The 421,502-nt window shown below is 60.9% G+C and carries 401 protein-coding genes, 3 tRNA genes, 2 other RNA genes, 3 pseudogenes and 1 riboswitch (1 of these 410 running past the window's edge); of the genes and pseudogenes, 183 read left to right on the top strand and 226 right to left on the bottom strand.

Going from position 1 to position 421,502, the window contains the following annotated elements:
- Nucleotides 1-737: the 5' portion of a diacylglycerol/lipid kinase family protein gene (locus DMZ65_RS01900; protein ID WP_116597193.1), read on the bottom strand. 181 nt of this gene lie to the left of the window's left edge; the window shows 737 of its 918 coding nt (coding positions 1-737); the start codon lies at nt 735-737; the stop codon falls past the left edge of the window.
- Between the two features lie 142 nt (nt 738-879).
- Between DMZ65_RS01900 and lipB the strand changes: the two genes are divergently transcribed.
- Nucleotides 880-1,560 carry a lipoyl(octanoyl) transferase LipB gene (gene lipB, locus DMZ65_RS01905; RefSeq protein WP_116597194.1) on the top strand — a complete coding sequence of 227 codons (681 nt, stop codon included), beginning with the start codon at nt 880-882 and terminating at the stop codon, nt 1,558-1,560.
- Nucleotides 1,561-1,704: 144 nt separating this feature from the next.
- Here the strand turns inward: lipB and DMZ65_RS01910 are convergent, their stop codons facing one another.
- Entirely contained in the window at nt 1,705-1,938 is a 234-nt protein-coding gene (locus DMZ65_RS01910; protein WP_157960540.1) for a hypothetical protein, read from the bottom strand.
- A gap of 298 nt (nt 1,939-2,236) precedes the next feature.
- On the opposite strand from DMZ65_RS01910, the gene ctaD reads away from it, so the two are divergent.
- The 3 genes from ctaD (at nt 2,237) to DMZ65_RS01925 (ending at nt 5,557) form a co-directional block, all read left to right on the top strand.
- The gene (gene ctaD / locus DMZ65_RS01915) at nt 2,237-3,910 is read left to right on the top strand and encodes a cytochrome c oxidase subunit I (RefSeq protein ID WP_116597196.1); all 1,674 of its coding nucleotides are present in this window, start codon (nt 2,237-2,239) and stop codon (nt 3,908-3,910) included.
- Nucleotides 3,911-4,073: 163 nt separating this feature from the next.
- Nucleotides 4,074-4,628, top strand: coding sequence for a DUF2244 domain-containing protein (locus tag DMZ65_RS01920; RefSeq protein ID WP_438942693.1), 555 nt, complete (start codon nt 4,074-4,076; stop codon nt 4,626-4,628).
- An 11-nt stretch (nt 4,629-4,639) separates the two neighbouring features.
- A complete protein-coding gene (locus DMZ65_RS01925) occupies nt 4,640-5,557 on the top strand; it encodes a hypothetical protein (RefSeq protein WP_116597198.1) in 918 nt (305 codons plus the stop codon).
- 28 nt (nt 5,558-5,585) lie between these two features.
- Here DMZ65_RS01925 and DMZ65_RS01930 read toward each other — a convergent pair whose 3' ends face one another.
- Nucleotides 5,586-6,047 carry a GatB/YqeY domain-containing protein gene (locus DMZ65_RS01930; protein WP_116597199.1) on the bottom strand — a complete coding sequence of 154 codons (462 nt, stop codon included), beginning with the start codon at nt 6,045-6,047 and terminating at the stop codon, nt 5,586-5,588.
- Between the two features lie 185 nt (nt 6,048-6,232).
- On the opposite strand from DMZ65_RS01930, the gene carA reads away from it, so the two are divergent.
- Complete coding sequence (gene carA / locus DMZ65_RS01935) at nt 6,233-7,387, top strand: glutamine-hydrolyzing carbamoyl-phosphate synthase small subunit (protein WP_116597200.1); 1,155 nt, start codon at nt 6,233-6,235, stop codon at nt 7,385-7,387.
- A gap of 86 nt (nt 7,388-7,473) precedes the next feature.
- Nucleotides 7,474-9,375: a glycosyltransferase family 2 protein gene (locus DMZ65_RS01940; protein WP_232824852.1), complete on the top strand. Its 1,902-nt coding sequence runs from the start codon at nt 7,474-7,476 to the stop codon at nt 9,373-9,375.
- A gap of 100 nt (nt 9,376-9,475) precedes the next feature.
- On the opposite strand, the gene DMZ65_RS01945 is transcribed toward DMZ65_RS01940, so the two are convergent.
- Entirely contained in the window at nt 9,476-10,126 is a 651-nt protein-coding gene (locus DMZ65_RS01945) for a GntR family transcriptional regulator (protein ID WP_116597201.1), read from the bottom strand.
- A gap of 99 nt (nt 10,127-10,225) precedes the next feature.
- Between DMZ65_RS01945 and DMZ65_RS01950 the strand changes: the two genes are divergently transcribed.
- Both DMZ65_RS01950 and DMZ65_RS01955 read left to right on the top strand, forming a co-directional pair.
- Nucleotides 10,226-10,870, top strand: coding sequence for a pyrimidine 5'-nucleotidase (locus tag DMZ65_RS01950; protein WP_116597202.1), 645 nt, complete (start codon nt 10,226-10,228; stop codon nt 10,868-10,870).
- Nucleotides 10,871-10,951: 81 nt separating this feature from the next.
- Nucleotides 10,952-12,148, top strand: coding sequence for a UbiH/UbiF family hydroxylase (locus DMZ65_RS01955; protein WP_116597203.1), 1,197 nt, complete (start codon nt 10,952-10,954; stop codon nt 12,146-12,148).
- 132 nt (nt 12,149-12,280) lie between these two features.
- On the opposite strand, the gene DMZ65_RS01960 is transcribed toward DMZ65_RS01955, so the two are convergent.
- From DMZ65_RS01960 to DMZ65_RS01970, 3 genes are all read right to left on the bottom strand, one after another.
- On the bottom strand, nt 12,281-13,417 hold the full coding sequence (locus DMZ65_RS01960; protein ID WP_116597570.1) for an aminotransferase class V-fold PLP-dependent enzyme: 1,137 nt from the start codon (nt 13,415-13,417) through the stop codon (nt 12,281-12,283).
- 86 nt (nt 13,418-13,503) lie between these two features.
- Nucleotides 13,504-13,962 (bottom strand): Lrp/AsnC family transcriptional regulator, encoded by a 459-nt coding sequence (locus tag DMZ65_RS01965; protein WP_116597204.1) that lies wholly within the window; start codon nt 13,960-13,962, stop codon nt 13,504-13,506.
- The gene (locus DMZ65_RS01970) at nt 13,959-14,414 is read right to left on the bottom strand and encodes an Lrp/AsnC family transcriptional regulator (RefSeq protein WP_116597205.1); all 456 of its coding nucleotides are present in this window, start codon (nt 14,412-14,414) and stop codon (nt 13,959-13,961) included. The genes DMZ65_RS01965 and DMZ65_RS01970 overlap by 4 nt, the downstream gene beginning before the upstream one ends.
- A 132-nt stretch (nt 14,415-14,546) precedes the next feature.
- Between DMZ65_RS01970 and ilvC the strand changes: the two genes are divergently transcribed.
- Both ilvC and DMZ65_RS01980 read left to right on the top strand, forming a co-directional pair.
- Nucleotides 14,547-15,569, top strand: coding sequence for a ketol-acid reductoisomerase (gene ilvC / locus DMZ65_RS01975; RefSeq protein WP_116597206.1), 1,023 nt, complete (start codon nt 14,547-14,549; stop codon nt 15,567-15,569).
- Between the two features lie 126 nt (nt 15,570-15,695).
- Nucleotides 15,696-16,625 (top strand): DMT family transporter, encoded by a 930-nt coding sequence (locus tag DMZ65_RS01980; RefSeq protein WP_232824853.1) that lies wholly within the window; start codon nt 15,696-15,698, stop codon nt 16,623-16,625.
- A 144-nt stretch (nt 16,626-16,769) separates the two neighbouring features.
- Here the strand turns inward: DMZ65_RS01980 and glmM are convergent, their stop codons facing one another.
- From glmM to DMZ65_RS02020, 8 genes are all read right to left on the bottom strand, one after another.
- Nucleotides 16,770-18,113 carry a phosphoglucosamine mutase gene (glmM, locus tag DMZ65_RS01985; protein WP_116597207.1) on the bottom strand — a complete coding sequence of 448 codons (1,344 nt, stop codon included), beginning with the start codon at nt 18,111-18,113 and terminating at the stop codon, nt 16,770-16,772.
- The gene (gene folP / locus DMZ65_RS01990; protein WP_116597208.1) at nt 18,103-19,122 is read right to left on the bottom strand and encodes a dihydropteroate synthase; all 1,020 of its coding nucleotides are present in this window, start codon (nt 19,120-19,122) and stop codon (nt 18,103-18,105) included. Before folP ends, glmM begins: the two co-directional genes overlap by 11 nt.
- A 39-nt stretch (nt 19,123-19,161) precedes the next feature.
- The gene (locus DMZ65_RS01995) at nt 19,162-20,085 is read right to left on the bottom strand and encodes a dihydroneopterin aldolase (protein WP_116597209.1); all 924 of its coding nucleotides are present in this window, start codon (nt 20,083-20,085) and stop codon (nt 19,162-19,164) included.
- Nucleotides 20,086-20,194: 109 nt separating this feature from the next.
- Entirely contained in the window at nt 20,195-20,854 is a 660-nt protein-coding gene (locus DMZ65_RS02000) for a cell wall hydrolase (protein ID WP_116597210.1), read from the bottom strand.
- Between the two features lie 147 nt (nt 20,855-21,001).
- Nucleotides 21,002-23,569 carry a putative PEP-binding protein gene (locus DMZ65_RS02005; RefSeq protein ID WP_116597211.1) on the bottom strand — a complete coding sequence of 856 codons (2,568 nt, stop codon included), beginning with the start codon at nt 23,567-23,569 and terminating at the stop codon, nt 21,002-21,004.
- Nucleotides 23,570-23,636: 67 nt separating this feature from the next.
- Nucleotides 23,637-25,895, bottom strand: coding sequence for a glycine--tRNA ligase subunit beta (gene glyS / locus DMZ65_RS02010; protein ID WP_116597212.1), 2,259 nt, complete (start codon nt 25,893-25,895; stop codon nt 23,637-23,639).
- 147 nt (nt 25,896-26,042) lie between these two features.
- Entirely contained in the window at nt 26,043-26,561 is a 519-nt protein-coding gene (locus DMZ65_RS02015) for a DUF6446 family protein (RefSeq protein WP_116597572.1), read from the bottom strand.
- Nucleotides 26,562-26,690: 129 nt separating this feature from the next.
- Nucleotides 26,691-27,620: a glycine--tRNA ligase subunit alpha gene (locus DMZ65_RS02020; RefSeq protein ID WP_116597213.1), complete on the bottom strand. Its 930-nt coding sequence runs from the start codon at nt 27,618-27,620 to the stop codon at nt 26,691-26,693.
- Between the two features lie 158 nt (nt 27,621-27,778).
- Here DMZ65_RS02020 and DMZ65_RS02025 point away from each other — a divergent pair, with 158 nt between their 5' ends.
- From DMZ65_RS02025 to DMZ65_RS02055, 7 genes are all read left to right on the top strand, one after another.
- Nucleotides 27,779-29,515 (top strand): serine protease, encoded by a 1,737-nt coding sequence (locus DMZ65_RS02025; protein WP_116597214.1) that lies wholly within the window; start codon nt 27,779-27,781, stop codon nt 29,513-29,515.
- Nucleotides 29,516-29,713: 198 nt separating this feature from the next.
- Nucleotides 29,714-31,174 carry an amidophosphoribosyltransferase gene (gene purF / locus DMZ65_RS02030; RefSeq protein WP_116597573.1) on the top strand — a complete coding sequence of 487 codons (1,461 nt, stop codon included), beginning with the start codon at nt 29,714-29,716 and terminating at the stop codon, nt 31,172-31,174.
- Between the two features lie 210 nt (nt 31,175-31,384).
- Nucleotides 31,385-31,648, top strand: coding sequence for an amidophosphoribosyltransferase (locus DMZ65_RS02035; protein WP_232824854.1), 264 nt, complete (start codon nt 31,385-31,387; stop codon nt 31,646-31,648).
- A 62-nt stretch (nt 31,649-31,710) separates the two neighbouring features.
- A complete protein-coding gene (locus tag DMZ65_RS02040) occupies nt 31,711-32,376 on the top strand; it encodes an SDR family NAD(P)-dependent oxidoreductase (RefSeq protein ID WP_116597215.1) in 666 nt (221 codons plus the stop codon).
- 205 nt (nt 32,377-32,581) lie between these two features.
- Nucleotides 32,582-33,367: a 5'/3'-nucleotidase SurE gene (gene surE / locus DMZ65_RS02045; RefSeq protein WP_116597216.1), complete on the top strand. Its 786-nt coding sequence runs from the start codon at nt 32,582-32,584 to the stop codon at nt 33,365-33,367.
- Nucleotides 33,364-34,008: a protein-L-isoaspartate(D-aspartate) O-methyltransferase gene (locus DMZ65_RS02050; protein WP_116597217.1), complete on the top strand. Its 645-nt coding sequence runs from the start codon at nt 33,364-33,366 to the stop codon at nt 34,006-34,008. The genes surE and DMZ65_RS02050 overlap by 4 nt, the downstream gene beginning before the upstream one ends.
- A gap of 21 nt (nt 34,009-34,029) precedes the next feature.
- Nucleotides 34,030-35,262, top strand: a complete 1,233-nt coding sequence (locus tag DMZ65_RS02055) for a peptidoglycan DD-metalloendopeptidase family protein (RefSeq protein WP_438942694.1) — start codon at nt 34,030-34,032, stop codon at nt 35,260-35,262.
- A gap of 136 nt (nt 35,263-35,398) precedes the next feature.
- Here DMZ65_RS02055 and DMZ65_RS02060 read toward each other — a convergent pair whose 3' ends face one another.
- From DMZ65_RS02060 to DMZ65_RS02075, 4 genes are read right to left on the bottom strand one after another with little or no spacing between them, the layout of a single operon-like run.
- Nucleotides 35,399-36,244, bottom strand: a complete 846-nt coding sequence (locus DMZ65_RS02060; RefSeq protein WP_116597218.1) for an ATP-binding protein — start codon at nt 36,242-36,244, stop codon at nt 35,399-35,401.
- Complete coding sequence (gene tatC / locus DMZ65_RS02065; protein WP_116597219.1) at nt 36,241-37,113, bottom strand: twin-arginine translocase subunit TatC; 873 nt, start codon at nt 37,111-37,113, stop codon at nt 36,241-36,243. The genes DMZ65_RS02060 and tatC overlap by 4 nt, the downstream gene beginning before the upstream one ends.
- On the bottom strand, nt 37,110-37,601 hold the full coding sequence (tatB, locus tag DMZ65_RS02070) for a Sec-independent protein translocase protein TatB (RefSeq protein ID WP_116597220.1): 492 nt from the start codon (nt 37,599-37,601) through the stop codon (nt 37,110-37,112). Before tatB ends, tatC begins: the two co-directional genes overlap by 4 nt.
- A gap of 3 nt (nt 37,602-37,604) precedes the next feature.
- Nucleotides 37,605-37,829 (bottom strand): twin-arginine translocase TatA/TatE family subunit, encoded by a 225-nt coding sequence (locus tag DMZ65_RS02075; protein WP_116597221.1) that lies wholly within the window; start codon nt 37,827-37,829, stop codon nt 37,605-37,607.
- A 222-nt stretch (nt 37,830-38,051) separates the two neighbouring features.
- Between DMZ65_RS02075 and DMZ65_RS02080 the strand changes: the two genes are divergently transcribed.
- Nucleotides 38,052-38,717, top strand: coding sequence for a helix-turn-helix transcriptional regulator (locus tag DMZ65_RS02080; protein WP_116597222.1), 666 nt, complete (start codon nt 38,052-38,054; stop codon nt 38,715-38,717).
- Between the two features lie 35 nt (nt 38,718-38,752).
- On the opposite strand, the gene DMZ65_RS02085 is transcribed toward DMZ65_RS02080, so the two are convergent.
- The 3 genes from DMZ65_RS02085 to DMZ65_RS02095 form a co-directional block, all read right to left on the bottom strand.
- Complete coding sequence (locus DMZ65_RS02085; RefSeq protein WP_116597223.1) at nt 38,753-39,841, bottom strand: ABC transporter ATP-binding protein; 1,089 nt, start codon at nt 39,839-39,841, stop codon at nt 38,753-38,755.
- A gap of 116 nt (nt 39,842-39,957) precedes the next feature.
- Entirely contained in the window at nt 39,958-41,109 is a 1,152-nt protein-coding gene (locus DMZ65_RS02090; protein WP_116597224.1) for a YhaZ family DNA alkylation repair protein, read from the bottom strand.
- A 4-nt stretch (nt 41,110-41,113) separates the two neighbouring features.
- Nucleotides 41,114-41,893: an SDR family oxidoreductase gene (locus DMZ65_RS02095; protein WP_116597225.1), complete on the bottom strand. Its 780-nt coding sequence runs from the start codon at nt 41,891-41,893 to the stop codon at nt 41,114-41,116.
- Nucleotides 41,894-42,032: 139 nt separating this feature from the next.
- Here DMZ65_RS02095 and DMZ65_RS02100 point away from each other — a divergent pair, with 139 nt between their 5' ends.
- The 4 genes from DMZ65_RS02100 (at nt 42,033) to DMZ65_RS02115 (ending at nt 48,236) form a co-directional block, all read left to right on the top strand.
- A complete protein-coding gene (locus DMZ65_RS02100) occupies nt 42,033-43,640 on the top strand; it encodes a peptide chain release factor 3 (RefSeq protein ID WP_116597226.1) in 1,608 nt (535 codons plus the stop codon).
- Nucleotides 43,641-43,719: 79 nt separating this feature from the next.
- On the top strand, nt 43,720-45,465 hold the full coding sequence (locus DMZ65_RS02105; protein ID WP_116597227.1) for a glycosyltransferase family 2 protein: 1,746 nt from the start codon (nt 43,720-43,722) through the stop codon (nt 45,463-45,465).
- On the top strand, nt 45,458-46,408 hold the full coding sequence (locus tag DMZ65_RS02110; RefSeq protein ID WP_116597228.1) for a glycosyltransferase family 2 protein: 951 nt from the start codon (nt 45,458-45,460) through the stop codon (nt 46,406-46,408). Before DMZ65_RS02105 ends, DMZ65_RS02110 begins: the two co-directional genes overlap by 8 nt.
- Before the next feature lie 337 nt (nt 46,409-46,745).
- Entirely contained in the window at nt 46,746-48,236 is a 1,491-nt protein-coding gene (locus DMZ65_RS02115; RefSeq protein WP_116597229.1) for a DEAD/DEAH box helicase, read from the top strand.
- A 125-nt stretch (nt 48,237-48,361) separates the two neighbouring features.
- Here DMZ65_RS02115 and DMZ65_RS02120 read toward each other — a convergent pair whose 3' ends face one another.
- From DMZ65_RS02120 to DMZ65_RS02260, 31 genes are all read right to left on the bottom strand, one after another.
- Nucleotides 48,362-50,029: a ribonuclease J gene (locus DMZ65_RS02120; protein WP_116597230.1), complete on the bottom strand. Its 1,668-nt coding sequence runs from the start codon at nt 50,027-50,029 to the stop codon at nt 48,362-48,364.
- A 5-nt stretch (nt 50,030-50,034) separates the two neighbouring features.
- Nucleotides 50,035-50,808, bottom strand: coding sequence for a type III pantothenate kinase (locus tag DMZ65_RS02125; RefSeq protein ID WP_116597231.1), 774 nt, complete (start codon nt 50,806-50,808; stop codon nt 50,035-50,037).
- Between the two features lies 1 nt (nt 50,809).
- On the bottom strand, nt 50,810-51,562 hold the full coding sequence (locus DMZ65_RS02130; protein WP_116597232.1) for a biotin--[acetyl-CoA-carboxylase] ligase: 753 nt from the start codon (nt 51,560-51,562) through the stop codon (nt 50,810-50,812).
- A 111-nt stretch (nt 51,563-51,673) separates the two neighbouring features.
- Complete coding sequence (nuoN, locus tag DMZ65_RS02135; RefSeq protein WP_116597233.1) at nt 51,674-53,116, bottom strand: NADH-quinone oxidoreductase subunit NuoN; 1,443 nt, start codon at nt 53,114-53,116, stop codon at nt 51,674-51,676.
- 12 nt (nt 53,117-53,128) lie between these two features.
- Nucleotides 53,129-54,670, bottom strand: a complete 1,542-nt coding sequence (locus DMZ65_RS02140; RefSeq protein ID WP_116597234.1) for an NADH-quinone oxidoreductase subunit M — start codon at nt 54,668-54,670, stop codon at nt 53,129-53,131.
- Nucleotides 54,670-56,889, bottom strand: a complete 2,220-nt coding sequence (gene nuoL / locus DMZ65_RS02145) for an NADH-quinone oxidoreductase subunit L (protein ID WP_116597235.1) — start codon at nt 56,887-56,889, stop codon at nt 54,670-54,672. Before nuoL ends, DMZ65_RS02140 begins: the two co-directional genes overlap by 1 nt.
- A gap of 5 nt (nt 56,890-56,894) precedes the next feature.
- Nucleotides 56,895-57,200 carry an NADH-quinone oxidoreductase subunit NuoK gene (gene nuoK, locus DMZ65_RS02150; protein WP_008553673.1) on the bottom strand — a complete coding sequence of 102 codons (306 nt, stop codon included), beginning with the start codon at nt 57,198-57,200 and terminating at the stop codon, nt 56,895-56,897.
- Nucleotides 57,201-57,369: 169 nt separating this feature from the next.
- Nucleotides 57,370-57,972 (bottom strand): NADH-quinone oxidoreductase subunit J, encoded by a 603-nt coding sequence (locus DMZ65_RS02155; protein WP_116597236.1) that lies wholly within the window; start codon nt 57,970-57,972, stop codon nt 57,370-57,372.
- Nucleotides 57,969-58,376: a carboxymuconolactone decarboxylase family protein gene (locus DMZ65_RS02160; RefSeq protein WP_116597237.1), complete on the bottom strand. Its 408-nt coding sequence runs from the start codon at nt 58,374-58,376 to the stop codon at nt 57,969-57,971. Before DMZ65_RS02160 ends, DMZ65_RS02155 begins: the two co-directional genes overlap by 4 nt.
- Nucleotides 58,373-58,798 (bottom strand): DUF4259 domain-containing protein, encoded by a 426-nt coding sequence (locus DMZ65_RS02165; RefSeq protein ID WP_157960541.1) that lies wholly within the window; start codon nt 58,796-58,798, stop codon nt 58,373-58,375. Before DMZ65_RS02165 ends, DMZ65_RS02160 begins: the two co-directional genes overlap by 4 nt.
- A gap of 16 nt (nt 58,799-58,814) precedes the next feature.
- Nucleotides 58,815-59,309, bottom strand: coding sequence for an NADH-quinone oxidoreductase subunit NuoI (gene nuoI, locus DMZ65_RS02170; RefSeq protein WP_116597239.1), 495 nt, complete (start codon nt 59,307-59,309; stop codon nt 58,815-58,817).
- 48 nt (nt 59,310-59,357) lie between these two features.
- Complete coding sequence (nuoH, locus tag DMZ65_RS02175) at nt 59,358-60,395, bottom strand: NADH-quinone oxidoreductase subunit NuoH (protein ID WP_116597240.1); 1,038 nt, start codon at nt 60,393-60,395, stop codon at nt 59,358-59,360.
- A 7-nt stretch (nt 60,396-60,402) separates the two neighbouring features.
- Nucleotides 60,403-60,813, bottom strand: coding sequence for a YNQ4 family lipoprotein (locus DMZ65_RS02180; RefSeq protein ID WP_116597241.1), 411 nt, complete (start codon nt 60,811-60,813; stop codon nt 60,403-60,405).
- A complete protein-coding gene (nuoG, locus tag DMZ65_RS02185) occupies nt 60,810-62,825 on the bottom strand; it encodes an NADH-quinone oxidoreductase subunit NuoG (RefSeq protein WP_116597242.1) in 2,016 nt (671 codons plus the stop codon). Before nuoG ends, DMZ65_RS02180 begins: the two co-directional genes overlap by 4 nt.
- 5 nt (nt 62,826-62,830) lie before the next feature.
- Nucleotides 62,831-63,226 carry a DUF5333 domain-containing protein gene (locus DMZ65_RS02190; protein ID WP_116597576.1) on the bottom strand — a complete coding sequence of 132 codons (396 nt, stop codon included), beginning with the start codon at nt 63,224-63,226 and terminating at the stop codon, nt 62,831-62,833.
- A 130-nt stretch (nt 63,227-63,356) separates the two neighbouring features.
- On the bottom strand, nt 63,357-63,686 hold the full coding sequence (locus tag DMZ65_RS02195) for a hypothetical protein (RefSeq protein WP_084352385.1): 330 nt from the start codon (nt 63,684-63,686) through the stop codon (nt 63,357-63,359).
- A 4-nt stretch (nt 63,687-63,690) separates the two neighbouring features.
- Nucleotides 63,691-64,989 (bottom strand): NADH-quinone oxidoreductase subunit NuoF, encoded by a 1,299-nt coding sequence (gene nuoF, locus DMZ65_RS02200; RefSeq protein ID WP_116597243.1) that lies wholly within the window; start codon nt 64,987-64,989, stop codon nt 63,691-63,693.
- Between the two features lie 7 nt (nt 64,990-64,996).
- On the bottom strand, nt 64,997-65,221 hold the full coding sequence (locus DMZ65_RS02205; protein ID WP_084352389.1) for a DUF5337 domain-containing protein: 225 nt from the start codon (nt 65,219-65,221) through the stop codon (nt 64,997-64,999).
- A 15-nt stretch (nt 65,222-65,236) separates the two neighbouring features.
- On the bottom strand, nt 65,237-66,253 hold the full coding sequence (locus DMZ65_RS02210) for a helix-hairpin-helix domain-containing protein (RefSeq protein WP_116597244.1): 1,017 nt from the start codon (nt 66,251-66,253) through the stop codon (nt 65,237-65,239).
- A 32-nt stretch (nt 66,254-66,285) separates the two neighbouring features.
- Nucleotides 66,286-67,611: an NADH-quinone oxidoreductase subunit E gene (locus DMZ65_RS02215; RefSeq protein WP_116597245.1), complete on the bottom strand. Its 1,326-nt coding sequence runs from the start codon at nt 67,609-67,611 to the stop codon at nt 66,286-66,288.
- An 8-nt stretch (nt 67,612-67,619) separates the two neighbouring features.
- Nucleotides 67,620-67,922 (bottom strand): hypothetical protein, encoded by a 303-nt coding sequence (locus tag DMZ65_RS02220; RefSeq protein ID WP_116597246.1) that lies wholly within the window; start codon nt 67,920-67,922, stop codon nt 67,620-67,622.
- Nucleotides 67,919-68,212: a hypothetical protein gene (locus tag DMZ65_RS02225; RefSeq protein ID WP_232824855.1), complete on the bottom strand. Its 294-nt coding sequence runs from the start codon at nt 68,210-68,212 to the stop codon at nt 67,919-67,921. The genes DMZ65_RS02220 and DMZ65_RS02225 overlap by 4 nt, the downstream gene beginning before the upstream one ends.
- Before the next feature lie 4 nt (nt 68,213-68,216).
- Nucleotides 68,217-69,446 (bottom strand): NADH-quinone oxidoreductase subunit D, encoded by a 1,230-nt coding sequence (locus tag DMZ65_RS02230; protein ID WP_116597247.1) that lies wholly within the window; start codon nt 69,444-69,446, stop codon nt 68,217-68,219.
- Nucleotides 69,446-69,580: a hypothetical protein gene (locus DMZ65_RS19990; protein ID WP_269801525.1), complete on the bottom strand. Its 135-nt coding sequence runs from the start codon at nt 69,578-69,580 to the stop codon at nt 69,446-69,448. The genes DMZ65_RS02230 and DMZ65_RS19990 overlap by 1 nt, the downstream gene beginning before the upstream one ends.
- 1 nt (nt 69,581) lies before the next feature.
- Nucleotides 69,582-69,755, bottom strand: coding sequence for a hypothetical protein (locus DMZ65_RS19625; RefSeq protein ID WP_179141447.1), 174 nt, complete (start codon nt 69,753-69,755; stop codon nt 69,582-69,584).
- Nucleotides 69,755-70,363, bottom strand: a complete 609-nt coding sequence (locus DMZ65_RS02235; protein ID WP_116597248.1) for an NADH-quinone oxidoreductase subunit C — start codon at nt 70,361-70,363, stop codon at nt 69,755-69,757. Before DMZ65_RS02235 ends, DMZ65_RS19625 begins: the two co-directional genes overlap by 1 nt.
- A 61-nt stretch (nt 70,364-70,424) precedes the next feature.
- Entirely contained in the window at nt 70,425-71,042 is a 618-nt protein-coding gene (locus DMZ65_RS02240) for a NuoB/complex I 20 kDa subunit family protein (RefSeq protein ID WP_232824856.1), read from the bottom strand.
- Nucleotides 71,033-71,398: an NADH-quinone oxidoreductase subunit A gene (locus tag DMZ65_RS02245; RefSeq protein ID WP_084352401.1), complete on the bottom strand. Its 366-nt coding sequence runs from the start codon at nt 71,396-71,398 to the stop codon at nt 71,033-71,035. The genes DMZ65_RS02240 and DMZ65_RS02245 overlap by 10 nt, the downstream gene beginning before the upstream one ends.
- Before the next feature lie 374 nt (nt 71,399-71,772).
- Nucleotides 71,773-73,725, bottom strand: coding sequence for an acetyl-CoA carboxylase biotin carboxylase subunit (locus tag DMZ65_RS02250; RefSeq protein WP_116597249.1), 1,953 nt, complete (start codon nt 73,723-73,725; stop codon nt 71,773-71,775).
- Nucleotides 73,726-73,920: 195 nt separating this feature from the next.
- A complete protein-coding gene (locus DMZ65_RS02255; protein ID WP_116597250.1) occupies nt 73,921-75,528 on the bottom strand; it encodes a carboxyl transferase domain-containing protein in 1,608 nt (535 codons plus the stop codon).
- 79 nt (nt 75,529-75,607) lie between these two features.
- Nucleotides 75,608-76,771: an isovaleryl-CoA dehydrogenase gene (locus DMZ65_RS02260; RefSeq protein ID WP_116597251.1), complete on the bottom strand. Its 1,164-nt coding sequence runs from the start codon at nt 76,769-76,771 to the stop codon at nt 75,608-75,610.
- A 145-nt stretch (nt 76,772-76,916) separates the two neighbouring features.
- On the opposite strand from DMZ65_RS02260, the gene DMZ65_RS02265 reads away from it, so the two are divergent.
- Complete coding sequence (locus DMZ65_RS02265; RefSeq protein ID WP_232824857.1) at nt 76,917-77,396, top strand: pyridoxamine 5'-phosphate oxidase family protein; 480 nt, start codon at nt 76,917-76,919, stop codon at nt 77,394-77,396.
- A complete protein-coding gene (locus DMZ65_RS02270; RefSeq protein ID WP_116597252.1) occupies nt 77,396-77,854 on the top strand; it encodes a CreA family protein in 459 nt (152 codons plus the stop codon). The genes DMZ65_RS02265 and DMZ65_RS02270 overlap by 1 nt, the downstream gene beginning before the upstream one ends.
- A 170-nt stretch (nt 77,855-78,024) precedes the next feature.
- Here DMZ65_RS02270 and DMZ65_RS02275 read toward each other — a convergent pair whose 3' ends face one another.
- The 3 genes from DMZ65_RS02275 to DMZ65_RS02285 form a co-directional block, all read right to left on the bottom strand.
- Nucleotides 78,025-79,605 (bottom strand): toll/interleukin-1 receptor domain-containing protein, encoded by a 1,581-nt coding sequence (locus DMZ65_RS02275; RefSeq protein ID WP_116597253.1) that lies wholly within the window; start codon nt 79,603-79,605, stop codon nt 78,025-78,027.
- Nucleotides 79,606-79,662: 57 nt separating this feature from the next.
- Nucleotides 79,663-80,856, bottom strand: a complete 1,194-nt coding sequence (locus DMZ65_RS02280) for a DegT/DnrJ/EryC1/StrS family aminotransferase (protein ID WP_116597580.1) — start codon at nt 80,854-80,856, stop codon at nt 79,663-79,665.
- 79 nt (nt 80,857-80,935) lie between these two features.
- Complete coding sequence (locus tag DMZ65_RS02285) at nt 80,936-81,610, bottom strand: HAD-IA family hydrolase (RefSeq protein ID WP_116597254.1); 675 nt, start codon at nt 81,608-81,610, stop codon at nt 80,936-80,938.
- A 116-nt stretch (nt 81,611-81,726) separates the two neighbouring features.
- Between DMZ65_RS02285 and glmU the strand changes: the two genes are divergently transcribed.
- Nucleotides 81,727-83,082 (top strand): bifunctional UDP-N-acetylglucosamine diphosphorylase/glucosamine-1-phosphate N-acetyltransferase GlmU, encoded by a 1,356-nt coding sequence (glmU, locus tag DMZ65_RS02290; RefSeq protein ID WP_116597255.1) that lies wholly within the window; start codon nt 81,727-81,729, stop codon nt 83,080-83,082.
- The gene (glmS, locus tag DMZ65_RS02295) at nt 83,083-84,906 is read left to right on the top strand and encodes a glutamine--fructose-6-phosphate transaminase (isomerizing) (protein WP_116597256.1); all 1,824 of its coding nucleotides are present in this window, start codon (nt 83,083-83,085) and stop codon (nt 84,904-84,906) included.
- A 114-nt stretch (nt 84,907-85,020) separates the two neighbouring features.
- Here glmS and DMZ65_RS02300 read toward each other — a convergent pair whose 3' ends face one another.
- Nucleotides 85,021-85,506, bottom strand: coding sequence for a hypothetical protein (locus tag DMZ65_RS02300; protein ID WP_116597257.1), 486 nt, complete (start codon nt 85,504-85,506; stop codon nt 85,021-85,023).
- An 84-nt stretch (nt 85,507-85,590) separates the two neighbouring features.
- Between DMZ65_RS02300 and moaA the strand changes: the two genes are divergently transcribed.
- Nucleotides 85,591-86,598 carry a GTP 3',8-cyclase MoaA gene (gene moaA, locus DMZ65_RS02305; protein WP_116597258.1) on the top strand — a complete coding sequence of 336 codons (1,008 nt, stop codon included), beginning with the start codon at nt 85,591-85,593 and terminating at the stop codon, nt 86,596-86,598.
- A 121-nt stretch (nt 86,599-86,719) separates the two neighbouring features.
- On the opposite strand, the gene DMZ65_RS02310 is transcribed toward moaA, so the two are convergent.
- The 3 genes from DMZ65_RS02310 to DMZ65_RS02320 all read right to left on the bottom strand — a co-directional run bounded on the left by DMZ65_RS02310 (nt 86,720) and on the right by DMZ65_RS02320 (nt 90,813).
- On the bottom strand, nt 86,720-87,517 hold the full coding sequence (locus DMZ65_RS02310) for a glycosyl transferase (protein WP_116597259.1): 798 nt from the start codon (nt 87,515-87,517) through the stop codon (nt 86,720-86,722).
- Between the two features lie 300 nt (nt 87,518-87,817).
- Nucleotides 87,818-88,984, bottom strand: coding sequence for an acetylornithine deacetylase (gene argE, locus DMZ65_RS02315; RefSeq protein ID WP_116597260.1), 1,167 nt, complete (start codon nt 88,982-88,984; stop codon nt 87,818-87,820).
- An 8-nt stretch (nt 88,985-88,992) separates the two neighbouring features.
- Nucleotides 88,993-90,813 (bottom strand): ABC transporter ATP-binding protein, encoded by a 1,821-nt coding sequence (locus DMZ65_RS02320; protein WP_116597261.1) that lies wholly within the window; start codon nt 90,811-90,813, stop codon nt 88,993-88,995.
- A 235-nt stretch (nt 90,814-91,048) separates the two neighbouring features.
- Here DMZ65_RS02320 and DMZ65_RS02325 point away from each other — a divergent pair, with 235 nt between their 5' ends.
- The 4 genes from DMZ65_RS02325 (at nt 91,049) to DMZ65_RS02340 (ending at nt 96,129) form a co-directional block, all read left to right on the top strand.
- Complete coding sequence (locus tag DMZ65_RS02325; protein WP_116597262.1) at nt 91,049-92,752, top strand: peptide ABC transporter substrate-binding protein; 1,704 nt, start codon at nt 91,049-91,051, stop codon at nt 92,750-92,752.
- Between the two features lie 118 nt (nt 92,753-92,870).
- Nucleotides 92,871-93,878, top strand: coding sequence for an ABC transporter permease (locus DMZ65_RS02330; RefSeq protein ID WP_116597263.1), 1,008 nt, complete (start codon nt 92,871-92,873; stop codon nt 93,876-93,878).
- The gene (locus DMZ65_RS02335) at nt 93,871-94,833 is read left to right on the top strand and encodes an ABC transporter permease (protein WP_116597264.1); all 963 of its coding nucleotides are present in this window, start codon (nt 93,871-93,873) and stop codon (nt 94,831-94,833) included. Before DMZ65_RS02330 ends, DMZ65_RS02335 begins: the two co-directional genes overlap by 8 nt.
- 213 nt (nt 94,834-95,046) lie before the next feature.
- On the top strand, nt 95,047-96,129 hold the full coding sequence (locus tag DMZ65_RS02340; protein ID WP_116597265.1) for a YeeE/YedE family protein: 1,083 nt from the start codon (nt 95,047-95,049) through the stop codon (nt 96,127-96,129).
- Here the strand turns inward: DMZ65_RS02340 and DMZ65_RS02345 are convergent.
- The 7 genes from DMZ65_RS02345 to DMZ65_RS02375 form a co-directional block, all read right to left on the bottom strand.
- Nucleotides 96,065-97,345, bottom strand: coding sequence for a DUF3422 family protein (locus tag DMZ65_RS02345; RefSeq protein WP_116597581.1), 1,281 nt, complete (start codon nt 97,343-97,345; stop codon nt 96,065-96,067). The two genes, DMZ65_RS02340 and DMZ65_RS02345, sit on opposite strands and share 65 nt — an antisense overlap.
- Nucleotides 97,346-97,577: 232 nt before the next feature.
- Entirely contained in the window at nt 97,578-97,934 is a 357-nt protein-coding gene (locus DMZ65_RS02350) for a VOC family protein (RefSeq protein WP_084352440.1), read from the bottom strand.
- Between the two features lie 79 nt (nt 97,935-98,013).
- Complete coding sequence (locus DMZ65_RS02355; RefSeq protein ID WP_116597266.1) at nt 98,014-98,454, bottom strand: putative quinol monooxygenase; 441 nt, start codon at nt 98,452-98,454, stop codon at nt 98,014-98,016.
- Between the two features lie 185 nt (nt 98,455-98,639).
- Entirely contained in the window at nt 98,640-100,073 is a 1,434-nt protein-coding gene (locus DMZ65_RS02360; protein WP_116597267.1) for an NAD(P)(+) transhydrogenase (Re/Si-specific) subunit beta, read from the bottom strand.
- 12 nt (nt 100,074-100,085) lie between these two features.
- On the bottom strand, nt 100,086-101,657 hold the full coding sequence (locus DMZ65_RS02365) for a Re/Si-specific NAD(P)(+) transhydrogenase subunit alpha (RefSeq protein WP_116597268.1): 1,572 nt from the start codon (nt 101,655-101,657) through the stop codon (nt 100,086-100,088).
- Between the two features lie 140 nt (nt 101,658-101,797).
- Nucleotides 101,798-102,247 (bottom strand): methyltransferase family protein, encoded by a 450-nt coding sequence (locus DMZ65_RS02370; protein ID WP_116597269.1) that lies wholly within the window; start codon nt 102,245-102,247, stop codon nt 101,798-101,800.
- 49 nt (nt 102,248-102,296) lie between these two features.
- The gene (locus tag DMZ65_RS02375; protein WP_116597270.1) at nt 102,297-103,247 is read right to left on the bottom strand and encodes an MBL fold metallo-hydrolase; all 951 of its coding nucleotides are present in this window, start codon (nt 103,245-103,247) and stop codon (nt 102,297-102,299) included.
- Between the two features lie 115 nt (nt 103,248-103,362).
- Here DMZ65_RS02375 and DMZ65_RS02380 point away from each other — a divergent pair, with 115 nt between their 5' ends.
- Together DMZ65_RS02380 and kynU are read left to right on the top strand one after the other, a co-directional pair.
- Entirely contained in the window at nt 103,363-104,115 is a 753-nt protein-coding gene (locus DMZ65_RS02380; protein WP_116597271.1) for an SDR family NAD(P)-dependent oxidoreductase, read from the top strand.
- The gene (gene kynU, locus DMZ65_RS02385) at nt 104,112-105,305 is read left to right on the top strand and encodes a kynureninase (RefSeq protein WP_116597272.1); all 1,194 of its coding nucleotides are present in this window, start codon (nt 104,112-104,114) and stop codon (nt 105,303-105,305) included. Before DMZ65_RS02380 ends, kynU begins: the two co-directional genes overlap by 4 nt.
- 32 nt (nt 105,306-105,337) lie before the next feature.
- Here kynU and DMZ65_RS02390 read toward each other — a convergent pair whose 3' ends face one another.
- Nucleotides 105,338-106,111, bottom strand: coding sequence for a gamma-glutamyl-gamma-aminobutyrate hydrolase family protein (locus tag DMZ65_RS02390; RefSeq protein ID WP_116597273.1), 774 nt, complete (start codon nt 106,109-106,111; stop codon nt 105,338-105,340).
- A gap of 293 nt (nt 106,112-106,404) precedes the next feature.
- On the opposite strand from DMZ65_RS02390, the gene DMZ65_RS02395 reads away from it, so the two are divergent.
- Nucleotides 106,405-107,556 carry an amidohydrolase gene (locus tag DMZ65_RS02395; protein ID WP_116597582.1) on the top strand — a complete coding sequence of 384 codons (1,152 nt, stop codon included), beginning with the start codon at nt 106,405-106,407 and terminating at the stop codon, nt 107,554-107,556.
- Nucleotides 107,557-107,725: 169 nt separating this feature from the next.
- On the opposite strand, the gene DMZ65_RS02400 is transcribed toward DMZ65_RS02395, so the two are convergent.
- Nucleotides 107,726-109,867, bottom strand: coding sequence for a malate synthase G (locus tag DMZ65_RS02400; protein WP_116597274.1), 2,142 nt, complete (start codon nt 109,865-109,867; stop codon nt 107,726-107,728).
- Nucleotides 109,868-110,091: 224 nt separating this feature from the next.
- Nucleotides 110,092-110,289: a hypothetical protein gene (locus DMZ65_RS02405; RefSeq protein WP_116597275.1), complete on the bottom strand. Its 198-nt coding sequence runs from the start codon at nt 110,287-110,289 to the stop codon at nt 110,092-110,094.
- Nucleotides 110,290-110,401: 112 nt separating this feature from the next.
- Between DMZ65_RS02405 and DMZ65_RS02410 the strand changes: the two genes are divergently transcribed.
- A complete protein-coding gene (locus DMZ65_RS02410; RefSeq protein ID WP_116597276.1) occupies nt 110,402-113,038 on the top strand; it encodes a M1 family metallopeptidase in 2,637 nt (878 codons plus the stop codon).
- Nucleotides 113,039-113,357: 319 nt separating this feature from the next.
- A complete protein-coding gene (locus tag DMZ65_RS02415; protein ID WP_116597277.1) occupies nt 113,358-114,236 on the top strand; it encodes a lysophospholipid acyltransferase family protein in 879 nt (292 codons plus the stop codon).
- 12 nt (nt 114,237-114,248) lie between these two features.
- Here the strand turns inward: DMZ65_RS02415 and DMZ65_RS02420 are convergent, their stop codons facing one another.
- A complete protein-coding gene (locus DMZ65_RS02420; RefSeq protein ID WP_198662604.1) occupies nt 114,249-114,977 on the bottom strand; it encodes a transglycosylase SLT domain-containing protein in 729 nt (242 codons plus the stop codon).
- 287 nt (nt 114,978-115,264) lie between these two features.
- Here DMZ65_RS02420 and gatB point away from each other — a divergent pair, with 287 nt between their 5' ends.
- Nucleotides 115,265-116,776 carry an Asp-tRNA(Asn)/Glu-tRNA(Gln) amidotransferase subunit GatB gene (gene gatB, locus DMZ65_RS02425; RefSeq protein WP_116597279.1) on the top strand — a complete coding sequence of 504 codons (1,512 nt, stop codon included), beginning with the start codon at nt 115,265-115,267 and terminating at the stop codon, nt 116,774-116,776.
- 243 nt (nt 116,777-117,019) lie between these two features.
- Nucleotides 117,020-117,853 (top strand): DUF4177 domain-containing protein, encoded by an 834-nt coding sequence (locus DMZ65_RS02430; RefSeq protein WP_116597280.1) that lies wholly within the window; start codon nt 117,020-117,022, stop codon nt 117,851-117,853.
- Between the two features lie 129 nt (nt 117,854-117,982).
- Here the strand turns inward: DMZ65_RS02430 and DMZ65_RS02435 are convergent, their stop codons facing one another.
- Nucleotides 117,983-118,240, bottom strand: a complete 258-nt coding sequence (locus DMZ65_RS02435; protein WP_116597281.1) for a BolA family protein — start codon at nt 118,238-118,240, stop codon at nt 117,983-117,985.
- Between the two features lie 74 nt (nt 118,241-118,314).
- Here DMZ65_RS02435 and DMZ65_RS02440 point away from each other — a divergent pair, with 74 nt between their 5' ends.
- The 4 genes from DMZ65_RS02440 to DMZ65_RS02455 all read left to right on the top strand — a co-directional run bounded on the left by DMZ65_RS02440 (nt 118,315) and on the right by DMZ65_RS02455 (nt 121,491).
- Nucleotides 118,315-118,938, top strand: coding sequence for a J domain-containing protein (locus DMZ65_RS02440; protein WP_116597282.1), 624 nt, complete (start codon nt 118,315-118,317; stop codon nt 118,936-118,938).
- A gap of 92 nt (nt 118,939-119,030) precedes the next feature.
- A complete protein-coding gene (locus DMZ65_RS02445; RefSeq protein WP_116597283.1) occupies nt 119,031-119,408 on the top strand; it encodes a response regulator in 378 nt (125 codons plus the stop codon).
- Nucleotides 119,405-121,084, top strand: a complete 1,680-nt coding sequence (locus DMZ65_RS02450) for a sensor histidine kinase (protein ID WP_198662605.1) — start codon at nt 119,405-119,407, stop codon at nt 121,082-121,084. The genes DMZ65_RS02445 and DMZ65_RS02450 overlap by 4 nt, the downstream gene beginning before the upstream one ends.
- 23 nt (nt 121,085-121,107) lie before the next feature.
- Nucleotides 121,108-121,491: a response regulator gene (locus DMZ65_RS02455; protein WP_116597285.1), complete on the top strand. Its 384-nt coding sequence runs from the start codon at nt 121,108-121,110 to the stop codon at nt 121,489-121,491.
- A 29-nt stretch (nt 121,492-121,520) separates the two neighbouring features.
- On the opposite strand, the gene msrB is transcribed toward DMZ65_RS02455, so the two are convergent.
- The 4 genes from msrB to DMZ65_RS02475 all read right to left on the bottom strand — a co-directional run bounded on the left by msrB (nt 121,521) and on the right by DMZ65_RS02475 (nt 124,192).
- The gene (gene msrB, locus DMZ65_RS02460; RefSeq protein ID WP_116597286.1) at nt 121,521-121,991 is read right to left on the bottom strand and encodes a peptide-methionine (R)-S-oxide reductase MsrB; all 471 of its coding nucleotides are present in this window, start codon (nt 121,989-121,991) and stop codon (nt 121,521-121,523) included.
- Nucleotides 121,992-122,128: 137 nt separating this feature from the next.
- On the bottom strand, nt 122,129-122,704 hold the full coding sequence (locus DMZ65_RS02465) for a fasciclin domain-containing protein (RefSeq protein WP_116597287.1): 576 nt from the start codon (nt 122,702-122,704) through the stop codon (nt 122,129-122,131).
- A gap of 256 nt (nt 122,705-122,960) precedes the next feature.
- Nucleotides 122,961-123,650 carry an anti-sigma factor gene (locus tag DMZ65_RS02470; RefSeq protein ID WP_116597288.1) on the bottom strand — a complete coding sequence of 230 codons (690 nt, stop codon included), beginning with the start codon at nt 123,648-123,650 and terminating at the stop codon, nt 122,961-122,963.
- A complete protein-coding gene (locus tag DMZ65_RS02475) occupies nt 123,647-124,192 on the bottom strand; it encodes a sigma-70 family RNA polymerase sigma factor (protein ID WP_116597289.1) in 546 nt (181 codons plus the stop codon). Before DMZ65_RS02475 ends, DMZ65_RS02470 begins: the two co-directional genes overlap by 4 nt.
- Nucleotides 124,193-124,343: 151 nt before the next feature.
- Here DMZ65_RS02475 and cobS point away from each other — a divergent pair, with 151 nt between their 5' ends.
- The 5 genes from cobS to DMZ65_RS02500 all read left to right on the top strand — a co-directional run bounded on the left by cobS (nt 124,344) and on the right by DMZ65_RS02500 (nt 129,944).
- Nucleotides 124,344-125,330 carry a cobaltochelatase subunit CobS gene (cobS, locus tag DMZ65_RS02480; RefSeq protein ID WP_116597290.1) on the top strand — a complete coding sequence of 329 codons (987 nt, stop codon included), beginning with the start codon at nt 124,344-124,346 and terminating at the stop codon, nt 125,328-125,330.
- Nucleotides 125,327-125,746, top strand: coding sequence for a hypothetical protein (locus tag DMZ65_RS02485; RefSeq protein ID WP_116597291.1), 420 nt, complete (start codon nt 125,327-125,329; stop codon nt 125,744-125,746). Before cobS ends, DMZ65_RS02485 begins: the two co-directional genes overlap by 4 nt.
- Nucleotides 125,743-127,617, top strand: a complete 1,875-nt coding sequence (gene cobT / locus DMZ65_RS02490; protein WP_116597292.1) for a cobaltochelatase subunit CobT — start codon at nt 125,743-125,745, stop codon at nt 127,615-127,617. Before DMZ65_RS02485 ends, cobT begins: the two co-directional genes overlap by 4 nt.
- Before the next feature lie 125 nt (nt 127,618-127,742).
- On the top strand, nt 127,743-129,539 hold the full coding sequence (locus DMZ65_RS02495; protein WP_116597293.1) for an aminopeptidase P family protein: 1,797 nt from the start codon (nt 127,743-127,745) through the stop codon (nt 129,537-129,539).
- A gap of 60 nt (nt 129,540-129,599) precedes the next feature.
- The gene (locus DMZ65_RS02500) at nt 129,600-129,944 is read left to right on the top strand and encodes a DUF427 domain-containing protein (protein WP_116597294.1); all 345 of its coding nucleotides are present in this window, start codon (nt 129,600-129,602) and stop codon (nt 129,942-129,944) included.
- A gap of 177 nt (nt 129,945-130,121) precedes the next feature.
- Here DMZ65_RS02500 and DMZ65_RS02505 read toward each other — a convergent pair whose 3' ends face one another.
- The 5 genes from DMZ65_RS02505 to DMZ65_RS02525 all read right to left on the bottom strand — a co-directional run bounded on the left by DMZ65_RS02505 (nt 130,122) and on the right by DMZ65_RS02525 (nt 134,035).
- Nucleotides 130,122-130,775 (bottom strand): class I SAM-dependent DNA methyltransferase, encoded by a 654-nt coding sequence (locus tag DMZ65_RS02505; protein WP_232824858.1) that lies wholly within the window; start codon nt 130,773-130,775, stop codon nt 130,122-130,124.
- A complete protein-coding gene (locus tag DMZ65_RS02510) occupies nt 130,772-131,386 on the bottom strand; it encodes a hypothetical protein (protein WP_116597295.1) in 615 nt (204 codons plus the stop codon). Before DMZ65_RS02510 ends, DMZ65_RS02505 begins: the two co-directional genes overlap by 4 nt.
- Nucleotides 131,387-131,458: 72 nt before the next feature.
- Entirely contained in the window at nt 131,459-131,884 is a 426-nt protein-coding gene (locus DMZ65_RS02515; protein ID WP_116597296.1) for a VOC family protein, read from the bottom strand.
- Between the two features lie 76 nt (nt 131,885-131,960).
- Nucleotides 131,961-132,740, bottom strand: a complete 780-nt coding sequence (locus DMZ65_RS02520) for an alpha/beta hydrolase (protein ID WP_116597297.1) — start codon at nt 132,738-132,740, stop codon at nt 131,961-131,963.
- 41 nt (nt 132,741-132,781) lie between these two features.
- Nucleotides 132,782-134,035 (bottom strand): MFS transporter, encoded by a 1,254-nt coding sequence (locus DMZ65_RS02525; RefSeq protein ID WP_116597298.1) that lies wholly within the window; start codon nt 134,033-134,035, stop codon nt 132,782-132,784.
- 129 nt (nt 134,036-134,164) lie between these two features.
- On the opposite strand from DMZ65_RS02525, the gene thrS reads away from it, so the two are divergent.
- From thrS to DMZ65_RS02550, 5 genes are all read left to right on the top strand, one after another.
- Nucleotides 134,165-136,147: a threonine--tRNA ligase gene (thrS, locus tag DMZ65_RS02530; protein WP_116597299.1), complete on the top strand. Its 1,983-nt coding sequence runs from the start codon at nt 134,165-134,167 to the stop codon at nt 136,145-136,147.
- Between the two features lie 517 nt (nt 136,148-136,664).
- Nucleotides 136,665-136,970: a BufA1 family periplasmic bufferin-type metallophore gene (locus DMZ65_RS02535; RefSeq protein WP_116597300.1), complete on the top strand. Its 306-nt coding sequence runs from the start codon at nt 136,665-136,667 to the stop codon at nt 136,968-136,970.
- A gap of 120 nt (nt 136,971-137,090) precedes the next feature.
- Nucleotides 137,091-137,942, top strand: a complete 852-nt coding sequence (gene bufB / locus DMZ65_RS02540; RefSeq protein WP_116597301.1) for an MNIO family bufferin maturase — start codon at nt 137,091-137,093, stop codon at nt 137,940-137,942.
- Complete coding sequence (locus DMZ65_RS02545; protein ID WP_116597302.1) at nt 137,939-138,688, top strand: HvfC/BufC N-terminal domain-containing protein; 750 nt, start codon at nt 137,939-137,941, stop codon at nt 138,686-138,688. The genes bufB and DMZ65_RS02545 overlap by 4 nt, the downstream gene beginning before the upstream one ends.
- Nucleotides 138,685-139,254, top strand: coding sequence for a DoxX family membrane protein (locus tag DMZ65_RS02550; protein ID WP_116597303.1), 570 nt, complete (start codon nt 138,685-138,687; stop codon nt 139,252-139,254). Before DMZ65_RS02545 ends, DMZ65_RS02550 begins: the two co-directional genes overlap by 4 nt.
- Here DMZ65_RS02550 and DMZ65_RS02555 read toward each other — a convergent pair.
- Together DMZ65_RS02555 and DMZ65_RS02560 are read right to left on the bottom strand one after the other, a co-directional pair.
- On the bottom strand, nt 139,251-139,619 hold the full coding sequence (locus DMZ65_RS02555; RefSeq protein WP_116597304.1) for a hypothetical protein: 369 nt from the start codon (nt 139,617-139,619) through the stop codon (nt 139,251-139,253). The two genes, DMZ65_RS02550 and DMZ65_RS02555, sit on opposite strands and share 4 nt — an antisense overlap.
- A gap of 21 nt (nt 139,620-139,640) precedes the next feature.
- Nucleotides 139,641-139,955, bottom strand: a complete 315-nt coding sequence (locus tag DMZ65_RS02560) for an ArsC/Spx/MgsR family protein (RefSeq protein ID WP_116597305.1) — start codon at nt 139,953-139,955, stop codon at nt 139,641-139,643.
- Between the two features lie 158 nt (nt 139,956-140,113).
- Between DMZ65_RS02560 and DMZ65_RS02565 the strand changes: the two genes are divergently transcribed.
- Nucleotides 140,114-140,320, top strand: coding sequence for a cold-shock protein (locus DMZ65_RS02565; protein WP_116597306.1), 207 nt, complete (start codon nt 140,114-140,116; stop codon nt 140,318-140,320).
- A gap of 159 nt (nt 140,321-140,479) precedes the next feature.
- Here DMZ65_RS02565 and DMZ65_RS02570 read toward each other — a convergent pair whose 3' ends face one another.
- Entirely contained in the window at nt 140,480-141,385 is a 906-nt protein-coding gene (locus DMZ65_RS02570) for a LysR family transcriptional regulator (RefSeq protein WP_116597307.1), read from the bottom strand.
- Nucleotides 141,386-141,481: 96 nt separating this feature from the next.
- On the opposite strand from DMZ65_RS02570, the gene metF reads away from it, so the two are divergent.
- The gene (metF, locus tag DMZ65_RS02575; protein WP_116597308.1) at nt 141,482-142,351 is read left to right on the top strand and encodes a methylenetetrahydrofolate reductase [NAD(P)H]; all 870 of its coding nucleotides are present in this window, start codon (nt 141,482-141,484) and stop codon (nt 142,349-142,351) included.
- 326 nt (nt 142,352-142,677) lie between these two features.
- On the opposite strand, the gene DMZ65_RS02580 is transcribed toward metF, so the two are convergent.
- The gene (locus tag DMZ65_RS02580; protein WP_116597309.1) at nt 142,678-142,917 is read right to left on the bottom strand and encodes an Lrp/AsnC ligand binding domain-containing protein; all 240 of its coding nucleotides are present in this window, start codon (nt 142,915-142,917) and stop codon (nt 142,678-142,680) included.
- A gap of 136 nt (nt 142,918-143,053) precedes the next feature.
- Between DMZ65_RS02580 and hisB the strand changes: the two genes are divergently transcribed.
- Together hisB and hisH are read left to right on the top strand one after the other, a co-directional pair.
- Nucleotides 143,054-143,641, top strand: coding sequence for an imidazoleglycerol-phosphate dehydratase HisB (gene hisB / locus DMZ65_RS02585; RefSeq protein WP_116597310.1), 588 nt, complete (start codon nt 143,054-143,056; stop codon nt 143,639-143,641).
- 51 nt (nt 143,642-143,692) lie between these two features.
- The gene (hisH, locus tag DMZ65_RS02590) at nt 143,693-144,331 is read left to right on the top strand and encodes an imidazole glycerol phosphate synthase subunit HisH (RefSeq protein ID WP_116597311.1); all 639 of its coding nucleotides are present in this window, start codon (nt 143,693-143,695) and stop codon (nt 144,329-144,331) included.
- 80 nt (nt 144,332-144,411) lie between these two features.
- Here the strand turns inward: hisH and DMZ65_RS02595 are convergent, their stop codons facing one another.
- Nucleotides 144,412-146,040 carry a BCCT family transporter gene (locus tag DMZ65_RS02595; protein WP_116597312.1) on the bottom strand — a complete coding sequence of 543 codons (1,629 nt, stop codon included), beginning with the start codon at nt 146,038-146,040 and terminating at the stop codon, nt 144,412-144,414.
- 460 nt (nt 146,041-146,500) lie between these two features.
- Here DMZ65_RS02595 and alr point away from each other — a divergent pair, with 460 nt between their 5' ends.
- The 7 genes from alr to DMZ65_RS02630 all read left to right on the top strand — a co-directional run bounded on the left by alr (nt 146,501) and on the right by DMZ65_RS02630 (nt 152,062).
- Nucleotides 146,501-147,538, top strand: a complete 1,038-nt coding sequence (gene alr / locus DMZ65_RS02600) for an alanine racemase (RefSeq protein WP_116597313.1) — start codon at nt 146,501-146,503, stop codon at nt 147,536-147,538.
- The gene (locus tag DMZ65_RS02605; RefSeq protein WP_116597314.1) at nt 147,535-148,317 is read left to right on the top strand and encodes an MlaE family ABC transporter permease; all 783 of its coding nucleotides are present in this window, start codon (nt 147,535-147,537) and stop codon (nt 148,315-148,317) included. The genes alr and DMZ65_RS02605 overlap by 4 nt, the downstream gene beginning before the upstream one ends.
- Nucleotides 148,314-149,060 (top strand): ABC transporter ATP-binding protein, encoded by a 747-nt coding sequence (locus tag DMZ65_RS02610; RefSeq protein ID WP_116597315.1) that lies wholly within the window; start codon nt 148,314-148,316, stop codon nt 149,058-149,060. Before DMZ65_RS02605 ends, DMZ65_RS02610 begins: the two co-directional genes overlap by 4 nt.
- Nucleotides 149,061-149,065: 5 nt before the next feature.
- Nucleotides 149,066-149,443, top strand: a complete 378-nt coding sequence (locus DMZ65_RS02615; protein WP_157960542.1) for a hypothetical protein — start codon at nt 149,066-149,068, stop codon at nt 149,441-149,443.
- Between the two features lie 56 nt (nt 149,444-149,499).
- Nucleotides 149,500-149,934: a paraquat-inducible protein A gene (locus DMZ65_RS02620; protein WP_116597317.1), complete on the top strand. Its 435-nt coding sequence runs from the start codon at nt 149,500-149,502 to the stop codon at nt 149,932-149,934.
- 176 nt (nt 149,935-150,110) lie between these two features.
- The gene (gene radA / locus DMZ65_RS02625; RefSeq protein WP_116597584.1) at nt 150,111-151,478 is read left to right on the top strand and encodes a DNA repair protein RadA; all 1,368 of its coding nucleotides are present in this window, start codon (nt 150,111-150,113) and stop codon (nt 151,476-151,478) included.
- 23 nt (nt 151,479-151,501) lie between these two features.
- Nucleotides 151,502-152,062 (top strand): CvpA family protein, encoded by a 561-nt coding sequence (locus DMZ65_RS02630; protein WP_116597318.1) that lies wholly within the window; start codon nt 151,502-151,504, stop codon nt 152,060-152,062.
- A 69-nt stretch (nt 152,063-152,131) separates the two neighbouring features.
- On the opposite strand, the gene DMZ65_RS02635 is transcribed toward DMZ65_RS02630, so the two are convergent.
- Nucleotides 152,132-152,653, bottom strand: a complete 522-nt coding sequence (locus DMZ65_RS02635; RefSeq protein WP_116597585.1) for a DUF2937 family protein — start codon at nt 152,651-152,653, stop codon at nt 152,132-152,134.
- 71 nt (nt 152,654-152,724) lie between these two features.
- Nucleotides 152,725-154,068: a proline--tRNA ligase gene (proS, locus tag DMZ65_RS02640; protein WP_116597319.1), complete on the bottom strand. Its 1,344-nt coding sequence runs from the start codon at nt 154,066-154,068 to the stop codon at nt 152,725-152,727.
- Nucleotides 154,069-154,218: 150 nt separating this feature from the next.
- Here proS and DMZ65_RS02645 point away from each other — a divergent pair, with 150 nt between their 5' ends.
- The 4 genes from DMZ65_RS02645 to DMZ65_RS02660 are packed head-to-tail and all read left to right on the top strand — an operon-like array spanning nt 154,219 to nt 159,792.
- Nucleotides 154,219-155,286 carry an AI-2E family transporter gene (locus tag DMZ65_RS02645; protein WP_116597320.1) on the top strand — a complete coding sequence of 356 codons (1,068 nt, stop codon included), beginning with the start codon at nt 154,219-154,221 and terminating at the stop codon, nt 155,284-155,286.
- A gap of 3 nt (nt 155,287-155,289) precedes the next feature.
- Nucleotides 155,290-155,973, top strand: coding sequence for a P-loop NTPase family protein (locus tag DMZ65_RS02650; RefSeq protein ID WP_116597321.1), 684 nt, complete (start codon nt 155,290-155,292; stop codon nt 155,971-155,973).
- A gap of 42 nt (nt 155,974-156,015) precedes the next feature.
- Complete coding sequence (locus DMZ65_RS02655) at nt 156,016-158,190, top strand: RNA degradosome polyphosphate kinase (RefSeq protein WP_116597322.1); 2,175 nt, start codon at nt 156,016-156,018, stop codon at nt 158,188-158,190.
- A gap of 51 nt (nt 158,191-158,241) precedes the next feature.
- The gene (locus DMZ65_RS02660) at nt 158,242-159,792 is read left to right on the top strand and encodes a Ppx/GppA family phosphatase (protein WP_116597323.1); all 1,551 of its coding nucleotides are present in this window, start codon (nt 158,242-158,244) and stop codon (nt 159,790-159,792) included.
- A 33-nt stretch (nt 159,793-159,825) separates the two neighbouring features.
- Here DMZ65_RS02660 and DMZ65_RS02665 read toward each other — a convergent pair whose 3' ends face one another.
- The 5 genes from DMZ65_RS02665 to scpA all read right to left on the bottom strand — a co-directional run bounded on the left by DMZ65_RS02665 (nt 159,826) and on the right by scpA (nt 165,068).
- Complete coding sequence (locus DMZ65_RS02665) at nt 159,826-160,203, bottom strand: hypothetical protein (RefSeq protein ID WP_116597324.1); 378 nt, start codon at nt 160,201-160,203, stop codon at nt 159,826-159,828.
- Between the two features lie 39 nt (nt 160,204-160,242).
- Nucleotides 160,243-161,265, bottom strand: coding sequence for an endonuclease/exonuclease/phosphatase family protein (locus DMZ65_RS02670; RefSeq protein WP_116597325.1), 1,023 nt, complete (start codon nt 161,263-161,265; stop codon nt 160,243-160,245).
- Nucleotides 161,266-161,952, bottom strand: a complete 687-nt coding sequence (locus DMZ65_RS02675; protein WP_116597586.1) for a molecular chaperone DjiA — start codon at nt 161,950-161,952, stop codon at nt 161,266-161,268. It lies immediately after the preceding gene.
- 265 nt (nt 161,953-162,217) lie between these two features.
- On the bottom strand, nt 162,218-162,820 hold the full coding sequence (locus tag DMZ65_RS02680; RefSeq protein ID WP_116597587.1) for a VOC family protein: 603 nt from the start codon (nt 162,818-162,820) through the stop codon (nt 162,218-162,220).
- Nucleotides 162,821-162,929: 109 nt separating this feature from the next.
- A complete protein-coding gene (gene scpA, locus DMZ65_RS02685; RefSeq protein ID WP_116597326.1) occupies nt 162,930-165,068 on the bottom strand; it encodes a methylmalonyl-CoA mutase in 2,139 nt (712 codons plus the stop codon).
- A gap of 148 nt (nt 165,069-165,216) precedes the next feature.
- Here scpA and DMZ65_RS02690 point away from each other — a divergent pair, with 148 nt between their 5' ends.
- Complete coding sequence (locus tag DMZ65_RS02690) at nt 165,217-165,711, top strand: DUF4174 domain-containing protein (RefSeq protein ID WP_116597327.1); 495 nt, start codon at nt 165,217-165,219, stop codon at nt 165,709-165,711.
- Between the two features lie 218 nt (nt 165,712-165,929).
- Here DMZ65_RS02690 and DMZ65_RS02695 read toward each other — a convergent pair whose 3' ends face one another.
- The 7 genes from DMZ65_RS02695 to DMZ65_RS02725 all read right to left on the bottom strand — a co-directional run bounded on the left by DMZ65_RS02695 (nt 165,930) and on the right by DMZ65_RS02725 (nt 172,401).
- Complete coding sequence (locus DMZ65_RS02695) at nt 165,930-167,930, bottom strand: acetyl-CoA carboxylase biotin carboxylase subunit (protein WP_116597328.1); 2,001 nt, start codon at nt 167,928-167,930, stop codon at nt 165,930-165,932.
- A 192-nt stretch (nt 167,931-168,122) separates the two neighbouring features.
- The gene (locus DMZ65_RS02700) at nt 168,123-168,332 is read right to left on the bottom strand and encodes a hypothetical protein (RefSeq protein WP_116597329.1); all 210 of its coding nucleotides are present in this window, start codon (nt 168,330-168,332) and stop codon (nt 168,123-168,125) included.
- 328 nt (nt 168,333-168,660) lie between these two features.
- Nucleotides 168,661-169,020: a hypothetical protein gene (locus tag DMZ65_RS02705; RefSeq protein WP_116597330.1), complete on the bottom strand. Its 360-nt coding sequence runs from the start codon at nt 169,018-169,020 to the stop codon at nt 168,661-168,663.
- Between the two features lie 78 nt (nt 169,021-169,098).
- Nucleotides 169,099-169,239: a hypothetical protein gene (locus DMZ65_RS19630; protein ID WP_198662606.1), complete on the bottom strand. Its 141-nt coding sequence runs from the start codon at nt 169,237-169,239 to the stop codon at nt 169,099-169,101.
- A gap of 214 nt (nt 169,240-169,453) precedes the next feature.
- Nucleotides 169,454-169,834, bottom strand: a complete 381-nt coding sequence (locus DMZ65_RS02710) for a DUF6497 family protein (protein WP_157960543.1) — start codon at nt 169,832-169,834, stop codon at nt 169,454-169,456.
- Nucleotides 169,835-170,440: 606 nt separating this feature from the next.
- Nucleotides 170,441-170,704, bottom strand: coding sequence for a DUF7218 family protein (locus DMZ65_RS02720; RefSeq protein WP_116597333.1), 264 nt, complete (start codon nt 170,702-170,704; stop codon nt 170,441-170,443).
- Nucleotides 170,705-170,868: 164 nt separating this feature from the next.
- Nucleotides 170,869-172,401: an acyl-CoA carboxylase subunit beta gene (locus DMZ65_RS02725; RefSeq protein WP_116597334.1), complete on the bottom strand. Its 1,533-nt coding sequence runs from the start codon at nt 172,399-172,401 to the stop codon at nt 170,869-170,871.
- Between the two features lie 182 nt (nt 172,402-172,583).
- Between DMZ65_RS02725 and DMZ65_RS02730 the strand changes: the two genes are divergently transcribed.
- Both DMZ65_RS02730 and DMZ65_RS02735 read left to right on the top strand, forming a co-directional pair.
- Nucleotides 172,584-173,807 carry a multidrug effflux MFS transporter gene (locus tag DMZ65_RS02730; protein ID WP_116597335.1) on the top strand — a complete coding sequence of 408 codons (1,224 nt, stop codon included), beginning with the start codon at nt 172,584-172,586 and terminating at the stop codon, nt 173,805-173,807.
- Nucleotides 173,808-173,876: 69 nt separating this feature from the next.
- Entirely contained in the window at nt 173,877-175,277 is a 1,401-nt protein-coding gene (locus tag DMZ65_RS02735) for a helix-turn-helix domain-containing protein (RefSeq protein WP_116597336.1), read from the top strand.
- 81 nt (nt 175,278-175,358) lie between these two features.
- Here DMZ65_RS02735 and DMZ65_RS02740 read toward each other — a convergent pair whose 3' ends face one another.
- The 3 genes from DMZ65_RS02740 to DMZ65_RS02750 all read right to left on the bottom strand — a co-directional run bounded on the left by DMZ65_RS02740 (nt 175,359) and on the right by DMZ65_RS02750 (nt 177,848).
- Nucleotides 175,359-176,261, bottom strand: coding sequence for a DMT family transporter (locus DMZ65_RS02740; protein WP_232824859.1), 903 nt, complete (start codon nt 176,259-176,261; stop codon nt 175,359-175,361).
- Between the two features lie 91 nt (nt 176,262-176,352).
- Complete coding sequence (locus DMZ65_RS02745; RefSeq protein ID WP_116597588.1) at nt 176,353-176,943, bottom strand: LysE/ArgO family amino acid transporter; 591 nt, start codon at nt 176,941-176,943, stop codon at nt 176,353-176,355.
- Nucleotides 176,944-177,107: 164 nt separating this feature from the next.
- Nucleotides 177,108-177,848, bottom strand: a complete 741-nt coding sequence (locus DMZ65_RS02750) for a YebC/PmpR family DNA-binding transcriptional regulator (RefSeq protein ID WP_116597337.1) — start codon at nt 177,846-177,848, stop codon at nt 177,108-177,110.
- 130 nt (nt 177,849-177,978) lie between these two features.
- On the opposite strand from DMZ65_RS02750, the gene DMZ65_RS02755 reads away from it, so the two are divergent.
- Nucleotides 177,979-179,757 (top strand): SLC13 family permease, encoded by a 1,779-nt coding sequence (locus DMZ65_RS02755; RefSeq protein WP_116597338.1) that lies wholly within the window; start codon nt 177,979-177,981, stop codon nt 179,755-179,757.
- Nucleotides 179,758-179,897: 140 nt separating this feature from the next.
- Here DMZ65_RS02755 and DMZ65_RS02760 read toward each other — a convergent pair whose 3' ends face one another.
- The 5 genes from DMZ65_RS02760 to mgtE form a co-directional block, all read right to left on the bottom strand.
- Nucleotides 179,898-181,676: an SLC13 family permease gene (locus DMZ65_RS02760; RefSeq protein ID WP_116597339.1), complete on the bottom strand. Its 1,779-nt coding sequence runs from the start codon at nt 181,674-181,676 to the stop codon at nt 179,898-179,900.
- A 27-nt stretch (nt 181,677-181,703) separates the two neighbouring features.
- Nucleotides 181,704-181,940: a hypothetical protein gene (locus tag DMZ65_RS02765; protein WP_116597340.1), complete on the bottom strand. Its 237-nt coding sequence runs from the start codon at nt 181,938-181,940 to the stop codon at nt 181,704-181,706.
- Nucleotides 181,937-182,749 (bottom strand): TIGR00282 family metallophosphoesterase, encoded by an 813-nt coding sequence (locus tag DMZ65_RS02770; protein WP_116597341.1) that lies wholly within the window; start codon nt 182,747-182,749, stop codon nt 181,937-181,939. Before DMZ65_RS02770 ends, DMZ65_RS02765 begins: the two co-directional genes overlap by 4 nt.
- 229 nt (nt 182,750-182,978) lie before the next feature.
- Entirely contained in the window at nt 182,979-183,533 is a 555-nt protein-coding gene (locus DMZ65_RS02775; protein WP_116597342.1) for a 5-formyltetrahydrofolate cyclo-ligase, read from the bottom strand.
- Nucleotides 183,530-184,924 carry a magnesium transporter gene (mgtE, locus tag DMZ65_RS02780; RefSeq protein ID WP_116597343.1) on the bottom strand — a complete coding sequence of 465 codons (1,395 nt, stop codon included), beginning with the start codon at nt 184,922-184,924 and terminating at the stop codon, nt 183,530-183,532. Before mgtE ends, DMZ65_RS02775 begins: the two co-directional genes overlap by 4 nt.
- A 120-nt stretch (nt 184,925-185,044) precedes the next feature.
- Here mgtE and guaD point away from each other — a divergent pair, with 120 nt between their 5' ends.
- The 3 genes and pseudogenes from guaD to DMZ65_RS20075 all read left to right on the top strand — a co-directional run bounded on the left by guaD (nt 185,045) and on the right by DMZ65_RS20075 (nt 186,856).
- On the top strand, nt 185,045-186,352 hold the full coding sequence (guaD, locus tag DMZ65_RS02785; RefSeq protein WP_116597344.1) for a guanine deaminase: 1,308 nt from the start codon (nt 185,045-185,047) through the stop codon (nt 186,350-186,352).
- Nucleotides 186,353-186,447: 95 nt separating this feature from the next.
- A pseudogene (locus tag DMZ65_RS20175) lies at nt 186,448-186,646 on the top strand (IS66 family transposase); the annotation flags it as partial.
- A gap of 54 nt (nt 186,647-186,700) precedes the next feature.
- Nucleotides 186,701-186,856, top strand: coding sequence for a hypothetical protein (locus DMZ65_RS20075; RefSeq protein WP_332871561.1), 156 nt, complete (start codon nt 186,701-186,703; stop codon nt 186,854-186,856).
- Nucleotides 186,857-186,956: 100 nt separating this feature from the next.
- On the opposite strand, the gene DMZ65_RS02795 is transcribed toward DMZ65_RS20075, so the two are convergent.
- The 4 genes from DMZ65_RS02795 to tgt all read right to left on the bottom strand — a co-directional run bounded on the left by DMZ65_RS02795 (nt 186,957) and on the right by tgt (nt 191,441).
- Nucleotides 186,957-187,031 (bottom strand) — tRNA-Val (locus DMZ65_RS02795).
- A 19-nt stretch (nt 187,032-187,050) separates the two neighbouring features.
- Complete coding sequence (locus tag DMZ65_RS02800; RefSeq protein ID WP_116597346.1) at nt 187,051-187,461, bottom strand: HU family DNA-binding protein; 411 nt, start codon at nt 187,459-187,461, stop codon at nt 187,051-187,053.
- A 196-nt stretch (nt 187,462-187,657) separates the two neighbouring features.
- Nucleotides 187,658-190,063: an endopeptidase La gene (gene lon, locus DMZ65_RS02805; protein ID WP_084352734.1), complete on the bottom strand. Its 2,406-nt coding sequence runs from the start codon at nt 190,061-190,063 to the stop codon at nt 187,658-187,660.
- Nucleotides 190,064-190,313: 250 nt separating this feature from the next.
- Entirely contained in the window at nt 190,314-191,441 is a 1,128-nt protein-coding gene (gene tgt / locus DMZ65_RS02810) for a tRNA guanosine(34) transglycosylase Tgt (protein WP_116597347.1), read from the bottom strand.
- Nucleotides 191,442-191,565: 124 nt separating this feature from the next.
- Here tgt and rimK point away from each other — a divergent pair, with 124 nt between their 5' ends.
- The 4 genes from rimK (at nt 191,566) to tpiA (ending at nt 195,056) form a co-directional block, all read left to right on the top strand.
- Nucleotides 191,566-192,978: a 30S ribosomal protein S6--L-glutamate ligase gene (rimK, locus tag DMZ65_RS02815; RefSeq protein WP_116597348.1), complete on the top strand. Its 1,413-nt coding sequence runs from the start codon at nt 191,566-191,568 to the stop codon at nt 192,976-192,978.
- 244 nt (nt 192,979-193,222) lie between these two features.
- Nucleotides 193,223-193,585 (top strand): SUF system Fe-S cluster assembly protein, encoded by a 363-nt coding sequence (locus DMZ65_RS02820; RefSeq protein ID WP_116597349.1) that lies wholly within the window; start codon nt 193,223-193,225, stop codon nt 193,583-193,585.
- 198 nt (nt 193,586-193,783) lie between these two features.
- Nucleotides 193,784-194,170 carry a HesB/IscA family protein gene (locus DMZ65_RS02825; protein WP_116597350.1) on the top strand — a complete coding sequence of 129 codons (387 nt, stop codon included), beginning with the start codon at nt 193,784-193,786 and terminating at the stop codon, nt 194,168-194,170.
- Nucleotides 194,171-194,300: 130 nt separating this feature from the next.
- Nucleotides 194,301-195,056 carry a triose-phosphate isomerase gene (gene tpiA / locus DMZ65_RS02830; RefSeq protein ID WP_116597589.1) on the top strand — a complete coding sequence of 252 codons (756 nt, stop codon included), beginning with the start codon at nt 194,301-194,303 and terminating at the stop codon, nt 195,054-195,056.
- A gap of 63 nt (nt 195,057-195,119) precedes the next feature.
- On the opposite strand, the gene DMZ65_RS02835 is transcribed toward tpiA, so the two are convergent.
- From DMZ65_RS02835 to DMZ65_RS02850, 4 genes are all read right to left on the bottom strand, one after another.
- A complete protein-coding gene (locus DMZ65_RS02835) occupies nt 195,120-196,397 on the bottom strand; it encodes a TRAP transporter large permease (RefSeq protein ID WP_116597351.1) in 1,278 nt (425 codons plus the stop codon).
- A gap of 3 nt (nt 196,398-196,400) precedes the next feature.
- Nucleotides 196,401-196,904: a TRAP transporter small permease gene (locus DMZ65_RS02840; RefSeq protein ID WP_116597590.1), complete on the bottom strand. Its 504-nt coding sequence runs from the start codon at nt 196,902-196,904 to the stop codon at nt 196,401-196,403.
- A 75-nt stretch (nt 196,905-196,979) separates the two neighbouring features.
- Nucleotides 196,980-197,951 (bottom strand): TRAP transporter substrate-binding protein, encoded by a 972-nt coding sequence (locus tag DMZ65_RS02845; protein WP_116597352.1) that lies wholly within the window; start codon nt 197,949-197,951, stop codon nt 196,980-196,982.
- A gap of 11 nt (nt 197,952-197,962) precedes the next feature.
- Nucleotides 197,963-198,694, bottom strand: a complete 732-nt coding sequence (locus DMZ65_RS02850) for a GntR family transcriptional regulator (RefSeq protein WP_116597353.1) — start codon at nt 198,692-198,694, stop codon at nt 197,963-197,965.
- 104 nt (nt 198,695-198,798) lie between these two features.
- Between DMZ65_RS02850 and uxuA the strand changes: the two genes are divergently transcribed.
- Complete coding sequence (uxuA, locus tag DMZ65_RS02855) at nt 198,799-200,013, top strand: mannonate dehydratase (RefSeq protein WP_116597354.1); 1,215 nt, start codon at nt 198,799-198,801, stop codon at nt 200,011-200,013.
- A 79-nt stretch (nt 200,014-200,092) separates the two neighbouring features.
- Here the strand turns inward: uxuA and DMZ65_RS02860 are convergent, their stop codons facing one another.
- From DMZ65_RS02860 to DMZ65_RS02900, 9 genes are all read right to left on the bottom strand, one after another.
- Nucleotides 200,093-200,809: an alanyl-tRNA editing protein gene (locus DMZ65_RS02860; protein ID WP_116597355.1), complete on the bottom strand. Its 717-nt coding sequence runs from the start codon at nt 200,807-200,809 to the stop codon at nt 200,093-200,095.
- Nucleotides 200,806-203,259 (bottom strand): DUF3772 domain-containing protein, encoded by a 2,454-nt coding sequence (locus tag DMZ65_RS02865; RefSeq protein WP_116597356.1) that lies wholly within the window; start codon nt 203,257-203,259, stop codon nt 200,806-200,808. The genes DMZ65_RS02860 and DMZ65_RS02865 overlap by 4 nt, the downstream gene beginning before the upstream one ends.
- Nucleotides 203,259-204,293, bottom strand: a complete 1,035-nt coding sequence (locus DMZ65_RS02870) for a cysteine synthase A (RefSeq protein WP_116597357.1) — start codon at nt 204,291-204,293, stop codon at nt 203,259-203,261. Before DMZ65_RS02870 ends, DMZ65_RS02865 begins: the two co-directional genes overlap by 1 nt.
- 78 nt (nt 204,294-204,371) lie before the next feature.
- The gene (locus DMZ65_RS02875; RefSeq protein WP_116597358.1) at nt 204,372-205,499 is read right to left on the bottom strand and encodes an NUDIX domain-containing protein; all 1,128 of its coding nucleotides are present in this window, start codon (nt 205,497-205,499) and stop codon (nt 204,372-204,374) included.
- Nucleotides 205,500-205,574: 75 nt separating this feature from the next.
- Entirely contained in the window at nt 205,575-206,783 is a 1,209-nt protein-coding gene (locus DMZ65_RS02880) for an SAM-dependent methyltransferase (RefSeq protein WP_116597591.1), read from the bottom strand.
- Nucleotides 206,784-206,863: 80 nt separating this feature from the next.
- Complete coding sequence (locus DMZ65_RS02885; protein ID WP_232824860.1) at nt 206,864-208,285, bottom strand: cryptochrome/photolyase family protein; 1,422 nt, start codon at nt 208,283-208,285, stop codon at nt 206,864-206,866.
- A 379-nt stretch (nt 208,286-208,664) separates the two neighbouring features.
- Nucleotides 208,665-210,305 carry a BCCT family transporter gene (locus DMZ65_RS02890; protein ID WP_116597360.1) on the bottom strand — a complete coding sequence of 547 codons (1,641 nt, stop codon included), beginning with the start codon at nt 210,303-210,305 and terminating at the stop codon, nt 208,665-208,667.
- Nucleotides 210,306-210,361: 56 nt separating this feature from the next.
- Nucleotides 210,362-210,778, bottom strand: coding sequence for a universal stress protein (locus tag DMZ65_RS02895; protein WP_116597361.1), 417 nt, complete (start codon nt 210,776-210,778; stop codon nt 210,362-210,364).
- Nucleotides 210,779-211,174: 396 nt separating this feature from the next.
- A complete protein-coding gene (locus DMZ65_RS02900) occupies nt 211,175-211,690 on the bottom strand; it encodes a DinB family protein (protein WP_116597362.1) in 516 nt (171 codons plus the stop codon).
- Between the two features lie 178 nt (nt 211,691-211,868).
- On the opposite strand from DMZ65_RS02900, the gene ssrA reads away from it, so the two are divergent.
- The 5 genes from ssrA to DMZ65_RS02925 all read left to right on the top strand — a co-directional run bounded on the left by ssrA (nt 211,869) and on the right by DMZ65_RS02925 (nt 214,829).
- Nucleotides 211,869-212,223: a transfer-messenger RNA gene (gene ssrA / locus DMZ65_RS02905) on the top strand.
- 211 nt (nt 212,224-212,434) lie between these two features.
- Complete coding sequence (locus DMZ65_RS02910) at nt 212,435-212,929, top strand: SspB family protein (RefSeq protein ID WP_116597592.1); 495 nt, start codon at nt 212,435-212,437, stop codon at nt 212,927-212,929.
- Between the two features lie 102 nt (nt 212,930-213,031).
- Nucleotides 213,032-214,426, top strand: a complete 1,395-nt coding sequence (gene fumC / locus DMZ65_RS02915; RefSeq protein WP_116597363.1) for a class II fumarate hydratase — start codon at nt 213,032-213,034, stop codon at nt 214,424-214,426.
- The gene (locus DMZ65_RS02920; protein WP_116597364.1) at nt 214,423-214,608 is read left to right on the top strand and encodes a DUF4169 family protein; all 186 of its coding nucleotides are present in this window, start codon (nt 214,423-214,425) and stop codon (nt 214,606-214,608) included. The genes fumC and DMZ65_RS02920 overlap by 4 nt, the downstream gene beginning before the upstream one ends.
- Nucleotides 214,605-214,829 (top strand): ribbon-helix-helix domain-containing protein, encoded by a 225-nt coding sequence (locus DMZ65_RS02925; RefSeq protein ID WP_116597365.1) that lies wholly within the window; start codon nt 214,605-214,607, stop codon nt 214,827-214,829. Before DMZ65_RS02920 ends, DMZ65_RS02925 begins: the two co-directional genes overlap by 4 nt.
- Before the next feature lie 60 nt (nt 214,830-214,889).
- Here DMZ65_RS02925 and DMZ65_RS02930 read toward each other — a convergent pair whose 3' ends face one another.
- The 5 genes from DMZ65_RS02930 to DMZ65_RS02950 all read right to left on the bottom strand — a co-directional run bounded on the left by DMZ65_RS02930 (nt 214,890) and on the right by DMZ65_RS02950 (nt 222,904).
- Nucleotides 214,890-216,242: a cytochrome P450 gene (locus DMZ65_RS02930; RefSeq protein WP_116597366.1), complete on the bottom strand. Its 1,353-nt coding sequence runs from the start codon at nt 216,240-216,242 to the stop codon at nt 214,890-214,892.
- Nucleotides 216,239-217,477: a hypothetical protein gene (locus tag DMZ65_RS02935; protein ID WP_116597367.1), complete on the bottom strand. Its 1,239-nt coding sequence runs from the start codon at nt 217,475-217,477 to the stop codon at nt 216,239-216,241. Before DMZ65_RS02935 ends, DMZ65_RS02930 begins: the two co-directional genes overlap by 4 nt.
- Nucleotides 217,478-217,641: 164 nt before the next feature.
- Nucleotides 217,642-218,388, bottom strand: a complete 747-nt coding sequence (locus DMZ65_RS02940) for a cytochrome c biogenesis CcdA family protein (RefSeq protein WP_116597368.1) — start codon at nt 218,386-218,388, stop codon at nt 217,642-217,644.
- Between the two features lie 126 nt (nt 218,389-218,514).
- Complete coding sequence (locus DMZ65_RS02945) at nt 218,515-221,442, bottom strand: Rne/Rng family ribonuclease (protein WP_116597593.1); 2,928 nt, start codon at nt 221,440-221,442, stop codon at nt 218,515-218,517.
- Nucleotides 221,443-222,025: 583 nt separating this feature from the next.
- Nucleotides 222,026-222,904, bottom strand: coding sequence for an NAD(P)-dependent oxidoreductase (locus DMZ65_RS02950; RefSeq protein WP_116597369.1), 879 nt, complete (start codon nt 222,902-222,904; stop codon nt 222,026-222,028).
- A gap of 108 nt (nt 222,905-223,012) precedes the next feature.
- Between DMZ65_RS02950 and DMZ65_RS02955 the strand changes: the two genes are divergently transcribed.
- On the top strand, nt 223,013-225,472 hold the full coding sequence (locus DMZ65_RS02955) for a penicillin acylase family protein (RefSeq protein WP_116597594.1): 2,460 nt from the start codon (nt 223,013-223,015) through the stop codon (nt 225,470-225,472).
- A gap of 58 nt (nt 225,473-225,530) precedes the next feature.
- On the opposite strand, the gene hflX is transcribed toward DMZ65_RS02955, so the two are convergent.
- The 9 genes from hflX to dusB form a co-directional block, all read right to left on the bottom strand.
- Nucleotides 225,531-226,805 carry a GTPase HflX gene (gene hflX, locus DMZ65_RS02960; RefSeq protein ID WP_232824861.1) on the bottom strand — a complete coding sequence of 425 codons (1,275 nt, stop codon included), beginning with the start codon at nt 226,803-226,805 and terminating at the stop codon, nt 225,531-225,533.
- A complete protein-coding gene (hfq, locus tag DMZ65_RS02965) occupies nt 226,802-227,041 on the bottom strand; it encodes an RNA chaperone Hfq (protein WP_084352660.1) in 240 nt (79 codons plus the stop codon). The genes hflX and hfq overlap by 4 nt, the downstream gene beginning before the upstream one ends.
- A 125-nt stretch (nt 227,042-227,166) precedes the next feature.
- The gene (locus DMZ65_RS02970) at nt 227,167-228,687 is read right to left on the bottom strand and encodes a TrkH family potassium uptake protein (protein WP_116597370.1); all 1,521 of its coding nucleotides are present in this window, start codon (nt 228,685-228,687) and stop codon (nt 227,167-227,169) included.
- Between the two features lie 4 nt (nt 228,688-228,691).
- The gene (gene trkA / locus DMZ65_RS02975; protein WP_116597371.1) at nt 228,692-230,068 is read right to left on the bottom strand and encodes a Trk system potassium transporter TrkA; all 1,377 of its coding nucleotides are present in this window, start codon (nt 230,066-230,068) and stop codon (nt 228,692-228,694) included.
- A 116-nt stretch (nt 230,069-230,184) separates the two neighbouring features.
- Nucleotides 230,185-231,597 carry a nitrogen assimilation response regulator NtrX gene (gene ntrX, locus DMZ65_RS02980; protein WP_116597372.1) on the bottom strand — a complete coding sequence of 471 codons (1,413 nt, stop codon included), beginning with the start codon at nt 231,595-231,597 and terminating at the stop codon, nt 230,185-230,187.
- Nucleotides 231,594-233,867, bottom strand: coding sequence for a sensor histidine kinase NtrY-like (locus DMZ65_RS02985; protein WP_116597373.1), 2,274 nt, complete (start codon nt 233,865-233,867; stop codon nt 231,594-231,596). The genes ntrX and DMZ65_RS02985 overlap by 4 nt, the downstream gene beginning before the upstream one ends.
- 100 nt (nt 233,868-233,967) lie before the next feature.
- Nucleotides 233,968-235,341, bottom strand: a complete 1,374-nt coding sequence (locus DMZ65_RS02990) for a response regulator (protein ID WP_116597374.1) — start codon at nt 235,339-235,341, stop codon at nt 233,968-233,970.
- Nucleotides 235,341-236,423, bottom strand: a complete 1,083-nt coding sequence (locus DMZ65_RS02995; protein WP_116597375.1) for a two-component system sensor histidine kinase NtrB — start codon at nt 236,421-236,423, stop codon at nt 235,341-235,343. The genes DMZ65_RS02990 and DMZ65_RS02995 overlap by 1 nt, the downstream gene beginning before the upstream one ends.
- Nucleotides 236,420-237,406 (bottom strand): tRNA dihydrouridine synthase DusB, encoded by a 987-nt coding sequence (gene dusB / locus DMZ65_RS03000; RefSeq protein ID WP_269801526.1) that lies wholly within the window; start codon nt 237,404-237,406, stop codon nt 236,420-236,422. Before dusB ends, DMZ65_RS02995 begins: the two co-directional genes overlap by 4 nt.
- A gap of 182 nt (nt 237,407-237,588) precedes the next feature.
- On the opposite strand from dusB, the gene DMZ65_RS03005 reads away from it, so the two are divergent.
- From DMZ65_RS03005 to DMZ65_RS03015, 3 genes are read left to right on the top strand one after another with little or no spacing between them, the layout of a single operon-like run.
- The gene (locus tag DMZ65_RS03005; protein ID WP_116597377.1) at nt 237,589-238,728 is read left to right on the top strand and encodes a bifunctional 2-C-methyl-D-erythritol 4-phosphate cytidylyltransferase/2-C-methyl-D-erythritol 2,4-cyclodiphosphate synthase; all 1,140 of its coding nucleotides are present in this window, start codon (nt 237,589-237,591) and stop codon (nt 238,726-238,728) included.
- Complete coding sequence (locus DMZ65_RS03010; RefSeq protein WP_116597378.1) at nt 238,725-239,213, top strand: phosphatidylglycerophosphatase A family protein; 489 nt, start codon at nt 238,725-238,727, stop codon at nt 239,211-239,213. The genes DMZ65_RS03005 and DMZ65_RS03010 overlap by 4 nt, the downstream gene beginning before the upstream one ends.
- Entirely contained in the window at nt 239,210-239,683 is a 474-nt protein-coding gene (locus tag DMZ65_RS03015; protein ID WP_116597379.1) for a CinA family protein, read from the top strand. Before DMZ65_RS03010 ends, DMZ65_RS03015 begins: the two co-directional genes overlap by 4 nt.
- A 110-nt stretch (nt 239,684-239,793) precedes the next feature.
- Here the strand turns inward: DMZ65_RS03015 and DMZ65_RS03020 are convergent, their stop codons facing one another.
- Together DMZ65_RS03020 and DMZ65_RS03025 are read right to left on the bottom strand one after the other, a co-directional pair.
- Nucleotides 239,794-240,444, bottom strand: a complete 651-nt coding sequence (locus tag DMZ65_RS03020) for a hypothetical protein (RefSeq protein ID WP_198662607.1) — start codon at nt 240,442-240,444, stop codon at nt 239,794-239,796.
- 59 nt (nt 240,445-240,503) lie between these two features.
- Entirely contained in the window at nt 240,504-240,950 is a 447-nt protein-coding gene (locus DMZ65_RS03025) for a type II toxin-antitoxin system RatA family toxin (protein WP_116597381.1), read from the bottom strand.
- A gap of 71 nt (nt 240,951-241,021) precedes the next feature.
- On the opposite strand from DMZ65_RS03025, the gene hpt reads away from it, so the two are divergent.
- The 4 genes from hpt to DMZ65_RS03045 all read left to right on the top strand — a co-directional run bounded on the left by hpt (nt 241,022) and on the right by DMZ65_RS03045 (nt 243,323).
- The gene (gene hpt / locus DMZ65_RS03030; RefSeq protein WP_116597382.1) at nt 241,022-241,570 is read left to right on the top strand and encodes a hypoxanthine phosphoribosyltransferase; all 549 of its coding nucleotides are present in this window, start codon (nt 241,022-241,024) and stop codon (nt 241,568-241,570) included.
- A 1-nt stretch (nt 241,571) separates the two neighbouring features.
- The gene (locus DMZ65_RS03035; RefSeq protein WP_116597383.1) at nt 241,572-241,751 is read left to right on the top strand and encodes a hypothetical protein; all 180 of its coding nucleotides are present in this window, start codon (nt 241,572-241,574) and stop codon (nt 241,749-241,751) included.
- Between the two features lie 202 nt (nt 241,752-241,953).
- Nucleotides 241,954-242,415: a c-type cytochrome gene (locus DMZ65_RS03040; protein WP_116597384.1), complete on the top strand. Its 462-nt coding sequence runs from the start codon at nt 241,954-241,956 to the stop codon at nt 242,413-242,415.
- An 11-nt stretch (nt 242,416-242,426) separates the two neighbouring features.
- Complete coding sequence (locus DMZ65_RS03045) at nt 242,427-243,323, top strand: cytochrome c (RefSeq protein WP_438942698.1); 897 nt, start codon at nt 242,427-242,429, stop codon at nt 243,321-243,323.
- Nucleotides 243,324-243,394: 71 nt separating this feature from the next.
- On the opposite strand, the gene lipA is transcribed toward DMZ65_RS03045, so the two are convergent.
- Complete coding sequence (gene lipA, locus DMZ65_RS03050) at nt 243,395-244,345, bottom strand: lipoyl synthase (RefSeq protein ID WP_116597385.1); 951 nt, start codon at nt 244,343-244,345, stop codon at nt 243,395-243,397.
- 322 nt (nt 244,346-244,667) lie between these two features.
- Here lipA and DMZ65_RS03055 point away from each other — a divergent pair, with 322 nt between their 5' ends.
- Complete coding sequence (locus DMZ65_RS03055; protein WP_116597386.1) at nt 244,668-245,219, top strand: peroxiredoxin; 552 nt, start codon at nt 244,668-244,670, stop codon at nt 245,217-245,219.
- Between the two features lie 83 nt (nt 245,220-245,302).
- On the opposite strand, the gene DMZ65_RS03060 is transcribed toward DMZ65_RS03055, so the two are convergent.
- Nucleotides 245,303-246,418, bottom strand: a complete 1,116-nt coding sequence (locus DMZ65_RS03060) for a DUF6456 domain-containing protein (protein WP_116597597.1) — start codon at nt 246,416-246,418, stop codon at nt 245,303-245,305.
- Between the two features lie 245 nt (nt 246,419-246,663).
- Between DMZ65_RS03060 and DMZ65_RS03065 the strand changes: the two genes are divergently transcribed.
- A complete protein-coding gene (locus DMZ65_RS03065) occupies nt 246,664-246,954 on the top strand; it encodes a DUF6477 family protein (RefSeq protein ID WP_116597598.1) in 291 nt (96 codons plus the stop codon).
- Between the two features lie 7 nt (nt 246,955-246,961).
- Here the strand turns inward: DMZ65_RS03065 and DMZ65_RS03070 are convergent, their stop codons facing one another.
- Nucleotides 246,962-248,506, bottom strand: coding sequence for a trimethylamine methyltransferase family protein (locus tag DMZ65_RS03070; RefSeq protein WP_116597387.1), 1,545 nt, complete (start codon nt 248,504-248,506; stop codon nt 246,962-246,964).
- A 281-nt stretch (nt 248,507-248,787) separates the two neighbouring features.
- On the opposite strand from DMZ65_RS03070, the gene DMZ65_RS03075 reads away from it, so the two are divergent.
- The 4 genes from DMZ65_RS03075 (at nt 248,788) to DMZ65_RS03090 (ending at nt 252,106) form a co-directional block, all read left to right on the top strand.
- Nucleotides 248,788-249,423 (top strand): DUF2270 domain-containing protein, encoded by a 636-nt coding sequence (locus DMZ65_RS03075; protein WP_116597388.1) that lies wholly within the window; start codon nt 248,788-248,790, stop codon nt 249,421-249,423.
- Between the two features lie 81 nt (nt 249,424-249,504).
- The gene (gene guaA / locus DMZ65_RS03080; protein WP_116597389.1) at nt 249,505-251,073 is read left to right on the top strand and encodes a glutamine-hydrolyzing GMP synthase; all 1,569 of its coding nucleotides are present in this window, start codon (nt 249,505-249,507) and stop codon (nt 251,071-251,073) included.
- 3 nt (nt 251,074-251,076) lie between these two features.
- Nucleotides 251,077-251,481 carry a glycosyltransferase family 2 protein gene (locus tag DMZ65_RS03085; protein WP_116597390.1) on the top strand — a complete coding sequence of 135 codons (405 nt, stop codon included), beginning with the start codon at nt 251,077-251,079 and terminating at the stop codon, nt 251,479-251,481.
- Entirely contained in the window at nt 251,453-252,106 is a 654-nt protein-coding gene (locus DMZ65_RS03090; RefSeq protein WP_116597391.1) for a hypothetical protein, read from the top strand. The genes DMZ65_RS03085 and DMZ65_RS03090 overlap by 29 nt, the downstream gene beginning before the upstream one ends.
- A gap of 137 nt (nt 252,107-252,243) precedes the next feature.
- On the opposite strand, the gene DMZ65_RS03095 is transcribed toward DMZ65_RS03090, so the two are convergent.
- Nucleotides 252,244-252,621: an acyl-CoA thioesterase gene (locus DMZ65_RS03095; protein ID WP_116597599.1), complete on the bottom strand. Its 378-nt coding sequence runs from the start codon at nt 252,619-252,621 to the stop codon at nt 252,244-252,246.
- A 633-nt stretch (nt 252,622-253,254) separates the two neighbouring features.
- On the opposite strand from DMZ65_RS03095, the gene DMZ65_RS03100 reads away from it, so the two are divergent.
- Nucleotides 253,255-253,461 (top strand): cold-shock protein, encoded by a 207-nt coding sequence (locus tag DMZ65_RS03100; protein WP_084352683.1) that lies wholly within the window; start codon nt 253,255-253,257, stop codon nt 253,459-253,461.
- Between the two features lie 53 nt (nt 253,462-253,514).
- Here DMZ65_RS03100 and DMZ65_RS03105 read toward each other — a convergent pair whose 3' ends face one another.
- Entirely contained in the window at nt 253,515-253,991 is a 477-nt protein-coding gene (locus DMZ65_RS03105) for a DUF2938 domain-containing protein (protein ID WP_116597392.1), read from the bottom strand.
- A 243-nt stretch (nt 253,992-254,234) separates the two neighbouring features.
- Between DMZ65_RS03105 and DMZ65_RS03110 the strand changes: the two genes are divergently transcribed.
- The 4 genes from DMZ65_RS03110 (at nt 254,235) to DMZ65_RS03125 (ending at nt 256,634) form a co-directional block, all read left to right on the top strand.
- On the top strand, nt 254,235-254,792 hold the full coding sequence (locus DMZ65_RS03110) for a L,D-transpeptidase (protein WP_116597600.1): 558 nt from the start codon (nt 254,235-254,237) through the stop codon (nt 254,790-254,792).
- A 27-nt stretch (nt 254,793-254,819) separates the two neighbouring features.
- Nucleotides 254,820-255,962: an NAD(P)/FAD-dependent oxidoreductase gene (locus DMZ65_RS03115; protein WP_116597393.1), complete on the top strand. Its 1,143-nt coding sequence runs from the start codon at nt 254,820-254,822 to the stop codon at nt 255,960-255,962.
- An 88-nt stretch (nt 255,963-256,050) separates the two neighbouring features.
- The gene (locus DMZ65_RS03120; protein WP_157960545.1) at nt 256,051-256,227 is read left to right on the top strand and encodes a hypothetical protein; all 177 of its coding nucleotides are present in this window, start codon (nt 256,051-256,053) and stop codon (nt 256,225-256,227) included.
- 200 nt (nt 256,228-256,427) lie between these two features.
- On the top strand, nt 256,428-256,634 hold the full coding sequence (locus tag DMZ65_RS03125) for a cold-shock protein (RefSeq protein ID WP_084352686.1): 207 nt from the start codon (nt 256,428-256,430) through the stop codon (nt 256,632-256,634).
- Between the two features lie 151 nt (nt 256,635-256,785).
- On the opposite strand, the gene DMZ65_RS03130 is transcribed toward DMZ65_RS03125, so the two are convergent.
- Entirely contained in the window at nt 256,786-257,421 is a 636-nt protein-coding gene (locus DMZ65_RS03130; RefSeq protein WP_232824864.1) for an arylesterase, read from the bottom strand.
- Between the two features lie 54 nt (nt 257,422-257,475).
- On the opposite strand from DMZ65_RS03130, the gene DMZ65_RS03135 reads away from it, so the two are divergent.
- From DMZ65_RS03135 to DMZ65_RS03145, 3 genes are all read left to right on the top strand, one after another.
- Complete coding sequence (locus DMZ65_RS03135) at nt 257,476-258,180, top strand: ABC transporter ATP-binding protein (protein WP_116597396.1); 705 nt, start codon at nt 257,476-257,478, stop codon at nt 258,178-258,180.
- Nucleotides 258,177-260,705 carry an ABC transporter permease gene (locus DMZ65_RS03140; RefSeq protein WP_116597397.1) on the top strand — a complete coding sequence of 843 codons (2,529 nt, stop codon included), beginning with the start codon at nt 258,177-258,179 and terminating at the stop codon, nt 260,703-260,705. Before DMZ65_RS03135 ends, DMZ65_RS03140 begins: the two co-directional genes overlap by 4 nt.
- A gap of 69 nt (nt 260,706-260,774) precedes the next feature.
- Complete coding sequence (locus DMZ65_RS03145; protein WP_116597398.1) at nt 260,775-261,656, top strand: inositol monophosphatase family protein; 882 nt, start codon at nt 260,775-260,777, stop codon at nt 261,654-261,656.
- A gap of 107 nt (nt 261,657-261,763) precedes the next feature.
- Here DMZ65_RS03145 and DMZ65_RS03150 read toward each other — a convergent pair whose 3' ends face one another.
- From DMZ65_RS03150 to DMZ65_RS03170, 5 genes are all read right to left on the bottom strand, one after another.
- The gene (locus DMZ65_RS03150) at nt 261,764-262,999 is read right to left on the bottom strand and encodes a lytic murein transglycosylase (protein WP_116597399.1); all 1,236 of its coding nucleotides are present in this window, start codon (nt 262,997-262,999) and stop codon (nt 261,764-261,766) included.
- 69 nt (nt 263,000-263,068) lie between these two features.
- Nucleotides 263,069-265,918: an aminomethyl-transferring glycine dehydrogenase gene (gene gcvP / locus DMZ65_RS03155; protein ID WP_116597400.1), complete on the bottom strand. Its 2,850-nt coding sequence runs from the start codon at nt 265,916-265,918 to the stop codon at nt 263,069-263,071.
- Between the two features lie 145 nt (nt 265,919-266,063).
- A complete protein-coding gene (gene gcvH, locus DMZ65_RS03160; RefSeq protein ID WP_116597401.1) occupies nt 266,064-266,426 on the bottom strand; it encodes a glycine cleavage system protein GcvH in 363 nt (120 codons plus the stop codon).
- Between the two features lie 20 nt (nt 266,427-266,446).
- Nucleotides 266,447-267,574 (bottom strand): glycine cleavage system aminomethyltransferase GcvT, encoded by a 1,128-nt coding sequence (gene gcvT / locus DMZ65_RS03165; RefSeq protein ID WP_116597601.1) that lies wholly within the window; start codon nt 267,572-267,574, stop codon nt 266,447-266,449.
- Between the two features lie 165 nt (nt 267,575-267,739).
- Nucleotides 267,740-267,826: riboswitch (glycine riboswitch) on the bottom strand.
- Between the two features lie 9 nt (nt 267,827-267,835).
- Nucleotides 267,836-268,321: an RrF2 family transcriptional regulator gene (locus DMZ65_RS03170; protein ID WP_116597402.1), complete on the bottom strand. Its 486-nt coding sequence runs from the start codon at nt 268,319-268,321 to the stop codon at nt 267,836-267,838.
- A 97-nt stretch (nt 268,322-268,418) separates the two neighbouring features.
- Between DMZ65_RS03170 and DMZ65_RS03175 the strand changes: the two genes are divergently transcribed.
- Nucleotides 268,419-268,997, top strand: a complete 579-nt coding sequence (locus DMZ65_RS03175) for a gamma-glutamylcyclotransferase family protein (protein WP_332871556.1) — start codon at nt 268,419-268,421, stop codon at nt 268,995-268,997.
- Between the two features lie 175 nt (nt 268,998-269,172).
- Here DMZ65_RS03175 and gltX read toward each other — a convergent pair whose 3' ends face one another.
- Both gltX and DMZ65_RS03185 read right to left on the bottom strand, forming a co-directional pair.
- Complete coding sequence (gene gltX / locus DMZ65_RS03180) at nt 269,173-270,501, bottom strand: glutamate--tRNA ligase (protein WP_116597403.1); 1,329 nt, start codon at nt 270,499-270,501, stop codon at nt 269,173-269,175.
- 306 nt (nt 270,502-270,807) lie between these two features.
- Nucleotides 270,808-272,379 carry a 2-isopropylmalate synthase gene (locus DMZ65_RS03185; RefSeq protein ID WP_116597404.1) on the bottom strand — a complete coding sequence of 524 codons (1,572 nt, stop codon included), beginning with the start codon at nt 272,377-272,379 and terminating at the stop codon, nt 270,808-270,810.
- 271 nt (nt 272,380-272,650) lie between these two features.
- On the opposite strand from DMZ65_RS03185, the gene DMZ65_RS03190 reads away from it, so the two are divergent.
- On the top strand, nt 272,651-273,316 hold the full coding sequence (locus tag DMZ65_RS03190) for an SDR family NAD(P)-dependent oxidoreductase (RefSeq protein WP_116597603.1): 666 nt from the start codon (nt 272,651-272,653) through the stop codon (nt 273,314-273,316).
- Between the two features lie 202 nt (nt 273,317-273,518).
- Here the strand turns inward: DMZ65_RS03190 and DMZ65_RS03195 are convergent, their stop codons facing one another.
- Nucleotides 273,519-274,976 carry an MORN repeat-containing protein gene (locus DMZ65_RS03195; RefSeq protein ID WP_116597405.1) on the bottom strand — a complete coding sequence of 486 codons (1,458 nt, stop codon included), beginning with the start codon at nt 274,974-274,976 and terminating at the stop codon, nt 273,519-273,521.
- Between the two features lie 156 nt (nt 274,977-275,132).
- On the opposite strand from DMZ65_RS03195, the gene DMZ65_RS03200 reads away from it, so the two are divergent.
- Together DMZ65_RS03200 and DMZ65_RS03205 are read left to right on the top strand one after the other, a co-directional pair.
- A complete protein-coding gene (locus DMZ65_RS03200; protein ID WP_116597406.1) occupies nt 275,133-276,791 on the top strand; it encodes an NAD+ synthase in 1,659 nt (552 codons plus the stop codon).
- 199 nt (nt 276,792-276,990) lie between these two features.
- Nucleotides 276,991-278,295 carry an NAD(P)/FAD-dependent oxidoreductase gene (locus DMZ65_RS03205; protein WP_232824865.1) on the top strand — a complete coding sequence of 435 codons (1,305 nt, stop codon included), beginning with the start codon at nt 276,991-276,993 and terminating at the stop codon, nt 278,293-278,295.
- 196 nt (nt 278,296-278,491) lie between these two features.
- Here the strand turns inward: DMZ65_RS03205 and DMZ65_RS03210 are convergent, their stop codons facing one another.
- The 12 genes from DMZ65_RS03210 to hdhA form a co-directional block, all read right to left on the bottom strand.
- Nucleotides 278,492-279,133, bottom strand: coding sequence for a response regulator transcription factor (locus DMZ65_RS03210; protein ID WP_116597408.1), 642 nt, complete (start codon nt 279,131-279,133; stop codon nt 278,492-278,494).
- The gene (locus DMZ65_RS03215) at nt 279,130-281,433 is read right to left on the bottom strand and encodes a sensor histidine kinase (RefSeq protein ID WP_232824866.1); all 2,304 of its coding nucleotides are present in this window, start codon (nt 281,431-281,433) and stop codon (nt 279,130-279,132) included. The genes DMZ65_RS03210 and DMZ65_RS03215 overlap by 4 nt, the downstream gene beginning before the upstream one ends.
- A gap of 288 nt (nt 281,434-281,721) precedes the next feature.
- On the bottom strand, nt 281,722-281,901 hold the full coding sequence (locus tag DMZ65_RS03225; protein ID WP_116597410.1) for a hypothetical protein: 180 nt from the start codon (nt 281,899-281,901) through the stop codon (nt 281,722-281,724).
- Nucleotides 281,902-282,072: 171 nt separating this feature from the next.
- Nucleotides 282,073-282,147, bottom strand: a tRNA-Gly gene (locus DMZ65_RS03230).
- 18 nt (nt 282,148-282,165) lie between these two features.
- Nucleotides 282,166-282,240 (bottom strand) — tRNA-Gly (locus DMZ65_RS03235).
- Between the two features lie 320 nt (nt 282,241-282,560).
- Nucleotides 282,561-283,259, bottom strand: a complete 699-nt coding sequence (locus tag DMZ65_RS03240) for an RNA polymerase sigma factor (protein WP_116597411.1) — start codon at nt 283,257-283,259, stop codon at nt 282,561-282,563.
- Complete coding sequence (locus DMZ65_RS03245) at nt 283,256-283,726, bottom strand: cupredoxin domain-containing protein (protein ID WP_232824867.1); 471 nt, start codon at nt 283,724-283,726, stop codon at nt 283,256-283,258. Before DMZ65_RS03245 ends, DMZ65_RS03240 begins: the two co-directional genes overlap by 4 nt.
- A 56-nt stretch (nt 283,727-283,782) precedes the next feature.
- A complete protein-coding gene (locus DMZ65_RS03250) occupies nt 283,783-284,202 on the bottom strand; it encodes a hypothetical protein (RefSeq protein WP_084352747.1) in 420 nt (139 codons plus the stop codon).
- Nucleotides 284,203-284,899: 697 nt separating this feature from the next.
- The gene (locus tag DMZ65_RS03260; RefSeq protein ID WP_232824868.1) at nt 284,900-286,489 is read right to left on the bottom strand and encodes a serine hydrolase; all 1,590 of its coding nucleotides are present in this window, start codon (nt 286,487-286,489) and stop codon (nt 284,900-284,902) included.
- A 106-nt stretch (nt 286,490-286,595) separates the two neighbouring features.
- A complete protein-coding gene (locus tag DMZ65_RS03265; RefSeq protein ID WP_116597413.1) occupies nt 286,596-287,060 on the bottom strand; it encodes a hypothetical protein in 465 nt (154 codons plus the stop codon).
- Nucleotides 287,061-287,207: 147 nt separating this feature from the next.
- A complete protein-coding gene (locus DMZ65_RS19635; protein ID WP_198662610.1) occupies nt 287,208-287,513 on the bottom strand; it encodes a hypothetical protein in 306 nt (101 codons plus the stop codon).
- Nucleotides 287,514-287,575: 62 nt separating this feature from the next.
- Nucleotides 287,576-288,343 carry a 7-alpha-hydroxysteroid dehydrogenase gene (hdhA, locus tag DMZ65_RS03275; protein ID WP_116597414.1) on the bottom strand — a complete coding sequence of 256 codons (768 nt, stop codon included), beginning with the start codon at nt 288,341-288,343 and terminating at the stop codon, nt 287,576-287,578.
- A gap of 193 nt (nt 288,344-288,536) precedes the next feature.
- Between hdhA and DMZ65_RS03280 the strand changes: the two genes are divergently transcribed.
- Both DMZ65_RS03280 and DMZ65_RS03285 read left to right on the top strand, forming a co-directional pair.
- Nucleotides 288,537-288,941 (top strand): hypothetical protein, encoded by a 405-nt coding sequence (locus tag DMZ65_RS03280; protein ID WP_116597415.1) that lies wholly within the window; start codon nt 288,537-288,539, stop codon nt 288,939-288,941.
- A gap of 401 nt (nt 288,942-289,342) precedes the next feature.
- The gene (locus DMZ65_RS03285; RefSeq protein ID WP_116597416.1) at nt 289,343-290,212 is read left to right on the top strand and encodes a sugar phosphate isomerase/epimerase family protein; all 870 of its coding nucleotides are present in this window, start codon (nt 289,343-289,345) and stop codon (nt 290,210-290,212) included.
- Here DMZ65_RS03285 and DMZ65_RS03290 read toward each other — a convergent pair.
- On the bottom strand, nt 290,194-291,264 hold the full coding sequence (locus DMZ65_RS03290) for an alkene reductase (protein WP_198662611.1): 1,071 nt from the start codon (nt 291,262-291,264) through the stop codon (nt 290,194-290,196). The two genes, DMZ65_RS03285 and DMZ65_RS03290, sit on opposite strands and share 19 nt — an antisense overlap.
- A 270-nt stretch (nt 291,265-291,534) precedes the next feature.
- Here DMZ65_RS03290 and DMZ65_RS03295 point away from each other — a divergent pair, with 270 nt between their 5' ends.
- From DMZ65_RS03295 to DMZ65_RS03345, 11 genes are all read left to right on the top strand, one after another.
- Nucleotides 291,535-292,413 carry a branched-chain amino acid ABC transporter permease gene (locus DMZ65_RS03295; RefSeq protein ID WP_116597417.1) on the top strand — a complete coding sequence of 293 codons (879 nt, stop codon included), beginning with the start codon at nt 291,535-291,537 and terminating at the stop codon, nt 292,411-292,413.
- A 15-nt stretch (nt 292,414-292,428) separates the two neighbouring features.
- Nucleotides 292,429-294,234, top strand: a complete 1,806-nt coding sequence (locus DMZ65_RS03300; protein WP_232824869.1) for a branched-chain amino acid ABC transporter ATP-binding protein/permease — start codon at nt 292,429-292,431, stop codon at nt 294,232-294,234.
- Nucleotides 294,227-294,937, top strand: coding sequence for an ABC transporter ATP-binding protein (locus DMZ65_RS03305; RefSeq protein ID WP_116597419.1), 711 nt, complete (start codon nt 294,227-294,229; stop codon nt 294,935-294,937). Before DMZ65_RS03300 ends, DMZ65_RS03305 begins: the two co-directional genes overlap by 8 nt.
- On the top strand, nt 294,934-295,443 hold the full coding sequence (locus tag DMZ65_RS03310) for a thioesterase family protein (RefSeq protein WP_116597420.1): 510 nt from the start codon (nt 294,934-294,936) through the stop codon (nt 295,441-295,443). The genes DMZ65_RS03305 and DMZ65_RS03310 overlap by 4 nt, the downstream gene beginning before the upstream one ends.
- Nucleotides 295,444-295,505: 62 nt before the next feature.
- Nucleotides 295,506-296,459: an aldo/keto reductase gene (locus DMZ65_RS03315; protein WP_116597421.1), complete on the top strand. Its 954-nt coding sequence runs from the start codon at nt 295,506-295,508 to the stop codon at nt 296,457-296,459.
- A gap of 76 nt (nt 296,460-296,535) precedes the next feature.
- A complete protein-coding gene (locus DMZ65_RS03320) occupies nt 296,536-297,432 on the top strand; it encodes an enoyl-CoA hydratase (protein ID WP_116597422.1) in 897 nt (298 codons plus the stop codon).
- Nucleotides 297,433-297,486: 54 nt separating this feature from the next.
- Complete coding sequence (locus tag DMZ65_RS03325; RefSeq protein WP_116597423.1) at nt 297,487-298,650, top strand: acyl-CoA dehydrogenase; 1,164 nt, start codon at nt 297,487-297,489, stop codon at nt 298,648-298,650.
- Between the two features lie 2 nt (nt 298,651-298,652).
- The gene (locus DMZ65_RS03330; protein ID WP_116597424.1) at nt 298,653-299,702 is read left to right on the top strand and encodes an acyl-CoA dehydrogenase family protein; all 1,050 of its coding nucleotides are present in this window, start codon (nt 298,653-298,655) and stop codon (nt 299,700-299,702) included.
- The gene (locus DMZ65_RS03335; RefSeq protein WP_116597425.1) at nt 299,695-300,846 is read left to right on the top strand and encodes an acetyl-CoA C-acetyltransferase; all 1,152 of its coding nucleotides are present in this window, start codon (nt 299,695-299,697) and stop codon (nt 300,844-300,846) included. Before DMZ65_RS03330 ends, DMZ65_RS03335 begins: the two co-directional genes overlap by 8 nt.
- A 3-nt stretch (nt 300,847-300,849) precedes the next feature.
- Nucleotides 300,850-301,446: a gamma carbonic anhydrase family protein gene (locus tag DMZ65_RS03340; protein ID WP_116597426.1), complete on the top strand. Its 597-nt coding sequence runs from the start codon at nt 300,850-300,852 to the stop codon at nt 301,444-301,446.
- A 20-nt stretch (nt 301,447-301,466) separates the two neighbouring features.
- Nucleotides 301,467-302,378: an SDR family oxidoreductase gene (locus tag DMZ65_RS03345; protein ID WP_116597427.1), complete on the top strand. Its 912-nt coding sequence runs from the start codon at nt 301,467-301,469 to the stop codon at nt 302,376-302,378.
- Nucleotides 302,379-302,460: 82 nt separating this feature from the next.
- On the opposite strand, the gene DMZ65_RS03350 is transcribed toward DMZ65_RS03345, so the two are convergent.
- Nucleotides 302,461-304,044, bottom strand: coding sequence for a FadD3 family acyl-CoA ligase (locus tag DMZ65_RS03350; RefSeq protein ID WP_116597428.1), 1,584 nt, complete (start codon nt 304,042-304,044; stop codon nt 302,461-302,463).
- A 170-nt stretch (nt 304,045-304,214) separates the two neighbouring features.
- On the opposite strand from DMZ65_RS03350, the gene DMZ65_RS03355 reads away from it, so the two are divergent.
- The 3 genes from DMZ65_RS03355 to DMZ65_RS03365 all read left to right on the top strand — a co-directional run bounded on the left by DMZ65_RS03355 (nt 304,215) and on the right by DMZ65_RS03365 (nt 307,960).
- Nucleotides 304,215-305,012, top strand: a complete 798-nt coding sequence (locus DMZ65_RS03355) for an SDR family oxidoreductase (RefSeq protein WP_232824870.1) — start codon at nt 304,215-304,217, stop codon at nt 305,010-305,012.
- Between the two features lie 98 nt (nt 305,013-305,110).
- Entirely contained in the window at nt 305,111-306,328 is a 1,218-nt protein-coding gene (locus DMZ65_RS03360; protein WP_116597608.1) for an ABC transporter substrate-binding protein, read from the top strand.
- A 621-nt stretch (nt 306,329-306,949) separates the two neighbouring features.
- Nucleotides 306,950-307,960 (top strand): helix-turn-helix transcriptional regulator, encoded by a 1,011-nt coding sequence (locus DMZ65_RS03365; RefSeq protein ID WP_157960546.1) that lies wholly within the window; start codon nt 306,950-306,952, stop codon nt 307,958-307,960.
- Between the two features lie 84 nt (nt 307,961-308,044).
- Here the strand turns inward: DMZ65_RS03365 and DMZ65_RS03370 are convergent, their stop codons facing one another.
- From DMZ65_RS03370 to DMZ65_RS03410, 9 genes are all read right to left on the bottom strand, one after another.
- Nucleotides 308,045-308,674 (bottom strand): nuclear transport factor 2 family protein, encoded by a 630-nt coding sequence (locus DMZ65_RS03370; RefSeq protein ID WP_116597430.1) that lies wholly within the window; start codon nt 308,672-308,674, stop codon nt 308,045-308,047.
- A gap of 16 nt (nt 308,675-308,690) precedes the next feature.
- The gene (locus DMZ65_RS03375; protein WP_116597431.1) at nt 308,691-309,149 is read right to left on the bottom strand and encodes a MaoC family dehydratase; all 459 of its coding nucleotides are present in this window, start codon (nt 309,147-309,149) and stop codon (nt 308,691-308,693) included.
- Nucleotides 309,150-309,151: 2 nt separating this feature from the next.
- Entirely contained in the window at nt 309,152-309,946 is a 795-nt protein-coding gene (locus DMZ65_RS03380) for an SDR family oxidoreductase (protein WP_232824871.1), read from the bottom strand.
- Nucleotides 309,943-310,728: an enoyl-CoA hydratase family protein gene (locus DMZ65_RS03385; protein ID WP_116597610.1), complete on the bottom strand. Its 786-nt coding sequence runs from the start codon at nt 310,726-310,728 to the stop codon at nt 309,943-309,945. Before DMZ65_RS03385 ends, DMZ65_RS03380 begins: the two co-directional genes overlap by 4 nt.
- Nucleotides 310,729-310,732: 4 nt before the next feature.
- A complete protein-coding gene (locus tag DMZ65_RS03390; RefSeq protein ID WP_116597432.1) occupies nt 310,733-311,812 on the bottom strand; it encodes an NAD(P)H-dependent flavin oxidoreductase in 1,080 nt (359 codons plus the stop codon).
- 122 nt (nt 311,813-311,934) lie between these two features.
- Nucleotides 311,935-312,699: an SDR family NAD(P)-dependent oxidoreductase gene (locus DMZ65_RS03395; protein ID WP_116597433.1), complete on the bottom strand. Its 765-nt coding sequence runs from the start codon at nt 312,697-312,699 to the stop codon at nt 311,935-311,937.
- A gap of 10 nt (nt 312,700-312,709) precedes the next feature.
- Complete coding sequence (locus tag DMZ65_RS03400) at nt 312,710-313,246, bottom strand: nuclear transport factor 2 family protein (RefSeq protein ID WP_116597434.1); 537 nt, start codon at nt 313,244-313,246, stop codon at nt 312,710-312,712.
- A 4-nt stretch (nt 313,247-313,250) separates the two neighbouring features.
- Nucleotides 313,251-314,438, bottom strand: coding sequence for an acyl-CoA dehydrogenase family protein (locus DMZ65_RS03405; protein ID WP_116597435.1), 1,188 nt, complete (start codon nt 314,436-314,438; stop codon nt 313,251-313,253).
- The gene (locus tag DMZ65_RS03410) at nt 314,435-315,598 is read right to left on the bottom strand and encodes an acyl-CoA dehydrogenase family protein (RefSeq protein ID WP_198662612.1); all 1,164 of its coding nucleotides are present in this window, start codon (nt 315,596-315,598) and stop codon (nt 314,435-314,437) included. The genes DMZ65_RS03405 and DMZ65_RS03410 overlap by 4 nt, the downstream gene beginning before the upstream one ends.
- 144 nt (nt 315,599-315,742) lie before the next feature.
- Between DMZ65_RS03410 and DMZ65_RS03415 the strand changes: the two genes are divergently transcribed.
- The 3 genes from DMZ65_RS03415 to DMZ65_RS03425 all read left to right on the top strand — a co-directional run bounded on the left by DMZ65_RS03415 (nt 315,743) and on the right by DMZ65_RS03425 (nt 317,970).
- Nucleotides 315,743-316,243, top strand: a complete 501-nt coding sequence (locus tag DMZ65_RS03415) for a nuclear transport factor 2 family protein (protein WP_157960548.1) — start codon at nt 315,743-315,745, stop codon at nt 316,241-316,243.
- Nucleotides 316,240-317,112 (top strand): SDR family NAD(P)-dependent oxidoreductase, encoded by an 873-nt coding sequence (locus DMZ65_RS03420; RefSeq protein WP_157960549.1) that lies wholly within the window; start codon nt 316,240-316,242, stop codon nt 317,110-317,112. Before DMZ65_RS03415 ends, DMZ65_RS03420 begins: the two co-directional genes overlap by 4 nt.
- A 102-nt stretch (nt 317,113-317,214) precedes the next feature.
- Entirely contained in the window at nt 317,215-317,970 is a 756-nt protein-coding gene (locus DMZ65_RS03425) for a TetR/AcrR family transcriptional regulator (RefSeq protein ID WP_198662613.1), read from the top strand.
- Between the two features lie 21 nt (nt 317,971-317,991).
- Here DMZ65_RS03425 and DMZ65_RS03430 read toward each other — a convergent pair whose 3' ends face one another.
- From DMZ65_RS03430 to DMZ65_RS03455, 6 genes are all read right to left on the bottom strand, one after another.
- Entirely contained in the window at nt 317,992-318,594 is a 603-nt protein-coding gene (locus DMZ65_RS03430; protein WP_116597439.1) for a VOC family protein, read from the bottom strand.
- On the bottom strand, nt 318,591-319,796 hold the full coding sequence (locus DMZ65_RS03435; protein ID WP_116597440.1) for an acetyl-CoA C-acyltransferase: 1,206 nt from the start codon (nt 319,794-319,796) through the stop codon (nt 318,591-318,593). Before DMZ65_RS03435 ends, DMZ65_RS03430 begins: the two co-directional genes overlap by 4 nt.
- Nucleotides 319,797-319,917: 121 nt before the next feature.
- On the bottom strand, nt 319,918-320,676 hold the full coding sequence (locus DMZ65_RS03440) for an SDR family NAD(P)-dependent oxidoreductase (RefSeq protein ID WP_116597441.1): 759 nt from the start codon (nt 320,674-320,676) through the stop codon (nt 319,918-319,920).
- 4 nt (nt 320,677-320,680) lie between these two features.
- Entirely contained in the window at nt 320,681-321,559 is an 879-nt protein-coding gene (locus DMZ65_RS03445; protein WP_116597442.1) for an SDR family NAD(P)-dependent oxidoreductase, read from the bottom strand.
- On the bottom strand, nt 321,549-322,025 hold the full coding sequence (locus tag DMZ65_RS03450; protein WP_157960550.1) for a nuclear transport factor 2 family protein: 477 nt from the start codon (nt 322,023-322,025) through the stop codon (nt 321,549-321,551). Before DMZ65_RS03450 ends, DMZ65_RS03445 begins: the two co-directional genes overlap by 11 nt.
- Entirely contained in the window at nt 322,022-322,933 is a 912-nt protein-coding gene (locus DMZ65_RS03455; protein WP_116597444.1) for an NAD-dependent epimerase/dehydratase family protein, read from the bottom strand. The genes DMZ65_RS03450 and DMZ65_RS03455 overlap by 4 nt, the downstream gene beginning before the upstream one ends.
- 165 nt (nt 322,934-323,098) lie before the next feature.
- Between DMZ65_RS03455 and DMZ65_RS03460 the strand changes: the two genes are divergently transcribed.
- Both DMZ65_RS03460 and DMZ65_RS03465 read left to right on the top strand, forming a co-directional pair.
- Complete coding sequence (locus DMZ65_RS03460; protein WP_116597445.1) at nt 323,099-323,863, top strand: SDR family NAD(P)-dependent oxidoreductase; 765 nt, start codon at nt 323,099-323,101, stop codon at nt 323,861-323,863.
- Between the two features lie 89 nt (nt 323,864-323,952).
- The gene (locus tag DMZ65_RS03465) at nt 323,953-325,455 is read left to right on the top strand and encodes a class I adenylate-forming enzyme family protein (protein WP_232824872.1); all 1,503 of its coding nucleotides are present in this window, start codon (nt 323,953-323,955) and stop codon (nt 325,453-325,455) included.
- A gap of 152 nt (nt 325,456-325,607) precedes the next feature.
- Here the strand turns inward: DMZ65_RS03465 and DMZ65_RS03470 are convergent, their stop codons facing one another.
- From DMZ65_RS03470 to DMZ65_RS03500, 8 genes and pseudogenes are all read right to left on the bottom strand, one after another.
- Nucleotides 325,608-326,399: an SDR family NAD(P)-dependent oxidoreductase gene (locus DMZ65_RS03470; protein WP_116597612.1), complete on the bottom strand. Its 792-nt coding sequence runs from the start codon at nt 326,397-326,399 to the stop codon at nt 325,608-325,610.
- Nucleotides 326,392-327,147, bottom strand: coding sequence for an SDR family NAD(P)-dependent oxidoreductase (locus DMZ65_RS03475; RefSeq protein WP_116597447.1), 756 nt, complete (start codon nt 327,145-327,147; stop codon nt 326,392-326,394). The genes DMZ65_RS03470 and DMZ65_RS03475 overlap by 8 nt, the downstream gene beginning before the upstream one ends.
- Nucleotides 327,144-328,037, bottom strand: a complete 894-nt coding sequence (locus tag DMZ65_RS19815) for a branched-chain amino acid ABC transporter permease (protein WP_269801532.1) — start codon at nt 328,035-328,037, stop codon at nt 327,144-327,146. The genes DMZ65_RS03475 and DMZ65_RS19815 overlap by 4 nt, the downstream gene beginning before the upstream one ends.
- A gap of 132 nt (nt 328,038-328,169) precedes the next feature.
- Nucleotides 328,170-329,078: pseudogene (locus tag DMZ65_RS19820) on the bottom strand (branched-chain amino acid ABC transporter permease); the annotation flags it as partial.
- Between the two features lie 3 nt (nt 329,079-329,081).
- Nucleotides 329,082-329,792 carry an ABC transporter ATP-binding protein gene (locus tag DMZ65_RS03485; RefSeq protein ID WP_198662614.1) on the bottom strand — a complete coding sequence of 237 codons (711 nt, stop codon included), beginning with the start codon at nt 329,790-329,792 and terminating at the stop codon, nt 329,082-329,084.
- Complete coding sequence (locus tag DMZ65_RS03490) at nt 329,785-330,555, bottom strand: ABC transporter ATP-binding protein (RefSeq protein WP_116597450.1); 771 nt, start codon at nt 330,553-330,555, stop codon at nt 329,785-329,787. Before DMZ65_RS03490 ends, DMZ65_RS03485 begins: the two co-directional genes overlap by 8 nt.
- A complete protein-coding gene (locus DMZ65_RS03495; RefSeq protein WP_232824873.1) occupies nt 330,552-330,860 on the bottom strand; it encodes a DUF1330 domain-containing protein in 309 nt (102 codons plus the stop codon). Before DMZ65_RS03495 ends, DMZ65_RS03490 begins: the two co-directional genes overlap by 4 nt.
- Nucleotides 330,861-330,945: 85 nt before the next feature.
- Nucleotides 330,946-332,139, bottom strand: coding sequence for an ABC transporter substrate-binding protein (locus tag DMZ65_RS03500; protein ID WP_116597452.1), 1,194 nt, complete (start codon nt 332,137-332,139; stop codon nt 330,946-330,948).
- A gap of 303 nt (nt 332,140-332,442) precedes the next feature.
- Between DMZ65_RS03500 and DMZ65_RS03505 the strand changes: the two genes are divergently transcribed.
- The 8 genes from DMZ65_RS03505 to DMZ65_RS03540 all read left to right on the top strand — a co-directional run bounded on the left by DMZ65_RS03505 (nt 332,443) and on the right by DMZ65_RS03540 (nt 341,182).
- The gene (locus DMZ65_RS03505) at nt 332,443-333,456 is read left to right on the top strand and encodes an NADPH:quinone oxidoreductase family protein (RefSeq protein ID WP_332871558.1); all 1,014 of its coding nucleotides are present in this window, start codon (nt 332,443-332,445) and stop codon (nt 333,454-333,456) included.
- Complete coding sequence (locus tag DMZ65_RS03510) at nt 333,453-335,546, top strand: 3-hydroxyacyl-CoA dehydrogenase NAD-binding domain-containing protein (protein WP_116597453.1); 2,094 nt, start codon at nt 333,453-333,455, stop codon at nt 335,544-335,546. The genes DMZ65_RS03505 and DMZ65_RS03510 overlap by 4 nt, the downstream gene beginning before the upstream one ends.
- 49 nt (nt 335,547-335,595) lie before the next feature.
- Nucleotides 335,596-336,462, top strand: coding sequence for a CoA transferase subunit A (locus DMZ65_RS03515; protein WP_232824874.1), 867 nt, complete (start codon nt 335,596-335,598; stop codon nt 336,460-336,462).
- An 11-nt stretch (nt 336,463-336,473) separates the two neighbouring features.
- Entirely contained in the window at nt 336,474-337,274 is an 801-nt protein-coding gene (locus DMZ65_RS03520) for a CoA-transferase subunit beta (RefSeq protein WP_116597614.1), read from the top strand.
- A 72-nt stretch (nt 337,275-337,346) separates the two neighbouring features.
- The gene (locus DMZ65_RS03525; protein WP_116597455.1) at nt 337,347-338,555 is read left to right on the top strand and encodes an acyl-CoA dehydrogenase family protein; all 1,209 of its coding nucleotides are present in this window, start codon (nt 337,347-337,349) and stop codon (nt 338,553-338,555) included.
- A gap of 3 nt (nt 338,556-338,558) precedes the next feature.
- Complete coding sequence (locus DMZ65_RS03530) at nt 338,559-339,629, top strand: phosphotransferase family protein (RefSeq protein ID WP_116597456.1); 1,071 nt, start codon at nt 338,559-338,561, stop codon at nt 339,627-339,629.
- A gap of 20 nt (nt 339,630-339,649) precedes the next feature.
- Entirely contained in the window at nt 339,650-340,423 is a 774-nt protein-coding gene (locus DMZ65_RS03535; RefSeq protein ID WP_116597457.1) for an SDR family NAD(P)-dependent oxidoreductase, read from the top strand.
- A gap of 531 nt (nt 340,424-340,954) precedes the next feature.
- Entirely contained in the window at nt 340,955-341,182 is a 228-nt protein-coding gene (locus tag DMZ65_RS03540; protein WP_116597458.1) for a hypothetical protein, read from the top strand.
- Nucleotides 341,183-341,713: 531 nt separating this feature from the next.
- On the opposite strand, the gene DMZ65_RS03545 is transcribed toward DMZ65_RS03540, so the two are convergent.
- Together DMZ65_RS03545 and DMZ65_RS03550 are read right to left on the bottom strand one after the other, a co-directional pair.
- Nucleotides 341,714-342,379, bottom strand: coding sequence for an alpha/beta hydrolase (locus DMZ65_RS03545; protein WP_116597459.1), 666 nt, complete (start codon nt 342,377-342,379; stop codon nt 341,714-341,716).
- Nucleotides 342,376-343,035 (bottom strand): DNA-3-methyladenine glycosylase family protein, encoded by a 660-nt coding sequence (locus tag DMZ65_RS03550; protein ID WP_116597460.1) that lies wholly within the window; start codon nt 343,033-343,035, stop codon nt 342,376-342,378. Before DMZ65_RS03550 ends, DMZ65_RS03545 begins: the two co-directional genes overlap by 4 nt.
- Nucleotides 343,036-343,144: 109 nt before the next feature.
- Here DMZ65_RS03550 and DMZ65_RS03555 point away from each other — a divergent pair, with 109 nt between their 5' ends.
- The gene (locus DMZ65_RS03555) at nt 343,145-344,365 is read left to right on the top strand and encodes an MFS transporter (protein ID WP_116597461.1); all 1,221 of its coding nucleotides are present in this window, start codon (nt 343,145-343,147) and stop codon (nt 344,363-344,365) included.
- Nucleotides 344,366-344,478: 113 nt separating this feature from the next.
- Here the strand turns inward: DMZ65_RS03555 and DMZ65_RS03560 are convergent, their stop codons facing one another.
- From DMZ65_RS03560 to cysS, 3 genes are all read right to left on the bottom strand, one after another.
- Nucleotides 344,479-345,252, bottom strand: coding sequence for a squalene/phytoene synthase family protein (locus tag DMZ65_RS03560; RefSeq protein WP_232824875.1), 774 nt, complete (start codon nt 345,250-345,252; stop codon nt 344,479-344,481).
- Nucleotides 345,253-345,346: 94 nt separating this feature from the next.
- On the bottom strand, nt 345,347-346,957 hold the full coding sequence (cimA, locus tag DMZ65_RS03565; RefSeq protein ID WP_116597463.1) for a citramalate synthase: 1,611 nt from the start codon (nt 346,955-346,957) through the stop codon (nt 345,347-345,349).
- A gap of 130 nt (nt 346,958-347,087) precedes the next feature.
- Complete coding sequence (cysS, locus tag DMZ65_RS03570) at nt 347,088-348,479, bottom strand: cysteine--tRNA ligase (RefSeq protein WP_116597464.1); 1,392 nt, start codon at nt 348,477-348,479, stop codon at nt 347,088-347,090.
- Nucleotides 348,480-348,897: 418 nt separating this feature from the next.
- Between cysS and DMZ65_RS03580 the strand changes: the two genes are divergently transcribed.
- The 5 genes from DMZ65_RS03580 (at nt 348,898) to DMZ65_RS03600 (ending at nt 351,164) form a co-directional block, all read left to right on the top strand.
- Nucleotides 348,898-349,245, top strand: coding sequence for an MmcQ/YjbR family DNA-binding protein (locus DMZ65_RS03580; RefSeq protein WP_116597615.1), 348 nt, complete (start codon nt 348,898-348,900; stop codon nt 349,243-349,245).
- A gap of 71 nt (nt 349,246-349,316) precedes the next feature.
- A complete protein-coding gene (locus tag DMZ65_RS03585; RefSeq protein ID WP_116597466.1) occupies nt 349,317-350,144 on the top strand; it encodes an isocitrate lyase/PEP mutase family protein in 828 nt (275 codons plus the stop codon).
- Complete coding sequence (locus tag DMZ65_RS03590; RefSeq protein WP_116597467.1) at nt 350,141-350,491, top strand: TfoX/Sxy family protein; 351 nt, start codon at nt 350,141-350,143, stop codon at nt 350,489-350,491. The genes DMZ65_RS03585 and DMZ65_RS03590 overlap by 4 nt, the downstream gene beginning before the upstream one ends.
- Nucleotides 350,492-350,574: 83 nt before the next feature.
- Nucleotides 350,575-350,748, top strand: coding sequence for a YqaE/Pmp3 family membrane protein (locus DMZ65_RS03595; protein WP_084353512.1), 174 nt, complete (start codon nt 350,575-350,577; stop codon nt 350,746-350,748).
- Complete coding sequence (locus tag DMZ65_RS03600) at nt 350,745-351,164, top strand: DUF4112 domain-containing protein (protein WP_438942695.1); 420 nt, start codon at nt 350,745-350,747, stop codon at nt 351,162-351,164. Before DMZ65_RS03595 ends, DMZ65_RS03600 begins: the two co-directional genes overlap by 4 nt.
- Before the next feature lie 86 nt (nt 351,165-351,250).
- On the opposite strand, the gene ndk is transcribed toward DMZ65_RS03600, so the two are convergent.
- Entirely contained in the window at nt 351,251-351,673 is a 423-nt protein-coding gene (gene ndk / locus DMZ65_RS03605) for a nucleoside-diphosphate kinase (RefSeq protein WP_084353513.1), read from the bottom strand.
- A 200-nt stretch (nt 351,674-351,873) separates the two neighbouring features.
- Between ndk and DMZ65_RS03610 the strand changes: the two genes are divergently transcribed.
- From DMZ65_RS03610 to DMZ65_RS03620, 3 genes are all read left to right on the top strand, one after another.
- Nucleotides 351,874-353,730 carry an ABC-F family ATP-binding cassette domain-containing protein gene (locus DMZ65_RS03610; RefSeq protein WP_116597617.1) on the top strand — a complete coding sequence of 619 codons (1,857 nt, stop codon included), beginning with the start codon at nt 351,874-351,876 and terminating at the stop codon, nt 353,728-353,730.
- Between the two features lie 236 nt (nt 353,731-353,966).
- A complete protein-coding gene (locus tag DMZ65_RS03615) occupies nt 353,967-354,596 on the top strand; it encodes a MarC family protein (RefSeq protein ID WP_116597468.1) in 630 nt (209 codons plus the stop codon).
- Between the two features lie 39 nt (nt 354,597-354,635).
- Nucleotides 354,636-355,217: a retropepsin-like aspartic protease family protein gene (locus DMZ65_RS03620; protein WP_116597469.1), complete on the top strand. Its 582-nt coding sequence runs from the start codon at nt 354,636-354,638 to the stop codon at nt 355,215-355,217.
- Nucleotides 355,218-355,325: 108 nt separating this feature from the next.
- Here the strand turns inward: DMZ65_RS03620 and DMZ65_RS03625 are convergent, their stop codons facing one another.
- Both DMZ65_RS03625 and DMZ65_RS03630 read right to left on the bottom strand, forming a co-directional pair.
- Nucleotides 355,326-355,784, bottom strand: a complete 459-nt coding sequence (locus DMZ65_RS03625) for a DNA polymerase III subunit chi (RefSeq protein ID WP_116597470.1) — start codon at nt 355,782-355,784, stop codon at nt 355,326-355,328.
- 66 nt (nt 355,785-355,850) lie between these two features.
- Complete coding sequence (locus DMZ65_RS03630; RefSeq protein WP_116597471.1) at nt 355,851-357,323, bottom strand: leucyl aminopeptidase; 1,473 nt, start codon at nt 357,321-357,323, stop codon at nt 355,851-355,853.
- A gap of 145 nt (nt 357,324-357,468) precedes the next feature.
- On the opposite strand from DMZ65_RS03630, the gene lptF reads away from it, so the two are divergent.
- The 7 genes from lptF to rsmA are packed head-to-tail and all read left to right on the top strand — an operon-like array spanning nt 357,469 to nt 365,002.
- Complete coding sequence (gene lptF / locus DMZ65_RS03635; RefSeq protein ID WP_116597472.1) at nt 357,469-358,599, top strand: LPS export ABC transporter permease LptF; 1,131 nt, start codon at nt 357,469-357,471, stop codon at nt 358,597-358,599.
- On the top strand, nt 358,596-359,690 hold the full coding sequence (lptG, locus tag DMZ65_RS03640) for an LPS export ABC transporter permease LptG (RefSeq protein ID WP_116597473.1): 1,095 nt from the start codon (nt 358,596-358,598) through the stop codon (nt 359,688-359,690). Before lptF ends, lptG begins: the two co-directional genes overlap by 4 nt.
- Nucleotides 359,687-361,828, top strand: coding sequence for an LPS-assembly protein LptD (locus DMZ65_RS03645; protein WP_116597474.1), 2,142 nt, complete (start codon nt 359,687-359,689; stop codon nt 361,826-361,828). Before lptG ends, DMZ65_RS03645 begins: the two co-directional genes overlap by 4 nt.
- An 18-nt stretch (nt 361,829-361,846) precedes the next feature.
- Nucleotides 361,847-363,064, top strand: a complete 1,218-nt coding sequence (locus DMZ65_RS03650) for a peptidylprolyl isomerase (protein ID WP_116597475.1) — start codon at nt 361,847-361,849, stop codon at nt 363,062-363,064.
- A complete protein-coding gene (gene pdxA / locus DMZ65_RS03655) occupies nt 363,061-364,044 on the top strand; it encodes a 4-hydroxythreonine-4-phosphate dehydrogenase PdxA (RefSeq protein WP_116597476.1) in 984 nt (327 codons plus the stop codon). Before DMZ65_RS03650 ends, pdxA begins: the two co-directional genes overlap by 4 nt.
- Nucleotides 364,041-364,163, top strand: coding sequence for a hypothetical protein (locus DMZ65_RS19995; protein ID WP_269801530.1), 123 nt, complete (start codon nt 364,041-364,043; stop codon nt 364,161-364,163). The genes pdxA and DMZ65_RS19995 overlap by 4 nt, the downstream gene beginning before the upstream one ends.
- Entirely contained in the window at nt 364,160-365,002 is an 843-nt protein-coding gene (rsmA, locus tag DMZ65_RS03660) for a 16S rRNA (adenine(1518)-N(6)/adenine(1519)-N(6))-dimethyltransferase RsmA (RefSeq protein ID WP_116597477.1), read from the top strand. The genes DMZ65_RS19995 and rsmA overlap by 4 nt, the downstream gene beginning before the upstream one ends.
- A gap of 163 nt (nt 365,003-365,165) precedes the next feature.
- Here rsmA and DMZ65_RS03665 read toward each other — a convergent pair whose 3' ends face one another.
- From DMZ65_RS03665 to speB, 5 genes are all read right to left on the bottom strand, one after another.
- Entirely contained in the window at nt 365,166-365,882 is a 717-nt protein-coding gene (locus DMZ65_RS03665; RefSeq protein ID WP_116597478.1) for a DUF4167 domain-containing protein, read from the bottom strand.
- 223 nt (nt 365,883-366,105) lie between these two features.
- A complete protein-coding gene (gene prmC / locus DMZ65_RS03670) occupies nt 366,106-366,936 on the bottom strand; it encodes a peptide chain release factor N(5)-glutamine methyltransferase (RefSeq protein ID WP_116597479.1) in 831 nt (276 codons plus the stop codon).
- The gene (prfA, locus tag DMZ65_RS03675) at nt 366,933-367,982 is read right to left on the bottom strand and encodes a peptide chain release factor 1 (RefSeq protein WP_116597480.1); all 1,050 of its coding nucleotides are present in this window, start codon (nt 367,980-367,982) and stop codon (nt 366,933-366,935) included. Before prfA ends, prmC begins: the two co-directional genes overlap by 4 nt.
- Before the next feature lie 116 nt (nt 367,983-368,098).
- Nucleotides 368,099-368,506: a DUF1499 domain-containing protein gene (locus DMZ65_RS03680; RefSeq protein WP_116597481.1), complete on the bottom strand. Its 408-nt coding sequence runs from the start codon at nt 368,504-368,506 to the stop codon at nt 368,099-368,101.
- A gap of 76 nt (nt 368,507-368,582) precedes the next feature.
- Complete coding sequence (gene speB / locus DMZ65_RS03685) at nt 368,583-369,554, bottom strand: agmatinase (protein WP_116597482.1); 972 nt, start codon at nt 369,552-369,554, stop codon at nt 368,583-368,585.
- Between the two features lie 180 nt (nt 369,555-369,734).
- Here speB and mazG point away from each other — a divergent pair, with 180 nt between their 5' ends.
- The 8 genes from mazG to DMZ65_RS03725 all read left to right on the top strand — a co-directional run bounded on the left by mazG (nt 369,735) and on the right by DMZ65_RS03725 (nt 376,165).
- Entirely contained in the window at nt 369,735-370,553 is an 819-nt protein-coding gene (mazG, locus tag DMZ65_RS03690; protein WP_116597483.1) for a nucleoside triphosphate pyrophosphohydrolase, read from the top strand.
- 84 nt (nt 370,554-370,637) lie between these two features.
- Nucleotides 370,638-371,645 (top strand): Fe(3+) ABC transporter substrate-binding protein, encoded by a 1,008-nt coding sequence (locus tag DMZ65_RS03695; protein ID WP_116597484.1) that lies wholly within the window; start codon nt 370,638-370,640, stop codon nt 371,643-371,645.
- A 160-nt stretch (nt 371,646-371,805) separates the two neighbouring features.
- Nucleotides 371,806-372,024 (top strand): DUF6500 family protein, encoded by a 219-nt coding sequence (locus DMZ65_RS03700; RefSeq protein ID WP_116597485.1) that lies wholly within the window; start codon nt 371,806-371,808, stop codon nt 372,022-372,024.
- 185 nt (nt 372,025-372,209) lie between these two features.
- Nucleotides 372,210-373,151 (top strand): nucleoside hydrolase, encoded by a 942-nt coding sequence (locus DMZ65_RS03705; protein ID WP_116597486.1) that lies wholly within the window; start codon nt 372,210-372,212, stop codon nt 373,149-373,151.
- Nucleotides 373,148-373,594 (top strand): GNAT family N-acetyltransferase, encoded by a 447-nt coding sequence (locus DMZ65_RS03710; RefSeq protein ID WP_116597487.1) that lies wholly within the window; start codon nt 373,148-373,150, stop codon nt 373,592-373,594. Before DMZ65_RS03705 ends, DMZ65_RS03710 begins: the two co-directional genes overlap by 4 nt.
- A gap of 69 nt (nt 373,595-373,663) precedes the next feature.
- The gene (locus tag DMZ65_RS03715; RefSeq protein ID WP_116597488.1) at nt 373,664-375,082 is read left to right on the top strand and encodes a protein adenylyltransferase SelO; all 1,419 of its coding nucleotides are present in this window, start codon (nt 373,664-373,666) and stop codon (nt 375,080-375,082) included.
- An 82-nt stretch (nt 375,083-375,164) separates the two neighbouring features.
- Nucleotides 375,165-375,311 carry a hypothetical protein gene (locus tag DMZ65_RS03720; RefSeq protein ID WP_157960551.1) on the top strand — a complete coding sequence of 49 codons (147 nt, stop codon included), beginning with the start codon at nt 375,165-375,167 and terminating at the stop codon, nt 375,309-375,311.
- 86 nt (nt 375,312-375,397) lie between these two features.
- Nucleotides 375,398-376,165, top strand: coding sequence for a tellurite resistance TerB family protein (locus DMZ65_RS03725; protein ID WP_116597490.1), 768 nt, complete (start codon nt 375,398-375,400; stop codon nt 376,163-376,165).
- A 166-nt stretch (nt 376,166-376,331) separates the two neighbouring features.
- On the opposite strand, the gene DMZ65_RS03730 is transcribed toward DMZ65_RS03725, so the two are convergent.
- From DMZ65_RS03730 to DMZ65_RS03745, 4 genes are all read right to left on the bottom strand, one after another.
- Nucleotides 376,332-377,687, bottom strand: a complete 1,356-nt coding sequence (locus DMZ65_RS03730) for a TRAP transporter large permease (RefSeq protein ID WP_116597491.1) — start codon at nt 377,685-377,687, stop codon at nt 376,332-376,334.
- Nucleotides 377,688-377,690: 3 nt separating this feature from the next.
- Complete coding sequence (locus tag DMZ65_RS03735) at nt 377,691-379,004, bottom strand: TRAP transporter small permease subunit (RefSeq protein ID WP_116597492.1); 1,314 nt, start codon at nt 379,002-379,004, stop codon at nt 377,691-377,693.
- Between the two features lie 77 nt (nt 379,005-379,081).
- Complete coding sequence (gene dctP / locus DMZ65_RS03740; RefSeq protein WP_116597493.1) at nt 379,082-380,179, bottom strand: TRAP transporter substrate-binding protein DctP; 1,098 nt, start codon at nt 380,177-380,179, stop codon at nt 379,082-379,084.
- A gap of 444 nt (nt 380,180-380,623) precedes the next feature.
- The gene (locus DMZ65_RS03745) at nt 380,624-381,859 is read right to left on the bottom strand and encodes a DEAD/DEAH box helicase (protein WP_500048332.1); all 1,236 of its coding nucleotides are present in this window, start codon (nt 381,857-381,859) and stop codon (nt 380,624-380,626) included.
- Nucleotides 381,860-382,273: 414 nt separating this feature from the next.
- On the opposite strand from DMZ65_RS03745, the gene DMZ65_RS03750 reads away from it, so the two are divergent.
- The 3 genes from DMZ65_RS03750 to eno all read left to right on the top strand — a co-directional run bounded on the left by DMZ65_RS03750 (nt 382,274) and on the right by eno (nt 385,149).
- Nucleotides 382,274-382,696, top strand: coding sequence for a Fur family transcriptional regulator (locus DMZ65_RS03750; RefSeq protein ID WP_116597495.1), 423 nt, complete (start codon nt 382,274-382,276; stop codon nt 382,694-382,696).
- A 158-nt stretch (nt 382,697-382,854) separates the two neighbouring features.
- The gene (locus DMZ65_RS03755) at nt 382,855-383,751 is read left to right on the top strand and encodes a DMT family transporter (RefSeq protein WP_116597496.1); all 897 of its coding nucleotides are present in this window, start codon (nt 382,855-382,857) and stop codon (nt 383,749-383,751) included.
- A 123-nt stretch (nt 383,752-383,874) separates the two neighbouring features.
- Entirely contained in the window at nt 383,875-385,149 is a 1,275-nt protein-coding gene (eno, locus tag DMZ65_RS03760; protein WP_084353541.1) for a phosphopyruvate hydratase, read from the top strand.
- Nucleotides 385,150-385,804: 655 nt separating this feature from the next.
- On the opposite strand, the gene DMZ65_RS03770 is transcribed toward eno, so the two are convergent.
- Both DMZ65_RS03770 and DMZ65_RS03775 read right to left on the bottom strand, forming a co-directional pair.
- Complete coding sequence (locus DMZ65_RS03770; protein WP_116597497.1) at nt 385,805-387,145, bottom strand: 8-oxoguanine deaminase; 1,341 nt, start codon at nt 387,143-387,145, stop codon at nt 385,805-385,807.
- A gap of 128 nt (nt 387,146-387,273) precedes the next feature.
- Complete coding sequence (locus DMZ65_RS03775) at nt 387,274-388,194, bottom strand: NADPH:quinone oxidoreductase family protein (protein ID WP_438942696.1); 921 nt, start codon at nt 388,192-388,194, stop codon at nt 387,274-387,276.
- A 324-nt stretch (nt 388,195-388,518) separates the two neighbouring features.
- On the opposite strand from DMZ65_RS03775, the gene DMZ65_RS03780 reads away from it, so the two are divergent.
- The 3 genes from DMZ65_RS03780 (at nt 388,519) to DMZ65_RS03790 (ending at nt 390,648) form a co-directional block, all read left to right on the top strand.
- A complete protein-coding gene (locus DMZ65_RS03780; RefSeq protein WP_116597499.1) occupies nt 388,519-388,884 on the top strand; it encodes a helix-turn-helix domain-containing protein in 366 nt (121 codons plus the stop codon).
- A gap of 53 nt (nt 388,885-388,937) precedes the next feature.
- Nucleotides 388,938-389,747, top strand: coding sequence for a histidinol-phosphatase (gene hisN / locus DMZ65_RS03785; RefSeq protein WP_116597500.1), 810 nt, complete (start codon nt 388,938-388,940; stop codon nt 389,745-389,747).
- A 118-nt stretch (nt 389,748-389,865) separates the two neighbouring features.
- On the top strand, nt 389,866-390,648 hold the full coding sequence (locus DMZ65_RS03790; RefSeq protein WP_116597501.1) for a Bax inhibitor-1/YccA family protein: 783 nt from the start codon (nt 389,866-389,868) through the stop codon (nt 390,646-390,648).
- Between the two features lie 253 nt (nt 390,649-390,901).
- Here the strand turns inward: DMZ65_RS03790 and rpmG are convergent, their stop codons facing one another.
- Entirely contained in the window at nt 390,902-391,069 is a 168-nt protein-coding gene (gene rpmG, locus DMZ65_RS03795; protein ID WP_084353547.1) for a 50S ribosomal protein L33, read from the bottom strand.
- A gap of 471 nt (nt 391,070-391,540) precedes the next feature.
- Here rpmG and DMZ65_RS03800 point away from each other — a divergent pair, with 471 nt between their 5' ends.
- Nucleotides 391,541-391,852, top strand: coding sequence for a YciI family protein (locus DMZ65_RS03800; RefSeq protein ID WP_116597502.1), 312 nt, complete (start codon nt 391,541-391,543; stop codon nt 391,850-391,852).
- 131 nt (nt 391,853-391,983) lie between these two features.
- Here the strand turns inward: DMZ65_RS03800 and rnpB are convergent.
- From rnpB to gatC, 5 genes are all read right to left on the bottom strand, one after another.
- Nucleotides 391,984-392,405, bottom strand: an RNA gene (gene rnpB / locus DMZ65_RS03805) — RNase P RNA component class A.
- 12 nt (nt 392,406-392,417) lie between these two features.
- Nucleotides 392,418-393,161, bottom strand: coding sequence for an N-acetylmuramoyl-L-alanine amidase (locus DMZ65_RS03810; RefSeq protein ID WP_500048333.1), 744 nt, complete (start codon nt 393,159-393,161; stop codon nt 392,418-392,420).
- The gene (locus DMZ65_RS03815) at nt 393,119-393,817 is read right to left on the bottom strand and encodes a hypothetical protein (protein WP_116597619.1); all 699 of its coding nucleotides are present in this window, start codon (nt 393,815-393,817) and stop codon (nt 393,119-393,121) included. Before DMZ65_RS03815 ends, DMZ65_RS03810 begins: the two co-directional genes overlap by 43 nt.
- Before the next feature lie 36 nt (nt 393,818-393,853).
- A complete protein-coding gene (gatA, locus tag DMZ65_RS03820; RefSeq protein ID WP_116597503.1) occupies nt 393,854-395,341 on the bottom strand; it encodes an Asp-tRNA(Asn)/Glu-tRNA(Gln) amidotransferase subunit GatA in 1,488 nt (495 codons plus the stop codon).
- Complete coding sequence (gene gatC / locus DMZ65_RS03825) at nt 395,341-395,628, bottom strand: Asp-tRNA(Asn)/Glu-tRNA(Gln) amidotransferase subunit GatC (protein ID WP_116597504.1); 288 nt, start codon at nt 395,626-395,628, stop codon at nt 395,341-395,343. The genes gatA and gatC overlap by 1 nt, the downstream gene beginning before the upstream one ends.
- Before the next feature lie 219 nt (nt 395,629-395,847).
- On the opposite strand from gatC, the gene DMZ65_RS03830 reads away from it, so the two are divergent.
- Nucleotides 395,848-396,540: a metal-dependent hydrolase gene (locus DMZ65_RS03830; RefSeq protein ID WP_116597620.1), complete on the top strand. Its 693-nt coding sequence runs from the start codon at nt 395,848-395,850 to the stop codon at nt 396,538-396,540.
- A gap of 120 nt (nt 396,541-396,660) precedes the next feature.
- Nucleotides 396,661-397,665 (top strand): GT-B fold glycosyltransferase domain-containing protein, encoded by a 1,005-nt coding sequence (locus tag DMZ65_RS03835; protein ID WP_116597505.1) that lies wholly within the window; start codon nt 396,661-396,663, stop codon nt 397,663-397,665.
- 193 nt (nt 397,666-397,858) lie between these two features.
- Here DMZ65_RS03835 and DMZ65_RS03840 read toward each other — a convergent pair whose 3' ends face one another.
- Nucleotides 397,859-398,434 carry a hypothetical protein gene (locus tag DMZ65_RS03840; protein ID WP_116597506.1) on the bottom strand — a complete coding sequence of 192 codons (576 nt, stop codon included), beginning with the start codon at nt 398,432-398,434 and terminating at the stop codon, nt 397,859-397,861.
- Between the two features lie 284 nt (nt 398,435-398,718).
- On the opposite strand from DMZ65_RS03840, the gene DMZ65_RS03845 reads away from it, so the two are divergent.
- The gene (locus DMZ65_RS03845) at nt 398,719-400,011 is read left to right on the top strand and encodes an O-acetylhomoserine aminocarboxypropyltransferase/cysteine synthase family protein (protein WP_116597507.1); all 1,293 of its coding nucleotides are present in this window, start codon (nt 398,719-398,721) and stop codon (nt 400,009-400,011) included.
- A gap of 211 nt (nt 400,012-400,222) precedes the next feature.
- Here the strand turns inward: DMZ65_RS03845 and DMZ65_RS03850 are convergent, their stop codons facing one another.
- Nucleotides 400,223-400,918, bottom strand: a complete 696-nt coding sequence (locus DMZ65_RS03850) for an SIMPL domain-containing protein (RefSeq protein WP_116597508.1) — start codon at nt 400,916-400,918, stop codon at nt 400,223-400,225.
- A gap of 221 nt (nt 400,919-401,139) precedes the next feature.
- On the opposite strand from DMZ65_RS03850, the gene DMZ65_RS03855 reads away from it, so the two are divergent.
- Complete coding sequence (locus DMZ65_RS03855; protein WP_157960552.1) at nt 401,140-403,950, top strand: hypothetical protein; 2,811 nt, start codon at nt 401,140-401,142, stop codon at nt 403,948-403,950.
- Nucleotides 403,951-404,165: 215 nt separating this feature from the next.
- On the opposite strand, the gene hppD is transcribed toward DMZ65_RS03855, so the two are convergent.
- Nucleotides 404,166-405,263 carry a 4-hydroxyphenylpyruvate dioxygenase gene (gene hppD, locus DMZ65_RS03860; RefSeq protein WP_116597510.1) on the bottom strand — a complete coding sequence of 366 codons (1,098 nt, stop codon included), beginning with the start codon at nt 405,261-405,263 and terminating at the stop codon, nt 404,166-404,168.
- Nucleotides 405,264-405,404: 141 nt separating this feature from the next.
- Here hppD and DMZ65_RS03865 point away from each other — a divergent pair, with 141 nt between their 5' ends.
- Both DMZ65_RS03865 and DMZ65_RS03870 read left to right on the top strand, forming a co-directional pair.
- On the top strand, nt 405,405-405,860 hold the full coding sequence (locus DMZ65_RS03865) for an Lrp/AsnC family transcriptional regulator (RefSeq protein WP_116597511.1): 456 nt from the start codon (nt 405,405-405,407) through the stop codon (nt 405,858-405,860).
- 89 nt (nt 405,861-405,949) lie between these two features.
- On the top strand, nt 405,950-407,830 hold the full coding sequence (locus DMZ65_RS03870; RefSeq protein ID WP_116597512.1) for a monovalent cation:proton antiporter-2 (CPA2) family protein: 1,881 nt from the start codon (nt 405,950-405,952) through the stop codon (nt 407,828-407,830).
- An 81-nt stretch (nt 407,831-407,911) separates the two neighbouring features.
- Here the strand turns inward: DMZ65_RS03870 and DMZ65_RS03875 are convergent, their stop codons facing one another.
- From DMZ65_RS03875 to DMZ65_RS03895, 5 genes are all read right to left on the bottom strand, one after another.
- Nucleotides 407,912-408,424 carry a CarD family transcriptional regulator gene (locus DMZ65_RS03875; protein WP_116597513.1) on the bottom strand — a complete coding sequence of 171 codons (513 nt, stop codon included), beginning with the start codon at nt 408,422-408,424 and terminating at the stop codon, nt 407,912-407,914.
- 284 nt (nt 408,425-408,708) lie between these two features.
- On the bottom strand, nt 408,709-409,047 hold the full coding sequence (gene fdxA / locus DMZ65_RS03880; RefSeq protein ID WP_116597514.1) for a ferredoxin FdxA: 339 nt from the start codon (nt 409,045-409,047) through the stop codon (nt 408,709-408,711).
- Nucleotides 409,048-409,099: 52 nt separating this feature from the next.
- The gene (locus tag DMZ65_RS03885) at nt 409,100-409,483 is read right to left on the bottom strand and encodes an RNA-binding S4 domain-containing protein (protein ID WP_116597515.1); all 384 of its coding nucleotides are present in this window, start codon (nt 409,481-409,483) and stop codon (nt 409,100-409,102) included.
- Nucleotide 409,484: 1 nt separating this feature from the next.
- Nucleotides 409,485-412,442 carry a helicase-related protein gene (locus DMZ65_RS03890; protein ID WP_116597516.1) on the bottom strand — a complete coding sequence of 986 codons (2,958 nt, stop codon included), beginning with the start codon at nt 412,440-412,442 and terminating at the stop codon, nt 409,485-409,487.
- Between the two features lie 33 nt (nt 412,443-412,475).
- Nucleotides 412,476-412,979, bottom strand: a complete 504-nt coding sequence (locus DMZ65_RS03895) for a tetratricopeptide repeat protein (protein ID WP_116597517.1) — start codon at nt 412,977-412,979, stop codon at nt 412,476-412,478.
- Nucleotides 412,980-413,106: 127 nt separating this feature from the next.
- On the opposite strand from DMZ65_RS03895, the gene DMZ65_RS03900 reads away from it, so the two are divergent.
- From DMZ65_RS03900 to DMZ65_RS19410, 7 genes are all read left to right on the top strand, one after another.
- Complete coding sequence (locus DMZ65_RS03900) at nt 413,107-413,397, top strand: SCP2 sterol-binding domain-containing protein (RefSeq protein WP_116597518.1); 291 nt, start codon at nt 413,107-413,109, stop codon at nt 413,395-413,397.
- The gene (locus DMZ65_RS03905) at nt 413,397-414,368 is read left to right on the top strand and encodes an alpha/beta fold hydrolase (protein ID WP_116597519.1); all 972 of its coding nucleotides are present in this window, start codon (nt 413,397-413,399) and stop codon (nt 414,366-414,368) included. The genes DMZ65_RS03900 and DMZ65_RS03905 overlap by 1 nt, the downstream gene beginning before the upstream one ends.
- A gap of 57 nt (nt 414,369-414,425) precedes the next feature.
- Entirely contained in the window at nt 414,426-415,433 is a 1,008-nt protein-coding gene (locus tag DMZ65_RS03910) for a ligase-associated DNA damage response exonuclease (protein WP_116597621.1), read from the top strand.
- The gene (locus DMZ65_RS03915) at nt 415,430-417,019 is read left to right on the top strand and encodes an ATP-dependent DNA ligase (protein ID WP_116597520.1); all 1,590 of its coding nucleotides are present in this window, start codon (nt 415,430-415,432) and stop codon (nt 417,017-417,019) included. The genes DMZ65_RS03910 and DMZ65_RS03915 overlap by 4 nt, the downstream gene beginning before the upstream one ends.
- A gap of 77 nt (nt 417,020-417,096) precedes the next feature.
- On the top strand, nt 417,097-417,447 hold the full coding sequence (locus DMZ65_RS03920) for a hypothetical protein (protein ID WP_116597521.1): 351 nt from the start codon (nt 417,097-417,099) through the stop codon (nt 417,445-417,447).
- A gap of 79 nt (nt 417,448-417,526) precedes the next feature.
- Nucleotides 417,527-419,341, top strand: a complete 1,815-nt coding sequence (locus tag DMZ65_RS03925) for a M3 family oligoendopeptidase (RefSeq protein ID WP_116597522.1) — start codon at nt 417,527-417,529, stop codon at nt 419,339-419,341.
- Between the two features lie 330 nt (nt 419,342-419,671).
- Nucleotides 419,672-419,839, top strand: coding sequence for a hypothetical protein (locus DMZ65_RS19410; RefSeq protein ID WP_157960553.1), 168 nt, complete (start codon nt 419,672-419,674; stop codon nt 419,837-419,839).
- 306 nt (nt 419,840-420,145) lie between these two features.
- Here DMZ65_RS19410 and DMZ65_RS03935 read toward each other — a convergent pair.
- Nucleotides 420,146-421,392 (bottom strand): annotated as a pseudogene (locus tag DMZ65_RS03935) (IS256 family transposase).
- Nucleotides 421,393-421,502: the final 110 nt, after the last annotated feature.

Below are 421,502 nucleotides of genomic sequence, written 5' to 3' on the forward strand. Positions count from 1 at the left end.
TTCAAGGCACCGACCAACAGTTGCATGCGCGTACTGTCAGGGGCCAAAAACAGCGCGAACCCACCGTCCCGGATACATTCGGCCCCGTCCAGCCCGAAATGCTCCAGCTGGAACGCACTCCGTGCCACAAAGGCCAGCGGAGTCTTGGCGCGGTGGACCTTGCCATCCACGGTGACTTTCATCCGCAGGGGGGACCGGAACGTCGCAAAGGCACGCAGCACCGACCAATGTGCCGCCAGTTGCGATCTGCCCCAGCGCCTGTATGTGCCCTCGCGCTTCTTCAACACCTCGGGATAAACCCCAAGACTGGCATTGTTGACGAAAGGCCGACCATTCACCTCGCCAAGCGTGAAAGCGCGCGACTGCCCTTCCGCAATCAGATCTATCGCGTCATTGATCTGTTCCGGGATACCCAGCCCTCGTGCAACAAAGTTAAACGTCCCTTGCGGAATGATGCCCATCGTGCGCCCGGACCCGGCTAACTGCCCGGCAATGCCCGAGATTGTGCCATCCCCGCCCGCAGCGACAATTGTACGAAACCCGTCCTTCATGGCTCGGCGGCAGGTATCGGCAAGCAGGTTGCCGCCGTCCATCCTGCGAAGTTCAAACATGCCGGGATGGCGCGCAAAGGCGGACTTCAACGCCGCCACCGTGGCATCGGTTTCCCCTCGTCCAGACGACGCATTAAGGAGGACACAGACGTCTGCGGCAGGCTTTCCCTCCGGCCCCATCTTCATTGTCGTCTCATGCGTTGACACCGGTGCTCTCCTGCCATGCTGCACATTCAACGCGACGAAGCGTTATGGGTTCCTTTTCGTGCGGGCCTTCAATAAGAGTTGATCGGCAATTTTGGCAGGTCGCCACAGCGGAGTGCAACAAATGGTCGACTGGATCACCACCGATGGGCTGACCGATTACGAAGCGGCGGTCGCCTTCATGGAAGCCCGCGTCGCCGCCATTGCGGCGGGAACTGCCGACGAATGCGTCTGGCTGGTGGAGCATCCTCCGCTTTACACAGCCGGGACATCGGCCAAACCCGAAGACCTGACCGATCCGGACCGCTTTCCCGTCTACCAGTCCAAACGCGGCGGACAGTATACCTATCACGGACCCGGCCAGCGCGTCGCTTATGTGATGCTGGATGTCGGACGTCGGGGACGCGATGTGCGCCAATTCGTCAAGACGCTGGAAAACTGGGTCATCGCAACATTGGACGAATTCAACCTGCGCGGCCACATCCGCGACGGTCGGGTCGGTGTCTGGATCGAGCGCGACGACAAACCGTTGACCGCCACCGGTGCCAAACAGGAAGACAAGATCGCCGCCATCGGCATCCGACTGCGCAAATGGGTCAGTTTTCACGGCATTTCGATCAATGTCGAACCCGAGCTTGATGATTTCAGTGGCATCGTGCCCTGCGGCATCACCGAACACGGCGTGACCAGCCTGGTTGATCTGGGCCTGCCGGTGACAATGGCAGATCTCGACGTCGCCCTTCAGCACAGTTTTGACACGGTGGTGGGCAAGATCCCCGCTCGCCAAGGTCAGCCCGGCATTTGACTGGCCCGTACCAACAGAAAAAGAAAAGGCGCATCCCGCAATGCGCCTTTTATCTTCATGTGAAATCAGAAACGTTCAAAGAATGTTTGAAAAGGTCTTGGTTGTAAGATCGGGAACGGAATAAATCTGCTGTCGAAATGTCGTTCAGGCAAAAACGTGCCATAGAATGTCCGCGCGTCGCAGGCCAAGCCGCGCCAATGCGTCATCGTCCAGTGCCCGCAACCGCTCGACTTCGGCCCGGAGGGCATCGTGGCGTTCGTCGAACGGGGTTCTCAGAGAAAATCGCAGGGTGCGAAGAAAACCAACCAATCGATCAGCCATCCATATGGGGAAGGCCCGCGATACCGGTTTCAGACTGTCCTGATATGTCATCGTCATTCTTCTCCCCTGATTCAGGCCCGGTTTGGTCCGGACCCGGAGGTTGTGGCAGCAACCTGCGTTAACATTACATTAACAAATGCCCGAATTCACCGACAGTCAGGTTTTCCTGACTGTTCGCATGCACGAGGGTAAGGGAATCCATGCCCCTCGCCAGACCCGCCTGCGACAAAAATGTTTGATCTGCGTCAAAGTCTGACATTGCCCATGCCGCCACCGCATTCTAAAACGTGCATAGATTATCGGGGCGAGTGCGGGCTGTGCGCGCCCCTGTCACCATACCAGCAGGAGGCAAGACATGGCTGACGCCGCCATTCACGGCCACGAACATGAGGACGAGCGCGGTTTTTTCACGCGTTGGTTCATGTCGACGAACCACAAGGATATCGGGTTACTCTACCTGATCGTTTCCGGCCTTGCCGGATTCATCTCGGTAGCATTCACCGTCTACATGCGTTTGGAACTTATGGATCCGGGCGTGCAATACATGTGCATGGAAGGCGCGCGGCTGATTGCTGCGGCAGCCGGCGAATGTACGCCCAACGGGCATCTGTGGAACGTGCTGATCACCGGCCACGGCATCCTGATGATGTTCTTCGTGGTTATTCCGGCCCTGTTCGGCGGTTTCGGCAACTATCTGATGCCATTGCAGATCGGCGCGCCCGACATGGCGTTCCCGCGTCTCAACAACCTGTCCTTCTGGCTTTATGTCGCGGGCACCTCGCTGGCGGTCTGTTCGCTGCTGGCACCGGGTGGCAACGGTCAGGCGGGTTCCGGCGTCGGCTGGGTGCTTTACCCGCCCTTGTCGGTCCGCGAAGGCGGCATGTCGATGGATCTGGCGATTTTTGCGGTCCACGTTTCGGGTGCAAGCTCGATCCTGGGCGCGATCAACATGATCACCACCTTCCTGAACATGCGTGCCCCCGGCATGACCCTGTTCAAGGTGCCGCTGTTCTCGTGGTCGATCTTCGTCACCGCCTGGCTGATCCTGCTCGCGCTGCCGGTTCTCGCCGGTGCCATCACCATGCTGCTGACCGACCGCAACTTCGGAACCACCTTCTTTGATCCTGCGGGCGGCGGCGATCCGGTCCTCTACCAGCACATCCTGTGGTTCTTCGGCCATCCCGAGGTCTACATCGTGATCCTGCCCGGTTTCGGCATCATCAGCCACGTCATCGCGACCTTCGCGCGCAAGCCGATCTTCGGCTACCTGCCGATGGTCTGGGCACTGATCGCGATTGGCGCACTGGGCTTCGTTGTCTGGGCACACCACATGTACACCGTCGGCATGTCGCTGACCCAGCAAAGCTACTTCATGCTGGCAACCATGGTCATCGCGGTCCCGACAGGGGTCAAGATCTTCTCGTGGATCGCAACCATGTGGGGCGGGTCGATCGACTTCAAGACTCCGATGCTCTGGGCGTTCGGCTTCCTGTTCCTCTTCACCGTGGGTGGCGTGACAGGCATCGTTCTCAGCCAGGCAGGCGTCGACCGCGCCTATCACGATACCTACTACGTTGTGGCGCATTTCCACTATGTGATGAGCCTGGGTGCCGTGTTCGCGATCTTTGCGGGGATCTATTTCTACTTCCCCAAATTCACCGGCAAGATGTATCCCGAATGGGCAGGCAAGCTTCACTTCTGGGCCTTCTTCATCGGCGCGAACCTGACCTTCTTCCCGCAGCACTTCCTGGGCCGTCAGGGCATGCCGCGCCGCTATATCGACTATCCAGAGGCGTTCGCCACATGGAACGCAGTGTCGAGTTGGGGTGCCTTCCTGTCCTTCGCGTCTTTCGTGTTCTTCATCGGTGTCATGGTCTACTCTCTGCGCGCCGGAGCGAAATGCACCGCAGCGAATCCCTGGAACGAGTATGCCGATACGCTGGAATGGACCCTGCCCAGCCCGCCGCCCGAGCATACGTTCGAGATCCTTCCGAAGCAGGAAGACTGGGACAAGGGCCACGCGCATTAGTGGCAGCGCCCGACTGAGGCAATCGAAGGGCCCCGGACTTGATCCGGGGCCTTTTGCGTTTTGACACTCGATCCTGCGCCGCCTGATATTTCAGGACATCAGCGCGTCGAGCCCACACCCTCACTGCGCGCCGCCAGCCGTCCACGCCAACGGGTGCGGCAGAATGCCCATCGGCTTTGCAGCACTTAACATCGCGCTCAAACGTATTATTCTTGGCCCCATGCCCTATTCTTGGTCAGAAAATCCGCGCGCCACAGCCGAGACCGAACTGCGCCTCTGGCCGCACAACTCGCTTCCGCCCAAAGGATTCGCGGCGTTCATCCTCGCAACCTTTTTGCTGATCAGCATGCCACTCTTCGGTCTTTTGGGGACGGTCCTGCTATGGGGCCTTCTGCCTTTTGGCATGCTTGCCCTTGCGGGTTTGTGGTACGCGCTGCGTCGCAACGAGGCTGATCGCGAGATTCTCGAAACCTTGACGATCGGCGCGGACCGCATGCACCTGGTACGGAAAAATCCGCGCGGCGCAGACCAGGAATGGCAGTGCAACCCTTACTGGGCAAAGCTGAAAATGCATCCCAGAAATGGCCCGGTGCCGCATTATATCACCCTGTCCGGTGCGGGGCGCGAGGTTGAAATCGGCGCGTTTCTAAGCGAAGACGAAAGAAAGGCGCTTTACTCCGAACTCACAGACCGGATGCGGCGCATTACACCTTCTTAGGAAGATTATTCATGGCGCAGGCCCCGGCCTCTCCGAAATTGAAACGCGCGGCCCTTCTGGCCGCTGCGGCGGTGGTCGGCCCAAAACTGGCTGGCGGGGGCGAGGCTCAGGCCGCGTCCGAGCGCGCGGCGCTGCATTTGCGGGAAGCGGCACAGGGGCACGGATGGGCCGCTCCGCAACAGGTGGTGTTCCTGATCCCGCTGGTCGCACAGGACCATGTCGGTGACTGGCAAGCTGTGGTTCTGCGGCTCCACCTTACGCTAAGCAGCCTGATCGCGCAGGACAATCCAAACTGGCGCGCCGTGATCTGCTGTCAACAACGCCCCGCCCTGCCCGACGATCCGCGCATAAGCTACCTGCCCTTCGACGACCCGGCACCCGGTAATGACAAATGGCGCAAGCTGGCCTGTCTGTACGATCACCTGCCAAGCCTCGACATCAACGCGGGCTACGCCATGAGCTTTGATGCGGACGATCTGTTGCGCCAAGGCACCGTGGCAGAGATGCTGAGCCGGAACGTCAAAGGCGGCTATCTCGTGCAAGCCGGCTATGTGATGGATGCCAGCACGGGCGCGGTGGCGCTGGCGGATGCACCCGATCCAAGGCAACCCTTGCGCAAACCGTTCTGGAAACTCTGCGGTTCCTGCGCCGCGTTGCGGTTCGATCTGTCTTTGCCCGGCATGGTGGATTTTCTGCGCGAGATGACCCAGCACGAACATCGCATGTTTCCCTACCTTGCCCGTCTGGCCGGACAAAGGTTGCAGCCGCTATCGCGACCTTCGGTGCTGTATGTGCTGAATCATGGCGAGAATTTCGGTGCCCGCAGGGGCCGCGTCGGGTTCAAGACCCGTTTCGTTGTCCGATTTCAGATAGACGACCCGACCGAGCTGGCAGCGATCAAGGCCGATTTCCCGGCCCTCGACTCATAGGGACACCAGACCACCCTGCGCAGCGCAGTTAGGCCGACAGGCGTTTCTTGACCATCGGGCCGACTTCGCCAAAATCCATCTGTCCGGTATATTTGCCTTTCAGCACGGCCATCACCCGGCCCATATCACGGATTGAATCTGCGCCAACTTCCGACATTGCATCGTTGACGGCCTTCTCGACATCCTTGTCGGACAGTTTGCGCGGCAGGAATTCCTCGATCACTGCTATCTCGGCCATTTCCCGCTCTGCCAGATCCACGCGGCCACCCTCTTCGTAGGTGCGGGCGCTTTCCTGCCGTTGTTTTACCATTTTTCCAAGGATCGCAAGCACTTCGGAATCAGGCACCCCGTCATCTCCGCCTTCGCTCCGGGCTGCAATATCCTTGTCCTTGATTGCCGCATTGACCAGGCGCAGGGTCGAAAGTCGCATAGTCGCCTTGTCCCGCATCGCTTGTTTCATGGCGGAGTTGACCCGCGTCCGAAGTTCCATTGTCGATCCCATCCCCATGGTTTACGCGAAATCCGAAGATACCTAATCGACGCCCAAGGCGCAACCGCTGGATATTTCTTCTAACTTACTGAATTTACACAATATCATCTTGCCTCTTGCCACTTGACCACCGTCGCCAGCCCCCGTAGGTTCGCGCAAATCCACGCCAGAGAAAGAGTCGCGCCATGGTCTCCTCGTCCCATGCCAAGCCCACCGCCTGCCTCGCGCTTGCGGATGGAACGGTTTTTTACGGTCAAGGCTTTGGCGCTACCGGCGTCAAGGTTGCAGAGCTGTGTTTCAACACCGCCATGACCGGCTATCAGGAAATCATGACCGATCCCTCCTATGCAGGGCAGATCGTCACCTTCACCTTCCCCCATGTCGGCAATGTCGGCGTCAACCCCGACGACGACGAGACCGCGGATCCGGTCGCCGCTGGCATGGTCGTGAAATGGATGCCCACGCAATCCTCCAACTGGCGCGCCGCGCAAGAACTGGGCGATTGGCTGGCCTCCCGTGGTCGTATCGCCATTGGCGGCCTCGATACACGCCGCCTGACCCGTGCCATCCGCCAGCAAGGCGCGCCGCATGTCGCATTGGCACATGATCCAGACGGAAATTTCGACACTGACGCGCTGATCGCACAGGCGCGCGAATTTGCCGGGCTCGAAGGTGTTGACCTGGCCCGTGATGTGACTTGCGCACAAAGCTATCGCTGGGATGAGATGCGGTGGGCATGGCCCGATGGCTATGCCAAGCAAGAGGCCCCGCGTCACAAGGTCGTTGCCGTGGATTACGGTGCCAAGCGCAATATCCTGCGCTGTCTCGCCTCTGCGGGCTGCGATGTGACCGTGCTGCCCGCCACCGCCACCGCCGAGGAGATCATGGCGCATGACCCGGACGGCGTGTTCCTGTCCAACGGTCCCGGAGATCCCGCAGCGACCGGGGAATATGCCGTGCCGATGATCAAATCCCTACTGGAAAAACCCGACCTGCCGATCTTTGGCATCTGCCTGGGCCATCAGATGCTGGCACTGGCGCTTGGCGCACGGACCGTCAAGATGAACCACGGCCATCACGGTGCCAACCACCCCGTGAAAGATTACACCACCGACAAGGTCGAGATCACCTCGATGAACCACGGGTTTGCCGTCGACAGCCAGACCTTCCCGGAAGGCGTGGAAGAGACTCATGTTTCACTGTTCGACGGGTCCAATTGCGGGTTGCGTGTAAAGGACCGCCCGGTGTTCTCTGTTCAGCATCACCCCGAGGCCAGCCCCGGACCGCAGGACAGTTTTTACCTTTTCGAGCGGTTTGCGGATTACATGTCCGCCCGGTGAACGCCACTCTCTAAAGGTCGGTTAAGCCAACCTTAAGTTTCTACCGCCAAAACTTGAACGGTAGAAACCAGGGTGGCGGCTCAGCGATGAGTGAACCGAAGCTAGACCTTTCACGCGCGGAGCTTCCGGTTCAGCGTGGTCGCCCAGTGGGGCAAATGCTGCTGGAGGCAGGCGCGCTGGAAACCGGCGACCTGTTGAATGCGCTTGCAGAAAAAGGTCGCAGCGGCGCAAGGATTGCTCGCATCTGCGAGGCTGATGCCTTGGCGGATCCGTCGCAGATCGTGGCCGCGCAAGCGCGTCACTGGGGCGTCATGGCGCTTGACCGGGACGATCAGCCGCCCGATCCCGACCTGCGTGACATGCTCAGCGCCGAATTCTGTCTGGAACATCTGGTCCTGCCTTGGCTGCGCATCGGCAAGACATTGGTGATTGCCACCGCCCGCCCCGATGCGTTCGAAACGCTGCGCACGCATCTTCCCGACGGTATCGGCTCGGTCCAAATGGCTGTGGCCCATGAGGCCGACATCCATGCGGAAATTGCGGCGCGTCATGGCGCGGCCCTGATGCACGCGGCCGAAACGCGGGTCCGCGCCGACGAAAGCTGCCGGGACCTTGCTCTGATGACACCTCCCAGGGCCATTCTTGCCGGTCTACTGGGGCTTGGGGCGCTTTCGTTGCTTGCACTCATGCCGGGGCTGTTTTTCGCCTGCCTCGCAAGCTGGGCGATCGTCGCATTGATCCTGTCGGGCCTGTTGAAGGGCGCCGCCTTTGTCGCGCAGTTCCGCCACAGGCCGGTTCATCGTCACGACCCACCACCATTCCCATGGCCGACCGTTTCAGTAATGGTGCCATTATATCATGAGGATGACATTGCCGAAACGCTGGTCAGGCGGCTTTCACGTTTAACCTATCCGCGCGCCTTGCTGGATGTGGTTCTGGTGTTGGAGGCCAAGGACGACCGAACCCGCAAAGCGCTTATCCCGGCACTTTTACCACCCTGGATGCGGGTCATCGAAGTCCCCGGTGGCAGTGTCACCACCAAGCCGCGCGCGCTGAACTACGCGCTGGGATTCTGTCGGGGCGAGATTGTCGGCATATACGACGCCGAGGATGCCCCCGCCCCCGACCAGCTTGATCGGGTGGTGGCGCATTTCAACCGTGCCCCCGCAAAGACCGCCTGCCTTCAGGGCATTCTCGATTTCGACAACCCGCGCGCCAACTGGCTGTCGCGTTGCTTTTCCATCGAATATGCAAGCTGGTTCCGCATCCTGCTGCCGGGTTTTGCCCGCTTGGGATTTGCAATACCACTGGGAGGCACGACAGTATTCTTTCGTCGCAAGGCATTGGAGCATGTCGGCGGATGGGATGCCCATAACGTCACCGAAGATGCCGATCTTGGTTTTCGGCTGGCGCGCTACGGCTATCAAACCGAACTTTTGGCCTCGGTCACACGCGAGGAAGCCAACAACCGGTTTTGGCCCTGGGTCAAGCAACGCTCGCGCTGGCTCAAGGGATACATGATCACATATCTCACGCATATGCGCTCTCCCCGCAAACTCTGGCGAACTTTGGGACCGTGGAAATTCACCGGTTTTCAGGTGTTTTTCCTGACCACGATCAGCCAGTTTCTGCTGGCACCGATCATGTGGTCCTTCTGGCTGGTGCTGTTCGGCATGCCGCATCCGATGTCGGCGCTTCTGGACAATACTGGATTGCGGGTACTTACCGGTATTTTTCTGGCATCCGAGGCATTGGCGATTGTCATCGGACTTGCCGCAGTTGCGCGAACCCGACATCGCGGCTTGTGGATGTGGGTGCCGACGTTGTTGATCTACTACATGATGGGTTGGCTTGCCGCGACGAAGGCCGCCTATGAACTGCTTGTCCGGCCCTTTTACTGGGACAAGACCGCGCATGGTCATTCCCCCCCGGATGCCGGCCAAGATACCCCGTCCAGCTCAGCCCGACAAACAGGCGCGGCACCCTGAATTGACCAAGACGGAAACGCATGAAATGTCGAAACCAACGATCGCAGCACGTCCAGCCCGGTCTTTCCACGCTGTCGGCACGGGGCGGTTCGTCAATCGGTTACTCTTCTGCCAACCCCTGACTGTCCTGTTTCAGCCGTGTCACGAAAGCCGCTGAAATATGGTCGCGTAGCGCCGCGTAGGCCGCATCTTCATCGCGCCGGGCAATCGCATCGACAATCGCCAGATGCTCTTCAAGCGCATTGGCGCCCCGGCCCTCTGCCGCCAACGAGGTCGTCGCCATCAGCGCCATCGACCGGTAGACCAGATCAAGCTGCTGAACCAGATAACGGTTATGCGACGTCAGGTGGATCTGCTTGTGGAAGCGCCGATTGGTGCGCGCCAGTGCTGCCGGATCTTCCAGCAACGCGCGATCTTCGATCACCATATCGCGCAGAACCTGCACCTCTTCTTCGGTGGCATGGCGCGCAGCCAGCCGCGCGGCAAGGCCTTCAAGCTCTGTGCGCACGACATAAAGTTCTGCCATCTGGTTATGATCCAGCGACGCCACGATCAGACTGCGCCCGTCACGCGCCAACAGGGATTGCGTCTCAAGCCGCTGCAACGCTTCGCGAATCGGCGTCCGGGACACGCCGAACCGCTCTGCCAGATCACTTTCGACCAACCGGTCGCCTGGGCGAAACACGCCAACGTCGATCGCATCGAGGATCAACGAATAGGCATCCTTTTGCGGCGGTTTAATCTGGTTCATGGTGCAATCTTGTCCTCCGGGAATGCGCGTCAGGATAACCGCTTGCCGCAAGCAAGACCACCCATTGCGCGTATCTGCACATGCCTTTACCTTTCCCGTATGACACGCGCTGCCTTCTCTCATATCCGCCAATGGGTGTTCGATCTGGACAACACCCTGTACCCGCCCGCCGCCCGGCTTTTCGAGCAGATCGAAACGCGGATGACATCCTTTGTGATGTCGGCACTTGGGGTCGAGCAGGACCGCGCCGACCATCTGCGCAAACATTACTGGGCAACATATGGCACGACCCTGGCCGGGTTGATGCGCGAACATCAGGTCGATCCCGGCCCCTATCTGACGCAGGTTCACGACATTTCCTTCGACAGTCTCCAGCCTGATCCATACCTCTGCGAAACCATTGCCCGCCTTCCCGGCCGCAAGATCGTCTATACGAACGGCACCGCGCCCTACGCCGCACAGGTGCTCAAGGCCCGCGGACTGGAGGCCGCGTTCGATGCGATCTATGGCGTCGAAGAGGCGGGTTTTCTGCCCAAGCCCGAACGCGCCGCCTTTGAGACCGTCTTTGCGATGGACGGTATCACCCCTCGCACCGCCGCGATGTTCGAGGACGACCCGCGCAACCTTGCCGAACCTCATGCGATGGGGATGCGGACGGTTCATGTCGCCCCCGAACGCCTTGAGGCACCACATATCCAGCATCACACCGGTGATCTGACCGCGTTCCTGGCGCGCCTCACCTAGCGCCACAAAGGTAAAGCCCGATCTGTCGCATGGATGCCAGCTGCCCCCCGCGCTAGGTTTGCACGCAAGACGGAGGCGCGTATGAACTACGACATCTTGATCAGCGGTGGAGGTATCGCCGGGCTGGTGGCGGCTGCGGGTTTCGGGCAAGCCGGGTTTTCGGTGCTATGCGTCGATCCCGCAGCACCGATTACCGACCGAAATGCCGCCGGCTCCGACCTGCGCAGTACCGCTTTTCTGCAACCGGCTCAGACCTTTCTGGACCGGATTGGGCTTTGGGACAGGCTCGCCCCGCATGCCACGCCCCTGCAAGTGATGCGCATCGTTGATGCAGGCGGCCCAGACCCAGAGCCACGCCTCATCAAGGAATTTGATGCCTCAGATATTTCGGACAAGCCCTTCGGGTGGAACCTGCCAAACTGGCTGTTGCGCCGCGAGATCCTCGCAACGCTGAAAGATCTGCCCAATGTCAAATTTTGCCCCGGCATTGGGGCGACTGCCCTGTTCACCCGGATGGCAGAGGCACGCGTCACGCTCAGCGATGGCAATCGCATCCGCACCCGGTTGGTGATTGCCGCCGACGGACGCAATTCGCCGATGCGTGCGGCGGCGGGTATCCGGTCACACACCACCCGTTTCGGCCAAAAAGCACTGGCCTTCGCCGTCACACACCCGATCCCGCATGGCAATGTCTCCACCGAAATCCACAGAACCGGCGGCCCTTTCACGCTGGTCCCCCTGCCCGATTGGGAAGGCCGTCCCTCTTCCGCCATTGTCTGGATGGAGGAAGGGCCAAAAGCCAAGGCGCTGATGGACCTGGACGATCGCACCTTCGAAGAAGAAATGAGCTCCCGTTCATGCCACCTGTTCGGGCCGTTGAAACTGGCTTCGCGGCGGACGCTCTGGCCGATCATCAGTCAAAAAGCCGAACGGCTGTCGTCGGAACGGCTGGCACTGGTGGCCGAAGCCGCGCATGTCGTGCCACCCATCGGTGCGCAGGGCCTGAACATGAGCCTGAGCGACATCCGCACCCTGCTTGATCTGGCCGAAGCAGCACCAGAAACGCTGGGCAGTGCAAAGATGCTGGACAGCTATCATAACGCCCGCATCGGCGACATTCGCGCTCGCGTCGCCGGAATCACCCTGCTCAACCGTACGTCCATGCTGACGACCCCGCTTCTGCGCGACGCGCGGGCCGCCGGGCTTGGCGCGCTTTACGATCTCAAACCGTTGCGCCAATCGGTGATGCAACTGGGTCTCGGTGCCCGTCAGGGTTAAGCGCCCCGTTCACGGTCCTGCGCCGGGGGAGGTCGCCAAGGCGACCGGGGGCGCAAGCCCCTGCTGCGTGCGAACGCAAACTTTCCGGCGCGCCCCGCCAAGGGGCGCACCTTGCGGTCAAGCCCGGCAGCTTCAGGTCTTCGCCAGAACCGCGTCCAGTGCCGTTTCCAGACGTGCCACCGTGGCATCCACATCCGCCAGCTTATCCAGCCCGAAAAGCCCCAGACGGAAGGTCGAAAAACCTTCAGGTTCGTCGCATTGCAACGGCACGCCTGCGGCGATCTGCACACCTTCGCCGACAAAGGCCTTGCCCGACTGGATCTCCGGCGACGCGGTGTAGCTGACCACCACACCCGGCGCGGCAAACCCATCCGCCGCAACCGAGGCAATCCCGCGCGCAGCCAGCGCCGCCCGGACCTTGGTCCCCAATTCCCATTGCGCGTCACGCATCTTTGCGAAACCCAGCCGTTTGGTCTCTGTCATCGTGTCGCGAAAGGCCCGCAACCCGTCGGTCGGCATCGTCGCGTGATAGGCATGCCCGCCACTTTCATAGGCCTGCATGATCTGCCGCCATTTTTTCAGATCGATGGCAAAGCTGTCCGACGTCGTCTCGGCCATCCGCGCCTCGGCCCGTTCCGACAGCATCACCAGCCCCGCGCAAGGAGTCGAGGACCAGCCCTTTTGCGGTGCCGAGATCAACACATCCACGCCTGTCGACTTCATATCAACCCAGATGCACCCCGATGCAATGCAATCCAGCACCATCAGCGCGCCGACCTCATGTGCGGCATCGGCCATCTGTCGTAGATAATCGTCGGGCAGGATCACGCCCGAGGATGTCTCGACATGCGGCGCAAAGACAATATCGGGCCGGTCGGCACGGATGCGGGCCACCACCTCGTCGATGGGTGCCGGCGCAAACGGCGCTTGTGTTTCGTTGCCTGTGCGGCGCGCCTTCATCACGGTCGTATCATTGGCAATGCCGGACGCGTCGAAAATCTGGCTCCAGCGGAACGAGAACCAGCCATTTCGCACAACCATTACCTTGGCATCCTGCCCGAACTGGCGGGCCACGGCCTCCATCCCGAAGGTGCCGCCACCCGGCACCAGCGCCACGCCATCGGCATTATACACCTCGCGCAGCATCTCCGAGATGTCCCGCATCACCTGCTGGAACGCCTTGGACATGTGGTTGAGCGACCGATCAGTGAAGACAACCGAGAATTCAAGCAACCCGTCGGGATCGACGGTTTCAAGCAAAGCAGCCATTTGGACCTCCATAGCGTTTCGACAAGCGCTAGCAAGTCAGGCGCGGAATGGCAAAGCCTACCTGCGTCTCGGATGCGGCCACACCGTCACCCCAGCGGTCCGGGGCGTCTTTCCTCGCTCAGCAACACATTGGCATCGACACTGCCAACCCCCGGCAACGTCATCAGCCGCCGTCGCAACACGCGCTCGAAATCAGGAATGTCGCGCGCCACCACCCGCAAGCGATAATCATACATGCCCAACACATGTTCGACCGTCTGCACCTCGGGGATGGCCGCGACGACGCGTTCGAAATCTTCAAGGCTGATGCGGCCCTTGGTCGCCAGCTTGACCCCCAGAAACACCGTCACACTGAACCCAAGTGCCGCCTTGTCCAGATCCAATCGCACGCCGCGAAACACACCCGCCTCGCGCAATCTTTTGATCCGCCGCCAGGCGGCAGGTTGCGACAGGCCGAATTGCCGGCCCAGGGCACCCGCACTGGCCTGCGCATCCTGCGCAAGGGCGCGGATCAACCCGCGATCAATCTCGTCCAGGTCCATCATAACGGCAGCGTCTCATCCGTTTTCAGCCGCGCCACATGCATCAGCGCATCCAGATCCGAGATATGCGGCAAGGTCAGGATGCGGCTGCGATAGACATCCTGATAATGCCCCATGTCGCGTGCGATCACCGAAAGGCGCACATCGACCTGTCCCAGAAAGGTCTGGATCTCGATCACTTCCGGAACCTCGCGCGCAGCCTCTATAAAATCGTCAAAAGCGCGGGCCTGGGTCTTGTCCAGCGTCACGCGCAAGCTGACCTCGACCGTGTAGCCCAGAACCGGCCAGTTGATCTCGGCCCGCGCGCCGCGCAGCACCCCGCGCGCGCGCATCCTCTCCAATCGGCGCGCCAAAGTGCTGGACGTGACCCCTGCCCGATCCGCCAGATCGGCCGCGGCCGTTTCCGGCGCGGCCTGAAAGTGCCGCAGAATGCGTCTATCAATATCGTCAAGCATGATTTTTTCGCACTTACCCAGATTGACGAATGGAACTTCCTACAATTCGCAAAATATCGCGAATAACGCAAACACTATCGCGGAAGGATGGGTAGAGTACGCTCAAGAACAAACTCCAAGGAAGGATTCCTCATGCGCGTTTACTATGACCGCGATTGCGACATCAATCTCATCAAGGACAAGAAAGTGGCCATTCTGGGCTACGGCTCGCAAGGCCATGCCCACGCGCTGAACCTGCGCGATTCGGGTGCCAAGAATGTCGTCGTCGCCCTGCGCGAAGGCTCTCCCTCTGCCGCGAAGGCCGAAGGCGAAGGCCTCAAGGTCATGGGCATCGCCGAAGCTGCGGCCTGGTGTGACCTGATCATGTTCACCATGCCCGATGAGCTTCAGGCCGACACTTACAAGAAATACGTCCATGACAACCTGAAAGAAGGCTCCGCCATTGCCTTTGCCCACGGTCTTAACGTGCATTTCGGCCTGATCGAGCCCAAGCCCGGCGTTGACGTCATCATGATGGCCCCCAAAGGCCCCGGCCACACCGTGCGCGGCGAATACACCAAGGGCGGCGGCGTGCCCTGCCTCGTGGCCGTTGACAATGACGCCACCGGAAAGGCGCTGGAAATCGGCCTGTCCTATTGTTCCGCCATTGGTGGCGGTCGCTCCGGCATCATCGAAACCAACTTCCGCGAGGAATGCGAAACCGACCTGTTTGGCGAGCAAGCTGTTCTGTGTGGCGGTCTGGTCGAGCTGATCCGCATGGGTTTCGAGACATTGGTCGAGGCAGGTTACGAGCCCGAAATGGCCTATTTCGAATGCCTGCACGAGGTGAAGCTGATCGTGGACCTGATCTACGAAGGCGGCATCGCCAACATGAACTACTCGATCTCCAACACCGCCGAGTATGGCGAATATGTCTCCGGCCCGCGCATCCTGCCCTATGCCGAGACGAAGGCGCGGATGAAAGAGGTGTTGACCGACATCCAGACCGGCAAGTTCGTGCGCGACTTCATGGTAGAAAACGCCGTTGGCCAGCCGTCCTTCAAGGCGACACGCCGCATCAATGACGAGCACCAGATCGAAGCCACCGGCGAAAAGCTGCGCGGCATGATGCCCTGGATCTCTGCCGGCAAGATGGTCGACAAAGCAAAGAACTGATCTGATCCACAAGATCAGCGCGAAGGGGTGCCCCTTGTCGGGTGCCCCTTTTTCGTTCCGCCGCGCCAATGCCTCGGTTCACTGGCTGAGATTTTGGAGCCCACGAAAAGCCCACAAGGTCATCGCATGACGCAACCTGCCGAGATCACTTCGAAAAGCTGGTTCATGGTGCTTGCCCTGGGCCTGGTCTGGGGGGCGACCTTCCTTGTCATCGAACTGGCGCTGCAAGGCATCACCCCCATTTGGCTGGCCGCCGCGCGGATCGCTTTTGCCGCCGCCCTGACGGTGGCCGTCTGGGGCTTGCGCGGCTTTCCTTTATTCCTGACCGAACAGAAAGACTGGCCCGCCCTTGCCTTTGCCGGAGCGTTCAGCGCCGCCATTCCGTTCGCCCTGCTAAGCTGGGGACAGCAATTCGTCACATCGGCATTTGCGGGCGTGTCGATGGCGGCGGTAGCGCTCATGGTTTTGCCACTCGCGCATTTTCTGGTGCCCGCAGAGCGCATGACGCTGCGCCGCACAATCGGATTTCTGGTCGGCTTTGCCGGCGTCGCCGTGTTGATCGGCGGACAGGCATTTGCCACGACCGGCGCGGCATTGGAGCCTTGGGGTCGTGTCGCCTGCCTTGGGGCCGCCGCTTGCTACGCGATCAGTTCTGTCATGATGCGACGGCTGCCACCGATCGACGGCATCGGGCTGGCCGCGATGCCCCTGATCTTCGGAAGCCTCTTTGTTGTGCCGATGGCATGGATCGCAGAAGGACCGCCGCCACTGCCCGACAGCCAAACCCTGCTTCTGCTTGCATTGCTGGGCCTGATCCCCACGGCGGGCGCAAACCTGTTGCGGGTGCTGGTGATCCGCAGCGCCGGGCCGGTCTTCATGAGCCTGACCAACTACATCGTGCCGCTTTGTTCGGTCACGCTTGGTGCCCTGCTACTGGGCGAGTCGCTGCACCGATCCCTGCTTCTGGCGCTTGTGCTGATCCTGACAGGCGTGGCGCTGAGCCAATACGGTGCCTTGCGCCGCATGTTCCGGCGCGCCGGCGAAAAAACCGGCTGAGGCGCTGGGGTTTCGTGTTCTTTGAGCAGTGCTTTTGGAGACATGATGGATGCGAGGGGCCAGCCCCTCGCGCTCCCCGGAGTATTTTCGCCAAGAAGAAGGGGGCCGGACCGATGTGGCCGGGTTTGATATGTCGCGCAGACCTTAAATGACGGCCTCGACAGAAGCGACGACGTCATTCACCACCCGGTCAAGCAGCCCCTCGTCTTCGGATTCCGCCATCACCCGGATCAGCGGCTCGGTTCCCGATTTGCGGATCAACAGACGGCCATTGCCTTTCAGGTCCGCTTCGGCCGCAGCGATGGCCTGCTGTACGCTGGCAGCTTCCAAAGGGGCACGGTCCGCGGCGAAGCGCACATTCTTGAGCATCTGCGGCACCGGTTCGAAATTCCGCGCAAGTTCGCTGGCGCTTTTGCCGGATTTCACCATCGCCGCGAGAAATTGCAAGCCTGCCATCAGACCGTCCCCGGTGGTGGCATAATCCGTCATCACGATATGGCCCGACTGTTCGCCGCCCAGGTTCCAGCCGCCACGGCGCATCGCCTCGACCACATAACGGTCGCCCACCGCGGTGCGTTCCAGCCGTAACCCGCGCGCGTCGAGGAACCGTTCCAGCCCCAGATTGGACATGACCGTTGCGACCAGAACGCCATCGCGCAACCGCTGTTCCTCGGCCCAGCGAGCGGCCATCAGCGCCATGATCTGGTCGCCATCGGCGACTGTGCCGGTCTCGTCAATGATCATCACCCGGTCGGCATCGCCGTCAAGGCAGATACCGACATCCGCCCCATGTGCGACCACGGTTTCCGCAGCGATGCGCGGCTTGGTCGATCCGCAATCGTGATTGATGTTCTTGCCATTGGGTGACACGCCGACCGGAATCACGGTGGCCCCCAGTTCCCACAGGACTTCGGGTGCTGCGCGGTAGGCAGCGCCGTTGGCACAATCCACAACGACTTTCATCCGGTCCAGCGAAAGACCTTGCGGCAACGTCGATTTCACGCGTTCCTGATAGCGGAAGCGGCCATCGTCGATCCGGCGCGCCCGGCCGATCTCGTCCGCCGGAGCGACATCGACGCCCGACGCGACCATCGCTTCTATTTCCGCTTCGGCCTCATCCGACAGTTTGAAACCGTCCGGCCCGAAGAACTTGATACCGTTATCCTGGCTGGGATTGTGGCTGGCGGAGATCATGATCCCCAGATCGGCGCGCATCGACGGCGTCAGCAACCCCACTGCAGGCGTCGGCACCGGACCCAGCAGCAGCACGCTCATACCCGTAGAGGTCAGCCCGGCAGTCAGCGCGTTTTCGAACATATAGCCCGACAGGCGCGTGTCCTTGCCGATCACCACGCGATGAACGCCGTCCTTGTCACGACGAAAGTAGCGCCCGGCGGCGGCCCCGATGGCCAGCGCCATTTCTGCGGTCATCGGATGGCTGTTGGCCCTGCCCCGGACACCGTCCGTGCCGAATAGCTTACGCCCCATGCTGCTCTCCTTGTTCTATTGCCGACCAGAGCGCCAGTGCCTGCCGTGTCTCATCCACGTCATGTATGCGCAGGATCTGCACGCCTTGCGCCGCCCCTGCCAGTGCCACGGCAACCGAGCCTGCGACCCGCGCGCCCGCCTCGGCCGTGCCGCCAATCGTGCCAACGAATTTCTTGCGCGATGCGCCCAGAAGAATGGCGCAGCCCAGCCCGTGAAACAATGCGATGCCGTTCAGCAGTGTCAAATTATGGGTCTGCGTCTTGCCAAATCCGATCCCCGGATCGACGACGATACGTCCCCGCGGCACACCGAGTTGTTCCAACCGGTCTATGCGGGCAGCAAGAAAATCATACACATCCAGCAACACATCGCCGTAGCGCGGATCGTCCTGCATGACCTCTGGGTCGCCCTGGCTGTGCATCACGCAGACCGGCAGCTTCGTGCGCGCGACATACCCCGCCATATCGGCATCATGGTCCAGCCCCGAGACATCGTTGACCAGCCCGGCACCAGACGCGACGGCCTGTTCGGCAACGCGCATTTTGCGTGTGTCGATGGAGATCGGGCCGATACTTGCCTTTGTCAGCGCAGCGATCACAGGCGCGGTGCGGGCGATTTCTTCTTCGATCGGCACGGGTTTGGCACCGGGGCGGGTGGATTCGCCGCCGATGTCGATCAGATCGGCACCCGCCTGCTGCATGGCGGTCGCATGGCAGATCGCGGCATCGAAACCGTCATGTCGTCCGCCGTCGGAAAAACTGTCAGGCGTGACGTTGAGAATGCCCATCAGACGCGGCCTGTCCAGGGCCAGCCCGGCCACATCCGCACGCGGCGCGGAAATCATGTGCCGCCAATCCTCGGGCACGTCGGCCAGCGATACGCGTTTCCGCGTTCCGTCGCGCAGCCGCATCTCGGCCTCGCAGAACCAATAGGGGCCGCCCGCTACGTCAAGCGCAGTGTCAGGGCGTGGGCCGTTACGGCAGATCAGCGGTCGGTAATATGCGTTCATGGGTCTTGAATGCGTCACACTCACGGGCTTGGCAAGAGATCAGAACAGCTCTGCCCCCTTGGTGAGCGCTCGCACCGGCACGGGCGCATCGCCGGGCGGAGTTTCGCCGATCACCAGCATTTCGCAGGCACCTAGCAGCCCCGAAAACCATGCTGCAAGCGCAACGCCTTCGCTGTGCTGTGTGACCGGGCCGTCCACCGCGTCCAGCACGATCTTCGAAGGAGCCCATACACAGATCTGACCATTCTTCATCGCCCAGTCGAGCTCTGTCCGGGTTTCCACCACGACGCAGCGTCGATCAAGCCCTGCAAGCACCCAGCCATTCTGCTCGATAGCGAGCAGATCGATTCGACGTTGCGCGAGAGGCGCGCCCGCAACCGGTCCGACCTGATCCGGGACACCGACACAGAAGATCAACGGCGCGTCAGACGCCACCAATTTGTCGATCATCTTGCCAAGATCCGGATCGGCCATCGCCGCGTTGGACAGATAGACAACGCGCGGATGCGGAATATCATCCGGCAAGGGCCGCCTTGCCGAACTTTCACGCCGGGCGCGGACGATTTCCACGCCCAGGGCACCGGGACCACGGTCCAGCTTTTCGATGCGAACAAAGACGCGGATGGCCTGTGGCTCCAGGAGGATCCGCTCGGCAATGCGTTCTGCCAGGGTTTCCAGAAGATTGAGGCGTTCAGCACTCAGCTCGTGAGCGATGGCCTCGGTCACACGGTCATAGGAAAGAATGCGGTCCACGTCGTCATCGACATCGCCAGTCAGCGGCTGGACCTCGACCACGACATTGAAACAGATGCGCTGCGTGGTGCCGCGTTCTGCCTGAAAGGCACCGATCTCGATCTCGGCAATATGGTCGCGCAGCGAAATGCGGTCCAGCGGAGCGTGATCGGAACTCGCCTCTGCGCGTTCCTGTGGATGGGCAAAGGCAAGACGGACTTCGTTTGACATGCGCGAGACGCTCCGGTGTAGCAATAAAGTTGTGTCACATGAACAGAGCAGACGGGCAAGCGCGAATACCGGATGGCGGATCAGCCGCCCAAAACGGCGGCCTCGATGATCAGTTGCTGGAGATCTGCGTGCCCCGGCGGTAGAAATGATGCACGCCGATTGTCGCGGTCCGGGCAAATTTGCGCGCCCATTTCGGGCTGACGGCAGAGGTGTGATAGAATGTGGCACCATCCGTCAGATCCCGCGGTGCGCCGTCCAACACCGCGCGCGCGACCTTGCCGACGCGGCGGAATGCGGCTGGTTCGCCGATATGTTCAGCGACGCCATCACAGGTATAGGTGAACTGGCAGGCGAATTTACGGCCAGTGCCCTGCTTGATCACACCGCAAACCGAATCGGGATAACGCGCACTGTCGACCCGGTTCATAATGACTTCGGCCACCGCGAACTGCCCCTTCAGCGTCTCGCCCCGCGCCTCGAAGTAAAGCGCCTCGGACAGACAGCGCCATTCCGGACCGCCCTGGGTTGACGGTTGGCTGGCAAGCCAATTGTTGCTGTAACTGATCTCGTTCGGCGCAGGCTTGTAGGTCTCTGTCACAGAGGCCGGTGCCGGCGTGACCATCCACTTCAACCGGGCGCGGTTTACACCCTGAAGGCTGGTTTTTTCCAGCCGGATCAATTCATGTGCAGCGTTGGAACTCAATTCCGCCAATGCGGGTTGAGTTGTCAGAAATGCAGCGGTAAATGCAAATGTCAGGCAGCGAAACATCGGTCAGGTCCTCAGCAGGGCAGCAGGTGATCACGGGCGCTGCCGCGATCAAACGACGTGTGCCTAAAGAATTTGTCTAGATCCGTCCAGCTTACGCACGGGAACAAGCAATTATCCGCCCGGTCGGAAAGAATGCTGCGCAAAAACCTATGAGATCGGCATATTTGATGCCTTCATCGCATCCCGGATTGCCAGTTGTGCCGCAGCCAGCCGGGCACCCGGTACACGGAATGATGAGCAACTGACATAATCCACACCAAGCTGACGGCAATATGCTATCGATTCGGGGTTGCCGCCATGTTCGCCGCAAACCGACAAGGTGATGTCGGCCCGGCTTTGCCGCCCGCGTTCAACCCCCAGACGCAACAGCTCTCCGACACCTTCGATGTCAAGAATGTGAAACGGATCCTCGGGGAATACCTGTTGACGGACATATTCCGACATGAAGCGCCCGGCATCATCGCGCGACAGCCCGTAAGTCATCTGCGTCAGGTCGTTTGTTCCGAAGGACAGGAATTGCGCATGGGCCGCAATATCGGCGGCGCGTAGACAGGCGCGCGGCGTTTCAACCATCACGCCCAGCCGATAGTCGAACTCTGTCTGCTGCTCGGCTTTGACCGCGGCGGCGACCGCATCTATCCGCTTGCGTACCAGCTCGACCTCCCGACTGGCGGATACCAGCGGGATCATCACCTCTGGCACGACCGGGTCGCCGTCGCGGCTGGCCTCGATCGTGGCCTCAAAGATGGCGCGGACCTGCATGTCGTAGATTTCCGGCACGGTGACGCCCAGACGGACGCCGCGCATGCCCAGCATCGGGTTATATTCGCCCATCGACTCGACCCGGCGCGTTACATCGCTGACCGGCAGATCCAGCGCTTCGGCCAGATCGCGCAGGCCCGCACGGTCCGAGGGCAGAAATTCATGCAAAGGCGGGTCGAACAACCGGATGCAGACCGGCTGACCCTGCATGATGCGGAACAGCTCGGTGAAATCCGCACGCTGCATCGGCAACAACTGCTCCAGCGCAGAGCGCCGGTCGTCAGGCGCATCGGCAAAGATCATCTCGCGCATCACCGTCAGACGGTCCGCCTCGAAGAACATATGTTCGGTGCGGCACAGCCCGATGCCTTGCGCGTTGAAATTCCGTGCTGTCTGCGCATCCATAGGCGTATCGGCATTGGCGCGGATGCCGATGTCGCGCTCTGCGTCGGCCCAGGCCATGAAGGTCTTGAAACTCTCGCCAAGGGCCGCCTCGATCATCGGTGGTGCCCCGGCAAGCACCTCGCCATTGGTGCCGTCTATGGTGATGACATCGCCTTCGCGGAAGGTGCGCCCGTCCTCTGCCGTCAGAATGCCGCGCCGGATCTGAAACCGCATCCGTGCCGCGCCCACGACACAAGGCAGCCCGATCCCCCGGCCGATCACCGCGGCATGGCTGGTGATGCCGCCCCGTTCGGTCAGCACCGCACTGGCCGCATGCATGCCGCGAATATCCTCGGGCGAGGTTTCGCGGCGCACCAGCACACAGTCCTCGCCCCGCGCGGCACTCGCCTGTGCGGCATTGGCCGAAAATACGATCTTTCCAGTGGCCGCGCCGGGGCTGGCATTGATCCCGCGGCCCAGCCTGTCACGCGCGGCCGCCGTATCAACCTGACGGTGCAGCAATTCGCTCAGCGCGCGCGGCTCGACCCGCATCAGCGCTTCCTGGCGCGAGATGATACCGTCATTGGCCAACGCAACCGCGATCCGCAGCGCCGCGCGGGGCGAACGCCGCACCCGCACCCCGTCGAGGATGAACAAGGCACCATTGTCGATGGTGAACTCGATCTGCATTTCTTCGCGCAACCTCTGCCGCATCAACGCCCCGTTCACCTTCAGCGCGGCAAACGCCTCGGGTGCGAGTTCTTCCAGCGACGGCCCGCGCCCGTCCCTCTCCAGAAAAATCGCTTCGGGACCGGAGAGGGCTTCGCGTCCCTGGCTCTGGCTCAGATAACGGCCGGTGATCTGCGGCAGCCCGGTATCGGAATTGACCATTTGCAACACGCCCGATCCGCACTCGGCCTGCCCCACGCCAAGCGCCATTTCCTGCACGACCAGCCCCAGACCGGCATCGACCGGCGCGCCCTTCGCTTCGCGCAAAAGCCGCGCCGTTGTCCCGCCCCAGGCCCGTGCCATGGATCGCAACACCTCTGCCAGTTGCACGGCGGTCGATTGCGGAAACGCCTCTTCGGCCTCTTCCTCATAGGCCGCCAGCGCCTGGGCCAGCCTGCGCGGCCCGGCCCCGTCGATCCCATCAAACATATCCGGATCAAGCCGCGCCACATGCGCCGCATAGGCCTGAATGAACCGCATATACAGCAGCGCCGCCGCGTCCTGACCGATCTTGTCGGTCAAATCGGCAAAGCGGGCGTCATTCATGCCGATATTCAGCACCGCCCCCGGCCCGCCCCAATCGGGGTCTTCGGATGAGGGGCGCACGCATAGCAGCGCGCCTTCGGGAAATTCCTCCAGAATGGCAGGCACGTCCGGCATGGTCCCCTGCGCGATCTTCTGCACGGTATCAAAGGACAGCGCCACGGTCCGGGGCACCGGCAGATCAAGCCGCACCAGCCGTTGCAGGCATTTTGCGCGGCCGCCATGGGTGGGTGCCGAAACCGGCGCGGTCGGCGTAATCAGGGTGACGGCAGGATCATCATTGTGCACATGCAGCATCCTTGTAACTGCCGCGCAGCATACGCCGCCAGTGGCATATGCCAAGTGTTACGATCATCGCGGGCGCTCAGCCTTCGATCGAGGTCAGGTCTGCGACGGCCAGACAGGTCTGCCGGATCCGGCTGAGCAGGTTCAGCCGGTTGCGCCGCAACACCGCATTGTCGTCATTGACCTGCACCGCCTCGAAGAAAGCATCAATCGGGGCGCGCAGAGCAGCCATCGCGGCCATCGCCTCGGCAAAGTCTTCCTCGGCCATCGCCGGTTTGATCCGGGCATCGGCGGCATCGAGTGCTGCAAACAGCGCCTTTTCCTCGTCGCTCTCGGCAAATTTCATATCCGCGCCAAAGGAGTATTCGACCCCGTCCTTTTCTTCGGCCTGAGTGAGGATGTTATTCGCCCGCTTGAACCCCTGCACCAGATTGGCCCCGTCTTCGGTCTTGAGCACATCCGACAAAGCCCGCGCCCGTTTCACCAGCAGCGTCAGGTCGTCGTTGCCGGGCATGGCGAGGCAAGCGTCGATGATGTCGTGGCGAATGCCTTCGTCGCGCAGGTGAACCTTAAGACGGTCGTGGATGAAAGAGAGGAGGTCATTTGTTTTGTCCTGCATCTTCAACCCAAGTATTGATTGAACGACTCTAAACTCACTTTCACCTGACCCAACTACCGACAACAATAAAGTAGCAACCGGATCATCAATGGACACACGCACAGCGAAATCGGATGGTTTCGCGTCAACTAAAAACCGTTCGATCTCGGGATAAACAAGTTCGAACCTATCGGTTTGGACTTCGCCAATATGTTTCCAAATTTGAAAATACAAATAGCCAAACAGATCTAACCGCAACCTACTCCCTAGCACCAACCGAATTACCCCCAGCGCAGCACGCCGCAGCGCGTAGGGATCTTTAGACCCGGTGGGTTTTTCGTCGATCGCCCAGAAACCGGTCAACGTGTCCAACTTATCGGCGAGAGCCACGGCGACGGATACCGGGGCGGTTGGCACGTCGTCGGACGGGCCGAGGGGGGAATAGTGTTCCTGACAGGCGGCACCGACTTCGGGCGGCAGGCCTGCGGCGTCACTGTAATAGCGCCCCATAAGTCCTTGAAGTTCCGGAAATTCATAGACCATTTCCGACGACAGATCGGCCTTGGCGACACGCGCGGCCTGTTCGGCCAGATCGGCATCGGCATCCACCATGGGCGCAATCTCGCGCGCCAGCGCGGCGATGCGGGCGATCCGGTCGGCCTGACTGCCCAGCTTGGCGTGGAAGGTCACATCGGCCAGACGGTCGGTCCAGGCGGTCATGCCCTCACGCTCTACCGTGCGCAGGTCATTCTCCCAGAAGAATTTCGCATCCGCCAGCCGCGCCGACAGAACCTTCTGGTTGCCCGCAAGGATGGTGGCACCCTGATCGGCGGTTTCGCGGTTGGCAACGGTCACGAATTGCTCGATCCGCCCGGTCTTGGGGTTCCTGACCGAAAAGAATTTCTGATGCTCTTTCATCGAGGTTTGCAGCACTTCCGGCGGCAGGCCAAGGAACGCCTCGTCAATCGCGCCCATCAGCACGACCGGCCATTCGACCAGCCCCGCAACCTCGGCCAGCAACCCGCGATCTTCGACCACTTCCAGCCCGGAGGCAAAGGCCATATTGCTGGCCTCCTGCCAGATATGGTCGGCGCGCTCGTCTGGCGTCAGGATCACCTTGGCGCGCTTCAACTTCGCCGCGTAATCCTCGAACGATGTTACAGAAAACGCGCCCGACGCCATGAAGCGGTGGCCCTCGGTTGCATCGCCTGCCTTGATCCCGTCAATCTTTAGCGGGACAATTTCTGCGCCTGCCTCGGTGGTCAGGATGCACAGGATCCGATGCAGCGGCCGTACCCAGCGCAGGCTGCCATTGCCCCAGCGCATCGACTTGGGCCACGGGAAGTTGCGCACGACACTTTCCAGCACCTCGGCCACAATCGCGGACGCATCGCGGCCCGGCTTTTCGACCACGGCGAAAAAGAACGTGCCTTTTTTCTCTTCGCGGCTCTCCAACTGGTCGCGGGTCAGACCGGCACCGCGCAAGAACCCCTCGACGGCCTTTTCGGGCGCATCGACACGCGGCCCACGACGTTCCTCGCGCAGCGTGGGCGAGCGGTCGGTCAGGCCTTCGATGGCCAGTGTCAGGCGGCGCGGCGTGGCAAAACCGGCCGCGCCTGCATAGGTCAGGCCGGCCTCGACCAGCCCATCCGTCACACGCGCCTTCAGATCCTCTGCCGCACGCGCCTGCATGCGAGCTGGAATTTCCTCGGAGAACAGTTCGATCAGAAGATCCGGCATCGGTGGCACCCTTGCGTCATCGCCCCCTGCCCACGGCAGGACGCCTCATTCGCGGTTTGGATAACGGCAAGGCTGGCGAGGGTCCAGTGCAAGCGCAGAAAATCGCACAGACAATCCGCATCCGTGCAAGCCCCGCCCGCCTTGCCATCAATTCGGTCGGTCGGGACAGGTTTCATCGACCGGGCTGCCGTCATAGGTCTTGTCGCCGCAATCGTTGATCTCGTGCCAGACAAAGCCGCGACCATCGTCAAAAACCGCAACCACCCGGTCGATGCCGTATTCGATGTTGCGCTGCCCCAGAAAGGCCAGCGCGCTGCCATCGGCCAGCGCATCGCCGATTTCCTCGGCATCGAAACAGTCGAACCATCCCGGTGCCACGCGCGGCGCAGCGCCTTCGTAAGGGGCAAAGGTCTCGTCCAACGCGTCAAGGCTTTGCCGGGTGGAAAAACACGCGCGGTAGCGGATCGGCGAACTGTCCGCGTCGATCGCGCGGAACGCGTCGTAGGGGATCGGCTCCCGCTCGCCAGAGGCCATGGATGTCAGCATCACGTCATCAGCGCCGCGCGGCTCCACCTCTGTATAAAAGCCGTAGACCTGAAAATAGTAGATTGCGATGCCCGCCGCGAGCGCCGACAGCAGGATGATCGCGCCAAGAATCTTGCCCATCATCGAATCGTGTCCTGTCTTCTGAGGCAATGAATGCCTGGTTTCGCGGATTGTCCGCCCATCGGCATGCCCCGGTTTGATTGACGGCACGCGCCCCTCGATATGGACGGCACAAGGCTTGTCTGGCCGTCAGGCCGCCCAGCCCCCGGCGTCGGTCTGCACGAACGCATCGGCACATTGCTTGGCCAGCGCGCGGACCCGGCCGATATAGGCTTGCCGTTCGGTCACGGAGATCACGCCGCGCGCGTCCAGCAGGTTGAACAAATGGCTGGCCTTGATGCATTGATCATAGGCCGGCTGCGCCATCACGATCCGCCGCCCGGTCTTGGGGTCGTCCTCTGGCTGGGCCAGAATGCGGTTACATTCGGCCTCGGCATCCTTGAAATGCTGCATCAGCACATCGGTATCGGCCACGTCGAAATTCCAGCGCGCATATTGTGCCTCTGCCTCGCGGAACACGTCGCCATAGGTCAGCGGGATCGGCGCATCCGGGTCGTTGAACGGCATCTCGTTGCCATCGTCAAAGCCCAGCACATACATCGCCAGCCGTTCCAGCCCATAGGTCAGCTCACCCGAGACGGGGTGGCAATCATGCCCGCCAACCTGCTGGAAATAGGTGAACTGGCTGACTTCCATACCGTCGCACCAAACCTCCCAGCCCAGACCCCAGGCACCCAAAGTCGGGCTTTCCCAGTCATCCTCGACAAAGCGGATGTCATGCAGGGCCATGTCGATGCCGATCGCCTCCAGCGAGCCGAGATACAGATCTTGCAGATCCGGCGGGCTGGGTTTGATGATGACCTGATACTGATAATAGTGCTGCCAACGATTTGGGCTGTCGCCATAACGCCCGTCGGTCGGACGGCGCGAAGGCTGGACATAGGCCGCGGCCCATTGGGTTGGCCCCAAAGCGCGCAGCGTCGTGGCCGGGTGAAACGTACCCGCGCCCACTTCCATATCGTAGGGTTGCAGCATGGCGCAGCCCTTGCTGGCCCAATAACTTTGAAGCCGCAGGATAATCTCTTGAAAACTGCGCGGTTTGCCTGAGCGTGCGTCCATGACCTGCCCCTTTGTGATCCAGGGCCTACCTATTCCCAGGTGCATCAAGGGTCAATCACGGGTCTGACCATAATTTGTAGTGCGCTCACCGTCCTATTTGATAAAACTGCCAAAAAGGCCCAAACCCAAAAAGACGAAGAGCAGGAATTACCATTCGTATGCCAAAGTTCATATTTTCGCTGGTCGCAGCATTTTTCATGGCGCAGGCCGCTATCGCGCAGGACATGGCCTATATCCAGATCGAAGCACAACCCAGCCTGACACGCGCCGAGGATCGCGCGCGCGACTACGCGTCGGTGCTGAACGATGTGAACGGCTTTTCGCTTGGAAGCGGCTGGTATGGGTTGGCCCTTGGTCCCTATCCGCGCGCCGAGGCAGAGGCATTGCTGCGACAATTGCGCGGGAATGGTCAGGTGCCGCGCGATTCCTACATCGAGGAGCCGGGCCAATACGGACGTCAGTTCTGGCCGGTGGGTGCTGCATTGAATGCACCGCGTCCGCAGTCGGAGCCACAGGTCGAAACGACCGAGCTCCCACGGCAGGCGGCTCAAACGCCGACCGCCCCGGCAATTGTTGACGAAACTCCGCGTCAGGCCCGCGCCAGCGAGGCGCAACTGACCCGCGCAGAGCGTGAAGAGCTACAGATCGCGCTGCGGTGGGCCGGGGTTTACAATGCGGGCATCGACGGTGCTTTCGGGCGCGGAACCCGTGGGTCCATGGCGCAATGGCAACGTGACAACGGGTTCGAGGCAACCGGCATTCTGACAACGCGCCAGCGCGCCGAATTGCTGAAACAGTATAATGCGGTGCTGGACGGGATGGGCCTGCGGCAAGTGACTGAATCCAAGGCGGGCATTACCATGCAACTGCCGATGGGCGTTGTTGCCTTTGATCATTACGAAGCGCCGTTTGTTCATTACACGCCGACGACAGATCTTGACGCGCGCGTCATCCTGATCTCGCAGCCCGGCGACCGCGACACGCTTTATGGCCTGTACGAAATCATGCAAACGCTGGAGATCGTGCCGCTGGAAGGCCCACGAGAACGGCAGCGCAACAGCTTTACCCTGACCGGTAGCAATGCCCGCATCACCAGCCATACCGAAGCACGCGTCGTGAATGGCACCATCAAGGGCTTCACCCTGGTCTGGCCCGCAGGCGACGAAGAACGCCGCACGCGCGTCTTGGCCGAGATGCAGAAATCATTTGCCACCACCCCCGCCGTGCTGGACCCCGCTCAATTCAAGGATGACGCGCAGAACATTGATCTGGTCGCTGGGTTAAACGTGCGTCGGCCCAAGATCTCTCGCTCGGGCTTCTATATCAGCCGCGATGGATCGGTCGCCACCACCAGCGAGGCCACGCAGCAATGCGCCCGCATCACGCTGGACGGCGAACATGAGGCCAACGTGATTGCCAGCGACCCCGACCTTGGGATTGCCGTGCTGCGTCCTGCGTCGCGGCTGGCACCAATCTCTGTGGCATCCTTCCGCCAGTCCCCTCCCCGGTTGCAATCCGAAGTGGCAATTTCCGGCTACAGTTTCGGCGGCGTTCTCAGCGCGCCGACCCTGACCTATGGCACGCTTCAGGATCTGCGCGGCCTGTCCGGAGACGAGCGGCTGGAACGACTGGCGGTGAACGCCCATCCCGGCGATGCAGGCGGCCCGGTCTATGACACGGGCGGCGCTGTTCTGGGCATGCTTCTGCCGCGTGACGAAGGCGGCAAACAATTGCCCGATGAGGTCAGCTTTGCCGCCGATGCCAACACCCTGCGCGAGTTTTTCGGCACTCTTGGCGTTACGATAGACCCGGCGGCAGCCGCCTCACCGATGGCACCCGAAGACCTGACCCGACTGGCCAGCGGCATGACTGTTCTGGTCAGCTGCTGGGAATAACCTTCATGGCGCAATCTTCTTTAGGTTGCGTCAGATTGCAGCCAGACACCGGCATACCGCTTCTCGCGCCAATGTTACCGCTAATTCGCCGCTTGGCGCATCTATTTGTGATCCTTTCGTGACACTGGGCAGATCACCCTCTAAGACGGGGCACAAGATCTGACCTGGGATTCGGAGCCTTCTGTCTTGTCCAAGATCATGCCCACAACTGACCCTTTCGATGATGATAAACTGCGTGAGGAATGCGGTATCTTTGGCGTTGTCGGCGTCACCGATGCGGCCAACTTCGTAACGCTTGGCCTGCACGCGCTGCAACATCGCGGGCAAGAGGCCGGCGGCATCGTCAGCCATGACGCCGTGCAAGGTTTCAATTCCGCCCGGCGCTTCGGCTATGTCCGCGATAATTTCACCTCGCAATCGCTGATGGAAACGCTTCCCGGACCGCTGGCCATCGGGCATGTCCGTTATTCCACCGCCGGATCGAAGGGGCCGGCGCAGATCCGCGACGTGCAACCTTTCTTTGGCGAGTTTTCCATGGGTGGTGCCGCGATCGCGCATAACGGCAATATCACCAATGCCGACGCCCTGCGCCGCGAGCTGATCGAACGCGGCTCGATCTTTCAGTCCTCAAGCGACAGCGAATGCATCATTCATTTGATGGCGCGGTCGTTGCAACGCAATATCCCCGAGCGGATGGAAGATGCGCTGCGCCGTGTCGAAGGCGCGTTTTCCGTGATCGCCATGACCCGGACAAAGCTGATCGGCGTACGCGATCCGCTGGGCGTGCGTCCGCTGGTGCTGGGCAAGATCGGAGACGGCTGGGCGCTAAGCTCGGAGACCTGCGCGCTTGACATCATCGGCGCGGAATATGTGCGCGAGATCGAGCCGGGCGAAATGGTCGTGATCACCGCCGATAAGGGGGTCGAAAGCATCCGCCCCTTCCGCGCGCGCAAGCCCCGCTTTTGCATCTTCGAGCATGTCTATTTCAGCCGTCCCGATTCGATCATCGGTGGCCGGTCTGTCTATGAAACGCGCCGCCAGATCGGTGTGGAACTGGCCCGCGAGGCACCGGTGGACGCCGATCTTGTCTGCCCCGTGCCCGATAGCGGCACACCGGCGGCCATTGGCTATAGTCAGGAATCGGGCATTCCCTATGCGATGGGCATCATTCGCAACCAATATATGGGCCGGACCTTCATTGAACCGACCGAACAGATCCGCAACATGGGCGTCCGGCTGAAGCTGAACGTGAACCGCGCGCTGATCAAGGGCAAGCGCGTCATTCTGGTCGACGATTCGGTTGTGCGCGGCACCACCAGCCGCAAGATCAAGGAGATGATCCTTGATGCGGGCGCGGCAGAGGTGCATTTCCGCATCGCCTCGCCCCCCACGGCTTGGCCATGCTTTTACGGGGTCGATACGCCACAGCGCGAAAAGCTGCTGGCCGCGACCATGTCCGAAGACGAGATGTGCGCACATCTTCAGGTCAACTCGCTGCGCTTCATCTCGCTTGACGGGCTGTACCGCGCCGTGGGCGAAGCCGAAGGCCGCGATCACAAGCAACCGCAATATTGCGATGCGTGTTTCTCGGGCGAATATCCGGTCGAACCTGCGGATATGATCGAAAAAGGCTTCAAGATGAAAACGGCCGCCGAATAAGGCTCGTTTTTTGTGCCAGAACACGATCTGCGCGCTGCCATCGGCAGCGCATCCAAGCCGCGTCGACCTGACCGGCGGAGGGCAAGCTAGATCGGCATCCGATGTTCCGGCGGTTTCCCGCCATTTGCCTGCCATGAATGAGACGACGGGTTTAAGTATGCTGCATTGCAGCATAGATCGCGTCAGTCACACTTATAGTAAGCAAAGAACATGGCTCAACCACAAACAACTTCTACGCCGCAATTTGTCTTCGACAAGGCGACCGAGCGGAGCAACAGCAACCTGCGCAAGTTGATCCTGCTGGGCACCTTCGGGCCCGCAAGCGATCCCAAGGCGCTGCTGCGACTGTCCAATGGACGGGTTGCGCGCGTCGCCATCGGCGACAAGATCGGCGGTGCCAAGGTGCTGGCCATTGACGATGGCAAGTTGGCCCTGGCGCAGAATGGCAAGACCAACTGGCTGGCGACGCCCTGATCGTCAGGACAGGCGCGGGCCTCCCCCTTGACCGCGCTGCGCTCTTGTCGCAAGACGCAGCCATGGATCAGAAAATCGCCCTCATCACCGGTGCCTCTCGTGGACTTGGCGCAGCTCTTGCCGAAGCGCTTTGCCAGACGCATCACATCGTGGCGGTTGCCCGGACGACCGGCGCGCTGGAAGAGCTGGACGACCGCATTCAGTCCAAGGGCGGCAGTGCAACGCTGGCACCGATGGATGTGACCAATGTCGATGCCATGGCCCAGCTATGCCGGTCGATCTATGATCGGTGGGGCCCCGGCTCGGAGGCCGGGGCGGGACCCGTGGCACTTTGGGCGCACACGGCGATCCACGCCGCCCCCCTGTCGCCTGCCTCGCATATGGATGCGAAGGATTGGGGCAAATCCGTCGACGTGAATGTGACCGTTATGGGGACGCTGATCCCGTTTGTCGCACCACTGCTGGGCAGTGACGGGCAGGCGCTGTTCTTCGACGACCCGCAAGCCGGGCGTAAATTCTTCGGAGCCTATGGCGCGACCAAGGCGGCACAGATGGCCCTTGTCCGGTCTTGGGCGGCGGAATCGGTCAATACCGGACCACAGGTCCACATTTTGACCCCGCAACCTATGCCCACCGCAACACGGGCACGGTTTTTCCCCGGAGAAGACCGAACGCCCCTTGCGCCTCCCCGAAGTGAAGCCGACAGGCTACTGGCGCAGATCCGATAAACGGTCAGAAATTCGAACGCACCCAAAACCACAGTGTCCCCCTCATGCCTGGCAACTCCGATTCTGCCACGCCGCGCCCGAATGGGCGCACGCCTTGCGAGGGCAGCAGGGAGGGTGGGCGGGCGCTGTCCGAGCAAGGCGTTCCGCCGCTTGCCCCGCGCGCGCCCCTCTACTATTGAGTGCCAAAGGCACCAGGGGGCAAAACATGCGTATTCTCATCACCAATGACGACGGCATCAACGCGCCAGGTCTGAAAATTCTGCATGACATCGCCAAAGACATCGCAGGAAGCGACGGCGAGGTCTGGACCGTCGCCCCGGCCTTCGAACAATCCGGCGTCGGCCATTGCATCAGCTACACCCACCCTTTCATGGTCATCCAGATGGACGAACGCCGTTTTGCCGCCGAAGGCAGCCCGGCTGATTGCGTATTGGCGGGCCTGCATGAGGTGATGAAAGATACCCGCCCCGACCTTGTGTTGTCAGGGGTGAACCGGGGCAACAACTCGGCGGAAAACACGCTGTACTCGGGCACAATCGGCGGCGCGCTCGAAGCCTCCCTGCAAGGCCTGCCCGCCATTGCCCTGTCGCAATATTACGGCCCCGAAAACAATACGCTCGACAATCCATTCGAAGCCGCGGCAAAACATGGCGCGGACACCATCCGCCGCATTCTGGCTGCGAAACCGTCGGCCACGCCCGGCTACCAGACGTTCTACAACGTCAACTTTCCGCCGGTCCCGGCCGCAGATGTCAAAGGCACACGCATTGCGCCACAAGGTCTGCGCCGCGCTACGTCCTTCTCTGTCGAACCGCATGACAGCCCTTCGGGCCGCCGTTTTCTCTGGATCAAGGGCGGCGACCAACGGGCGCAAACCGATGCGGGCGCGGATGCCGCCGTCAATCTTGACGGCTATATCTCGGTGACACCAATGCGCGCGGATCTGACGGCGCATGATCTTCTGGATCCGCTCAAAGACGTCTTCGCATGACAGCAGGGGCCACGCAGAAAATGCAGTTCCTCTACGCGCTGCGCTCCAAGGGCGTGACCGACGCGCGGGTTCTGACCGCGATGGAAAAGATCGACCGCGGTCCGTTCATTCGCGGCTATTTCTCCGAACGCGCCTATGAGGACATGCCGCTTCCCATCGCTTGCGGACAAACCATCAGCCAGCCCTCGGTGGTCGGGTTGATGACGCAGGCCCTCGACCTCGGTTCGCGCGACAAGGTGCTGGAGATCGGCACCGGCTCTGGCTATCAGGCCGCGATCCTCAGCCAGCTTGCCCGCAGGGTCTATACGATCGACCGCCACCGACGACTTGTACAAGAGGCCCGCGCGGTTTTCGAAAGCCTCGCCCTGTCCAATATCACCACATTGACAGCGGATGGCAGCTTTGGTCTGCCCGATCAGGCACCGTTTGACCGGATTCTGGTCACCGCTGCGGCCGAAGACCCCCCCGGACCGCTCTTGGCGCAGCTCAAGATTGGCGGTATCATGGTGCTGCCGGTGGGGCAGTCTGACACGGTGCAAAGCCTGATCAGGGTGACGCGCCACGAAAACGGGTATGACTATGACGAATTGCGCTCCGTACGGTTTGTGCCGCTGGTTGAAGGTCTGGGCAAGGACGGCTGACCAGCCCTTGAGTTAATTGCCATGACGCCCCGGACCAACAAGGGGCGCATTGAGGATATCGAGATGACGCTTTACGCGACCCGACGCTTTCCCGCCGCACTGCTTGCCAGCAGCGCCCTTGTGCTGCTGGCCGCCTGCGAACGCCCCTTGGATCTGGACCTTCGCGGCAGGATCGGCGGCGCGTTCGATACATCGGACGCCGCGCAATCGGCCACCGCATCAAGGCCGAAACCGGATGATCGCGGCATCATCTCTTATCCGAATTATCAGGTCGCCATCGCCCGGCGCGGCGACACGCTGCAAAGCGTCGCAAACCGGATCGGCCTGCCTGCCGACGAACTGGCGCGTCACAACGGCATCCAACCCGGCGACTCGCTGCGCAGCGGGGAAGTCATCGCCCTGCCCCGCCGCGTTGCGGAACCCTCGTCCGCCACCGGGACAAGCGCGGCCGGGCAAATCAGTGTGACCGAACTGGCAAGTGCCGCAATCGACAGCGCGCCCGCGACACCCGCGCGTACCACCCCCTCGCCTGCCTCTGGCCAAAGCGGGCTGGAACCGATCCGCCACAAGGTTGCACGCGGCGAGACCGCATTCACCATTTCGCGGCTTTACGGCGTATCGGTACGCGCCCTGTCGGAATGGAACGGGCTGGACCGGGAGTTCACGATACGGGAAGGTCAATTCCTGCTGATCCCACCCGTCACACAAGCGCCAAGCTCTGCCGCATCCGCGTCCTCCAGCCAGGCGACCAACACAACCGAAGCGCCCGGCACTGGCAGCCCGACCCCGACGCCGCCAAGCGCGTCGAAACCGCTGCCCGCAGAAACACCGGCACCGGCGTCAACGCCGACACCGGCGCCGGCCTCGCCCAACCTGGCAGCAGAAACGACGCAGCCCGCATCGAATGCGAAGATGAGCATGCCGGTCGACGGCTCTATCATCCGCGAATACAGCAAGGGTAAATACGAAGGCATCGACATTTCCGCCAATCCCGGTACCCCGGTAAAAGCGGCGGCAAGCGGCAAGGTGGCCGCGATCACCACCGACGAGAACAATATCCCCATCGTGGTTGTCAAACACCCAGACAATCTGATGACCGTCTATATCCGGGTGGACGATATCAGCGTCTCCAAGGGCGATAATGTCAGCCGCGGCCAGTCAATCGGCAAGATCCGGTCAGGGAACCCGTCCTATGTGCATTTTGAAGTGCGCGAAGGCTTTGAAAGTGTCGATCCGACGTCGTATCTGCGCTGAGACACAGCCGATAATTGACAATCTGCATGGCGTTTCTGGGATGAAAGGCCATGCAATGAAGGCCATTCTCAGAAACACGACACCGAAGTGTTCAAACATTGGGCGCGTTGCCTGATCAGACCGATAACAGGCCGGATCAGCTGTAGGCGACGCCTCTGCGCCCTGCCAGATCCGTGAAATATTGCCAGGCGACACGGCCCGAACGGGCACCGCGCGTGGCTTGCCATTCGATCGCTTCGGCGCGCAATGTCTCGTCGTCGATCTCGACGCCATAAGCGTCACAATAACCCCGGATCATTGCGAGATATTCGTCCTGACTGCACGGATGAAAGCCCAGCCAAAGCCCGAAACGATCCGAAAGCGAGACCTTTTCCTCGACCGCCTCGGACGGGTTGATCCCGGACGAACGCTCATTCTCGATCATGTCGCGTGGCATCAGGTGGCGGCGGTTCGACGTGGCATAGAACACCACATTGTCCGGGCGCCCTTCGATGCCGCCGTCCAGAACCGCCTTGAGCGATTTGTAATGCTGGTCATCATGGCTGAAGGACAGATCATCGCAGAACAGCAGGAACCGGTGCTCAGAGCCGCGCAGCAGGGCCAGAAGCCGCCCCACCGACGGCAGATCCTCGCGCTGCAATTCGACAATCTTCAACGGCAGCCCGTCTGCCAGCACCGACGCATGGACCGCCTTGACGAGCGAGGATTTCCCCATCCCCCGCGCGCCCCAAAGCAGCGCGTTGTTGGCGGACAAGCCTCGGGCGAATTGCAGCGTGTTTGCCAGCAACGTGTCACGCGACCGATCCACACCGATCAGCAGCGAAAGATCCACCCGGTTGACCCGCGGGACCGGCTGCAAGCGATCCGGCGCGACATGCCAGACAAACGCATCTGCCTGGTCGAAATCGGGGGCATCCAGCGGTGCAGGAGCCATACGCTCCAGCGCCTGGGCGATACGTTTCAGCGACTTGGATTTTCTCATTTATCGTCGAAGTCCTTCATCAACGGGTCTTCGATGTCCTCGTCATCATAGTAGCCTTCGGCGCGCAGACGCGCCTCGCGCTTGGTCTCTACCCGGCGCACCAGCCAGATCGAGATCTCATACAGCCCGTAGACCACGACGAACAGGATAACTTGCGTGATGACATCCGGCGGCGTGACAAGGGCTGCCAGAACCAGAATGGCAACCACCGCATATTTGCGCACATTGCCCAGACCTTCGGACGAGACCAGCCCCGCCTTGCCCATCAGCGTCAGCAGGACAGGCAGTTGGAAACACAGCCCGAAGGCCACGATGAACTTGATCGTCAGGTTCAGATATTCCTGCGCGGACCCCTGAAAGGCGATGCCTGCGGTGCCATTCGTCACCTCTTCGTTCAGCACAGTCCCCGGTTGCTGGAAGCCCAGAAAGAAATCAAAAGCCAGCGGCGTGACGATGTAGAACGCAAAAGACGCGCCCAGAAAGAACATGAAGGGCGAGGCGATCAGGAAGGGCAGGAACGCCCCCTGCTCGGACTTGTACAGGCCGGGTGCCACGAACCGCCACATCTGATAGGAAATATAGGGGAATGACAGCATCAGCCCGCCCATAAGCGAGATCGAGATCGCGACGAAGAAGCCCTCTTGCAGCTTGATCAGGATCAGCCCGCAATCGGCCGTGCCGCGCGCCGCCATCGCATCGCATAGCGGATGCGTCAGAAAGTTGAAAATCGGGTTCCAGACGGTGAAACAGATGATCATGCCCAGAACGAAGGCAAGGGCCGAATGCATCAGCCGGGTGCGCAGTTCTGCCAGATGTTCGATCAGCGGGGCAGAGCTATCCTCGATCTCGTCGTGATCGATTTGGGTCATGCGTCACCTGCCGATTTGTCGGGCTTGGTCTCTGGCGCGGGCTTCGCCGTGTCAACCTGCGCGACTTCTGCCTCTGCCGCCTCGGCGGCCTCAAGCGCGTCTTCTGCCTCGCGGGCCTTGCGTTCTGCGGCCTTGCGGGCGGTGCCTGCCTTGATCTTGCGGGCGGCTTCCGCGCGTTCTTCTGCCAGTTTTCCAGTCTCGCTTTCCGGATCAAGTTTGAAATCGGTCATCGACCGCGCGGCATCCTTCACCCCGTCAAGCGCGCTGCCCACGGGGTTGGTCGCCGTGCGGATGGATTTCTGAATGTCCTTCACGCCCGCCTCGTCCGCCGCGTCTTCCATCGCACGGCTGAATTCGCGCGCCATGCCACGCGCCTTGCCAGCAAAGCGACCGACATTGCGAAACAGAACAGGCAGGTCCTTCGGACCCACCACGATCAGCGCAACAACACCGATGACAAGAATTTCAGTCCAGCCCATCCCGAACATGGTTCAGACCTTGTCTTTGTGGTCTTCAGTGTTTTCAGGCGTCACGTCCTTGGCCTCTTCAGAGCGTTCGTCCTCAAGCTCTTGCGTGCCATCTCCGACACCTTTCTTGAAGGCCGTAATGCCCTTGCCGACCTCGCCCATGAGCGAGGAAATCTTGCCGCGCCCGAAAAGCACCAGCACGACAACGGCGATCAGCAGCAGGCCTGGCAGACCGATGTTGTTCAGCATCTTTCAATTCTCCCGTCTTTCGAGGCCACGCAGTCCATACAACGCTCCTCAACCTTGGTCGTTGTCTACGACAGTCATGGGGCCAGTTGAAAGTGCCAAAACAGCGCCATCAGCCGATTTGCTGCGCGGTTTGGTGCATTTTATGTCAGCATCTTGTCAGTTGTCAGAATTTTGTCAGAATACAGGTCTCGCCAGACAGGCAGGCACGTCGGAAAGGGCCGCATGAAACGCAGTGACAGGCTTTACGCGCTGATTGAGATTCTAAAGGATGGCAGGCTGCACAGGGCCGAAGACATGGCTGGACGTCTGGGTGTGTCCATCCGCACCATCTATCGTGACATGGACGTGCTGGCCGCGTCCGGCATCCCCATCGAAGGCGAGCGGGGGTTGGGCTATACCGCGCGTGCCGCGATCACCCTGCCGCCGCTGAACCTGACCGAGGCAGAGCTTGAAGCGCTGCACCTTGGACTGGCGGTGGTTGGCGAGGGGGGCGACGAGACATTGCGCGGTGCCGCGAAGGCTTTGTCGGAAAAGATCGACGCGGTGCTCCCGGCGGATCTGTCCAGCGCGCCGCAAAGCTTTGGCTTTGCCACCGGACCGTTCGCAGACGCCGCGCGCGGCTTTCGTCACATGCCGGGCTTTCGCGCAGCTATACGCGCGCGGCAAAAACTTCGGATCAAACGGGACGATGCAGCCGCGCCGGAAACCATTCGCCCGCTCAAACTTGACTACTGGGGCCGGGTCTGGACCTGCGTGGCATGGAACGAAGACCTGTCCGATTTCATGACTTGCCGGATCGACCGGATTGAGACCTTGCAGCCCCTGCCCGGCCTGTTTGTCGATGAACCCGGCAAACGCTTAAGCGATTTCGAGGCCAGGAACACCTGACCGACGCTCCGACGCAAACAAGCGCCAGGGCCGGGTCAATCCTTCGCGGAAAAAACGAAACAGCGATCCCGGCGAATGGTCAGCCAAAGCGGCTGGCCCTTTTGGGGAAGAAAGACGTTCGGCACCGTCGCGCGCAAAAGCGATCCGTCATGCGCCATGCGAAACTCGACCAGGCTTTCGGACCCCATGAACCGCGCCCGTTCGACAAATCCACGCGCCGGCGTTCCTTCGCGGGGCGTCGGGTTGGGGCCGCGGCCATCGCGGTCGAAGTCGATGCCGACATGCTGCGGACGAAAGACGATATCCACCTCTGCGCCGTCCGGCACGCCGGGACACAGGAACTGACCAAAGGGGGTTTGCGTCAGCGCGCCCTGCACCGTTCCGCGCAGAGCATTGATGTCGCTGAAGAAAGCAACCGCTGCCTTGTCTGCCGGCGCATTGTAGATGTTGTAGGGCGCGCCCTGCTGGACAATCTGGCCGTCACGCATCAAGGCAATCTCGTCGGCCATGCGCATCGCCTCTTCCGGCTCATGCGTGACCAGCAGGACCGAGGCGTCCTCTTCTTTCAGCAAGGCCAGCGTCTCGTCGCGGATGCCGTCGCGCAAGCGGTTGTCCAGCCCGGAAAACGGCTCGTCCATCAGCATGATCCGGGGTTTCGGTGCCAGGGCGCGGGACAGCGCCACCCGCTGCTGTTCGCCCCCCGAAAGCTGGTGCGGATATTCGTCGATGAAATGGCCCAGCCCGACACGGTCAAGCAACGTTGTGACCCGGTCGCGTTTTGCAGCACCACTGCCGCTTAGCCCGAAGGCGACATTTTCGCCGACGCTGAGATGCGGAAACAAGGCAAAATCCTGAAACATCAGCCCGATACCGCGACGTTCCGGCGGGACACGAAAGACCGTATCGCAGATCAGCTTGCCATCGACATAGATCTCGCCCGCGTCCTGCATATCGACACCGGCGATCATCCGCAAAGTTGTCGATTTCCCGCAGCCCGACGGCCCCAGCAGACAGGTCACATGACCCGGCTGAATGGACAGGGAGACGTCGTTCACCACAGCTTTGCCGTCATAACGACGGACCAGATGCCGAACCTCAAGTCGGGGGGGGGCCTGTTCGCTCACCTCTGCCTCTCACGGAACCCGATGAAAAGTATCGGAATTGGCGCGAGCCGTATCAGCCCGCGCGAAGCATCGCAACCCTGCGCCTGCGCGGCTTTGCACGATCACGCCGCGCCCTGTCACTCTGCCTGTTCCAGATCGAACCGCGTTTCGGCAATGATGCGGCCATTGACCTGAAGCTCTGCCCGGTGCGGGCCGGGATGCAGGCGAAAGGTCGTGGCATCGCCTTTCAGCGGATGCCGACGCGTCAAGACCAGCGGCGTTCCGCCCTTCACCTTTGCCTGCTTCAGCTTGAACACCTTCCGGCCCGGTTTGCCGTTGGGGCGGTGAAAATGCAGGACGTAATCGACAATCACCGGCAGGTCGCTGCTGCACCGTATCTCTGCCTCCAACGACAACACGTCCCCGATCCTCGCGGGCTGCGTCACTCGCAATGCCGCCTGCACCGGGACATCTGTCCGGTAGCCAAGAAACTGCAAGGCACCGGAATGCCCCTGCTTGACCAGATTGCGCAACGCGTGGCGTGTCATCCAGGCCAGCTCTGCCTTGTCTTGCCGAACCTCGGCCTGCCAGCGCGACAACCGGTCCACCACAACCTCCGGCGCGGTTTTTGCGATGTCGTTCAGGTGGTTGGCGACCGATCTTGTCACATAGCGGGTCGGGTCGGCATGCAGCAGATCAAGAAACCGCAGCGGCACAAGCGGGTCCAGCGTGATCGCCCGTGCCCATGGCAGCTTTGGCCGCGTGCCTTCGCTGACCAGCCGTCGCACATGATAATTGTCGTCCACCGCCCACAGATCGAGCCGCGCAAGCGTGGGTTCGGGCCAGCGGTTCAAAAAAGGACGGATGTAGAATTCCATTGAAAAACGGCGCGTTGCGGCGTGCAGCAAATCCAGCGCACGTTCGTGATGCGCCTCCAATCCGTGCCGCACAGCCAACACACCGTGGATGCCGTGGATGAAGCGGCCGAAATCGTCATCGGTCAGGTCCGCATCCAATGGCGGTGGCAAGGACGCTTCAAGACAGTCCGCCATAGCATTGAAATCGTGTGGCAATTGCGCCTCTGCGCAATCCGCCATCCAATCCAGGCGGGCCAGCAGCGTGCGGTCCGCCAGCCCTGCCATGACGTCAGACGTGAACCGCGCGGCGTCAAAACCGGGAATGCCTGCCGCAAGCTCTGACGCCAGATCTCCGATGGTTCCGGCGTTGAAAAGCTGGTCGGCGAGCGAGAACCCCGCGCCGCCGCCCTTGCCATCCGGTCCGCGTGCCACGGGCCTACATCGTCGCGTTAAGCGCGCCACCATCCAGCAGCACGTTCTGCCCGATCATGTAGCCCGCATATTGTGAGCACAGGAACGCGCAGGTCGCGCCAAATTCCTGCGCCGTACCATAACGCCCGGCGGGAATGCCCGCGGCACGCTGTGCCGCGGCCTCCTCCAGCGTGATGCCTTCCTTTTCGGCCACGCCGGTATCCAGCGATGTCGCGCGATCGGTGGCGTGGATACCCGGCAGCAAGTTGTTCATCACCACGCCCTTGCCCGCGACCTGACGCGACGTGCCAGCGACATAGCCGGTCAGGCCAGCGCGCGCCGAATTGGACAGGCCCAGCACCGCAATGGGCGATTTCACCGATTGCGAGGTGATGTTGACCACCCGGCCCCAGCCGCGATCCATCATCCCCGGCACCAGCGCCTTGATCAGCGCGATCGGCGTCAGCATGTTGGCATCCAGCGCCTTGATGAAATCCTCACGCTCCCAATCGGTCCACATGCCCGGAGGCGGGCCGCCTGCATTGTTGACCAGAATATCCACGTCTCCCGCCGCTTTCAGAACCTGCGCGCGCCCCTCTTCCGTGGTGATGTCGGCGGCCACTGCCGTGACCTCGACGCCATAAGTGTCGCGCAACGCCTGCGCTGTTTCCTGCAAGGGTCCTTCGCTGCGGGCATTGATGACCAGATCGACGCCAGCCTCTGCCAGCGCCTCGGCACAGCCTCGTCCCAAGCCCTTGCTTGAGGCGCAAACCAGCGCGCGCTTGCCTGTGATTCCCAGATCCATGACAGTCTCCCTTTGTCTTTTCAGGCAAATCCGTAGCACCGGGCCGCGCGGCGCGCCAGCACAACGCCGCAAAATACCGCGTATCGGCCGATGCGTCCCAAGCTTGCCAAGCCTTCGGCCCCGACCTATACGCGCGGACATGCTAGACGCCCTGCCAAACCGCCCCGACCTGCCTGCCGAGATTGCCCGCCGCCGGACCTTTGCGATCATCTCGCATCCCGACGCCGGCAAGACCACGCTGACGGAAAAGTTCCTGCTGTTCGGCGGGGCCATTCAGATGGCAGGACAGGTGCGCGCCAAGGGCGAGGCGCGGCGCACGCGATCCGACTTCATGCAGATGGAAAAGGATCGCGGGATTTCGGTGTCTGCCTCGGCCATGTCATTTGATTTCCGCGAGTTCCGCTTCAATCTGGTGGACACGCCCGGCCACTCGGACTTTTCCGAAGATACCTACCGGACCCTGACAGCCGTGGATGCGGCCGTGATGGTGATCGACGGGGCCAAAGGTGTGGAAAGCCAAACCCAGAAACTGTTCGAGGTGTGCCGCCTGCGCGATCTGCCGATCCTGACCTTCTGTAACAAGATGGACCGCGAGAGCCGCGATACCTTCGACATCATCGACGAGATTCAGGAAAATCTGGCGATTGACGTGACACCCGCAAGTTGGCCCATCGGCGTGGGCCGCGATTTTCTGGGCTGCTATGACATGCTGCGCGACCGGCTGGAACTGATGGACCGCGCCGACCGCAACCGTGTTGCGGAATCGATCGCGATTGACGGGCTGGATGATCCGAAGTTGGCGGAACATGTGCCTGCCAACCTGCTTGACCAGCTGCGCGAAGAGGTCGAGATGGCCCGCGAGTTGCTGCCAAAACTGGACCCGCAAGCGGTGCTGGAAGGACATATGACGCCGATCTGGTTCGGCTCTGCCATCAACAGTTTCGGTGTCAAGGAACTGATGGACGGTATCGGCACCTACGGCCCCGAACCGCAGGTCCAGCGCGCCGAGCCTCGGCAAATCTCTCCGGATGAGAAAAAGGTCACCGGCTTCGTGTTCAAGGTGCAGGCCAATATGGACCCCAAGCATCGCGATCGCGTGGCCTTTGTCCGGCTCTCCTCCGGTCACTTTCACCGCGGCATGAAATTGACCCATGTGCGGTCGAAAAAGCCGATGTCGATCACCAACCCGGTGCTGTTTCTGGCCTCTGACCGGGAACTGGCGGAAGAGGCCTGGGCCGGCGATATCATCGGCATTCCCAACCACGGGCAATTGCGCATCGGCGACACGCTGACCGAAGGCGAGGCGATCCGCGTCTCGGGCATTCCCAGCTTTGCACCGGAACTGCTGCAATCATGCCGCGCGGGCGATCCGCTGAAATCAAAACATCTGGAAAAAGCGCTGATGCAATTCGCCGAAGAAGGTGCCGCGAAGGTCTTCAAACCCGATATAGGGTCGGGCTTCATCGTCGGTGTCGTGGGCGCGCTACAATTCGAGGTTCTGGCCAGCCGGATCGAGCTGGAATACGGTCTGCCCGTGCGGTTCGAGCCGTCGCAATTCACCTCTGCCCGCTGGGCGACAGGCCCGAAACAGGCGCTGGACAAATTCATCGACGCGAACAAGCAGCACATCGCCCATGACAATGATGGCGACGTCGTCTACCTGACCCGCCTGCAATGGGACATTGACCGGATTGGTCGCGATCATCCGGATGTCACCCTGTCGGCCACCAAGGAAATGATGGTCTGATCGCCACGACGACCGGTCGAGGCGTGCGGTGCTCACGCCACGCTTGCGCCCTGCCCCGCGGCGCGGCATCTTCGCGCCCATGAGCGAGCAGGACAACGGCACCTATCCGGGCGGATTCCCGGCGATCCTTCGGCAGATGGACGCCCGGCGCAAGCCCCTGGCATTTGGACGCAACGAAGCCCTGCCGCCGTTGGATACTGATCTTACCGTGCTGCTTGACCGCGTGGTTCTGGCCCCTGCGACCGACCCGGACGAACAAGCGCCGCTCAAATCGTCCCACCAGCGCAAGCGCCGTGAGATCAGGGCAGAGCTTGCAGGCGCGTCCGAATTATGCGCGCTGAACGGATTGCTGATCGCGCATCTGCGCAAGCGCGCGCAACCCGGCCATACGGCGGCGCTGTTCCACAGGCTCTGGGCCGAACATGCCGATCACCTGCTGGCGCGGCTGGATCTGCGTTGGCTGGTCTCCTCCATCACGACATTCGGCGATCACGGGCTGACGGCTGCGCAACGGCAAACCGGACAAGCGATGACCGTTCTGTTCGGGACGATGAAGCTCTACGAGACAGAGCGCCTGTATTCCGGGTTTGCGCCCGGTCGGCCCTTCAAACTGGCGGCCAGGATGTCCGAAACCCTGCCCATGCAGATGGATGCCTATTCGGTGTCCTATGGCGGTCTGGATGTGAACATGCTGGGGCGGCTCTGGCAGGATGCGGACCGGGACGCCGTGATCCGCCCGCTCGCGCATCACCTGCTGGACCGGTTGATCGCGGAGGACCGCACCGTCTTTCGCCGACTTGCGATGATGCGTCACCGCCTGGACCGCCGTCGCCGCCAAAAAGCAGAGGCCAAGCCAGTGCCCCCCCCCGCCCCGGCCCTGAGCCGGGGCCTCGCGGCCAACGCCCCGCGCTGGGGTCTGGTGTCGACGGTGAAAGGCTCATTGCGCCACATCGCCCGGTTTGCGGCACATCATCTGGAACTGGGCGCAGACCGCATCGACCTTTACCTCGACGACCCGGATCCTGCCACGATTGCGGCGCTGGCCCATCCCTGTCTGAACCTGACCGCCTGCGATGACGCATGGTGGGACACAACGGGCAAGAAACGTCCGCCACAACATCAGCTGCGCCAGGCCCATAACGCGACGCTCAGCTACCGGGCAAGCGATCTAGACTGGTTGGGCCATATCGACATGGACGAGTTCCTGCTGACAACAGCACCGGTTGCCGCCACTCTTGGCGACGCGGGTAAGTCGTACGGACAACTTCGCATGCTCCCGGCAGAAGTTCTTTCCTCGCCCGACGGCACCATCCGCCATTTCAAACTGACGCGCGAGGCCGCAGGACAACCCGTCGCGGCGGCCGAAGAGATCTACCCGACTTTCGGCATGCACCTGCGCGATGGGTTCATCAGCCACACGACCGGCAAGGTCTTTGCCCGCACCGGCATCGACGACGCCCGGATGGGGGTGCATTCCCTCAAGATCAAAGGCGCGCGGCTTGCCAATTCCGGTCTGCTTCCCGGCATCCATGTGGGCCACCTGCACGCACCGGACTGGCCACATTTCCGCGCGCATATGGATTTTCGCCGCGCCAAAGGATCGTACCGTGAACGCCCCGATTCGAACTCTCTGGGTATGGCACCGCTGCTTGACTTCCTGCGCGATGAAAGCGGCGAGGACGGGGTGCGGCGGATGTTTGACGAGCTTTGCCTGGACACGCCGGACCTGCGCGCCCGGCTGGCCAGCCGCGACATGCTGCTGACCCACAACCTTGATCTCGACGCCGCTGTGGCCCGCGTCTTCGGCGACTTGCCCGATGGTTGATATGCGCTGGGGCATCGTCTCGACCGTGAAGGCACCGCTGGAACAGATCCTCGACTTTGCCGCCTGGCATCTGGATCTGGGCGCGCATCGGCTGTTTCTATATCTCGACGATTCGGACCCCGACGCGGTCACTGTCCTGAAGGCCCATCCCAAAATCCGCGTCACCGCCTGTGATGCGTCCTACTGGACGAAAATGACACAGCGCCCCGCCAAACATCAGGCGCGCCAGTCGCTGAATGCCCGCGACGCGTTCAACCGCAACACACAGGTGGACTGGCTGGCCCATATCGACGTGGATGAACTTTTGTTTCCCGCGTCCCCGCTGGCAGAACAGTTGACCGCCCTGCCCGCAGATTGCATGGTTGCCCGCATCCGCCCGGTCGAAGCATTGGCGCCGGGCTCTGGCACCGCTGATGGTGAAACCGCATTCAAGGCGTTCCACATCGAGCAGAAGCCGCGTCAAGCCGCATCAGAACGCTGCTTTCCGACCTGGGGCCATTACCTGTCGGGTGGGTTTCTCAGCCATGTCGCCGGCAAGCTCTTTATCCGCAGCTCGCTGCAAGATCCCCGGATCAAGATCCACAATGTCATCGCGAACGGCATCGAAAACCCCGGCGAACAGCCGCTGCCCGACACGGATCTGCTGCATCTTCATGCCCAAAGCTGGGAAGACTGGCAGCGCACCTACCGATTCCGCCTTCAACGCGGCTCCTACCGGGCAGAGCTGAAACCGCAGATACGCACCGGCACGCACATGCCGAACCTGCATGACCTTTTCACTCGGATCGAAGCGACCGAAGGCAAGGCCGGGCTGCACGCGTTCTACGAAGAGGTCTGCACCGCACATGCGCCCCTGTGCCAGCGCTTGCAGGACGAAGGTCTGTTGCGGCGCCTGCGCCTTGATCTTGAAACAAAGCGCGCGCGCCATTTTCCGGGCCATTGACCCGCTGCCCGCGCCCTAGACCTTTATCCGGTCGCGCGACCAGTTCAAAACGGACCGCGCTTTCCGGTCGCATCTCGCCAATCTTGCACTGTACCTGACCGGTTTCCGGTCAATCGACCGCTATCGGCGAAAACTGCAAGCATTTGTGTTGCCTTATCGCCCGATCCGACTAATTTCCTGTACAGAACTGCCGCTAAAGCGCATCCGCATTGACCCCAAAGGTGCTTTTCGGGTACATACCGCGCGTGGATCGCGCATGTGGAAAACCACTGGGCCATACGGGCCTGATCCTCACCAGAAGTACGGGCCAGACAGTGTCCGTTATAATCGGATACAGATGACAAAATTCTCTGACCTGAACCTGAACCCCAAGGTTTTAAAAGCCGTAATCGAAACTGGCTACGAAACGCCCACGCCAATTCAGGCCGGGGCCATCCCCCCGGCGCTTGAAGGCCGTGACGTGCTGGGCATTGCCCAGACAGGCACCGGCAAGACCGCCGGTTTCGTATTGCCGATGATCACCATGCTGGCCCGTGGTCGCGCCCGCGCGCGTATGCCGCGCAGCCTTGTGCTGTGCCCGACACGGGAACTGGCCGCACAGGTGGCCGAAAACTTCGACACCTATGCCAAGCATGTAAAGCTGACCAAGGCCCTGCTGATCGGTGGCGTGTCCTTCAAGGAACAGGACATCCTGATCGACAAGGGCGTTGACGTGCTGATCGCCACCCCCGGCCGTCTGCTTGATCATTTCGAGCGTGGCAAGCTGCTGCTCACAGGCGTGCAGGTCATGGTGGTGGACGAGGCTGACCGGATGCTCGACATGGGCTTCATCCCGGACATTGAACGCATCTTCTCGCTGACACCCTTCACGCGGCAGACGTTGTTCTTCAGTGCCACGATGGCACCAGAGATCGAGCGTATCACCAACACCTTCCTGTCGAACCCCGCCCGGATAGAGGTTGCTCGCCAGGCCACTGCCTCCGAGACGATCGAACAGGGCGTTGTCATGTTCAAAGGCTCGCGCCGGGAACGTGAAGGCACCGAGAAACGCGCGGTTCTGCGCAAGCTGATCGAGGCTGAAGGCGAGAAATGCACCAATGCCATCGTTTTCTGCAACCGCAAGGTGGACGTGGATATCGTTGCCAAATCGTTGAAGAAATACGGGCTGGATACCGCGCCGATCCATGGCGATCTGGACCAGTCGCAGCGCACACGCACGCTGGATGGCTTTCGCAACGGCGAATTGAAGGTTCTCGTCGCCTCTGACGTGGCGGCGCGCGGTCTGGACGTGCCCTCTGTCAGCCATGTGTTCAACTTCGATGTGCCCAGCCATGCCGAGGATTATGTGCATCGCATCGGCCGGACCGGCCGCGCCGGACGTGACGGCAAGGCGATGATGATCTGTGCGCCACGCGACGAAAAGAACCTCGATGCCATCGAGAAGCTGCTCCAGAAAGCCATCCCGCGTCTGGACAATCCGCTGAAGAAGACCGAGCCGAGCGAAGCAGCACCGTCTTCCGACGACACTGCCGAGAAGAAGCCCGCGCGCACGCGCAGCCGGTCACGATCTTCCAAAACGGCCACCCCGACAGCAGCCGAAGCCACTGAGACGCCTGCTGTTCAGGCCGATTTGAAAGTGGTCGAAACGGTCGACAAGCCTGCCGAAAAGGCAGAAAGCTCGAATAGAAATGACCGCAGCAGCCGGTCGAAATCTTCGCGCGGTTCTGACAAACGCGCCGAGAAACGTTCGGACAACAAGGTTGTGGGCATGGGCGATCATCTGCCCAGCTTTATCGCGCTCAGCTTTGAAGAACGCCGCGTCGGCTAAAGACTGCACTGAATTTGCAAAAAGGGCCGGTTTTCACCGGCTCTTTTTTGTTGTCTTCGTCTCGACCCAAATCTCGACCGAGGCCAGGCACCGTTTGCCATCGTTCGCAAACGGTGCCTCCGGGCTTAACCCAGCCTGCTGACAATCACGGTGACTTCCGGCTTTTTGCCGATCTCGTCATTTGTGGTCTGACGCGCGGTGCGGCGCAGCCCTTCTTCCAGCTTGCTGTCATCGGTCAGTGTCTTGGCACCTGCACGGCCCAGGAATTGGCTCAGGTCTGCCTCCAGCACATCGACCAAAGGCGCGTTACCACGCCCCTGCGCGGGCAGGCCCATGACATCGCACCACGGGTCGCCCAGCGGTTCATCCTCTTCATCAAGGATGACTGTGACAATCACATGCCCGTTCAGCGCCATGCGGATACGGTCGCGCACCACACCATCCATCGCGCCGATCTGCACGGAACCGTCAAGATAGGTGCGTCCGGTCTCGACATATTCGGCAACCGTCGGCGCATTGCCCGACAGGTTCAGCATCATGCCGTTGACCGCCACGATGCCCGCACGCCCCTTGGATTCGGCAAGCTTGGCGTGTTCGCGCAAGTGGCGATGTTCACCGTGCATCGGGATCACCATCTGCGGATTGACGATGTCATGCATCGCCTCCAGATCCGGCCGGTTGGCATGGCCCGAAACGTGATAAAGCCCATTTGAATCGTCGATCACATCAACGCCCATTTCCGAGAACTGGTTGATGATGCGGATTACCCCGCGTTCGTTGCCCGGAATGGTCTTGGACGAAAAGAGGAAGGTATCGCCCTCCTTCAGCACCAGCCCGTTATATTTTCCGCGCGCCAGCTGGGCCGACGCCGCGCGCCGTTCGCCCTGGCTGCCGGTGACCAGCAGCATCACGTTTTCGCGCGGCATTTGCACGGCATCTTCGGGGCCAATCACGGTGGGGAAATTGGTCAGAACACCGGTTTCGATGGATGCTTCGATCATCCGGCGCATCGCGCGTCCCAACAGACAGATCGAGCGGCCAGCCCGGTCGCCCGCCTCTGCCAGCGTTTTGACGCGCGCGACGTTGGACGCGAATGTGGTGGCCACCACCATGCCCGTCGCATCGCTGACCAGTTTTTCGATGTCGGGGCCAAGCGTGGCCTCGGACCGTCCGGCATGGGGCGAAAAGACGTTGGTGGAATCGCAGACCAGCGCCTTGACGCCGGGTTTGGCGACCTCGGCCCAAAGCGCCGGGTCATAGGCTTCGCCCACCAGCGGGGTCTGGTCCAGCTTGAAGTCACCCGTGTGCACGATCCGCCCATCCGGACAATCCAGCACCAGCGCAGAGCTTTCGGGTATGGAATGCGATATCGGCAGGAACGAGACTTCAAACGGCCCGGTCTTCACCTTTTCTGGCCACGCCCCCACGGTCTTGACCGCTTCGGCACCAATGCCATATTCTTCCAGCTTGCGGCGCGCGATGTTTGACGTGAAGGCCCGCGCATAGATGGGCACGCCCAACTGTTCATAAAAATGCCCGACCGCGCCGACATGATCCTCATGCGCGTGGGTGATGAAAATCGCCTCCAGCCGGTCGCGGCGTTCTTTCAGCCAGGTGATATCCGGCAGGATCAGGTTAACCCCAGGGGTTCCGTCCATATCCGGAAAGGTGACGCCAAGATCCACCAGGATCAGACGTTCCTGATCCGGTTTGCCGTAGCCATAGACATAGGCGTTCATTCCGATTTCGCCAGCCCCGCCAAGGGGAAGGTAGATGGCGCGTTGCGCTACCATATGAGTTAGTCCTCGTGTTGATTGAATTTATAAATGACGGTCAGCCCGTGCATCGTGAGTGTGTCCTCGACGGCATCGAACAGCTCGTCGGTCTGCTGGAACAACGGCGCCAGCCCGCCGGTCGCTATGATCTTCATCGGGCGTTCGCGTTCTTGCTTGACGCGCGCGCAGATTTCACGGACGAGGCCGACATAGCCCCAGAAAACGCCTGACTGCATACAGGTGACGGTGTTGGTACCCACCACCTGTTGCGGCTTGGTAATATCCACATGCGGCAGGGCGGCGGCGGCCTGATGCAATGCCATGAGGGACAGGTTCACCCCCGGCGCGATCACTCCGCCCACATAGGCGCCGTCTTCATCCACCACATCGAATGTCGTCGCCGTGCCGAAATCCACGACGATAAGATCGCCGCCGTACAGATCATGCCCGGCCACGGTATTGACCAGCCGGTCCGGCCCGACCTGGGTGCCCGCATCAACGCGCACCCCCACCGGCAGCGCGCAGTCGGGTTTGCCCACCACCAGCGGACGGGTGTTGAAATAGCGATCCGCCAGAACGCGCAGGTTGAACACGACACGCGGCACGGTCGAGCTGATGATCATGTCGGTGATCTGGGCGTCAATCTTCTGAAATTTCATCAAGGTCGACAGCCAGACGTAATATTGGTCTGCCGTGCGCTGGGTCTCGGTCGAGGTCCGCCAGGTGGCGATGAAGCGCGCGCCATCCCAGAGCGAGAAGACCGTGTTGGTGTTACCGCAATCAATCGCCAGAAGCATCTCAACCCTCCTTGAAAAAGACATCGGCCGCGGGGATGGCCACCCTGCCCTGCGACGTGGTCAGAACCAGATTTCCCGCCTGGTCCACAGTCTCGAACACGCCGGTCGTCTCGGTTGTTCCGGTGCGCGCGGTGATGGTTTCACCAAGGCGCGCCGCACGGTCCAGCCAAGCCCGGCGGATCGGGGCAAATCCATGTGTGACGAACTGTTCTTCCAGCACGGCATAAGACGTGGCAAGCGCATCAAGGAAAACCTCGGGTGCCACATCCAGCCCGGTTTCCCCCTGAAGGCTGACGGGCCGCAGGGCATGGGTTTCGACCTGCGCCACCTCAGGGGCATTGCGAAGGTTGACGCCAGTGCCGATCGCCAAATGCCGCACGCCTCCGACCTCAAAGCTTTCAAGCAATATCCCCGCGACCTTGCCGCCGTTCAACAGCACGTCATTGGGCCATTTCAGCGAGAACGGTGCGACCCGCCCGGTCAACACCACAAAGGCATCAAACAGCGCCAGTGCGGCCACGAAACTGCGAAGGGCGGTGACGTCGGGTGCCTCATCCACACGCAGCACCAACGTCGCTGCAAGGTTGCCCTGTGGATCGGACCATGCCCGACCGCGACGCCCCTTGCCGGCGGTTTGACGCAGCGCGCAGATCCACTCTGGCCCGGCAAGGGTTGCGGCGATCCGCACCGCTTCGGCATTGGTGCTGTCCAGCTCTGGCAGAACGCGCCGCCCGTATCCGGCGGGCCAGCTCATTGGCTGCGCCTCGTGCGAAACGCGTCGCAAGTCAGAACCTTCACGGCGTCCGGAAAACGAAAGCGACGCGCCCTTGGCGCGCCACGTTCGAAAACCGTATGGGCAGGTCGCTTAGTTGACAAGCGTCGCAGCCGCTGCCGCAGCCGCCCCTTCTATTCCGAAAAGGTTTACGACACCCAGCAACATGATCGCCGCAGAGACCATCAGGAAACCCGAAAGAATCGCTGATTGCCCGCCATCCAGCGCATCGTCGGTCTCTTCTCCGAAATACATGTAGAACACGATCCGGAGATAATAGAATGCACCGATGACCGAGGCCACCACACCGGCAACCGCCAACCAGGCCAGCCCGCCCTCATAGGCTGCGCGCAAGACGTACAGCTTGCCGAAGAACCCCACCAGCGGCGGCACGCCTGCAAGGCTGAACATCAGGATCAGCACGGCCAACGCCTTGGCTGGCTCTTTCTTCGAATACATGTTCAGGCTTCTGATGTCAGTGACCGGCTGGCCGTCGCGTTCCATCGACAGGATAAACGCAAACGTGCCGACATTCATCGTCACATAGATCGCCATGTAGATCAGCAGCGCCTGCACACCAAAGGCCGTGCCCGCAGCCAGCCCCATCAGCGCATAGCCCATATGGGCGATCGAGGAATAGGCCATAAGGCGTTTGATGTTGGTCTGTCCGATCGCCGCAACCGCACCAAGGAACATCGACAGAAGCGACAGGAACGCGATCACCTGTTGCCAGTCCCCCACAGCGCCGCCGAATGCATCATGCAGCACCCGCGCGAACAGCGCCATCGCCGCGACCTTCGGGGCCGTTGCGAAGAAGGCCGTAACCGGCGTGGGAGAGCCTTCGTAGACATCCGGCGTCCACATGTGGAACGGCACGGCAGAGACCTTGAAGGCCAGACCACAGGCGATCAGGACAAGACCAAACAGCAGGCCAAGCGAGACATGGCCTTCGGTCGCGGTCTGCACGATGCCGGAAAACAGCGTGGTCCCCGCAAAGCCATAGGTCAGCGACGCGCCGTAAAGCAGCAGGCCCGAGGACAGCGCCCCCAATACGAAGTATTTCAACCCGGCCTCTGTTGATCTTGCGCTGTCACGACGAATGGCCGCGACGACGTAAAGCGCCAGCGATTGCAGCTCCAGCCCCATATACAGCGCCATCAGATCACCGGCAGAGACCATCATCATCATGCCGACAACCGCCAATGCGATCAGCAGCGGAAATTCAAACCGCAGCAATCCCCGGCGCGACAGGTAATCCTGGCTCATCACCAGCACGGCGGCCGCGGACAGAAGCAGCGTCACCTTTGAAAAGCGCGCGAATCCATCGTCGATGAACATCCCGCCAAAGGCCGGACGAATGCCCTCGCCACTGGTGCCGATCCATGCGGCCAGCAGGACGAACACACCCGCCGTTGCCCAGGTCAGCATCGGGGCCAGCGCATCCTTGCCCGTGTAGACCGCACCGAGCAGCGCGATCATCGCGTAGACCGAAAGCACGATTTCGGGAAGGATGATTGTCAGGTCAGCCTGTAGCATGTCCAAGATCCCTCAGTGCGACGCCACCTGGACAGCGTCGGAAGACGCGGCCAGTGCGGTGTCGTAGTTTGAAACCAGCGCCTCTACCGAGGGGCCGATGATGTCTGTTACCAGGCTGGGATAGACCCCCAGCAGAAGCGTCATGGTCACGAGCGGCGCAAAGATCCACTTCTCGCGGCGCGTCATGTCGGAGATCGAACGCAGGCTTTCCTTGATCAGGTCGCCCATCACGACCCGGCGATAGAGCCACAGCGCGTAAGAGGCCGACAGGATCACCCCTGACGTCGCGACCACAGCCACCCAGGTGTTGACCTGGAATACGCCCATCAATGTCAGGAATTCACCAACAAAGCCGGACGTGCCGGGCAAGCCGACATTGGCCATGGTGAAGAACATGAAGATCAGCGCGTAGGACGGCATCCGGTTCACCAACCCGCCATAGGCGTCGATGTCGCGGGTGTGCATCCGGTCGTAGATCACGCCGACACACAAAAATAGCGCACCCGAGATGAAGCCATGGCTGAGCATCTGGAAGATTGCCCCGTCAACGCCCTGCTGGTTGGCCGCGAAAATTCCCATCGTCACATAGCCCATATGGGCAACAGACGAATAGGCAATCAGCTTTTTCATGTCTTCCTGCACCAGCGCGACGAGGCTGGTGTAGACGATGGCAATCGCGCTCATCCACAGAACCAGCGGGGTCAGCACATCGGCCCCCACCGGGAACATCGGCAGGCTGAATCGCAGGAAGCCATAGCCACCCATCTTCAGCAGGATCGCCGCCAGCACGACAGAACCTGCCGTCGGGGCCTGAACGTGCGCGTCGGGCAACCAAGTGTGGACCGGCCACATCGGCATCTTGACCGCAAAGCTGGCGAAGAAAGCGAGGAACATCAGCGTCTGCATCCCGCCGACGATATGGATGCCAAGGACCGAGAAGCCGGCGGACGAGAATTGATGCGTCATCAGCGTCGGAATGTCGGTGCTTCCAGCCTCAGCGAACATCGCAACCATCGCGACCAGCATCAGGACCGAGCCGAGGAAGGTGTAAAGGAAGAACTTGAAGCTCGCGTAGATCCGTTCCTTGCCCCCCCAGATCCCGATGATCAGGAACATCGGGATCAACCCGGCCTCGAAGAAGACATAGAAAAGGACCAGATCCAGCGCCATGAACACGCCAAGCATCAGCGTCTCAAGCAGCAGGAATGCGATCATGTATTCCTTGACGCGCGCCTTGACGCCCCAGCTTGCCGCGATGGTCAGCGGCATCATGAATGTCGTCAGCAGCACGAAAAGCACGGAAATCCCGTCCACGCCCATCTTGTATTTCAGCCCAAGCAGCCAGGCACCCTCTTCCACCATCTGAAAGCCGGTATCGGCGGGGTTGAACTGGAACAGGATGAACAGCGAAATCAGGAAGGTCGCCCCGGTCGCAAACAGCGCCAGCCATTTGGCATTGCGATCCGCCGCCTCGTCTCCGCCGCGCAGGAACACGGCGAGGATCAGCGCTGCCAGCGCGGGCAGGAAGGTGACAATCGAAAGAAGGTTGTCCATCAGTGCGCTCCTCCGCTGAGCGTCATCCAGGTGATGAAGATCGCAACCCCGATCACCATGGCGAAGGCATAGGTAAAGATGTAGCCGGACTGGGCGCGCCCCGCGAGCCGGGTGAAGAAGGGCACGATACCCATCGCCACGCCATTCAGCGATCCGTCGATGGCCTTGCCGTCACCGCCCTTCCACAAAAGACGGCCAAGCGATTTTGCAGAGCGGATGAAGATCACGTCATAAAGCTCGTCGAAATACCACTTGTTCAGCAGGAACAGGTAGAGCGGACGTTGCTGCTCTGCCAGCTTGCGCGGCATTGCGGGGTTCACGATGTAGAACCAGTAGGCCACGACAAAGCCGATCAGCATGGCGATGAACGGGCTGACCTTGACCCAGACAGGCGCGTGATGCGCATCGTCCATGACGTGGTTGTCCGGCCCGGTGAAGATCGCACCCTGCGGTGCCATTCCGGAAACAACCGGCGCGTGACCCGCATCTGCCTCACCATGCGCTTCATCAGCCACGGCACCCCCTTGGGCAGCATCCGCTGCAAGCGTTTCGCCATCGGCGGCGGCTTCACCATCTCCGGTGTCGGCGGCCACCTCTTGATCGGCGGCGGCGGTTTCAGCTTGGCCCGCCTCGGCAGCAGGCGCGTCAGCACCGGCATCGGCGGCATGGTCTTCGGTCGCCTCGGCATGAGCCGGGACGCCGAAGAAACGGTTAACCGAATTATGGTCGCCGAAGAAGCTGTTATACCAGACCATCCCGGCAAGCACCGAACCAACCGCCAGCACACCCAGCGGAATCAGCATCACCTTGGGCGACTCATGCGCATGTTCATGCGTATGACGGTCGCCGCGCGCCTTTCCGTAAAAGGTCAGGAACATCAGCCGCCAGCTGTAGAAGCTGGTGAAAAGTGCCGCGACCACCAGCATCCAGAAGGCATAGCCGCCCTGCGTACCGGCCCAGGCGCTTTCGATCACGGCGTCCTTGGACAGGAAGCCGGCAAAGCCGATATGGGTCAGCGGAATGCCGACGCCGGTGATGGCCAGCGTGCCGATCAGCATCGCCCCGAACGTATAGGGGATCTTCTTGCGCAGGTTGCCATAGTTCCGCATGTCCTGCTCGTGATGCATCGCATGGATCACCGAACCGGCCCCCAGAAACAGCATCGCCTTGAAGAAGGCATGGGTCAGCAGGTGGAACATCGCCACCGAATAGACGCCAACACCGGCCGCCACGAACATATAGCCAAGCTGCGACATTGTCGAATAGGCGATCACACGCTTGATGTCGTTCTGCACCAGACCGATCGTCGCCGCGACAAAGGCGGTAGACGCCCCCATGAAGGTGATGAAGCTCAAGGTTTCAGGCGCGTATTCCATCAAGGGCGACATGCGAGAGACAAGGAAGACACCGGCCGTGACCATCGTCGCGGCGTGGATCAGCGCCGACACCGGCGTCGGACCCTCCATCGCGTCGGGAAGCCATGTGTGCAGGAACAACTGCGCCGATTTCCCCATCGCGCCGACGAAGAGCAGGAAGGCAATCAGGTTTGCCGCGTTCCACTCGGTCCACAGAAAGGTCAGTTGCGTATCGGCCAGACCAGCGGAGGCGGCAAACACGTCGTCAAGCCTGATCGAGTCCGTCAGGTAAAACAGCCCCAAGATCCCCAGCAAAAAGCCGAAATCACCGACCCGGTTGACCACGAAAGCCTTGATCGCGGCGGCATTGGCGCTTGGCTTGCGGTAGTAGAAACCGATCAGCAAGTATGAGGCGACACCGACGCCTTCCCAGCCAAAGAACATCTGTACAAGGTTATCGGACGTGACCAGCGCCAACATGGCAAAGGTAAAGAAGGACAGGTAGGCGAAGAAACGCGGCTTGTAGACCTCGCCCTTCTTCCATTGCGGATCATGATCCATGTAGCCAAAGCTGTAGAGATGGACGAGCGCGGAAACGGTTGTCACAACGATCAGCATGATCGAGGTCAGACGATCCAGACGGATCGACCAATCCGTCGACAGCGACCCGGATTCGACCCAGCGCAGGATCTGGATATGCTGCGTTTCCGGGCCATGGGTCAGAAAGACGATCCACGAGAAGAAACAGGCCACGAACAGCAGGCCGGTGGTGATCCACATGGCTCCACGCTCGCCGATCAGACGCCAGCCAAAACCCGCGATCAGGGCACCGACAAGCGGCGCGAAGAGGATGATCGTTTCCATATCGGTCAGCCTTTCATGACGTTGACGTCTTCCACGGCGATGGTGCCGCGGTTCCGGAAGAAGCAGACGAGGATGGCAAGGCCGATGGCCGCCTCCGCTGCGGCGACGGTCAGGACGAACAGCGTGAAGACCTGTCCCACCAGATCGCCCAGAAAGGACGAGAAGGCCACAAGGTTGATGTTCACCGCCAAGAGCATCAGTTCGATGCTCATCAGCAGGATGATCACGTTCTTGCGGTTCAGGAAAAGCCCGAAGATGCCGATGACAAACAGCGTCGCCGCAACCGTCAGGTAATGTTCAAGTCCGATCATCTTGTCCCTCAAGAAGTCTTGCCCGGATTTCCGGGTCGTTTCGGCGCCCGGTGGTCAGCCGAGAAAGGAGTAGCCGCCCAACACGATGATCAGAACGACCACCACAATGATTATTGTATTTGTCGACATTAGATGTCCCTTCGTTTCCGGACCGGACGCAATCGCAAGATCACAGCCCCTGCCCCGGTTTCACGTCACGCAATTCCATCGCTTTGGCCGGATCACGCATCATCTGCGCGACGATATCCTGGCGCTTTACATCCTTGCGGTGGCGCAGGGTCAGCACGATGGCACCGATCATGGCGACCAGCAGGATCAACCCCGCAAGCTGGAACAACAGGAAATACCGGTCGTAGAGAAGCAGGCCCAAAGCTTCGGTGTTGTGACGCCCGTCGGGCATCACTGCCGCACGCATGCCCTCGGCAGCCTCGGAGGTCTGCCAGACGCCAAGCGCCATGCCAAGCTGCATCAGGATGATCACCCCGAACAGCAAGGCCAGCGGCATGTAGCCCGCCATTTCGGCCCGAAGTTCGGCGAAATCCACATCCAGCATCATCACGACGAAGAGGAAAAGCACCGCAACCGCGCCGACATAGACGATGACCAACAGCATCGCGACAAACTCTGCCCCGAGCAAAACGAAAAGCCCGGCCGAGCTGAGGAAAGCCAGGATAAGCCATAGCACAGAATGCACCGGGTTTCGGCTGACAACGGTGAACAGGCCACCGGTGATCGTGCACAGTGCGAACAGATAGAAAGCGAACACCATCATGTTTCGTTATCCTTGTTATCTTCCATCACCGCGCGCGCAAGTTCCATCGCGCGGGTCATGGCCGGAATGCCCGCGAACATCGACATCTGGGCGATGGTCTCGGCAATCTCGTCATTGGTTGCGCCGGCCTCCATGGCGTGTCGGACGGTCATGCGCAATGGGGTTTCTGCCTGTGCGCCCTGCATGGTCAGTCCCGCCAGCGTCAACAAAAGCCGCGTCTTGGCGTCCAGCCCTTCCTTGCTAAGCCCGCGCCCGAACCACATTTCCATGCTGTCCTTGGGCATGGTCGGCCAAAGTTTCTCGAAGCCTTTGGGGTTGAACGTCTCCATCGCCGGATTGAAGGCCTTGGCCATTTCCTGCGCCTGGGCCATCATCAGTTCGAAAGGGGTCTTTGCATCCGTCATAGCGCGCCTCCAGTCAACCGTTCCCTGAGCCCGTTTACAACGCCAAGCCATTCGGCCAGCGAATCCGACTCCGACCACATATCGTAAAACTCTGACGTGCCGTCATCCGTCACGACAATATCAACCGTGCGGGGTGCCAGACCACGCGCATCCGCCGACCCCGCCACATCCGCTTCGTGCAGGCGGATCACCTTACGCTCATCCTCATCCAGATCGTCCGAGGGCCGTCCAAGACTGGCGCTGACAATCTCGGCCGCTGCCAGACCGATGGCTCCGACATCACCATCGACATAGCCCGCCGAGGCAGACGCGATCACGTCTTCAAACGCCTCGATCACGGCACCGACGCCCCCGGCCTCGTACTCCCCCAGGAAGTCCGCCGCGTCGTCATTGTCAAATATTCCGATGCCCCAGGCACCCATGTCGTTTCTCCAGGCGTTAGCGGTAGGGCGCGTCCAGTTCGAGATTGCGGGCAATCTCTGCCTCCCAACGGTCACCATTCGCAAGCAGCTTGTCCTTTTCATAGAACAGTTCTTCGCGGGTTTCCGTCGAGAATTCAAAATTCGGGCCTTCGACAATCGCATCCACCGGGCAGGCCTCCTGGCAGAAACCGCAATAGATGCATTTGGTCATGTCGATGTCGTAACGTGTCGTGCGGCGGCTGCCGTCGTCACGGGGTTCCGCGTCAATGGTGATGGCTTGCGCCGGGCAAACCGCCTCGCAGAGTTTGCAGGCGATGCAACGCTCCTCACCGTTGGGATAGCGGCGCAGCGCGTGTTCGCCACGGAAACGCGGGCTGAGCGGGCCCTTTTCATGCGGGTAATTCAATGTCGCTTTCGGCGCAAAGAAATACCTCAGCCCCAGCTTCATGCCGATCACGAAATCCCAAAGAAGGAAGTATTTCGCGGCCCGTGTGTAGTCGATCTGGGTCATAGCACCACCTCTGGGTCAGCTTTATAACAGTTTGCCAGCGTGTTCATCTCAAGCTCCTGTCGACCAGCGGGCGAAGATGCCCCAGAACCAGTCAAACTTTGTGGCGAAGGACACGAAGACCACCCAGAACAGGCTGAACGGCAGGAACACTTTCCAGCCAAGACGCATCAGCTGGTCATAGCGGTAGCGCGGGGTGATCGCCTTGACCATCGCGAAGAGGAAGAAGAAAAACGCCATCTTGCCGACCATCCACAGCGCCCCGTCCGGCAAGCCCGGAATGGGCGACAGCCAGCCGCCGAAGAACAGCAGCGAGGTCAGCGCACACATCAGGAAAATGGCGATATATTCACCGGCCATGAACAGCAGGAACGGCGTCGCGGAGTATTCCACCTGGTAGCCCGCAACCAGTTCCGATTCAGCCTCTGGCAGGTCGAAAGGCGGGCGGTTGGTTTCCGCCAACGCCGAGATGAAGAACAGGAACACCATCGGGAAATGCGGGATCCAGTACCAGTTGAACAGACCGAAATCGCCATCCTGTGCCCGGACAATATCGCCGAAGTTCAGCGACCCGGTGGAAATCACGATGCCGATGATAATCAGGCCCAGCGACACCTCGTAGGAGATCATCTGCGCGGCCGACCGCAAGGAGCCCAGGAACGGGTATTTGGAGTTCGAGGCCCAGCCGCCCATGATCACGCCGTAAACCTCCAGCGAGGAGACGGCAAAGACGTAGAGAATCGCCACATTGATATCGGACAACACCCAGCTGTCATTGAACGGGATTACCGCCCAGGCGATGATTGCCAGCACGAAACTGGTCATCGGTGCCAGGATGAACACCGTCTTGTCGGCACCCGCTGGCACGACAACTTCCTTGAGAACGTATTTCAGCGCGTCGGCGACCGATTGCAGAATGCCGAATGTACCGACCACGTTTGGACCCCGACGCATCTGAACCGCAGCCCAGATTTTTCGGTCGCCATAAACGAGAAACAGCAGCGAAATCATCACGAAACCGGTCATCGCCAGGCATTGCGCGGCGACGATCAGCAGGATCCCCAGCGGGGTGGAAAAGAATTCAGCCATCAGGTCCTCACACCATCGGTATTCCGTTCTGAGCGCAGGCTTCGGCGACGACTTCGGCGTCGATCGTCATCAGCCCGCGCGGCAGCGTTGGCGAGATGGTGTAAACCGCATCTCCCCGCCAGAGGCCACCCTCTTCTGTCACATTCGTGCGCAAATGACGCGCAAAACTGTAGTCCCGGTCAAGGGTGTAGCGCGACACGGCGCATTCGGCATAACGCTCGACGTCTTTCGTCCCCTGCCCGCCCTTCAGCGCGACAAATACATTCACCAGATCATCATCCAGTGCCTCGGTCTTAATTCCCACATATTCAGGCGCGACCGCAGGCTCGGCCAGATCGGCCGTATCCGTGGCGGCGCAGGCCGAGACGGTCCCGGCCAGCGTCAGCGCGCAAAAGGGTATCAAGCGGCGACGGCTCATTCCGCCGCCATCGGTTTCTTCGCACGCGCCGCCGCATTCGCCGACAGTTCGGCCATCAACTGGCTGGATCGTGCAATCGGGTTGGTCAGGTAGAAATCACCAAGCGCGTGGCGGAACGAGGCCTCGCCCAACTCGCCCAACGCCAGCGGGGTCCATGCGTTTTCAGGCACCGAGTCAATCTCTGCCAGATGCGGCACCGCCTCGACCAGCGCGTTGCGCAGTTGCGCCAGACTGTCGAAGGGCAGCTTTGCGCCCAGTTCCGCTGACAGCGCCCGCAGAATGGCCCAGTTCTCCTTGGCTTCGCCAGGGGCAAACCCGGCCCGAAGCGCCAGTTGCGGGCGGCCTTCGGTGTTCACGAACACCCCGCTTTCCTCGGTATAGGCGGCCCCCGGCAGGATGATGTCGGCCCGGTGCGCGCCGCGGTCGCCATGGCTGCCCTGATATATCACGAAGGCACCGGGGGCGATGTCGACCTCATCCGCGCCAAGGTTATAGACCACGTCGGCGTCTTTCAGTGCATCCATGCCGCCTTCGGTCACGGCCCCCACATCCAGCGCGCCGACACGACCAGCCGCCGTGTGCAGGATCAGGAAGCCAGATCCGGTGACATCAGCGAATTTCATCGCCTGCGCCAGAACCGCGGCACCGTCAGCTTCCTGCAAGGCACCCTGCCCGACAATCACGAGAGTGTTCTTGTCCTTCGCGTCACCGTCATGGTCCTTTGTCATTTTCTCAAGCGCCGCGCGATCATCGCCCGCATGCCAGTATTCGTAGGAGAGATCCAGCTTCGGGCCGACAACGCCAACCTTCGCGCCGCGCAGCCATGCCATGCGAATGCGCGCGTTCAGCACCGGTGCCTCGATCTCCGGATTGGTGCCGATCAGCATGATCGCATCGGCGCTGTCGATGTCTTCAATCGCGGCCGTTCCGACATAGGCAGAGCGGTTGTCGGCGGGCAGCTTTGCGCCATCCGTCCGGCATTCAACTCTGCCACCCAGCCCTTCGATCAGTTGCTTCAAGGCAAAGGTCGCCTCAACCGGGGCCAGATCGCCGATCAACCCGGCAACCTTCTTGTCTTTCATCGCCTCTGCCGCCGCCGACAGCGCCTCTGGCCATGTCGCGGGCTTCAGCTTGCCGTCCACGCGGATATAGGGCTTGTCCAGACGCTGACGCCGCAACCCGTCCCAGACAAAGCGCGTTTTGTCGGAAATCCATTCCTCGTTCACGCCGTCATGGTTGCGCGGCAGGATGCGCATGACTTCGCGCCCCTTGGTATCGACGCGGATGTTCGACCCGAGCGCATCCATCACGTCGATTGTCTCGGTCTTGGTCAATTCCCAAGGCCGGGCGGTGAACGCATAGGGTTTCGACACCAGCGCGCCCACCGGGCAGAGATCAATGATGTTGCCTTGCAGGTTCGAATCCAGCGTCTCGCCCAGATAGGACGTGATCTCGCTGTCTTCGCCCCGGCCAGTCTGGCCCATCTGGGTGATGCCCGCGACCTCTGTCGTGAAGCGCACGCAGCGGGTGCAGGAAATGCAGCGTGTCATATGCGTTTCGACCAGCGGGCCGAGGTTCAGATCGTCCACGGCGCGCTTTGGTTCGCGGAAGCGGCTGAAATCGACGCCGTAGGCCATTGCCTGATCCTGAAGGTCGCATTCGCCGCCCTGATCGCAGATCGGGCAGTCGAGCGGGTGGTTGATAAGCAGGAACTCCATCACCCCTTCGCGGGCCTTCTTGACCATCGGAGAGTTGGTCTTGACCACCGGCGGCGCGCCATCTTTGCCGGGGCGCAGATCGCGGACCTGCATCGCGCAGGACGCGGCAGGCTTGGGCGGGCCGCCGACAACCTCGACAAGGCACATCCGGCAGTTGCCCGCGATCGACAGACGCTCATGATAGCAGAAGCGCGGGATTTCCACGCCTACCTGCTCACACGCCTGGATCAGGGTCATTGCCCCGTCCACTTCAACTTCCTGCTCGTCGATGATGATCTTGCGTAGGTCCGACATCGGTCTCACTTTGCTCTGAGCAAGGCGCCAACCTGGCTGTTCCTTGCGATTTCCTTGCGCCCCAGCGCGCAATATCCGCTCTCGTTCGTGGCCCCGTTCGCCACCAGAAAGGCCTTCGCCTCGGCCTCAAGACGTTTGCGATCCGCCTTGCTTTTCACGAAGTCCTCGATCTCGTCCTTGCTATAGCCCTGCGCCTGCGCATGGCTTTCCAGCTTGTTGATGAATTGCAGCGCCGCAATCATCCGGGCCCCGATGGATCCGCAATTGCTGCGGATCTCATCCGCGATCGCAATGTTGCGCAACCCGTCATTCACAAATTTCACCGAGCTCAGCGGCGGCTGGGCCGCAGCGGCTGTTCCCGCTGTCAGAAGCGCGAGGATCAGGGGCAATTTCAGTGCCATATCATTATTCCTTTCCATGTCCCGGCAAACCCGCGCGAAACGCGGACTCCACCACTTGGCGACATGGGGTCACAGCTGCCTGTTATACAATAACAGGCCCCGCAACCACCTGATATGGCAAACCCTTTTATCATTCAACACAACGTCCGACAAAGGTCAGCGTATCGTCGGATACGCGTAGCTGATCGGCCGGGGTATCCGGGCCGATCGTCCAGTCGATATTGGACGTGCCGTAATACCGGATACAGTATTTCGTCCCCTGATGACGCCCGGCTTCGCGCGCCGCGTCCAGCCCGCTGGAAACCGGACGCGCCGTCGCCGTGAAGTCGTGCTTGTCATCGCCCGAACCGCGTGCCTTGCCCGAGAAATACTGGCCGTCGATCACGCTTTGGTTCGAGCGCAGCTTGGAACATCCGCCCAAGGTCAGCGCGACACAGGTCAGGATCAGAATCGTCCGCATTGGCCTACTCCGCCGCCACGGCGCTGACGCGGCCTGTGCGCTTGGCCTTGATCCGGTCCTCGATCTCGTCGCGGAAGTTGCGGATCAGGCCCTGAATGGGCCAGGCCGCCGCGTCGCCGAGGGCGCAGATCGTGTGGCCTTCGACCTGTTTGGTGACGTCGAACAGCATGTCGATTTCCTCGACCTCCGCCTCGCCGCGTACCAGACGTTCCATGACGCGCATCATCCAGCCCGTGCCTTCGCGGCAAGGCGTGCACTGACCACAGCTTTCGTGCTTGTAGAATTTCGCCAGACGCCAGATCGCCTTGATGATGTCGGTGTCCTTGTCCATCACGATCACCGCCGCCGTGCCCAGGCCAGAGCCAAGCTCGCCGCGCAGGTAATCGAAATCCATGATGGCGTCTTTCATCTTTTCGCCGCGCACACAGGGCACGGACGACCCGCCGGGAATGACCGCCTTTAGGTTGTCCCAACCGCCCCGGATGCCGCCGCAATGCGTCTCGATCAGTTCCTCGAAGGTAATCGACATCGCCTCTTCGACGACGCAGGGGTTGTTGACGTGGCCGGAGATCGCAAACAGCTTTGTCCCCGCATTGTTCGGACGGCCAAAGCCCGCGAACCATTCCGCACCGCGCCGCAGGATCGTCGGCACAACCGCGATGGATTCGACGTTGTTCACCGTCGTCGGGCAGCCATACAGACCCGCCCCCGCCGGGAAAGGCGGCTTCATGCGCGGCATGCCTTTCTTGCCTTCAAGGCTTTCCAGCAGGGCCGTTTCCTCGCCACAGATATAGGCCCCCGCGCCATGCGCGACGTAGATGTCGAAATCCCAGCCCGACCCGGCCGCGTTCTTGCCGACCAGCCCGGCGTCATAAGCCTCGTCAATCGCGGCCTGAAGCGCCTCTTTCTCGCGGATATATTCGCCGCGAATGTAGATATAGCACGCATGCGCCTGCATCGCGAAAGAGGCGATCAGGCAGCCCTCGATCAGCGTATGCGGATCGTGGCGCATGATCTCGCGGTCCTTGCAGGTGCCGGGCTCTGATTCGTCGGCATTCACCACCAGATAGGACGGCCGCCCGTCGCTTTCCTTGGGCATGAAGGACCATTTCAATCCGGTGGGAAAGCCCGCACCGCCACGACCACGCAGGCCAGAAGCCTTCATCGTGTCGACGATCCAGGGCGCACCCTTCTTGATGATGTCAGCGGTGCCATCCCAATGGCCCCGCGCCTGCGCGCCCTTCAGCGTACGGTCATGCATCCCGTAGAGATTGGTGAAGATCCGGTCCTGATCCTGCAGCATCGCGTGCCTATCCTTCATTGTCCCGGCGTTTCCGCCAGATCTGGTATGTCACGACCATCGCCCAGAAGAGCGCGGCCAGTACAGCGAGATCTATGAGCAGGGCATACCGTCCCGGCAAACCCAACATCGGTCCCACCCATTGGGCCGCAATCCAAAACAGCATAGAGCCAGCAATGACAAGGGCGACAAACCGTCCCTGCCGCGCCGTTTGCTGATCTTGGTCACGTCCCATAGTATTCAGTATCCGTCAGTACACGTCGCCCTTGTCGACGCGTTTGGAAAATTCGGTGTCCCCGCCGGCAGCGAGGATTTTGGCCTGTTCGACCCAATCGTCTCGGCTGACACGCCCCTTGAAGCCTGACAGGTTGGCATCCACCCACGCCACCTCGTCCGCCGTCCAATTGGCGACCTGATCGAAGTGGTAAAAGCCCATTTCATTCAGCAGGGTTTCCAGCTTTGGCCCCACGCCCTTGATTTCCTTCAGGTTATCAGCACCGCCATCGCGCGCCTTTGTCAGCGTCTCGGGCTTGGAGCCTTCAAGCGCGTCATCGCCGTCATGATCACCACCGCTATCGGCCGATGTCGGCTCAGCCTTGGCCGGGTTGCTTGCGTCATCCGGCTTGGCGGCCTCATATTTCCAGCTGCCCTTGCGGCTGGACAGCTCCGCCTCACCCGAAAGGACAGCAGAGGGTTTCACAACGGACCCGTTCGCCGTCTTATCACCGGCGGCTGTCTTCGGCGTCGCGACATCCGCGTTCTCGGCTTTGGCTGCGGCATCGTCTTTCGCTTTGGCCTGCGGTTTATCTGCTGTCGCTGCCTCCGTCGGCGTGGTCCCGGCGCTGGCTTCGCTTGCCCCATCGGTGGCAGTTTGGCCTACCACCTTCTTTTCAGCTGGCGCTGGTTCAGCCGTCTTGGACGCTTCGGCATTGGGTGTCGACGACTTGGCCGCCGGGCGTGCAGCTTCCGTTCCGGTCACGCCCGCCACGGACATAGGACTGTCGGAACCGCTACCGGCACCAGCAGTTCCCGGCCCATTTGATATGCCTTTGGCACGCATGCTCTGCCCCAGCTTGGGAACGTCCGAGCACATCAACCAAGTCAGCAGAAGCCCCAGCAAAGCCACCACAAGCACCCCAAGGAAAATCGATGTGCCCCACCCGTATCCCCTGACGCTGAGCGCCAGTATCAGTGTGACAACACCAAGTGCCGCGGCCAAGCCCCAACATTTGGTCTGACAGCTATATCCTGAACCGGATTGGGTCATCGTGACTCTCCCTGAAAAATCTTATGCGGTGGTTACGTTTCGTCTTTGCCACCTTTCTTAACACGCGCCGAAAATTCCGTCTCTCCCCCCTCGGCCAGGGTTCTTGCCTGCGACACCCATTCGTCACGGGTCACACGCCCTTTGAAGCCTTCGAGGTTCTCATCGACCCAGGCGATTTCCGCCTCGGACCAGTTTGCGATCTGGTCAAAATGATAAAATCCGAGCGAATTGCACATTTCTTCAAGCTTTGGACCGATGCCCTTGATCTGCTTGAGGTCGTCGGCCTTGCCGTCACGCGGCCCCTCCAACGCTTCCGGTCGGGAGCCTGCGGTGGCAGACGTATCCGCGCTCGCCGCAGCCTCGCCAGATGGCGCTTTCTTGGCTGGCGCATCACTGCTGTCGGCTGTTCCGGACGCGTCCGCTTTGCCGGATGTGTCAGATTTCTCGGGGTGTCCGGCCGTATCCGCCGTTCCTTTTTCTGCGGCGGGTCTTGTCTTGGTCGTGTCCGCCGCCTTTGCAGTGGCAACGGGCTTGGCCACGGTCTTTGCTTCGGCCTCGCGCTTGTCTATTCCCGTCTCGTCGATCGTCTCATCCGCGCCGGGTTTCGGTTGCTTGGCAGGGCCAGCCGACTCCGGGACCGGTCTATCCACCTTGTTCTGCCAGGGTGCCAGCAAGGGCACTTCGGTACCGTCGATGCGTTTGATCGTATCGCCGATATCCGTCGCGAGCTGGGCGCTCGCGTTATATTTGGTATGGCCGCTGTCATATTCCTTCAGGCTGGTCAGCCCCGATTTCGGTTCTGATGCGAAACGGCCATTCTGCGGTCCCGGCACCGGCACCTTGCCCGCGGCCAGTTCGTCCAGAATTTCAGCCAGACGTTCCGTCGTCAGGTCCTCAAAGTAATCCTTGCCGATCTGCGCCATCGGCGCGTTGGCACATGCCCCGGCGCATTCGACCTCTTCCCAGCTGAACTTGCCGTCAGCCGACAGTTCATGCGGCTTGTCGGCGATCTTTTCGCGGCACACCGCCATCAGATCCTCGGCCCCGCAAATCATGCAGGACGTAGTCCCGCAAATCTGAATATGCGCCACAGTTCCAACAGGTTGCAGCTGGAACATGAAGTAGAAGGACGCCACTTCCATGACCCGCATATAGGCCATGCCCAGCATCTCGGCGACAGCCTCGATTGCAGGGCGGGTCAGCCAACCTTCTTGTTCCTGGGCGCGCCACAGAAGCGCGATGACCGCGCTGGCCTGTCGGCCTTCGGGGTATTTGGTGATCTGGGCTTCGGCCCAGGCCAGATTTGCATCTGTGAAGGCGAAACTTTGCGGTTGGTCGTGATACAGGCGTCTCAGCATGGTCGTTCCTATTGCGTCAGCACGCAGGCGACGGGAATGTTTGGCACAGTCCGGTCGGGGTTTTCTCCGTTCAGCTCGGCCACCAGCGCTTGCTGGCGAATGGCAGAGTCGGTCATGTTGTCAGCGATAAAGCACAGGTAGAGATCCGCGCCGTTCTGCATTCCGAAGGTCGCGCCCCCGGTGCTGCTTGTGGCAAAGGGCGTAAAGCCCTGCGCGGCCAAATCCGAAACGTAGACAAAATCGCCTTTGCCGGTCTCGGCGGCAAGCGCGGGCGCGGCACACAGGGCCAGTATACAGCCGATGCGGATCATGCCGCGCAGGCCCCCGTGGTCAGCCGCACGCCGCCATCCGACAGTTTTACCGCCTCTTCGCGCGCCAACTTGTATTCGGTGACCTGAATCACCTGCTCACGCGTCAAGCCGGTCTGAAGTTCCACCGGCAGATAGTCGCTTTCGGCCACCATATCGCAGCCGATAGAAGCCACAGCCGCGTCATAGGCGGCAATCTGTTCCGCCGACACACCGTCGGGTGGCAGGGCAAGACAGCCGGTCAGGCCAAGCGCCGCAATGGTCAAAAGGATCGTCGGTCGCGTCATCGTCATTCCTTCATCGATCAATCTCGCCGAAGACCACGTCCATCGTGCCGATGATCGCAGCCACATCGGCCAGTTGGTGACCGCTGGCCACATAATCCATCGCCTGCAAATGCAGAAAGCCCGGAGCACGGATCTTGGAGCGATAGGGTTTGTTGCTGCCATCGGACACCAGATACACGCCAAACTCGCCCTTGGGCGCTTCGACGGCGGCGTAGACCTCGCCTGCGGGGACGTGAAAGCCCTCTGTATACAGTTTGAAGTGATGAATCAGCGCCTCCATCGAGGTCTTCATCTCGCCGCGCTTGGGCGGGGTGATCTTCCCGCGGGCCAGAATGTCGCCCTGCCCTTCGGGCGCTTGCAGTTTTGCGATCGCCTGTTTGATAATGCGCAGCGATTGGCGCATTTCTTCCATCCGCACCAGATAACGGTCAAAGCAGTCGCCATTCTTGCCAACAGGGATCTGGAAGTCGAATTCGTCATAACATTCATAGGGCTGGGCACGGCGCAGATCCCAGGCAAAGCCCGACCCGCGCACCATGACGCCCGAGAACCCCCAATCAAGAATGTCCTGCTCGGAAATGATGCCGATATCGGCGTTACGCTGTTTGAAAACCCGGTTCTCGGTCAGCAGCTCGTCAATGTCGTCCAGAACGTTCGGAAACTCATCGGCCCATTCGTCAATATCTGCCAGCAGTTGCGGCGGCAGATCCTGATGCACGCCGCCGGGACGGAAATAAGCCGCGTGCAAGCGCGCCCCGCAGGCCCGTTCATAGAACACCATCAGCTTTTCGCGCTCTTCAAACCCCCAAAGCGGCGGCGTCAGCGCGCCCACATCCATCGCCTGCGTCGTCACGTTCAGCAGATGGCTGAGAATGCGCCCGATCTCGGAATAAAGCACCCGGATCAGGCTGGCGCGGCGCGGAACCTCGACGCCGGTCAACTTTTCAATTGCCAGACACCATGCATGTTCCTGATTCATCGGCGCGACGTAATCCAGCCGGTCGAAATAGGGCAGGTTTTGCAGGTAGGTCCTGCTTTCCATCAGTTTTTCCGTGCCACGGTGCAGCAAGCCGATATGCGGGTCGCAGCGTTCGACGATTTCGCCGTCCAGCTCCAGCACCAACCGCAAAACACCATGCGCCGCCGGGTGTTGAGGCCCGAAGTTGATGTTGAAATTGCGGATCTTCTGCTCGCCCGACTGCGCGTCGGTGCTGCCGTCATCGAATTTGGAGCCGTCCATCAAACTGTCCTCCGTGCAATCACAAGCGCCTTGGCGGCCTGTCGTTGCGAAATTTTGGTCATGGCGATCGCACCACTGGCCAAGACAAGGCCGGCCGCAATCAAATGCATCATCTCGGTCAGAAACGGGATCATCTCAACGCTTCTCCAACTCTTGCAGCTTCACGCCCATCCACCACAGCAGCGCAATCGTGCCAAGGGGGACAAGACAGGCCGCTGCCCAGTATTTATTTATGCCGAAGAACGGCAGCAGCTTGACCATCGGAATGGCCGTCAACGCCGACAGAACAAGCCACCAGAAACCGCCCATTACTTTGTCTCTTCCTGCTTTTCATCGCCCGGCAGGATGTAATGCGCACCTTCCCAGGGGGACATGAAATCAAACTGACGATATTCCTGCACAAGGCTGACCGGCTCGTAGACGACGCGCTTTTTCGACTCGTCATAGCGCACTTCGGTATAGCCCGTGGTCGGGAAATCCTTGCGCAGCGGATAGCCCCGAAACCCATAGTCGGTCAGGATGCGCCGCAGGTCCGGGTGGCCGGTAAAGAGGATTCCGAACATATCGAACACTTCGCGTTCGAACCAGTTGGCAGAGGCATGCACATCGGTGATCGATGGCACCATCTCGTCATCGCGCACGGCCACGCGCAGACGAATGCGGTGGTTCTGATACATCGACAGGAAGTGATAAACCACGTCAAATCGCTGCGCCCGCTCGGGATAATCAACAGCGGTGATATCAACGAGGGTCGAGAACTGACACGTCCGGTCAGCTTTGAGAAACTCGACAAAGCCGTGGATGTTGGCGCGGGCCACATCCACGGTCAACTCATCAAAGCTCACATCCCAGGACAGCACGCAATCGGGGCGCTTGATCTCGATATGGGTGCCAAGCTCTTGCAGGGCGGTGGTCATCAGAATGCCTCCGGTGCTGAAAGGTATTTGCCGCAGCGGGCGCTGAATGCGGATGTCGAAATCATCGCATGATCGTCCCGGTCCGGCGGATCTTTTTCTGCAAGGCCATCACGCCATATAGCAGCGCCTCTGCGGTTGGCGGGCAGCCGGGCACATAGACATCCACCGGCACGATCCGGTCGCAGCCCCGCACCACGGAATAGCTGTAGTGATAATAGCCGCCGCCATTGGCGCAGGACCCCATGGAGATCACATAGCGCGGCTCCGGCATCTGGTCGTAAACCTTGCGCAGCGCGGGTGCCATCTTGTTGGTCAGCGTACCCGCAACGATCATCAGGTCCGACTGGCGCGGAGACGCCCGCGGCGCGGTGCCAAAACGCTCAAGGTCGTAGCGCGGCATCGCCGTGTGCATCATCTCGACCGCGCAGCACGCCAGTCCGAAGGTCATCCAGTGCAGCGATCCGGTACGCGCCCAGTTGATGATGTCCTCGGTCGAGGTCAGCAGAAACCCCTTGTCCTGAAGCTCTGCGTTCAGGGTCTGGGTCGCGACCTCGTTATCGCCACCGGCGGTATTGGTGCCGTAAGGGGCCAGCGCGGAGGGTCCGGATTTGATGCGGTCCGCCTGTTTGCCGTCGCCCTGCACTTCCGTGACAAGCGGCTTGTCGTCGGTCACTCCCATTCCAGGGCTCCCTTTTTCCATTCATAGGCAAAGCCGATGGTCAAGACGCCCAGAAACACCATCATCGACCAGAAGCCTGTCATGCTCACATCCTTGAAGGCCACGGCCCAGGGAAAGAGAAAGGCTATTTCCAGATCGAAGATGATGAACAGAATGGCCACAAGATAGAATCGGACATCGAATTTCATCCGCGCGTCATCAAAGGCGTTGAAGCCACATTCATACGCCGACACCTTTTCGGGGTCCGGGTTGCGCACGGCCAGAACAACCGCAGCAAGAATGAGCACAAGGCCAAGTCCGATCGCTATGGCCATAAAAACGAGAATGGGGAGGTACTCCCTCAGCATCTCTTCCATGTGACAGGCTCCTTTCAGGTCGCGCCGCAGCGCGCCTTCTCAAGACGGTATGGGCTAGAGCAGGTTCTAGCCCCGGCACCGGTCAGGGTCAACCGCGGGCACATATATTCGCAGTGCCGAAACGAATTTGAATTTCATCGACTTAGGGCAAGAAATCGCGGCCAGACAACATCGGTTGCGGCAAATTGTCAGCCAGACCGCGAAATCGCCACGCAGCGTCGAGGGCGCATCTCTTTGGCAGCACACAGATTACCGCGGGGCCGACCAACGCGCCTTCCCGGACGTAAACCACGCGTTTGTCCGGTCACACCATTGCCGGTGCCAGCGTTTGGCATCGTGGCAATCAGCCCCGCGCGACCTTGCGGCAAGCAATGTCAAACTTCTGGCGCGTCGGTTTCCTCTTCAAGCCGGATCACCGCAGCACCTGCCGCGACCTGATCCCCCTCGGCAACCAACACTTCCGCAACGATACCGTCGCGCGGTGCCTGCAAGGCGTGTTCCATTTTCATTGCCTCCAGTACCGCAAGGCGGTCACCTCTGGACACGGTCTCGCCGACACGGGCCGTGACCATACGAACGAGACCGGGCATCGGTGCCTCGACCAGATCACTGCCGCCAGACGCATCCAGCGCCCGCTCCAGCGGATCTACCATCGTAAACCTCTGACCATACTCGGCAAATACGGTGACGTCGTGCCCCGTGGTGACGCTGCCATGCGCGGCCTGACCATTAAAACGCCACTGACCGTCAACGCGCGTGGCAAGGATTTGCGATCCGTTCACCGTCACCCTGCGTTGGTCACGCGACAGCACCTCGACCGTCACGGCATGCACGGTTTCGCCTTGTTGCACGTCGATCTTGCGGCCGACCGGCGTCCAAAGATGCACCCCCTGCACGGCATCGCCCTGCCCCAGCAATCCAAGCAAGGCCAGCGCCGCTTCGGCCACGACGGCATCCGACACTTCGGGCACGGCGGTCAGCGCGTCGATGTCGCGCGCAATCAGCCCGGTATCGACCTCTCCGGCCACAAATCCCGCATGACGCGCCAGACGCCCCAGAAACGCGAGATTGGTGACTGTCCCGGCGACCTCGCAGGTCTCAATCGCGCGCGCCAGACGCTTCAGTGCCACGTCCCGTGTCGGACCATGCACAATCAGCTTTGCGATCATCGGATCATACCAGGGGCTGATCTCGTCCCCCGCGCGCACACCGCTGTCGGCACGCACGCCTTCGGGAAATTCCAGATGCGACAATCGCCCCGTCGCGGGCAGAAAGCCCTTGGGAACATCCTCGGCATAAAGCCGTGCCTCGAAGGCGTGACCGCCGATCTGCAAGTCCTCTTGCCGGGCGGGCAATGGCTCGCCAGCGGCGACACGGATCTGCCATTCCACAAGATCGACGCCGGTGATCGCCTCTGTCACCGGATGCTCGACCTGAAGCCGCGTGTTCATCTCCATGAACCAGAATCCATCAGGCCGAAGCCCGTCCGAGCCGTCCACGATGAACTCCACCGTGCCCGCCCCGGAATAGCCGATGGCCTCGGCTGCACGCACCGCCGCGTCGCCCATTGCGGCCCGCATCTGGGACGTCATGCCGGGGGCCGGAGCCTCTTCGATCACCTTCTGATGGCGGCGCTGCAACGAACAGTCCCGCTCGAACAGATGCACCGCGCGGGTTCCGTCGCCAAAGACCTGCACCTCGATATGCCGGGGCTGCTGCACGAATTTCTCCACCAGCACGGCGTCATTGCCAAACGCGCCGCGCGCTTCGGATTGCGCGCTGGCCAGGGCATCGGCGAATTCCTCGGGCCGCTCGACAAGGCGCATGCCTTTGCCACCGCCGCCGGCGACCGCCTTGATCATCACCGGATAGCCGATCCGCTCGGCCTCTTGCGCCAGACGCGCGGGATCCTGATCCTCGCCGTGATAGCCCGGCACGACCGGCACGCCTGCCTTTTCCATCAATGCCTTGGCTGCATCCTTCAGCCCCATCGCCCGGATTGCCCGCGCCGATGGTCCGATAAAGACCAGCCCCGCCGCCTCTACCGCCTCGACGAAATCCGGGTTCTCGGACAGGAAGCCATAGCCCGGATGGATCGCCTGCGCGCCGGTCGCCACCGCCGCCGCAATGATCGCATCGCCGCGCAGATAACTGTCCGCAGGTGCGGCCCCGCCCAGGCTGACGGCTGTATCCGCCAGAGCCACATGCGCGGCGCCCGCATCCACGTCGGAATGCACCGCCACGCAGCGCAGCCCCATCGCTTGCGCCGAGCGTATCACCCGGCAAGCAATCTCGCCCCGGTTGGCAATCAGGATCGTGTCGAACATCGCATTTCCTCCGCGCGCTTCACGCAAGTTGTCTTTTCATACCGCCAGAACACAGGTTCCCCCAACCGTCACCCCAGGAACGGTCCCGCAACATCCTGCCCAACGGGATCGGCGCAAACGGACCGGGCAGAGCCCCGGCACGGGCGCGGGGTGGGCGGGTGGGCGCGCCCGTGCCGGGGCGACGGGTGCCACCGCTCACATCCGGAACACACCAAAGCGCGTCTCCTCAATCGGTGCATTCAGCGCCGCCGACAGGGACAGCGCCAGCACATCCCGCGTCTTGCGCGGGTCGATGCAGCCATCATCCCACAACCGCGCTGACGCATAAAGCGGATGGGCCTGACGCTCGAACATCTCGATCGTCGGGCGCTTGAATTCCGCCTCTTCCTCGGCAGACCACGTTCCACCTTTGCGCTCGATCCCGTCGCGTTTGACCGTGGCAAGAACGCCAGCCGCCTGTTCCCCGCCCATGACCGAGATCCGGCTATTGGGCCAACTCCACAGGAAGCGCGGCTGATAGGCGCGCCCGGCCATGCCGTAATTGCCCGCGCCAAAGGATCCGCCCACCAACAGCGTGATCTTGGGCACGCTTGTCGAGGCCACCGCCGTCACCATTTTTGCCCCATGCCGCGCGATACCTTCATTCTCGTATTTCCGACCGACCATGAATCCGGTAATATTCTGCAAGAAGACCAACGGGATACGACGCTGCGAGCACAGCTCTATGAAATGCGCCCCTTTCTGCGCGGCCTCGGAAAACAACACGCCATTATTGGCGATGATGCCGACCTGAACGCCCATGACTTCGGCAAAGCCGCAGACCAGCGTCTCGCCGAAGCGCGGCTTGAACTCGTCAAACCACGACCCATCCACGATACGCGCGATCACCTCGCGGATATCATAGGGCGTGCGCAGGTCCGCCGGCACGACGCCCAGCACCTCTGCCGGATCATAGGCGGGATCGGCCCCGCCCGGCAGCGCAAAGAACGGTGGATCCTGTGGCCCGGCAAGGCTGCGCACGGCCCGACGCGCCAAGGCCAGCGCATGCGCGTCATCCTCGGCCAGGTAATCCGCCACACCCGACAGCCGCGTGTGCACGTCACCCCCGCCCAGATCCTCGACCGAGACAACCTCGCCGGTCGCGGCCTTGACCAAAGGCGGCCCCGCCAGAAAGATCGTGCCTTGCTCACGCACGATGATCGTCACATCCGACATGGCAGGCACATAGGCGCCGCCCGCCGTACAAGACCCCATGACGACGGCGATCTGCGCAATTCCCTTGGCACTCATCCGGGCCTGATTGTAGAAGATCCGCCCGAAATGGTCGCGATCCGGAAAAACCTCGTCCTGATTGGGCAGGTTCGCACCCCCGCTATCGACAAGATAAATGCAGGGCAGATGGTTTTCCTCGGCGATCTCCTGCGCGCGCAGATGCTTCTTGACGGTCATCGGATAATAGGTGCCGCCCTTCACGGTAGCATCGTTGCACACCACCATGACCTCGCGCCCCTCGACCCGGCCGATCCCCGCGATCACGCTGGCCGCAGGGGCCACGCCATCATACAGCCCATGCGCCGCCGTCGCGCCAATTTCCAGAAACGGCGAGCCGGGATCGAGCAAGTTCGCCACCCGGTCGCGCGGCAGCATCTTGCCCCGCGACAGGTGCCTTTCCCGCGCCTTTTCACCCCCGCCGGCTGCGGCCTGTTCCGCCGCCGCGCGAATAACCCCCAAAGCCTCCAGATGGCCTTGGGTGTTGGCCTTGAACGCGTCCGAGGACGGGATCGCCTGGGATTGAATCTTCATGGTGCAGTCTCCGTTACGGACAGGGGCATGCATTGACGGACGGCATTCCGGGCACCGGTCCTGAAATTCATGACACCCGTCATCCCATCGCTCCCATCATCTCGCGGCCCACCAGCATGCGGCGGATCTCGGACGTGCCGGCCCCGATCTCCATCAGCTTGGCGTCGCGGAAAAGCCGCGCAACTGGCGCGTCTTGCAGAAAGCCCGCGCCGCCCATGGCCTGAACCGCCTGATGCGACTGAACCATCGCTTGCTCGGACGCATAAAGACAGCAGGCCGCCGCATCCTGCCGGGTCACATCGCCCCGGTCGCAGGCCTTGGCGACCTCGTAGACATAAGCGCGGGCAGAGTTCATCGCCGTGTACATATCCGCGATCTTGCCCTGCATCAGCTGGAAGCTGCCAATCGGCTGCCCGAACTGCTTGCGCTCTGCCATATAGGGCATGATCTCGTCCAGACAGGCGGCCATGATGCCGGTGCCGATGCCGGCCAGAACAACGCGCTCGTAATCCAGCCCGGACATGAGAACCCGCACGCCGCGCCCCTCTTCGCCCAGAATATTGTCAAACGGCACTTCGACGCCGTCAAAGATCAGCTCTGCCGTATTGGACCCGCGCATCCCCAGCTTGTCGAAATGCGGGCTGGTCGAAAACCCGGACATGGATTTCTCGATCAGGAAGGCGGTGATGCCTTTCGACCCGGCATCGGGGTCGGTCTTTGCGTAGACGACAAGCGTCTCGGCATCCGGGCCATTGGTGATCCAGTATTTGTTGCCATTCAGCACGAACCGGTCATTCTTCTTTTCGGCCCGCAGCTTCATGCTGACAACATCGGACCCGGCGCCTGCCTCTGACATGGCCAGCGCGCCGACATGTTCGCCCGAGATCAGACCGGGCAGATATTTGCGCCGCTGCTCATCCGTTCCGTTCAGCTTGATCTGATTGGCGCAAAGGTTGGAATGCGCGCCGTAGGACAGGCTGACGCTGGCAGAGGCACGGGCGATCTCTTCGACCGCAATGACATGCGCGAGATAGCCCATGCCTGCCCCGCCGAATTCCTCTGGCACGGTAATCCCCAAAAGACCCAGATCGCCCATCTCGCGCCACAGATCTGACGGGAAGGTGTTGGAGCTGTCGACCTCGGCCGCAATCGGTTTGACCCGCTCCTGCGCCCAGCGATGCACCATCTCGCGCAGCGCGTTCACATCCTCACCAAGGTCGTATTGCATGACAGCGTTGTACACAGACGCCTCCCCCCGATTTATTGAACACTTGTTCAAATACTACGCGCCTCAAGGCTTCCGGTCAAGCATTCCGGTCGATCCCAGGGAACCGCGACGCTGCGCACGCGTTGAGTAGCCAAGCAGGAAGAGCGAAAGGAAAGCAGCAATGGCACAGATGGAAAAGAACCTGAAAAAAGACTTCTGGACCCGCCTTGAAAACGTGCAGGCGGGCATGATGACGGCTGAAGGTGGGCGCGCGGTTCCGATGTCGCCCATGGCGGATAGCGACAATAACGCCGTCTGGTTCATCACCGCCCATGGTACAGACGTGGCGGACGCGGCCGTGCGTGGAAGCTCGGCAACGTTTCTGGTGGCGGACCCCAAGGCGAATATCTACGCCAGCGTGATTGGTCATCTGGAAATTGTGGATGACGCCAAGAAGCTTGACGAACTATGGAACGCGGTTGTCGCGGCATGGTTTGAAGAAGGCCGCGACGATGATAAAGTGCGCCTGGTAAAGATGACCCCCACCACGGCAGAGGTCTGGGCCACGGATGGCGCGGCAGGCTTCCTGTACGAGATTGCGAAGGCGCATATGAGCGACGAGAAACCCGATATGGGCGATCATGGCACGGTGACCTTTTGATGAGGCACCGGCACGTTGCCGTCGTCCTGTTGTCCTGTCTGCCGCTGCTTGCCCAAGCAGAGCAGGTGGGCGAAATCGGCGTCGACTGGGTTGGCAATGACATCGTCATCGAGGCCGTTGCCGACCCGAAAGTCGAGGGCGTGACATGTCACATCGCTTATTTCGACCGTGGGCTGATCGATCGGCTGTCAAAGGGCAATTGGTTCGAGGATCCGTCAAACGCCTCTATCGCGTGTCGCCAGACCGGGCCGATCACACTGGGCGACATTGATCGTGACGAGAGCGGCGAAGACGTGTTCCGCACCTCGCGCTCGATCATCCTGAAAAGCCTGCGGGTCAAGCGGATCTATGACGAGGCGAACCGCACATTGATCTACGTCGCCCACGCAGCAGAATTGACCGACGGGTCGGCAAAAGTGGCGATCTCTACCGTGCCGCTGTATCAACCGGGCCAGTAGGTTCGGCAAACTGCATCCGGAAAGGGCCTAAAGGAAAAGAACAGTTCTGTGCCTTTTCCCGAACTGCCTTGTCATGCGCAGACCTCGCGCGCACCGCCGGGTGTTCCGGGCTGGTTTGGCATCCTGCCCTCATATGGCTGAAAACCACGGCCAGCCAGCGCGTAACGTCGTCAGTTTTTTAGCAGTTCAGAGGCGAGCCGCGTGACTGTCCGGTCCAACTGCGCGACCGAGGATTCCCGGCAATCCGCAAGGTTCAGGATCATCAGCCAGTCCGTCAACCCGCCATGCACCTCGCGCCAGTAAACTGGCCAGAGGAACTCGAACCCGGCGCGCTTGTTGCGCAGCCGGGCGACCATCAACTCCTCCTGACATTCCGGCGATTGGATATAATCGGGGCTGAGCAAGCACAGAACCCTGTCGCTTTCGGCAAGCGCCTCATCGATGCGGGTTTGATAGGAGACGCCGATGGGAATGTCGCGACGGAACTCGAAAACCATGACGCCGGGCGACGCCACGCGGAAGCCATCAAGCACCCGTCTTGCCGCATCGGCGTCCGTTGACGAATAACTCAGAAAGATCTTTTTGTCATACCCGACAAGTTCAGGCGCATCCAACTTGTTGAATTGCCTGCTCAACGAGCGCACCAGACCGAGCCTGGAAAGACTGTCTCTGATCCACCAGACATAGAGACCCGCCACCAATCCTACGCCGATCGCCGCCGACACGATCGCAGTCCAGGATGGCGGCCAGACGGACCGGTATTGCAGGTCGATCACTGCGACGAGGAAAAAAGGAGCAATCGTCATCAGCGCGAATAGAAGGGTTTTGGTTCTTGATTGCCCAAGTCCGAATACGCGCTTCCTGCGGACTTCCAGTCGATATGCGGGCAAAAGACCCAATAGCATCACGCCGAGAAGTCCCAACGACAGCAGGTCAACTGCATCGGCACCGATCAGGACCCATGACAAGCCAGACAGCGCGAGCGCCACCAGCAACGCGAACTGTAGGCTGACTGACCCGCGAGAGCGGCCATGCGAACTCCACACGGCAGAGTCGAAGCTGGCTTGCTGACCGCTTACCGGAACGTCGGCTTCCTTAAGGTTATCGTCTTCAAACGCAAATTCCGACGCGACTGGCGCAAACGTCCCCGAGGCTGGCGGATCATCTTCCTTGAACTCGGAAAAAGCCGCTTTCATAGCAGCTGCCTTTGGCGCGTTATGCGCCACGATATACAGCGTCGAGATCGGCAGCCCAAGTTGCAGCCAGCGCGTTGCGGCCTCCAGCAGCGGTGCCATCATCTGACTGTCGCTCCAGCCCGCATCCCCCGTGGCAAGCAGCGGCATCGCGACAGAGTGATCGCGGCTTTCGTCGCTACCCAAGGATTCGAGGAACGGAAACAGAGCGCGGAACAACTCTCCGACCACGATGGGCGGCGCGCCGAGGGTTTGGGGCTCGAAACAGACCAGCCGGTCAAAGCCCGCAGCCTCCACCGGGCGCGACAGCCACGCGCCGCTTTCGGCGCGCAGATCCATCGCTTTCATGCTGGCAAGCTCTGCCACGGACACGCCGTTGCGCGCCAGCTGTCCGATCATCGAGGTCGGCGTGGCCGTGTAATCCCCCGGAAAGGCCGATATCACCAGCAGATCGACCCGTTGCGCCGCATCAATCCGCGCAAGATTGCCCTGCGCCAGGACGATGCTGCGCGTCTTGCCGTTCACGGCCACGTCAATCCGATCCAGTTCCTTCAACATCGCTTTAGTAAAGCAGCGAGAGATGTGCCGCACAAGCGCCGCATGAGGCGCAGAGTGTCACGCGGCCTGCCAGACCGCGCCGACCTCGGCCCGGATGATACGGGCGATCAGCGCGCAATCGTCAAGACTGAAGGTCAAGGGCAGACGCAGATCCACGATCCCCGCCAGAACACGGTCCGTGGCGGGCATGGCTTCCGCATCCGCGTAGCGCCAACTGTCATAGCGCGAGGTATAGCCTGCGGGTTCCGGCGCGCCGAACCACTTCATCTCTACACCGCGCGCAGCGCAGCGCCGCAAGACATCCGTCACCTGTTCGGCGGGCCAGTCGAGCAGCAGGAACTGGAAGGACGACGCGACGAAGCCCTCTTGCTCCGGCCGCGAGATCAGCCGCAAACCGGGCGTGTTGCGCAGCCCCTCTTCGATCACCGCATAGCGCGCGTTCCAGCGCGCCTTCTGCGCCTCAAGCTGCCGCAGTTGGGGCCGCAGGATCGCGGCGCGCAGGTTGTCCATCCGGCCAGATATATTCGGGGTGTCGTATTTCGCCTGGGCAAATGCCTCTGGCGGCGGTCCGGCGAGGTGCCGGTCAAACAGCATGTATGACCCCGACAACATCACCGCCCGCGCCATGACCTCTGCATCGTCGGAGACCAGAAAGCCGCCCTCGCCCGAGTTCACATGCTTGTAGGTTTGCGTGGAATAGCAACCGATCAGACCGTGACGACCCGACGGCACGCCGGCCCAGTCCGCGCCCATCGTATGCGCGCAATCCTCGATCACGGTCACACCCTGCGCGTTGCAGATCGCCATAAGCGCATCCATGTCGCAGATATGGCCGCGCATATGGCTGAGCATCAGCACTTCGGCGCGGTCCAGCTTGGTGCGCAGATCCTCCAGGTCGATCACCAGATCCTCGGTCACGCCGACGAAAACCGGCCGCGCGCCGACGCTGGCAATCGCGCCCGGGACGGGTGCCAAGGTAAAGGCATTTGTCAGCACCCGGTCGCCCGGCCCCACCCCTGCCGCCCGCAGCGCCGTGGCCAGTGCATAGCCGCCCGAGGCCACGGCAAGACAATACCGCGCGCCTGTCATGCGGGCGAAATCCTGTTCCAGCAAAGCGGTCTCGCCCGCCTCCCCCTCGGCCACGTTATAGCGATGCAGGCGTCCGCTGCGCAGCACTTCCAGCGCGGCGGTGATGGCCTCTTCGCTGATCGGTTCCTGCTGGGTGAAGCTGCCGGTGAAAATTTCGCTCATGTCGCAATCTTTCGTCAGCGCGCGCAATGGTCAATCACCGAATGCGCGCGCGGGTCAGGGGATAACGTCAGACGGCAGGTTACGCCGCCACGGCCGGCAGCAAACGCGCCACAAGCGCGGGCAGATCGTCATAATGCGCAAGCAGTTCTTCCGGCTCCAGCGCGGCGACATCCTCACCCGTGGGACCGAAGGTCACCAGCACGCAAGGCACCCCGGCAGCGCGGGCTGTTTCGCGGTCTGTCGTGGTGTCACCGATCAGGCAGCTTTGCGCCACCGACCCGCCTGCACGCTCGACCGCCGCAATATAGGGCGCAGCATCGGGTTTGCGTACCGGCAAGGTATCGGCCCCGATCATGGAGGCAAAGGCATCGCGCACCCCCAGCCGGGTCAGCAAGGTCTCGGCCAGACCGGCGGGTTTGTTGGTGCAAATGCCCACCCGCACACCGGCGTTGCGCAGGGCCGCCACGGCCTGCATCGCACCGGGATAAAGCGTCGTATGAACGTCAATGGCCGCGCCATAGGCCGCCAGCAATTCCGGATACCAGTGCTCGACCTCGGCATCCGAATGTTTATCCAGCCGGGTCAGCCCCAGCGCCAGCATCGCCCGGCCGCCGTGAAAAGCCGTCGCGGCATCTGCCACCGGGTCGAGCATATCGCCCGCCCCCATCGCCCGAAAGCAATGGTTCGCCGAAGCGATCAGATCCGCGCTGGTATCCGCCAACGTGCCATCAAGGTCGAAAATCACTGTCCGCATTGCCTGTCCTTGCCCACTTACCTGTCACAACCCGCAATCAGACGTGATACCACGCTGCTTGCAGTCCATCACCAGACCGATAAAACGGGCCGCAGGAAATAACAAAGAGAAACCGCATGAGCATCGCACTTGTCATCCTCGCCGCGGGCAAAGGCACCCGCATGCAATCCGACCTGCCCAAGGTGCTGCACAAGCTGGCCGGCGCACCGCTTCTGGCGCATGCCATGCAATCGGGGGCAGCCCTTGACCCAGAGCATACGGTGATCGTTGCAGGCCACGGCGCGGATGCGGTGACCGCCGCCGCACAGGATCATCACCCCGAGGCGCGCGTGGTCCTCCAGACCGAACAATTGGGCACCGCACATGCGGTGGCACAGGCCCGCACAGCGCTTGAGGGGTTCAGCGGCGACGTGATCGTTCTGTATGGCGATACGCCCTTCATTTCTGAAGACACGCTGCTGAAGATGCTGGACGCCCGCGCCCGTGCCGATGTGGTGGTACTGGGCTTTGAGGCAAACGATCCGGGCCGCTACGGCCGCCTTGTGACCGATGGTGCCAGCCTGACCCGCATCGTCGAGTTCAAGGACGCGTCCGAGGCAGAGCGGGCCATCACCCTGTGCAATTCCGGCGTGGTCTGCGCCGATGCGGACACGCTGTTTGACTTGATCGACGCGGTCGGCAATGACAATGCGAGCGGCGAATACTACCTGACCGATATTGTTGCCATCGCCCGCGAACGCGGTCTGAACGCCACCGCCGTGACCTGCGACGAAGGCGAAACGCTGGGCATCAATTCACGCCCCGAACTTGCCGCCGCAGAGGCCGCTTTTCAGACCCGCCGCCGTGCGGAACTGATCGAGGACGGCGTTGTCATGCAGGCCCCCGACACGGTCATCCTTGCCTTCGACACCGTGATCGGCAACGGCGCAGAGGTCGAACCCTATGTGGTCTTCGCCCCCGGTGTGACCGTGGAATCCGGGGCGCGTATCCGGGCCTTCTCGCATCTTGAAGGCGCGCATGTCAGCCAGGGGGCCATTGTCGGGCCGTATGCCCGCCTGCGCCCCGGAACAGAGCTCGATGACAACGTCCGCGTCGGCAATTTTGTCGAGGTCAAGAACGCGCATCTGCACGAAGGTGCCAAGGCCAACCACCTTAGCTATATCGGCGATGCCGAGGTGGGGGCCGCCGCAAATATCGGCGCGGGCACGATCACCTGCAACTATGACGGGGTGATGAAACACCGGACGACGATCGGCGCGCGCGCCTTTATCGGCTCGAACACCATGCTTGTGGCACCTGTCGCGGTCGGCACCGAGGCGCTGACCGGCAGCGGATCGGTCATCACGCAAGACGTGCCGGACGGGGCGCTGGCGATTGCGCGCGCCCAGCAGCAGACCAAGCCGGGCCTGGCGCGAAAACTGGTTGAAATGCTCAAGGCCAAGAAGGCGAAGCAGAAAAAAGAGGCGTCATAAATGTGTGGTATTGTTGGGGTGCTGGGCAAACACGAGGCCGCCCCGCTGTTGGTGGAGGCTCTGAAACGGCTGGAATATCGCGGCTATGACAGCGCCGGCATTGCAACAGTCAACGACGGCGCACTTGATCGTCGCCGCGCCGTCGGCAAGCTGGTCAACCTGTCGGATCTGTTGGTGCATGAACCACTGGTGGGCAAAGCTGGCATCGGGCACACCCGCTGGGCCACGCATGGTGCCCCGACAGAGGTCAACGCGCACCCGCATCGCGCCGGCTCCGTCGCCGTGGTGCATAACGGCATTATCGAGAATTACCGCGAATTGCGCGCCGAACTGGCAAGGCAGGGCATCAAATTTGTCACCGAAACCGATACGGAGACCGTGGCGCTTCTGACGCAGCACCACATCGCACAGGGCAAATCGCCGGTTGAGGCGGCTACGGCAACACTGGACCGCCTGCACGGCGCATTCGCCCTTGTTTTTCTGTTCGAGGGTCAGGATGACCTGCTGATTGCCGCCCGCAAGGGATCTCCACTCGCAATCGGGCATGGCGATGGCGAGGTCTATGTCGGCTCTGACGCGATTGCGCTGGCGCCACTGACCGACCGCATCACCTATCTGGATGAAGGCGACCGCGCCGTTCTGACGCGCGCTAGGATCGAGATCCGCGACGAGGCAGGCACAGTGGTCGATCGCCCTGTGAAGAAGATCCAAACCGATGCCGCGCGCGTCGATAAAGGTGGCCACAAACATTTCATGGCCAAGGAAATCGCCGAACAGCCCACCGTTCTGGCCGAAGCGATCCGGTCCTACCTGACACCGGATGGCAAGGGCATCGCCCTGCCCGGTGATGGGATTGATTTTACCGCTGTTGACCGCCTGACCATGGTGGCTTGCGGCACGGCGTCCTATGCGTGCCTCACCGCGAAATACTGGTTTGAACAATATGCGCGCATCCCTGTGGATGTCGATATCGCGTCGGAATTCCGCTACCGTGAACCGCCCATCCCCGCCGGAACAACCGCCCTGTTCGTCAGCCAATCGGGCGAAACCGCAGACACGCTTGCCGCCCTGCGCTACTGTCAGGGCAAGGCAGAGCGGATCTTGTCGGTCGTCAACGTGCCCGAAAGTTCGATCGCGCGGGAAAGCGATCTGGCGCTGCCGATCCACGCGGGCGTCGAGGTCGGCGTGGCCTCGACCAAGGCGTTTACCTGTCAGCTGGTGGTGCTGCTATTGCTCGCGCTCAAGGCCGCATCGGACCGCGGCGAGATAAGCGCCGAAGAGCTTGCCGCCCATCTGGCGGATCTGTGCGCATTGCCCGGCACCCTGAACGCCGCCCTGGAACGCGGCAAGGACGTCCGCAAAGTCGCCCGCAAACTGGCAGAAGCGCGTGACGTGCTGTTTCTGGGGCGTGGCCTGATGTACCCGCTCGCCCTCGAAGGCGCTTTGAAATTAAAGGAAATCAGCTATATACACGCCGAAGCTTATGCATCAGGTGAGTTGAAACACGGCCCCATCGCGTTGATCGACAAGACCGTTCCCGTCGTCGTCATGGCACCGCGCGACGCGTTGTTCGACAAGACTGTGTCGAACATGCAAGAGGTCATGGCGCGTGGCGGCAAGGTCGTTCTGGTGACAGATGCCGAAGGTCTTCGGGACGCGGGCGATGGTGTCTGGCAGCAGATCATCCTGCCCAGCGTTGCCACGATCCTGATGCCGATCCTCTATGCTCTGCCCGCGCAGCAATTGGCTTATCATACGGCCATCGCAAAAGGGACGGATGTTGACCAGCCGCGCAACCTCGCAAAATCCGTGACTGTGGAATGACGCTGGAAGATGCGCTCGCCGCTCTGGAGGCGCAAGCCGACCCGGCCCGCTTTGACGGTTAAGCGCAAACAAGACCTGATGAAAGATCTGCCCGATCCTGTAGAAAGCGATGCGTCAGGATCCGTAGACTTCGACTTTGGGCAGGTCGGTCAAGGGGGCCTCGATTAGCTGCATCGCCGACAAGGAAAGTTGACTACCTGATCCGGGTGCGGCGTCCAGCGGGATCAGATCCACCTGCGCCGACTTTCCCGACCCCGGAAACACCACCCGGCCCTTGCGCGCGGCCTTTACAAGCGGCGTCTTCATCCACAAACCGCTTTGCGCAGGATCGCCCAGTGACGCAACGGTGGTTCCCAGCCGGCTTTCGCCACCCGACGGGACTTTCGCAGCCTCTTTGCGGTCTTCCAGGCTGACGGTATCGAAGGCTTCGGCTGTTCGGGCATTTGCAGGCGGTTTCGGCGCAGGCCGCGCTTGCGGTCGCTGTTGCTGCGCAACATCATCAGGCGCAGAGCCCGTTCTGGACGTACCCGTCAGGCCATCGACGCAGCCTGCAAGGGCCACGACACAAAGCAGGGAAACTGGAAGCGTGAGTGTTTTCATGGCCGTGAAGATAGGACCAACGTCGCCCCGCGTCCAGACCGCGCAGCCCTTGCAGGCGGACCTCCGCGACGTTACCTTGAATGCATGAACACGCCATTGATAGACCCATTCCTGCGCCCGATCACCTACCTTCGGGTTTCGGTCACCGACCGATGCGATTTCCGCTGCGTCTATTGCATGTCGGAGAACATGACCTTTCTGCCCAAGAAAGAGCTTCTGACGATGGAAGAGTTGGACCGGATGTGTTCGACCTTCATCGGTCTGGGCGTCGAAAAGCTGCGTATCACCGGGGGCGAACCTCTGGTGCGCAAGGGCATCATGACCTTCTTCAACGACATGTCGCGGCATCTGGAAAGCGGCGCGCTGCGCGAGTTGACGCTGACCACCAACGGATCGCAGTTGGAACGGTTTGCCCAGCCGCTTTGGGATGCAGGCGTGCGCCGGGTAAATATCTCTCTCGACACGCTGGACGAAGGCAAATTCGCCGAGATCACCCGCTGGGGACGTCTGCCGCAGGTCTTGCGGGGCATTGATGCGGCCCAGAAGGTCGGCATGCGGGTGAAGATCAATACCGTCGCGTTGAAAGGGTTCAACGAGGACGAATTGCTGCCACTGGCAGAATGGTGCGCCGAGCGAGACATGGACATGACCTGGATTGAGGTCATGCCGATGGGTGACATCGGCAATGAGAACCGTCTGGGGCAATATTGGGCACTGTCCGACCTGCGCGAGACGCTTGGCCAGCATTACACGCTGACCGACCTGCCGGAGCGCACCGGTGGGCCTGCGCGCTATGTGCGGCTGGAAGAGACCGGACAGAAGATTGGGTTCATCACGCCGCTCAGCCATAATTTTTGCGAAAGCTGCAACCGGGTCCGGCTGACCTGCACGGGCGAGTTGTTCATGTGTCTGGGGCAGGAAGACAATGCCGACCTCCGATCCGCCCTGCGCAACCATCCCGACAGCAACGCCGCCTTGCGGGACGCGATCCGCGACGCCATCGCGCACAAGCCCAAAGGGCACGACTTTGACTATTCCAGACAGGCGCTGGACGGCCAGATGTCACGCCATATGAGCCATACCGGCGGCTGAACACGCCGCCTTGCGAGTCGCGAGGCATAACACCAGTCAGGTATGGTATGCGGTGGGCCCGGCGTAGACGCGCTTCGGGCAGTGATCTGAAAGCACTATCCGGTCCGACAAGCTGAAAGGATCAGGCCCAGTCCCGGCCCAGATCAGCCTTGGCGCGGTCAATCCAATGGTCTTTCAGCCAGGCGCAGGGCCGCGAATGGCGAATCCACGACCCGTTATACCCCGTGACAGCCTCTGACATTTTTGGACGTCCATGAAAGCACACGACGCGCGCCTCGGGTGGCAGGATGGGATCGCGCAGGTAGTTGATCGGCGGCAGGCCAAGACAATCGTATTTGAAGCTGACCACCAGGTCGCCGGGGATATAGGCGAAGTCGTCATTATCCATCGCCTTGTGCGAAGTGTAGCGCTGTTCCGATCCGCGCGCCTTTTCAACCTCTGCATAGGGGTTGGCGGCGAGATCGTTATAGAGATAGCCGTGCTGCGCCGGATCGAAACGAAAGACAGAGCCGTGCCCAGTCGGGCGGCCCTTGCGTTTTTCCGTCCAGTCATGGCGCATCGCGATCTTGTCGGCGGGCATCTGCCAGATCGGGGTCAGATCGCCGGTGATGACCACATCCAGATCGAACCCCAGAAACGGGCCGTCCAGATCCGGCACAAGACCGGGCCGAAATAGCGAGACCTTGCGCATCGCGCCCTGCCGGTTGGCCACGGCGAGGGCTGCGGCCATCGGCTCTGCATAGGGTTCGACGGGCAGCGGCAGCACCTCTATATCCGGGTGCAGTCCGCCGGTTTCTTCCGTCATGCAGAAGAACCGCACCGGCTGGGACAGATTGCGCCGCACGCCTGAATACAGCCGGTTGACATATTCCGGCCCGAACAGCGTGCCCCATTTGATACAGATGATATTGGCGACCAAGCTCGGATCCTCCTGCGGCTTTCAGCGGGTGTTACCCCGGAACGGAACTGCGTGCCAGAGGCGCAATACCGCTGCACAGGCAAATCACGATGACCTTGCCAGAGCCATCGGGCGAGCCGTTGATGACACCAACAACGCCGGCACGGGGCGAAACGGGTCTAGGCTGAACGGCCCGCAGCGTACCGGCGATGGTCCCTGCCGCGCGGCCAACGTCATGCGTAAAGCCGCGACGCGCATGGAAAAACCTGCGCCATCCGCCGATCTTCAGACATATCGCGCATGCGGTTCTTGACCGGCACCTCAGCCCTCCTTCAGTCGGGTCAACAGACGGCGCATGAAATCATGGCCCGCCTCGAACTGTTCAACGGTGATGTATTCATCTGGCTGATGGGCCTGTGCGATGTCGCCCGGCCCGCAGACAACCGCCGAGTAACCCGCATTCTGGAAATGCCCTGCCTCGGTGCCGTAGCTGACGACATGGTTGCCATTGTCGCCTGTCAGCGCGCGCGCCAGTGCCTCGGCCTCCCCATCCTGTTCGGGCTGAAGGCCGGGGACTTCGTAGCGTTTGGTGATCTCGATATGGGTTTCGGGCCGGACCGCCTGCATATCCGCCTCTATCTCGCGGACGCGGGTTAGATAGGCATCTTTCCAATCAGACAGGGAGTCGCCGGGAACCACACGGAAGTCCATTCCCAGCCAACAGTGCTTGGCGGTGATATTATGCGCGGTGCCGCCTTCGATCTCACCGACATGGCAGGTCGTCCAGGGCGGATCGAACATCGCCGCCAAAGTCGAAGGCGTGCGGGCGCGGTTCTCGGCATTGCGCTCATTCGCCCAGACGATCAGCTTTGCCGCCTCCATGATCGCATTCACGCCGGTATGCATCAACGAACTGTGCACCTCGAACCCGACCACGCGGGTGTGAAACCCCTGACTGCCCTTGTGCCCCGTCACAGCCCGAAGCGTTGAAGGCTCGCCGATGATCGCCGCGCTGGCTTTTGGCAGCTTGGCCGTCATCGCCTCGATCAGCGGTGGTGCGCCGGTGCAGCCGATTTCCTCGTCATAGCTGAGCGCCAGTTGCAACGGCCGCGCGACGCCATTGTGATGTGCCTCAACCAGCGCCCAGATCGCCAGCGCGTCAAAGCCCTTCATGTCGGTGCAGCCGCGCCCGTAAAGACGCCCGTCGCGTTCCGTCACGGTCCAAGGGTCGGACGTCCAGGGCTGACCATCAACCGGCACGACATCGGTATGCCCGGACAGAGCCAGGCCGCCCTCAACATCGGGGCCGACATGGGCAAACAGCGCGGCCTTGTCGCCATCCTCGTTATAATGGCGGTGGCAGGTGATGCCCTGCGCGGTCAGATAGGTGTCGACCCAGTCGATCAGGTCCAGGTTGCTGTCGCGGCTGACGGTGGGAAACCCCACCAATTTGTCCATGATCGCGCGTGGTGACAGTATATCAGACATTTGCCCTCTCAATACCCGCTTTCCGACGTCAGCACCTTGTGACCGCCGCCCAGATCGGCATAGATCGACGGTCCGGGTTCATGGCCGACAGGGTGGATCGGAGACGGGATCGGTTTGAAATTCAACTCATGCTCGGATTTGCGGCGGCGCGGATCGGCGATCGGCACCGCCTTCATCAAGGCCTGTGTATACGGATGCTGCGGGTTTTCAAAGACCGCAGCGCGTGGGCCTATTTCGACAATCCGGCCCAGATACATGACGCCGACATGGTGGCTGACACGCTCGACCACGGCCATGTCGTGACTGATGAACAGGTAAGACAGCCCAAGATCTGCCTGCAACTCCATCATCAGGTTCAGCACCTGCGCCTGCACCGACACATCCAGCGCCGAGACCGCCTCGTCAGCGACGATCAGCTTGGGATTCAGTGCCAGCGCGCGGGCAATGGCGATGCGCTGGCGCTGCCCGCCTGACAACTCGTGCGGATAGCGGCGCAGGAAGCTGCGCGGCAATTCCACCCTGTCAAACAGCATCTCGACCCGCTCTTGCCGCGCGCGCCCGGTATGCGTGGTGTAATTGCGCATCGGTTCAGCCACCTGATCGGCAAGCGTCATCTGCGGGTTCAGGCTGGCGAACGGGTCCTGAAACACCATCTGCATGTCCAGCCGTGCCTTGCGCAGATCGCTTGCATTCAGCGCCACGATGTCCTTGCCGTCAATCTCGATCTCGCCGGATAGTGGTTCGACCAGCCGCAGGATCGACCGCCCGGCGGTGGTCTTGCCGCACCCGCTTTCGCCCACCAGACTAAGCGTCTGGCCGCGATTGAGGTCAAAGGACAGATCCTCGACCGCATGAACGTTGGCGATGGTGCGGCGGAAGAACCCGCCCTTGACCGGAAACCGTGTGGTGAGCCCCCGCACCTTCAACAACACCTCGTCACGTCCACGGATCGGCTTGGCGGCCGCGCGGTCATCGCCCAGCAGGCGCATCGGCTCAGGATAGGTTTTACCGCGCATCTCGCCCAGTTTCGGAACCGCCGCCAGCAACGCCTTGGTATAATCATGCTGCGGGGTCTCGAAAATCTCCTGGACCGTGCCTTCCTCAACCTTGTTGCCGCGAAACATGACCACGACCCGGTCGGCCATTTGCGCCACCACGGCCATGTCGTGGGTGATGAACATCACTGCCGTGCCGGTTTCACGTTTCAGCCGGTCCATCAGGGCAAGGATTTCTGCCTGAATGGTGACATCCAGCGCGGTTGTCGGCTCATCCGCGATCAGCAAACGCGGCTTGCACGCCAGCGCCATGGCGACGACGACACGCTGGCGCATACCCCCGGACAATTCATGCGGATACTGCTTCAGCCGTCGCTCCGGTTCCGGGATGCGGACCTGCCGCATCAGATCCAGTGCCTCTGCCACGGCCTCGCTTTTCGTCATGTCCTTGTGCAGGCGCAGCCCTTCTGTCAGTTGCCGCTCGACGGTGAAAACCGGGTTCAGCGCCGTCATCGGTTCCTGAAAAACCATCCCGATTTCATTGCCGCGGATCGCGCGCATTTGGTGCTGATCGGCGCGCGCCAGGTCGAGCTCCTGCCCGTCCTTGCGATCAAACAGCAGGCACCCGCCCGCAATGGTTCCGCCACCATATTCCACCAGCCGCATCAGCGACAGCGAAGACACCGATTTGCCGGACCCGGACTCCCCCACGACGCAGACGGTCTCTCCGGGGTTGATGTCGAATGACATATCCTCCACGCCGACCACGGTGCCGCCCTTGGTCTCGAACGTCACCCGCAGATTCTCGATGCGGGCAATAGCGTGGTCGAGCATGACACGTCTCCGGGTTTCGCAAAGCCCGACGCTAGCGACAGAGAACATGTTGTGTCAAATCCGGACAGGTATTTCCCGCAGCCAAGTCTTGATTTTTTGCGAAAGTCTGTTTCGATAGGTAGATGAGGGATCGAAACCGATTGCAACGATTGGAAAAGCGGCAAATGCGACCCGTCATGTTTTTTGCAACCGCACCGCGACATTCTCTCCAAAAAGTCCAAATCGGAGCTATGAAATGACACTGAAAACCCTCCTTCTCGGTGCCGCGGCGACGACCGTTTTTGCGCCCATGGCCATGGCCGAGCGTGGCGCGGATGGCCATGTCGGGATCATATACTGGCAGGCACCGTCGATCCTGAATGCCTATCTGTCGAACGGCACCAAGGACATCGAATCCGCATCACTGGTCAGTGAACCGATGGCGCGCTTTGATCCAACGGGGCAACTGGTTCCCTTTCTCGCGGAAACTGTTCCCACGGTGGATAACGGCGGGGTCAGCGAAGATCTGATGTCGATCACATGGAAGCTGAAAGAAGGCCTACTATGGTCTGACGGAACGCCCGTCACATCGGCGGACGTGCTCTTTAGCGCAGAATATTGCATGCATCCCGAAGGCGGTTGTTCGCAATTTGCCAAGTTCGACGGCATCAAGGATATCGAGGTACTGGACGAGCTGACCGTCAAGGTAAATTTCGAAGAACCCAAGCCCTACCCCTACACCGCCTTCATGGGCAACCAGTCGCCGATCATTCAGAAGGCGCAATTTGAAAACTGCATGGGTGCCAAGGCCCCGGAATGCACAGAGGAAAATTTTGCGCCCATTGGCACCGGCCCTTTCGTTGTCACCGATTTTCGGCCAAATGACGTTATCCAGATGAAGGCCAATCCCCACTACCGCGACCCCGACAAGCCGGCCTTTGCCACGCTGACCTTCAAAGGCGGCGGTGACGCCATGGCCGCAGGTCGGGCGGTTCTGGAAACCGGCGAATTCGACTATGCGTGGAACCTGCAACTGTCGCCAGACGTGCTGGCCAATATGGCGGACGGCGGAAAGGGCAAGCTGGTATCGGCCTTCGGCACCTTGGTGGAACGGCTGGAAATGAACCTGACCGACCCCTCGCCTGACCTGGATCCGGATATACGCGCCACACGCGAGGCACCGCACCCGTTCCTGACGGATCAGGCGGTGCGCGAGGCGCTGTCGATGGCCATAGACCGTGATTTGCTGGTTGAGATCGGCTATGGTCAGGCTGGCCGGCCCACATGCAACCTGGTCCCCGGACCGGATATCTACGCATCTGACAACACTGGCTGTCTGGTTCAGGACATGGAGGGTGCCAAGGCCAAGCTGGACAAAGCCGGTTGGGTGGACAGCAATGGCGATGGCATCCGCGACAAGGACGGTGTCGAACTGTCGATCCTGTTCCAGACCTCGACCAATGCCGTGCGCCAGGATTTTCAGGCGCTGATCAAGCAGTGGTGGTCCGAGCTGGGTGTCGAGACAGAGCTGCGCAATATCGACGCCTCGGTTTTCTTCGGCGGCGATCCGGGCAGCCCGGACACGTTCCAGAAATTCTATGCCGACGTTGAAATGTACGCCAACAACTTCGACGGCACAGATCCGCAGGCCTTTCTGGCCAACTATCGCTGTGACAAGGAACCCCAGCCGGACAACCAATGGCAGGGCCAGAACATCAACCGCTATTGCGATCCCGAATACGATGCGTTGATCGACGAGCTGTCCAGAACGGCAGAAATCGCTAAACGGTCGGAACTGGCCAAGAAGCTGAACGACATGCTGACCAAGGACACCTTCACCATCGTACCACTGGTCGACCGTGGCCGCGTGTCCGCGCATGCCAATGACCTTGGCGGCGTGCGGCTCAATACATGGGATTCCGAGATCTGGAACGCTGCGGATTGGCACCGCATCAAGTGACCTCATGCCTTGGGGCGGGCCATGTCCCGCCCCGTGACTGAACCGCTGCAAGCGCCCGAACATTGCGGCGCAAATCCAGTCAATCCGACAGCAAGACTGACCCGCAAAGGTGCCGTGCATGCTGACCTTTACGATCCGACGACTGGTCCTGTCGATCCCGACGCTTTTGTTCATCAGCCTTGTGATTTTTCTTCTGCTGGAACTGGCACCGGGCGACCCCACGGCTGCGCAACCCCTGACAATCCCGCCCGAAGTCAGAGAGCGTCTGCGCGAAGCACTGGGCCTGGGCGAGCCGCTTCATGTGCGCTTTGTCAAATGGATCGTGCAATTCTTCTGGATCGAACCGCAGGTCCTGCTTGACCACCTGTTCGGCACCAGCTTCGCGGAAGGCAAGCAGCGTCTGATCAGCTGGCAAACACGCTCGCCCATCATGGACATTGTCGTCCAACGTCTGCCGCAAACGCTTTGGGTGGTGGGGCTAAGCTATGTCGTCGGGGTCTTGATCGCCCTGCCCATCGGCATCCTGTCCGCCTACCGACAATATTCGATCTTCGACCAGATCGGCACATTCGTGTCGATGCTTGGCTTTTCGGTGCCGACCTTCTTTACCGGCGTTCTGCTGATCGTGATCTTCTCGGTCCATCTGGGCTGGTTTCCGTCGATCTACGACACCACGCTGGTGGTCAATTCATGGGATAACTTCATGGCGCAATTGCGCCAGATGGTCATGCCGGTCTTTGTGCTGGCGCTGTTCAATGCCGCGCAAATCAGCCGGTTCATGCGCGCCTCGATGCTGGACAACCTCAATCAGGACTATGTGCGCACGGCCCGCGCCAAGGGCCTGTCCGAACGGGTTGTCGTGCTGGTCCATGTGCTGCGCAACTCGATGATACCGGTGGTCACGGTGATCGCGCTTGGCGTGCCGCAGGTCTTTGGCGGCGCAATCATCACCGAACAGGTGTTCAAGGTGAACGGAATCGGGCAATTGCTGATCACCGCCATTCAGGCCAATGACCTGCCGATGGTGCAGACCCTGACCTTCATCTTTGCCGTGCTTATTGTGCTGTTCAACCTGATTGCGGATGTGCTTTACGGCGTGCTTGACCCGAGGATCCGCTATGACTGAGCCGACCCCCAAGGTCATCCCCGGCTCTGGCGGGGCAACCCCGGCGGGCGCGTTGACCGACCCGGTCCCTGTCACGCCGCCGCGCAGCCACTGGCGGGATGTCTGGGACCAGTTCAAGCGCCACAAGGGCGCTTTGCTGGGCGGGATCATTTTCCTGTTGATCGTGCTGGCCGTGTTTATCGGACCATTTTTCTGGTCGATCGATGCCACCTATATCGACATACGCGCCCGCAATCAGGGCCCGAGCCTCGCCCATCCGTTCGGCACGGATCAGCTTGGCCGGGACACGATGGCGCGGATGATGGCGGGCGGGCAAACCTCTGTCGCGGTGGGCATTACCGCAATGGCGCTGGCACTGGTGCTGGGCAGCTTCGTAGGCCTGATCGCGGGCTATTTTCGCAAACTCGACGGGCCACTCATGCGGCTGACGGACCTGTTCCTTGCCTTGCCCCTGCTGCCGCTCCTGTTGGTCATGGTGATGCTGTTTCGAGGCTCGCTCAACCAGGCGTTCGGCCCCGAGACCGGCATCTTCATCCTGATCGTCGGTGCCATCGGTATCACCAGCTGGATGCCCACGGCCCGGATCGTGCGCGGCGATGTGCTGGCACTGAAAGAGCGCGAATTCGTACTGGCCGCGCGTTCGATCGGGACGACCAACACCAAGATGATCATCCGGCACATTCTGCCCAATGTGATGTCACCGATCATGGTGTCCGCGACATTGGGCATTGCCAACGCGATCATCACCGAAAGCGCGCTGTCCTTTCTGGGGCTGGGCTTTCCGCCCGACTTCCCCACCTGGGGCCGGTTGCTGTTCGACGCGGTCGACTACCTCCAGCAATATCCAGAGCGGGTGATCTGGCCCGGCGTGGCCATCTCCTTGACGGTGCTGAGCGTGAACTACCTTGGCGACGGGCTGCGCGATGCACTGGATCCGCGCATTCGGGGGCGTTAAGCGCGCCAACGTCAGAAAGGTCCTATTTCCCAAAGAAAGCGCCCGTTCCGGTTCGCGTGTTTCGTGCTGTTTGTCGGGCGTGAACGGCTTACCTAAGCTACGCGCCGAACCGGAACCATGTTCCAACGCGATGGGGTTGAGAGAGCAATTTCCGCTTGATTGCACCAGAAAAATAGCCCAGACGCGAACAGTTTTCCAATCAGGGGCCGCGCCATGTTCGAATCCTTCGGCTTTGAAGAAACCACCGCGAAACAGGCCAGCGTCGTGCTGGCACTGGTCATTGGCTTGCTGTTCGGCGTCTTTGCCGAGCGCACGAAGTTCTGTTTTCGCCGCGGCCTTGTGGGCACGGACCGGCGCGCCGCCCTTGGTGTCTGGCTGACCGCACTAGGCGTCGCCGTGATCGGCACGCAGCTCGCCGTGACCTACGGGTTGATCAGCTTTGAGGGACACCGCTTCATGGCCGCCGATCTGCCATGGCTTGCCATCCTCGCGGGCGGCGTAATGTTCGGCGCGGGAATGGTTCTGACGCGCGGCTGTGTGTCCCGGCTGACGGTGCTGACCGGGTCGGGCAACCTGCGCGCCTTGCTGGTCCTGCTGGTCTTTGGCGTGGTCGCCCATGCGACGCTCAAGGGCGTTCTCGCGCCCGTCCGCACGACGCTTGGCGCGGTAACGCTGCCCTTGGGCGAAACTGTCAGCCTGGCGGCCCTGCCCGGTGGCGCAATGCTTTGGGCCGCCATTGTCGGTCTGGCAGCACTGGCGGTGGGCTTGCGGTCGGGAAACCGCGCGGGGACGCTGTTGATGGCCGCGCTGCTGGGTCTGCTTGTGCCCACCGCCTGGGTCGGCACCGGGTTCATCCTGCTGGACGAATTTGACCCGATCGCGATGGAAAGCCTGTCCTTCACCTCGCCCTCGGCTGACAGCCTGTTCTGGCTGGTCGCGTCGACCTCCATCCCGGCAGGGTTCGGCGTGGGCCTTCTGGGCGGCGTGTTGGCGGGCGCATTGGCGTCGTCGCTCGCCTTCCGCAGCTTCCGCTGGCAGAGTTTTGAAAGCGCCGCGCAGACCGGCCGCTACCTGACGGGTGCCGCACTGATGGGGGTGGGCGGGGTATTGGCAGGCGGCTGCACCGTGGGCGCGGGCCTGTCGGGCGTCCCGACACTGTCCTTCGCTGCGATCCTCGCGATCCTGTCGATTGCGGGCGGTGCGCTGGCGGTGAATGCCGCGCTGCGCGGCGTCAATTCATCCGGGCGCGTATCCGACGGATTGCCAACCACACCAACACAACAACCGGCAGAGTGACCGCCGCCTGAAGCAACCCCTTGCTCAGCCCGACAAGCTCTGCCAGCGGGTAAAGCAGGTAGCCCGCCAGTGACACGGCGTAATAGCTGATCGCGACGACCGACAGGCCTTCGACAGTCTCTTGCAGGCGCAATTGCATATCGGCGCGCTTGTCCATGCTTTCCAGCAACCTCTGGTTCTGGGCAGAGCGTTCCACCTCGACCCGCGTGCGCAACAGATCACCGGCACGGATCGCCCGGTCGGCCATTGCCTCCAGCCGCCTTTCGCTGGATTTGACGGTGCGCATGGCCGGATCGAAGCGGCGCATCATGAATTCGGCAAAGGTCTGACGGCCACCGAAACGGTCTTCGCGCAGCACCTCGACGCGCTGACTGACAAGCGCTTCATAGGCACCGGTCGCGCCGAAGCGGAACGCGGATTGCGCCGACAGGGCTTCCAGCTCTGCCGAGACGCGCAGCAGCCCGCCCAGCGTTGCCTCTGACGGATCGTCGCCAGAGGTCATCTGCACCATCAGCTTGGAAAGCTCTGCATCGATCACGCTCATCCGCGGCGCAAGTTCGCGCACCCGCGCAAAGCCCAGCATCGACATGGTCTTGTAGGTCTCGATCTCGCACAGGCGCTGCACCACGCGCCCCACCCGCCGCTCGCCGGTCTCTTCGCCCACAAAGGCCGCGAACCGGGAATGCCCGGCCGTGTCGATGCGAAAATCGCCCGCAATGACCACCTCGCCGTCCAGCACGTCACTGACGGCAAGGCTTTCCGGCACGAACCAGTCATTGACCTTCGCCGCCACGTCCTCGTCGGAAATGCGACGCTCCACCCGGATCATCGCCGAGACCATCCGGACGCCCGGCGCGGCTTTCAGCCAATCGTGGGGAAAGACGTCAAAGTCTGTGGGATCGAATGGCCGTTGCCCAAGCCCGGACAGGAACACCGTGTAGGTCACGAACTCTGTATGGCTTTCCCATTTTATCGCGTGTTTGCCGATCTCACCCGAGAAATGCGTCGCCCCCGGCTGAGGATGCGCAGCACCGTGACGGTCCAGCAGATCCGTCAGATGCGCCAGATCGGCGGCACGGTCCCGCGATGCCGCATCGGTCTGTCGTTTGACGGCCAGAAATACCGCGCGGCACGGCGTGGACAGGAACGGAAACGGTCGCGCGTGCAGCTCATTGGCCAAACGGTAACGCAAATCATGGTCGGATATGGGCATCAGAGAAGCGGGTCCAGTTCTTGTCATTTCCATCCGCATAGGCAGAGCGCATCGCTCTGTAAACAGGAATATTCAATTAATTCCATAAGTTAGATGAGTACAACTGCATACCAACTCGCACTAGACAGCATCAGCAAGATCGCATTCGGATGCTTTTCCAAGGGGATAGCGGCACAGCGCGATGCTGCGGGCGGTTCTGACCGGACTGCAAGGCAGTCCAACGCATCGCGGGTGCTCAGGCGGGTTGCCACAACTCCACCGGATTGCCTTCGGGGTCGTGGATGCGGGCAAATTGCCCGACCTCGGGGCTGTTCCATTCATCACGGGTTTCAACTTCGATGCCCGCGCGTTTGAGTTGCGCGATCATACCCTCCAGATCGTCGACGCGGTAATTCAGCATCCACTGCTGGCCAGAGCGGCTGAAATAATCGGTATCTGCCGGAAACGGCGCAAAAACGGTATAGCCTTCGCGCTGCTGCCAAGGCGCATCCGTCACCGGATCAACGCCAAGATGCTGGCTATACCATTGCGACAGCGCCGCGGGATCTTTTGCCCGGAAGAACACCCCGCCAATGCCGTTAACCTTGTGCATGATCGTCTTCCCCAAAATATCATCTCAGCCATGAAACGCGCCGATCCCGCCCAGTGTGGCCATCTGGATACCGCCGCCGTCAGCGCCGAAACCCACCGACGCGTTCGAAATAGACCGCGCCGAGCGGATCAAAGATCGCACGCACAGCTTCGTTGGCAGGACCGTAGACAACCAGCCGCGTGGACGTGAACACATCCGAAAACCGTGCGCCGAAATTTGGACCAAAGCTTTGCATATGGGCGACGGCTGCGGCATTGTCAGCATAGCGATCCTGAAGATGCACCAAATCGCCCGAGCGTTGAAATTCGTAGCGAAGCGTTCCGTCCTCGGTCTGGGTCGAGGTGATCATGTCGGCCATAAGTGCCTGGAACGCCTCCTCTTTCCCATCCTTGATTGTCACCTCGACAAGCAGCTGAATATCATCGGCGCTTTCGTCCGAATGGCCATCTGCATGTGCCGCACCGGAAAGCACGAAGATCACGCCGACGGCAGATAGAAAACGATGGAAATATCGGGTCATCTGTGGATCTCCAAAAATCTGGACGACAGCAGCAGGGCTGTAAAGATACTATGCGACGGTGACCCCAGGTTAACATCATTGCGCATTTCCGGCAACGAAAGCTGCGTCGCAAGCGACGTCTGAATGCAATAAGGCCCCGCTGATCAAAGCGGGGCCTCACGATGAAGGTTCAAAAAGGGGCGCGCTTAGCTGATCTTGGCCAGAAGCGCGTTCAGGCTGTCTTTGGCATCGCCGTAGAACATGCGCGTGTTGTCCTTGAAGAACAGCGGGTTCTCGATGCCGGAATAGCCGGTGCCCTGCCCGCGTTTGGAGACGAAGACCTGCTTGGCCTTCCAGCATTCCAGCACCGGCATGCCAGCGATGGGGCTGTTGGGATCGTCCTGTGCGGCCGGGTTCACGATGTCATTGGACCCGATCACGATGGCGACGTCCGTATCGGGGAAGTCGTCGTTAATCTCATCCATCTCCATCACGATGTCATAGGGCACTTTGGCTTCGGCCAGTAGCACGTTCATATGGCCTGGCAGACGGCCCGCAACGGGGTGAATGGCGAAACGCACGTTCTTGCCCTTTTCCCGCAGACGCTTGGTCAGTTCGGACACCGCTTGCTGGGCCTGTGCGACCGCCATCCCGTAGCCTGGGATGATGATGACGCTGTCGGCCTCGTCCAATGCGTTGGCCACACCATCCGCGTCAATCGCGATCTGCTCGCCCTCAACCGCCATCTGCTCGCCCGCGGGGCCACCAAAGCCGCCCAGGATCACAGAGATGAACGACCGGTTCATCGCCTTGCACATGATATAGGACAGGATCGCACCGGATGAGCCGACCAGCGCGCCGACCACGATCAACAGATCGTTGCCAAGGCTGAAACCGATCGCCGCCGCCGCCCAGCCCGAATAGCTGTTCAGCATCGACACCACCACCGGCATATCGGCACCGCCGATGCCCATGATCAGGTGATAGCCGACGAACAGCGCCGCGAGCGTCATCAGGAAGAGCGGGAAGAAACCGCCTGTGTTCATGTACCAGATCAGGCAAAGCAGCGACAGAAGCGCCGCCCCGATGTTCAGCAGATGCCCGCCCGGCAGCTTCTTCGCCGCGCTGGTGACCTTGCCAGCCAGTTTGCCGAAGGCCACGATCGACCCGGTAAAGGTGATCGCACCGATCAGGATGCCAAGGTAAAGCTCAACCCGCAGGATACCCTGTTCCACACCGTCTTTCTTGGCGATCAGCGCCGCGAAGCCTTCAAGACCGATGCGCGCGGTTTCGTCCATGGCCAAAACGCGGCCAAGTTCGAAATGCGCGTTGAAGCCCACAAAGACCGCTGCCAGACCAACAAGGCTGTGCATCGCGGCCACAAGTTGCGGCATCTCGGTCATGCCGACGCGCTTGGCAATGACCCAACCGATGGCACCGCCTGCCGCGATCAGGATCAGCGACAAAAGCCACAGCCCCGAGCCCGGTCCGATCAGCGTTGCGAAAACTGCAAGCGCCATGCCGACAATGCCGTACCAGACGGCGCGTTTTGCGCTTTCCTGCCCTGAAAGCCCCCCGAGCGAGAGGATGAAAAGGACAGCCGCGACGACATAGGCCGCTGTTGTAAATCCGAATTCCATAACCCTGCCCCCTTACGACTTCTGGAACATGGCGAGCATGCGCCGTGTCACGAGAAATCCACCGAATATGTTGATACCGGCCATGAAGACCGAAAGCGCCGCCAGCAGGATCACCAGGAACGACCCGGACCCGATCTGCATCAGCGCGCCAAGAATGATGATTGACGAGATGGCGTTGGTGACGGCCATCAATGGCGTGTGCAGGCTGTGCGCCACACCCCAGATCACCTGGAACCCGACGAACACGGCCAGCACGAAGACGATGAAGTGCTGCATGAAGCTGGCAGGCGCGATCAGCCCCACACCCAGCACCAATGCGCCACCGACTGCCAACAGGGTCACCTGCTGTTTGGTCTGTGTTCTGAAAGCCGCAACCTCGTTGGCGCGCTTCTCTTCAGCCGTCAGTTCCTTGGGTTTTTCTTTTTTCTGCGCCGCAATCGCCTGAACCTTGGGCGGCGGCGGCGGGAAGGTCACCTCGGACGCGTGGGCGATGGTTGCCCCACGGATCACGTCATCCTCCATGTTGTGAACCGGGTTGCCGTCCTTTTCGGGCGTCAGGTCGGTCATCATGTGCCGGATATTGGTCGCATAAAGCGTCGAGGATTGCGTCGCCATCCGGCTGGGGAAATCGGTATAGCCAATGATGGTCACGCCATTATCGGTCACGATTTTCTCGTCCGGTACAGTCATCTTGCAGTTGCCGCCGCGTTCGGCGGCAAGATCCACGATCACAGATCCCGGCTTCATCGCCTTGACCATATCCTCGGTCCAAAGCTCTGGCGCTTCGCGGTTGGGGATCAGGGCGGTGGTGATGACAATGTCGATGTCGGGCGCAAGCTCGCGGAACTTCGCAAGCTGGGCCGCTGCGAATTCGGGCGAGGATACAGCGGCATAGCCGCCGGTTGCCGCGCCGTCCTGCTGCTCTTCCTCGAAATCGAGGTAGACAAATTCGGCCCCCATCGATTCGACCTGTTCGGCCACTTCGGGGCGCACGTCGAAGGCGTAGGTGATCGCACCCAGCGAGGTCGAGGTGCCGATGGCCGCCAGTCCGGCAACGCCCGCGCCGACAACCAGAACCTTGGCCGGGGGCACCTTGCCCGCCGCCGTGATCTGGCCGGTAAAGAAACGCCCGAAATTATTGCCTGCCTCGATCACCGCGCGGTAACCCGCGATATTGGCCATCGAGGACAGCGCATCCATCTTCTGGGCGCGGCTGATGCGCGGCACCATATCCATCGCGATGACACTGGCCCCCTTGGAGGCGCACAGATCCATCAGCTCCTTGTTGGAGGCCGGATAGAAAAATGAAATGAGGGTCTTGTCGGCCGTCAGCCGTTCGGCCTCTGCATCGCTGGGGGGCCGCACCTTGGCGATGATATTGGCCTCTTGCCACAACGTCTCTGCGGTCGCGGCGATCTTTACGCCGGCGGCCTCATAGGTCGCATCCGAAAACCCTGCGGCCAGTCCGGCACCGGTTTCAATTACACAATCATACCCCAGCTTTTGCAGCTGAAGCGCCGAGTCCGGAGTCATCGCGACCCGGTTCTCGCCGTCGAACACTTCCTTTGGCGTTCCTATTTTCAAGTTCCTGTCCCCCTTGCGTCAGAACGGGCAATTTCCCTAGCGGCAATGCCGCATCTTGGTCGGTCTACAGTGCTGACCTACCCGCGACAAGCAGCCATGCCGCCGTTCAATGCTGCTACACAGCATATTAAGAGCAGAAGTTACACCCACCTTCTGACTTGTTGCGTGTATCGTGCGAATTGCGCAACGAACTTTCGTCGTAGCCGCGCCTCTTCCGGGAGGATAAACCGGACCTCGATCAACCAGACAAAGATTGGCACCAGCGGCAGGGCCAGCACGGCGTCCCAATACAGGATCAGTCCGGTCAGGATCATCGAATCGCCGAGGTAGATCGGATTGCGCGTGCGGCTGAAAATGCCCGTGGTCACCAGCGCGTCCGGAATGCGGTGCGGCACGACGGTGGTCCGTTTCGAGCGCATCTCGTAAACGGCAAGCACCATCAATAACAGCCCGCCGCCAACCAGCATGCCGCCGAGCAGATCGGCCCAGACCGGGCCAAAGCTCAGCCCCAGAGGTGCCCATGTCTTTTGCGCCCAGGCCAGGCCCAGCGCACCGACCAACCAGACGGGCGGTAGATCAAGCCATTTCATGTCATCCTCCGGACAACGACAGGTGCCCGTGCCCGCTGATCCCCTGCCGCTATTCCCATTCCATTTCCTCAAAGACCCGGCCGGCGTTCTTTGTTGCCAACTCTTCGAAGGTATCCAGATGCGCCCAGTTTGTCTGATCCACATAATACGCCCCGGCCAGATCACCGCCCTCTTCGATATGCGCCCCGATCTTGGCACGCAAATCCACCAGATAGTCATGCGTGTAACGCGTAACCTGCGCAAGGTTCGTCGGATGTCCATGCCCCGGAATGACATAGGTCGGGTTCAGCGGCACCAACGCGGTCTCCCAAGTCTCGATCCAGCACGAGGTGCAGGTATCGGCAAAAATCGGCGGCATCCGTTCGTGAAAGGCGATATCCCCGGCAATCATAATGTCCCACGCAGGAATCCAGACCTGTGTGTCGCCCGGCCCGTGCGCGGGGCCAAGGTGAAGCACTTCCAGCGTCACATCGCCCATCTCGACGGTTTTGCGGTCCTCGAACGACATGTTGGGCACCACGACGCGTGTGCCCTCTGCCTTGTCGCGGTTGTAGCCCTGCATGGCTTGCAGAATGAAGTCGCCGTTTTCCGCGATCTCTTCGATGGCCTCGACATGGGCGAGTATATCGACGCCCTGATCGGCCCAATAGGAATTGCCCAACATCGCATGGCCTTGCCCATTCTCATTGATGACAAGACGCACGGGCTGGTCGGTCACAGCGCGGATTTCGTCGTGCAACGCGGCGGCCAGGCGGGCACTGGCCCCTCCGTTCACCACCACGACACCGTCGCCTGTCACCACGAAGCTGAGGTTGTTGTTATGGCCTGAATTTTCATAGGACGGCGGTGCTGTTGCCCCGATGGCCGAGAATACATGCGGAATCACCTCGACCGGCTTGGAGTAAAGTTCCGACTGCGGATATTGATCCGCGATATCCTCACTGGCCCAAACAGATTGCGCCAATACTGCGGCCACCGCGCCAATCAAAAAGGTTTTCATGCGACTCTCCCTGCAAATTCCAACGTCACATTCACAGGAATGAATTCGTAAGTAAAGCGGCCCCTTGCCCCTGCCTCCGGCTGCGCTACTCTGCCCGCCAAACGAAAGGACGCGCATGACACTTGCAGGCAAACACGCACTCGTCACAGGGGGCGGCACCGGGATCGGCCTTGCCATCGCCCGCGCGCTGGCAGATCGGGGTGCCGTGGTCACGATCACCGGTCGCCGTCGCGCGGTGCTGGAGGAAGTGGCAGGCGGCATCCTGCATCCGCTGGAGATGGACGTCCGCGACGAAGCCTCTGTCGTGGAGGGCATCGCAAGTGCCGTTGCCGCCCGTGGGCCTGTCCAGATCTGTGTGCCCAATGCCGGCATCGCCGAAGGCCGCGCCCTGCACAAGACGGACATGACGTTCTGGCGCGACATGATGGCCACCAACCTTGATGGTGCCTTCCTGACGATCCGCGAATGTCTTGCCTCGATGCATCAGACTGATTGGGGGCGCGTCATTGCGGTGTCGTCAATTGCCGGCGTTCGTGGCCTCAAGGGCGCGCCGTGTTACAGCGCCTCGAAACACGCGATGATCGGGCTGATCCGCGCGCTGGCCGCCGATTATCTTGGCAAACCCTACACGTTCAACGCGCTCTGCCCGGCTTATGTGGATACCAATATCGTGCCGCAGAACATTGACCGTATCATGGCCCGCACCGGCATGTCAGAGGATGACGCCCGCAAGGTCATGGTCGGTGCCAATCCGCATGGCCGCCTGATCGCCCCGGCAGAGGTCGCCGAGGCCGCTCTCTGGCTCTGCGGCGACAATTCCGGCAGTATCAACGGACAGGCAATCCAGATCGCCGGAGGTGAAATGTGATGGATTTTTCTGCAACCCGCGCGATGTTCGATCTGCCCGATGGCGTGATCTATCTTGACGGCAACTCGCTTGGTCCGCTGCCGAAAGCCGCAGCAGAGCGGGTCGCGCGCACGGTGAAGGACGAATGGGGAGAGATGCTCATTACCGGCTGGAACCGCGCCGGATGGATGGCGCAGCCGTCGGTTCTGGGCGATCGCATCGGCGCGTTGCTGGGCGCTCCCGAAGGCAGCGTGGTGCTGGGCGACACATTGTCGGTCAAGGTCTATCAGGCCCTTGCCGCCGCATTGCACATGCGCCCGGATCGCAAGGTCATCCTGTCGGACAGCGGCAACTTTCCCTCGGATCTGTATATGGCACAGGGGTTGATCGCCGGTCTGGACAAAGGGCATGAGTTGCGGGTTGTTGAGCCAGAGGAAGTGCATGACGCCATAACCGAGGATGTCGCGGCGCTGATGATCACAGAGGTGGACTATCGCACCGGACGCCGCCATGACATGCCCGCGCTGACCGCCAAGGCGCACGAGAAAGGCGCGCTGGCGATCTGGGATCTGGCGCATTCGGCGGGGGCCGTGCCGGTGGACCTGACGGCGGGCAAAGCCGATTTCGCCTGTGGTTGCACCTACAAGTTTCTGAATGGCGGCCCCGGCGCGCCTGCCTTCATCTATGTGGCCCCGCAACATGCAGAGACCGCGCAGCCTGCCCTGTCTGGTTGGCTTGGGCATGAAGCGCCCTTTGCCTTCGATCCGGACTACCGCCCCGGTCAAGGGATCGAGCGGATGCGCGTCGGCACGCCTGCCGTCTTGCAAATGGCCGCGCTGGAAACCGCGCTCGATATCTGGGACGGGGTGGACATGCAGGCGCTGCGCAAGATGTCTCTGGCACTTGGGGATCTGTTCATCACCGAGATCAGCGCCCGCTGCCCCGATCTGGCCCTTGCCACGCCCAAGACGCATGCGATGCGCGGCTCTCAGGTCAGCTTTCGTCATCCGCAGGGCTATGCGGTCATGCAGGCCCTGATCGCCAGAGGCGTGATCGGAGATTTCCGTGCCCCGGACATTTTGCGGTTTGGCATCACGCCGCTTTATACGTCAAAGGACGACATCCGCGCTGCCGCAACGATCCTTGCCGAGATTCTGGACCAAAAGCTTTGGGACCGGCCCGAGTATCACAAGCGCGCCGCCGTGACCTGAACTTGGAACCGACGCGCCGCACGACGGGTGGCTCAGGCCGTTTGCAGCGCAGCGCGTTCACCGCTCGCCCATGCCCGCACCGCGTTGCCAAAGGCGGTGAACAGCGGACGCGAGACCGGATCGTTGGCCGCGTCCCATTCCGGATGCCACTGCACCGACAGGGTAAAGCCGGGCGCACCGCTGATATAGGCGGCCTCAGCCGTGCCATCAGGGGCCACGCCATCGATTGCAAAGCGCGCGCCTGGCGTCTTGACCCCCTGCCCGTGTAACGTGTTGGTCATCACCTCGGAGGTGCCCAACAACCGATGAAAGACGCCGCCTTCGGTAAAAGTGACCTTGTGGCGCAGCGCGAATTTCTCTTCGATCGTACCGTCGGGCGGCATGCGGTGGTTCATCCGGCCCGGCAGGTCGCGGATTTCGGGATAAAGCGTTCCGCCCATCGCCACGTTCACCTCTTGATACCCGCGGCAGATTCCAAGGAACGGCTGGCCCGCCTCGACGCAGGCCCGCACCAGCGGCAGGGTGATGGCATCCCGCGCCCGGTCGAACGCGCCATGTGCCTCTGTCGGCGTCTCACCGTATTCCTCGGGGTGGACGTTGGGCCGCCCGCCGGTCAGAAGAAAGCCGTCGCATGTCTGCATTAATTCCGCCACCGTCACGAAACGCGGATCGGCAGGGATCAGCAGCGGAATGCACCCTGAAACACAGGCAACCGCCTCAGAGTTCATCGCCCCACCGGCATGGGCCGGATAGTCATCGTTGAGCAAATGCTGGTTGCCGATAATGCCGACAATGGGTCGTGTCATATTGGACAGGTCTCCGGAACGCTTCTGCGTCAATCTAATGCTCTCAGGGGTAAGAGAAAAGCCCGGATACTACAGTTTGAGGCGGTTACACACCCAAGATGGGCCGCGCTGCCCGGTTTCAAGGCAGTCGGTCGCCCCTGAACGCACCCGTAACCAACGCCCCCTCTGCGGCGCAGAGAGTGGCGCGCCGTTGAGGTGCTGCCGGTCGCGCCCGAACATCACCACTCAGGATCGCTTTGACCAATTTTGAAACCATGCCTACTGTCATGGTAAAGATAAATGCAGGCGCACCGATGCTGACAAACTTTGACCTTGTTGAACTGACGCGGTTCCGCCGAGACCTTCACATGCGTCCGGAATTGTCCGGGCAAGAAGCCGAAACGGCGCAATCCATCGTGGCGGCGCTTCGCCCCCTTTCCCCCGACCGCATTTTGCAAGGACTGGGCGGCCATGGGGTTGCTGCGGTGTTCGAAGGTGCCTCAGAGGGTCCGACCGTCCTGTTCCGGGCAGAATTGGATGGCCTGCCGATACAAGAGCAGTCGGACAAGGCCTGGGTGTCCCGGATCCCCGGCCAAGGCCACCTGTGCGGTCATGACGGGCATATGGTGATGCTGCTGGCGCTGGGGCGGCTGATCGCCCGTAAACCCGTCGCGTCAGGGCGAGTCGTCCTGATGTTTCAACCCGCCGAAGAGGACGGGAGCGGGGCCCGCGCGGTGGTAACAGACCCGGACTTCGCTGACATCGCTCCGGATTGGGCTTTCGCAATCCATAACGAGCCGGGCCGCGAATTTGGCCATGTTGCGACGCGCGCCGGGCTGATCAACTGCGCCTCTCGCGGTCTTGCAATAAAGCTGAAGGGAAAGACCGCCCATGCGGCCAACCCCGAAGACGGCATGTCACCGGCACGCGCCGTCGCTGAACTGATCCCCGCCTTAAGCGCCCTCGGCACCGGAGGCGCGTTGGACGATGCATTCAGATTGGCCACCGTCACCCATGCCCGTATCGGCGAACCGACCTTTGGCGTCGCCCCCGCTGACGCGGTGATCCATGTGACCCTGCGCAGCGCGAGTGATGATGCACTGGAAAGCATGTCAGGGAAAGCACGCAGGCTTGCCGAAACTATCGCCGGACGTGATGGGCTGACCGTCTCATTCGAGATCTGCGACGACTTTGCCGCCTCGATCAACGATCCCGATGCAACCGCTATCGCAGTGGCCGCAATGACCGCAATCGGCGTGGCAAATGGCGAGGACGGTTTGCCGATGCGCGCCTCAGAGGATTTCGGCGTGTTCGGCTGGAATGCAAAGGCTGCAATGCTCTGTCTTGGCACAGGGCAAGACTGCGCGGCCTTGCACAACCCCGATTATGATTTTGACGACAACCTTATTCCGATCGGCGCTGCGATATTCGAACGGATCGCGCGCGACCTTCTCGGGACGGCGTGACAACCGGGTGATCAACGCGGACACGTTCTGCGGCGTGGTCCGAAACGAACGAATACGGTAAAATTGGATACACCTGACGGATCGTCCCTGCCCCCGCAGAAGCCCGATCCGTCAGAAGAAATGGCCTGCACGCGATCACTGCATCGTCAGTTTCGGCCGAATTGCCCGCTCACCCGGCTGCTTTCTTTTCCAGCCTGCGGGCGTGCAGAACCGGCTCGGTATAGCCCGAAGGCTGCACGCGCCCCTTGAACACCAGATCACAGGCGGCCTGATAGGCGACACCGTCAAAACCCGGTGCCATGGCGGTATAGGACGGGTCATCGGCGTTTTGCCGGTCCACCACGGCGGCCATTTTTCCCATTGCCGTGGTCACTTGCTCTGCACTGATCACATCGTGGTGCAACCAGTTGGCAATGTGCTGGGCAGAAATCCGGCAAGTGGCGCGGTCCTCCATCAAGGCAACGTCATGGATGTCGGGCACCTTGGAGCATCCGATCCCCTGATCGATCCAGCGCACGACATAGCCAAGGATGCCTTGGGCGTTGTTTTCGACCTCTTGCAGGATTTGCGCCTCTGACCACATCCGGTAGCTGGCCAGCGGAATATCGAGGATCGTTTCGACATAGGCGCGCCGTCCGCCTGCCTTCAACTTGTCCTGCACGGCGAACACATCGACCTTGTGGTAATGCAACGCATGAAGGATGGCCGCCGTTGGCGACGGCACCCATGCACAATTGGCACCGGATTTGGGGTGTTCGATCTTGGCTTCCAGCATTGCGGCCATGGCGTCGGGCATCGCCCACATGCCCTTGCCGATCTGCGCCTTGCCCTGAAGCCCGCATTCCAGCCCGATATCGACATTCTGGTTCTCGTACCCGCCGATCCATGCCTTGCGCTTGATGAAATCCTTGCGGCTGAACGGCCCGGCCTCCATCGAGGTATGGATCTCGTCTCCGGTGCGGTCAAGAAAGCCGGTATTGATGAAGGCGACACGATGGCGAGCGGCGCGAATGCATTCCTTGAGGTTGACCGTGGTGCGGCGCTCTTCGTCCATGATGCCGATCTTCACGGTATTCGCGGGCAGGCCCAGCACCTTCTCGACATGATCGAAAGTCTCGCTGGCAAAGGCGACTTCATCGGGCCCGTGCATCTTGGGTTTGACCACATAGACAGACCCGCTCAGCGAATTGCCACCGTCGCGTTTGAGGTCATGCATGGCGATCAGCACCGTGATCATCGCGTCCATCAGGCCTTCGAAAACCTCGTTGCCATCCTTGTCGAGTATGGCCGGGTTGGTCATCAGATGCCCGACATTGCGGATCCAAAGCAAAGCGCGGCCCTTCACGACCAGTTCGCTGCCATCCGGCGCGGTATAGCTTTGGTCCTTGTTCAGCCTGCGCGACAGGGTCTTGCCCCCCTTGGTGAAGCTGGCCTCCAGATCGCCTTTCATCAGGCCAAGCCAGTTGCCATAGGCTTGCGCCTTGTCCTCGGCATCGACGCAGGCCACGGAATCTTCGCAATCCATGATCGCGGTTACGGCGGATTCCATCACGACATCCGCCAAGCCTGCCTGATCGCGCGCACCGATGAAATGCGTTCGGTCGAAAACCAGCTCGACATGCAGGCCGTTATTGCGCAGCAACAACGCCTCGGGTGCTTTGGGGTGGCCGCGATAGCCGACGAATTTTTCCGGTTGCGCCAGCGGCATATCATCCACCAGAAGCGCGCCATCACTGATGTGATAGCGCCGCGCATCGGCATGTGAGCCACCGTCGATCGGGAAAGCATCATCCAGAAACACGCGCGCCCGTGCGACAACCCGCGCACCGCGCCCCCGGTCATAGGGGCCTTTGGGCGCGGCATGTCCCATCGCATCGGTGCCGTAGAACGCATCATAGAGCGACCCCCAACGCGCATTCGCCGCATTCAGGGCAAACCGCGCATTGGTGATCGGGACGACAAGCTGCGGACCGGGCACAGAGGCAATCTCCGGGTCGACATTCGCGGTATCGATCTCAAAATCGCCGCCTTCGGGGAGAAGGTAACCGATCTCTTCCAGAAACGCCTTGTAGGTCGGCAGGTCAAGCGTCTGCCCGCGTTGCGCTATATGCCAGGCATCAATCTTGGCCTGTAATTCGTCACGCCTGTCCAGAAGTGCGCGGTTCTCAGAGCCTTTCTCATGCAGCAAGTCCGACAGCCCCGCCCAGAAATCATCGGCGGCAATGCCCGTTCCCGGCAGCGCGTGATCCTCAATGAAATTGTACAGAATTTCGTCGATTTGCAGACCATTGCGGTCGATGCGATCTGTCATGGAAAACCTCTTGGCCTACGCGAGGCACACGCCCCGGCATTTGTGCAAAAACGAGTAAGACAAAAGTTTCAAGTAGGCAACATGGAGCTATCCATCCGATGCGCGGTTGCACCATAGACCGTAGCCTGGAAGTCCACAAACTGCCTTGGGGGCATCAGATCCGTTTCGACAGGCCGAAGGCCACAAGATGACGGGTCAAGCCCGTCATGGATCTGTCTTGCCGGTCATTCGGCTTGTTCAACCTCACCGGTCCGCCCGTCGATCTGGGTCTCTGCACCTTCAGGATCGTCACCGGCGGCAAACATCCAGATAACAAACACGATGAACAGCACCAACGCGGCACCCACCGCGAATTTCATCGCACCCAAAGCGGGGCGATGGTTTTTTTCCTGGGTCTCGACATTCGTTTGGGGGGCTGACATCGTATGCTCCTGTATTTGGCGTCAACATTTCGCGGCTTTGACCGTGCTACTTCGTCAACAGCGTGGTGGTGCAAAAGTTCGGCGAAAATTCGGTTCTCACGGAGATGTGTGCATGAGAGACTCCCCCCCTCAGACGGTCTATCTGAAGGATTACACCCCGCCCGCCTGGTTGGTGGAGGATGTGCATCTGACCTTTCGGCTTGCCGCCAAAACCACGCGCGTGATCAGCCGCATACGCTTTGCGCCCAATCCGGACAGGGTGGATCAGACGTTTTTTCTGCATGGCGAGGATCTGGTGCTGATCTCCAGCCATATCGACGGCGTGGCGGTCACACCCAAGATCACGGCAGAGGGGCTGAGTTGCGACGTCCCGGACGGCCCTTTCATCTGGGAAGCCGAGGTCGAGATCAGCCCGGCGACGAATACCGCGCTTGAGGGGCTGTATATGTCCGGCGGCATGTATTGCACGCAATGCGAGGCCGAGGGGTTTCGCAAGATCACCTATTACCCAGACAGGCCGGACGTGATGGCACCTTTTACCGTGCGGATCGAAAGCGATCTGCCGGTCATGCTGTCCAACGGCAATCCGGTGGCCAAGGGTGAGGGTTGGGCCGAATGGCATGATCCGTGGAAAAAGCCCAGCTATCTCTTTGCGCTTGTCGCGGGCGATCTGGTCAACCACCCGGATAGTTTCACCACCATGTCCGGCCGGGACGTGGAACTGAACATCTGGGTCCGTCCCGGCGATCTGCACAAATGTGCCTTCGGAATGGAGGCGCTGAAGAAGTCGATGAAATGGGACGAGGATGTTTACGGCCGCGAATACGACCTCGACATCTTCAACATCGTCGCGGTCGATGACTTCAACATGGGCGCGATGGAAAACAAGGGGCTGAACATCTTCAACTCCTCTGCCGTTCTGGCCAGTCCCGAAACCTCGACCGATGCCAATTTCGAACGCATCGAGGCGATCATCGCGCATGAGTATTTCCACAACTGGACCGGCAACCGGATCACCTGTCGCGACTGGTTCCAGTTGTGCCTGAAAGAAGGGCTGACGGTCTACCGCGACAGCCAGTTCACGTCTGACATGCGGTCCGCGCCCGTCAAGCGGATCAGCGACGTGATTGACCTGCGCGCGCGGCAATTCCCCGAGGATCAGGGACCGCTGTCGCATCCGGTGCGACCCGAGAGCTTTCAGGAGATCAACAACTTCTACACCGCCACCGTCTACGAAAAGGGTGCCGAGGTGATCGGCATGCTCAAACGGTTGGTGGGGGATGAGGCATATGCGCAGGCGCTCGACCTCTATTTCGAGCGGCATGATGGCGATGCGGCCACGATCGAAGACTGGTTGCAGGTATTCGAGGATGCGACAGGCCGCGATCTGACGCAATTCAAGCGCTGGTATACCCAATCCGGCACACCACGTCTGAAAGTTACCGAAGACTGGACCTCCGCAGACGACGCGTCCCGCCCCCCGAGCCGGGACCTTGCGGCCAGCCCGGAGGCCCCGGATCAAGTCCGGGGCGGGGACACCCCAGGCGGCACCTACACGCTGACATTCGAACAGCACACCCCGGGGACATCCGGCCAGACCGAGAAGGCACCGCAGGTTCTGCCCATCGCTGTTGGCCTTCTGGGACCAAACGGCGACGAAATCACGCCGACAACGCTGCTGGAGATGACGCAAGCCAAACAAAGCTTCGTGTTCACCGGGCTGTCGGCGCGCCCCATCCCCTCTATCCTGCGCGAATTTTCTGCGCCGGTTGTGCTGGAACGCGAAACCAGCGCCGACGAGCGCGCCTTTCTGCTGGCGCATGACACCGACCCGTTCAACCGCTGGGAAGCCGGCAGACAGCTTGCCCGTGACGGGTTGATCGCGATGATCCGCAACGGCTCCCCCGCCGACGACCGCTGGCTGGAAGGCATGAGCCGCGTCGTCCGGGACGATACGGCGGACCCGGCTTTTCGGGCGTTGATGCTGTCCCTTCCAGCAGACTCCGAGCTTGCACAAGTCCTGCATGAACAGGGCACCACCCCGGACCCGGATACCATCTGGCAGGCGCGCGAAACGCTGACCCAACAACTGGCGGATACGTTACAGGATGCCCTGCCCCGCCTACATGCAGAGATGACGGTCGAGGGGGCATATTCGCCCGATGCGGGCCCCGCAGGACGCCGGGCGCTTGCCGGCAAGCTTCTGGGCTTGACGACACGGCTGGACGGCGGCGCACAGGCAGCGCGGCAATACACGAGTGCCGACAACATGACCCTGCAACTCACGGCACTGGCTTGCCTGATCCGATCCGGCAGAGGCGAGGATGCGTTGGCCGCGTTTTACAACCGGTGGAAAGACGACCGGCTGGTGATCGACAAATGGTTCATGCTGCAAATCGCAGAGGCGGATCCGGCCCGCGCAGCGGATGTCGCCAAGACGCTGACCGAACATCCCGACTTTGACCTCAAGAACCCCAACCGGTTCCGCGCGACGATGGGCGCGCTGGCGATGAACCATGCCGGGTTCCACCGCGCCGACGGGGAAGGATACGCCTTGCTTGCCGATTGGCTGATCCGACTTGACGCGCTGAATCCGCAAACCACGGCGCGGATGTGCTCGGTGTTTCAGGCTTGGCGCCGGTACGATGCAGGCCGGCAGGCGCTTATGCAGCGAAACCTCGAACGTATCGCGGCCAAATCCGACCTCAGCCGGGACACCGCCGAAATGGTAGGACGCATCCTGGGATAAACACCTTCAGGACCACCGGTGCCCGCACGGGCATCGGTGGGGTTTGCACCCGCATGGAACACGCCTGGGACGCGTCCGAAAGCTTGCCGCACCGGTCCTGCGATTGCTGTCTGAAAATGCCACGCTTGTTAGATAGACGATCACAAGAAAGGATGGTGGGCGTTAATCACCACAATAGCGGTCACGGCATCGCAACGCGCGTGCCCTTAAAAGGCCGTTTCCCGCTGATAAAGCCGTTCAGATCGCTCCAGAACTTGAAAAAAACCAGCGCAGGGCCAATCTTGTCCAACTGACGCCGCAAAACCGTGAACAGGTCAACATGTATGACCGGATAGATCCCCTTATCGAGGAACGTGCGCCTTGGCTTTTCTCCGGCCGGCTTGGCACGCGTCCGGCCCGTGCCGCGCTGAACACCTTGCTGACATACAAGCGCACCGTTTCGCTGGCGGAGAGTTTTCGCGACACACCGAGCGCCCGGATCATGCAACAGATGGCGCAGATGCTGGCGCGCGATGTGGTCGTCGCCGGACTGGACAATATTCCCCGGCAAGGCGCAGCCATGGTCGTGGCAAATCACCCGACCGGAATTGCCGATGGCATCATCCTGCACGGCGCACTGGCCCGGATTCGCCCCGATGCGTATTATTTCGCCAATCACGACATCCTGCGGGTGCTGCCGCAGATGCAGGACATGATCGCGCCGGTGGAATGGCGACCGGAAAAGCGCAGCCACGGCAAGACCCGAGAAACAATGGCCTATACGCGTCAAGCCGTGGCAGAGGATCGGATGGGCGTGATCTTTCCGTCAGGCAGGCTGGCAAAACGGTCAGGCCTGCGCCTGCACGAACGCCAGTGGATGCCATCGGCGGCTATGATCGCGCGCAAATTCGATCTGCCGGTGATTCCGGTCAATATTCAGGCGCGCAACTCGGCGATGTTCTATCTGCTTGACCTGATCCACCCGACATTGCGCGACATTACCCTGTTCCACGAAACACTGAACAAGCATCGTCAACCCTATCGTATCACCATCGGCGAGCCTATTTCTGCCGCCGCCCTTCCGGCCCGGTCGGACGAAGGGATAAAGCTTCTGCGTCGCGCAACTCTGGCGCTTGGCGGCGCGCATGCCCCGACCGTGTCGCTGGTGGACAGCTCGCGCAGGCCGTTCTGGATGAGACGCCGAGTACCGACCAACTGAGCAACGCAATGGTCAGTTCGATACAAGATCAACCGGCCGGGCAACCGGGCGCACAAAAGGCACCGATTTGCAGTAGCTCTGCCTGCGCAACCAAGTCGCCATATCACGGCGCTTCGCGGCGCTGTGGAAGGGGCCCCAATCGGCGGCGACACCGCGCATTCCGCGCGCGATCACCCCGTCCCGCCGGACGGTCCGGGTCATGATCCGCAATCCGCAGGACAGGTTCGCCGCACCATTCATCAGCGCCGCTCCGGTCCGGGCCTTGCATCCATAGCCACGCGCGGTTGCCGGCAGAATTTGCAACAATCCATACCAACGCCCGCCGCCGCCCACAGCTTCGGGCCGGTAGGTGCTTTCATGTTTGGCCAGCGCCGACAGGAACCCCACCCAGAATGCCCGCCGATCGGCCAGACTTGCACTGGCGTAGCCCGGACACCAATCGGCCACATCTTTCGGCACAGTGCGGGCCAGCGGTTCGGCATGCGCGGACAGTGCCGACAGCGCCGCGCGCGACCATGTCGGTCCCTTGTTCACATGGTGCCAGCGCGTTGCAGGAAGGCGGTCGATGCGGCGCTGAGGACGCAATGACAGTGTCGGCGCAAGCACAGAGGCCGTTACAATATTCCCCTGAACGGTCGCGGACCGCAGCAGCGCGACACCCACAGGCTTATCAGGCAACACCGTATCGGCCGCGTGCAGCGGTCCGGCCAATACTCCCAAGATGATGAGGCGTCTGAGCATCGTGACAGAATGCCCAAACGCCACCCAGCGCGCAAGCATGCCGAGCACGGCTTTTACCCGATGGCGCGCCTTTGGCCCGCAGATGCGCAACCACCGCCCCACGCGGGTCGCGTCCCGGCCTTTGCGCCGGGACCTCTGCCCGGTCCATCAGGCCTGCTCGGCACCTGTCGCACCAACACGGCGCCGCAACCAATCGGATTGCGCCCCTCGGCGGCCTGCACTGCCCCTTGCTCCTGTCCCGGCTCTGTCTTAGAACCCGCATCGACCCTTCTGGAAGGATAAAGACCATGCTGGATCTGAGCTATGAGGCCCCCAAGCCCAAGGTGATCGCCGGGGCGAAACACGACTGGGAACTGGTGATCGGACTCGAAGTCCACGCCCAGGTCGCCAGCAAGGCCAAGCTCTTTTCCGGTGCCTCGACCAAATTCGGGGCAGAGCCAAATTCAAACGTCGCCTTCGTGGATGCCGCCATGCCCGGCATGCTGCCCGTCATCAACGAATTCTGCGTTGAACAGGCGGTGCGCACCGGGCTGGGCCTGAAAGCGCAGATCAATCTGAAATCCGCCTTTGATCGCAAGAACTACTTCTACCCAGACCTGCCGCAAGGCTACCAGATCAGCCAGCTTTACCACCCCATCGTGGGCGAAGGCGAGGTGCTGGTCGATATGGAACCCGGCATCGCGCGTCTGGTGCGGATCGAACGCATCCACATCGAACAGGATGCCGGCAAGTCGATTCACGACATGGACCCGAATATGTCTTTCGTGGACCTCAACCGCACCGGCGTCGCGCTGATGGAGATTGTCAGCCGCCCCGACATTCGCGGCCCCGAAGAGGCCGCCGCCTATGTGACCAAGCTGCGCCAGATCTTGCGCTATCTTGGCACTTGCGATGGCAATATGCAGAACGGCAACCTGCGCGCGGACGTCAACGTCTCTGTCTGCCGACCCGGCCAGTATGAGAAATATCAGGAAACGCAGGATTTCAGCCATCTCGGCACGCGCTGCGAGATCAAGAACATGAACTCCATGCGGTTCATTCAGGCCGCGATCGACCATGAGGCGCGGCGCCAGATCGCCATTCTGGAAGCCGGCGGCGAAATAGATCAGGAAACCCGGCTGTATGATCCCGACAAGGGCGAAACCCGCTCGATGCGGTCCAAGGAAGAGGCGCATGACTATCGCTACTTCCCCGATCCCGATCTGCTGCCGCTGGAAATCGAACAGGGCTGGGTGGATGATATCGCCGCCAGCCTGCCCGAACTGCCCGACGCCAAGAAGGCGCGTTTCGTCAAGGATTTCGGCCTGTCGGAATATGACGCGTCGGTCCTGACGGCCGACACTGCCAATGCCCGGTATTTCGAACAAGTCGCCGGCGATACCGATGGCAAGCTTGCCGCCAACTGGGTGATCAACGAACTGTTCGGACGCCTCAAGAAAGAAGACCACTCCATCGAGGACAGCCCGGTCTCGCCCGAGCAGTTGGCCGGCATCATCAAGCTGATCCAGAAAGGCGAGATTTCCGGCAAGATCGCCAAGGACCTGTTCGAGATCGTCTACACGGATGGCGGCGACCCGGCGCAGATCGTCGAAGAACGCGGCATGAAGCAGGTCACTGATACCGGTGCCATCGAGGCTGCGGTGGACGAGATCATTGCCGCCAATCCTGCACAGGTCGAAAAAGCCAAGGCCAATCCCAAACTGGCGGGCTGGTTCGTCGGTCAGGTGATGAAGGCGACGGGCGGCAAGGCCAACCCCAAGGCCGTGAACGAAATTGTGGCGGCGAAGCTCGGCCAATAGGCCGGGCGCACCCAATTCCGGCGCTGTGGAAAGGAAACGGCAGCCCAGATCAGCCGGGCCTTATGCGTGCGGACGCGCTTTCCAAGCGGCTATGCGCCGCTGAAAATCGTCAATACCTGTCTGAAACCTCCTGTTTTGTGCGCCTGCGGCCACAATATCGAAGGGTTACGCCGATGAGTTCCGTCTGACTTGGCGGACCGGCTTCGGATTGCTAGCCTTTGGCAACGCTATCGCGGAGCCAGCATGACTGCATTTGAGTACAAGGTTGTTCCCGCCCCGTTCGAGGAGGCACAGGCAGGCGGCTCTGGCGGTGCCGAGCAACGCTACGCCTGCGCCCTTGCAGAGGTGATGAATGCTCTTGGTGCCGAAGGGTGGGAATATCAGCGCGCCGAAGTCCTGCCCGTGGATCCAACGGTGGATGCGGCATCAACCGCGCAGGTCTTTTGCAACGTCCTGATTTTCCGCCGCCGTCTGAAAGCCGTGCGCAGGACAACACGGGATGTCTCCCCCAGCGCGCCGCTTTTGTTAAAGCGCCAGAGGGTCGCTGATGACACACCGCAGCCGAATGTAATGCTGCTTTCACAACCAGAAGGACCGGCAGATGCGACATCTATCGAACCGGCGGGCGGTCATGCGCCTGATGCGCCTTTGGCGACGCAGCCAAAGACGCATATTGCGGCGGGAACGGATGAAACAGCGCAGGCAAAACGCAAAGCGTCGTCACCAACGCCGCTAGACCGGCCCGATGGCAAACCTATACAGGCGACGGGAACCGCCACGCCCGATCGACGCCACGCGCAGAAGAACACCCCGATACCGGGTGACGCCAAATCAGACATCCTGTCATTAAAGGGATTTGCGGTGCCCGCCCTGGACCTGTCAGCCTGGGCCGCCCCGGCACCCGCGGCCCCGCGCCAAACCGAAAGACAAACCGAAACTCTGTCGAAAGGCCGGTCAAGAACGCCATCCCCAGCCGCGTCACCCATCGGCACTGCGCCCCGGCCAGAGCCCGGCCCGGCCCTGCGCAGCCGGGCTGCACAAATCCGGGCACGCGAGTCCGGTCTTGCGAAGGAATAATCGTTCGGCTCCTGTCCAGTTGGACCGCTCCTTCCTGTCACAGATATTTGCAAGCCGCGCGAACAGGTCGTCTGAACGTCAGCGTAAAACCACCTAAAGGCGATTCCCGCCATGGCAGCCAAAAGCCGCCTAACTGTTCAGATCAAGCGACAAGGCATGGATCTGTGACATCAAAGTTGCGCCCAACGCCTCATGCACGGCGCGATGCCGGGCGATGCGGGACAGGCCGTCAAACGCCTCGCTGCGCAGCCGTACCGAGAAGTGACTTTCGCCGCCCTCCTGATAACCCGCATGTCCGCGATGCTTCTCACTGTCATCAACGACGTCCAGCTCTCGCGGGGCGAAAGCCTTTTGCAGCCGTTGGCGAATTTCTTCTGTTCTGGTCATTTTTTCCTGCCTGCCCCCTACACTCTGTCGGTGGATAGTCTAGAGTTGGTCGTCCGAGTCGAAAAGGTGTTCCCATGAGCAAACCAGATCCCTTCGGGTTCGATATGTCTGTATCAACCGCGAAGAAAAAAAACCCACGCGGACGGCGTGGCATGTCCGGTGCGTCCGAAACCTCTACCCGTCTGTGCGAGCACGAAGGCTGCGAACTGCCCGGAAAATTCCGTGCGCCCAAAGCGCCCGATGTCTTGGATGAATACAAATGGTTCTGCAAGGACCATGTACGCGAATACAATCTGAAGTGGAATTTCTTCCAGGGCCAGACCGAAGCCGAGTTGAACGCTCAGGCGACCAAGGACAAGGTCTGGGAACGCGAGACCAAGGATTTCCGCGACCCCGAGGCACGCGCCTGGGCACGGCTGGGGATCGAGGATCCGCATCAGGTGCTGGGCGACAATGCCACGCGCAATCCCGGCAAGCAGGGGGTCGGCACCCGCCGTCTGCCGCCAACCGAACGACGCGCGATCGAGATCCTGGACGCGCGAGACAACTGGTCAAAGGCCGACGTCCGCAAATCCTACAAGGCGCTTATCAAAGTGCTGCATCCTGACATGAATGGCGGGGACCGCAGTCAGGAGGACCAGCTTCAGGAAGTGGTCTGGGCATGGGATCAGATCAAGGAAAGCCGCAATTTCAAATAGGCGTGATTCCGCCACCGCTGAACGCACAGTTAACGATCCGTTAACAGTCAGAAGGGTAGCGTTGCCGCAGTGGTAAATGTGCAGGTGTGGCCATGAAGATCCTGATTGTAGAGGATGATCACGTTCTCTGCGATGTGTTCGCCACATCGCTTCGTGATGCCGGTCACGAGGTCCACAAAGCCTTTGATATCAATAGCGCGATCGACCGTCTGCGCGGGCGTGGTTATGGCCTGGTGATTCTGGACTACTACCTGCCCGATGGTATTTCCCTGCCGGTTGCAGAATACACTTGCGTGGCATGTCCCGATGCGCGGATCATTCTGCTGACGGGATCGGGCGTGTTTCCCAACGGCGAAGCCAGCATCCTGGCCCCCTGCGTGGACTGGATGTTGCGCAAGCCCGTGCCTCTCGAAGACTTACACGCCCTTGTCGACTATGCCGCCCTCGACGCGGAGTCGCGCCCGTCGTGACACGAAAAGGTCAGATCAACCTGTTGACGGCGTTTGCACTTTGCGCCGTTATTGCCGGATTGACGTGGTTCGTGTTGGACAAGCAGCGCGAACTGCGTTTTCGGGAACTGGCCCAGACTGAAAGCGACTTTCGGCTTCGCGCGCTTGCTCGGGACGTCAAGGTTCGCGTCAATGCGATCCGCCACATTGCTGCATTGTGGCGCAAGTCGGATGCCAGTTCAGACGAGTTCACAGCAGAGACCCAAGACTATATCGACCAGTTCCCCGGCATCAGATCTGTGCGCTTTATCGACGAAACCCTTGTCGTCAAGTTTGTAACACCAGCGGATCAGCCTCCCGCTACCGGGGTTCCTCTTACAGCGCTGGGTGCAAGACAACTGCGCGCATCCGAATTGGCGCGCGACAGCGGCGAAATCACCCTGTCCGGCGCGGTCGACCTGTATGACGGATCCGGGCGGGGCTTTGTCGTTTATATCCCGATCCGCCGAGGCGAAGATTTCCGGGGGCTTGTTTCCGTCGCCTTCAACGCCGAGGAATGGCAGCGCGAATTGCTGTTGCTGGACGACAATCCGCATTTCGGAAACGACTTTTCCATTCGTATCGAATTCGATGGCAGCTTGCTGTACGCGGACACCGATTTTGCCACGATGGGGTCGCCTCAGGTCGTCTCGGAAACGGACCAGCTTTGGGGGCACACGCTGCGCATGCAAAGCCATCCGACACCCAGCTTCGTGAAAGCAAACCGTGACATCTCACCGGAGGTTGCCGCCTTGCTTTTGGGAACATTGTTGTTCGCGGGATATCTGCAATTCATGCTGCTGCACCGGGGCAATCAAGCCGAAGCCCGCGCCGACGCCGGCAATGCCAGATTGCGGCAAGTCAATGAGGCGCTGGCGCTGGAAGTCGATGATCGCCGCCGGGCGGAGGCCGCCGCGCGCCAATCCCAGGCGGCGACGTCACGTTTCCTGACCACGATGAGCCACGAAATTCGCACGCCGCTGAACGCGATCATGGGCATGTTTCAGTTGATTGAGGCGGCGGACATTCCCGAACGGCACCGCAAACAAGCCGCGGCGGGCTATGCTTCTTCGCAACGGTTGTTTCGCGGACTAACGAATGTGCTGGAGGTGTCCCGTCTGGACGCCGGAGCATTGACCATCGTCGAAGATCATATCGAATTGGAACCCCTGATCGCCAACTGGCACGCGACACTCGAAGGGATTGTGATCCGAAGCGGCAAACCCCTGGATATGCATCTGGAACTGGGTGATGCGCTTCCGAAAACAGTCCACATAGACGCCGGGCGCGTGACACAGATCGTGACCAATCTGGTGGATAACGCGGTCAGGTTCACCGCCACCGGCAGCATCACCCTGGCAGTGCATATGGCAGGACGTTCCGGAAACAGCCTGGAAATCGAGGTGCGAGACACTGGCGAAGGCATCCCGGAAGAGCGCCGCCACACAGTGTTTCAGCGTTTTTATCAACTTGACAATGGGTTAGCACGCCAGCATCAGGGGTCAGGACTGGGCCTTTCAATTTGCCGGGATATTGCTCGATTGATGGGGGCGAACCTGACACATTCGGACCGCAAGCCGCTTGACGTAGGGTCCGGCTCGACCTTCACGCTTAGGTTGCATAGCGTCCATCCTCGTCGCGGTGCCTTGTCAGAATAACGTCCGGCCCTGGGAGGGGTATTGTGAAGAAGATTATCGTAGTCGATGACGATCCCACCACGCGCTACATGATGTCAGAGTTGCTCGACACGATGGGGTATGAATGTGAATGCGTGGCCAATGGCATGGCCTGTATCGCGCTGCTGCGTACGGACCCGGAAAATTACAGCATGGTCCTCATGGACATTCATATGCCGGGCGTCACCGGGCTGGATACGGTCTCGTACATCCGCACATTGGAAGAAGATCCGCCACGGTCCATTCCGATTGTCGCGATCACCGCCGACAGCAACTTCCACGCGCGGCGCACCGTTCAGCGTTATGGCCTGAATGATGTCCTGCCAAAACCCGTGGACATGGTGCAGCTTGGCAATACACTGAAAACCTATCTGGGCAAGGCCGCCTGAGCGCCAGACGCCTGCCCGGATATTGTATCTCAAGCCGCTTGAAAGACCAGACTGGCACCGTTCAGGCAGTGACGCTTGCCGGTGGGCTCGGGGCCATCGTCAAAGATATGGCCGAAATGGCTACCGCAGCGGCGGCAGTGAACCTCGGTCCGCACGCCAAAAAATGACCGGTCAGGTTTGGTCTCGACCGCATTCGGCAGGGATTTGTAGAAGCTGGGCCAGCCCGTGCCACTGTCGAACTTGTGTTCTGACGAGTAGACATCCAGATCGCAGCCGCGGCACTGATAGATGCCCGCGTCATAGACCTTGTCGAGAGGCGACGTCCCGGCCCTTTCGGTCCCTTCTTCGCGCATTACTTCATATTGCAGGTCGGTAAGCATGGCTTTCCACTCTGCCTCTGTGCGGGTGACTTCAAACCCGGCGGCAAGTGCGGTCGTGGATGTTGTGGCAGCGGCGAAGCCGCCACCGATGGCAGTTATCAGAAAAACACGGCGTTTCATGATGAGCCTCCTCAAGCATCGGATTTCATTTCAAATAGTCACGCCACCCGCAATTTTGCAATCACGGGTGGCGCAATTTCATGTGACGAGCACGGCGCATACCGGATCAGTGGAGGCTGTCCCGGCCCGCCAAGCCCTTACATCGCTGGCAGAAGAACCTTGTCGATCACATGAATCACACCGTTGGATTGCTTGACGTCGGCAATTGTCACGGTCGCGGTGCGGCCACGCTCGTCTTCCAGCATGATCGTGCCGTCGCCATAGGTTGCCTGCAACGTGCAGCCGCCAACGGTCGGAACCGGGTGCTTGCCGCCATCATCGTCAACCATACCCATAATCGCGTCGGACATCGCATTTGCCGAAACAACATGGCAGGTCAGGATTTTGGTCAACTGGTCCTTGTTTTCGGGCAGAAGCAGCGATTCAACGGTGCCGTCAGCCAACTCGCCGAAGGCTGCGTTGGTGGGGGCGAATACTGTGAAGGGGCCTTCGCCAGACAGGGTTTCTACCAGACCGGCAGCTTTCACAGCGGCAACCAGTGTGGTGTGCTCGGCGGAGTTCACGGCGTTCTCTACGATGTTCTTGTCTGCGAACATCTCGGCACCACCCACCATGGGGTTTTCCATGCTGTGGCTTTCGGCCTGTGCGGCAACGCCGGCGAGACCAAGTGTGGCGGCAAGGGCGATTGTGGAAATGGTTGTCTTGATGGTCATAAGAAAATCTCCTGTAAGGCCCAACTTCCTTGCTGGGGGTACTGGGATATACGAGGCGGACTCTCAGGTAGTTTCAAAATCGCAGGTAACATGTTGATCACGCCTTGATCACGGAAGCGAGAGCACCGTCAGGCCGGTCATGGGCAGGATGAAAGCGGCGCGGTCCCATGGGGAGCACCGCGCCGTTTCTTCAACACATATAGGCTATCAGGCAGGTATTGGCCTTATATCAGCGCGGACCGTGCGACGCCCCATGTCAGGACTCGACCGACAATGTCCCGGCTGCGCGCACTGCCCCGGTCGGTGCCCCCGTTGGCGAGCCACCCGGAGGTTCATCCGAGATCGCCAGCGTGGCACCGGGCAGCAATGCGGCCAACTCGGCCGGGACGGCCACACGCGTATCGCCGTCAGGATCAAGCAGACCCAGCGACACCGGCGCATCATCCCCGACAATCAGCCACATCTCGGCAACGCGGTCAGGCGGAAGGCTGCCCGCGTTCTGCACGACATGCAATTCGCCCGCACGGACATTATAGACAGCAGCCAGTTCCAGCGTTCCTTCGACAGGGGCCAGATCGGCCCGCAAGCCCGGTTCTGCGAATTGGTCCAGAACGCCCAAGCTTACCACGCCCCAAGCCAACGCGGCAGCGGCCAGCGCACCAGTCAAATAAGGTATGATTTTCTGCAAAACCGACTTTTTGCGCCCGAACAACCGCCGGTTCACCGCCCTCAGGACATCTGATCGTGGCGTCACTTCGGATGCACCTGCTTCGAACTGGACGAAATACTCTGTCCAGAACACGACCTCATCGCGCAGGTCCGGATTGTCGCGCATCTCTGTCTCGAAAGCTCGGGCGTTTCGTCGGTCCAGCAGTCCCAGGGAATACTCGGCCGCGCGGATCAGCGGAGCGTCATCTTCGGGGATATCCGGGGTTTCGTCGATCATCGGCTCAGACACTCCCGAAGATCCAACAGGCTGCGGCGCAACCAGGTGCGGACGGTGTTCAACTTGGCATCCAGATGCGCGGCCAACTCTGCATAGCTGTCGCCATGCAGATAGACCCTGCGCAGCATGTCGGCCCGGTCCTGTGGCAATTCGTCAAAGCATTCATCAACTTGCGACTGGGTGCTTTTGGCAATCGCCTGGGCTTCGGGCCCCGGCGAGGGATCGGGCATCTCGTCCATGGCTTCAGACGGAGATGTGGCGCGCCGCACCCGCACCCGGCGACGGTCAATCGCCAGATTCCGGCTGAGCGTTATCAGCCAGGTCATCGGGGACAGCCCGTTGACGCGGTAAAGACCGGCTTTGTTCCAGATGCGCACATACACGTCTTGCAAGACCTCTTCGGCTTCGCTTCGGTTGTCCAAGACACGCAGCACAACCCCGAAAAGTTTCGCCGAGGTGCGCCGATAAAGTTCCGCAAAGGCCGAACGGTCGCCCAATGCCACTTGCGCAAGCAGTGCTTCGATCTCGTCCTGTGGTGTCATTCCGCTTACAAAACCTCCATGGTTCCGTGAATAAATCACAGCTTTCGACGGCGTACCAGCGTCTCGGCGGGTTCACTTCCCCTTGCCCCTGACCTCGATATGTTGCACCACAACCCGAAAGCAAAGAGACGAGATCGAAGGAACAGAAAACATGGCGGACGGCTTGATTGACATCGATGCAAAACCCACCGAGGAAATCTCGGTGCAGGACGTTTTCGGCATCGAAACGAATATGGCCGTCAAAGCCTTTGCCGATCGTTCGGACCGCGTGCCCGACATCGATTCGACCTACAAGTTCGATCCAGATACCACGTTGGCCATTCTTGCGGGCTTTGCCCATAATCGCCGGGTAATGATCCAAGGCTATCACGGCACGGGCAAATCCACCCATATCGAACAGGTTGCGGCCCGGTTGAACTGGCCCTGCGTGCGCGTCAACCTTGACAGTCATATCAGCCGGATCGATCTGATCGGCAAGGACGCGATCAAGCTGGTGGACGGCAAGCAGGTCACGCAATTCCAGGAAGGCATCCTGCCCTGGGCGCTGCGCAACCCGACGGCCATCGTGTTTGACGAATATGACGCGGGCCGCGCCGACGTGATGTTCGTGATCCAGCGTGTTCTGGAAGTGGACGGCAAGCTGACGCTGCTGGATCAGAACGAGGTTATCAACCCGCACAAGTATTTCCGCATCTTCGCCACCTCGAACACGGTGGGTCTGGGCGACACGACGGGCCTGTATCACGGCACCCAGCAGATCAACCAGGGTCAGATGGACCGCTGGTCGCTGGTCGCCACGCTGAACTATCTGTCGATCGACGCCGAAGCCTCGATCGTTCTGTCCAAGACACCGCATTACAACACCGAAAAGGGTCGCAAGACCGTGCGCCAGATGGTGACCGTGGCGGACCTGACCCGAACCGCCTTTATGAACGGCGACCTGTCCACGGTGATGAGCCCCCGGACAGTGATTGCATGGGCGCAAAACGCCGAGATCTTCCGTAACTTGGGCTACGCCTTCCGTGTGTCCTTCCTGAACAAATGCGACGAGTTGGAGCGCCAGACCGTTGCCGAATTCTACCAGCGTTGCTTTGACGAAGAACTGCCCGAAAGTGCGGCCAGCGTGAGTCTGGGGTGATCGTCCGGGCAGGTCCGATCCGTCGGTCACCTGCCCGACGCCTGACATGCGCTGTTCTTGCAACCGCGCTGATCGGCATCGCCTCTGGCGCGGCAGCGGAAGACCCGCTTTACCCTGCCGCACAATGTTCTGCTTTTTGGCTGGGCTACGCGGACTATGCAAAGGTCTCGGCCTATCTTGACCCCGACCCGGCCGCGGCACAGGCTGCGGCAGCGTTCCGGTCCGTCGCGCGACGGATGAGTGGGACAGACGCCGAAATCGATGATTTCATCGCCGAACAACGCCCGTTGATGGTACTGATGATGGAAGGCTATATTTATGGAGGCGACCGCCAGAGCCGCGAGATGTTTGAACGCCTCACCGGTATCTGTCAGGACTTTGCAAAGCGCCATCCGGAAACACGGGATCTGAAATGACCAAAACCGACAACCCCGCCGACCCGTTCAAGAAAGCCCTCGCCGAGGCGACAAAGGTCATGGCGCATGACCCTGAACTGACCGTCAGTTATACCGTTGATCCGTCGGGCGTGTCGGGCGATGCGATGCGCTTGCCGCAGGTCAGCCGCCGGATGACGCGCGACGAGGTGCTGCTGGCGCGCGGCACGGCAGACGCTTTGGCCATGCACCGCCGCTACAATGACGCTGGCACACATGCACGTTACGCGCCGCCGGGCGACATGGCGCGCGAGCTTTACGAGGCAATGGAAACCGCCCGCTGCGAAGCGATGGGCGCGCGCGACATGCCCGGCACGGCTGGCAATATCGACGCCAAGATCGGTGCCGACGCGGCCAAGCGCGGCTATGATCAGGTCAAGCAAGCGTCCGACGCACCGCTGCCGGTGGCGGCGGGCTATCTGATCCGGCATCTGGCCACGGGGCGTGATATGCCGCAAGGCGCGCAGAACGTCATGGATCTGTGGCGCGGGTTCATCGAAAATCAGGTTGGCGGCTCGCTGGACAACTTGCAGGACGTGCTGTCCGATCAAAGCGCCTTTGCCAAGCTGACCCGCAAGGTGATCTCGGATCTGGGCTATGGTGACCAGTTGGGCGATGACCCGGACGAGGCGGATGAGGACGCATCGGACGAGGCCGAAGAAGGCACGGACGATGAGGATGATCCCGAATCCACCGGCCAGGACGATCAGGACGATGACGAGGCCGAAGCCAGCCCCGAACAGTCCCAGGACGAAACGCAGGACCAAAGCCAGGCCCAGGTGTCCATGGATGACATGGCCGAGGATGAGTTGGGCGAAGAGGCCGAGATGCCAGAGGGCGATGCCCCGCTGGAACCGCCGCCCCCTGCCCCGTTCTCGGACGCCGATCCCGACTACACCGTTTATGACACAGAGTTCGACGAAGAGATCGCCGCCGAGGATCTGGCCGAACCCGCCGAGCTGGAACGCCTGCGCGATTACCTCGATCAACAGCTTGAGCCGCTGAAAGGTGCCGTCTCGCGGCTGGCCAACAAGTTGCAGCGCCGCCTTCAGGCACAACAGAACCGCAGTTGGGAATTTGATCTGGAAGAAGGCATTCTGGATGCCGGGCGACTGGCCCGCGTCGTGGTCAGCCCGACAACGCCGCTGTCTTTCAAGGTCGAAAAGGACACAGAGTTCCGCGATACGGTCGTGACGCTGCTGCTCGACAATTCCGGGTCTATGCGTGGACGGCCAATCTCTATCGCCGCGATCTGTGCCGATGTTCTGGCCCGTACACTGGAACGCTGCGATGTGAAGGTCGAAATCCTCGGCTTCACCACCCGCGCCTGGAAAGGCGGGATGGCGCGCGAGAAATGGCTGGGATCGGGACGCGAACAGCAGCCCGGCCGCCTGAACGACCTGCGCCACATCATCTACAAGCGCGCCGATGCGCCCTGGCGTCGGGCACGCGCCAACCTTGGCCTGATGATGAAAGAGGGGTTGCTGAAGGAAAATATCGATGGTGAGGCACTGGAATGGGCGCATCGGCGGATGGTTGTGCGTCCCGAGGCGCGCAAGATCCTGATGGTAATCTCCGATGGCGCGCCTGTGGATGACAGCACGCTCAGCGTGAACCCCGCGAACTTTCTTGAAAAGCACCTGCGTGACGTGATCGCAATGGTAGAGCGGCGGCGTCAGGTCGAACTGCTGGCGATCGGCATCGGCCATGACGTGACGCGCTACTATGACCGCGCGGTGACGATCACCGATGTCGAGCAACTGGCCGGTGCGATGACCGAACAACTGGCCGGGCTGTTCGACAGCGACCCGCGCGCACGCGCAAGGATCATGGGCATCAAACGGGCAAGTTGACGGCTGCCGGACCGGGCGTCGCACGATGACCTTCGCATAGGTCGCGTTTCGTGCTGCCCGCTCCGGCACCTGCTTGTACCGGCATTTACAATTGCAAGGGCGAAGGCCCGAACCGGAGGGCCGCGATGTTTCAGAAATTCACAGAGACGGCGCAGCCGGAAAAAGGCCCCGAGCGTCTGGCCGCATTGCGCGCCGAGATCAAAGCGCAAGGGCTGGACGGTTTTCTGGTGCCGCGCGCGGATGTCCATCAGGGCGAATATGTAGCCCCGCGGGATGAACGCCTGTCCTGGCTGACGGGGTTTACCGGGTCTGCCGGGTTCTGCGCCGCGCTGAACGATGTTGCGGGCGTGTTCATCGACGGGCGCTACCGCGTTCAGGTCAAGGCACAGGTGGCGGACAGCTTTTCACCAGTGCCTTGGCCCGAGGTCAGCCTTGCCGATTGGCTGCGCGAACAACTGCCCGAAGGGGGGCGCGTCGGGTTTGATCCCTGGCTGCATACACCTGCGCAGATCAAGGAACTTGAAGAGGCATTGGACGGCAGCAACATCGAAATGCGGCGCTGCGCCAATCTTGTTGATCGGATCTGGCAAGACCAGCCCGGCCCGCCAATGGCACCGGTCATCGCGCAACCTTTGGAATATGCGGGCCAGACGCATGATGCCAAGATAGGGCAACTGGCCAAGGAACTGGCTGAAAAGGGGCTGACTTCTGCTGTGCTGACCCTGCCCGACAGTATCTGCTGGCTGCTCAACATCCGTGGCAGTGACATCGCGCGAAACCCGGTGGCGCAGGGCTTTGCCGTGCTGTCGGCAGAGGGCCGTGTCGTGCTGTACATGGCCGCCGAAAAACTGGCCGAAATCCGCGATGACCTGGGCGCGCTGGTCGAGATCCGCGCGCCTTCGCGCTTTGAACCTGATCTCGCAAATCTGACCGGTCCGGTGGGTGTCGATCACGCAACGGCCCCGCTTGCCGTTGTCGATGCGCTGGACGCCGCAGGCGTCGAACACCGCGATCTGACCGATCCCTGCATCCTGCCCAAGGCGCGCAAGAACGCGACCGAAATCGAAGGCGCGCGGGCCGCGCATCGGCGTGATGCTGTTGCAATGGTGCGGTTTCTCGCGTGGTTTGATGCGCAGCCCGCGGGCAGCCTGACAGAGATTGACGTGGTCCACCGGTTGGAGGACGAACGCCGCGCCACAAACGCCCTGCGCGACATCAGCTTCGAGACGATCTCGGGCGCGGGTCCACATGGCGCGATTGTTCATTACCGCGTGACAGAAGCGACGAATGCGCCGGTCGAGGACGGGCAGTTGCTGCTGGTCGACAGCGGCGGGCAATATCAGGACGGCACCACCGACATCACCCGGACCATGGCCATCGGCACGCCGGGACGCGAGGAATGCGAGGCGTTCACCCGCGTGTTGCGCGGCATGATCGCGCTCAGCCGCGTGCGCTGGCCCGCGGGCATGGCGGGGCGGGATCTGGATGTTCTGGCCCGCGTGGCACTTTGGGAGGCGGGGCTGGATTACGGCCACGGCACCGGCCACGGCGTCGGCAGTTATCTCAGCGTGCATGAAGGCCCCGCGCGGCTGTCGCGCACCGGCACCGTGCCGCTGGAACCGGGGATGATCCTGTCCAACGAGCCGGGGTTTTATCGCGAAGGCGCCTATGGTATCCGGATAGAGAACCTCGTCGTGGTCGAAGAGGCACCCGCCCTGCCCGGTGGCACCGTTCCGTCAATGTTGCGTTTCGAGACACTGACTTATGTCCCTATTGACCGTCGGCTTGTCTTGCCGGACATGTTGCCGCCAGCCGATCGAGACTGGCTCAACACCTACCACGCGCAATGTCGCGAGCGACTGGCCCCTCTGGTGGGCGAAATGGTGCGCCCGTGGCTTGTGGCCGCGACCGCGCCGCTTTGACATCGAACCGTTATAAATCGGCGCTTACGCTCCGCCGAGCCCACTGAAAGGACGACATACATGGCAAGCCATATCAAAATTCGCAAGGCCGAAGGCACCTGGGTGGTGCGTGCAGGCGGCGCGGTTCTGGGCGAAAGCAATGACGTGCTGGAATTGCAGGAAGGTGACTATCCGCCGGTGATCTATTTCCCGCGCTCTGATCTTGCGATGGCCTTTCTTGAGCCGACCGATCACAAGACCACCTGCCCGCATAAGGGCGAAGCGAGCTATTTTTCCATCGTGACCAAAAGCCAGACGTTGCAAAACGCGGTCTGGTCCTACGAATCCCCCAACGAGGATGTGGCCCGGATCCGCGATCATCTCGGGTTCAGCATTGGCGAATATCTGGCGGTCGAACAGATCTGATCGGCCAAGCGCCTGTCCCGAACCACAACTTTCGGGATTGGCCGTGTTCGCCGCGCGGGCGTGGATCACGAGACGATAAAACGCGGTTACCTTGGGCTGCGTAGCGCTGTGCAATTCCTGCATTGGCGCTTTTTCATGTAAAAATCGCCAGCGTCTTGCACGAAGACGTTCCGAAGTTCAGTCTTTCTGTCTGGCCGACGCCTTGCGCCGTGCCAACAGCAACGTGTGGCCGGTACATTCCGGATCTTCGGGAACAAAATCCTCGCATTGCATCCCGGCCGTTTCAAGAATTGCCTTGTATTCGTCAGGTGCCAGTGAGGAATGGTACACTGTCTCGCCCGCGACCGTGCCCGTAATCTCTCCGTCAGCGGGACCGACAGTCAGCAGCAACCGGCCGCCCTCGGCGACGTGATCGGCAATGCGTGGCAGGGCCGCGCGTTGCGCCTGTTGCGTGAGGTGAAAGAAGCTGCCCCATCCGATCACGGCATCAAAACTGCACCCCAGGGAAAGCGTCGTCATATCGGCCAGAACCCATCTCGCATCGGGAAACCGGCGCTTTGCGATCCGCAGCATCGGAGCGGCAAAATCAACGCCGGTCACATCGTATCCTTGCGCTATCAACCAGCTGGCAATCGGTTCGCCGCCGCCGCAGCCCAGATCAAGCACCGACCCACCGGGCGGCACATCTGCGACGGCGCGCTCCAGCCACGCACGTTCAAACAGCGAACGGTTGCGGGCCCGGTCCCATGCCTCTGCCTGTCGCTCATAGGTTGCGCGGACCGATCTGGACAGGCGGGCCATTTCTGACGCATCGGACATCGGGTTACTCATGGCAATGCAAGCCCCCGAAACGGTGGAAAATCGGCATAGCGTTCGCGGCGGGTTTCAAGCGGCTCTGACGGTTTTGCCCCGGCCCGCAGCAACGTACCGCGCGGCGCGATATAGCTGTCGATCCGTCTCTGCGGTTTGGGCCGCCAAGATATATTGAAGGCGCAGAGCTTGGGGAAAAACCAGATCTCGGAATAGGCCAGATGGTCATGCAGCCACCACGCCAGATCGCGCCAATCGCGGCCCTTGGCGTAGCGGTCGGCGAACCACGGGATCACGACCGACGCGCCGGCAATCCGCGCGTCGCCTTCGCCCCGGTCCCAGATATGGCACTCCAGCGGATTGTCGTTGCGCGCGCAGTTCAGACCATTTGCATTGCCGTGAGCGTTCAGCACAGCCGAGCGATAGCCCGACCGGATGGCGATCCGCCCGAAAGTTTCGGTCAGCGGGTCCAACAGAGTTTCGCACAGCGCGCGCCCGGTCTCGATCGCAAGATCGGGATTGTCTGGGATGTTGGGGATGCCGTGAAAGCCGCCGATCTCGGAATACAGGAAATCACGCATGTAGAAGTGCCGCGACAGCCGGGTGCGGCCCAGCGTTTCCAGTGCCCACATGCTGCCGGGACGCCGCATTACCGCTGGCAGTCTTGCCGCGCGCAGGCAGATCTGACCAGCATCCTCACGGCATCAATACCCGTTCCAGCGGAACGCGCCCTGCGGTCCCAGTGGCGAGAACGGGTTATGCGCGATCTCCCATATATGACCGTCGGGATCCGAAAAATAGCCGTGATAGCCGCCCCAGAAAGACTCTGCCGCTGGTTTCAGGATTTTCGCCCCTGCCGCCTGCGCGTCGGTCATCACCGCGTCCACAGCGGCCCGGTCCGGCAGGTTATGCGCCAGCGTCGAGCCGCCGGTTCCAAGCGTTTCGACCGCAACGCCAATATCGTCTGCCAGCGCCTCCAGCCCGAACAGGCCCAGCGTCTGGCCCAGCAGATCGAACGCCACCACACCGTCGGGGCTGTCCACCCGTGTCCAGCCCAAGGCCTCGTAGAAACCGGCAGAGGTTTCCATATCCCGCACGCCAAGCGTCACAAGACTGATGCGCTGTTCCATCGCGGCGTCCTTTCCTGTTGGTCGGGTTCAGCCTGCCCGCTGAACGGCTTCCAGACAACCCGTTACCTTCGCCGGTTCACGCATCCTTTTCGGCGCGGGCGATCACCTCCTCCACAGAGGACTCGATCAAGGCCAGACAGTCAGCGTCAGAGAACCGGTGATCGGCACCATCAACCAGCACCAGCCGCATATCGGGCGATGCAGCGTGATCCAGCAATTTCAGCGCCCGGTCGGGATGTACGGATGTGTCGGCGGTGCCTTGCAACAGGCGCACCGGGAACGGCAGGTCCAGCGAAGAACGCAGCACCAGATGATTGCGGCCATCCTCGATCAGGCGGCGGGTTATGATATACGGATCGCCATATTCCGACGGCAGCGCGAGCTGCCCGTCCTGCATAATCGTCTCGCGCTGATCCTTGTCGAAATCCGCCCAGAACCCGTCTTCGGTGAAATCGGGCGCGGCGGCGATTGTGACCAACCCCGCCACATCGGCCAGCCGCTGCGTCATCAGCAACGCGATCCAGCCGCCCATTGACGAGCCGACCAACAACACCGGGCCTTGCGTCACGGCCTCGATCACCGATTGCGCATCCTCGGCCCAGTCGCCGATGCAGCCATCCTCGAACGTGCCGCCGGATGCGCCGTGACCGGAATAGTCGAACCGCAGAAAGGCGCGGCCCGTGGCTTTTGCCCAATCCTCCAGATGCACGGCCTTGGTGCCTTGCATGTCGGATTTGTAGCCTCCCAGAAAGACCACTGTCGGGCCTGTTCCGGGCGTGAATTCATAGCCGATGCGGCGGCCAGCAGCGGTGTCGTGAAAGTCCATGTCAAATCCTTCGTCTTTGCGCGCGATCATGCAGGCGCGCGCGGCGGGCTTCAACGCGATTGTCTGCGTGCTCAGACCCTCTCTACCTCGCGCAGACCCAGCGCCAGCACCCCGCCAACCGCCGACAGACCCGCGAATGCACACAAGGCCGCCACCGGGCCAAGCAGGCTAAGCCCGCCGCCAAGCGCGCCGGTGACCAAAAGCAGCACGCCAATCACCGTGTTGGCAAGGGCCGCATAGGTAGAGCGTTCATCCTCGGGCGACATATCGACAAGATAGGTAGACCGCCCCTGCCGCACGCCGTGATAGGCCAGCATCAAGGCGAACAGGATCGCCGGAATGACAAGCTGGATTTGCGCGACGCCCGCCCATGCTGCCAAGGGGGCCGCCCCGATGGCCAGCGCACCGCCGAACCCGCACAGCGCCAATACCCAGCGCGAGGACCGGTCCGACAGCCTGCCCCAGACATACGAGCTGACAAAGGATGCCGCAGCCGAGGCCAGCACCAATGCGCCCAGCTTTCCAAGCGCCGAGCCATCACCCCCGCTGAGCAGCACCAGATAGGGCGGCGCAAGTGCCGTAGCCGTCAGCGCGCCGCGCACAAGGATATAGCGGCGGAACTGCGCATCCTCGCGCAGCGGGGACAGGTCGATTGCCGGGGCATCCCTGTCCTCGGACGCGTCCTCTTTCAGGGTTGAAAACAGCAACGCCGCCCCCAGCCACAGACAGGCCGCCAGCCCTACCGCCACGGCGAGTGCAGAGACGCTCTGCAACCAGCCGCTCATCAGCAATAGCGCAAAAACCACCACGCCGACCGCCGAGGCCGATCCGGCGACGCCGGTCACCGCGCCACGCCGCGTCTTGGCCACGGTCTTGCCCAGCACATCCTTGTAACTGACAGAGGCACAGGCCCGCGACACGGCCAGCACCGCCAGCAGGCCGCAGATCACCAGACCGGCGGCCACGCCTTGCAGCGTCAGAGCCGCCAAAGCGATGCCCGCCGCCGAAACCCCCTGCCCGGCCGATCCCGCAATCCATGCCCATTTGCGATATTTCATGCGCCGCACCCAGCCTGCCAGAGCAAGCTGTGGCAACAACGCCCCGGCCTCGCGGATCGGCACCAGAAGCCCGGTCAGATAGGCGGGCGCGCCGATGGCGTTCAGCAGCCAACTCAGCACCAGCTTCGGGTCGATCAGGCCGTCGGCGACCTTGGTCATGCTCAGCGCGGCCATGTGGCGCAAGCCGTTGCGCGCGTCGCGTTGATCGGCCTTTGCCTCGCTGCCGGTCAAAGCCTGAAAAACCGCCCCTTCCTGATGCTCTGCCATCGTGTCGTCTCTCCGCTACATCCGAACCCGGCGCGCCTTGACTCAGGTCGCGCCAATGGGCACATAGCGCGGGAAACACAACCCGCAACCGGGCGTTCCGTGGGCGCCAAACTGACGAGGAGCCGGCCAATGAGCCAGATTTCCCTGACCTTTCCCGATGGCAATGCGCGTGACTTCGACAGCGGTGTAACCGCCGCAGAGGTCGCCGCCGCGATTTCAAAGTCGCTCGGCAAGAAAGCCATTTCCGCCAGCATCGACGGCGCGCATTGGGACTTGCAATGGCCCATCGAACAGGACGCCGCCATCGCCATTCACACCATGGCCGACGCGCCTCAGGCGCTGGAACTGGTGCGCCACGATCTGGCGCATATCATGGCCCGCGCCGTGCAAGAGCTGTGGCCGGATGTCAAAGTCACCATCGGCCCGGTGATCGACAATGGCTGGTATTACGATTTTGACCGCGCAGAGCCGTTCACACCCGAAGATCTGGGCGAGATCGAAAAGAAGATGCGCGAAATCATCAACAAACGCGACCCCGTGACCACCGAGGTCTGGGAGCGCGACCGCGCGATCAAGCATTACGAGGCCAATAACGAACCCTACAAGGTCGAACTGATTGATGCCATTCCGGGCGACGAGCCGCTGCGCATGTATTGGCACGGGCATTGGCAGGATCTGTGTCGCGGGCCGCATCTGCAAAACACCGGGCAGGTTCCGGCGGACGCGTTCAAGCTGATGAGCGTGGCCGGAGCCTATTGGCGCGGCGACAGCGATCGCGCCATGCTGCAACGGATCTATGGCGTTGCCTTTCAGAACAAGGAAGACCTGCGCAAATACCTGCATATGCTGGAAGAGGCCGCCAAACGCGACCACCGCAAGCTGGGCCGCGAGATGGACCTGTTTCACATGCAGGAAGAAGCGCCGGGGCAGGTATTCTGGCACCCGAACGGCTGGCAGATCTATACCGGGCTTCAGGATTACATGCGCCGCAAGCAGCGTGCCGGCGGCTACCGCGAGATCAACACCCCGCAGGTGGTGGACCGCAAGCTGTGGGAGGCATCGGGCCACTGGGACAAATACCAGCACCACATGTTCCTTGTCGAAGTTGACGAAAGCCGCGACGGCGAGAATGACGATGCTGCGGTTAAGAACAAGGGCCAGACCCGGATCAACGCGTTGAAACCGATGAACTGCCCCTGCCATGTGCAGATCTTCAATCAGGGCCTGAAAAGCTATCGTGACCTGCCGCTGCGGCTGGCCGAGTTCGGATCCTGTGCGCGGTTCGAGCCTTCGGGCGCGTTGCACGGAATCATGCGGGTGCGCGGGTTCACTCAGGACGATGCGCATATCTTCTGCACCGCCGATCAAATCCAGGAAGAATGCGCGCGCTTCATCGACTTTCTGGCCGATATCTACCGGGAGCTTGGCTTTCCGGACTTCGAAATCCGCTTTGCCACCCGGCCCGAAAAGCGTGTCGGGTCCGAAGAGTCGTGGGACTATGTCGAGAATGCCCTTGAAAACGCCATCAAGGCGGTGGGGCGCGACTATACGCTGGAGCCGGGCGATGGTGCCTTCTACGGCCCCAAGCTTGATTTCTACCTGACCGATGCGATTGGCCGGGTCTGGCAATGCGGCACCTTCCAGGTGGACCCGAACCTGCCCGAACGTCTTGATGCCAGCTATATCGGGCAGGACGGCGACAAGCACCGCCCCTTCATGCTGCACCGCGCGACATTGGGCAGCTTTGAGCGGTTCATCGGCATCCTGATCGAGGAACATGCAGGCAAGCTGCCTTTCTGGCTGGCCCCGCGTCAGGTTGTCGTCGCCTCCATCGTGTCCGAGGCGGATGACTACGTCCACGAGGTCGTGGCGCAATTGCAGGCGCAGGGCGTTCGTGCCGAGGCGGATATTCGTAACGAGAAGATCAACTACAAGGTCCGCGAACATTCCGTCGGCAAAGTCCCTGTCATTCTCGCCATCGGACATCGCGAGGTTGAAGAGCGTACCGTGACCATAAGGCGGCTGGGCGAAAAACAAACTTCGGTCGAACAGCTGGAAACTGTCGTTTCCGACCTGAAGGCCGAAGCGACGCCGCCGGATCTTCGGAAATAGCCGTTTCCACCTGCGCCTGAACGGCGGCAGCGAAACGAATTGAATCTTGGCGCGCCCGGTGTTTTGCGGCCCTGACGCGCCAAGATTTCCTGTTGCGCCCGGCAAACAGTATCGAGCGCAACAGCCATGCACCGGCATCAGACGGTCCGGATTGCGTTAGTTGGAAAACCGGCGCTATCCTGCCCGCAACCGATCAAACCCGGTGTTTATGGCTGAACCAGGCGCTTAAAAATGTTACAAATGCCGGATCAACGAAAGATCTGATCCTTGGCGAGGGCGAAATCTGTAACATTCGATCACGTCAGCTTGGAACTCGCGCGCTGGCCTTATGAAGTGAATTTTCAAGAACCCAATGATCCCAACGTTTTGCCGCGCGCGCAGCATGACAGCGGCCTCGCGGATCCTGACGCGCGCGTGATGCACAGCGCTGTGAGTAGCCAGAGTGCCCGCCTGGCGGGTACCTTTTCTTTATCGCATCTCGGCGATTATGAATTTCATCAACCCAGGAGGTACATCCATGTCAACATCCATGAAGACCGCAGCCATCGTCGGCGCCGTTGCCGCAACCTTTGCCGCGCATGCCACAACTGCATCCGCGCAGGATCAGGTGAAATGCTTCGGCGTGTCGCTCGCCGGTGAAAATGACTGTGCCGCAGGTCCGGGCACGACATGCGCGGGCACATCCAAGGTTGACTACCAGGGCAATGCATGGACGCTGGTCGATGCCGGTACCTGCGAAGAAATGGAACTGCCTGCAATGGCCGACGGATCAGCGCGCATGGGCTCGCTCGAAGCGCTGGAACGTGACCTGCCAGCGTCGTAAACTGACAGAGGTCGGGGACCGCGCCGCACCCACCCTTGCGCAGTCCCCGGCTTGCCTGCGAATATCCTGTCTGCCCGGACCAGGGCGCAGCACCCCTTGATCCGCCCGAAGGAGCCAAGCATGTTCGATACCGACCATGAAGGCCTGCCCGCTACGCCGGGCGTCGGCTATAAACCCCAACATTTCAACGACATTCTAAAGGATGCCGCCCCCGTGGGCTGGCTGGAAATCCACGCCGAAAACTACATGGGCGATGGCGGTCGGCCTTTGGCGCAACTGCGGCATCTGTCCGAACGCTTTCCCATTTCCGTGCATGGCGTTGGCCTGTCGATCGGCGGTGAAGACCCGCTTGATCCGGACCACCTCGCGCGGCTGAAACATCTTGTCGGCTGGCTGAACCCTGCCAGCTTTTCCGAACATCTGGCTTGGTCCACCCATGACAGCCACTTCCTGAACGATCTGCTGCCCCTGCCCTATACCGATACGACCTTGGCGAGCGTCGCAGATCACATAGATCAGGTGCAAGAGGCGCTGGGGCGTCAGATGCTGCTGGAAAACCCCTCCAGCTATCTTGCCTTCACGCAAAGCACGATGAGCGAGACCGACTTTCTGCGCGAACTTGCCCGCCGCACCGGATGCGGATTGCTGCTCGATGTGAACAACGTCTTCGTCTCGGCCACCAATCTGGGCTATTCCCCGATCGAGTATATCGACGCCTATCCGCTTGACCGGGTAAAGGAAATCCATCTCGGCGGCCATGATGAGGATGAAGACGATCACGGCGCGCCCTTGCTGATCGACAGTCACGGCCGCGCGGTCGTTGATCCGGTCTGGACCCTTCTGGACGAGACGCTGGCCCGCACCGGTGCGCGTCCGCTGCTGATCGAATGGGACACGGATGTGCCCGACTGGGCAACGCTGCGGGCAGAGACTATGCGCGCGCAGGATGCTCTGGCTCGGGTGCCCGCATGACCGGGCAACACAGTTTCCGCGCGCCGCTTTTGAACGCAGACCTGGCTATTCCCGACGGGCTGACCGACGGGCTGGGACGCCCGGCAGGGGCGCGCTACAATGTCTATCGCAACAACGTGGCCGTCAGTCTGGCCGAGGCGCTGGAAACCGGATTTCCGGCCATTGCCAAGCTGATCGGGCCCGAGAACTTCCGCATGGTGGCGGCGCGCTACCTGCGCGCCGCGCCGCCCACATCGCCGCTGATGATGCATTACGGCGCAGGTTTTCCCGAGTTTCTCGAAACCGTCGAACCATTGGCGCATCTGGGTTACCTGCCCGATGTGGCACGGCTGGAACTGGCGTTGCGCCGCAGCTTTCACGCCGCAGACCACGCCCCCGCCGATCCCGCCCTGCTGCAAGGCGTGGACGAGGATGCGCTCATGGCCTGTCGGATGACGCTTGCCCCGTCTGCCCATTTGCTACGCTCACCCTGGCCCATCGTGTCGATCTGGGCCTTCAACATGCGCCCCGGCAGTCCCAAACCACAGGCCCGGCCCGAGGACGCGCTGATCCTGCGCGCCGCGTTTGATCCCGAACCGCTTGTCTTGCCCGAAGGCGGCACGGCGTTCGTCACAGCGCTGATACGGGGTGAGAACTTTGGCAGCGCCCTGACCGCGGCGGGCGTTGATTTTGACGTGGGTGCCATGCTCAACCTGCTTTTCACGCACCGCGCCATCGCCGGAATTTCATTCAAGGACACGCCATGAACACGCTGATTACCCTGCACAATCAGATTTTCGAAAGGGTCGAGCGGCTGGATGGTTTGCTGCCCCTGCTGGCCCGGTTCCTGTTCGCAGCGATTCTGCTGCGGTATTTCTGGGCGTCGTCGGCAACAAAACTTGGTGACGGGCTGTTCGGGTTCCTGTTTCCCGCAAGCGGTGCCTATGCGCAGATCTTTCCCAAAGCGTTCGAGGCCGCGAGCTACAACACCGCAAATCTGGGTGCCTTTCACTGGCTGGTGGTTGTTGCAGGCACCTGGGCAGAGTTTCTGCTGCCCCTGCTGATCGTGTTGGGACTTGCCACCCGTCTGGCGGCGCTTGGGATGATCGGGTTCATCGCGGTACAAAGCCTGACCGACCTTTACGGCCATGGCGGGATTGCCCATGAAGGCACGCTTGGCGCATGGTTCGACCGCGCACCCGATGCGCTGATCCTCGATCAGAGGGCACTCTGGATCTTTCTTCTTGTACTGCTCGTCATCAAGGGGGCGGGCCTGCTGTCCGTCGACCGTGCACTGTTCCGGCTTGGTCCCTGGGCACCTGAAAAAGCCTAGAAATGTGCGCGTGGCTCGTCCGGTTTTCCGGCTGCCAATGCCAGCAGCGCGGCAAGTCCAGCAAAGGCGATGGGGAACATGGTGAACACGTTAAAACCGTAGCCCCAATACATGCCTGCGGCGGACAGGGCCAAAAGTACACCAGCCCACAGCGCCCGCGCATGCGCCATTGCACCGCCCGCGATGGCCAGCATCGGGGACAGGACAGACACCACACGAATGACATCCGGATTGGCAAAATTGCCAAAGGCTTCGCCAAGTTCGGTATGCGCGCGCACCAATTCCGTATAACCAAAGCCGAAAAAGCCCACGATCATCCCGAACACACCTGCAATGATGCCCAGTGTCAGCGCCGCATTCCGCATGTTGCGTGCTCCTTTATTGCGTCAGACGGCAAGGGCTGCCTGCACGTCCTTGCCCCAGCCCAGATGCATCTCGTCACCGTTCACAATCAGCGGGCGTTTCATCAGCGTCGGGTGGGCCGCCAGCAGGTCACGTTCAGGGCGCGCCCGCTCTGCCTCGTCAAGGCCACGCCAGGTTGTTGACCGGGTGTTCAGCAAGGCCTTGCCGAAACGCGACAGGGCCGCATCCAACACTTCCGCTGGCATGCCATCGTCTCGCACATCAACAAATTGTATATCTTTCAACGCCTTGCGCGCCGCTCTGCATGTATCACAGTTCTTCAGTCCGTAGAGGATCATGCCACATTCCTTATCATTCTGGCTCAGATAACCACCCTGACGCCACTTTGCGACCCCGTTTTACTTGATTTCCGCACAGGGTTTGCCAAAAATCGGGACGCGACAGTGGTCCCTTGGGTGGTTCAGGGGGCCGGACGTAAGGCAGAAGGAGACACGAGATGCCCAGCGGCACCGTGAAATGGTTCAATACGACGAAGGGCTACGGTTTCATTGCCCCCGACGATGGCGGCAAGGATGTTTTTGTCCACATATCCGCAGTCGAACGGTCCGGCATGACCGGTCTGGCAGATGATCAGAAGGTCGAATATCAATTGAGCGAAGGTCGAGACGGCCGGGAAATGGCCAGCGATTTACGCGCCCTCTGAGACCTGCATGGCCTTACGGAAATGCGCGGCTTTGCAGACCGGATGCAGCAGACCCTGTGTCCATGTATTTTGCAGGGCGAGAGAGCGTGCAGATGCGTGTCTGGTGAGATGGGCCACACAAAATCCGACCACGAGGCACCCGCTTTCGCGGGTGCGGGGTCACTGGTTCTGAAGTTTGGTCGCTTCGTTCCGCGCCAACGAGATCAGATCCGTCATATAGGGCTTGTCCACGTCCTCTGCCCGGATCGCCGCGTAAAGCGTGCGGGTAATACCGTCCTTCGTCAGCGGGCGGGTAACGTAATCCGAGTTGTATTTCACCTCGCGCACGACCCAATCCGGCAAGACGGAAACTCCCCTGTTCGAGGCGACCAGCAACAGGATGACCGCCGTCAGCTCGACACGCCGAATGCTGGCCGGCTCGACCTTGGCGGGCATGAGCAATTGATTGAACACATCAAGCCGCACCCGGTCGACCGGATAGGTGATCAGTGTCTGGCCTTTGAAGTCCTCGGCCTCGATAAACGGTTTCGAGGCCAGGGGATGGACAGAAGCGGCCACAAAGACGGGATTATAGTCGAAAAGCGGCACGAAGGTGATGCCCGCGATTTCCTCGGGATCAGAGGAGACGACCAGATCCACATCTTCCTTTTGCAACGCGGGCAGCGCATCGAAGGCAAGGCCCGCGCGGATGTCCACGTCAACATCGGACCAGTTTTTCCGGAACGATTCGAGCACCGGGAACAGCCATTCGAAACAGGCATGACACTCTATGGCAATGTGCAGCCTGCCCGACCGGCCCGCCCGCAACCCCGAGAACTCTTCCTCCAGTGACTCGATCTGTGGCAGGACCTGTTCGGCAAGGCGCAGAAGACGCAGCCCCGCCGCCGAAAGCTTCATCGGCTTGGACCGCCGCATGAACAGCTCTACCCCGGCCTGATCCTCCAACCCCTTGATCTGATGGCTGAGCGCGGATTGCGTGATGTTCAGCGTGTCCGCCGCACGCGCCAACCCGCCGGCCTGATGAATCGCCCTGATTGATTTCAGGTGTCTGAATTCGATATGCAACCTATCACTCCGCTCATGTTCTTGATGAGATATATGAGTTTGTCTCACATTGGGCTTTGTGTCACAAGACGGCAACCCAGATACGGATGAACAACCATGAACCGCCCAGAGATCTCTTTTGAATTTTTTCCACCTCAGAACCTGGAGGCGTCGTTTCGTCTGTGGGACACGGTGCAGGTGCTGGCACCACTGGCACCGCGCTTCGTCTCTGTGACTTACGGTGCGGGCGGCACCACACGCGACCTGACCCGCGATGCGGTGGCGACGTTACACAAGTCCAGCGGTTTGCAGGTGGCGGCGCATTTGACCTGCGTCAACGCCACCCGCGACGAAACGCTTGGCATCGCTCGTGAATTCGCGGCGGCCGGCGTATCGGACATTGTCGCCCTGCGCGGCGACCCGCCCAAAGGTGCCGACCGGTTCGAACGGCATCCGGGCGGTTTTGCCGATAGCTGCGAGTTGATCGCCGCCCTGCGCGACACCGGTGATTTCACCATTCGTGTCGGTGCCTATCCGGACAAACATCCCGAAGCCGCCGATACGGCAGCGGATGTTGCATGGCTGAAGCGCAAGTTCGAGGCCGGGGCATCCGAGGCGCTGACGCAGTTCTTCTTCGACATTGACAGCTTTCACCGGTTCCGCGACAAGTGCGCAGCAGCTGGCATAGACACCTCAAAGATCGTGCCGGGGATCCTGCCGATCGAGAATTGGAAAGGGGCCGTGCGCTTTGCCAACCGCTGTGGCACACCGGTTCCACAATGGGTTATCGACGCTTTCGAGACAGCAGAGCGTGACGGTCGCGAAGATCTTCTGGCAACGGCGATTTGCAGCGAGATGTGCTCGGACTTGCTGGACGCAGGCGTGGATAAACTGCACTTCTACACAATGAATCGGCCGGAACTGACCCGCGATGTCTGCCACGCGATCGGCGTGACGCCCGAAGTCCGCCTGGAGAATGTGGCCTGAGCCGCAGGGCGGAACAGTCCGACAAAACAAACCGCCGGGTGCCTGATAGCGCCCGGCATTTTTCATTCAAATCGACAGTCACAACGCAGGACTCGTCGCGGCGGATTGCGCGAAACCTGTGCCCGAAGATGTTTCCGTCCCGGGCTTGACCCGGGACCTTGCGTTTGGCGCTACCAGCCTGTCAGTCGCCTGTTTGTCTGCATCCGGGCCGAACCAGCCATACCAAAGGTGCCCTTCGGTTTTGTGTTGCCCGCCATGGCCCCTCTATGTTTCACGGTCAGATCCCAGGCGCGCAGCACGAAGGCACCGCACCCCACGACCGCAGCTTAGAAGGCCTTGAACGTCATCGTGGTCATGGTGCGTTCCAGCCCGTCGATATCCAGCATATGGCTGTTGATGAACTTTCCGACATCCTCGCCTTCGGGAATATAAAGCTTCATCAGCAAGTCATATTCACCGCTGGTCGAATAAAGCTCCGAGTGGATTTCCTTCAGCGCAATGGCATCTGCGACCCGGTAGGTCGTGCCGGGTTTGCAGCGGATCTGGACAAAGACGCAAGTTGTCATGCGCGCTCCTTGGGTGCAACATCAGGTTGGACCAAGGCTGGCACAGCAACAGACCGGACACAATGGGTTTGCACCCTCTTGGCGCGGGGCGGGTGCGCGCCTATAAGCGCCTCACATGACCTGAGGAATGCCCCCAATGCGCCAAGCCGAGATCACCCGCAACACTGCCGAGACGCAAATCAGCGTTTCCGTCAATCTTGACGGCACCGGCAGCTATGACAACCAGACCGGCGTCGGCTTCTTCGATCATATGCTGGACCAGTTGTCGCGCCACTCGATGATCGACATCACCGTGCGCGCGACGGGCGACCTGCATATCGACGATCACCACACGGTCGAGGATACCGGCATCGCGCTGGGACAGGCGCTGGCCGAAGCCGTGGGCGACAAACGTGGCATCCGCCGCTACGGCGAATGCCACTTGCCGATGGACGATGCACAGGTGCGCGCGGCGCTGGATCTTTCGGCGCGGCCTTTCCTTGTGTGGAACGTCGAATTTCCGACGGCAAAGATCGGCACGTTCGACACAGAGCTGGTGCGGGAGTTCTTTCAGGCCCTGGCGACGCATGGCGGCATCACGCTGCATATCGACCAATTGCACGGTTTCAACAGCCACCACATCGCCGAAGCGGCGTTTAAGGCCGTCGCTCGCGCTTTGCGCATCGCCGTGGAACCGGACCCCCGTGCCGGCAACGCGCTGCCTTCCACCAAGGGTGCCCTTTAGAACTGTCGCCCACCAGACGTAACTGCGCCCCACCATCACGAAAGCACCCCCATGCTGACAGTCATCATCGACTATGAAAGCGGCAATCTGCACTCCGCCGAAAAAGCCTTTCAGCGCATGGCGCGCGAAACCGGCTCTGGCGACGTGATCGTGACCGACAAAGCCGAAACCGTCGCCCGTGCCGACCGAGTCGTCTTGCCGGGTGACGGCGCGTTTCCGGCCTGCCAACGCGCATTGACCGGCCATTCGGGCCTGTATGAGGCGATGATCGAGGCGGTCGAGACCCGTGGCCGTCCCTTCCTGGGCATCTGCGTCGGCATGCAACTGATGGCCCGGACCGGGCATGAATACGAAGAGGTGCCCGGCCTAGGCTGGATCGACGGCGAAGTCAGCCATATCTCACCCGCCGATCCCGCGCTGAAAGTGCCGCATATGGGCTGGAACGATCTGGTGATCGACACGCCGCATCCGGTGCTGGACGGCATCGCCACGGGCGATCACGCGTATTTCGTGCATTCGTATCACATGGCGATGCACGACACCGCGCAGCGCCTTGCCCATGTCGATTACGGCGGCGATGTCACTGCCATTGTGGGTGCGGGCAACAAGCTGGGTTTCCAGTTTCATCCCGAGAAAAGCGCCGATGCCGGCCTGCGGATGATTGCAAACTTCCTGCGCTGGACGCCGTAAGACATCAGATTGGACAGCCCGGCATATCCGAAACGCTCCGCGACCGCATGAGGTGATCGCGAAGCGTTCCTGCCTGCGGTTCAGTCGGTCGTCTCGGCGTGGAATGTCTCCAACTCGGGCCGTTTGCCGATGGTGATATGGTCGATCTCTTCCATGGCAAACCCGCGTATCAGCGACGGGATCATCATGCAGACCAGCACAAAGATCGGCAGGCCGACCACGGTGATCACCTGTTGCAGTGCCGCCAGACCGGCATCGCCGGCAAGGATGATCAGCATGGCCGCGACCAGGCCTTCGGCAGCCCCCCAGAACACCCGCTGCCGCACCGGTCCGGGTTCTGCGTCGCCCGTACACAGCATATCCACCACCAGCGAGGCAGAGTCCGATGACGTGGCAAAGAAAATGGCCACGATCAGAACCGCGAACCCCTGCATGAAGGTCGTGAAGGGGAAGTGTTCGAAGAAGGCGAATATGGCCAAGGGCACGCTTTCGGCAACGGCGGCACTGATTTCGCCCGCCTGATCGCCAAGGGCGGCACGCGCCGCAAGGCCCAGACCGTCAAACTCCATCGCTTGCCAGCCGAAGATCGAGAACCAGATCAGCGTGAAAAGCGACGGTGCCAGCAGAACACCAAAGACAAACTGCCGAATGGTCCTCCCGCGCGAGATTCGCGCCACGAAGATGCCGATGAAGGGCGACCAGGTGACGGTCCATGCCCAGTAAAAGACCGTCCAGGAACCTTGCCAGCCCCAGTTGGCATTCTCCGGGTTTTCATTTGCCAGCATGTCATTCCAGAATGCCAGATGCGGAAGGTTTTCGAAATACAGGCCGAATGTCTCGACCAGTCCGCGCAACAGAAATAACGTAGATCCGAAAACCAGCACGAATATCATCAGCCCGACGGCCAAGCCGATATTGAGGTTCGACAGGAACTTCACCCCCTTGTCGAGACCAACAACGATCGAAGAAATCGCCACCAGCGTCAGCGCGGTCAGAATCAGAACCTGAACCTCGGCACCGTCACCGGTCCCGAACAACTCGTTCAACCCCGCCGCAATCTGGCTGGATCCAAGCCCCAGCGACACCGCCACGCCAAAAAGCGTCCCGAGGATAGACGCCACGTCAATGGCCTTGCCCACCGGGCCGTAGATCCTGTCGCGCAAAAGCGGATAGAAAACCGACGACACACGCACCGGCAGCTCGTAGCGGTTGATAAAATAGGCAAAGGCCAACCCCGGCAGCGTGAAGATCGTCCATGTGTGCAGGCCAAGGTGATAAACGGCGATGGAGATGGCATCGCGGGCGGCCGCCTCTGTGTAAGGTTCAACTCCCGGCAGCGGCGGATTGGCAAAGTGCGAAATCGGCTCTGCCACGCCCCAGAACATCAATACCGTGCCGATGCCACCGGCAAACAGCATGGTGAACCAGCTTAGATTGGAATATTCCGGGCGCGATCCCTTGGGGCCAAGCCGGATGTGACCATGCCGTGACATCGCTGCCCAGATCAGAAAGCCAAGCCAGACATTTACCCCCAGAATGAAAAACCACCCGAGGTTGGTGACAATCCACGCCCGTCCCGTTGCAAAGGAGTCGCCGATCTGGTCAGGGAAAAGGACAAGTGCAATAACAAAAACAAATGTTAACGCTGCTGCCGAGAAAAAGATTGTCGGATCGGTTTTCAATCCAAGTCGTTGGACAAGTGTTTGCACGGGTGCCCCCACAATTTAGGTCAATTCGGGCATAACGCAGACGTGACTCATATTGTTCCCGGATAAGTTGAAATCTGAATAAACTGCCATGCTTGCCGCCTCTTGATCTCAATCAGAGACCTTCGGTGCATCAAGATTCGTCCTGACTGATCCTGCCGGATGCGGCCCATCCTTGGCGAAACCGTAACACGCATGTCGGCATAGGCGCTGATTTGTCCTCACTGACATTTGGGAAATACGCCTCAGACACGAATGGCGAAGCGGCTGTCCAAAGCCGGTGCCGCAAAAGAATGGGTTGGAAACGGCCTTACTTCAGATTGCCTTGCTTCGGAAACTCTCGCAAGCTGCGCGCTCTTTCAGACGCCCCGGCTTTGGTTCCAGCCGGCCCGTGGGATTGCCCTAAAGACGAGCGCGGCAATATTGGCCTTGACCTGACGGGCAATCGTGCGAAACAGCGTGCATGGCACAGGCAGAACTGACGATTGATCTGGGCGCACTGGTTGCAAACTGGCAGGCGCTGAACGCATTGAGCGGGTGTGAAACCGGCGCGGTGGTAAAGGCCGACGCCTACGGATTAGGGGCGGAACGTGTCGCCCCTGCCTTGGCTGCGGCGGGGGCGCGGTGTTTCTTTGTGGCGCTGGCCGAAGAAGGTGCGGCGCTTCGCCAGATCCTTGGCAACGGTCCCGATATCTGCGTCTTTTCCGGCCACATGGCGGGCGATACCGCACTGATCCGTGATGCGGACCTGGTGCCGATGATCAACTCCATCGATCAAATGTCGTGCCATATCGAAACGCTGCCCGATGCCCGTTTCGGTATCCAGCTCGACAGCGGCATGAACCGTCTGGGGATGGAACCCGCCGAATGGTCCGCCCTGCGCGGGGTGTCGCTCAACCAGCCGCCGGTGCTGGTGATGAGCCATCTGGCCTGCGCGGATGAGCCTGACCACCCGATGAACGCGCAGCAGTTGCAAACCTTTGTCGAGATGACCGACGGGATCGACGCGCCGCGCTCGCTGTCTGCGACGGGCGGCATTCTGCTGGGCAAGGATTATCATTTCGAACTGACCCGCCCCGGTATCGGTCTGTATGGCGCATTGCCCTTTGCCGACGCGCGGCCCGTCGCGCATCTGTCGATCCCGGTGATCCAGACCCGAGAGCTGACGCCGGGCGAAACCGTGGGATATGGCAACACCTGGACCTCGGATGCCCCGTCGCGCATCGCGACGATTGCCGCAGGCTATGCCGACGGAATCATCCGCGCGATGGGCCCAAGCACATATCTTTGGGCGGGCGAGACGCGCTGCAAGATCGTCGGGCGGATTTCAATGGACCTGATCGGGGTCGACATCAGCAACCTGTCCGAAGACCCTGACAGTTTTCAGCTTTTGGGCCATCAACAGTCTGTCGATACGCTGGCCGATGCCGCCGGAACCATCGGTTATGAGATCCTGACATCGCTGGGCAATCGGTATGCGCGCCGGTATGTCGGGCCATGATTCTGACCCGCCCCATTGCCGCTTTGGGTCGCAATGTATTGCAGCTTCTGGCCGCCATTGGACGCGTGGTGATTTTTGCAGGCCAGACTGTCAGCCATCTGTTCCGCCCGCCCTATTATCACCGTGAGTTCTTTCAGGCGCTGGTGCAGATCGGCTGGCTGTCGCTGCCCGTTGTCGGGCTGACGGCCCTGTTCACCGGCGGCGCGCTGGCCCTGCAAATCTACGCGGGCGGCGCGCGGTTCTCGGCAGAGGCGGTTGTGCCCTCCATCGTCGCCATCGGCATGGTCAGAGAGCTTGGCCCGGTTCTGGGTGGGTTGATGGTGGCCGCACGGGTTGCGTCCTCCATCGCGGCAGAGCTGGGCACGATGAAAGTCACCGAACAGATCGACGCGCTGGTGACGCTGTCCACCAATCCGATGAAATACCTGACGCTTCCCAGGGTGCTTGCCGCAACGCTGGCCGTGCCGGTTCTGGTGGCTGTGGGCGACGCCATCGGCATATTCGGCGGATATATCGTTGGCGTGACCCGGCTGGATTTCAACGCCGCTGCCTATCTCAAGAACACCGTGGATTTTCTGGAATTCTGGGATGTTGCCTCGGGCCTGTTCAAAGGGGCTGCCTTCGGGTTTCTGGTGGCGCTGATGGGCTGCTATTACGGCATGAATTCGGGCCGGGGCGCACAGGGCGTCGGACGCGCGACCAAGGCGGCGGTGGTGTCTGCGTCTGTGCTGATCCTGGCCGCCAACTACATCCTGACCGAGGTGTTCTTTTCGGCATGATTGACCTGCGCGACATTCATAAAAGCTTTGGCAGCAACCATGTGCTGCGCGGCGTCAACCTTGCCGTGTCAAAGGGCGAGTCGCTGGTAATCATCGGCGGCTCTGGCACGGGCAAATCGGTGGCGTTGAAATGCATCCTTGGGCTGGTCAAGCCCGACAGCGGCCAGATCAGCGTCGGCGGACGCGATGTGAATACCGGCGACCGCGACACGTTTCTGGCGCGCTTCGGCATGTTGTTTCAGGGCGGCGCGCTGTTCGACAGCCTTCCTGTCTGGCAAAACGTGGCCTTTCGCCTGCTGCGCGGCGCGCTTAAACGTCCGCATGACGAGGCCCACGCCATCGCCGTGGAAAAGTTGCGCCGTGTCGGGTTGAAACCTGACGTGGCCGACAAGTTTCCCGCAGAATTGTCCGGCGGGATGCAAAAACGCGTAGGGCTTGCACGGGCGATCTGCGCCGATCCCGACATCATCTTCTTCGACGAACCCACCACCGGGCTGGACCCGATCATGGCCGGTGTCATCAACGAGCTGATCCGCGAAATCGTTGTCGAAATGGGGGCGACGGCGATGACCATCACCCATGACATGACCTCTGTGCGGGCGATTGCCGACAAGGTGGCCATGCTGCATGATGGCGTCATCCAATGGACCGGGCCAGTGACTGATCTGGACAACAGCGGCGATCCCTATCTCGACCAATTCATCCATGGCCGCGCAGAAGGCCCGATAGAGGCCGTGAGGTAAGCAAGATGTTCGAACCTGACTTTCCCGTCATGGCGCTGCTGATCACCCGCAGATTCGTGTTTCCCGAGGCGATCCTGTTGCTGGCATTGCTGCGCCTCATCCTCGGTCAAGGATGGGTACGACTGCCTGCCGCCGCCGCTTTTCTGTTTGCTGCCGCGATCACCGCCACTGTGTTCGCTCCGGCCTTGGGCCTGTCGGGCTCTGCGCTTTATGGGACCGCCGCCCGCGCTCTGGTGTCAGGCGGAATCGCATTGCTGCTCGTCCCGTCAGCGCTGCTGCTGATCGGTACGTTCTCGCGCCAGCGCCCTTGGCCGTGGATAGAGATTGCCGTGGTGGCACTGTCCGTCGCCTTTATCCTCCTTTGGGCCGCGACACGCATCTGACAGCCATCGCAAAATGCCCGTTGCGCGTATTTCCCCAGCTTTGAAGGACTGACCCCGTGCTGCGCTGGCTGAACCTGTCCCTGCTGATCCTCTACCCGGTCGCGTGGTGCGCACCGCTGATCCGCGCAGGCCTTCTGCCGCTGTTCGGTCTGAGCGAGATTTCCGTTTTAAGCGGGCTTCAGTCACTTTGGGAAACGGACGTCTTTCTGGCCCTGCTGGTCACGGCATTGGCGCTGTTTGTGCCCTATCTCAAAACCATAGGTCTGGCGCTGATCCAATTCGGCATGATGCGCCGTCGCATGCTTGGCGCGTTGAACATGCTGGGCAAGCTGGCGATGGCGGATGTCTTTCTGATCGCGCTTTATATCGTTGTGGCAAAGGGCGTTGGCGTGGGTCGTGTCGAAACCGCCTGGGGTCTCTACCTGTTCACCGCTTGCATCTTCGCCTCACTGTCGATCGGTTTGCTGACGGCGAAAAATCTCCGGCGTTGATCGAAGCGGACCATGACATTGATAGCTGGGTCATGTTTCCGGGGGCCTCGCGGATCACATCACAGCCCGCGCCGCGACCGGGACGTGGCCTTTTTCGACGCGCGCCGCGCAACGAAGCCACCCTGCCCTTATGGCAGGGCTTGCGGGGGCTGCCTGTTTGTTCCACAAGATCGCGCATGGCCAAAGCATCCCTTTCCTATGTCTGTTCATCCTGCGGGGCCGCAACCTCCAAGTGGTCGGGCCGCTGCGAGGCGTGCGGCGCGTGGAATACGATCACCGAGGATGCCGGCATCAGCGCAGGCCCCCCAAAGAAGACGCTTGGCAAATCCCGTGGCCGCACCGTGCCGCTGACGGACCTGTCCGACGAAGAGGCCCCGCCGCCGCGCACCTCTTGCGGCATGAACGAGCTGGACCGTGTGCTGGGTGGCGGTCTTGTGCCGTCCAGCGCCATTTTGGTCGGCGGCGATCCGGGGATAGGCAAATCCACCCTGCTGTTGCAAGCTGCGGCGCAATTCGCCCGTGCGGGTCTGAAAGTGATCTATGCCAGTGGCGAAGAGGCCAGCGCGCAGGTGCGGATGCGCGCGCAAAGGCTGGGGCTGGCCGATGCCTCGGTGAAACTGGCCGCCGAGACCAATCTGCGCGACATCCTGACCACGCTGGAGGCGGAAGCCCCGCAACTGGTGATCATCGATTCCATCCAGACCATGTGGGCCGATCATGTTGACAGCGCGCCGGGCAGCGTCAGTCAGGTTCGCGCGGCCGCACATGAGCTGACCAGCTTTGCCAAGCGGCGCAATACATCGGTTATCATGGTGGGGCATGTCACCAAGGACGGGCAGATCGCCGGTCCGCGCGTGGTTGAACATATGGTCGACACGGTGCTGTATTTCGAAGGCGAACGCGGCCACCAGTTTCGCATCCTGCGCGCCGTCAAGAACCGCTTTGGCCCGGCCGATGAAATCGGCGTGTTCGAGATGACCGGCGCGGGTCTGGCCGAGGTTGCCAACCCCTCGGCGCTGTTCCTGTCCGAACGCGGCCAGCCGACGCCCGGATCTGCCGTTTTTGCGGGGATCGAAGGCACCCGCCCGGTTCTGTGCGAATTTCAGGCACTGGTCGCGCCCTCGCCGCATTCACAGCCGCGCCGCACGGTCGTGGGCTGGGATGGCGGGCGTCTGGCGATGATACTCGCCGTGCTGGAGGCGCGCTGCGGCATTCCATTTGCCGGGCTTGATGTCTATCTGAACGTCGCGGGCGGCATGAGAATCTCTGAACCTGCCGCAGATCTGGCTGTGGCGGCGGCGCTACTGTCGGCGCGCGAAGACACGGCTTTGCCCGCCGAATGTGTCGTTTTTGGCGAAATAAGCCTATCAGGGGCCTTGCGGCCCGTAGGTCAAACGGAAAACCGGTTGAAAGAGGCGCAAAAACTTGGTTTCACCTCGGCCATCGTGCCGGAAGGCGGCAAGTCGGGTGGGACCAGCGATATGGCTCTGACCCGGATGAGCGATCTGGCCGCCTTCGTAGGCGAGATCTTCGGCGCGGGTTAGGGACAAACAGAGGGACAGGGTTCTTGGAAGGTTTCACCATCATTGACGGCGTGGTGGCCGTTGTCATCATTCTGTCCGCGCTTTTGGCCTATTCCCGTGGGCTGGTCCGCGAAGTCATGGCCATTCTGGGATGGATCGCGGCGGCAATTCTCGCGTTCATCTTCGCGCCGCAAGTGCAGCCGCTGGTCAAGGAGTTGCCCTTCATTGGCGATTTCATCGCCGACAGTTGCGAATTGTCGATCATCGGCGGGTTCGCGGCCGTCTTTGCGGTGGCCCTTGTCCTCGTGTCGCTGTTCACGCCGCTGTTTTCATCGCTGATCCAACGATCTGCGCTTGGTGGTCTGGATCAGGGGCTGGGGTTCCTCTTTGGGGTCGTGCGCGGTGTGCTGTTGGTGGCGATTGCCTTCTTTGTCTACGATACCGTGCTGGCCGCGCAGGATGTGGCGATGGTGGATAACAGCCGCTCTGCCAAGGTGTTTTCACAGTTCACCGGCAATATCGAAGATCGCAACCCGGAACAGGCACTTGGCTGGATCACCACGCAATACGAACAGCTTGTTGGCGTGTGCGACACCCCGACCTGACACTGTGCCCCCGTTTTACGACACCGGCCCGTGCCTCACCGCGCGGGCCGTTTGCATTCCGGCTATCGGTCAGGCCCCTGCCCCGGCGCGTCGCGGCCGCGACGCCCTGCGGCGGAACGGCAAGCGCAGAGCACCGATCAGCATGGACAAGGCCAGACTGCCCGCCAGAAACCCGGTCCCGGCAAATATGACGCCCTCAAAGGTCAAAGGTGCGGCGGGCTTGTAATCGCGCCATGCAGCGCGGGCAATCTGCGGATCGCTCAGATGCGCGATACGGCTTGCACGGGTGAACGGCCCTGCCGCCCGCAAGGCGTCAAGATCGGCGGACAGATCGCGATGGCGTGCAATGGTCCGGGTGATGGTCTGGCTGCGCCGCGCGCCAAATGCGCCGCTCTCGCCAAGTTCCGACAACGCCTCTTGCCGGGACATGCCGACGGCGCTTGCATCCCGGTCGAACTGATCCACGACACGGGCCAGCTCATCGACCGCCCCGCCAAGCCGTTGCGTGTATTGCTGCGAAAACTCGGGAAACTGCGACAGGCCCGCCGCGCCTGCCAGCCCGCCTGCCAAGGTGAGTGCCCGTACAATCATATGCCTGCCCTTTTTATTGGGCAGCATAGCATTATCGCGGCACCGCGAACAGATTCGGGTGCCGCAAAACCTTAGACGGCGGCACGCCCGTAGATCTGGGCGATCCGTTCTATCGCCTGTTCGGGCGGCAGTTCTTCGGATGTGCCCGTCCGGCGCGAGGTCAGTTCCACGACGCCGTTTTTCAACCCGCGCGGACCGACGGTGATCCGCCAAGGCAGACCGATCAGGTCCATGCCGGCAAATTTCGCGCCCGCGCGTTCGTTGCGGTCATCATATAACGGCTCCAGCCCCAAGGCGGTCAGTGACGCGTATAGCGCCTCGCAGGCACCGTCGGCCTCTTCGTCGCCTTGCTTGAGGTTGACGATCCCGCAATGGAACGGCGTTACACCTTCAGGCCAGATGATGCCCTTGTCGTCATGGCTGGCCTCGATGATCGCGCCGACCAGACGCGACACGCCGATCCCGTGGCTGCCCATATGGACCGGCACGCGGTTGCCGTCGCTGTCAGCGACCGTGGCCCCCATCGCTTCGGAATATTTGGTGCCGAAATAGAAGATCTGGCCAACCTCGATGCCCCGCGCCTGACGGCGACGCTCTTCTGGCACCTCATTGAACAGGGCCTCGTCATGCGTCTCGTCCGTGCGGGCGTAGCGGCTGGTGAATTCCTCCAGAACGGCCTGACACTGCGCATGGCTGTCATAGTCAATCTCGCGGGTGCCGAATTTCAGATCGGTGATCTGCGCATCATAGAACACTTCCGACTCGCCAGTGTCTGCCAATACGAGGAATTCATGCGTGTTGTCGCCGCCGATGGGTCCGCTATCCGCGCGCATCGGGATCGCTTGCAGCCCCATGCGTTCATAGGTGCGCAGGTAGGTGACGAGGTGACGGTTATAGGCATGCAACGCGTCCTCTTTAGTCAGGTCAAAATTATACCCGTCCTTCATGTAGAATTCGCGGCCCCGCATCACGCCAAAGCGCGGGCGGATCTCGTCGCGGAATTTCCACTGGATCTGATAGAGCGTCAGCGGCAGGTCTTTATAGCTGCCCACATGGCTGCGGAAAATATCCGTCACCAGTTCTTCCGCCGTGGGGGTGAACAGCATGTCGCGATCATGCCGGTCTTTCATCCGCAGCATTTCCTGACCGTAAGCGTCATAACGACCGGATTCGCGCCACAGGTCGGCGCTTTGCATCGTCGGCATCTGAATGGCGATATGGCCTGCGCGGGCCTGTTCGTCGTGAACGATATTCTCGATCTTGCGCAGCACCTTGAAGCCCAGTGGCAGCCAGGAATAAATCCCCGCCGACGCCTGTTTTATCATGCCTGCACGCAGCATGTAGCGATGCGAGACGATCTGCGCCTCGGAGGGCGTTTCCTTGAGCACGGGCAGAAAATAGCGGCTGAGACGCATGATGAGTCCTTGGCGAAGAATTGACAGTCCGACAGGGTGTAGGGCCTTGCCCCCTGTCTGCGCAAGCGGTGCCGCATCATTTTTTGGCCAGCCTCTGCTTGCATGACTCGGCCAGTTGGGCAATGAGTGACCCTGAGAGGGGCGCGTCGCATGGGTTTACCGGTTCATTATCAGCTTAGATACTGGGGTGCCGCCGCCACCGTGCTGGTGTTGCTGCTGTGGTTTCTGGGCGATGTCCTGCTGCCCTTTGTCCTGGGCGGCGCGATTGCCTATTTTCTTGACCCGGTCGCGGATCGTCTGGAACGCGCCGGATGCTCCAGACCTTTGGCCACGGGCATCATCACCGTGGTGGCCATTATCATCTTCGTATTGATGGCGCTGCTGGTGATCCCGACATTGGTGCAGCAGACGGTGCAGCTTTTTGAAGTGGCACCAAGGCTTTTCCAGGAACTCCAGAATTTTCTGACCGACCGGTTTCCGTCACTGATGGATCAGGACAGCGCCATACGCCAGTCCCTGTCCGGATTGGGAGAGACGATCCGCGACCGTGGCGGAGAGTTGTTGAACACGGTTCTGACCTCGGCCGCGTCGATCCTGAACATCGTGCTGTTGTTCGTGATCGTGCCGGTCGTGGCCGTCTATCTGCTGCTGGACTGGGACAACATGATCGCCCGCCTTGACGAGCTGTTGCCCCGCGACCACGCGTCGACAATCCGTCAATTGGCACGCGACATAGACAAGACGCTGGCCGGGTTCATTCGCGGGATGGGCACGGTCTGTCTGGTGCTGGGCGTCTATTACGCCGTCGCGCTGATGCTGGTGGGGTTGCAATTCGGGTTGGTCGTGGGCGTGGTGGCGGGCTTTCTGACCTTCATTCCCTATATCGGCGCGATTTTCGGCGGCGCACTGGCGATTGGCCTGGCGCTGTTCCAGTTCTGGGGTGAATGGGTCTGGATCGCCGCCGTGGCCGCGATTTTCTTTCTGGGTCAGTTCATCGAAGGCAACTTCCTGACACCAAAGCTGGTGGGCAATTCGGTGGGTCTGCATCCGGTCTGGCTGCTTATGGCGCTGTCGGTTTTCGGGGCGCTGTTCGGATTTGTCGGCATGCTGGTGGCCGTGCCGGTGGCCGCAGCACTTGGCGTTCTGGCACGTTTCGGCGTATCGCAATACAAGCACAGCATCCTGTATCGCGGCCAGTCCGACCGCGACGACGGATAAGCCATGTCGCAGCAACTCAGGATCACTCTGCCGGTTCGTCAGGCGCTGGGGCGCGGGGATTTCTACGTCGCAGAGGCCAATTCCGTCGCCGTCTCGCAGATCGAGTGCTGGCGCGACTGGCCGGGACGCAAGCTGGTGCTGGCGGGGCCTGAAGGCTCTGGCAAGACCCATCTGGCGCATGTCTGGGCCTCTGACAGCGGCGCGCGGATCGTGGACGCCGCAAGCCTGACCGTCGAGGATGTGCCCCACCTCGTCAGCGGGCCGCTTTGCATCGAGGATGTGCCGGCCGTCGCGGGCGATGATCGCGCCGAACGGGCTTTGCTGCATCTGCACAACCTTGCGCTGGCCGAGGGGCAAACCCTGCTTCTGACCGCTGACCGTCCGCCCTCGAACTGGGGTCTGGCGCTGCCGGATCTTGCCAGCCGGATGAACGGCACACCGATGGTGTCGCTTTCCGAACCCGATGATTTGCTGCTGGGGGCTGTGTTGCTGAAGATGTTTGCAGATCGTCAGATCGTGCCTGCGCCCGATGCGGTGACATACCTTGTGCGCCACATGCACCGGTCCTTCGCCATGGCGGGACAGATTGTCGATGCGCTGGACGAAGCCGCCCTTGCCCAGCCGAAAGGCATCAACCGCCCGCTCGCGATCAAAGTCCTTCAACAACTTGATACGTTAGGTGACTAAACCCCAGATCAGCTCAACGAACCCCAGAGAGATTGCGAATAAATGACCCATGCTGATTTCCTGAAGTGCCCCTTCCCGCCACCGCAAGAGCTTCCGGATTTGGATCTGACCGGTCCAGGGCGCTACTTCAATCGGGAACTCAGCTGGCTGGGGTTCAACTGGCGCGTCCTGGAGGAGGCGGAAAACCTGCGCACGCCGCTTCTGGAACGGCTAAGGTTTCTGTCGATCTCTGCCGCCAATCTGGATGAGTTCTACACCGTGCGCGTCGCGGGCCTGCGAGAGCTGGCGCAGACCGGCAATACCACGCCGGCGTCTGACGGTCTGACTCCGGCCCAGCAGCTTATCCTGATCGACGAGGACGCCCGCAAGCTGATGGCGCGTCAGCAAGAAGTGCTCAAGACCCTGCATGTCGAGTTGGAAGCCGAAGGCATTGTTGTGACGAGTCCCGAGGACCTGGACGCGCAGGACATGGAACATCTCGAAGAGGTGTTCCTGACGCAAGTGTTTCCGATCCTGTCGCCGCTGGCCATCGACCCTGCACATCCATTCCCGTTCATCGCCAACACCGGCTATTGTCTGGCGCTGCAATTGGAACGCACCCGCGACAAGCGTCCCCTTCAGGCGCTGCTGCCGGTTCCCCATCAGGTTGACCGGTTCATCACCCTGCCTGCGGATGCCGGCCGTCATCGGTTCCTGCTGCTCGAAGACCTCTTGCTGCTGTATGTCTATCAGTTGTTTCCGGGCTATCGCACAAAAGCGCATTTCGGCTTTCGGGTGTTGCGCGACAGCGATCTGGAAGTCGAGGAAGAAGCCGAAGACCTGGTCCGCGAATTCGAGGTGGCGCTGAAACGGCGGCGTCGCGGACAGGTGGTGCGCCTGACAATCAGCGCAGGTGCCGCGACAGCCCTGAAATCGGTGGTCATGCGTGAATTGCACGTCACCGACGGAGAGTTGATAGAGCTTGACGGCATGATCGGGCTTGCCGATCTCAAGGAACTGGTGCTGGATGCACGCCAGGACCTGCAATGGCCGAGCTTCAATCCCCGCGTGCCCGAACGTGTACAGGACCATGACGGCGACATGTTCGCGGCGATCCGCCAGAAGGACATGCTGCTGCATCATCCCTATGAAACCTTCGACATGGTGGTGCGCTTTCTGGCGCAGGCCGCGCGTGACCCGGATGTGCTGGCGATCAAGCAGACACTGTACCGGACGTCGCGCAACTCGCCCATCGTCGACGCGCTGTGCGAGGCCGCCGAAGACGGCAAATCCGTCACCGCATTGATCGAGCTGAAAGCGCGGTTCGACGAGGCCGCGAACATCCGTCAGGCAAGGCGGCTGGAACGCGCGGGCGCGCATGTGGTCTACGGATTCCTCGACTGGAAGACCCATGCCAAGATCTCGACCGTGGTGCGGCGCGAAAACAACAGGCTGGTGACCTATACGCATTACGGCACCGGCAATTACCACCCGATCACGGCCAAGATCTACACGGATCTCAGCTTCTTCACCTGCGACGCGGCACTGGGACGCGATGCGACCAGGGTGTTCAATTACCTATCGGGCTATGCTTATCCGGAGGCGCTGGAAAACCTGCATATCTCGCCCCATCAGTTGAAAAGCTTTCTGCTGGAGCAGATCGAGGCAGAGGCCGCCCATGCCGAGGCCGGACGCCCCGCCGACATCTGGGCCAAGGTCAATTCGCTGGTCGAACCCGAGGTGATCGACGCGCTTTATTCGGCCAGTCAGCGCGGCGTGAAGATCACGCTTGTGGTGCGCGGCATCTGCGGGCTGCGCCCCGGCGTCAAAGGCCTGTCAGAAAATATCCGCGTGAAATCCATCGTCGGGCGGTTTCTGGAGCATTCGCGCATTGTCTGCTTTGGCAACGGGCGGGGCCTGCCGTCGAAAAAGGCGCGTGTGTTCATGTCATCGGCCGACTGGATGGGGCGCAACCTCAACCGGCGGGTCGAGACGCTTGTGGAAATCAACAACCCCACCGTCAAGGCACAGATCGTCAGTCAGATCATGGCGGCCAACCTTGCCGATGTCGCACAAAGCTGGGTGATGGGACCGGATGGCAAATTCAACCGCGATCCCGTAGAGGCAGGCACGTTCGCCTTCAACTGCCACCGATTTTTCATGGAAAACCCCTCGCTCTCCGGGCGAGGCTCTGCCGGGGCGTCGGACGTTCCGCAACTTACCCATGCCGATGATTGACGCTGCATCCCATGCTGTCGCACCAATCCCTGCATCACTTACGAGGTTCGCATGACGAAACTGGCCGCCACCGCATTGCAAGCCGGAGGGCCGTTCGCCCGGCCATTGTTCGACGATCCGGAATCGCGCGATCTGTCGCGTGTCGGGGTTTTGGATATCGGGTCAAACTCTGTCCGTCTGGTGGTGTTTGACGGCGCAGCCCGCAGTCCCGCGTATTTCTACAACGAAAAGCTGATGTGCGCGCTTGGTGCAGGCATGTCCGAAACCGGGCGTCTGAACCCCGAAGGCCGCAAACGCGCGCTGGCGGCGATCATCCGGTTTCAAACGCTGGCGAACGGGCTGGGCATGGCACCGATCAGCGCCGTGGCAACCGCAGCCGTGCGCGAGGCTGCGGATGGCGCGGATTTCTGCGCCGAGGTCGAGGCCGAGACCGGCCTCAAGATCCACGTCATCGACGGCGAGGAAGAGGCGCGCCTGTCTGCGCAAGGGGTTCTGCTGGGCTGGCCCGGCTCTTACGGCCTTGTCTGCGACATTGGTGGATCGTCGATGGAACTGGCCGAGATCGCCCGTGGCCATGTCGGACGCCGGACCACCTCGCCGCTGGGGCCGCTGAAACTGCGTGACATTCCGGGCGGTGCCGAGGAACGCAAGGACTATATTCGCAAGACGATCAAGGCGGCGGCCAAGGTGATGGGGCCGCAGCATGACCGGCTGTTCCTTGTCGGCGGATCCTGGCGTGCCATCGCGCGGATCGACATGGACCGTTTGGGCTATCCTCTGCATGTACTGCACGAATACCGCATGGACGCCCAGTCCATCGCGGAAACCCTGACCTATATTGCGAAATCCGACCTGGACAAGCTGCGCAGCCGCTGTTCGATCTCCAGCGCCCGGATGTCGCTGGTACCCTATGCGGCCGAGGTGCTGGGCGAATTGATCGGCATCATTGACCCCAAGGATATTGCCATTTCCAGCTACGGGATCCGCGAAGGGTTGCTTTACGAACAAATGCCGCAGCGCCTGCGCGACCGTGACCCGTTGATCGAGGCATGCTATTTCGCCGAAGCCAAGGATGCCCGCCTGCCCGGTTTCGGCCGCCGTCTGTTTGCCTTCGTCGCGCCGCTTTTTCCCACCGCGAACGAGGCACAGATTCGCATCGTCAAGGCCGCATGCCTGCTGAACGATGTCAGTTGGCGCGCGCATCCCGATTATCGCGCCGAAACCTGCTTTGACAACGCCACCCGCGCCAATCTGGGTGGGCTGAAACATGCCGAACGGATCTTTCTGGGCCTCGCGCTGCTGCATCGCTACCGCAACAAGCGCGAAGGCACCCGGTTCGAGGATCTTTACGACCTGATCGAACCCGAACAGCGGCAGGAAGCCGAAGTGCTGGGCAAGGCCATGCGCTTCGGGTCGATGTTGTGGATGTCGGACTTTTCCGCCACCGGTGCTGAGATGGAACTCGATACGGATGCGGGCATTCTGACGCTGCGCCTGTCAGGCACGGCGCGGTTGCTGTTTGGCGAGGTTGCCGAGGCACGGTTCAAGTCGCTTGCCTCGTCGCTTGGCGTGGATCCGAAAGTGGTCAAAGCCGAAGCCTGATCCACGCGTCCCAAACCTGCCAAGCCCTCTGGCCTAAAGCTCAATCTCGCCGTCTTTCAGCGGACGGTCCATCGGGGCGGCATCCGGCTTTCTGCGGATCAGAATGTCCCCATTCGGCAGGATCTCGGGCGCGTCATAGACCGACCAATCCTCTATCTCGGTCATCAGGTCGCGCAACGCCGGGCCCATGTTGCGCGCGAAGTTCTTCATCGCGGGCGATACGTCCTGCGCCAGACCCTCCAGTTCTTTCAGGGTCGGACCCATTTCCTCCATGAGGCCACGCATGAACAGACGGGCCCCCCGCTCCATCAAACTCGGGGCTTCTTCGGTTTCGGGTGCGGTCTCTTGCGCCGTGGCAACAGCAGGCGTCATGCAAACCGACAGGATCAGGGCAAGCGGGATCAGTTTCATACCCACGAATATAGGCGCATTCGGCGCAAAGGTAAGGGTCTAGATCTCGATATCCAGCGACACCGGGAAATGGTCGGATGCTGTCAGCAATGCTTCGCGCAGCTCTGGCGTCTTGTAGCATCCCAGATCGTCGAACGGATGCCAGATGCGCCATTTGGGGCTGGCCGCGCGCAGATCTTCTGAGATCATGATATAATCCAGCAGCGCCTGAAGATAACGCCCCTCATGCGCCAGAAAAAACCGCGAGGTCGTTGGCTGCGACCCGATCCGCCGCGCCAGCGCCTGTTTGGCATGCGGATCGTATAGATGCGGCGCGTCAGCCCCCAGCAAGATCTCGACCGATGATCGCCCGAACAGGTTTTCATATTCATCAAGCCCCGGACCGTCGTTCAGGTCGCCCAGAAGGATCAGACTTTCACCAGCGGTCAGATGCGCCTTGATCCGGCGGTGCAGCCAGATTGCCTGCGCCAATTGCTTGCGACGATTGGCAATCGACACCCGCATGATCGCGTCCCGCCCCTTCGCCCCATGCGGTGCCTTTGATTTCAGATGTGCCCCGATCAGCCGCAGCACCTTGCCCGAGGCTGTTCTGGCCGCAATCTCCAATGGCGGTTTGGAAAACGCGACCCTGTCCTGGGTCGCGTCAATATCCAGATCAATGCGGAAATGGCCGTCAAAGCGCGGCACCTCACCGCCCACAGATCCGGCGGCGGGCTGGCCCATCGGATCATGGCGCGCCTCCAGCTTGTCGGGATCGTAAAGCAGCGCGATTTCCTGCTGCGTCTCATTGGCGAACCCGATAATGGCCCGCCGCGCCCGCAGCCCGAAAACCTTTGCAAAACGCTCCAGCGCCTTTGTTCCGTCACGGCGGGCATGGCTGTCCGGGGCCTCGATCACCATGATCGCGTCGGCATCCAGCGCGGTGAAAACAATCCCCAACGCTTCGGCCTGCTGCGCGCGGGTCACGTCATGGCGCGCGGACCAGTGGTCATCCACAAGCAACTGTCCGTCGTCGTCAAACAGCGCATTGAACCATTCGACGTTATAGGTGGCGATGCGCATTCAGGCCTCTTGCCGCTGGGTCGAGATTTCTTCCCAGGCGCGATTGATATCGACCAGTCGCCGTTCCGACAGGCGCACGGCCTCGGCCGGCAGGCCCCGCGCGATCATCTTGTCGGGGTGGCTTTCGCGTACCTGCTTGCGCCAGACCTTGCGGATCTGGGTCAGGTCCATTTCGGGAGTCACGCCCAGCACACTATAGGGATCGGGTTCGGCATCGGGCACAAAGCGGGCCCGCACGCTGCGGAACTCGGGCTGCGGCATCCTGAAAATCTCGGCCACCCGCGTCAGAAAATCATCCTCTTTGGGATGGTAGCGCCCATCCGCCACGGCAATATAGAACAGGCCCTCCATCAGGTGGAACAGCATGGTGCGGTCCTCGCGGAACATCCGCGCAATCCGGCTGGCATATTCCTCGAACCCCGCCACATCCTGCCGCGCCAGATTGAACACCCGCGCCGCCCCTTCCTCATCACCCGAAGCGATGTGAAAGACCTCCCGGAAGGCCCGGACCTCGGCGCGGGTCACTTGCCCGTCGGCCTTGGCCATCTTTGCAGACAGGGCGATCACGGCGATGGTGAAGGCGACCGACCGTTGCGGCGGCGTGCGCAGGTGTTCGAAAACGGCAGACAGACCCTCGCCCTTGGCAAGCGCCTGAATAGCCTGAGAGATGCGGGTCCAGATCGACATATTCGAAATGCTATACGCTGCAGCGCAGCTTGTCAGTGCGACATTCAGAGAATCTTCTGTATCGGCGGAAAATCCGTCCACCGTCAGAGCATTAACCCGGCCTCCGGCAAGCCGACGTCATGCACGACACCCACGCTGCATGAAAGCCGGTGGCATTGGCTTTGGCGCAGCAGCCCTCCGCCCAAGACGACTGCACAGCATCTTGGCGGGTGCCGATTTTCAGCGCCCGAGCTGCCCCAAAACCGCGTCGCAGGGTGCAGCACGATCATGCGAGGGTTCTGATCCCACCCGGCGTTTGAAACTCTGCAAGCAGCCCGGCCGTGCCGCGTTCAAACGCGATACGAGGGTCGTTCAAATCAAGCCTTTCGGCAAGCGCATCCGCCTCCGGATGCGACACAACCAGACGTTCAAGCGTGCAACCGCTGCCGGGCAGCGTGTCGCCCGGCGGCACCGGCACCTGCCATTCAAGCAGTGCCGGGAACACCCCGGCAAAGGGCAGTTGGCCGTCTTTGGGCACGGCCATCCGCCAACGCAGCTCACCCCGCGCCAGATTGACCACATCGCCCGCTTCTGGCCAGCGGGCAAGGGCCGCGTCCAGATCCGGCACCCGGCAGATCCAGTTGGTCAGCCGTGCCGGGCCATCGAACATGTCCAATCCAAACCACCTTGGGCGTCCCGGCGCGGCGGCATCCGGATCAATCGAGATCGCTTCGAGATACAGACCGTCCGCCAAGCCCAGCAGCCGGTTATGGGTGCCAAACGCCTCATGCCGACCTCCGGAAAGGCTGGGCACGCCCAATGAGACTTCCAGATGTGCCGCCGCATGCGCAAGCGTCGTGCCGCTCACCGCCAGATGATCCAAACTCAGCATATCCTATCCCCCTGCGATCTGCGTTCGTGATGCACGGGCTGTCACCACAGATGCGCGCGACCGAAGGGCGCGCGCCGGTCGGATCGCATCAGCGATCCGAACCATGTCACTCTGTCATGCCCCGCGCCGCCCGGATCAGTCGCAGAATGTCCTGTGCGGCCGCCGGTATGTTCGTGCCGGGGCCGAAAATCGCCTTGACGCCTGCATCCTTCAGGAACTTGTAATCCTGCTGCGGAATGACGCCGCCGCAAATCACCAGAATGTCGCCCGCGCCCGCATCCTTCAGCGCCTGCACCAGTTGCGGTGCAAGCGTCTTGTGCCCGGCTGCCTGACTGGAGATGCCGATCACATGCACGTCATTGTCGACAGCATCCTGCGCGGCCTCCTCCGGGGTCTGGAACAGCGGGCCAACATCGACGTCGAACCCGATATCGGCAAAGGCCGTGGCAATGACCTTGGCACCGCGGTCATGGCCGTCCTGGCCCATCTTGACCACCAGCATACGCGGGCGGCGCCCTTCATCCTCGGCAAATTTCTCGACCGATTTCTGAATCTCGGCAAAGCCTTCGTCGCCCTCGTAGGCAGCGCCATACACGCCCGCCAGCGTCTTTACTTCGGCACGGTGCCGACCGAAAACCTTTTCCATCGCCATGCTGATCTCTCCGACAGTTGCACGGGCGCGCGCCGCTTCGACCGCACCTTCCAGAAGATTGCCGCCCTCGCTGGCGCGGCGTTCCAATTCGTCCAGCGCCGCCGTGCAGGCGGCCTCGTCCCGCGTGGCGCGCATCTTTTCCAGCGCCGCCACCTGATTTTCGCGCACCTTGACGTTGTCCACGTCCAGAATGTCGATCGGATCTTCCGTGTCCTTGCGGTATTTGTTGACGCCGACAACCACCTCGTCACCCCGGTCGATCATTGCCTGACGGACGGCTGCACTTTCCTCGATCCGCAGCTTCGGCATGCCCGATGCCACGGCCTTGGTCATGCCACCCATTTCTTCGACCTCTTCGATCAGCTCCCATGCCTTTTCGGCAAGATCATGGGTCAGCTTCTCGACATAATAAGACCCGGCCAGCGGATCGACGACGCGTGTCACCTGCGTTTCCTCTTGCAGGATCAACTGCGTGTTGCGGGCAATCCGGGCACTGAATTCCGTTGGCAGGGCAATCGCCTCGTCCAGCGCATTGGTGTGCAGGCTTTGCGTGCCGCCCAGAACGGCGCTCATCGCCTCATAGGCGGTGCGGATGACGTTGTTATAGGGGTCTTGTTCCTGAAGGCTGACGCCACTGGTCTGGCAATGAGTCCGCAGCATCTTGGACCGTGGGTTTTGCGCGCCCAGTTCGGTCATGATCCGGTGCCACAACAGACGCGCCGCACGCAGCTTTGCCGCCTCCATGAAGAAATTCATGCCGATGGCGAAGAAGAACGACAGCCGCCCGGCGAACTTGTCCACATCCATGCCGCGCTCAATCGCCGCTTTCACATATTCGCGCCCGTCGGCCAGCGTGTAGGCCAGTTCCTGCACAAGGTTCGCGCCGGCCTCTTGCATGTGGTAGCCAGAGATCGAGATGGAGTTGAATTTCGGCATCTCGGCGCTGGTGTATTCGATGATATCCGCAATGATCCGCATCGAGGGTTCGGGCGGATACACATAGGTGTTGCGCACCATGAATTCCTTGAGGATGTCATTCTGGATCGTGCCGGACAGCAGCGCGCGGTCATGGCCCTGCTCTTCGCCGGTGACGATGAAATTCGCCAGAATCGGGATCACTGCGCCGTTCATCGTCATGGACACGGAAACTTGATCCAGCGGAATGCCGTCGAACAGGATCTTCATATCCTCGACCGAGTCGATGGCCACGCCAGCCTTGCCGACATCGCCCACGACGCGCGGATGATCGCTGTCATAGCCGCGATGGGTGGCCAGATCGAACGCGACCGACACCCCCTGTTGCCCCGCCGCCAGCGCCTTGCGGTAGAAACGGTTGGATTCTTCCGCCGTCGAGAACCCGGCATATTGCCGGATCGTCCAGGGGCGGCCCGCATACATCGTGGCCTTCACGCCGCGCGTAAAAGGCTGCTCGCCGGGCATCGTGCCCAGATGCGGCAGGCCTTCGACATCCTCGGCGGAATAGACCGGGGCCACGTCGATGCCTTCCAGCGTCTTCCACGTCAGATCGTCCAGCGGACGGCCGCGCAGCTCTTTCTCAGCGACCGAACGCCATTGCTCTTTCTTGGATGTCATGGGCTTGTCCTCTTGCAATATGTCTGCCGGGATCCGCTATGTGGATCTCTGGCGAAGCGATGGGCGGAAAGTTTTTCGCGGCTTCCATGGGTTGCGGCCTTCGCAATGGTGGCGCAAGGTCCTATATTCCTTAGTTACAGGAGTATGCATGACCCTTTCCCGACAGCTCTTTTCCGCGATTTTCGCGACCGCTCTGGCGATCAGCCCCGCCATCACCGCCGCCGCGGAAGAGGTGGCGCATGAGCTGTTGCTGAACCCGCCCGAAACCGAAGAATTGCCGCTGGTGCGCAGTGCCGAAGGCGTCGATCTGGCAGAGTATCTGTGGATCAAGCGGCCCATCATCGTCTTTGCCGACAGCCCGGCCGACCCCCGATATGTCCAGCAAATGCAATTCATCAACGACCGGATCGACGATCTGGCGCTGCGTGATGTCGTGGTGCTGACCGACACCGATGCGTCCAGTGCCAGCCCCGCGCGACAAAAGCTGCGGCCGCGCGGTTTCATGCTCGCAATTCTCGGCAAGGATGGCGACGTGAAGCTGCGCAAGCCGCTGCCATGGAGCGTGCGGGAAATCACCCGCTCGATCGACAAATTTCCGATGCGCCAGCAGGAAATCCGCGACCGGCACCCGGCCCGGCCGTGACCTATCGTCGGCAGACATATGGGTCTTGCGGCCTGTAGCGCCGTTGCCTGACGGTGCCGATCGACGTTTTCAGATGTTGATGGGCACCGAAACACACGCGACAAGACAGGCGTCGGCCAAGATGTCAGGCCATCACACGCCGCATCGGCACTGACGCTTGTCAACGCCCCAGATGCCTGCGGTGACGTGACTATCTGGCCCGGCCTGAACATGGCGGTTTATTCAAACTCCATGATGATGTCATCAACGGCAAGATTCTCGCCAGCGGCGGTGTTGATCTTGGTGACGATAGCCTTCTTCTCGGCGCGCAGGATGTTCTCCATCTTCATCGCTTCGACAGTGCAAAGCGACTGGCCTTCCTGCACTTCCTGCCCGACCTCGACATCGACCTTCACGATCAGGCCCGGCATCGGGCAAAGCAGCAGCTTGGACGTGTCCGGCGGCAGCTTCACCGGCATCAACCGCGCAAGTTCGGCCTGGCGTGGTGTCCGGACATGAACTTTCAGATCGGCCCCCCGGCTGCGGATGCGGAACCCGCCCGAGATCTTGCCGACCTTCAGCACCAGCGGCGTATCATCCACCGACATGCGGGCCAGCGCATCACCCGGTGTCCACTTGCCCGAAACCCGCAGCGATGCCCCATCGTCGAACGTCACGGTGGCACCCTTGGGATCGGCAGAGACGACAACATCGTAATGAACGTCCTGCAAGGCGACATTCCACTTTTCGCCGACATGGCGTTCGTGGTTGTCCAGCCTGCCCGAGACCCGCGCGCGCCGGATCTCGGCCACCCGGTTCATTGCGGCCGCGGCCGCCGCGATACGCTGCAAATCGGCCTCGGGCAGCGTCACGCCTTCAAACCCTTCGGGATATTCCTCTTCGATGAAGGCGGTGGTCATGTCGCCGCTGGTGAATTTCGGATGGTCCATCACCGCCGACAGGAAGGGCAGATTGTGGCCGATCCCCTCGACCTCAAAGCTGTCCAGCGCGACGCGCATCTCTTCGATGGCCTGTTCGCGCGTGGGTGCCCATGTGCACAGCTTGGCAATCATCGGGTCGTAATACATCGAGATTTCGCCACCCTCGAACACGCCCGTATCATTGCGCACGGCAGAGTAGGCATCGGCATGTTCTTCCGGCGGACGATAGCGGGTCAGTCGCCCGATCGAGGGCAGGAAACCGCGATACGGATCCTCGGCATATAGCCGGTTCTCGATCGCCCAGCCGTTGATCTTGAGGTCATCCTGCACAAAAGACAGTTTTTCGCCCGCCGCGACGCGGATCATCTGCTCCACCAGATCGACGCCGGTGATCAATTCCGTGACCGGGTGTTCCACCTGCAAGCGGGTGTTCATTTCGAGAAAGTAGAAATTCCGCTCGCCATCGACAATGAATTCCACCGTGCCCGCGCTGGCATAGTCCACCGCCTGCGCAAGCGCCACGGCCTGATCGCCCATTGCCTTGCGGGTGGCCTCGTCCAGAAACGGGCTGGGTGCCTCTTCGACAACTTTCTGATTGCGGCGCTGGATCGAGCATTCGCGTTCATGCAGGTAAACCGCATTGCCATGCGTGTCCGCCAGCACCTGAATTTCAATATGGCGCGGTTGCGTGACGAATTTCTCGATGAAGATCCGGTCATCGCCAAAGCTGTTGGCGGCCTCGTTCTTGGACGACTGAAACCCCTCGCGCGCCTCCGCGTCGTTCCAGGCGATCCGCATGCCCTTGCCGCCACCACCCGCACTGGCCTTGATCATCACCGGATAGCCGACCTGATTGGAGATTTTCACCGCATCCTCGGCATCCTCGATCAAGCCCATATAACCGGGCACGGTCGAAACGCCTGCTTCTTGCGCCAGCTTTTTCGAGGTGATCTTGTCGCCCATTGCCTCGATTGCGCCCACCGGCGGCCCGATAAAGGCCACACCTTCAGCCTTCAGCGCCTCGGCGAATTTCGGGTTTTCTGACAGGAAGCCATAGCCGGGATGCACGGCCTCGGCACCGGTCTGGCGGATCGCATCCATGACTTTCTCAATCACGATATAGGATTGGTTGGCCGGAGCAGGCCCGATATGAACCGCCTCATCCGCCATCTTGACGTGCAGCGCGTTGCGATCCGCATCCGAATAGATCGCCACCGTCTTGATGCCCATCTTGCGGGCAGTCTTAATGACTCGGCAGGCAATCTCGCCGCGGTTGGCGATCAGGATCTTCTTGAACATCTCCGGTCCCTTCAATCTAGTGTGCCACAGGACAAACCTGCGGTATCGGCATGAAAAAGGCCGCCCGTGCAATTGAATGCACGAACGGCCTTGGAATTATTTCTCTCTGTCACGCGCTGCGCTGTCAGCCGCGCCTTCGCAACATCCTGTGTAGCGGGTGTTCCGATGCACGCCGCCTGGGCAGCATAGCGATCAGCAGCGGTTCGGATAGGTCCGGCAATAGGCAACGTTCGCCGCAGCACCCACAGCCGCGCCGGTAAGCGGATCGCCATCCGTGACGACAGCACCCGCAGCCCCTGCGCCACCACCGATAATCGCCTGCTCACCCAGCGTGTCGCCACAGGCCGAAAGCCCGACGAGACCGGCCCCCAAAACGACCCATTTGATTGTGTTCCCGAACATGTCCTGATTCCTTCACATTTGTTCCGGGGGATAACACAGGAGCGCGCCAGCTTGTTCCAACACAAAGCCGAGAATGACCCCGCATCGGCAAAACCTTGCCAACGCAAAGGTTTAAACTCTGCATCATCCAAACAAAAAACGGGCGGCAGGCCTTGGGGAAGACCTCGCCGCCCGATAGGGGAAGGGTAACGGTGATCGGGTTGCATCGAAATGCCACCCTCTCGCAATACGAGAACACTGCGCCGAATAACCTTCGTCGCCAAGTTGGTTTTTCCAAAACCGCTCAGGTCAGCGCAAAGCCGCCTATTCCACCTTAAGATGAGCGGATTCATGCCCACTCGCCTTCATCAAATGCTTGCGGAAAGGAGGCGCGGGCCACGGCTTCGTCGATGACCAAAAGCGCTTCATAGTCGGTGGGATTGAAGTCGTCCCCCACTGGTTTGACCTCGCGGCCCAAAAGCCACCCCAAACGTCCCGCGTCCAGGTTGCCCCGTTCGAACGGCTCTGTGCCGAAATGTTCCCACAACGCCGCCAGAAACGCCTCGTCGGCGCGGCGGTCCGGCGCACGGCGGTCGGCATAGCGTTCGCGCCGCACCAGCGGTGACGCCCCTTTGGGGTTGGCGCGACGAACGGTAAATTGAAAATCAGATCCGGGAAGACGTCCGGGAAAACCGCGATGCTTCAGCATGCCCAACCCTCCGACATTGCAGAGGCGCGGTATTTGGGCGGGTTCGAAGCGGGCCGACCGGCCCGCTTCGCCAAGCGATTACTTGTATTTGCCGGTGTAGGTCGGCTCTGTCGTGATGGGTTCCGGCTCGACGACGACATATTCTTCCTGCGCTGGTGCGCAGGCCGAGACTGCGGCGACGAAGCCAAACATTGCGACGAGTTTGATGCTCTTGGACATCTGATTCTCCTGCCAGTTTCAATGAATGCGGCAGAATCCTTCGATCCTACACGCCCTCGTTTGTCTATAACGGCTGCAAAGCTGCATCCGTTCCCGAGAATATCAAACTGCGCGACAAAAAGATACATGGCCGGTGACGCGCCAGCGGCATGCGTTGCAAAGGCAACAACACCCAACCCACATGCGTTTAGCCGCACAACATTCTGTTTGTACATCAATATATCTCCCAGGTGCAGCGACCGTCTTCGATGATATAGGCTTCGAAATATTGTATGTGATCAGGCACCATAACGCCGAAATCAACCGGCTGATCCGACAAGCTGACAATGATGCGGTCCGGCGCGGCATCCAGCCTGTCAAGATTTGGAAGCGCGAACGCCTGACAAAGCACCTGCATGTCCTGTGCCACGTCATCAAAGCTTAGCGCGTCTGGCCCTGCTGCGATCTGATGGGCCACGAAACGGAACCTGTAAACATGCCCCGCCCCTTCCTGCCGATCTTCCCGCAGTGCTTCGTGAAAAATCACGGACTGGCCGGACGGCAAAATCAGATCGACAGGATCGCCGCTTGCCGCCTGAACCGGGGCGACAGACATCAACAATGCCAACATGGAAAAACGAGCCAGACGACCCGACAAGTATCTGACTTTCTCACTGTGTACGGGGATTAGCAGACAGCCCCGACCTTCTTTCGAAGCTCCTCTCGTCGGGGCCATCTTGCCGCGCGGCGTACCCGCGGCTGCTTGCCGGCTGCGTAAGGCGGACATGATGTTCATGCGCGCCCCCGACTTCTCTTTCCGGCCCATCTGGACCACCGCGCCCGATGCGAGGGGTCGGACAGAAGCTCCGCAAGATCCCGGTGTGCGGTAGGAGGAATTGCCGCGCCATTGGCCATCTGGCCGCCGGCACGCACGATCATCCCCGTTTGATTGCTGGTTATTTCTACCACGGGCGTGAAGCCACGCAAGCTTTTTAGCGCCCGCCAGACATCCTGACGGACCTGACGCGCAAGCCGCGCGGGATCAAGGGGCGGAAACGCGCTGGAGGCTTCTATATCGAAGCGCGCAGGCAGTCTGCGAGCAAGGACATACCGACCGTCGTCGCGCAAGATATGCCAACCGTTGCTCATCTCTGCTTCCCCTTCGCGGCAGGTCCGACCCCATCGCGCGAAAGGTCAAAATCGTATGCGGCAACCTGTTGCCTCAGGTATTGCGAAGGGCCTCGATCAGATCGGCTTTGGTCATTCCAGACCTGCCCGAGACATCCAGTTCCTGCGCGCGTTCGTAAAGCGCGTCTCGGGTCCAGTCCTCGTAGGGCTCGGCCTCGCCGCCCTTTTTCGAGGGATGCATGTTCTCGTTGGCCTGCGCATTGGCGATCCGCGCCGCTTTTTCCTTCGACGCGCCGTCGTCGCGCAGCGCCTGATAGGTCTCGTCGTCCTTGATGGATGGTCCGTGGTTGCGGGTCATGGCGCGCTCCTTTGCCCACCAACACGGATAGTGCCGGGAAAGTTCCCGAAGATCCGGTGCAAACAGACTGGGATCGCTGAGACATGAAAAGACCCTTGGAATTGCAGTAAGTGCGGCGAGAGGATGCACGACGGCCACGGCGCACAACGCCGCGGCAGGTCCGATCAAAGCGGAATGTTGTCGTGCTTTTTCCACGGATTGGTCAGTTTCTTGCCGCGCAAGGATGCAAAGGCACGACTGACCCTGCGACGGGTGGAACGGGGCTGGATGACCTCGTCGATGAACCCACGCTCTGCCGCGACAAAGGGATTGGCAAAACGATCCTCGTAATCGGCGGTATGGCTGGCAATCTTTTCCGCATCGCCAAGATCGGCACGGTGAATGATCTCTGTCGCGCCCTTGGCCCCCATCACCGCAATCTCGGCCGTGGGCCAGGCATAGTTGAAATCGCCCCGCAGATGCTTGGACGCCATCACGTCATACGCGCCCCCATAGGCCTTGCGGGTGATGACCGTGACCTTTGGCACCGTCGCCTCGCCATAGGCAAACAGCAGCTTGGCCCCGTGCTTGATGACGCCGCCATATTCCTGACCCGTGCCCGGAAGAAAGCCCGGCACATCGACGAAGGTCAGGATCGGTATTTCGAATGCATCGCAGAACCGGACGAACCGCGCGGCCTTGCGGCTGGAGTCGATGTCCAGACAACCGGCAAGGACCATCGGCTGGTTCGCGACCACGCCGACGGTCTGACCTTCCAGACGGATGAAGCCGGTGATGATGTTCTTGGCGAAATTTTCCTGAATCTCGTAAAAATCACCCTCGTCCGCGACCTTCAGGATCAATTCCTTCATGTCGTAGGGACTGTTGGCGTTTTCCGGGATCAACGTGTCGAGCGACGGCTCCATCCGGCCCGGCTCGTCAAAGAACGGACGGACGGGCGGCTTCTCGCGGTTGTTCAGCGGCAGCAGATCAATCAGGCGGCGCACTTCGGCCATCGCCTCGACATCGTTTTCAAACGCGCCATCAGCAACGGAGGATTTTTTCGTATGGGTGGACGCACCGCCCAGTTCTTCCGCGGTGACGACCTCGTTCGTGACGGTCTTGACCACATCCGGCCCTGTCACGAACATGTAAGAGCTGTCCTTCACCATGAAGATGAAGTCGGTCATGGCAGGGCTGTAGACGGCCCCACCGGCGCACGGGCCCATGATGACAGAGATCTGCGGCACCACACCGCTGGCCATGATATTGCGCTGAAACACTTCGGCATAGCCGGCAAGAGAGGCAACGCCTTCCTGAATACGCGCGCCGCCGGAATCGTTGATGCCAATGACCGGCGCGCCGTTCTGCATCGCCATATCCATGATCTTGCAGATCTTCTGCGCGTGGGTTTCCGACAGGGATCCGCCAAACACCGTGAAATCCTGACTGAACAGATAGACCTGACGTCCGTTTACCGTGCCCCAGCCCGTCACGACCCCGTCGCCATATGGGCGCTGCTTTTCCATCCCGAAATCGGTGCAGCGATGTGCGACGAACATATCGAACTCTTCAAACGAGTCCTCGTCCAGCAAAAGCTCGATCCGTTCGCGTGCGGTCAGCTTGCCCTTGGCATGCTGCGCCTCGATGCGTCTTGCCCCACCCCCCAGGCGGGCATCGGCACGGCGGTCTTCCAGCTCTTGCAGGATATCTTTCATCGGGCGCTCCCATGTGTCATTTGACGGGAAAGTACAGCATGTTGCAAACGCAGCAAGCCTTATTCCGCAAATTTGCAAATCTTGAAAACCGACAAGAAGGCTAACTGCAAATAAGCAAAACTAAACAGATCTGTGCAGATTCAGAATGGACAAGGCTCGATCCACGGCGTACCCCATGAGAAATGAATTCTATGACACAGGTCCGCTATCTGGACCGCGCAACCCCGCCCCACATCTCTACATTGATCCTGCTTTCGGGCATGGCGGCGCTTGCGATGAACATCTTTCTGCCGTCGCTGCCGAAGATGACCGAGTATTTCGACACTGAATACGGGCTGATGCAGCTTTCAGTCGCGGTGTATCTGGCAGTGAACGCGGGGCTTCAACTGGTCATCGGCCCGATCTCGGACACGTTCGGGCGGCGCAAGGTCATCCTGTTCGGGATCGGATTGTTCTGCCTGGCCACGCTTGGCTGTCTGATCGCGACCAATATCTGGGTGTTTCTCGGTTTTCGGATGATGCAGGCGGTGATCGCAACCGCCATGGTTCTCAGCCGGGCCGTGGTTCGCGACATGTACCCACAGGACCGGGCCGCCTCGATGATCGGCTATGTCACGATGGGCATGTCGGTCGTGCCGATGATCGGCCCGATGATCGGCGGACTGTTGGACGAACTCATGGGATGGCAGGCAAATTTCTGGCTGCTGCTGGGGTTTGGCCTTGCGCTGTTTGTTCTGGCATGGCGCGATCTGGGCGAGACCGCGCAGAGCAGCGGGCTGACACTGCGCCAGCAATTCGGCGAATACCCCGAGCTTACACGATCGCCGCGCTTCTGGGGCTATGCGATGGCGGCTGGGTTTTCTTCGGGATCGTTCTTTGCCTATGTCGGCGGCGCGCCATTTGTCGGATCGGTCGTTTTCGGGCTTTCGCCGTCAGAGCTTGGCTTGTTTTTCGGCTTTCCCGCCCTGGGCTATTTCGCCGGCAATTTCTTCACCGCGCGGTTTGCCACCCGGTTTGGCATCAACAAGCTGATCTTGTGGGGATGTCTTTGCGTGACCTTTGGAATTGGACTGGCGCTGATCCTTTTCGCACTGGGCCTGGGCAACGCGTTCGTGTTCTTCGGGTCGATGTCCTTTGTCGGCATCGGCAACGGTCTGAGCCTTCCCAACGCCACGGCGGGCCTGCTGTCGGTGCGCCCACATCTGGCTGGCACCGCGTCCGGTCTTGGCGGATCTTTTCAGATCGGCATGGGCGCAGCGTTGTCGGCCTTGGCCGGTGCTTTGCTTGTGCCGGAATGGGGGCCGTGGCCGCTTCTGCTGATCCAGTTCGCGACCTCCGTGCTTGCGGTATGCTCGATCCTGATGGTGATCCGGCGTGAGCGGAAGGTCTTTGCCCAGCCATTATAGAGGCAGACTTGCAGCGCCGACTTTGCAAAGCTAGCATCCGCTTATTGCTAATCCGCAAAGGGCAACAAGATGGCGACGCAGAAATTGTATGCCGGCGCAAAACTGCGCGAGCTGCGCACCCGTATGGGGCTGACGCAAAAGGATTTCGCCGCCAAGCTGGGCGTGTCCCTGCCCTACCTCAACCAGATGGAGAACAACAACCGCCCGGTTTCCACCACCGTGGTTCTGGCACTGGTGCAACAATTCGGCTTTGACGTCACCGAATTGGCGCAGGGCGATTCCGAACGGCTGGTCTCTGATATGCGCGAAGCGCTGGCCGATCCGGTGTTCAGCGATGCCACACCGCCGCTGGCCGATTTGCGGCTGACAGCATCGAATGCCCCGGCGCTGGCCCGTGCATTCCTGGAACTGCACCGCGCCTATCGCCAAACCCACGAACGGCTGGCCAGCCTTGACGAGGCGTTGGGCCGCGAGGGCGCGCAGCTTCGCCCGTCGCCCTGGGAAGAGGTGCGCGACTTTTTCCACTATTGCGACAATTACATCGACGCCGTGGACCGCGCGGCCGAGAAATTCGCAAGCCTTGCGCTGGAACATGGCGACATGCGGACCGGCACCCAGATCCAGCTGGAGCGCAACGGCGTCACGGTGCGTTATGCCCGCGTTGGCCCGTTGCGCCATTTCGATCCGGACACGCGCAGGCTGACGCTGTCGGCCTTGGCAGCACCGGCCACGCAGACCTTTCAGATGCTGCTTCAGGTCGCACTTCTGCATCAGGATCAGTTGCTGGAGGCAACGCTTGACCTTGCCCGGTTCCAGTCAGACGAGGCCAGATCAATCGCCAAGATCGGTCTGGCCAACTATTTCGCGGGTGCCGCGCTGATGCCCTACACCGCCTTTCTGACCGAAGCGCAGGAGGTGCGCCACGATCTGGAACTGCTGGCGACCCGGTTCGGTGCCTCGCTGGAGCAAGTGGCGCACCGGCTGTCCACGCTGCAACGCCCACAGGCGCGCGGCATCCCGTTCTTTTTTGTGCGGGTGGATCAGGCCGGCACGATCACCAAACGGCATTCGGCCACGCGCCTGCAATTCGCGCGGTTTGGTGGTGCCTGTCCGTTGTGGAACGTCCACCGGGCGTTCGAGACGCCGGGCCGGTTCTTGCGGCAATTGGCCGAAACGCCGGACGGCGTGCGCTACGTCTCGCTGGCGCGGGATGTGTCGAAACCCGGCGGGCATTACGGCGCGCCGGTGCGGCGCTACGCCATCGCCCTTGGATGCGAGGTCGCCCATGCCGCACAGCTGGTCTATGCCGACGGGCAGGATCTGTCACAGGACAAAGCGTTTGAGCCGATCGGCATTTCCTGCCGGATCTGCGAGCGCACGAAGTGCCATCAACGCTCTGTTCCCCCGCTGGAACGGCGGTTGACCATCAGCCCGCATCACCGCGACACCCTGCCATATGAGGTGAACTGAGCGGCGGAAAAACTGCCCCGCCGACGAGCGCGTGTCGTCTGGCATGTGGTCAGAAACGCCGCTGCCGATACTACGGAAAGGTCAAAGCTTGGTCGCTGTCGACACCGGGGTCAACGGGCGCCGTTTCAGGACCGCTTCGCGCCATGTGATAAAGCTGACCGCCGCCAGAATGATCGACCCGCCGAAAATCACCCACAGATCGACAGGCTCCGCAAAGACCAGCGCGCCCAAGGCCACCGCCCAGACAAGCTGAAGATAGGTCACAGGCTGGGTCACGGTGATCGGTGCCTCGCGAAAGGCCAGTGTCATCAGGAAATGCCCCAGCGTGGCCGCGCAGGCGACCCCGAACAGCACCAGCAGCGCATAGCCATCCGGCGTCACCCAGACTGGCCAGGCCAGCGGCACCAGCCCGATCGTCACCGAAACCGACAGCGTTGCCACGATCAGCGTTGCAGGCACCTCGTCGGCAAGGATCTTCGCTGTCAGATAGCTGATCGCAAAAAACACGGATGTGGCAAGCATCGCCAGATGACCGGGCTCCAACGCCCGGAACCCCGGACGCACGATCACCAGCGCGCCCAGCAATGCACAGACAACCGCCAGAACGCGCCGCACCGCCAACCGTTCGCCCAGCACGAAGACCGCGCCAACGGTCACAAAGGCGGGCGTAAGATAACCCAGCGACGTGACCTCTGCCAACGGGATGCGGGTCATCGCATAGAACCAAAGGCTGACTCCGACCGCATGCACGATGCCGCGCATCCCGATCAGCCGCCATTGTCGCCCCGTCAACTGCGTTCTCAGAACGCCGCGCAGCATCGGCAGAAACAGCACCACCCCCATGATATAGCGCAGAAACGCCGCCTCAGAGGCCGGCACGCGGCCATCCAACAGCTTGACCAGCGCGGTCACCGCAACAAAGCACAGCCCTGCCAGAAGCATCAGGAACGCACCTTTGTAGATATTCTGATCAGCCTGTGTCATGGCGCGCAACAGACCCCGCCATGCGGGCGTGTTCAAGGCGAAACAACCGCGTCCTGCAAAATTCTGCGGGACCATTTGCAGCCCCGCCGCGTCAGCCCGATACCAAGGTCGCGGCTATGGCCCACATGATCGCGCCGACCAACGCATCCAGCACCCGCCACGCCATCGGCCGGGCAAATACCGGTGCCAACAAGCGTGCACCATAGCCCAGAGCAAAGAAAAAGGCGAAGGACGCCACCACCGCACCAGTGCCAAACGGCCAGGCCGCGTATTGCGCGGACACAGATCCCAACAGGACCACCGTATCGAGGTAGACATGCGGGTTCAGCCAGGTCAGCGCCAGGCATGTCAAAAGGGCCGCGCGCAAAGATCCGGTGCCCTGCCCGGCCTCCAGCACTTCGCCACCCCGCCACGCTGCCCAAAAAGCGCGCGCGCCGTAGAAAAACAGAAACGCCGCCCCGCCCCACCGCATCGCAGCCCCAAGCGCGGGCATGGTTTCGATCAGGGCACCGAACCCGGCCACGCCCGCCACGATCAGCACGGCGTCGGACACTGCACAGGTCAGCGCGATGGCAAACACATGCTGTCGCCGCAGCCCCTGGCGCAGAACAAAGGCATTCTGTGCGCCAATCGCCAGTATCAAGGAAAGTCCCAGCGAGAATCCAGCGACCGCCGACTGCATCATGTTCCGCTTGCGCCTTCTCTGTCAGGTCAACAGGCCCGCAACACCTGAAAGACGCGGACCGATCACCACAAGCGCCAGCGCGGCGCCGGAGGCGACGCCAACCAACCTGCGTGCCCGGAACGGGCACCCAATCAGGTCAAGCCCCGGTCCCCTCGCACAGGTCACAGCTGCGCCATGACCTCGTCGGAGGCTTCGAAATTCGTCGTCACGCGCTGCACATCGTCATCATCTTCCAGCGCGTCCACCAGCTTCATCAGCTTCTGCATGGCGTCCAGATCCAGCTCGGTCGTCGTTGTCGGTCGCCAGACCAGCTTGGTCGATTCCGACTCGCCCAGTTCCGTCTCCAGCGCGTTCGCGACATCGTTCAAATCGGTATCGGCGCACCAGATCACATGGCCATCCTCGGATGATTCTGCATCCTCGGCCCCGGCCTCGATCGCGGCCATCATCACCGTGTCGGCATCTCCGGCCTCCACCGCATAAGTGACTTCGCCCTTGCGCTCGAACATGAACCCGACAGAGCCGGTCTCGCCCAGATTGCCGCCATTCTTGGTAAAGGTCGACCGCACGGTGGACGCGGTCCGGTTGCGATTGTCGGTCATCGCCTCGACAATCACTGCAACCCCGTTGGGGCCATAGCCTTCATAGCGGATTTCTTCGTAATCCTCGCTGTCGCCCGCCTGGGATTTCTTGATCGCGCGATCAATCACATCCTTGGGCACGGATTGCGACTTGGCTTCCTTGACCGCCAGCCGCAGGCGCGGGTTCTTCTCGGGATCGGGATCGCCCATCTTGGCGGCCACGGTAATCTCTTTGGATAGTTTGGAGAAAAGTTTGGACCGTGCAGCGTCCTGACGTCCCTTGCGATGCTGAATATTTGCCCATTTGGAATGGCCGGCCATGTGGTTCCTATCTGAATCTGCGCGTTTGGGGTTTATCGGGCTTTCTATATGACAGCCGCGGGGCGTTGGGCAAGACCGCCCGTTGCGGCGCTCTCTGGTCAGCGCCCCGGCCGCGTTCTATGTATGCCGGATGACAACGGATCAAATCCTGCTCTTCGCGCTCTTCGGCACGATCTTCGGCCTGCTGCTATGGGGAAAATTTCGCTATGACATGGTCGCCTTCGCGGGTCTGATGCTGGCCGTGGTTCTGGGGCTTGTGCCGTCTGAAAAGGCGTTTTCCGGATTTGGGCATCCCGCCACGCTGATCGTGGCGCTTGTGCTGATCGTCTCGGCCGGGCTGGTGCGTTCCGGCGCGGTCTATCTCATCACCCGGACGATGATCGACAGCACCCGCAATGTCGCGTCCCATATTGCGATCATGGGGACGGTGGGCGGTATTTTGTCGGCCTTCATGAACAACGTGGCCGCGCTGGCCCTACTGATGCCGGTGGACATGCAGACAGCCCACAAGGCGGGGCGCGCGCCGGGCAAGACCCTGATGGCGCTCAGCTTTGCCACGATCCTCGGCGGCATGGTCACCTTGATCGGAACGCCCCCCAATATCATCATCGCAACGATCCGCGAACAGACGCTGGGCGCGCCTTTCAGAATGTTCGATTTCGCGCCGGTCGGTGCCGCCGCCGCGATCGCGGGGCTGCTTTTTGTGGCGCTTGTTGGCTGGCGCCTTGTCCCGGACCGGGGTGCCACCGGCGCCCGCGCCGCCGACCTTCAGCAATATGTCGCCGAACTGACCGTGCCGGGCGACAGCCCCCTCATTGGCAAACGCCTGAACGAGTTGCGCCCCGAAGCGGAAGCCTCCGATGTCGCCATGCTTGGCCTGATCCGCGACGGCGAACGCCGTTACGGGCGGCAAGGCAACACGCCATTGCGGGCGCAGGACGCGCTGGTACTGGAGGCAACCCCCGAGGCGCTCGACGAATTCCGCTCTGCCCTGAAGCTCGATTTCTCTGACACGCGTCGCGAAGAACTGCTGGAGGTCGAGGGGGACGGGCTGCGCTTGATCGAAGTCGTGGTCCCGGAAAACTCTCCGCCTGTCGGGCGCACCATGCAAAGCCTTGGGCTGGCCTGGCGGCAGCGCACGGTGCTGATGGGAATTTCGCGGCAGGGCCGACGCCTCAGCCGTCAGGTCCGCAAAACCGAGATCCGGCCCGGAGACATTCTTCTGTTGCTTGCGCCGCGCGAAACTGCCGACGATGTGGTGAAATTCCTCGGCTGCCTGCCGCTTGCCAACCGCAGGCTTGCGGTGACGCAGGATCGCAAGACGTGGATCGCCATCGGGCTGTTCGGTTCCGCCGTGGCGGCGGCGTCGTTCGGGCTGGTCTACCTTCCTGTCGCACTGGGGCTGGTGGTGATCGGCTATGTTCTGGGGCGTATTCTGCCATTGGCAGAGATTTACGATCATATCGAATGGCCGGTTGTGGTCCTTTTGGGCAGCATGATCCCACTCGGCGCGGCGCTGGAGGACGCGGGTGGCACCCAGTTGATCGCACACGGCCTGGTCGGGCTGACCGAAGGCTGGGCACCCTGGATGATCCTTGGCGTGTTGATGGTGGTGACGATGACCCTGTCGGATGTTCTCAACAACACCGCGACCACCATTGTCGCGGCCCCCGTCGGAATCGAGATGGCACGGACCCTTGAAGTATCTCCCGATCCGTTTCTGATGGCGGTGGCGGTGGCTGCCTCGGCCGCGTTCCTGACGCCGATCGGGCATAAGAACAACACGTTGATCCTTGGCCCCGGCGGATACCGCTTTGGCGATTACTGGCGCATGGGCTTGCCGCTGGAGATCCTTATCGTCGCGGTCACACTGCCGGTGCTGATGATTGTCTGGCCGTTCACGCCCTGACCGGGTTTGACTTGACGGAATGCGCGTGCCGCGCATACAGGGTTCATTCTTGCGTACACGCAGATGGGGCGCTGCCCCCGCCCATGCTGACGCATGGTCTCCCCCGCGTTGAACTTAACTGACCGACCAGGCAATTGCCCCTATAGCGGCCAGATCAGCGGGATCAGCAGTGCCGAAAGCAGGCCCACCGACAGGTTCAGGGGGATGCCCACTTTCATGAAGTCGGTAAAGCGGTATCCGCCGGGCCCGTAGACCAGCGTATTGGTCTGATACCCGATCGGTGTGGCAAAGCTACAGGACGCGGCAATCATCACGGCCACGACAAGCGGTCGTGGGTCGACGCCAAGCGCCTGCGCCAAACCGATGGCGATCGGCGTAACCACCACGGCCACCGCATTGTTCGACACCAGTTCCGTCAAAACCGAGGTCAGCAGATAAATCGCCCAGATCAGCAGCGGTCCGGGCAGCATCCCCATATAGGGTGCCACGCCGCGCACGATCAGCTCTACCGCGCCGGATGCCTGAAGCGCGGCCCCTATGGCCAGCATCGCGAAGATCAGCGACAGCAACCGCCCGTCAACGAAAGAAAAAGCCTCGTCCGCATCAATGCAGCGGGTGAGGAACACCATTGCCACCGCAAAAACGGACAACATCAGGATTGGCGCGATGCCGAAGGCCGCAAGGATCACGATCCCGAACAGGGCGATGATCGCAATCGGGGCGTGGTTGCGGCGAAACGCGCGGGCCGAGGGCTTGGTGACATCCACCAGTTCCATCTCGCTGGCGAGACGCTGGATGTCGGCGGGCGCGCCTTCCAGAAGCAGCGTGTCACCGACGCGCACAACCAGTTCGTCAAGCTGACGGCCGATATTCTGATTCCGCCGGTGCACGGCCAGAGGATAGACCCCGTAACGACGGCGCAGGCGCAATGCGCCAAGGCTGCGCCCGACCATCTTGCAGCCCGGCGTGATCAGCACCTCGACGGTCGACGTCTCTACCGCCGAGACCTGATCCACACGCTTGAGTTCGCGGTTCGATTGCAGGCTGAGAATTTCGGTCATCTGCGTGCGCAACACCACGCGGTCCCCGACCTGAAGCGTCACTGCCTTGAGATCGCGACGCAGCGATGTGTCGCCGCGCACAACGTCGATCAGCCGCACCCCTTCGCGTTTGAAAAGCTGCACGCCGGTGACTTCGCGCCCGATCAGGTTGCTGTCAGGGGGAATCACGGCTTCGGTGAAAAACTTCATCCGGCTTTTGTCAGACAGCATCATCGCCATGCTGTCGCGGTCCGGCAGCAGCATCGGCCCCAGAAAGCGCAGATAGAACATTCCCCAGGCCACCAGTGCCAGGCCAAGCGGCGTGACCTCGAAGATGCTGAACGGTTCCACCCCGGCAGAGCGTGCAACGCCGTCGACCAGCAGGTTGGTGGATGTCCCGATCAGGGTAAGCGTGCCGCCTAGGATCGCCGCATAACTGAGCGGGATCAGCAGCTTCGAGGCCTGAATGCCCAAGGTGCGCGACAGTTGCACGAAAACCGGGATCATCACCACGACCACAGGCGTGTTGGACACAACCGCAGAAGAGGCCAGCACAAAGACCAGCATCATGCCAATGGCCAGCCGCGGGTTCTTTTGCGCCTGCTTGTCGGCAAGAGAGGTGAACGCCTCCAGCGCGCCGGTGCGCACCAATGCGCCCATCACGATGAACATCGCGGCAATCGTCCACGGCGCGGGGTTGGACAACACGGCAAGCGCGTCGTCATAGGGCAAGATACCCGTGGCCAACATGACCGACGCCCCGGCAATGGCCACCACCTCTGTCGGGTAGGTCTCACGCAGGAACAGCACGAACATGGCCGCCACGACAGCCAAGGCAAACATGGCTTGTCCGGTTTGCGACAATTCGAAGAGTTGCATCAGCCTGCCCGGCCCCCGCTCTTGTTTTCAGACTGCATTCTGACCTGTGCCGAGGTCGGGGGCAAGCGCCGCGCGTGGACTTGGCCGCACAAGCGCAACGCCGACCAGCAGACTTTTCGCAACCAGTTGCTGTAAAAACATCCACCCGAACGGCCTATGCCCGGTGCCTCCGGCCAAGATCGCCGCCAGCGGCCGGGCCCTGCGCGCTGCGGCGGCACCGTCTTGGCTCAGCAGGACAAATGACCGTGCAAGCGCACCTGTCATGGCGCGGCAGCCTCCAACCGGCCGCCATGGCGGATCATGTGGATCGCGGTCGCTCGACCGGTGCGGTCATCGGTTTCAACCAGCACGCCCGACAATGTCGCCTCGCCCCGTGCGGGCTGGAACCGTTCCTTGGCCATGCCGGTTACGAAGCGGCGCATCGGTTCCGCCTTTTCCATTCCGATGACAGAGTTGTAATCGCCGCACATGCCCGCATCGGTCAGATAGCCGGTGCCGCCGGGCAGGATCTGCGCATCCGCCGTGGGCACATGCGTATGGGTGCCGACAACAAGGCTGGCGCGGCCATCGCAGTAATGCCCCATGCCCATCTTCTCGGATGTGGCCTCGCAGTGCATATCCACCAGAATCATCTGCGCCTGCCCGCCCAGCGGATGCTTGCGCAGCACCTCATCCACGGCGCTGAACGGATCGTCATAGGCGCGTTTCATAAAGACCTGCCCCAGAACCTGAAGCACCAGAACTTTGCGGCCCCGCCGATCCGTGAACAGGCCGTGCCCACGCCCCGGTGCGCCCTTGGCAAAGTTGAGCGGCCGCAGGATACGCGTCTCGCCCTCGATATGACGCAGCATGTCTTTCTGGTCGAAGGCGTGATCGCCAAGCGTGACACAATCCGCGCCCGCCTCCAGCAACAGTTTGGCATGCTCGCCAGTCAGCCCCATGCCATGCGAGGCGTTCTCGCCATTCACGACGGTGAAATCGACGCGCAGATCGGCCTGCAACTGACGCAAGCCGGTGCTGATAGCCGTGCGCCCGGCCCGGCCCATCACGTCTCCTAGGAAAAGTGTTCTCATACCCGATCCCTAGGCTGGCGCGGCGCGAAGGGCAAGAGGCAGCCAATCCTGCCGCCTCGTCTTTTGCGTCGCATCATTGCCACCCGGAGCATGGCCGCTGGAAGAACGCTAAGCGCAAGGCAAGCGCCTGCCGGACGCATCTTGCGTCCGGCCCCGGGCGTCGCCCGCAGGGCGGCGCTGATCCAGTGCGCGCATTGCGTGCTCAATGTGAAAACGGCCAAACGGCGGATCAAGGCGTGAGGATGCCGGTCTCGGTAACGATCATGTCCAGCTTCTGATCGGTGGGTTCAAGCGGCAGATCCGTCGCTTCCTGTGCGGAAAATGCAAACCCTATCGCCAGTGTCGGGCGATGCGCTCGCAATCCCTCCAATGTCCGGTCGTAGAACCCTCCGCCATAGCCAAGACGGTCGCCCGTGCGCGTGAACGCGACCAAAGGAATGATCAGGATCTCCGGCACCATCAGACGTTCCGTTGCGGGCACCTGCGCCCCGAACGGCCCATCGACCAAATCACAATCCGGCTCCCACAAGCTGAACACCAACGACTGTCCCGCCCCGCGGATCACCGGCACGCCGACCGGACCATGCGCGCTGGCTTCGGCCATCGCTGCCAGAGGGTCGATCTCGGTCCGCATCGGCATGTAACCGGCCAAGGGAACGCCGCGATACCCGGCCAGCACCTCTGACAGGAACCCGGCCTGCCCCGGCGCGCGCATTTCGAACGCCTGTTTGCGGCGCGCAAAAGCGGCTTTGCGGGCCGCATCCTTTTGTTCCGCAAGTGTCATAGCAGCACCAGAACAGCGAGGCCCAGAAACGCAAGAAAGCCCACGACATCCGTCACGGTCGTAACGAATGCCCCCGAGGCCAGGGCAGGATCGACCCCCACGCGCTGAAGAATGACAGGGATCGCGGTTCCCGCAAGACCAGCGATCACAAGATTGATGACCATGGCCGCAGCAATCACATAACCAAGCTGCCAGGAACCGAACCAGACCAGCCCCACGATCCCCATGATCAGCGCAAAGATCAGCCCGTTGATCAGCCCGACCAGCACTTCACGTCGAAGCACCCGCCAGACGTTGGCCCCGGTCAGGTCCTTGGTTGCCAGAGCCCGCACCGCGACGGTCAGTGATTGCGTGCCCGCATTGCCCCCCATCGAGGCCACGATCGGCATCAGAACGGCCAGCGCCACAAGGCTTGCAATCGCGCCCTGGAACTGGGCAATCACCAGCGAGGCCAGCACCGCCGTCACCAGATTGACCCCCAGCCATGGCAGCCGCTGCCGCGTGGTTTCCAGCACCCTGTCCGACAGGCTCGATTCCTCGCCCACACCGGCCAGACGCAGGATGTCCTCTTCATGCTCTTCGTCCAGAACGGTCATCGCGTCGTCAATGGTGATCATACCGATCAGACGGCCCTCATCATCGACAACGGGTGCCGAAATCAGGTGATACTGGTTGAACGCATAGGCAACATCGCCCTCATCCTGCGTCACCGGAATGACCCGGAACATCTGCTCTGTCAGATCACGCAGGGGCACGTCGCGTCGTGACGCCATGATCTTGCCAAGCGTGACATTGCCAATCGGGTGCAATCGCGGATCGACGAGGATCACATGGTAGAATTGCTCTGGCAGATCGTCCTGAGCCCGCAGATGATCAATCGCTTCGCCCACCGTCCAATGCTCGGGTGCCATCACCACCTCGGTCTGCATCAGGCGACCGGCAGAGTATTCCGGATAGTTCAGCGACCGCTGCACCGCATCCCGGTCGGAATCCTCCAGCGCGTCCAGAATGGCGTCGTGCTGGGTCTCTTCGAGATCCTCCAGCAGATCGACCACATCGTCGCTGTCCATCTCGCGGACGGCATCGGCAAGCACATCCGGCTTGAGGATCGAGATCACTTCCTCGCGGATCACCTCATCCAGTTCGGACAGGATTTCGCCGTCGAATTCCTTGTCATAAAGCAGGATCAGACGGCGCCGGTCGAACGGATTGATCTGTTCAAGAAGGTCGGCAATATCTGCCGCATGTAGCGGCTCCAGCAATTCGACAAGCTGCTCGCGGTCCCCGACATCGACAGCATAAAGGATCGCCGCGATCGCCTTTTTCTCCAGCGAATAGGCCTGCTCGTCGGATTCTGTCTCGGGGATCAGGTCCTCGGTTTCTTCAGACATGCGCCCCCTCGGTTTCGTGTTGAACGGATGGTATCTGATTGACGTCGCGAACAACAGACATTGCAGAGATTTACCTTTGGAACAACGCATTTTACGGTGTTTCGTAAAAGGAACCGCACCATGACCGCAACGACCCTGCTGACCGGGCAGACCCTGACATTCAATGCCCGCCCCAGCCTGACCAGCCCTGAGGGCGCAGCGATTTACGACAGTGCGGGGGGCGTGCTGATCAGCGGCGGAAGGATCGTGGCGACCGGCTCTGCGTCAAAGCTGCGCGCCAATCACCCGAATGCCGAGGAAATCGCTTATGGCGATGCGCTGATCCTGCCGGGCTTCGTCGATGCGCATGCGCATTATCCGCAGACCGCGATGATCGCGAGCTGGGGCAAACGGCTGATTGACTGGCTCAACAGCTATACCTTTCCCGAAGAGATGCGTTTTGGCGATCCCGCCTATGCGTCAGAGATTGCCGGTCGCTACCTTGATCTGTTGCTGGCCCATGGCACCACGACGGTGTGCAGCTTTTGCACCGTGCATCCGCAAAGCGTCGATGCGTTCTTCGAGGCAGCGCAGGCCCGCGGCATGCGCGTTCTGGGCGGCAAGACATGCATGGATCGCAACGCGCCCGACGGTTTGGCGGACAGCCCGCAGCAGGCATATGACGAAAGCCGCGCCTTGCTGGACCGGTGGCACGGGGTGGACCGTCTGGGCTATGTCATCACGCCGCGCTTCTCGCCGACTTCCACGCCAGAGCAGCTTTCGGCACTGGGGGCATTGTGGTCAGAGAACCCCGATTGCCTGATGCAGACACATCTGAGTGAGCAGACCGACGAGATCGCCTGGGTGAAACACCTCTTCCCGCAGGCGCGCGATTACCTCGACACCTATGAAATGCACGGATTGCTGGGCGAAAACGGGCTTTATGGTCACGCGATCCATTTGGAACCGCGCGAACGCGACCGGCTGGCAGAGATGGGCGCAGCTTTGGTGCATTGTCCAACCTCCAACACGTTTATCGGCTCTGGCCTGTTCGACATGGGCGGTCTGGTCGAGCAGGATCACCGGGTCGGGCTGGCCACGGATACCGGCGGGGGGTCCGATTTTTCGATGCTCCGCACGATGTGCGCGGCCTATGAGGTGGCGCAATTGCGCGGCCAGCCATTGCATCCGGCATTTCTATTATGGCTGGCAACCGCCGGTTCGGCAGAAGCCCTGCGTCAGGGCGAGCATATTGGCGCGCTGGCACCGGGGATGGAGGCCGACATCTGCGTTCTGGATCTGAGTTCGACACAAGCAATCGCCCAGCGGTCATCCCGCGCCAACGATATTTGGGAGGCGGTCTTCCCCACGATCATGATGGGCGACGACCGCGCCATCCGTGATGTCTGGATCGGTGGAAACCGGGCTTTTCCACAAGGAGCGCGCTGAAGCGCGCAACCTGTCACACTGCCCTGCGGGCAGCGCCGGGGCGGCCGCAAAGCGGCCGCAACCGCAAACGTTTTCCAGGAGGGAAACTGCGGCGCTTGAAACAACTGACAGTTTCTTGGAGAGGTTTTCCTGACGACCCGACCGAACCAACCTCGCGCCCGATCACCGGCGGACCTCCAGGACCGGGGCTGTTCGCCCATGTTCTGGTCGGCAAGTATTGCGATCACCTCTCACTTTACCGCCGACCCGAGAATTATGCTGCCTACAAGGTCAATCTGCATCGGCCCACGCTGAGCGATTGGATGGGGCGAGCACTGCGCATCCCATCTCAGGGGACACAAAGGCGCAATCCACGCCGATGGCTTCACCGGGTTGAATGGCCTGTTCGGGGCAGATCGCGCCAGCGAGCAAGCCTGCATGGTCCATATGTGCCGCAGCAGCGCATCGATATGCGCTCGATCGTATCCCAAAGGCGCGGGCATATTTCGAAACCGGCTTTGTTGAACGGGACAACAAGATCTGCGAGCGCTCAGTCACACGGCGACTCTCGGGCGCAAGGAGTATCTGTTCATGCGATCAAAGAGCGGCGATGTCCTGTAGAAAATGGTGGGTGATAAGGGATTTGAACCCCTGACATCTTCGATGTGAACGAAGCGCTCTACCACTGAGCTAATCACCCGTCACGCCGCGTCTTAGCGTCAGTCTCCGGTCTGTGCAAGAGGATCCTTGCCACCGCTTCGCGTCGCATTGTTCTGGCGCAGATGAAGCGTCGAGATCTGGGCATTGCCGACCTGCTTGCTACGCTTGATCTTGATCTTGCCCATCGGTTGCAGGTTCACCTCGCGCCCGGCTTTCAGCGCCTCGCCCAGAACGGCGAGGGCTGCCTCGACCGCAGGTTTGGCATCGCGTTTCTTGACATCACAGCGTGCCACGACAAGTTCGATCAACTCTTTCTTGCGCAACTCCGATGCTGCGTCACCTATGGCCGATGCGCGCAGGTTCTCGGCCTCGACTGCGGCGATATCAGTCTGCGCCGAGGCCTGCGCCTTGGCCGCTGCGGGCTTTTTTGCGGTCGTTCTTGTGCCTGTCTTACGGGGGGAAACTGCCATTCTTCTTCTGTCTACCTTTACTGTACTGTGCCGAATTGATCGACACCTGCGTTTTGCAAAGAGCCTACACAGTTTACGGATGTCGATCCAGCATTCGCATGAGTTTCTGTCGTCAGAACACCTTTCCGCCTCATGCCAAAGCAAAATGGGCACGCCGAAGCATGCCCATTTCAGTTTTACTTGTGTTCGCCAGCGATCAGTGCGCGGTCGCCTGCGGGCCTTTCCCATCGACTGACAACGCAGCGGCGGCGGCCTCTTCTGCGGCCTCATCCCATTCAATCGGTTCCGGGCTGCGGATAAGCGCGCGTTCCAGCACCTCTGACACATGGCTGACCGGGATGATTTCCAACCCGCTTTTGACGTTATCGGGAAGCTCGACCAGATCCTTTTCGTTCTCGGCCGGAATGAGCACGGTCTTGACCCCGCCCCGCAACGCCGCCAGCAGCTTTTCCTTGAGCCCGCCGATCGGCATTGCGTTGCCGCGCAGCGACACCTCGCCCGTCATGGCAATATCCTTGCGCACCGGAATCCCGGTCAACACCGACACGATCGACGTGACCATTGCCAGACCGGCCGACGGACCGTCCTTGGGCGTGGCACCATCTGGGACGTGAACGTGGATGTCCCACTTTTCAAAACGAGGCGGTTTGACCCCGATTTGCGGACTGATCGACCGCACATAGCTGGATGCAGCGTCGATGGATTCCTTCATCACGTCGCCCAACGTGCCGGTGGTCTTCATCCGGCCTTTGCCCGGCAGGCGCAGTGCCTCGATATGCAGCAGATCACCCCCGACAGAGGTATAGGCAAGCCCCGTGACCACGCCGACCTGATGCTGTTCTTCCGTCAGTCCATAGCGGTGTTTCCGCACGCCAAGGAAATCATCAAGATTGTCCGATGAAACCTCAACCTTGTCGGTTTCGCGCTTCACGATCTTCGTCACGGACTTCCGCGCCAGCTTGGCCAGTTCCCGCTCCAGATTCCGCACACCGGCTTCGCGTGTGTAATAGCGAACGATGTCGGTGATCGCTTCGTCGGTCACCTCGAACTCGCCCTTTTTCAGGCCGTGGTTCTTGACCTGCTTGGACAGCAGATGCCGCTTGGCGATCTCCAGCTTTTCATCCTCGGTGTAGCCCGACAGCGGAATGATCTCCATCCGGTCAAGCAACGGTCCAGGCATGTTGTAGCTGTTGGACGTGGTGATGAACATCACGTTGCTGAGGTCATATTCCACCTCAAGATAGTGGTCCATGAAGGTAGAGTTCTGTTCCGGATCAAGCACTTCCAGCATCGCCGAGGCGGGGTCGCCACGGAAATCCTGGCCCATCTTGTCGATCTCGTCGAGCAGGATCAGCGGGTTTGTCGTCTTCGCCTTTTTCAGCGCCTGAATGATCTTGCCCGGCATGGAGCCGATATAGGTCCGGCGGTGGCCGCGGATCTCGGATTCGTCGCGCACGCCGCCAAGGCTGATGCGGATGAATTCGCGGCCCGTGGCGCGCGCAACCGACTTGCCCAAGCTGGTTTTACCGACGCCCGGAGGGCCGACAAGGCACATGATCGGGCCTTTCAGCTTTTTCGAGCGTTGCTGCACCGCAAGGTATTCGACGATGCGTTCCTTGACCTTGTCGAGACTGTAGTGATCGTCATCCAGCACCTTCTGTGCCCGACCCAGATCTTTCTTGACGCGGGATTTCACGCCCCACGGGATCGACAGCATCCAGTCCAGATAGTTGCGCACCACCGTTGCCTCTGCGGACATCGGCGACATGTTCTTCAGCTTCTTGATCTCGGCATCGGCCTTTTCGCGCGCCTCTTTGGACAGCTTGGTCTTGGCGACCCGCTCTTCCAGTTCGGCAACTTCGTTCTGGCCGTCCTCGCCATCGCCAAGTTCCTTCTGAATGGCCTTCATCTGCTCATTCAGATAATACTCGCGCTGGGTCCGCTCCATCTGGCTTTTGACGCGGGTCTTGATCTTCTTCTCGACCTGAAGGACAGACATTTCGCCCTGCATCAGGCCGTAGACCTTCTCCAGCCGCTCGCTGACGGACAGCGTTTCCAAAAGCTCCTGCTTTTGTTCGACCTCGATGCCCAGATGACCGGCCACAAGATCGGCCAGTTTGGCAGGCTCGGTCGTATCAGAGACCGCGCTCAGCGCTTCTTCGGGGATGTTCTTCTTGACCTTGGCATAGCGTTCGAACTCATCACCAACGGTGCGCAGCAGCGCGGAAATCGCGGCCGTGTCACCCGGGATCTCGGTCAGATACTCTGCCGAAGCCTCGAAAAAATCGTCATTATCGACATAGTCGGTGATCCGTACCCGCGCCTGACCTTCGACCAGCACCTTGACGGTGCCATCGGGAAGTTTCAGCAATTGCAAGACGTTGGCAAGCACACCTGCACGGAAAATGCCGTCACTGTCGGGATCATCGACGGCGGGGTCAATCTGGCTGGACAGCAGGATCTGCTTGTCATCGGCCATCACCTCTTCCAAGGCCCGGACAGATTTCTCACGTCCGACAAACAGCGGCACGATCATATGCGGGAAAACCACGATGTCGCGCAGCGGCAGCACTGGATAGGATGCGTTGAGGGGCTGTTGCATGCTCATTCCTTATTATTGGCAAGACGGTCTGGCCCCGAATTTCGGCAGCGCTGCCCGTCTCCTGTCTGGTCTCAAGATTTGGGGCGTACTGCCCCCGTTTTCAACCGTCTCCACGTTTTCACGCCAGAATGACCGTGTGACACGGGGACCGCAACCACGCAATTGTGGGTAAAGCACAAAAACCGGCAACCTGCGCAGCCGATGACGGCGCTACCCTTCGAAGATCTCTGTAGGGTTCTCGCAGTAGCGGCTAGAGCTTTTCGATATCGCCCATCTCGCGCTGGCGGTGGAAATCGGCCTCCCAATCGGCAAACCTGCCTTGGGCAATGGCTTCCCGCATGCCTTGCATGATTTCTTGGTAGTAATGCAGATTGTGCCAGGTCAGAAGCATGCCTGAAATCATCTCCTGCGCCCGGAAAACGTGATGTAGATAGGCGCGTGAATAGCCTTGGCAGGTCGGGCAAGAGCAATCTTCATCCAAGGGGCGCGGATCGTCGGCATGGCGCGCATTCTTGATGTTCACCTGCCCGCGACGTGTCCAGGCCTGCCCGGTGCGCCCGGACCGCGACGGCAGCACGCAATCCATCATGTCGATGCCGCGCTTGACCGCACCTACAATGTCATCGGGCTTGCCCACGCCCATCAGGTAGCGCGGCTTGTCAGCGGGCAGCATCGCGGGTGCATAATCCAGCACGCCGAACATCGCCTCCTGCCCCTCGCCCACGGCCAGCCCGCCGACCGCGTAGCCGTCAAATCCGATGGCGGTCAGCGCTTCGGCGCTCTCGGCGCGCAAATCTTCCGTCACGCCCCCCTGCATGATGCCGAACAGCGCATGCCCCGGCCGGTCGCCAAACGCATCGCGGGACCGCTGCGCCCACCGCATCGACAGGCGCATGCTTTCGGCCACGCGCGTATCATCGGCAGGCAGGGCGGGACATTCATCGAAACACATCACGATGTCGGACCCCAGAAGCTTCTGGATCTCCATCGAGCGTTCCGGCGTCAGCTCGTGCTTGGATCCGTCGATATGGCTGCGAAATGTCACGCCCTTCTCGGTCAGCTTGCGCAGTTCGGCCAGGCTCATCACCTGAAAGCCACCCGAATCCGTCAGGATCGGCCGGTCCCAATTCATGAACTTGTGCAGCCCGCCAAGGCGCGCAATCCGTTCCGCACCGGGCCGCAACATCAAATGATATGTGTTGCCCAGCAGGATGTCAGCGCCGGTCGCGCGCACAGAGTCCGGCATCATCGCCTTGACCGTGGCCGCGGTGCCCACGGGCATGAAAGCCGGTGTCCGAATGTCCCCCCGAGGGCTCGAGATCACACCCGTCCGGGCCGCGCCGTCCGTGGCAGTGAGAGAGAAGGAAAATCGCGTCATACGTCCTCCTTTGCAGCAAGCGACGCAGCTTGCCAAGCCCCCAGCGTCGGGGCGCATTGTCTTGCGGGAAGCCGCTTGGCTTGATAGGTGCGGAAACTCACGCTTCACGCGGAGGACAATCGTCATGACGGAAACACTGACCTTCGGCTGGGAAGAATGGGTCGCCCTGCCCGACCTCGGATTGCCAGCGCTGAAAGCAAAGGTCGATACCGGCGCGCGGACTTCGGCCTTGCATGCATTCGATATAGAAACCTTTGGCCCGGCAACGCGCCCCAAAGTGCGTTTTACCATCCATCCGATTCCGGGACGCGATGATCTGATCATCCCCTGCTCCGCCACGATTATCGACCGCCGCGACGTCACCTCGTCAAATGGCGAGGCCGAACCACGCTATGTCATCTCGACGCCGATGACCGTCGGCGATGAAAGCTGGAACATCGAAATCACGCTGACCAATCGCGCCAATATGGTCAGCCGGATGTTGCTGGGCCGGCAAGCGCTGAAAGACCATATCCAGATCGTCGCAACCGATCGGTTCTGCCAACCGGAACTCAGCTATGACGTGTATCATTCCACCAAGGTTCGCAAATCCGCGCCCAACCGTGCGCTGCGCATCGCCGTTCTCAGCCGCGAGAACAATTACTCCACCCGCCGCCTTGTTGAAGAAGGCGAAAAGCGTGGACATTCGGTAGAGGTCATCGACACCACGCGCTGCTACATGGCAATCAACCAGTTGGCTCCCGAAGTGCATTACGACGGCAAACGCCTGCCCCGCTATGATGCGGTCATCCCGCGCATCGGCGCGTCGATCACGCCCTATGGCACGGCCGTGATCCGACAATTCGAAACCATCGGCACCTATTGCGTGAACGGCTCGGCAGGCATCACCGCGAGCCGCGACAAACTTCATGCGCACCAAGTGCTTTCCTCGCAAAAGATCGGGATGCCGACAACCGCCTTCGCAGCCAGCCCCAAGGACACGTCCAACCTGATCGGACTGGTCGGACAGGCCCCGCTGATCGTCAAACTGCTCGAATCCACACAGGGCAAAGGCGTCGTCCTGGCGGAAACCAAAAAGGCCGCCGAATCCGTCATCGACGCATTTCGCGGCCTGCGCGCAAATTTCCTGGTGCAACAATTCGTGAAGGAATCCGCAGGCGAAGACATCCGTTGTCTGGTGATCGCGGGCAAGGTCGTGGCCTCGATGAAACGCACCGGCGCCGAAGGCGATTTTCGTTCCAACCTGCATCGCGGCGGCAGCGCCACATCTGTACGCATCACCAAAGAGGAACGCGACACCGCCCTGCGTGCCGCCCGTGCCTTCAACCTTGGCTTGGCCGGCGTCGATCTTCTGCGCTCTGACACCGGACCAAAGGTACTGGAGGTCAATTCCTCTCCCGGCCTGGAAGGCATTGAAAAGGCCTCGAACAAGAACATTACCGGTCTGCTCTATGACAGCATCGAGGCCCGCGCCCGCCCCGCCCCGGTACGGCGCAGAAAGCTACCTGCCAAATCCAGTCAACCGCCTGCGACCTGACCTTTCACCTCCCCTCCCTGCCAATTCTCATTGGCAAAAATACTCCGGGGAGTGTGAGGGGCTGGCCGCTCACTCCTGAACGCGCCACATCCACCGCCGCCCGATCAGCACGGCAACGTCGTCCCCAAACGCCCTGATCCCCTATCCACTGTCCAAAATGCCGCGCGGCATCTTTCCATCCGCCCCTTTACCCGGCACCTCCCATTTCCTATATGTTTGGTCAGGAAAGCACAGGACAGCCCAAATGAATGACGCGCAACCGCCCATGGAGGGTACGCCGCTGATCGAGCCATCCAGCACAGACCATCCGCTATATGACAGCGTGGTGGAAGCGTGCCGCTCGGTCTATGACCCTGAAATCCCAGTAAATATCTACGACCTCGGGCTAGTCTACACGATTGATATCAGCCCCGAAAACGAGGTCCGCGTGATAATGACTCTCACCGCACCCGGTTGCCCGGTGGCGGGCGAGATGCCGGGATGGATCGCAGACGCGGTCGAACCCCTGCAAGGGGTGAAACAGGTCGATGTGGATCTGACATGGGAGCCGCCCTGGGGAATGGACATGATGTCCGACGAAGCAAGGCTGGAACTGGGCTTCATGTAAGCAAGCGCGCCGCGCAACACACTGACAGGCATCAACAAACCCTCGTTGTCTATAGCGTATCCAGCGGCGTCAATCGCGGCCAATGAAAACCGGCCGCCCCCGCCAGATGTCAACGTTTCGCTTGAGCAGTGCCGCGGATCTCTTGAGAAATTCGACACCGGGACCTATCTTGAGGTCAAGGCAAGGAGATATATCGAAATGTTCGGCATTCCCGGAAAGTCCCCGATCAGCATGACCCCCAATGCCATTCGCCAGATCACCCGGTTGATGGACAAGGAAGGGCGCGCTGGTTTGCGCATCGGCGTCAAGAAGGGCGGCTGCGCCGGCATGGAATACACCATGGACTATGTCGATCAGGCCGATCCCAATGACGAGGTCGTCACCCAGGACGGGGCCTGCGTCATGATCGCGCCGATGGCCCAGATGTTTCTGTTCGGCACCGAGATCGATTACGAGACCTCGCTGCTTGAATCCGGGTTCCGCTTCAACAACCCCAATGTCGCCGATGCCTGCGGCTGTGGTGAATCCATCAAATTCAAGGATGTCGAAGACCTGGATCCTGACGCGATCACCACGACGCGCTAGGGGATTTTCCAGCGCCGCCAACGCGATATTCCCGCTCTGATCGCCTGCCCTTCTGTCCCTAGAAGCCGCTTGCCCTTGACGGCCCGTCTTACGCCGCCATGATATGCGCAAATCGCATGAAGGGACTGAGATGAGACGCAAACTTGCCGCCGGAAACTGGAAGATGAACGGTACTGCCGCCGCTCTGGAAGAGTTGGCGGCGATCGCCAATGGCCCCGAGGCCACCGGCTGCGATGTGCTGATCTGTCCCCCTTCGACGCTGTTGTCCCGCGCCGCCGGTGCAGTTCAGGGTAAAGCCGTCGCCATCGGTGGTCAGGATTGCCATGCCGAGGCCACAGGCGCGCATACCGGCGACATTTCCGCAGCCATGCTGGCGGATGCGGGGGCGAGCCATGTCATCCTCGGTCACTCCGAACGGCGTCAGGACCACGACGAACATGACGACGCCATCCGCGCCAAGGCCCGTGCCGCGTTTGACTCGGATTTGATTGCGGTGATCTGCGTCGGTGAAAGCCTTGCAGAGCGCGAGGCGTCAAACACGCTAGACATCATTGGCGGGCAGCTTTCAGGCTCTGTCCCCGACAGCGCCACCGGGCATAATCTGGTCATCGCATATGAGCCGATATGGGCCATTGGCACCGGCAAGGTTCCGACAACCGACCAGATCGGCGAGGTGCATGATTTCATCCGCACGCGTCTGGAACGCCGCTTTGGCGCGGGCGTCGGGCGATCGGTGCGCATCCTCTATGGCGGGTCGGTCAAGGCCTCGAATGCCGAAGAGATCTTTGCGGTGTCCAATGTCGATGGCGCGCTTGTGGGCGGGGCCAGCCTGAAGGCGTCTGATTTCCTGCCGATCATCGCCGCACTGGACGCGAGCGCGCCATAGATCATCAATTCTCACGCAAAACTTGCCGCGCGCCCCTCGGGCCGCGCGGCAAGTTTCGTCCGATCAGGGGATCAGGACCGAAGGCAACCAGGTGGCCAAGGCTGGAATGTAGCTGACAGCCAGCAGCACCAGAATGTTGGTCGCAAGGAATGGCAGGATCGCCACCACAACCGGTGCCAGAGGCAGGCGCGCGATGCCCGCGCAGACGAACAGACAAACGCCCACAGGCGGCGTTGTCAGACCGATCATCAGGTTCAACACTGCAAAGGTGGCAAAGTGCAACGGGTCGATACCCACGGCCTGCGCCAGCGACAGAAGCGGCACGAACAGGATGATCAGCGCGGCAATCGTTTCCATGAACATGCCGACGAACAACAGCAACAGGTTGATGATCAGGATCACCATGAATTTGTTGCCTGTCAGAGACAGGACGCCTTCGGCAATTGCCTGCGGGATATGTTCCGACACCAGAATCCAGCCGAACACATTGGCAAATCCGACCAGCGCAAGGATACCCGCGGCCGAAACCGCACTGTCCACCACAATGCCCGGCAGCTTGGACACTTTCAGTTCGCGGTAGATGAAGGCCCCGACCATGAACGCATAGACCGAGGCAACGACAGCGGTTTCCGTCGGTGTGGCAAGGCCCGACAGCAGCCCGTAGATGATCAGGAAGGTCATTGCCAGCGCCCAGAATGCCCCGCCGAAAGACCGGACGACCTCGCCGGCACCCTGCCACGGCTGGCGCGGGAAATCCCGGCGCGCCGAGATCACAAAGCATGTCACCATCATCGCCAGCCCCATCAGAATGCCCGGCACCGCACCCGCAAGGAACATCTTGCCGACCGAGATGCCAGACAATGCGCCAACGATGATCATCGGGACAGAGGGCGGAATGATCGGCCCGACAGTAGATGAGGCTGCGGTGACTGCGGCAGCAAAATCAGCGGGATAGCCCGCTTTCTTCATCCCCGGAATCATCACGCCACCGATAGAGGCCGCATCGGCCACAGCCGTTCCAGTGATCCCGCCAAACAGCATAGACGCCGCGATATTTGTCAGGCCCAGCCCGCCCCTGATCCAGCCAACCAGCGAATTGGCAAAACGGATGATGCGCTCTGTTATGCCACCCTGATTCATCAGGTTGCCCGCAAGGATGAAGCCCGGAATGGACAGCAGCACAAAGACATCCATGCCCGCATACATCTTTTGCGGCATGACGACGGGCGGGATACCGGCCAGCAGCAGATAGGCCAGCGACGAGATACCAAGCGTGATCGCGACCGGAACGCCGGTGACAAGGCCGCCGACGAAGACCAGAAACAAAACCGTGACATCCATTGCTCAGTCCTCTTCGGGCTTGCGGGGTTTGCCATCTTCGGTGCCGGTCAGCATTCCGACGACGCGCAGGCTTGCAAACAGGGCCAGCAGCGCCAGCATCAGCCAGACCGTGAAATGGACGTAGTGCATTTTGATCCCCAGCGCCGGGGCGGTCTGCATCTTTCCGATGGAGACGTATTTCCAGGCATGCGGTAGAAGGTAGATCGCCAGCCCAGCGGTCACGATGCCCGCGAAGAGGCGCAGCAACCAAGGTACGCGACCCGGCAGCGACTCGCAGATGACATCGACATTCACCAGATCACCGGTGCGAAAAGAAAGCCCCGCACCAAATGCCACCGAGAACAGCAGCGCGTAACGCGTCAGTTCCTCGGTCCAGACCGGAGAACTGCCGATGAACCGCCCCACCACCTGTATCAGCACCGCGCCGATCAGCACCGAGAAGGAAATTCCCGCCCCGATCCGGGCAAGCTGCACAAGGACGTCGATCAGTCTTTCTGCGCGTTTCACCATGAGCCCCCTGGACTGAAAGGACAGCGCCGCCCGTCCGGGGCGACGCCGCTTGATCTGGATGTAACCTGTCGCTTATTCAGCGAACAGGCCTTCGACGATCGGCTTGATCTCGTCGCTGACATTGGCCAGCACCGCATCCTTCGCTTTTGCCTGGAAGGCGGCACCGTCAACCTCTACGAATGTCATGCCGTTTTCCTCAAGATAGGCACGGTCGGCGGCGATGCTTTCGTTGAACAGTTCCCGCTCATAGGCTTGCGCGCGCGAGGCGGCCTCCATCACGGCGCCTTGATCTTCTTCGGACAGGCTCGCCCAAGTGCTTTCCGCGATGGTCAGGTAAATCCACGAACGGACATGCTCTGTCATGTTGACGTGGCTCTGCACTTCGTTAAAGCTGGCCGACCGGATCAGTGCCAGCGGGTTCTCCTGCGCCTCGATGGTGCCGTTCTGAAGCGAGGTGAACACTTCGGAGAACGCCATCGGGCCGGGGTTCGCGCCAAGCGCCTTCCAGACGTCGATGAACAGCGGCACGTTCGGCACGCGCATTTTCAGGCCGTTCAGATCATCCGGCGAAGTGATCGGCCGGTTGGAGGTCAGATTGCGCGGCCCACGCGCGAAATGCGTGATCGGGCGGATCTGGACCTTCTCGATGATCTGCGCCTTGATTTGGTCGCCAATCTCGCCACTGGCGACTTCATCCATATGCTCCAGCGACTTGTAGGCATAGGGAACCGCAAGCAGGGCTGCCATCGGTGCCCAGTTTTGCAGGGATTCGCCTGTGATGGTCATGTCGACCGTGCCAAGCTGCATGCCGTTGATCAGGTCGATTTCCTTGCCCAGGCTTTCATTCGGGAAAACCTCTACGGCAATGCGCCCGTCTGTCAGGGCAGACAATTCTTCCCCGAACTTGACCGACGCCATGTGCCAGGGGTTATCTTCATTGGCCAGGTGGCCCAGCTTCAGCGTGATGTCCTGCGCAAAGGCAGGCGCTGTCAGCAAGGCCGCCACGGTTACGGCAACGGCTGGAAGTTTCCAATTGAACGTCATGTATCCACTCCTCATAGGATAGGTGCATTGACCGGTTGGGGAAGTTCCCCCGCCGGCAGGTCGAAAAACTCCGGATGCGCGGCAACAATCTGGGTAAGGTCGAAAAGAACCTCGCGCAAGTGGGTGCGGATCGCCGCATTGGCACCGCTTCGGTCACCGTCCACGATGCAGTCGACGATGGCTTCGTGCTGACCGATCAGCTTGGCCACGGGGAATTGCGACAAGGAAAGATACCGCACACGGTCCATCTGTGATTTCAGCCCCTCTACTTGCTTCCACGCCCCGCCCTTGCCCGCGGCAGCGGCGAGCGTGAAATGAAAGCGTTCATCCAAATGGATGAAATCGCTTGAATCTTTCGGGTCCAAGGCGCGCTGTTCATCAAGCTGTTTGCGCAGATCCGACACCAGGCCCGCATCCGGCGACTGCGCCAGTATGCTGACAATATCGGCCTCTATCGCTTCGCGCAGAAATCGCGCGTCCAGAACGGCCGAATAGGCGATCTTGTTGACGATCGTGCCGCGCTGTGGACGCACGGCCAGAAGCCCCTGCTCTGCCAGCTTGATAAAGGCCTCGCGGACCGGTTGGCGACTGACCTGATGAAGTGCGGCAATTTCGGATTCGGAAATTCGGTTTCCCGGGGTCAGATCATTGCGAATGATACGGTCGCGCAGGATACGGTAGATCTGTGGCGTGATTGGCAGGGTCGGGTCCAACGCCCCTATACCTGTGACAGATGCCGTCATGATTCTACCTCCACGCATTGAATAACATACTTCCATACTTCCATACTAGGCATGAAACGCAGGGTCTGTTATCACTCAATCAACGCACGACTCGGGAGGATGCAATGAAACAAACCTGGCGCTGGTTCGGACCACGAGACCTCGTATCCATAGATGACGTCGCACAGGCGGGCGCGACCGGTATTGTCACCGCCCTGCACCACGTCCCGACGGGGGATGTGTGGTCCAAGGAAGAGATTGCCGAACGTCAACGCGTGATCGCGCAGATGAAAGACGGACGCCCCTCGGGTCTGGCATGGGATGTGGTCGAAAGCCTGCCGGTCAGCGAGGATATCAAGAAGCAGACCGGCAACTGGCGCACGCATATTGCCAATTACCGCGAAAGTCTTGGCAATCTTGCCGATGCCGGGATCGAGGTGATCTGTTACAATTTCATGCCGATACTGGATTGGACTCGCACGGATCTTGCCTGGCACCTGCCCAACGGTGCCACTTGCATGCGGTTCGACCTGACCGACTTTGCCGCCTTTGATCTGCATATCCTCGAACGTCCCGGCGCGTCCGAAGGCTATGACGAGGCGCTCAAGGACGCCGCCGGCAAACGCTTTGCCGAGATGGACGACGCCCATCGTTCGCAATTGCTGCGCAACCTTGTGTTCGGCCTTCCCGGCGCGGCCGAGAATTTTTCGCTGGAGGATGTGCGCAGGCATCTGGCCGAATATGCCGCGATCGGCGCGGATCAGTTGCGCGCGCATCTTGTGACCTTCCTCGAAGAGGTCGTGCCCACGGCCGAGAAGCTGGGCCTGCGGATGTGCTGCCATCCGGACGATCCGCCCGTGCCTCTTCTGGGTCTGCCGCGCATCATGTCGACAGAGGCCGACTACAAGGCGGTGATGGATGCGGTCGACACGCCCGCCAACGGCATCACCTTGTGTTCCGGTTCCCTTGGCGCGCGGCCAGACAATGACCTGCCGGGCATGATGGAACGGCTTGGCGACCGGGTGCATTTTCTGCATCTGCGCAACGTCAAGCGTGAGTCGGACGACATTTTCGGGTCGTTCTACGAGGCCGAGCATCTGGGCGGCGATACCGATATGGTCGCGCTGGTAGAGGCTGTCTTGCGTGAAGAGGCGCGCCGAAAGGCTGCTGGCCGTGCCGACTGGTCGCTTCCGTTCCGACCGGATCATGGGCAGGATATTCTGGATGATCTGGGGCGCAGTGCGCAGCCGGGCTATCCTTCTATCGGACGCTTGAAGGGCCTTGCCGAATTGCGCGGAATAATCGCGGCGCTTTCGCCACGCATCACGGCAGAGACATGACACGCTGCGCCTGACTGGGCTGGCTCTGGCGAAGGGCACCACCCCCTTCGCCTTTTTCAAGCGTTGAACGCCGGATCACCTAGCGCAGGTGCAGGTTGACGCGGCGATTCTGGCGGCCCTTGTTTTCGATCTTGCCCAAGCGGATATGACCGATTTCTCCGGTCCGGGCGACATGCGTACCGCCGCAGGGTTGCAGGTCAATCTGGTCGCTACCCTCGCCAATGCGAACAAGGCGGATGACGCCCGCACCGCGCGGTGGCTGCACCGACATGGTTTTGACCAGACCGGGATTGGCATCCAACTCTTCCTCGGTGATCCAATCTTCGGTGACGCGCAAATCACGCTCCACAAGCGCGTTAAGCGCGTTTTCAAGGGCATCGCGATCCTCTGGTGCTTCTGGCATGTTGAAATCCAGACGCCCGCGATCTGCACTGACCTGGCCACCGGTCACAGGCAGAGGGATGACAACCGACAAAAGATGCAATGCCGTGTGCATGCGCATGTGGCGGTGACGGCGTTCCCAGTCGAGCCGCTGCATGACATGTGACCCAACGGGCGGCAGCATGACCGGCTCCGCCGCGACCAGAACACTGCCGCCACCCTCAGCCTTGACCGCCGTGGCAATCGGGATCTCGGACCTGCCCCAGACCAGCGCACCGCTGTCGCCCGGCTGCCCGCCGCCGGTCGGATAGAACAGCGGGTTATGCACGATAAGGCCGCCCTCGGGTGTGTGGCCGGTCACGATACCGGGTGCATCCCGCCGATAAGGCTCTGTCAGATAAAGCGCTTCAGTCATGTGTCGCCGCCTCCGTCTCCGTCGCCGTCGCTTGACGCCTGATCGGGTTCGCGTGGGATCGGATTATGAACAGGGTCCGACTGGTCCTTGTTGTCGTCGTCACGGACGTGCTCTGCGTCGGATTGCGGCGCGCCCTTGCCCTGCATCAGCGTTTCGGGGTTGCGCAGCCAAACGTCGCGCTGTGCGAATGGAATTTCGAAACCCTCCTTCGCAAAAGCCTCGACGATCTGGTGGTTCATCTCTGTTTGCACGCCCATAATTTCGTTGACATCCGAGAGAATCGCGCGGATCTCGAAATCCATTGAATCGGAACCGAAACCCTTGAACAGCACATAAGGTGCCGGGGTCAGCATCACCAACGGATGGAACCGGGCGATCCGCAAGAGAACTTCTTCGACCTTGCGGGTATCTGTCCCATAGGCCACGCCCACGGGAACGATGATCCGTCCCAAGGCATTTCCGCGCGTATAGTTCGACACCCGCCCAGACACGAAATCGGCGTTGGGAATGATCACGTCATAGCGGTCGAATGTCTCGATCCGGGTGGACCGGACAGAGATGCTGCGGACCGTGCCATGCGTGCCGCCGACCTCGATCCAGTCGCCTTCGGAAATCGGCCTCTCGATCAGCAGGATGATGCCGGACACAAAGTTCGAAACGATGTTCTGAAGGCCGAAACCGATCCCGACGGACAGCGCACCGGCAACAATGGCCAGGGAAGACAGATCCAGCCCCGTGGCCGTCACCGCAATCAGCGCGGCCAGGAAAATCCCCAGATAGCCAACCCCCGAGATGATGGCATTCTGCCCGCCGATATCCAGCTTGGTCTTTGGCAGGACCGATCCGCGCAAACCGCCCTGCAACAGCCGCGTCGCGGCATACCCGATGACGAAAACGATGGCAAAGGTCAGGAAGTCGGTTGGCGCGATGCGGGTATCGCCAAAGGTGAACCCCTCGCGAAACCGCGCCCAAAGCTCTGTCAGGTCAGCGACGCGCGCGCCCCAGATCAACGCCAGTACCGGCAGGGATGCCAGCGTCAGCACAAAGGCCCCCAGAACCGGCAGTAGCCCGTCGCCGTCCTCGTCGCCGCGCCCGGTAATCAGCGCGTAAAGATCAAAGACAAAGCGTTGCAAAATCAGCAGCACACCCAGCAGAACAAATGTTTTCACCGTCGGGAAAATCATCGCTTCACCGGCATTGGCATAGCCAATCGCTGACATGACCGGGCCAATCACGGCCAGCACCATGGCGACCTGGCCAAGAAGGCGGACCATGCGAATCCGGAACGCCGGCTCCGTCGTGTCGGGATTGTCACGTTCCTGGGTGACGCCGACCTGGCGCAAAATGAGACCCAGACGGAACAGCATGATGCCCGTCAATACGATGATCGGTAGCTTCAGCACCGCAATTGTGGCGATGCTGTACTCCTCGGCGGCGGCGACCTTGACGATCACATCTTGCGCCACCAGCAACACGCCCAGAATGCCGACATCGATGCGGGCCTCGGTGCGACGGTAGCGATCAAGCGGCAGGGATCCGACATCGTCCATGCGCGAGAACGTCTGGTCGCCCAGCCACCACACGCCAAGGATCGTCATCGCCCAGCCGGGAACGGCCGACAGCAGCAGCGCGCCGTGTTCACCCAGCATCCCGGTTGCAAAAATCGCCAGCGTCAGTGCAATGATGCCCACCATCGGCACGATGATCTGACCAAGCGAGACCAGAAAGCTCCAGACGCCGGTGCCTTTGCGGGTCAATTTGCGCAGGCGTTTCACCGCACCGCCAATCCAGACCCGGCCACGCAGCATCAGCAACAGGCCCAGCGCGAGCAGAAACAGCACCAAAGGCAGTTGCGCCTTCGCCTGGCTGCGTTTTTCGTCTGACGCCCAGTTTTCCTCGACCTCGACGATCAGCTCATTCACCGTGCCCAGCAGCGACTCGATCGCGGCGGGCCAGAGCGTCGGGTTGATGGGGGATGGGCCCAGTTCCAGCAACGCCGCGGCCTGTCTTTCACGAATGATCGTGTCGATTTCCGCGATGATGGCGTCGGCGCGGCTATAGGCCTCTTCGGCGCGGCGAAGGGGCGCGCGCAACTCTTCCATCTGCTCGTTCAGGGCGGACCGCCTGTCGGCCAGTTCCGCCGGCTCCTCGGTGCCCTCCTCGGGTTTTGGGCCAAGCGCGTCGATCTGCCCCTGAAGGGTGTCTATGCGCGGGGTGCTGACATTGCTGGCCGCAAGAAACTGCTCTCGCCACTTGGCAATACCGGCGCGCAGGGCTTCAAGCTCTGTCTCCGTGGCATTGCCGGCCTCGACCACGGTTTCGGCGGATGTTGCCTGCTTCGACCAGGTGTCGTAATCAACGGGGTCCTGGGCAAATACCTGAACCGCCAGCATGAATACCAGCACCAGCGGCAGCAGGGCCGCTTTGAAAAAGGCCAACGGGTTGGGCATCAGACCTCCTGGAAAACGCCGGGAATGGATGCGGGGGCACGATCCATCCAGCCGGGCACGGGCAGGCCCTTGTCCTTCAGGAAATCGGGGTTGAACAGTTTCGACTGATAACGTGTGCCATAATCGCACAACACCGTGACGATCGTATGACCCGGCCCCATTTCGCGTGCCATACGCACCGCGCCCGCCACGTTGATACCGGACGACCCACCAAGGCACAGGCCCTCTTCTTCAAGCAAGTCGAACACGACGGGAAGCGCCTCGTCATCGGGGATCTGGTAGTTGAAATCCGGGGTGAACCCTTCGAGATTGGCGGTGATCCGCCCCTGCCCGATGCCTTCGGTGATCGAGCCACCCTCGGCCGCATGTTCGCCGGTGGTATAATAGTTGAACAGGGTGGCACCCATCGGATCGGCAAGGCCGATTTTCACGCCCTTTGGTTGCAGCGCCATTGCCACGCCCGCCAGCGTCCCACCAGAGCCTACCGCGCAGATGAACCCGTCAACCTTGCCGCCGGTCTGGTCCCAGATCTCCGGGCCGGTTCCTTCGATATGGGCTTGGCGGTTGGCGGTGTTGTCAAACTGGTTGGCCCAGATCACGCCCTTTTCCGATGTCGCCGCCAATTCTTCGGCCAGACGGCCGGAATAGCGAACGTAGTTATTGGGGTTGCGATACGGCGCTGCGGGCACCTGCACCAGCTCCGCCCCAGCCAGCCGGATCATATCCTTCTTTTCCTGGCTCTGCGTCTCGGGGATGACGATAATCGTTCGGAATCCCATCGACGCGCCAACCAGCGCCAGGCCGATCCCGGTATTGCCCGCTGTGCCTTCGACAATCGTGCCACCGGGTTTCAGAAGGCCCTTTTCCACCGCGTCACGGATGATGAACAGCGCCGCACGGTCCTTGACCGATTGGCCGGGGTTCATGAACTCTGCCTTGCCAAGGATCTCGCAGCCCGTCGCCTCGCTGGCGCGGCGCAGCCGGATCAGTGGCGTGTTGCCGATCGCTTCGGCCAGATCACCTGCAATGCGCATGCGGCGCCTCCTTTGTCATCGTCTGTTCTGTCAGCCATCAGATGTAGGGCGCAACGGGGGGGGATATCAACCCACCGGTTACGCGCCCAACCTCAAGTTCGGCCGCTCACGCGCCAACCATAGCAGCATCATCGCCAAAGGGCCCGCGTTCACTTCTCCGCTATCGAGCAGCCCCATGGCGGCCTCGAAGCTTATGACATGGCTGCGGATATCCTCGTGCTCGGTGTCCAGACCGCCCAGCCCGGCGTCGTTTGGCGACAGATCGCACAGTCCAAGAAAGCAGTGAAAGAACTCGCTGGAATACCCCGGAGAGGCGTAGACAGCCGGCATGGGGCGCATCTCGCCCAGTGTCAGCCCGGCTTCCTCGACCGCCTCGCGCCGTGCGCAGGCCTCTGGCGTCTCGCCCGCATCGACAAGCCCTGCCACCGGTTCCAGCACCCATGGTGCCGGATCGCCCCGCATCAGCGGACCATAGCGCATCTGTTCGATCAACATCACCCGGTCGGTTGCGGGATCGTAGGGCAGCACAAGAGCCGCATCGAAGGCCACAAATGCCTCGCGGTTCATGGTCTCGCTCCAGCCGCCTGCGAATGTCCGGTGGCGCAGACTGAAGGCCCGCATCCGGAAAAACCCGTCAAAGCCGGGGCGTTCCGCGGTAATCTCGGCATCCTGTTGGGTCATGCGCGCGCGCAGGGTCTGCGGCGCGGGTTGCGCGGCCAACCTCCGCGCCCAGGCCCGCGACCGGATGAAGGGGAAAAGCGCGCTGATCTCTTGCGGCGACGCCTTGCCATAGCGCGCCATCACCTCTCGGGCCGCATCACAGCTAAGCTGTCCCCATTGATCGACCCAGTCTTGCAGCGACCACGGATCGCCCGCCGTCCAGTGATCCCCCGCCGGGAAGTAGATCTGGGCATCGCATGGCCCATCAGCCGTGTCGACTGCCAGAATCCGCGTATCAAAATCAAACCCGGCCTCGTAGAAATCCAGTCGCGCGATGTCCTGCGCATCCAGTCCGTGGACCAACAAGCCTTTTGCCTGCGCGCCCTTTTCGGCGCGGATCGTGGGAAACGGCCCTTCCGTCACACTGCGAACCGCATGGCCCGGAAGACTTGCGGGCCGCATGTCGATGCCGCCAGCGGCGCGGCCAAGCACGATCTCCAGCAGGGGCACATGGCGCAGGCTGCCATAAAAGAATAGCGATGTCATAGGGTTGCCTTCAGCGGATCTTTACGTTCCCGACCGCATAGCACGTTACGGAAACGCACACCACGACCGCAGGTATCAGGCGGGCCGTATCAGGGTAATTTGGGTCACGTCGCAATTGCCGCTGTGAAAGGTCGCCGCACAAGAGGTCAGGTAGAAATTCCACATCCTTTGAAAGCGCTTGTCAAAACCCAGTTCGGAAATCTCGGACCACCGATCGTTGAACGTGTCGTGCCAGCGCCGCAGGGTCTGGCTGTAGCTTTCGCCAAACTCGACCGATCTGGCGATCCGCAATCCGGCCTTTTCGACCTCGGCCCGCAAGGCACCGGGGCTGGGCAACATCCCGCCCGGAAAGATGTGCTTCTGAATGAAATCCACGCCGCGCCGGTAAACCTCCCAGCGTTTGTCCTGCACCGTGATGATCTGAAGCGTCGCATGCGCGCCGGGTTTCAACCGCTCGCGCAGCGTGTCGAAATACACGGGCCAGTATTTCTCGCCCACCGCTTCAAACATCTCGATCGACGCGATGCCGTCATAGGTGCCGGTCTCGTCGCGGTAGTCTTGCAGCTTGAAATCCACCAGATCCGTCAGCCCGGCAGCGGCGATCCGCGCCTGTGCATAGTCGAACTGTTCGCGGCTGATGGTCAGCCCCGTCACCCGAAGCCCACGTTCCTTGGCGGCATATTCGGCAAACCCGCCCCAGCCGCAGCCGATCTCCAGCACATGATCGCCGGGTTTTGCGCCCATTTCGTCCACAAGCTGCGCATATTTCGCGATCTGCGCCTTTTCCAGACTTTCCTGCCCGGTCTCGAACAGGGCCGATGAATAGGTCATGGTCTCGTCCAGCCAAAGCCCGTAGAACTCATTGCCCAGATCGTAGTGATGGGCGATGTTTTTCTTCGCCTGGCGGCGCGAGTTGGAGTGCAACCAGAACCGCGCCCTTTCGAAGGCGCGCACCAGCCCCATGCCGGGGAAGCCATCGAAAATCACGTCATTATCGGCATGGATCAGATCCATGAACGCCATCAGGTCCGGCGTGCTCCACCATTCATCCAGATAGGCATCTGAAAAGCCCAGATCGCCGTCGCGGATCAGCCGGGCGAATATATCGGAGTTGTGAATATCAAGCTGCGCCACTGGTCCGGGCGCGCGGCCTTCGGCCCGAAAGATGCGCCCATCCGGCAGCACAAAGTCGATGCGGCCCCGGTTCATCCGCTGGGCAATATCAAAGACGCGGGCGAAGTAGCGTGGCAGGTCAGGCTGGTTCTGGGTTGTCGTCAGGATCATGTCGGTTCCGGTGGTCTTGTTGATGGCAAACAGCTTGGCGCAGGCATGGCGTTTGGGCAAGAAGATCGTGCAGCAGAGGATCAAAAATCCCTTTTTTCATAGGCTTGCAGCGCCTTTTGACGCCCATCGGACACGGAAACGATAGGCTCTGGATAGCTGTCCTGCGCCGAGATCCCCCAGCTTCGCGGCACGGCGTCAAAGTAGCTTAGCGCGGTGTCGGTCGGGGTCTGCCGATCCTCTGCGATCCATGATTTAGCGTAAACGCCGTCAGGGTCGAATTTTTTCAACTGCGTGACCGGGTTGAAGACCCGAAAATAGGGCGTGGCATCCGGACCCGAGCCTGCCGACCATTGCCATCCCATCGCGTTGCTGGCCGGATCCCAGTCGATCAGGCAATCCTCGAACCAGCGCATCCCGATCTTCCAGTGGCACATCAGGTGCTTGGTCAGATAGCTGGCCACAACCATGCGCGCACGGTTATGCATGCGCCCCCTGACATACATCTCGCGCAGGCCCGCATCGACAAACCGAATGCCCGTGCGAGCGTGTTTCCAGGCCTGCACTTCCGCGCGGCGTTCATCCTCGTTCCACGGGAAGGCGTTCCAATCCTCGCGCCAGTTGCCCGACAGGATACGCGGCGTGTGATACATCAGATGATAGGCAAACTCGCGCCAGACCAGCTCTTTCAGAAAGGTCTCGGCCCCGCGCTTGCCCTCTTCGCGCGCACGAATACCCGCATGCCAGCACTGATGCGGGCTGATCTCGCCAAGGGCAAGGTTCTCGGACAGGCCAGAGGTGCCATCAATATCGGGGCGGTTGCGATCATCGACGTAATCGGCAACCCGATGCGCCATGAACGCCCCCAGCCGGGATTGCGCGGCACTTTCCCCCAAGCGCACATAGGGACGCACGATTTCTGCGCCGCGCTGCATGGCCTGACCCATGTGCCAATCGTCCAGATTGTCGCTTTTGGGCCATGCCTCCGGCGGCTGGATTTTGCCCGGTGTCGGAAGCGGGGTGTCAACGTCGCGGTCCTTCACCGCATTCCAGAACGGCGTGTAGACCTTGTAATATCCGCCCTGCCCGGTCTCGACCGTCCACGGCTCGAACATCAGATGTCCACCAAAGCTTTGCGCCTGAATGCCTTCGTCTTTCAGTACCTGCTTTATCTCTGTATCCCGCGCCATGCTGTCCGGATCATAGGCGCGCGTCCAATAGACCGCACCCGCGCCGGTCTGGTCGATCAGATCGCGCAAGGTAGCCAGCGCCGCACCGCGCCGCAGGGTCAATCGGCTGCCCTTGTCGGCAAGCGCGTCTGACAGGCTGTGAAGCCCCAGCCCCAGCCGCCATTTCGGGGCGGCACCCAGCCCTTCGGCAAGATCATCCAGAATGAAGACCGGGATGACAGGACGTCCGGTTTTACACGCGGCGGCCAATGCCGGATGATCCGACAGCCTAAGATCGCGGCGGAACCATATCAATATCGGGGAAGTATTGCTCAACGGTCTGTCCTTTTTCCGTGTCACAGCAATACGGAGCGCGTTGCCACCCGGATCAATGATCATAGCTTTCCATTGGTCGGGTTCAGCAAGTTCCCGGCAGACAAGACGTTTGCATCAAGGTCAGATCGCCGCAAATGGCCCAGTATTTTATCGAAAGATAGCGGGGCTTTTCGGCGGGCCAAGCCACAAATGACCACGGCTTCTGGTCCGGACTGGATGGCGCAAGGCTGGTCGAGGACATTCCTGCCTTTACGTCAAGCGCCTGACACACATAACACCCGCTTTCGAGGCCGCATAATCAACAAGGGCGCGGTGCCGAAACAACGCGCCCTTGCTCTGTTCTTTGGGGTGGTCGCGTTATGCGAAACCACCCCCAACGTCAGTGCGCTTCGGTGCTCAAGCCTTTCCAGATCGCCCAGCACATCGTCAGCAGGACAATCGTGAACGGCAGCCCGGTCGAGATCACCATGGATTGAAGCGATTGCAACCCACCGGCGCTGAGCAGCAGCACAATGGCAACGGCACCTTCGAAGACACACCAGAAAACGCGCTGGGGCACAGGCGCGTCAACCTTGCCGCCTGCCGTGATCGTATCAATCACCAGCGAGCCGGAATCCGACGACGTCACGAAGAACACAATCACCAGCACGATGCCGATCAACGATGTGATCTGCACCAATGGCAGTTGATCCAGCATTTTGAACAGCTTCAGTTCCAGCGCGGCCTCTTGGGCCACGGTATACCCGTCCGAGACCACCTGATCGATCGCAATGCCGCCGAAAACGCTCATCCACAACACACAGACAAGGCTTGGGATCAGCAGCACGCAGATGACGAATTCGCGCACGGTCCGGCCACGGCTGACGCGGGCGATGAACATGCCGACGAAGGGTGACCAGCTGATCCACCACGCCCAGTAGAACGCGGTCCAGCCTTGGGTAAAGTTGACATCCTCACGGCCCAGCGGGTTCGCCAGTTGAGGCAGATATTGCACATAGGCCCACAGGTAATCGCCGAATCCTGTCAGCAACAGAAGCGTCGGACCGACCAGCAGCACGAAGATCAACAAGGCAAACGCCAGTCCCATGTTGATTTCCGACAGAACCTTCACACCGCCATCCAGACCGCGCAGCACCGAAATCAGCGCCACTGCGGTGATCGCCGAGATCAGAATGACTTCGGTCGTGGATCCGGTGGGCACGCCGAACAGCTCGTTCAAACCGGCATTTGCCTGCGTCGCGCCAAAGCCCAGCGAGGTCGCCAGACCGAACAGCGTGGCGAAAACCGCCAGAGTGTCGATCACATGGCCCCACCAGCCCCAGACACGTTCGCCCAGGATCGGGTAGAACGCCGAGCGGATCGTCAGCGGCAGACCCTTGTTATAGGAGAACAGCGCGAGGCTGAGCGCCACCACCGCATAGATCGCCCAAGGGTGCAGCCCCCAGTGAAAGATCGTTGCGGCCATGCCCAGACGCACGGCCTCAACCTGGTCACCTTCAGCACCTCCAAGTGGTGCCCAATCCGTGCGCACCCCGTCTTCGCCCATCGCAACTCCACCGAAGGAGCTGCTGAAATGGCTCATCGGCTCTGAGACGCCGTAGAACATCAGGCCGATGCCCATGCCAGCGGCGAACAACATCGCGAACCAGCCGATATAGCTGTAATCCGGCGTCGCGTCCGCGCCCCCCAACCGAACACGCCCATATGGCGTCACAATCAACAAGAAGCAGAACAGCACGAATATGTTGGCGGCACCAATGAAAAACCAGTCGAAACCGGTCGTTACCGTGGTGAACAGCCAACTGAAGACCGCGCCGGCCTGCTCAGGCAATGCGAGCGTGTAAAACACGAAAAGCACGATGCTCAGGCCGGAAATCATGAAAACCGGGTTGTGAATATCAAAGCCGAACGGCCCAACCGAACCGTCAACATTATCTTGCCCGATTTCATAATCGGTCTCAATCAAAGCCACCTCGCCTTCCGGCTCCGGTATGCCCTGATTTGCAGAATCGTCGGTCATTTTTTGACCCCCTGTTACGTTACATCATTACACAGGCAATTACGCCCGCTCGCGAATTAGTCGCGTACCACCATGACAGAGGCATCGGCATGTCCGGCAATGGTCCCGCCATTTGACGGCCAGATATAGTCAGTCAGGTTCGGGATATGGCTGGCCATGACCACCAGATCGGCACCGGTCTCTTTCACCGCTTTCAGCAATGTCGGATCCAGATCGGTCGCCGGGTCATGGCTGATCATGGCATGTGCCTCGGCGGCGATCCCGTGCGTTTCGGCCTGCGAGGCGGCAAATTCAGCCATCTTCTTTTTGAATTCCTCTGGCGAATGGGCGATCGAGCTGGGCGTCGCAGCGGCGACACCCACATAGATCACCTTGGCCTTGTAATGGCGGGCCAGGTCAGCGGCACATTGCAGCGCTTTGCTCAGCCTGTCCTGATGCGCCAGATCCACAGGGATCATAATTGTGTTGAACATCTCTTTCCTCCTGTCGCGTGCTGTCGAAGGGCGGCAGCCCTTTTGTTTGCACATCTCATTTGGCTTCCAGGGGTGCTGCGGCGTCTGCGCCGACACGTCCACCTGCGGATCAGCTTAGAGCGGAACCGTCTCGAGCTGCCCTTAAGAGCGGCATTTGACACTCGCCAAGCGACACTTGGCGGCGCACCCGTATCGGCCTGAACGCCACGGTGCAACTCGATGTTATGTCATGCTACATGGTGCAAAGGCGTGTGGCGACAAGAAAAATCCTGAAACTTCCGACAGATCGACCGGACGCCGTCAAATTTTTTCCTTGGCGACGTCCACATCGGGGCTGCGTGTTTGCCCAGGTCTCAGATCATCCTCGTGCCAAACGCGCGCTGCCCCAGAGGGCGATCACAGCCAAGGGCCGCTTTCGGGCATGAATGCCAGGTCCGACACGGGTGCGGTCTCTTTTGCCGCCGTGAGCATCCCGTGTACCTGCCCGCGATGATGTGTCTGGTGATTGAACATATGTGCCACACACAGGCCTTTGGGTTTCGAGACATCCGCCTTCTGCACACCCGAATGCCATTTCAATGCGCCTTTCAGATCATCCGGCTTCAGCGCCTCCGCCCAGTGCAGAATACGCCCGTCAGTGCGAAACCGTTCCGCGCTCCATGCCGCAAGCGTTGGCTGGAACCTCGGGCTTTCGGGAACACCGCCCTTCGGTGCCTTGCCCCCATCCAGCCGCGCCATCCATATCTGGTCTGCCCAAAGAAGATGGTTCACGGTCTCAAAGATGGACCGGAAGAACACGCCGCGATCCTGCCGAAGCGCCGCATCGGTCATACGTTCCAGCGCTCCGCGCAGCTGGCGGTTCTGCCAGGCATTGTATCGTGCCATCGTCAGCACATAGTCCGGCGAAACCATCCCTACCTCTTTTCATATGAAGGCGCGCTCAGGCAAGAAACGCGGTCCAGATTTTGCACGCCGCCCCTGTCGCAAACCCAGTTTGCCGGATCGTGCGAACAAGTTGCAAGGAAAAACCCGGTAGCGACGCGACAATCCGCGCCTGGCACAAATGAAATTTGCAATCTTTGCCCCCCACCCCCTTTGCAGCCCCGTCAAAGCCGCCTATATTCATCTTGTTCCTTCGGGAACTATGGACATAAACGCGCTCGTAATAAGCGGATCGGACCCGGGGGCGGTACCCGGCGGCTCCACCAAACATCCTTCATTTGGGGATCATGGGGCCGAAACAGGATCGACGAACGTCTAAAGGGGTTAGCTTTGTCCCGGTGAGTTACCACCGTTATCGGTACAAATCGTACAGTTGCAAATGACAACCGTGCTCCGACAATGGCTCTGGCTGCGTAAGCAGTTCGAGTTTGTCGAACTTTAAGCCCTTGCGCCTAGCAGCGTAAGGCGGGGTTCGCAGGCACCTGGCAACAGAAGCCTGCACTTAATTCCCCTGCCCCATATATTTGTCGTCGATTACGCGCATCCCTGATGGTGTTGCCACGTCCGCCTTTTTCGCCGTATGTCGGCAAATTTCGGCGGTGTTCGGCCACCCTGTTCCGGCCTCGGCAGGACGGCGAAATTTTCACCCCGCACGGTCTTTTGTTTTCCTGTAGATCGCATATGCTGTCCGCGAATTTGCAGGGAAAGAGACATATGTCCGGCAGCATAGACTACGGAAATCTGATGCATCGCGCGATGCGGGGGCTGATCAAGGAAGTTCTGACCGACGTGGCCGCAGACGGGCTGCCGGGCGAGCATCACTTTTTCATCACCTTCGACACCGGTCATCCGGATGTCCAGATCGCCGATTGGCTGTCCGACCGCTATCCCGGCGAGATGACCGTGGTTATGCAGCATTGGTATGACAACCTGAAAGTGGGCGACGAAGGGTTCGGTGTCTCGCTGAACTTTGGCGATGCGCCAGAGGCGCTGTTCATCCCCTACGACGCGATCAAGACCTTTGTTGACCCATCGGTTGAATTCGGGCTGCGCTTCGAAAATCAGGATGGCGGCGACGACGAAGATGACGCCTATGGTCCCGAGATCGTCCGCGACGAAGACTTGCCGTCAGAGGCTTCTTCGAAAGTTGCAAAAAAAGACGCGCCGAAAGACGCTGAGGTGGTCAGCCTCGACAGTTTCAGAAAATAGCCGTCTGCGGTGCCCTGCCCTAGCCCTGCGCGCCTGTGGCAGATTGCGGATGGCTAGGTTCGGCGCTAAACGGCATGCGATTGCATACGACAGGAGCGTTCCATGGCCCAGACCCGCACCGAAACCGACAGCTTCGGCCCGCTTGAGGTTCCCTCAGACAAGTATTGGGGCGCACAGACCCAACGTTCGATCATCAACTTCCCGATCGGTTGGGAAAAACAGCCCGTGCCGATCATTCGCGCCCTGGGCGTGGTGAAACAGGCCTGCGCCATGGCGAACCTGGAACAGGGTGGTCTGGAAAAAGAGGTTGGCGATGCGATTGTCGCCGCCGCTGGCGAGGTGATCGACGGCAAGTTCGATGACAATTTCCCGCTGGTGGTCTGGCAGACAGGCTCTGGCACGCAGTCGAACATGAACGCCAACGAGGTGATTTCGAATCGCGCGATCGAAATGCTGGGCGGCGAGATGGGATCAAAATCGCCCGTCCACCCCAACGATCATTGCAATATGGGCCAGTCATCGAATGACACTTTCCCCACCGCGATGCATGTCGCCATCGGCATGCAGGCGCGCGACGTGTTGCTGCCGGGGTTGAAGAAACTGCACGCGGCACTGGTTGCGAAGTCCGAAGAATTCAAGGACATCATCAAGATCGGCCGCACCCACACGCAGGACGCGACCCCCCTGACCTTGGGCCAGGAGTTCGGCGGCTATGCCCATCAGGTTGCTCAAGGCATCAAGCGGGTCGAAATGTGCCTGCCCGACATCTATGAACTGGCCCAAGGCGGCACGGCTGTCGGCACCGGGTTGAACACCCGCAAGGGCTGGGCCGAGACGGTCGCGGCGAATATGGCGCAGATCACCGGCCTGCCCTTTGTCACTGCCCCCAATAAATTCGAAGCACTGGCCGCGCATGACGCGATGGTGATGTTCTCGGGCGCGCTGAAAACCGTTGCGGCCTCCCTGTTCAAGATCGCCAATGACATGCGGCTTCTTGGCTCTGGCCCCCGCTCCGGTCTGGGCGAGTTGATCCTGCCGGAGAATGAACCCGGTTCCTCGATCATGCCGGGCAAGGTCAACCCAACACAGGCAGAGGCGCTGACAATGGTCTGCGCGCATGTCATGGGCAATGACGCCGCCGTTGGAATTGCCGGTTCGCAAGGCCATTTTGAGCTGAACGTCTATAACCCGATGATGAGCTACAATGTCCTGCAATCCATGCAATTGCTTGGGGACAGCGCGTCAGCCTTTACCGACAATATGGTGGTCGGCACGAAGGCGAATGTGGAACGCATCGAAAAGCTGATGAAAGAATCGCTGATGTTGGTGACGGCCCTTGCCCCGACCATCGGCTATGACAACGCCACCAAGGTCGCCAAGACCGCCCACAAGAACGGCACCACTTTGAAAGAAGAGGCGATTGCCCTTGGCTTTGTCGATGCAGAAACCTTCGACCGCATTGTGCGTCCCGAAGATATGATCGGACCCAAAGAATGAGCAACCTGACGAACCTCAACAAGGCCCGCAAGGATCGCAAGCGCGATTCCGAAAAGCGCGATGCCAATATGCATTCGGCAAAATTCGGGCGCAGCAAGGCAGACAAGCAGGCGATGGCTGCAAAACTGTCCAAGGCGTCAAAAGCCTTGGACGGGCACAAGGTCGACGATAAGGACGCATGAGCGCCCGGCCGGTCAAACGGTCCCTGACCCTGCGCGGCCACCGCACCAGTGTCTCGCTGGAGGATGCCTTCTGGCACGCCTTCCGCGAGATCGCGGCGGCCGAGGGCAAACCCCTGAACGTGTTGGCCGCCGAGATTGACGAAAAGCGCGGGGTCGAGGCCGGATTGGCCTCTGCCATCAGGGTCTACATCTTGGGCTACTACAAGACTCGCCAACCGTGATCTGCCAGCATGGCGACATGGCTCGGATCCAGCATGTCTTTCTGCCACAGACTTGGACGGTCAGTCGCGCTCGACGACGTGCAGACGTATTCCGGTGCGGGACCGGACCGTCAGATGCGCAACCGGTTCCGGGGTATCCACTACCGCGACCTTGAAATCCCGAAGCAGCAGCGACAGAAGCAACGGTCCTTCGATCATCGCGAAACCGGCCCCCGGACAGACGCGCGCCCCGGCAGAGAACGGGATGAACGCCTCGCGGGCGCAATTTTTGCCATTCTGCGTCTCCCACCGCGTTGGATCAAAGCTATCGGGATCGTCCCACAGCCGTTCATGGCGATGCAAATGCCACGGGCTGACCACGATCTGCGCCCCCTTGGCAATATCCCGGTCGCGAAACCGCTCTGGACAGCTTGCCGCGCGCACCATCATCGGAACAGGCGGATAGAGCCGCAAAGTCTCGCGAAACACGTCGCGACTGATCCGCAACCCCGACATTTCCGAGAACGCCCCTGTTTCAAGCTGCCGCGCCTCCTGTGCCACCTGCTCTTGCCAGTCAGGGTAACGCGCCATCAGATAAAGCGCCCATGCCAGCGCCGAGGCCGAAGTCTCGTGCCCCGCCAGAAAGAAGATCGCGACCTGATCGACCATTTCCTCGACCGAGAATAGCTCTCCGCTTTCGGGGTCCGGGGTTGTCATGATCTTGGTCGCCAGATCATCGGGGGCGGTGCCCGCGTCAATCTCGGCGCGGCGCGCTTCGGTCATCTGCGTTATCAGCGCCCGGATCTTGCGCGCCGAGGCTTTGGTCTGGCGTGAGAAGAAGCGTGGCATCCAGCGCGGCAGGGGCACGAAAGCGGCGAGGTTCAACAACGGCTGACTGCGCTGATAGGTGCGAAACTCCCGAAACACCGCCTGTGCCATCCGGTCCTCGATCGGAACGGAAAACAGCGTCCGAAAGATCACATCCGCGGCGGCGTGGCTGGTGACTTCCTCGATCTCGACATTGTGTCCTGCCCGCAAGCGCAGCCGCGCCACAGCTTGCTGCCCAGCCGCCCACATCGCCGGGTAGGTGTCGCGCAGCCGCCCCCCTTCAAACGCCGGATCAATGATGCGGCGTTGTCGTTTCCACCTTTCACCATTGGTCAGAAACACGCTGTCCCCAAGCAGGGGCCGCAAGCCTTCGCTGATGCGCTCGGACTTTGGAAAATCGTCCGGTCGCTCTTTCAGGACGGTCTTCACCAGATCGGTTTGGTTGAGCAGATAGGACCGGAAGAAGGGTGTGCGAAATTCTGCCATCCACGCGCGGTACAGACGTGCCGGCTGGGCCGAAAGAATATCCCGCCGAAACAGCCGCATATAACGCCATAGCGACACCTTGTCGGGCCGCGACGGGGGCTTGGGCGGCAGATCCCTCATGCCGCCATCGACGTGTATTTCGACACCGCTTTTTCCAATCGGGACTTCGAGGGCGCACGTCCAGCAAAGCGCGTGGCAAGGCTGAGCGGCCCTGCGGTAATGCGGAAATAGTCATAGTCTCCGGGCCGATCAAAGGCGCAGAGATACTGGAAATGAAGGCGGAAGAACCGCCAGCGCAGCTCTTTCCAGCGGGCGGGTGAAAGCGTCTGGGTGAATGCCGCTGACAGGACCAAAGGCCAGCGTTTTGCCTCTGGCGCCACGCCCGATACGGCAACAGGATCGCAAAGGGCGAAAGCGCACCCATCGCCCGGGGCGGTCACGTCCAGCCAGGTCAGCTCTTCTCGGGCTGACAGATAATGCAGATCGGCGCGCAACTGATCGGCACGCGGCAGGAAGGACACCATCGGCACCACCTGCCCCAATGACAGAAAGCCAAGCTTTGGCGCATTGGCGTGAACCCTGCCCTGCCGGATAAGATCTGCGAGGATCGACACGCCAAGATGCGCGCCGGAGGAATGCCCGACCACGAGCACCTCGTCAAAACCCTGCTTTAACGCATCCGCGATTTCATCCGTGAACTCGGCCATCCGCGCCCGAAGCTCTGGGGAATTGGCACCTTCGTACAGGGCCGAATAGGCAAAATCATGCAACAGGTAATAGGCAAACAATTTGCCATCTTGCCGCCTGAACCATGCGATCACGCCGCAGGCCAGCCCGACCCCAGCAACAGCCGCAAAAGCGGCCCCGGACCATGCGGGCAAGAAGTCCAGAAGGTTGACCAGAACATGATATCCGGCCCAACCGGCCAAGGCTGCCAGCAAAGCCTGCAATAGCAGAAACGCCACCGGGTACAGCGCCGCGATCACCGGTCCTTTTCGCAGCCGCATCAGACGCCACAGCGCGCCGGACCCAATGTAGATCCAGGCAGTGCGGACAAGCTGACCATATGTTGCCAAACTCCCCTGCGCCATCGAGGCGCGGACGATGTCGGACCAGACCAGAACCTCGACTTCAGCCGCGACTTCGCAGCCGTCCATTCGGCCTTGCACACGCCAGCCGAAACGCTTTGCCCCGGTGCCATTGCGCGCAAGCAACGCAACATCATAGCCGCTGATAGCGGCCTGAGCGGCACTCTCCTTGCGATACAGCTCTCGGTATCGTCGGGGATGTATCGGATCGTAGCCGGGTATATAGAAAACCCGACGTCGCCGCACCTCTTGCCCTTCACTTGCCATGCTCAACTCTCTTTTGAGGTCATGCTACATGAACTGAAGAGCACAGGTAAGCTGTCAGGCCTTAACCTTCCCTGAACGGCGCAAGATCACAGTCAGGACGCGTTCGCAGAGGTTTCAGACCTGCGGTTGCCCGGCTCCATCGACGCGATGTCAGAACCTGTGCGTCAGCCCAGCATCGCCAGCGCGGGAAATGTCTCCAGCAACCAGAACGAAAACGCAGAAAAGCCGCCCGTCAGCATCAACAGGCCGATGGTCCACAGAAGCAGCCCCATCACCCGTTCGATCTGTTCCATATGGCGTTTCATCCAGCCCATCACGCCGGTCAGTTGCGGCAGGAAACCCGCCACCAGCAGAAACGGTATGCCAAGGCCCGCCGCGTAAATTCCCAGCAACAACGTGCCCTTGCTGACCGAAGCCTCTGACGCCGCCAGAGACAGGATCGCGCCCAGTTGCGGCCCGATGCAAGGCGTCCATCCGAACGCAAATGCCAGCCCCAGCACATAGGCGCCAAAGGCCGATCCACCACGGTCGCCGGCGTCCATCCGCGCTTCGCGGTCAAGAAATCCTATACGGTAGACGCCGACAAAATGCGCCCCGAAGATCATCACCAATATGCCCGCAATGGTATTGAACGTGCCTTGATATTGCAGGAACACCGCCCCGATCACCGAAGCGGTGAACCCCAGCAGCAGGAACACCGTCGACAGGCCGAGCACGAAAAACAGCGCCGGCAGCAGCATTTTGCTACGCCGCCCGGCATTTGCCTCGCCGATTGAGACACCGGACATATAGGCAAGATATGGCGGCACAATTGGCAGCACGCAGGGGCTGAGAAATGACAGCACTCCAGCGAAAAGCGCTACCAGCATGGCGGGCATCAGCCCCGCGTCGATCAGGTCAATTCCAAACATGACCCCCGCTTAGATCATCCAGAGCGCGGCGTCACGCTACATGCTGTCACATCCTCGTGGCAGCGCTGAAACACAGGCGCTGAACACCGCCCCCGGCGCAATGGCCGGGGGCGAAGGTCGTTCGTATCAGCGTCCCAAGGACCACCAGCCACGTCTCTTGGGCTTGTTCTTGTCTTCGGCTTCCGCAGGTTCCGTGTCCGCCGATGCCGTCGCCAGTTCCTTGTCTTCATGCAAAACCGGTTGGGGGGCAGCGACCTCGCTCACCGGTTCCGGTGCCGCCTCTGGTTCCGGTGCTGCCGCAGGCTCTGGTTGCGGCGGCGTCTCCACGACCGCTTCGGCCGACGGCTCTGACGCGGCCGGGCTTTCCGGCACAGTCAGGTCCGAGACGTCCAGTGTCGCCCCCGGTGTTGAATCATCGCCCTGGGCCACATCCGCGACAGGCTCAACCGAGGTTTCGACCGGTGCAGGCGCGTCCGTATCACTCTCGGCTGCCTTCGGCTTTGCCCGCGAACGCGTGGTCCTGGGTTTGGCAGGCGCTTTCGTCGCGGTGGATTTCGGTTTTGCTCTCGATCGCGTCGCAGGTTTCTTGGGCGCGGCATCTTCCGCCTCGCCCTCGCCCGGCTGCTCGTCCTCAACAGCCGTTGTTTCGGGTTGTGCCGACGCATCAGCCGTCACGTCCGTCTGCGTGGCCTCTGCCGCCACGGCGGGAACCTCGGCAGGTGCGTCCATGGCGACCTTACCGCCCTCCGGGACATTCTTGCTCTGTGGTTCTTCGGCATCAGCCGCAGGCTTAGCCTCTTCGTCAGGCGTGTCGTCGGACCGGTTTTCACCGTTCTCACCATTGCCGTCAGACCCGTTAGACTTTGAACGACTGCGCCGACGACGACGACGACGCTTTTTCGGCTTGCCGTCTTCGTCCGCTTCATTGCTTGAATTGTCGTCAGAGGATTTCGCTTCGGTAGCGGTCGCGTCTTCTGCCTCATCTTTCTTGAGGTCGTTGCTTTCGTCCTCGTCGATCTGATCCATCAAGGACGTATCGACCGACACGACAGGCGTGACAAGCTCGGCCACCTTGCGCGTCGCCGTCTTGAACTTTTCAAGGGTGAAATCGGGCGAGACAAGCGCCGGTTCGCCTTCGATGCGCACGGACATGCCGTAGCGCGCCTCGATCTGGGCGATATGTTCGCGCTTCTGGTTCATCAGGAAGTTGGCGATGCCGACCGGGCATTTCACCAGAACCTCGCGCGACCGTCCGCGCGTGCCCTCTTCTTCGACCTGACGCAGGATCGACAGCGACAGGTTGTCATCCGACCGGATCAGGCCGGTGCCGTGACAGGCCGTACAAGGCTGGGTGGTCGCCTCGATCATGCCGGGGCGCAGGCGCTGGCGGCTCATCTCCATGAGGCCAAAGCCGGAAATCCGCCCGACCTGAATGCGTGCACGATCGGTTTTCAGCTTGTCCTTGATCTTCTTCTCGACCGAGGCGTTGTTCTTTCGCTCGTCCATGTCGATGAAGTCGATCACGATCAGGCCGGCAAGATCCCGCAGACGCAATTGGCGCGCCACTTCTTCGGCGGCCTCCATGTTGGTCTTCAACGCGGTTTCTTCGATCGAGCCTTCCTTTGTGGCCCGGCCAGAGTTCACGTCAATCGCCACCAGCGCTTCGGTCACGCCGATCACGATGTAGCCACCGGATTTGAGCTGCACCGTCGGGTTGAACATCGACGACAGGTACGACTCCACCTGATAGCGCGCAAACAGCGGCAGGGTCTCGGCGTAATGTTTCACGTTCTTGGCGTGGGACGGCATGATCATTTTCATGAAGTCCTTGGCGATCCGGTAGCCACGCTCGCCTTCCACCAGAACCTCGTCGATCTCGCGGCTGTACAGATCGCGGATCGAGCGTTTGATCAGATCGCCTTCTTCGTAGATCTTCGCAGGTGCGATGGATTTCAGCGTCAGTTCGCGGATTTGCTCCCACAGCCGTTGCAGATATTCGTAATCGCGCTTGATCTCGGATTTTGTGCGCTTGGCACCCGCTGTCCGCACGATCAGACCAGCGCCGGTGGGCACTTCGATCTCGGCGGCGATCTCCTTGAGTTTCTTGCGGTCTACGGCATTGGTGATCTTGCGGCTGATACCGCCGCCACGCGCCGTATTCGGCATCAATACGCAATAGCGACCGGCCAGCGACAGGTAGGTTGTCAGCGCGGCGCCTTTGTTGCCGCGCTCTTCCTTGACCACCTGAACCAGCAGGATCTGCCGAACCTTGATGACTTCCTGAATCTTGTAGCGGCGCGGACGCGGTTTGCGGACCGGGCGAATGTCTTCCTGATCATCATCATCGGCAACAGATTCGATGGAACTGTCACGAGAGGACGCGTCGCCTTTGGCCTCAGCCTCTTGCTCAGAGCCGTTCTCTGCACCGTCGTCGGCTTCGGCATCGGATGCGTCTTCAGAACGATCCCCCGCAGCAGCATCCGCCTCGGCCACATCCGTCGCCGGCTCCGCCACAGCCTCGACGGGTTCTTCCACGGGCGTCTCGGCCACGGTCTCCATCGGAGAGCTGCCCTCGGGCACCTCATCCTCGTCAAGATCAATCGTCTCCATCCCCGAGATCTGACCCTCGGGTTTGGCAACCTCCTGCGTCACCTTCAGATCGTCGGGCTTCGCATTCTCGGATTTCGCGCTTTTGCGCGACCGGCTGCGGGTCCGCGACGATTTGGGCTTTTCCTCATCCTCATCACGCGCCCGCATTGCCTCGGCATAGGCGCGCTCTTCCTCCATCAACGCCTCGCGGTCGGCGACGGGGATCTGGTAATAATCGGGATGAATCTCCGAAAAGGCGAGGAAGCCGTGCCGGTTTCCGCCGTAATCCACAAAGGCCGCCTGAAGTGACGGCTCCACGCGTGTTACCTTTGCAAGATATATGTTGCCAGCTAGCTGACGTTTGTTTTCAGATTCAAAGTCGAATTCCTCAACCTTGGTTCCGTCAACCACCACAACGCGGGTTTCTTCCGCGTGGGTGGCATCGATAAGCATTTTCTTGGCCATGTTTTCCGTTCGCATGCCGCAACCGTCCGCATCCCAGGGGGAGCGGACGGTTCACGGCAATGACTTTTCTGGGCGAGAGACGGCGCGACGCTGGTGGAAGACGCTCGGTCCCCCACTGCCAGCCTCAAATCATGCGCGCGCTTCATCGCGGTTCTTCTCCGACGCCTGCCACAAGGGTCACGGCGCCCATTTACGACCCGTCGCTTGCGCGTTCCGGGCATTCGGTGCGGCCTTTCGGCCCGATCGGTCTGGTCAGATCCGTCAGGGATTTCCTGACGCCACATCTGACCAGCGAAACTCTCATCGGCGCGTTCCGCATGGGAAACTGCGCCATTACGCCAGCATAAAGCGTCGACGACCTGAAATACAATCCACAATCGCATGTCGCGCGGGGAAAACCCGCGCACGTCAAAGTTGTGCATCAAAAAATACACCCACCCGCTCGGGCCATGCCTCTTTCATAATTCTTCTTGGCTCAAATACTCCGGGGAGTCCGAGGGGCAGGCCCCTCGGTCCCGTCGCATCCGCGGACGCGGACCTCAAACGCCTTTCAGCACCGCCGCATCAACGCGAACAATCTGTCTCATCGCGTTTCCAAAGCCCGCAAGCGCCGGATCAGGCTGGACGTGTCCCAGCGTCCGCCGCCCAGCTTTTGCACGTCCTTGTAGAATTGATCGACCAGCGCGGTGACCGGCAGGCTGGCCCCGGTTTCATCGGCCGTATCCAGACAAATGCCCAGATCCTTGCGCATCCAGTCCACGGCAAAGCCATGCTCGAATTCGTCAGCAATCATCGTCTCGTATCGGTTGGACATCTGCCAGGACCCGGCGGCCCCCTGGCTGATCACCTCGACCACGGCGGTGCCGTCCAGCCCCGCCTTCTCGGCAAAATGCAGTGCTTCGGACAAGCCCTGCACAAGACCCGCAATGGCAATCTGGTTGCACATCTTGGTCATCTGCCCGGCACCGCTGTCACCGATACGGCGGCAGATGCGGGCATAGGCGGAAATTACGGGTTCGGCCTTGGCATAGCTGTCGGCATCACCACCACACATGACCGACAAGACGCCATTCTCGGCCCCTGCCTGCCCACCGGAAATCGGCGCATCGACAAATCCCAACCCGGCCTCACTGGCGGCTGCGTACAACTCAGAGGTGACTTTTGCCGACACTGTTGTGTGATCGACAAAGATCGCCCCCGACGCCATCCCGGCAAACGCACCCTCTTCGCCCAGACAGACACCGCGCAGATCATCGTCATTGCCGACACAGGACATGACGAAATCAGCACCTTTGGCGGCCTCGGCCGGGGTTGCGGCAGAGGCACCCCCGTATTCGCCCACCCATTTCTCGGCCTTGGCTGCGGTCCGGTTGTAGACCGTCACCTCGTGCCCCGCCTTCTGCAAATGCCCGGCCATCGGATAGCCCATTACACCCAGACCCAGAAATGCCAGCTTGGCCATATCACTTCTCCTTCAATTCCTGTCTGCCGAGTTGTGTCGCGCCGGCGCTTGGTTGACAAGGGGCCATCCCTGCCGAACACACGGACGGGCACGCGAACGGAGGCGGACATGGTGACGGTTTTCAGATGGTTGGTGCGGATCACCGGCGCGGTGCTGGTGTTCAGCTGTCTTGTCATCGCTTTGATCTACTACCTCGCATCGCAATCACTGCCCGACTATGACAAGGCGTTGAAAGTCAACGGCACCACGACCGAAATCGAGATCGTGCGCGACCACGCCAATGTGCCGCATATCTTCGCCGGTGCGGACCGAGATGTGTTTTTCGGCCTTGGCTACGCCCATGCGCAGGACCGCCTGTGGCAGATGATGATGTTGCGCCGCACGGTGCAGGGCCGCCTGTCAGAGATGTTCGGCGCGCGCACCGTCAATACCGACAAGCTGCTGCGACGTCTGGATTTCTACCCCCTTGCCACCCGCTCGGTCGAGGCGCAGGACGCCCGAACCATGCGCGCGCTGGAAGGCTATGCCGCAGGCGTGAACGCCCGCATCGCCGAGATCAACCGTGACAGTCTGGGCCGTGGCGCGCCAGAGTTCTTCCTGTTCGATACCGCCATCCCGCCCTGGCGACCGGCGGATTCCGTGGCCATCGTCAAGCTGATGGCGCTTCAGCTGTCCGGGCAACTCTCGACCGAGGTTCTGCGCGCGCGTACATCGCTGCTCTTGCCCGACGAGAACCGACTTGCCGACATCCTGCCCGACATGCCCGGACCCGGCATCGCCGCCCTGCCCGATTATGCGGCACTGGTTCCGGGCGTTCCGCGCTATGCCAAAGCAAATCCCCGCGACGACGACCCGCTCAATCCGGTGAAACGACGCGGCTTTGCGGGTGCCTCCAACGGTTGGGCCGCTGCCCCTTCCCGCTCCGCCTCGGGTGGGACGCTCTTGGCCAATGATCCGCATCTGGAATTCACCGCCCCCTCCACCTGGTATCTTGCGCGGCTGGAATTATCCGCGGGCGGTGTCATCGGTGCCACGATCCCAGGCATTCCGGCGGTCCTGACCGGGCGCAGCGACAGGTTGGGCTGGGGCCTGACCTCTGCCTATCTGGACGATCAGGACGTGCGGATAGAGGCGCTCAACCCCGATAATCCCGAAGAATACCGTACACCCGACGGGTTCAAAACCTTCGAGACGCGCAAATCGATCATCTCCATCAAGGATGACGCACCGATCACCATGACCCTGCGCTGGACCGATAACGGGCCGGTCTTGCCAGGCACGCATTACGATCTGGACACGATCACGCCGCCGGGCCATGTGGCCTCGCTGTCGTGGACGGCCCTTAGCCCGCATGACACGTCGATGACAGCCGCCGTCAATCTGATGTATGCAGGGTCTGTCGACGAGGCGCTTGGCGTATCCGAGGATTTCATCGCACCGGCCCAGAACCTGACTTTGGCGGATCAGAACAACGTGGCGTTGGTGATGGTCGGCGCAATGCCAAGTCGGAACGCGCGCCATCAAAGCAAGGGACGGCTGCCCACGCAAGGGTGGCGTCCGGAAAACCGCTGGAACGGACGGCTGCCCTTTTCCGACAATCCGCGCTTTGTCTCGCCCGCAGGCGGCATCGTCGGCAATACCAACAACAAGATCGTGGACCGGCCGTTTCCACAGCATGTCAGCTATGACTGGGGCGACAGTCAGCGCATCCAGCGTTGGGAACGCCTGATGCAGGGACGCGAGGTTCACACCCGAGACAGCTTTATCGAGGCGCAGTTGGATACGGTCAGCACCACGGCGCGCACCCTCTTGCCGCTGATCGGTGCCGATCTGTGGTTCACGACCGAAGCCGCCCCCGAAGGCACGCCGGAACGCCGCCGGCAGGACGCGCTGAACCTGCTGGCCGGGTGGAACGGCGAAATGAACGAACACCTGCCGGAACCGCTGCTTTATGCCGCGTGGCTGCGGGCGCTTCAGGAACGGCTGATCCGCGACGATCTTGGCCCGCTGGCGGACGAATACGACCATGTCGAGCCGTTGTTCATCGAACGGGTATTTCGCGATGTGGACGGCGCGGCAGCGTGGTGCGACATCATCCGCAGCGCCGCCGTCGAGACTTGCACCGATATTTCCCGGCTGGCGCTTGACGATGCGCTGGTCTGGGTCGCCGAGACCTATGGCACCGCGCTTGAATCCCTGCGCTGGGGCGACGCCCACGAAGCCACCCATGACCATCCGGTGCTGGGCAAAGTCGCGGTGCTGAACTATTTCGTGAACATCCGCCAATCAACCAGCGGCGGTGACAACACGCTGATGCGCGGCCGCACCCGCGGCACCGGGCCGGACCCGTTTCAAAACACCCATGGCGCGGGCTATCGCGGGGTCTATGATTTTGCCGATCCCGACAGTTCGGTCTTTGTCACCGCGACCGGACAATCGGGCCACTTCCTGTCCCGCCACTATGACGATCTGGGACAGCTTTGGCGGCGTGGAGAATATATCCCGATGTCTCTGGACGCCGATCTTGCCCGTGCGGCGGCTGTCGGCATCACGCGTTTGACGCCCTGAGATTCCGGGATTTCGGGCGGCCACATGCCGGCCCTGACACAGCCTAACCGCGTCACGCTCAAAGCTGGCCGTATTCTCCGGCTTGCTTGGCGCTCCAGTTCACGGTGATCTCGAACCCGTCATCGGTCTGACGTTCCTGCGTGACGACCCCGCGTTCGTGCAGCCACGCGCGCTGTTTGCCGGCGTCAAAGCCCAGAACAAGCTCTTCGGTCTGTTTCTGGGCGTCCAATGCCGCGCGTATCGCGTCAAGCAGCGCGTCCATGCCTTCGCCCGTCATGGCAGAGACCGTCAGCACATTCTCGTCCCGTTCGGCGCGCGCGCGCAAGGCCTCGGCGTCTTCGTCCGCCACCAGATCAAGCTTGTTCCAGACCTCCAGCATCGGCGTCGCATCGGTGATGCCCAACCCGTCTAGGATTTCGCGCACATCCGCCGCCTGCTCCTCGCTGCCATCATGGCTGATGTCGCGGACATGGCAGATCAGATCGGCGGCCAGCACCTCTTCGAGCGTGGCGCGGAACGCGGCGACCAGTTCCGTCGGCAGATCAGAGATGAACCCCACCGTATCCGACAGGATCACATCCAGACCGTTTTCCAGCCGCACCGCCCGCATGGTCGGATCAAGCGTGGCGAACAACATATCCTTCGCCATCACCTCTGCCCCGGTCAACCGGTTGAAAAGCGTCGATTTCCCGGCGTTGGTATAGCCCACAAGTGCGACAATCGGATAAGGCACCTTGGCCCGCGCGGCACGGTGCAAGGCGCGGGTCTTGACGACTTTCTCAAGCTGGCGGCGCAGCCGGACAAGCTGGTCGTCAATCGCGCGGCGGTCCGCCTCGATCTGCGTCTCACCGGGGCCGCCGACAAAACCAAGCCCGCCGCGCTGGCGTTCCAGATGGGTCCAGGCACGGACGAGACGGGTTCGCTGATAGGACAGCGCCGCCATCTCGACCTGCAACACGCCCTCGCGCGTTGCGGCACGGTCGCTGAAAATCTCCAGGATCAAGCCGGTCCGGTCGAGGATCTTGACGTCCCAGGCCTTTTCCAGATTGCGCTGCTGAACCGGGCTGAGCGGGCCATCGACCAGCACAAGCTCGATCTCGGCATCCTCGAAGAGGTGCCTCAGCTCTTCTATCTTGCCGGTGCCGAACAGGCCCGCCGGCTGCGGTTTGGGCAGACGAATGACATCCGCGCCCACAACCTCAAGATCCGGCAGGGCCGCAGCCAGGGCGACGCCCTCTTGCAACGCAGGACCGGGTTCGCGCCGCTGCCGATCAGACAGAATGTCAGGATGCAGAACCCAGGCCCGGGTCACATGCGTGTCGTGTTCTCTCAACTGTTCTCTTCGCCGTCATACAGGTTGATTGGCTGCGAGGGCATGATCGTCGAAATGGCGTGCTTGTAGACCAACTGAGATTGTCCGTCGCGACGCAACAGCACGCAGAAATTGTCAAACCAAGTAATCACCCCCTGCAACTTTACACCGTTGATAAGGAATACGGTGACCGGAACCTTGGTCTTGCGAACGTGGTTCAGGAACGCGTCTTGCAGGTTTTGCCTATCGGAAGCCATTGAAATCGCCTTTATTCTTGTCGTGTCGCGCAGTTCGGAACGCCCTCGATGCACGATTATGTATTGCTGGTTTCAGAGTTACCAGCAGAAATCCATGCTCTTTTCGCGAGCGCGGCATTGTGATGCTATTCACGCCACAGATCCGGAGTGATCATCGCAATGATTGCCAGCGTCTCGAACCGCCCCAAAATCATCGCAGCACACAGGAAAATCTTGGCCTCCGCCCCCAGCCGCACCAGATCTATCGGGGTCTCGGACGCCGAAGTGATCAACGGGCCGGTGGTGGACAAAGTTGCGATCGCAAGCACCATGGCGTTCTCGAACGGGACATGCACGGCCGTCAGCGCCATTGTCACAACGGTGAAGGACAGCGCGAACAGCATGAAGAAGATCCAGGCGATGAAGGCACCGGACCGCCGGACGCGCCGGGTAAAGGCACTGGCCCGCCCCACCGAATGTGGATGCACCAGCCGCTCGATCTCTCGCATACCGTTGAGATAAAGCGCAAAAACCCGCAACAGCTTGACCCCGCCCGCCGTCGTGGCCACACCACCGCCGATCAGCGAAAGACCAAGCAGGATCAAGCCGGGTGTCTGAAGCCCCGACCAGTTTTGCGCCTCGTTCCATTCCGCGCTTTCAAACCCGGTGGTGGTCAGGAAGGACAGAACGGTAAAGGTCGCTCCCCAATAGGCCCGCAGCCCCGCCATCAGGTTTTCTTCTTCGTTAAACTCGAACGAGGCGATCCAGTGCCGCAGAAACAGCAAGAGCGGCACGCCGATCACAAAGATCAGGCCAAGCCGGAACTCCGGATCATGGCGCAGACCGGGTTGGGCGCGGTTGATCGTATCGCTGGAAAAGGTCAGCCGGGACAGCGCGAAGGCGAGAAAGAAAAACACGACCACCTCTCCGGCGAACCCGCCAGAGGCATTCTCCAGCCCGCCGACCGAGGAAATACCGCTGGTGGCCATCACCGACATGGCATGGATCACCGCCACCAAGGGACGATCCCCCGCCACCATGAGTGCCAGCCACAGCACCAGTGTCAGCCCGGCATAGATCGGCACCAGATAATGCGCGCTGCGCCACAGCCGCCGTGTGGGGTCGGCCATGTCCAGACGCGCCGCCCCGGCCGCCGAGATCTGGCCGGGCTCGCCGCCCGCTGTCACCTCAAACCCGCCCAGGGTCAGCGGCGCGAGAATGGCGGCCGCCGCGATCCACATCAGCAAGCCGCCCAGCCAGCCGACCTCGGCGCGCCACAGATGCTGCGTTCGGGTCAGGCGGTCAGGCTCGAACAGCGTGGCGCCCGTGGTGGTCAGGCTGGACACCATTTCAAAATAGGCGTTCAGGAACGTCGTCGTGCGCACCGCCTCGAAGAACGGGACAGCCAGCAGCGCGGGAATCAGCACGAACCCGGCCAAAAGCGCCGCAAGCTGGCGCTGCGCGCTCAGGGTGATGGTCCTCCCCGACATCGCCGTGGCCACCAGCCCCGACAGAACCAGCCCGACGACGCTGGTATAGAAGAAGCTGCGCGCTTCGTGAAAGCTTTGTTGGGCAAGGGCATAGGCGGCCGGAACCAGCATCGCCGCGCAGGCCAGTATCGTAAGCAACAGAAGGAACGGCAGAAGCTTCAGGCGATTCAGCAGCATGGCATCAGAAGAAGTCGATAGAGACCTGCAACAGCCGCTCTACCTCGGGCACGTCGCTGGTCATGGCAAAGATCACGATCATATCGCCTTCGTCGATCCGCAGGCCGCCCGCGGGCTTTACCACCTTGCCCTCTTTCATCACCGCGCCCACCAGCACGCCTTCGGGGAAGTCGATGTCGCGTATTTTCTGCCCAGAGATCGGCGATGTGGACAGCACCTCTGCCTCGATTACCTCTGCCTCGGCATCCCCGATGGAATAGACGGCACGCACCCGGCCATGGCGGATATGGCGCAGGATCGAACTGACGGTGGTGGCGCGCGGGTTGATATAGGCGTCAATGCCAAGCGGCCCCATCAGCGGCACCAGTGTCGGATCGTTGATCAGTACAATGGCCATCGGACAGCCCGCAGCCTTGGCGCGCACGGCGGCCAGCATGTTGGTCTTGTCATCATCCGTAACGCAGAGAACGGCATCTGCACGATCTATATTGGCCTCGGCCAGCAAGGTTGCATCCAGCCCGTCGCCGTGCAGAACGATGGTCTTTTCCAGCACATCGGCGGCGCGTTCGGCCACGCCACGATTTTTCTCGATCACCTTGGCGCGGACGCGTTCGGCGCGGGCCTCAAGCTGTCGGGAGACGGTCAAGCCGACATTACCGCCGCCGATCAGGACGACACGTTCCTGCTTTTTGACTGATTTTCCAAAGATTTCCATGGTGCGGCGAATGTCGTCCGCATGTGACATCACATAGCAATCATCGCCGACAAACAGCTGATCGCCCGGATCGGGGGCCCAAAGCGTGCCATCGCGCCTGATGCCCACCACGATCGAGCGAAGGGTGGAAAACAGATCCGTCAACTGTCGAAGCGGCGTGTTCACGACCGGGCAGCCTTCCTCGATCGTGAGACCAAGAAGATGCGCCTTGCCGTCAAGGAAGGTTTCTGTGTCAAAGGCCGAGGGTGCCGCCAACCGTTGCAGGGCAGCATCCGCGACCTCGCGTTCAGGACTGATGACCACGTCAATCGGCATGTGGTCGCGGCGATACAGGTCCGAATAGATCGCCGTCAGATAGCTTTGTGACCGCAGCCGCGCCACTTTGCGCGGGATCGCAAAGATCGAATGCGCCACCTGACAGGTCACCATGTTGACCTCGTCCGAATGTGTGGCGGCGATGATCATGTCCGCATCGCGCGCGCCTGCACGATCAAGGATGTCAGGATAGGATGCGAACCCCGCGATGCCCTGCACATCCAGCGTATCGGTGGCGCGCCGCACGAGGTCGGGATTGTTGTCCACGACCGTCACATCGTTGCGTTCGCCAGACAGATGCCGTGCGATCTGCCAGCCAACCTGGCCTGCCCCGCAGATGATGACCTTCATTCCAAGCCCTTCCGGCGAAACGTTCTACGCCGGATTTGCATGACAGATGCCCCCGCGAGGGTCAATCCGGCAGCATCTGGGCAAGAGAATGGGTTGCGCATGCGCTGGCCGTGTCGTCACTCAACCTCGGCGTCGTCTTCGACATGGGCGATGCGCGCACCGGCCTTCGAAGACGTCACCACACCCAGGGATTTCAGTTTGCGGTGCAGCGCCGAGCGTTCCATGCCGACAAAGCTGGCCGTCCGGCTGATATTGCCCCCGAACCGGTTGATCTGGGTCAGTAGATATTCACGCTCGAACGCTTCGCGTGCCTCGCGCAGCGGCAAGGTCGCCAGCGTGCCCGACAGGACCACGCGGTTTTCATCGCCTTCGGGCACACCGCTGTCCTGCGGCAACTCGCGCGCCGTGATCTCGTCATGGCCTTCGCCAAGGATCAGCACGCGTTCCACCAGATTCTTCAACTGGCGCACATTGCCGGGCCAGACCATCGTCTGCATCAGCGCCACCGCTTCATCGCTAAGCGCGCGCTGCGGCAGGCCTTGGGTCTTGTGACATTGGTCGATGAAATGCTTGGCCAGCAGCGGAATATCCTCGCGCCGATCCTCAAGGCTGGGCACGGCAATCGGCACCACGTTGAGCCGGTGATACAGTTCCTGCCGGAACGTGCCCGCCGCAATCTCTGCCTCCAGATTGCGCCCGGTGGACGAGATCACCCGCAGATCGACGCGCACCTTGTCGGCACCGCCCACCCGTGTGAATTGCTGATCGACCATCACCCGCAGGATCTTGGACTGCGTGCCAAGCGGCATGTCGGCGACCTCGTCGAAATAGATCACGCCACCATGCGCCTGCTCCAGAAGTCCCGGCTCCACCCCGCGATCAGACCCTTCGCGCCCGAACAGCACCTCTTCCATGCTCTCTGGCGACACGCCTGCGCAATTCACGGTGATGAACGGACCCGAGGCACGATTGGAATGGGCGTGGATATAGCGCGCGGCAACTTCCTTGCCCGATCCCGGCGGGCCGGACAGCATCACGCGACCATTGGATTTTGTCACCTTGTCGAGTTGACTGATCAGGCCACGAAACGCGGCGCTTTCGCCGATGATCTCGGACGGATGGCTGTCCTTGCGTTTCAGTTTCTGGTTCTCGCGGCGCAGACGGCTGGTTTCCATCGCGCGGCGGATCACCACCAGCAACTGATCGATATTGAACGGCTTTTCGATGAAGTCATAGGCCCCCTGCTTGATCGCCGCGACGGCAATCTCGATATTGCCGTGGCCCGAGATTATGACCACGGGCACGTCGGGGTTGTCGCGCTTGACGGTCTTGAGGATGTCGATCCCGTCCATCTTGCTGTCCTTCAGCCAGATATCCAGGATCAGCAGCGAGGGCGGCTCGGCGTTGATTTCGGCCATGGCCTCGTTGGAATTTCCGGCCAGCCGCGTGGTATAGCCTTCGTCTTCAAGAATATCCCCGATCAGCTCGCGGATATCGCGTTCGTCATCGACGATCAAAATGTCACTCATACGACCCTCGTTCCTGTTGTGGACGGCTCGGCCATCGCGGCCGCCCCCGTTTCACCAAGCGGCAGACGGATGACCGCCATTGCGCCGCGATGCGATGCGCCGTCAAACACCGGCGCATCTTCGAGGACGAGGCTGCCGCCATGCTCCTCGATGATTTTCTTGACGATCGGCAGGCCAAGCCCGGTGCCCTTGTCACGGGTGGTGACATAGGGTTCGAACAGGCTGGCCCGGTCTTCGGGCAGGCCGACGCCATTGTCCATGATACGGATCTCGGCCCGGTCCCCGTCCCGTTTCAGCGTGACGCGGATTTGCGGGACAAACCCGCTTTCGACACCCTCTTCCATCCGGCTTTCAATCGCTTCACCGGCGTTCTTGATCAGGTTCGTCAACGCCTGACCGATCATGGTGGCGTCCAGCTCTGCCGCCATGTCGCCGCCTTCAAAATCGGTGACGAAGCGCACATCGGGCTGGCCTGCCTCTTGCAACAGCACCGCCCCGCGCAACAGGTCCATGACGTTCTCGGGGCGGCGCTCCGGCTCTGGCATGCGGGCGAATTTGGAAAATTCATCGACAATGCGCCGCAGATCATTGGTCTGCCGGACGATGACGCCGGTCAACTGGTCAAGGCTTTCACCCGATTCCTCATCCAACTGGCGGCGAAACTTGCGTTTGATGCGTTCGGCCGACAGCTGGATCGGTGTGAGCGGGTTCTTGATTTCATGCGCGATACGGCGCGCCACATCCCCCCATGCCGCCATCCGCTGCGCGCTGACCAGCGTGGTCACGTCATCAAAGGCCACCACGAAGCCTTCAAGACTGCCATTCGCGCGGCGGCGGTTGGACATTCGCACCAGCAGATGTTCCAGTCGCCCTTCCCGGCTGACCTTTACCTCTTCTTGCAGGGTCTCGTTGCCACCATTCCGCAGCTTCTCAAAGACCGGACCGAACTCCGGGACCGACACGGAAATGGGCATCGACTGCTGGTCCGCGCTCCAGGCAAGAAGGCGTTCGGCAGAGCGGTTGACGAAGGTCACACGCCCGCCCTCGTCCAGCCCGACAACACCCGATGTGACAGAGGTCAGCACGGAATCGAACAGGCGCTGGCGACGCTCGATCTGGCGGGTATTGTCCAGCAATGTGTTGCGCTGGCCCTTCAATTGCCGGGTCATCTGGTTGAAGTAGCGCCCCAGCATGGCGATCTCGTCATCGCCGTCTTCCTCGACAACCTGCACGTCCAGATCGCCGGAACCCACCTGCTGTGCCGCACCGGCCAGACGCCCCACCGGACGCGACAGCCGTTCGGCAAACCACATGCCCAGCCAGACGGCGGCAAGGATCAGCAACATCGCAAAACCAAGATACAGCATCGCGAAATCAAACAGACGCCGTCCGCGCTCGCTTTCCTGTTGCTGATAGAAACGCGCGGTTTGCTGTGTTTCGTCCAACAGGTTGAGAATTGCGCCATCGACCTCGCGGCTGACATAAAGAAACCTGTCGACAAACGCGTTCAGCGGCACCAAGGCGCGAAACTCGTTATTGTCCCAGTCGGGGATCAGCGCGACGCCTTGCTCTCGCGCCTCTGCGATACGGCCAGACGTCGGTTGTTCATAGTCGAAAAGGTAAGACCGTTCGCCGCGTGCGCGGACTTCGCCGGCACTGTCGATCACATAAGCCTCGCGCAGCCCGCGCTGGATCTGGCTTTGTCCCGTTCCCAAGACCTGCCGGACTTCGCCGTCATTCATCGCGAATGTCGCGCGCCGGTTGGCATCGATGAAAGCCGCCAGTGCCTGGGCATCCTGGGTCAGCCCTTCGCGATGCTCGGCCTCATAGGATTCCGCCGCCTCGAGCGAAGCCCCGACAACGGCGCGCACCCGGTCCGAAAACCATGCCTCCAGCCCGATATTGATCGTCAGCACCGCAAAGACCGCAACAGTCACCGTCGGCAACAAGGCCATCAGCGCGAACACGCCAGTCAGCCTGAGATGAAGCCGCGAGCCCGCAGATTTGGCCCGCCGCGCCGACACCATGCGCGCCACGCGCTGCAACACCAATGCCGCAACAAGCAGGACATAGACAAAATCCGCAAGCAGGATCAGCCGCAACGGCATGGATGCCGCCCCCTGATCCAGCGGCCCGAGAATCGCAAATGTCGCCGCCGCCAGCACCGGCCCCAGCAAGACCAGCCCCAACGTTGCCGCGTTCTGGAAACGGCGTTGTCGCCGCAGCCGGTTGAACCGGGTCCAGGTCAAGGCTCGTGCCTTTAAGGCCACAGGTCGCCCTCTTCTTGATGTGCTGCCCAAGGCAGCCAACCGCCATATCTAGTGGTCCTTTCCGGAACCGAAGCACCGGGGCCACTGTTATGTTGCCCTTTTACATCAACTTGCGGCGCCGTGTCACGCTAATATCCAGATCGGTGATTTTCTTGCGCAACGTATTGCGGTTGATCCCCAGAAGATCGGCACATTTGGCCTGATTTCCACCCGTCGCATCCAAGGCAATCTCGATCAGCGGTGCCTCTATTTCGCGCAGAATGCGCGAATACAGGCCCGGCGGCGGCAGCATGTTGTCGTGCAGATCAAAATAGCGCCGCAAGTGCCGCGCCACGCTGGCCGAAAGCTTTTCGACATCGCTGCCGCCGCGCAGAACCGGGCCCATTTCGGGCTGATTGCCCAGCACCGTCTCTACCTCTGTCCGGCTGATCTCGTCCGAGCGGCTGGTCAGTCCCAGCCGACGCACGGCGTTTTCCAACTGCCGCACATTGCCCGGCCAGCTATAGGCGCGGAACAGCTCTTCGGCTTCGCGCGACAGCCATCGCTTCGGGGCACCGTCGCGTTCTTCACGGGACAGGAAATGTTCGGTCAACAGCGCAATATCGTCCACACGTTCACGCAACGCGGGCACAGTCAGCGTTGCCCCGCACAGCCGGTAATACAGATCTGGACGCACACGGCCCTCTTCCATCGCGACTGCCAGATCGCTTTGACTGGTGGCCATGAAACGCGGGACATGATCGCCGGGGGCATCCATCATGCGGACAAGCCGCGCCTGCATCTCATCGTCGAGATTGGCGATCTCGTCGATCAGAAGCGTGCCGCCCTTGACCCGCGCCAGAACGCGCATCGGGCCTTCAAGCTCTTGCAAATCGGCCGCAGCCACCGTCACGAAAGGCAATGTGCGACGGTCGGAAAAATCATGAACCGCCCGCGCGATCAGGCTTTTTCCGGTGCCGCTTTCCCCGCAGATCAGAACTGACAGATCGGTGTTCATCACCCGCGCGACCAACCGGTAAAGCGCCTGCATCGCCGCGGTCTTGCCAACCAGCGGAAGATCGTCCGGCGTATCCGTCAGATCATCAGACCGCGATGCCTGCGGCACATGGCGTCTGCTTTCCAGCGCCCGCGCGGTGCGCTTCATCAGGTCCGGCAGGTCAAACGGTTTGGGCAGGTAATCATAGGCCTCGGCCTCGGCCGCCTGAATCGCCGTCATGATGGTGTTCTGCGCCGAGATCACGATCACCGGCAATCCGGGCCGGTCCTGCGCAATCCGGGGCAGCATCTCCAGCCCGTTCCCGTCAGGCATCATCACATCCGAGATCACCACGTCGCCCTTGCCCTCTGCCACCCATCGCATCAGCGTGGTCAGCGAGCTGGTCGCGTGGACCTTGCATCCGGCACGCGTCAGCGCCTGGGTCAGAACCGTTCGGATCGTGCGGTCGTCATCGGCGACCAGAACCGTGCCATCCATCAATCTTTCTCCTTGAGTTCCCGCGCGGCTCGCGGAAGCGAGATTTGAAAAACGGTGCGACCAGGCACTGAGGTGACCGATATCCACCCGTCATGGTCAGAGATGATCTTGTTCACCAGCGCCAATCCCAGCCCGGTGCCGTTCTCGCGGCCCGAAACGAAAGGATCGAAAATGTCGCCCTTGATGTTGTCCGGCAGGCCGGGACCATCATCCGTGATTTCGATTTGCAGCGGCAGCGCCTGCCCTGACCCATTCGACCGGCGCAGACGAAAGCTGTGTTCATAAAAACTGCGAAGGCGGATCGTGCCGCCCTTCGGCCCTGCGGCCTGCGCTGCGTTTTTCAGCAGGTTCAAAATCACTTGCAACAATTGGTCCGGATCGCCGCAGGCCATCGGCAGGGACGGGTCGTAATCCTCGACGATCCGCATCTGCGCGCCAAACCCCAGCAAGGCAGAACGACGGGCGCGATCCAGAACATCGTGGATATTCACATCGCGGCGTTCCGGCGGCGACAGGTTTCCGAATTGCTCGACCTGTTCAAGCAGCTTTACGATCCTTCGGCTTTCTTCGACAATAAGGTCTGTAAGTTCAAGGTCTTCCGGTGCGAGGTTCATGCTAAGAAGCTGCGCGGCACCGGTGATGCCCGCCAGCGGGTTCTTGATTTCATGGGCCAGCATCTCGGCCATGCCGATGGCGGATTTCGCCGCGGATTTCACCGAATGACTTTGCGTCATCCGTCCGGCCAGCTCGCGCGGCGAAATCAGCATCATCATCCAGCCCGGCCTGCCCGCCACGGGCGCAAGCGACAGATTACACTGCAAGGGTGCACGGTTGCCCGGTCCCACATCGACATCATTGACGAAAAGCGGGGTGCCGTTCCTGCGCGCCCGTTCGATACTGTCTTCCAGCGGCGCGTCGATCATCAGCCTGTCCCAGATCGGCTGTCCGGCCAGCGATTTGGACGAATTGTTCATAAACCCTTCGGCGGCGGGGTTGAGATCGGCAATATTCTCATCCTCGTCGATCAGGATTGCCGGGACGGGCAACGAGGACCAGATCGCATTGCTCAACTCGGGGGTCATGCTGCGGCGACCCCCTGCCCGTACAGCAAGGCCGGCTCCAGCCTGTCCAACACCTCTGCGGGGGTTTTGGCGGTCAGGATGCGACGCCGCATCGGTGCCGCGGTTCCGGCCACATCCATGTACCAGCCCAGATGCTTGCGCGAGACACGCAGACCAAGATCTTCGCCGTAGAAGGACAGCATTGCCTCGTAATGCCCCGCGACCAAGGCGACCAGTGCCGATCCATGCGGGATTTGTGGCGCGGGATGCCCGTGCAGCGCAGATGCAACCTGTGCCAGCAGCCATGGCTGACCCTGCGCGCCGCGTCCGATCATCACCCCGTCGGCACCCGATTGCGCCCTTGCCTGCCGGGCAGTTGCAATATTCACAATATCACCATTTGCAATCACCGGGATCGCCACGGCCTGCTTGACTGCGCGGATCGCAGCCCAATCGGCGCGGCCATTGTAAAACTGACACCGCGTGCGGCCATGCACGGTAATCATCTGCACGCCCGCGCCCTCTGCCTTTCGGGCAATATCCGGCGCATTCAGACAGTCGCTGTCCCAGCCCAAGCGCATTTTCAACGTCACCGGAAGGTTAACTGCCCCTACCACCGCCTCGATCAGACGCAGCGCGTGATCCGGGTCGCGCATCAGCGCCGAACCGGAATAGCCGCCGACCACCTTCTTTGCCGGGCAGCCCATATTGATGTCGATGACACGCGCGCCGTTGGCCGCGACCATGCGGGCAGCCTCTGCCATCCAATAGGCATCGCGGCCCGCCAGTTGCACCGACGTATTGGCGCGGCCGAAACCAAGCTCTGCTTTTTCGCGCACGCCGGGCCTTGCCTGCACCATTTCCTGGCTTGCCACCATTTCACTGACCACCAGACCCGCTCCGAAACCTGAAACCAGTTCTCGGAACGGCAAATCCGTGATTCCCGCCATGGGCGCGAGCAGTATCGGCGGATTGACGGTGATTTCTGCCAGTTTGATGGACACTTGCCTAATCCTTATGCAGTCGATCTTGGGGTAGCCCAGCCTCGCTCTTACTGCAATCTCCGAGGCCGTCTTTCGGCTCAGCGAACGCGCCACTGCCCATTTTTTGTGCAAAACGTCCGGGATCATTGCACAGCGCAGGGCCAAGGCCTAGACAGGCGCAACTTTAAAAAAGGGGGGCTGCGATGCGCACAGCCGCAATCATCGTTGCCGCCGGCCGCGGCGTCCGGGCGGGTGGCCCGCTGCCCAAGCAATGGCAGACCATTGCCGGGCGCAGCGTCGCGGGTTGGACTCTTCGAGCTTTTGCAGATGCCCCCGATATAGATGAGATCGTGCTGGTCGTGCATGAGGACGATATGCCCCGCGCCCGAAGCCTGCCCGAAGCGGAGGGCGCGATGCTGGTCGTCGGCGGTGCCGACCGGGCCGCGTCGGTGCGTGCCGGGCTGGACGCTCTTGCGTACGCGCCGCCGGACCGCGTGCTTATTCACGATGTGGCGCGCCCATGCGTGCGACAAACCCTGATTGCCGAAGTCTGTCGCGCGCTGGAGACAGCCCCCGGTGCGGCCCCGGCATTGGCGGTCAGCGATGCGCTTTGGACGGGCGCAGGGGGGGTCGTCACCGGGGCACAGCCGCGCGACGGACTCTTCCGGGCGCAAACGCCGCAGGGCTTTCACTATGCCGCGATCCGGGACGCCCATGCCGCACGGAAAACGCCCGCCGCCGATGATGTCGAAGTTGCCCGCGCCGCCGGATTGCAGGTTGCCATCCTACCCGGCTCGGACGACAATCTGAAGATCACAACCCCCGGAGATTTCGTCCGGGCCGAAAAACTGTTGGTAGGTCAAATGGATATCAGACTGGGGAACGGGTTCGACGTGCATCGCTTCGGCGCTGGCGATCACGTCACGCTTTGCGGCGTGCAAGTGCCCCATGATCGCGGCCTTCTGGGCCATTCCGATGCCGATGTGGGCATGCATGCGGTCACCGATGCAATTTATGGCGCACTGGCAATGGGCGATATTGGTCGTCACTTCCCACCCTCGGACCCGCAATGGAAAGGCGCGGACAGCGCCATCTTTCTGCGCCATGCCGTCGATCTTGCGGGCGAACACGGTTTTGCGATCTCGAATATCGACTGCACGTTGATTTGCGAGCGGCCAAAGATTGGCCCACACGCGCCGACCATGCAGACGGTGATGGCCGATCTCTTGCGGATCGAGGCATCGCGCGTTTCGGTCAAGGCCACGACAAGCGAACAACTTGGCTTTACCGGTCGCGAAGAAGGCATCGCCGCCCTTGCAACCGCAACACTGGTGAAAACATGAACCATATGATCGCCACCTTCTTCGGCATCGGCCACATGCGCCCTGCCCCCGGCACATGGGGCTCGCTTGCCGCGCTGCCGGTTGCCTGGGCCATCATTCAACTGACGGGATTCTGGGGGTTGGCTTTGGCCACGGTGCTGGTTTTCTGGGCCGGATACCGCGCGACCAAGGTCGAGACGCGCGGTGCCGCCAATCATGACCCGTCAGAGATCGTGATCGACGAGGTCGCAGGTCAGTGGATTGCCCTGATGCCTGTCGCTTACGGTGCGGGCATGATGGGGGTGGACGTCTTGCGGCTTTGGCCCGGCTGGATCGCCGCTTTTGTACTGTTTCGCCTGTTCGACATCTGGAAACCCGGCCCCATTGGCTGGGCCGACCGGCGCAACGACGCGATGGGGGTCATGCTGGACGATGTGGTTGCCGGGATCTTCGCCGCAATCGCCACGATCGCGCTGGCAGCCCTGGCGCATGGGTTTCTGATGTGACCCTTGCTGAGAAAATCTTGCAGCAGGCTGCCAACAAAGGCCTGACAATCACCACCGCCGAAAGCTGTACCGGCGGGATGGTTGCCGCCGCGATCACCGATATCGCCGGATCATCGGCGATATTCGAACGTGGCTTCGTGACCTATTCCAACCTTGCAAAGCAAGACATGTTGGCTGTGCGGGCGCAAACGCTGGACAGCTTTGGCGCGGTTTCAGAACCCGTGGCGCAGGAAATGGCGCTTGGTGCCCGCAACGCCGCACATGCGGATATAGCGGTCGCCATCTCGGGCATTGCCGGGCCGGGCGGGTCAGAGTTCAAGCCTGAAGGGCGCGTGTGCTTTGCCACCGTGACCGCAACGGATAGCTTTGTCGAAACCATCGAATACGGTGCGCCGGGCCGGGCCGAGGTCCGCGCAGCCGCGCGTGATCACGCGCTGTCGCTGATCCTCAAAGCCATCCAGGCAGCCTAGGCTCAAGCCGTGCTTTGGCGGTAATGAACGCCCTTGCATGCCTGACCACCATGACATGTCAGGCACCACCCGACGGACCCGGAGCGGCGCGACATCTTGCCCGACAAGCATCAGGTCCAGGCTTCGAATCGCTGTTCGGCTTGCGGCTGATCCTGTTGGATCTGGGCATAGCCACGCTCTGCCGCGGCGCTCAGTGCTGATGCGCCGTGATTCGACTGGTCCTCTTCAGTGGGGGTGAGGACGATCGTCTTTGGAGCATTGCCGATAGATTCGATCATTGCCTGCTGCTGCGCATCGACCTGCGCCCGAAGCGCCTGAGCACGCGCCCGGCTCAGCTGTGTCTGATCGGCAGGACGCTCGTCCGGTTGCGCAATCTCCAGCCCGGTTGGTTGCAGTTCGGAACGGTCTGTCCTCGAACTGATAATGGGGTCGTTGCCCGTTGCCTCGTCGCCATTTGACCCGCCGGAAGCCGGCGGAAACGTCGCCTGTCCTGCATAGCCGTTGGTCGTTCCTGTCCCGCCGCCCCCCGTGCTTGCGTCCGTGTTGTCGCTATCGGAGCTTTCGCTGATGGCGGGTGGTCCGCCGGACTGAGCCGTTTCTTCGGCTGGCGGTGCCGCGCCACCTGGACCGATGGACGGGTTCAAACCCGTTCCCGAACCAAATAGACTCTGCGTAAGTTGCATCTGCCTCTGTCTCCTGAAATCGTTTCGAACACGTTTATTTTTGCGTCGAAATGAGACGAAATCGGGGCAGATAGCCAAGTTCCGTTCATAATGGTTAACAGAACAGGTTGTCGTAAACGCCGCAAACGGAACAGGCGTCAGCCGTAAAGGGCCGCGGCGCGTCGCTCAAAGGCGCGAACGATGCGCTGCATCGCTTCATTGAACACCACACCGATTATTTTCTGAAGCACCGCGTTCTTGAACTCGAAATCCACATGGAATGTCACGTCACAGCCGCCTTCGGCATCGGCAAACGCCCAGTTGGATTTCATATAGCGGAACGGCCCGTCCAGATATTCGGTGTCTATCTTCATGTCCTCGGGATAAAGGACGACGCGGCTGCCGAACCGTTCGCGGAACACCTTGAAGCTGATCACCAGATCGGCCAGCATCTCTTCGGCACCGCCGCCGATGTCGTTTCGCGACCGGATGCGCGCCGCGGCACACCAGGGCAGAAATTCAGGATAGGACGCCACATCGGCCACCAGATCGTACATCTGCTGGGCGGTATAAGGCAGCCTGCGGGTTTCACTATGGGTCGGCATGTCGCTCCGGTTTGGGTCGTGACAGTGGCGGTGCATGTCGTATTGTGGCGCGGAAAAATCAAGGGGATATCATGCCAGAGCGTCCATATGTCATCGACGAGATGATCTCTGCCAAGGCGATTGCCGCGCGGATCGAGGAATTGGCGGGTGAGATTCGTCACGAATTTGCCGATACCGACAAGCTGGTTGTCGTGGGTCTTTTGCGGGGATCGTTCGTTTTTATCGCCGACCTCGTGCGCGAATTGAACCTGCCCATCGAAGTCGATTTCCTTGAGGCGTCCTCTTACGGTGACGCGATGCAATCCAGCCGCGAAGTCCGTATTCTCAAAGACTTGCGCGGCGCTATTGAAGCCCGCGACGTGCTGGTGGTCGAAGATATTGTCGATACCGGGCATACGCTTAACCATGTTTCGGGCATGTTGCGGTCCCGAAACCCCGCCAGGTTGCGCACCATCGCGCTTCTCGACAAACCTTCGCGGCGCGAGGTTGATTTCAGGTCCGACTGGATCGGGTTCGAGATCCCGGATGAATTTGTCGTGGGCTACGGGATTGATTTCGCGCAACGCAATCGCAACCTGCCCTTCATCGGCAAGGTCCGCTTTACTCAGGACGACGGCTGAGATGAACCCGATCTGGCTGCTGCGGCTGACCCGATGGGCGCGCAGGCCACCGGGGCGGCGGCTTCAGATCATCGTGGGCATCGTGCTTGTCGCCGCAATCGTGCTGTGGGGAATCGAGCATTTCTTCGGCTGGCCAGAGGCCCTGACCCCGGAACGCATCCCCCGGCGCATCATGCGTTAAGCGCCGGGCTCCGCGCAGAACGGTCGCGTGAATTTCACCCATACCGCCCGCCCCGCCAACACGCCGCGCAAAGCGCCGAAGGTCACGAATTTGTGCACGCATCAGTGGCGGTTCCATCTCCATCTTTGCAAGAATATTGTTGCGGTCGTACGAAACTACATTAGCCTCAAACCATAGTTCGCAGTTTCAAGGAGCCCGACATATGAAGAATATCGTTACCGCTACAGTGATTGCAGGCGTTCTTGCGGGATCGGCCGCGCTTGCCCAGAATGACGGATCGGCTCAGGTCAAGGCACGACAGGGTCAGATGCGTGTCATTGCGCTGAACCTGGGTGTCTTGGGTGGCATGGCGCAGGGCAAAATCGACTACGATGCCGAAGCTGCGCAAAACGCCGCTGACTCGCTGGCAGGGGTTGCGATGATCCACCAGCCGACCTTGTGGATCGAAGGCACGTCGAATGCTGATCGCGAGGGCACCAAAGCGCTGCCGGCAATCTGGGAAGACAATGCCGACTTCATGACCAAGTGGGATGCCTTTGTCACCGCTGCGAACGACATGCAGTCTGTCGCAGGCACCGGCAAGGATGCGCTTGGCCCGGCGATGGGCGGGCTTGGCGATGCCTGCAAGGCCTGCCATGAAAAGTATCAACAGTCCGACGATTAGGATACGATTTGATACGTCGCTTCTTTAGGTTTTTGCTGCTGGCCGCGCTTATCGCGGCCGGTTTCGCGTTCTGGATGACCCGTGCCGTTCCGCTGGACGAAGATGCGCTGGCCGGTGTCGAAGGAAATACCGAAAACGGCCAATATGTGTTCACGGCGGCAGGCTGCGCCTCTTGTCACGCCGCCCCGGACGCCAAGGGCGATGACAAGCTGGTGCTTGCGGGCGGGCAGAAATTCCCGTCGGATTTCGGCACGTTCATTGCGCCGAACATCTCGCCCGATCCGACCGAGGGGATCGGCGACTGGACAGCAGCCCAGTTCGCCAGTGCGGTGACGCAAGGCGTTTCGCCCGAGGGCCAGCATTACTACCCCGCCTTCCCTTACGGCGCTTATGCCAAGATGGAAAAGCAGGATCTTGCCGATCTCTGGGCCTATATGAAGACCCTGCCCGCCTCGGACACAGCAAGCCAGCCGCATGATGTGGGCTTCCCGTTCAATATTCGGCGCGCTTTGGGTGGCTGGAAGCTGCTGTTTATGGATGACAACTGGGTGCTGAAAAATGCCCCGTCAGAGCAAGTGACTCGCGGCCGTTATCTGGTCGAGACGCTGGCCCATTGCGGCGAATGCCACACCCCGCGCAACATGCTGGGGGGGATGGACACGACCCGCTGGCTGGCCGGGGCACCGAACCCGTCCGGCAAAGGCCGCACGCCCGGAATCGCCCCCGGTGGCTTCAAATGGACCGAAGGTGAAATCACCTATTACCTTGAAACCGGGTTTACCCCCGATTTCGACAGTGTCGGCGGGCATATGGTGGCGGTAGTGGACAACATGGCGGAACTGACCGAAGGCGACAGACAGGCAATTGCTGCCTATCTCAAATCCGTGCCCGAGCAACCGTCAGAGTAAACTGGCATCGCAAAACAAAAAACGGTGCCGCGATCATCGCGGGCGCCGTTTCTGTTGCATCCGTGCGTAGCTCAGGCGCGGTTCAGCTTTGCATTGCGCGCTGTCTGTAGCCGCGCAAAATCATCGCCCGCATGGTAGGATGACCGCGTCAGCGGCGTCGCCGAGACCATCAGGAAGCCTTTGCCATAGGCGGATTTCTCGTAGGCGGCAAATTCGTCCGGATGCACGAACCGGTCAACCGCGTGGTGTTTCGGTGTTGGCTGCAAATATTGCCCGATGGTCAGGAAATCGATGTCTGCAGCGCGCATGTCGTCCATCACCTGCAAGACCGCCTGACGATCCTCGCCCAGACCAACCATGATGCCCGATTTGGTGAACATCGTCGGATCAAGCTCTTTGACCCGCTGCAACAGCCGCAGTGAATGGAAGTACCGCGCACCGGGGCGGACTTGGGGATAAAGGCCCGGCACGGTTTCAAGGTTGTGGTTGAACACATCAGGCTTGGCGGCAACGACCGTTTCCAGAACCGACGGCGCGCATTTCAGGAAATCCGGCGTCAGAATTTCAATCGTGGTGCTGGGGCTGCGGTGCCGAATGGCGCGAATCGTCTGGGCGAAATGCTCTGCCCCGCCATCTTTCAGGTCATCGCGATCGACCGAGGTGATGACAACGTGATTCAACCCCAGCTTCTGCACGGCATCCGCGACCTTGCCCGGCTCGAACACATCAAGCGTATCGGGTCGCCCGGTGGCAATATTGCAGAACGTGCAGCCTCGGGTACAGATCTCGCCCATGATCATCATCGTGGCGTGACCTTGCGACCAGCATTCGCCTACATTCGGACATCCGGCCTCTTCACAGACAGTGACAAGCCCATGCTCGCGCATGATCTTCTGAGTGTCGGCATAACCTTTGCCGCCCGGAGCCTTGACCCGGATCCAGGACGGTTTCTTGGGCTGGGCATTATCCGGACGATGCGCTTTTTCCGGATGCCGTTCGGCTGGGATATTGAGATCTCGCACGTTTTATTCCCCGCGAAGCTGTTTAGGGCTTCGCTTAGCATATGTATTTGCAGGGGGTAGTACCAGTCCCGCATGGCTGCCATGCAGTCACGCCTTTGTTTTAACGAGTGCCCCCTGCATTTTTACGTTGAGAATTAAGGAAAAAAAACGCTTGCACACTGTTTTGCATCCGCGTTGGCCACAGCATCTCAACGCTTTTCCGCAGGTCTGACGGCCATGCAATCCTGCTATGCTGCGATTGCAGCATTTCTCGATTGAGGTCGGTCCTCGATCCGCGTTAGTCCTTGTCTGATTCTTTACTTGGACGATCAGGAGAGTTCCGATGAAAGCAGGCCTTCCCCTTCCGCAAGTGACCTTCCGGACACGCATTCGGGATGAGTCGGTTGACGGTCCGAACCCGTTTCGCTGGCAGGATATGACCACTGCCGACTATTTTGCAGGCAAACGCGTTGTGCTTTTCTCGCTGCCTGGCGCGTTCACGCCGACATGTTCGACCTATCAACTGCCCGGATTCGAGAACAACGCCGAAACTTTCGCAGATTTCGGCATTGACGAGATTTACTGTCTTTCGGTGAACGACAGTTTCGTGATGAATAAATGGGCCGAAAACCAGGGATTGAAAACCGTGAAGGTCATCCCTGACGGGTCCGGCGAATTTACCCGCAAGATGGGCATGCTTGTCGAAAAGTCCAACCTGGGCTTCGGTATGCGCAGCTGGCGCTATGCCGCGATTGTCAAGGACGGCAAGGTCGAAGCCTGGTTCGAAGAGCCCGGCATATCCGACAATCACGCCGAAGACCCTTACGGCGTGTCCAGCCCGGAAAACCTGCTGGAATATCTTCAAAAGGAAGCGGCGGGAATCGCTGCCGAATAATCCGCAATACCCGGATACGAACAGTTGCAGAACGAAAAACGCCGCTGCCCCGATCGGAGCAGCGGCGTTTGCATGTTTGGCGCTTATCCGATCAGGCCACCCCCTGCCCCCAGCACTTCGTCATAGTGCCGACGCAGCCGTTGCAGCGCTATTCGCAACACGATCTTGCCGGACCGCGCCGACCAGCCCATCCGCTTTTCGGCCGATTCCATGCCTTCCAGATAGCAACAACACCGCAGAACGACATCGCTAAGACCCGGCCCAAGATCAGACAGGGCGGCCGCGACTCGGTCCCGCGCCGCAGTCGGACCATATCCCCGCAGATCTGCGCCCTCGCCGCTTCCCCGCGCGCCCGCTGTCAGAAAACTGTCCCAGTTCTGTGCGACCCGAGGCCCCATCTGGGCAAGCTCAAAATCCTCGCGCAACCGTTCCCCGGCCGAGACCAGTTTTTCCGACAGGAAGGGCTGCCCGTCATGATCGCGCCGACGCGCAAGCGCGGTCAGCGGCGACTCGGCCAGCGAATATCGCATACGCTTGCTGCGGCGATCGCCTTCGGCTTCTTGCGAAACAGGTGCCCCGTCAAACCCCGCCTGCGCTTCAGCAAACCCCCTCGCCGAATTTTCACTGGCCGCGATCAACCGGTTCAGCTCTGCCCGCCCCGCAGCCGTGATCTGGTAGCGCGAGATCCGCGCAGGGTCTCGGCAGATGATCCAGTCCTTCAGCGCCATCGCCTGAGCGATCCCGCTATCCACAACCGCAGTCCGGGTCGATGTGCCATCGCCGGTGTCGCGGACGACAACGGCCTTGTCCATCTCGGCCGCAACCGCAAGAACCGCCCCGGTTTCACAGAGCCGGCGCAGAATGCGCATGGCTTCGCGCTCCAGCGTCTTGTCGTCGGGCGCCATGTGGGGGTCTGTCGGTAAATTGCTCATGTTTGGACGGTCCTTGTCTGACGAGATGGTCGATTTCGGGATGTGATGCTGGCCAAGCTTTCGCAAGGCGGCATCGACCAATGGGTCGTCGCGCAGCGTCTCGACCTTGCGGACCTGCCGCAGAACCGTCGAGGCATGACACCCTGTTTCCCGAGCCAGCTGTCTGATGCTTATGCCCTCTTCGATATGGTGCAGATAGTTGCGTGCGGCATCAGGAACCCATCCGGGATACCCGTCCGCAGTGCTTGTCTCTACGTTCAAACGCATGACTTTCCTCGCATTGCCGTTACCCGTCTGGATTTCCGTGGCCGGTATCCAGATCATTTGAGTCAAATTTTTCACAACCTATGCGGGTATTTATTGCTGCTTCGTTAACATAGTCATGAATTCACCATCATTGTTTCCAAAGTATAAATGCCGCTGAACCAAGCGTTCGGTAAAGGCGCACCCTTCGCAACACCCGAAAAAGCTGTGCCATGGTTTCCGTGGATTTGGAGAAAAGGACCGACGCCATGCAAGACATTCTCAGCCTTCTGCACGCGCTCAAACGCCCTCGCCTGTTGATCCGGGCAGCGCGAATCGGTGCGCAGGATTACCAACGCACCGCGCATCTTCCACGACTTCTGGGATATGGCGCATTGCCGCGTACCGGGCCTGCCCTCATGCGCCTGATGGAGATAGAGGCAGAGCTGAACGCCCGCCGCGAGGCCAATGATGCAGGCTATTCCATCGCCCGCCATGTCGAATTGCTGGTGGCGATGATGGGCGAGGCCAGCGTGCTGCGCAGCGCCGGCCAGACCTGAGCGGAACCTACATGAAGGCGTCCGGCATCGACGCCTTCTTTTCAACGACATAGGCGTTCAGCGCCTCGTTGATCGCCGGGTCAAGCGCGGGCTGCTGATAATCGTGCAACAGCTTTTCGACCCGCAAGGCGGCCAGCGTTTCTGAATCGCGCGCCCCCTCTTCGTCCCAGGTCTCGAACGGCTTGTAATCGAAGGTCTCGGACCGCCAGAAGGCGGTCTTGAAATGCGCCTGCGTATGCGCGCAGCCAAGGTAATGTCCGCCCGGCCCGACCTCGCGGATCGCATCCAGCGCCAGCGCTTCCTCGCCAACAGTAACGCCCTGCGAGAACTTGTGCAGCGCGCCCAGCTGATCGGCATCCATCACGAATTTCTCGAAGCTCGACACCAATCCGCCTTCAAGCCACCCGCAGGCATGCAGCATGAAGTTGACGCCCGACAGCAGGCCCATGTTCAAGCTGTTCGCCGTCTCATAGGCCGCCTGCGCATCCGGCAGTTTCGATCCGCAGAACGATCCGGCAGACCGGAATGGCAGCCCCAGTCGCCGCGCAAGCTGTCCGGCACCATAGGTGATGTGGCTGGCCTCGGGCGTGCCGAATGTGGGCGCACCGGAATTCATGTCGATCGACGTCACGAAAGCGCCGAAAATCACCGGCGCGCCTTTGCGGATCAGCTGGCTATAGGCGATCCCCGCCAGCACTTCGGCCAACACCTGCGTCAGCGTGCCCGCCACCGACACCGGTGCCATCGCCCCGCCCACGATAAAGGGCGACAGGATCGCGGCCTGATTGTTGCGGGCATAAACCTCCAGCGCGCCCATCATCACATCGTCGAAAGTCAGCGGCGAATTGATGTTGATGAGCGAGGTCATCACCGTGTTTTCCTGCACGAAATCCTTGCCGAACAGAATTTCGCACATCTCCACCGAATCCTGCGCGCGGCTGGGTTCGGTGACGGACCCCATGAAGGGCTTGTCCGACAGGGTCATGTGGGCTTGCAGCATGTCCAGATGGCGCTTGTTGACGGGAATGTCCGTCGGTTCGCAAACCGTGCCGCCGGAATGGTGCAGCCATTTCGACATGTAGCCCAGTTTCACGAATTTGCGGAAATCCTCCATCGTGGCATAGCGGCGACCACCCGCGACATCGCGCACGAAGGGCGGGCCGTAAACCGGTGCCAGCACCAGCGATTTGCCTCCGATCTCGACATTACGCTCCGGGTTGCGGGCGTGCTGGGTGTAGCTTTTCGGCGCGGTGCTGCAAAGCTGACGGGCAAGGCCACGCGGAATGCGCACACGTTCGCCATCAATATCGGCCCCCGCCTCGCGCCAAAGCTCCAGCGCGTCGGGATTGTTGACGAAGTTGACGCCGATTTCTTCCAGCACCGTTTCGGCGTTATGCTCGATGATCTCCAGGGCTTCGGTGGTCAGAACCTCGAAATTCGGGATGTTCCGTTCGATGTAGCGGGCGGTTTCAACGCTGACGGCGGTGCGTTCTGCCCTGCGCGCGGCACCGCCACCGCCCCGTGCACGCCTGCGACCTGCTGCTTCAACCATATCCCGCCCTCGTAAATTGCCGTTCCGGCCCAACACGGACCCGTCTGTCCAAGGGTCTTACCGCGCGGCCTCACAAGTGTTTTTCCGGTTTCCGGCAGTTGTGGGGCGAAAACGACATTCATCCCCTTTCCTGACACACCCCCAAGCTTTGCCCGGTTTTCTTTGACCTCGCGACAGGCAGACTGCATCATGCCTGAAAAAGCGGCAGAATGCCTTGAAATCAGGAGGGTGCAGCAATTTCGGAACCGGCGCAGGAACGCAAAACCCTGACATCGTCAGAAATCACCGCGGTCGCACATCTTTATCGTGGCGAGGTGTATCGCAGCACGATCTGGCGCACCCGGCTGGACACCACGACCAACTGGGCCGTCGTCACATTGGGCGTTGCGCTGTCAATCTCTTACGCCGCGCCCGAAGCATCGCCGCTGCCGCTTGTTCTGGTCGGCGTTCTGATCATCCTGTTCCTGATGCTGGAGGCCCGGCGCTATCGCTATTTCAACGTCTGGCGCGCCCGTGCCCGCTGGATGGAGGTGCATTTCTACGCGCCGATGCTGGCCGACGGGGATCTGCATCTGGAGGAGGATTGGCAGAAGGTCCTGGCAAATGACTATCTGCGCCCGCGCTATCATGTCTCATCGATGGTTGCCGTCGGTCGGCGGATCCGGCGCAACTATCTGTGGATCCTGTTGATCCAGGCGCTGGCCTATACAGGCAAACTCGTGGTGCATCCAACGCCCGCAGAGTCCGTATCTCAGGTGATTCAACGCGCCGATGTCGGTCCATTACCCGGCGAATTGGTCATATTGACCGGCATTGTCTATGTCGTGACCTGGGCGGGTATCGCGATTTGGAGCGCCCGGCTGGACAGCCGGCGCGGCGCGATCCGGGGCACCGAACAAGCCAGTTCCATGGGTTAGGCGCGCGGTTCTGAACGCAATCACAAGATCCGCGATCCACGCTCTTGCCTCGCTTGCGTCAAAGGGCTACGAGCTTGGCGCATGAGCCAGATATCGCATGACCGCCTCCTTATCATCGACTTCGGATCCCAGGTAACGCAGCTGATTGCGCGCCGCCTGCGAGAGCTGAATGTCTATTGCGAAATCCACCCCTATCAGAACGTCACCGATGCCTTTCTGCGCGAATTTGCGCCCAAGGCCGTGATTTTCTCGGGCGGGCCGGATTCGGTCACCCGCGAAGGCAGCCCGCGCCCGCCGAAATCGGTCTATGACCTCGGCGTGCCGATCCTTGGCATCTGCTATGGCCAGCAGGTGATGATGCAGGATCTTGGCGGCCGTGTCATCGGCGGCGAAGGCACCAGCGAATTTGGCCGCGCCTATGTCACCCCGGAACCTGACCGGATCGACCTGTTGCAAGGCTGGTTCATGGACGGATCGGGCCGCGAACAAGTCTGGATGAGCCATGGCGATCACGTCGCCGATCTCGCCCCTGGCTTTCAGGTCTATGCCACCTCGCCTGGTGCCCCCTTTGCCGTCACTGCGGATCTGGACCGTCGCTTTTACGCCGCGCAGTTCCACCCCGAGGTGCACCACACGCCCAACGGCAAGACGCTGTATGAGAATTTCGTGAAAGACGCAGGCTTTACCGGCGACTGGACGATGGGTGCCTACCGCGAGGAAGCGATCCGCAAGATCCAGCAGCAGGTGGGCGATGCGAAAGTCATCTGCGCGCTGTCCGGCGGCGTTGACAGCTCCGTGGCCGCCGTTCTGCTGCACGAGGCGATCGGCGATCAGCTCACTTGCGTCTTTGTCGACCACGGGTTGCTGCGCATGAACGAGGCGACCGAGGTCGTCACCATGTTCCGCGAACATTACAACCTGCCGCTCATCCACGCAGATGAAAGCGAGCTGTTCCTTGGCAAGCTGGACGGCGTGTCCGATCCCGAAACCAAGCGCAAGATCATCGGCGGCCTGTTCATCGACGTGTTCCAGAAATACGCCGATGGGATCGAGGGCGCGGAATTCCTTGCCCAAGGCACGCTCTATCCTGACGTCATCGAATCGGTGTCGTTCAGCGGTGGCCCGTCAGTCACTATCAAAAGCCACCACAATGTCGGCGGCCTGCCTGAAAAGATGGGCCTGAAACTGGTCGAGCCTTTGCGCGAACTCTTCAAGGACGAGGTCCGCGCCCTGGGTCACGAACTTGGCCTGCCAGCAAGCTTCATCGGTCGCCACCCCTTCCCCGGCCCCGGCCTGGCGATCCGCTGCCCCGGAGAGATCACCCGCGAGAAGCTGGAGATCCTGCGCAAGGCCGATGCGGTCTATATCGACCAGATTCGCAAGCACGGTCTGTATGACGAGATCTGGCAGGCTTTCGTGGCCATTCTGCCCGTCCGCACCGTCGGCGTAATGGGCGACGGGCGGACCTATGATTTCGCCTGCGCGCTGCGTGCGGTGAACTCTGTCGACGGGATGACCGCCGATTACTATCCCTTCACCCATGAATTTCTGGGCGAGACGGCCACGCGGATCATCAACGAGGTCAAAGGCATCAACCGCGTCACCTATGACGTGACCTCGAAACCTCCGGGCACGATCGAGTGGGAATGAACCATGTATGCGCCCCTTCCCAACGATGTGCGGATCGCTGGCAGGTCGCTGGTTGATCGGGACGGGCTGACGCTGATCGCGGTTTTCCGGAACGAAAGCTACCTGCTTCCTGCCTTTCTGGATCACTACCGTGGGCTGGGCGTGTCCAGATTCGTGCTGCTTGATGATCGGTCGGATGACACCAGCCGCGATCTGCTTGACGATCAACCCGATGTCATGGTGCTGGAAAGCACGCGGCGCTACGGCGACAGCGTGGCCGACACCGAACGCCCGCCAACGGTGCGCAGCGTGTCAGGCTATCGCCAGATTCACCTGTGGCGCACCGCGCTGGCGAACTGGCTTTGCGACGGCAGGTGGATGATCCAATGCGACATCGACGATGTTTGCATCACTGCCCCCTGGCGTTAAGCTGGATGATCTGGCCGAACGGCTTGACCGGAATGGCGCAGCCGGGGCTTGGGGCGGCATGATCGACCTCTACCCCGCCCATTTCGACGATCTTTCACAGGACTCGCCTGCCGCCGATGACCCGCGCAACGGGCGGTGGTTTTTCGACGGGGTGCGGCATTTTTCGTTGCGGCGCAACGGGCCGCCACGACATCACTATGCGGGCGCGCGGTCCAGGCTCAACCGCGCCTACCTGCCAAACGCACGTCAGTTTTCCGCGTTCGAGATCTGGAAACTGCGCGTTCTGGGGGCCCGCAAATCCCCCGCCGGGCGGTTCGTAAAGCCGCTCCTGCAAAAATGGCGACGCGGCGCGTGGTATCTTTCATCGCATGAAACGACGCTCAGCCTCAGCCATAAGGTTCTGATACCGCTGCTTCACTACCGCTACACGCCCGCGCTGCAAGCCAAAGTTGTCTGGGCCATGCAGAGCGGCGGCTATTCCAAGAACAACTCGGATTATTTCACGATCGACCGGCTGCTCAGCACGATGAACGACGCCAAAGGCAGCTTTCTGGGCGATGTCTCGAAAGAATATACCGGCCACACAGATCTCGCCGCGACCAGAAATGCGCGTGGTCTGACTTGACCCGTGACCGAGCGGCGTTCCGGCATCTCTTCCAAGCGTTCCCTCCGGACAAGGGTTGGTTGCAGCCTTACCCTCGGATTTCGATCCGATCGGCGGCTTTCGATGCACCTTCCCGTCGAATACGCGGGAAAACCACCCTAGCCCGGCACCTCCCGAGGCTTGCCTTCCTCATCAATCGCCACAAACGTAAAAATCGCCTCGGTCACCTTTTCGCGGCCCGTGGCGAACCCCCGGCGGACCCAGGCCTCGACATCTACGGCCATGGATGTGCGCCCGACGCGCTTGATCTCGCAATAGACGCACAAGACGTCCCCCACCTTGACCGGGCGAAGGAACTTCATCGCGTCCACGGCCACGGTGGCGACACGTCCCTCGGCACGCTCGCCCGCGACGATGCCCGCCGCCATGTCCATCTGGCTCAGCACCCAGCCACCAAAAATATCGCCCGATACATTTGTATCCGCGGGCATTGCCAGCGTGCGCAAGGTGACGTCGCTTTTGGGGGGCTTGTTCATCGCAATCTCCCTGATTGCCACCACCATATCACTGTGCGGCCCCGCGCCAACCCTGCATGGGACGGGGATTTCCCCGCCGGTGCGGAACGGCCTCGCGGCCGGAGGCAAAACCCGGTCCGGAATACCTGACTGTGGCACAGCCCCGCGATCAGGCATGATGGGATCAGGAGGAAAGATCCCATGACAACCAAGCATGACCAACCCGCCCCCGATACATCCAGGCAACCCAAAAATGCGCCGCAGCCGCCGAAACCTTTCCGTTTCACTGACTGGGCCGCGATCTGAGACTGCCCCGCGCGAAACCGTTTATACAGCCCGTCTTTGCGCCCCCTGAATGGCCCACCGCGCGGTGAAACCCACATTTGCGCAACCCTGATAAAGTGGTTTCCAAACGGTCAGAACCTATATGCAGAATAATTTAACTACTTGATAATAAACAAGTTTTCGCCACGAAACCTTGCAAGGCAAACTCCGTCCTTGCCACGACTCACAAAGCCTGCCATACGCGGCTTCGCTACGTTATTCTCTATCGCTCTACTGTCTCCCTTACACGGCGCTCAGTTCCTCGATCAAGACCGACCGCGCCGGGCTGCCGCAATAAAGTGGGCAGCAAATGATTAGGAGACCACGGATATGGCTACTGGCACCGTGAAATGGTTCAACACCACAAAAGGCTTCGGCTTCATCGCACCTGACGCAGGCGGCAAGGACGTTTTCGTCCATATCTCCGCTGTTGAGCGTTCGGGCCTGACCGGCCTGGCCGACAACCAGAAAGTTGAGTACGAGCTGGAATCCGGCCGTGACGGCCGCGAAAGCGCGTCGAACATCGAGCTGGTCTAAGACCGCTTGCGGGGTGGGCCACCGGCCCATCCCATCCCCCCTCACCGCGTCAGCTATGACAGCAAGATCGCCGTGAGATACATTCCCGAACCAAAAATCGTATGGGCGATCAGCCCCATGATCCGCACCTTCCAGGGTGCTGCTGTTCGCGACGCCGCCCAGCCCAACCCCATTCCGGGCTGGAGCAGGAACCACCCCGCCGCAATCGTGATCAGCGCAAAGATCCACACCGGCAGGAATGTCGGCGCGGCCACCCAGCCGGCCCCGGCGATCAGCACGAACATCACCCCGTAAAGCACACCCACGCCGTAATGCACCCCCCATCCGAGCGCTGCTTCCGACGCGACCGGCGCGGCCTCTGCAATGCTGTCGTGAAAGAGTTTGCCGCGCAGGGTGTGACCTGACCACCGGCCGACATTCGCCCAGTTGGGCTTTGGTTGTCCGGCAGCGCGGTGCAGCACCTCCGCCCAGATATCCATTGCGACGGTGCCGCCCAGCCCCATCAAAGCGCCGGTTGCTATCAATTCCATGACTGCCCTCTTGCCTATCCGCCAGATCGAGATGCCCCAGGATTGGCGGCAGCACAATACGCGTCGTCATCGTCCCGGCTCCCTGACCTTCTGACACGACGCCCCAGCCCTGCTTTCGCGGTGCAAGCCGGCAACATTGACGGGTAACAATTCCATGAAATACCGGAACATTTTCGCCTTCACGTTGCTTTTTCCCTCAATAATGCGAAAATACGCTGTCCAGATGAGAGTATGAGCACGACCATGATTTCCAGAAGAACACTTCTCGCGACGGGTGCTGCCGCCCTTGCCACCCCGGGGCTGGCGCAACAGAACTTCCAACTCGACCCGATTTACCTTCCACAATCCGTGCGCATCAAACAGACGCTGCAACCGCAACAGATCCTGATCGTCCCGCGCGCCCATTTCCTGTACTATGTCACAGAGCCGGGCCGCGCACTGCGTTACGGTGTCGGCGTTGGCAAGGCGGGGCTGGAATTTACCGGCACGGCCTCGATCGACGTCAAGAAGGAATGGCCCACCTGGCGCCCGACAAACGAGATGATCGAGCGTGAACCAAAGACATATGCCAAGTTCAAGGACAATGATTACGTCCAGCCCGGCGGTCCGGGAAATCCGCTTGGCGCGCGTGCGCTTTATCTGTTCCAGAATGGCCGGGACACCTTTTTCCGCATTCATGGCACGACGTCGCCGCGGTCTATCGGGCAGTCGGTCTCGAATGGCTGTATCCGCATGATCAACGAGCATGTCATCGATCTGTATCAGCGCGTTCCCATTGGCACCAAGGTGACGGTCCTTTAGGTTCGGTGCACGGCTGCGGCCGGACACATGCATGATGTCATCGTCATCGGCGGCGGGCCAGCCGGGGCTTCCGCCGCCGTGACGGCAGCGCGCGCAGGCCTGCGCACGGCGCTTGTGGACAAGGCCCGGTTTCCGCGTGACAAGCTTTGCGGAGGCGGCTTTACCGGCCGCAGCCTAAGCTCTTTTCAACAGATTTTCGACGCCCCCCGCCCCGACGCACCGATGCTTTGCCGCACCGAAATGGCGTTTTACGCGTTTGGGCAGCACCTTGGCACGTTTCAGGACTGTCCGCCCCTCTATCTTGCCATGCGCCGCTCGCTGGACGCAGAGCTATGCGCAAGGGCAATCGCGGCCGGAGCCGAGGATTTCACCGGCAGAGCCATGCAATCGCTGACGCCGGATGGCGCGGTCACCCTGGTCGACGGCACGTCGTTGAAAGCACCGGTTGTGATCGGGGCGGATGGCGTCAACAGCCCGACAGCCCGGTCCCTGTTCGGCACAGCCTTCAACCGCCGTGACATCGGGTTTGCGCTGGAGGTGGAATGCCAGACCTCGCCCTGCACATTGCCCATCAGAATCGATTTCGGCGCGGCCGATTGGGGATATGGATGGGCCTTTCCCAAGCCACATGGCGTGACCGTGGGCGTGGGGGGCCTGTTGCGCCGAAATCCCGACCTCAAAGCCTTGCTTGACGGCTATTTGGCGACAACCGGAATTGAGAGCCACAGCAGCGTAAAAGGGCAGTTCCTGCCCTTTGGTCACGCCCGCAAACAGCCCGGTAAAGGTCGGGTTCTTCTGGCTGGTGACGCGGCTGGGCTGGTTGATCCGATCACCGGGGAAGGCATTGCTTATGCGATGAAAAGCGGGCAAATGGCCGCTCTGGCCAGCATTCAAGCGCTTGCCAACGGGACGCCAGAAACTGCCCTGACGCAGTATCGGCAAGATCTACGCACCATCACGAAAGCCATAGGACAGGCACGTTTTCTGCGCCAGTTGATGTTTCGCCCGATTTTCCGGCGGGTCTTTATAAACAGCTTTGCGCGTTCCACTCACTTGCGCCACGAATATCTGCGCCTATTGGCCGGAGAGACCGAATATTCGGGACTCAGCCGGTCAATTTCACGTCGTCTACCGAGGTATTTTTGGCGCACTATTGCCAATACACGCTAAGGGCGAATTTTTGTCTTACTTCTGCCCCATTTTCAGGTAATAAGATTTTCGAGGAAAGAAACGCACCTGATTCTATTTGGAGAAAGTGTTGGCAATCGTCGCGCTTATATTTGGTAGTCTTGCCGGTTTCATCACCGCTTGTACTGGATGGGCATTCTTCGAATGGTCACTTTCCTATGCGTTTCTGGTCTATCTGATTGGTAGCATCTTGTCTCTCGGGATTTGCGTGGCCGCGATGGTGCTGTCGCCGGACTCCAAACGATAGGCACAAGTTTGCCTTCGGCTTCTCGGCCATCGAGTTTGCGTAAAACTTCTTGAAAACTGCCGAAAGATGAGGAAAAGATAGTGTCGCGACGTTACCACTATCGACCCACTGTTGCTGTTAAATGGCTCAGTTCTCGATTCTGCACTGACTAGCCAAACTGCCGCAGTTCCGCGGGCAGGACTTTGACAGGAGATACGACGATGGCAACTGGCACCGTCAAATGGTTCAACACTACCAAAGGTTACGGTTTCATTGCGCCCGATGGCGGCAGCAAGGACGTTTTTGTTCACATTTCCGCGGTCGAGCGGTCCGGACTGACCGGCCTTGCAGACAACCAGAAGGTGACTTTTGATATCGAACCTGGCCGTGACGGTCGTGAATCGGCTGTGAACATCTCGCTGGCATAACCCGCCACCTGATAGCCGCAAGATCCGCCCCGGACGGCCCCGCCGCCCGGGATTATTGTTTCAGGGGCACAGCGTTTCCCGGACTTTCCGGTATCGCAGCGGCGTCCGCCGCGCCTGCCCTGGCGTTCCGACAGGGCCACGACACAGGCGTCTAGTTTTCGGTGCGCTCAATCAGTTCTTCAACCGCTGGCCCGATCTCGTTGACGATATGCCCGACCCCTTTCGCGTTGGGATGTATGCCGTCGGGCTGCATGAAGGCGCCGTTATTCGACGCAGTTGCCCCCGCCTGCCGCAACCCTTCGAAGAAATCCGGAAAATAAAGCGTGTCATACTGCTTTGACAGGTCCGGATACATCGCGTCAAAGGCGGCTTTATACTCTGCACCAAAGTTGCCGGGCGCGTAAAGCCCGACCAACAGCACCTCCACCCCTTGCGTCTTGGCAACGTCCAGGATGCCCTTGATATTGGCGCGCGCCGCCTCTGGTGGCAGCCCGCGCAGCAGATCATTGCCGCCAAGCGCCACGATCATGCCGTCCACCTCGGGCGTCAGCGACCAGTTGACCCGTGACAGCCCCCCTGCGGTCGTATCGCCGGAAACGCCCGCATTGATCACTTCGACGTCATGGCCACGCGCGGCCAGCCAATCGCGCAGTTGCGGCACGAATCCATCGCCCTGCATCAGCCCGTAGCCTTGCGTCAGACTATCCCCAAGCGCCAGAATTTGCGTCTCGGCCGCCTGTGCTGCCGTTGCGAAGGTGAACCAGACTGCGACTGCAACCTTGCTCATCGCCTTCAAGAGACCATATTGAGCCTGTACCTGCATGGACTGGACCTTTCTGTAATGACCAAACCTATTCTCTGCCTTAAAGATGTCACGCTGGCGCTGGAGGGCAATGCCGGACCGGTCGAGATTCTTCACGGTATCTCGATGGATGTGTCAGAAGGCGAGACTTTGGCGCTGGTCGGCCCGTCAGGATCCGGAAAATCCTCGTTGCTGATGGTCATGGGCGGGTTGGAACGTGCCAGCGCCGGCACCGTCACCGTGCTGGGCCAGGATCTGAACCAGATGGATGAGGACCAGCTTGCCCGCATGCGCCGCGACGGCATGGGCGTGGTCTTTCAGTCCTTTCATCTGATCCCGACGATGACCGCACTGGAAAACGTCGCCACCCCGTTGGAGCTGGCAGGCCACAAGGACGCGTTCGACCGCGCCGCGACAGAGTTGGAGGCCGTGGGTCTGGGGCACCGTGCGGATCATTACCCGGCGCAACTGTCTGGGGGCGAGCAACAGCGTGTGGCGCTTGCGCGCGCTTCTGCCCCGCGACCGCGCCTGCTGTTGGCCGATGAGCCCACCGGCAATCTGGACGCCGCCAACGGCGATGCGATCATCGAGCTGCTGTTCGATTTGCGCGACCGCCATGGTGCGACGCTGGTGCTTGTGACCCATTCGAACGCATTGGCGGCGCGCTGTAACCGGGTGATCCGTCTGCATGACGGACGCATTGCGGACCCTGCTCATGACGCCGCACAGGCCGCTGCCGAATGAGAATGCCGGTCGCGTTTCGTCTAGCCGCGCGGGAATTGCGCGGCGGTTTGCGCGGGTTTCGCGTTTTCCTTGCCTGTCTTGCGCTGGGGGTCGCGGCCATCGCGGCCGTCGGATCTGTCCGTGCCGCGATACAGGCGGGTCTGTCGGAACAGGGTGCCGTCATTCTGGGCGGCGACGCCGAACTGCGGCTGACCTACCGCGATGCCAACCCGGCAGAACTGGCCTGGATGCGCGACATTTCTACCGATCGGTCCAAGGTGATCGAGTTTCGGTCGATGGCTGTGGTTGCGGGGCCAGACGAGGACGAGCGCGCGCTGACGCAGGTCAAGGCCATTGACAACGCCTATCCGCTGCTTGGCACGCCAGAACTGGACCCTGCCATGCCCTTGGCGGATGCTTTGGACGGCGACGGGGCAAATCCCGGCGCGGTCATGGCACCGGTGCTGGCCGCGCGTCTGGGGCTGGAGGCGGGCGACAGTTTCCGGCTTGGCACGCAGGCCTTTACCCTGTCGGCGCTTCTGACAGTCGAGCCTGACGCAGGCAGCGCGGGCTTCAGCCTTGGGCCCCGCACCATCGTCCGGGCAGAGGCGCTGGAAACCTCCGGTCTGCTCGCCCCCGGTACGCTGTTCGAGACCAATTACCGCCTGATCCTGCCCCCCGGCAGCGATTTGGACAGTTTGAAGCAAGCCGCGCAGCAGCGGTTCGCGGATAGCGGCCTGCGCTGGCGCGATGCCCGCAACGGCGCGCCGGGCGTGGCGCGTTTCGTCGACCGTCTGGGCGCGTTTCTGGTGCTTGTCGGGCTTTCGGGGCTGGCTGTGGGCGGCGTTGGCGTCTCTGCCGCCGTGCGGTCCTATCTGTCGGCCAAGACCGGCGTGATTGCCACGCTGCGCACGCTGGGCGCAGGCCGGGCGGTGATCTTTCAGACCTATTTCCTGCAAATCGGCGCGCTCAGCCTGCTGGGCATTGCCATCGGGCTGGTGCTGGGCGCAAGCCTGCCGCTGCTGCTGGCACCGATCATATCGGCCTCCCTGCCGGTGCCTGCCGATTTCTCGCTGCATCTGTCGCCGCTGGTCGAGGCCGCGATCTACGGCATGTTGACGGCGTTGCTGTTCACCCTCTGGCCGCTGGCGCGGACCGAAGATGTGCGCGCCGCCACGCTGTTCCGCGATGCGTTGGGACAGGCCAAACTGCTGCCGCGTCCGCGCTATCTGCTGGCCACCGCCCTGCTGCTGGCGGTGCTTCTGGGCACGGCTGTCGCATTTTCCGGCAATGCCTTCCTGACGCTGTGGACGGCGGCGGGTATCATGGGCGCGCTTTTGGTGCTGGCACTGGCCGCACAGGGCGTGCGGCACCTTGCGCGTGCGTCCGGCGCGCTTTCCCGTGGCCGCCCGGTGCTGCGATGGGCGCTGTCGGCGATTGGCGGTCCGGGAGAGGCCGCAGCCTCTGTCATGATCTCGCTGGGGCTGGGCCTGTCGGTGCTGGCAGCCGTCGGACAGATCGACGGCAACCTGCGCAACGCCATCGACGGAGAGTTGCCCGAGATCGCTCCGTCCTACTTCTTTGTCGACATCCAGCAGGATCAGATGCCGGGCTTTCTGGACCGGGTCGAAAATGATCCCGCCGTATCGCGTGTCGCAACCGCGCCGATGCTGCGCGGCGTGCTGACCCGGATCAACGGACAGCCTGCGCGCGACGTGGCCGGGAACCATTGGGTTGTGCGCGGCGATCGCGGGCTGACATATGCGCAAGACCTGCCCGACAACACGACCCTGACGGCAGGAGAATGGTGGGCACCGGATTATGACGGCCCGCCGCTGGTCAGCTTTGCCGCCGAAGAGGCCGAGGAAATCGGTCTGAATCTGGGGGATACGATCACCGTCAACGTGCTTGGCCGCGACATCGACGCCACGATTGCCAGCTTCCGCGAGGTCGATTTTTCGACCATGGGCATCGGGTTCGTGATGACGCTGAACCCGGCCGCCCTGCAAGGCGCGCCGCACAGTTTTATCTCGACCGTCTATGCCGAGGAAGCCGCCGAGACACCGATCCTGCGCGATCTGGCACAGGCCTATCCCAATATCACCGCGATAAGGGTGCGCGACGCGATTGATCAGGTTGGCACGCTGCTGATCGCGATTGCCAATGCCACGCGCTGGGGGGCGGCGGCGACGTTGCTGACGGGCCTGCTGGTCCTGATCGGTGCCGCAGCGGCGGGCGAGCGCGCCCGCAGTTTCGAGGCTGCCCTGCTGAAGACATTGGGCGCCAGCCGGGGCCGCATCCTGCGCAGCTTTGCCCTGCGGTCTGCCCTTCTGGGGGCGGGCGCGGGGATTGTCGCTGTCATTGCGGGTGGATTGGGGGCCTGGGGTGTGCTGACCTTCGTGATGGAGACGGATTTCACCTTCCTGCCCGGAAATGCCCTGACAATCGTCATTGGCGGCGGGGCGCTGACCCTTGTGTCCGGGCTGGTCTTTGCGCTGCGCCCAATGGCCGCCAGCCCGGCGCGGGTTCTCAGGTCGCGCGAATAGTCACCTTGATCCCGGCGCTTCAGGCTGGCATGTGACACGCTAACGTCACCTCAGCCTCGGGATGAATAGATGACACAGACCCTGCCCATGCCGATCACCGCGCCACTGACCCGCGCGCAGCGCACCCAGCTTGTGAACCTCGTGCGCCGCGCGTCCAAGACGGAAATCCTGCCGCGTTTCCGGGCCTTGCGGGGCGACGAGATCGACATCAAGTCCGGCCCCGACGATCTGGTGACAGAAGCGGACCGCAGCGCCGAGGCGATGATCGCGCGCGGACTGGCGCGCGCTTTTCCGGGCGCGCTGATCGTTGGCGAAGAAAGCGTGGCCAAGCAGCCCGACCTCTGGGACGAGGTTGACGGTGCGGAACTGGCTTTCATCATCGATCCCGTCGATGGCACCTGGAACTTTGCTAACGGGCTGGCCGTGTTCGGTGTGATCGTATCGGTCACACGGTTCGGCCGTCCGGTCTTTGGCCTGCTCTACGACCCGATCCTGGACGATTGGGTGATCGCGGATGAGGAATCGCCGGCTGAGTTTGTTCGCAAGAGCCGCCCCGCGGCCCGCATCCATGTCTCGCAGGGCGGCCCGGTCGAGGGGCTGTCGGGCTATTTGCCGCTGGCCCTGCTGCCCAAGGACAAGCGCGCCGCCATGGCCGCGACCTTCCCCGATTTCGTGCGCATTCAGAACATCCGCTGCGCCTGCCACGAATTCCGTATGCTCGCGCAGGGCAAGATGGATTTCCTTGTGACCGGGCATCTGACACCCTGGGATCACGCCGCCGGGGTGATCATCTGCCGTCAGGCCGGCGGGCATGTGGCGCTGCTGGACGGCTCCGAATACACAGCTGGTCGGCGCAACGGCTATCTTCTGGCCGCGCCCGATGCGGCGACCTGGGGCCGCCTGCGCGACCGATTTGCGTTTCTGATCGACGAAGCGCCCCAGAAGACCTGAGCACGACGCGCCCCGGACTTGATCCGGGGCCTTGCGCGGCCCGCATGGAAAAGGCCCCGGATCAAGTCCGGGGCGCGTCGCGACGGGCGGCAAGCGTCACCGCGTCTTTACCGCAACAGCGCCGCCTTCATCTGCGATTGCGGAAAGCAGGTCGCGCTTTGCCCGGTGGCTTCTTGCCAGCGACCGATGGACCGGCGGGTCTTGTACCCGGCCAAACCGTCAGCGCCGCCCACATCGTGGCCCATCGCCTCCAGCGCGCGCTGCATCGCCGCCACATCCGAGCGGTGCAGCCCGCCGACCTTGCCCCAGGGCGCGATGAAATCGCCCACCCCATAGGCGATGCGGTCGCCGACATGGCCGACAAAAAGCGCGTAAAGATCGCTCATGTTATAATCCTTGAGGACGTAGAAATTGGGCGTGACGATGAAGGCAGGCCCGTTGCGCCCCGCAGGCATCAGCAAGAACCCCTCGGCGCGGCTCTCATGGTCTGGAAACGCGCGGCCCGAGATCCGGGTGATCCCCATCGCCTCCCAATCGTGGATCTTGCGGCCCTGATCGGGGCCTTCAAGCGTACAGGAAACATCCGCAGGCACGGCCACTTCGAAACCCCAGTCGCGCCCGGCGACCCAGCCATGCTGTTGCAGATAGCGTGCGATAGAGGCGATCGTGTCAGCCTCGGACCGCCAGATATCGGCATGACCATCGCCATCGCCATCGGCGGCATAGTCCAGAAAACTGGAGGGCATGAATTGCGGCTGTCCCAGCGCGCCGGCCCAGCTTGATTTCATGGCCTCGGCAGGTGCGTGTCCGGCTTGCGCGATGCGCAGTGCCGCGATCAACTCGTCGGTGAAATAAGTGGCCCGGGTGGACATGAAGCCTTTGGTGCCCAGCACTTCAAAGACATTATACGGGATCTTTACCCGGCCATAACCGCTCTCGCGGCCCCAGATCGCCAGAATGATCCGCCCCGGCACGCCGGTCCGGTGTTCTGCCGCCGCAAGAGCAGCCGCATGGCACCGCCCCATCTGTTTTCCCACGGAAGTCGCCGCATCGACAGAACCACGATTGAAATATTTGCCCGGACTGCCAAATTCCGCCTGACGCTGGCGCTGCGGCATGCGTGGCTTTGTGCCCGGCGGCACCAGATCCGGCAGATCCCAGTTCAGCGTGACACCTGAAAAGGCGGCATCAAAGATCCCACGCTTCACGCCCTTTGCTTGCGCGCGCGGCCAGACCTGCTGTTCCAGCCAACCGCGAAACTGGCGTTCCACCGCGCTGCGATCCTGCGCGAACGCTTGCCCGCACAGTCCCAGCAACAGTGCCACCAGTGCCAATATTCTCATCGCGCCGCCTTCCCTGCCAGCCCATGTCCTGTGCGAACCATAGGCTGGCGGTTGGCCGCGCGCCAAGCTTTACTCTGCGGCTTCGGCGTAATCCGACATCGGCGGGCAGGTGCAGATCAGGTTGCGATCGCCAAAAACGTTATCGACCCGGTTGACCGGCGGCCAGTATTTATCCACCCGAAACGCCCCCGGCGGAAAGCAACCCTGCTCGCGGCTGTAGGGACGGTCCCATTCCTTGACGAGATCCTCCATCGTGTGCGGCGCGTGTTTCAGCGGGTTGTTCTCGCGGTCGATCTTGCCGTCCTCGATGGCGCGGATCTCTTCGCGGATCGCCAGCATGGCGTCGCAGAAGCGGTCCAGCTCTGCCTTGGTTTCGCTTTCGGTGGGTTCAACCATCAGCGTGCCTGAAACAGGCCAGCTCATCGTGGGCGCATGAAACCCGCAATCAATCAACCGCTTGGCAATATCCTCGACGGTCACGCCTGCGCTTTTCTCGAAGGGTCGAGTATCCAGGATACATTCATGCGCCACCCGCCCCGTCGGTCCCTTGTAAAGCACGTCATAAGCGCCCTCCAGACGCCGCGCGACGTAGTTGGCGTTCAGGATCGCCACGCGCGTTGCCTGTGTCAGCCCCTCGCCGCCCATCATCAGGCAATAGGCCCAGCTGATCGGCAACAGCGAGGGCGAGCCATAAGGTGCCGCCGCCACCGGGCCTTCAGTGCCCCCGGTCGTGGGATGCCCTGGCAGATGTTCCACCAGATGCTGCTTTACCCCGATCGGCCCCATGCCGGGACCACCGCCGCCATGCGGAATGCAGAACGTCTTGTGCAGGTTGAGGTGGCTGACATCCCCGCCAAGATCGCCGGGACGCGACAGACCCACCATCGCGTTCATATTCGCCCCGTCGATATAGACCTGCCCGCCATGCGAATGGGTGATCTCGCAGACCTCCTGCACGGTCTCCTCGAACACGCCATGCGTGGAGGGATAGGTGATCATGCAAGCGGCCAGCGCGTCTGAATGTTTCTCTGCCTTGGCACGGAAATCATCCAGATCAATATCGCCATTGGCCGCCGATTTCACCGGCACCACCTTCCATCCCACCATCTGCGCACTGGCCGGATTAGTGCCATGTGCGCTGGTCGGGATCAGACAGACATTGCGGTGCCCCTCGCCCTGCGCCCGGTGCCAGGCGGCAATCGTCAGCAGGCCGGCATATTCGCCCTGCGCACCCGAATTGGGCTGCATCGAGATCGCGTCATAGCCGGTAATATCGCACAGTTTCTCCGACAGATCCCCGATCAGCTCGGCATAGCCCTCCGCCTGATCGGTCGGGCAATAAGGGTGCAGCATGGCAAATTCGCGCCAACTGACCGGCATCATCTCGGCGGCAGAGTTCAGCTTCATCGTGCAGGAGCCAAGCGGGATCATCGCCCGGTCCAGCGCCAGATCGCGATCGGCAAGCCGACGCATATAGCGCATCATCTCGGTCTCGGCCCGGTTCATGTGGAACACGTCATGTTCCAGATAGGCAGAGGTGCGGATCAGCGCCTCCGGCAAGCGATATTCCGGCGTCACATCCTCATCGCGCTGTGTCAGGCCAAAGGCGCGCCACACGGCCTCGATCGTGTCCGAGCGCGTGGCCTCGTCCAAAGTGATGCCAACGTGGGTCTTGCCCACGGCCCGCAGGTTCACCCCCTCATCGACCGCCGATTTCATCACCGCGCGCTGCAAGCTGCCCACCTCGACGGTGATCGTGTCGAAATACACCTCTGGCGCGACGGTGAACCCCGCCGCCTGCAACCCCTTGGCCAGCCGCACGGTCTTGCGATGGACCCGCTGCGCGATCGCCCGCAGCCCCTCGGGGCCATGAAACACCGCATAGAACCCGGCCATCACCGCCAGCAAAGCCTGCGCCGTACAGACGTTCGAGGTCGCCTTCTCGCGCCGGATATGCTGCTCGCGCGTTTGCAGCGCCAACCGGTAGGCGCGGTTGCCATGGCTGTCGATGGACACGCCGACAATGCGGCCCGGCATGGAACGCTTGTAGTCGCCCTTGACCGCCATATAGGCCGCATGCGGGCCGCCATAGCCCATCGGCACGCCAAACCGCTGGGTGGACCCCACGGCAATATCCGCGCCCATGGCACCCGGTTCTTTCAGCAGGCACAAAGCCAGCGGATCGGCACTGACCACCGCAATCGCCTTGGCCTCATGCAGGGAAGCGATCACATCGGTGAAATCGCGCACATGCCCGTAGGTGCCGGGATATTGGAAAATCGCCCCAAAGACGGCACCGGGGTCCAGATCCTCCGGCGCACCGACAATGACCTCGATGCCCAAGGGGGCTGCGCGGGTCTGCATCACCGCGATATTCTGCGGATGGCAGTTTTCATCCACGAAAAACGCGCCCGCCTTGGACTTGGCCACGCGCTGCGCCATGGTCATCGCCTCGGCGCAGGCCGTCGCCTCGTCCAGCAACGACGCATTCGCGACTTCAAGCCCTGTCAGATCGCTGACCATGGTCTGATAGTTCAGCAGCGCCTCCAGCCGTCCCTGGCTGATCTCGGGCTGATAAGGCGTATAGGCCGTGTACCAGGCGGGGTTCTCGAAAATGTTGCGCTGAATCGCCGGCGGGGTGACAGTGCCGTGATACCCCTGCCCGATCAACGACTTCAGAACCTTGTTCTTCGAGGCCACCTCACGCATGTGATGCAGCAATTCGCGCTCAGATTTCGGCTTGCCGAAATCCAGCGGTTTCGCCTGTCTGATCGCGCGCGGCACGGTCTCGTCGATCAGCGCCTCCAGATCCTCGACGCCCAGCTCATCGAACATCGCCGCCATCTCGGCCGGCGATGGGCCGATATGGCGCCTGTTCGCAAAATCATATGGCAAATAATCAATCGGTTCATAGCTCATGCGGCACCCTCTTTCACGCAATGCGCAGACAGTTCAGACTTCGACGCCGCCCGCTTAGCCGCCCCCGGCTTCTTCTTGGCAGAAATACTCCGGGGGAGACGCCCAGGGGGCGGCGGGGGCAGCGCCCCCTTTTCGAGTCCTCGATCTAGTCCGCGATAAAGGCCTTGTAGGCGGCTTCATCCATGTAATCATCCATCATCGAGGCATCCTCGATCTTCAGCTTGAAGAACCACGCATCGCCTTCGGGGTCGTCATTGACCTTGCCGGGCTCCTCGACCAGCACCTCGTTCACCTCGACCACCTCGCCGTCGATCGGTGCCAGAATATCCGACGCTGCCTTGACGCTTTCGATCACCACGATCTCGTCGTCGCGGGTCACGCTGGTGCCAATGTCCGGCAGTTCGACGAACACCACGTCGCCCAACTGTTCGGCCGCATGGGCGGTGATGCCAACGGTGACGACATCGCCGTCAAGATCCAGCCATTCGTGTTCTTCAGTGTATTTCATCGCGCTTTTTTCCTTTGTCGCTATCTTTTGAATCCGGGGGCCACGAACGGCAGTTTCGCCACCGTGACCGGCAGGCGCTTGCCGCGCACATCCCCAAACAGTCCGGTGCCGGGCGTGGCCAGATCGGCCCTGACATAGCCCATCGCCACCGGCGCGCCGATGGTCGGGCCAAATCCGCCGGATGTCACCTGTCCAATTGGCCTGTCCGCCTCTTGCGAGGCAAAAAGCTGCACGCCTTCGCGCATCGGCGCGCGCCCGTCAGGCAGCAGCCCCACCCGTTTGCGCGCGGGCCCTTCGGCCATCGCGGCCAGCAATCGATCCGCACCCGGAAATCCACCTGCACGCGCGCCGCCCTCGCGGCGCACCTTTTGAATGGCCCAGGTCAAGCCCGCGTCGACCGGGCTTGTGTCGCTGTCGATGTCATGGCCGTACAGGCACAGCCCCGCCTCCAGCCGCAAACTGTCGCGCGCGCCAAGCCCGACGGGGCTTACATCCTCATGCGCCAACAGCGCGCGGGCAAGATCCGCCGTGGCCGCCTCTGGCACCGAAATCTCGAACCCGTCCTCGCCCGTATAACCCGAGCGCGAGACCCAGCATTCCGCGCCGGCAATCGGCAGCGTCTCGACATCCATGAAGCGCATGTCGCGCACGCCGGGATGATGTTCCGCCAGAACCTCAACCGCCGCCGGTCCCTGCAAGGCCAAAAGCCCGCGGTTCCGGATCAGCTTTACCGTGACCTGGGGCTCCAGTGCGGCGCGCATACGCGCCAGATCCGCATCCTTGCAGGCCGCATTGACCACCAGGAACAGATGATCGCCGCGATTGGCGATCATCAGGTCATCCTCGATCCCGCCACCCTCATTGGTAAAATAGCCATAGCGCTGACGCCCCTCGGCCAGCCCCAGCACATCCACCGGCACCAGAGTTTCCAGCGCCAGGGCGGCATCATCCGGATCACGGGCCCGCAGCACAACCTGCCCCATATGGCTGACATCGAACAGCCCTGCCTTGGTGCGTGTCTGTTTGTGCTCGGCCATCACGCCCGCAGGATATTGCACGGGCATTTCGTACCCGGCAAACGGCACCATCTTGGCACCCAGTTCGACATGCAGATCGTAGAGCGGTGTATGTTTCAGTTCTTCATTCAACGGCCCGTCTTTCCCTGTGTTCAGGATCCCGGAATTGCCCTTGTCGGAACGTACCGGCACCCGCGCATCGGTGTGATGCGGTTCGGATGCCCCCTCTGTCCTTTCGCCTGAGATCGTTATCCCTTCGGCGGATGCGACGAATGCGCATCTCTCTCCAGAGTTCTGTCACCCGCAAAGGTCCTTTGGGCCTGAGAGTTTCCGGGGCGGTTGCTCCTTCGGCACCGGTATGACCGGTTCTCCCTTCGCGGATTCGGTCCGAAGCTATTTGACCGGCGCGGGCGAGGCAAGCGGTCTCTGACGGGCGCGGCCGCAGGATTGCGCGGTCAGGATGTCGAACAAGGCGATATTGTCGCAAATCAACCCGTCCAGCGTGACCGGATCAAGGGTTTCGTAAAACGCCTCTGCCGCCCGAACAAGCGCCTGCCGCAAGCGGCAACAGGCTGTCAGCGGGCAGGTATTGTCAATATCGGCAAAGCACTCGGCCAAGGGGACGGGGGATTCGAGCTTGCGGAACACCTCGCCGATCACGATTTGACCGGGCGCATGGGCCAGTTGCAAACCGCCATTGCGGCCCCGCTGCGTGTACAGATACCCCAACTGCGCCAATTGGTTGATGATCTGCGCAAGGTGGTTTTCGGACGCGTTGCAGCATTGCGCGATTTCCGCTTTCGTCACCAGCCGGTCAGGATTGGCCGCACAGAACATCAGCACCCGCATGGCGATGTTGGTTCGTTTGGTGATGCGCAAGACCTGCCCTCCCTGCTGAAGCCGTTGGCAGCCACATTGCGCCGGAAAACAGAAAAGCGGTTTGACACAGGTCAAGGGCGTGGCACAAACATGCCTGATGAATGCATTTTTCTTCGGCTATGGCAGCCTGGTCAACACCGCCACCCATTCATATGCCGGACAGTTTCCGGCGACAGCCCATGGATGGCAACGCGCCTGGCGTTGCGTCGCGGGTCGCAAGGCGACGTTTCTGACGGTGATCGAAGCTCCGGGCATGAGTATTGACGGGCTGGTGGCCGAGGTGCCGGGCCGGGACTGGCGCGCGCTGGACGCGCGGGAGGCAAGTTACGACCGGCTGGATGCGCGCCATTGCATCGGCTCCGGTGCTTTGACGGATGTGCGCGAATTGGCGATCTATGCGATCCCACCTGACACCTTTGCGCCGCCAAGCGCGGAGAGCCCCATTTTGCTGAGCTATATTGACGTGGTTATGCAGGGCTATCTGAAGGTCTTCGGCCGATCAGGTGCCAAGATGTTTGTCGAGACCACATCCGGCTGGGATACCCCGATACTGGACGACCGCAGAACCCCGGTCTATCCGCGCCATCAACGCCTGAGCGCGATTGAAAGCAGTTTTGTCGACGGCGTATTGCGTGAGGTCGGCGCTGATTTTCTTGACGTCACACAGCCCTGCTGAGAGGTTTCGGATCGGCTGACGCCGATCCGACCGGCGCGGGCTGTCGCCCGCGCAACGCCTGGGAAACTCTATTATTCAGAAACCGCAGCCTGGCAATTGTGGCCGATGTCGGAGCGAGGGGCCAGCCCCTCGCGCTCCCCGGAGTATTTTGGCCAAGAAGAAGATGAACGGCGTCTTAGAGGTTGCGGGCGCGCACCACTTGCAGCAAAGGCATCACGTCGGCCATTTCCGGGCCATGGCTTTGGCCGGTCAACGCCTTGCGCAGCGGCATGAACAGGCCCTTGCCTTTGCGGCCGGTGGCTTGTTTCACCTCCGTGGTCCATTTCCCCCAGCTTTCGTCGTCGAATGGCCCCTCGGGCAGCATTGTCATCGCCTGAGCGATAAAGTCACGATCCTCTTCGGCAATCTCTGGTTCTGCACCTTCGCGGAACATCAACCACCAGCGTGCCAGATCGGCGCGTGTGGTGATGTTGTCGCGGGTCACGGTCCAGAAACGCTCTGCCAGAGTGTCAGGCACTCCGAGCGCCGCAATGTCCGGCGCAACCTCGGTCAGATCAAGCCGTTGCAGGTAATGCGCGGTCAGCGGGAAGAGGTCCTGGACATCGAATTTGGTGGGCGCGGCACCAAAGCGCGAGATGTCGAACCCTTCGACAAGTTCCGCGACCGACCCTTTCAACTCGATGGGATCGGCGGAACCCAGCCGCGCCATGAGGCTCAGCAGAGCGGCCGGCTCGATCCCCTGAGCACGCAAATCGCGCAGGGACAGCGTCCCAAGCCGCTTGGACAGCGCCTCGCCTTGCGGTCCGGTCAGCAACGAGTGATGCGCGAATTGCGGGACTGCGCCGCCAAGCGCCTGCATTATCTGTATCTGGGTCGCGGTATTGGTCACATGGTCCGACCCGCGCACCACATCCGTCACACCCATTTCAGTGTCATCCACCACCGAGGCCAGCGTATAAAGCACCTGGCCATCGCCACGGATCAGCACCGGATCCGACACGCTGGCCGCATCAATCGAGATGTCGCCAAGGATACCGTCCCGCCATTCGATCCGTTCGTGATCCAGCTTGAACCGCCAGTGGCCCTGACCACGTTCGGCACGCAGTCGTTCCTTCTCGGCCTCTGACAGCGCCAAGGCGGCGCGGTCGTAGACGGGCGGCTTGCCCATGTTCAGCTGTTTCTTTCGCTTGAGATCCAGTTCTGTCGGAGTCTCGAAACATTCGTAGAACCGGCCCATTTCGCGCAGCTTGTCGGCAGCGGCCTCATAGCGGTCCAGCCGCTTTGACTGACGTTCGACCCGGTCCCAGGTCAGGCCCAACCACTCCAGATCCTGCTTGAGCGCGTCAACATAGGCTTCTTTCGATCGTTCCGGATCGGTGTCATCGATCCGCAGGATGAAACTGCCGCCAGATTTGCGGGCGATCAGGTAGTTCATCAGCGCGGTGCGCAGGTTTCCGACATGAATATAGCCGGTGGGCGATGGGGCAAAACGGGTGGTGGTCATTCTGTCTCTCCTGTTGCGCGATGGAATTTCACAGACCCGACCGTTTGTCCATATCCATGAACCCGCCCCACCCCTGACATCGCGCCCGAAACGCGCCACAACTGCGCGCGCCCAACACCAATTCAGTCAACGCCTGAAACGCACGCTTCTTCCTTCTTCTTGGCAAAAATACTCCGGGGAGCGCGAGGGGCTGGCCCCTCGCTCCGACACCAGCCATTTTGCACATACCACCTGATCATATGAAAAACGGCCCCGCGCATCACCGGGGCCGTCTCATCTCAACGCTTCGGAACTGTCAAACTCCGATTAGCTGACATCCTTGTAGCTGACCTCGCGCGCATCTGCACCGGGGCCCGCCTTGTCGCGGCGCACCAGCAGCCGGTTCAGGGCGTTCACATAGGCCTTGGCCGAGGCCACGACCGTATCGGTATTGGCCGACTGGCCGGTGGCAATCATGCCGTCCTCTTCCAGGCGCACGCTGACCGTGGCCTGCGCATCGGTGCCCTCGGTCACGGCGTTGACCTGATACAGTTGCAATTTCGCCATGTTCGGATGCACCGCGCGGATCGCCTTGAAGGTCGCATCGACCGGGCCGTCACCTTCGCAAGTGGCCGTCAGTTCCTTGCCGTCCACTTCCATCTCCAGAACCGCCTCGGCCGGGCCTCCGGTGCCGCAGATCACCCGGAGCGACACGACCTGCAACCGGTCCGCCGCATCTTCGGTCGCCGCGGTGACAAGTGCCAGGATATCCTCGTCGAACACTTCTTTCTTGCGGTCGGCCAATTCCTTGAACCGCACAAAGATGTCTTTCAGCTGGTTGTCGCCGACATCCACACCCAGATCCCGAAGCTTGGCGCGCAAGGCCGCCCGCCCGGAATGCTTGCCCAGCGGCAGGGATGTGCCGGCAAGGCCCACATCCTCGGGGCGCATGATCTCGAACGTTTCGGCGTTCTTCAGCATCCCGTCCTGATGGATGCCGCTCTCGTGGGCAAAGGCGTTCTTGCCGACGATGGCCTTGTTGAACTGCACCGCAAAGCCCGACACGGTCGCCACCCGGCGCGAGATATGCATGATCTTGCGGGTGTCGATGCTGGTGTCGAAGGGCATGATGTCGCCGCGCACTTTCAGCGCCATGACGACCTCTTCCAAGGCCGTATTGCCCGCGCGTTCCCCCAGCCCGTTGATCGTGCATTCGATCTGCCGCGCGCCGGCCTCGACAGCAGCCAGGCTGTTGGCCGTCGCCATGCCAAGATCGTTGTGGCAATGCGTGGCCCAGACGACATCCGTGCCGCCGGGCACTTCGGCAATCAGGCGTCGGATCAGGTCGGCGCTTTCGCGCGGCGCAGTGTAGCCCACCGTGTCGGGGATATTGATCGTGGTGGCACCTGCCTTGATGGCGATCTCGCAAACGCGGGCAAGGTAGTCCCATTCGGTTCGCGTCGCATCCATCGGCGACCACTGCACATTGTCGCACAGGTTGCGGGCATGGCTGACCGTCTCGTGAATGCGGTCGGCCATCTCGTCCTGCGTCAGGTTCGGGATCGCGCGGTGCAGGGGCGACGTTCCGATGAAGGTGTGGATGCGCGGTTGGGCTGCATGTTTTACCGCCTCCCAGCAACGGTCGATATCGGGCAGTTGCGCCCGCGCAAGACCGCAAATCACCGAGTTTTTCGAGCGTTGCGCAATCTGGGACACGGCGGCAAAATCACCCTCGGAGGCGATCGGAAATCCCGCCTCGATGATGTCCACGCCCATGTCGTCCAGAAGCTCGGCAATCTCCAGCTTCTCTTCATGGGTCATGGTGGCGCCGGGGGATTGTTCGCCGTCGCGCAAGGTGGTGTCAAAGATCACCACGCGGTCTTTGGTGCTATCAGTCATGGGGTATTTCCTTTGGTTCTCCAAGTGTTCGGGCGCGAACGAAGCCTCCTCTGAGCGGTCGCGCCGAACGGCACGCTCAGAGGCGACTTAGGAGAAGCAGACCAGCCGACAGTGCCGCCGAAAGGCGGGCACGGGTCGCAATATGGCCTTGGGTCAACATGGGGGTGACTATACGGGTTTTGTTGCGGGGGAAAACCCCTTTTTTGACGCAGAAAATCATCAGTGTCCGCGATTTCTTGAAACGCCGCTTCGCGCCGCTAGATCGCCGGGAATGAAACACGCTTTGATCATCGGCGCGTCAGGCGGGATCGGCGCGGCACTGCATGCAGCACTTGACGAAAAACGCGCGGCGGTCACGGGCCTGTCGCGCAGCGCGGACGGGCTGGACGTGACGGACGAGGCATCGGTCGCCCGCGTTCTGGGCGCGCTTGACCCCGAATATGACCTGATCATCGTCGCCACCGGCGCGCTCGAAATCAATGGCGCGCGACCGGAAAAGGCGCTGTCACAGCTTGATCCTTCTGCACTGGAAAACCAGTTTCGCGTGAACGCCATTGGTCCTGCGCTGGTTCTGAAACATGCCGTGCGCCTGCTGCCCACCGACCGACCGGCCCGATTTGCGGCGCTCTCGGCGCGGGTCGGATCGATCGGCGATAACCGGTTGGGTGGATGGTACAGCTACCGCACGGCCAAAGCGGCGCTGAACCAGTTGATCCACAGCGCCGCGATCGAACTGACGCGCAGCCACAAGAAGCTGGCCTGCGTGGCCCTGCATCCCGGCACGGTGCAAACCGCGTTCACCCGCAACTATGTCGGCCGCCACCCTTCGGTTCCGCCATCCGAGGCCGCCGGAAACCTGCTGACTGTGCTGGACGGGCTGACCCCCGAACACACGGGTCGCTTTTTCGACTGGGCGGGCAAGGAAATACCTTGGTGAACCTGATACGAATTGCGGCCCATGGCTGTCACATGACGTGACGCCCGGTCAGCCATGAGATCCCGAAGCGCCGCGCAAAAGCAAAAGCAAACGCAAGGACGCCAAGGGGTTCCTGCGAATAACGCCCTGCCGCGCGCAACAGACCCTCGCGAGCTATTGACAGAACATCCTAGATAAGCTGCGAAGGCCGCTGCTGGCTGGATCAGCCACCGTCGGCAGGGCTGTCGGTTGCGCTCTCTGCGTCCTCGGCGGGCAGCGTTTCGCCATCGGTCAGTGCACCGTTTTCCCAACTGCCGGTCGCCTGTTCGCCGGTGGTGTAGCGCATCGTGCCTTCGCCCTGACGTTTGCCGGCCTGGAACGTGCCCTCGTAGATGTCACCGTTCAGATAGGTGGCCGTACCTTCGCCGCTGATCTCGCCACCGCGCCAGTCGCCCTCATATTTGAACCCGTCGGCCATTACGATCGCGCCTTCGCCTTCGCGCTGACCATCGACAAATTGGCCGGTATAAACCGTGCCGTCCGGGTAGGTCGCCGTGCCCTGCCCGTGGCGCTGGCCGTCCTGCCAGTCCCCTTCGTAGCGGTAGCCGTCGGCATAGGTCATCACCCCGTAGCCGTGATTGCGGGCATTCTTGAACGCGCCCTCATAGACCAGACCGCTGGGATAGGTGGCGCGGCCCTTGCCCTCGATGACGCCATCGACCCAGTCACCCTCGTATGTCGATCCGTCAGGATAGACGATACGGCCCGTGCCATTGGCCAGATCGCCGCTGAATTCGCCGGTGTAGACAGAGCCATCGGGATAGACGACTTCGCCCTGCCCCTCGATCTGCCCGCCGACCCAGTTGCCGGTATATTTATAGCCATCGGCTCCGACAAATGTGCCCTGACCTTCGCGCTGGTCGTCGCGGAATGCGCCCTCGTAGACATCGCCATTGGCGTAGTCCACGCGGCCCTGCCCCTGTCTGCGCCCAGCCACAAGCTCGCCCTCGTAGACATCGCCATTGGGCTGGGTCAGCTTGCCTTCGCCTTCGATCTGGCCGCCGCGCCACATGCCCTCGTACACCAGCCCGTCTTCCATCGTCAGCTTGCCCTGACCTTCGCGCACGCCATTGGCGATGCGCCCGACATAGACAGAGCCATCGGGATAGGTGATGGTGCCATTGCCTTCCTTCACACCATTGACCCAATCACCCTCGTAGACATAGCCGCCGGGGCTGGTCATGGTGCCGCGACCGTGATGCATGGCGTTCTGAAAGCTGCCCTCATAGCGCACGCCGTTGGCATAGACCGCGACACCCCGTCCGGTGATCTGGCCGTCAACCCAAGTGCCTTCATAGGTGCCGCCATCGGTAAAGACGATCTTGCCCTCGCCATCGGGCTTGCCCTTGACAAAACTGCCCTCGAAGACCGAGCCGTTGGGAAAGCGTGCAACGCCCTTGCCCTTGATCTCGCCCTCGACCCACTGGCCGGTATATTCGTATCCGTTGGGCAGCCTGTAAGTGCCGGTGCCGTCCTGAAGCCCGTTCTGGAATGTGCCTTCATAGACACCGCCATCGTCATATTGCTTGGTGATGACCTCGGCGTCCTGCGCAATGGCACTGCCGCCCGGCACGAGAAGCGCGGCGATCAACCCCCAATGGCGTCGGTAATTGGCTGTCATTCTGCTTTTGCCCCCGGTGCGTGTGGTGCTGCCTCAAATCGCCTAGAAACTAGTTGACACCCCCGGCCAAGACAATGGCTTTTCCGGAACGCACTTTTCCTCGGGCGTCTATCTGCTAAACGGGTGGTCAAGGGCACATCTTCGAGAGGACACCCCATGGCAGACCGCTTTCGCCTGATGCTGGCGCAGCTCAACCCGACGGTTGGCGACCTGGTAGGCAATGCGTCACAGGCGCGTGACGCCTGGGAGGCGGCCAAGATAGAGGGGGCCGACATGATCGCCCTGCCAGAGATGTTCATCACCGGCTACAACACGCAGGATCTGGTGCTGAAACCCGCATTCTACACCGACGCGATTGCGAGCCTGCGCAAGCTGGCGGCCGATTGTGCCGACGGCCCGGCGCTGGCCATCGGCGGACCGTGGATCGAAGGCACAGAATTGTATAATGCCTATTTCATCTGTCAGGGTGGCGAATTCACCGCCATCAACATGAAGACCCATCTGCCGAACACGACTGTCTTTGACGAGGTGCGGCTGTTCACCCCGGCCCCCCTCAGCGGACCGTATTCGGTGAACGGCGTGCGCATTGGCAGTCCGATCTGCGAGGATGCCTGGTACGAGGACGTGGCCGAGACCATGGCCGAAACCGGGGCCGAGATCCTGCTGGTGCCCAATGGGTCGCCCTATTTCCGCGACAAGATGGTCGTGCGGCTGAATCACATGGTGGCGCGCGTGGTCGAGACGGGCCTGCCGCTGGCCTATCTCAACATGACCGGCGGGCAGGACGATCAGGTCTTTGACGGGGGCAGCTTCGTGCTCAACCCCGGCGGAGAGCTGGCCGTGCAGATGCCGGTGCTCGACGACGCGCTGACGCTGGTAGAATTCGAGCGGACGGATGCGGGCTGGCGGGCGATCCCCGGCAAGGTGCATACCCATCCGGACGCGATGGAGCAGGATTATAACGTCATGGTCACCGGTCTGCGCGACTATTGTCGCAAGTCCGGGTTCGGCAAGATCCTGCTGGGCCTGTCGGGCGGGATCGACAGCGCCATTGTCGCCACCATCGCCGCAGATGCGCTGGGGCCTGAGAATGTCCGCTGCGTGATGTTGCCGTCCGAATACACGTCGCAAGCCTCGCTGGAGGACGCCAAGGAGGTCGCCGAGAATCTGGGCTGTCGCTATGATTTCGTGCCGATCGCCGAAGGACGCCAGGCCATCACATCCACCCTTGCGCCGCTGTTCGAGGGGACGGAGCCGGACCTTACCGAAGAGAATATCCAGTCGCGTTTGCGCGGGCTGTTGCTGATGGCGCTGTCCAACAAGTTCGGCGAGATGCTGCTGACCACCGGCAACAAATCCGAGGTGGCGGTGGGCTATGCCACGATCTATGGCGACATGGCGGGTGGGTACAATCCGATCAAGGACATGTACAAGACCCGCGTTTTCGACTGTTGCCGCTGGCGCAATGAAAACCACCGGGACTGGATGAAGGCCCCGGCGGGCGAAGTGATCCCGCCCCGCGTGATCGACAAGCCGCCAAGCGCGGAACTTCGCGAGGATCAGAAGGACAGCGATTCCCTGCCCGACTACCCGGTTTTGGACGCCATTCTGCAAATCCTTGTGGATGCGGATGGCTCAATCGAGGATTGCGTCGCGGCCGGATTTGACCGCGCGGATGCCAGGAAGATCGAACATCTGCTCTATATTTCGGAGTATAAGCGTTTTCAGTCGGCCCCCGGTCCGCGCCTGTCGCCCTGTGCCTTCTGGCTGGATCGGCGCTATCCCGTCGTCAATCACTGGCGCGACCAAAGCTAGGCACTCGCGTTAAGGTGGTGCGAATGAGGCAATGCGTGCTTTGCTTGCCACGCCGTGCCGCCGTTTGCACGATCCAGGCCTGTGTGGCTTGACCCGGAGGCGCGCGGCTTCCCAATCTGTGGCCGTGCCGCACGCTGCTGTTGCGGCGCGCTGCCAACAATCAACGGACCCTGCTGTGCCCGGCCCGCTGCCAATATCTGTGTCTCCGGATTCCAACCTGCCCTCGGCGGTGGATGTGGTCGTGATCGGCGGCGGCATCATCGGTGCCATGACCGCGCTGGAGCTGGCATCGCAAGGCGTTTCGGTGGCGTTATGCGAAAAAGGCGAGATCGGCTGCGAGCAAAGTTCGCGCAATTGGGGATGGGTCCGCCTTTCACAACGCGACCCGCGGGAAATCCCCCTGATGATCGAGGCCATCCGCATGTGGGAAGGGCTGGATGCGCGGCTGGGCCGCAAGACCGGCTTCGTGCAGTCTGGCCTTGTGTTCACGGCGCGCAACGCCCGGCGGATGGCCCGCTACGAAGCCTTCTCCCGTCACTTGGCAGAGCACCAGATCAACAGCGATCTGCTGGACGATCAGGGGGTGCGGAAGCTCATCCCTGAGCATGGAATGAAACTCGCCGGGGGGCTGCACACGCCCTTTGACGGACGGGCTGAGCCGCAACTGGCGGCCCCCGCAATTGCCGAAGGTGCCCGCGATGCCGGTGCTGCACTTTATACCCGCTGTGCCGTGCGGTCGATCGAAACCTCTGCCGGGCGCGTCTCTGGCGTGGCGACAGAACGCGGGCGCATTGCCTGCTCCAGCGTCGTGCTGGCCGGAGGTGCATGGTCGCGGCTTTTCGCGGGCAATGCCGGTGTGGACCTGCCGCAACTCAAGGTAATGAACTCTGTCCTGCGGACCACGCCGGTTTCGGACGGGCCGGAACAGGGCATCTGGGCCGACGCATTCGCACTGCGAAAGCGGGCGGATGGAGGCTATACGGTTTCCAGCGCGTCGGACAAGCTTCATCATCTCACGCCCGATACATTCCGGCTGGCCCGTCAATTCCTTCCTGCGGTCCGGGCCGAGTGGTCATCATTACGGCTGCGTCTGGGGCGCTGGCAGGAAGAGGCATCCTTGCCGCGCCACTGGGCCGGAAATGAGCGCACGCCGTTCGAACATTACCGTATGCTCGACCCGGCCCCCGACGATCGCAGCCTGCAACGCGCCCTGGCCGCCGCGCGCAGCGCCTTTCCGGCACTGGAAACATGCGAGGTCGTGCAAAGCTGGGCGGGGATGATCGACGTGACGCCGGACGCGATCCCGGTGATCTCGGCCGCGGATAGCGTGCCGGGGCTGTTTCTGTCCACCGGCTATTCCGGCCACGGATTCGGCATCGCCCCCGCCGCAGGTCGGTTAACGGCGGATCTGGTCACCGGGGCCACGCCGCTTGTCGATCCCGCGCCGTTCCGGCTGTCGCGGTTCTTCGATGGCAGCCCGATCACGCTGGATGCGGGTTTCTGACCTCCGCGATCAGGCAATGCCAAATTTAATATTTGCGCGATGCAAGAGCTGGAAAGCGATCCTTTCACGGTGACAGATGTCCCCGCGCATATCATCGGATGCGGGATGAAGGGATGGTCACGCGCATTGCTGTCCAGGGACATGAGCCGGGAAGAACGGTTTCAAATGGTCCTGTCTTCGTATGGCAGAAAGTCCCTTACTGGTCTTTGAACAGCCCCTCTTTCAAGGCGAGTTCGACCAGTTGGGCAACAGAGGTCACGTCCATCTTTTCCAGAATGCGTGCGCGGTGATGATCTACGGTGCGCGGACTGATGTCGAGATGGCGGGCAATGTCCTTGGATGAATTGCTTCCCGGGTTGCTGACGATCAGGCGGGCGATTTCGTCTTCGCGGTCGGTCAGGCTTTCGAAACGGATCCGCATTGCGGACGAGCGTTGGGTCGCATCGCGCCGCTTCCGGTCAATTTCCAGCGCGGCGTCAATTCTTTCGACCAGCACCGATTGCTTGAAGGGCTTTTCCAGAAAATCCATTGCGCCCATCTTCATTGCCTGAACCGATTCCGGAATGCCGCCATGGCCGGTGATAAAGATAATCGGCAACTTGATATTGCGGTCCGACAAATGTCGCTGCAACTCCAGCCCGTCCATCTGGGGCATCCCGTAATCCAGGATCAAACAGCCTGCGGACGTCTTTTCATACGCGTCCAGAAATGCCCGAGCCGACTCGAACGCCTTCACCTGATAGCCGCGCAGCCCCAACGCCCGCGCCAGAGACGTGCGGATATTCGCATCATCATCGACAAGAAAAACGCAGGCCGCCTGCACCACATCTTCTTTCATTGCGTTTGTTCCTCTAGCGGCAGGGTAAAGCTGAATCGAGCCCCCGACGCAGCCCTCTCATACCAGATAATGCCACCGTTTGCCTCGATCAAGGACCGGCTGATCGACAGGCCCAGCCCCATCCCGGCAGCTTTTGTCGTCTCGAACTGGGCAAACAGTTCAGTGCCTTCCGCAACCCCAGGTCCGGTGTCTTCGACATCAATTTGCAAATGGCCGTCGATCTCTTTGGTCAAAACGGTGACGCGCCGTGTCGGGCTATGATCTTCGGCCATGGCTTCAATCGCGTTGCGCAACAGGTTGACGACCACCTGAGCGATCTGAACCCGGACGGCATTTACCCGGACTTCCGGGCTTTTGCGGATCACGATCTCGGTCGCATGCTGGCGGGCTTCGGACAGGACCAGCCGACGTGCCTGTTCAAGAAGTTCTCGAATACCGAAGGTCGTTGTGTGGTTACCGTCTTTCCGGACAAAGCCACGCAGCGCACGGATAATATCCCCGGCCTGATGCGCCTGTTGTTCAATCTCGGCCAGAAGCTCGCTCACCTCGGTGCCGCAGTCCTTGCGGTGCGCCATCAGGTATTGCGCAGCGTCGGTGTTCTGGGTGATCGCCGTCAGAGGTTGGTTCAGCTCATGCGCCAGCCCGGTTGCCAATTTGCCCATCACCTGCTGACGCGACACATGCGCCACCTCGCGGTTCAGCGCCTCGATGGTTTCTTCATAGGCACGCGCCTGCGTGACATCGTCGATCGTGGCAACCACATAATCCTTGCCCGCATGTCCTGACGGAATGAAAACCCCGCTGAAGCTGATCCAGACGGGTTTTCCATCCTTGCACTGCGCTTGCGCTTCCAAACTGAATGCGGTGTGTTCGGCGGTATTCCTGCCGAATTCATCCATGATATCCGGTTCGTCAGCGTTCAGCAGCGATTGGAATACCTTGCCGTCAAGCTCTGCCTGTGTGTATCCCAATATTTCGGCAAATCGCGCATTCACCCGCAACAGCCGTCCGGTGGACGCATCAATATACACCATCCCCCGCGACGCCATATCGAAGGTCAGGCGGAATTCTGTTTCTGTCTGCTTTCGTTGCGAGATCTCATTGACCAGTGCCGTGTTGGCATTCTCCAGCTCCTTGTAGGTGCTGGGCATAGGCGCGTCCGACTCTATTTCGCCTTGCGAGATCAGCGCGGAACGCACGGCAAATGCCCGCACCGGCGCGTGTATCCGATTGGCCAGTGCAAGACCCAGCAACCCGGTCACAGCGGCCACACCGATCGCGATCAGCGTGTTTTGCGACCGGTTGGCCTTGATCGTGCCGATAAAGTCATCCTCAGGCGCGTAGACCACAATCGTCCAAGGGATGTCGCCCAGTCCAAACGGCATCAGCAATGATACATAAGGCACCCCATCATACACGAAATCAGACTGGATTTCCTGATCCACCGTGACACCGTCGGCGTTCAGACGGTTGCCAAAGGCCGCGCGGGCGATTGGGTCGTTGAGTTGATTGATTGACGGGAAGGTCAGCGTTCCCCCCTCTCCAACGGTCATCAGAAGATTGGGGTTGGGATGCGCGATCACGTCGCCGTTCCGGTTCAATACGAAAGCGGCGCCATTCTTGCCGATATTCAACTGTGCAAGGAAATTCGAGAGCTCCTTGATCTCGATATCCACCCCTACAGCGCCCTGAATCACGCCGTCAAAACCGACAACCGGCGTCGCCGCTGTGATACCGGGCGATCTGGAGGTGAAGAAGATATACGGATCAGTCCAGATACTGACCAGTTCCTTGCGCGCTGACATGTACCAGGTCCGCGTGCGGGGATCAAAGGTATCTGTCGGATCGATCCTCTCGCTTTTCTTGACAAAATTCTCGTCGCGCTGGATGAACACTGTTCTGGGCTCCGACGCGACATTAATGACCTTGGTCTGGTATTGGTTCGGCCCATTGCGCTGCACAAAAACAAAGTTGCCCTGCTCATCGCCATAATAGACGGCGGCAAATTGCGGGGCTGACCGCAATTGCTGAAACAAAAGCCCTTCCAGAAGTTCTCGTTCTTCGCGGCGCACGATCTGATTCTCGGCCAAGGCGGTCGACAGTTCCGCCGCACTGCGGGCGGGTGACAAAAATCCCTTGGTATGCTGGATCACGTTGGTGCCGACATCCGCCAATTGATTGCGCGCGTGTTCCAGCAAGGCCCGTTCGGACGTGAAATAGGACGAGAACACCACAAGAGTGACGGCAAAAAGCTGGAGCCCGGCCAGCGCAAGCGCAAGGATGACACCAAGTGATTTCATCAGTCTCGTTCGCACCCGTATCCGTTTCGAATGGCCACGCTCATGGCAGGCCATTCCGGAGTAACGTGGATCGCGGAGATATACACCCAGAAAGACCTTCGCGCAAAACGTAAAAACGCGCTCTGCCACAATGGGCAGAGCGCTGATTGGCACTCAAAAAAACAAATACTGGTTACGCGCCAAAGTTATTCGGTACAAGCGCGCGTCGGCTTGGGGATGCACGACAGAACACGTCCTTTTTAGCCTATGCAGAACTCTCAGACTATTCGTATGATTGCCTAGGGGAGATTACCCATTGTCTTTCGCGACCGGCGACCCGATCAGCATTCCGCCATCCCGTTCCAGAGCAATGCCGTATCGGGCGGCCAAGGGGATCTCTGTTTGCGATGCTGGGCAATAGGACGGGAATTCGTGGTCCAGACAGCGTGCCAACCCAAGGGCCGCAATCAAAGACGCATCACGTTGCATATGGAACCCGTTGTGTCCGGCCAGATCAACCGCCCTCGGACCATAGCACCGGTGTTCTCTATGCGGTCTCCTCCGCGCATCGCAACTCAGGCAGCCGATACCGCGCAAACAGAAAAGGCCGCCCGAAGGCGACCCTGTCAGCGATGCCGGCGGGTGACCGGCTATATATATTGGAGCGGGCGAGGCGATTCGAACGCCCGACCCTAACCTTGGCAAGGTTATGCTCTACCCCTGAGCTACGCCCGCCTCCTATATATTTCCAACTGGAGCGGGCGAGGCGATTCGAACGCCCGACCCTAACCTTGGCAAGGTTATGCTCTACCCCTGAGCTACGCCCGCAATCAGTTGGATGTCAGGCATGTAGAACCAAGCCCGCCCGGCTGCAAGGGGAAAAATGCAAGTTCCCCGAGTTTTCCCGCTTCAACAGTCTCAAAAACCTGATCCGATGGAAATCAACAGCCTCCACCTGCCTCTCGTCCAACGTCTTCTTGGTCCAGATAGTCGGTCTTATGTATCAAGGAATACGGCGCTGGTGTGAAGACGCAGGCGCTTTGCGGTCGCCATGGCATCAGCGACGCGACCTTTCGCTGCACTGCACGCACCTATCGGGTTTGGTGAAATCAGTTTGAAAGAAAATAAGTCGGCAACAAACAGTCGTTTCACAGGCGCTTAAGTTCCGCCACAACCCGATCTGACATATCGGCACAACGCATGCCATCGAACGGGAAGATTGCGTCGAAACCGCCCTGGATACGTTCTTCGAGTGCGATGCGCAGGCGACGACGTGCGCGAAACAGCCGAGTCTTCACGGTGATCGGGTTGAGCGACAGATCGCGCGCGATGGCGAGAATGCTCATGTTTTCGGTCTCGCGCAGCAGAAAGGGCAAACGTAGATCCGGCGGAAGCTGTGCCACCGCGCCTTCCAGAAAGGCGCGCATCTGTGCCCGCCCAAGCGCGGCCTCCGGCCTGTCCGGGTGCTGGCCGGGAAATGCGAGGATGGAGTCGGATGCCTTTTGATCTTCGGTCACGGTATCATATTCCTCCTGCGAGCGGACACGCCGGAGATGCATCCGCGCGGTGTTGATGGCAATCCGGGTGATCCAGGTGGAAAACCGGGCCTCGGCACGAAAGGTATCGAGCTTTGTAAAAGCCTTCAGGTATGTTTCCTGCACCACTTCCTCGGCGTCCGCGTCGCTTGCGACGATGCCGCGCGCAATTCGGAACAGGCGCGGATTCATGCGCCGGATCAACTCGCGCACGGCGGCCTCGTCCCCCTGTGTCGCACTTGTGACAAGCTCGGCCTCCGGAGTGGTTGGCCCCGCAAGCCCAATACCCTGATGGCGTGGCCGTACGGTCAAGTGTCACCCTCCTGTTCGATCCGTCCAAGGTCGAGAATAGCCTCGACCATCGGAAGGGCGTCAAAGACTTCGAGCGACACATCCTCGGTATCGGTGCTGGGCCCTTCCCAGCCCGCGTCGCCGGGATCTCCTACAACGATGCGGCCGACCATGGCTGCCATCTCATGCGGGATGCAGTAGTAATCGTAAACGCCCGGCACCGTGAGCGTCACCTCGAAACTTTCCTCCGGCAGAAGGAAATCGCTGTTCCACGGGCGGGCGGCCTTCGGAATGCGTCGGGTGCGGTCGAAGTTATCGGGATGGTAGGCGGTGGCGGTATGGCTGTTGCCCGGATCGCGGTTGATGAAACGGATGGTCGTGCCTGCGGTGACGGCAAGGCCGTGCGGGCGGAACCAGACACGCTCACCGCGCGAAGTGCCGCGCATTTCAATGACTTCCACAGGTGCGGCACGAACGATCGCGGGCATCGAGAGAGTGGCAAGAATGCCACTCCCCAATGCCAAGATTTTGCGGCGCGCGAGGCTCATTGTGCCAACCGTCCCTTGGCGTCGGCATCGTGATAAAGCACAACATGAGCGTGCGGTTCGTCCACGCCGGGATGGCCGGCATTGTAGTAGACATCGACCGATGTGACCTCATGCGATCCAACGTGCAGGTCATTGTAGGCCGTGCCGCTTGAGAGTGCTTCCAGCGGCGTCATGTAAACCGTCGCGGATAACTTGCCGTCGTGGTCATAGGCCAGGAACGGACCGGCCGGCAGCGTGTCCGGCACAACGAAGAGCGTACCGAGACCCGGCAGAAATTCCGGAAGCGGCAACACATCGCTGACCTGCACATAAGGTTCGCCCGGCGGAGATTCCATAAGGGCTTCGGTATCGTGCGCAAGCGCGAAGCCTGCGGACATGGTCAACAAGGTCGCGCTTAGCATATAGGATCTTAACATTTCTTTTCCTTTCAGTGTCATGAGCAGTCCCATCTCTGGGGGCGCTCAACTCCTTGGATGCAGCGCGCCTGGAAAGGTTCCCGGCAATTTGTGGAAATTCCATTTCATCGTTCGATCGGTTGGCCGGAACGGGCCAAGCGATGTGTCCTCCGAAAGCACAGCTTGCGAAGCGGTCGTTCGCGACGGCAGACCAAATCGGCAGGGAGGGCTCGCACCGTGCTTTCGCGATTTTTTGGTGATGTTTTCTAAATCGGCGAATGGCAGATACCGTCTGCCAACCGGGTCCAGATGCCGATGCGCTCAGCGACACCTAAAGCATCTTCGAGTTCAACCCCGAGGTAACGCATGTGCTATCGCACCTTCGTATGACCAAGGAAAAGTTGCGCAGCGCGAAGATTACCCGCCTTTCGGCCATCTCCGCAGCTTTGGTTCAGCGGGGTGACTGGGTATTGTAGCCGTTCGGCTCCAATGCGGTGGCTGTGCATTACGGAGGCTCGTTCGCGAACGGAATGATTTTCGGTGAAATCGGTCACGGCGCGTTTGACCAAATCACAGGCTCGCCGCTTGCTATCAATCGACCGCGACACCAAGCAACCCAACGCAAGATTACGCCGCAACCGCACCAGTGTCGGGCTTGGGGGGGCCGATTAACAAACGGCCCCTGCTCCCCATGTTTCATAGGCCCCCCCGCATCAGGTCACCGTCTGCGTGCGGTGATTGTCGCACCGTTTGATGTGGTAAGAACCAATGCGCCGGTTTCATCCATTGAATAGCTTTCCACCATGGACAGTAAGTCCAGCAAGCTACGTTCCTGGTTCATAAGTGCCTCGGGACAGGCCATCATCGTGGTGCCAGCCTGGTCTATCGCCAGTGCATCGCCGTCCTGCGTGTAGCTTGCGATCAGACGGTTGCAGCCCGCATTCCCGGCCAGACGGCCATCCGGCATGAACAGCAGATTTGCCGGACTGTTGTCGATCACGCCCTTGCCTGCAATGTCCTCGATGTACCATTCACGGCCCACCAGCTGGGCGGTCTCCTCTTGCGCCATGAGGTAGTCGGCGACAGCCCGGTAGGCTGGCAAGGAGATCGGATCGTTTGCCGCATTCCCCGCGACAGGGTTTGAAGCGAAACGCACGATCACCATCTCGGCGGTCGGATCGACCCAGACCGTCTGGCCATGCACCCCGCGCGCGGCGAAGGATCCGTGATCGTCATGGCTGACCCACCACATGCCGCGATAGCTCCACCCTTCCAGCAGATCGTATCCGGCTTTCGCAAAAGCATCCGTGTCGCCCCCCTGACGGATACGGGCGATGGCCTCGGCCGGGATGATCTGCTCGCCATCCCATTTACCCTCGTTGAGCACCAGTTGGCCGAAACGCGCCATGTCGCGCAGGGTCGCGTTGAACCCGCCACCCGCGAAGGGTGTGTCGATGGAATCGACGGTATAGAATGCCTCACGCTCCGCGCCGATCTTCGACCAGATCCGGTTGGACAGATAATCGGCGGCCGAGACGCCTGTGGTCCGCGCGATCAGCCAGCCTGCCGCGTCCGAGTTCACGGTTTTGTAGCCGAACGCTTCGCCATGTTCGCCGTCTTTCTGAACGGTCTGGAGGTAGTCGAAGTAACTGCGCGGTCCATCGTAGCCTTCCGGCTTTGGCAGAGGACTTCCCGCTTCTGCAAAGGTCCAGATCTCGGCCTCGGGGTCGGAATAGTCCTCGGAATAATCCAGCGCGGTGGTCATTTCCAATACCTGCCGCACGGTGGCATCCCCGAATGCGCTTTGTTCCAGTTCGGGGATGATGTCGCGCAGCAATGCTGTCTCATCCAGCTTGCCTTCCGCCACCAGCACTTCGGCCATCAGGCCGGTCAGGCTTTTCGTGACCGACATCGCCCCATGCAGCGTGTCCTCATTCAGGCATCCATCGTAACGCTCGTAGACAATCCGGCCTTTGTGCAAGACCAGGATACCGTCGGTGTAGTTGGCATCGAAGGCGGCATCCCATGTCATCGGATCACCACCGCCGAGCGGCGTAAACTCGACGGCATCAAGACCTGCATCAAGATCGACAGGCAGATCGCTGACACCGTCATTTCCATTGCGGACCGCGACGGTCGGCATCATCTCGCGGAAATGGCAGACCGTCCATCGCAGTTTCGGGAACGCAAAATAATCGGGATCGGTGAAGCGGATCGTCTTGTCCGCAGCCGGGGGAAACCCCTGCATCCAGCCAAGTGCCTCTGGCGTGGAGTCCTGCGCCGAAAGTGGGGTTTTGTCCTGTGCCATTGCGGTTCCTCCCAAGGTCAGGGACAGGGTGAGACATGCGCTCATAATGGGATTCATCATCGTATCCTTATTTTTCCGTCGTATTCCCGACAGGTTCATTTGCACTTCAAGTTAGTCGGCTGGCGCGGATTGTCATGTAATTGACGATACCCGCAACCAGACCGGCGATGACGCCAAGGACAATCACCGCCGCCGTCAGCGACACCGTCATCGTTCCCATTGCCCTTTGCCAGATCACCGCCCCCGTGACGCACAGACCCAGCGCAAACATGCCATGCTTGAATGTCAGCCACAAAACCGAAGGGAAGAAAGGTTGCTTGGGTACTTTCATCGTTATGTAGGCGACGACAGTCAGGATCATTGCCAGGGAAACCGCCAGCGGTACGGCCGAGCCGAAAACCGTGTGACTGTCATTCGTGATTCCATCCACCGAAAGCGGAATGGTCGTGTTGCCCCAAAGAAAGTAAATCTGGATCGCGCCGTTGATGACTGCGTTTATGACACCGGTCAGAACGGCACCTTGCAGGATCTTTTCGTTCGTGAGGGGGTGTGTGGGGTTATTTTGTACCATGTTTTTTTCCTTGGTTAATGCGTCTGACTCTCCGCACGGGGGTCATATGTGCACCGAAGACATCAATGTCGCAGATTTTGCCGCTGGAGCGCGAAAGGACCACATCGCCCCCGGCGATCGGGCCCCCCTCGATCTGGCTTGCAAGATTTATACCGGATGCTTCGTCCGCCCCGGTTCGGGCAAGCGAAGGCCCGCCCGCACCACAGCAGGCGGGCACCAAGGTGACGCCCCCACCCTTGTATTTCGCGCAGCGCATCGCCAAAGCGCCGCTTGTTCGCCGAAGAGGCGCACGGTCGAGCCGCCGCCATGGCCCTTGACGATCTGGCCGCTCACCCAGCCGGCAGCGGCCAGCGTTTTCGCAATCCCTGCGCCGATATTCTGTGCGTCGCCCGTCAGGAAAACATTGTGGCCTCCCATGTGGCAATCGGCGTATGCGTCAAACTTGTCAGTCATTGTTTTCACTTCCGGTGAGTCCTGTGTGGCTTGCCCGCACAGAGCGGGTGATGTGGCTCGCGTCAGTCCAGTTCCTGCACCCCGCCGCCAGAGACCGTCAGGATCTGACCGCTGATCCAGCTTGCAGCCCGCGAGCAGAGGAACAGCGCGGCATTGGCCATGTCGACAGGTTCGCCCAGACGGTTGATCGGCGTGTGCGCCACCATCGTCTTTTCAATCTCGTCGTTCAGCACGGATTTCAGCGCATCGGTGCGCGTGGCACCGGGGGCGACACCGTTCACACGGATACCCATCGGCCCCAGATCAAAGGCGATGTTGCGCACCAGATGGCTGGTCGCCGCCTTGGACGAACCGTAGGACGCCATGCGCTTGTTCTTGTTCTCGGCAGACATCGAAGTGATGGCGAGGATCGAGCCACCCCCGGCCTTTTCCATCTCCGGCGCGGCCAGCTGCGCGAGGCGGAACAGCGAGAATACGTTCAACTCAAACGCCCAGCGGAAATCCTCCATCGGCATATCAAAGGGCTTCGGCCCGCCGCCGCCCGCATTCGCGACAAGCGTGGTGAGCTTGCCGAATTCGCGAACGGTGCCATTCACCAGCGCCGCGAGATCTTCCTCATTCGTGACGTCGCAGGCCATGCCCGCCGCCTTGCCGCCCCTGGACCTGATCTTGTCCACGACCGCCTGCGCGGTGTCGGCCTTCAGGTCACTGACCACGACGGCAGCCCCCGCCGCGGCGAATGTCTCGGCGATGGCGCGGCCGATGCCTGCCCCCGCGCCGGTGACGAGGGCAACCTGACCTTCTAGGGTGAAATTCGCTGGGTCATACATTTCGAAGACTCCTTTGAGTTGATTTATTTGAAGTTGGAATATGTGCAGGATCTTCACATGTGTCGTTCTGTTCGATAGGTCGCCCTGCCAGGCGATAAATACAACCGCTGTCGGTGACAGCGTTCCCCAGATCGGGTAATGTGAGGAACGGCGATGCCATTCAGGACGATTTTCAACAGGTTTCGAGGCAGGAATGGGCGGCGAGGCTGATAAAATACCGACCCATGTGCGGGCTTTTTCAGAACTGCTGATCAAACTCCGGGCCGAACTGGGCAACGATCTGGATCTGGTGTTGATAATGGCGGTCATTGCAGAGCGCCACTATGCCGGTTTTCCCCAGCCCAAGCTGCCGACCTCTGCTTCCACGGCCTCTGCCGGAACGCGCCCGACACCCGGTATCAATACCCATTCGGTTGCGCTCTACGCAGACATTCCGCGTGAAACCGTGCGCAGAAAGATCGCAAAGCTTGTCGAGAAAGGTTGGGTGACCTGCGATGGACAAGGAAACCTCACGCCCGCGCCGCAAGCGGCAAGTGATCTGGCAAAAGGCACTGCCGCGACCTTGAAGTATCTCGAGGCGATCACGCAAGGCAGCTAGTCAGACATCAAGTTCGATTTTCAGGATCGTCGTCCGAAAGACGACGTAATCTTCATTGGGTGGGTTCAAACAGCTGATCTCACACGGCACCGCCCGCGCCGACAGGTAAGAGTATCACCGGCGGCATGGATCGCTGGTGGCCTGGGCGCATTGGGCCAACTGGGCCGCACTTATGCGGCCTACCAGTTGTTGATGGATTTTGTGACTCCTGCGAAAGCCACAAGGCTCTTGCCATAGCCAGAAGCAGATAGCCTTCGTTTCTCTGGAGGACTCGTCAAATGTTGAGGTAGCGATGATGTAGAACGCACAGACAAAATCTCGACTGATTGGCTTGGCATTGACATCTGCATGCTAAACGAAGCGAATGTTCCCGGCGGTGCCTTGCTCCGTTGGATGTCACTATGGTAAATCGCATCATGACGATCCCGAACACTCTGATTTGCAGTTCCCACACGATCAGTGGCGTCCTGCCCGGAGCCGCGAAACCCGCGCGTCACAGGTTTTCCGATCGCGTCTCCGCCGCCGCGCATGCGGGATACACCGGAATGTGCCTGCATCTTCGGGACTATCGGGCGCAGCGGGTAGCCGGGTTTGGGGACACTGAAATGGCGGCTTTGCTGCGCGATCACGGCATGCAGAACATCTCGCTTGAGTTTCTGGCCAACTGGTTTCTAGAGCACGACACCGGCGCACAAGAAGATGAAGCGACAGCTTACGAAGCCGCACGCGCATTCGGCGCACATTCCGTTAATGTTGGCGGAGATTTTCAGCAAACCGGCATACCACCCGAGCAAATGCGAATACGCTTTGCCGCGCTTTGCAAACGCGCGGAACGGCATAACTTGAACGTCGCCTTGGAGATCGTTCCGTTCAGCAACGTCGCCACGCTTGAGACGGCACTGTTTATCACGGACGGGATTGCCAACGCAGGCCTTGTGGTTGACTGCTGGCATATGTTCCGCGCGGGCATCGCGCTTTGCGATCTGGCGCGATTGCCGGGAGAGCGTATCCTGTCAATTCAGGTCAGCGATGCGCATCCGGAAATCCGTGGCACACTCGCGCAGGACACCCTGCGCCGCCTCCCCTGTGACGAAGGCGTGTTCGATCTGGACGGGTTTGTGGCCGCACTGGACGCGGCCGGTGCGTCGGTTCCCCTGAGCGTCGAGATCATATCGCCGAATTTTGCTGCGCTCGATCTGGATGATGCCTGCACCATGTCAATTCGCGGGGCGCAGGCGCTGCTGGCGCGCCGTCAGGTTTTGACCGGATAGTCGGTAAAGCCTTCCGGACCTTCGGTATAAACCCGATCCTCGTCGTAATCCGCCAGATCCACACCTTGGCGCAGGCGCTCGACCAGATCGGGGTTGCCGATAAAATCGCGGCCGAAGGACACGGCGTCGGCCCCACCGCTGCGCAGGAATTCCGCCGCCTTGGCCGCGGTCAGGTTGCCGTTCAGGATCAACGGACCCTTCCAGCGGTCACGCGTCAGTTTGTAATTGTCGACCTTGGGTGTCTTGTTGCGCACCAGATGCAGGTAGGCCAGCCCAAGGGTCGACGCCTGATCAAAAAGCGTGCCATAGGTTTCGGCCGGGTCATCGTCGTCGATATCGTTGAACCCCAGTCCCGGCGACGTCCGCAATCCGACACGATCAAATCCGATTGCCTCGCCCATCGTTGTCAGCACCTCGATACTGAACCGGACGCGGTTTTCCACGCTTCCCCCATACTGGTCGGTGCGTTTGTTGGTGTTTGTCGACAGAAACTGCATCGGCAGGTAGCCGCTTGACGCGTGCAGCTCGACCCCGTCCAGCCCGGCGGCGCGGGCATTCACGGCAGCCTGGCGGAATTCATCGACGACCTGGGCAATTTCTTCGGTTTCCAGCGCGCGTGGTGCGTCCATATCGACAAGACCCGAGGTGTCGGTGAAAATCTTCCAGTTGGCGGTAATCGCAGACGGTGCGACGATTTCTGAATCGTCATCCTTGTTGATCCGCGCAGCGATGCGGCCGCAATGCATAAGCTGGACGACGATTTTGCCGCCGCGCGCGTGCACCGCCTCGGCGACGTCGCCCCAACCGTCGATCTGCTCGAGTGAATATATCCCCGGAGTGCGGCAGTATCCCTTTCCTGCGGCGCTTGGCTGCACGCCTTCGGTCACGATCAATCCGGCATCCGCCCGCTGGCCGTAATACTCGGCATGAAGTGCGGTCGGACAATCCCCCGCGCCCGCCCTGCTGCGCGTCATCGGCGACATCACGATACGGTTACGCATAGCAAATGCGCCAAGACGAACCGGATCGAAAAGCTCTTTGATATCCTGCATGCCGCGCTCCGTTTCATGTTTGGGTCAGACAACTCCTTGTTGCCTATCCAGATCACGGCACGGGCACATCGTCCGTCTGGTCTAGAGGCTGGATTGGTAAAAAACACGGCCGTCCTGAAACACAAATCAGGTTTCGGCGCGGCGAATAGTCCTTTTGGCCGATGCCAGAATTGTCCAGCCTGTAACCGTGATCGGTGAAGGGTCTTGGTGAAAACACGGCTCGCGGTGCCACAGGTTCAGGCACCAAGGCAGGGAGAGGATAAGTGGCAAATGCTGAGTGAAATACTGATCATTGTCGTGCGCGGGATCGCCATCGGATCAATCTTCGCGATGATCGCGATGAGTTTTAACATCGTCCACGGAGCGACGGGTATTCTAAATTTTGCACAGGGCAATATGCTCGTCCTTGGCGCATTCGGCGCGTTCTTTCTGGCCAACGGTGCCGCACTAGGCATTTGGTTGCCGATGCTGCTTGTGACCGGGGTGATCATCGCGGCGGTGCTGGCCTTTCAGGGGTGGCTTACGCTGATACCGCTTCGATCCTCGGTGCAACAGGATTCGTGGATTATCTCGACCGTCGCCGTTTCGGTGATCGTCGGCGCGCTTATCATGATCTATCAGGGACCATTTGCCTATAATGTCAAAGGCCCCGCACCTTATTTCCGGGTTCTCGGTGTGCGCACACCAGGGGCCTATGGGCTGGCAATTGGCTGCATGTTGTTCTGGTTTTTCGCAATGCGGTTTTTCTCTCGCAAGACGTTTATCGGCTTGGCCATTTCTGCGTTGTCGCAGGATTTCGATGCTGCGCGGGCTGCGGGACTTCCCGTGCGCCGGTTGCAACTGATCGCCTTTGCGATTTCGGGCTTGATGATTGGCACTGCCGGTTTCCTGGTGGCACCGGTTATCTCGGTCAGCGCGGATGCAGGGCTTCGATATGTCTTGAACGGGTTTGTCGCCGCAGTTGTCGGCGGGATCGGGTCCAATCTGGGCACGCTGATCGGCGGCCCCTTGGTTGGCGTGGTCGCCATGCTGACAGCCTATAAAATCGGCGGTGCTTATCAGGATCTTGCCTCGCTGTTGGTGCTGGTGGGCATTTTGATGTTGCGCCCGCAAGGATTGTTCGGCCGCACATCGGCGCGGCGTGTATAGAGGGCGGACACAACAGTGAATACAGCACCGAACACCTCAACCATGCAGACACCTGCGGATGCCTCGCCCGCAAGTGGCAAGCCTCGTTTCAATTCGGACCTGTCGCAGGTCTGGATCGGCATCGCCCTGATCGCGATCACGGGCTTCGGCCCATCGCTGATCGGCAACAGCTATTGGGTCCATACGTTCCAACTGGTGAATATCTATATCGCCGTGTCGATCTTTCAGAACTTCCTGTTCGTGGATGCAGGGCAGAAATCCTTTGGTCAGGGGGTGATCCTTGGGCTGGGGGCCTATGTCACGGCCATTTTCTTCGGCCTGCACGAATATACCTTTCTGGTCGCCGCCATGTTCGGCCTTTTGGCTGCAACACTCGGAGGTCTTCTGTTTGCCTTGCCTGCGCTGCGTGTGCAGTATTTCCATCTTGGTTTTGTCACGCTCTCTGCGGCCATCGTTTTCCCGCAATTGTTGATGTCGCTGGATAGCTGGACCAACGGGATCAACGGCATTCTGGTCAAGCTGCCCTGGTGGCATGAGGAATGGGTCTTTGGTCTGTCCCCCCTGACAATTGCGGTGGCTCTTTATCCGATGCTGGCACTTGGCATTCACTACGGAATCCGGCGTTCTCGCCTTGGCCGACAAATGCGCGTTGCCGCGGTCAGCCCGGAAGCCGCCCGCACCCTGGGCATCAAGCCAGGTGTCATGCGCTTTCTTGCCTTTATCATCGCGGCAATCGGCACAGGTATCGCGGGCATTCTGTTTCTGCCTACCGTGGGCTTTGTCAGCCCCCAGGGCTTCAACGTCGAACTGTCCTTTGTCTTTTTCTTTGCCGTCGTCGTTGGCGGCCGGGGGCAAATGCTTGGCCCGATCATCGGCATCTGGATCGTCTTTATTTTGCCGAACATCGCGCTGGCAGCCTTTGTGGAATATCGCCTGCTGATCTACGGCGTGCTGACACTGGCCACCGTGATGCTGTTTCCAGACGGGATCGTCGGATCCGTAGAGCGCTGGCGGCTCAAGCGCGGTGTTTCGGGGCGCGGTGAACAATCATTCCGTATTGATGCCTTCCTTGAAGAGCTCAAAGGGAAGGACGGGTTTGAACCCACCGACGAAATCGCGATTGAACTGAAAGGTGCCACCAAGCGTTTCGGGGCGGTTGTCGCCGTCGATCATGTCGATCTCAAAGTACGCAAGGGTGAAATCCACGGGCTGATCGGGGCCAATGGCTCTGGCAAGACCAGCCTGTTGAACGTCCTTTCGGGGCTGTCGCGGGTCAATGACGGGGCGTTCTTTATCAACGGGCGTGACGCGACACGTCTGTCCGCAGACAGGATCGCCAATCTTGGCCTTGGGCGCACCTTCCAAACCCCGCGCATCTTTCCGATGTTTTCGCTGTGGGACAACCTCAAGGTCGGGGAAGATGCCCGCACCGGCAAGGCCAGCCCGGAAATCCACGCCCTGTCAAAGGCATTGGAAGCCGAATTTGCGCAAGACAACGCTGAGTTGTTGTCCCATGGTCAGCGGCGCTTGGCCGAGGTGATGCGGTCCATGCTGAAAGAGGCGGAAATCGTGTTGTTCGACGAACCCGCTGCCGGTCTGTCGAGCAGCGAGCGCAAGAACTTTGCCAAGCTGGTGCGGTTTTTGTCGCGACAACTGGGCAAGACCGTAATCATCGTGGAACACGATCTGGATCTGGTCTGGAACGTCGCCGATACCATCACGGTGATGGAACAGGGTGCCATCGTTGCGGCGGGTGACCCACAAACCATTGCCCATGATCCGGCAGTCCAACACATGTTCGTAGGAGGCCGCGGTGCTTGAGGTCAAAAATCTTTATGCCGGATATGGCATCGTCCCTGTGATCGAAGATGTGACACTATCGGTCAACGCAGGTGAAATCCTGTTGATCGGCGGTGAAAACGGGGCCGGAAAGTCAACCTTGATGGGGGCAATCGCCGGTTTCAACAAACCGACAGCCGGCGAAGTGCTGCTGGAGGGGCAACCGCTGCACGGCCTTGCGCCGGAAAAGGTCGCCAAATCCGGCCTGCGGCTGGTTCTGGATGGCCACCGCGTATTCCCCGAGCTGTCGGTCTATGACAACCTGCGCATGGGGGCCGCCGCGCGGCGCGGTGATCGAAGCGGCCTGAGTGCTGCCATCGACGAAATCTACGAGGTGTTCCCGATCCTCAAGGAAAAGCACCGCGCCTATGCGCGCGACCTGTCGGGCGGCCAGCAACAGATGCTGGCCCTTGGTCAGGCGTTTGTCGCGCAGCCAAAGGTCTTGCTGTGTGACGAACCATCAATGGGACTGGCACAGGCGCTATTGCCACCAATCCTGTCGTTCCTACGCCGCTGGGCCGAAGCGGGCACGGCGGTCGTGATCGTCGAACAGCATTTGCAAGTCACGGCACCCTATGCCGACCGCGCAATGATCATTGAACGTGGCACGGTCAAGTTGGAATGCCCGGCAGCCGAACTGGACGATCGGCTTAAAAGCCTGGAAACGCCGGAAGGTGCCGCATGATTTCTTCCGATCCTCGGGCTGGACGCGATTATTTCGTCTCCTTCCGTGGATCTGTTGCGGACAGCTGGATCGACGTCAACGGCCATATGAATGTATCGTGGTATGACCACGTCTTTGACACCTCGGAATCGCTGTTTTTCGAAGAGTTTGCCATTGACGACGCTTATATCCAGCGGACCGGCTTCAGCTTTTTCCGGATCGAACGTTTGGTGCGCTATGAAAATGAAGTCTTGCCCGCCGCCCCTATCGAAGTGCGTTCGCGCGTGCTGTGGTCGGACATGCGGCGGGTGCATCACGTCCATGAACTTTGGGTTCCGGGCAAGACAGATCGTTGCGCGATCTCCGACGCTGTCTCGATCCATGTCGATCTGCGAACCCGTCGTCCTGCGGTCATGGAACTGCCCGAGGTCGTCCATCCGTTTCGCCGGTTGCTGAAAGCCCACAGCGCGGCCCCGCCACCGGCGGGGTTGCCAAAACGGATCAACGGGCGTCTTGCGAACGGCTGACCCCTTTCGGGTGCTAGGATCAACGGCCAGAATGACTGGCTTCAGACAGGAAGGAAAGAATCATGCAAACGCGCCAACTGGGACATTCGGGACTGGAAGTTTCGGTTGTCGGATTGGGCTGCAACAACTTCGGTGGCATGATTGCATCGCTGGATACGGATGGCGCAGGCGCGGTTGTGGATGCGGCGATTGACGCGGGTATCACGCTGTTTGACACATCGGATTCCTACGGGATCGACGGCGGGTCCGAAACGGTCTTGGGGCAGGTTCTGGGGAAGCGGCGCAAGGATATTGTGCTGGCGACTAAGTTTGCATCTCCGATGAACCGCGACAAAAGCTGCCGCTTTAACGGATCGCGTGGCTATATCATGTCTGCCGTCGAAAACAGCCTGCGGCGCCTGAACACCGATTACATTGACCTTTACCAGTATCACTTTCCCGATCCCAAAACCCCCATCGAGGAAACCATGCGCGCGCTGGATGATCTGGTTCGGCAGGGCAAGGTCCGTTATCTGGGTTGTTCCAATCTGGCACCATGGCAGCTGGTCGATGCCAACTGGACCGCGCGGCATTTTGGGTTGGACCGCCTGTTGTCGACACAGCCGGAATACAATCTGCTGGCCCGCGATGCCAAGTCTGACCTGTTGCCCGCGATACGCGCGGCGGGCATGACACTGCTGCCGTATTTCCCGTTGGCCAGCGGGCTTCTGACCGGAAAATATCGCAAAGGGCAGCCTTTGCCCGACAACACAAGGATGACCCTGCCCTATTTCAAGAAAGGGATGACCGAGGATCGTCTTGACGTCGTGGAGCAGTTGATCGTGTTTTGTGAAAAGCGCGGGCACACGCTTTTGGAACTCGCATTTTCGTGGCTTCTGGCGCAGCCCATCGTCAGCAGCGTGATCGCCGGAGCCACCCGGCCTGAGCAGGTTGCGGCCAATGTCGCAGCCTCTGGCTGGATGCTCTCACGCGACGATCTGGCCGAATTGGACGCGCTCCTGCAACCCGCAGCCTAAAACGCGTTAGTCTTTTTGGACGATTGCCCGGCCAGCCTCCTCGCCTAGAACAAACACAGCAAGGAAAGGCCCAGATATGAGCGATCTCGTCGCGCCAGAACAGGCAGACATCACCTATGAAACCGACGAACCTGTCCTCTACGAGGTAGAGGGTCAGATCGCACGGATCACCCTGAATCGGCCCAGCTTTCACAATGCGCAAAACTCGCAGATGACCTATGCGCTGGATGATGCGTTCAAGCAGGCTGTCGATGATGATGACGTCAAGGCCATCATCCTGAAAGCCGCAGGCAAACATTTCTCCGCCGGGCATGATATCGGAACACCCGGCCGCGATGTCGACAAAAGCTGGGACCGCCGGCTGATGCAATATGATCATGTGACCAAACCGGGGGCCGAGTTTCTCTATACCCGCGAACACGAGGTCTATCTGGGGATGTGCCGCCGCTGGCGCGACATTCCCAAACCCACCATTGCGCAGGTGCAAGGGGCCTGTGTGGCTGGCGGTCTGATGCTGGCTTGGGTCTGTGATTTCATTATCGCGTCGGACGATGCGTTTTTTCAGGACCCCGTGATCCGCATGGGCATACCCGGCGTCGAGTATTTCGCGCATGGTTTCGAACTTCCACCGCGCATCGCCAAGGAATTCCTGCTTTTGGGTGAACGGATGCCCGCCGCGCGTGCCGAACAGTTTGGCATGGTCAACAGCGTCGTGGCTCGGGACGAGCTGGATGCCGCGGCGACGAAGATGGCCGAGAAGCTGGCCGGTTTTCCGCGCCTTGGATTGTGGTTGGGGAAACAGGCCATCAACCAGGTCGAGGATCTGCGCGGCAAGCGGTCCGCGATGGATTCGCACTACCACATTCACCACTTCGCCCATGCCCAGAACGATCTGGCAACCGGTGACAAGCTGGGGGGCCAAGATGCGAAATCAATGGCCGCGGCAAACAAAAAGCAGGCCGGGTCCGACTGACCGGCCCGCAGCCACGGCGCAGGTGCGCGTGGCCGATAACGGGATCATCACGACATGGATTTGAACTTTACCCCACAGCAGGATGCCTTTCGCAAAGAGGTGCGGACATGGATGGAACAGAACGTTCCCTCCGACCCGCTGCCCTCATTCGATTCCAGCCGGGAAGGATTCGAGGCACACCGGGATTGGGAAAAGGTGCTGCACAAAGGCCGCTGGGGCATGGTCACATGGCCAGAAAGTTATGGCGGACGCGGGCTTGACCTGATCCAGTGGCTTATCTTTGAGGAAGAATACTATCGCGCAGGGGCCCCCCTGCGGGTAAACCAGAACGGTATTTTCCTGCTCGGCCCGACCCTGATGGAATACGGCACCGAAGAGCAAAAATCGCGTTTCCTGACGGCCATGGCGTCGGGAGATGAAGTCTGGGCGCAAGCGTGGTCCGAACCCCAAGCGGGCAGCGACCTTGCTGCTGTGCGCGCAACTGCGACACGGGATGGCGACGAGTATGTGCTGAATGGCCACAAGATCTGGTCGTCGCGTGCGGTTTTCGCAGACTGGGCCTTTGGCCTGTTTCGGACAGACCCGCAATCTGAACGCCACAAGGGATTGTCACTCATTTTCTTTCCGCTGGATGCGCAGGGCGTAAAAATCCAGCCCATCGCGCAGATCGACGGCGAAACCGGCTTTGCCGAGATTTTCCTTGATGACGTGCGCGTTCCCGCCTTCAACCGTCTGGGGGACGAGGGCCAAGGTTGGCGCATTTGCATGGCAACAGCCGGATTCGAACGCGGGCTGATGCTGCGATCACCGGCCCGGTTTCAAGTCACGGCGCAAAAGCTGGTGGCGCTTTACCTGGCGCATCAGGACGAGGTTGAACCTTCGGTGCGTGACGCGGTGATGCAGGCCTGGATGGACGCCGAGGCTTATGCCTTTTCGATTTACCAGACCGCCTCGCGCCTGATCGCCGGCGGGTCCATCGGGGCAGAAGCCAGCACCAACAAGATTTTTTGGTCGGAAATGGATATCGCCACGCACAAAGCCGCACTTTCAATCCTTGGCGCGCGCAGCGAACTTCTGCGCAGCGCCCCCGGAGCAGGCGATATCGGACGTTGGCTCGACGGATATTTCTTTTCGTTGGCCGGTCCGATTTACGCAGGATCCAACGAAGTTCAACGCAACATCATCGCCGAGCGTATGCTTGGCCTGCCACGGGTGTAGTCATGGATTTTCATTTTAGCGAAGAACAGGACATGACGGCGGATGTGATCCGCAGCCTGCTGGCCAAACTCTGCACACCCGCCGATCTCCGCCGGTTAATGGCTGCCGGAACGCCGCGTGATGATGTCCGCTGGCAAAACATCGTCGAAATGGGTCTGAGCGGCGCGTTGGTCCCCGAAGTCGCTGGTGGCCTCGGCCTGGATGCGGCAGATTTCATTCGCGTCGCAGAGGCCTGCGGCTATGCTGCATTGCCTGAGCCTTTGGTTGAAAACACCGCCGTCGCGCTGCCTTTGTTGGCGGAAGCCGCATCCGACGCCTCTGAACTGTCCCGCGCGATGGACGGCGAAATCACCGTCGCGGTTGGTCATCCTGCCAATCCGTTCGTTGCTGACGCCGATACTGCTGGCGCAATTCTGATGCCGCATGACGGTGCTCTCTATTTGGTTGATCCTGGCAGCGCCACGCTGGTCGCACAGCCCAGCATTGACCCGTTTCGTCGCCTGTCCTCCGTCAATTTTGATCTCGAAGACGCCCGTTTGCTGACCAACGATGCGCAACCGCTGCTGGAGCGCGCGCTGGATCGCGGTGCAATTTTCGCGGCGGCGCAACTGGTCGGGATCGCGCAGGCCTGCATTGATCTGGCCGTCGCCTACGCCAAGGAACGCAACCAGTTCGGCAAACCCATCGGGTCGTATCAGGCGGTCAAACACCAGTTGGCCAGCGCACAGGTGAAAATCGAATTTGCGCGCCCTGTGGTCTATGCGGCTGCCGTAGCACTTTCACAATACGACGATTTTTCTCGGGCGCGTGTCAGCCACGCGAAACTCGCCGCGGCCAGTGCCGCCGACCTGGCGGCACGCACCGCAATCCAGGTGCATGGAGCCATGGGGTATTCGTGGGAAGTTGACGTACATTTTTTCCTCAAACGCGCCATCGCACTGGAAAACGCCTGGGGCACGCCCGCGTTTCACCGGTCACGCGTGGCCCACCGCGTTCTGACCCATCCTCTGGGACCGGAGCATACATTTGCAAGGGAGCAGTCCGATGCCTGAAGCCTATATCGTCGACGCCATCCGCACGCCTGTCGGACGCAAGAAAGGTTCGCTGGCCGACATGCATTCCGCCGATCTGGGCGCTGTGCCGATCAAGGCTCTGATGGACAGGACAGACGTTGACCCCGCCGCGGTGGATGATGTCGTTTACGGGTGTTGCGATACCATCGGCAGTCAGGCGGGCGATATTGCGCGGACCTGCTGGCTTGTTGCCGGTTTGCCGCAACAAGTGCCCGGCGTCACCGTCGACCGGCAATGCGGGTCGTCCCAACAGGCGGTGCATTTCGCCGCCATGGGTGTGATGAGCGGCGTTCAGGATCTGGTCGTCGCCGGTGGCGTTCAAAATATGAATGCAATTCCGATTTCCGCCGCGATGTTGGCCGGCCAGCAATACGGGTTTCCCGATCCGTTCAGCACCTCGCCCGGATGGAAAGCACGCTTTGGCGATCAACCGGTCAACCAGTTTCTGTCTGCCGAAATGATCGCGAAAAAGTGGAACTGCACCCGCGCGGAAATGGAAGAATTCGCGCTTGCCAGCCATGACCGCGCCGTTGCCGCTATGGACGCCGGATACTTCACCAACGAGATCACGCCTATCGGAGAGCTGAGCGCAGACGAAACGCCACGTCGCGGCACCACGTTGAAAAAAATGGCAGAGCTGCACCCCCTGATGGAGGACGGGCGCATCACGGCCGCAGTCTCAAGCCAGACTTGCGACGCCGCTGCCGCCCTGCTGATCGCGTCGGACGCCGCGATCAAGGCGCATGACCTTACCCCGCGTGCACGCATCCATTACATGACGGTGCGGGCCGATGATCCGGTCTGGATGCTGACCGCACCCATGCCAGCCACCCGCCATGCACTGGAAAAGACCGGCCTGACGGTGGACGATATCGACCTTTTTGAATGCAACGAGGCGTTTGCATCCATTCCGATGGCATGGATGCGCGAATTGGGCATACCGCACGAAAAGGTCAATGTGAACGGCGGCGCAATCGCTCTGGGTCATCCCATCGGTGCCACCGGTGCCCGCCTTATGACAACGCTTCTGAACGAGTTGGAGCGGCGCAAGGGCCGCTATGCGTTGCAAACCATGTGCGAAGGTGGCGGTCAGGCCAATGTCACCATCATCGAAAGGTTGTAACCAATGCCCTGCTACTCTTTTGAAGGCATCGTGCCCGTGGTTGACCCGACCACATTCCTGCACCCGACCGCCGCGCTGATCGGTGACGTCACCATTGGCCCGCGATGCTATATCGGTCCGGGTGCGTCGCTGCGTGGCGACTTTGGCCGGATCACGATCGAAGGCGACAGCAGCATCCAGGACAATTGCACCATGCACACCGGAGCCGGATCCGATTGCATCGTGCGGCGCGGCGCGACGATCGGACATGGCGTTATCCTGCACGGGTGCGATGTGGGTGTGAATGCGCTGATCGGCATGAACAGCGTTGTTCTGGATGGTGCCGAGATCGGCGAGGACAGCCTTGTCGCAGCATTGAGCCTGGTCAAGAACGACGCGCAATTCGAGCCGGGCAGCCTGATTGCAGGCAATCCCGCGCAGTTCATCCGCGCCCTGGACCCGGCCGCGATCAAGTGGCGCAACAACGGCGACGGTGAATATCAAAGACTGGCCGACCGGTCCCGCGCGGCGCTTGTGGAATGCACACCGCTTTCCCAGCCCGAAGACGGGCGGCGGCGCAATGCCGGTCAGGCCCGCGCCGTGCGACTAGCCAAAAAATAAGTAAAACAGGAGAACCCGACATGAGCAGCGGAATTTGCAAGGATCGCGTCATTATCGTTACGGGCGCGGGACGCGGTCTTGGCCGCGCCTATGCGCTGGGGCTTGCAGCAGAAGGTGCCAAGGTCATCGTGAACGATCTGGGTGTCGGCACGCATGGCGATGAAACAGGTGAACAGCCTGCGCATCAGGTGGTCGATGAAATCCGCGCCATGGGCGGCGAGGCCATCGCCAATCTGGACGATGTGACAGATTACGACGCCGCCGGACGCATGGTGCGAACCGCCATCGACACATTTGGCGATCTGCACTGCGTGGTCAACAACGCCGGTTTTGTGCGGGACCGCATGTTTGTGTCCTGCTCGCCCGAGGAATGGGACGCTGTCTTGAGCGTTCATTTGCGCGGCCATTTCTGCATCAGCCGCCATGCCGCTGATCATTGGCGCGCGCAGTCCAAGGCGGGGCAGAAAGTCGATGCGCGGATCATCAACACGTCGTCGGGGGCCGGGCTACAGGGCAGCGTGGGGCAAAGCGCCTATAGTGCCGCCAAGGCCGGGATCGCGGCTTTGACACTTGTTCAGGCGGCCGAACTCGGGCGCTATGGCGTGACTGCCAATGCCTTGGCCCCGAACGCCCGAACACGAATGACAGAAACCGCCTTTTCCGAAATGATGCAGGCAAAGGAAGGCAGTTTCGACATTTTCGACCCAGACAATTCGGCACCGTTGCTGGCGTGGTTGTGCAGCACCGCATCCGCCGATGTAACAGGTCAGGTGTTTGAACTTCTGGGCGGCAACATCCGGATTTGCGAAGGTTGGAGAGACGGTCCCGAATTCGACAAGGGCAGCCGCTGGGATGCGGCATCCATCGGCGAGAAGATCACCGAGTTGCTGGCGCACCGCAATCCAGCCAAACCGGTTTACGGGGCAAAATGAACCCAGCCAAAATACGAACCTGATGTTTCAGGGCAGGCCTATCGCCTGCCCTATTTTCTGTCAGCGCGCATTTTTGAAAGCTTCAGCCAATCCCCGCCAGCTTGCGAAGCTCGTCCTTGACCACTTTGCCTTGTGCGCTGGTGGGAAGCGCATCAACGAACACCACGCTGCGCGGCACCTTGAAGTTGGCGATATTCTCGCGGGACCATGCAATCAGCTCGGCCTCTGTAATACGCGCACCGGGGCGCAGAACAACAAAGGCTTTGCCGACCTCGCCCAACCGGTCGTCCGGGACGCCGATCACCGCAATCTGGCCGACCGCATCATGAGCACTGAGAAACCGTTCGATTTCCGCCGGATAGCAGTTAAAACCGCCTGTAATGAACAAGTCCTTCACACGGTCTTCAATGCGCAGGTTTCCGTCACTGTCGAAATACCCGATGTCCCCCGTCGACAACCAGCCATCGGCATCAATCGTCTTGGCTGTCGCTTCGGGATTTTCGAAATAGCCTTTCATGGTCAAATCCCCGCGGATCACGATCTCACCGGGTTCACCATCAGGCAGGAAGGCCCCCTTGGGCGATCTGACACGGATCTCGGTGCCCGGCATCGGTTTGCCTGCGGTGTTGGCAATGACTTCGGCCGTGTCATCGGCAAAGCACATGGTTCCGTAACCACCGCATTCGGTCAGGCCATAGCCGTTGCAGACACCCGCAAATCCCAGGTCCGACCGCATCCGCCGGATCAGTGTTGACGGCACGACGGACCCGCCGGTCAGACCCAGACGCAGGCTGGAGGTGTCGAATTTTGCCAGATCGGGATTTTGCAGCATGCCGTGAAAAATTGCCGGCGGTCCGGGAATGACAGAGATTTTTTCACGCGAGACCCGCTCCAGAATTTCGGTGGGATCGAAGGTCAGATGGGGCATCAAAACGGCACCCCGCATCAGAGAAACAATAGCGCCGGAGCGATAACCGAACGCATGAAAGAACGGCGGAATGACAAGAATTCGGTCGCCGCGCTGGATTCCCACGCGTGTCGCCCAGCCATCTATCGCGCGCAGGCATTGACGGTGTGCGTACATCACACCCTTGGGGTATCCGGTGGTTCCTGACGTGAACAATGTGTCACAAAGATCATCCGACCCGATACTGGCTATTCGTGTCTCCAGCGCGGCCTCATCCACGGCATCCGCCCGTTTCAGAAAGGCCTCCCACCCGGTATCGCCTTCGGCTGCGTCATCAAAGACAACCAGATCATGCAACGGCGCGCGCTGTTCAGCGCTCAGCATCGCAGGGTAATAGCGATCAAGGAAATTGCCTGTCGACATGATCATTCTGGCTTTGGAACGCTGGATCATTTCGCCCACCTCGGCACCGCGAAAACGGGTGGAACAGGGCACAAGTACCCCGCCCGCACTGACCAGCCCCATTGCGGTTGCAAACCACTTCCAGCTGTTCGGTGCCCAGATCATCACCTTGTCGCCTTTTTCAAGACCACTGGCCATGAATGCCCGTGCAATACGGCGGCGCAGCGCGTCGAATTCGACAAAGCTCAACGTGACGTCACCGTCCTCGATCGCGGTATCATGCCCATAAGTCCGCGCAGTCCATTCGCAAAGTGCGGGTATCGTCGTAAATTCTTTCGGTGCCAGTTGTGCGATCATGTACTACCCGTTTCTTGTCATTTGGGCCGCGAACGAGCCCGCTCCGGACCCTTGCAAACTAAAGCGGAGCGCCCTGCCCTACATCGTCCGAAAAGACGAATTGCGGGGCGGGATATTTCGATAAACAGTAAGATGCTTACCCCAGCGCATAGACAATGATGGAGTCCATTTTGCCCCACTTTAATTCCTACCTGCCGTCGATGGACGGGCAGACCGTGATCGTGACAGGCGGAACAAAGGGTATTGGACGCCATATCGCGACCGCGTTTCTGGAGGCGGGTGCCAATGTTGCAGTTTGCGCGCGTAGTCAGCCCGAGACACTGCCGGAGAGCGGCGGACGTCAGGCTATATTTTACCAATGTGACGTGCGGTCTTCAGAATCCTGCCGCGCTCTGGTCGATGCGGTCGGCGCGGCACATGGCCGTGTCGACGCGCTGGTCAACAATGCGGGCGGGTCCCCACCGGCCGAAGCCGCAACCGTATCGCCCCGCTTTTCCGAAGCCATCATCGCGTTGAATCTGACCGGGCCGCTGCATCTGTGTCAGGCAGCACATAGCTGGATGGTCAAACAGGACACGGGCGGCTCCATCATCAATATAGCCAGTGTCGCCGGCCAACGTCCGGCACCCGCAACCGCTGCATATGGTGCGGCCAAGGCCGGTTTGCTTAGTCTGACAGGGTCGCTGGCGCAGGAATGGGGGCCAAACGTGCGCGTGAACGCGATTGTTGCAGGTCTTATGGAAACCGAACAAACCGAACTCAGCTATGGCTCACAACAGGCACAGGACGAACTGGCTGGCGCGTTGCCCTTACGGCGGATGGGACGCGGGCAAGACATAGCAGCCGCGGCACTTTATCTGGCTTCACCGATGGCTGCTTTTGTCAGTGGTGCAACGCTTGAAGTGCATGGCGGCGGAGAGCCGCCACTCTTTCTCGACATCATGCGCCGCCATACGCCACCGGCATGACCGCTAAAATCGACGCGTGAGGCGTAACCTAGTCTGAATGAATGATGCCTGAAGCGGATGCCGGGACTTTGCTGATCACATCAGAGGAGGATCATCACATGACGAAATTCAATTTTTCCCGCAGAGCAGCGCTGTCTTTCGCTGCATCCGTAACCGCTCTGTCGGCGCTTGGCACTGCAACGCTCGCACAAGATGACACCATCAAGATGGGTGGAATCATGTCGCTGACCGGTGGCGGTGCCTCTATCGGCATCAACGCCAAACTGGCCTGGGAGATGGCCGTTGATGAGATCAATGAAAACGGCGGCATTCTGGGCAAGCAGGTGGAGCTCATCCTGGCCGACACAATGACCGATCCGACACATGGCGTCAGCGAAGCCCGCCGTCTGATCGAAAACGAAGGTGTCTCGCTTCTGGTCGGTCCGGCCACCAGTCAGGAAACCATTCCGATTACGGCCGTTTCGTCCGAGAACCAGATCGTTCAGCTTTCGACAGCCGCATCAACGCAATTGACGCCTGACTTTGCGCCTTACCATTTCTCGGATTCAGTAACCGGCGTGAACCAGATGCAGGCCAACATCGACTATGCAATTGATGTGCTGGGCGTGGAGAATATCGGATTGATTTCCGACAATGGCGGCATGTCCAAGGCGGCAGTCAGCGACATTCTCGACTACATGAACAGCCGTGGCATCGAGCCGGTGATCGTGCAGGAATTTGCATTCCGGGCCGAAGACATGACACCGCAGCTGTTTTCGATGCGCAGCGCAGGCACAGAAGCGATCCTGCTGATCAATTCCATTGGCGACGATTCGCGCAAGTTGCTGGAAAACCGCCTGGATATCGGTTGGGACGTTCCGGTGCTGGCCAACCAGACAATGACCAACTACGCGGTCGGCAACGCCGAGCTTCTGGGCGAAGAAGCCTTTGACGGCGTACTGAGCACCCAGTTCGTCGGCATGACATACTGCCCCGGCGACCCTCTTGGCGAATCACCCTTTGCCAAATTCTCGGTCCGCGCGAATGAGCGTATCGACGATCTGGATCGTATGGGCGGCGCTCCGGCGTTGAACCCCTACTACATCCAGCCGCTGATCCTTGCCGCAGCTGCCAATGGTGCGGGCACGTTGGACGGAACAGCGGTCCGCGATTGGCTTCAAGCGAATGCCGATCAGGTCGAAGTTCAGACAGGTGCCCTGTCAGCCAGTTCCACGAACCACTTTCTGCCTGCACCGGAGTCCATTGTGGTGGTCAAGAACGCCTACACCCTCCGTGAGGATGGTCTGGTCGAACGCGCTGACTGTAGCGGCTCGTAAACAACCAATTTGACGACCGCGCTCCTCCCCCGCGGTTTTCAATACCCAAGGCCCTGCCTCTCCGGCGGGGCCTTTCCTTTTTGGAAAACATCAAGCGGAGCTGACGATACCCCGCCGCTCTCCAGCATGGGTTTTCTGATCCCACACATGTGTCGATTCTGCCCCGGCCGGCGTCAGGTCCGCCGCCTCGCGGCGACCGCATACCTGCGCCATCGAGTGCGATGCTTATCGTCATGCAGCCACAGGGCTGCACCTTCTAAAAGGTGCCTTAATACTTGAAAGAAAACAAATTTTTTAGATGTCACTCAGGTAATAGTGCCACTAAATTGACGCCTTGCTTTATTTTTTGACGCTGTGACAAATAATTTGACAGGCCGTAAAACTAATGACACGATGATGAAAGTTGGAGAATTGGGGAGGATAAAATGGCCTGCGAGAACAGACTAAACTCACGCATGTGAGATCGCACCACCTGACACGGTAGCGTCATTCTTTGCGCATTTTCCGCAATGCGCCTTGCACAGCAGTACAAAACAAATGGCTTGGACCGCATAGCGCGCGTCACAAGGGAGGAATCCTATGTCCTATCACTCACAATCCGCAGTCGCGTTCGGGCATCTCATGAACAACTTGACACGCAGTGCCACGACAGGCGCATCCGTGCCGGAATTGCTCGACATCGTCAAAGATCACTTTGACGCGCGCCTCGTGTTGCTGGCCATATCGGACGCAAAGAACAATGTCGCACTGCATGCTGACAGCGCATTCGGCCCTGTCAGCTATGACGGCGACCCCGCGACTTTTGCAAGATCTGCCGCGATCCGCGACCTGATGGACCGATACCAATGTGTCGAGGCCGCCGGTTCCCAGGATGCAACCGGACCGGAAGACTGCAAACTTTGGATCTTCCGCGACCGTGATCTTGCGCGTTTCGGAAACGAAGAAACCACACTGGCTGGCGTGATTGCCTCCCAGATGTCCTCGGCTCTCAGCCTTGCGAACCGCCTGCGCGAGACCGCGATGGACAATACCCTGTTTTCGGGCGCGATGGACCGGATGAATATCGGGTTCGTCCTCGCGGATGCGGCGGGCCACCTATTGCGCATGACCGATCATGCCCGTGACATCCTGAATGCCCGCGACGGTTTGCATCTGCATTTCCGCAAGCTGCGTGCGACCAACGCAGCGGATGATCGCACCTTGCAGGCGCTGATCCGCGCAACAGCAGAGGGTGAGCAAATCGAACACGATGGCAGCCTTGCGCTGACCGGACAGTCGGGTCTGAAAACGCTTGGCGTCATGGTCCGAAGCGTCGATCCCGCACTGTGCCCGCAGGGACAGCGCCTTGTGGCAATCTACCTGCGCGACCGCGAATCCGCGCTTGAGCTTGATAGCGATTCCGTGCGCCGCCTGTTTGATCTGACCCCCGCAGAAGCCGCGGTGACGCGACAGCTTGCTGCTGGATTGTCCTTGGAAGAAACCGCGATCGAGCTGGAAATCAGCCGAAACACAGCGCGCGCGCATCTTCGGTCGATTTTCTCCAAGAACGGAATTTCGCGCCAGACAGAGCTTGTGCGGATGGTGCTGAACAGTGCTGCCGCAATTGGAGGCGATACCCGCCACGCAGCCTGAACGGCACACCCGTTCAATCAACACAAAGGAAAACCCCGGAGATCATCCGGGGTTTCTTGATTTTCAACCTTCGTTCCGAGACGGTTAACGCACCCGTATTCCGCTTACGGTCTGGCCCCTGCGCATTGTCTCGATAAACGCTTCCAAGGGGGCCGGCTCTGCAATCGCGCCGTCGTTCGGACCGCTGCGATCCCAGTATTCCTTCCACGAAGGGAACAGGGCATGGAACGATCCCTCATACGGCTCACGCCCCGGCCAGCGCATTTTCCGCGATCCGATAGGGGGGTTGTTCAGATCGGTGGCATACCAGTAAAGCGGCTGGCGACGTGCAAAGCACCAACGCCCGTCCACCCGCTTGTAATGGTCATAATACATCATCTGCATGATGACCCATTCCGGCCCGGTTTCGTGTTCGTTCTTGGAATAGACGATGCCCACCGCTTCATCCGGCCCGGTCAGCTCAATGATCGTGGTGCCCACATGATGCGACGTGCCGTCAAATTGCTTTCGCATGGTATCATCCAGCCAGTCACGGAACGCCTGACGCCCGTAGCTGTCGCGCCCGGCCTTCACGTCAGGCACAAACAAGCCCGCCATGGCATCCAGATCGCGCATATCCAGCGCCAGCGAGTATTTCGAGATTAGCTGCCGGATTTCATCGCGGCTTTCGATCCTGTCGAGACGCAGAAGGATGTCGTCTTGTGTTGTGCTCATGATCTCGGCTCTCGTTTCAGAAATAGTAGCGGCCCACAATGTCGGCGACGCAGCCCGGCTTATCCGAGCCTTCAAGCTCCATCGTTACCCGAACCGTAGATTGCAGCGCATTGCCCTCCAGGACATCGGCCTTGAGCAACAGTCCGGCGGCGCGAACACGCGACCCGACAGGCACCGGCGCGGGAAACCGCACGCGGTCAGCGCCGTAATTCACCCCCATCTTCATGCCCTCCGCGCGAAACAGGTCCGGCAGAAAGTTGTTGATCAGCGAAAATGTCAGGTATCCATGCGCAACAGTACAACCAAACGGACCGTCGCGCGCCTTTTCAGGATCGGTGTGAATCCATTGGTGATCGCCTGTCGCATCGGCAAAGGTGTCGATCCGCGCTTGATCTATGGTCAGCCAGTCCGAACACCCCAGATCGGACCCGACTGCATCGGCCGCCTGTTGCGGCGAGGAAAAGAGCAAACCCATTGTCACGCTCTCTGGCTGGAAACGGACACGACCTCACCCACCATATAACCGGAATAATCGCTGGCGAGGAACATCATGACGTTTGCAACTTCCCAGACTTCGGCCGCACGGCCAAAGGCCTCTTGTGAGGTCAAAGCCTCCAGCTCGCCGGGACCGGCAGCTTTTTCCAAGAACTCGTGCATCGCAATCGACGGCGAGACCGCATTGATGCGTATACCGTGCTCTGCCGCTTCGACCGCGCTACAGCGGGTGAAAGCCATGACGCCGGCTTTGGCGGCGGCATAGTGGGACTGTCCCTTTTGCGCGCGCCAGCCCAGAACTGATGCGTTGTTGATGATCACACCGGACTTGCGGGGCGTCATTTTGGCCAGGGCAGCGCGTGTCATACGCATCGTTCCCGTCAGCGTGACGTCAAGGACAAGGTTCCATTGGTCGTCCGGCATCTCCGCGACATTGGAAAACCCGCCCATTCCGGCGTTGTTGATCAGCACGTCAATCCCGCCAAGTGCATCGTCGGCGGCGTCGACAAGCGCGTTCACCTCGTCCTCGTTGGTGACATTGCAAATCTTGGCGTGAACCTCTGCCCCGCCAATCGCGCGCAGCTTCTCGGCGGCTTCGTCCAGGCGGCGAGGGTGAATATCCGAGATCATGATCGCGCGGCACCCTTCCTCGATCGCGCGTTTGGCAGCGGCAAACCCGATACCCACACCTGCCGCCGCCGTAATCAGCACGGATTTACCGTTCAGAAGGCCGTGGCCCTCGACGTATTTAGGGGCGTTCACTGTCATGTCGTTCATGTCTTTGTCTTTCCGGCTTTGCCATCTTCAAAATCCGCGTCCCGTTTGCCGACAAAGGCGTCGCGCGCCTCTTGCGACTCTGCAGTGAGATACGCTTGCGCGGTAAAGCCCTGCTCCCAGCGGTATTTATGTTCCAGATCGCCATCCTCGATCCCGTTCAACGCCTCTTTGGCAAGGCGGATCATGATCGGGCTTTTCGCCGCGATGGTGGTAGCAATCTCCAAGGCGGCGGCGCGCAGGTTTTCCTGTGGCACAACCTTTTCCACAGCCCCCAGGCGATAGGCTTCGGCGGCGTCGATAGGCTCACCGGTGAAATACATTTGCCGGACCTTCTGGACCGGAAACAAGCGCTGAAGATGCGCGCCCGCGCCCAAGGCACCCCGATCTACTTCCGGCACTCCGAAAGTCGCGTCTGGTGAACACACGATAATATCGGCAGAGCCGCAGATGCCGATCCCGCCGCCCAGAATATAGCCATGCGCCGCCACGATAACCGGTTTCAACCCGCGATGGATCGCGCGAAATGTTTCCCAATTCCCGGCGTTGACTTCGGGGATGCGGTCAGGATGGCGTTGCAGCTCCTTGATATCCACGCCCGCGCAGAACCCGCGACCTTCGGCGCGGATCACCAGAACGCGCACGTCGCGATTCGCCTGAAGCGAGTCGATCTCTTGGCTAAGCCTGCGCCAGCCGACACTGTCCAGTGCATTTACCGGCGGGTTCTCGATCACCAACTCGGCGATGCCATTGGCGATTTCGGTGCGGAATTGTTTCTGGCTCATCGCGTCATCCATTATGTTTGTTCGTCAGCGCACTCAGCGCGTCCAGCCGGTCATTTGCCTGCGCCATGATGCCGGCAATCAGATCCTCGCAGCTTTCCAGCCGGTCGATGGCGGCGGCGACCTGACCGCTTGGCAGCAACCCCTTGTCAGCATCGCCTTCGACCACGCCGCGCTGCACCAGCGTCGGAAGGTTGGGGGCCATGACCGTCTGGGCAAAGCTGCTTTCGCCGCTGGTCGCCACTTTCAAACCCAGCTTGGCCATGGCAAGCGGGCCAAGCCCTGCATCCCTGCCCCATTGCCGCGCGTATTTCAGGCTCATGGCCAGTCGCGCAGGCAGAGACATGCCTTCAAGATGGCGGAGCTCATCATTCTCGATAAAGCGTTGCGGCATCCCGTCCACGGCCTTTGTCACCTTGATGACGCTGGGATCTTTTGTTTCCAGATACCGGTCCAGTGCGCTACGCGGAACCGGGGAGTCACTTGTCAAAAGGAACCGTGTCCCCATCGCAATTCCGGCTGCTCCCTGGGCCAGCGACGCGGCAAGGCTGCGTCCGTCATACATGCCACCGGCTGCAACCACCGGCACATCAACAGCGTCCAGCACCTGCGACAGCAGGATGCTTGTGGGCACAGAACCTGTATGCCCGCCGCCTTCACCGCCTTGAATGGTAATTACATTGGCGCCCAGCTCTACCGCCTTGACGGCGTGTTTCACAGCCCCGACCGTGGGCATGCAGACAACTCCGGCATCCCGCAAACGTCCGATGGTTTCGGCATCCGGCCCGCGCCCGTAGCTGACAGCGCGCACGCCATGCTTGATCACCATTTCCAGTACTTCGTCGGCATTCGGCTGAAACATGTGAAAATTGACGCCGAAAGGCTTGTCGGTCAGTTCCTTGATCTTCAGCAACTGGTTTTCGACGTCACCGGCCTCTGTCGTGGCACCGGCAAAAAAACCAAAGCCACCGGCATTACATGTCGCCGCCGTCAGCTTTGCGTCAGCAACCCATCCCATGGCAGTCTGGACAACCGGAAACCGGCACCCAAGTTTTTCGCAAAGCGGCGTATGCAGATCGCGTATCATCGGACCCCCGGTTTCGATTACATTTGAAGTTATGCTGCCAGATGGCCAAAATTTTTGCACTGCAGCATCGTCTGCTTGGACTACCGGCCCCGCGCCCGTTTCGGAACGGTGCGCATCTTGCGTCAGTGAAACACGCGCCCGCCATTTACCAACAGGGTTTGCCCCGTGATGAACCGCGCCTGATCGCTGGACAGGAATGTCACTGCATTGGCGATATCTTCCGGTTCGCACAGTTCCTGCATCGGAATTGCATTGCGGGCGCGATCATAGGAGTCTTTGGGAATCCGCTGCATCGCGCGCGTATTGGTCGGGCCGGGGCAGACAGCGTTGACGTTCACCTTGAACGGTCCAAGCTCGCGCGCCAACGCACGGGTGAACCCCAGAACCCCCGATTTGGCAGAGGCATAATCGACTGTCCCGATATCGCCATTGAACGCGGAATCTGACGAAATCGACACGATTTTACCCGATTTTCGTTCGCGCATTCCCGGTACGACCTGACGCGAACAGATCAGCGTGGCCATCAGCGATACATCGACGACAAATTTCAGCGTCTCTGGCTTGGCCTCCCAGAAATCCGAATAGTTTTCGCGCGCGGTCTGGCCGATATTGTTGCAAAGAACGTCAATGTTCCCCAGATCCTGCGCGGCCTTTGCAAATGTCCCTTCAACCACCTCGATGCTGGTCATGTCGCCGTGCAAGGCCGTGGCCCGCACGCCTTCGGCTTTCAGTAATTCGATGGTTTCGGCCAGGGCGTCTTCTTCCCTGTCAAAGGCCGCAACATCCGCCCCGGCGCGGGCATAGGCGATCGCACAGGCCCGTCCGATTCCGTTTCCGGCACCTGTCACAGCAGCAATTTTTCCCGCAAGTGGTTTGTCAGAACTCATTTGGTATCCCCTATTGGTTTTCGGAAAAGCGCTTGAACTGGTCAAGCAGGCGATAGGACAGGTCATCCGGCCCCGCACGTCCGGCGGGCGAACCAGCCGCAAAATCGGCATGGGCCGCAGTATCGACTGGCCCTTTGCGCGCCCAGTCCAGCGTTATAGCCCGACTACAAAACCGCCATTCGCCATCCCGCTTTGCATAGTGATCCAGACTGCGGCTGCCGGTCACGATCTCCTCGCCCGCGTGGGTGCGGTGCCAGTTGATCTTGTGAACCTCGCCCTGCGCCTCGTCACCGTCGATGACAAAATTCATGTTCGCAACGTAATGGACTGTCATTTCATAGGCAGAGAGCGCCTGCTTCACAAACGCGACATAGGCATCGGCACCGCCATCAAACATCTCGCCATGCGTATCGACGGCATCGTCATGATAAAGGCTGCGCAGCAGGGCAAAATCGCGGCGATCCACCGCCCGCGAATAGGTCGTAACAAGGCGGCGCAGGCTGTCGGTGGCGATAAGCGTCGCGATATCCGCGTCCCGGATTCCCATGTCGCTACCCTTTCGTTCCGCGCGGTTCGCGCGGCATTTTCAGGCCTTGCTCGGCGATCAGGTTCAACTGGATTTCATTGGTTCCGCCATAAATCGTGTCGGCACGACTGAACAGGAACATCCGCTGCAAACGTTCCTTGCGCGGGTCGCTTTCGTCCAGCACACCCGCCTCCGGCCCAAGTACATCCATCGCCAGTTTACCCAGATCGCGATGCCAGTTGGACCAATGGTACTTATAGCCAAGCGCATCGCGCTGGACATCGTGAGATCCATCCCCCCCAAGCACCCGCAATGCAAGATAGCGCATGGCACGCAATCCGGTCCATGCCACGGCGATCCGCTGTCGGATCGAAGGGATTTTCGTCATACCGTTTTCGCGTGCGATGTCGCAAATCGCTTCAAGCTCCTGCGCGAATGCCATTTGCTGGCCGAGCGTGGAAATGCCGCGCTCGAAGCCCAGCAATGCCATAGCGATTTGCCATCCGTCGCCGGGCTCTCCTACCACATGTTCGGCCTTTGCGCGGGCGTTGTCGAAAAAGACAGAGTTGAACTCGGCCCCCCCGCCCATCTGTTCAATCGGCTGGATTTCCACACCGCTCTGATCCAGCGACATCAACAAGAATATCAATCCGTGTCGTCCTACCGTCCCGGCCTCGCAACGGGCCAGCACAAAGATCCAGTCCGACAGATGCGCCAGAGAGGTCCAGACCTTTTGCCCGCTGACAAGCCAGTCACCACTGCCGGGATCGCGTGTTGCACGGGTACGGATATTGCCAAGGTCCGATCCCGCCCCCGGTTCGGAATAGCCCTGACACCAGTATTCGGTCCCAGCAAGAATTCCCGACAGGAACTGCTGTTTTTGGGCCTCGGTGCCAAAGGCGATCAGCGTCGGACCAACCAACCCTTCACCGATATGGCCGATACGTCCGGGACCGCCGGCACGCCCGTATTCTTCCTGAAACACGATCTGTTGCGGAACGGACATGCCGCGCCCTCCGTGCTCCTTCGGCCAGTGTGGGCAGGTCCAGCCGCCATGCGCCAACTCCTGCTCCCACGCCTTTCGCAGCTCGGGCAGCGCATCGCCGTCCCCCGCGTTTCCGCGAAAGCGCAAAGGCTCGAACCGACCGGTGAGATGCGTGTCCATCCAGTCGCGGATTTCGTGGCGCAGATCGTTCAGGTCTTGCTGGCTCATGCGGCGTCTCCGTCCGGCAGGCAATGCGCGGCAATCCGGTCAAGGTGGCGTTCGGGCGAGCCGAGCAAATGCCAGTTGGCCTGCGCGCGTTTGAAGTACAGATGCGGGGCGTATTCGGTGGTAAACCCGACGCCACCGTGTAGCTGGATCGCCTCCTCAGACGCGCGGAAGGCAAGGTCGGATGCCAGCGCACGCGCGCCGGCAACTTCAAGCATCCGTTCCCGTGGATCGGGCTGAACCGCAGCACCAAGTATCAAGGCTCGCAGTTCGGCCAGATCGACTTCAAGCGCCGCGCAACGGTGTTTTATCGCCTGAAACGACGCAATCGTGCGTCCGAACTGCACCCGCTCACTGATATATTCCAGCGTCAGGTCCATCGCGCCCCGAGCCAGCCCCGCCTGCTCGGCGGCCAACCCAAGGTTCGCGATTGTCTCTGCCTCGGCCAACGCGTCAGCATTGACGCCATTCCTGTCCAGCCGGGTGCTTTCAGGGACCGACAGATCGTTCAAACTGTGCGCGCAATACTGACGCGTATGATCGAGTGTCTTGAGCCTACGAAAGTCACTGCCGGTCGACGGTTCCAGCCCGAAAACGGCAACGTCTTGACCTATTCGCGCAGGTACAAGGATCAGCCCCGCTACCTGCGCGTCCGTTACCAACGGCAGTTGGCCCTGCAAAATATAACCGCCGCCCTGCCGGGTAGCGGTGACACCGCCCCCCTGGAACGGGTTCACCGAATTCATGTCAGCGATCGCCACGGTTGCGGCGGCGTCCCCCACCGCAATACGCTCCAGCCAGACCTGCGCGGCCTGGGTGCCGATCGCCGTCAGCAACGGCACCCCAAGACAAGCTGTTGACCACAATGGGACCGGTGCCAGCCGTTCACCAACGGCCTCCATCAGAAGGACAAGCTCGGTCAGGCCAAGCCCGACACCGCCGTGCTTTTCAGGGATGGTCATCGCACACCACCCCAGTTCTGTAGAGATCGTCGCCCAAAGGTCCGGATCGATTCCGTCACCACGCGATACAATCCGGCGCAGCGCATCGCCATCGGCTTTGCTAGCCAGCAGGCGCCGTGCCTCATCGCGGATAAAAATCTGGTCTTCGGTCAGTGTCAGGTCCATCGGCCCGCCTATCGTCACATGGCAATTCGGTGCCATGTCAACGCATGACAGCACAGGAAACATCGTCCGAACGGGGGATGGCCCCGGAAGGTTGCAAATTTCGGCTCTGCATCGTGCAAATGAATGATGCGGACAGGTCCGCACGGGCGGATCATTACAAAAAATAAGATGGATGCTCCCATGACCGACGCCACCCGCATTGCCGCCCTTGAAGCGCGATTGCAATCCCTGGAGGACAAGATCGAAATCGGGCAGATCATTGCCCGCTTCGGACCCGCGGTCGACAGCCTGTCCGGCGACGCAACCGCGGACCTGTGGACAGAGAACGGAGTCTATGATTTCGGCTCTGCCGCCCTTGAGGGGCGCAAGCAGCTTGCCGGCCTGGTGCAGCTGTCCACACATACCAATTATATCGACCAGGGCTGCGCCCATGTCCTTGGCCCGCCTGTGATAACGGTCGATGGCGATAGCGCGACTGCCACAGGATATTCGCAGGTTTTCGTGCATGACAACGGGCAATGGCGGTCGGTTCGCACCAGCGCAAACCATTGGATATTGAAGCGGACCACCGACGGCTGGAAGGTCATCACCCGCAGAAATCGTTTGCTGAACGGCGCACAGGATGCCCGCGATCTTCTGGCGCTCGCAGCACAGGGCACGACACAAGGGGGCAAGACATGAATGAACTCGCAGGCAAATCAATCGTCGTGACAGGCGCGGGCAGCGGGCTCGGCGCGGCCTACGCGCAACACGCCGCGGCGCTTGGGGCAAATGTCATCGTCAATGACATAAACGGTGATGCCGCACATGCCTGCGCAAAAGCCATAACCGACGCGGGCGGGCACGCAACGGCACAGCCCGGCGATGTCTCGGACTGGGACGCGGCTGAGGCGCTCGTGGACGCCTGCGTTGACGCTTTTGGCAGTCTGGACGGCTTTGTCAACAATGCGGGTATCTTGCGTCCGGCCTTGCTGGACCAAACCACTGAGGCCGACATCCGGCAGATGATCGACGTCAACCTGATCGGCACCGCCGCCTGCGCGCGGGCCGCTGCGGTTCGGATGAAGTCACAGGGCACGGGTGGGTCCATTGTCAACGTGGCCTCCGGATCGCAGGCCGGGGATGTTGCACTGGGCGGATATGGCGCAACCAAGGCGGCCATTTCGTCTCTGACCTTTAGCTGGGCGATGGAATTGCGCGACACGGGCATCCGCATGAACGCCATCTCACCGTTGGCAGAAACTGCGATGGCCGCACAGAATGCGCATCTCATGGCGCTACAAGGTGCCAACCGCGACGTGCATTATAACGCGTTGCCCGCCGCCGAAGTCAACGCGCCACTGGTTTCATTCCTGTTGTCGGACAGGGCGCGTGAGATTTCCGGCCAGATCGTGCGTATCGCCGGGCAACAGTTATCCTTTGTCACCCATCCCCTAATCGCGCAGCCCGTCCTGGAAGACGACTGGACATTTGACAAGATCGCCACCGCGTTTTCGGAGACGCTTGCAGGTCACCAGCACCGGCTGGGCCTTGCCTTTGAAGCAAAATAATGAAAACCGTCGGGCGATTCTTGCCTGAAATGCGTTGTAAGTGATGCGGAACTATCTTTTCATAATAACCTAGGCGCGTTGCCAACAGTAAAAGGCGAAACAGTGAACCAAGCCACAAATGACATGCCCGACAAGCGAGGCAATGGCTCTGCATCGTCGCGCACGACCACAGAGACCCGTGGCGCAACCAATCCGCGCAAGGAACTGGTGCGCGAGCAACTGATCGACATCGCAGCCGAACTTTTTGCATCCAAAGGGTATGCCCAGACCAGCATAAACGACATTGCGGGTGCCATGGGTCTGGGACGGTCCGCCGTTTACCACTATTTCCGCAACAAGGAAGAAATCCTTGCAGCCCTGGTCGAGGCCGAGGCGCTGACGCCATCCAACCGGCTACAGGACTTGATGGACAACCCCGATCTTGGCCCGGTGGAGCGCCTGCGTCATGCCATTGTTGACGGGATAACGCGGCGTTTGGGGTCGGGGTCGCATTTTATCATGTTGGCACGGCTCGAAAGCCAAATCCCCGAGGAACTGGGCCCGCTCTATAATCAGGGTCGGCGCAACATCTACAATTTTTATGTCCGTTGCATCACCGAGGGTATCGCCGCGGGAGAATTCCGCGATGTCGACCCGAAGATCGCGGCCTTTGCCGTGATTGGCATGGCAAACTGGACATCGCGTTGGTATTCGCCAAGCGGCACACGTTCCGCAAGCGAGATCGGCGAGATCATCGCCGACCTGGCGCTACATGGCCTGACTGTGCGTGACCGCGCCATGCATGACACTGCGGGTGTTGCAAACTCGCTGGACCAGATGCGCAAGCAGATCGACTGGCTGGAAGGTCAGCTTAAGTAATCCCGCCCTGCGCACCGTTAATCAATCGTCAAACGTGACGCCGACATGGTCCAGAAACGCGCCGTAGGTGTCAAAGCGGATCAGCGGATCTCCCCCGCTCCATGCCTTTAGATGGTCGGACACCGCAGCACGAGCGTGACGCCAGCGGCGCGGCACGATTTCCAGCATCGGACCGACGACCGATGGCGCGCTGTAATAGATAATCGGATCAGGCTGTCCCGCAATCGGGATCACCAGCTCAGGTGTATAGCCGTCCGCCTCGATCCGGTTGCGGGCCGCGGCGTGATCGGGCACCCAGTAGCCAAGATGCTGCAACCCTTCCCGTCCTTCATCCAGAAATGTCCGGTAAGGCGACGGCGCGTCATTGACCTGCTGGATCAGCTCCAACTGAACATCACCGATGAATCCGAAGGCCAGCCGCATCTCAATTTGGACGTCTTGCCCGCGATATATGGATTGTGGAGCCGGACGGCCTGTCCCGTTCTCTAGAAACAGAAACGGACCGACGCCCAACACGTCGATCCAGTGCCGCACGGCTTCATCCAGGTCGCGCACGACAAAACCAAGCTGCGTTGCGGGGCCAAGCACTGGTGTCAGCGCGTGCGGATGTTCAGATGCGATCATGACAGGATCTCGAACAGACCCGCCGCGCCCATGCCGCCGCCCACGCACATGGTCACAACGCCATATTTCGCGCCCCGCCGCTTCCCTTCCATCAGGATATGCCCAGCGCAGCGTGCGCCCGTCATGCCGAAGGGGTGGCCCACAGAGATTGCACCGCCATCGACATTCAACTTGTCGGGGTCGATGCCCAGCTTGTCGCGGCAGTAGAGCGCCTGCGCGGCAAAGGCTTCGTTCAATTCCCAAAGGTCGATATCGTCGACAGTCAGCCCATATTGCTTGAGCAGTTTGGGAACAGCATATACCGGGCCGATGCCCATTTCTTCGGGCGGGCAGCCTGCAACAGCCATGCCGCGATAAAGACCCAGCGGTTTCAGCCCTTGCCGCGCGGCCTCCTCTGCCTCCATCACCACAAGCGCCGCCGCTCCGTCGGACAGCTGCGACGCATTGCCCGCGGTGACGAAATTCCCTTCTTTGATCACCTCGCCACCGGCAAAGACCGGGGTCAATCCTTGCAGACCCTCAAGAGTGGTCTGCGCGCGAAAACCCTCGTCGCGTGTCAGCGTGACATCCTCGACGCTTTTCTCTTTTGTCTCGCGGTCCACCACGATCTTGCGCGTTGGCAATGGTGCCAGTTCAGCGTCAAAGCGGCCCGCCTCATGGGCCGCGGCCGTGCGCAACTGGCTCGTCAGCGCGAATTCGTCCTGCGCCTCGCGGCTCACGCCGTATTTCTTGGCCACGATCTCGGCGGTTTCGATCATGGTCATATACATATGCGGCCAATTTTCGATCACGGTTTGGCTTTGGTTGCGGTAGGTGTTCTTGTGCTTGTTTTGGGTCAGGCTGATCGATTCCACGCCCCCCGCGACAACCGTTTGCATCCCGTCAGAAATGATCTGGTTGGCCGCAATCGACACCGCCATCAGACCCGACGAACACATCCGGTCCACTGCCATGCCCGGCACCGAAACGGGCATACCGGCGGCGGCGGCGGTCAGGCGGCCGATGTTATACCCTTGTGTGCCTTGCTGTGCCGAACAGCCCATGATCACGTCATCGACCGATGCCGGATCTATATCAGCGCGCACCAGCGCCTGCGCGACCGCATGACCCGACAATGCCGGTGCTTCAGTGTCGTTGAACGCCCCGCGAAAGGCTTTTGCGATCGGGGTGCGGGCGACGGATACTATGACGGCTTCGCGCAATGGAAATCTCCGGAAATAGGGAGCGCGGGACAACCCGTGCTGTGACTTTTCCCAACTGTTGAGCGAGGTGGCGCGCAACGGCATCGTCTGAAAAGACTAAGGTTGCCCCTGAGTTTTCGGATCAGGAAATCAGGATGCCACTATCGACACAAAGTTGTTGACCCGTTGTGCGCTGCGATTCATCCGAAGCCAGGAACAGCGCAGCATTTGCCACGTCCTCCGGGTCACATAATCCCAGAAGATAGGCTCTTTTCTGCGCCTCAAGGTGGGGTTCCGATGCGAAAAACGCGAGGACCCGTTCCGTTGCAACCGCGCCGGGAACCAGCACATTCACACGCACTTTCTTGTCGGCGTATTCGACCGCCATCGAACGGGTGATCGAAATCACGCCGCCCTTGGATGCTGAATAGGCATCGCGGTTCGGCACCCCCATTGCACCCATAATCGATGCCGTGTTGATAACAGACCCTCCGCCGCTGCGGATCAGATGCGGGATGCCGTAATGGCAGCACAGCCAAGTGCCAAACAGATCGAGCTTGATCGTATTCCAGAACACGTTGGCAGGTGTTTCCGTCACCGGACCGTCACTGGCCGAAGACCCGCCCGCATTGTTGTAAAGGATATCCAACCGCCCGAATTCGGCGACTGTGCGCTCCAGCGCGCCAGCCACGCTGTCCTCGTCGGTCACGTCGGCGCGCGCGAAAAGCGCCTGCCCACCTGCCGCATGGATGTCCTGGGCAATCGTCTCGCCCTGCTCCTGTCTGCGGCCGACGATGGCCACCCGTGCGCCCTGAGCCGCGAACATGCGGCAGGCAACCTCTCCGATGCCGCCGGTGCCGCCCGTTATGAACGCTACTTTGTCTTTTAACCTGTCTGTCATGCTCTTATTCCTTTGTGCTGCGTGGCGTGTACCCGTCGCCGGAAATGATCGGCAAATGGGTCCAGTTGTCATCCGGCATCCGCATCCAAGCCCCCGCCGCCAACGCGCCGCCATCGACAAATATTGTTGTACCACTGACCCAGCCCGACAAAAATTCAGACGCTAGAAACAGCGCCGCTCCGGCGGAATCCGATGCTTCTCCAAACCGCCCGATTGGGAACCAGCGTTTCATGTTCTCACGGTTCTCCGGCGGCACGCGCGGTGTCGCGGTGATCTGCGCTGTATTGGTGGTTTCGGGTGCAACCGCGTTGACGCGGATGCCATGCTGCCCCAGCTCCACGGCAAGGCTTTGCGTGAACCCCGTGATCGCGGAATTGAAGGCGGCATAGACCACCGTCAGGGGAATGCCCCGAAACGCCTCGACCGTCGAGAGGTTGATAATACTGCCACCCTCGCCGCTGCGCCGCATCAACGGAATCGCGGCACGGGTGACATGGAACATGTGCAGCAGGTTGATTTCGTACAGTGCCTGCCACTGGTCTTCTTGCGAATCGACGAACTCCCCCTTGATGCCAAGAAAATCGCCCACATTGTTGACCAGCACATCCAGCCGCGAATACCGCCCGGAAACGGCTTCGATCAGCTTCACCACCTCCGGCCCCTTGCGCACATCCGTTACCGAAACCAGACAGTCACAACCCGCGTCTTTCAGGGTGCGCTCCATATCCGATGCCCGGTCTGGATCAATTTCCGCTACGGCAATCCGCATGCCGGCGCGTGCAAACAGCTCTGCTGTCGCACGACCGATCCCGGCACCTCCACCGGTAATCAGCGCGACCTTGCCCGCCAATCCCAGCAAGCTTTGGTCCTGTTCAGTGCTCATTTTTCTTGTCTCCCTTGTCGGTTTCAGGATCGCGTCCGGTGCGAAAGGTGGCGTCACCAACCAGAACCAGTTTGCGATGTCGCAACAGCCAGCTATCGTTGCTTTTCACGAAATGATCCTCGTAGCGGACGGTCATTTCATAACAATGCTCCGCGCCGTCGCGGCGCGCGGTATAGTAATGACGGGCATGGGTATAGGTATCCGCGGTCACCACCGCCCTACCCCCCAGAACCGGGACCTGCCCGACGATGCCGTGATGCGTGCGGTCATAAAGACCCGCCATCATACCCGGCACCGTGGCAAGCTCTGCGTGACCGGAGAACCGCCCGCGCGGAGCCTCCAGCACGCCATCTGGCGTAAACTGCGCCGCAAACAGCGTGGCGTCGTTCCGGTCGACCGCCATACCATAGCTTTCGGCCACGAACCGCAGCGCCACGATGTCTTGCCACGACAGCGCCTGGGTCATTTGGTCGGTCCGACCAGCGACACGATCTCCCGCACGGCGCGCCATACGTCATTGCGCGAATAGCCCAGCTGCGCCACCTCATCGGCGGGTGGGTCATACGACAGAACAGTGCCACGCCCCGGCACGATAAAGGCATCCGGCAACAGCGGATGTTCAGCGTCGTGTTCCTCGACAGTCCGGTCACTGCCCGCAGCGTCGAATATCATCTGGAAGAATTCGTTGAAATGCAGGTTCTGGTCGCCGATCAGATAGGCCTTGCCTGATTCAGCAGTGTTCAAAGCGCCGGATATGGCTTCGGTCAGGGATTTCACCGACATGTAGTTGGTGCCCCCTGCCGGACCGTAATCGGGGATCTCCGGACGCTCCCCCCGCGCCCAGCCCACCAGCGTTTCGTAGCGTACCGCAGGAACGCCGGGCAGCACCCCGACAATCGACGGCGGGTTCAGGGTCGAGACGTTGAAATCGTCATCCGCCAGCGCGCGCGCTCCTTCGTCAGCCAGCTTGCGGGCGCGCACATAATCGTCGGTTTCTGCCAGATGCGGCATGACCTGGTGGTAATAGCTGCCGATCTGCACGACGCGTTTGACCCCGCCTTTCTTGGCACGTTCGACAAAATCGGGCACACCTTCAATTTGCATGACGCGCCAGAACTCATCTCGATCCGCGGATTTGGGAAGATGCCGGATATCGCTGCCAGCGGCGAATACGACCGCGTCGAATTCGCCTAACTCTTGGGGTGAAAACGCACCTTTGGAATAATCGCCGATCAATACGGGATAATTGGCCATCGGTGTTTCCGGTCGCGCTGGCTTTCGCGCGCCCAACACCACCTCATGGCCCTGGCTGGTCAACAATGCGGCCGCATGGCCACCTATCATTCCGGTGCCGCCTACGATCAGGGTTTTCATGTTGCGTCCTTTTCAAATTCAAACTTCAGGATCAGGCTGTTCCGGTTCTTGCACAGCTACATCGTCCGCTTGGAGTAAGCGCCCTACCCCATACAGACGATGCAAAATTGCGATGGCACGATATTGGGGTCATCAAAGAACGCCCCAACACAGGGATTGGAATGAATGAAACGGCTGGATGGAAAAGTAATTCTTGTGACCGGCGCATCGGGGTCTATCGGGCGCGCAACCGCCCTGCGTCTTGCCCAGGAAGGTGCCCACCTCGCGCTTGCCGACCGGGCTGCGTCGTCACTCGCTTCGCTGGCCGCCGAAATCGCGGAAACCGGTGCCCGGACACCAACGGTTTTTCACTATGACGCCATCGATGGCGTTTCCTGTCAGGCACTGGTTACAGACGCAGCAGCGTCCTACGGCCTGCTTGACGGGGTGTGCAACATTGCCGGCGCTTATGCCAAAACACGCGCAACCGATATTTGCGACGACGATTGGGCCAACCTGTTTCAGATCAACCTGAACAGCACTTTCACCATCATCAGAGAGGCGATCCCGCACCTGCAAAAGACCGGCGGAAACGTTGTCAGCACCTCGTCATTGGCTGCGTTAAATGGGCTTGCCTATGCGACCGTCTACGCCTCGGCCAAGGCAGGGCTGATCACCATGACCAAATCGCTGGCCGCCGAATACGCGTCCGCCGGCATTCGGTTCAACGTCATCTGTCCGGGCGGCATCCGGTCCGAGATGAGCGCCATTCCCGCTGTGCCCGACGCCGATCCCGAACTGATCATTCGCCGCTCCAAACTCAGGGGCTTTGCAGACGGTCTTGGCGAACCCGAAGATATTGCCGCCGGGTTTGCCTATTTGCTGTCGGATGATGCACGTTTTGTGTCGGGTGCAGTGTTGGCCATTGACGGGGCTCAGGGCCTGATCTGACAAGCGACCAGAAACATCTTGGACTTTGCGCCAAAACTACCGGGGACCATATGGAATATCTATCGCAAATCATTGGCCGCAACGCCCGAATGCGTTCAGAGCGCGTGGCCATCATTACAGATACCGAACGCCTGATCTATCGCGACGTTGCGGTTCGTACGGCGCAGCTTGCGCATGTTCTGGCGGCACGCGGGGTCGGGCGCGGTGACAGGGTTGGGCTTTATCTGCCAAGCACGCCGATGATGGCAATCGCCTTTTGGGCTTGTCAGCGGCTGGGTGCGGTTCCGGCCCCGATCAGCGCGATGTTCCGCCATGCCGAAATGCGCCGGGTTGTTGAAAGTGCGGGGATGACGGCGCTGATCGCCGATACGACCACATGGCCCTATTTTGCCGAAATCCGCGATGAATTTCCCGCGCTCACCACCTGCCTGACGGCAGGAACCGACGACCCGGACGGGTTGACCGCGTTGATGGATGCTGCGCCGGAAACCTTTGAGGACGTGGTTTGCGAACCGGAAGATATCGCCTGTCTGTTCTTCAGTTCCGGCACTACAGGGCAACCCAAAGGGATCGCCCAGACGCATTTCAGCATCCTGTCCACGCTACGCGATATGATGGTGTCGCATCGCAACCGGTTCGGGCAAGAGGTCTATGTCTGCGCGGTGCCGCTATTCACCAATTTCGGGCTGAATGTCACACTCAACCTGTGCTTTTACGGGGCTGGGACGATTGTGCTGCACGAGCGCTGGGACACACAGCGGGTCTTGGGGGATATTGCCCACCATAAAGCGACCTACTTTGGCGGCACGCCGACAATGTATGTCTATATTGTGAACGAGGCAGAGGACAGTAAACACGATCTGACTTCGCTTCGTATCTGCACCACAGGCGGCGCACCCGTTCCCCAACCTGTTGTGGAGCGGTTCGAGACCATCAGCGGAGCAAGCGTTACACAGGTTTACGGCTCAACCGAGACATGTGGTCAAAACGTCATGGAACCCACCTTAGGCCTGCGCAAGAAAGGCTCTGCCGGGCTGCCCGTTGGCAGTTCGCGCATTTCGATTCTCGACGATGATGATATGCCCCTGCCCTGCGGGAAGATTGGCGAAATCATCATCGGCGGCGACTGCATTGCAAAAGGATACTGGAACGACCCAGCCGCGACAGCCGAGGCCTTCACTCCCGCAGGTTGGCGATCCGGTGATCTGGGATATATGGACGAGGATGGCTATCTGTTCATCGTTGACCGCAAGAAAGATGTCATCATCGCGGGCGGCCACAACATCTATCCTCTGGAAATTGAAACACTGCTCTACCGCCACCCCGCCGTCGCGATGTGTGCGGTGGTTGGTGCGCCAGACGAAGAGAAAGGCGAGGTGCCTGTCGCTGTGATCGTGCTTGCCAAGTCAAAAAGCGCGACCGCCGACGATCTGAATACATGGTGCCGTGACCAATTGGCCGCCTACAAGGTGCCACGCTGGTTCGAGTTTATCACCGACATGCCGGTTGAGGCCGCCAAGATCCGCAAACGCGATCTGGTTGCCGCGCTGAAGGATGGCACGCTGGATAAATACCGCAAGGGCAAGCTGTAAACCCAGGGAACAAACCCGCCCCGGACTTGATCCGGGGCCTCAGCCGCATTCGCGAGGCCCCGGATCAAGTCCGGGGCGGGCGGAGATCGGTTGCGGCGGGTGACCCCCTGTTTGCACCGTCTTGCTGCGCGGATCTCCTCTTTCGGATTGCGCTATCGCGGCACGCTCTTGTCGACATCGCCGGCCGCACCGTAGGCCGCCCACCCTCCATCGACCGGCAGGACTGTGCCGGTGACATAGCTTGCCCAGTCCGATAACAGGAACGCAGCGGCATTTGCCATCTCTTCGGACTCGGCAAAGCGGCCCAAAGGTGTGCGTCGTTCGATCAGCCCAGGATCGAACACGCCCCGATCCAGCAAATCGCGCACCAGCGGTGTCCTTGTATACCCCGGCGCGATGCAGTTGACCCGCAGGCCTGACGGCCCCCATTCGCAGGCCAGCGTTTTGGTCAGATGGATCACGCCAGCCTTGGCCACGCCATAGGCCGAACGCCCCGGAAAGGCCCCCAGACCGACGATGGAAGACACGTTCACGATAGAGCCGGTCCGGTTTTCCAACATGATGGCACCAGCCGCGCGGCAGATCAGATAGGTGCCTTTCAGGTTCACATCCACGACATGTTGCCACCTGTCGGGGTCCTGCAAATGCACCGGCATCAGGTCGTCGCCTATACCGGCTGCATTGAACACCATATCGAGGCCACCCATCGCGTCGCGGGCGTCCTGCACCATACGCTCGGCATCGCCGGTGTCCGCGACGTTGCCGGTCACGAAGCCAATGGCCGCGCCGGTTGCGACCGCCTCTGCCGCGGCGTCCCCGTCAATGTCGGCAAGCATCACCTGCGCCCCAAGCGCGGACAGCTTTTGCGCCGTCGCAGCCCCGATACCGCTTGCACCGCCGGTGACAAGCGCGCGACCGCCCTGCAACGACAATGTCTCAGGCATCGGGATCCCCGTCATCCTTGTCGCCCTTCTTGAAATGGTAATCCGGGGCCCACTCCGTCTGCGGACGCATATGCAGATCAAGATAAGCGCGGGCTATATCGTCGTGATCGTAGAACGTTCCGGCCTGCATCGTACCGTGAATCGCAATCGTGGTGGCCCGCACTCCGTGTGGATGCAGCTCCTTGAACAGCGACTGCCCCAAGCTGCGCAGCGCAGCCTTGCCCAATGAGGTGACGCCCCATTCGATCCACGGCTCAAACGCCAGAACCCCGCCGGTCAGAAGGATCGACCCCTTGCCCCGCGCAATCATGTCCGGGGCAACCCGCGAAGCGGCGTGATGCGCCCCGGCGACATTGGTGCGGAACGTCTCCATAAGATAGGCGTGATCCGCAGGTGCATTGCGCGCGTCCCATCCGGCGGCATCGCCGTATTGCACATGGGCAAGTCCTGACGGCGTGACGAAGCGCGCAGGTTCGATGATGGCGGCATTATAGATCATGACTTCGGCTGGGCCAAAGCGGTCTGCAATGGCGTCGTAGACGCGATCCATCGTATCAGGCTGGCTTGCATCACCGACAAACCCTGCCACATCCAGCCCCTCGGCCCGCATGTCTCGCTCATGCGCTGCCACCGCATCGCGCCGCCGTCCGACAAAGGCCACTGAGAACCCGCCATTGGCAAAGGCACGGACCAGCGCCTGACCCAGCCCCGGCCCGATGCCTATAACGATCGCCGCAGGCCTGGTCATTCGCCCGGTTCCATGGCCTTGTCCGGCAGTACCGCGTTATTTTCGCGGCGGGCTTTGCGGTTGGCCAGATATTCCTCGACAGTGCCGACAATGCCCTTGCGTAGAAACAGCACGCTGAGCACGAAAATCGCCCCCTGTATCACCACCACCCAAGCTCCGAATGTCGCCAGCTTGGTCTGAAGCGTCACAATCACGGCGGCTCCGACGATCGGGCCAAGCAAGGTGCCCACACCTCCGATCAACGTCATGAGCAACGCATCCGCCGAGGTCATGAAGAATACGTCCATCAGCGATGCGATCTGGAACACGAGCGCCTTCATGCTACCCGCCAGACCGGCCAGCATGGCCGACAGGGTAAAGGCAATCAGCTTGAACCGGTTGGTCGAATAACCAAGCGAGATCGACCGGTCTTCGTTTTCACGGATGGACTTGAGCACCTGCCCGAACGGCGAATGGATAATCCGGTAGATCAGGGCAAAGGCGCCCATGAACACGGTCAATGTCACGAAATACATCGTCATCGAGTCCGACAAATCGATGAAACCAAACAGCATGCCGCGCGGCACGGATTGAATGCCGTCCTCACCGTGGGTCCAACTGGCCTGAAGCGCATAGAAATAGATGATCTGCGCCAGTGCCAGCGTGATCATCGCAAAATAAAGCCCCTGCCTGCGGATCGCCAGCCAGCCGAACAATGCGCCGATTGCGGTGGCGGCACTGACACCGGCCAGCACACAAAGTTCGGGGGGCCATCCCAGCACGGACGCGGAATGAGCCGCGACATAGGACGAGGTTCCATAAAACGCGGCATGGCCGAACGCCAGCAGACCGACATAGCCAAAGATCAGATTATACGCCATTGCGAACAGTGCAAAAATCAGGATCTTCATCGCGAAAATCGGGAACAGCGTGAACGGCAGAACCAGCCCGATTGCCAACAGGATACCGAACCAGAGTTTGCCGTTCTCCAAAATGCTGCCAGCGCGGCCGGACGATACATCCGCCGTTGAATGCGCGGTTGTTTCCCGCCCGAACAGGCCGGCTGGACGCAGCACAAGAACAATGACCATGATGACAAAAACCACCGTGGTCGACGCCTGCGGATAGAACACTTTGGTCAGCCCCTCGGCCAGCCCCATCATCAACCCGCTAATAATGGCACCCGAAATGGACCCCATCCCACCGATGACGACAACCGCAAAGATGGTGATAATGATCGACTGCCCCATTTGCGGACCAACCTGATAGATCGGCGCGGCCATCACCCCCGCCATGCCGGCAAGACCGACGCCAAAGGCATAGGTGAGCATCAACATCCGCGGCACGTTCACGCCAAAGGCGCGGACGAGATCCGGGTTTTCAGTTGCGGCGCGCAGATAGGATCCAAGCTTTGTCCGCTCGATCAGATACCAGGTGCCAAAGCACACGGTAAGCGCCAGAACAATCACCCACGCGCGATAGATCGGAAGGAACATGAAGCCAAGATTGACACCCCCCTGAAGCGCATCCGGCACGTCATACCTTTGTCCGGCGGCACCATATGTCACGTTGAACATGCCCTCGATGAACATCGCCAGACCAACGGTCAGCAATAGCCCGTAGGCGTGATCAAGGTTATAGACCCGGCGGATGAACAGGCGCTCCATCAGGGCACCGACAAGTCCGACACCGATTGGCACGATGATCAGCGCCCCCCAATAGCCGATGGAGGGCAGCCCCCAACCGGGGAGCAGTTCGGGCAGGTTCATAAGATACCAAGCACCGAACGCCCCCAGCATGTACTGTGCGCCATGCACAAAGTTACCGATGCGCAACATGCCAAAGATGATCGCGACGCCAAGGCTCATCATCGCATAGAAAGATCCGTTGATCAGGCCAACCAGCAATTGGCCGAACAGAAGCGTCAGCGGTATTCCGAATATTTCGGGCATGGATCAGACTCCCAGATGCGCTTGGATTTTGGATTTTTCGGCGTCGAGATTGGCCCGGTCGATCACATCGACAACGCGTCCGTGTTCGACGATGCAGAACCTGTCGGCCAGCTTTGCGGCGAACCGGAAATTCTGTTCGACAAGCAGGATCGTATACCCTCGTTTCTTCAACGCAGAGATCACGCTCCCGATCTGTTTGATGATAACGGGGGCCAGCCCCTCGGTCGGTTCGTCCAGCAACAATGTGCGCGCCCCGGTACGCAGGATGCGCCCGATTGCCAGCATCTGTTGTTCACCACCCGACAGCTTGGTGCCCTGACTGGTCCAACGTCGTTCAAGATTTGGAAACAGTTCGAGGATTTCCTTGCGGGACATGCCCTCCGGAGCCACAACCGGAGGCAGGTCAAAATTCTCTGCAACGGTCAGGCTGGAAAATATCCCGCGCTCTTCGGGGCAATAGGCAAGCCCTGCCCGCGCAGCCCTTTCGGGCGGCGTATTCGAGATGTCGTGCCCGTCGAACCGGATGGTGCCTGCCTTGCGGGGCAACATTCCCATGATGGCACGCAGACTGGATGTCTTTCCCGCACCGTTGCGCCCAAGCAGCGTGACCAACTCTCCCTTGTGAACATCAAAATTGATGCCGTGCAGAGCCTTGCTTTCGCCGTACCAGCCTTCGAGGTTCTTAACCTCCAGTAGTGGTGTCGTGTCAGTCATCGACCCCTCCGATATATGCATCAATCACGCGGGGGTCGCGCGATACGGTGTCATAGTCGCCCTCGGCCAACACTCGGCCGGCCGCCAGAACGGTGATCGCGTCGGACAACATCGATACAACGGACAGGTTGTGTTCCACCATCAACACGGTCCGGTCCGTCGCGACCTTGCGGATCAGTTGGGCAATCAGTTCAACGTCTTCGTGCCCAAGCCCCGAGGTCGGTTCGTCCAACAGCAGCATTTCGGGATCGAGCGCCAGAGTCGTGGCGAACTCCAGAACCCGTTTGCGCCCATAGGACAGCATCGTCGCAGGCTGATCGGCATAAGAGCTCAGACCAACATCCGTCAGCAAGGCGTCGGCGCGGTCATGCAAAACACGCAGCGCCTTTTCGCTTTGCCAGAACCGGTAGGATGACCCTGTCGGACGTTGCAGCGCGATGCGCACGTTTTCGCGGACAGTCATGCGCGGATAAACCGCTGAAATCTGGAACGAACGCACAACCCCACGCCGAGCCACCTGTTCGGGGCGCAAGCGCGTGATATCCTCGCCATTGTAGCGGATAGTGCCGTGGGTCGGTTGCAGGAATTTGGTGATCAGGTTGAACATGGTCGTTTTGCCCGCGCCATTCGGGCCAATCAACGCATGGATGGAATTGCGCCGTACTGACAGATCAACGCGATCGACGGCGGCGAAACCATGAAACAGTTTGCTCAGCCCCGTCGCCTCAATGATGTGGTCCGGCTTGTCCACTGCCGTTTTCATGTCGTATTTTCCTTTGCCGCGCCTGGTGCGCTGAAACCGTCCACAAGAATGCCCCGTCCGCGTGACGCACGTTCGCGCATCGGGATTGTTGCCTGATAGGCCGGCGAGTTATAGAAATCGCGCGCCGCCTCGATGCTCGGGAACTCCACCACTGAAATCGTCGGCGGTGTCCAATTACCTTCCAGCGGCTCGGGGTCGGTGCTGTTGATCACGAACCGTCCGCCGCCTTGCGCCATGACCGGCCCCGCAACCTTGCGGTAGGCATCCCACGCGGTCCGATCGGTGATTTCTATCTCGAAGATCATGTATCCCGGCATCTGGTCTTTCCATGCTCTGGTAAAAAGACGGGTGGCGATTCAAACCGCCACCCGCGCATCGGTGCGTACCGTTTTATTTGCCGATCTGGCAGACGGATTCCGAGTAGGGCTTGAACGCCACATCCGCCGGGATCGATGAGACAAGCCGGAAGAAATCGTCACCCTGTTCGACCTCGTCGGGGCTCTTGACTTCGATCGAATACATGTCGTGAATCAAACGTCCGTTCGGAAACAATGTCGCGTTTTTCACGAAGAAATCATCGATCTCCATTTCGCGCATCTGGGCCAGAACGGCCTCTGCTTCGTCAGTGCCGGCTGCATCAACTGCTGTCAGGTAGTTTGTCACCGCAGAATATGTTCCGGCGGCCACCCAGCCCGGCGCATCGCCGGTAATCTCTTTCATGCGAAGACCGAACTTTTCGGATTCTTCGTTGATGGTCCAGAACCAAGGCGCGGAAAACCGCACGCCCTGCATCGCCTCGACCCCGATCGCGCGAGTGTCGGATTGGTGGAGAATGGGCAAAGCGACCGTCATCCCACCGGACATAATGCCGAATTCCTGCACCTGCTTGACCGCGTTCACCAGATCAGGACCGTTCATGTTCATGATCAGCGCCTCTGCGCCAGATGCCTGGGCCTGAAGCAGATAGGACGAAAAATCGGTGGTTCCCAAAGGTGCGCGGATCTTGCCGACAAGTGTACCGCCCCCTGCAAGAATCGCTGCTTCTTCGGTTGCTTCCTGAACCTTGCCTGCCTCGTAATCCGGCGACAGAATAAAGAAGGTTTCAACGCCATCGTCCAGCAGGAAACTCACGGGGCTGGTAAAGACCGAATGCGCGTCATAGGCCCAGGCAACCACGTTGCCGTTACAATCGGCTTCGGTCGGTTTGTCAGTCAGCGGCGACACGAAAAGACCAACCTTGTTCAAATCCCCGATCAGCGTGTTAACGCCAAGCGCGATGGCAGAGTTCGCCGCGTCCGCGATAACGTCCACGTCTTCTTGTCCCAACCACTGACGTGCAATGCTCAGCCCGACTTCCGGTTTGTTCTGGTGGTCTGCCGCGACCAATTCAATGGGCTTGCCCAATGCCTCTCCGCCATAGTCGGCAATCGCCAATTCGACGGCTGTGACAACCTCAGTACCACCAAGCGCCGAGAATGATGAGCTTTGGTCGTTCAAAACGCCGATCTTGACCTGTCCGTCCTGCGCCAGCCCTGTGCTCGCCAAGGCGCCAAGCACCAGCGACATCGAAATAGTCCGTTTCATGAGTCTCTCCCTTTGTTATCTGTCGCTGTTCGAACCACCCCGTACTCGCCCCCTGGGATGGCCACCAATAGCTTTGCCCACGATGTGCGATCGGACAGACAGATTGCATCGTCTGAAAGGACTAAAGGTTCTGTTGCTGAGCGCACCCGAAAAAGAAGTTCCTACAAATCGACGTGAATCCGCGACGCGGCAAAACTGACGGTATGTCATAAATTCGTCATTAGTCCTATCGGACGATGCTGCACCAGCAAATCAAAGGCGATCCTAAGGTTGAAATGAAACGCCGACCAAGGAAAACATGCCATGACCATGAGAGCCGTCATCTGCCGGGAATTCGCGCCACGCGCCGATCTTGTCGTCGACGACGTGCCCGCGCCGACTCCGGGTGTAGATGAGGTGCTGATTGATGTGGCGGCGTGCGGGATCAATTTTTTCGACGGGCTGATGGTAGAAGGAAACTACCAGACCAAGCCCGACCGCCCGTTTTCCCCAGGAAGCGAGGTCGCCGGCATCGTGCGTGCCGTAGGCAGCAATGTGACAACGGTCACACGCGGAACCCGCGTTCTGGCATTCACAGGAACCGGCGGATATGCCGAACAGGCCGTTGCCCAAGCCCGCAGCGTTCATCCGATCCCCGACGACATGCGCTTTGAGCAGGCAGCCGGGTTCGTTATCACTTACGCCACGTCGCACCACGCGCTGAAAGATCGTGCGGCATTGCAGGCGGGCGAGACGGTTCTGGTATTGGGCGCGGCGGGTGGTGTCGGCCTCACGGCCATCGAAATCGCCAAACAAATGGGCGCAAAGGTCATCGCCGCGGCCTCGACCGATGAAAAGCTGGATCTTTGCCGGTCACATGGTGCGGATGAGACGATCAACTACACCAACGATGACCTGCGCACGCGCCTCAAGGAGATCTGCGGCAAAACGGGCGTTGATGTCGTCTATGATCCTGTTGGCGGCGGAATGGCCGAGGCGGCGATCCGGTCCCTTGCGATCAATGGGCGTTATCTGGTCATCGGCTTTGCCTCGGGTGACATCCCGAAGATTCCGCTCAACCTGTTGCTGCTGAAACAGTCATCGCTGATCGGCGTATTCTGGGGCGCATTCGCACGCGCCAATCCCGACATGAACGCCGCCAACATGGCCGAACTGTTCGACTGGTTCCAAGCAGGCCACCTGAACCCACATATCGGCAGCGAATATCCGATGGACCGCTACGCCGAGGCGCTGGACGCCGTCATGGAACGCCGCGCCCAAGGCAAGGTCGTTCTGACCATGCAAAGCGCGGAAATGAAAAAGAGGACTTCGGAATGACCGACGCTGTTATTGATGCCGTAGCGCTTGAACTGAAGGGCGACATCCTTGTCGCGACTGTTGACAATCCGCCGGTCAACGCGCTTTCCCATGGGGTGCGTGCAGGGCTGGTCGCTGCTGTCGACCGGCTGGAAAAGGACGGTGATGCCCGTGCAATGGTGATAGTTTGCGCTGGCCGGACCTTCATGGCTGGTGCGGATATCCGCGAGTTCGGCAAGCCGATGAAAGACCCGCAGCTGGGACACGTCATTGATCGTCTGGACGCCTGCGACAAACCTATCGTGGCGGCGATGCACGGCACCGCCCTGGGGGGCGGCCTCGAAGTGGCGCTCGCATGCAGTTACCGCATCGCGGACGCGGGTGCCCGTTTCGGCCTTCCCGAGGTCACGCTGGGTCTTTTGCCCGGTTCGGGCGGCATCGTGCGCACGCCTCGTCTGATTGGTGTGGAAGCGGCCCTGCCGATGATCACGGAAGGACGCCCGGTCTCAGCGGATCATGCCCAGAAGACCGGGTTGATCGACGAAATCGCAACGGGCGATCTGCGTCAGGACGCGCAGGCATTCGCTGCACGGATCGTCGCGGAGGGCGCAACGTTGCGCCGAACCAGCGATCTGCCGGTGCCGGATTATGATCGCGCCATCCTGGATCAGGCCCGCAAGTCCTTGAGCCGTAAATTCAAGGGGCAGAACGCGCCCCAGCAAGCGGTTGATCTGATCGAAATGGTCAGCGACACGCCGTTCCGCGACGCAGCAGACAGGGAATTCGCCGCTTGCAAGGCTCTCGTCGCGTCGCCCCAGTCAAAGGCGCTGCGGCATGTTTTTGCGGCGGAACGTGCGGCACTGAAAATCGACGGCGTCCCCCGTGACACGCAACCACGCGAGGTGCGCAAGGTCGCCGTCGTCGGGCCCGGAACGATGGGACGCGGCATCGCGATCTGTTTTCTTGATGTTGGCCTCCCCGTCGTCTTGATTGGCAACACTCAGGAAACACTCGACAAAGCCGACACCGTTATCCGCAAGATCTATGGCGGACAGATCAAGCGGGGTCGCCTGACCGAAGCGCAGGTAGCGGACCGCATGGCGGCACTGACCCTGACGCTGGACTATGACGGGTTGGACGGTGTTGATCTGGCCATCGAAGCCGTGACCGAGGACATGGACGTCAAGAAGACCGTTCTGTCAAAATTGGACAAGGCGCTGCACGATCGCGCCATCATCGCCACAAACACATCGTTTCTGGACATCGAGACGCTGGCATCATCGCTGTCGCGGCCTGAAAACTTTGCCGGAATGCACTTTTTCAATCCGGCAAACGTGATGAAACTGCTTGAAAACGTCCGCGCCTCGAAAACGGCACCCGATGTTCTGGCAACAATGACCACAATTGGGCGCAAGCTTGGCAAAACCCCGGTCATGGTCGGACGCTCCGAAGGCTTTGTTGCCAACCGGATGCTGTCCAAACGGTCTCGCGAAGCGCAGTTCCTGCTGGAAGACGGTGCCACGCCACAACAGGTCGACCGCGTGCTGACCGGATTCGGATTTCCCATTGGTCCCTTCGCCCTTGCCGACCTGGCAGGCATGGACATCATGGCCGCTGCGCGTCAGGCGCGCATTGGCGGAATGACCCAGCGGGAACGCGATTGCGACATTGTGGATCAATTGGCCGCCGCCGGGCGGTTGGGCCGCAAGACCGGGTCCGGCTATTACCTTTATGACGAAGATGGAAAGGGCCAGCCCGATCCCGCCGTCGAAGAGATTCTGGCGGCACACCGAACCAAACGCGGCCTGGCACAGCGCGACATCACGGATCAGGAAATTCTGGAACGCTGCCTGTACGCGATGGTCAATGAAGGCGCGCACCTGCTTGACGAAGGCGGCGCGGCCCGGCCCGGCGACATTGACGTCATCTGGACCAGTGGATTCGGCTGGCCTCGCCACCTTGGGGGGCCGATGTTCTGGGCCGACCAGATCGGACTGGCAAGAATCAAGGACGCCCTCGACACCTACTGCGGTCTTGTCGGCGACAAATACTTCACACCCGCAAACCTGATCGAAACCCGTGTGGCCGAAGGCCGCGGATTGTTCGACTGATCTGCGCGAACCCACCGCTAAGAATGAAAGAAACACTATGAACAAAGAAATGTCCCTCAAGTCTGTCGTCGCCGAGCTGCGCGACGGTATGACAATCGGCGTCGGCGGTTGGGGCCCCCGGCGCAAGCCGATGGCGCTGATACGCGAGATCATGCGTTCTGATCTGAAGGATCTGACAATCGTGGCCTTTGGCGGCCCCGAAGTCGGGATGCTCGCCGCCGCAGGCAAACTTGCCAGTGCGAAATACGGGTTTGTTTCGCTCGATTTCATTCCGATCGAACCCTATTTCCGCAAGATGCGGCAAGACGGCACCCTGAAGGTTCAGGAACTGGACGAAGGGTTGCTGTATCTGGGCCTGCGGGCAGCGGGCAACAACACCCCCTTCGCCCCCACGCGCGTCGGTCCCGGCTCGGCTGTGATGAAAATGAACCCTGAACTCAAAACGATCCGCTCACCTTATGGCGACCAGGAAGAACTTCTGGCGATGCCTGCGATCCATCTGGACGCGGCGCTGATCCATGTCAGCCGTGCCGATCGCACCGGCAATACGCTGACGTTCGGGCCAGACCCGTTCTTTGACGAATTTTTCGCCCGCGCCGCCAAAAAGGTCTATGTCACGACCGAAGAACTCGTCGACAGTGTCGCATCGGAAAACCCCGAGGACATGAAGGCAAATCTGTTTGAGCCCTACCTCGTAACCGGCGTGGTCGATGCACCGCTTGGCGCACATCCGACGACGTCGCATTACAGCTACGGGTGGGACGCATCCCATCTCAAGGAATATGCTGCCTCCGCCAAGGAAGACAACGGCTGGCAGACATTCTTCGACAAGTACATTGCGGACGGAGAAGAGAGCTATCGCGACGCTGTCGGCGGCGACGATCACATCCGTGCACTTCCTATCCCTACGATATGATCGGACACGACATGGCACCTGCAAAAGATTTCACCCTTTCCGAACTGGTTATCGCCGCCGCCTCCGAGGCGTGGCGCGACGATAACGAACTTCTGGTCACCGGCATCGGCCCGGTCCCGCGCATCGCCGCCGGACTGGCCAAGCTGACCTATCACCCCGGCCTGCAAATGACCGATGGCGAAGCGTGGTTGACCGAAGACCCCGTGCCCGTCGGCCCGCGAGGCGACTACAAGGCGCGTTACAGCGGCTGGATGCCGTATCGTCGCGTGTTCGAAAGCGTCTGGTCAGGGCGGCGTCACGCAATGGTCACTCCGGTCCAGATTGACCGCTGGGGCCAGGGCAACATTTCGATGCTGGGCGACAATCTGGAAAAACCCAAGGTCCAGATGCTGGGCGTGCGCGGATTTCCCGGCAACTCGGTCTGTCACAAGAACTCGATGTTCCTGCCAAGCCATACGAAACGCACCTTCGTCGAAGGCGAAGTCGACGTCGTGGCATCGCTGGGGTTCAAGAAAGACACCTGGCCTGCAAATGCGCCCGAGGATTTTGTTGAAATCGGCCTGATGGTCACGAACCTGTGCGTCTTTGACTTCAACGGTCCGGACCACGCGGCGCAGGTTCTGTCTCTGCATCCCGGCGTCACATTCGACGAGGTGCAGGACAATACCGGGTTTGAGTTGCTCAAGGCCGAAGGGATGAATGAGACGCCCGCGCCCACACAGGAACAGCTCGACATCATCAAGAGGCTGGATCCGACGGATGTGCGCGCCAAGGTGCTCAAGGACAACCCTCCGGGCATCCGCGCCGCCTGAACGCGCCGACACCAAGGGCATCGGGGGCCGTTCGCGCCCCCGATGCCCCGCGAAAAACCGCAAGGAAACGCCATGGATTTTGAACATTCCCCCCGCGCCAAGGAGCTTGTGACACAGCTTTCGGCCTTCATGGACGCGCATGTCTACCCCAACGAGGCGCTGTATCACGAACAGATCGCGCAGGACCGCTGGGGGCATCCCGCCATCCTGCAAGAGCTTCAGCAAAAGGCACGCGCCGAGGGGTTGTGGAATCTCTTCTTGCCGGATTCCGAACATGGCGCGGGACTGAGCAATCTTGACTACGCGCCGCTCTGCGAGGTCATGGGGCGGGTGCATTTCTCGCCGCAGATCTTCAACTGCGGCGCACCCGATACCGGCAATATCGAAACCCTCGAACGCTATGGCACCGATGCGCAAAAGGCCGAATGGCTGCCGGGGATGCTGGATGGCACGATCAAATCCGCCTTTGCCATGACAGAACCCGATGTCGCGTCCAGCGATGCCACCAATATCGAATCCTCGATTCAGCGCGACGGCGACGACTATGTCATCAACGGGCGCAAGTGGTGGATTTCGGGCGTTGGCGACCGCAATTGCAAGCTGATGATCTTTATGGGCAAGACCGACCCGGACGCGCCCAAGCACAAGCAGCAATCCATGATCCTTGTCCCGGTGGACACGCCCGGCGTCAACGTGATGCGCCCGCTAACGGTGTTCGGCTATGACGACGCGCCGCACGGCCATATGGAAATCGATTTTGTCGATGTACGGGTTCCGGCCAGCAACATGCTGCTGGGCGAAGGACGCGGCTTTGAAATCGCGCAGGGGCGGCTGGGGCCGGGGCGCATTCATCATTGCATGCGTCTGATCGGGCTGGCCGAACGCTGTCTTGAAATGATGTGCCGCCGGGTGTCGAACCGCGTCGCCTTTGGCAAGCCGATTGCCGAACAAAGCGTCACACTGGAACGCATCGCGGAATCGCGCATCGCCATAGATCAGGCTCGTCTGCTGACGCTGCGCGCGGCCTACATGATGGACACGGTGGGCAACAAGGCTGCCCGCGCCGAAATCGCGATGATCAAGGTCGCCGCGCCCAACATGGCCTGCAAGGTCATCGACTGGGCCATTCAGGCACATGGCGGCGGCGGCGTCTCGCAGGACTTCGTGCTGGCGAATTACTATGCCCACGCGCGCAAGATCCGCTTTGCCGATGGGCCGGACGAAGTGCATCGCAACCAGATCGGCCGTCTTGAACTGCGCAAATACACGGAAGCGACATAGATCATGGACGCCGCGCGCTTTACCGGAACTGAACCACTTGCCAAAGGCGGCCCGGTCGATCCGGACCGTCTGCAACGCTACCTGCAAAGCGCCCTGCCCGGCTGCGACGGCGCACTGACGATCGAGCGGTTTCGCGGCGGGCAATCCAATCCGACAATGGTGCTGTCATTTGATGGCGTGCGGCGTCTGGTGCTGCGCAAGAAACCCGACGGCGTGCTATTGCCCTCTGCCCATGCGGTGGACCGTGAATTTCGTGTGATTTCCGCCTTGCAGGATACCGGCGTGCCGGTGGCAAAGCCGCAGCTTCTGTGTACGGATGAAAGCATCGTCGGCACCATGTTCTATATCATGGATTATGTCGAAGGCCGCTCGTTCTGGGAGCCATGGCTGCCTGATCTGCCAGCGCAGGAACGTTCGCGGATCTATGCTGAATTGGGCCGCGTTATTGCGGAACTTCATTGCGTTGAGCCGGCCAAAGTCGGGCTGGATGGGTTCGGACGCCCCGATGGATACGTTGCCCGGCAGGTGTCACGCTGGACAAAGCAATACCGCGCCTCGGAAACCGTTCCGATTGACGCGATGGACCGGCTTGTCGCCTGGCTGCCTGACAACCTGCCCGAGCAACGCCGCAGCGCCCTGATCCACGGGGACTACCGGCTGGACAACATGATCTTCCACCCGACCGAGGCGCGTATTCTGGCCGTTGTGGATTGGGAGCTTTCGACCATCGGTGATCCGATGGCAGATTTTGCCTATCACATGCTCACATGGCATTTTCCGCGTGCCGCATTTCGCGGCTTGGCCGATACCGATCTGGGCACATTGGGCATTCCCGAAATTCGCCCCTATCGCGACACTTATCTGGAGGCCACAGGCCAGCAGGATGTCAGCGAAAAGGACTGGAACACCTATCTTGCCTTCTGCCTGTTCCGCGTTGCCGCGATCCGTCAAGGCGTCATGAAACGTGTGATCGACGGAACTGCGTCCAATCCCCATGCGCGAGACGCGGGCGAACTGGCCCGACCGGTCGCCGAACTTGGATGGCACTACGCTGAAATCGCCATGTTAGCCTGACCTTCAAAAGGAACCGTCCCATGACCGAACATTCTGTTGCCTTCCCCGAAAACGGACGCGCCCTTGTCATTGGTGGCAGCGGGGGCGTCGGTGCCGAAATCTGCCGCGCTCTGGCCCGTGAGGGATGCGATGTGGCGCTCACCTATCACGGCAACAAGGCGCGCGCACAAGACGCCGCCGATCTTGTCGCGGCTGAAGGGCAAAGCGCCTCGATCCATCAAATCAACGTCGAAGACCCCGGTGCCGTCAAAGCCCTGATTGACCAGGTCGCGACGGACGGTCTGCACACTCTCGTCTATGCCGCCGGTCCTGTCGTGCCGCTGACCCATCTCAGCAGGATCGAACCCGCACAGATGAAAAAGCACCTGTTGCAGGATGCGTTCGGTTTTTTCAACGTCGTACATTATGCCCTGCCACATCTGCGGGCCGCCAAAGGGTCAATCGTCGCGATCCAAAGTGCGGCACAGTTTCGATATGCCGCTGCGGACGCTTTGTCGGTGGTGCCGAAATCGGCGGTCAACGCAATCATGAAAGGTGTTGCCAAGGAAGAAGGGCGCTTTGGCGTACGGGCCAATGGCGTCGCGCTTGGGATTATAGACGCGGGGCAATATCAAGAGCTTACGAGACAAGGTCATATTGATCAGGCCTATCTCGACGCCGCCGCAGCACAGGTGCCGCTCAAGTTTCTGGGCGCACCCAACGATGTGGCCGAGGCAGTCATCTACCTCGCATCGTCGCGGGCCCGCTTTGTGACAGGGCAAGTTATTGCAGTCGATGGCGGATATCATGTGTAGGCGAACCACCGCAGAAGTGAGGACAGGTCCAGCAGGCTGCCGGCCGCAGGGATCGTTCAATGGGGATACCCGCTGAGCAAGCGGTCTTGGTGTGGTTCCGGAGACCCCGGAATTGCAACAGGTCTGGTAAGTAATGGTTTCGGCAAATCTCACGGAAACATTATTCTGGCCCATGCGAGGATTTTATGGGGGTCGCCAAGGCTCTTTCACCTTCCCCCGCGATTAGGGCCGGTTGTCATAATCCTCTGCCAAGCCTTCGATCTGGACCTGTCACGGTTTGATGCCGCCCCAGTTGCTCATGCAAGCCCCCTTGCGTTCGAAGGCGACTGGGCTTTTTCAAATTGCCCTTCCCAGAAAATCCTCGGGGTCGGCGAAATACCGTCGGACCGGCCCGCAGCTGGACGCTGGCTCAAAGCGTGAGGCATCGAGGCTGCATACGACCAAGGGGACGGGCGTAGGTCGCAAGATGGCGATCTCTCCGACCTTCCCGCTCCCGAACGCCATGCGTATATCCGACGCGAACTCGACGGCATGGATCTTGCGCCGGGCGAGTATGACGGCGCGGCCCATGCTCAGTTTGCCGAAGCCCCGCCAACACGGCGGCGTCGGGCGGAACGCAAGGCGGCAATCGCGGTCATGTTGACGGGTTTGCGGTCGCGCGGTGTCAAGGAAGGCGAACGCTTTGCTTTGGTCCGCGAGAAATTCGGCGGCAAGGGCACGGCCAACCCCAATTTGAAACGCCTTTGCAAAGGCCGTTGAAGAGGTCGTTCAACACCCCGTTGAACGCCTTGATCGCCCCCCCCTGAAAGCGACCATCGTCACAAACATCGCACTGGTCGGCCCCCCAAGGATCGACACTGACCCGGAGTTTCGCGCCTTCATCCTTGCCCGTATCGACCGAATGACCTACCCCGAACTTTCCCAAGCCGTCGCCGAAACGTTCCCCACCGAAAGGCGCATTGGCAAGAGCGCCATACACGCTTGGTGGAAACGCAAGCAAATGGCGAGATAGCGGCATCCGGACATGAGCCAGAATGCCGAACCGTCCCGGAACACCCGAGGAAGTCTGGCCACTTGCGGTATCAAACCCGGTGATAACGGTAGATCATACCCTGTAAAAACTAACAGCCAGACGGGATCAGAGATCCCCCGCCTAGACCTGAGATACATCAAACGCTTGGACATATCTGTCACCATTTGACCAATGTGCGGGTCAGACTTCCAGTGCGGGCAGACGTGACGACCAATCGCACAGCCTATATGCGGCGATTGGCTCGCGGTATCGCTGCGCTACAGGCTGCACTTGTCGCGCAAGAAAGCCAGCGCCACGCCAAGGCCCTCGGGGTCGATGCCGTGCCCTGTGCCCTTCATTATATGGGCAAAAACCTCTTTGAACCCGGCCTTTTGCAGCGCTTCGGCGGCTTCGGGCAAGGATTGTGGCGGCACAACGTCATCGGCATCCCCATGGACCAGCAGCACCGGCGGCCGACTGACGGTGTCATCCTCCAGCAGTTCCGGCGACAGCAACCGGCCAGAGAAACACACCAACCCGGCCACCGCGTCTTCGCGCCGCGGCGCGACATGCAGCGCCATCATCGTGCCTTGCGAAAACCCAAACAGCACCATCTGTTCCGGCAGCATATCCTCGTCTACCAGAAGCGCGTCGAGAAAGGCGTTCAGATCCTCGGCCGCCGCCCGCATACCCGATTCCGCCTCTTCCTGGCTGGATCCGTCGATCCACGGGATCGGAAACCACTGGAACCCCATCGGCGCGCCTGCACAGGCCTCTGGCGCGTCAGGCGCTACGAACAATGTGTCGGGCAGATGTTCGCTGAGCGGATCGGCCAGCCCCAGCAGGTCGGCACCATTGGCGCCGTAGCCGTGCAGGAAAACGACAACCGAGCGGGCCTCGCCCGACAGTGGTTCCTTGCGCCCGGCCTGAAGTACTCGTGTCATGCCAATCCCTCTTTGTCCTTGGTCACATGGTAGTAGGCAAAGAGCGTTCGGGCTGCAACCGATCGCCAGGGCGACCAGGCGCGGGCCATCTCTCGCAACTCACGCTCACGCGGACGGGCGGGTAGATCGAACAGAACCCGCGCCGTTTCCTGCAAGGCCAGATCGCCGGGTGCGAATACATCCGCGCGGCCCAGGCTGAACATCGCGTAGATCTCTGCGGTCCAGACACCAATTCCGGTGACGGCGGTCAACCGCTTCACCACCTCATCATCGGGCGCGCGCCGCAGCGCCTCGAAATCCAGCCCCGCCTCGGCCAGCGCATGCGCATAGCGGGCCTTTTGACGGCTCAGACCCAGCCCGCGCAGATCTTCTTCGGTCACGGACAGAATGGCATCCGGCGTCACCATCCCCGCCGCGTCAAGTTTGCCCCAGATCGCACGGGCCGATGCGACGCTGACCTGCTGGCTGACAATCGCCGACAAAAGCTGAGCAAACCCATCCGGGCGCAACCGCAATGGCAACGGCCCTGTAAGTTTCAGCGCATGGGCAAAACGCGGTTCGGTTGCCGCCAGCCACGCGGCACCTTCGGCCACGCAGGCATCGCTTTGAATGATCCGGCCCACGTCAGGCTGGCCTGCTATTGATGGTGCGATCATAAGCTCTCCATTCCGGTACGCAGGTGTGGCACAGGCTGCGGCGATTGGCCAAGAAGATTTCCGTGACCCGAGCCTTGCAGCCCACCGCGCGACATATTACCGATCCTGCATGGAAACCGCACAGTCAGACAGACGCGCCCGGCGCAACGTTGTTGTCCTCGCTTTGGCGCAGGCGATCCTGGGATCGCAGATGCCGATGATCTTCACCATTGGTGGCTTGGCCGGGCAATCGCTGGCCTCGAACCTGTGCTTTGCAACCTTGCCGATTTCACTGATCGTGCTGGGGTCCATGCTGACGGCGACGCCGATCTCCTGGGCGATGCAGCGTTTTGGACGGCGGGCGGGATTTTTCATCGGTGCCGCAGGCGGTGCATTGGGGGGCATCGTGGGGGCTTATGGGCTTTACCTGTCCTCATTTCCGATCTTTCTGCTGGGGTCTTTCCTCACCGGTATATACATGTCGGCTCAGGGGTTTTACCGCTTTGCCGCGGCAGATACCGCGTCGGACGCATACCGCCCAAAGGCAATTTCCTATGTCATGGCCGGCGGGCTGGCCTCGGCCGTCATCGGCCCGCAACTGGTCAAGCTGACCAGCGATTCCTTCGTGATCCCGTTCCTTGGCACTTATCTTGCGGTCATTGGCGTGAACCTCCTTGGATCGCTGCTGTTTCTGTTCCTCGACATTCCGCGCCCGCCCGTGCCCGATCAGGACGCGCCCAAAGGCCGCTCTCGGTGGGAGTTGATAACGACACCGCGCATTGCCGTCGCAGTGATCTGCGGCATGGTCAGCTATGCGTTGATGAACCTTGTGATGACCTCCACCCCGCTGGCGGTGGTCGGTTGCGGGTTCGAGAAAGACAACGCCGCCGATATCGTCACCGCGCATGTCCTGGCGATGTTCATCCCATCCTTTTTCACCGGCCACCTGATCGCCCGTTTCGGGGTGGAAAAGATCCTTGCCGCCGGCCTGGTAATCCTTGCAGCCGGGGGTGCTGTGGCCTTGCAAGGCGTTCAGCTGGAGAATTTCTTCATCGCGCTGATCCTTCTGGGGATCGGCTGGAACTTTGGCTTCATCGGCGCGACCTCGATGCTGGCTGGCGCGCATGAACCGCACGAGCGTGGCCGCATGCAGGGCCTGAACGATCTGCTGGTGTTTGGCGGCGTGACCTTTGCCTCGCTCGCCTCCGGTGGGTTGATGAACTGCTCTGGCGGGTCCGCGCAACAGGGCTGGTCGGCGGTCAACATGGCGATGGTGCCATTCCTCGCCCTCGCCGGCGGTGCGCTGATATGGCTGTATCTGCGCCCGCAAAACGAAGCCGAGCGTGCCTGATCTCAACCGGTTTGCGTTGGATTGCGTCCCCGGCACAGGGTGGTCAAGCGGCGGCCTATTCGCGCCTTGTCACATCAAAGCGCAAACAGGATCCGACGTCGTGTAACCGCCGTTCAAACCCGTCCGAAGGCCGAGGCCCGGATCAATCGCAGCTTGCGCCCCGCCTCCGAGACCTGCACACCACCTGCCGCCACCAGACCGGGACGCGCAACCACCCGCGCCAACAGGGCGGATGCCGTGACACCGGGAAACAGCGCCGCTTTCGCCTCTCGTGACAGGCGCAACGCTTTGCGTCCGGACCGAAGCCGCGCAAGCCCTTCCCGCGCAAGCGAGGCAACCCCCTCGGCGCGACCATCGACCAGCGGCACCCGGCCCCGCGCCTCTAGTTCCGGCACCGCTTGCAGGAACATCGCCAGGCCCGCGCCAAATCCGTAATCCGACACGCCGGCGTCTGCGCCCCCAAGTGCCCTCACCCCGGCGCGCATCAGACAGGCGGCTGTGTCCTCAAGGTAATGCGTCAGGTGCTGTGCGTCCTCGAACGGTTCTTTGTAGATGTCCCAACGCCGCGCCTCGACCAGACGGTCCAACAGGCGCGCGGAATCCGCATCCAGCACCTCCGCCAGCGGTCCCACGACCTCATGTCGCCGGACCGTGCCGCCAGTCGCGATTTCTACCAGCGCGTCGCGCCACCATTGCAGACGCATCTCGGCGATCATCGGCTCTTGCGTCACCCAAGGTGCGCGCGCCACCTCTATGTTGAACGCATAAAGCGGAAACAGCACGCGCCGCGCCGCGACAGGGGCCGCCATAGCACAGGCGAACCGCCACGGATCGCCACGCTCGACCAAGGCAGCACAGGCCTCAAAGCTCATTGGCGCGCCTGCCATTCTTCATCCAACAACGACAGGAGACCGCCGCGCGGATCAGAAGTCGGACACGTTAGCGCCAGACATATAGCACCAGAAACCCCCTCACACATCGTCACACCGCATCCCGGATCAGCTTCCACCGCACCGCATCCAGCAATGCCTCGAACGAGGCGTCTACGATGTTTGCGCTGACCCCCACCGTGGACCAGCGCCGCCCCTGCCCGTCCTGACTGTCGATGATGACGCGCGTCACGGCCTCGGTGCCGCCCTGGGTGATGCGCACCTTGAAATCGACCAGCCCCATATCGGCCAGAACAGCCGAATACTGCCCCAGATCCTTGACCAGCGCCTGCCACAAAGCATTCACCGGACCGCGATCCATACCGCTGGCATCCATCGACTCGCTGACCGACTGGCGCTTTTCACCATCGACTTTCACGACCACCACAGCCTCGGACAGCGAGACCATCTTGTCATACTTGTTCTTGCGCCGCTCCACCGTCACCCGGTAGCGTTTGACCTCGAAAAATTCCGCCATCAGCCCCAGCTCGTCCCGCGCCAACAGCTCGAAACTGGCCTGCGCGGTGTCATAGGAATAGCCCTCGGATTCCCGCGCCTTGATCCGGTCAAGGATCCGCGCCAGTGCCGGATCACCAACAGCAACCTCCAGCCCCGCCTCTGCCAGACGCCGCCGCAGGTTCGACTGCCCCGCCTGGTTCGACATCGGGATCACCCGCCTGTTGCCGACCTCGCCGGGATCAATATGCTCATAGGTCGTGGGATCCTTGAGGATCGCGCTGGCGTGCAGCCCCGCCTTATGCGCAAAGGCCGAAGACCCAACATAGGGTGCCTGTTTCCACGGCACCCGGTTGAGGATATCGTCCAGCATCCGGCTGACCTTGGTCAAGCCTTCCAGCGCCTCAAGGCTGACCCCGGTCTGAAACCGGCTGGCATAGGGCTCTTTCAACAGCAGCGTCGGGATCAGCGAGGTCAGATTGGCATTGCCGCAGCGTTCGCCCAATCCGTTCAGCGTGCCCTGAATCTGCCTTGCCCCCGCCAGCACCGCCGCCAGAGACCCCGCCACGGCGTTTTCCGTATCATTATGGGTGTGAATGCCCAGACGCGCGCCGGGAATGCCCGCGGCAATCACCTCGCGCACGGCCCGTGCAATCTCATCCGGCAGCGTTCCGCCATTGGTATCGCACAGCACGATCCAGCGCGCGCCAGCCTTTAGCGCCGCGCGCAGGCAGTCCAGCGCATAAGCAGGGTCGGATTTGTACCCGTCAAAGAAATGCTCGGCGTCGAAAAGCGCCTCGCGCCCCTGCGACACCAGATGCGCGATCGAGGCGCGGATATTCTCGACATTCTCTTCCAGCGAGATGCCCAGCGCGGTGCGCACATGAAATTCGTGGCTCTTGCCCACCAGACAGACAGAGGGCGTGCCCGCATTCATCACCCCCGCCAATACCTCGTCATTGGCGGCAGAGCGTCCGGCCCGCTTGGTCATGCCAAAGGCCACCAACATGGCCCGCATCCCCGGCACCTCATCAAAAAACGCGCTGTCCGTGGGATTGGCCCCCGGCCAGCCCCCCTCGACATGGTCCAGCCCCAACCCATCCAACGCCGCCGCAATCCGCAACTTCTCGGCGGTCGAGAATTGCACCCCCTGCGTCTGCTGCCCATCGCGCAAGGTGGTGTCGTAGAGATAAAGGCGTTCGGTCATCTTACGCGCCCCTTGTGTGACAAAGGCAGCTTTGGATTGAGGGAACGGGCCGTCGGTGGCTGCCCTTGGTTTGCAAGATTAATTGCAGTCAACTTTGATTGTGCCTTTCCGTATACAAACAGCTCGACCACTACAGGGCCTCCAATTTCTTAGGATCGAAATCAGCCGTCTTTTCCCACGCCATGTTTCCCGCATGGGTATCCATCGGTTTCACTCCGGCGGACCGCAGGATGTCCCTAATTCTATCGGCCTCGGCAAAATCTTTACTTTGGCGCGCATCACGTCTTGCCAACATAAGCGCGATTATTTTGTCGTCATGGCTTTCTTGGATTGCAACCCAGCCCCCCAAATCCTGCCCTAAAAGGCCAAGCATACCCGCCCCGGCCTTCAGAGCCGGGGCCTCTTGGTTCGACGCCAAACGGTGCAGTTCAGCGATAGCACCAGCGGTGTTCAAGTCATCCGCAACCGCCGCCAACAAAGCTTCGGGAACTTCCCCAGCGACAGCGTCTTTGGTCAGCGCGCGCCATTTAGAAAGCGTTGCCTTCGCGTCGCTCGTCTTCTCTGCCGTCCAGTCCATCGGCTTGCGGTAATGCGTAGACAGCATGACAAAGCGGATCACCTCGCCCGGAATGCCTTGGTCCAGCAGGTCGCGGACGGTGAAGAAATTGCCCAGCGACTTGGACATCTTCTTGCCTTCGACCTGAAGCATTTCGTTATGCATCCAGACCTTCGCGAAATCGCCGGACGGGTGCGCGCAGCGGCTTTGCGCGATCTCGTTCTCGTGGTGCGGGAACATCAGGTCGTTGCCGCCGCCATGGATGTCGAAGCTCTCGCCCAGCAGTTCGAACGACATGGCGGAGCATTCGATATGCCAGCCCGGTCGCCCCCGGCCCCACGGGCTGTCCCAACCGGGCAGATCGTCCGAGGACGGCTTCCACAGCACGAAATCCATCGGGTTGCGCTTGTAGGGCGCGACCTCGACCCGCGCGCCCGCGATCATGTCATCGACCGTCCGGCCCGACAGCTTGCCGTATTCCGCATAGCTTTCGACAGCGAACAGCACATGCCCTTCCGCCTCATAGGCGTGGTCCATGGCGATCAGCCCCTCGATCATCGAAATCATCTGCGGAATGAAGTCGGTCGCGCGGGGCTCCTGATCGGGACGCAATGCGCCAAGCGCGTCCATGTCCTGATGATACCAGTCGATCGTCTCGTCCGAGCGTTGCTGGACCAGCTCTTCCAGCGTGCCCTCGGCTCCGGCCTCTTTGCGGGCCAACGCGGTGGCGTTTATCTTGTCATCCACATCGGTGAAATTGCGCACATAGGTGACGTGATCGTCGCCGTAGACATGCCGCAGCAGCCGGTTGAGGACATCGAAGACCAGCACGGGCCGCGCATTGCCCAGATGGGCGCGATCATAGACAGTAGGCCCGCAGACATACATGCGCACGTTGTCCGGATCGATGGGCGTGAACACCTCTTTCGAGCGTGTCCTGGTGTTGTAAAGCTTGATCGTCGTCATGTCATCCTCGCGCGCGGGTCCGCGGCGGGCTTAGCAACTTCGGATCATGGAGGAAACAGAAGAACGGCCCGCCGAGCGTGTCAGCCGGTGGTAATGTGTCCGCAAATACAGATCGCCGTTTTCATGGGATAGCCAATAGCCGAATGCCGCGCGGCGTGCAAAACAATTCGCATTCCGCAAGGCACCGGGTCCTTGCGGCCCGGTGCGGGTTTCGCCGGATCGGCCACCGCTGTCCATCATCCTTGCCCCGTCGCGAAAATCTTGATGACGCTGGTTTCGGCCGTTGTCTGACGCGTCAACCCGGTATCTCCCCCATCACAGGAATCGCGCCGTGCGGCAGAGCCGTTGGCTGTCTCGGCTGACATGCGCTGCTTTCGTTTGACTTGAGTGTTCAGAAATGCTGCCGCATGATCAGAACATGACACGCGAGATCGTCAACCGCATATGTGCCGCCCTGCCCGGTGCTGAGGTGTCCGACCCCTGGGGCGGCGGGCATAATGCGTGGAAAGTAGGTGGCAAGATGTTCGCCTGTATCGGTGCGATGGATCAGGGTGTGTCGGTCAAGACCGCCGATACCGACAGCGCGCAATTCCTGATCGAGATGGGCCGTGCCGAACGCGCGCCCTATTTCCACCGCTCTTGGGTGATGGTGCCCTGGGGGCTGGCGGAAGAGGATGAGTTGCGCGATCGGCTGACCACGTCCTACGATCTGATTCGTTCGAAACTGCCAAAGAAAGTTCAGGCGGCGCTGACTGACAAAGATTGACAGCACAACCGCCTCAAAGCCCACTTGCGGAGATTGCCAAAGCGACTTCCCCGAACCGAAAGGCCCCCGCCATGCGCCACGATCCCGGCCCCGCCTTCCGTGCCCTGCATGTGCCCGGTGATCCCTTCATTCTGGCCAACGCCTGGGACATCGGCAGCGCGCGCATGTTGGCCGCCATGGGTGCGCAAGCCATTGGCACTTCTTCGGCCGCACATGCCTTCACCCTGGGCAAGCCCGATGGGGGACAGATCAGCCGCGACGAGGCGCTGGCCCATGCGGCGGATCTGGTGTCGGCGACCAGCCTTCCGGTCTCGGGCGATTTCGAGAATGGCTTTGGCGATGCGCCCGAAGACTGCGCAGATACCGTGCGCCTGTCCGCCGAAGCGGGCCTTGCCGGCCTGTCGATAGAGGATGCTGCGCCGCCGGATGCCGCCGCCTATCCCGCTGATCTCGCAGCCGAACGTATCCGCGCGGCAAGTGCCGCCGCACGCGCCTTGCCGCGCGACATGGTACTGGTGGCCCGCGCCGACGGGGTGATGAACGGCCAATACGACTTGGACGAAGCCCTGCGCCGGATCGCCGCGTTCGAGGAAGCGGGTGCCGATTGCGTCTATATTCCACTACCACCCCGTTTTACCGACCTTGGACGGATCTGCGCCACAACGCGCCTGCCGGTAAACGCACTGGTCGCTGGGCCGTTCACTGCGCGGTCGCGGGCAGAGTTCGCGGCCGCAGGTGTTGCGCGCCTATCGCTTGGCTCCGCGCTTGCCCGCGCCACCCACCGCGTGATCCACAACGCCGCCGCCGAGATGTTCGGCAAAGGCAGTTTTGCCAGCCTTGGGCAAAGCATCGCGGGCCCCGAGGTTGACGCGTTGTTGACCAAGGGCGCGCACGGATGAGCACACCCGTGTCGTCAATTCGCAACCTTGGCCCAGCTGTGGAGGAGGCCTGCACGCGGGCGGGCATCCGGTCCGCTGAAGAACTGCGCGAACTCGGCGCGCATGAAGGATACCGCCGCATGCTACTTTGCGGAACACGCCCGCATTTCATCGGCTATTACGTCCTGCATATGGCGCTTCAGGGGCGCCCCTGGAACGATTGCAAGGGCAAGGAAAAAGAAACGCTGCGCACCCGGTTCGATCAACTCAAATCCGAAGTTTCGCACAGCACAGACAAAGGCCGGTCCACGCTGGAGGCCGCTCTGGACGCCATCGGAGTGATTGAGCGCCCCAAACGCCCGTCCTGACAGCGGCGGGTCACGACGGGAACAATCGGACGTGACGGCGCGTTCTTTTGGCAAGAGCAACACAGCCGAAAGGACCACCCATCATGGATTTTGTCCGCATCATCATCGCCATCATCCTGCCGCCACTGGGCGTCTTTTTGCAGGTCGGGATCGGCAAGCATTTCTGGATCAATATCCTGCTGACGATTCTCGGTTATATCCCCGGCATCGTGCATGCTGTCTGGGTTATCGCCAAGAAGGGTCCGACGACCGCATGAGTCATATGCCAGCGTCTCCATTGGCGGCAAAGGACCAGCGCGCTGCTGACAAGGCAGAGGCGATGGCCCACCGTATGGACAGCGCCTTTCGGGTTCCGCTGACGCCGATCCGTCTGGGCTGGGACAGCATCCTGGGGCTGATACCCGGCGTCGGAGACACGCTGACACTGGCCCCTGCCGTCTATATCATGCATCTCGCACATCGCAGCGGCGCGCCGAAACCCACGTTAACCCGTATGGCCATCAACTCGGGCGTGGACTGGTTGATCGGACTTGTCCCGCTATTGGGCGACGTGCTGGATGTGGGATACAAGTCCAACATCCGCAATGCAGCACTTTTGCGCGCACATGTGGAGGCGAAGCATGGCCCGGCCAGCGCCGACGCACCCCGCATGGCGCAGACCGACACGCTCTGAACCGTCAAAATAGGGTCATTGTCCGTGACAAACGAAAAGGGCCGCTCCTGTGGGGCGGCCCTTTCGGTAACTTATAACTACCGGCTTTAGCCGACCAGTTCGAGGCCCGAGAAGAAATATGCGATCTCGACAGCCGCTGTTTCCGGCGCGTCCGACCCGTGGACGGAGTTCTCGCCAACCGATTCAGCGAATTCAGCGCGCACAGTGCCCGCAGCCGCATCCGCCGGGTTGGTGGCACCCATCACTTCGCGGTTCTTCGCGATGGCGCCGTCACCTTCCAGCACCTGCACGACGACAGGCTCGGACGCCATGAATTCGCACAGCTCGTCGTAGAACGGACGTTCGGCATGGACAGCGTAGAACACGCCGGCCTGTTCTTTGGTCAGCTTGATGCGCTTCTGCGCGACGATGCGCAGCCCTGCTTCCTCGAACTTGGCGTTGATCTTGCCGGTCAGGTTCCGCTTGGTCGCGTCAGGTTTGATGATCGAAAGTGTGCGCTCTGTGGCCATGTGTCTTGCTCCTGTTCAAAGCCAAGGCAATACGCCCGGCCCTTGTAAATGCGCGGCTGCGATAGCACGCGTCCAAGCGGTTGGAAAGGGCGGCAATTGGGTGTGTCGTCACGTCCAATCCGCAACCTGTGGGCAGATTCCGGCGCATCAGGGTCAAGAATCGCGTCGCACCCGTCAAACGGCTCTGCTATGGGGCTGGGATGTTGAAGATTCAGGACATCACCTATTCGGCCGAAGGCCGCCCCCTGTTCGAGGGTGCCTCAGCGACGATACCCGACGGCCACAAGGTGGGTCTTGTCGGGGCCAACGGCGCGGGCAAAACCACGCTTTTCAAGCTCATCCGCGGCGAATTGGTGCTGGAGGGCGGCAGCCTTTCACTGCCCTCGCGCGCCCGCATCGGCGGTGTTGCACAAGAGGTTCCCGCTTCGGACACTTCACTGCTGGACACGGTGCTGGAGGCGGATACCGAACGCGCCAGCCTGATGGCCGCCGCAGAAACCGCCACTGACGGTACGAAAATCGCCGAAATCCAGACCCGACTTGCCGATATCGACGCCTGGAGCGCCGAAGCGCGCGCCGCGTCGATCCTCAAGGGTCTGGGCTTTGACGACGCCGAACAGCGTATGCCATGTTCGGATTTCTCGGGCGGCTGGCGGATGCGCGTGGCGCTGGCCGGCGTGCTGTTTGCACGGCCCGATCTGCTGCTTTTGGACGAGCCGACCAACTATCTTGACCTCGAAGGCGCGCTTTGGCTGGAAAGCTATCTGGCACGCTACCCGCATACGGTCATTATCATCTCGCATGATCGCGGATTGCTGAATCGCGCCGTCGGCAGCATCCTGCATCTCGAAGATCGCGGCCTGACCTTCTATCAAGGCCCCTACGATCAATTCGCCCGCCAACGGGCCGAACAGCGCGCGCAGGCCAGTGCCATTGCCAAGAAGCAGGCCGCCCGCGTCGCGCATCTGCAAAAATTCGTCGACCGGTTCCGCGCCAAGGCCTCCAAGGCCAAGCAGGCACAGGCCCGGTTGAAGATGATCGACAAGATCGACATGGTCACCCCGCCCGAGGAAGCCGCCCGTGCCGTGTTCACTTTCCCGCAGCCAAAGGAACTGTCGCCGCCGATCATCCGGATCGAGGATGGTGCCACCGGCTATGGCGGCCCGCCGGTTCTGTCACGCTTGAACCTGCGCATCGATCAGGATGACCGCATCGCGCTTCTGGGCAAAAACGGTCAGGGCAAATCGACCCTTGCGAAACTTTTGTCGGACCGCCTTGCCCTGACCGCAGGCACCGTCACACGGTCGTCAAAACTGCGCATCGGCTATTTCGCCCAGCATCAGGTGGACGAGCTTCACCTCGATGAAACACCCCTGCAACATCTGCGGTCCGCCCTGCCCGACCTGATGCCGCCCAAACTGCGCGCGCGTCTTGCAGGCTTCGGCCTTGGCGCGGATCAGGCCGAAACACCCGTGGCGCGGCTGTCGGGTGGACAAAAGGCGCGCCTGTCGCTGCTTCTCGCCACGCTCGACGCGCCGCATCTGCTGATCCTCGACGAACCGACCAACCACCTCGACATTGCCAGCCGCGAAGCCTTGGTCGAGGCGCTCACCGAGTATTCCGGCGCGGTGATCCTGGTCAGCCACGACATGCACCTGCTGTCGATGGTCGCCGACCGGCTCTGGCTTGTCTCGGAGGGCACGGTCAAACCCTACGAGGACGATCTCGACGCCTATCGCCGCCTGCTGCTGTCTGGCGACAAACCCGCCAAACCGGCAAAACCCGCAGCTTCAAAACCCAAACGCGCGCCGCGCGAGACCGTTCTGACCCTGCGCGCCGAGGTCCGCAAATGCGAAGAGCGGCTGGAGAAACTCCAGCAAATGCAGACCAAGCTGTCCGAAAAACTGGCCGATCCCAAACTCTACGAAGACCACATGGCCTCTGATCTTGCCGTCTGGAACGGAAAATTCGCAGAGGTGGAAAAGGCGCTCGCCCGCGCCGAATCCCTTTGGCTCGCCGCGCAAGAGAAACTCGAATCCACCAACCAGCGCGCCTGATCCTTCCTTCTTCTTGGCAAAAATACTCCGGGGAGCGCGAGGGGCTGGCCCCTCGCTCCGCCCTCAACCCGCCACGCCGCCCCCCCCCCCCGAACAGGCGCTGACAAAATACCGCTCTGGCAGCATGACCAAGGCGGCCCCGTGCATAGGCCGCATCTGAATGATCTGCACGCCGCCGGCATCCGCACTGTAAAACGCCACTTGCCTTCGACGCCGTCTCGTGATCGCAATACCCGATGGACAGCGCCTTTCTCATCACGGCCTTCGTCACGCTTTTCGTGGTCATCGACCCGATCGGGCTGACCCCGGTTTTCATTGCCCTGACCCAAGGCACCAACGCGCGCCACCGCCATGCCGTGGCGGTCCGGGCCTGCCTGACCGGCGCGATTCTGCTGACGCTCTTTGCGCTCTTTGGCGAGGCACTTCTCGGCTTTATCGGTATCTCCATGCCCGCCTTCCGGATTGCGGGCGGCATCCTGCTGTTTCTGACCGCACTCGACATGCTGTTCGAACGCCGCAACAAGCGCCGCGAAGGTCAGGTCAGCGACCCGGACGAAGAGCCGGACCACCCCGATCCGTCGGTCTTCCCCCTCGCGATCCCCCTTATCGCGGGGCCCGGTGCCATCGCCTCGATCATTCTTCTGGGCGGGCAGACCAGTGACATCGCGGGGTTTCTCACCGTGATCGGTGTGATGCTGGGCGTGGTCGCGATGGTCCTCGTGTTGTTCCTCAGCGCGGGCTTTCTGGAACGCGCGCTTGGCAAAACCGGCATCACCGTCGTGACCCGATTGCTTGGTATGCTTTTGGCCGCGCTTTCCGTGCAATTCGTGCTGGACGGGTTGCGCGCCTTCGGGCTGGGCCAGTAGCCTCTGTCATTCGGCGCTGCGCGCCCCTATATAGCCGGCATGTCCGATCTCAGCTATGGCAACCTTTTCTACCTATTGCTCCTCGGCGGGGTGCTCGTGTTCTGGTTCTTCATCCAGAACCGCGAGAATCTTGGCCGCAAGGTCCAGCAATTAGCCGCCTGGGGGCTGATCTTTCTGGGCACCATTGCGGCGATCGGCTTATGGGACGACATCCGCCAAACCGCGCTGCCCAGCCAGATGGTCTATGCAAGCGAGGGCCGGATAGAGCTGCCTCGCGCGCCCGATGGTCATTACTACATGATGTTGGAAATCAACGGCGCGCCGATCCGCTTCATGGTGGATACCGGGGCCAGCGGCATGGTGCTGACCCGACAGGACGCCAACCGCGCCGGGATAGATGCAGCCGGTCTGCCCTATTTCAGTCAGGCCATGACCGCCAATGGTCCGGTGCAGACCGCCCCGGTCCGTCTGGCCACGGTGCGCTTGGGCGAGATCACCGATACCGGCTTTCCGGCTTTCGTCAACAGTGGCGAGATGGGGCAATCACTGGTCGGGATGAGCTATCTGCAACGCTTCGACAAGCTGGAAATCAGCCGCGGCCAAATGGTGCTGGAGCGTTAAACAATGGCTGCGCAGCTTTTCATGCCCTGTGTCATGGGCAGAAATGCCAAGTCATCCATTACAGAAACTTCGCCTTCTAAGATATTTTAATAAAATACTTTTTCGGCTTCACCTTTCTGCCTTCTTTTCCCAACGGCCGCTTTCCTCGGACCAGTATTGCGCCTGACATCCAGCCTCGGTCAGCACCTTCCACTGCGTCCGAGCAGCCGCCATGGCGTTGTTGTCATTGCCATCGAACAGGATGCAGACCCGTTCCAGTGCGACAACCTCTTGCGGTGTGACCGACGCTCCGTCGATGGCCATGACACATTGCGGATCGTTTGGCACCGTCGCTTGCGTGGTCAGCAAAACCGGCTGCGCGGCATCATGCGGGCCGCCCTCCACCCCATGCGGCAAGAAATCCTCTTCTCGGCCCAGCCAGAGTTTCTGGTCCAGCCAGTCAAGCCGTTCTGTCTCGCACCCCCGAACCGCCACGCGCCAGCCCATGGACAAGGCGCGCGTCAACAGCAGGGGAAGCGCCACTTCAAGTGGGCGCTGCGTCAGGTGGTAGAAATAGGCCGCCCCCATCACAGCAGATCCGGTTGACGGAGACTGCAATACGGCGATGCCAAAGACACGCGCAAGATCATGTGTTCAGCCTTTCTCAAACCGGTCGGCCACCAGCCGGTTCAACGCCAACACGCCCCAGCCCGTCGCCCCCTTTGGCGACAGTGGCAAATCGCGCGAGACATGCGCCACGCCCGCAATATCAAGGTGCACCCATGGCACGCCGTCCTGAACAAAACGCCGCAGGAATTGCGCGGCGGTGATGGAACCAGCCGCCCGCCCGCCACTGTTCTTGACATCTGCCACGGTGCTTTTCATCAGGTCGTCATAGGCCTGCCCCATCGGCATCCGCCAGGCACCTTCTGCTTCGGCCCCCGCGGCTTTGAGGAAACCATCCGCCAGATCATCATCGTTGGAGAATACCGCTGCATTTTCGTGGCCCAGGGCTACGATGCAGGCCCCGGTCAGCGTCGCCAGATCGACCATCGCGGCGGGTTTGAAGCGGGTTTGCGCGTACCACATCACATCACACAGCACGAGCCGCCCTTCGGCATCGGTGTTGATGACCTCAACGGTGTCGCCCTTCATGGATGTTATAACATCACCCGGCCGAACGGCATCGCCGGCCGGCATGTTCTCGATCAACCCGACCAGTCCGACGACATTGGCGCGCGCGCCACGACGGGCCAATGCATGCAGGGTGCCGGCAACGGTGCCCGCGCCCCCCATATCCATTGTCATGCTTTCCATGCCAAGCGAGGGCTTCAACGAGATGCCGCCCGTATCAAACACCACGCCCTTGCCAATCAAAGCCAGTGGCGCGCTGTCGTCACCCGCCCCGTTCCAGCGCATCACCACAACCTTGGACGGGCTGGACGATCCACGCCCCACGCAGAGAAGCGCGCCCATGCCAAGCTCTTGCAATGCGTCTTCTTCCAGCACCTCGACCTCGACGCCAAGATCGCGCAAGCCCTCAAGCCGGGTCGCAAACTCCGTCGTGGTCAGCACATTCGCAGGCTCGGACACCAGATCGCGGGTCAGAAAGACGCCCTCGGCCAGCGGCGACAGGGACTGCCAGGCAGACTGCGCTGCGTCCGGCTCATTGCCCATGATCGACAGCGCGCCACGGGTCTTGTCATCGGCGGTCTTGTGATCGGTAAAGGCGTAACCGCGCAGCGCGAAACCCAATGCCAATTCCGCCACACGTCGTGTTACATCGGCCAGCACCAGCGTCTCAGCCCCCCCAGCCGCACGCGCCAGCGCCGCGCCGCCCTTCCGCGCCGTGTCGACATCCGGGCGGCGCGGCAGCCGCAGAATATCCACAGCTTCGGCGGCCAGGCCGACGGGAAAGCCAAGGCTCAGAACTTGCCCGTCCTTCAGCTTGGCGAAGCGGTCGCTGGCAACCGCCCGCGCCACAGCACCACGCGTCAAACGGTTCACCCGGCGGGCAGCTTGGCCCAGCCGCCCGCCTTCCGGCACGACAACTGCAATCCGGCCCGGTGCCTCTTCGATAGCGGGCAGATCGGTGGCGTGGAAACTGACGGAAACGGGTGTGGTCATGATGGCTCTCCTGCGATGCGGCGGCATGAAACCGCGCTTTGGCCCAACACCTAGCAGCCGACCCGCGTGGTTGACCAGATAGGAGTTTTCCCCCGCCGGGCTTTGGGCTAGGGTCTGTCGGCAACGATAGGTCGGGGGGCAAGGCTTGGGCAGATTCGACAGATATATACTGTCGCAACTTATGGTGCTGTTCGGTTTTTTCGCCCTGGTGCTGGTCTCGGTCTACTGGGTGAACCGGGCCGTGATTCTTTTCGACCGGCTGATCGCAGACGGCCATTCTGCCGGCATTTTCCTTGAGTTTACAGCCCTTTCCCTTCCAAACGTCATCCGAATGGTCCTGCCTATGGCGGCCTTTGCGGCGGCTGTCTACGTCACCAACCGGCTAAGCGCGGATTCCGAACTGACAGTGGTTCAGGCCACCGGATACAGCCCCTGGCGGCTGGCGCGCCCGGTGTTGATGTTCGGGCTGGTGATCGCACTCATGATGTCCACGCTGACGCATTTTCTGGTCCCCGCCTCCCTGGGGCAACTGCGCGAACGCGAGACCGAGATTTCCGGAAGCGTCTCGGCCCGGCTCCTGCGCGAAGGTGTCTTCCTGCATCCGGTATCAGACGTCACCTTCTACATCCGCGAGATTTCTGTCGATGGCGAGTTGAGCGACGTCTACCTGTCGGATCGCCGCCAGCCTGATCGCAGCGTGACCTATACTGCCGAGCGCGCCTATATTCTGCGCGATGATGCAGGCCCCAAACTGGTGATGGTCAGTGGCCTTGCGCAAACGATGACATATAAGACGCGGCGACTTTCAACCACGAATTTCAAGGATTTTTCCTATGATATCAGCGCCCTGATCGCGCAAGCAGGAACACCCACGCCGCGCGTCAAACATATGTCGACGATTGATCTTCTGACCCGGACATCCGAAATGGCCACGCTTGCGAAAGACACCAATGGCGAGGTTCTTGAAGAGGCGCATGGCCGCATTCAACAGGCGTTGCTATGCGTGGTGGCGGCGCTGATCGGGTTCTCGACGCTGTTGATCGGCGGGTTCAGCCGTTTCGGTGTGACCCGTCAGATCGTGCTGGCGATCTTCCTGCTGGTGCTGGTCAAACTGGCCGAAAGCGCGGTGACGGATCCGGTGCGCGAAAACGCAGCGCTATGGCCGCTGATCTATGTGCCGTCGCTTGTCGGCTTCGCGCTGGCCGGGGGGTTGCTTTATTCTGCTGCCCGCCCCTTCAAGCGGCGGCGCAGAGCTATCCCAGAGGTGCCGGCATGATCCTGCATTACTATTTTGCGCGGCGCTTTTTGTGGATGGTCGTTTCGGTTACGGGCGTGTTCTTCGCGTTCCTGATGCTGCTTGATCTGGTTGAGCAGATGCGCCTGTTCGATGCCTCGGTCAGTTTTGGCGAGGTGCTGGTCCTGACTTTGCTGAACACGCCACAATCCCTGTACCAGATCCTGCCGTTGATCCTGATCCTTGCCACGATTGCACTGTTTCTGTCGCTTGCGCGCTCGTCAGAGCTGGTGGCGGCGCGGGCGGCGGGGCGATCCGGGTTGGCCGCGCTGATCGCGCCGGTGGCGGTGACGGCCGTGTTGGGCGGGCTGGCTGTTGCGATGGCAAACCCGTTCGTTGCCGCTACATCAAAGCGCTATGACGCGCTGAAGGAAACCTATCGGTCCGGCGGCACCTCTACACTTTCGATCGGGGCGGACGGGCTGTGGTTGCGACAAGGCGATCTGCGCGGGCAAACCGTCATCCGTGCCGCGCGCGCCAATCCTCAGGCAACGGTCCTGTATGATGTCAGCTTTGTCGCCTATGCGCCGGAAGGCGGGCCGGTCCGGCGGATCGAGGCGGAAACCGCCCGTCTGGTTGCCGGTGAATGGGTGTTGTCCAACGCCAAGGCCTGGCCCCTTCTCGCCGGGCTGAACTCTGAAGAAGCGGCGCAGGAGCATGAAACAATGCGGGTGGCCTCCACCCTGACACAAGAGAGTATCCGTGACAGTTTTGGCACCCCTTCCGCGATTGCGGTCTGGGATCTTCCGACATTTATCACCCAGCTTGAAGAGGCCGGATTCAGCGCGCGCCGCCATCAGGTCTGGCTCCAGATGGAGCTTGCCCGACCCCTGTTCCTGATCGCGATGGTGCTGGTCGGGGCCGCATTCACCATGCGTCATGCGCGCCTTGGCGGCACCGGCATCGCTGTACTGGCGGCGATCCTGTTGGGCTTTGGGCTTTACTACATCCGCAATTTCGCGCAGATCCTCGGAGAGAATGGCCAGCTTGCCCCGGCACTGGCGGCCTGGATCCCGCCCATCGCTTCGGTGCTGCTGGCGATGGGATTGATCCTGCATATGGAGGATGGATGACGCGCCCGCCCCTGCCCTTTGCCGCCCGGCTGTTCCTGTCCTTCTGGCTGTCCTTTGGCGCAGCCTTGCCCGCATTGGCGCAGACCAATGATGCCGCGATGCTGGTCGCGGACGAGGTGTTGATCGCGGGCGAAGATCAGTTGATTGCCCGCGGCAATGTCGAGGCGATGTATCAAGGCAGTCGGCTGACCGCGACGCGCATCACCTATGACCGCGACACCGACACGCTCCAGCTGGACGGGCCGGTACGATTGACCGATCCGCAGGGCAACCTTCTGCTGGCCGATAGCGGATCGCTGGACACGACCTTCGAGAACGGGTTGCTGCGCGGCGCGCGCATGGTGCTGGATGAACAGTTGCAACTCGCCTCGGTCGAGGCCCGCCGGGTGGAGGGGCGCTACACCCAGCTTGCCCGCGTTGCCGTGACCTCTTGTCAGGTCTGCGGTGCCAATCAGGTGCCGCTGTGGCAAATCCGGGCCTCGCGCATCGTGCATGACGAAGAGGAAAAACAGCTTTACTTCGACAATGCGCAGTTTCGGATACTGGATGTTCCGGTGTTCTACGCGCCCCGCCTGCGCCTGCCCGACCCGACGCTGAAACGTGCCGCCGGCATCCTGATCCCGTCGATCCGGTCCAGCACCTTGCTGGGCTTCGGCATCAAGGTGCCGTATTTCATCCCCATCGGCGATCATCAGGATGTGACGTTGACGCCCTACCTGTCGCCGGTGACGCGGACGCTGGAGGCGCGGTATCGTCGTGCGTTCCGCAATGGCGATCTGACGGTGAACGCCGCCGTCACGAGCGATACGCTGGACGAAGGCCCACGGCGTGGCTACCTGTTTGCCGAAGGTGCCTTCGATCTTGGCCGCGACTACAAGCTGAGCTTCGATATCGAGATGACCTCGGATGACGCCTATCTCAACGATTACGACTATGCCAGCAAGGACCGGCTGGACAGCGAGTTGACCATCACCCGCACCAAGGCACAGCGTTATTTCGAGATCGGCATCACGCATTATCAATCGCTGGTCGATGGCGAGGACAACGCCACCCAACCAACCATCCTTACCGACGCGATCTATGAACAGCGGCTGTTTCCGGCCGCACTTGGCGGCGAGTTGCGGATGGGGCTGACGGCACATGGTCATTTCCGCTATTCGGACGATGACATTGTCGGGCGCGACGTCAGCCGCCTGAATGCCGGTCTTAGCTGGCGGCGGCGCTGGACCCTGCCCGGCGGTGTGCGGGCAGGTGTGCTGGGTCAGGTTTGGGGCGACGCGTTCAGCATCAGTCAGGACAGCACCAGCGACAACAATGTGGCACAATTAACCCCCGCCGCTGCGGTGGAATTGCGCTGGCCACTGGTCCGCAGCGCCGCCAACGGCGCACGCGACGTGATCGAACCGATCGTTCAGTTCGGCTGGACCGGCGGCGACCGCCCCGACATCCCCAACGACGAATCCACCCGCGTGGAGTTTGACGAAGGCAACCTGCTTGCCCTGTCCCGCTTTCCGGCCCCCGACCGGCGTGAACGCGGCTACACGACCGTTTACGGGTTGCGCTGGATGCGCGACAATCCATCGGGCTGGAGCGCCGGGCTGACGCTGGGCCGCGTGACCCGCGACGAGGCGGATGACGCTTTTTCAAGGTCTTCCGGCCTGCGCGGCACGGAAAGCGACTGGCTGGTCGCCGGACATTTCGCCACACGGTCTGGCCTGAATGTGACGGCGCGCGGGCTTTTGGACGGGGACGCACGGTTTTCAAAAGCAGCGGCGCGGGCTGGCTGGACCAACAGTCGGCTGGATCTGGGGGCATCCTACGTCCTGCTGGTCACCGATGCCGCCGAAAACCGCCCCGAAGCACTGTCGGAATGGTCCTTTGACGGCAGCTACCGATTCAACCAATATTGGACCGGTCTGGCCGACTGGCGCTATGATCTGGCTTCCAGCAACCTCGCGAAGGCCGGTCTTGGCCTGAGCTACACCAATGAATGCGTCGAGGTGGGCTTTTCGGTCTCGCGGAAGTTTGCCTCTTCCTCTAACCTTGAGCCATCAACAGATTTTGGCCTGACCGTCGCGCTGAAAGGCTTCAGCACTGGCGGCAGCGCCAAGGACTACCGCCGGTCCTGCGGCGACTGACTTGGGATGAAATGACATATGCGCTTGCTGAGCTACATCACCGCCACTCTGGCCCTTTGCATCACCGTTCTGACCCTGCCCGCGCCTGCGCGCGCGCAGTTCTCCCCGGTGATCCTGGTCAATGACAGCGCCATTTCCGGCTACGAGCTGGACCAGCGCACGCGAATGCTGACCTTGCTGAACGCACCTGGCAACCCGACGACGCTGGCGCGCGAGCAGTTGATCGACGACCGCCTTCGGGTCGAGGCCGCGTCTGCCGCAGGCATCCGCCCGACCGACGAGGAAATCACCGAAGGGATGACGGAATTTGCGGGTCGCGCCAATCTGAGCCGCGAAGAATTCACGGCTGCACTGGCCGGAAGCGGTGTCGATGAGCAGACATTCCGCGCCTTCGTCCAGGCCGGGCTGGCCTGGCGTCAGTTAGTGCAGGCGCGGTTCGGATCACGCTCGGCCGCATCCGAGGGTGAAATTGACCGCGCGCTGTCTTCCAGCAGAACCGGCGGCGGCGTGCGCGTTCTTATCTCCGAACTCATCATGCCTGCCCCGCCGCAACAGGCCGCGGCCGTGCGCGAACGCGCCAACCGCATTTCGCAGATCCGATCGACCGATGCGTTTTCAGCCGAGGCGCGGCGCTATTCCGCGACGGCCAGCCGTGGGCGCGGTGGACGTCTTGACTGGCAGAACCTGTCCGATCTGCCCCCCCAGCTGCAACCGCTGATCCTGGCGCTTGCTCCGGGTGAGGTGACGGACCCGCTGCCGATCCCCAATGCCGTCGCGCTGTTCCAACTGCGCGCCATTGAAGAGACCGGCTATAAAGCTCCGGAATATGCCGCAATCGAGTATGCCGCCTATTACATCCCCGGCGGACGGACAGAGGCCGCGCTGGCCGCCGCCCGCAACATCCAGACGCGCGTGGACACTTGTGACGACCTTTATGGTGTCGCAAAGGGGCAGCCTGCGGAAGTGCTGGACCGGGGCAGCCTGCCCCCTGCCGAAATTCCGACCGATATTGCCGTGGAACTGATGAAGCTGGATGCGGGCGAGGTATCCACCGCATTGACGCGGTCAAACGGTCAAACGCTGGTGTTTCTGATGCTTTGCGGTCGCACGCCGGTGCTGACCGAAGAGGTCAACCGCGAACAGCTGACAATGGGCCTGCGCAACCAACGGCTGAACTCTTACGCCAATGGCTATCTCGCGCAGCTTCGCGCCGAGGCGCGCATCCGCACCCGATGACCGTGTTGCAGAGCGATGCCCCCATTGCGCTGACCTGCGGCGAACCGGCGGGGATTGGTCCGGAACTGGCCGTGGCGGCGCGCGCGCGGCTTGGCGGATCGGTGCCGTTTTTCCTGCTGGGCGACCCACGCCACCTGCCGGACAGTGCTGACATCGTAGAGATCGCGCATCCGTCAGAGGCACCGGCCGCGATGGCACGCGGCTTGCCGGTACTGCCCCACGACTTCGGCAGCCCTCGCGTTCCGGGCGCACCTCAGCCCGATCACGCCGCACATGTGATCGCGGTGATCGAGCGGGCAGTCTCGTTGGTGCAAAACGGGGCCGCATCCGCGATCTGTACGCTTCCCATTCACAAACAGGCGCTGGCCGAGGGTGCCGGTTTTGCCTTTCCCGGACATACCGAATTCCTGGGCCATCTGGCCGGCGTGGATGAGGTGGTGATGATGCTGGCCTCGGATCAGCTGCGCGTGGTGCCCATCACGATCCATATCGCGCTGGACGCGGTGGCACGGGCGCTGACGCCTGCCCTGCTGGAAACACGGCTGCGGATCACCCATGCGGCAATGATCGACCAGTTCGGCATTCCCGCGCCGCGCATTGCCGTGGCCGGGCTGAACCCGCATGCAGGCGAAGGCGGACGGATGGGGCGTGAAGAGATTGACGTGATCGCCCCGGTGCTGGAGCGTTTGCGCGCGGAAGGCATGGATCTGAGCGGCCCGATGTCGGCGGATACGATGTTTCACGCAGCCGCCAGAACGGGCTATGACGTGGCCGTGGCGATGTATCACGATCAGGCGCTGATCCCGATCAAGACGCTGGATTTTGATCGCGGCGTGAATGTGACGCTGGGGCTGCCATTCGTGCGCACCTCGCCGGACCACGGCACCGCCTTTGATATCGCCGGAACGGGCACGGCCAATCCGACCTCGACCGTGGAGGCGTTGCGTCTGGCCGCACGGCTTGCAGGGGGTGCGGGATGAGTGCGCACACCCGTCCGATGGTGCGCCCTGTCGGACGTTCAGGAGCCTCCGGCGGGAGTATTTTTGCCAAGAAGAATTGGCAGGGTGTCCATTCGTTGGCCGTGGGTGACGGGCTGTGAGCGCGATTGACGGTTTGCCGCCGCTGCGCGCGGTGATTGCCGAACATGGCTTGAGCGCGCGTAAATCGCTGGGCCAGAATTTCTTGCTGGATCTGAACCTGACATCCAAGATCGCGCGGCAGGCGGGCGATCTGACGGGTTGTGACCTGTTGGAGATTGGACCCGGACCGGGCGGCCTGACGCGCGGGTTGCTGGCGGAAGGCGCGCGCAAGGTGCTGGCAATCGAGAAGGATGCGCGCTGCCTGCCGGCCTTGGCCGAAATCGCCGCCGCCTATCCCGGTCGGCTGGAGGTGGTCGAGGGCGATGCGTTGCAGATTGATCCCTTGCAACATCTGACCCCACCCATCCGCATCGCCGCGAACCTGCCCTATAATGTGGGAACGGAATTGTTGGTGCGCTGGCTGACACCGCGTGACTGGCCGCCCTTCTGGCAAAGTCTGACGCTGATGTTCCAGCGCGAAGTGGCCGAGAGGATCGTGGCCGCGCCCGGATCGAAGGCCTACGGCCGCTTGGCGTTGCTGGCCCAGTGGCGCGCGGATGCGCGGATCGCCATGAGCCTGCCACCTGAAGCCTTCACGCCCGCGCCCAAGGTGTCCTCGGCCGTGGTGCATCTGACCGCCCTGCCCGCGCCGCGCTACCCTGCCGATCCAAAGGTGCTGGAGCATGTCGTGGCGCGCGCCTTCAACCAGCGTCGCAAGATGCTGCGGGCCGCGCTGAAGGGTGTCGCACCGGATATGGAGGACAGGTTGCTGGCGGCGGGGATCAAACCGACGGACCGCGCCGAGCAGGTGCCGCTCGAAGCGTTCTGCGCCCTGGCAAGAGCGGTCGCTGAGAGATAGATTTGAGGTAATGGTTGGCGCACGCGTCCTGCGGAAGTGCGCAAGCGGCAAACCATGTTCTTCCGGACCCTTCACGCATACCGACAGCAAGCTTTAGCGTAAATGCAAGAAAGGCACCCGATAAGGGCGCCTTTTTTCAGTGGGTTGCCAAGGTTTGCCGAGACTATTCCGCGGCGTCTTTCGACGTATCCACACCCGGCGCGGCACTGCTGTCAGACGCTGCCTGGCCAGCATCGGAGGCCTTCGATTCTGCGCTTTCGGCGGACTTTTTCGGGGCAGGCTTCTTGCGCGGTTTGCGCACCGGTTTGGGTTTGGGCTCTGCCTGGGCTTCGGCGTCCTGATCGGCCTGGGGTTTCGCCTTGGTCCTTGATTTGGACTTTGCTTCGGGCTGGGGAGCGGCGTTCTCGGGCGTATCGACCAGATTGTTGCCGTCCCCATCATCGCTCAGATCCAGCACATCCGGCTGATCGGTCTTGGACGGATCAGCTTTGGGCTGTTGATGAGGCTGCGGTTGTTGGTCCTGACGCGGCCCGTCGTTCTGGGAAGCCGCCTCGCGTTCGGCACGCTCGCGGTCGCGCTGCGCCTGACGCTCGCGGTTCTCGCGTTCCTGCTGTTCTCGGCGGGTATCCTGTTCCCGCTGCGCTTCGCTCAGCATGCGCATGTAGTGTTCCGCATGCTGCTGAAAATTCTCGGCTGCGACCCGGTCGTTGCCCAGCTGCGCGTCACGGGCAAGCTGATTATACTTGTCAATGATCTGCTGAGGGGTGCCACGCACCTTACCCTCGGGACCCGAGCTGTCGAATACACGGTTGACGACGTTGCCAACGGTGGAACGGTTGCGGTTCGATTTCGACCGCGATCTTGATTTGGAAGATCTCATATGTCTCTTGATCCAGCCTTGGTTCTGACTGCTGTGTGACCCGGTGGCGCCTCATGCGCTCAACTTAAGGACGGGCCCCATCGATTTCCGGCTTGGCGTCGGCGGCGAGAGCGTAAGCGTTCAGCCATCCCGACTGCTACCGCAATAATCATGTCATCGGCTTCCAGACAAGCAAAAAACACGCGATCAGTAGCAGTTTCGGAAAAATTTGCCACAAAATGACTTAATTGCCGCGGCAAGATACCACGCGCGGCCTGCCATCCATGTCGGGATGCACGGTGACATGCCGAAGTCCGCAACTGCGAAAAATCTCTGCAACGGCAGGGCCCTGCTGCCAGCCGATCTCTACCAGCAAGCGTCCACCGGGGGTCAGGTGATCCGCCGCACGGGTTGCGATCACACGGTAAGGGGCCAGCCCGTCCCCACCGGGGGTGAGCGCGATTTCCGGGTCGTGATTGCGCACCTCGGGTGAGAGATCTGGCATCTCATCGGCAGCGATATAGGGCGGGTTGGACACGATCAAATCGAATCGTCCGCTGATCCCGTCAAACCAATCGGCTGCCAGCAGCGTCAGCCGGTTCTGGACCCCGTGGCTCGTCGCATTTTGCGCCGCGACTTCCAGTGCCTTGGCGCTGACATCACTGGCCACGGCCCGCGCGTCCGGCCATTCGGCCAGCAGGGTGATGGCAAGGATGCCGGAGCCAGCCCCGAGATCCAGAAGTGATGAACTTCGCTCTGTAAGCGATTGCTCTATCAAGGTTTCCGTTTCGGGGCGCGGGTCAAGAACATCCTCGGTGACGGCGAAACTGCGCCCCCAGAACAGACGTGCGCCAAGGATTTTGGACACGGGTCGCCGTGCGCAGCGTTCGGCCAGCATCCGGTCCAGCCCTGCCATCGCCGTGTCGGGGAATTCGTCTCGGGCCAACAATGTCAGGCGCGATGCTTCAACGCGCATCGCGCCGGAAACCAAAGCCCGCGCATCACGCGGCGCGCCGTCTATTCCGGCGGAATGCAGCCTGCGCGTGGCTTGCGCCAGCACCTCACCGACCGTCACGCGCCCATCTCGGCCAGGGCCGCCGCTTGCGCGTCGGCGGTCAGCGCGTCGATCACCTCGTCCAGATCGCCCTGCATCACCTGATCCAGCTTATAAAGGGTCAGGTTGATACGGTGATCGGTCATGCGGCCTTGTGGAAAATTGTAGGTGCGGATGCGTTCGGACCGGTCGCCCGACCCGACCTGAGCCTTGCGATCGGCAGAACGTTCGCTGTCCACTTTCTGACGTTCCAGATCAAACAAACGTGTGCGCAGCACCTGCATGGCAATCTCGCGGTTGCGGTGCTGGGACTTCTCGGAACTTGTGACCACGGTGTTGGTGGGCAGGTGCGTGATACGCACCGCCGAATCGGTGGTGTTGACGTGCTGCCCGCCTGCCCCGGAGCTGCGCATCGTGTCGATCCGCAGATCGTTGGGATCAATGCGGATATCGACCTCTTCAGCCTCTGGCAGAACGGCGACCGTGGCGGCGGATGTGTGAATGCGTCCACCCGATTCCGTCGCAGGCACGCGCTGCACCCGGTGCACGCCGCTTTCGTATTTCAGCCGGGCAAAGACGTTCTGGCCGGAGATCCGGGCGGTCAATTCGCGGATGCCGCCAAGCTCTGTCTGCTGCTCTTCAAGGATTTCCAGCTTCCAGCCATGGCTTTCGGAATAGCGCTGATACATGCGCAGCAGATCGCCCGCGAAAAGGGCGGCCTCTTCCCCGCCGGTTCCGGGCCGGATTTCCAGCACCGCAGGGCGCGCATCGGCCGCATCCTTGGGCAAAAGCGCCAGTTGCAAAGCGTGCTCTGCCTCTGGCAATGCGGCACGCAGGGCTGGCAGTTCTTCCTCGGCCAGTTCCTTCATGTCGGGATCGGACAGCATCTCTTCGGCCTCGGCCATGTCCGCCTGAAGGCGCTCATAGGCGCGGATTTGTTCGACAACGGGGCGGAGTTCGGCATATTCGCGGCCCAATGCGGCAATATCGCCGCCACCCTGGGCCATCTTGGCCTCCAGGAACTCGAACCGTTCGGATATTTGGGCTAGTCTGTCTGCGGGAACCATGCCGGTGCATGTCCTCTATTGCGCGGGTTTGGTCAAGTCCCTGCCCTGCCTGTCGCTGCGCAGATGCGACGGTTTTACGAGGCTGCACAGCCCGGCCCATGCACTGGCACATGGCCTCAGGTCCGGCTCAGCGCCTGAAACCAGTTATCCACGCGTGCGGCATTCACCCCAAAATCCGCCTTGCCAAAGCGCAACCGGGCGAAGATGAGGATATGCCCATCCGCCAGTTGAACGGTCGTATAATCCGGGAACCCAAATCCGGCAGAGCGGGTGACATAGGTGATGTGCCCCTCTGCAACCGATCCGGCCAATACCTTGGTACGCGGGGTGGCACGGGCGATCGCGTCCAATCTGCCCAGCGTTTCCGCATCGCCGGGTATGACGCGCCGCGCGCCGCCCGTCAGGGTTTCGTCCGCCTCAAAGCCAAGCGGTACATGCCAACGCGCAGCATCGCTTGGTGCCACACGAATATAGACCATCAGGGCAACTATCAGACCAAGGACAATCAGCGCGGCGGTTTTCATTTATTTCTCCAATGCGGAGGGCGCAGATAAGTCGCCGCAGCAACGTCTTCAAGTGGTGGTGCCCGATCCCGCGGTGCTATCCGACCATTCCCAACCGCGTCCAGCCGATAAGACAAAGGATCTCCATCGCGACATGCGCCCCCGCCACGGCGGTGATGCCTGTAGGATCAAAGGGCGGCGAGACCTCCACCACATCGCCGCCGATAATCGGCACCCCAGCCATTGCACGCAGGATCGCGGCGGCCTGCGCGGAACTCAGCCCGCCCCAGACCGGCGTGCCGGTGCCGGGTGCGAAGGCCGGGTCCAGCCCGTCAATGTCAAAGCTGAGATAGGCGGGCGTCTCGCCCACGATCTCGCGGATGCGGTCCACCACGGCCTGCGCGCCGATCCGGTGAACCTCTGGCGCGTCGATGATGTGCAGGCCCATCGTGTCGGGATTTGTGGTGCGAATGCCGATCTGGACAGAGCGCGCCGGATCAATCAGCCCCAGCTTCACGGCCTTGTAGACAAAGGTGCCGTGGTCGATCCGGTCCATATCATCATCGACCCAGCTGTCGGAATGGGCATCGAACTGCACAAGCGCCAGCGGCCCGTGTTTCGCCACATGCGCCTTCAAGAGCGGCAGCGTGATGAAATGATCTCCGCCCAGTGTCAGCATGGCCGCGCCAGAGGCAATGATCTTGGCGGCATGTGCTTCCAGCGTCGCGGGAAACTCGGACGTCTTGGCGTAGTCAAAGGCCAGATCGCCGGTATCCACCACCGTCATGTCGCTTAGCGGATCGAAGCCCCAGCCATAGGGCGGATCGTAAGGTTGCAGCAGGCTCGCCTCGCGGATTGCGCGCGGACCAAGCCGAGTACCGGGACGGTTGGTCACAGCCTGGTCAAAAGGCACGCCCGTCACCGCGACGTCAACGCCGGTCAGATCCTTGGTATAGCGCCTGCGCAGGAAGGATGGCGCACCGCCAAAGGTGTTTTCATAGCTTAAGCCCCGTGCGTCATCGCGTGTGAAAGCGTGGTCGATCTGGGTCTTTGCGTCTTCAAGCGCCATTTGGTCCCCTTGGTTGTTCAGTCATTCCTCACCGCGATCCTGACCCTGCGGTCAGGCTGACAACGCATCGTCGTCATCACCAGCCGATCCGTTCACCGGGACGGTCTGCGACAGGCATGGGTGGACTTCGCACGGCGCTGTTGTCAGGTTGCATCTGACGCGAAACCATGGATCTACGCAATGCCCGAAGACAGTCTGATTACCGACCCGAATGGCGGCATGCCGCGCCTGCGCGAAATCATGCGCCGCTTGCGCGACCCGCAAACCGGATGCCCCTGGGACATCGAACAGACATTCGCCACCATCGCCCCCTACACGATCGAAGAGGCCTACGAGGTCGCCGACGCCATCGAACGCGAGGCCTGGGACGAGTTGAAAGGCGAATTGGGCGATCTGCTGTTTCAATCGGTGTTCCATTCGCAAATGGCCGAAGAGGCCGGGATGTTCACCTTCGAGGACGTGGCCGACACCATGTCCGACAAGATGGTGGCCCGGCATCCGCATGTCTTTGGTGATGAATCGAACGCGAAAAGCGCGCACCAGCAAACCATCGATTGGGAGCAAACAAAAGCCGCCGAACGCGCCGCCAAGGCCCAGACCGGCGCGCTGGAGGGCGTGGCAGTGGGCCTGCCTGCATTGCTGCGCGCGGTGAAGCTGCAAAAGCGCGCGGCGCGGGTGGGGTTCGACTGGCCCGAAACCGAACAGGTGCTGGACAAGATCGCCGAGGAATGCGCCGAACTGCGCGAGGCGCATGCCTCTGGTGACAAGGCCCATACCGAAGAAGAGCTGGGCGATTTGCTGTTTGTCATGGCCAATCTGGCGCGCCATCTGGACATTGATCCAGAGGCGGCGTTGCGCGGTGCCAACGCCAAGTTCACACGTCGCTTCAAGGGGATAGAGAACGCCCTGAAAGCGGCAGGCAAGAGCCCGGAGGAGTCTGATCTGGCAGAGATGGACGCCCTTTGGGACGCGGAAAAGCGCCGCGAACGTCAACCCTGACAAAAATGTTCGGGTATTATATTGACCAAGTAAAACGCTCGGAATAGACAGGTCGCAGAAAACGTGAACCCGAAAGGACGACCCATGTATCGCCTGACTTGTGCTACAGCCCTGATGCTGACGACTGCCATGCCTGCCATTGCCGAAGGCATCGTCAATATCTACTCCTATCGCCAGCCTGAACTGATCGCGCCCCTGACGGACGCCTTCACCGAAGAGACCGGCATCGATGTGAATGTGGCCTATCTGAACAAGGGCATGGTCGAAAGACTGCAAGCCGAAGGTGATCGCTCGCCCGCCGACATGGTGCTGACCGTGGACATCTCTCGCCTGTCCGCTGTCGTCGATGCCGGGCTGACCCAGCCGGTCGAGACCGAAACACTGACATCGAACGTACCCGCGCAGTACCGCGACCCCGATGGCAACTGGTACGGCCTGACCACCCGCGCACGGATCGTCTATGCCTCCAAGGATCGCGTCGATCCGGCAGAGGTCACCACCTACGAGGATCTCGCGGACCCCAAATGGGAAGGCCGGATCTGCACCCGTTCGGGCACGCATCCCTATAACGTCGCGCTGGCCTCGGCGGTGATCGAACATCACGGCGAAGAAGCCGCGAAAGAATGGCTGGGCGGCTTGAAGGCCAATTTGGCGCGCAAACCGCAAGGCAACGACCGCGCGCAGGTCAAGGCGATCTGGGCCGGCGAATGCGATCTTGCCATCGGCAACACCTATTACATGGGCAAGATGCTGGCAGATCCCGAACAGGCGGAATGGGCCAACTCGGTCAACGTGCTGTTCCCGGAATTCGAAGACAGCGGCACCCATGTGAACATCTCGGGCGTGGCGCTGACGAAATCGGCCCCGAACAAGGAAAACGCCATCAAGATGATGGAATTCCTGACCTCGCCCAAGGCGCAGGAAATCTACGCCCACGCCAACTATGAATACCCCATCGCCGAGGGCACAGAAGCAGATGAAGTGGTGCAAAGCTGGGGTGAGTTCACACCGGACGAAACCAACCTGATGGCGTTGGCTGCCCAACGCGCCGCCGCCCTGCGGATCATCGAGGAAGTCGATTTCGACGGCTGATCCCATTTACATCGAGCAGCCCAAGGCCCCGTCCATCAATGGCGGGGCCTTTTGGTTTTCTGGAAAATTCGGTGTCGAGCCCAATATCCTAAGTTGCGGCACCCACAAGTTCGCCTTATGTTCTCACTGATCATCTATCGCAGAAGAAGTCGCAAACAGTATGAGAGCAACTTTAAGAAACAAGGCAGTCGCGGTCTGTAACGACAAGATCGCCAAAAAGGGAGAGACCGTAGGTCTTTCTTTCTATGCGTTTTTTGCCAACAGAAATGATGATCCAGCGTTGCTTATGGAAGCAGCCGAATGGTGGATCAAAACGCATGAACTGGATCACTTTGAGAAAGCAGTGAAAATTCGGGATATGATCATTTCAGGTGTTTGACCAACCGCAACTTCGTCCTGCATAGCTGCTGCTGCGCGCTCCTTAGGTCGCGCGCTCCATCGTCGGCGATGTCCTGCTTTGATACTGCCATTTCGCTTGCGACGTTGATAGGGCTCTGTCACACGCAAGAACGCACAAATGCCTCGCGTCACAGGCAGACAAACGGACAGTCAGGGAGAACGGCAATGACGGCACGCAAGATCATCATCGACACGGATCCCGGTCAGGACGACGCGGTCGCCATCCTGCTGGCGCTTGCCTCTCCCGAAGAGATCGAGGTGCTGGGCATCACGGCGGTGGCCGGAAACGTGCCGCTAGCGCTGACCCAGAAGAACGCGCGCATCATTTGCGAGTTGGCGAACCGGACGGATATACCCGTCTTTGCGGGCTGCGATGCACCGCTGAAACGGCCTCTGGTCACGGCAGAGCATGTGCATGGCAAGACCGGGCTTGACGGACCCACCCTTCCCGATCCGTCAATGCCGCTGCAAGATGCCCATGCGGTCGATTTCATCATCGAGACTCTGCGCAATCATCCTGCCGGGACGGTCACGCTTTGCCCGCTGGGTCCGCTGACCAATATCGCCACGGCGCTGGAAAAAGCACCCGACATTGCCCCGCGCATTGCCGAGATCGTGCTGATGGGCGGGGCATATTTCGAGGTCGGCAACATCACCCCCGCTGCCGAATTCAACATCTATGTCGATCCCGAAGCTGCTGATATCGTGTTCAGATCCGGCGCACCGATCACCGTCATGCCGCTGGACGTGACGCATAAGGCGCTTGTGACCAAGCCGCGCAACGATGCGTTCCGCGCCTTGGGCACGCAAGTGGGCGAGGCCGTGGCCCTGATGACCGATTTCTTTGAACGGTTCGACAAGGAGAAATACGGCAGCGATGGTGCGCCGCTGCACGACCCCTGCGTCACCGCCTATCTGATCCGGCCGGACCTGTTCAGCGGCCGTCACATCAATGTCGAGATCGAAACAACCTCGGAGCTGACATTGGGCATGACCGTCGCCGATTGGTGGGGCGTCACGGACCGTGCCGCCAATGCAACCTTCATGGGCGATCTGGACGCAGACGGCTTCTTTGCGCTGCTGACGGAAAGACTGGCCCGGCTATGAAGACCCTGCATCTGGCGGGCCCGGACGATCTGTCCCGGCTGTTGCCTCTGGTCGCCGCCTTTCACGAACATCAGGGGTTCAACACCGATCCCGAGCATCGGACAGCCGCCATCCTGCCTCTGCTTGAAGGCTCGCCGCATGGCGCGGTCTGGCTGATCGGGCCACGCAGGGCACCGGTGGGCTATGTCGTCGTCACGTTCGGCTGGTCGGTCGAATATGGCGGGTTGGACGGGATCGTTGACGAATTGTATATCCGCCCCGCCGTGCGCGGCCGCGGCATGGGGTTCGAGGCGGTCAACTCGCTGGCCCACGCCCTGCGCGGCAGTGGCCTACGGGCGCTGCACCTAGAGGCCGATCGCAGCGACGAAACGCTGACCCGGTTTTACACCCGCAGCGGGTTTCGCCCGCGCGAAGGGTATCTGTTCATGTCGCGGGTGCTGTAGCGCCCGACATCAACAACGTCCTGTCATCAACGCACTGGCATTCCCGTCCCAAATGTCTATCTGTGGGGTATGACCCTGCATATCCCCTTCGACAATTCCTACGCCGCCCTGCCTGATGGCTTCTACACCCGGCAAGACCCGACACCGGTCTCGGCCCCGCAGTTGATCGTGTTCAACCACGCGCTGGCGGCAGAGATGAGCATCGAGGGCACGGACGATCCTCGCCTTGGCGCGATCTTTGCGGGCAATGACGTGCCGCAGGGCGCGGCCCCCTTGGCGCAGCTTTATGCAGGTCATCAATTCGGTCAGTTCAATCCGCAGCTTGGCGATGGCCGCGCGATCCTTCTGGGCGAGACCGTGGGCCGCGACGGGCGACGCCGCGACATCCAGCTCAAGGGCTCCGGTCCCACGCCATATTCCCGAAGCGGCGATGGTCGCGCTTGGCTGGGGCCAGTGCTGCGCGAATATCTTGTCTCAGAGACAATGCATGCGCTTGGCGTGCCCACCACGCGCGCGCTGGCTGCCGTCCGCACCGGAGAGCCCGTCTACCGCGAGGCCGCCCTGCCGGGTGCCGTGCTAACCCGCGTGGCCGCCAGCCATATCCGTGTCGGCACGTTTCAGGTCTTTGCCGCGCGCCGCGACACGAAGGCGTTGCGCGACTTGATGGATCACGCCATCGCGCGCCATTATCCGGATGCCGATGGCCCGCGTGGGTTCTTGCAGGCGGTGATTGCCGCGCAGGCAGCACTGGTGGCGCAATGGATGTCGGTCGGCTTTATCCACGGGGTGATGAACACCGACAATTGCGCAATCTCGGGCGAGACAATCGACTACGGCCCTTGCGCGTTCATGGATGTCTACAATCCCGATACGGTGTTTTCATCCATCGACCGGCGTGGCCGCTATGCCTATGCCAATCAGGCCGATATCATCATCTGGAACATAGCACAGTTGGCAACGTCTCTGGTGCCGCTGATGCCCGATACGGATGAGGCCGTGAAGGGCTTTACCGATGATGTGCAGGGCATGGCCGAGCAGATCCGCGCGCAGTGGCTGGCGCGTTTCGCCGCGAAGATCGGTATTGCGGCCCCCCGGCCCGAGGATGCCACGCTGATCGGCGAATTGCTGACGGCGATGCATGAGAACCAGGCGGATTTCACCAACACTTTCCGCGCGCTTGTCTCTGGCGACGCCCGCGACCAATTTACAGATCCGGCAGCTTTTGCGCTTTGGGCCGAAGGCTGGAAACAACGGTTGGACGGCGAGGCTGATCCGCAGGCCGTGATGACCTCTGCCAATCCTGCCTACATCCCGCGCAATCACCGCGTGGAGCAGATGATCGAGGCCGCTGTTGCAGGCGACGACGCGCCGTTCCACCGGATGCTGGATGTTCTGTCACGGCCGTATCAGGACCAACCGGGTGCCGAAGATCTGACCCGCCCGCCCCTGCCCGCCGAGGTTGTGCCCGCCACGTTCTGCGGAACCTGACCCAAAGCCCTGCATCGCTGGCGTCAGTTCTTGTGCGCTGCATCCCTGCGTGACGGCGCAAAGCCAGTCAGGCGAAGCGGTCATGTGTCCCGAACGGGGTTCCGCGAACAATTTCCTGATCGCCGCGCGGCTGATCGTGCTGGCCGGGCAGTTTAGCGCCGCAAATTTCGTGATATTGAACCACTACCGACTGGCCAAGCGGCTGGGCCGCGAACCCGATCTGGTCTGAGCCGAAGTGCAATTTTTCGGTTACAGCACGATCCTGACGTGTCATGTTGGCGTGCAGGTTTAAGAAATTAACCAGGGAGACAGAAAATGAGCCTCATGGGAACGCTGGCCAAGATTGCCATCGGATATGCCTCGGCGCGCGGCATCGACAAACTGACAAGCGGTCAGGGGATGGGCGGCGGCGCGCAGGTCAAAAGCACCGAAACCGGCGGGCTTGGCGATATGATGTCGCAGATGACCGGCGGCACCGAAGGGCAGACCAACCCATTGCAGGGGCTTATGGAGCAGATGCAGAAAGGCGGGCTGGACCTCTCGGCATTGATGGGTGGCGGACAATCCGGCGAGAGCGGCGATAAGGGCGGATTGCTGTCCTCTGCGCCCGGCGGCGACCCCGGGCTGGCGGGGATGCTTGCCGGTGTCGGCGCGATGGCACAGGCCCAAGGCAAAGGTCTGGGTGGGCTGATCGACCAGTTCAACACCGCCGAAACCGCACCCGATGCCGAGGCTGCCGCAGCGCTGATGCTGCGTGCAATGATCCAGGCGGCAAAGGCCGATGGCGGCATCGACGATGCCGAGAAAGCGAAGATCCTTGAAACCGTCGGCGACGATGCCGATGCCGAAGACATGGCCTTTATCAAGGACCAGTTGGCGGCGGAGGTGGATATCAAGGGGCTGGCCGCTGACACGCCTGCCGCGCAAAAGATGCAGGTTTATTCTGCCTCGCTGACAACGATCCGCGTCGATACGCAGGCAGAGGCGCAATATCTTCATCAACTGGCGCAGGCATTGGGCATTCCCGAAGCCGGAGTCAACGCGATGCATGTGCAACTGGGCCTGAGGCCGCTTTACGCCTGAGCGGCGACGCGACCCGGCCAGACCCGCACGAATGAAACCGGCTGCGCAGCCCATCGGATCACGCAGCCGGTTTTCGTTTTTGATGCCTCTTACCAGGCAAGACAAGCTGCGCCGACTATGCCGCTTCGCCCGCCACTGACTTCGCCCTCCACTGAAAGGCGTCGGCTTAGCCGTAAACCAACCTTGGCAGCCATGTGATGATTTGCGGGAACACCATGCACAGCACCAGCCCGACAATCTGCAAAAACAGGAAGGGCAGCGCAGATTTGAAAATATCGGACATCGGAATGTAATCAGGGGCGACGCCGCGCAGATAGAACAGCGCATAACCGAAGGGCGGCGACAGAAAGCTCATCTGCATGTTCACCAGATAAAGCACGCCGAACCACAGCACCAGATCGTCGGGACTGTCGAGGCCGAAGGCCTGCGCCCCCAGCACCTTGATGATCGGCACGAAGATCGGCACGCAAAGCAGCAGGATGCCAACCCAGTCAAGGAACATCCCCAGAGCCACCAGCAGGATCTGCATCAGGATCAGGATGCCCCATGGGCCAAGCCCTGTCGCCGCCAGCGATTCCTGAACGAATTGTTGCCCGCCTTCCAGCACATAAAGCCCGACAAAGATCGTCGCGCCGAACATGATCCAGATCACCATGGCCGAGGCTTTCAGCGTGGTGGTGCAGGCCTCTCTGATGGTGGGCCAGTCAAGCTTGCGGTGGATCGCCGCCACGATGAAGGCGCCGAACGTGCCGATGCCCGCAGCCTCTACCGGGGTGGCGACGCCCGTGAAGATGATCCCAAGGACGACAACGACCAGCGTGATCGGCGCGGCCATCTTGCCGATAAGTTGTATCTTCTCCGCATTCGACACCCGCTCTTCAACCGGGATGGCCGGACCGAGCGCGGGATTGATATAGGATCGTATCACCACATAGGCGATATACATCCCCGACAGCAGCAGGCCCGGAATGACCGCGCCGATGAACAGCTCTCCGACCGATTGCTCGGCGACGACCGCGTAGATGATCGCAAGGATCGAGGGCGGGATCAGAATGCCCAGGGTTCCGCCTGCCATGATCGAGCCCATGGCGATCTTCGGATCATAGTGGCGCTTCAGCATCGCCGGCAATGCGATGATGCCCATCGTGACCACCGCCGCGCCGATGACACCGACCATCGCGGCCAGGATCGTGGAGGCGATGATCGTGGCCGCCGCCAGACCGCCTTTCAGACCGCCCATGACCTTGTAGATCACGTCGAACATGTCGTTGATGATGCCTGCCCTTTCCAGCATCGCCGCCATGAAGATGAACAGCGGAATGGCCGAAAGCTGATAATTCGTCATCAGCGGGAAGATGCGGCTTGGCACGATGTTCAGCGCCCGAGCGTCACCCAGGATAAACAGGAACACGCAGGCCAGACCACCCGTCACGAAGGCCAGCGGCAAGCCGGCCATGAGAAGCGCAAGAAGGCTGCCGAACATGATCAGCGTCAGCCAGGCGATGTCGATTTCTATACCCATGCCTCAGTTCCCCCGCGCGATTTCACGGATGTCTTTAGACAGCTTGGAGACCCCTTGCAGCACCAGCAGCAGGCCCCCGATCACCATCACCCATTTCATTGGCCAAAGTGGCACTTCCCATTCGTTAAAGCTGATCTCGCCCCAACGGATATTTGGATCGCTCCACTGGTTCGCGCCGAACCCGCCCAGCATCTCGCCAAAGCCGATCTGCCCACGCGCCCAGTCCGACAACACGGAATTGCCCGAAGGCACCGCGATCGCATCCATGGCAAAGATCCACGACGTCACCAGCAACGTGCCTGCGAAGATGAAGAAAAAGATTGAGGTCAGCAGATCAACCCACGCCTTTTTCGGGCGCGTGAGCGGTGCATAGAAAATATCGACGCGCACATGGCTTTCGGTCAGCATCGCATAAGACCCTGCAATCAGGTATTGCATGCCGAACATCAGGTACATTGCCTCATGTGCCCAGTTGGTGGGGCTGTTGAAAACGTAGCGGGCAATCACCTCGTAATAGTAGACAAACACCGCGATCACCGCCCAGTAGGCAACAAATTCTCCGCAAAACAGTGACAACCGGTCAATCCAGTTCTCGGCGCGTTCGGCGTCTGTTTTCGGGGCTTCGGCAGCCTCGGCCGCAGCAAGGGCGGCTTCGGTCTCGCTCATCTTTTCATGCGCGGGCAGCTTGTTATTTGCGTTCCGCACCAACGAGGGCATCAAAATCATGTCGATCAGCAACAACGCCAGGATCAGATACAGGGCGTAGCCTGCCGCATCGTCCCAAAAGGCGCGCGTCCTTGCCGCCTCGTCCCGCTGGGGCGCTTTCTCTTCCAAAGTGGCGCGAGCGGATTCAAGCCGCGCTTCGCCCTTGGAAATCGTATCCTGCGCACGGGTCAGGCGACGCTCGGCAGATTTCTGCGTGAAAGACCCGGCTTCGGCAGCATCATAGGTGGCCTGAAGCTCTTCCAGATTGGCGCGCGCTTCATCGACGCGGGATTCTTCGCGCTCCAATGTCCGTTCGGCCACACGCAATTCATTGGCAAAACCCGACAGGATGGTGCGGGCATCCTGCGTCTGACCATTGGCATACAGCACAAAAAGGAAGATCGGCAGATAGACCAACCCCCACATGTTCTTGAGATAAAACCGGTGCAGACCGATAATGCCGCCGGTGACGGCGATCATGTAGCCCAACGGCAATGTATAGCGTTTTTCTTTCGGCTGCGGTCGGCGCGACAAGATCATCGCGACAATGGGAAAGACGATAAGCCCGACCCAGTACAACCAATGCGGCAGCGTGAAGCTGAGCCCCGGCATTAAATTCTCCATGGCTATCAGAGACAAAAAGTGCCGTCCGGAATGGTCCGGACGGCGACAAAGACATGTTCAAACGGTCAGAGCTTCAGCTCTAGCCCCTCGGTCAGCGCCGGATCCACATAGCCAAGCGAGCCGGACTGCATGTATTTTAGCTGGATGTCGAAGACCCGCGCGGCCTGCGGATCGCGGTTGGCGTAGTCGAACCAGATTGGCACGGCGACTTCGGTCATCAACTCCACATCGTCCTGGGACAGGCGTGTCACTTCGGTGCCATCGGCCTCGAATTTGGCCCATGCCTCCTGGTCGGCGGCCTGGATGGCGGCGTGATGCATGTCTGAATAGACGTGGGTTTCCATTTCGACGAATTGCTGCATCTCGGGCGACAGCGCATCCCACGCCGCCTTGCCCACGGTGATGTCCATGATGTCGACCGGCTGATAGAGCGACATGAAACCCGGCGGTCCCATGACGATGTAATCTGTCACCTGGCTGAACCCGAGCGCGTAGTTCACCGCCGGTCCGACATAATCGGCCACGTCGATCGTGCCTTTTTCCAGTGCCGGGAAAATCTCGGACCCCGGCAGAACCGTGGTCTCGGCACCGATGGCCGTGAAGATCTCGGCCACCATACCGCCCGGCAGACGCATCTTGCGGCCTGCAAAGTCGTCAATCGACCGGATCGGAACCTTGGAATGGATGATGTTCGGGCCGTGATGCACGGGGCCGACGAAATGCATGCCCTGCGCCGCGTAAAGTTCGCGCGCAATGTCGATGCCACCGAGGCCATAGTAAAACACATCAAATTCATGCGGGTTGCGCAGGCCCAAAGGGGTAGAGGTTAAAAACGTCGCGGCCGGAATGATGCCTTGCGCGTAGATGGTGAAAGGATTCACCGCATCCAGAACACCGTTCTTGACCGCATCGAAAAGCTGAAAATCGCCAACCACGTCATTTGCACCGAAGGGCTGAAACGCCAATTCGCCACCGGTCTTGTCAGCAATCGACCCGCACCAGTCCTTGAAGATCTGAAGACCAGCGCCACCGGGCCAGCTTGTCTGGATTTTCCAGGTCGTGCCATGAGACGCTGCCGTGGCAATATGCGGAGCGGCGAGCACCGTCGCACCTGCACCTGCAAAAGCCCGCAACGCATTGCGCCGTGTGGTGATCTTGTTCATGTTTTTGTCCTCCCTTACATGCGCCGAGGGCCATTTTTTTACAGATGGCTCATCCCGACATGCCTAGGTTAGCGGCAACGGTCTAAATTGGTAAAGTTATTTCTCCACCCCCTTGCAAGTTTATCCGCACCCGAATGCAAGAGCATCCATCGTCCATTCTCTCAGCCACGGCATGTCTGGAAGGGTCAAGCATTTGACAAAAATTGTATTTTTAGTCGATCATTTCCGGGTCACCCGACACCGGGTAACTGACAGCGTCGATCTTGCAAACCGTCGGGCCAGCGCGCCTTGGCATTATGACCGGCACCGGACTTACGAACAGAGGCGTGTCGCTGTCGATGCAGAGACTGATCCTTCGGAAAATTACCGGGCGTGCAAAAGAAATGCGCTGCCGGGAGTTCATCCCCGGCAGCGCATCATTCTCAGGTCAGACAGCCTACAGGTTCAAGCAGCGCGACGGCGTTGACGACCGCCACCGTTACCGCCACCTCCGCCGGAACGGCGGCGACGCTGGTTGGAATTTGGCTTGGGTTTCTCACCGCGGACAGGCTCCCACGGGCGGCCCGACGCCACGGGGATTGTCAGCTTCATGATCTTCTGGATCGCCTTCAATTCGCCCATCTCGTCCGGTGCGCAGAAGGCCACTGCCCGGCCCGAGGCCCCTGCCCGTGCAGTCCGCCCGATACGGTGGACATAATTGTCCGGCACGTTCGGCAGATCGAAGTTGTAGACATGCCGCACCGCCGGAATATCCAGACCACGGGCCGCGACATCCGTAGCCACAAGCACCTTGATCTTGCCATCGCGGAACGATTGAAGCGCGCGGTCGCGCTGTCCCTGGCTTTTGTTGCCATGGATCGCGGCGGCAGAATAGCCCGCCTTGTCCAGCGTCTTCAGCAACCGATCGGCACCGTGCTTGGTGCGGGTAAAGACCAGCGCCAGTTCTTCACGGTGGACATCCAACTGTTCCACAAGGAAAGACGGCTTTTCAGCCTTCGCAACGAAGTGGATGCATTGGTCGATCTTGTCTGCCGCCTTGCCCGGAGGCGAGACCTGCACCTTGACCGGATTGGTCAGATAGCCCGCTGACAGCTCTTCCATCTGTTTCGGCATCGTGGCCGAGAACAACATGGACTGACGGTTCTTGGACAGGTGGGGGGTGATCCGGCGCAGTGCGTGGATAAAGCCCATGTCCAGCATCTGGTCAGCTTCGTCCAGCACCAGAAAACGTGCCTTGGACAGATCCAACGCACGGCGATCCAGCAGGTCGATCAGGCGGCCCGGCGTGGCAACCAGCAGGTCGGTGCCGCGCGCCAGACGGTTGATCTGCGCGTTGATCGACGCGCCACCCACAACGATATTCACCTTGATCGGTGTGCCATCTGTCAGGGTCTTCAAGGTTGCGGCGATCTGGTTGACCAGCTCGCGGGTCGGGGCCAACACCAGTCCGCGCACGGTCTTTGGGGCAGGCTTGCCCGGCTCTGCCAGCATTGCTGAGACCAGCGGCAGGCCGAAAGCTGCGGTCTTGCCGGTGCCGGTCTGGGCCAGGCCCATCACGTCGCGGCCTTTCAGCGCCTCGGGGATCGCGCCGGCCTGGATCGGCGTGGGCGTATCCAACCCAAGATCGGAAAGTCGTTTCAGCAGTTGGGCCGGCAGGCCCATTGATTCAAAAGTCGTCAAGGAAAATCCTTCTCTGGCCACGCGACATGCGCAGCCGTGGTCGGGCACGCATTGGCACCCTCATGGTGGTCGGAGACAAAACCGGCGGCCGGGCCGATTGCCCGCCTGCCCTTCAACTCCGTTGCCCCATGCGTGATCGTGGAAGCATTCCCGTTACTCCGATCAGGGGCACCAACAAGGGGCGCGGCCCGTCCTGCTCACGCGGCAGGGAGTAGCGTTGGCATGCATATGCGCTGGCAGGTCCCTAAAGTCAACCCGGCCTCGCTCGTCACGTCCTGACCGCGCCCTGCCTTCCCCCCCATCGGGCCTTACCTCGACAGGCCGACGAAAGGTCGCGCCGCAATGTCAAATTTAGGCTTGGCCCATGGCCGAGGTATTCGTTAAACGTCAAGGCCACGAAACCGGAGACCGCGGATGGCCGACACGATCATCGAACGCTGCGAGGCCAAGGGCCTGCGCATGACCGACCAGCGCAGGACCATTGCGCAGGTGCTGGAAGAAGCGACCGACCATCCGGACGTCGAGGAACTGTACGCGCGCGCCAGCGCGCGCGATGCGGCAATCTCGATCGCGACGGTCTATCGCACGGTGAAGCTGTTCGAAGAGGCGGGCATTCTGGAACGGCTGGAATTCGGCGATGGCCGCGCCCGGTACGAAGACGCAGAGCGTGAACACCACGACCACCTGATCGACATGCAGTCCGGCGCAGTGATCGAATTCGTCGACCCCGAGATCGAGGCGCTTCAGGAAAAGATTGCGGAAAAGCTGGGCTACCGGCTGAAAGGACACCGGATGGAATTGTACGGCGTGCCCATCACCCCACGCCCCCGCCGCTGAGACGGCGGCGACCTCCGTCGGCCCATATTGCCCGCCAAGATTGCATCTGTGCGGGCGCGCGGCCCGAACTGTGCGCGCAACAACACTGGCCATTTACCGCGGGCTGAATTAGGCAACCTTCAACTTCGTACATATTCCCAACAAGAAAAGGGCCCGCCATGCCCCTGCGCGCGATCATGCTGATGGTTCTGGGAATGGCCTTCCTGGCACTCAGCGACATGTTCATCAAGCTGGCAGCCGCGCGGATACCGGTGGGTCAGGTCATGGTGATGCTCAGCCTCGGCGGCACGACGGTCTTTTATATCGTCGCGCGCATACAACGCGTCCCGATCTTCACCAGGACAGCGCTGCAAAAGCTTGTGCTGCTGCGCAACGGGATGGAGATGATGGGCGGTCTGGGCATGGTTCTGGGCATCGCGCTGGTGCCGCTGTCGCTTGTCGCGGTCATCATGCAGGCCACACCTTTGCTGGTCACGCTGGGTGCGGCGCTGCTGCTGCATGAACCTGTGGGCTGGCGGCGTTGGGCAGCAATTTTCGTGGGTCTGCTGGGTATGCTTCTGGTCGTGCGGCCGGGTTTTGAGGGCTTCGCGCCTGCGACGCTTTTGGTTGTGATGGGCGTGGTGGGGCTGGCGATGCGCGATCTGGTCACGCGCATGACGCCTGACCATATCCCCTCGATCGCGCTGTCCACATGGGGGTTTGGTGCGACCATCCCGGTGGGTGTCATTTTGTTGCTGCTCCAGGGCAATGCCCCGATTATTGACGTCATGGCGCTGGCACAGGTTGGCGGTGCGGTGCTGGTCACGACCTCCGGATACTACGCCGTGACGGCGGCAATGCGTCTGGCCCCTGCCTCCACTGTGGCCCCGTTCCGCTACTCGCGGCTGGTTTTTACCATGAGCGTCGGCATCTTGGTCTTCGGCGATATGCCGGACAATCTGACCCTGACCGGCGCGGCAATCATCATCGCATCGGGGCTTTATTCCTTTTTGCGCGAACGACGGCTGGCCCGCGATGCGCTGATCGAGGCGCGCATAACCTCGCAAATGCCCTAACCGCCTGTAAAGCGTGTTCCGGCACATATCCACCCCACAGGTTAGCGCTAACGGTCGCAGTTTACTTTCCCCGACGAGATGCTATGACTGCCCCCGAAGTTCCATTCAGGCCGAGGACGCCCAATGAGCACCATCATCGACATTCACGCCCGCGAAATCCTTGACAGCCGGGGCAATCCCACCGTCGAGGTCGACGTCATCCTTGAGGACGGCACACTTGGCCGCGCCGCCGTGCCATCGGGTGCCTCGACCGGCGTACACGAAGCCGTGGAGCGCCGTGACGGCGACAAGGCCCGCTATATGGGCAAAGGCGTGCTGGAGGCCGTGGCTGCCGTCAATGGCGAAATCGCCGATGCGCTGGTCGGCATCGACGCGACCGAACAGGTCGCCATCGACTCCGCGATGATCGAACTGGACGGCACCGACAACAAAGGCCGACTGGGCGCGAATGCGATCCTCGGCGTCAGCCTTGCCGCGGCCCATGCCGCAGCCGATTTCACCGGCCAGCCCCTGTTCCGCTATATCGGCGGCACCTCTGCCCGCGTCCTGCCCGTTCCGATGATGAACATCATCAATGGCGGCGAACATGCCGACAACCCAATCGACATTCAGGAATTCATGATCATGCCGGTTTCGGCCAGCAATATCCGCGAAGCGGTGCGCATGGGGTCCGAAGTGTTCCACACCCTGAAAAAAGAGCTGTCCGCCGCCGGTCACAACACCGGAATCGGCGACGAAGGCGGCTTTGCGCCGGGCCTCAACTCCACCCGCGATGCGCTTGATTTCATTCTCAAAGCCATCGAGAAAGCGGGCTTCAAGGCGGGCGAGGACATGTATCTTGCCCTCGATTGCGCGGCGACCGAATATTACAAGGACGGCGCCTATCACATGAAGGGCGAAAACGCGGTTCTGTCATCCGATGAAAATGTCGCCTACCTTCAGGCGCTGGTCAACGACTACCCGATCATCTCGATCGAGGATGGTATGGCAGAGGATGACTGGGATGGCTGGCGCGCATTGACAGAAGTGCTGGGCGAGAAAGTGCAATTGGTCGGCGACGATCTGTTCGTGACCAACCCTGCCCGTCTGGCCATGGGGATAGAGCAAGGCTGCGCCAACTCCATGCTGGTCAAGGTCAACCAGATCGGCACCCTGACAGAAACGCTGAAAGCCGTCGAAATGGCCCATCGCGCACGGTTCACCAACGTGATGAGCCACCGTTCCGGCGAGACCGAGGACGCCACGATTGCCGACCTCGCTGTGGCGACCAATTGCGGCCAGATCAAGACCGGCTCTCTGTCGCGTTCCGACCGTCTGGCGAAATACAACCAGCTGATCCGTATCGAAGAAATGCTGGGCGTAACCGCCGAGTTTGCAGGCCGTTCTGTCCTGAAATAACCGGCGTTGCGGCGGCGCATGACAAAGGCCCCGCCCTGATCGGGATGCCATTCCAAAGTGTAGGACACGGGCGACAGGAAACAGAAACCTGTCGCCCGCTTTCCGTTTCAGCCCGTCACGGGTCTTGACGTTTTGTCCATATCGGCGTGCCGTGAAACAGCCACAGTTGATAGATCCGCTAGGTGAGGACGGTCGTCCCGCCGGCGGTCTCGCTTCTGCCGCGTGGCTGTGTCGGGGGCACTCTCCCGTCCCGGCGATCGTTTTTTTGCCCGTCACTGCCCGCTTGGGTCATGGGGGGCGGCATGGCACGCTTGCACCGATGGTGATGGGCATGTCGGCAAGCAGATGCAACGGCGATTCCGTCCGCCTGCTGCAAGCCTTGCATGATTTCCGCATCACCAATCTGACCGCTGCGGCAACGCATTACCGGATGGTGCGTAATTCCGGCGGGGCCAAGAATTTCACCTGCGCCTTTGACAAGCTGTCCTTCACCAACGAGCCGGTCTGCTCGGAAATCGCGACCTATGTTGATCAGGTTTTTGGCACCGAGATGCGTTTGATTTACGGCACGACGGAAATTGGCGTCACTATCGCCAACTATCCCGGATTCTTGGGAAGAACGATCGCCAGACTCTACGCCGTCTTTGCCGCGCGATCACGCGCTCTCTGCCAGCGCCCGCGCCAGCCGGGTCTGCTGAGTGGTGACGTCTTGCAGGTCAACCGTCACCACATGTCCGTCCCGCACCACTTGTCGGCCTTCTACGAAAAGATCGCGCACCTGCATTGGCCCCGCCAACAACAGCGCGGCCTTGTCCCAGCTTCCCGCACTTTCGATGCCCGTGACGTCCCAAAGCGCAAGGTCCGCACGCTTGCCCACGGCCACCTGACCGCAATCGTCACGGCCCAGCACTTCGGCCCCGCCTCGGGTGGCGATAAAAAGCGCCTCGCGCGCGCTCATCTCATCTGCGCCGCAAGACACGCGTTGCAGCAACATGGCCTGCCGAGCCTCTGCCACAAGGTTTCCCGCATCGTTGGAGGCAGAGCCGTCCACGCCAAGCCCGACACGCACCCCGGCATCGCGCATCGCGCGTATGGGTGCGATGCCCGACCCCAAGCGGCAATTGGAGCAGGGACAATGCGCAACACCGGTGCGGCTGCGGGCGAAGAGATCAATCTCTTGTGCGTCCAGCTTCACGCAATGGGCGTGCCATACGTCGGCGCCGGTCCAGCCCAGATCTTCGGCATATTGCCCCGGACGGCAGCCGAACTGCGCTTGGGAATAGGCGATGTCCTCGTCGTTCTCGGCCAGATGGGTGTGCAGCATCACCCCCTTGTCGCGGGCCAGAAGCGCCGCGTCGCGCATCAGCTCGCGGCTGACCGAGAAGGGAGAACATGGCGCCACGCCGACGCGGATCATCGCGCCCTCCGCCGGATCATGGAAAGCATCAATCACACGGATCGCATCGCGCAGGATGTCGTCTTCGCGTTCCACCAGACTGTCAGGGGGCAGACCGCCCGCACTTTCGCCAATGCTCATCGCGCCGCGCGTCGGATGAAACCGCAGGCCGATGGCCGTGGCGGCATCAATCGTGTCATCCAGCCGCGATCCGTTCGGATAAAGGTAAAGGTGGTCCGAGGTCATGGTACAGCCCGACAAGGCCAGTTCCGCCAGCCCTGTCAGCGCCGAGACGCGCATATGGTCCGGCGTGAACCCTGCCCAGATCGGGTAGAGCGTCTTCAGCCACCCGAACAACAGCGCATCTTGCGCACCCGGAACGGCGCGGGTCAGCGTCTGGTAAAGGTGGTGATGCGTATTGACGAGACCGGGGGTGACAAGCGCACCAGTGGCGTCGACGATCTCGCCCTGTGTCTGCAAGCCCTGCCCTATTGCATCGATCACCCCATCGCGCAGCAGGATATCGCAGCCGCTCAATTCGCGGTCGTCGTCATCCATCGTCATGACATGGGCGCAATTGCGGATCAGTATTTCGGCCATCTTTCGGGGTCCTCCTGAAGCTTCAGTCCCTTTCAGAGAACGCATTGGACCGGCGACAGAAAGGGCAAGGACTCGACCGGTGCGCCCCAAGGTAACCCGTTCAGGCTGATCTGGGAAGGCCCCGCGACCTATCCGATCTCGATCACGACCTTCCCGGTGGAGCGCCTGTTGCGCAGCAGGTCCATCCCTTCCGCGGCACTGGAAAGGGGGAGCAAATGGCTGACATGCGGATGGATGCGCCCCTCTTCGTACCAGCGCAGCAGTTCCGCCAGACTATCGGTGATCACATCGGGGCGGAACGCCATATAGCCCCCCCAGTAGAGCCCCAGAACAGAGATGTTCTTGACCAGCAGATGATTGGCAGGGATCTGGGGAACATCGCCGCTGGCAAAGCCGATGGGCAGGATGCGCGCCTCGGGGTTGCAGGCCCTGAACGCGGCCTTGAACAGATCCCCGCCGACCGGATCATAGACCACATCCGCACCGCCAAGCGCCTTGACCTCGGCGCGCAGATCCGCCGTTTCGGTGTCGATCAGGTGGTCAGCCCCCATATCTCGGGCGATCTGCAACTTGTCGGCACCGCGCGCACAGGCGATGACCGTGGCCCCCATCAGCTTGCCGATCTCAACCGCCGTGAGGCCCACGCCCCCGGCAGCACCCAGCACCAGCAATGTCTCCCCCGGTTGCAAACGTGCCCGGTGCGACAGGGCAACATGGCTTGTGCCATAGGCAATCTGAAAGGCCGCAGCTTCGGCAAATGGCATGGCGTCGGGCAATTTGACCGCACGGGCAGCCGGGAAGCAGCCGTATTCGGCCAACCCGCCATGACCGCCAAACACCGCGACGCGCGCGCCCGGCTGGAACCCGTCCACCCCCTCGCCCACGGCATCCACCTCGCCCGCGACCTCCATTCCTGGCACGAAGGGCAGCGCGGGCGTGTCCTGATAAGTCCCCTTCTGCATCAGAAGGTCTGCGAAATTCAGCCCGCAAGCCGCAATCCTGATCCGAATCTCGCTCGGCCCCGGCTCTGGCAGGGGCAGATCTGCCATCTGGGCGGGCGTTTGATGTGATGTAACCTGATATCCAAGCATGCAAACTCCTTTGTTGGAGCGATTACGCGACAAAAATACTTAAATTGTCAAACTGTTGTGCTGCCTACATGAATCCAAAAGATGACTTAACGTCACGCAAGTCTAGATTGCGTAAAATTAACCTGTTATACCTGCGATGGATCAAAATGCCTTGCTACTTAACATTTTCGAAGATAAGTAATGAGATGCTGTAGGGGTGCGCGGCTGTTGCAATAGAAAGAGCCGTTTCGCGGCTTCTCTCAATATGTTGTGACATTGGTAATAGTGACGAAGGAAAATCGTATGACGCACCCTGTAGACGTTCATGTTGGCAAGCGTATCCGACACCGCCGCTGGCTTGTCGGCATGACGCAGCAGCAGCTTGCCGAACGTGTGGGAATCAAATTCCAGCAAATCCAGAAATATGAAACCGGTGCCAACCGGGTCAGTGCCTCCCGGCTTTGGGACATCGCCGACGCGCTTGAGGTTCCGGTCAGCTTTTTCTTCGAAGGGCTGGAAACCGCCGAGACCGAGTCGAACGAGTCCGCACCTGCCGACATTCTCGGCGACAAGGAAGCGTTGGATCTGGTACGCAGCTACTACGCGATCCCGGAAAACCAACGCCGTCGTTTGTTCGAACTGGCTCGGGTTTTGTCCGACGTCGCTTGAGCCATCGACCGGGCTGAGGTAGCTAAAGGCAGACCACATCTGCCGGAGGGACCATGGCCGGATATTCCGACGAAGCGATACAAGAATTCAGACGGGTGGCTTTCGCGTTGGCGGATGCCGCCCGCTCCGCGATTCTGCCGCATTTCCGCAGCGCATCACTAACCGCCGACAACAAGCTTGCCGCAGGTTTCGACCCTGTGACCATCGCCGATCAAGCCGCCGAGGACGCGATGCGCGATGTGCTGTCCAAAATGCGGCCAGATGATGCGGTCCTGGGCGAAGAATTCGGCAAAATGCCCGGCACGTCCGGCCTGACATGGGTGCTAGATCCCATTGATGGCACACGCGGGTTTCTATCGGGCACCCCCACCTGGGGCGTGCTGATCGCACTGGCTGACGAAACCGGCCCGATCCTGGGCGTCATCGATCAGCCTTATATCGGGGAACGGTTCCACGGCGGCTTTGGCACGGCGGAATGCATCGGTCCACAGGGCACGCGCCGTCTGGCCTGCCGCGCCGCCCGTGACCTGTCCGAAGCCATCGTTTTCACCACATTTCCCGAGATTGGCACGGATGCGGAACGCGGGGCGTTTCAGCGGGTGGCTTCCACGGCCCGGCTGACGCGCTACGGCATGGATTGCTATGCCTATGCGTTGGTCGCCGCGGGTCAGGTGGATCTGGTGATCGAGGCCGGGCTGAACGCCTATGACATTCAGGCACCGATCGCCGTGATCGAAGCCGCAGGCGGCAGTGTCACCGACTGGCAAGGCAACCCTGCCCATAATGGCGGTTGCGCGCTGGCGGCCGCCAATCCGGAAATTCACGCCGCGGCACTGGCTCTTCTGGATACCGGTCGTCGCTGACCCATAACAATTGGGCAAAGCGTCTCATTGGCCTTGAAAAAAGTTGGTTCTGCTCCGATATTGACGGCAATGGCCGGAGAGTGTCTTCGGTCGCCCTGTTCTTCATTCGGAGGCTTCAATGGCTGAATACAACACAATCCGGACAGGTGCGGCAGGCGCTCGCACAGCCCAGATTGACGAGGGTCTTCGCGCCCATATGAACAAGGTCTACGGCACGATGTCCGTGGGCATGTTCATCACTTTCCTTGCCGCATGGGCGATTGCAGGCCTTGCTGTGACCACGGATCCCAGCGTGACGGGCATCCAGATCGGCACGGACAAGTTTCTGACGGGTCTTGGGCAGGCGGTCTATATGTCGCCGCTGAAATGGGTGATCATGTTCGCCCCGCTGGCATTTATCTTCTTCGGCATCGGTGCGGCGATGAAACGTCTCTCCGCCGCGGGCGTTCAGCTTGTCTTTTACGCATTCGCGGCGCTGATGGGCCTGTCGCTCAGCTCGATCTTCCTTGTATTCACCGGCTACTCGATCATTCAGGTGTTCCTTGTGACCGCGATTTCCTTCGCGGGGCTTAGCCTTTGGGGCTACACCACCAAAAAGGACATCTCGGGCTGGGGCTCGTTCCTGATCATGGGCGTGATCGGTCTGATCGTCGCCTCGATCGTCAACCTTTTCCTCGCATCCTCGGCAATCGCCTTTGCCGTGTCGGTGCTGGGTGTGCTGATCTTCGCGGGCCTGACGGCTTACGATACGCAGAACATCAAGAACACTTACCTGGCGCATGCTCAGGGTGGTGACAGTGAGTGGCTTGGCAAAGCGGCCATCATGGGCGCGCTGAGCCTGTATCTCGACTTCATCAACATGTTCATGTTCCTGCTTCAGTTGATGGGCAATCGCGAATAACCCACCTTTTCATGACTGACAGACATGACCCCGCCGGACAGATCGTCCGGCGGGGTTTTTCGTGCGACATGACGGCGTGAACCAGAACTACGTCAGGTCGCAGTGCGATGGCTTGGATGTGGAGACGCATACAAACTCGGAAACGCCCGACGCCTGCTCACCCTCGTCCAAAACGAAAAAACCGCGCCAGCCTTGTGGGGCTGCGCGGTCTTGACTGTCGCTGCCACCCGAACCGGGCAGCAGGTGCAAGATCTTACTTGATCTTGCCTTCCTTGTACTCGACATGCTTGCGCACAACCGGGTCGTATTTACGAACGGCCATTTTTTCGGTCATCGTGCGCGCATTTTTCTTGGTCACATAGAAGTGGCCCGTGCCTGCGGTCGAGTTCAGGCGGATTTTGATTGTGGTAGGCTTCGCCATGGGTCGTCTCCTGCACCGGGCGCGGATGCGTCCCGTGAATATCCTAGAAGCCGCCTTTTACTGCGACACGCGCCCGAGTCAACCAGTTAGCCGGGTATCTCATCGAAAAAACCCTGTTTTGCTGTTAGTTGATCCAAAACTGCGCGCCAAGCCACCATTTTTGTTGTCCGACTTGGCGTTTGCGTCAACATAGGTTCGAAGGCAGCCGCTGAAAGGTCCGGCTTGGCGAAGGTTTCTGCACCTGCGCTTGTGCCCCGTGCTTGGGGTCGGCATGATCGGAACCACGCGCGCGGCACCGAAAACCATGCTATGATCTCGCTGGACGCGCTGGACGAAGATCGCACACGGCTTGTGCTACCCTAGGAATGGCTGGAACCCGCCCTCGGCGCGGCTTATCGGGTGCCGGCGGCACAGGCCCTGCAAAGCATCCATCCCGGCCCTCGGGCCATTTACTTCAAGGAAGGAAATTTCATGCCAAACTTCATCTTTGCATATCACGGCGGCAAAATGCCCGAGACGGAAGAAGAAGGCGCGGCAGCGATGGCGGCCTGGGAAGCATGGTTCACCGAAATGGGCGAGGCGGTGGCCGATCCCGGAAATCCGGTGGGCATGTCCATGACGGTGTCCTCGGGCAGTGTTGCCGACAATGGCGGGGCGAACCCGCTTTCGGGCTACACCATTGTCACGGCCGACAGCCCGGAAGCGGCCTGCGAGATGGCCAGGGGCTGCCCGATGCTCAAAGACGGCGGCACCGTCGAAGTGGCCCCCATCATCGAGATGTGATCCACGCGTCCCGGTCATCTGGCCAGGGTGCCCATATGAGAACAGCACGATTGGCCTGAACACGGCGGCCCTGTGACCGGCAAGAACGACACCTGCCCTTGAGGCAGCGACGGATGGTTTTGTGGTCAAATTTGCGCGGAGGGCCTGTAAGCCGGATTCTGTTCCCCCGGGGCCGAAACCCCGGGTTCGATGACCATTCCTCTACGGCGCCTGTCGCCAGACGCCTTTAGCTGCCAACCCGGACCTCTGGGCTGAAGCAGCCCTGCGGTGATGTCGGTTGCCCGCTCATCCCGCCCGAGGTCCCTATTCGGCATTGCTCCCGGTGGGGCTTGCCATGCGGCGCGTGTTGCCACGCCCCCGGTGCGCTCTTACCGCACCGTTTCACCCTTACCCGTCATAATCTCCTTTGGCGTACCTCCGGTATGACAGGCGGTCTGTTTTCTGTGGCGCTTTCCGTCAGGTTGCCCTGCCCGGGCGTTACCCGGCACCGTTGCTTCAGGGAGTCCGGACTTTCCTCGGAACATTGCTGCCCCGCGGCCATCCGGCCCTCCGCGCAAGCGATCTGTTAGGCGTTGCGCGCCACCGGGTCAACGGGATAGTCACGCGCAACCTTCAAAGCCAGCGCTCTGTCGGCCCGCGACGCGGGCCCCGTGGCGGCAGGGCGATAACGCAGCCGAAAGGCGGCGAGCTTGGTCTCCATATCCGCGTCGGACGTATAGCCAATCGCTTCAAGCGTCTTGCCAAGATCGTCAAGCTCGGCTGGAGTATTACCGCCCTCAGCCTCCAAATCGTCCACCGGCCAAACCGCAAGCCCCTGTCGCGCCAGCCGCCGCCAGTCGAAGCGCGGACCGGGATCTATCTTGCGGCCGGGGGCAAGGTCGGAATGGCCGATGACGCGCTCTGGCGGCACCTGCCAGCGCGCCGTGATGCCCCGCAACAAATCCTCCAGCGCGGCCATCTGCGGCTCTGGGAAAGGCTCTGCGCCGGTATTGGCCAGCTCTATCCCGACAGAGCGGGAGTTTACGTCCGACACGCAGCCCCAAACCCCTGCCCCGGCATGCCAGGCACGCATGTCTTCATCGACCAGTTGCCAGACCGTGCCGCGCCGCGAAATCACATAATGCGCGGAAACCTCGGCCTGCGGATTGCACAGCCAGTCCCGCGCCTCTTGGGCGCTGGTCATTGCGGTATAGTGAATCACCACCATATCCGGCCGGGCACCATCGCGCCGCGGCCCGAAATTGGGCGAAGGATGCAATAGCGGTGTCAGTTGACCGCGCGCACCGTGCGGAACGGTGCGGGATCCCAAGCGCAGGCATAGCCGTCGCCATCCGGGTCAAGCCCCTTGCGGTCCTTCTGCGGGCCGCCATTGGCCAGAAAATCCTCTTGCGCCAAATCGGCCGAAGCAAACCGGGCACAGTTGCGTTGGAATTTCGATTGGGCGTTAAAGCCGGACCGGCTGAAGATCGGTGTCCCCTTGGGGTTGGACGTCCGCAGCGCGTATTCGACGATATTCGGTCCGCTGGACCCGCTGCGCGTCGGCAAAGCGGTGGGTTGCACGACCTCGTATTGCGCGCGGTTGCGTGCGATCAGGGCGGCGTCGCTTTCAATGCTGCGTTCGTCGGACACGGCGTTGAAATCGTTCTCGTCGGAAATGCCCGCCGCGTTCGACACAACTTGGGGCGCTGCGTTGGTGGGCGACGCGTTGACTGGTTCTACGCCGGAGTTTTGTTCGGCGTCGTCAGACAGCGCGGCACGCGCCGCGTCTATCGGATCTGGCGCGCCTTCGGTGATCGGCCCCTGACTGACGGCCGAAACCGGCGGGATGGAACTTCCCTCCAGGGCGACGTCGCGTCGGGCGCGATCTTCGTAACTTTCAAAACCGGCCCCCGCGCCGCTATCTGGAATTCCAGGCTGGCAAGCGCCAAGCACAACCAGCGCCAGACCACTAAGTAAAAGCCGCATTTTGTATCCTGTCATCGGTTCACCGGGTTCCTGCGTCTACCACCATTTTCCGGGTTTTGCCATAAATCCTGCTGCAGCCTCCAGCGCGTAGGCGGTATTAAGCAAATCGCCCTCTTCCCAAGGCCGTCCGATCAGTTGCAGCCCCATCGGCAGCCCCTGCTTGTCCTGCCCCGTCGGTACGGAGATCCCCGGCAGACCGGCAAGGTTCACGGTCACGGTGAACACATCGTTGAGGTACATCTGCACCGGATCTGCCTCGGCCATCTCGCCCAGACCAAAGGCCGAGGACGGCGTGGCCGGTGTCAGGATCGCGTCGATCCCGGCGGCAAAGACATCCTCGAAGTCTTTCTTGATCAGCGTGCGGACCTTGCGGGCACGGTTGTAATAGGCGTCGTAGAAGCCCGCCGACAACACATAGGTGCCGACCATGACGCGGCGCTGCACCTCTGGCCCAAACCCTTCGGCGCGGGTTTTTTCATACATCTCGGTGATGCCGTCACCCTGCGCCAGCGTCGCGCGGTGGCCGTAACGCACCCCGTCATAGCGCGCGAGGTTCGAGGACGCCTCCGCCGGGGCGATCACATAATAGGCGGGCAGCGCGTATTTCGTATGCGGCAGCGAAATATCAAGGATCTCTGCCCCGGCATCGCGCAGCATGTCAGCGCCTTCGGCCCACAGCTTTTCAATCTCGATGGGCATGCCTTCCATCCGGTATTCTGCCGGAATGCCGATTTTCTTGCCATTGATGTCTCCGGTCAGCATCGCCTCGAAATCCGGCACTTGCAGATCGGCAGAGGTGCTGTCCTTGGGGTCGTGCCCCGCCATGGCACCCAGCACGATGGCCGCATCACGCACCGATTTGGTCATCGGGCCCGCCTGATCCAGCGAGGACGCAAACGCCACGATCCCCCAGCGCGAGCAGCGCCCGTAGGTCGGCTTGATCCCGACAGTGCCGGTAAAGGCCGCAGGCTGCCGGATCGACCCACCGGTATCCGTACCCGTCGCCGCCAGACACAGATCCGCCGCAACCGCACTTGCCGAACCACCCGAAGAGCCGCCCGGCGTCAGCGCCGTGTCGTCGTTGCCGCGCCGCCAGGGGTTCACGGCATTGCCATAGCACGAGGTTTCGTTGCTGCTGCCCATGGCGAATTCGTCCATGTTCAACTTGCCCAGCATCACCGCGCCCGCATCGAAAAGCTGCGCCGACACGGTGGATTCGTATTCCGGCTTGAAGCCTTCAAGAATGCGGCTGCCGGCCTGGCTTGCCACACCTTTTGTGCAGAAAAGATCCTTGATCCCCATCGGGATGCCGCACATACCCGGCGCATCCCCCGCCTTGATCCGCGCATCGGCGGCACCGGCCTGTTCCAATGCCAGTTCCGGCGTCTTGTGCACAAAAGCGCCAAGCGCATCGGCACCGTCGATGGCCGCAATGCAGGCTTCGGTCAGTTCCACGCTGGTCACTTCGCCTGCGCGCATCGCGTCGCGCGCCGCCGCAACCGTCAGTTTTGTCAGATCGCTCATTATTCCACCACCTTCGGCACCGCAAAGAAGCCTTCGCGCGCATCGGGCGCGTTCGCCAGAACCTTGTCCTGCTGATTGCCGTCCGTCACGCCATCCTGTCGGCGGGCCAGACGCATCGGAGTGACGGAAACCATGGGTTCCACGCCATCCACATCCACCTCGTTCAGTTGTTCGATAAAGCCGAGTATGGTGTTGAACTCGTCCGCCAATGCGGGCAGTGCGTCGTCTTCCACTTTGATGCGCGCCAGTTTGGCCACACGCGCGGCAGTCTCAAGGTCAATCGACATGGAAAGCCTCCGGTTTACAGGTCAGGCCTGCATTTACCGCCCACATGGACGCCCTGCAAGCAGATGCCGCATATGCCCCGCGCATTTGACCACAAAGCTCTGTTTCATGGTGTTGCCGATGGGCTGTCATTTGCGCGGGCCGCTGCATCAGCGGCATGGCTGGACCCCTGCAAAAACCGTGCTAGGGTTCGGAAAACGCGGCAAAACTGGAGAGAACACATGAAGATCATCTGGCTTGGGCACGGATCGTTCCGCTTCGAGATCGGCGGGCTGACGCTGCTGCTGGATCCGTGGCTGACCGGCAATCCAATGCTGAGTGAAGATCAGCACGACGCGGCCACAGACGGTGCCACCCATATTCTTCTGACCCACGGGCATTTCGACCATGTGACGGATGTCCTGCCATTGTCGCGCAAACTGGGCGTGCCGGTGGTGGGACAATTCGATCTGATGAATCACTGGGCCGAAAAGGAAGGCATCGAGACCGTCGGCTTCAACAAGGGCGGGACGGTCGATCTGGGCGGCGTGAAGGTGACGATGGTCCATGCCGTGCATTCCTCGACCTTCGGAACGGAGGATGGGCCGCGCGTGGCGGGCACCGAATGCGGTTTCATGATCGAAGGCGAAGGCCACACGATCTATGCCTCCGGTGACACGGATGTGATGGCGGATATGAAAATCTTCAACGACCTGCACCAGCCCGACATCGGCATTCTGTCAGCGGGCGGACATTTCACCATGGACATGAAGCGCGCCGCCTATGCAGCCAAGACGTTTTTCGACTTCAAGACCGTGATTCCCTGCCATTACCGCACCTTTCCGATCCTGGAGCAAAGCGCCGAGGTGCTGGTAGAGGCGCTGCCCGATGCCAAGGTGATCGAGCCGCAAGTTCTGGAAGCGATCGAGATCTGACAACACGCAAACGCCCCGGCCTGAATGATCTGCAAAGCATCGGGCCACGTTGCGCCGCAGGGATTTCAACCTATAGTGCGGGCAAAACCCAAAAGGCACAGAGCGAACGGACGCCCGAACATGGCCACGCGCGAGCGGCAGGACCAGACCGTCAATATTCTGATCGTCGGTCAATCCGGACGGTTGCAATACGAGTCGCTGCTCTTTGCAGCCTCGTTGCTGGACGGGCCGGACACCCTGCCCCACAGGTTGATTCTCGCAGAGCCGCAACCCGGCCCGCTTTGGCCAAACGATCCGCGGATCAAGCAATCCGATGTCCGCGATCTGCTGGAACAGATGGGGGCAGAGATTCGCCCGTTCGACAGCCAGCATTTTGGCCGGGATTATCCTTACGGCAACAAGATCGAGGCGCTGTCGGTTCTGCCAGAGGATGAGCCGTTTGTGTTTTTCGACACGGATACGCTGATCCACGGCGATCTGGGCACTGTGCCATTCGATTTCGACCGCCCCGGCGCGTCTTTGCGCTGTGAAGGCACATGGCCGAAGATAGAGCTGTACGGTCCCGGCTATACAGAGATCTGGCGCGCGCTTTACGACCGGTTCGGGCTGGATTTCGAACGCTCGCTGGACCGCAGCCAGCCGGATGAATACTGGCGGCGCTACCTCTATTTCAACGCCGGATTCTTCTACTATCGCTGCCCGCGCGTCTTCGGGCAGCGTTTTCTGGACTACGCGCTGGAGATCCGCGACGCGCCGCCCGCACCATTGGTTTGCCAATCCTTCGACCCGTGGCTCGACCAGATCGCGTTGCCGTTGGTCATTCACTCTCTGGGTGGCGGTCGCGACAGCCTGCCAGAAGGGTATCTGGATGGTGAGGTGTCATGCCATTATCGCGTCCTGCCGCTGCTTTACGCCCGCGAATCCGACCATGTGGTCGAAGTGCTGGAACGGATATGCGCGCCCAATCGGCTGAAGAAGGTTCTCAAGCAATATGAGCCGATCAAACGCATCGTCTATCAAGGACGCGGCCGGAAGGTTCGTGCCCTGTTTGACCAGAACAACCTGCCGACCCGCGAACAAATGATCCGCAATCAGATCAAACGCGAAGGTTTCTGGATGCGCTGAACCGCCAAACTGGCCGGGCATTGCCTTGGTCGATCTACCATGCCGATCTGATGCGCCCAATGTGTCGGCGTGCATCACCACATAGGAACCATCAGTTCGATTTTCTGACAGCGGTATTTATCCGCTCCTGTCAGTCCCGGCTGGGCAAAAGTGCTCCCCCGGACGCCCCTTGAACTACAGTTGTTTTTGACCGTTATGCAGCTTTTTCCAGCAACGTGTAGGTCGAGATCACCTCGCCCGCGACCTGGGCGCGAGCGACCCGACCGGTCTCGGACTTCTTGCCGCGTGCGCCGACTGCCTTCTTGATGAGGCGGCCCAATTGCTGGTTCAGCGGCGCTTGCGCACGGCCGGGTTTGCCCTCTGCATCTGCGCCAATGGCGATATTATAAAGCTCTGCATATGCCGCGTCCTGACTTGCCGAGCGCATGACTGTCAGGATGAAATGCTCGTCAAACCGGCCCGCCGCGTCGATCATGCGCGCTAATTCCACCGTATGATCGATGACGGCGCGCTTCGCTCGCAACCGCTCTGCCAGTGCATTCCCCGGCTCTGCGTTCTCAAGCACATGGTTTTCCAGAACCTTTTGCATCAGATGGCCAAGTTCCATGCCTTGTTTCTTGGCTTCATCGGCAAAAAGTTGACGCACGTCGGGTTCCAGGCTGAACGACACTTTCGTGGCCTGAGCGATCCGCCTCAGCCGACGTTTGCGCTTTCTGGCAACGTCGGAACCGCCTGTCGGGGATGTAGCCGTTTCTTCGTTGATTTCCATGACAGGATCTCCAACTCAACATACAGGGAAAGTATGTAAAGGGCCGCCAATCTGTCAACGAAACAGCGCCGAATCCGGCCGTAATGTCGGCACAAGTTTAAACAAAACCAAGGCAAAATGCTGACAGGCGCAGGTGTCGCCGGCCACACGCAATAGTCCCCCGGCATTCACTGCGCGTCCCGAAGCCGATCCAGGCAGGCGGCTCTTGATGCTCACAGATATTGTGCGCGCTCGGTGGATACCTTAGGCATCTCGGGGACAATGCAACGAGGGAGACCAGCTCAATGACAGACGCCCCGAATTACGGCTTCGAAACTCTGCAAATTCATGCGGGTGCGCGGCCCGACCCGGCCACTGGTGCGCGCCAGGTGCCGATCTACCAGACCACGTCCTATGTGTTCCGTGACGCAGATCACGCGGCGGCGCTCTTCAATCTGCAGGAAGTGGGGTATATCTATTCCCGCCTGACCAACCCGACCGTCGCCGCGCTGCAAGAGCGAATCGCGACTCTGGAGGGCGGCGCAGGTGCGGTGTGCTGCTCCTCGGGCCATGCGGCACAGATCATGGCGCTGTTCCCGCTGATGGGGCCGGGCCTGAATGTCGTGGTCTCCACGCGTCTTTATGGCGGGTCGATCACTCAGCTCAGCCAAACGATCAAGCGTTTCGGCTGGTCAGCAAAATTCGTGGATTTTGACGATCTTGATGCCGTCTCCGCAGCAATTGACGACGATACCCGTGCCATTTTCTGCGAATCCATTGCCAATCCCGGCGGCTATATCACCGATCTGGATGCCATCGCCAAGATCAGCGATGCTGCGGGCCTGCCGCTGATCGTCGATAACACCTCGGCAACGCCCTACCTGTGCCGCCCGATTGAACACGGTGCCACGTTGGTCGTGCATTCGATGACCAAGTATCTGACCGGGAACGGCACCGTCACCGGCGGATGCATTGTCGATTCGGGCAATTTCGACTGGTCCGCATCGGGTAAATTCCCGTCGCTGTCCGATCCTGAACCCGCCTATCACGGGTTGAAATTCCACGAAACCTTCGGGCCTCTGGCGTTCACCTTCCACGGCATCGCCATCGGATTGCGCGATCTGGGCATGACACTTAACCCGCAAGCCGCGCATTACACCCTGATGGGGATTGAAACGCTGTCCCTGCGCATGGAACGCCATGTCACAAATGCCGAAAAGGTCGCTGGCTGGCTGGAGACTCAGGACAGCGTGGAAAGCGTCACCTATGCAGGTCTGAAATCCTCGCCCTATCACGACCGGGTAGAGCGGATCTGTCCCAAGGGTGCGGGCGGGTTGTTCACGATCCAGTTGAAGGACGGCTATGACGCCTGCATCAAATTCGTCGACAGCCTGGAGATCTTCAGCCACGTCGCCAACCTGGGCGATACGCGAAGCCTTGTGACCCACGCTGCCTCGACAACCCATCGGCAACTGTCAGATGAACAACTGGCAGCCGCAGGTGCCGGACCGGATATAGTGCGTATCTCGATCGGCATCGAAGATGCGGACGACCTGATTGCGGATCTGTCGCAAGCCCTGGAGAAGGCGTCGGCCTGAAACTGCGGGCGCGCGGGTTGGATACAGCCCGCGCGCCCGTTCGTTCAGAGGAAACGTTGGAAATGCGCGTGCCGGGCTTGACCCGGCACCTCTTGTTCCCGGCATCGCTTGTTCATCGACACCCAAGCCCTACCCTTGGCGCAGAACAGGGCCCGGACACGTCCCCGCGAGTCAAAATATCGCGCAACCGCACGGAAGGAAGATCACTGATTTATTCCGCGATCTCATAGACGATCTGCACGTCGGCCGAAACGTCCAACTCTCCGGCGGCAACAGGCACGGAACCGCGCGCCATCGACATTTCCGCCATATACGGCCCCGGCGATCCCCCCCCGCGTTCAACAAGCGACTGTACCGCGCCAAGGGTGACACCCGCGGCCTTGGCATAGAGTTCCGCCTTTGCGCGCGCATCGGCCACGGCAAGTTGCCGCGCCTCATCCATCAACGGACGCGGCTCCTGCAAGCCAAAGCTCAGCCTGTCCAAAGTGTTCGCCCCGTCCGATACGACGGCATCCAGCACCTCGCCCAGCCGGTCGAGATCGCGCAACCTGACCGTCACACCATTTGACGCCGCATAGCCTGCGATGCCCGGAGTTTCCGTAGTCCCTTCACGGTAGTTCTGCCGCAAGGGCGACAGCGACAACCCGGATGTCTGGATATCGCGCGCCTCGATTCCCGCCTCGCCCAACCGGTTCAGAATACGCTGTGTAATCTCAGAAGTTTCCCGCAGTGCTTCGGCGGCTTCTTTGGCCTCTGCCGCAGCACCAAGCCTTAGCGTCGCCATATCGGGGGCAGCCGCCACACGCCCTTCGCCCGTGACCGTGATCTGCCTTGGCGCAGTTTCCTGTGCCGTCGCCATGCTGCCCGCAAGCAGCACCGCTGTGGTCACCCATGCAAAAAGTCGCATTCTCTTTACCCTTTCAGAATTCGTGTCTCGCGGCGGATATTCTATCCGGCGCGGCCCCGCTGCAACCTCTGTCTTTCTTGTCTCGGCAAAGAGTTGCCCCCATGTATAAAAGGTCGGAGCAAAGACTCCCAAACCCACCCGAGCAGTGATAAAAACCCGCCATGAAGACAAACTATGCGCTGTTACTGTCATTTGAAGGAATCACCCTGGCCCGCCGGACAATGGCTGGCTGGCTGAGTGTTGGTGAAGTTGCACCCGATTCCGACGATCTTGCTGCGGCGCTGCAATCGCTCCGCCGCAAAGCCCAGGCACTGTCTTCGGATGCAGAGCGTGTCAAACTGGTGATCCCGAATGAACAGATCCGGTATCTGACCTTGCCTGCTCGGCCACGCAGCGCTGACGAACTGAATGCCGACATCCGCGCGGCACTGGACGGCGAGACCCCCTACCCCGTTGACGATCTGGTATTCGATTGGGCAGAGCTTTCGGATGGTTCGGTCCAGGTCGCCGCCGCGGCGCGCGAAACACTAGATGAGGCAGAACAGTTCGCAATATCGCATCAATTCACCCCGGTCAGTTTTGTCGCGGCCGCACCTGACGGGGCGTTTCACGGCGAGGTGTTTTTCGGCCCCGCAAGCGGCGGCACCAACGGCGCGACACCTGCCCGCGACGCGCAGCCTGTCCGTCTTGTCACCGCCCAGCCATCCGCGCCCCCGCCAGCGCCGAAATCCGAGGATACGCCCGAGGATCACGTCGCTGTCAGCACCACAACAGATGGCACCGCCGATGTGGCAGGCGATCGCATGGATGAAGCTGTCCCTGCCGCTGACCGCCTGGACCCATCCAGCCCAGGAACGTCCGCACCCGAAACCTTCGGCGTCGACGCGTCCCGAACCAAACCCGAAACATCGGACGACCCGGCAAGCCGGCCGGCAGACACGCCCCTAAAGCCACGGAACCGCCCCCGCAGCACTGGCGCAAGCCAAGCGGCTGCCGCCACATCGCCGAACATCCAAGCCGGGCCTGCCCCGCAACTTCCCGAGATCGACACACCCGAACGCCCCGCGACACACAGCGATAGCGCCTCAATCGTCGCGCCAAGAACAAACGCGAACGGCCCTGCACAAGCCCCCAAAGCGGCCGCATCGGGCCAGCATGAGTCCGCGACCGACGATCGGCCATCCAGCAGCCGCCCCGGCCCCGACAGCATCCGGGCCAGCAGACCCGCACCGGATGCGCCCGTCCCGAAACTGTCCGGCACGCGATTCAGCCCCCCCGATACCGGCCGCGCAGCACCGCGCATTGACCCGGTGGCAGACCCCACGTCGATGGCAAAGCAAGTGGCAGCCCGACGCGACACTCTTGCTGCGCATGTTCCCGATGACGCCACCGTCGCGCCAATTGCCAGCCTGACAAAAAAACCTGCCGCTCCGACTGATCCCGCCTTGACGGCCCCGGAAAAGCCCGCAGGGAAAGCCGGTTTTTTCAGCCGCAGGAATGCGCGCCAGAAACAGACAAGCACGTCATCCACGCCGCGCAAGACAAGCAGCGCCCAACCGCCATTACACAGAAAACCGGCGCAGATGACGCCTGTGCAGCGGCTCGCCCAAGCGGAACCGACGGTCAAAATATCCGGATCCGCTTCGGAAGACCCGGTCACAGCGCCCACCCCCACGGAAGACGAAGCCGATCGCCTGACGATCTTTGGCGCCCGTCGAAATAACGAAAAGATCGGTGGTAAGCCGCGTTACCTTGGATTGATGCTGACTGCGGCGTTGATCCTGTTTCTAGCAGCAGTCGCTGCCTGGGCTGCGGTTTTCGTCGATGAAGGTCTTGCACGGTTTTTCCGGTCCTCGCCCGCACCTTCCGCAGTGGCGCAATTGCCGGATCTGCCAGCCATTGATTCTGTCGATCCATCCGAGACCGAACCTGAACCCGAGCTTGAAACCGCCTCGCTCGCGCCGGATCTGACCGGCGAGGCGGATCAACCCGGATTGCGGACCGATACAACGCCGACGCTTGCGGCACCTACTCAGTCCGAGGCGCTGACCCCTGAAGAGGCCGAGACCACCTATGCCGAAACCGGGATTTGGCAACGCACCCCGCCGGAACCCGGCCTGCCCGCCGAAGTATCGTTGGACGATATCTACGTCGCTTCGATCGACACCAAAGTGCAGCAATTCGATGCTGTCGCGCTGCCCGCCGTTGACGGGTACGGCACCGATTATGCCATGCTCAGCCCTGCCTCGCCTGCGGCAGCGGGAACGGAATTCACTCTGGATGACCGTGGTCTTGTGATCGCCACGCCGCAAGGTGCGCTGAACCCCGACGGTATCTTGATCTATTCCGGGCGTCCGCCAATGGTGCCGCCGACCAGAAACGCCACGCCAGACACCACAGCACAGTCAACGCCCGAAGAAGATGCGCAGCTTGAGGTTCTTTCTGACAAACGACCCCGAGCCCGTCCCGGTGATCTGATCGAGAAATCAGAGCGGGCAACACTGGGTGGGCGCTCGTTGGCGGAATTGTCCGGCCTGCGCCCGAAGCAACGTCCCGAAGCCGTTGTCGCCCAGTTCGAGGCGATTGCAACGCTGGAGCAAGAGCAAGCAAACGCCCTGAACTCCGCCACTGCCCAGGCGGTAAGCCGGTCTGTAATCCCCGTTGGACGGCCCAGCAACTTTGCGGCAATCGTGAAGAACGCTCGGGCCACGCCACAACCCCAACCCGTGACAAGAACGGCTTCGGCAGCGACCGTCGCGCCGCGCACGGTCGCCCCCAGAATCCCCTCTTCGGCCAGCGTAGCGCGTGAGGCCACGGTCAAGAACCAGCTTAACCTGAACCGCGTCAACCTGATCGGTGTCTATGGTGCCCCATCCAGTCGGCGGGCGTTGATCCGGCTATCGAACGGGCGCTACCAAAAGGTCAAGGTTGGCGACCGGATCGATGGAGGGCGTGTCGCTGCCATTGGTGACGCAGAACTGCGTTATGTGAAAAGCGGCCGCAACGTGGTCCTGAAGATGCCGCGTAGCTAAATCTGCGTTTCAAATGCGGCGGTAAGAGCGGCTCCGTACCAGCCCGAAACCGCTGACCTCACCATATTTTCGAACAAAAAGCGCCCTGCCCGGTTCGGCAGGTCTTGGTGTCTCGGCTCTATCTTGACGTCAGCCGTCATGTCATGCGCGACCGCCGCAAATCAGTCACGCGACAGGGACAGCCCACGCTGTGTCGCATGAGCTGTCTGAAGATGCTATTCGGTTGTGTCCAATTCGCCCGCGTCGATCTGTTCTCGCTCGATCGACTCGAACAGCGCCTTGAAGTTACCCTCGCCAAAGCCGTCGTCGCCTTTGCGCTGGATGAACTCGAAGAAGATCGGCCCGATCACGGTTTTGGAGAAAATCTGCAACAGGATACGGGTTTCGCCGCCATCCACCACGCCTTCGCCGTCGATCAGAATGCCATATTTCTTCATCCGGTCGATGGGCTCTTCATGCCCGGTCACGCGGTCAAAGCTCATGTCATAATAGGCGTCTGGCGGGCCGGGCATGAAGTTCAGCCCGTTATCGGCAATCCGGTCGGTGGCATCGTAAATGTCATAAGCACCCACCGCGATATGCTGGATGCCCTCGCCGTTATATTTCTTCAGATAGGCGACAATCTGGCCCTTCTCGTCCCGGTCCTCGTTGATCGGAATGCGGATACGCCCACAAGGCGAGGTCAGCGCACGGCTGGTCAGTCCGGTGAATTTTCCCTGAATGTCGAAGAAGCGGATTTCGCGGAAATTGAACAGGTCGCCGTAGAATTTGAACCACTTGTCCATGTTTCCTTTGAAGACGTTGTGCGTGAGGTGATCGAGGTAGTAGAACCCCACGCCGCGCGGCTTTGATTGCTCCAGCCAGTTGAACTCCTCATTGAAGGGCGAGGTTTCGTAATACTGGTCAATAAAGTAGATCAGGCTGCCACCGATCCCCTTGATCGCCGGCACATCCATGGTCTTGTCACTGCCTGTGTAGGGCTCTGCCCCTTTGGAAACAGCGTGATCAAAGGCGTGCTTTGCGTCCACGACCCGCCACCCCATCGACGGCGCGCAGGGGCCGTGCGCGTCAACAAACCGCGCGGCAAAGCTGCCGGGTTCGGCGTTCAGGATGTAGGTGATGTCGCCCTGCTGCCACAGCTCGACATTCTTGTTTTTGTGCCGGGCGACCAACGCATAGCCCATACGAGCAAATAGCGTGCGCAACTTCTCTGGCTCTGGATGGGCAAATTCGACGAATTCAAACCCATCCGTGCCAGCGGGGTTTTCTTCGGTGATCTTTGATTTCGGGGCGTCGTGCGGGAAAGGTCCCATTATCGCGTCTCCAGCTTCAAATTCATGCTGGCGCTACCTTATCGCATATACGTCCGGAATTCTGCGCGAATAGAGGTGCAGATAATTGTCAGTTCGCGTAGAATCTGCGAAAATTGACTAATACACGCGGGAAAGACGCGAATGCTCGACCTGACGGACAAGCGGCTTCTGGCAGCCCTTCAGCGCAACGCACATATGACCGCGCAGGATTTGGGCGCGCATCTCAACCTGTCGCCAAGTCAGGCAGGACGCAGGCGGCAACGGTTGGAGGCGGAAGGATACGTCACCGGCTACACCGCACGTCTGGATCCGATGAAAGCGGGTTTGACGGTGCAGGCGTTTGTGCAGGTACAACTGGCGACCCACGGTCCCGAACAGGCGCAGAACTTTGCCCGGCTTGTCGCCGCACGGCCCGAGGTGATCTCGGCCTGGACGCTGACCGGCGAGGCAGATTACCTGCTGCGGGTCTATTGCGCCGACCTGCGCGCCCTGAACCGGCTGATCCACGAGGTACTGCTGCCTCATGCCGTGGTGGCGCGGGTGCAAAGCCAGATCGTCATGGATCAGGTCAAACCGGATGCGCCGCTGCCAACGTAACGCGGCGATTGTCCCGCAAAAGGCCATCGCCGCTTGTTCCTTACCCGGCGCTTCTGCAAAGTGAACCGGCATAATTGACGGACACATTCATGGACTCTTTCCTCTATCAGGCGTCGATCTACCTGGCGGCGGCCGTGATCGCGGTGCCGATCGCCGCGCGGCTGGGCCTTGGCTCGGTGCTGGGCTATCTGCTGGCCGGTATCTTCATCGGGCCGGTGCTGGGAATTGTCGGCGCGGAAACAGAGGATTTGCAGCATTTTGCCGAATTCGGCGTCGTGATGATGCTGTTCATCATCGGGCTGGAGCTGGAGCCGAGAACGCTTTGGGACATGCGCCATAGGTTGATCGGGCTGGGCGGGTTGCAGGTTGTGCTGACCACTGCGGCGACCATGGCTCTGGCCATGGCGATGGGACAGGCTTGGCAGCCCGCACTGGCAATCGGGATGATCTTCGCGCTGTCCTCCACGGCGATCGTGTTGCAAACGCTGTCGGAAAAGGGCCTGATCCAGACCGGCGGTGGGCGGTCGGCGTTTTCGGTCCTGTTGACGCAGGACATCGCCGTGATCCCGATGCTGATTGTGTTGCCGTTGCTGGCGGTCGGCTCTTCGGTACGATTGGGACAGGACGGGTCCATCACGCGGGCAAGCGACGTTGACACGTCCGCCCACGCAGCACTGTCGCTGGTCGACGGCTTGCCCGGCTGGGGCGTGGCGCTGGTAACCCTCGCCGCCGTCGCCTCGATCATCCTTGGCGGCATCTATCTGATCCGCCCGATCTTCACCTTCATCCACTCTGCCAAACTGCGCGAAATGTATACCGCGCTGGCACTGTTGATCGTGGTCGGCATCGCCTTTTTGATGACATTGGTGGGTCTGTCACCCGCGCTTGGCACGTTTCTTGCGGGCGTGGTGCTGGCCAATAGCGAATTCCGCCATGAGCTTGAATCCGACATCGAACCGTTCAAAGGCCTGCTGCTGGGGCTGTTCTTTATCACGGTCGGCGCGGGCATCGACTTTGCCACGCTGTTCCGCGAACCCCTGCTGATCCTCGGCCTGACTTTGACACTGATCCTTGGCAAAGGCGTGATCCTCTACATCCTGGGGCGACTGTTTGGCTTGCGGGGTCGCAATCAATGGCTGTTCACGCTGGGGCTGGCACAGGCCGGAGAGTTCGGCTTTGTGCTGGTGTCGTTTTCACTGCAACAGGGCGTCTTGCCCGACCCTCTGGGTGGCACCATCCTGTTGGTTATCGCACTGTCGATGCTGATCACGCCGCTGCTGTTCATACTCTATGAACGCATGTCACTGCGGATGAAGGCAGATCACGCCGAGCAATACGATGAGGACGAGATTGACGAACAAGGCCCGGTGATCATCGCCGGGATCGGTCGGTTCGGGCAGATCGTGAACCGGTTGGTGCAGTCCTCGGGTTTCAAGACTGTTGTGCTGGATCACGACATGCAAACCATCCAGTTGATGCGGCGCTTTGGCTTCAAGGGCTTTTTCGGCGACCCCACCCGCCCGGACATTCTGCATGCCGCCGGGCTGGAGGATGCCCGCGTGCTGGTCGTCGCTCTGGACGATCCCAAAGCCACTACAACGCTGGTGACCTACGCCCGCAATACCCGGCCCAACCTGCACATCATTGCACGGGCACGCGACCGGACGCATGTCTACCACCTGTACCGCGCTGGCGCGAATGACATCGTGCGGGAAACCTTCGACAGCTCTTTGCGCGCCGGACGCTATGTTCTCGAAAACATCGGGCTGACCGGGTATGAAGCATCTCAGGTGGAAAAGACCTTTTACGCGCATGACCGCTACGCGGTGCAGGAACTGGCAAAGGTCTGGACCCCTGACACGCCCTCGGCAGAAAACGCAGCCTATATCAAGCGCACGAAAGAGCTGGAAAAAGAGCTGGAGGCCGCACTTCTGGAAGCCATCGAAAGCCGAAACACTGATGCCGCGTGACCCTGCACCCCGATCAGTCACAAAAAAAGCCGCGCCCCGATAAGGGGACGCGGCTGAATTTCTTTTGACGAATGTGCCGGTTCAGGCGGCTGCGCGCGAGACCAGAACGTCGTCAACCTGCTTGGCAGCGGCCAGCTCATCTTCGCCGGACACGGCAGCAACCTCGCGGGTCAGCCGCTCCAGCGCGGCCTCATAAAGCTGACGCTCGGAATAGCTTTGCTCGCGCTGGTCGTCGCCGCGATGCAGGTCACGAACAACCTCTGCAATCGCGATCAGATCACCAGAGTTGATCTTCTGTTCATATTCCTGCGCACGGCGCGACCACATTGCGCGCTTGACCTTCGCCTTGCCCCGCAACGTCTTCATTGCCTGATTGATCACATCAGGCGAGCTGAGCGAGCGCATCCCGATTTCGGTCGCCTTATGCGTCGGCACCCGCAGCGTCATCTTGTCTTTTTCAAACGAGATCACGAAAAGTTCCAGCGAAAGACCAGCGATTTCCTGCTCTTCGATCGAGACGATCTGGCCAACGCCATGGGCCGGATAAACCACATATTCATTGGGACGAAACTCGGATTTCTTGCTTTTTGTCATTCAGTTCTTCCTCACAGGTTCGCCCTGCCATGGGCGCAGGAAAACGGGCGGGGAACAGCAACTGTTCCCTTGACCCGTTTCGAATTGATCGTTCTAAATCACCGGAAACAGATTTGTCCGGTGACGGGAGTGTGTTTGCTTCATTGTGACCAACATAACATAAAAAACCCGCCTATCAAAGCGGGCACCCATGCAAGGCTCACTGGTTTCAATCAGATCAATGCCTTAAGTGACAAAAATCTGATCAAATTACTGTAGAATCTGACCGCGCGGGCCGAATCAGCTCAACCGCCCTCGCCTGCCTCTTCCGAGAAATACTTCTCCAGCTTGCCTTCCTCGCCGTCGCGTTCCTCGGCCTCGGGCAGCTGGTCTTTCTTGGTGATGATGACCGGCCAAGCTTCGGAGTATTTGCGGTTGAACTCAACCCATTTCTCCATCTCCGGCTCTGTGTCCGGGCGGATCGCATCTGCCGGGCATTCGGGTTCGCAGACGCCGCAATCGATGCATTCGTCAGGATGGATGACAAGCATGTTCTCGCCCTCGTAGAAACAATCCACCGGGCAGACCTCGACGCAATCGGTATATTTGCAGGCAATGCAGTTGTCGGTCACCACATAGGTCATGGAAAGCCCCTGTTTCAGCGAATTCACTGTCTAGCTAGAGCAGCCGGACGGATCATTCAAGCGCATCCCGGCGAGATTGATCCATCTTGCGACGGTCCTTTTTTGTGGGCCGTCCGCCACCGTCGAAACGCGGAACGGACGGTTTTTCCACCCGTGGCGGCGGCGGTGGACTGAGATCCTCGTAAAGCGCCTGAGCCTCGGACGCCGGTCCGCGCCGGGTGCCGATTTCCAGAACGCGCACCACGCAAACCCGATCGCCTTTGGCGAAGGTCAGCACGTCCCCCGATCCGACCAGAACCGCCGATTTGGCGAGGCGTGTGCCGTTCAGTCGCACAGCCCCGCCGGTCACGGTCTTGGCGGCAAGGCTGCGCGTCTTGAAGAATCGCGCATGCCAAAGCCATTTGTCGACGCGCAGCTTTTGCGCCGGATCGCTCACCTCAGCTCTTGTCCTTCAACCCCATCAGCGCGGCTGCAAACGGGTTGTCGGGGTCGATGCGATCTTTCTTCTCGGGACGGGCCTGATAGGTCTTTGTCCCATCGCCACGGCGCGGCTTGCCCTTGGGGCCACCCTTGCCGCGCGGTTTGCCCTGCTGGCCACGCCCACCGCCACCATCCGCCGATTTCGGTTTGGCGTTGCGGCCTCCACCCTCACGGCGCGGGTTCTGGCCGCGGGAGTTGTCGCGTTTGCGGCCCCAGGTGAAGGTGTAGAACACCTCTGTCTCCGGCGTATCCACCGCCGCGTCGGGGGCGGTGCCGGTCGGCACTTCCTCGGAAGCGACTTCCGGCACAACCGGCGTTTCCTCGGGGGTGCCCGCGGGATCAATCGGCGCTTCGGCCACGGGGGCCACGCCATCGTCTTCGACCGCATCGACCTGCGGCACAATATCGGCAGCGGTTGGTTCCTGCGGCGCGTCGATGACAGCACCGGGCGCGGCATCTTGCGCCACATCCATCACCGGCGTGTCGGCGTCGGGCGTCTCGGCTGCTTCGGCACCCGGCACCACGGCATCGGCCGGTTTCACCTTCTGCCGCTCACCTTTGACCGCGTTGTAGCCCAGCCCCTGCATGAGGTCGGCGAACTGTTCCAGGGTCATCCCGGTGATCGAGAGCATGTCGGCCTTGGCTTCGAACCCGCCCCGGCTGTCCTCGGCGCGCAGCATGTCGGCCAGCCGTTCCAGCATGTCGATACGGATCGCCCGTGCGCCCGCCGCGCGGTAGCCCGAAATCGTATGATGCACCGCAGGCGTCCCTGCCGTGTTGGGCACCGTCACCAGACCCGGCGGCGGCGCTTCGGGAAACTCGTCCATCCCGTTGGCAAGGCTCCACAACACCAGACGCAACCGCGTCGGCGCGGGCTTCAGCAACAAAGGCATGAAGATGGTGAACTGGCCAAAACGCAGCCCGTGCTTGCGCAATGCGCCGCGCGCGTCCTGATCCAGCGATTTGACCTCGTCGGCGACTTCGGCGCGGGGCAATACGCCCAAGGCCTCGACCATGCGGAAGGCAAAGCCGCGCGCAAGCCCGGTCAGCGCCTCGTCATTCTTGAGGTTCAGAAGCGGTTCGAACAATGCGGCGACCTTGCGGTCGATGAAGTGTTGCAGGCGGCGTTCCACCTTCTGCGCAACATCCGGCCCGGCCTCGTCATCGACAAAGACCGCCACGCGCGGCTTGAGCGGATCGTCGGACGCGGCAAGTTTGCCCACGGCCTGATCGCCCCACATCAACCCGCCCTGTTCGGTAAAGTCGATCTCTGTATCGGGCGCGTTGTAGAAACGGTCCGCGCGCAGATGGAAATGCGGTGCCAACGCCTGAAGCCCGGCGCTTTTCAGCATCTTCGCCTCTTGCCCGCTGGCATCCTTGTCCTGCCGGAAGCGAAACCCTTCCAGCCGCCCTACGAATTCACCCTCGACGGTCACTTCGCCCTTGTCGTTCACTTCGGCCAAAAGGGCCTCCTTCTGTTTCAACCGGCGCAACAGGATAGATGTCCGCCGATCAACAAATCTTTGTGTCAGACGCTCGTGCAGAGCGTCAGATAGCCTGTCTTCTACAGCCCGCGTGCGCTCACGCCAATGGCTATTGTCATCAACCCAGCCGCCGCGCTGCGCGACATATGTCCATGTGCGGATATATGCCAATCGTTTCGACAAGGTGTCGATGTCACCATCGGTCCTGTCAATGCGCTTTACCTGCCGGGCCATCCAGTCATCCGGCACAGACCCACGCTGATGCAGGTATCCGAAGATAACTTCCAAAAGGCTCGCATGTTCCGCATGACTTATGCCACGGAAATCGGGAATGCGGCAAACATCCCATAGCAGCCGGACCGAGGCCGGATCAGAGGCGCGCGCCGCAACCTCGGCGCTTTGCACCAATGTCTTGAGTGCGCCGAGGTCATCCGCCTCGCGTGCCCTGACCAGCCGGTCATCGGTTGGCGCGACCTCCAGCGACGTGATCAGCGTGTCGAGCGTTCCGAAACGCAGGTCCGAATTGCGCCAGGTCAGCTTGCGCAGGGGCGTGAAGCGATGATTGCAGATCGATTCGACCACCTCATCGGGCAGCGGGCCGGCCTCGCCTGTCACGCCGAACGATCCATGGCTCATGCCGCGCCCGGCCCGACCCGCGATCTGGGCCAGCTCATTGGGCGCAAGCGGCCGCATCCGGCGGCCATCGAATTTCGACAGGGCCGAGAACGCGACATGGTTGATGTCCAGGTTCAACCCCATGCCAATCGCATCGGTCGCCACAAGGTAATCGACATCGCCATTCTGGTACAGCTCGACCTGCGCGTTGCGGGTGCGCGGCGACAGCGCGCCCATGACCACCGCAGCGCCGCCTTTCTGGCGGCGGATCAATTCCGCAATGGCATAAACGTTTTCAACGGAAAACCCGACGATCGCGCTGCGCGCCTGCAACCGGCTGATCTTCTTGGAACCCGCATAGGACAGTTGGCTCAACCGCTCACGACGCACGAATTGCACGCCCGGCACCAATTCGGCAATCGCACCGCGCATCGTGTCGGCCCCCAGAAACAGGGTCTCGTGCAGGCCGCGCATTCGTAGCAACCGGTCGGTGAAGACATGGCCGCGCTCTGGATCGGCGCAAAGCTGGATCTCGTCTATAGCCGCAAAATCGACACCCATGCCCTCTGGCATCGCCTCGACCGTGCACACCCAGTATTTCGCTCGGGGCGGCACGATGCGCTCTTCGCCGGTCACCAGCGCCACCACTGATGGTCCACGAATACCGACGATGCGGTCATAGACTTCGCGCGCAAGAAGCCGCAGCGGCAGGCCGATCACGCCCGTCCGGTGCCCGAGCATGCGTTCGATGGCGTAATGCGTCTTGCCGGTGTTGGTCGGACCCAGCACGGCCACGGTGCGGGATGGCTCGGCCATGCGTCTTCCTTCAGAAACTATCAGATAGTCGGTTCAGATATTCTGGCCGGTGACCTGAATTTCAAGCCGTTCGACCGCTTCCAGAACTTCGGGATCCTGCGGATGAATGTCCAGCAGCTTTCTATAGGCCGCAACCGCCTTTGCCGGTTCGTCCAATTGTTCGAACACTGCGCCAAGCCCCTTGATCGCGCCGAAGTGCCGTGGATTCAGCGCAAGCGTGCGTTCCAGCGCGTAGACACTGGGGCCAAGAAGATCTGCCTGATAATAGGCCAGTGCCAGATTGCTCCACCCTTCGGCGAATTCCGGCGCATGATCGGTCAGGGCCGTCAGATGTTCGATGGCCAGCGTGAACTTCCCCGCCGCAAGCGCATCACGACCGCGTTTGAGCAGAAGATCCATCGCGGCGGACCCGGATTTGGACCATTCCAGCCGAATCTCCCGCACAATCCCGGCCGCTTCTTGCGCAGAGGCGGTTGCCAGCTCGGACAAAAGATCATCAACCCGCGCGGTTTCCGCCCCGGCAGGTATGGAAAACATGACTGTGACGGAAAGTGTCGCCACGGTATGTTTGAGTCTTGAGAGAATGCTGCTCATAACACTCCAGAGTGTAGCGTATGCGCGAGAATTTACCACCCGCGCGATCATCAATTGGAGGAGAGTGAAAATGAGCGATGTAACCGAAGCTGCGGTGGCAGCATTGAACAAACGGCTGGGCGGCGAAGGCTTTGACGGCTCGGCGCGTTTCGACATTGAAGGCGAAGGGTCGATCATGATCGACGGCAATGGCGCACGCGCCGCCGAAGAAGAAGCCGAGGTCACACTGACCGCGGATGCCGAAACCTTTCAGCAGATCCTCGAAGGGGATCTGAACCCGACGGCTGCGTTCATGTCCGGCAAACTCGCCGTCGATGGCGATATGGGTCAGGCGATGAAACTGGGGGCGGTTCTGTCCTGATGAAAATGCAAGCAGCCCCTTATTTTGCTGCAATAGCCGAGGGCCCGGAGGACGCGCATGTCTTCTGGGTCACTACGGCTGACGGGCTGCGCATCCGACTGGCGCATTGGCCGGCCATTGCCAAGGCGCAAGGCACGATCCTGCTGATGCCGGGCCGCACCGAATATATCGAAAAATACGGCCGCACCGCCCGTGATCTGGTTGAGCGCGGCTTTGACGTGCTGTGCATCGACTGGCGCGGACAGGGGCTGGCGGATCGGTTGCTGGGCGATCCGCGCCGCGGCCATGTCCTGACCTTCGACGACTACCAGAAAGATCTCGATGCGATGGTCGCCGCCGCCAAGGCGCTGGACCTGCCGCAGCCGCTGCACATGCTGGCGCATTCCATGGGCGGCTGCATCGGGCTGCGCGGGTTGTTGCGCGACCTGCCTTTTGCCTCTGCCAGCTTTTCCGGGCCGATGTGGGGGATCCGCATGAAGGCCTATACCCGCCCCGCGGCATGGGCGCTTGGCTGGGGCAGTGGAATTTTCGGCCTTGGCGATTCCTACGCGCCCGGCACCGGCGCGGGCAGCTATGTCGCCACCGAACCGTTCGAGGGCAATCTTCTGACCCGCGATCCCGAAATGTTCGACTATATGCGGCGCCAGGTCACCGCCCATCCGGAATTGCAACTGGGCGGCCCCAGCCTGAACTGGCTGCACGAAGCTTTGCGCGAAACGCTGGCACTGTCCCGCCTGCCCTCGCCGCCGCAGCCCTGCCTGACCTTCGTGGGCAGCAACGAACGCATCGTCGATATGCCACGCATCCATCAGCGCATGTCCCGCTGGCCGAACGGCACGCTGCGCGTGATCGAAGATGGCGAACATGAAATCATGATGGATACCCGCGATATGCGCAGCATGATCGCCGACGCGCTAACGGCGCATTTCAGCAAAGCGTCAGCGCGCGACAAATCCCGCCTGACCGCCTGACCCCCTGACAGCACCAACGGCTCTGGCGCTTTGATCCGCGCGCCCTATCATCGCGATATGGCTGACAAAGTACTCTGCTTCACCGATCGCGGCATCTACTGCCCCGCAGGCGATTTCCACATCGACCCCTGGCACCCGGTGGACCGGGCGCTGATCACCCATGGCCATGCCGACCATGCCCGCCCCGGTCACGCCCGTTATCTGGCGACACAGGCAGCCGCCCCGGTATTGCGTCACCGACTGGGCGCGATCACGCTGGACACGATATGTTTCGGCGAACGGCGCAAGATCGGCGGGGCAACCGTTTCGTTTCATCCCGCAGGCCATGTGCCCGGCTCTGCGCAAATCCGGGTGGAGGTCGGCGGCGAGGTCTGGGTCGCATCGGGCGATTACAAGCTGGAAAACGACGGGCTGTCGGAACCGTTCGAGCCGGTGCGTTGTCACAGTTTCATCACCGAATGCACCTTTGGCCTGCCGGTCTTCACATGGGTGCCGCAGGCGCAGGTCTCGGCAGAGCTGAATGCATGGTGGCGCGACAGCGTCGCCGCGGACCGGACGCCGGTTCTGGGGGCCTATTCGCTGGGCAAGGCACAGCGGTTGCTGGCCATGCTGGATGCGGAAATTGGCCCGATCCTGACCCATGGCGCGGTGGAAACCACGACACAGGTTCTGCGCGATCAGGGATTGCCCCTTCCCCGGACCCATCATGTGACGCCCGACCTTGATCTCAAGGAGTTTCCGGGCGCGCTGGTCGTGGCACCGCCTGCCGCGCTCGGCTCTGACTGGATGCGGCGTTTCGGGGCGGTTTCCACCGGGTTTGCCTCGGGATGGATGCGGATGCGCGGGGTCCGCAGGCGGCGCGCCGCTGACCGGGGTTTTGTCGTCTCGGACCATGCCGACTGGCCCGCGCTGAACAGGGCCATCGCGGAAACCTGTGCAGAAAACATATATACCACGCATGGTTACACGGACATCTTCGCGCGATGGCTGAGGGAACAGGGCTATAACGCAAGCGTCGTTCCCACGGAATTTGGCAGCGATGATGCCGAGGATGGCACGGTATGAAATCCTTCGCAGCACTCTTCAACGCCATCGACCGCACCACCCGGACCAAGGAAAAGACCGCCGCGCTGACCGCCTATCTGCGCGAGGTGCCCGATACCGAAAAGCTGTGGACCGTGGCGCTGTTTACAGGCCGTCGCCCACGCCGCGCCGTGACCACGACACAATTGCGCGAATGGGCGGCCGAACGCGCGGGCCTGCCGCTTTGGCTGCTGGAAGAAAGTTATCCCATCGTCGGCGATCTGGCCGAAACCATCGCGCTGATCCTGCCTCCGCCCGGCCGGGCGACGGACCTGCCCCTGTCGCATTGGATTGCGCAACTCCAGCGCCTGCACGACCTGCCACCCGAGGCCCGCAAGGACCAGATCCTGGACGCGTGGGACCAGTTGGACGCGACCGAACGGCTGCTGTTCAACAAGCTGATCACCGGCGGATTTCGCATCGGGGTCAGCCAGAAATTGATGACACGCGCCATCGCCGCTGCTTTGGGCCGTGACGAGGCAGAGATTGCGCTGCGGCTGATGGGCAAATGGCGCGCCGACACGACCACTTGGCACGCGCTGATCGAGGCGGAGGATGCAGAGGCCGACGCCTCGCGCCCCTATCCGTTCTACCTTGCCTATCAGTTGGACGCTGTGCCCGAGGATCTGGGCCCGCCCGGGGACTGGCAGGCGGAATGGAAATGGGACGGCATTCGCGGCCAGTTGGTCCTGCGCGGCGGCACCCATCACCTTTGGTCGCGCGGCGAAGAGTTGATGACAGAGCGCTTTCCCGAATTTGCCCGCGCTTTGGATTTCCTGCCCGACGGCACCGTGCTGGATGGCGAGGTGCTGGCCTGGGATAACGGCCCTCTGCCCTTTGGCACGCTGCAAAAACGGATCGGGCGCAAGACCGTGCCCAAGAAACTGCTGGCCGAGGCCCCGGTCGTTCTGGTGGCCTATGATCTGCTGGAACATGAAGGCCGCGACATGCGCACGGACCCCTTGTCCACCCGCCGCGCGGCGCTGGACGATCTGCTGGACCAGACCCCGGCCGAGGCACCGCTGCGCCTGTCGCGCCCCATCGCCTTCGACACCTGGCAGGCACTGGCAGAGATACGCGCCATGGCGCGCGACGAACGCGCAGAGGGCGTGATGCTGAAACGTCTGGACAGCCCATATCTGTCTGGCCGCAAGAAGGGCGATTGGTGGAAATGGAAGCTGGACCCGCTGACGGTGGACGCGGTGATGATCTACGCCCAGCAAGGCCATGGTCGGCGCGCCAACCTGTTTACCGATTTCACCTTCGCCGTCTGGAGCGGCAACGAACTTGTTCCCTTCACCAAGGCCTATTCCGGCCTCACCGACGAGGAATTTCGCCAGATCACAGCCTGGGTGCGCAAGAACACCCAGCAACGCTTTGGCCCCGTCCGGCAGGTCAAACCGCATCATGTATTCGAGATCGCCTTTGAGGGCATCCATGCCAGCCCGCGCCACAAATCCGGGATTGCCCTGCGGTTTCCACGCATGTCCCGCTGGCGACGCGACAAACCACTGGCAGAGGCCAATACGCTGGATGACCTCAAGGCGCTTCTGGCCACCTATGAGTGACACGGTATTTGTACGAATCTGCGAAATCAGGCAAACTTCGCGATATTGCTCCAAGCCGTAGCCCAGACAGGATTTTCATGACGCGCATTTTCATCGCCGCAATCTTCGCTCTTATCGCCTCTGCCAGCATGGCCTCGGCACAAAGCTGCCCCGAAATCCGCTTTGCCAAGGGTGCTTATTCCGGTGGCGTCGGCGGCGTGGTCTCTGACGGCGCGCCGCAATGCTATACTTTTGGTACGGGGAACGGACAGACGGCGCGATTGCAGCTTTCGGGCAGCAACAATGCCTGCTTCAGCGTTGTGGGCCTTGCCGATTGCCAAACCGATTACAGTTTCGTCACCAGCCGACAGACATACCGGGTTTTTGTCGTCCAGCTTTTCCCCTCGCCTGCCGCAGAGCAGTTCGGACTGACGCTTTCGATCTACTGACCCCCTTTCGCCCGCGCCCCCTTGCACCTATGTGACAAGTCGCCTTACCTGCCAGTCAGCATAGTCCAAGGAGAGCTTCATGACCGTCCGCCCCGTTTTCGACGCCAATGCAACCGCCGGAGGCAAAGATCTCGGCAAGCTGCCGGAATGGGATCTGACGGATCTGTACTCTGCCCCCGATGCGCCCGAGATCAAGCGCGATCTGGATTGGCTGGAACAGGCCTGCGCCAGTTTCGCTGCCGATTACGAAGGCAAGCTGGCCACGCTGGACGCGGCAGGTTTTCTGAATTGCGTATTGCGGAACGAGAAGATCGACACCACAGCCGGACGGCTGATGTCCTATGCGGGCCTGCGCTATTACCAGCTGACCACCGATGCCGAGCGCGCGAAATTCCTGTCCGATTTGCAGGAAAAGGTCGTGAACTACTCCACCCCGCTGGTGTTCTTCACGCTGGAGCTGAACCGTCTGGACGACGGCCATCTCGACACGCTGTTCGCGGGAAACGACGACCTCGCCCGCTACAAGCCGGTTTTTGACCGCATCCGCGCGATGAAGCCCTATCAGCTTTCGGACGAATTGGAAAAATTCCTGCATGATCTGGGCGTAGTCGGCGATGCGTGGGAACGGCTGTTCGACGAAACCATTGCAAGCCTTGAGTTCGAGATCGACGGCGACGCGCTGAATATCGAAAGCACGCTGAACCTGCTGACCGAACAGGACCGCAGCAAACGTGAGGCCGCATCGCGCGAATTGGCCCGTGTCTTTTCCGAAAACATCAAGATCTTCGCCCGCGTCCACAACACGCAGGCCAAGGAGAAAGAAATCCTTGATCGCTGGCGGGGCATGCCCACCGCACAGACCGGTCGGCACCTTTCAAACCATGTCGAACCAGAGGTGGTCGAGGCGCTGCGTAACGCGGTGGTCGCGGCCTATCCGCGCCTGTCGCACCGCTATTACGAGCTTAAGCGCAAGTGGCTGGGGCTGGACGTCATGCAGGTCTGGGATCGCAATGCGCCCCTGCCCATGGAAGAAACCCGCACCGTGGGCTGGGACGACGCCCGCGACACGGTGATGAACGCCTATGCCGGATTTGATCCACGCATGGCCGAGATCGCGCAGCCCTTCTTTGACAAGGGCTGGATCGACGCGGGCGTGAAGCCAGGCAAGGCACCGGGTGCGTTTGCGCATCCCACCGTGACCGACGTGCACCCCTATGTGATGCTTAACTACCTTGGCAAACCACGCGATGTGATGACACTGGCGCATGAGCTGGGCCACGGCGTGCATCAGGTGCTTGCCGCGGGTCAGGGCGAGATGCTGTCCTCTACCCCGCTGACGCTGGCCGAAACGGCAAGCGTGTTTGGCGAGATGCTGACCTTCCGCCGGATGCTGGACAACGCCAAGACCGATCAGGAGCGCAAGATCCTGCTGGCCGGCAAGGTCGAGGACATGATCAACACGGTCGTCCGTCAGATCGCCTTTTACGACTTTGAATGCAAGCTGCACGAGGCGCGGCGCGGTGGCGAACTGACCCCTGATGACATCAACGCATTGTGGATGTCGGTACAGGCCGAAAGCCTTGGCGAAGGGTTCGAGTTCATGGAGGGATACGAGACGTTCTGGGCTTACATTCCCCATTTCGTGCATTCACCCTTCTATGTCTACGCCTATGCGTTCGGTGACGGGTTGGTGAACGCCCTCTATGCCGTCTACGAAGAAAACCCCGAAGGCTTTCAGGAAAAGTATTTCGACATGCTGAAAGCGGGCGGTTCCAAGCACCATAAGGAGCTTCTCGAACCCTTCGGCCTCGATGCCAGCGACCCCGCCTTCTGGGACAAGGGCCTGAGCATGATCGAAGGTTTCATAGACGAATTGGAGGCGATGGAGGGATAGCCCCCTCGAAGGCCAATTCGGAGACACCGCACGTTGCAACAGCGGCAATCGCACCGGCACCAGGATCAGAGCGCCCCGCGCGGTTGCTGCAACAGGACGACGATTTTATGTCGGGCAAACGACTTTGCTGCACGGATCGCAGCGCACGTCAGTGTCCGGTGCCGTCCACGCCGGCCTGTTCGGCGTGGTTCTTCCGTCAACAAAGAAAGAGTGATCCTGGAGCGAGGATCCTCCCATGCGTTTCCGGGTGACGTTGGCAAAAAATGGTGCCGCCCCGAGCGGATGAAGCCTTCATTGCGTCAACTTATCCCGAGAGGATGATCGACGATTTTGATCTCGACGATCTATAAAGCATACGGCTTTCTGCTCGGCCTCGGCCCCCGCGCCCGCATGGTCAACGTAATTCACGACGTGCAGCCGAAATGGGCCTTCTACAACACCGACCGCATGAAGACGACGCAATTCGCGCTGGAATGCCGCATGGTGGCGCAGGCTTGAATCCACCATGCGCGGCAAAAGGTGCGGAGCGCGCCGCGCTCTATCTCTTGGGTGGATATATATTTGACAAACCCACTCTAAAGCAATTCCAGTTTACATAGAAGCATATCCGGCCTCACGAAAATAGTTCCAACATTCTTGCGGTGTGTAGAGGTCACAGATTTTGCTGAGCGCTTGAAACAATCCTGTGAATGATCGCGCACCGATGCGGCGCAGATGGGCTTTGAGTTTGGAGAACGGGTCGTGTCCCGGGGGGTGGTGTAGGAACTGGCGTCCACCTGCCTCTTCATAGCTGGTGTTGCTCGTTCACTGAGCGGCGATCATGGCCGTCTCCTCATCATGTTTGCACACGGCGTTCAGCATTTCCACCGGCATGTAGCGGCGAGAGACGGCCCACTCATCATTTTGCTCCAGCATGAGCGCCCCGACGAGCCGGATGACGGCCTCGCGGTTGGGGAAGATGCCGACGACATTGGTGCGCCGCTTGATCTCCTTGTTGACGCGTTCCAAGGGGTTGGTGCTGTGCAACTTTGAGCGCAGGCTCTCGTCGTAGGCCATGTAGGCCAGCACGTCATGCTCGGCCTCGTCCATCAGCTCGGCGACATCGCGGAACCGGTCACGCAGGCTGTCAGCGACCTCGCGCCAGCGCAGATGGGCCTGGTCGCGGTCCTTTTCGGCGAATACGGTCTTCACCACGGCGCTGACCACCGGTTTGTTGGTCTTGCTCACCCGGGCCAGCAGGTTGCGCTGGAAATGCACCCAGCAGCGCTGCGATCCAGCACCCAGCAGCACCCAGGACCTTGCGCGCAGCGGCCTTGAGGCCTTCATGTGCATCGCTGAGGACCATCTGGATGCCTCGCAGTCCGCGCCGGGTCAGCGAGCGCAGGAAGTCGGCCCAGAAGGTCTCGGCCTCGGATGGCATGACGGTGATGCCGAGGATCTCACGCCGCCCGTCGGTGTTGACCGCCACGGCCACTATCACCGCCATGGATACGATCCGCCCGCCCTCGCGCAGCTTTACATAGGTGGCGTCCAGCCAGAGAAAGGGCCAATCGCCCTCGAGGGGGCGGTTCAGGAACGCCTGCACCCGCTCGTCCCTCTCGAGCCATCGCTGCGCGATGCCCTGCCGGGCAGTGGATCTCCTCGCACAGCCGCGACACCTGGCTCTTCGAAGTGCCGGTCAACCCCATGGCGCGCACCAGGTCATCCACCGCGCGGGTGGAGACGCCTTGGATATAGGCCTCTTGGCTCACCGCCATCAGCGCTTTCTCGGCGGTCCTGCGCGGCTCGAGAAAGGTCGGGAAGTAACTGCCTTTACGCAGCTTCGGGATGTTCAGACCGATGGTCCCCGCCCGGGTGTCCCACTGTCGCGGCCGATAGCCATTACGCTGGTTCTCGCGGTCCGGGCTGCGCTCGCCATGCGCGGCACCGCAGACAGCGGCCACTTCGATGTCCATAAGCCGCTGCGCGGCGTCCTGGATCAGATCGCGCAGAAAATCCGCGTCATCGCTCTTGGCGATCACCCCCGGAAGGTCGATTATGGGGTTGGTCATCGTGTTCTCCTTCGTTGTCGTCGGTCTTTGAACAGCCTCAGACTACGAAGAGCCGCGGTGGCCGCCAGCCCGGCCGCGCGCTGCGCTAAGCCAATGGCTTCGCGCGCGGC

Origin of the sequence: Primorskyibacter marinus, assembly GCF_003313245.1 — a bacterium.
In the GTDB taxonomy this organism is placed as follows: domain Bacteria; phylum Pseudomonadota; class Alphaproteobacteria; order Rhodobacterales; family Rhodobacteraceae; genus Primorskyibacter; species Primorskyibacter marinus.

What these genes read in the sequence shown, in the direction of transcription:
- DMZ65_RS03645 (WP_116597474.1), top strand. Translation starts at nt 359,687, where the DNA reads ATGACGCGCCCGCCCCTGCCCTTTGCCGCCCGGCTGTTCCTGTCCTTC.
- DMZ65_RS02110 (WP_116597228.1), top strand. Translation starts at nt 45,458, where the DNA reads ATGGTTGATATGCGCTGGGGCATCGTCTCGACCGTGAAGGCACCGCTG.
- DMZ65_RS02235 (WP_116597248.1), bottom strand. Translation starts at nt 70,363, where the DNA reads ATGACCACCGCCCTGCAAGAGCTTGGCACCCATATCGAGATCAAGCGC.
- DMZ65_RS03405 (WP_116597435.1), bottom strand. Translation starts at nt 314,438, where the DNA reads ATGAGCCAGCAAGACCTGAACGATCTGCGCCACGAAATCCGCGACTGG.
- DMZ65_RS02725 (WP_116597334.1), bottom strand. Translation starts at nt 172,401, where the DNA reads ATGAAAGATATCCTGCAAGAGCTGGAAGACCGCCGTGCCGATGCCCGC.
- DMZ65_RS02370 (WP_116597269.1), bottom strand. Translation starts at nt 102,247, where the DNA reads ATGAAATGGCTTGATCTACCGCCCGTCTGGTTGGTCGGTGCGCTGGGC.
- DMZ65_RS02580 (WP_116597309.1), bottom strand. Translation starts at nt 142,917, where the DNA reads ATGACAACTTGCGTCTTTGTCCAGATCCGCTGCAAACCCGGCACGACC.
- DMZ65_RS03535 (WP_116597457.1), top strand. Translation starts at nt 339,650, where the DNA reads ATGACCGAACATTCTGTTGCCTTCCCCGAAAACGGACGCGCCCTTGTC.
- DMZ65_RS02900 (WP_116597362.1), bottom strand. Translation starts at nt 211,690, where the DNA reads ATGGTTTCGCCGGACTATGTGCTGACGATGGCACGATACAATGCCTGG.
- DMZ65_RS02925 (WP_116597365.1), top strand. Translation starts at nt 214,605, where the DNA reads ATGAGCGCCCGGCCGGTCAAACGGTCCCTGACCCTGCGCGGCCACCGC.
- ctaD (WP_116597196.1), top strand. Translation starts at nt 2,237, where the DNA reads ATGGCTGACGCCGCCATTCACGGCCACGAACATGAGGACGAGCGCGGT.
- DMZ65_RS02375 (WP_116597270.1), bottom strand. Translation starts at nt 103,247, where the DNA reads ATGAAAACCTTTTTGATTGGCGCGGTGGCCGCAGTATTGGCGCAATCT.
- DMZ65_RS02865 (WP_116597356.1), bottom strand. Translation starts at nt 203,259, where the DNA reads ATGCCCAACCCGTTGGCCTTTTTCAAAGCGGCCCTGCTGCCGCTGGTG.
- DMZ65_RS03295 (WP_116597417.1), top strand. Translation starts at nt 291,535, where the DNA reads ATGCTGAGTGAAATACTGATCATTGTCGTGCGCGGGATCGCCATCGGA.
- nuoN (WP_116597233.1), bottom strand. Translation starts at nt 53,116, where the DNA reads ATGCTACAGGCTGACCTGACAATCATCCTTCCCGAAATCGTGCTTTCG.
- DMZ65_RS02040 (WP_116597215.1), top strand. Translation starts at nt 31,711, where the DNA reads ATGGATCAGAAAATCGCCCTCATCACCGGTGCCTCTCGTGGACTTGGC.
- DMZ65_RS01965 (WP_116597204.1), bottom strand. Translation starts at nt 13,962, where the DNA reads ATGATGGACCTGGACGAGATTGATCGCGGGTTGATCCGCGCCCTTGCG.
- DMZ65_RS03720 (WP_157960551.1), top strand. Translation starts at nt 375,165, where the DNA reads ATGTGTCCCGAACGGGGTTCCGCGAACAATTTCCTGATCGCCGCGCGG.
- DMZ65_RS03035 (WP_116597383.1), top strand. Translation starts at nt 241,572, where the DNA reads ATGAACCCGATCTGGCTGCTGCGGCTGACCCGATGGGCGCGCAGGCCA.
- nuoH (WP_116597240.1), bottom strand. Translation starts at nt 60,395, where the DNA reads ATGGCTGAATTCTTTTCCACCCCGCTGGGGATCCTGCTGATCGTCGCC.
- DMZ65_RS02735 (WP_116597336.1), top strand. Translation starts at nt 173,877, where the DNA reads ATGGCGACGCAGAAATTGTATGCCGGCGCAAAACTGCGCGAGCTGCGC.
- DMZ65_RS03395 (WP_116597433.1), bottom strand. Translation starts at nt 312,699, where the DNA reads ATGAGTTCTGACAAACCACTTGCGGGAAAAATTGCTGCTGTGACAGGT.
- DMZ65_RS03200 (WP_116597406.1), top strand. Translation starts at nt 275,133, where the DNA reads ATGGCAGACCGCTTTCGCCTGATGCTGGCGCAGCTCAACCCGACGGTT.
- DMZ65_RS03800 (WP_116597502.1), top strand. Translation starts at nt 391,541, where the DNA reads ATGCCAAACTTCATCTTTGCATATCACGGCGGCAAAATGCCCGAGACG.
- purF (WP_116597573.1), top strand. Translation starts at nt 29,714, where the DNA reads ATGCCCACAACTGACCCTTTCGATGATGATAAACTGCGTGAGGAATGC.
- DMZ65_RS02740 (WP_232824859.1), bottom strand. Translation starts at nt 176,261, where the DNA reads ATGACACAGGCTGATCAGAATATCTACAAAGGTGCGTTCCTGATGCTT.
- DMZ65_RS02720 (WP_116597333.1), bottom strand. Translation starts at nt 170,704, where the DNA reads ATGACCCGCAACCACGGACCATCCATCAAGGACGACGAGACCTATCAG.
- DMZ65_RS02115 (WP_116597229.1), top strand. Translation starts at nt 46,746, where the DNA reads ATGACAAAATTCTCTGACCTGAACCTGAACCCCAAGGTTTTAAAAGCC.
- fumC (WP_116597363.1), top strand. Translation starts at nt 213,032, where the DNA reads ATGGCCCAGACCCGCACCGAAACCGACAGCTTCGGCCCGCTTGAGGTT.
- DMZ65_RS03630 (WP_116597471.1), bottom strand. Translation starts at nt 357,323, where the DNA reads ATGACCACACCCGTTTCCGTCAGTTTCCACGCCACCGATCTGCCCGCT.
- DMZ65_RS03625 (WP_116597470.1), bottom strand. Translation starts at nt 355,784, where the DNA reads ATGGGGGCGGCCTATTTCTACCACCTGACGCAGCGCCCACTTGAAGTG.
- DMZ65_RS02495 (WP_116597293.1), top strand. Translation starts at nt 127,743, where the DNA reads ATGTTTCAGAAATTCACAGAGACGGCGCAGCCGGAAAAAGGCCCCGAG.
- DMZ65_RS03555 (WP_116597461.1), top strand. Translation starts at nt 343,145, where the DNA reads ATGGAAACCGCACAGTCAGACAGACGCGCCCGGCGCAACGTTGTTGTC.
- nuoF (WP_116597243.1), bottom strand. Translation starts at nt 64,989, where the DNA reads ATGCTGCAGGATCAGGACCGGATCTTCACCAATCTCTACGGGATGCAT.
- DMZ65_RS02405 (WP_116597275.1), bottom strand. Translation starts at nt 110,289, where the DNA reads ATGTCAGCCCCCCAAACGAATGTCGAGACCCAGGAAAAAAACCATCGC.
- radA (WP_116597584.1), top strand. Translation starts at nt 150,111, where the DNA reads ATGGCCAAAGCATCCCTTTCCTATGTCTGTTCATCCTGCGGGGCCGCA.
- DMZ65_RS02705 (WP_116597330.1), bottom strand. Translation starts at nt 169,020, where the DNA reads ATGCTGAAGCATCGCGGTTTTCCCGGACGTCTTCCCGGATCTGATTTT.
- DMZ65_RS03530 (WP_116597456.1), top strand. Translation starts at nt 338,559, where the DNA reads ATGGACGCCGCGCGCTTTACCGGAACTGAACCACTTGCCAAAGGCGGC.
- DMZ65_RS03585 (WP_116597466.1), top strand. Translation starts at nt 349,317, where the DNA reads ATGCGCCACGATCCCGGCCCCGCCTTCCGTGCCCTGCATGTGCCCGGT.
- DMZ65_RS02765 (WP_116597340.1), bottom strand. Translation starts at nt 181,940, where the DNA reads ATGACAGGTGCGCTTGCACGGTCATTTGTCCTGCTGAGCCAAGACGGT.
- DMZ65_RS03895 (WP_116597517.1), bottom strand. Translation starts at nt 412,979, where the DNA reads ATGTTTTCCATACCTGCCGGGGCGGAAACCGCGCGGGTTGATGATCTT.
- DMZ65_RS02660 (WP_116597323.1), top strand. Translation starts at nt 158,242, where the DNA reads ATGACGAAACTGGCCGCCACCGCATTGCAAGCCGGAGGGCCGTTCGCC.
- DMZ65_RS02330 (WP_116597263.1), top strand. Translation starts at nt 92,871, where the DNA reads ATGCTGACCTTTACGATCCGACGACTGGTCCTGTCGATCCCGACGCTT.
- DMZ65_RS03665 (WP_116597478.1), bottom strand. Translation starts at nt 365,882, where the DNA reads ATGAGATCTTCCAAATCAAGATCGCGGTCGAAATCGAACCGCAACCGT.
- DMZ65_RS03460 (WP_116597445.1), top strand. Translation starts at nt 323,099, where the DNA reads ATGAAACGGCTGGATGGAAAAGTAATTCTTGTGACCGGCGCATCGGGG.
- DMZ65_RS03320 (WP_116597422.1), top strand. Translation starts at nt 296,536, where the DNA reads ATGAGCGATCTCGTCGCGCCAGAACAGGCAGACATCACCTATGAAACC.
- DMZ65_RS03620 (WP_116597469.1), top strand. Translation starts at nt 354,636, where the DNA reads ATGTCCGATCTCAGCTATGGCAACCTTTTCTACCTATTGCTCCTCGGC.
- DMZ65_RS02825 (WP_116597350.1), top strand. Translation starts at nt 193,784, where the DNA reads ATGTTCGGCATTCCCGGAAAGTCCCCGATCAGCATGACCCCCAATGCC.
- DMZ65_RS02755 (WP_116597338.1), top strand. Translation starts at nt 177,979, where the DNA reads ATGACAACGGATCAAATCCTGCTCTTCGCGCTCTTCGGCACGATCTTC.
- DMZ65_RS03210 (WP_116597408.1), bottom strand. Translation starts at nt 279,133, where the DNA reads ATGAAAGAAGATGTGGTGCAGGCGGCCTGCGTTTTTCTTGTCGATGAT.
- DMZ65_RS03485 (WP_198662614.1), bottom strand. Translation starts at nt 329,792, where the DNA reads ATGACTGACACGACACCACTACTGGAGGTTAAGAACCTCGAAGGCTGG.
- DMZ65_RS03580 (WP_116597615.1), top strand. Translation starts at nt 348,898, where the DNA reads ATGACACGCGAGATCGTCAACCGCATATGTGCCGCCCTGCCCGGTGCT.
- DMZ65_RS03495 (WP_232824873.1), bottom strand. Translation starts at nt 330,860, where the DNA reads ATGATCTTCGAGATAGAAATCACCGATCGGACCGCGTGGGATGCCTAC.
- DMZ65_RS03525 (WP_116597455.1), top strand. Translation starts at nt 337,347, where the DNA reads ATGGATTTTGAACATTCCCCCCGCGCCAAGGAGCTTGTGACACAGCTT.
- DMZ65_RS03140 (WP_116597397.1), top strand. Translation starts at nt 258,177, where the DNA reads ATGAGAATGCCGGTCGCGTTTCGTCTAGCCGCGCGGGAATTGCGCGGC.
- DMZ65_RS03695 (WP_116597484.1), top strand. Translation starts at nt 370,638, where the DNA reads ATGTATCGCCTGACTTGTGCTACAGCCCTGATGCTGACGACTGCCATG.
- DMZ65_RS03730 (WP_116597491.1), bottom strand. Translation starts at nt 377,687, where the DNA reads ATGGGTATAGAAATCGACATCGCCTGGCTGACGCTGATCATGTTCGGC.
- fdxA (WP_116597514.1), bottom strand. Translation starts at nt 409,047, where the DNA reads ATGACCTATGTGGTGACCGACAACTGCATTGCCTGCAAATATACCGAT.
- DMZ65_RS19635 (WP_198662610.1), bottom strand. Translation starts at nt 287,513, where the DNA reads ATGACTGACAAGTTTGACGCATACGCCGATTGCCACATGGGAGGCCAC.
- DMZ65_RS03325 (WP_116597423.1), top strand. Translation starts at nt 297,487, where the DNA reads ATGGATTTGAACTTTACCCCACAGCAGGATGCCTTTCGCAAAGAGGTG.
- DMZ65_RS02970 (WP_116597370.1), bottom strand. Translation starts at nt 228,687, where the DNA reads ATGCTGCTGAATCGCCTGAAGCTTCTGCCGTTCCTTCTGTTGCTTACG.
- DMZ65_RS02075 (WP_116597221.1), bottom strand. Translation starts at nt 37,829, where the DNA reads ATGCTGAACAACATCGGTCTGCCAGGCCTGCTGCTGATCGCCGTTGTC.
- DMZ65_RS02440 (WP_116597282.1), top strand. Translation starts at nt 118,315, where the DNA reads ATGAGCAAACCAGATCCCTTCGGGTTCGATATGTCTGTATCAACCGCG.
- DMZ65_RS03440 (WP_116597441.1), bottom strand. Translation starts at nt 320,676, where the DNA reads ATGACAGACAGGTTAAAAGACAAAGTAGCGTTCATAACGGGCGGCACC.
- DMZ65_RS02990 (WP_116597374.1), bottom strand. Translation starts at nt 235,341, where the DNA reads ATGGATGGCACGGTTCTGGTCGCCGATGACGACCGCACGATCCGAACG.
- DMZ65_RS03900 (WP_116597518.1), top strand. Translation starts at nt 413,107, where the DNA reads ATGAGCGATGTAACCGAAGCTGCGGTGGCAGCATTGAACAAACGGCTG.
- DMZ65_RS02505 (WP_232824858.1), bottom strand. Translation starts at nt 130,775, where the DNA reads ATGAGTAACCCGATGTCCGATGCGTCAGAAATGGCCCGCCTGTCCAGA.
- DMZ65_RS03340 (WP_116597426.1), top strand. Translation starts at nt 300,850, where the DNA reads ATGCCCTGCTACTCTTTTGAAGGCATCGTGCCCGTGGTTGACCCGACC.
- DMZ65_RS02650 (WP_116597321.1), top strand. Translation starts at nt 155,290, where the DNA reads ATGTCGCAGCAACTCAGGATCACTCTGCCGGTTCGTCAGGCGCTGGGG.
- DMZ65_RS02510 (WP_116597295.1), bottom strand. Translation starts at nt 131,386, where the DNA reads ATGTGGGCACTGGAAACGCTGGGCCGCACCCGGCTGTCGCGGCACTTC.
- DMZ65_RS03545 (WP_116597459.1), bottom strand. Translation starts at nt 342,379, where the DNA reads ATGACACGAGTACTTCAGGCCGGGCGCAAGGAACCACTGTCGGGCGAG.
- DMZ65_RS02515 (WP_116597296.1), bottom strand. Translation starts at nt 131,884, where the DNA reads ATGGAACAGCGCATCAGTCTTGTGACGCTTGGCGTGCGGGATATGGAA.
- DMZ65_RS02350 (WP_084352440.1), bottom strand. Translation starts at nt 97,934, where the DNA reads ATGCACAAGGTTAACGGCATTGGCGGGGTGTTCTTCCGGGCAAAAGAT.
- DMZ65_RS03410 (WP_198662612.1), bottom strand. Translation starts at nt 315,598, where the DNA reads ATGGCACCGAATTGCCATGTGACGATAGGCGGGCCGATGGACCTGACA.
- DMZ65_RS03770 (WP_116597497.1), bottom strand. Translation starts at nt 387,145, where the DNA reads ATGGCCGAAATACTGATCCGCAATTGCGCCCATGTCATGACGATGGAT.
- DMZ65_RS03550 (WP_116597460.1), bottom strand. Translation starts at nt 343,035, where the DNA reads ATGATCGCACCATCAATAGCAGGCCAGCCTGACGTGGGCCGGATCATT.
- DMZ65_RS01970 (WP_116597205.1), bottom strand. Translation starts at nt 14,414, where the DNA reads ATGCTTGACGATATTGATAGACGCATTCTGCGGCACTTTCAGGCCGCG.
- DMZ65_RS02245 (WP_084352401.1), bottom strand. Translation starts at nt 71,398, where the DNA reads ATGGAAGAGATGCTGAGGGAGTACCTCCCCATTCTCGTTTTTATGGCC.
- DMZ65_RS03520 (WP_116597614.1), top strand. Translation starts at nt 336,474, where the DNA reads ATGGCACCTGCAAAAGATTTCACCCTTTCCGAACTGGTTATCGCCGCC.
- DMZ65_RS03400 (WP_116597434.1), bottom strand. Translation starts at nt 313,246, where the DNA reads ATGGGAATCCGGGACGCGGATATCGCGACGCTTATCGCCACCGACAGC.
- lipB (WP_116597194.1), top strand. Translation starts at nt 880, where the DNA reads ATGGTCGACTGGATCACCACCGATGGGCTGACCGATTACGAAGCGGCG.
- DMZ65_RS03850 (WP_116597508.1), bottom strand. Translation starts at nt 400,918, where the DNA reads ATGCGACTTTTTGCATGGGTGACCACAGCGGTGCTGCTTGCGGGCAGC.
- DMZ65_RS02465 (WP_116597287.1), bottom strand. Translation starts at nt 122,704, where the DNA reads ATGACCATCAAGACAACCATTTCCACAATCGCCCTTGCCGCCACACTT.
- DMZ65_RS03250 (WP_084352747.1), bottom strand. Translation starts at nt 284,202, where the DNA reads ATGTTAAGATCCTATATGCTAAGCGCGACCTTGTTGACCATGTCCGCA.
- DMZ65_RS03560 (WP_232824875.1), bottom strand. Translation starts at nt 345,252, where the DNA reads ATGGCAGGCGCGCCAATGAGCTTTGAGGCCTGTGCTGCCTTGGTCGAG.
- prfA (WP_116597480.1), bottom strand. Translation starts at nt 367,982, where the DNA reads ATGGTTCCCGCAGACAGACTAGCCCAAATATCCGAACGGTTCGAGTTC.
- hisH (WP_116597311.1), top strand. Translation starts at nt 143,693, where the DNA reads ATGCTGACAGTCATCATCGACTATGAAAGCGGCAATCTGCACTCCGCC.
- DMZ65_RS03130 (WP_232824864.1), bottom strand. Translation starts at nt 257,421, where the DNA reads ATGAGCAAGGTTGCAGTCGCAGTCTGGTTCACCTTCGCAACGGCAGCA.
- DMZ65_RS03610 (WP_116597617.1), top strand. Translation starts at nt 351,874, where the DNA reads ATGTTGAAGATTCAGGACATCACCTATTCGGCCGAAGGCCGCCCCCTG.
- DMZ65_RS02160 (WP_116597237.1), bottom strand. Translation starts at nt 58,376, where the DNA reads ATGACGGATGCAAAGACCCCTTTCGAACTGATGATGGCCCAGGCGCAG.
- DMZ65_RS02125 (WP_116597231.1), bottom strand. Translation starts at nt 50,808, where the DNA reads ATGCTTCTGGCGATTGATTGCGGTAACACCAACACGGTCTTCTCGCTC.
- nuoL (WP_116597235.1), bottom strand. Translation starts at nt 56,889, where the DNA reads ATGGAAACGATCATCCTCTTCGCGCCGCTTGTCGGTGCCCTGATCGCG.
- DMZ65_RS03755 (WP_116597496.1), top strand. Translation starts at nt 382,855, where the DNA reads ATGCCCCTGCGCGCGATCATGCTGATGGTTCTGGGAATGGCCTTCCTG.
- DMZ65_RS03510 (WP_116597453.1), top strand. Translation starts at nt 333,453, where the DNA reads ATGACCGACGCTGTTATTGATGCCGTAGCGCTTGAACTGAAGGGCGAC.
- cimA (WP_116597463.1), bottom strand. Translation starts at nt 346,957, where the DNA reads ATGACCGAACGCCTTTATCTCTACGACACCACCTTGCGCGATGGGCAG.
- DMZ65_RS02400 (WP_116597274.1), bottom strand. Translation starts at nt 109,867, where the DNA reads ATGACAGATCGCATCGACCGCAATGGTCTGCAAATCGACGAAATTCTG.
- DMZ65_RS03245 (WP_232824867.1), bottom strand. Translation starts at nt 283,726, where the DNA reads ATGCCCGCGATCGTTCGTGCCGCACCTGTGGAAGTCATTGAAATGCGC.
- DMZ65_RS02475 (WP_116597289.1), bottom strand. Translation starts at nt 124,192, where the DNA reads ATGACACCACAGGACGAGATCGAAGCACTGCTTGCGCAAGTGGCATTG.
- DMZ65_RS02920 (WP_116597364.1), top strand. Translation starts at nt 214,423, where the DNA reads ATGAGCAACCTGACGAACCTCAACAAGGCCCGCAAGGATCGCAAGCGC.
- DMZ65_RS02250 (WP_116597249.1), bottom strand. Translation starts at nt 73,725, where the DNA reads ATGTTCGACACGATCCTGATTGCCAACCGGGGCGAGATTGCTTGCCGG.
- DMZ65_RS03775 (WP_438942696.1), bottom strand. Translation starts at nt 388,194, where the DNA reads ATGGCAGATCTGCCCCTGCCAGAGCCGGGGCCGAGCGAGATTCGGATC.
- DMZ65_RS02140 (WP_116597234.1), bottom strand. Translation starts at nt 54,670, where the DNA reads ATGGACAACCTTCTTTCGATTGTCACCTTCCTGCCCGCGCTGGCAGCG.
- DMZ65_RS03855 (WP_157960552.1), top strand. Translation starts at nt 401,140, where the DNA reads ATGGCTGGCTGGCTGAGTGTTGGTGAAGTTGCACCCGATTCCGACGAT.
- DMZ65_RS02220 (WP_116597246.1), bottom strand. Translation starts at nt 67,922, where the DNA reads ATGATCCGCATCGGCTGTATACTGGCCCTGTGTGCCGCGCCCGCGCTT.
- DMZ65_RS03505 (WP_332871558.1), top strand. Translation starts at nt 332,443, where the DNA reads ATGACCATGAGAGCCGTCATCTGCCGGGAATTCGCGCCACGCGCCGAT.
- hisB (WP_116597310.1), top strand. Translation starts at nt 143,054, where the DNA reads ATGCGCCAAGCCGAGATCACCCGCAACACTGCCGAGACGCAAATCAGC.
- DMZ65_RS03415 (WP_157960548.1), top strand. Translation starts at nt 315,743, where the DNA reads ATGACCGACGCCACCCGCATTGCCGCCCTTGAAGCGCGATTGCAATCC.
- DMZ65_RS02550 (WP_116597303.1), top strand. Translation starts at nt 138,685, where the DNA reads ATGAACACGCTGATTACCCTGCACAATCAGATTTTCGAAAGGGTCGAG.
- DMZ65_RS02230 (WP_116597247.1), bottom strand. Translation starts at nt 69,446, where the DNA reads ATGGACGGCTCCAAATTCGATGACGGCAGCACCGACGCGCAGTCGGGC.
- DMZ65_RS02745 (WP_116597588.1), bottom strand. Translation starts at nt 176,943, where the DNA reads ATGCAGTCGGCGGTCGCTGGATTCTCGCTGGGACTTTCCTTGATACTG.
- DMZ65_RS03290 (WP_198662611.1), bottom strand. Translation starts at nt 291,264, where the DNA reads ATGCAGGATATCAAAGAGCTTTTCGATCCGGTTCGTCTTGGCGCATTT.
- DMZ65_RS03380 (WP_232824871.1), bottom strand. Translation starts at nt 309,946, where the DNA reads ATGAACGACATGACAGTGAACGCCCCTAAATACGTCGAGGGCCACGGC.
- DMZ65_RS03840 (WP_116597506.1), bottom strand. Translation starts at nt 398,434, where the DNA reads ATGGAAATCAACGAAGAAACGGCTACATCCCCGACAGGCGGTTCCGAC.
- DMZ65_RS02000 (WP_116597210.1), bottom strand. Translation starts at nt 20,854, where the DNA reads ATGTTTCGCTGCCTGACATTTGCATTTACCGCTGCATTTCTGACAACT.
- DMZ65_RS03845 (WP_116597507.1), top strand. Translation starts at nt 398,719, where the DNA reads ATGACAGACGCCCCGAATTACGGCTTCGAAACTCTGCAAATTCATGCG.
- DMZ65_RS03590 (WP_116597467.1), top strand. Translation starts at nt 350,141, where the DNA reads ATGAGCACACCCGTGTCGTCAATTCGCAACCTTGGCCCAGCTGTGGAG.
- speB (WP_116597482.1), bottom strand. Translation starts at nt 369,554, where the DNA reads ATGGCGCTTGAAGACGCAAAGACCCAGATCGACCACGCTTTCACACGC.
- DMZ65_RS02635 (WP_116597585.1), bottom strand. Translation starts at nt 152,653, where the DNA reads ATGATTGTACGGGCACTCACCTTGGCAGGCGGGCTGGCAGGCGCGGCG.
- DMZ65_RS02820 (WP_116597349.1), top strand. Translation starts at nt 193,223, where the DNA reads ATGAATGACGCGCAACCGCCCATGGAGGGTACGCCGCTGATCGAGCCA.
- bufB (WP_116597301.1), top strand. Translation starts at nt 137,091, where the DNA reads ATGTTCGATACCGACCATGAAGGCCTGCCCGCTACGCCGGGCGTCGGC.
- DMZ65_RS02730 (WP_116597335.1), top strand. Translation starts at nt 172,584, where the DNA reads ATGAATTCTATGACACAGGTCCGCTATCTGGACCGCGCAACCCCGCCC.
- DMZ65_RS02700 (WP_116597329.1), bottom strand. Translation starts at nt 168,332, where the DNA reads ATGTTCGGGAACACAATCAAATGGGTCGTTTTGGGGGCCGGTCTCGTC.
- glyS (WP_116597212.1), bottom strand. Translation starts at nt 25,895, where the DNA reads ATGCCGGATCTTCTGATCGAACTGTTCTCCGAGGAAATTCCAGCTCGC.
- nuoK (WP_008553673.1), bottom strand. Translation starts at nt 57,200, where the DNA reads ATGATCGGACTTGAACATTACCTGACGGTTGCGGCGACGCTGTTTGTC.
- DMZ65_RS03330 (WP_116597424.1), top strand. Translation starts at nt 298,653, where the DNA reads ATGGATTTTCATTTTAGCGAAGAACAGGACATGACGGCGGATGTGATC.
- argE (WP_116597260.1), bottom strand. Translation starts at nt 88,984, where the DNA reads ATGTCTGATATACTGTCACCACGCGCGATCATGGACAAATTGGTGGGG.
- dctP (WP_116597493.1), bottom strand. Translation starts at nt 380,179, where the DNA reads ATGAACAAGATCACCACACGGCGCAATGCGTTGCGGGCTTTTGCAGGT.
- proS (WP_116597319.1), bottom strand. Translation starts at nt 154,068, where the DNA reads ATGCGTCTCAGCCGCTATTTTCTGCCCGTGCTCAAGGAAACGCCCTCC.
- DMZ65_RS02430 (WP_116597280.1), top strand. Translation starts at nt 117,020, where the DNA reads ATGACTGCATTTGAGTACAAGGTTGTTCCCGCCCCGTTCGAGGAGGCA.
- tatC (WP_116597219.1), bottom strand. Translation starts at nt 37,113, where the DNA reads ATGACCCAAATCGATCACGACGAGATCGAGGATAGCTCTGCCCCGCTG.
- DMZ65_RS03055 (WP_116597386.1), top strand. Translation starts at nt 244,668, where the DNA reads ATGAAAGCAGGCCTTCCCCTTCCGCAAGTGACCTTCCGGACACGCATT.
- DMZ65_RS02615 (WP_157960542.1), top strand. Translation starts at nt 149,066, where the DNA reads ATGTTCGAACCTGACTTTCCCGTCATGGCGCTGCTGATCACCCGCAGA.
- DMZ65_RS02325 (WP_116597262.1), top strand. Translation starts at nt 91,049, where the DNA reads ATGACACTGAAAACCCTCCTTCTCGGTGCCGCGGCGACGACCGTTTTT.
- DMZ65_RS02340 (WP_116597265.1), top strand. Translation starts at nt 95,047, where the DNA reads ATGTTCGAATCCTTCGGCTTTGAAGAAACCACCGCGAAACAGGCCAGC.
- folP (WP_116597208.1), bottom strand. Translation starts at nt 19,122, where the DNA reads ATGAACGCATATTACCGACCGCTGATCTGCCGTAACGGCCCACGCCCT.
- DMZ65_RS02190 (WP_116597576.1), bottom strand. Translation starts at nt 63,226, where the DNA reads ATGGCACTGAAATTGCCCCTGATCCTCGCGCTTCTGACAGCGGGAACA.
- cobS (WP_116597290.1), top strand. Translation starts at nt 124,344, where the DNA reads ATGGCGGACGGCTTGATTGACATCGATGCAAAACCCACCGAGGAAATC.
- DMZ65_RS02380 (WP_116597271.1), top strand. Translation starts at nt 103,363, where the DNA reads ATGACACTTGCAGGCAAACACGCACTCGTCACAGGGGGCGGCACCGGG.
- DMZ65_RS02690 (WP_116597327.1), top strand. Translation starts at nt 165,217, where the DNA reads ATGACCCTTTCCCGACAGCTCTTTTCCGCGATTTTCGCGACCGCTCTG.
- gatB (WP_116597279.1), top strand. Translation starts at nt 115,265, where the DNA reads ATGCTGGATCTGAGCTATGAGGCCCCCAAGCCCAAGGTGATCGCCGGG.
- DMZ65_RS01940 (WP_232824852.1), top strand. Translation starts at nt 7,474, where the DNA reads ATGAGTGAACCGAAGCTAGACCTTTCACGCGCGGAGCTTCCGGTTCAG.
- cysS (WP_116597464.1), bottom strand. Translation starts at nt 348,479, where the DNA reads ATGACGACGATCAAGCTTTACAACACCAGGACACGCTCGAAAGAGGTG.
- DMZ65_RS02355 (WP_116597266.1), bottom strand. Translation starts at nt 98,454, where the DNA reads ATGACCCGATATTTCCATCGTTTTCTATCTGCCGTCGGCGTGATCTTC.
- DMZ65_RS03060 (WP_116597597.1), bottom strand. Translation starts at nt 246,418, where the DNA reads ATGCGTTTGAACGTAGAGACAAGCACTGCGGACGGGTATCCCGGATGG.
- ilvC (WP_116597206.1), top strand. Translation starts at nt 14,547, where the DNA reads ATGCGCGTTTACTATGACCGCGATTGCGACATCAATCTCATCAAGGAC.
- DMZ65_RS03445 (WP_116597442.1), bottom strand. Translation starts at nt 321,559, where the DNA reads ATGAGCACTGAACAGGACCAAAGCTTGCTGGGATTGGCGGGCAAGGTC.
- DMZ65_RS03925 (WP_116597522.1), top strand. Translation starts at nt 417,527, where the DNA reads ATGACCGTCCGCCCCGTTTTCGACGCCAATGCAACCGCCGGAGGCAAA.
- gltX (WP_116597403.1), bottom strand. Translation starts at nt 270,501, where the DNA reads ATGACCACCACCCGTTTTGCCCCATCGCCCACCGGCTATATTCATGTC.
- DMZ65_RS03470 (WP_116597612.1), bottom strand. Translation starts at nt 326,399, where the DNA reads ATGCCTGAGACATTGTCGTTGCAGGGCGGTCGCGCGCTTGTCACCGGC.
- DMZ65_RS03370 (WP_116597430.1), bottom strand. Translation starts at nt 308,674, where the DNA reads ATGAGCACAACACAAGACGACATCCTTCTGCGTCTCGACAGGATCGAA.
- DMZ65_RS01920 (WP_438942693.1), top strand. Translation starts at nt 4,074, where the DNA reads ATGCCCATCGGCTTTGCAGCACTTAACATCGCGCTCAAACGTATTATT.
- DMZ65_RS02535 (WP_116597300.1), top strand. Translation starts at nt 136,665, where the DNA reads ATGTCAACATCCATGAAGACCGCAGCCATCGTCGGCGCCGTTGCCGCA.
- DMZ65_RS02435 (WP_116597281.1), bottom strand. Translation starts at nt 118,240, where the DNA reads ATGACCAGAACAGAAGAAATTCGCCAACGGCTGCAAAAGGCTTTCGCC.
- DMZ65_RS02445 (WP_116597283.1), top strand. Translation starts at nt 119,031, where the DNA reads ATGAAGATCCTGATTGTAGAGGATGATCACGTTCTCTGCGATGTGTTC.
- lptG (WP_116597473.1), top strand. Translation starts at nt 358,596, where the DNA reads ATGATCCTGCATTACTATTTTGCGCGGCGCTTTTTGTGGATGGTCGTT.
- DMZ65_RS02265 (WP_232824857.1), top strand. Translation starts at nt 76,917, where the DNA reads ATGGCACAGATGGAAAAGAACCTGAAAAAAGACTTCTGGACCCGCCTT.
- DMZ65_RS02225 (WP_232824855.1), bottom strand. Translation starts at nt 68,212, where the DNA reads ATGACGATGACGCGACCGACGATCCTTTTGACCATTGCGGCGCTTGGC.
- DMZ65_RS02390 (WP_116597273.1), bottom strand. Translation starts at nt 106,111, where the DNA reads ATGACACGACCCATTGTCGGCATTATCGGCAACCAGCATTTGCTCAAC.
- msrB (WP_116597286.1), bottom strand. Translation starts at nt 121,991, where the DNA reads ATGAAACGCCGTGTTTTTCTGATAACTGCCATCGGTGGCGGCTTCGCC.
- DMZ65_RS03680 (WP_116597481.1), bottom strand. Translation starts at nt 368,506, where the DNA reads ATGAAAACCGCCGCGCTGATTGTCCTTGGTCTGATAGTTGCCCTGATG.
- DMZ65_RS02025 (WP_116597214.1), top strand. Translation starts at nt 27,779, where the DNA reads ATGCCAAAGTTCATATTTTCGCTGGTCGCAGCATTTTTCATGGCGCAG.
- DMZ65_RS02205 (WP_084352389.1), bottom strand. Translation starts at nt 65,221, where the DNA reads ATGGGACGTGACCAAGATCAGCAAACGGCGCGGCAGGGACGGTTTGTC.
- DMZ65_RS02880 (WP_116597591.1), bottom strand. Translation starts at nt 206,783, where the DNA reads ATGATCCTGACGACAACCCAGAACCAGCCTGACCTGCCACGCTACTTC.
- DMZ65_RS03750 (WP_116597495.1), top strand. Translation starts at nt 382,274, where the DNA reads ATGGCCGACACGATCATCGAACGCTGCGAGGCCAAGGGCCTGCGCATG.
- DMZ65_RS01945 (WP_116597201.1), bottom strand. Translation starts at nt 10,126, where the DNA reads ATGAACCAGATTAAACCGCCGCAAAAGGATGCCTATTCGTTGATCCTC.
- DMZ65_RS02565 (WP_116597306.1), top strand. Translation starts at nt 140,114, where the DNA reads ATGCCCAGCGGCACCGTGAAATGGTTCAATACGACGAAGGGCTACGGT.
- DMZ65_RS02395 (WP_116597582.1), top strand. Translation starts at nt 106,405, where the DNA reads ATGCTGACAAACTTTGACCTTGTTGAACTGACGCGGTTCCGCCGAGAC.
- DMZ65_RS03890 (WP_116597516.1), bottom strand. Translation starts at nt 412,442, where the DNA reads ATGGCCGAGCCATCCCGCACCGTGGCCGTGCTGGGTCCGACCAACACC.
- DMZ65_RS19625 (WP_179141447.1), bottom strand. Translation starts at nt 69,755, where the DNA reads ATGGGCGGTTTCTGGTGGCTTGTTCTGTCGGCGTTGACGGCCATTCCG.
- DMZ65_RS03465 (WP_232824872.1), top strand. Translation starts at nt 323,953, where the DNA reads ATGCGTTCAGAGCGCGTGGCCATCATTACAGATACCGAACGCCTGATC.
- DMZ65_RS03490 (WP_116597450.1), bottom strand. Translation starts at nt 330,555, where the DNA reads ATGAAAACGGCAGTGGACAAGCCGGACCACATCATTGAGGCGACGGGG.
- gcvP (WP_116597400.1), bottom strand. Translation starts at nt 265,918, where the DNA reads ATGAGCTATGAACCGATTGATTATTTGCCATATGATTTTGCGAACAGG.
- DMZ65_RS02255 (WP_116597250.1), bottom strand. Translation starts at nt 75,528, where the DNA reads ATGAAGATTCAATCCCAGGCGATCCCGTCCTCGGACGCGTTCAAGGCC.
- DMZ65_RS02050 (WP_116597217.1), top strand. Translation starts at nt 33,364, where the DNA reads ATGACAGCAGGGGCCACGCAGAAAATGCAGTTCCTCTACGCGCTGCGC.
- DMZ65_RS03115 (WP_116597393.1), top strand. Translation starts at nt 254,820, where the DNA reads ATGCATGATGTCATCGTCATCGGCGGCGGGCCAGCCGGGGCTTCCGCC.
- rimK (WP_116597348.1), top strand. Translation starts at nt 191,566, where the DNA reads ATGACGGAAACACTGACCTTCGGCTGGGAAGAATGGGTCGCCCTGCCC.
- rpmG (WP_084353547.1), bottom strand. Translation starts at nt 391,069, where the DNA reads ATGGCGAAGCCTACCACAATCAAAATCCGCCTGAACTCGACCGCAGGC.
- DMZ65_RS03315 (WP_116597421.1), top strand. Translation starts at nt 295,506, where the DNA reads ATGCAAACGCGCCAACTGGGACATTCGGGACTGGAAGTTTCGGTTGTC.
- DMZ65_RS03280 (WP_116597415.1), top strand. Translation starts at nt 288,537, where the DNA reads ATGGGCGGCGAGGCTGATAAAATACCGACCCATGTGCGGGCTTTTTCA.
- gatA (WP_116597503.1), bottom strand. Translation starts at nt 395,341, where the DNA reads ATGAGCGATCTGACAAAACTGACGGTTGCGGCGGCGCGCGACGCGATG.
- DMZ65_RS01960 (WP_116597570.1), bottom strand. Translation starts at nt 13,417, where the DNA reads ATGGCTGCTTTGCTTGAAACCGTCGATCCCGACGGGTTGCTTGAATTC.
- DMZ65_RS02610 (WP_116597315.1), top strand. Translation starts at nt 148,314, where the DNA reads ATGATTGACCTGCGCGACATTCATAAAAGCTTTGGCAGCAACCATGTG.
- lon (WP_084352734.1), bottom strand. Translation starts at nt 190,063, where the DNA reads ATGCAACAGCCCCTCAACGCATCCTATCCAGTGCTGCCGCTGCGCGAC.
- DMZ65_RS01980 (WP_232824853.1), top strand. Translation starts at nt 15,696, where the DNA reads ATGACGCAACCTGCCGAGATCACTTCGAAAAGCTGGTTCATGGTGCTT.
- DMZ65_RS03790 (WP_116597501.1), top strand. Translation starts at nt 389,866, where the DNA reads ATGGCTGAATACAACACAATCCGGACAGGTGCGGCAGGCGCTCGCACA.
- DMZ65_RS02835 (WP_116597351.1), bottom strand. Translation starts at nt 196,397, where the DNA reads ATGGATGTCACGGTTTTGTTTCTGGTCTTCGTCGGCGGCCTTGTCACC.
- mazG (WP_116597483.1), top strand. Translation starts at nt 369,735, where the DNA reads ATGCCCGAAGACAGTCTGATTACCGACCCGAATGGCGGCATGCCGCGC.
- DMZ65_RS02105 (WP_116597227.1), top strand. Translation starts at nt 43,720, where the DNA reads ATGAGCGAGCAGGACAACGGCACCTATCCGGGCGGATTCCCGGCGATC.
- DMZ65_RS03260 (WP_232824868.1), bottom strand. Translation starts at nt 286,489, where the DNA reads ATGGCACAGGACAAAACCCCACTTTCGGCGCAGGACTCCACGCCAGAG.
- DMZ65_RS03705 (WP_116597486.1), top strand. Translation starts at nt 372,210, where the DNA reads ATGACGGCACGCAAGATCATCATCGACACGGATCCCGGTCAGGACGAC.
- DMZ65_RS03390 (WP_116597432.1), bottom strand. Translation starts at nt 311,812, where the DNA reads ATGATACGCGATCTGCATACGCCGCTTTGCGAAAAACTTGGGTGCCGG.
- DMZ65_RS03600 (WP_438942695.1), top strand. Translation starts at nt 350,745, where the DNA reads ATGAGTCATATGCCAGCGTCTCCATTGGCGGCAAAGGACCAGCGCGCT.
- DMZ65_RS03345 (WP_116597427.1), top strand. Translation starts at nt 301,467, where the DNA reads ATGAGCAGCGGAATTTGCAAGGATCGCGTCATTATCGTTACGGGCGCG.
- DMZ65_RS02875 (WP_116597358.1), bottom strand. Translation starts at nt 205,499, where the DNA reads ATGACATCGCTATTCTTTTATGGCAGCCTGCGCCATGTGCCCCTGCTG.
- tpiA (WP_116597589.1), top strand. Translation starts at nt 194,301, where the DNA reads ATGAGACGCAAACTTGCCGCCGGAAACTGGAAGATGAACGGTACTGCC.
- DMZ65_RS02195 (WP_084352385.1), bottom strand. Translation starts at nt 63,686, where the DNA reads ATGCGGACGATTCTGATCCTGACCTGTGTCGCGCTGACCTTGGGCGGA.
- DMZ65_RS01995 (WP_116597209.1), bottom strand. Translation starts at nt 20,085, where the DNA reads ATGTCAAACGAAGTCCGTCTTGCCTTTGCCCATCCACAGGAACGCGCA.
- DMZ65_RS02280 (WP_116597580.1), bottom strand. Translation starts at nt 80,856, where the DNA reads ATGAGCGAAATTTTCACCGGCAGCTTCACCCAGCAGGAACCGATCAGC.
- DMZ65_RS03225 (WP_116597410.1), bottom strand. Translation starts at nt 281,901, where the DNA reads ATGCAACGTGATGCGTCTTTGATTGCGGCCCTTGGGTTGGCACGCTGT.
- DMZ65_RS01925 (WP_116597198.1), top strand. Translation starts at nt 4,640, where the DNA reads ATGGCGCAGGCCCCGGCCTCTCCGAAATTGAAACGCGCGGCCCTTCTG.
- DMZ65_RS02155 (WP_116597236.1), bottom strand. Translation starts at nt 57,972, where the DNA reads ATGATGGTGTTCGCTTTCTATCTGTTCGCACTGTGCACGATCACCGGT.
- DMZ65_RS02645 (WP_116597320.1), top strand. Translation starts at nt 154,219, where the DNA reads ATGGGTTTACCGGTTCATTATCAGCTTAGATACTGGGGTGCCGCCGCC.
- DMZ65_RS03285 (WP_116597416.1), top strand. Translation starts at nt 289,343, where the DNA reads ATGGTAAATCGCATCATGACGATCCCGAACACTCTGATTTGCAGTTCC.
- DMZ65_RS03310 (WP_116597420.1), top strand. Translation starts at nt 294,934, where the DNA reads ATGATTTCTTCCGATCCTCGGGCTGGACGCGATTATTTCGTCTCCTTC.
- DMZ65_RS03010 (WP_116597378.1), top strand. Translation starts at nt 238,725, where the DNA reads ATGAACCATATGATCGCCACCTTCTTCGGCATCGGCCACATGCGCCCT.
- DMZ65_RS02095 (WP_116597225.1), bottom strand. Translation starts at nt 41,893, where the DNA reads ATGGATCTGGGAATCACAGGCAAGCGCGCGCTGGTTTGCGCCTCAAGC.
- DMZ65_RS03835 (WP_116597505.1), top strand. Translation starts at nt 396,661, where the DNA reads ATGGCCACGCGCGAGCGGCAGGACCAGACCGTCAATATTCTGATCGTC.
- DMZ65_RS02675 (WP_116597586.1), bottom strand. Translation starts at nt 161,952, where the DNA reads ATGTCGATCTGGACCCGCATCTCTCAGGCTATTCAGGCGCTTGCCAAG.
- DMZ65_RS01930 (WP_116597199.1), bottom strand. Translation starts at nt 6,047, where the DNA reads ATGGAACTTCGGACGCGGGTCAACTCCGCCATGAAACAAGCGATGCGG.
- DMZ65_RS02895 (WP_116597361.1), bottom strand. Translation starts at nt 210,778, where the DNA reads ATGTTCAACACAATTATGATCCCTGTGGATCTGGCGCATCAGGACAGG.
- DMZ65_RS03145 (WP_116597398.1), top strand. Translation starts at nt 260,775, where the DNA reads ATGACACAGACCCTGCCCATGCCGATCACCGCGCCACTGACCCGCGCG.
- DMZ65_RS02525 (WP_116597298.1), bottom strand. Translation starts at nt 134,035, where the DNA reads ATGGCAGAGCATCAGGAAGGGGCGGTTTTTCAGGCTTTGACCGGCAGC.
- DMZ65_RS19995 (WP_269801530.1), top strand. Translation starts at nt 364,041, where the DNA reads ATGAGTGCGCACACCCGTCCGATGGTGCGCCCTGTCGGACGTTCAGGA.
- DMZ65_RS02215 (WP_116597245.1), bottom strand. Translation starts at nt 67,611, where the DNA reads ATGCTGAGACGCCTGTATCACGACCAACCGCAAAGTTTCGCCTTCACA.
- DMZ65_RS03450 (WP_157960550.1), bottom strand. Translation starts at nt 322,025, where the DNA reads ATGACCCAGGCGCTGTCGTGGCAAGACATCGTGGCGCTGCGGTTCGTG.
- DMZ65_RS03475 (WP_116597447.1), bottom strand. Translation starts at nt 327,147, where the DNA reads ATGACCAGGCCTGCGGCGATCGTTATAGGCATCGGGCCGGGGCTGGGT.
- DMZ65_RS02015 (WP_116597572.1), bottom strand. Translation starts at nt 26,561, where the DNA reads ATGGGCAAGATTCTTGGCGCGATCATCCTGCTGTCGGCGCTCGCGGCG.
- DMZ65_RS02665 (WP_116597324.1), bottom strand. Translation starts at nt 160,203, where the DNA reads ATGAAACTGATCCCGCTTGCCCTGATCCTGTCGGTTTGCATGACGCCT.
- DMZ65_RS02320 (WP_116597261.1), bottom strand. Translation starts at nt 90,813, where the DNA reads ATGCTCGACCACGCTATTGCCCGCATCGAGAATCTGCGGGTGACGTTC.
- ndk (WP_084353513.1), bottom strand. Translation starts at nt 351,673, where the DNA reads ATGGCCACAGAGCGCACACTTTCGATCATCAAACCTGACGCGACCAAG.
- DMZ65_RS03110 (WP_116597600.1), top strand. Translation starts at nt 254,235, where the DNA reads ATGATTTCCAGAAGAACACTTCTCGCGACGGGTGCTGCCGCCCTTGCC.
- DMZ65_RS02775 (WP_116597342.1), bottom strand. Translation starts at nt 183,533, where the DNA reads ATGACACTTGCGGAACAAAAGGATGCGGCCCGCAAAGCCGCTTTTGCG.
- DMZ65_RS03430 (WP_116597439.1), bottom strand. Translation starts at nt 318,594, where the DNA reads ATGATCGCATCTGAACATCCGCACGCGCTGACACCAGTGCTTGGCCCC.
- DMZ65_RS19630 (WP_198662606.1), bottom strand. Translation starts at nt 169,239, where the DNA reads ATGTCCAAGAGCATCAAACTCGTCGCAATGTTTGGCTTCGTCGCCGCA.
- DMZ65_RS01950 (WP_116597202.1), top strand. Translation starts at nt 10,226, where the DNA reads ATGACACGCGCTGCCTTCTCTCATATCCGCCAATGGGTGTTCGATCTG.
- DMZ65_RS02890 (WP_116597360.1), bottom strand. Translation starts at nt 210,305, where the DNA reads ATGACCGACGATTCTGCAAATCAGGGCATACCGGAGCCGGAAGGCGAG.
- glmS (WP_116597256.1), top strand. Translation starts at nt 83,083, where the DNA reads ATGTGTGGTATTGTTGGGGTGCTGGGCAAACACGAGGCCGCCCCGCTG.
- DMZ65_RS03515 (WP_232824874.1), top strand. Translation starts at nt 335,596, where the DNA reads ATGTCCCTCAAGTCTGTCGTCGCCGAGCTGCGCGACGGTATGACAATC.
- uxuA (WP_116597354.1), top strand. Translation starts at nt 198,799, where the DNA reads ATGAAACAAACCTGGCGCTGGTTCGGACCACGAGACCTCGTATCCATA.
- ntrX (WP_116597372.1), bottom strand. Translation starts at nt 231,597, where the DNA reads ATGAGTGACATTTTGATCGTCGATGACGAACGCGATATCCGCGAGCTG.
- DMZ65_RS02860 (WP_116597355.1), bottom strand. Translation starts at nt 200,809, where the DNA reads ATGACTGAAGCGCTTTATCTGACAGAGCCTTATCGGCGGGATGCACCC.
- DMZ65_RS03715 (WP_116597488.1), top strand. Translation starts at nt 373,664, where the DNA reads ATGACCCTGCATATCCCCTTCGACAATTCCTACGCCGCCCTGCCTGAT.
- DMZ65_RS03815 (WP_116597619.1), bottom strand. Translation starts at nt 393,817, where the DNA reads ATGCGGCTTTTACTTAGTGGTCTGGCGCTGGTTGTGCTTGGCGCTTGC.
- DMZ65_RS02655 (WP_116597322.1), top strand. Translation starts at nt 156,016, where the DNA reads ATGACCCATGCTGATTTCCTGAAGTGCCCCTTCCCGCCACCGCAAGAG.
- DMZ65_RS02270 (WP_116597252.1), top strand. Translation starts at nt 77,396, where the DNA reads ATGAGGCACCGGCACGTTGCCGTCGTCCTGTTGTCCTGTCTGCCGCTG.
- DMZ65_RS03905 (WP_116597519.1), top strand. Translation starts at nt 413,397, where the DNA reads ATGAAAATGCAAGCAGCCCCTTATTTTGCTGCAATAGCCGAGGGCCCG.
- carA (WP_116597200.1), top strand. Translation starts at nt 6,233, where the DNA reads ATGGTCTCCTCGTCCCATGCCAAGCCCACCGCCTGCCTCGCGCTTGCG.
- DMZ65_RS02845 (WP_116597352.1), bottom strand. Translation starts at nt 197,951, where the DNA reads ATGACGTTCAATTGGAAACTTCCAGCCGTTGCCGTAACCGTGGCGGCC.
- metF (WP_116597308.1), top strand. Translation starts at nt 141,482, where the DNA reads ATGAACCGCCCAGAGATCTCTTTTGAATTTTTTCCACCTCAGAACCTG.
- DMZ65_RS03375 (WP_116597431.1), bottom strand. Translation starts at nt 309,149, where the DNA reads ATGGGTTTGCTCTTTTCCTCGCCGCAACAGGCGGCCGATGCAGTCGGG.
- DMZ65_RS02005 (WP_116597211.1), bottom strand. Translation starts at nt 23,569, where the DNA reads ATGCTGCATGTGCACAATGATGATCCTGCCGTCACCCTGATTACGCCG.
- hpt (WP_116597382.1), top strand. Translation starts at nt 241,022, where the DNA reads ATGCCAGAGCGTCCATATGTCATCGACGAGATGATCTCTGCCAAGGCG.
- DMZ65_RS02300 (WP_116597257.1), bottom strand. Translation starts at nt 85,506, where the DNA reads ATGAAAACACTCACGCTTCCAGTTTCCCTGCTTTGTGTCGTGGCCCTT.
- DMZ65_RS02955 (WP_116597594.1), top strand. Translation starts at nt 223,013, where the DNA reads ATGGTGACGGTTTTCAGATGGTTGGTGCGGATCACCGGCGCGGTGCTG.
- DMZ65_RS02605 (WP_116597314.1), top strand. Translation starts at nt 147,535, where the DNA reads ATGATTCTGACCCGCCCCATTGCCGCTTTGGGTCGCAATGTATTGCAG.
- mgtE (WP_116597343.1), bottom strand. Translation starts at nt 184,924, where the DNA reads ATGTCTGAAGAAACCGAGGACCTGATCCCCGAGACAGAATCCGACGAG.
- scpA (WP_116597326.1), bottom strand. Translation starts at nt 165,068, where the DNA reads ATGACATCCAAGAAAGAGCAATGGCGTTCGGTCGCTGAGAAAGAGCTG.
- DMZ65_RS02520 (WP_116597297.1), bottom strand. Translation starts at nt 132,740, where the DNA reads ATGATCGCGCGCAAAGACGAAGGATTTGACATGGACTTTCACGACACC.
- DMZ65_RS03105 (WP_116597392.1), bottom strand. Translation starts at nt 253,991, where the DNA reads ATGGAATTGATAGCAACCGGCGCTTTGATGGGGCTGGGCGGCACCGTC.
- DMZ65_RS03090 (WP_116597391.1), top strand. Translation starts at nt 251,453, where the DNA reads ATGTTTGCATCACTGCCCCCTGGCGTTAAGCTGGATGATCTGGCCGAA.
- tgt (WP_116597347.1), bottom strand. Translation starts at nt 191,441, where the DNA reads ATGACGCGATTTTCCTTCTCTCTCACTGCCACGGACGGCGCGGCCCGG.
- DMZ65_RS03735 (WP_116597492.1), bottom strand. Translation starts at nt 379,004, where the DNA reads ATGCCGGGGCTCAGCTTCACGCTGCCGCATTGGTTGTACTGGGTCGGG.
- DMZ65_RS02870 (WP_116597357.1), bottom strand. Translation starts at nt 204,293, where the DNA reads ATGCGCATTGCAGGTGATCTGGCCGAAGCGATCGGCAACACGCCACTG.
- DMZ65_RS03025 (WP_116597381.1), bottom strand. Translation starts at nt 240,950, where the DNA reads ATGCCGACCCATAGTGAAACCCGCAGGCTGCCTTATACCGCCCAGCAG.
- DMZ65_RS02240 (WP_232824856.1), bottom strand. Translation starts at nt 71,042, where the DNA reads ATGGGAGTGACCGACGACAAGCCGCTTGTCACGGAAGTGCAGGGCGAC.
- DMZ65_RS02995 (WP_116597375.1), bottom strand. Translation starts at nt 236,423, where the DNA reads ATGACCCCCGAGTTGAGCAATGCGATCTGGTCCTCGTTGCCCGTCCCG.
- DMZ65_RS03710 (WP_116597487.1), top strand. Translation starts at nt 373,148, where the DNA reads ATGAAGACCCTGCATCTGGCGGGCCCGGACGATCTGTCCCGGCTGTTG.
- alr (WP_116597313.1), top strand. Translation starts at nt 146,501, where the DNA reads ATGGCACAGGCAGAACTGACGATTGATCTGGGCGCACTGGTTGCAAAC.
- DMZ65_RS02555 (WP_116597304.1), bottom strand. Translation starts at nt 139,619, where the DNA reads ATGCGGAATGCGGCGCTGACACTGGGCATCATTGCAGGTGTGTTCGGG.
- DMZ65_RS02545 (WP_116597302.1), top strand. Translation starts at nt 137,939, where the DNA reads ATGACCGGGCAACACAGTTTCCGCGCGCCGCTTTTGAACGCAGACCTG.
- tatB (WP_116597220.1), bottom strand. Translation starts at nt 37,601, where the DNA reads ATGTTCGGGATGGGCTGGACTGAAATTCTTGTCATCGGTGTTGTTGCG.
- DMZ65_RS02275 (WP_116597253.1), bottom strand. Translation starts at nt 79,605, where the DNA reads ATGTTGAAGGAACTGGATCGGATTGACGTGGCCGTGAACGGCAAGACG.
- DMZ65_RS03365 (WP_157960546.1), top strand. Translation starts at nt 306,950, where the DNA reads ATGAACAACTTGACACGCAGTGCCACGACAGGCGCATCCGTGCCGGAA.
- DMZ65_RS02360 (WP_116597267.1), bottom strand. Translation starts at nt 100,073, where the DNA reads ATGGAATTCGGATTTACAACAGCGGCCTATGTCGTCGCGGCTGTCCTT.
- hisN (WP_116597500.1), top strand. Translation starts at nt 388,938, where the DNA reads ATGGCCGGATATTCCGACGAAGCGATACAAGAATTCAGACGGGTGGCT.
- DMZ65_RS02060 (WP_116597218.1), bottom strand. Translation starts at nt 36,244, where the DNA reads ATGAGAAAATCCAAGTCGCTGAAACGTATCGCCCAGGCGCTGGAGCGT.
- glmM (WP_116597207.1), bottom strand. Translation starts at nt 18,113, where the DNA reads ATGGGGCGTAAGCTATTCGGCACGGACGGTGTCCGGGGCAGGGCCAAC.
- hppD (WP_116597510.1), bottom strand. Translation starts at nt 405,263, where the DNA reads ATGGGACCTTTCCCGCACGACGCCCCGAAATCAAAGATCACCGAAGAA.
- DMZ65_RS02945 (WP_116597593.1), bottom strand. Translation starts at nt 221,442, where the DNA reads ATGGCCAAGAAAATGCTTATCGATGCCACCCACGCGGAAGAAACCCGC.
- DMZ65_RS03830 (WP_116597620.1), top strand. Translation starts at nt 395,848, where the DNA reads ATGAAGATCATCTGGCTTGGGCACGGATCGTTCCGCTTCGAGATCGGC.
- DMZ65_RS03150 (WP_116597399.1), bottom strand. Translation starts at nt 262,999, where the DNA reads ATGAGAATATTGGCACTGGTGGCACTGTTGCTGGGACTGTGCGGGCAA.
- DMZ65_RS03875 (WP_116597513.1), bottom strand. Translation starts at nt 408,424, where the DNA reads ATGACAAAAAGCAAGAAATCCGAGTTTCGTCCCAATGAATATGTGGTT.
- DMZ65_RS19990 (WP_269801525.1), bottom strand. Translation starts at nt 69,580, where the DNA reads ATGATCCCGTTTCTGACCGAGATGATGCATTTGATTGCGGCCGGCCTT.
- DMZ65_RS02035 (WP_232824854.1), top strand. Translation starts at nt 31,385, where the DNA reads ATGGCTCAACCACAAACAACTTCTACGCCGCAATTTGTCTTCGACAAG.
- DMZ65_RS03135 (WP_116597396.1), top strand. Translation starts at nt 257,476, where the DNA reads ATGACCAAACCTATTCTCTGCCTTAAAGATGTCACGCTGGCGCTGGAG.
- DMZ65_RS02760 (WP_116597339.1), bottom strand. Translation starts at nt 181,676, where the DNA reads ATGCAACTCTTCGAATTGTCGCAAACCGGACAAGCCATGTTTGCCTTG.
- DMZ65_RS02710 (WP_157960543.1), bottom strand. Translation starts at nt 169,834, where the DNA reads ATGTCTGTCGCCCCGGTTCAGGCGGCAAGCGGCGATCCTGTCGATCTG.
- DMZ65_RS03615 (WP_116597468.1), top strand. Translation starts at nt 353,967, where the DNA reads ATGGACAGCGCCTTTCTCATCACGGCCTTCGTCACGCTTTTCGTGGTC.
- DMZ65_RS03915 (WP_116597520.1), top strand. Translation starts at nt 415,430, where the DNA reads ATGAAATCCTTCGCAGCACTCTTCAACGCCATCGACCGCACCACCCGG.
- DMZ65_RS02130 (WP_116597232.1), bottom strand. Translation starts at nt 51,562, where the DNA reads ATGAGCTGGCCCGCCGGATACGGGCGGCGCGTTCTGCCAGAGCTGGAC.
- DMZ65_RS02670 (WP_116597325.1), bottom strand. Translation starts at nt 161,265, where the DNA reads ATGCGCATCGCCACCTATAACGTCGAATGGTTCAATGCGCTGTTTGAC.
- DMZ65_RS02180 (WP_116597241.1), bottom strand. Translation starts at nt 60,813, where the DNA reads ATGAGCCGTCGCCGCTTGATACCCTTTTGCGCGCTGACGCTGGCCGGG.
- DMZ65_RS02100 (WP_116597226.1), top strand. Translation starts at nt 42,033, where the DNA reads ATGCTAGACGCCCTGCCAAACCGCCCCGACCTGCCTGCCGAGATTGCC.
- gcvH (WP_116597401.1), bottom strand. Translation starts at nt 266,426, where the DNA reads ATGAAATACACTGAAGAACACGAATGGCTGGATCTTGACGGCGATGTC.
- DMZ65_RS03005 (WP_116597377.1), top strand. Translation starts at nt 237,589, where the DNA reads ATGCGCACAGCCGCAATCATCGTTGCCGCCGGCCGCGGCGTCCGGGCG.
- DMZ65_RS02950 (WP_116597369.1), bottom strand. Translation starts at nt 222,904, where the DNA reads ATGGCCAAGCTGGCATTTCTGGGTCTGGGTGTAATGGGCTATCCGATG.
- DMZ65_RS02560 (WP_116597305.1), bottom strand. Translation starts at nt 139,955, where the DNA reads ATGATCCTCTACGGACTGAAGAACTGTGATACATGCAGAGCGGCGCGC.
- thrS (WP_116597299.1), top strand. Translation starts at nt 134,165, where the DNA reads ATGAGCCAGATTTCCCTGACCTTTCCCGATGGCAATGCGCGTGACTTC.
- DMZ65_RS02335 (WP_116597264.1), top strand. Translation starts at nt 93,871, where the DNA reads ATGACTGAGCCGACCCCCAAGGTCATCCCCGGCTCTGGCGGGGCAACC.
- DMZ65_RS03725 (WP_116597490.1), top strand. Translation starts at nt 375,398, where the DNA reads ATGAGCCTCATGGGAACGCTGGCCAAGATTGCCATCGGATATGCCTCG.
- DMZ65_RS01955 (WP_116597203.1), top strand. Translation starts at nt 10,952, where the DNA reads ATGAACTACGACATCTTGATCAGCGGTGGAGGTATCGCCGGGCTGGTG.
- DMZ65_RS03125 (WP_084352686.1), top strand. Translation starts at nt 256,428, where the DNA reads ATGGCAACTGGCACCGTCAAATGGTTCAACACTACCAAAGGTTACGGT.
- DMZ65_RS03335 (WP_116597425.1), top strand. Translation starts at nt 299,695, where the DNA reads ATGCCTGAAGCCTATATCGTCGACGCCATCCGCACGCCTGTCGGACGC.
- DMZ65_RS03865 (WP_116597511.1), top strand. Translation starts at nt 405,405, where the DNA reads ATGCTCGACCTGACGGACAAGCGGCTTCTGGCAGCCCTTCAGCGCAAC.
- cobT (WP_116597292.1), top strand. Translation starts at nt 125,743, where the DNA reads ATGACCAAAACCGACAACCCCGCCGACCCGTTCAAGAAAGCCCTCGCC.
- DMZ65_RS02410 (WP_116597276.1), top strand. Translation starts at nt 110,402, where the DNA reads ATGAGAGACTCCCCCCCTCAGACGGTCTATCTGAAGGATTACACCCCG.
- DMZ65_RS03350 (WP_116597428.1), bottom strand. Translation starts at nt 304,044, where the DNA reads ATGATCGCACAACTGGCACCGAAAGAATTTACGACGATACCCGCACTT.
- DMZ65_RS03650 (WP_116597475.1), top strand. Translation starts at nt 361,847, where the DNA reads ATGCGCTTGCTGAGCTACATCACCGCCACTCTGGCCCTTTGCATCACC.
- guaA (WP_116597389.1), top strand. Translation starts at nt 249,505, where the DNA reads ATGAGCCAGATATCGCATGACCGCCTCCTTATCATCGACTTCGGATCC.
- glmU (WP_116597255.1), top strand. Translation starts at nt 81,727, where the DNA reads ATGAGCATCGCACTTGTCATCCTCGCCGCGGGCAAAGGCACCCGCATG.
- DMZ65_RS02930 (WP_116597366.1), bottom strand. Translation starts at nt 216,242, where the DNA reads ATGAGGGATCTGCCGCCCAAGCCCCCGTCGCGGCCCGACAAGGTGTCG.
- DMZ65_RS03920 (WP_116597521.1), top strand. Translation starts at nt 417,097, where the DNA reads ATGACGCGCATTTTCATCGCCGCAATCTTCGCTCTTATCGCCTCTGCC.
- surE (WP_116597216.1), top strand. Translation starts at nt 32,582, where the DNA reads ATGCGTATTCTCATCACCAATGACGACGGCATCAACGCGCCAGGTCTG.
- DMZ65_RS03385 (WP_116597610.1), bottom strand. Translation starts at nt 310,728, where the DNA reads ATGAGCCAGAAACAATTCCGCACCGAAATCGCCAATGGCATCGCCGAG.
- pdxA (WP_116597476.1), top strand. Translation starts at nt 363,061, where the DNA reads ATGACCGTGTTGCAGAGCGATGCCCCCATTGCGCTGACCTGCGGCGAA.
- DMZ65_RS03195 (WP_116597405.1), bottom strand. Translation starts at nt 274,976, where the DNA reads ATGACAGCCAATTACCGACGCCATTGGGGGTTGATCGCCGCGCTTCTC.
- gatC (WP_116597504.1), bottom strand. Translation starts at nt 395,628, where the DNA reads ATGTCGATTGACCTTGAGACTGCCGCGCGTGTGGCCAAACTGGCGCGC.
- DMZ65_RS03455 (WP_116597444.1), bottom strand. Translation starts at nt 322,933, where the DNA reads ATGAAAACCCTGATCGTAGGCGGCACCGGAATGATAGGTGGCCATGCG.
- DMZ65_RS02935 (WP_116597367.1), bottom strand. Translation starts at nt 217,477, where the DNA reads ATGGCAAGTGAAGGGCAAGAGGTGCGGCGACGTCGGGTTTTCTATATA.
- DMZ65_RS02080 (WP_116597222.1), top strand. Translation starts at nt 38,052, where the DNA reads ATGAAACGCAGTGACAGGCTTTACGCGCTGATTGAGATTCTAAAGGAT.
- DMZ65_RS02415 (WP_116597277.1), top strand. Translation starts at nt 113,358, where the DNA reads ATGTATGACCGGATAGATCCCCTTATCGAGGAACGTGCGCCTTGGCTT.
- DMZ65_RS03870 (WP_116597512.1), top strand. Translation starts at nt 405,950, where the DNA reads ATGGACTCTTTCCTCTATCAGGCGTCGATCTACCTGGCGGCGGCCGTG.
- DMZ65_RS02420 (WP_198662604.1), bottom strand. Translation starts at nt 114,977, where the DNA reads ATGCTCAGACGCCTCATCATCTTGGGAGTATTGGCCGGACCGCTGCAC.
- DMZ65_RS02285 (WP_116597254.1), bottom strand. Translation starts at nt 81,610, where the DNA reads ATGCGGACAGTGATTTTCGACCTTGATGGCACGTTGGCGGATACCAGC.
- DMZ65_RS02020 (WP_116597213.1), bottom strand. Translation starts at nt 27,620, where the DNA reads ATGGACGCACGCTCAGGCAAACCGCGCAGTTTTCAAGAGATTATCCTG.
- DMZ65_RS03700 (WP_116597485.1), top strand. Translation starts at nt 371,806, where the DNA reads ATGAGAGCAACTTTAAGAAACAAGGCAGTCGCGGTCTGTAACGACAAG.
- DMZ65_RS03215 (WP_232824866.1), bottom strand. Translation starts at nt 281,433, where the DNA reads ATGAAATCACTTGGTGTCATCCTTGCGCTTGCGCTGGCCGGGCTCCAG.
- DMZ65_RS03910 (WP_116597621.1), top strand. Translation starts at nt 414,426, where the DNA reads ATGGCTGACAAAGTACTCTGCTTCACCGATCGCGGCATCTACTGCCCC.
- DMZ65_RS02500 (WP_116597294.1), top strand. Translation starts at nt 129,600, where the DNA reads ATGGCAAGCCATATCAAAATTCGCAAGGCCGAAGGCACCTGGGTGGTG.
- DMZ65_RS03100 (WP_084352683.1), top strand. Translation starts at nt 253,255, where the DNA reads ATGGCTACTGGCACCGTGAAATGGTTCAACACCACAAAAGGCTTCGGC.
- DMZ65_RS03085 (WP_116597390.1), top strand. Translation starts at nt 251,077, where the DNA reads ATGTATGCGCCCCTTCCCAACGATGTGCGGATCGCTGGCAGGTCGCTG.
- DMZ65_RS02800 (WP_116597346.1), bottom strand. Translation starts at nt 187,461, where the DNA reads ATGGCAGTTTCCCCCCGTAAGACAGGCACAAGAACGACCGCAAAAAAG.
- DMZ65_RS01910 (WP_157960540.1), bottom strand. Translation starts at nt 1,938, where the DNA reads ATGACGATGACATATCAGGACAGTCTGAAACCGGTATCGCGGGCCTTC.
- hfq (WP_084352660.1), bottom strand. Translation starts at nt 227,041, where the DNA reads ATGGCTTCCGATAGGCAAAACCTGCAAGACGCGTTCCTGAACCACGTT.
- moaA (WP_116597258.1), top strand. Translation starts at nt 85,591, where the DNA reads ATGAACACGCCATTGATAGACCCATTCCTGCGCCCGATCACCTACCTT.
- hdhA (WP_116597414.1), bottom strand. Translation starts at nt 288,343, where the DNA reads ATGTATGACCCAGCGAATTTCACCCTAGAAGGTCAGGTTGCCCTCGTC.
- DMZ65_RS02210 (WP_116597244.1), bottom strand. Translation starts at nt 66,253, where the DNA reads ATGACCCAATCCGGTTCAGGATATAGCTGTCAGACCAAATGTTGGGGC.
- DMZ65_RS02055 (WP_438942694.1), top strand. Translation starts at nt 34,030, where the DNA reads ATGACGCCCCGGACCAACAAGGGGCGCATTGAGGATATCGAGATGACG.
- DMZ65_RS03185 (WP_116597404.1), bottom strand. Translation starts at nt 272,379, where the DNA reads ATGACTGATAGCACCAAAGACCGCGTGGTGATCTTTGACACCACCTTG.
- DMZ65_RS02470 (WP_116597288.1), bottom strand. Translation starts at nt 123,650, where the DNA reads ATGATCGACGAAACCCCGGATATCCCCGAAGATGACGCTCCGCTGATC.
- DMZ65_RS03595 (WP_084353512.1), top strand. Translation starts at nt 350,575, where the DNA reads ATGGATTTTGTCCGCATCATCATCGCCATCATCCTGCCGCCACTGGGC.
- nuoG (WP_116597242.1), bottom strand. Translation starts at nt 62,825, where the DNA reads ATGTCGGACCTACGCAAGATCATCATCGACGAGCAGGAAGTTGAAGTG.
- DMZ65_RS02910 (WP_116597592.1), top strand. Translation starts at nt 212,435, where the DNA reads ATGTCCGGCAGCATAGACTACGGAAATCTGATGCATCGCGCGATGCGG.
- DMZ65_RS02940 (WP_116597368.1), bottom strand. Translation starts at nt 218,388, where the DNA reads ATGTTTGGAATTGACCTGATCGACGCGGGGCTGATGCCCGCCATGCTG.
- DMZ65_RS03070 (WP_116597387.1), bottom strand. Translation starts at nt 248,506, where the DNA reads ATGGTTGAAGCAGCAGGTCGCAGGCGTGCACGGGGCGGTGGCGGTGCC.
- DMZ65_RS03040 (WP_116597384.1), top strand. Translation starts at nt 241,954, where the DNA reads ATGAAGAATATCGTTACCGCTACAGTGATTGCAGGCGTTCTTGCGGGA.
- DMZ65_RS03095 (WP_116597599.1), bottom strand. Translation starts at nt 252,621, where the DNA reads ATGAACAAGCCCCCCAAAAGCGACGTCACCTTGCGCACGCTGGCAATG.
- DMZ65_RS03065 (WP_116597598.1), top strand. Translation starts at nt 246,664, where the DNA reads ATGCAAGACATTCTCAGCCTTCTGCACGCGCTCAAACGCCCTCGCCTG.
- DMZ65_RS02695 (WP_116597328.1), bottom strand. Translation starts at nt 167,930, where the DNA reads ATGTTCAAGAAGATCCTGATCGCCAACCGCGGCGAGATTGCCTGCCGA.
- DMZ65_RS03420 (WP_157960549.1), top strand. Translation starts at nt 316,240, where the DNA reads ATGAATGAACTCGCAGGCAAATCAATCGTCGTGACAGGCGCGGGCAGC.
- DMZ65_RS02850 (WP_116597353.1), bottom strand. Translation starts at nt 198,694, where the DNA reads ATGACGGCATCTGTCACAGGTATAGGGGCGTTGGACCCGACCCTGCCA.
- DMZ65_RS03175 (WP_332871556.1), top strand. Translation starts at nt 268,419, where the DNA reads ATGAATGCATTTTTCTTCGGCTATGGCAGCCTGGTCAACACCGCCACC.
- DMZ65_RS19815 (WP_269801532.1), bottom strand. Translation starts at nt 328,037, where the DNA reads ATGAAGATCCTGATTTTTGCACTGTTCGCAATGGCGTATAATCTGATC.
- DMZ65_RS03780 (WP_116597499.1), top strand. Translation starts at nt 388,519, where the DNA reads ATGACGCACCCTGTAGACGTTCATGTTGGCAAGCGTATCCGACACCGC.
- nuoI (WP_116597239.1), bottom strand. Translation starts at nt 59,309, where the DNA reads ATGACCCAGATCGACTACACACGGGCCGCGAAATACTTCCTTCTTTGG.
- DMZ65_RS02165 (WP_157960541.1), bottom strand. Translation starts at nt 58,798, where the DNA reads ATGGGTGCCTGGGGCATCGGAATATTTGACAATGACGACGCGGCGGAC.
- DMZ65_RS03540 (WP_116597458.1), top strand. Translation starts at nt 340,955, where the DNA reads ATGGATCTTGCGCCGGGCGAGTATGACGGCGCGGCCCATGCTCAGTTT.
- DMZ65_RS03265 (WP_116597413.1), bottom strand. Translation starts at nt 287,060, where the DNA reads ATGGTACAAAATAACCCCACACACCCCCTCACGAACGAAAAGATCCTG.
- DMZ65_RS02120 (WP_116597230.1), bottom strand. Translation starts at nt 50,029, where the DNA reads ATGGTAGCGCAACGCGCCATCTACCTTCCCCTTGGCGGGGCTGGCGAA.
- DMZ65_RS03190 (WP_116597603.1), top strand. Translation starts at nt 272,651, where the DNA reads ATGAAACACGCTTTGATCATCGGCGCGTCAGGCGGGATCGGCGCGGCA.
- guaD (WP_116597344.1), top strand. Translation starts at nt 185,045, where the DNA reads ATGACCGCAACGACCCTGCTGACCGGGCAGACCCTGACATTCAATGCC.
- DMZ65_RS02770 (WP_116597341.1), bottom strand. Translation starts at nt 182,749, where the DNA reads ATGAGAACACTTTTCCTAGGAGACGTGATGGGCCGGGCCGGGCGCACG.
- DMZ65_RS02750 (WP_116597337.1), bottom strand. Translation starts at nt 177,848, where the DNA reads ATGGCCGGCCATTCCAAATGGGCAAATATTCAGCATCGCAAGGGACGT.
- DMZ65_RS03360 (WP_116597608.1), top strand. Translation starts at nt 305,111, where the DNA reads ATGACGAAATTCAATTTTTCCCGCAGAGCAGCGCTGTCTTTCGCTGCA.
- trkA (WP_116597371.1), bottom strand. Translation starts at nt 230,068, where the DNA reads ATGAAGGTCATCATCTGCGGGGCAGGCCAGGTTGGCTGGCAGATCGCA.
- eno (WP_084353541.1), top strand. Translation starts at nt 383,875, where the DNA reads ATGAGCACCATCATCGACATTCACGCCCGCGAAATCCTTGACAGCCGG.
- DMZ65_RS03500 (WP_116597452.1), bottom strand. Translation starts at nt 332,139, where the DNA reads ATGAAACGGACTATTTCGATGTCGCTGGTGCTTGGCGCCTTGGCGAGC.